This window comes from Streptomyces sp. FIT100, assembly GCF_024584805.1.
Lineage (GTDB): Bacteria > Actinomycetota > Actinomycetes > Streptomycetales > Streptomycetaceae > Streptomyces.
Genome location: NZ_CP075715.1, coordinates 2126978 through 2582348 on the forward strand (window position 1 = coordinate 2126978; position 455371 = coordinate 2582348).

The window sequence follows — 455371 nt, forward strand, 5'->3', positions numbered from 1 at the left end:
CCACGCCCATCATCGCGAGGAAGGCGAGCGCGGTCGCGGTGATCGCGGCGGAGAACGCGGGGTTCCTGAAGTACGAGAAGTCGAGGGCGGGATGGTCGATGTGCGTCTCGTAGAGCACGAACGCGACCAGCACCGCGAGGCCGCCCAGCAGCGGCACCAGGACTCCGCGGTCGGTGAGCGACGCGAGTTCGCCGCCGTGGATGATCCCGTACACCAGCAGGGCGAGTCCGACGATGGACAGCAGCACGCCGACCGGGTCGATGCGCCCCGGTCCCGGGTCGCGGGAGTCGGGGATCAGCAGCACCATCGCGGCGAATCCGACGATCACCACGGGCACGTTGACCAGGAAGATCGAGCCCCACCAGAAGTGCTCCAGGAGCAGCCCGCCGGTGAGCGGGCCGAGCGCGATGGCGATGCCCACGCCGCCCGCCCAGATGCCGATGGCCTTGGGCTGCTCGTCCCGCTCGAAGACGTTCATCAGGACGGCGAGGGTGGCCGGCATGACGAACGCCGCCCCCACGCCCATCACGGCCCGGTACGCGATCAGCTCGGCGGCCGACCCGGAGAAGGCGGCGAGCGCGGAGCCGATGCCGAACACGGCCATGCCGCAGAGCAGCGCCTTCTTGCGGCCCGTGCGGTCGCCGATCAGCCCCGCCGTGAAGAGCAGCGCGGCGAAGACCAGCGTGTAGGAGTTGATGGCCCATTCCAGCTCGCCCTGGGTGGCGCCGATGCCGACGGGCGCGGGGGTGGCGATGGTCTTGACCGCGACGTTCAGGACGGAGTGGTCGAGCACCATGATGAGCACGGTGAACATCAGGACGGCGAGGATGGCCCAGCGGCGCCGGTGAACGGCTTCCGGGACCCGGGGAGGCGGTGGGGCGGCGGGGCCGCCGGGCGGTATGGCCATGGTCCGAGCCCTTCCCGTATTGCGATACGGGCCCGTCTCGTATCGGAAAACACCACCCGGACGGCGCAGCGGCCCACGGCGTGGGCCGCTGCCCCTGCCGGCTCTACCCCTGCCCGCCGCTCGCCCGCCTCGGCCGTCTCGGCCCGTCTCGGCCCGCTTCCTCGCGGGCGACGGGCAGGGAGCGATGTTGCGCCACATTGCCGGTGTGTGAACGCCGCCACTTCACGCGGCGGGGCGCGGGATGCCACCATGGATCCGGTCCGGGGACGCCGTAAGGGCGCCTCGAGATGACGAAGGAGCCGTTCACCATGACGCTTCAGGCTGCCCCCGAGCAGGCCGCCGACAGCAGCGCGGGCACCGACCCCAAGGCGCTGTACGGCGGCAAGAGCACCCGTCGCATCACCGTCCACGACATCGCCGCCGCCAAGGAGCGCGGCGAGAAGTGGCCCATGCTCACCGCGTACGACGCGATGACCGCGTCCGTGTTCGACGAGGCCGGCATCCCGGTGATGCTCGTCGGCGACTCGATGGGCAACACCCACCTCGGTTACGACACCACCGTGCCCGTCACGATGGACGAGATGACCCTCCTCTCCGCCGCCGTCGTACGGGGCACAAAGCGGGCCCTCGTCGTCGGCGACCTCCCCTTCGGCTCGTACCAGGAGGGCCCGGTCCAGGCGCTGCGCAACGCCACCCGGCTGGTCAAGGAGGCCGGGGTCGGCGCCGTGAAGCTGGAGGGCGGGGAGCGTTCGCTGCCCCAGACCGAGATGCTGGTGCAGGCCGGTATCCCGGTCATGTCGCATCTGGGCCTGACCCCGCAGTCGGTGAACACGATGGGCTACCGGGTGCAGGGCCGCGGCGACGAGGCGGCGCACCAGCTGCTGCGCGACGCGAAGGCGGCGCAGAACGCGGGCGCGTTCGCCCTCGTGCTGGAGCTCGTGCCGGCCGAGCTGGCCGCCGAGGTCACCCGCTCGCTGCACATCCCGACCATCGGCATCGGCGCCGGGCCCGACACGGACGCGCAGGTCCTCGTCTGGACCGACATGGCCGGTCTGACGGGCGGGAAGGTGCCGCGCTTCACCAAGCAGTACGCGAATCTGCGCCGGTCGCTCGGCGACGCGGCGAGGGCCTTCGCGGACGATGTCGTCGGCGGGGCGTTCCCGGCCGAGGAGCACACCTTCCACTAGCCGTTCCCGTTCCACGAGCCGGTCCCGGGGCCTCCGGCCGGTCCCGCCACAAGCCACTTCCGGCACCAACGACAGCCCGCCGATCCTCCCCCGTCGGCGGGCTGTCGGCATCGCGGCCGACCTGCGCGTAACCCTGTATCGGTGCGGTTGTCCACAGGCTGTCGGCGGCTTGTCGGCGGTTTGTCGGTGGTGCCTGGGACCGTGTACGGCATGACGCGAAACGACAAGAACGCCGTCGAGGTACGGGGCCTCGTAAAGCATTACGGCGAGACGAAGGCCCTGGACGGGGTGGACCTCGACGTCCGCGAGGGCACGGTCCTCGGCGTCCTCGGTCCCAACGGGGCGGGGAAGACCACCCTCGTGCGCTGCCTGTCGACCCTGATCACCCCCGACGCCGGCCACGCGACCGTCGCCGGGTTCGACGTGGTGCGCCAGCCCCGGCAGCTGCGCCGCACGATCGGCCTCACCGGCCAGTACGCCTCGGTGGACGAGAAGCTCTCCGGCTGGGAGAACCTGTACATGATCGGGCGGCTGCTCGATCTGTCCCGCAAGGACGCCCGCCGCAGGGCCGACGAGATGCTGGAGCGGTTCTCGCTCACGGAGGCCGGGAAGCGCCCGGTCTCGACGTACTCGGGCGGTATGCGGCGCCGTCTCGACCTCGCGGCGTCGATGATCGGGCAGCCCGCGGTGCTCTATCTGGACGAGCCGACGACCGGCCTCGACCCCCGCACGCGCAACGAGGTGTGGGACGAGGTCCACCGCATGGTCGCCGAGGGCGTCACCGTCCTCCTCACCACGCAGTACATGGAGGAGGCCGAGCAGCTGGCGAGCGCGCTGACGGTGATCGACCGCGGTCGCGTCATCGCCGAGGGCCGGATCGACGAGCTCAAGGCGAAGGTCGGCGGCCGGACCCTGCGGATCCGGCCGGCGGACCCGGAGCAGCTGGCTCCGATGGCCGCGGCGGTCCGCGAGGCGGGCCTGGACGGGGTCGCCGGAGCCCAGGCCGTGCCGGACGAGGGCACGCTGTACGTCCCGATCCTCAGCGACGAGCAGCTGACCGCCGTGGTCGGCCTGCTGGGCGCCCGCGGCCTCGCCATCGCCGACATCGGCACCGATCTGCCCAGCCTGGACGAGGTGTTCCTGGCCATCACCGGCCAGAAGACGACGTCCGCCGACGAGACGATCCCCCAGGAGGTCGCGGCGTGAGCGCCACCACTGCCCCCGTATCCGCTCCCGCCGTCACCGACGAGGGCCGCATCGGTCTGCGCGGCAATCTGCGGCACATCGGCGCGCTGGTCCGCCGCAATCTGCTGTGGATCCGGCAGGACCCGGAGTCGATGTTCGACGCCGTACTGATGCCGATCGTCTTCACGCTGCTCTTCGTGTTCGTCTTCGGCGGTGCGATCGCCGGCAAGGGCAACCAGGGGGAGTACGTCAACTACGTGGTCCCCGGCCTGATGGCGATGATGGGCATGAACATCGCGATGGGTGTCGGCACCGGCTTCAACCAGGACTTCCAGACGGGTGTCATGGACCGCTTCCGGTCCCTGCCCATCGCCCGGTCCTCGGTCCTGATCGCCAAGATCGTCGTGGAGATCGGCCGGATGCTCGTCGCGACGGCGATCCTGCTGACGGTCGGCTTCCTGCTCGGCCTGTCCGTGGCGGACGTCCCCGGGCTGCTCGCGGCCATCGGGCTCTCGCTGGTCTTCGGCTCGTCGATCATGTGGATCTTCCTCACCATGGGTGTGACCATGAAGAACGCCCAGGCCATTCAGGGCATGGGCTTCCTCGTGCTGATGCCGTTGCAGTTCGGCTCGTCGATCTTCGCGCCGACGAGTTCGATGCCGGGCTGGCTCCAGGCCTTCACGGACTACAACCCGCTGTCCTCGCTCGCCGACGCGGCGCGCGGGCTGATGAACGGGGGGCCGGTCGCCCACGACGTGTGGGTGACGCTGATCTGGTCGGCCGTGATCACCGCGGTGATGGCGCCGGTCGCGATCAGGAAGTTCCGGACGAAGTCCTGAGCGTGTCGAGCCGCCCGCGCACGAGGGCGACGGCCTGGTCCTCGGTGAGGCCGGCGCCCTCGGCGCACCGGGCGGCGTATGCCGCGTCGCCGAGGGCGGCGCGGGTGGCCCGCCCGGCGCGGACGAGGTTCTCCCGCTCCACGGTCGAGGCCACGAGATGGCCGGGCGGAAGCACGTGCTCGTACGCGCCGAGCAGCCGCGCGGCGTCCTCGGCCGGCTCCTCGCCGAGACCCGCCAGGGCCTCGGCCGCGGTCACCAGATGGGTCGCGAGCATGTGCGGCGCCACCATCCGGGCGAGGGGGTCCATGGCCGCCTCCAGCGCCCGCATGAGCAGGGGCAGCGCCGCGGCGTAGCGGCCGTCGAGGCAGTCGAGCCAGGCCAGACCGCCGGTGCGGAGGCCCTCGAAGAGCGCGAGGGTCTCGGAGTGGAACTCCGCGGCGAGGAAGCCCAGTTGTTCGCGCGCCTCCTCGGTGCGCCCCTCGCAGCCGAGGACCATCGAGTAGATCAGGCGGGCGGCGTGCACGGCCTCGTGTGCGCTGTCGTCGGCCTCCGCGAGCACCTCGCGGAGGATCACCTCCGCCTCCTCCCGGCGGCCCAGCTCCGCGATGACGCCTGCCAGCCGGGCCCGCAGCAGCGGGACCTGGCTCTGGGCGCCGAGGTGCCGGGCGCGCTCGACGGCGGCGGTGTAGTCGTCGGCGGCGAGCGCGAACTCGCCGCGCCGCTCGCGGGCCTCCCCGCGCGCGGAGAGCGCCTCGGCGGCGCCGAAGTGATCGCCGAGCCGTTCGAAGAGCTCCAGGCTGCGGTCCGCGTCGGCGGTCGCGTGGCCCGCCCATTCGCTGCGGTTGGCCAGCACGTTGGCCCGTAGCTGGAGGGAGGCGGCGAGGTCCCACTCGTAGCCGAACTCCTCGCAGGCGCGGACGGTCTCGTCGACGGAGTGGCGGAGCTCGTCGGGGTTGCCCGTGAGCAGGAGCGCGTAGAACCAGAGGGAGCCCGGGAAGCGGCAGGTCTGCGGCAGGCCGGGGCGGTAGGTCCGCACGACGCCGCGCAGCCACTCCAGCCGCTCGGGCGACCGCCACTGCTCGGTCGCGTGCTCCATGCTGACCATTCCGATCAGCCGGGCTCCGCGCCGTGCCTCCTGGCGCTGCTCGGGGGTGAACGGCGGCGGTGTGTCGGTGACCCGTGCGTGCATGGGCGCCGCCGGGGCGCCCGGCGGCGCGAAGGGGTCGGGTCCGAGCGCGGCGACGGCCCGCGACCAGTGCCGGGCGTCGGCGCGCAGATCCCGCATCTGCCAGTACCAGGCGAGCGAGAGCACCAGGCAGAGCGCCTCGTCCTCGTCGCCCGCGGCGACGGTCCGGCGCAGCGCGGTGCGCAGGTTCTCGTACTCCAGCTCCAGCCGGGCGATGGCACCGACCTGCCCGGGTCCGCGGAGCAACGGATCGGTGCGGCGGGCGAGTTCGCGGTAGTACGTGAAGTGCGCACGCTCCGCGTCCGCGCGCTCGCCCGCCTCGTCGAGCCGCTCGGCGGCGTACTCTCCGACGGTCTCCAGGAGCCGGTAGCGCATCCCTCCGTCGGCGGCCGGCGTCGCGACGACCAACGACTTGTCGACAAGTGCCGCCAGTACGGCCACGACGTCCCGCGCGTCGGCGGTGCCCTCCGCCCCGGGGACCGGAGCGCCGGCCGGGCCGAGCCAGTCGCAGACCGCCTCGGCGGCGGGGAGGTCGCAGCCGCGGGCGAAGGTCGAGAGGCGGCGCAGGACGGTGCGCTCGGAGGTGTCGAGGAGGTCCCAGGACCAGTCGACGACCGCGCGCAGGGTCTGCTGGCGGGGCAGATGGGTGCGGCTGCCGCTGGAGAGGAGGCGGAAGCGGTCGTCGAGGCGGTCGGCGATCTGGCGGGGAGTGAGCGTGCGCAGCCGTGCGGCGGCGAGTTCGATGGCGAGGGGGAGGCCGTCGAGACGGCGGCAGACCTCCGCGGCGGCCTCGGCGTCGGCGTCGATCCGGAAGGCGGGGTTCGCGGCCGCGCCGCGGTCGGCGAGGAGGCGCAGGGCCATCGGGGCGGGCAGGGGGTCGACGGGGCGTACCGCCTCGCCCGGGACGCCGAGCGGTTCACGGCTGGTGGCGAGGACGGTGAGCCCCGGGCAGTGCTCCAGGAGCCGCTCGCACAGCTCGGCGGCGGCGGCCACGACATGCTCGCAGTTGTCGAGCACGATCAGCATGCGGCGCCGCGCGCAGTGCTCGGTGAGCCGGGCGAGCGGATCGTCGCCGTGCCGGTCGGCGGCGGCCCGCAGCTCTTCCGCGCCGGCCCCGCGCAGCACGGTCTCGCGTGCGCCGAGCGCGGTGAGCACGGCCGCGGCCACGTTCTCCGGTTCGCCGACCGGCGCCAGCTCCACCAGCCAGACGCCGTCCTCGTACGCCCCGGCAGCCCGCTCGGCGGCCTCCTGCGACAGCCGTGTCTTGCCGGCCCCGCCGGGGCCGATCAGCGTGACAAGGCGCGCCCGCCGCAGGTCTCCGCGGATGGCCTCGATGTCCGCTCCGCGCCCGACGAAGCTGGTGAGCCGCGCGCGCAGATTGCCGGGGACGCCCCCGGCCGGAGCACTCGGCTCCGGCTTCAGCAGCTCCGCGTGGAGCGCGCGCAGCTCCGGCCCCGGGTCGGTGCCCAGCCGGGCCGCGAGCCCGCGGCGTACGGACTCGTAGGCCGCGAGGGCCTCCGCCGCCCGGCCCGCATCGCGCAGGGCGCGGATGCGCAGCGCCTGGAGGGACTCGTCGAGCGGGTGGGCGTCGCAGAGCGCGGCCAACTGCGGCAGCGCCTCGTCCGCCCGGCCGAGCGCCAGCGCCGCGGCGAGCCGCGTGCGGCGCGCCTCCAGCCTGCGGGCCTCCCAGCGGGCCGCCACGGAGGCCCGGTCCGGCAGATCGGCCAGCACCGGCCCCCGCCACAGCGCGAACGCCTCGTCCAGCAGCTCCGCCGCCCGCCCGGGATCGCCTCCGCCGAAGGCCCGCTCCCCCTCCGCCGCGAGGCGCTCGAACCGGTGCAGGTCCACATCCCCGGGGTCCGCGTCCAGCCGGTAGCCGCCGTCGGCCGAGACCACCGCCCCGTGCCCGAGCGCCCGCCGCGCCCGCCCGACGAGCGCCTGCACCGCCCCCACCGCGTCGGCGGGCGGATCTCCGTCCCACACCTCGTCGACGATCGCGCCGACCGGCACCGTGCGCCCGGCGCGCAGCGCCAGCACGGCCACCAGCGCACGCAGCCGCGCCCCGCCGAGCACGGCGGGGGTGCCGTCGTCGTGGAATGCCTGGGTGGTGCCGAGTACGCGGTAATGCACGCGCCCATTGTCCGCGATCCTCAGGAACGCTCGGGGCCGGGCGACACGTTGCCCCGTTGTCACCACGACGGAATACGCTGCCCCACGCCCGGACCCGGCCCGAAGCCGTACGCCCACGCCCATGCCCCCGCCCACGTCCACGTCCACGTCGTACACGTCCACGCCGTCAGGAGCACCGCCCATGACCACCGCCGCGACCCGCAGGAGCGATCGCCGCATCTCCCCCGTCTTCCTCGGGATCGCCGCGATCATGGCGGTCACCGGCTGGGCCGTCTGGACGGGCTTCGCCGCCAGCCCGGGCCTGTCGGTGTTCCTCTTCGTCACGTCCGCATGGATCGTGTCGCTCTGCCTGCACGAGTACGCGCACGCCCGCACCGCGCTGCACGGCGGCGACCTCACCATCGGCGCCAAGGGCTATCTGACGCTCAACCCGCTCAAGTACACGCACGCGCTGCTCAGCATCGTGCTCCCGGTCATCTTCGTGATCATGGGCGGCATCGGTCTGCCCGGCGGCGCCGTCTTCATCGAGCGCCACCGCATCCGGGGCCGCTGGAAGCACAGCCTGATCTCGGCCGCGGGCCCGCTGGCCAACGTCCTGTTCGCGGTCGTGTGCACGGCTCCGTTCTGGCTGGGCGCGCTCGACGGTGTACCGTTCGCGTTCCGCTTCGCCCTCGGCTTCCTGGCACTGCTCCAGGTGACGGCCGCGATCCTGAACTTCCTGCCGGTTCCGGGGCTGGACGGGTACGGGGTGATCGAGCCGTGGCTGTCGCACCGCGTGCGGCGTCAGGTGGAGCCGTTCGCGCCGTTCGGGCTGCTGGCCGTCTTCGGCATCCTGTTCATCCCCGAGGTGAACCACGCGTTCTTCGACGCGATCGACGCGGTGCTGCGCGGGCTCGGGGTGACCGAGGCGGAGACGTACTGCGGGCAGAACCTCTACCGCTTCTGGACCGATCCGAACCCGGTCTGCGACGCGGCCGTCAACCGCTAGCGGTCAGATCCCGCGGATCGTCAGGGGCGGCGGCCCGTCAAGCGGGGGCCGTCAGGGACCGCGGCCCGTCAGGCGCCGCGGGCCGTCAGGCGCCGCGGGCCGTCAGGCGCCGCGGCCCGTCAAGCGCGGGCCGTCAGGCGCCGCGGCCCGTCAAGCGCGGGCCGTCAGGCGCCGCGGCCCGTCAAGCGCGGGCCGTCAGGCGCCGCGGCCCGTCAAGCGGGGGCCGTCAGGCGCCGCGGGCCGTCAGGCGCCGCGGGCCGCCCTGCCGCGGCGGATGTAGTACACCGCCAGGTTCGACGACACACCCGCGAGCAGCACCCACACGATCCCCAGCCAGCTGCCCTGCACGAAGGAGACAACCGCCGCGGCGACGGCGAGCGCGCAGATGACGAGGGCGTAGAGGGCGAGGCGCGGCATGGGGGTCGGCTCCTGTCCGGTCACGGGTGTTCCGGACCAGTGTCCCCCATGCCGCTGTCCCCCATGCCGCCGAGGGCTCCGGACGGGCCTCAGACGTCGGTCACGCGCAGGCCCGCGTGCGCCTTGTAGCGCCGGTTCACCGAGATCAGGTTGGCGACCAGCGACTCGACCTGGTGCGCGCCCCGCAGCCGCCCGGCGAAGACGCCGCGCATGCCGGGGATCCGGCCCGCGAGCGCCTGCACGATGTCCGTGTCGGCGCGCGACTCGCCGAGCACCATCACATCGGTGTCGATCTCCTCGACCGCCTCGTCCTGGAGCAGCACGGCGGACAGGTGGTGGAACGCGGCGGTCACCCGGGCCCCGGGCAGCAGGGCGGCGGCCTGCTCGGCGGCGCTGCCCTCCTCCGGCTTCAGCGCGTAGGCGCCCTTCTTGTCGAAGCCGAGCGGGTTCACACAGTCGACGACGAGTTTTCCGGCGAGCTCGTCGCGCAGCGCCTCCAGGGTCTTGGCATGGCCCTCCCACGGCACGGCGACGATCACGACATCGCTGCGCCGGGCGCACTCGGCGTTCTCGGCGCCCTCGATGCCGAGGCCCAGTTCGGCGGCGGCGGTCTCGGCGCGCTCGGCCGCACGGGAGCCGATGATCACCTTCTGCCCGGCCCGGGCGAGCCGGTACGCGAGGCCGCGGCCCTGGTCACCGGTGCCGCCGAGGACGCCGACGACGAGACCGGAGACGTCGGGGAGGTCCCACGGGTCCTTCGCGGCAGCGGCGGCGGCAGCGGGCTTGGGGGCCTGGGCGGCAGTGTCTTCAGAGGTCATGTCCCGACCTTACTTCCGCCCCTGCGGGTGGGGTTCGGCAGACCCGCCCCCGCGGCGGCGGCCGGTGCGGCAGGATGCGGGGCCATGGATGCCGTACGTGTCGCACTGCTGCGGGAGGTACTGGCCGGGACGGCGTGGCCCGACGCGGCCCGCAGGTTCGCCGGGGCGCTGCGCTCGTCCGTCGTGCCGCAGGGCGGCGGGCTGCTGCTGGTGGGGACCGTGGAGTACGAGCCGTGGCATCTGGCCGCGCACCTCGTGGACGAGGCCGCCTGGTCCGGGCAGCCCGAGCTGGCGCCCACCCTGGTGCGCCACCGGGTACGGGACGGGGACCCGGTGCACCTGGCGGTCGGGCTCGGCCGGCTCGCGGCGGCCCGGCGCGGCGAGACGCTGCTGGTGGTGGCGCCGCGGCGGCCGGACGAGGGTCTCCTTGAGCGGGTGCACGACGCCCGGCGGTCCGGGGCGACGGTGCTGTCGCTGGACGGGGGCGACGCCGAGGTGCGGGGTCTCGCCCACGAGGCGCTGACGGTGGACGGCGCTGCGGAGGTCGACCTCGACACGGTGCAGCACCTGGTCAGCGCGGCGGCGGGCGAGAACACGCTGCCGGTCGCGCCGCGGGGGCCGCGGCGCTTCCGGGACCGCCTGTCGCGGCTCGCGGACCATCTGACGGCGCCACCGCCGGCGCGCTGGTAGGCGGCGCCCCCGTGGGGGCTTGCCGCGCCGGGTTCACCGAAAACCGGTTGTCGGTGGCGGGACCGGCGCCGAGCATGGGCGCTCGTGGGATCACGACTGCGCCGCGCGCTGCTGCCCGACCTCTCGCCCTGGCGCTCGTCGCCGGACTTCCGGCTGCTGTGGGTCCAGGGACTCGTCACGTACTTCAGCAGCTTCATGGCGATGGTGGCGCTGCCCCTGCAGATCAAGGAGCTGACCGGTTCGCCGTTCGCGGTCGGTGCCATGGGCGCCGTCGAGCTGGTGCCGCTGGTGGTCTTCGGGCTGTACGGCGGGGCGCTGGCCGACGCCGTGGACCGGCGCAAGGTGCTGCTGCTCAGCGAGGCCGGCCTGGGCGTGATGGCCGGCGTCCTGCTGGTCAACGCGATGCTGCCGGAGCCGCTGCTGTGGCCGCTCTATCTGGTCGCCGCCGGGGTGTCGGGGCTCGCCGGGCTCCAGCGTCCGGCGCTGGACTCGCTGCTTGCCCGGATCGTGCCGCACGACCAGCAGACCGCCGCGGCGGCGCTGAACGCGCTGCGCTGGCAGCTCGGCGCGATCGCCGGGCCCGCGCTGGCCGGTCTGGTCGTGGCGTACGCGGGCCATGCGACGGCGTACGCGACGACGGTCGCCGGGTTCGTCGTCTCGGTGCTGCTCTGCTCCCGCCTCGCCCCCGCGCCGCCCACGCAGGGCGTGGACAAGCCGTCGCTTCGGGGGATCGCGGAGGGCGCCCGGTACGCGTGGAGCCGGCCGGTGCTGCTCGGCACGTACGCCGTCGACCTGGCCGCGATGTTCTTCGCGTTCCCCAACACGATCTTCCCGTTCCTCGCGGACGAACTGGACGCGCAGTGGTCGCTGGGGCTGATGTACGCGGCGGGGACGGCAGGCTCCCTGCTGCTGAGCCTGACCAGCGGCTGGACCTCACGGGTGCGGCGCCACGGGCTGTTCGTGGTGTTCGGTGCCGCGGTCTGGGGGCTGGCGATCGCGGCGGCGGGCTGGTTCACCGACATCTGGCTGGTGCTGCTGTGCCTCGCGGTCGCGGGAGCGGGCGACATGCTCAGCGGCCTCGGCCGGGCCACGATCTGGAACCAGACGATCCCCGAGTCGCTGCGCGGCCGGCTCGCGGGCATCGAGGTGCTGTCGTACAGCGTGGGCCCGCAGCTGGGCCAGGTCCGCGCGGGCGCGGCGGCGGGCTGGACCGGCACCCGTGCGGCGTTCTGGAGCGGCGGCCTGGCCTGCGTGGCCTCGGTCGGGCTGCTGACCGCGGTGCTGCCGAAGCTCGTCACGTACGACGCGGAGACCGACGAGGACGCCCTGCGCCGCCGCGCCCAGAAGGAGGCGGCGGCCGGGCCCTGATCCACCGCGCCGGGCTCAGTCCTCCGTGTCCCCGCCTCGCTCCGTGTCCCCGCCTCGTGTCGCGTCGTGCCATCGGGGGTCGTTCTCCCACTCCAGGTTCCGCTCACGCGCCGTCTCCATCGCGTGCTCGGCCTCCGCGCGGGTGGCGTACGGGCCGAAGCGGTCCTTGGCGGGGCACTCGGGGCCCTCCTCGACCTTCTTGTGCTCCAGGCAGTAGTACCACTCACCCGGCTTGCCCACGGTGCGCTTCTTGAACAGGGCCATCGTCGGCTCCTTCCTCTGACGCCATGCTGCCCCACGGGGCCTCGATAGACTCGCCGCATGTCTGGCCAGTCACTGCTCGTACCAGGGGAGCTCTCTCCCACCCGCTCCGTCCCCGGAAACATCCGGCGCCCCGAATACGTCGGGAAGCCCGCGCCGACGCCGTACACCGGGCCGGAGATCCAGAACTCCGAGACGATCGAGAGCATGCGCATCGCCGGCCGTATCGCCGCACAGGCGATGGCGGAGGCGGCGAAGCTGATCGCGCCCGGGGTGACGACCGACGAACTGGACCGTGTGGCGCACGAGTTCATGTGCGACCACGGCGCGTACCCGTCGACGCTCGGCTACCGGGGCTTCCCGAAGTCGCTGTGCTCCTCGGTCAACGAGGTCATCTGCCACGGGATCCCCGACTCGACCGTGCTGCGCGACGGCGACATCGTGAACCTGGACGTCACCGCGTACATCAACGGTGTGCACGGCGACAACAACGCCACCTACCTCTGCGGTGACGTGGACGAGGAGTCGAAGCTCCTGGTCGAGCGGGTGCGGGAGGCGCTGAACCGGGCCGTCAAGGCGGTCAGGCCGGGCCGCCAGATCAATGTCATCGGGCGGGTCATCGAGTCGTACGCGAAGCGCTTCGGCTACGGCGTCGTGCGTGACTTCACCGGGCACGGCATCAATTCGTCGTTCCACTCGGGGCTGATCATCCCGCACTACGACAGCCCGCACGCGACGACCGTCATGCAGCCGGGGATGACCTTCACGATCGAGCCGATGCTGACGCTCGGCACGCACGAGTACGACATGTGGGACGACGGCTGGACCGTCGTGACGAAGGACCGGAAGCGGACCGCGCAGTTCGAGCACACGCTGGTGGTGACGGAGAGCGGGGCGGACATTCTCACGTTGCCCTGACGCGGATCGCGGGTAGCGTTTTTACCGACAGGTCGTCGGGAACCATTGACTTAGGTAAGCCTAAGTAGCAGGATCCTACTGGTTCCCCTCCCCATCGGTCCCGGTTCCCGGAGGTCCGCCTTGGACACGCTGGACACGCCCTTCTCGACCCTGATCCGCGTCGCGTCGCACGAGCAGCACACCGAGGCCGAAACCTCGACCTTCATGAGCGACCTGCTCGGGGGCCGGCTGGGCGTCGACGCCTACGCGCGCTACACGGAGCAGCTCTGGTTCGTGTACCGGGCGCTGGAGGACGCCGCCGACTCGCTCCGGGACGACCCCGTCGCCGGGCCCTTCATCCAGCCCGAGCTGTTCCGGACGCCCGAGCTGGAGCGCGACCTTGCGCATCTGCGGGGCGCGGACTGGCGCGACGGGCTGCGCCCGCTGCCCGCCACCACGGCGTACGCGGAGCGGGTGGCGGAATGCGCCCGCAGCTGGCCCGCGGGCTATGTGGCCCACCACTACACCCGGTATCTCGGCGACCTCTCCGGCGGGCAGATCATCCGCGACAAGGCCGAGCGGACCTGGGGCTTCGCCCGCAAGGGCGACGGCGTCCGGTTCTACGTCTTCGAGGGGATCGCCAACCCGGCGGCGTTCAAGCGGGGTTACCGGGAGCTGCTGGACCGGGTGAACGCGGACGACCTGGAGAAGCAGCGGATCATCGACGAGTGCAAGCGGGCCTTCGACTTCAACGGGGCCGTCTTCCGGGAGCTGGGGGCTGCCTGCGGTCCGGACAGGACGGGCCCGCTGAGCGCCTGAGCCCGCTCGCCCCTCTCACACGAGGCGCACTCACACGAGGCGTACGCGGCCGCCGACCTCGATCGTGCCGTCGGGGCCGGGGGCCGTGAGGATCTGCGACCCCCGGCCCTGGACGATGTTCAGGGCCCGGCCCAGCTGCGCGGTGAGCAGCAGCGCCGCCGCGCCGGTCGCCTCGTCCTCATCAATCCTGTCGCCGCGCCCCGGGAACCCCCGTGCCCGGATCCGCCCTCCGGCCTCGTCCTCCCAGGCCCAGGCATACCTCCACTCCCCCGGCGGCGGCACGTCGAGCTCCTCGACATCCGCCGCCGACGCGTACTGCCGCAGGGTGCGCGGCGGCGCCCACTCGGCGCGCGCGGTGATCCAGGTGAACTCGCCGTCCTGGCGCACCCACACCTCGCCCGCCGGCGGGTGCACGACCTCCAGATCGAGCAGCCAGGCGACGCCGACGAGCGGATGCCCGGCGAACGGCAGCCGTGCGCCCGGGGTGTGGATGTCGACGACGCCCCGCTCGGGGTCGTCCACGAACACGGTCTCGCTGAAGCCGAGTTCGCGGGCAAGGGCCCGCCGCGACGCCTGGTCCGGGTGGGCACGTCCGTCGCGTACGACGCCGAGCTCGTTGCCGTGGCGGCCGTCCGGGCCGCAGAAGACGCGCAGGACGTCGATGCCGTGGGGTGGTTCTGCACTCACGCGGGCATTCAAGCACCTCTTGACGGCGGGGAAGCGACGGGCAGGCGGCCGGAAGCGGCAGGGCCGCACCCGTGACCGTGGCGGTCGCGGGTGCGGCCCTGCCGCATGGGGTGCCGGGTCAGGACTGCGGGGCGGACTGCCTGCGGCGCACCGCGACGACCACGCCCGCACCGGCCGCGGCGACGGCGCCGGACGCGGCGAGGAGGGCGCCCGCGGGGAGTTCGGAGCCCGTCGAGGCCAGGCTGCCGCCGCCGGCGGAGCCGCCGACCGTACCGCCGCCGGTGGTGGTACCGGTGGTGCCTCCGGTGCTGCCGCCGGAGGACGAGCCGCCGGTGCCACCGCCGGTCGATCCACCGGTGCCGCCGGGCAGTTCGGCGTCCTCGTCGAGGGCGACGGACAGGGACACCTTGTCGAGCTCGGTGCCCGCCTCGTAGAAGCCGGCGAACGCCTGCGCGCCGTCGGCCGTCAGGCTGGCCGGGACGTCGCTCAGAGTCACGACGCCGTCCTTCGCGCTGAGCTTGCCGTCCGGCAGGTCCAGCGAGGCGAGGGGAAGGTCCTCGAAGGTGGAGACCTTGTGGGTCTCGCGGTCCTTGCTGGACACGTCGGCGACGAGAGTGCCCTTGCCGTTCTTCACCTGGGTCTGCAGACCGCTGAGCTTCAGGTCCAGCACGTAGGTGCCGTCGGCCTCCTTGTGACCGAGGAAGCGGACCGAGCCGTCGAACTCCGCCGAGAGGTTCTGCTTGCCGGCGTCGAACGAGCCGCCGGCCTTGGTGAAGCGGTAGATCTCGCCGTTCCTGACGGCGCCGTCGGCGAGTTCGACCTTGCCGCCGGCGATCGGGCCGACCACGTAGGTACGGAAGGACTCCTTGAGGCCCCAGTCGAGGTTGCCGTCGACGATCGTGCCGTCGGCGGGCGCGGACGGGGTGGTGGACGGGTCGTCCGTCGGCGACGGGGACGAGGACGGACTGCCGGTCGGCGACGGCGAGGACGAGGGACTGCCCGTGGGCGACGGGGACGAGGACGGGCTCCCGGTCGGTGACGGGGAGGGAGCGGCCGCCTTGACCGAGAGCGTCGCCGGGTCGAGCGCGGTGCCCGCCTGGTAGAAGCCGGCGAACGCCTCGGCGCCGTCGGCGGTCAGCTTGGCCGGGATGTTCGCGAGTACCGTCGCACCGCCCTCGCCCTGCCCCGGCGCGATGCCCGTGAGGTCGAGGTCCGCGATCACGGCGTCGTCCTTGGTGACGACCGTGCCGTCCATCTTCTTGCTCGTGAAGTCGGCGGTGACGGTGCCCGCGGTGGCTCCGGTGGCGACCTTGATGTCTCCCACCTTCACGTCCAGGACGCCGCCGTGGCCGAGGCAGTGGACGCTGCCCTTGAAGGCCGTCTCGGAGGCGTGCGTGGCGGTGTCGTAGGTGCCCTTGCCACCGGTGAAGGTGAAGACGCCGTTGCCCGCGGCCTGCGTGGCACCGTCCGCGACGCTGACGGAGCCGTGGGCGATGGGACCGGCGACGTACTTGCGGAAGGACTCCTTGAGGCCCCAGTCGAGCGTGCCGTCGACGATCTCCAGCTTCGGCGCGGCGGCCGGGGCCGCGGCGGAGCCGGCGGCGAGGGCCGGGAGGGCGGCGAATCCGGTGGCGCCGAGGGCGACCGCGGTCGCTATGACGGCACCGAGTGCGACGGGGCGGCGTACTACTGCCATGGTCGGGGGTCTCCTTGTTCCTGATACGGGGGTGGCGTGGGGGGATCAGTTCTCGTCGCCGGCGGCGACGGCCGGGTCGGGGCCGTCGGACGCGGGCGGAGAACCAGCGGTGTTCGCGCGGCGGCGCCGCAGGGCGACGTAGACCGCGGCGGCCGCGATGACGAGCAGCGCCGCGCCGGCCGCCGTGTACGTCCCCGCGAGGGAGGACGTCCCGGACGGGGCGGCGGCGTCCGTCTGCCCGGTGGGGTCTGCGGAGGGCTTGTCCGCCGTCGGCGACGCGGACGCGGTGGGCTCGCTGCCCAGGTCGGGCAGGGCCGGCAGGTGCGCCTTGGCGTCGACGGCGACGGCGAGCGAGATCGGGTCCATCTCCGTGCCCGCCCTGTAGAGGGAGTTGAAGGCCGTGGAGCCGCCTTCGGTCAGGGTCGCCGGGGCCTCGGTGAGCCGTGCGAGACCGCCCTTGGGCGCGAAGTCCCCGGCCACGAAGGTGATCAGGGGCACGGCCTTGGTGGTGGCACCCCCGGAGGTGACGTCGGCGCTCAGGGTGCCTTTGCCCTTCTCGACGCGGACGGAGACCTTGCCGAGGGTCAGGTCGAGGTCCTTGCCGGTGAAGCGCACACTGCCCGCGAAGTCGGCGTCGAGGGTCTGCTTCTCCGGGTCGTAGGAGCCCTTGCCCCGGGGGAAGCGGAACAGCGCGCCGCCGTCCTCGGCGCCGTCGGCGAGGGTCCACTTACCCTGCGCGATGGAGCCGGTGACGTACTCGCGGAAGGTGCGCCGCACGCCCCAGTCGACGGCCGCGTCACGGAACGCGCCCGGGCCCTTCTTCGCGTCCTTCCCGTCCTTCCCGCCCGCGTCGGCCGACGCGGAGGCGGAGGGCGTGGCGGAAGGGGTCCGCGTGGCGGCCGCGACGTCGACGGAGAGGCTCACCGGGTCGAGCGGGGTGCCGGCCGTGTAGTAGCCGGCGAAGGCGGTGGCGCCCTGGGCGGTCAGCGTCGCGGGCACGCCGGCCAGGGAGACCGGGCTGCCGCCGCCGCGCATGTCGATGCCGGAGAGGTCCAGATCGGCGAACGCGACCTGGTTGTAGGTCGTGAGTTTGCCGGTGCCCTTGGCCTTGCTGACCATGTCGACGTGGACCGTGCCCCGTCCGCCGGAGATCCGGACGGTGGGGCGGCTGATGCTCAGGTCGAGCTGGTGCGTGCCGTCGGGCTTCTTGTGGCCGGTGAAGTGGACGCCGCCGGAGAAGCCGGAGCGGAACGCGCCGGTCCCCGGGTCGTACGAGCCCGTGGCCGAGTGGAAGCGGAACTGGCTGCCGCCCACCGTCGCGGCCCCGCCCGTCAGACGCCAACTCCCGTTGGCTATGGGCCCGGTGATGTAGCTCTGGAACGAGGCTTTGATGCCCCAGTCGAGCCTGCCGCCCTGCACCGTCCGGCTCTCCGCGTGGGCCGCGGTGACGGGCAGCAGGGCGCCGGCGAGCGCCGCGAGAAGCATCACGGCGAAGGCGCGGACCGGTCTGAAGGGCAGCATGAGGTCACTCCGGACGAGAAGGAAAGCACAGGCCGAACCAGGCCCGGGACCTGGAAAGTAAAGTAAGGCTAACCTAAGCTACTCCCAGCCTGTGCCGGAACCCTTCCTCCACAGGAACCTCGAACGATTCGCACACGGTCAACCGCGAATCACCTCACACAGCATGCCGGAGGGTCATATCCGGCATCAGGGACAGACAGGATGGTCCACTCCGTGCGCACTTCACGCCTGGCAGGTGCACTCGTCTCCGTGCTCGCACTCGCCCTGACGGCCACCGGCTGCGGCGGAGGCGGCTCGGCGGACGCGCCGAAGCAGACACAGAAGCAGAGGGCAAGCGGGGCAGCCGCCCCCAACCGGCTCGAACCGCTGGGCTCCGCGCCCGAGCCGGCGATGCCGGTCACCGTGGACTCCGCGGACGGCCGGAAGGTCACCGTCACCTCGGCCGACCGGATCGTGCCGCTCACCGGTTCGCTCAACGAGATCGTCTTCACCCTCGGGCTCGGGGACCGGGTGGTCGCCCGCGACATCACCGCCACGTTCGAACAGGCCGCGAAGCTGCCGGTGGTGACGCGCGCGCACGACGTCTCCGCCGAGAGCGTGCTCTCGCTGCGGCCCGGCATCGTCCTCGCCGAGACCACCACCGGCCCGGCCGAGGCGATCGGCCAGATACGCGACGCGGGCATCCCGCTCGTCGTGGTCGAGCCGGCGAAGAGCCTCGACGATGTCGGCCGGCGCATCGACCGGGTCGCGCAGATCCTCGGCGTCAAGGCCGCGGGCGCGGAGCTGAAGAAGCGTACGGAGGCCCGGATCGCCGCCGTCCAGAAGACGATCCCGGCCCGTGCGGGCCGGGAGCCGCGCGTGGCCTTCCTCTACGTACGCGGCTCGGCGGCCGTCTATCTGATCGGCGGAGCGCAGTCCGGCGCCGTCTCCCTGCTGGAGGCCGCCGGAGCGGTGGACGCGGGCAAGGAGTCGGGCCTCGACAAGGACTTCACGCCCATCACCAGCGAAGCCCTCGCCAAGGCGGCGCCCGATGCCATTCTCGTGATGACGAAGGGGCTCCAGTCCGTGGGCGGCGTGGACGGCCTGGTGGAGATCCCGGGCGTCGCCCAGACCCCGGCGGGCATGAACCGGCGCATCGTCTCGGTGGAGGACGGGGTGCTCCTCAACTACGGTCCGCGCACCGATCAGGTCCTCTCCGAGATCGTGTACCAGCTCTACGCGGACGGAAGCGACGCATGACCACCACGCCCGCGCGCCCGACGCCCGCGTCGGCGTCCGCCCCCGCTCCCGGCACCGGCACCGATCCCGGCTCCGACCCGGACACGGCAACCGCCCCGGATCCCAGCTCCGTGCCCGACTCCGGCTCCGTGCCCGACTCCGGCCCCGACTCCGTGCCCATCTCCGACTCCGACTCCGTGCCCGGCCACGGCCCGGACACCGCAACCGCCCCCGATCCCGGCTCCCGCTCCGTGCCCGGCCCCGACTCCGGCCCCGACACCGGCTCCGGCTCCGGCTCCGGCTCCGCAACCGGCCCCGATCCCAGCTCCCTGCCCGGCTCCGGCCCCGACTCCGACACCGGCTCCGGCTCCGCAACCGGCCCCGGCCGGACGGCCGTTCGTGTGACGCCGACCGGCCACGGCCCGGACACCGCAGCCGCCCCCGATCCCAGCTCCCTGCCCGGCTCCGGCCCCGGCTCCCGCTCCGTGCCCGGCTCCCGCTCCGTGCCCGGCTCCCGCTCCGTGCCCGGCTCCCGCTCCGTGCCCGGCTCCGGCTCCGGCTCCGGCTCCGACACCGCAACCGGCCCCGGCCGGACGGCCGTTCGTGTGACGCCGACCGGCCCTGTGACACCGGCAGCCCTCGTGACGCCGGCCGGTCCCGGATCCGCCGCGGGCGAACCCGCGGCGGTGCCCGCGGTGCCGGCCCCGAGGGACTCGGTGCCCGGCAAGGACACCGATCGTGCCGCCGACGGCGGCCGGCGCAGCACCGCATGGCTGCTGACGGCCGGGCTGCTGATCGCGCTCGGCGTCGCCTGCCTGCTCTCGGCCGGCATCGGCGCGTACCGGATCCCCCTGGACGACATCCTCGCCTCCGTGGGAAACCGGCTCGGGCTCGGCGGCCACGCCCTCGACCGGGTCGGCGAGAGCGTCCTGTGGAACGTCCGCCTCCCGCGGGTCGTCCTCGCCCTGGTCGTCGGCGCCTCGCTCGGTTGCGCGGGCGCACTGATGCAGGGGGTGTTCGGCAACCCGCTGGCCGAGCCCGGCGTCATCGGGATCTCCTCGGGCGCGGCCGTCGGAGCGGTCGCCGCGATCGCGCTCGGGCTGAGCTTCTTCGGCAACTGGACCATCACCGTCTGCGCGTTCGTCGCCGGACTGGTGACCGTACTGCTCGTCTACGCGCTCTCCCGCTCGGGCGGCCGGGCCGAGGTCGTCACCCTGATCCTCACGGGCATCGCCGTCAACGCCTTCGCCGGTGCCCTGATCGGCCTGTTCATCTTCTTCGCGGACAACGCGCAGATCACCCAGATCACCTTCTGGCAGCTCGGCTCGCTGGCGCAGGCCACCTGGCCGAAGGTGCTGGCGGTCCTGCCGCCCGCCGCGATCGGGCTGCTCGTCGCACCGCTGTACGCGCGCAAGCTGGACCTGCTCGCGCTCGGCGAACGACCCGCCCGCCACCTGGGCGTGGACGTGGGGCGGCTGCGCCTGGTGCTGATCCTGGTGGTCGCCCTGCTCACCGCCGCGGCCGTCGCGGTGGCGGGCATCATCACATTCGTGGGCCTGCTGGTCCCGCACCTGCTGCGGATGGCCAACGGCCCCGGCCACCGCTTCCTGGTGCCGGGCAGCGCGCTCGGCGGCGCCCTGGTCCTGGTCGTGGGCGACCTCGCGGCCCGCACGACGGCAGCGCCTGCGGAGCTCCCGCTCGGCGTCCTGACGGCGCTCTTCGGCAGCCCGTTCTTCTTCTGGCTCCTGCGCCGCACACGCCGCCGCCAGGGCGGCTGGGCGTGATGTCGTGAACCCGGTGGACCAAGGCGGTTACGCATGATCAAGTCACTACTTCCCCGGCGTGGCCGGGAGTTGCCCGCCCGCCCCGCCCCCGGTGAGGTGCTCGCCGAGGCGCGAGGGCTGTCTGTGCGGCTGGGGGAGCGGGAGGTACTGCGGGGCGTGGGGCTCACCGCCCGCGCCGGCGAGGTCGTCGCGCTCGTGGGGCCCAACGGGGCCGGCAAGTCCACGTTGCTCGCCGCCGTGGCCGCGGACACGGCGCCGGCGGCGGGCGAGGTGCGGATCGGCCCTCGCGCCGCGTCCGCCTGGTCCGCACGCGAGCTGGCGCTGCGGCGCGCCGTCCTTCCGCAGGCCGCCGCGCTGTCGTTCCCGTTCACCGTCGCCGAGGTCGTGCGGATGGGGCGCGCCCCGTGGGCGGGCACCGTCCGTGAGGACGAGGACGACGCGGCGGTCGCCGAGGCCATGGCGGCGACGGAGGTCGACGCCTTCGCCGCGCGGCCGTTCTCCGCGCTGTCCGGCGGCGAACGGGCCCGCGTCGCGCTCGCCCGCGTACTGGCCCAGCGCACGCCGCTGCTGCTGCTCGACGAGCCGACCGCCGCGCTGGACCTGCGCCACCAGGAGCTGGTGCTGCGGGTGTGCCGCGATCGGGCGGCCGCGGGCGACGGGGTCGTCGTCGTCCTGCACGACCTGGGCCTCGCCGCGGCGTACGCGCACCGGGTGGCCGTGCTCCACGCCGGACGGGTCGCCGCCGAGGGCGCCCCGGGCGAGGTGTTCCGCGACGGGCTGCTCAGCGAGGTGTACCGGCAGCCGGTCGAGGTGCTGCCCCATCCGCGGACCGGCGCGCCGCTCATCGTGCCCAAACGGGATCGCTTGACCTCTACTTGACCTGCCCGAGGGCTGGTCATGGCCGACCCGTGACCGCCCCGTTTCCCCCGGCCGATGCTGAGATGCGAATCACTGGACGGCGGGGTACCGGCCAGGTAAGGCTCGGTTAAGTTAGGTCCGCCTCACCGCCACCCCCCTCCTCTTCGTGGAGCCCGTATGCGACCCGTCCGTCTCTCCGTCGTCACCGCCGCGGCCGCCGTGACTGCCCTGACCGCCGTCACCGGCTGCGCCGAGAAGGGCGACGCCAAGGGCGGCCACGGTGCGATCGCCGTCACCGCGAAGGACGACGCCTGCGAGGTGTCCGCCGAGGAGTTCCCCGCCGGGCACGTCCAGTTGGACATCGAGAACAAGGGCTCCAAGGTCACCGAGGTCTACATCCTCTTCCCGGACGACCGCATCGTCACCGAGCGCGAGAACATCGGCCCCGGCACCAGGGCGAGCCTCACCGCCGAGGTGAAGGCCGGTGACTACACGATCGCCTGCAAGCCGGGCATGACCGGCGAGGGCATCCGCCGGCCGGTCAAGGCCACCGGCGGCACCGTCGCCAAGCGCTCCCCGGAGATGGACAGGGCGGTCGCCGCGTACCGCACGTACGTCCAGCAGCAGGCCGACGAGACGCTGCCGAAGGTGAAGGTGTTCACCGACGCGGTGCGCGCCGGCGACATCGAGGCGGCGAAGAAGGCGTACGCCGACTCCCGCATCGGCTGGGAGCGCACCGAGCCGGTCGCCGAGTCGTTCGGCGACATCGACCCCAGGGTCGACCTCCGCGAGGACGGCGTCGCCGACCTGGAACCGGGCCAGGAGTGGACGGGCTGGCACCGCCTGGAGAAGGCGCTGTGGCAGGACGGGAAGCTCGGGCCGCAGACGACGGAGTTCGCGGACACACTCGACAAGGACCTCGCCGACTGGGTCAGGAAGGTCGGCACCGCCGAGATCACACCGACCTCGATGGCGAACGGCGCCAAGGAGCTCCTCGACGAGGTCGCCACCGGCAAGGTCACGGGTGAGGAGGAGCGCTACTCCCACACCGACCTGGTCGACTTCAAGGCGAACGTCGAGGGCGCGCAGAAGTCGTACGAGCTGCTGAAGCCGGTCGCGGTGAAGAACGACGCGGCGCTCGTCGCCGAGCTGGACAAGCAGTTCGCCGCACTGAACACGCTGCTCGACAAGTACCGCACGGACAAGGCGAGTTACGTCTTCACCTCGTACGACAAGGTCGCCGAGCCGCAGCGCAAGGAGCTGTCCGACGGGGTGAACGCGCTCGCGGAGCCGCTGTCGAAGCTCGCCGCGGCCGTCGTCAAGTAGTGAGCGGGAAAGGCAAGATTGCGATGCCCGACGAGACGACCGCCGGCACACCAGCACCGGGGAGACACACGCCTCCCGGCGCGGATCAGCCGCCCGCAGCGCAGCGCACGGAGCAAGCCCTATCCACACCGGGCGCCGCGCAGCCGACCGCCGCGCGCACCGACACGCCCCGGCCCGAGACGACCCGGCCCGATGCGGCACGGCCCGATGGGGCCCAGCCCCATGCGATGCAGCCGGACCGCGCGCGCCCCTCGCGGCGCGCGCTCCTCGGCTGGGGCGGCGCCGGGCTCGCACTCGGCGCCGCCGCGGCCGGCGGAGCGGTGGCCGCGGTGACCGGCGGCGGGGAGGCGACCGCGCCCGCCGCCGCGAGCGGCGCTGCGGTGCCGTTCCACGGGACGCACCAGGCCGGTGTCGCCACTGCCGTGCAGGACCGGCTGCACTTCGCGTCGTTCGACGTGAGGAGCGGCGACCGCGCCGAGCTGGTCCGGCTGCTGAAGGACTGGACGCGTGCCGCCGAGCGGATGACGGCCGGTCAGGCGGTCGGCGAGGGCGCCTACGGCGGTCTTGCCGAGGCCCCGCCGGACGACACCGGCGAGGCACTCGGCCTCAAGCCGTCCCGTCTCACCCTCACCGTCGGCTTCGGGCCCTCCCTCTTCGACGCCCGCTTCGGGCTGCGCGAGCGCAGGCCGGCGGCGCTGGTCGAGCTGCCCAAGTTCAGGGGCGACAACCTCGATCCGGCGCGCAGCGGCGGTGATCTGTGCGTCCAGGCGTGCGCGGACGACCCGCAGGTGGCCGTGCACGCGATCCGCAACCTCGCCCGCATCGGCTTCGGCAGGGTCGCGGTCCGCTGGTCGCAGCTCGGCTTCGGCAAGACGTCGTCGACGACGCCCGAGGAGCAGACGCCGCGCAACATGATGGGCTTCAAGGACGGCACCCGGAACATCTCCGGCACCGACGCCGCCGCCCTGGACGAGCACGTGTGGGTGTCCGGGAAGGACGGCCCGGCCTGGCTGACGGGCGGCTCGTACCTCGTGGCGCGGCGGATCCGGATGAACATCGAGACCTGGGACCGCACGCCGCTCCAGGAGCAGGAGGACATCTTCGGGCGCGACAAGGGCGAGGGTGCCCCCGTGGGCAGGGCGAGGGAGCGCGACGAGCCGTTCCTGCCCGCCATGCTGCCGACGGCGCACGTACGCCTCGCCCACCCCGACTCCAACGGCGGGGCGCGGATGCTGCGGCGCGGCTACTCGTTCACGGACGGCACGGACGGTCTCGGCCGGCTCGACGCGGGCCTGTTCTTCCTCGCCTACCAGCGGGACGTCGCCAAGGGCTTCGTGCCGGTGCAGCGGAGTCTCGCCGCGAGCGACGTCCTCAACGAATACATCCAGCACGTGGGTTCGGCGCTGTACGCGATCCCGCCGGGCGTCCGGGACGAGGACGACTGGTGGGGGCGGGCGCTGTTCTCGTGAGCGGCGTTGTTCTCGTGAGCGGAAGGAACCCTCTGTGTTCGGCAACTATCTGATCGGCCTGCGCGAGGGCCTGGAGGCCGGTCTGGTCGTCTGCATCCTCGTCGCGTACCTCGTGAAGACGGACCGCCGGGACGCCCTGAAACCGGTCTGGACCGGGGTCGGGGTGGCCTGCGCCGTGTCGCTCGCGTTCGGCGCGGCCCTTGAATTCGGCTCCCAGGAGCTGACGTTCGAGGCGCAGGAGCTGCTCGGCGGCTCCCTGTCGATCGTCGCGGTCGGCCTGGTGACCTGGATGGTCTTCTGGATGCGGCGTACCGCGCGGCATCTGAAGGCCGAACTCCACGGCAAACTGGACGCCGCGCTGCGGATGGGCACGGGTGCGCTGGTCGTCACGGCCTTCCTGGCGGTGGGCCGTGAGGGCCTGGAGACGGCGCTGTTCGTCTGGGCGTCGGTACGGGCCGCCACGGACGCGAGCGGCTCGTCGGGGCCGCTGACCGGGGTCCTGCTGGGGATCGCTTCCGCGGCGCTGCTGAGCTGGCTGTTCTACCGGGGCGCGCTGCGGATCAACCTGTCGAGGTTCTTCACCTGGACGGGCGGGATGCTGGTCGTCGTTGCCGCGGGTGTCCTCGCGTACGGCGTCCACGACCTCCAGGAGGCCCGTTTCCTGGGCGGTTTGGCGGACAAGGCGTTCGACATCAGCGCGACGATCCCGCCGGACAGCTGGTACGGGACGCTGCTGAAGGGCGTGTTCAACTTCCAGCCGAACCCGACCGTGCTCCAGGTCACGGTGTGGGCGCTGTATCTGGTCCCCGTACTCGCCCTGTTCCTTGCCCCGGTAGGGTTCGGACGGTCAGTGGGGGTCGAGGAGCAGAAGGCGCAGAAGGCAACCGATGAGCAGGCTGGATCGGGCGAGGCTGGGTCGGACGGCGACGGGGCTCGCGGCGGTGACGGTGCTGTCGCTGACGGCGAGCGGGTGCGTGACGGTTCACGGCGAGCTGGAAGTCGTACCGGCGGCGACGAAGAGTGAGGCCGCGCAGGCCCTGAAGGACTTCACCGACGCGTACAACAAGGCGGACAAGGCATACGATCCGGCGCTCGACGCGGGCCGGGTCACGGGCGCGCTCGGCGCGATCAACCAGGCGGGCCTGAAGGCGCGCAGCATCACGACGCCGGGCGGCAATCCGCAGCACCGGCCGCTGGAGCTGACGGACGCGGCGTTCCACGTGCCGAAGAAGGCGGGCTGGCCGCGGTGGTTCGTCGCGGACACCGACAGCAACCGCGACGTCGACGGCGGAGCGCAGGACAGCCGCTGGCTGATGGTGTTCGTCAGGAACGGCAACGACCAGCTGTGGGAGGCCGCGTACCTGGCGATCCTGACGCCGGACGAGGTGCCCGTGTTCCGCACGGACAAGGACGGCTGGGTGGAGCCGGTGCCCCCGGACTCGGCCGCGACGGCGGTCGCGCCGCGGAACCTGAGCGAGGAGTACGTCTCGTACCTCCAGCGCGGCAAGCCGGACCACTTCGCCGCGGGCGTGCACACGAGCGGCTGGCGCGAGGAGCGCAGGCAGAGCGAGCGGCGGCCCGGCCTGTCCACGCAGTACGTCGACCAGCCGCTGGACACCGGTGACTTCGCGCCGCTGGGGCTGGTCACGGAGGACGGCGGTGCGCTGGTGTTCTTCTCGATGCGCTACTTCGACCGGCAGACGGCGGCTGCGGGCTACCGGCCGAAGGTCAGCCCGGACGTGCGAGCGCTGATGACCGGCGAGGTGAAGAACACGCTCACGAAGGAGTGGGTGTCGAGCCAGGCCGTCAAGCTGGCGCCGAGCGGGGCGTCGGGGCCCGCGGTGACGGTCGTGGGGCGGCTCCAGGGCGTGACGTCGGCGGAGGGCTCGTAGTCCCGCCGCGAGGGCCCCGCCTGTCCTCGCTGTTCCGTGCTGTTCCGTCGCGTCAGCGGTCCTGAGCGTCAGCGGTCCTGAGCGTCAGCGGTCCTGAGCGTCAGCGGTCCTGAGCGTCAGCGGTCCTGAGCGTCAGCGGTCCTGAGCGTCAGCGGTGCAGGGGCCAGGCCGGGCTGTGGTGTCCGTGCTCGTGGTCACCGGTCTCGTCCGCGTACTTGGCGCACGCGTCGGCCAGCGCCTCCAGCAGCGTCAGCGGGTCCGGCAGCGGATGCTCGGGGCCGCGCACCCAGTCGACCGTGAGGCCGTCGGGCAGGCGCGCGGGCGGTACGAGGACGTAGCTGCCGCGGCTGTGCCAGCCGAGGCCCGGATGCTCGTCCGTCGTCTCGGGGTGGCAGTCCAGCTCGCAGGGCCACCACTCGTCCTCGTCCTCGGGCGTGCCGCGGGTGGCGGTGAAGAACAGCATCCGGTCGCCGCCCGACTCGGTCACCGGGCCGACGTCGACGCCCTCGGCGAGCAGCCGCTCCAGCGCCGCGCGCCCGGCCTCCAGCGGTACGTCGAGGACGTCGTGGACCATGCCGGTGGCGGTGACGAAGTTCGCCTCGGGCTCGTCCTCCGCCCAGCGCTGGATCGTGCCGGGGTCGGTCGAGCACTGCGTCTGCCAGGCGAAGGAGACGGGGTGCCGGGCGGGGGTGGGACAGCCGATGCGCTCGCAGGAGCAGCTGAAGCCGGCGGGGTACGCGGCGGGCGCGAGCGGCAGTCCGGCGGCGGCGGTGGCCAGCAGCAGGGCCAGGCGGTGGTCCGCGCCGTCCCCGTCGTCCTCGCGGGGGCGCCTGCGCAGCCACTGCGGCAGCAGGCTCTCCCAGGACGTCCTGCTCTCCGCGTCCGCGCCGCGATTACGGCCGATACCGTCGCCCATCTATCCCCTCACACGTGTGTCGCGCCCCCGGGCCACGCGGCGGAGCCGCATGTCGATACTGCTGCCATCGTCCCACCATCCCCCACGTCGTGTGGCCGCACCCCCCGATCGTGTGGTCACTCCCTGGGCGCGAGGCCGTGCAGTGCGTACTCGACGACCTTGTCGGCGTACTCGTGGGTGAGCGGCAGGGTGCGCAGCAGCCAGCGGTGGGCGAGCGGGCCGACGAAGAGCTCCAGGGCGATGCGCGGGTCGATGCCGGCGCGTACGTGCCCGGCGGCCCGGGCGGCGTCCAGCCTGCGGACGTACAGCTGGAGGGAGGGTTCGAGGAGGCGCTCGACGAACTGCGCGGCGAGGGCGGGGTCGCTGACGCTCTCGGCGGCGAGGGCGCGGGCGGGGGCGTCGTAGACGGGCGAGTTCAGCTCGTCGACGGTGGCGCGCAGGACCAGCTTGAGGTCGGCCTCCAGGTCGCCGGTGTCGGGGAGGTCGGGTTCGCCCCGAGCCGCCTGCTCGGCGCGGTCGAGGAAGGCGTCGAGGAGGACCGCGGCCTTGGAGGGCCACCAGCGGTAGATGGTCTGCTTGCCCACGCCCGCGCGGGCGGCGATGCCCTCGATGGTCGTCCGGGTGTAGCCCGCCTCGCCGACGAGGTCGAGGGCGGCGTCGTAGATGGCGCGGCGGGAGCGTTCGCTGCGGCGGGAGGCGTCGGGCGGCCTGGTCTCTGCCATGGGATCAACCTAGCAGCGACGTGACGCTACGTATCGTCTCGCTGTACTGCCGGCGTATGTGTGATGAACCACCCGTTCGGATCACAGCGCGGGGGCTCCGCAGGCCGCACCATGGGCTGGACGCACAGACCGTGCGCCACTGCCGCTCGTGAGGAGCCCGCATTGCCTCGTGACGCCCGTTCCCGCCGCTACCTCATGTGCCCACCCACGCACTTCGAGGTGACGTACTCCATCAACCCCTGGATGGACCCCGGGAAGCCCGTCGACCTGTCGCTGGCGCTCGCCCAGTGGGAGACGCTGCGCGACCGCTACCGCGCGCTCGGCCACACCGTGGAACTGCTGGAACCGCGGGCGGACCTGCCCGACATGGTCTACGCCGCGAACGGCGCGACCGTCGTGGACGGGCGCGTGCTCGGGGCGCGCTTCGCCCACCGCGAGCGGGAGGCGGAGGCGGAGGCCCACCTGGAGTGGTTCCGCGCGAACGGCTTCACCGAGATCCACGAGCCGGTGCACATCAACGAGGGCGAGGGCGACTTCGCGGTGACCTCGACGTACGTGCTGGCGGGGCAGGGCTTCCGGTCGAGCCCGCTGTCGCACGACGAGGCGCAGGAGTTCTTCGGACGGCCGGTGATCGGGCTGGAGCTGGTGGACCCGCGCTACTACCACCTGGACACGGCGCTGTCCGTCCTCGACGCCGAGACGGACGAGATCATGTACTACCCCGGCGCCTTCTCCCCCGGCAGCCGCGCGGTCCTCGCCCGCCTCTTCCCCGACGCCCTCATCGCCCGCGAGGCGGACGCGGCGGCGCTCGGCCTGAACGCGGTCAGCGACGGACGCCACGTCCTGCTCCCGCAGGCGGCGGTGGGCCTCTTCGGCCCGCTGCGGGCCCGTGACTTCGAGCCGGTGGGCGTCGACCTGAGCGAGCTCCTCAAGGGCGGCGGCAGCGTCAAGTGCTGCACCCAGGAGCTCCGCCCCTGAACCGCGGGGGGGGTACTCCGTACCCCCCGCACCCCCCGGACGATCGTGTCAGGCCCCCGGGGGCCACTCGTCGCCCCAGGACGTGTCCCGTGCCGCGCGGTAGTCCGGGCCGTGGCGCTTCGTCACCGTGGTCCGATGGAGGGTCTCGTCGGCGGAGCAGAGGTCCAGGAGGACCTGGCCCTTGCGGATCTGGGGTTTGCGGGTGACCCGGGACGGCGCCGGAGCGGCCGGGAAGCGGGTCGCGGCGACGTAGCTGAACTTCTCGTCCTCGTACGCCAGCGAGCCGCCCTTCACCCGCCGGTGCAGCGACGACCGGCTCACCCGCGCCGCGAAGTGGCACCAGTCCGTACCCGGCACGATCGGGCACGCCTCGCTGTGCGGGCAGGGCGCGGCGACGCGCAGGCCCGCCGCGATCAGGCGGTCGCGGGCAGCGATGATCCGCTCGTATCCGTCGGGGGTGCCGGGTTCGACGACCAGGACCGCCCGGCCCGCCGCCGCGGCGCGCGAGACGAGCTCCTCGCGGTCCGCCTCGGTGAGCTCCTTGAGGACATACGAGATCGTGATCAGGTCCGCCGGTTCGAGCTCCAGGCCCTTGCCGATCCGTGCCCGACGCCACTGCGCCGCCCGCAGCGCGGGCGAATCCGCGCCTGCCGCGAGCTCCCGCCCCAGCGCCAGCGCGGGCTCCGCCCAGTCCAGCACCGTCGTGCGGTGGCCGCCCTCCGGCCACGCGTCGGCGACCGCCCAGCTCGCCGCGCCCGTGCCGCCGCCGATGTCGGTGTGCGTCGAGGGCACCCATGCCGGGGCCGCGGCCCGCAGCGCCGCGAGTGCGGACCGTACCGCCTCGAAGGTCGCGGGCATCCGGTACGCCGCGTACGCGGCGACGTCCGCCCGGTCCCGCAGCACCGGTGCGTCCGTCGGTGTGTCCCCCCGGTAGCTGGCGATGAGCCGGTCCACGGCCTGGGCGGCGCGGTTCGGCGGGAGCCCGTCGAGGAGTCCGGCGAGGGCTTCGGGGAGGGTGGCGTTCACCGGCGAATTCTAGGCCGGAAACCGCCGTGCGGCAGTCCGCCCTCCAACCCCGGGGCGCACCGCGCCAGTTGCTACGCTGACCGCCGTTGACCATGGCGGCGGTGCCGGGCGGGGGGACCATGAGACAGCGGGTCGTACGCATGGCCCTGGTGGCCGGGGTGGCCGTGCTCGCCCTGATCCTCCTGCTGGCCACCTGCGACGGTGCAGAAAAAGCCGACAAGGGCGACAAAAAGGGCGGCGGGTCGGCCACGCCCACCACCCGGACCCCACGCCCCGCCACCCTGCTCACCGTCCCGCCCGCCTACGACACGGCCAAGGGCTGGGAGCTCCCCGACACCTCGCCCGACTACGCCGTCGCCCGCGAGACCGGCCTCGTCGCCTACCTCGTCCGCGAGCAGGACGACTTCCGGCTGCGGACCGTGGACGCCGCCACCGGCAGGCCCGGCTGGTCGGGCGAGCCCTGGTCCGCGCTCGCGGGTCCGGCGAACTTCCCGCGGCTGCTCGCCGTCACCAAGGACGAGCGGCAGTTCTTCGTCACCTGGTCCTTCGGCAAGGCGGGCCGCGACACCCTCACCCCCTCCGGCACCTTTGTCTCACTCGACGTGTACGACGCCCTCGACGGCACCCGGAAGCGCGTCGAAGTGCCCTGGCCCACCGCACCGGCCGTCTCCGGCACCGGCCCCGGGATCCTCATCGGCGACGGCGGGGCGCGCAGCGCCGTCGTCGACCCGGTCACCGGCGGTGTGACCGTGATAGCGCCGAAGGAGCTCCGGCCGCCGAAGGGCTGCGCGACCTGCGGGCAGCTCACCGAGGTGCGCGGGCTGACCGCGAAGGGCCTGCTGGTGAGCGGGGCCCGGGAGTTCTGGGTGCGCGGCGGCTGGTTCAGCCGCGGCGTCGCCCCGTCCGGCGCCGACCCCGCGTACGGCACGCCGACCTCGCTCACCTCCGGGCAGGTCCTCGTCCGCTGGCGTAAGGCGGCGAAGACGCAGCGCGCCACCACCCACGACCTGTGGGCGGTGCACGACGCGGCGTCAGGGAAGGCGCTGGTGGCCGCCGAGTGCCACAAACCGGCCATCGAGCCCGGCGAGTACCCGCAGGCCGTGCTCTCCCCCGACGGCCGCTATCTGGTCGCCGGAAGCCTCGCCTTCGACCTCCAGGAGCGGACCGGCCACTGCTTCGAGGAGCCCGACGGCACCCACCCGCTGACCCTGGTGACGGTCACCGACGACGGCCTGGCGTACGGCGCGGCGAACACCCGCGGCGCGAGCGAGGCGCTCGCGGGCGGCGGCGCCCCGTACGAGGTCGACCTGGCGACGGGACTGCCCGAAGCCCTCTCCCCCAACGCCCGGCTGCCCGCCGCCGACACGTCGGGCGTCGGGCTGTTCCGCTGGACGGACGCCAAGGACCGGCTGCACCTGATCGGCTACGCCCGCGTGGACTGAGCACCCTGGGCCGTGTCCGGCACATGGTGCCGTCCGCCCAACAGGCCGCCGGACGGGACGCGTCGGACCCGGCCTGGTGCTGTGACCGGGAAGGTGTGCCGAGTCGCCCGCTCGTGGCGCGCGCCCGGTGCGGTGCACCGCAGGGCGGAGGACCGCCCTCGTACCGGACGTACTCAGGCGACTCCGACGACGCCGCCAGGCGCCGTGCCGGGCATCGCGAGCCGGTGCCCCCTTCCGGTCACCGCACTAGCGAGCGGACGCGTGGGCGCCCTCCGGCGCCCTGCGCCACGGGCGGCACAGGCCGAGGAAGCACGCGATCGCGCCGAGCGCGCACACCAGCTGCACCACGGCCATCGGCACCGCGGTCGCCTCCCCCGCGATCCCGACCAGCGGGGACGCGACCGCGCCGATGAGGAAGGAGGAGGTGCCGAGCAGCGCGGAGGCCGAACCGGCGGCGTGCGGGGTGCGCATCAGCGCCTGGGCGTTGGTGTTCGGCATCGCCAGGCCCATCGCGGACATCAGGACGAAGAGACCGGCGGCGACCGGCACGAGCCCGGCCTCGCCGAAGACCCCCGTCGTCAGCAGCAGCAGCGCGAGCGCCGCGGCCGCGATCACCGCGAGCCCGAAGCCGAGCACCTTGTCGAGGCTGACCCGGCCGACGAGCACCTTCCCGTTGATCTGCCCGACCGCGACGAGGCCGATCGAGTTGAGCCCGAAGAGCAGGCTGAAGGTCTGCGGCGAGGCTCCGTAGATCTCCTGGACGACGAACGGCGAGGCCGCGATGTACGCGAACAGCGCGGCGAAGGCGAGCGATCCGGCCAGCATGTAGCCGGTGAAGACGCGGTCGGCGAGCAGTCCGCGCATGGTGCGCAGCGCCGTGCCGACGCCGCCGCCGTGCCGGCGCTCGGGCGGCAGCGTCTCGTGCAGCCAGCGCCAGACGACGAGGGTGAGCAGCACGCCGACCACGGTCAGGACGTGGAAGACGCCCCGCCAGTCCGTGACCTGGAGGATCTGGCCGCCGACGAGCGGGGCGACGATCGGGGCGGCCCCGGAGATCAGCATCAGGGTCGAGAAGAACCGGGCCATCTCCACGCCGTCGTACAGATCGCGGACGACGGCGCGGGCGATCACGATGCCCGCGGCACCCGCGAGGCCCTGGAGCAGCCGGAAGGCGATGAGCAGTTCGATGGTGGGCGCGAGGGCGCAGACCGCGGTGGCGACGATGTACACGAGCATGCCGGCGAGCAGCGGGCGCCGTCGGCCCCATCTGTCGCTCATGGGGCCGACGACGAGCTGGCCGAGGGCCATACCGGCGAGACAGGCGGTGAGCGTGAGCTGGACGGTGGCGGCGGGGGCGTGCAGCGCGCCGGTGACCTGGGGCAGGGCCGGGAGGTACATGTCCATGGACAGCGGCGGCAGGGCGGTGAGGCCGCCGAGGACGAGCGTGACGAGGAGACCGGCGCGGCGGGCCGCGGCGGGCGGTGCCACGGGGGACGGTGCCGGTGCGGACACCGGTGTCGACGCGGACGCCGCTGTCGGTGCGGACGGCAGTGCCGGTGCCGGTGCGGCTGCCTGTGCGGCGGGGGATATGTGTCCTTGCGTACGGGTCGGGCCGCTCTCCGGCATCAACTGCTCCTGTTCCTGTCGTCGCCCCCTATGCTCTCAGCTCGTCGGAGTGGTCGAGACCTTTCTATGGCCGTACGGGGCCGAGGGGCGGGGCAATGGGTGACACGGTGCGGTGGGGTGTGCTGGCGACCGGAGGCATCGCGGCGCAGTTCACGGCGGATCTGAACGCCATGCCCGATGCGGAGGTCGTCGCGGTGGCCTCCCGTACGGACGCCTCGGCCGCGGCCTTCGCCGAGCGGTTCGGGATACCGAGGGCGTACGGGGACTGGGCGGCCCTCGCCGCCGACGAGGACGTGGACGTCGTGTACGTCGCGACCCCGCACGCGGCGCACCGGGCCGCCGCCGGCCTCTGCCTGGAGGCGGGCAAGGCGGTGCTGTGCGAGAAGGCGTTCACGCTGAACACGGCCGAGGCCGAGGAACTGGTGGCGCTGGCGCGCTCCCGCGGTCTGTTCCTCATGGAGGCCATGTGGATGTACTGCAATCCGGTCATCCGGCGCATGGCGGAGCTCGTGCGCGACGGTGCGATCGGCGAGGTCCGCACGATCCACGCCGACTTCGGGCTCGCGGGCCCGTTCGCGGCGGACCACCGGCTGCGCGACCCTGCCGTCGGCGGCGGTGCGCTCCTTGACCTCGGGGTGTACCCGGTCTCGTTCGCGCAGTTGCTGCTCGGTGAGCCCGACGACGTCCGGGCGCATGCGCTGCTCTCCGACGAGGGCGTGGACCTGAACACGGGCATCCTGCTGGGCTGGGCGGAGTCGGGGGCCTCGGCGCTGCTGTCCTGCTCGATCGTCGCGGACACCCCGATGACCGCCTCGGTGACGGGGTCGAAGGGCCGGATCGAGCTGCCCCGCGGCTTCTTCCACCCGGAGCGGTTCGTACTGCACCGGGCGGGCCGCGAGCCGGAGGAGTACGCGCCCGGAAACGAGCGGTACTCGTTCCGGTACGAGGCCGCGGAGGTGATGCGGTGTCTGCGGGCCGGTGAGACGGAGTCGCCGCTGGTGCCGCTGGACGGTTCGCTCGCGGTGATGCGGACGCTCGACGCGGTACGGGACCGCGTCGGCGTCCGCTATCCGGGTGAGCTCGCGGCTACGCCGGTGTGAGGCCCGGGTTGCCGGCCTCGGTGACGAAGGACGCGGCCGTGGTGATCGGCGCGCCCGGCGTCGTCACCGCGGCGAGCGTCTTGAAGTCGGCGCGGGCACGCTCGGTGGTGAGCGTGACCGTCACATAGCCGCGGCGGCCGTTGTAGAACTTCATGTGCGGGTTGGCCTGGGTGAGGTTGTCCCAGTTCGCGGGCTTGTCGGCGCCGTCCTTGCCGCTGCTGACGGAGGTGGCGACGAACTCGGTGCCGACGGTCGGCGAGGCCGGGTCGCCGTAGTCCTTCTTCAGGTCGAAGGCGTAGCCGACGTGGACGTCGCCGGTCAGCACGACGAGGTTGTCGACCCCGGCGGCCTCGGCGCCGGCCAGGATCCGCTCGCGCGATGCCGGGTAGCCGTCCCAGGCGTCCATGGAGAGCTTGTACGGGGAGGCCGGGACATCGCGCCGCTGGGCGAAGGTGACCTGCTGCGGGACGACGTTCCACACGGCGTCCGAAGCCTGCCAGCCGTCGAGCAGCCAGCGCTCCTGCGTCTCGCCGGTCATGGTGCGCGCCGGGTCCTCGGACTCGGGCCCGGGGTACTGCCAGCCGTCCCCGTACGCCTGGTCGGAGCGGTACTGGCGGGTGTCGAGGATGTCGAACTGGGCGAGCCGCCCGTACCTCAGCCGGCGGTAGAGCTGCATGTCGGCGCCTTCGGGCTGCTGGGGCCTGCGCAGCGGCTGGTTCTCCCAGTAGGCGCGGTAGGCGGCGGCACGGCGCAGCAGGAACTCCTCGGCGGGGACGTCGTTCTCGGGCGTCTCGTCCGCGTAGTTGTTCTCGGTCTCGTGGTCGTCCCAGGTGACGGCGAACGGGTGCGCGGCGTGCGCGGCGGCGAGGTCCGGGTCGCTGCGGTAGAGGCCGTAGCGCAGCCGGTAGTCCTCCAGGGTGATGGTCTCGCGGTTGAAGTGGGCGGGCAGCCGGCGGTCGGTGTGGTTGCGGGCGCCGCCGACGGCGTTGACGGCGTACTCGTAGAGGTAGTCGCCGAGGTGGAAAACGATGTCGAGCTCCTCGTCAGCGAGGTGCTTGTACGCCGTGAAGTAGCCGTCGTGGTACGCCTGGCAGGAGACGGCGGCGAGCTTCAGCTCGGAGATCCGGGCGCCGGGCCTGGGCGCGGTGCGGGTGCGGCCGGTGGGGCTGGTCCAGCTGCCGGCGCGGAAGCGGTAGTAGTAGACGCGGTCGGCGTCGAGGCCGGGGACCTCGACATGGACGCTGTGGTCGAACTCCGGGTGGGCGATGGCCCGTCCGCGTCTGGCGACGCGCGTGAAGCGCTCGTCGTGGGCCAGCTCCCACGCGACCGTGATGCGGGAGCCGGGCAGTCCGCTGCCGGGCTCGTAGGGCCGGGGCGCGAGCCGGGTCCACAGCACCACGGAGCCGGGCAGCGGGTCGCCCGAGGCGACGCCGAGGGTGAACGGGTCCTGGTCGAGCTTCCTCGGGTCGAGCTCGGCGGCGGCCGCGGCGCCGGCGGCCGGAAGGTTCGCGGCGAAGGCGACCGCGGCGGCGGCGCCGGTGACGGTGAGGAAGCGGCGGCGGCCCAAGTGGCGGGCGGCGGCGCGGAATGCGTCCGAGTGCTGCTGTGCGGGTGTCATATGTCCCTCCCCTGGCTGCTGTTGTCCCTCGCATTCGAGTCGGGGGCGGCGTCTGCCGCCTGTCGGGTACACAACATCCGCGTGTCGGACGGATGAGATCCGTGGTGCCGCCCTGCCGTACGCTGCGGCGCCATGAACGCAGAGGTGAGAAGTGCGGTGAGAAGTGCGGTGGTCACGGGTGCGGGCTCGGGCATCGGCCGGAGCGTCGCACTGGCCCTGGCGGCCGCGGGCTGGTCGCTCGCCCTGGCCGGGCGGCGGGCCGAGGCCCTGGAGGAGACGGCGTCCCTGGCGGGCGACGGCGCGGACGTCCTGTGCGTCCCCACCGACGTGACGTCCCCCGACGCGGTCGAGGCCCTCTTCGCCGCGGTCCGCGAACGGCACGGCCGCGTGGACCTCCTCTTCAACAACGCGGGCACCTTCGGGCCGGGCGCGGTGCCGGTCGAGGACCTCTCCCACGAGGCGTGGCGGGCGGTGGTGGACGTCAACCTGACGGGGGCGTTCCTGTGCGCCCAGGCGGCGTTCCGGACGATGAAGGCCCAGGACCCGCAGGGCGGCCGCATCATCAACAACGGCTCGATCTCGGCCCATTCACCGCGCCCGCACTCCATCGCCTACACGGCGACGAAGCACGCCATGACCGGCCTGACCAAGTCCCTCTCCCTGGACGGCCGCCCCTACCGCATCGCCTGCGGCCAGCTCGACATCGGCAACGCGGCGACGGAGATGACCTCCCGCATGCAGACGGGCACGCTCCAGGCGGACGGCCGGCTCGCCCCGGAACCGGTGATGGACGCGAGGGACGTGGCGCGCGTGGTGGTGCAGATGGCGGAGCTGCCGCTGGAGGCGAACGTGCAGTTCGCGACGGTGATGGCGACGGCGATGCCGTACATCGGCCGGGGCTGAGGGGGCTGACCGGGGGCCGACCGGCGCCTGACCCGGGGGGCCGGCTTCGGTCCCCCACGAGGACTCCGTCCCCGCCCGCCGGCGGGGCGGCGCCCACCGGGAACAGCCCGTACCCGCGCCGTGTTGGGGCGGGCATGACGATCAACGGAGCACACCCCGAAGTCCTGCGGTACACCGCCTTCTCGACCGACCTCACCGGGGGCAACCCCGCGGGCGTCGTCCTTGATGCCTCCGGTCTGGACGAGGCCGCCATGCTGGCCGTCGCGGCGGAGGTGGGGTACTCGGAGTCGGCCTTCCTCACGCCGGAGGGCGAGCGGGCCTATGCCGTGCGGTACTTCAGCCCCAAGGCGGAGGTCCCCTTCTGCGGGCACGCGACCGTCGCGAGCGCCCTCGCGCTCGCGGAGCGGATCGGGCCCGGGGAGCTGGTGTTCACGACCACGGTCGGGCCGGTGCCGGTGGAGGTCACCGAGGAGGACGGGGCGCTGCGGGCCACGCTCACGAGCGTGGAGCCGCACGTCGGCGAGGTCGGGGACGACGACCTCGCCGAGGCGCTCGCCGCGCTGGACTGGGCGGGGCCCGACGATCTGGACCCGGCGTTCCCGCCCCGTGTCGCCTTCGCCGGCGCCCGCCACCTCGTCGTCGCCGCCTCGACCCGCGCGCGCCTCGCGGACCTCGCCTACGACTTCGACCGGCTCGAAGCCCTGATGCACCGGCTGGACCTGACGACCGTGCAGCTGGTGTGGCGGGAGTCGGCCACGGTCTTCCACGTGCGCGACCCGTTCCCCGTCGGCGGCGTCGTCGAGGACCCGGCGACCGGCGCGGCCGCGGCCGCCTTCGGGGCGTACGCGCGCGAGCTCGGGCTGGTGCCCGAGGAGGCGGTCCTCACCCTCCGCCAGGGCGAGGACCTGGGCCGTCCGGGCGTGCTGACGGTGACTCTGGTGGCCGGCGACCGGCGGGTGCGGGTCAGCGGGGCGGGTACGCGCATCGGCTGACGGCTCCACCGGTCCGCCCCCGCCGCCCCGGCTGATCTCCGCCTGGTGCTCGTCCGGCCCGGGCTAGGGAGTGTCGCGAGCCCAGCATGACCCACCCGACACCCCTTAGGCCTGGCCGGTGTCGAAGCGTGCGATCTTCTCGCCCTCGACGGTGAACTTCCACTTCGTGCGCATCTCGCCCCATGTCTCGTTGCGGTAGAGGGCCACGAGATCGCGCCCGTCGGCCGACTGCGACTCGACCTCCATATGTCCGCGCGAGGAGAAGATCTCCTTGTCGGTCCAGTCGGCGAGATCCCGGTCCGAGCCGTCGTCGGACATGGTCGCATCCGGTGTCAGGACCGCCAGGAAGGCTTTGTGGTCACCGGAGTTGAGGGCCTTGACGAAGGCCCGCACGGCGGGGTCGTTGAGCTGGTCGGGGCGGATGGTCATGGGGTTTCCTCCGGATACAGGAGTGCGGCAGGCGAGGCACGACTGCGTGGCCTCACCCGTACACCAGAGCGCCGTCCGTCCCGCGGACCTTGGCCCACCTGTGGCGCGTCACCCGGCGTCACCCCTTGGCTTCGATCAACGGCGCCATCGACGTCCCTACTTCACCCGCCACAGTGGAGGGACACCCGCCCCTGCCCCCACCGTCAACCGGCGTTCTCCCAGCTCAGAGCTTCCCCGGAGGTGAACCACCCTCAATGCCGACCTCACTCGCAGAAGGCCCTCTCATGCGAGCTCCACGGGGAGACTATGGAGGCTCCGGAAGACTATGCCCGGTTGCCGGATCGCCGGTCCGGTCACTTTCAGGTTGGGAAGCCGACTGAGAAGGGCACGCAGCACGACCCTTGCTTCGAGTTGGGCCAGATGTGCGCCAAGGCAGTAGTGCATCCCCACACCGAAGGCGAGCGACCGCCGCGCGGGCCGGGTGAAGTCCAGGCTGCCAGGTTCTGGGACCTCCCTCGGGTCGTGCTCGGCTGAACCGATGAGCGCGATCACCGCCCGCCCAGCAGGGATCGGCACCCCGGCCAGAACCGTGTCCCGGGCGGCAACCCGGCTGGCCATCTGGATCGGCGGATCCCAGCCCCAGCGGATCAGCTCGGCGCACGCGTCGGGGAGCGCCTCTGGGTGGCCACGCAGCCAGGCCGCCTGTCCGGGGTAGCGGCTGAGGCCGAGCAACATGCTGTTCAGCATCGCCGCTGTGGTCTCCCAGCCTGCCACGAGCACGGTGGTGGCCAGATCCAGCGCAGCCGAAGGGACACGCTCGGAATTCTCGAACGTGAGGAGCTCACCGAGCACGTCTGTGGCGGGGCATCTGCTGCGTTCCCCGAGGGCAACCGTGAGGTAAGCGGCGACCGCGTCCGCCGATATGTCGGCCTGCAGGAGCTGCCCACGCCCCGGCCACAACTCCATGGCGTACCGGTAGTTCCGGCTGGCCTGTACCAGAACGTCGACGTCGTCGGGCAGGCCCAGCAGCCTGCACAGGACTTCCATCGGCACCAGATGCGCCACGAGGGCCGCGTAGTCCACCCGGCGTTTCACCACAATCTGCTCGGCCAGCTCGGCCAGCCGTCGATCGGCGATCTCCTGGATGACTGATTCGAGGTCATCCAATGCGCCCGGTTTGAAGTACCGGCCGATCGCTCCGTTGCCTGTACGGGAGAGTGCTCCTCCACGAAAAGCAGTGCTTGCATAGAAACCATGCGAGAACAGGTTGGGGCCCCGACCAGCGCCATCGGATACTCGCCCGCCTGTAATCCCCGCACCGCCAGCCCCAGAGCAGTGAGACCAGAGGAGCACGCAGAATCGCTGATCATGCTGGGGCCGGTCCAATTGGACTGGTAAGATACGCGGTTCGCCGAGAAGGACATCAAAGTTCCAGAAAATGCGGCGCTGTCGACCCGCTTGGCACTGTTCATTCGCTCACGATAATCAGACATGCAGGCGCCGACAAAGACGGCGACAGGTGACCCGGCGAGATCATCGGGATTCAACGCCGCGTTTTCAACAGCCTGCCACGCTAATTCAAGTAGGATCCGGTGCTGCGGATCCATCCATGCAGCCATTCTCGGCGATATCCCGAAGAATCGGGCATCGAACTCCTCGATTCCTTTGATGAAGGCCGCCCGGGGTGGTGGGGCAGCGCTGGACCCTGGATCCCACCCAGGCCACCGACCTTCCGGAACTTGGCAGAACCGAGTTATCCCCCTATCAACCGTTTCCAGAGTTCTAACGGTGTCTCGACTCCGGCCGCACGGCATGACATGCCGATGATGGCGACTTCCGAGGCGGGGATACTGCTATTTTTCACGTTACTCCTTTCGTTGTCTCCACAAAGGGCATTCGGACGAGCTGTCAGCCTCCATTACAGGCACACTGCGGCGCGATGAGAAGAGTCTCCGGCTGGCTACTTGTTGTGGGTGTTGAATTCGTGCGCGCCCGTGGAACGCTACTGAGCGCGATCTGGGGTGGCCGTAGCTGCACCGGGATCAGAGGAAGACGTGCCAGGACTTCAGTCGTGCGACGCCACACTCGACTGGATCTGCGAACGCCAGGCGTCCCGATCCTCGCCGACCGTGCTTACATGGGAGCCGGCTCATGGGGGACGACGCCGCTCAGACGCCCGCCTGGCCGCGAGCTCACGCCTACCCGGCAGACTGTCAACCGCGCGCTGTCCGCGACACGGGCACCGGAGGATCCGCTGGGCCCGGGCCGCCGTTAGGGTCGTGTGCCGTTCGCGCACGCTCCCTTCGAGTCAACTGAACCAGGCGATCCGCAGACTCGCGCGAGCAGAGCAGGCACTCACACAAGGCGCTACCGGAACTCACATCCCCGCACCCATCGTGTGAGCCTCGACAACGTCATGACCCGCAACACCTAGTAGGAGGTTCCAGTCGCTGCATAACGCAGCGAACAAATTATCCACGGCCAGCTCCGCAGTGGATGACTCCGCAGATGAAGTGCGGTGCCGGGGAGGCCGGGCCAGTAGCGTGGCCAGGCAGTGGTAAGCGGGGGTCATCTCGACGTCCATAAGGGTCATGGCGGTTCCTTACCGATGCGGGACAGAATGTGGCATTGAATTGAGTGAACAAACCAAGGAGGTGTTACGGCAAGGGCGCTTCCTGGTCGTGCTGTTGAACTGAGTGAACGCCTTTTCGGAGTCGAATTCTCGATGGCGAGGAGTAGGAGCGCTCAAATGTGGGCACGTTGACGACTGCCACGCATGTACCCCCTGCGGGTACTTGTGCCGGCCACCTTCCACGCGGCAGCAAGGCGCCGAGCAGTCGGCAGGAGAATTCACCACGCCCGGGAGAAGTCATGGCCCCACGCCGCCGCCCCAACGACCCCTCGCGCTGGGAGGAGCTGGCACAATGCTTGGACGCGTCGGAAGAGGCTCACGCAGCAGGCGAGCTTGAGGAACACTTCGTGGATGTGGTCGCGGCTGTCCCAGCGGATCCGCAGCCCGACGGAAGCCATGGATCCCGGCATTCGTCCGCTCGATTACCCAGCGCACGGTGCCGAGCCCGGAGCCGGGTGGCACGCCGCGTCGCGCGATGAGCGGAGCGCTGTCCACGGGGCCGTCTTCATGATCACGCGCGACGGAGCACCGTAGCGCGAGGGGCGGCCGACTTCGCGCCAGTCTTTTCCGGCGACGGCCCGAAGTGCCCGCACCCGAACCCGGATGCGCCGCGCGCCGTCGAGTGCTGGAACGGGCACGCCTGGGAGCCCTCGCATTCGCGGCCAACCTCGGCGAGGCCAAGCGCACGCTGTACCCGGAGGCCGACTCGGCGCCGACCCCCAACTCCGGGCCCGGTGCGACAGCGGCTCGCCCCAGGCACACCGATCGGCACCAGAAGCCGTGCGGGCCCACAAGAGTTCCGGAAAGTCAGCACGGACTCAGTACGGAACGGGGTTCCCTGGAATGAGCTCCAACCCAGTGACCTGCACGTTTGGGATCAGGGGACGTTCTTGCCATCTCGGCTGCTCAGATGACCGCCGCGGCACCCTAACGGCATGGCACGCTCGTCCGATGAACAGTATTTGGGACGCGGTCGAACGTCTCCACACCTGGCTCGACCGGTCCGCCGCGGACGGCCGGCCGCCCGAGCAGGAGACGCTGCTGCGGGTGCTGAAGCTGTCCGAGGAGGTCGGCGAGGTGGCGCAGGCCGTCATCGGCGCCACCGGGCAGAACCCTCGCAAGGGCACCACGCACAGCTGGCAGGACGTGGAGTCGGAGCTGTGCGATGTGATCGTCACGGCGATGGTGGCCCTGCGGACGCTCAACCCCGACGCGCCGCAGGCGTTCGACGCCCATCTGCGGCACCTGCTCGCGCGGTCTTCGTGAACCCTCCGGGGCAGTACAGCTAGCCCTTGCCTTGCCTAGCCCTTGCCGTCGATCGCGGCGTCGATGAGCAGCGCGGCGACGGACCGTGCATGGGCGGCCGGCCGGTCGCTGTTGAGTGCGGTGCTGCGGACGGCCGCGCCGTCGTAGAGCAGGGCGAGCTGTTCGCCGAGTTCGTCCGGGTCGCAGGCCCCGGCCCTGCGTGCCAGGCCGGCCAGACGCCGCGCGAACTCGGACTTGTAGGCGGCGGCGAGCCGGTGGACGGGGTGCTCGGGGTCGGGCACCTCCACGGCGGCGTTCAGGAACGGGCATCCGCGAATCGGCCCCGCGGTGTCCCGCGGCTTCCGGTCGAAGACGGCGAGGAGCTGCTCGCGCGGATCCGGACCGCCGGGGTCGGCTGCGGCAGGGGGGCCGGCTGCGGCGCCGGAGCCGGTGGGGGCGGCGGCCGTCTCGGGCGGCAGGCCCACGTCCTCGAACTGCCGCAGATAGGCGTGGACGAGGTCTTCCTTGCCCGTGAAGTGCGTGTACAGGGTCCGCTTGGACACGCCCGCGACCGTCGTCAGCTGATCCATCCCGGTCGCGTTGACTCCCTGGGCGGTGAACAGCTCGGTGGCGGCTTCGAGGATGCGCTCCTTGGCGCCGCGCCCGCGGCGCCTGCGTACGGGCGAGGTCTCGGTCACGCCTATGAGGATACCGATCGTTTTACATAAGAGCCAGGCGCCTGTTACGGTCATGGAGATAAGTAAACTGATCGGTTTCCTTCGCCGAGCGGACCAGAGCCAGGACCAGGACTCAGGACCAGGAGATCCTCATGCGTTACACGACCTTCGGACACCGCACCGGACTGCGCGTCTCGCAGTTCGCACTCGGCACCGGGAACTTCGGCACGGGGTGGGGCGCCGGCGCCGAGCCGGACGAGGCACGCCGGATGTTCGACAGGTTCGCCGAGGCCGGCGGCACGTTCGTCGACACCGCGGACACCTACCAGTTCGGCGAGTCGGAGAAGCTGCTGGGCGACTTCCTCGCCGCCGACCGCGACCACTTCGTCCTCGCGACGAAGTTCACCAACGGCGTCACGGCGAAGCCCGGCATCTCGAAGACGGGCAACAGCCGCAAGAACATGGTGCATTCGGTGGAGGCGAGCCTGAGGCGCCTCGGCACCGACTACATCGACCTGTACTGGGTCCACTTTCCGGACGACCTGACACCGATGGACGAGATCCTGCGCGGGATCGACGATCTCGTCAGCCAGGGCAAGATCCACCACGCCGCCCTGTCCAACTTCCCCGCCTGGCGGGTCTCCCGGGCCGCCACCCTCGCCGAGCTGCGGAACTGGGCCCCGGTCGCCGGCATCCAGGTCGAGTACAGCCTCGTCGAGCGGACCGCCGACCGCGAGCTGCTGCCGATGGCCGAGAGCCTCGGACTCGGCGCTGCGCTGTGGTCCCCGCTGGGCGGCGGGCTGCTCACCGGCAAGTACCGGACGAGCACCGAGGGCCGGCTCAGCAATCTGAAGACCCTCGTGCACACCGAGGCCACCGCCCAGAAGACCGCGGTCGTCGACGCCGTCCTGGCCGTCGCCGAGGAGACCGGTGCGACCCCGGCGCAGACCTCCGTGGCCTGGATCAACGAGCGCGCCCGACGTGCGGCCACCTCGTTCGTGCCGATCATCGGGCCGCGTGATCTCGCGCAGCTCGACAGCTACCTCGGCGCGCTCGACGTCGAGCTGAGCCCGGAGCAGTACGAGCGCCTCTCGGAGGTCAGCGCGGTACCGCTGGGAGTGCCGCACGAGGCCACCGCCGGTGTCCGCGACCAGGTCCGGGGCGGTGACGCGGCCCTGGTGGACGCGCCGACGCCGCCGGTGGCCTGAGCCACAGCCGCGCCACGCCGCCCGCACCAGGGCAGCCGCGGCCGAAAGTGGCCGTCACACGCCACCAATCACGGCGCCCTGTCTTGCTTTCCCGGGAAGCCCCTGCCCCAATGGCAACCGTCACCGGCTGCCCCACCAGCCTCGGTGGCCGCAGCCCGGCGGCGCCATCCCGTGTACCCCCACACACGAAGGCGGGACCCGCATGAATCCCCCCACGAAGCACCGCACCCTTCGCACGGCCACCCTTCTCTCGGGCGCCCTGGCGGCCGGCACGCTCGCCCTGGCACCCACGGCCCAGGCGGTCGAGCCGACGACGGCAACGTTGTCGTTCGACTGTGGTTCGTACGGCTCCGGCGAGGCGAGCCTCACCGCGACCCAGGACGGCACGGCCGCGACGATCACCGTCTCCACCTCCGCCATCACCGCCCCCATCCCCATCTCCGCCAACTCCGTCGAGTCCACACTGACCCTGACGAAGAACGGCTCCGGCACGACGTCCTTCACCGGCAACGCCAACCCGGCGATCCCGGCGGGCGGCGCCGTCTCCACCGGTCCGCTGAACGGCACGGTCGCCGCCGGCGACAGCCTGGAGGCGAGCTCCCTCACGGTCGTGGTGCTCGGCATCACGGCGACCTGCAACGCCACGTCACCGCAGAACCCCGGACCGTTCGTCTTCTGACCCGACCGGACCGTTCGTCTTCTGGCCCACCCCAGGGCGGCGCCTTCCCCCGAAGGCGCCGCCCCACCACTCGGTGAAATCCGGACTTAGTATGAATCGGGGGGTCGGAGGTACTGCGGGGGGACTGCGGAGGGAGCCGTCGCCGTGACCACGACCAAGGAAGCCCCCGACGTGGCCCGCGGCCCCGGGGGCGAGGGATCCCCCCGGTACCTTCCGGTCTCCGAGCACGGGCTGATCGGCGATCTGCGCAGCGCCGCGCTGGTCGGGACGAACGGCACGATCGACTGGTACTGCTCCGGCCGCTTCGACGCCCCCAGCGTCTTCGCCTCGATCCTCGACGCCGAGAAGGGCGGCTCCTTCCAGCTCGCCCCGGACGTGCCGACACGGACCAAGCAGTTCTACTTCCCCGACACCAACGTGCTCATCACCCGCTTCTTCGCGGACGACGGCGTCGGCGAGATCCAGGACTTCATGCCGATCACCGACGACTCGCGCGAGGCCGACCGGCACCGGCTCATCCGCCGCGTCGTCTGCGTCCGCGGCTCGCTCCCGTTCCGCGCCCGGGTCGCCCCCCGCTTCGCCTACGGCACCGAGCCGCACGTCGTCCGCACCGACACCGAGCACGGCCACTGCCCGGTCTTCGAGTCGGCCTCCTGCACCCTCGCGCTGACGTCAAGCGTGCCGGTCGAGACCGACGGCCAGGACGTCTGGTCGCTCTTCAAGCTGCACGAGGGCGAGACCGCGGTCTTCGCGCTCGACCAGGTCGGCGGCGAACTGGCGCCGCGCTGTTGCCCCCTCGCCGAGGCGGAGGAGGAGTTCGAGGCCACCGTGCGGTACTGGCGGCGCTGGCTCTCCCGGTCCCGCTACCGCGGACGCTGGCGGGAGATGGTGCACCGCTCCGCGCTCACGCTCAAGCTGCTCACGTACGCCCCGACCGGCGCCATCATCGCCGCCCCGACGACGAGCCTGCCCGAGCAGGTCGGCGGCGAGCGCAACTGGGACTACCGCTACGTCTGGATCCGCGACGCCGCCTTCTGCGTCTACGCCCTGCTGCGGCTCGGCTTCACCGACGAGGCCCAGGCGTTCATGCAGTACCTCAACGAGCACGTGTGCATCGCCTGCGCCCGCTCCGGCCCGCTCCAGATCATGTACGGCATCGACGGCCGGCGCGAGCTCCCGGAGCGCGAGCTCACGCATCTGGAGGGCTATCTGGGCTCCGCGCCCGTACGCGTCGGCAACAGCGCCGTCGACCAACTCCAGTTGGACATCTACGGCGCGCTCATCGACTCGATCTACCTCTACGACAAGTGGGGCGAGCCGATCTCCAGCGCGCAGTGGGACACCGTCACCGATCTGGTCGACTGGGTGTGCGAGAACTGGGACCAGCCCGACGAGGGCGTCTGGGAGACCCGCGGCGGACGCAAGAACTTCCTCTACTCCCGGCTGATGTGCTGGGTGGCGATCGAACGGGCCATGCGGCTGGCCCAGCACCGCGGCCTGCCCGCCGACATGACGCGCTGGGGCGGCGTCCGCGACACGATCTACCGGCAGATCATGCAGCGCGGCTGGTCGCCCGAGCGGAAGGCGTTCGTCCAGCACCAGGAGGACAGCGTCCTCGACGCCTCGGTCCTGATGATGCCGCTCGCCAAGTTCATCTCCCCGACCGACCCGAAGTGGCTCTCCACCCTCGACGCGCTCGGCGACGAGCTGGTCTCCGACTCCCTCGTCTACCGCTACGACCCGCAGGCCAGCCCCGACGGACTGCGCGGCGAGGAGGGCACGTTCTCGATCTGCTCCTTCTGGTACGTCGAGGCCCTCACCCGCGCCGGCCGCCCGGACGAGGCCCGGCTCGCGTTCGAGAAGATGCTCACGTACGCCAACCATCTCGGCCTGTACGCGGAGGAGATCGGCCGCACGGGCGAGCAGAACGGCAACTTCCCGCAGGCGTTCACACATCTGTCCCTGATCAGCGCCGCCTTCAACCTGGACAAGGCGCTGGGCTGAGCTGCCGCGCGCGGGGCCGGTGCCGCGCACCGGGGGCCCGGGGGCCGCGCGCCCGGGTGCCGGGGCCGGCCCGGGCTCACCGCGACCGTGCCGGTGAGGGCTCGGGAGGCGCGGAGACCGCCATCGACTGCCCCAGTCCCGTACAGCCGCCCTCCCGGCCGTCCGCGAGTTCGACACATGCCCGTGCCTGGGACGGGTCGGAGACGGGGATCATCGACGAGTAGGCGTCCTCCCCGAACTTGACGCGACCGCTCTGGGCGCTGTTGTTCGGGCCGCGCACGATCACGGTGTCACCGACACCGACCCAGAGGATCCGCCCCCAGACGGCGGCGCACCGCGGGCTGTACCGCAGTTCCACCAGTGCGCCGGAGATCCATGTGGCGGCGGCCGTCCACGCGTCCTGGCCGCAGCCCATCGCCTTGGGGTCCTGACCACCGCACGCGTCATGTCGGCACTGCATCGACGTGTGGGCGGTGGTGACGGCCGTCGGTGACGCGGTCGGCAGCGCCGACCCGTGCGGTGCGACGGCCGACGACCTGGGGTCCTCTCCGGCGGGCTCGTCACCGAACGCGACAACCGCCGCAACCAGCACGAGCAGTGCGGAGGCGCCCGCGACCGCGAGGGTGGTGACCCGACGGGTGTGCCACCGGCGTGGGGCCCCCTCGGACGGTCCGGCCGCCGGCACGGGCCGCGTCGTCGAAGCCCCGGGGACATCGGGTCCGTCGGCTTCGGGCCGAGGGGAAGGCTCCCCGGCCACGGCGTGCTGCCGGTCCGCGGAACCCCCGGCGTCCACGGTGCTGCCATGGAGCCTCCAGGACCGGTCGGCCAGCTCCCACAGGGCGCTCAGCCGGGCATCGTCCGCCCCGACTGCCGCGGCCAGCGCCCTGACGGCACTGAGCGGTGGCAGCTTCTGACCGCTGAGGTACCGGGCCCACGACGATCTGCTGAAGGCGGTCTTCTTCTCGAGCACGGCCAGACTGAGCCCGCTCCGGTCCTTCGCCTCGCCCAGCGCCTCGACCAGATGCCTCACTTCGAGCGGCAGGTCCCCAGGAAGCGGTCTTCGTCGTGACATCCCCCTCGCCCCCCTCTCACGATTTCGTCCCCGAAGGGAATGTTCCCGCAGGTCAGAGGCGTGTGTATCTCACGTTGTCCCACGCCTCGCCGATTGTCCACCACGGCATCGCCCCATGCACCACGATCAGCCCATTCCGATCAGCGGACCGCCCCGCGGGGCTCAGGACGGAGAGGGGCACATCCATGCCCGCATGGAAATGGAAGAAGAGGACGACGACAGCGGCGGCGACCCTGCTGCTGGGGACCGGGCTGGTGCTCGCCGGCCCCGCCACGACCGCGCAGGCCGCCACCTGCTCGTACACGTACTCCGACGAGAGTTACGTCTACGCCGGGCACTACAGCGGAATGACGGCCGTCCCGTCCAAGACGGTGGTGACCAGCTCGGGTGCGGAGGCGCAATGCCTCCTGAAGGAGATCGGATACAGCATCACCGTCGACGGGGTCTTCGGACCGAAGTCCCAGGCCGCGCTGCGCGACGTGCAGAGCAAGCTGAACAAGGCACCGTTCTGGGCGGGCATCACGGTGGACGGCATGCCCGGCCCCGAGACCTGGCCCCACCTGCGGTTCTACGCCTACTACTACTGACGGCGACCGACGAGTCCCGCGCCCCACAGGATCCGAGTCAACGAAAGGTCTCCATGTCGATCCGCAGACACATGACACTCGCTCTGGTGCCCGTACTTCTCGGCGCCGGCCTCACCTTCGCATCGGCGACGCCCTCTTCGGCCGCCGTGACCTGCTCCTACTCCTACAACCAGTCGACAGAGCGCGCCTACGCCGGGCACTACAGCGGAATGACGGCCGTCCCGTCCAAGACCGTGGTGACCAGCGCGGGCGCCGAGGCCCAGTGCCTGCTCAAGAGCATCGAGTTCAGCCCGGGGACGATCGACGGCGTCTTCGGCTCCAACTCCCAGGCGGCGATGAGGTCCTTCCAGACCTTCATCAACCGGAACTACGACGCCGGCATCGCGGTGGACGGCATGTGCGGACCTGAGTCATGGCCGTGGCTGCGGAACTTCGCCTACTGGGACTGGCGGGCGGGCTCCTAGCCGACACCTGGCCGGCTCCCGCCCGGCCGACCGGCTGTGCAACGACGCGCCCCCGCCCGGAACGGTCCGGACGGGGGCTCCGTCGTTCTCGGAATTCGCCCCGCCCCCATCATGAGCACCCCAGCGGGGGCTATTCCGGTTCCCTGGGCACCAGCAGACGGCACGTGCGCGGCCTACGGTTTCGTCAGCGGCTGGAAGTGAGGCCGAGCACCTCTGGACTTATGCGTCCCGTCCCTCGTCGAAAATGGTCGGGCGTCTCATGGCCACGCCCGAGCGCTCATCAGTGCGGCTATGGACAGTGATCAGTATGAGACAGGCGTTCCGTCGCGCAGATATACCGGCCGTCCCACGTCCAGTGCCTGGACCGCCGCGGCCAGTCTGACCCGCATCCGCTCGTCCACCAGTTCCCGCGCCTTATCCAGCGTCACATACGCGGCCTCGGACAACTCCTCGTCCTGCGGTCGTAGCTCCCCCGGCACGTCGAGCGTGACGCCGTCGAAGATGAAGGCAATCTGGTCGTCCCATGGCCCGTGTGGGGCCACCCAGTCCACAACCAGCAGCCCGCGCACGATGACATCCAGGCCGAGTTCCTCGCTCAGCTCCCGCACGACCGTTTCCTCCGGCGGCTCGTTCGCCTCAGCCATACCGCCCGGCAGGTCCCAGCCCGGTTTATAGGTCGGGTTCACCAGCAGCACCCGGCCGGCTGTGTCCCGGAGGAGCACGTCGGCCGCGACCCGCTTTCTGGGCTGGGTAGCGTTCCCCTCGGCGAGGTAGGCATTCCAGGCGTCGAGTTCATCGGGCGACGGCTTCATGAGGTGTGCCTCCCGAGGGCAGCGGGATGATGTCGGCCAAGAGCAGCATTCTCGCCCTGCGCGCGTCGTCGAAGCGCACCAGGTACTCCCGCACCGGCCCGTATCCCCTGTGGGGCTCCAGCAAGCGCCGGAGGTCGTCGAGTTGATGGATGACGCGAATGGAGCCGAGGGTGGGGCTGGTGGTGAGCAGGTCGTGACCGACGTCCACCGCCGCGTCGAGGTCGATTCGGTGGACGTGGATCTCAGCGAGGGTGATACGGCTGAGGGCCAGGGAGCGGGCACGGCCTGCTTCGCGCAGGCGTACGGCGTCTTCGGCGTGGGCCAGGCCCTCGGCGTAGCATCCCAGATCTCGCAGGATGAGTGCGGACTCACTGGCGAGTGCGGGGGCGTCGAACGTGGACAGCCACGGGTGCTCGGTATCCGCTGAGGCGGTAAGGGCTCGTTGGGCCTGTTCGAGGGCATGGCGGGCGGAGGTGTGCTGGGTGGACACCGCGAGGGCGCGGGCCTGCATCGTCAGGAGCCGAGCGATCAGCGCCGGAATTCGAGGGCCTTGGCCGGCGAGGTCGAGACCGACGTAGGCCCAGCGTGCCGCGCCCGCTGTGTCGCCGGTCTGGAGGGCGAGGTGGCTGCTGGAGGCGGCGATGTGTGCGGCCAGGGGGTGGTCGCCGGAGGTGCGAGCCAGCGGCAGGGCGCGGGCGAAGTGCTTCAGGGCAAGGTCGTCCTGGCCGGAGTCGTGGGCCATCCACCCGGCCATCTCGGTCAAGGCCCCGGCGGCGGCGAAAACCTCCAGGCCGGTGTGGGCGTCGACCAGCCGCGGGGCGACGCGGTCGGTCAAGTGGCGTACGACGGCCCCGTACAGGCGCCCGCCACCGGTCTGGCGGTCGGCGACGCGGAAGGCGTCCATCGCGGCCAGATCGTCCCCGTCGGGCGGCGACTGGGGCTGTTGGGGCTGCTCTTGGACAGCAGGCTCCCACGGGCGACGGCTAAGTCCAAGGAGGTGTCCGGGGATGTGGAAGGCGTCGGCGATCTGCTCGAACAGGATCAGCTTCTCCACGCGGCTCTTGCCGTTCATGTAGTCGTAGAGCCGCCCCTGGGTGATGTCGACTGCCGCCGCGATCCGCCGCGTACTCACTCCGCGGTGGTTCAACAGCCGGAATAACGCCCCCATGTCGCGGTCACGGCAAGCCGCGGCTAAGCGGGCGTCATCGAGCAGCCCCGCAACGATCTCGCGCGGATCTGGTGTCTGCCGATCCATACCTCCCCCTAACTGCGTGCCACATCGGTGCTACGGCCAGCGACCGCCCGGTGACTCCGTCTTGGAGTCACTTCGTGGAGTCTCCCCACGACCGCCCCGCGTCGTTCACTACATGCAGCCCCGGTCAAACCAATGCTCCCCGCCCGGCGGCGTACGAGGGAAGTCCGACCGTGTCCCCGCGCGGGCCGGATGTCCCGCCCACAAGGAGACAGCTGATGACCACCATGTCACTCCCCCCAGCGAACACGATCGGCGTACAGAGCTACACGGAGACGTACCCAAGCGCCCCCGATTCCGCCCGCCGGGCGCGGCTGCTCGTTTCGGCGGCCCTGCACGCCTGGGACATGGGGGACTTGGTCGACTCGGCCATGCTGGTCGTCTCCGAACTCGTCGGCAACTCCGTCCGCCACACATCCTGTCGGCTCCTTCGAGTGACCGTCAGCCGACCGGGTCCGACGCGGGCTGAAATCACGGTCACCGACAGATCCCGCACCACCCCCACCATGACCCGTTCCGCTGCCGACGCCGAAGAGGGGCGCGGCCTGGTTCTCGTCGACGCGTTGAGCGAACGATGGGGCTGCGATCTCCATCGCTGGGGGAAGACCGTGTGGGCGGAGGTCGCCGCGTGCTGACACTACGGCTCATGGATGAGGCCGAACTGACCGGCGACGCCCACCCCGAGCAGTGCGTGGAGCTGGCAGTCCCGAGGCTCACTACGAACACAATCACCATCCGCACACTGCGTCTTGCTCCCGCCGATCTCGTACGACTGCGCACCGAGGCCGACCTAGTCCTCAGCGACATCCGCACTGAGGTCATGCGGGCGGAGGCCGCGTGGCGGCAGCTCCTCGGCGAGTGGCACGCCGACGGCCGACGGGCGACGCTCGAATCGCGGGAAACCGACGTTCGCCTCCTCGCTCGTGTCCTCGAAGCCCTGCGCCGGGATGACCTCGTACTGGTGTAGGCCCACAGTTTCCCGGCTGATGGCCGAAGGACAGCAACGGCCGGGACGGTGTCCGTTTGCTCCGCCGTGGGCGGGCGCCACGCACCACAAAGCTCCACCTGTCCGAATCGCGCCCTACAGCACTACCCCGAGCGCGAGTTGGCTCGAACCTTCCGCCCTCAGCCGGGCGGAGCCGAAGAGGAAGGAGAACCACCGCATGACGACGGACAAGGACCCGACGGGAAAGCCGCCTCTGCCGGCCCGAAGCGGGCTGCTGGTCGCGGTCACGGAGCTGATGGCCGTACAGGACCGGTACGACTCCCTGCGGTCGGACAACGCCGGATCCTCCGGTGACGCGCCGTGGCCCGGAGGCGACGGCAACCTGACCGACGTCGGCTGACACCCCCTGCGGCGGGGGCTCGTGCACTGTGCGGGCCCCCGGCGCTCCTTACGCCCCACACTCAAAGGAGGCAGCAGTGGAACACCGCTTGGTCAGCGCCATCGAGACGGCCCTGGACTGGTCAGGGCCGGAGAAGATTGGCACCGCCTTCGCGCTGGGCCGCGTCGACGACGCCCAGCTCCTCGCCCGGCTCCTGACCCCGAACCGACTCCTCGACATCGCGATGCGCCGCAGCCTGTGCCGCCCTCAGTTCCGCGCCTTCCAGAACGGGGAGGAGGTCCACCCGGCCGTGTACTTCTCCGACACTGTCAGCCCCCGGGGCCAGGCCATCCCCATGGTCAACATGCACCGCCTGGGCGACCTGCTCCGCGACGGCGCGACGCTCATCATGGACCAGCTCAACACCTTCGACCCGACCATGGAGGCCGCCTGCCGAGCCTTGCAGTGGTGGACCCACGAACGGGTCCAGGTCAACACCTACCTCACCACGAACGAGGCGTCCGGGTTCCCGCTGCACTGGGACGACCACGACGTCATCGTGGTCCAGCTCGCGGGCGAGAAGGAGTGGGAGGTTCGGGACACGTCCCGCGCGGCGCCGATGTACCGGGACGCCGACCCCAACAACACCCCCAGTGACACCGTGATTTTCGACGGCACCCTCCAGGCCGGCGACGTCATGCACATCCCACGCGGCCACTGGCACCATGCCAGCCGCACCGGTAGCGGCTCCGGCTTCTCCCTCCACGCCACCTTCGGTGTCACCAAGCGCACCGGCGCGTCATGGATGGCGTGGCTGGGCGACTGGTGCCGCGAGCGCGAGGTCTTCCGCCACGATCTCGACCGGAGTCAGCCGGACAGCGAGGCTCTGGTGGACGCAGCCGCCCGGCTCGTCCGTGACCGTGGCCCGGCTGACTTCCTCGTCGCCTACGAGCAGCAGACCAATCCGGGCCGCCATGTGCCGTTCCTCGACATCTTCGGCCCCCTCGACGCGGTGGTGTGCACCGCCCACTTCCCGCCCCAGATCAACGAAAGCGGCGAGGCGGTCGACGTCGTCACCTCCGGTAAGAGGCTCACCCTCGCCGCCGAGGCCCTGCCCGCCCTGCGGCTGCTGCTCAGCGGTCACCCCGTCCCCCTCGGCGAGGCGGCGGCCACCATCGGCGATGACGTCCACGAGGTCGCCGAGATTCTCGTGAAGGAGGAGATTTGCACACCCCTGAACGCCGAGTTGTCCTCGGGCTACACCGGTCTCGTCACCACCGTGACATCCTGACCGCCGCCCTGGACCTGGGTGTCACCGCTCTGGACACCGCGTCCACCTACCTCCATCGGCACTCCCACACCACGCTCGCGGCCACGGCCGGCAACCTGCTGCCCAAATTCGTTGTCTCCACCAAGGTCGGGTACTTCGACAATGGCCACAGCCTCGATCCCATCCGGCTCCAGGCAGCCGTCGAACAGACGGTGAGAGAGCTGGGACGGGAGCCGGATACGGTGCTTCTTCACAACCCCGAACACTCCCGACCCGATGCGCAAGCCCTGGCGCAGGCGTGCGGTGTCCTCGCGGACGCCGTGGCGGCCGGGTTGTGTGGATCATGGGGGATCTCCACCTGGGATCCTCGCCCACTCGTCGGCCTGGACGCTGTTCCGACCGTTCTCATGGTCCGGGCCGGGCTCCTGGTCGGCGTCGACGTCCTCGAAGCCGCCGAGGCCCTGGTGACCGGATGGAGGCCCCGGCATGTGTGGGGCATGAGTCCTTTCGGTGGGAGCACGAGCAAGCCGGTGTGGGAAATGTTCGACGTGGCGATGTTCCTGGGGAATTCCCCGCCGGCCAGCCCTGTCCAGGCCGCGTTCCGAGCCGCCTTCAACCTCCCCGTTGTCGAGGCGGTCGCCGTCGGCACCGGCACCCCGGAACATCTGCAGGAGCTGGTCGACGCGACGGAGTTCGACGTCGACGACTCGATGGTCCGTGAGTACCGGCAGCTCCTGCGTCAGGCCGCCTGAAGCTCCTTCGCGACCTGCTCCGCCATGGCGCGGGCGGGTTCCAAGCGAGGGTCCTCGGGGTGCGGGTACGGCCCGAGGATCTTCGCGGCCACGAACAGTGTCATCAGCTTGCCGTCCCGGCTCTCGACATCGTTGCGCCGCTCGCTGCGAACGCGGTCGGCCAGGGGCGGGACGGCGAGCGAGGCGCCCCACAGCGTCGCCGCGTCCAATCCCCTTGGGGCCATGCCCCAGTCCTCCCAGTCGAAGATGCAGAACGTCGGCGCGGTCATGTTCGCCCAGTTCAGATCTGCGTGGGCTGGTACCCACTCGGTGAGAGTGCTGTCGACATCAGGGAATACGCTGCGGATCGTGGAAGCCACGAGTTCCTGTGTGATGGTCTCGGTGTCCGGGGTGGCGATGCGGTTCGTACGCTGTTCGGCCAGAACGTCCAGCGAGGCATTCATCGCTGCCCACCATTCCTCGGACAGCTTCGGGGACTCAGCCACGATGGCACAGCCGACCGGAGCTCCCGGGAGAAGGCCGGTCTCGTCCGCCCGCCACATCACCGGCTCTTTCTCGTCCCGCCATGCCACGCCAGCGTGCCAGGCAGGTTTCGCGATCCCGTGCAGGGCCTCCGCGCTTGGGGTGCCGTCGCCGCCCTGGACTCCGATTCGGTCCAGCCCGCGCCGCTCGATCCGCACCCACGTACCGCGGTCTGTCCGGCCCCCGACCGACCGGCGCTTACACAACACCGTGTCCCGGTCGATGCGCACCTGAAGCGACTGCTCCACCCGCTCGAAGACAGCCTCGACAGGTTCGTGGCGAAGGTCGACAGGACGAGCAGCAGGCAGCGTCATACGGGGGACCGTAGCAAGCCTCCGCCCGGCGTCACAGACGATTCAGCCACGATCACACGACCACGCAGCAGCCTCCGTCCCGGGTGCACGGAACGGGTGAGAAGGCTCTTTGCTCCGAGGTCGAGGGTGGGCAGACGAGTCGGGCTGTACGCCGGGTTCTGTCACCCGGTCGCCTCGCGGCGGCCGGGGAGACGGCCATCCATCTAGGACCGGTGTTGCCACCGGCCTCGTGCGGTCTACCCGCAGACTCGGGCGGGCAGCCCTCGAACGTCCGCGCAGGGTCGCCTCGCGGCGGCCCCTCTTGACCTTGCTCCGGGTGGGGTTTACCGAGCCGCCTGAGTCACCTCAGGCGCTGGTGGTCTCTTACACCACCGTTTCACCCTTACCGGGGACCGAGGTCCCCGGCGGTCTGCTTTCTGTGGCACTGTCCCGCGGGTCACCCCGGGTGGGCGTTACCCACCACCCTGCCCTGTGGAGCCCGGACGTTCCTCGAAAGGAACCCCAAGGGGACCTCTCGCGGCCGTCCGCCCGGCTCGTCTGCCGTGACGACCATGCTACCCGGCGCTCAGGCCAGGTCGGACGTGTCCAGGTCGAAGCCGAAGGGCTCGGGGAGGGCGAGCGGCTTGCCGAACGGGAGGGTGCACAGCTGGCGGTAGTCGCCGTTCTCCGGATCGGAGAAGAGCGTCAGGGCGGAGGCGTCCCGGTCCATGAGCAGGTAGAGGGGGATCTCGGCGCGTGCGTAGCAGCGGCGCTTGGTCTCGCGGTCCGCGCGGGGCCGGGTCGACGTCACCTCGACGACGAGGGCGACACCGTCACTGGGCATCCAAGGGTCGGCTCCCCGGAACAGACGCAGGTCCGAAGGGGCGAAGGTACCGTCGGGGATGACATGGTTCCTGGTGCAGTCGGGGGCACTCCTGAGCTTCAGGCCCTTGTTGCCGGAGAAGTCCATGTCGGTCCGTGACCGCCTGATGATTTGCTTGACGATCTGGCTGATGTAGTCCTCGTGGTCTCCGTCCGGCGGCGGTGTCACAACGATCTCCCCCTCGATCAGCTCCGCGCGGAAGCCTTCCGGCGTGTCCAGCGCCAGGAAGCCCTCCAGCAGGACGTCGTCCCGCGTGAGCGGTTCATGCGGCATGGCGCTCATGTCGCGCTCCTTCCTCGGTCGCTGATCACGATCGGACATCGCTGCTCCCACCGTCCCGGGGATGAGGGTCGTTCCCTCGATCGTGGCACATGATCAAGGAGATCCACGGGTATCCCCCGGCACCGTCTCGGACCGCGTTTGACCTTGCCGCAGCGTCAGGGTTTCTACTGAGGCCATGCGGATCGGAGAGATCGCCGCGCTCGTCGGGGTCACGCCCCGGGCCGTGCGGCACTACCACCATCAGGGGCTGCTGCCCGAGCCCGCCCGGCAGGCCAACGGCTACCGGGACTACTCGGTGCGGGACGCCGTGCTGCTCGCGCGCATCCGGCGGCTGACCGAGCTGGGGCTCGGGCTCGACGAGGTGCGGGACATCCTCGCGGACGACGCCGGCCGGGAGCTCGTCGAGGTCCTTGAGGAGCTGGACGAGGACCTGGCCCGGCAGCAGGAGCGGCTCGCCGAGCGGCGCGCCAGGCTCGGGGCGCTGCTGGCGTCGGCGCGGGACGGGCGGCTGACGGCCGAGGGGCCCGTGTCGGCCGAACTGGCCGCCCTGTTCGGGACCATCGCCGAGGCCGGCGCCGGACGGCCAGGACCCGAGTCCCCCATGGCCGCGAGGGACCGGGAAATGCTCGCCCTGCTGGACACCGTCGCGCCCGCCGGCGAGCGCGAGCGGCTGCTCGGCGCGATGCGGCGGATGACCGAGGCGCCGGGCGCGGCCGACCGTGCGCACGAGGTGTACGCGCTGCTCGACGCGCTCGCGGACGAGGCCACCGGCGCCGACGACCCGCGCGTGGAAGAGGCCGCGCGGGCGCTCGCCACCTGTATCCCCGACGAGGTCGCCCAAGGGCTCGGCACCGGCGGCACGCTGCCCGACAGCACCTTCCGCGACGCCTTCTTCGCCGACTTCTCCCCCGCCCAGGCCGCCGCCGTGCGCCGCGCGCTGCGCATCGTCGCGGAGCGTGCCCGGTGAAGCGGCTGCTCAGGGGTGTCGCCTACGCGGTGATACCCGGCGAAGTGGCGCTCGTGGTCTGCCTGTTGGCGGGTGTACGGCCGCCCGCGCCGGTCCTGGCCGCCGCCGAGGTCGCGATGCTGGTGCTGCTCGTCGCCGAGGCGGCCGTCTTCGTACGACTGCGCCGCCAGGGCCACAGCAACCGGTCGGCCGTGCGGGAGCTGGTGCCCGAGCCGGTGCTCCGGCTCACCGGGCACGAGCTGCGGCTGATGTGGAGCTTCGTCCTGTGGGTCGCCCGGCGCCGCCACGGCGTCGGCCCGGACGCGCAGGCGTTCGGGCACGCCCGCGACCAGGCCGCGCTCATGTTCGGCTTCGGCTTCGTGTGCGTGGTGGAGACCATCGGGATGTCCTACCTGCTGAGCGGCTGGCCGGTCGTGCACGCGATCGTCCTGGTCCTCGACGTCTACAGCGGCATCTTCTTCGTCTTCGGCCTGCACGCGGCCTCCGTCACCCGCCCGCACGTCCTGTCCCCGGAAGCGCTGCGGGTGCGCAAGGGGGCACACGTCGACGTGCGCATCCCGCTGGAGCGGATCGCCTCCGCCTCGTACGAGCTGCGGTTCACGCACACCCGGCAGGACGGCGTGCTGGACCTGGCCGTCGGCGGGCAGACCTCGCTCACCCTGGAGCTGTCCGAGCCCGTCGTCTCCGTGGGACTGCTGGGCAAGGAGCGCCGGGTGCGGACCGTACGCATCCACGCGGACGACGCCCGTGCGCTCCTGCGCGCCCTCACGCAGGCACGAAGCGCACTTTCGCCGCCGCCGGGTCTGCCTGCGGAGCGTCCAGCGGGCCGGCCCGGGTGAGCCGCACCGGCAGCTCCTCGCCGAGGGGGAGCGCCGCCCCGCCGCCGTCGACCCGGGCGACGATCGCCGGGTCCCTCAACTGCACGGTACCGACGTCCGGTTCATGCTCCCGCACATCGACCACGAACGCGTCGAAGACCTCCCCGACCCGCCCCTCCAGCACGGCCGCCTCGACGAGGTCCACGCACTCCCGCTCCACCGTGCCCGCGCGCCGCGAGCCCTCGGCCATCTCCTTCGGGAGCGCGTCCAGGGCCTCCGCCACCCAGGCGGGCGGCTCCCGGCCGGCGACAGCCGCCACGCACAGCTCGCCCGCGTACCGGTCGACGAGCCGGCGCAGCGGGGCGGTGCAGTGCGTGTACACGGCGGCGACGGCGGCGTGCACGGCCGGGTCCGGCAGGTGCCCGCCGCTGAACGCGGTGTAGCCGGCGCCCCGCAGCAGCGTCGTGCACTCCTGGAGGAAGGCCGCGTGCCGGTGGTTCGCCGGGTCGAGCGAGCGGACGACCTGCGCGTACGAGACGTGGTGCGGCCAGTCGATGTGCAGCGCCCGGGCCGTGCGGCGCAGCCGGGCGACCGCGCCGCCGGGGGCGGTCGGCAGGGTCCGCAGGATCCCGGTGCCCGCCTCGGTCATCAGCTCGGCCGCGGCCATGCCGGTGAGCAGGGAGATCTGCGAGTTCCAGCCGTCCGCGGCGAGCGGGGCGCGGAACTCCAGCGCGTACGTGTGGTCCTCCTGGACGATCTCCTGCTCGGGGACGTTGAGCGAGATGCCGCCCCGCTCGGCCTCCAGCCGCTCGCGCAGCAGCCCGACCTCCTTCAGCAGGGCGAGCGGCTCCTCGGCGGTCCCGGAGTCGATCTGCCGCTGCACGCCCGTGTAGTCGAGCTTGGCCCGGCTGCGCACCAGCGCCCGCCGTACGTCGGTCGAGACGGTCCTGCCGTCCGCGTCCAGGTCGATCGTCCACAGCAGCGCCGGGCAGGTCTGGTCCGGCAGCAGACTGGCCGCGCCCTCGGAGAGCACCGCCGGGTGCAACGGAACCTTGTCGTCGGGGAAGTAGAGCGTCAGCGCCCGCCGGTGCGCCTCGGCGTCGAGGGTGCCGCCCGGCCGTACGAACGCGGCGACGTCCACGATCGCGTAGCGCACGCGGTAGCCGCCGCCCGTGCGGCGCTCCAGGTGCATGGCCTGGTCCAGGTCGGTGGAGGTGGGCGGATCGATCGTGAAGAACGGGACGGAGGTCGCGTCGCGGTCGGGGAGCCGGGGCTCACGCGCCGCCCGCTCCGCCTCCGCGAGCACCTCGGCGGGGAAGCCGTCCGGCACGTCGAGCGCCGTACGCAGCGCGCACAGGGCCGCCAGCAGCGGAGCCTCGGCTGCGCAGACCGCATGCATCTGACGGCGGGGCATGGACCGAGCGTATGGCGGGGCCCGCGCACCCGCACCCCTGGGAGCCGGGCGGTTGGGAGCCGGGGTGGGAGCCGGACGGTTGGGAGCCGGGGTGGGAGGCGGGCGGTTGGGAGCCGGGGTGGGAGCCGGGCGGTGGTCACGGCGCGACCAGGGCCTACGCTGGCGCGGGGGCCGCACCCCCTTTCCTTACGTACGCAGAGGAGAACCACCGTGCTCGTGCTGTTGCCGCCGTCGGAGGGCAAGGCCGCTTCCGGCCGCGGGGCGCCGCTCAAGCCGGAGTCGCTGTCGCTGCCCGCCCTCTCAGAGGCGCGCGCCGCGGTGCTCGACGAACTGGTCGGGCTGTGCCAGGCCGACGAGGAGAAGGCCCGCGAGGTGCTCGGGCTGAGCGAGGGGCTGCGCGGCGAGATCGCGAAGAACGCGGCGCTGCGGACGGCCGGGGCGCGGCCGGCCGGGGAGATCTACACGGGCGTGCTGTACGACGCGCTCGGCCTCGCCACGCTCGACGCGGCGGCGCGCAGGCGGGCGCGGCAGTGGCTGCTGGTCTTCTCCGGGCTGTGGGGCGCGGTCCGGGTGAACGACCGCATCCCGTCGTACCGCTGCTCGATGGGCGTGAAGCTGCCGGGGCTCGGTGCGCTGGGCGCGCACTGGAGGGGCCCGATGGCCTCCGCGCTGCCCGAGGTCGCGGGCGGCGGGCTGGTCCTCGACCTCAGATCGTCGGCGTACGCGGCGGCGTGGCGGCCCAAGGGCGAGCTCGCGGGGCGTACGGCGACGGTACGGGTGCTGCACGCGCCGACCCGGAAGGTCGTCAGCCACTTCAACAAGGCGACAAAGGGCCGGATCGTGCGGAGCCTGCTCGTGGCGGGGGCGGCGCCGACGGGTCCGGCGGAGCTGGTGGAGGCGCTGCGGGACCTGGGGTACGTGGTGGAGGCGGAGGCGCCGGGCGGTGCCGGCGGTGCCGGCGGGTCCGCCGGGAAGGCGTGGTCGCTGGACGTGCTGGTGGACGAGATCCACTAGGCGGGCCGGTGGGCGTGGCGCTGGACGTGTTGCATCCCGCGCCTGTTGCGCTATGTGCAACGCGCGTTGCACATAGCGCCTTGCTTGGGCAGGATGCGGGCATGACCTCCGTGCTCGACCTCGCCCCCGTCATCCCTGTCGTCGTCATCGACGACGCCGCCGACGCCGTGCCGCTCGCCCGCGCCCTGGTCGCGGGCGGCCTGCCGGCGATCGAGGTGACGCTGCGCACGCCCGCCGCGCTCGACGCGATCCGGGCGATCGCGGACGAGGTGCCGGACGCGGTCGTCGGTGCGGGCACCGTCATCACACCGGGCGGCGCGGCGGCCGCGGCCGCGGCCGGTGCGCGCTTCCTGGTCAGCCCCGGCTGGACCGACCCGCTGCTGGACGCGATGCGGTCCTCCGGCGTGCCGTTCCTTCCCGGGGTGTCGACCGCGTCGGAGGTCGTCGCGCTGCTGGAGCGCGAAGTGACGGAGATGAAGTTCTTCCCGGCGGAGGCGGCGGGCGGCACGGCCTACCTCACCTCGCTGTCCGGCCCCCTGCCCCAGGCCCGCTTCTGCCCCACGGGCGGCGTGTCCCTGGCCTCGGCCCCGTCGTACCTGGCCCTGCCGAACGTGGGGTGCGTCGGGGGCACCTGGATGCTGCCCCCGTCCGCGCTGGCGGCCCACGACTGGGCCCGCGTGGAGTCCCTGGCCCGGGAGGCGGCTGCGCTTCGCGCGTGACGGGTTGGCACCCGGGGTGTTTGTGTCCTCAAGCGCCGGACGGGCTGGGGTGTTGGGGTTGCCCGGTGGCGGTGTGGTGGGCCGGGGTTCTTGTCCTCAAGCGCCGGACGGGCTAGGTGTGTCGGGGTCGCCCGGCGGCGGGCGGTTGCCGTCCGGGTGGCGCTGCGGGGCTCGTGTTCGGGACGGCATGATTTACGGCACGCCGCCCGGGGTTGTGTGGGTGCCGCGTGTGTTGCGTGCCACAAATCACGCTTGAGTGTCCCGAACCCGACCCCTCCGCACCCCCCGGACCAGGTCACCGGCCATGGCCGACCCCGGTGGTCGGGTTGTGCCCACCCGTCCCGCCCTGCGGAACGCCTGCCCACAAACCAGGCGGCCACCTCACGTTTGTGGGCAGTCGTCCCGCTGGGGGTCCCCCCAGGACGAAGTCCTAGGGGGAGGGACGGGTGGGCACAAACCACCCACCGGCCCGCAGACAGCGAACAACCCGCAGGCGCGACAACCACCCACCCACCCGCGCCCGGCGGACGACCCCGGGGCGGGGCCGTGCAGGGTCGGCCCCGCAGGAGACGGCGGCAGGCACCGGGCTCGCAACCCGACAAAACCTGTACGCCGCCGCCTCCGAGGAGTCGAGCCCGGAGGGGCCCCGAACCGCACCACCCACCGGACACACCCCAAGCCCGTCCGGCACTTGAGGACAAGAACCCCGGGTGCCCACCCGACACCGGGCAACACCGCACACCCCAAGCCCGTCCGGCACTTGAGGACAAAAAACCCGGATGCCCACCCGACAAAGGGCAACACCGCCCCGCCGCCCAAAGCCTCAGCGCAAGTGAGACGTCTCGTTCAGCAGCCGCAGCGACGCGTTGCCGTCCGCGTAGTACGCCACCGCCGACAGCGACGCCGCTGACAGCTCCATGCGGAACAGGGCCTCCGGGGGCGCGCCCAGGGCCAGGCGGACCAGGGTCTTGATCGGGGTGACGTGGGTGACCAGGAGGACCGTGCGTCCGCGGTACTCCTCCGTCAGGCGGTCCCGCGTCGCCGCGACGCGCCTCGCCACCGTCGCGAAGCTCTCGCCGCCGCCGGTCGGGGTGGCCTTCGGGGAGGCGAGCCAGGCGTCGAGGTCGTCCCCGTACCGCTCGCGGACCTCCGCGAACGTCAGGCCCTCCCACGCGCCGAAGTCCGTCTCGCGCAGGCCCTCGTCGATCCGTACGCCGAGTCCGAGGCGGGCCGCGACGATGTCCGCGGTCTGACGGCAGCGCTTCAGCGGCGAGGAGACGATGTCCTGGACGGTGCCGCGCGCGGCCAGCGCCGTCGCCACGGCCTCGGCCTGGCGCTCGCCGGCCGGCGAGAGCGCGGGGTCGGTGCCGCCGCTGCCGGAGAAGCGCTTCTCCGGGGTCAGCGGCGTCTCCCCGTGCCGCAGCAGGACGAACGTGGCCGGTGTCCCGAGGTCGGCCGGCCCCCACCCGACGGACGGCGTGGCCGGGGAGGCCGGGGAGGCCGGGGCAGCCGCCGTGGCCGGCGCCGGAACGGTCACCGCCGCGTCGGCACGAGCACCGGCGCCGACACCGGACCCGGCACCCGCGCCCGCGCCCGCGCCCGCGCCCGCGCCGACCAGCGCCGCCCGTGCCTTCGCCGCGCCCGCCGCCGCGTCCCCGACGACCCGCGCCGCGCGTGTGTCCTCGGCGAGCGCGGCCCGCGAGGCGGACGGCTCCCACTGCCTGCCCTGCTTGCCCGCGTCCATCGCCTCGTTCGCGAGCCGGTCCGCGTGCTTGTTCTTCTCGCGCGGGATCCACTCGTACGTGACCTGCCCGGCGGGGAGGACCCGGCCCGCCTCCGCGGCCAGCGGCTTCATGTCCGGGTGCTTGATCTTCCAGCGGCCGGACATCTGCTCGACGACGAGCTTGGAGTCCATACGGACGCGGACGGCGGCGTCGGGGGCGAGTTCCTTCGCCGCCTTCAGGCCGGCGATCAGCCCCCGGTACTCGGCGACGTTGTTCGTCGCGACGCCGATGTACTCCGCCCGCTCCGCGAGCGGCTCCCCCGTCGCCGGGTCGAGGACGACCGCGCCGTAACCGGCGGGCCCCGGATTGCCCCGGGAGCCCCCGTCGGCCTCGACGATCAGCTGGCGAACGGCCATCAGAGGCCGGACTCCGACGTACGGACCAGGATGCGGCGGCAGTTCTCGCAGCGGACGACCGTGTCGGCCGCGGCCGCGCGCACCTCGTTCAGCTCGGTGATGTTGAGCTCGATGTGGCAGCCCTCGCAGCGGCGCTGGTAGAGGCGTGCCGCGCCGATGCCGCCCTGCTGCTCGCGCAGCTTCTCGTACAGCTTCATCAGGTCGGCCGGCACGGACCCGGCGACGACCTCGCGCTCCTTGGCCACGGAGGCGGTCTCGCCGTCGAGCTCCTCGTACGCCGCGTCCCTGCGGGCGGTCGCGTCGTCCGTCTTGGCCTCGACCGAGGCGACGCGGCCGGTCAGCTCGCTGACGCGTTCCTGCGCGGACTCGCGGCGCTCCATGACCTCCAGCACGACGTCCTCCAGGTCGCCCTGGCGCTTGGCGAGCGAGACGATCTCGTGCTGGAGGCTCTCCAGGTCCTTCGGGGAGGTGACCGCGCCGGAGTCGAGGCGCTGCTGGTCGCGGGCGGCGCGCTGGCGCACCTGGTCGACGTCCTGCTCGGCCTTGGTCTGCTCGCGGGCGCAGTCGCTCTCCTCCGTCTGCGCGGCGACGAGCAGGTCGCGCAGTTGCGTGAGGTCCTTGTTCAGCGTCTCCAGCTCGGCGTGCTCGGGCAGCGACTTGCGCTTGTGCGCGATCTGCGACAGGCGGACGTCGAGGGCCTGGACGTCGAGGAGGCGGATCTGGTCGGCGGGCGCGGCGTTCAGTTGGGGGCTCCAGAGGTGTGGTGGGAGGACCAGGGGTCGGTGACCGTCTTCGAGACGTGGACGCGCAGGTCCCAGCCGTGGCGGTCGGAAATCTCGTCGAGCTGGGCGGCGGCCTGTTCGCACCATGGCCATTCGGTGGCCCAGTGGGCGGCGTCGACCAGGCCGAGCTTCCCCGAGGGGGTCGCGTGCTGGGTCGCCTCGGACGCGGGGTGGTGGCGCAGGTCGGCGGTGAGGTACGCGTCCACGCCCGCGGCCCGTACGACGTCGAAGAGGCTGTCGCCGGAGCCGCCGCTGACGGCGACGCGGCGGACGATGGCGTCGGGGTCGCCGGCGACCCGGATGCCCTGCGCGGTGGCGGGCAGCCGCTGCGCGGCACGGGCGCCGAACTCACGCAGGGTGAGCGGGTGGTCGAGCTCGCAGATGCGGCCGAGCCCGTTCTCGGGCACGAGGGGGCCGGTGACGCGCAGTCCGAGCGCTCCGGCGAGGGCGTCGGAGACCCCGGGGTCGGCGGTGTCGGCGTTGGTGTGCGCGACGTGCAGGGCGATGTCGTGCTTGATGAGGGTGTGCACGACCCGGCCCTTGAAGTGGGAGGCCGCGACCGTCGTCGTACCGCGCAGATAGAGCGGGTGGTGGGTGACGACCAGGTCCGCGCCGATGGCGATCGCCTCGTCGGCGATCTCCTGGACGGGGTCGACGGCGAAGAGGACACGGGTGACCCCGGCGTCGGGGTCACCGCAGACCGTGCCGACGGCGTCCCACTCCTCGGCCCGCTCGGGGGGCCAGAGGACGTCGAGCGCGGCGATGACTTCAGACAGACGGGGCACGGAGCAAAGGCTACCTGCCCGGCGCGCCGCACCACCCTGTGCAGGCCCGCGACCGGTACCGCGCAGCACAACCACCCCTGCGAGCTCAGGCGAACCGCGAGACGGCCACCCTTATGTGTGAAGTGAGCGGTCTCGCGTTGTTCGGCTGGAAGTGCGAAAACTAGCTTCGGTGGCCGGAGGTGAACAGCCGATGACAGTGTGTGCCATCGAGGAGGCCACGGAGGACGCGGCCGTTCGGCGAGCGGCGTTCACGATCAGCCCGGACGGCTGTTACGCGGCGCGGCTCGCGGGCGCCGGGGAGATGCGCTTCGCCGAGCGGTGGACGCTCGACGGTCCCGAGCCGTACGCGGTGCCGCTGCCGCTCGACCAGCCCGAGGAGCCCGACGCGCAGGTGGCGCCGATGGCCGACGGGCGGGTGCTGATCAGCCGGCGGGTGGCGGACCGGCAGATGTTCTCGCTGCTCTATCCGACCGGCCCGGGTACGGGCGAACTGCCCCTCGGCGCGGTCGAGTCGGCGTCCGAGATGACGCTGCTCCCCCCGTCGCCGAACGGCACCTGTGTGTACGCCCTGGCCCATGGCGAGGGGGCGACGGCGGTGTGGCTGGTGGCCGGCGGGGCGTTCGGGCCCGAGCGGGTCGCACAGGTGCCTGGCCGCTGCTCGGGCGGGGTGTGGCTGGACCGTACGGGCCGGATGCTCGCCCTGGACCGGGAGGCGGACGGGATCACCAAGGCGGTGGCGGTCGATCTGGAACGGGGCGGCGAGGTGACGCCGCTGCTGCAGATCACCGAGGACAGCAACGACCGGCTGCTGCTCGCGGACGCCGAGAGCGGGCTGCTGCTGATCCGCTCGGACGCGGCGGGGCACGACCGGCTGGGGTGGGGAGTGCTGGGCAGTCTGCGGCCGGTGCGGTTCCCGGAGTGCCTGCGCCTGGCGGACGCCGCGGTGACGCCGTTCGCGATCCAGCCGGGGCAGGTGCTGATGCCGGAGAGCTGCGCGGTGGCGCTGCGGATCGACGCGGCGGCGGGCAGCTGGCTCGGCGTGTGGCGTCCTTCGGCGCGGCGCATGCGGCAACTGGCCGGGCCCGAGGGCTGGTTGACCGGCACGGGGCTGTGGACGAGGGAGGGGGTGCTGCATCTGCCGTACGCGACGGACGCGGTGCCCTGCGGGGTGGCGCGGACGGAGATACCGGAGGCCGCGTTCCAGCCCGAGACGGTCACCGTGATCACGGGATCGGCACAAGCGGAATCCGCAGGTGGGGAACCGTGCGCGAGCGAGGGGGGTCCTGTCGTGTGCAGGCCGGTGCCGTTGCAGCAAGCGCCCCTGATCGGGCGGGTGGCGCCTGGTTAGACTTTCTCACCGGGGGCTGCGCGGCCGTACCGTCCGGCCCTTGCGACACGAAATCAGCGATCCACGACGGGGTGAACCTTTTCCATGTCTGAAGCCCGAACCGACACGACCCAGGCACGTCCGCAGGGGGCGGGCGCGAGCCAGGCCGGGTCCGGCGGCGCCGGAAAGCACCGGGGCGGTGCGGCGCGGGAGGACGTCGCGCCCCCGGCCACGGCGGGCCGCCACCGCCGCCCCAGCGGCGGCGCAGGGCGGTAACCGGCGCTCGGCCGGTCCCGTTCCCGGGGGCTTCCGCCCCTGTCCCCCGCTCCTCGGGCGCCGGAGGGCCGGCCATACGGTCCGGACACCCGGCATCCGGACCCGGGGCGGGGAGGTGCGGGGAGATGCAGTCGAGTCCGGATGAGCTGGGCCCGCCCCGGCCCGCACCCGGCGACGTGTGCGGGCCGGGGCGCTGTCCGGTCCGGAGCGCTGTCCGGTTCGGAGCGCTGTCCGGTTCGGAGCGCTGTCCGGTTCGGAGCGCTGTCCGGTTCGGAGCGCTACCCCTTCTTCAGCCCCAGGACCTCCGTCGCCGCGAACGTCTCGTCCGCCGGACGGGCCTCGTAGTACGGCGACAGCACCGCATCCAGCTCCTCGTAGGAGAACGCCTCCTTCGCCGCGTCGAACTGGGCCGCCACCTTAGGGCGCTCGACGATCGCCACCATGCCGCCGTGGACGACGAGGAGTTGCCCGGTGATGTGCGAGGCGGCCGGCGATGCGAGGTAGCCGACGAGGGGGGAGACGTGTTCGGGGGCGAGCGGGTCGAGTTCGCCGTCGCCCGGCTCGGCAAAGCCGGCGAAGACGTCCTCCGTCATACGCGTACGGGCCCGTGGGCAGATCGCGTTGGCCGTGACGCCGTACTTGCGCAGCGCCAGCGCCGTCGACGTGGTGAGGCCCACGATGCCGCCCTTGGCGGCGGCGTAGTTCGGCTGCCCCGCCGAGCCGGCGAGGAAGGCCTCCGAGGAGGTGTTGACCACGCGGCCGTACACCGGACCGCCCGCCGCCTTGGAGCGTTCGCGCCAGTGGACCGACGCGAAGTGGGTGGTGTTGAAGTGGCCCTTGAGGTGGACCCGGACGACCGAGTCCCACTCGTCCTCGCTCATCGAGAAGACCATGCGGTCCCGCAGGATCCCCGCGTTGTTGACCAGGATGTCCAGCTTCCCGTACGTGCCGACGGCCAGGTCGACCAGGGCGCGCGCCGCGGCGAAGTCGGAGACGTCGCCGAGGTGGGCGACCGCCCGGCCGCCTGCGGCGCGGATCTCCTCCGCCACCTGCTCCGCGGGCGCCGCGCTGGCCTCGCCGGAGCCTCCCCCATAGCCTTCGGCATGGGAGGTGCCCCCACGTCCCGGCTGCCCGTAGTCGTTGACGACGACGCTCGCCCCGAGCCCGGCCAGTTCCAGGGCCTCCGCCCGGCCAAGACCGCGGCCCGCGCCGGTGACGATCGCGGACAGGCCCTCCAAGGGGAGTGACATGAACCGTCCTCTCAGATCTCGATGCAGGTCCGCAGCGCCTCACCCGTACGCATCTGGGTCAGCGCCTCGTTGATCTCCGCCAGCTGCACCCGGTGGGTGATCAGCGACTCCAGGTCGACTCGGCCCGCCCGCCACAGGGCGATGGCGCGTTCGTAGGAGCGGAGCACGTCCCCGCCGCCGTACATCGACGGCAGGATCCGCTTCTCGTCGAAGAACAGCTCGAACATGTTGAGCTGGAGGAAGTCGTCCATGGCGCCCGCGCCGACGATGCACAGCGTCCCGCCGCGCCGGGTCGTCTCGTACGCCGTCCGTGCCGTCGCCGACTTGCCGACGACCTCGAAGACGTAGTCGAAGCCCTCGCCGCCCGTGATCCGCTGCTTGGCGTCGGCGAGTCCGTCGGGCGAGATCGCCTCGGTCGCGCCGAAGCGCAGCGCCGCCTCACGCCGCGAGGCGACCGGGTCGACGGCGACGATCTGCGCCGCGCCCTGCACGCGGGCGCCCTGGATCGTGGAGATGCCGACGCCGCCGCAGCCGATGACGGCGACCGACGAACCGGCCTCCACCTTCGCGGTGTTGATGGCCGCGCCGAGCCCCGTGGTGACCCCGCAGCCGATGAGGGCGGCGATGTCGTAGGGGACGTCGTCCGGGATCGGGACGGCGCAGCCCGCGTCGACCACGACCTCCTCGGCGAAGGTGCCGGTGCCGGCGAAGCCGAAGACATCACCGGCGGGGCGCTTGAAGTTGGGGGTGCCGGCGTTCATGAACCCGGCCAGACAGAGCTGCGACTGGCCGCGCCTGCAGGAGGGGCAGCCGCCGCAGGCGGGCAGCCAGCACATCAGCACCCGGTCGCCCTGCTTGAGGCCGGCGACCCCGTCGCCGACGTCGAGGATCTCGCCCGCCCCCTCGTGGCCGGGGATGAAGGGCGCGGGCTGCGGCAGCACGCCGCCCATCGCGGAGACGTCCGAATGGCACAGGCCCGTCGCCCGGACCCGGATCTTCACCTTGCCGGGGCCGAAGCCCACCGCCTCGACGTCGTCGAGTACGTCGAGCTTGTCCTGGCCGATCTCGTGCAGTACGGCTGCGCGCATGGTGCGGCTCCCTTCAGGAGGCTTCCACTCAGGAGGTTTCGACGACGGTGTCGGCGAGGACGGGAGCGTCGTCCCGCTCCACGGCCGTCACCGACACCTGGACCTTGCTGCTGTCCTGCTGCCACATCCGGATCCGCAGGGTCTCCCCCGGGAACACCACCCCGGCGAAGCGGGTGCTGTACGAGCGGACGCGTGTGACGTTCCCGTCCAGGAGCGTGTCGACGACCGCCTTGAGCGTCATTCCGTACGAGCACAGCCCGTGCAGGATCGGCCGGTCGAAGCCCGCGAGCCCGGCGAACTCCGGATCCGCGTGCAGCGGGTTCCAGTCGCCGGATAGCCGGTAGAGCAGCGCCTGGTCCTCGCGGACGGCCCGCTCGACGGTCTTGTCGGGCTCGCGCTCCGGCTGCTCCACCCGTACGGACGGCCCGCGTTCGCCGCCGAAGCCGCCTTCGCCGCGTACGAAGATCTGCGCGTCGCTGGTCCACAGCGGGCCGTCCTCGTCGGCCGCCTCGGAGCGCAGGACGAGGATCGCGGCCTTGCCCTTGTCGTACACGGCCGCGACGCGCGAGGTGCTGGTGGCCCGGCCTCTGACGGGGATGGGGCGGTGGAGCGTGATCGTCTGCCCGCCGTGCAGCACGGCCGCGAGGTCGACGTCGATCCCGGGGGCGGAGAGGCCGCCGACGACCCCCATGCCCGCGCCCGCGACGGTGGCGAAGCTGGGCAGGACGTGCAGCCGGGACTCCAGGGTGTAGCGCAGCTCGTCGGGGTCGGTGGCCGGGCTGTGCTTGCCTTGGAACGATCCGGCGCCGATGCCGAGGTGGTAGAGCTGGATGTCCTTGTGGTCCCAGCTGATCTCGGCGCTGCGCGGCTCGGCCGCGGTCGCCTTGACGGCATCGATGGGCATGAGGCTGCTGCTCCTACGACGGTTGAGGAGTGGAAGACCTCGGTGCGGCCGTCCGCACCGTCGGCCGCACCGAGGCCGTACGCGGGCCGGCCTCCCCGCGTCCGTGAACTGCTTCTAGAACGCGTTCCAGTCCGGCTCGGCCCCTATGTATAACGCACCCCCCAGGACTTGTGAAGGCTCCTGACACAACGTCAGATGCGGGTGTGTCGGCCCGCCGTGCAGGTCGGAGCGGACATAGGCTCGGCCAGGTGATCAGAGTCCTTCTCGCCGAGGGCACGGCCCACGGCGCACTCGCGCTGCTGCTCGGCCTCGCGGAGGACATCGACGTCGTCGCACAGGTGGGGCGCGGTGACGAGATCGTCGACGCCGCGCTGGCGGCGCGGCCCGATGTGGCGCTGCTGGAGGTGGACCTGCCGGGGCTCGGCGGGCTGGACGCGGCGGCGCGGCTGCACGACGAGGCACCGGAGTGCCGGGTGTTGATGCTGACCACCGTCGCACGGCCCGACCAGCTGCGCCGTGCGCTGGCCGGCGGGGCGGCGGGCATCCTGGTCAAGGACGGCCCGTTGGCGGAGCTGACGGCGGCGATCCGGGCGGTGCTGCGCGGTGAGACGGTCATCGACCCGGCGCTGGCACCGCCGGACTGAGCCCGGTATCGGGCTGCCGGGGTACGGGGCGTGGCGGGCCCCGGTGGTCAGCCCCGCGCCCGTCCGTCCCGCGGCAGCCACAGCAGCATCAGCACCACCCCGCCCAGCAGCACCCACGTCCCCGTCCTGAACGCCAGCGCGTATCCGGCGGTCAGCGCCTCCGGGGACGTCCCGCCGCCCGTCCTCGCCGCCGCGACCGTCGAGAGGACGGCGAGGCCGAGTGCGCCGCCCATGACACGGGAGGTGTTGATCAGGCCGGAGACGAGGCCGGCGTCGGACGGCTCCGCGCCCGAGGTGGCGAGGGTGGCGAGCGGGGTGCCCGCGAGACCGCCGCCGGCCATCATGACGATGCCGGGCAGCATGATCGCGGTGACGTACGAGCCGTGCGCGGCCATCGTGGACTGCCAGGCGAAGCCGGCGGCGGACACCAGCACACCGAGTACGGCGACGTTGCGGGCGCCGAGCCGACGCATCAGGCGCGGTGCGAGTTTCGAGCCGACGACCACGGCGAGCGAGCTGGGCATCAGGGCGAGTCCGGCCTCCAGCGGGCTGTAGCCGAGGACGTTCTGGGCGTACAGCGTCATGAAGAACCACATGCAGAACATCGCGGCGCCGCAGGTGAACATCGACGCGTTGGCCGCCGACACCGACCGCACCCGGAAGAGCTTCAGCGGCATCAGCGGCGACTTCGCCCGCGCCTCGACGCCGACGAAACCCAGGAGCAGGACCAGCCCCGCCGTCAGCGGCACGACGGTCCCGGCGGCCGCCCAGCCCTGCTGCTCGGTCTGGACGATGCCGAACGCGAGCGTCGCGAGGCCCACCGTGACGAGCACCGCGCCCGGCAGGTCGAGCCGGCGCCGCTCACCTGCCCGGCTCTCCCTCAGCCACCGTGCGCCCAGCAGCAGCACGAGCGCACCGACCGGCACATTGATCAGCAGTGTCCAGCGCCAGGAGAGCGCGTCGGTCAGCAGCCCGCCGACGAGCCCGCCCGCGGCGCCTCCGCCCGCACCGACCGCGGTCCAGGTGGCGATGGCCCGGGCGCGCGCGGGGCCCTCGGGCACGGCCGCGGTGAGCAGCGTCAGCGTGGAGGGCGCGAGCACCGCGGCGCCCAGCCCCTGCCCGGCGCGCGCGGCCAGCAGCTGCCAGCCCTCCTGCGCGAGCCCGCCCGCGAGGGAGGCGAGGGTGAACAGCCCCAGCCCCACCAGGAACATCCGCTTGCGCCCGTAGAGGTCCCCGGCCCGCCCGCCGAGCAGCATGAATCCTGCGAAGGCGATCGAGTACGCGTTGACGACCCATTGGAGCCCGACGGCGCTCAGCCCCAGGTCGGCCCGCATCGACGGCAGCGCCGTGTTGACCACGGACACGTCGAGGACGACGAGGAACTGCGCGGCGCAGGCGGCCAGCACGACCGCCCACATGGGCGGCGCGGCACGGCGGCGGGCGGCGGTCAGAGGGGCTGCTGCGTCTGAAGGGGCCGGGACCATGACCGTCATGGTCCCAGGCTCCTGTCGGTCCGTACATGCGGATTTCGGTGTACGGGCCCCGGGACCTCTGGTCCTAGGTCGTGTCTTCGAAGTGGCGTCGTCCGCCCGAAGGGCGGGCCCGGCGGCGTCTGCTGGTGCGGGCGATCGCAAGGCGGAGGAGGGGGGAGTCCATGCGGTGGGGGCACCTCCCGTGCCCGAAGGGCTACGGGGGTGGGGGCACCTCCCAGGCGCGAACTCTGGGGGAGCGTGCCGGACGCCGCCGAGCAGACGGGACTGTGAACGACCGAGGGCTCGGGCCCCGGGCTACCCCTTGCGCAGCACCGTCACGACGGCCGCCCCGCCGAGCCCGATGTTGTGCGCGAGGCCCGTGCGGGCGCCGGGGACCTGTCGGGCGCCCGCCTCCCCCCGTAGCTGCCAGGTGAGTTCGGCGGCCTGGGCGAGTCCGGTCGCGCCCAGCGGGTGGCCCTTGGAGATCAGCCCGCCGGACGGGTTGACCACCCATCGGCCGCCGTGCGTCGTGGCCCCCGACTCGACGAGCTTCCCGGACTCGCCGTCCGCGCACATGCCGAGCGCCTCGTACGTCAGCAGCTCGTTGACGGAGAAGCAGTCGTGCAGCTCGATGACGTCGATGTCCTCGATGCCGAGCCCGGACGCCTCGTACGCCTGCCGGGCGGCCGCCCGCGACATGGGCCGGCCGACGACGTCGATGCAGGAGCCGGAGGCGAAGGAGTCGGCGGTGTCGGTGGTCATGGCCTGCGCGGCGATCTCCACGGCCTTGTCGTGCAGGCCGTGTTCGACGACGAACCGCTCGGAGACGACGAGCGCCGCGGCGGCCCCGTCGGAGGTCGGCGAGCACTGGAGCTTGGTGAGCGGCCGGTGGACGGTCCTGGCGGCGAGGATCTCGTCGGTCTCGTACACGTCCCGGAACTGGGCGTTGGGGTTGTCCGCCGAGTGCCGGTGGTTCTTGGCGGCGACGGCGGCGAGCTGCCGCTCGGTGGTGCCGTGGCGCTCCATGTGCTCGCGCGCCGCGTTGCCGAAGATCTGGGCGGTGGGCGGGGTCATCTCGAAGCCGTGCGCGGCGGCCATGACGCCGTAGTGCCGGGCGACGGGTGACGTGGAGAAGTCGCCCCCGTCCGCCCCTCCCCCGAGCGCGCCCCTCTTCATCTTCTCGAAGCCGAGCGCCAGGACGCAGTCGCTGATCCCGCCCGCGACGAACTGCCGCGCCATCATCAGCGCGGTCGAGCCGGTCGCGCAGTTGTTGTTGACGTTGTAGACGGGGACGCCGGTGAGGCCGAGTTCGTACGCGGCGCGCTGGCCGGCGGTCGAGGGCTGGAAGCAGTAGCCGACGGGCACCTGCTCGACCAGCCCGTAGGGGACGCCGGCGTCGTCGAGCGCGGCGGTGCCGGCCTCCCTGGCCATGTCCCAGTACTGCCAGTCCCGGGTCTCGGGCTTCTCGAACTTCGTCATCCCGACACCGACGATGTAGCTCTTCATCCTCTTCCTCTCAGTCCCTGGGCAGGCCGAGGATCCGCTCGGCGACGACATTGCGCTGGACCTGGGTGGTGCCGCCCGCGATGGTCAGGCAGCGGGACATCAGCAGCCCGTGGACGGCCCGCTCGCCGGCGCCCTCGCGGACCGCGCCGGCGGGCCCGAGGAGTTCCAGGGCGAGTTCGGCGACCTGCTGCTGGTGCGGGGTCTGGACGAGTTTGCGTACGGAGGCGTCGGGGCCGGGCTCCGCGCCGTCGACCTGCTGGAGGGTGGTGCGCAGTCCGATGCAGGCGAGGGCGTGCGCCTCGGCGGCGAGGGCGCCGATCCGGGCGCGGTGGGTGTCGTCGAGGCCGGGCGCCCGGGCGAGCAGCTCCTCCAGGCCGGTGTCGAAGCTCAGCTGGTCGGCCATGTGGACCCGTTCGTTGCCGAGCGTGTTGCGGGCGACGCGCCAGCCGTCGCCGACCGCGCCGACGACGGCGTCGGCGGGCAGCAGCGCGCCGTCGAAGTACACCTCGTTGAAGAGGGATTCGCCGGTGATCTCCTTCAGCGGGCGGATGTCGATGCCGTCGGTGGTCTTCATGTCGACGACGAAGTAGGTGAGGCCCTTGTGCCGGGGGGCGTCGGGGTCGGTGCGGGCGAGGAGGATGCCGTGGTCGGCCCACTGGGCGGCGCTCGTCCACACCTTCTGGCCGGTGATCCGCCAGCGGCCGTCGGGGGTGCGCTCGGCCCGGGTGCGCAGGCTCGCGAGGTCGGAGCCGGCGCCGGGTTCGCTGAAGAGCTGGCACCAGAGCAGTTCGCCGCGCAGGGTCGCGGGCAGATAGCGGTCCTTCTGCTCCTGGGTGCCGTAGGCGATGAGGGACGGGACGACCCAGGTCGCGACGGAAAGGTCGCTCACCCTGACGCCGGCCGCCCGCATCTCCTGCTCGACGGCGAGCTGCTGGAGGGGTCCGGCGCCGAGTCCGTACGGGGGCGGGAGGTGCGGGGCGGCGTAGCCGGTGGGGGCGAGGACGCGCCGGGCGGCCGCGGGCTGCGCGCCGCGGACGGGGGCGAGGGCGGCACGGGCGGCCGTGCGATGGGGCTCGGCCTCCGGCGGCAGTTCCAGGCGCAGTTCCCGGCGGGCGCCCGCCGCTGCGAGCCGGACCGCCCGGAGCCGGTGGGTGTCGCCGGGTCCGAGGAGCTGGCGGGCGACGAGGGCCCGGCGCAGATGCAGATGGGCGTCGTGCTCCCAGGTGAAGCCGATGCCGCCGAGGATCTGGATGCAGTCCTTGGCGCAGCTGTACGCGGCGTCGAGCGCGGTCGCTGCGGCGAGCGCGGCGGTGAGGCCCCGCACCGGCGGCGGCTCGTCGGCGGCGCGGGCCGCGTCCCAGGTGAGCGCCCGTGCCTGGGCGAGGCGTACGAGCATGTCCGCGCACAGGTGCTTGACCGCCTGGAACTGCCCGATGGGGCGCCCGAACTGCTCGCGCACCTTCGCGTACGCGGTGGCGGTGGCCAGCGCCCAGGAGGCGGTGCCGCAGGCGTCCGCCGCGAACAGCACGGCGGCGAGGTCGGGTACGAGGCCGGGGTCGACGTCCAGCCGCCGGTCGGGGGGCGCGGTGAAGGCGTGCGCGGTGACCTCGGCGGTGGGGCGGGTCGGGTCGGCGCTCTCGTGGCCGCGTATCGATCCGGGTACCGCGAGGTCCGCGGCGTCCACGGCGAACCAGCCGGAGGTGGTCCCGAGGACGAGCAGATCGGCGTGGCCGCCGCCGAGCACGGGCGGCGCGGTCCCGTCGAGCCGGTGGCCGCCGTCCGGGGTCGGGACCGCGGTGATCGTCCCCGGGCCGAGGGCGACGGCGCCGATCCGCTCCCCGTCCGCGAGCGTCCGCGCCAGATCGCCGCGCCCGGCCCGGGCGAGCACGGCGGAGGCGAGCGCGCTGGGAAGGTATGGCCCTGGCAGCGCGGCCCGCCCGGCCTCCTCCAGGACGACCGCGAGGTCGAGGAGGGTTCCGCCCCCGCCGCCGTACTCCTCGGGCAGGTGCGGTCCGAGGAGTCCCTGCTCGGCCGCCCCGTCCCAGTACGCGGGCCGCCCGGCGTCCGCGCTGCCGGGTGCGTCGAGGAGTTTCCGTACGGCTTCGGGCGGTACGGCCCGCGCGAGCCAGCGGCGTACGGAGTCCGCCAACTCGCCGTGCTCCTGGGTGATTCCGATGCTTCCGGTGACTGCGGCGCTGGTGCTCCCCATGGGCGGCAGACTAGAACACGTTCCAATCTGACGGAAGGTCAGACGAGGGGAGAGGGACGGACGGCGGCACGGAACCTCGCGAACGCCCCGTACGTCCCAGGACCGTTCGGGAGGACATACCGGTGTGGCCGGGGGGGTGGGGTCCGTGCTGGCGAGACGTACGGTGCTGGGGGCCGCGGTGGTGGCGCTGCTGACCGCCTGCGGGGCCGAGGAAGGCCCGCCGGGCGACGCCGCGCGCATCGACGGACAGCTCGTGGCACGGCTGCGGGAGGGCGACGCCGAAGCCGTGGCACAGGCCGTGAACGCCTTCGGCTTCGACCTGCTCAAGGAGGCCGACGGATCGCGGCTCCGCAACACCGTGACCTCCCCGGTGTCGGTCGCGGTGCTCCTCGCGATGGTCCTCGCCGGGGCCGACGGCGACACCGCGCGCGACATGGCCCGCACCCTGCACCTCCCGCATGCGCGCGACGTGCGCTCGGGCGCCCTGCTGCGGATGCTGGCGGACACCGACGACGTGACGCTCTCCGTGGCGAACGCCCTGTGGGCCGCGCACGGCACACCGCTGCGGAAGGACTACCTCGACTTCGTCACCGGCGCGTTCGGTGCGACGGCGAAGGAAGCCGATCTGGCGGCGCAGCGCACGGCCGACGAGATCGACCGGTGGGCGAGCGACAACACCGAAGGGCGCATCCCGGCGATCGCCCGCGACCTGGGGCTTCCCTCCGCGGACACGGCGCTCGTCCTGCTCAACGCGGTCTACTTCCTGGGCACCTGGACCGTCCGTTTCGACGCGGAGGCCACCCGGCAGGAGCCGTTCACGCTCGCCGACGGCCGCACCGCCACCGTCCCGATGATGAGCCTGCGCGAGGAGCGGCTCGGGTACGCCGAGCGCGACGGCTACACCATGCTGCGCCTGCCCTACGGCAAGGAGCGGCGGTACGGGATGGAGGTACTGCTCCCCTCCCCCGGCTCCGGCCTCGGCGCGCTCCTCGACCGGCTCGACGCGGCCGAATGGGCGGCCGGCGTGACCGCACTCCGCGAGGAGAAGGTGCACGAACTGGCGCTCCCGCGCTTCGAACTCACCTGGTCCCTGGAGCTCAACGACGCCCTGGACCGGCTCGGCATGGGCGCGGCGTTCGGCCCGGAGGCCGACTTCTCCCGGATGTCGCCGACGGCCGCCTCGCTGAGCAAGGTGGTGCACAAGACGCACATCCGGGTGGACGAGAACGGCACGGAGGCCGCCTCGGTGACCGGCGGCGCGATGAAGTCGTCCTTGCCGCTGCACCCGATCGTGTTCCGCGCCGACCGGCCGTTCGCGTTCACCGTCTCGGACCGCCGGACCGGAGCCGTCCTCTTCCTTGGGACGGTCACCGACCCCCGGGGCTGACGGCTCCTTCGGCCGCCGCCGCGACGAACGCCGCGAAGGCGGCGGGCGCGACGGCGAAGACGGGGCCTTCGGGGCACTTGGAGTCGCGGACGGCGACGCGGTGGGGGTGGGGGGCGACTTCGACGCACTCGCCGCCGGTGGTGCCGCTGTACGACGACTTGCGCCAGGCGGCGGCGCCGAGCGGTGCGCATTCGACGCAGTCGCCGCCCGTAGTTCCGCTGTAGCTGGACTTACGCCACGTCGCGCCCGTCAGGTCCTGGATCGTGCCCATAGCGTTCCTCCATTACGCGAGCGATCAGCGCTGCCGACTCCCTGGTGGAGAGCGCCTCGGCCCGGAGGCGAGCGTAACCGACGGAACGCTCCCTGATCACTTGCGGGTTGGCGGTCATGTGTCCGGTGTCGTAGCTCTCGGTGTAGAAGAGGTCTGGATTGCTGTCGAACCTCAGCAGGTTGAACGACCCGAGCATCCCCGTGTGCTGGCCGGTCGAGAAGGGCAACACCTGGATCTGCACCCACGAGCGGTCCAGAAAGCTCAACATATGTGCGAGTTGACTCCGCATCACCTCGCGGCTGCCGACCACGCGGTGCAGCACCGCTTCGTCCATGACCACCCACAGCACCGGCGGGTTCTCACGTGCCAGGATGCGCTGGCGGTCCATGCGCGCTGCCACGAGCTCATCGGCCTCGTCCGGACGGTCGACGTTCAGCAGCGCCCGTGCTTACTCCTCCGTCTGCAAGAGTCCGTAGACCAACTGCACCTGGAAGGTGGAGATGTACGTCGCCGTCGCCTCCATCTCCGCGTACGCCTGGAACCAGCTCGGCAGCTGGCTCCGCAGCACCAGCCCCACCAGCCGCGAGAACACCCCGCCCGTCCCCAGCGCCGCGTCCACCCGCTCGCTGAAGTCGCGGGTCGGCACCTTCCTCGCCGTCTCGATCTGGCCGACCAGCGATCCCGTACAGAAGACACAACTGCCGAGCTCGCCCTGGGTGAGCCCGGCGTCCTCTCTCAGGCGACGGAGTTCGGAGCCGAAGTAGTCCAGCGGCGAGGCGCTGGGATCGAGGTCGCGGATGTGGGCCACGAGGCGGTCACCCCCAGTTTCTTGGTCTGTGGCCGAGCGTAATCAAGACGTCGCACACAGGTGATGCGAATCACGCGATTCACCTCGCCGGTGGGGCGTGCGGCACGATGGACCGCCCAGACACGCGTACGAGCCGAAGGAACCCGCCATGGCCGCCGCTCCCGCCGCCCCCGCCGCTCCCGCCGCTCCCGCCGCTCCCGAGCCGGAGACCCTGGCCGCCTTCGAGGCCGCCAAGGGCTTCATGCCCGCGCAGGAGGGCCTGGCGCTGTACGCGGCGGCGGTCGAGGCCGGGGCGGCGCTCGGGCTGCCGCTGCTGGAGGTCGGAACGTACTGCGGGCGCTCCACGCTCCTGCTCGCCGACGCCGCCCGCGCGACCGGCACGGTCGCCGTGACCGTCGACCACCACCGGGGCAGCGAGGAGCAGCAGCCCGGCTGGGACTACCACGACCCGGAGGTCGTGGACCCCGAGGTGGGGCGGATGGACACGCTGCCCACGTTCCGCCGCACGCTTCACAGGGCCGGCCTGGAGGAGCACGTGATCGCCGTCGTCGGGCGGTCGCCGCAGGTGGCGAAGGTGTGGGGCCGGGAGGTCGGGCTGGTCTTCATCGACGGCGGCCACACCGACGAGCACGCCACGCACGACTACGAGGGGTGGGCCCCGCACATCGCCGAGGGCGGGCTGCTGGTGATCCACGACGTGTTCCCCGACCCGGTGGACGAGTGGACCGGTCAGGCGCCGTACCGCATCTATCTGCGCGCGCTGGGGTCCGGGGCCTTCACGGAGGTCTCGGCGACGGACTCGCTGCGCGTGCTGCGCCGCACCGGGCCGGGGATCTGAGCGAGGCCGACTAGCATCGCGTCGTGCCGACGAACGTGACGACAGTGCCGTACGACCGGATCAGACCGCTCGCCGTTGCCGCTGCCGCGGCCCTGGCGGCCTGCCTCGCCGGATGCGCCCAGGCCCCGCAGCCGGCCGACTCCGCCAAGGGGCAGTCCACTGCCACCACCCCCCGCACGACAGCGACCGCCGCACCGCCCGCGAGCGCTCTCCCCCTCGCCGGGAAGACCGTCGTCGTCGACCCCGGCCACAACGCGGGCAACTTCCGCCACACCCGCGAGATCAACGCACTCGTGGACATCGGAACCGACCGCAAGGAATGCGACACCACGGGCACGGCCACCGACGACGGTTACCGCGAGGCCGATTTCACCCTCGATGTCTCACACCGTCTTCGCACCCTGCTGGAGAAGCAGGGCGCGACCGTCCGCTTCACCCAGGACGGCGACCGCCCGTACGGCCCGTGCGTGGACGAGCGCGCCCGTATCGGCAACAGGGCTGCGGCCGACGCCGTCGTCTCCGTCCATGCGGATGGTTCGGGGGCGGGGAACCGCGGATTCCATGTGATCCTCCCCGCCCTGGTGAAGGACGGCGCCGCCGACACGGCGAAGATCACCGGCCCGTCGCGCGAACTCGGCAAGCACATCGCCGGGTCGTTCGCCACCGCCACGGGCAGCCCGCGCTCCAACTACGTGGGCGACGGCACCGGGTTGGACGTGCGCGGTGACCTCGGCGGTCTCAACCTGTCCACCGTTCCCAAGGTGTTCATCGAGTGCGGGAACATGCGGGACACGAAGGACGCGGCGCGGCTGAAGAGCCCGCAGTGGCGCCAGAAGGCGGCGAGCGGGATCGCCGACGGCATCACCACCTACCTGCTGGGGTAGTTGCGTCAGGCGCTAGATTTGTTCGCCGACCGGCGGCACTGACGACCGCGCCGACGCGACGCAACGACTAAGGACCTTCACGTGAACATCCGCTCCCTCACTCGAGGCGATGGCGTGGTGATCGGAGCAGCGGTACTGCTGTTCATCGCCTCCTTCCTCGACGTCATCTCGTACGACGCCGAGGTCCCCCTCGAGCCCCCGAGCGCCTGGGCCACCCTCGGGAACGCGCTCGGCGTCTACATGGTCGGGGTGATCGGCGCGGCGCTCATCGTCATCGCCCGTGGTCTGCCGCAGCCGCGCAGGATCGCCGGGATCGACCTCGGCCAGTTCGGTGTCGCCGCCGCGATCATCACGTTCTGGAACTTCTTCTGGACGATCGTCGACCTCGGGGAAGGTGTGAGCGCCGGCGCGGGCCTGATCCTCGGTCTGATCTCCTCGCTGATCCTCGCTGCCGCGGCCGTCGCCACGCCGCTGGTCCCCGCGCTCAAGGGTGCGCTCCTGCCGGCTCCGCGTCCGCAGTCGCCACAGCCGTACGGGATGCAGCCGGGCCAGCCGGGGCAGCCGGGGGCCGGTTACGGGTACCCGGGCGCCCAGCAGCAGCCGTACGGGATGCAGCAGCACGGCCAGCACGGTCAGCCCAGCCAGCCCGGGCAGCCGCAGCCGTACGGTGTCCAGCCGCAGCACGGTCAGCCGGGGCCCCAGCAGGGCGTCCCGGCGGCCGGACCGGCGGGCGCCGACTTCGCGCCGTTCTGGTTCGCGGTGCCGGTGGCCCGTCCGCTGTACGCGGAGGACGGCTCGCCGACCCCGGTCGCCGAGCTGGCGCCCGGCACCTGGTACCTCGCGGTCGAGCAGCGCGGCCCCGGCCTGGTGGCCCAGACGCAGGACGGCCGGCGCGGTGTCCTCCAGGACACGTCCGGGATCCAGCGCGGCTGATCACCCGGCCTCCGGCTCCACGGCCCCTCGCCCTTCCGGGCGGGGGGCCGTTGTCGTACAGTCGCCCCGCGGCAGTGAACTGACGGCTCGTCAGAAAGGAGCGGGGGATGCGGCTGGGACTCGCACTCGGCTACTGGGGGCGCGGCCCGAACCCCGCCCATCTCGACCTCGCCCGCGAGGCCGAGCGCCTCGGCTACGACTCCGTGTGGACCGCCGAAGCCTGGGGCTCCGACGCCTTCACTCCGCTGACCTGGATCGCCGCCCACACCTCCCGTATCCGCCTGGGCACGGCCGTGGCCCAGATGGCCGCCCGCACGCCGACCGCCACCGCGATGCACGCGCTCACGCTCGACCACCTGTCCGGCGGCCGGATGCTCCTCGGACTCGGCCTCTCCGGACCGCAGGTGGTGGAGGGCTGGTACGGCCGCCCGTTCCCGAAGAGCCCGCTGACCGCCACCCGCGAGTACGTCGACGTGATCCGCCAGGTCCTGCGCCGCGAGGCGCCGGTCGAGCTCGCGGGCCGCTTCCACGCGCACCCGTACGCCGGCGACGACGGCACCGGTCTCGGCAAGCCGCTCAAGCCGATCACCCATCCGCTCCGCGCCGGCCTCCCCGTCCTGCTCGGTGCGGAGGGGCCGAAGAACATCGCCCAGACGACCCGGATCGCCGACGGCTGGCTGCCGCTGTACTGGTCCCCGTTCCGTACGGACGTCTACCAGGCATCGCTGGAGGGGGTCCCCGAGAGCTTCGTGATCGCGCCGATGGCGCGGGCCGCCGTCTGCGACGATGTCGCCGAGGGGCTGCTGCCGGTCAAGGCGATGCTCGGCTTCTACATCGGCGGCATGGGCCACGCCGCCCGCAACTTCCACGCCGATCTGATGGCACGGATGGGCTACGAGGACGCAGCCCGCCGCATCCAGGGGCTGTTCGCCGAGGGCCGCCGCGAGGAGGCGGTCCTGGCCGTCCCGGACGCCTTCGCCGACGAGATCTCGCTCGTCGGCCCGCGCGAACGGATCGCGGAGCGGCTGGAGTTGTGGCGCAAGGGGCCGGTGACGGACCTTCTGGTGACGGCGCCCGACCCGCACACCCTGCGCGTGCTGGCGGAGCTGAACGGCTAGGGGGTGTCCGGTGGATCAGGCTGGATCAGGGAGCGGCGTCATGTGGCTTCGGATCCAAGGCGGAGGAAGGAGACAACGCGGAGCGTTGGCGACCGACGACAACGCGGGAGACGGAGTCGCAGGGCGTCGCGAGCCCAGCCCGATCCACCGGACACCCCCTAGCGCTATGACCGGAAAGGTTCGCCGGGTCGCTTGCTCGCGATGTCCGTTGCGGTGCACCGCAAGGCGGAGGATCGCCCTCGCACCGGGCGTACTCGGGCGACCCCGACAACGCCGCGAGGCACCGTTCCGGGCGTCGCGCGCCGGTGAATCCTTCCGGTCACGGCGCCCGCACGGATCGCCCCTAACCTGCCACCGCGGTCCTGCGGTGGCAGGAGCGCGGCGCGCGGGCTATCCGCCGCCGAGCTGGGACGTGGACGGCACCTTCTCCTTGACCTCGGCGCCCGCGGTCTTGCCGGCGCCCTTGACCTGGTTGATGACGTCCTCGAAGGCCCCGACGTCGGCGTCGCTCGCCTGGCCCTTGCGGAGCTTGGTGCCGAGGTCCTTCAGCGCGTCGATCCCCGCGGTGAGCGGCGCGACCGCCTTGGAGAGCAGCGGGTCGCCCTTGGCGTTGTTCGACGCCGCCTTGAGCCTGTTGTACGCGAACGCGCCGGCGAGGCCCGCCTTCACGAGGGCGAGCTTGCGGCCGTCCGCGCCTTCCTTGAACTTGCCCGCGCGATAGGGCTTGATGATCCACTGGTACGTCGCACCGGCCGCGAGACCTGCGTTGGCCACGAACCGGGTCTTGGCGAACTTCTGCGCTTCCTCCGTGCTGGTCGGTGTCGCCCCACCGCCCGCTTCGTCACTGCCCCCGCACGCGGGGACGGTGAAGAGCAGCGCGCAGCAGAGCAGCAGCGCCATGGCCGTGCGGCGTATCGGAGTGGGCATGGCAGACCTCCCTGACCTCCCGAGACCTGGGGTCTGTCGGTCGGATCCTGCCGGGCTCGCGTGATCCACCTGCCGGGCTCGCGTGATCCAGGCGACAGGCCCCAAGCGCCAGCGTCTCCCGGGGGATGGTGTTGCGCCACTCGGGTGATCGAACAGGCGTACGAGAGGGGTAGGCCGGGGCGCCGCCCCGGGACCCCGGGCCCCGACCGCCGGCAGGGCGGTCGCCCGCCCCTACCCGCAGCAGCTCGGGTCCAGCCCCCGCGGCAGGCGCTCGCCGCCGAAGACCGCCGTCGTCGCCTCGTCGCCGCCGAGGGCCGCCACGGCCAGCAGCAGGGAGCCGGCCGTCCACGTCGTCAACTCCTCGGGCCAGACGGCCCGGTTGCCCTCGAAGACGTATCCCGTCCAGTACATACCGCCGTCGGCGCGCAGGTGGTGGATGGACTGGAGTATCTCCAGCGCGCGGTCGGACTCGCCCATCGCCCAGAGCGCGAGGGCGAGTTCGCAGCTCTCGCCGCCCGTCACCCACGGGTTCGGCAGCACGCACCGCACGCCGAGGCCGGGGACCACGAAGTCGTCCCAGCGGTCCTCGATGCGGGCCTTCGCCTCCGCGCCCGTCAGCGCGCCGCCGAGCACGGGGTAGTACCAGTCCATCGAGTAGCGGGACTTGTCGAGGAACCGCTCGGGGTGGCGGCGGATCGCGTGGGCGAGCGCGCCGGTCGCCAGCTCCCAGTCGGGCTGGGGCTCCTCGCGTTCGTCGGCGATGGCGAGGGCGCAGCGCAGGGCGTGGTGGACGGAGGAACTGCCGGTCAGCAGCGCGTCGGTGACGGCGGTGCCGTCGCTCTCGCGCTTCCAGCCGATCTGGCCGCCGGGCTGCTGGAGCCGCAGCACGAACTCGACGGCGGCGCGGACCGTCGGCCACATCCGGTCGAGGAAGCCGTCGTCTCCGGTGGCGAGGTAGTGGTGCCAGACGCCGACGGCCACGTACGCGCAGAAGTTGGTCTCGCGGCCGTGGTCGGTCGGCTCGTCGGCGTTGCCGTCGTGGTACGCGGCGTACCAGGAGCCGTCGGTGAGCTGGTGCCCGGCGAGCCACTCGTAGGCCCGGGCGGCGGCGGCGTGTTCGCCCGCCGCGTCCAGGGCCATGGCGGCCTCGGTGTGGTCCCAGGGGTCGAGGTGGTGCCCGCGGAACCAGGGGATCGCGCCGTCCTCGCGCTGGACGGCGAGGACCCCGGCGACCGTCTCGGCGGCCTGCTCGGCGGTGAGGACCCCGGGCAGGACGAGGTGCTCGGTGCGCCCGGGTGAGGTCACGCGCCCACCTTCGGCGTGTGCGGCTTGGTCGCGTAGGCCACGAAGCTCTTGCCGATCAGCGGGTTCAGCGCCTGCTCGGTGACGCGCGTCGCGAGCGGTTTCTTCATGATGTCCCAGACCAGCAGCTTGTGGTACGCGCGCACCGGCAGCGCCTTGTCGTTGTCGACGCCGAACGCGCACTTCAGCCACCAGTAGGGCGAGTGCAGCGCGTGCGCGTGGTGCGTGCCGTACGGCTTGAGGCCGGCCTCGCGCATCTTCCCGAGCAGTTCGTCGGCCTTGTAGATGCGGATGTGGCCGCCCTCGACCTCGTGGTACGCGTCCGAGAGCGCCCAGCAGATCTTCTCGGGGCCGTAGCGCGGCACGGTGACGGCGATCCGCCCGCCGGGCCTGAGCACGCGGACCATCTCGGCGAGTACGCCCTTGTCGTCCGGGATGTGCTCCATCACCTCGGAGATGATGACGACGTCGAACGACTCGTCGGGGAAGGGCAGGTTGAGGGCGTCGCCCTCCATCGCGGTGGCGGTGGCACCCTCCGGGGCCTCCCCCGCCTCCTTCATCGCCGCGAACCACTTGGCGACCTCGCGGATCTCGTCCCCGTTCCGGTCGAGCGCGACGACCTGCGCGCCGCGCCGGTAGCACTCGAACGCGTGGCGTCCCGCGCCACAGCCGAGGTCCAGCACGCGGTCGCCCGGCGCCAGCGGGAAGCGGGAGAAGTCGACGGTCAGCACGGGCCCGGCCCTTCCGAATGGTGAACGGCGCCCTTGCCTCGCAGGGCGCGCCTTGCTGTGGTTGCGGACCCTCGGTCCGTATGTCCGGACACGGCACGGTCCGCGGCGCCCGGCGTCACCGGGCCGCCCCCGCGGAGGCGCGCGCGGCGATCGATTCGCGGTACAGGGCCGCCGTGCCCCGGGCCGCGCGGGCCCAGGTGAAGCGGGCCAGGACACGCTCACGGCCCGCCTCGCCGATGCGGCGGCGCAGGTCCGCGTCGGCCAGCAGCCGGCCGAGCGCGGCGGAGAGCGCGCCGGCGTCGCCCGGCGGCACCGCCAGGCAGCTCTCGCCGTCGGGGCCCGCGACCTCCGGGATCGCCCCGCCCGTCGTGGCGACGAGCGGCGTCCCCGTCGCCATGGCCTCGGCGGCGGGCAGCGAGAAGCCCTCGTACAGCGACGGCACGCACGCCACCTGCGCGCTGCGCACGAGGTCCACGAGCTCCGCGTCGGAGATGCCCTTCACGAACCTGACGGCGCCTTCGAGCCCGTACCGTTCGATCATCCGCGCCACCGGACCGTCCTCGGCGCGCTTGCCGACGACGACGAGGTGGGCCTCCGGGCGCTCCGCACGGAGTCCGGCGAGCGCCTCGACCAGGAAGACAAGGCCCTTGAGCGGGACATCGGCGCTGGACGTGGTGACGATCCGGCCGGGTACCTCGGCGACGGACGGGTCCGGCGAGAACAGGTCCGTGTCCGCACCGATGTGCACGACCCGCACCCGCTCCGGCCTCACCCCGAGGTGCTCGACGATCTCCTGCTGCGAGGTCCCGGAGACGGTCAGCACGGACGGCAGCCGCTGCGCGACCCTCTTCTGCATGCGCGTGAAGCCGTACCAGCGCCGCACCGACAGCCGGCGCCGCCAGTCGGGGGCCGCGTCGAGCTCCAGCTGCCGGTCGACGGTGATGGGGTGGTGGATCGTGGTGACGAGCGGCGCGCCGAGGTCGGCGAGCAGCCCGTACCCGAGCGTCTGGTTGTCGTGGACGACGTCGAACTGCCCGCGCCGCCCGGTCAGATGCCGCCTCGCGCGCAGCGAGAAGGTCAGCGGCTCGGGAAAGCCGCCGGTCCACATCGCGGCGACCTCAAGGCGGTCGACCCAGTCCCGGTACTCGTCGCGCCCGGGGGTGCGGAAGGGGTCGGGCTGCCGGTACAGGTCCAGGCTGGGCAACTCGGTCAGCGGCACGCCCTCGTCCAGTACGGGGTACGGCTGCGCGCCGATGACCTCGACGCTGTGCCCGAGCCGGGCGAGCTCGCGCGACAGGTGCCGTACGTAGACGCCCTGGCCCCCGCAGAACGGGTTCCCCTTGTACGTGAGGAGAGCGATGCGCAGCGGACGGTCACCGGCGTCGGCGGTCCCCGGACGGGGCCCGGCGGCTATGGCCTCAGCGGTCACTCACGGCCCCCTTCTCACTGCGCTTTCGCCGGAGCGTAACCGCTCGCGCTAATCTAGAACAAGTTCCAGACTTGATCGTTCCTGATCGCTCGGAGAGCGTTCGTGAAGCGGTCAAGGAGCATCGAATCTACCGGCAGGTAGCCGCGCCGTAAGGCGTGGATCAGGTGATTCGCGCCACGGAGGACACCCGAGAGATGACCGCGGAAGCCAGGCCGGCCGTTCCGGCGTCGCCGCCCCTGACGGAGCGCCAGGAGGCCCGCCGCCGACGCATCCTGCACGCGAGCGCGCAGCTCGCCAGCCGGGGCGGTTTCGACGCCGTGCAGATGCGCGAGGTCGCCGAGGCGGCGGAGGTCGCCCTCGGCACGCTCTACCGGTACTTCCCGTCGAAGATCCATCTGCTGGTCGCGACGATGCAGGACCAGCTCCAGCACCTCCACACGACCCTGCGCAAGCGCCCGCCGGCCGCCGACGGCGCGGCGGAGCGGGTCGCCGAGACGCTGATGCGGGCGTTCCGCGCGCTCCAGCGCGAGCCGCATCTCGCGGACGCGATGGTCAGGGCGCTGACCTTCGCGGACCGCAGCGTGAGCCCCGAGGTGGACACGGTCTCGCGGCAGACGACGGCGATCATCCTGGACGCGATGGGTCTTGAGAACCCGACGCCGCAGCAGCTGTCCGCGGTGCGGGTCATCGAGCACACCTGGCACTCGGCGCTGATCACCTGGCTCTCCGGGCGTGCGTCGATCGCCCAGGTGAAGATCGACATCGAGACGGTGTGCCGGCTGATCGAGCTGACGGCCCCGGACCGGAAGACCGGTCCCGACCGGTAGACCGGCCAGGGGCGGTTGACCGGCCAGGGGCGGTTGACCGGCCAGGGGCGGTTGACCGGTCAGAGGCGGTTGACCGGTCAGAGGCGGGACAGCCGCGGCCGGGACACCAGCCACGAGCGGGACACCGGCGCAGGGCGCTCGCCCGGGCCGGGACGGGACACCGGCGCAGGGACCTCGCCCGGGCCGGGACGGGACACCGGCACGGGGTCCTCGCCCAGCCCGGAACGAGAAACCGGCACGGAGCCCTCGCCCACCAGGACAAGAAACCAGCACGGGCCCCCCGCCCGGGCCCCGGCGGACGTCCGGCGCTCAGCCCACCGGCTGAAGCCCACTCCAGCTCCGCCCGATCGCCACGGCCCCGGCCCAGGCGTCGAGCAGTTGCCTGGCCTCGGCCTCCGGCGCGGCGAGCGCCAGCTGCTGGGCGCCCGCGTGCAGCGAACGCGTCTGCTCGTGGCTGCCCTCGCTGCAACAGGCGCAGAGCGTGCGCACACCGCTCGCCGGCTCGGCCCCGAAGTCCCGTCCGGCGAAGAGCGAGATGAGCTCCTCCAGGTCGGCGGCGCGTTCCACGTTCACCGTCACGTTCAGCGTGGGCAGCCGCGAGTCCTCGAAGAGCATCAGCTCGTCGAAGACGTAGTACGTCTCCCCCTCGACGACCCGCTCGCCCTTCGGCTCGCCGTCGTGCACCACGATCTCGCCGAACCGCCGCCCCGTCGTGACCGGCACGTTCACCACGCGCGCCCGGGTGGGGCACAGCCGCCGCGCCCACACGACCTCCCGCTCGCCGTCCGTGTCCAGCCGTACGCAGGCCATGCCGCCGAAGTCGGTGATCTCGCCCTCGCCGTCGGGCACGGCGAAGCCGAAGCCGCGCCAGGCGTCGCGCGCCACCTCCCACTCGCGCAGGATCGTCGCCGCGATGCCGAGGTTCCAGAAGGCCGGGTCGCTCTCGCCGCGCGGCGACCGTGCCGCGGCCTCGCGACCGAGTTCGTACGCCTTGGGCCAGTCGCGCAGGAACTTGTACGCGAGGGCCGCGTCGTACCACCACACCTCGCTGCGGCGCTCGTCCGGGTAGTGGGCGAGCACCTGCTCGTACAGCTCCGCGCACTCCTGCCACTCCCCGGCGTCGAACGCGTCCTGCGCACGCCCCAGCAGCCGCTTGGCCTCGGACTTCTCCACCGCTCTACCCACCCTGGTCACCGTCAGCCGACCGCAGGAGGCTACTCCTCGGGCGGGAACACGGCCTCACCGGAGTCCGGCAGCGTGATCTGGATCGCCTCCACCGGGCAGCCCTCCGCCGCGGCGAGGATCAGCTCGTTCGCGTCGGTGTCGGCGGCCTGGGGGTGCGACTGGCGGGCGGAGTCCAGCTTGAAGCCGTCCGGAGCGTGGTTCACGCACATGCCCGAGCCGATGCAGACGCCCCGGTCGACCTCGATGTGCCAGCGGTCACCCATCAGTTCTCGCTCCCGTAGCCGGCGGGCAAATGGATCATTTTGTGCTCAAGGTACGCGCCGAAGCCCTCGGGACCGAACTCCCGCCCCAGTCCGGAGTTCTTGTATCCACCGAATGGCCCGAGCATGTCGAGGCTGAAGGTGTTGACGTTGTACGTGCCCGTCCTGACCCGCCGCGCGAAATCGAGGCCGTGCTCGGCGTCGGCCGTCCACACGCTGCCGCTCAGCCCGTACTCGGAGTCGTTGGCGATCTTCGCCGCCTCGCTCTCGTCGCCGTACGGCAGCAGGCAGATGACCGGCCCGAAGATCTCCTCGCGGGCGATCCGCATCGCGTTGTCGACTCCGCCGAAGAGCGTCGGCTCGACGTACCAGCCGCGTTCCAGGCCCGCCGGGCGGCCGCCGCCGGTGAGGATCTTGGCGCCTTCCTCCTGGCCGATCCGGATGTAGTCGAGGTTGCGCTGCTGCTGGCGCTTGGCGACCAGCGGGCCGACCTGGGTGGCCGGGTCCAGCGGATCACCGACGACCAGCGCGCCGGCGGCGGCGGCGAAGGCGTCGGCGATCTCGTCGTAGCGGGAGCGCGGGACGAGGATGCGGGTCTGGGCGACGCACGCCTGGCCGTTGTTCATCCAGGCCGCGGGGACGATCCCCTGCACCGCCGCCTCCAGATCGGCGTCCGGCAGGATCACGGCCGCCGACTTGCCGCCGAGCTCCAGCGTGACGCGCGTGAGGTTGCGCGCGGCGACCTCCATCACGCGCCTGCCCGCGGCGACCGAGCCCGTGAACGACACCTTGTCGACGCCCGGGTGCCCGACCAGGTACTCGCTGACCTCGCGGTCGGCGGGCAGGATCGACAGCACCCCCTCCGGCAGCCCGGCCTCCTTCGCGATGTCGGCGAGGATGTACGCGTCGAGCGGGGACTCCGGGGACGGCTTGAGCACGGCCGTGCACCCGGCGAGCAGCGCGGGCGCGAGCTTCGAGGCGGCGGTGAACTGCGGAACGTTCCACGGCACGACGGCCGCGACGACCCCGACGGGCTCGCGGCGTACGAGGAGCGGCCCGAGGACTCCGTCCCGCCGCTCCTCGTACGCAAAGCCGCGGGCGACGGTGATCGCCGCGTCCCACACCATCATCGCGCCCAGCGCCTGGGCGAGGACGCTCCACGAGTACGGGGACCCGTTCTGCGAACTGATCGAGCGGGCGATCTCCTCGTGCCGCACGGCGATCGCGTCCTTGATCCTGCCGACGACCTCGATCCGCTCCTCGAGCCCCATCCGCGGCCAGGGCCCGTCGTCGAACGCACCCCGCGCCGCCGCGACCGCCCGGTCGACATCGGCCCGGCTCGCGTGCGGGACGCGTCCGATGACCTGCTCGGTGTGGGGCGAGACCACCTCGATCGTGTCCGAGCCGAGCGGTTCGACCAGCTCGCCTCCGATGAACAGTTCTCCGTGCTCGACCAGCTCGGTCATGACGTCCGCCTCCCGCACACCGTGCGACACCGGGGATCCATCGGGATCACCCTCGGGGATCTCTCATCGGGCTCTATCGGGGGTCTATCGGGATCTGTCGAGGATCTTCTGACGCTGTTTCAGAACTGATACCAGTTCTAGTTGAACTAAGCCAGAGCACGGACCGAAACGGCCCCCACCAGCGGTTTTTGCGCTGGTGGGGGCCCACTCATACGCCCGGTGAACCGCCCGCACCCTGTCGACGTCTTCTCCCGCGACCGCCACCCCCCACACAGCACAGGAGAACGGACCATGACCGACAAGGACGTTGAGCGAACAGAGGAGCAGAGCTACGCCCCGGAGCCCTGGTGGGCGGGGCTCGGGACGCGCGGTGGTGTGACGCTGATCGTCCTCGGGGGGCTCGCGGCAGCGTGGGTCTTCCTCGCTCCCGCCGCGGGTCTCGACTGGCTGCCCGGCACCCCGGGGGAGCCGGCGACCGGCTACCACGGGGCGGCCAAGGTCATCGCCATCGGCCTGGTGGTCGTGGGTACCGCCGCGCTGGGCCGCCGTCGCACGCGGACCGCGGCCGCCGAGGAGACGACTCAGCCGGAGCGCGACTGACACCGCCGGGCGCGGGATCCGGTCGAGCCCTCGGAACGCGGCATGTTGAGCATCCGCGCGAGCGCTTCTGAGTACGCGCACTCAGGGCTCGGCCGCGATCGGCGGTGAGAGTGGGGGCACACCGAACGACTGGAGACGATCGTGCCCACGCCCCACGGCATCAGCCGACCCGCCACCGCCTCCCGGCCCGGCAGGCTCCGGGCCGCCGCCCTCGCAAGCGCGGTCGCCGTCGCGGTCGTCGCACTCACCGGATGCGCCGGCCTCGAATACCGGGAGGACATCTGCAGCAGCGGCGAGTACCCCGTCATGGCGGTGGGCGACACCGGTTCGGCGTGCGTCTCGGACGGCGAAGAGCTGCCGGCGGGATACACGCGATACCCGGAGGGCAAGGTGCCGCAGCAGGTCGACGACAAGTGGGACGTGTACTGGCGCACCCACACGCTCGACAAGGACGGCAACATCATCGACGCGCCGGCCGCCGGCTGAGCCGACGGCCCGCGCCGCGGACGGCGCCCCGCCGAGCGGCGCCGGGGAACCTGCCGGCTCCCCGCCCGCCGGCAGGCGGGGTTTTCCCCGGAGTTCGCCGCTGGAAGCCGTTTCGCGCCCCACTTCCCTCCCACCGGCTCGGGCACGTCATCCCGGACCGAACCGCCTGCTCCTCAGGGGACCGGGGCAGTCGGTGATGACGTAACTGACCGAGGGGCAGGGGACGATGTCCTTGCCGCGGCCGTCCACGAGCAGGCGCCAGGTGATGCGGTCCGGAATGCCCCTGCAACGGCTGGGATGCCATCCCTGCGCCCGCTGAAAGGCCGCGCAGGCCCGCAGGTCGTGCAAGGACCAGCCGTCCGGTGCCGCATCGTCGTAATAGCGTGCGGCCCCCCGGGCAACGAGCATGGCACGCAGACACTCGGCATAAGCGTTGCGTGCGCCGGCCCTGAAGAAACGCCCACCGGGGTAGGCGGTGACGTCCCCCCGGCGGCGCTCAGCACGGTATCGACGCCCGCCACTGAGTGCCGAGTTGCTCCAGTGGTCGGCGTATCCACGGGCAAGAAGAAACATCTGCGCGGTTTTCCTTTCTCTCCACCTCAGGACAGGCGGCTGCCCACATACATCACCCACACCTCGTCCTGCCGCCGGGTGGCGTCCCACATGCCGTCGGCGAAGGCCGGATAGCCTCCCGCCTTGATACGGGCCACGACCCGGTTGGCCAGATTCCGTGGATAACTGCCGAACAACACGTAGGTTCCCGGCATCGCCCGTGCCTTCCGGGCACTTTCAGCAGCACGCAGTCGCATGACGGGGGCGTCGATTCGAGGAACGGGAGGGCGCGGCGTGCGAGGCATCGAGGGGCTCCTGGGGAGGACGTCAGATATGTCAGGCGCGGAGGGTATGCGCCAGGCGCTCTCCGAGCGGGCCCGACGCCGGCCCCGGGCACACAGCGAGACGAACGCATGGGACACACGCACCGGAACGGCCGGCTTCCACTGGGGCCGGCCTCCGAGGCGCAGTAATCCGGTGATGGGTTCTTTGTCGCGGAGCCGCATGACTCTCCCTCGACTGGGCACGCGCTGCACGGCCGTGCGCACACGAGAAGATCAACATGGTTATCGCGGTCGACGCAACGAGCTGTCCGCGCCCCCATGTGTTCCGGTTATGGCGCTCCACCGCCTTCCCCCATCAGCGGCCCATCAGAACTCGGCACCGGCCCTGGCTCCCCCACGCCGAGGTCTCCACAGGTGTTATGGCGACAGCCTCCGCTGACGGAGGGAGTCCACAACGAGGCCGCTGAAGCGCCGGTTATCACCACGTGGCGGCTTCGTAATGGCGTACGGCGCCGTCACACCGTGCCGCAGAATGCGCCATGCCGCCTCGCGATTCGTCTTATTCGCCTTGCTCGGCTTGTTCGCCTCATTCACCTCGTTCACCTCGTTCGTCTTGCCCGCCTTGCCTGACCTGCCGCTCCGGTCGCACTCTCCTCACGAGATGAGTCGTTGTCATAAGTGGTGCACGTGAGGAAAGTTGGACTGGTGCGGCAATGAGGACGGCACCGCGTCGGTGAACACGACGGTGCGGATGGCGGTGGGGCTCACTCACCCGATCGGCTCGCTGGATCTGACGGGGCGAGCGTTCCGCCACAACGCTGAGAGACAGCAGGCGGAACGGCCGCCTGTTCCGAAAGGAGACGATCCATCGTGCGTATCGCACTCCGACGCCGGCACGATCGGTGTCTGCCCACACGCGTCAGGTGCTCAAGGCTTCGCCGCCGCACCCGCCGTCGCTTCCGTTCCTCCACCCGGCGGGCGCTAGTGGCCCACCGTTGAACGAAAGCCCCCGGGTTGCCAGGCGCGGCAGCGCCCTCTCTCGCTCCTCAGCCCGGGGGCTGCTTCTTCGACGGCACGACCGGAGCCGCGGTGAGCAGGGCACGGCGTGCTGGGGCACGGAAGAGCCTTCCGACCTTCTGACGCCCCATCAGTTCTCGTTATAGTGGGCGGTGCCCGTGCCGATGCCCGGCCCGCCCACGGGGACAGGGGAGACGAGGACGTATGCCACAGGTGACGGAGCACGGCGGAGGCGTCTGGTCCCTCCGGGTCCCCATCCCGGACAATCCGCTCGGCCACACGCTGGTCCACGTCATCGACACCGGCCGCGGCCCGGTGCTCGTCGACACCGGCTGGGACGACCCGGCGTCCTGGACCGCCCTCACCGAAGGGCTGGCCGCGGTCGGCATCCCGGTCGCCGAGGTTCACGGTGTCGTGATCACCCACCACCACCCCGACCACCACGGTCTGTCCGGGCAGGTGCGTGAGGCGTCCGGCGCCTGGATCGCGATGCATGCCGCCGACACCGCCATCGTGCGCCGTACCCGCGCCGCGGCACCCGGTGCCTGGCTCGACTACCTCGCGGCGAAGCTCGCCGCCGTCGGCGCCCCCGAGGAGCACCTCGCCCCGCTGCGCGCCGCCCGCGCCGAGGGCCGGATGCGGACGCTGCCCGGACTGTCGGCCGCCCTGCCCGACCGGGAGATCGTTCCCGGCGAGCTGCTGGACCTGGCGGGCCGCCGGCTGCGTGCGATATGGACGCCCGGGCACACGCCCGGCCATGTCTGCCTCCACCTGGAGGAGGATCATCCGGCGAACCTCCCCGGCCGCGGCCGGCTGTTCTCCGGCGACCATCTCCTCCCCGGCATCTCCCCGCACATCGGTCTCTACGAGGACCCGGACGACTCCACCGTCACCGACCCGCTCGGCGACTACCTCGACTCCCTCGAACGCGTCGGCCGCCTCGGCGCCGCCGAGGTCCTCCCGGCCCACCAGCACGCCTTCACCGACGCCCCGGCGCGCGTCCGCGAACTCCTCTCCCACCACGAGGCCCGCCTCACCGGGCTGCTGGCTCTCCTCACCACCCCGCTCACCCCGTGGCAGCTCGCCGAGCGCATGGAGTGGAACCGCCCCTGGGACCGGATCCCCTTCGGGTCGCGCAACATCGCCGTCTCGGAGGCGGAGGCCCATCTGCGCCGTCTGGTGAAGCTGGGCCGGGCGGAGGCTGTACCCGGAAGCTCCCCGGTGACGTACGTCGCGGTGTGAAGCGTGGGGCGGTGCGAAGCGCAGGGCGGTGCAAAGCGCAGGGCGGTGTGCATCGTGGGGCGACGGTCAGCGTGGCGTGGTGTGCATCGTGGGGCGGCGGTCAGCGTGGCGTGGTGTGCAGGGTGGCGTGGTGTGACCCACGCCCTGCCGTCCGACCCGGGGCGCTCCCGGTACGGGCCGGTAGAGTGTGCGAGTCGTCATCAAGCCCGTACGGGGGGAAGCCGGTGCGAATCCGGCGCTGACCCGCAGCCGTGAGCCGCCCTCGCCGGCGGACAGTCGGAATGCCTCGTCACGGGACAAGACACCCCGAAGGCACCGTCGAGGAATACGGAGCCGGCGCCTGGTGCCCGAGCGTGCCTGTGTCCGGCTCCCCGCAGGAGAGGCACCGCCCGTCATGACCGTTCGCCGCAGCGCAGCCGCGCTCGCCGCCGCTTCCGCCGTGCTCTGTGGGGCCGTGGCCGCTGCCCCGGCCGCGACCGCCGCGCCCAGCCCCTCCCCCTCGCCGTCGGCCGCGCTCCCGGCCGGTCTGTACGGCACGAAGGACCCGACGTACGACGGTGTGTGGCGGCAGTCGCTGGCGCTGCTCGCGCAGGACGCCGTCAAGGTCGTCCCGTCGGAGCAGGCCGTCGACTGGCTCACCGGGCAGCAGTGCGCGAACGGCGCCTTCGCCTCGTACCGTCCGGATCCGGCAGAGCCGTGCGGCATCAAGACGATGCTCGACACCAACGCCACCGCCGCCGCGCTCCAGGCGCTCGTCGCGCTCGGCGGCCACAAGGACGCGGTCGACAAGGGCGTCATCTGGCTGAAGCAGGTGCAGAACGAGGACGGCGGCTGGAGCTACAACCCCGGAGCACCGTCCGACGCCAACTCCACCGCGATCGTGATCAGCTCCCTCGCGGCGGCGAAGGCCCGGCCGGGCACCATGACGTCGGGCGACGGAAGGACGCCGTACGACGCGCTCGTCTCGTTCGCGCTCCCGTGCACCGACCCGGCGGGCGCCGGGGCCTTCGCGTACCAGCCGGACACGACCGGCAAGCTGCTCGCGAACGGCGACGCCACCGCCGCCGCCGTGCTCGGCGGGCTCGGCCGCGCCCTGCCCTTCAAGGGCCCCAAGCCCGGCGGTGCGCCGACCTGCGAGACCGAGGCGAAGCCGACCCCGGAGCGGTCCGCCCGCAACGGCGCCCACTGGCTCGCCACCACCCTCGCCAAGACCGGCCACCTCGACTCGCCGCCGCTGCCGGGTGCCGCCGACCCGGCTCCCCAGCCCGACTTCGGCAACACCGCGGACGCGGTCGTCGCGCTCTCCGCCGCCGGGCACAAGAACAAGGCGGCCGGCGCGCTCGCCTGGCTCCAGCAGAACTCCGCCGCCTGGGCGAAGGAGAACGGCCCGGCCGCGTACGCGCAGCTGGTCCTCGCCGCGCACGCCTACGGCGCCGACCCGCGCGACTTCGGCGGGGCCGACCTGGTCGCACAGCTCAACGCGACGGGCCCGGCACCCGAGTCCACCGTCGCGCCGACCCCCTCCCCGGCGACCGCCGGGAACGAGCCGACGGGCAGCGACACCGCCGGCATCTGGTGGATCGTCGGCGCGGGCCTCGCGGCGGGCGCGGGCATCGGCTTCGTGATCAGCGGCCGCCGGAAGAACAAGCAGTGATACGCGGGCGGTTCACCGGCGTGCGCCTGGTGCGCCCGCCCGCCATGGCGCCGGCGTTCCTGCCCGCCGTAGCGCTGACGCTCCTGTCCGCCGTGGCGCTGACGCTGCTGTCGGTCGCGTCGCCCGCGCAGGCGGCCGGGTACCGGTACTGGTCGTTCTGGCAGGCCGGCGCCCAGGGCTCCTGGGCGTACGCCACGCAGGGCCCGGCGACCGCCCGCCCCGCCGACGGCGAGGTGAACGGCTTCCGCTTCGCGGTCAGTGCGGACTCGGCGGACTCGACGCGGCCGCGCACCGCCCCGGACTTCGCGGCCCTGTGCGCGGACACCCCCGCGAAGCCCGGCACCAAGCGGATCGGCGTCGTCATCGACTTCGGCATCCCGGCGGACGCACCCGGGGGCGAGGCCCCGCCGGCGCCGGAGCAGCGGACCGCCTGCGCCCGGGTCGACCCGGCGGCCAGCAGCGCCGAGGCGCTGGCCGCGGTGGCGAAGCCGCTGCGGTACAACAGCGACGCGCTGCTGTGCGCGATCGCGGGTTACCCGGAGTCGGGCTGCGGCGAGCAGATCGCGGCGGCGAAGCCGACCGCCTCGCAGTCCCCGTCGCACGCGTCACCCGCGTCACCCGCGTCGGGCGCGCAGGAGGACGCGCAGCAGGACACGCAGGCCGCGCAGGACACGGAAGGCGGCCCGTCGCTCGGCGTCCTCGCGGGCATCGTGGCCGTACTCGCCCTGGGCGGCGCGGCGTTCCGGCAGTCGCAGTCGCGGTCACGGTCGCGCCGTCGCCGCGGATGACCGTTCCCGAGTGGCTTCGGGCGCCCGAGGCGAACCGGAGCAACGCCCTGCACGCGGGGGCCTGGTGGGTGTGGGCCCTCGGCCTCGCCACGGCCGCGTCCCGCACCACCAACCCGCTGCTGCTCGGGCTGCTGGTCGGCGTCGCGGGCTATGTCGTGGCCGCGCGCCGCACCGACGCGCCCTGGGCACGCTCGTACGGCGCCTTCGTCCGGCTCGGGCTCTTCGTCCTCGCGCTCCGGCTCGTCTTCTCCGTCGTCCTCGGCTCGCCGATCCCCGGCACGCACCTCCTCGTCACCCTGCCCGAACTCCCGCTGCCCGCATGGGTGCAGGGCATCCGGATCGGCGGCCGGGTCACGGCCGAGCAGCTGGTCTTCGCGCTGTACGAGGGCGCGAAGCTGGCGACGCTGCTGATCTGCCTGGGCGCGGCGAACGCCCTCGCCAACCCCGCCCGGCTGCTGAAGTCGCTGCCGGCCGCGCTCTACGAGGCCGGGGTCGCTGTCGTCGTCGCGATGACGTTCGCGCCGAACATGGTCGCGGACGTGCTGCGGCTGCGCACCGCCCGTCGGCTGCGCGGCCGCCCGACGGGCGGGGTGAGGGCCGTGCTCCAGATCGGCCTGCCGGTGCTGGAGGGCGCACTGGAGCGGTCGGTCGCGGTGGCCGCGTCGATGGACGCGCGCGGTTACGGGCGCACGGCCGCGGTGCCGCCCGCCGTCCGGCACACCACCACGGCGCTGACGCTGGGCGGGCTGCTGGGGGTGTGCGCGGGGTCGTACGGTCTGCTGGCGGCGGAGGGCGCCGGGTACGGACTGCCGGTGCTGCTGGGCGGGTTCGCGGCGGCGCTGGCCGGGCTGTGGCTCGGCGGGCGACGCCAGGTCCGCACCCGCTACCGCCCCGACCGCTGGGGTGTGCGGGCGTGGCTGGTGGCCGGTTCGGGCGTCGCGGTCGCGGCGCTGGTGATCCTGACGGGCTCGTACGACCCGGCCGCCCTGCGTCCGGGCGTCGTCCCGCTCACCGCGCCCGTGCTGCCGCTGTGGCCGGCGGCGGCGGTCCTGGTGGGCCTGGTGCCCGCGTTCACAGCTCCCGTACCGGTATCGCCGGAGGAATCACGTTGATCCGCTTCGAGAATGTCTCGGTGACGTACGCCGACGCCGCGACGCCCACGGTCGCCGGGGTGGACCTCACCGTCCCCGAGGGCGAACTGGTCCTGCTCGTCGGCCCGTCGGGTGTCGGCAAGTCGACACTGCTGGGCACGGTGTCGGGGCTCGTGCCCCACTTCACCGGCGGCACGCTGCGGGGCCGGGTCACGGTCGACGGCCGCGACACACGCACCCACAAGCCGCGCGAGCTCGCCGACGTCGTCGGCACGGTCGGCCAGGACCCGCCGGCCCACTTCGTGACGGACACGGTCGAGGACGAGCTGGCTTACGGCATGGAGTCGCTCGGGCTGGCCCCGGACGTCATGCGCCGTCGCGTCGAGGAGACGCTGGACCTGCTGGGGCTGGCGGGACTGCGCGACCGGCCGATCGCCACGCTGTCGGGCGGGCAGCAGCAGCGGGTGGCGATCGGCTCGGTGCTGACCCCGCACCCGAAGGTGCTGGTCCTCGACGAGCCGACGTCCGCGCTCGACCCGGCTGCGGCGGAGGAGGTCCTCGCGGTGCTCCAGCGGCTGGTGCACGACCTGGGCACGACGGTGCTGATGGCGGAGCACCGCCTGGAACGCGTGATCCAGTACGCCGACCAGGTCGTCCTCCTGCCGGAGGCGGGCGCGGCGCCGGTGATGGGCACGCCGGCGGACATCATGGCGGTCTCGCCGGTACACCCGCCGGTGGTCTCCCTGGCCCGCCTGGCGGGCTGGAGCCCGCTGCCCCTCTCGGTCCGCGACGCCCGGCGCCGGGCGGCGCCGCTGCGGTCCCGCCTCGCGGACGCGGACGCCTCCGCGTCCGCGTCCCTCGAACCGGGGGCGAGCCCCCGGACCCCCGTACGGCCTCCGGCCGTGTCCCCGATCGCCGGGCAGCTTCGCAACGAGCCCCGGCCCGGCATCCGCGCACTGCTGCACCGCCTGCTCGGCCGCAACGCGGACACGCCCGACGCACGCCCGGAAGCCCGCGGCCCCGCGAACCCGCACGACACCCACCCGACACCCGGCCTCCCGCCCCGCCCGACCGAAGCCCGTCCACACCCCCACCAGCCGACAGCCGCCGACGGCGAAACACCCACCACAGACGGCCCCGCACCCAAGCCCGAAGCCCGGGCACTCCCCTATCGGCCGACAGCCGCCGACGGCCCCACCGGCGCACACGACACACAGCCCGCCCAGCACCGCCCCGCACCCGCGAACAGCGAAACACCCACCACAGCCGGTCCCGCGCCCGACCTTCCGCCCCGCACGGCCGAAGACCAGCCGCACCCCCACCAAACCGCAGCCGCCGACCGCGAAACACCCACCACAGCCGGAACCACACCCGAGATTCCCGCCCGCACGAACGAAGACCAGCCGCACCCCCACCAAACCGCAGCCGCCGACCGCGAAACATCCACCACGGGTGGACCCGCAGCCGAGATTCCCGCCCGCACGGGTGGTGCGGGTGGGAAACCCAGCCCGGCCGAAGGCCGGGGACGCCCCCATCGGTCCGCGGCCGGCGACGGCGAGGCACCCGCCACAGACGGGACCCGGGCCCACGCCCACGCCCTCGCGGGCGCGGTCGCCGAGGCGCGGCGGCTCGGGGTGCGGCGAGGGCGGGTCGAGGCGCTCAGCGGGGTCGGGCTCGCTGTCGGGCCCGGGGAGACCGTCGCGCTCATGGGGCGCAACGGGGCCGGCAAGTCGACCCTCCTCAACGTCCTCGTCGGGACCGTCGAGCCGACCTCCGGCTCGGTCCGCGTCGGCGGCGGCCTCACGCCGCACCGCACCCACCCGCGCGAGCTGATCCGGCACGTCGGGCTCGTACCGCAGGAGCCCAGGGACCTCCTCTACGCGGACACGGTCTCCGCCGAGTGCACCGCCGCCGACGCCGACGCGGGCGCGGCGCCCGGGACCTGCCGGGGGCTGGTCACCGCGCTCGTCCCCGGCGTGGCGGACGCCACGCACCCCCGGGACCTCTCCGAGGGCCAGCGCCTCGCGCTCGCCCTCGCGATCGTGCTCACGGCCCGCCCGTCGCTGCTCCTCCTCGACGAGCCGACCCGCGGTCTGGACTACGCCGCGAAGGCCCGGCTCGTCGCCGTACTCCGCGGCCTGGCTGCCGAAGGGCACGCCATCGTCCTGGCCACCCACGACGTGGAGCTCGCGGCCGAGCTGGCGCACCGGGTCGTGATCCTCGCGGACGGCGAGGTCGTCGCGGACGGCCCGACGGCCGACGTCGTCACCTCCTCCCCCGCCTTCGCGCCGCAGGTGGCGAAGATCCTCGCCCCCCAGCCCTGGCTGACCGTCGCCCAGGTCGAGGCGGCGCTATGACCCCCCGCCCCGACCGGCCCGACCGCCCCGACCGCGCCGTCCGCCCCGTCCGCCTCGGCCCCCGCTCGATCGCCGCCCTCGTCCTCATCGGCCTCATCGGCGCCGCCGCCTTCGGCTGGCCCCTGCTCGCGGACGCCGACGCGGCCGTCACGGACCATGCCCAGGACGCGCCCTGGCTCTTCGCCGCGCTCCTCCCCCTCCTCGTCGCCGTCGTCGTCGCGACGATCTCCGACGGCGGCATCGACGCCAAGGCCGTCGCGATGGTCGGCGTACTCGCCGCGGTCGGCGCCGCGCTCCGCCCGCTGGGCGCGGGCACGGCCGGCCTGGAGCCCATGTTCTTCCTGATGGTGCTGAGCGGCCGCGTCCTCGGCCCGGCTCTCGGCTTCGTGCTCGGCTCGGTGACGATGTTCGCGTCCGCCCTGCTCACGGGCGGTGTCGGCCCCTGGATGCCGTTCCAGATGCTGGCGATGGGCTGGTTCACGATGTTCGCGGGGCTGCTGCCCGCCCCCGGCCGCCTCCGGGGCCGGGGCGAGGTCCTGCTCCTCGCCGGGTACGGCTTCGCCGCGGCGTTCGCCTACGGCACGGTCATGAACCTGTACGGCTGGACGATCGTCCCCGGCCTGGCCTCGGGCGTCTCGTTCCACCCGGACGCACCGGTGCACGAGAACCTGGTCCGCTTCGGCGCCTACGTCCTCGCCACCTCCCTCGGCTGGGACCTGGGCCGTGCCGCCATCACCGTCGTGCTGACGCTCACCGTCGGTCCGACCCTGCTGAAGGCGCTGCGCCGGGCCACCCGCCGCGCCGCCTTCGAGGCCCGGGCCACATTCGAGACCCCGCAAACCCGCCGGGAAGCACCCAAGACCGTCCAGAACGGGTGAGGCGGCCCACAGGACTTTGGTCCCAAAACGATCGACCTTCGTAGAGGCGATCCAGGGTCGATCGGCCCGAGCGCACCCCTGCCCACCTGCACCGTATCCCCATATGCCAGCTTCGGGACTTTAGTCCCGTCATACCCCTTCTACGTCGTAACTACGGGGTGAGCCCGGTCACGGCGCGGCCCCTGGCGCCCCGGCTACAACTGTTCTCGTCGCAAGGCACCGCAGGGCTTCGAGCCCGGCACACAAGCCCGCTGGGCCCGGCCCTCGCGACTCCCCCGTCCCCGACGTTAGGTATCGCCTTGTCCAGCTCGCTCTTCACCCGCTTCGCCGCCCGCAACAAGTCCGTTGTCGCCGGCACCGCCGTGCTCCTCGGTGCGGCCGGTGCGGTGATGGGGACCACGACGGCCGCCTCGGCCGCCACCCCGCAGGAGATCGCGAAGCAGATGATGCCCGCCGCCCAGTTCCAGTGCTTCGACAAGATCGTCACGCACGAGTCCAACTGGAACTACAAGGCGACCAACGCCTCCTCGGGTGCGTACGGCCTGGTCCAGGCCCTGCCGGGCGGCAAGATGGCCTCCGCCGGCGCCGACTGGAAGACCAACCCGAAGACCCAGATCAAGTGGGGCCTGGACTACATGAACGAGCGCTACGGCAGCCCGTGCGCCGCCTGGAGCTTCTGGCAGGCCAACCACTGGTACTGAGCCACCGGCGGTAGCGCGCCACCCGGCAGCGCCACACCCCGAGAACACGCAAGGCCCCGAAGCGGCGACCCCGCTTCGGGGCCTTGCCCCATTCCGCCGCGTTCCGTGCGGCCGCGACCGTGGCCGCACGCATGCCCACCGATCGAATTGATCGCATCCGATCGATACGATTGCGGCGTACAGTGACAGCGCGGAGCCTGCCTCCGCGTTTCCGTCCGGCCTTCGCGAGCAGGGGGAGCCCATGCGGCTGCACGTCGATCAACGCCACGAGCGGGTGCTCGAACTCGTCCGGGCGCGGGGCAGCCTCCGCGTCGCGGAGCTCGCGGCCGAACTCGGCGTCTCCGCCGTGACCTTGCGCCGGGACGTGGAGACCCTGGCCGCCCAGGGCAAGGTGCAGCGCATGCACGGCGCGGTGGTCTGGCCGGGGAGCACCCCGGCCGACGAACCGGCGGCCGTGCCGGCTGCGGACAGCTTTACGATCGGAATGATCGTGCCGACCACGAAGACCATCTTCGCGGACATCGTGCACGGCGCCCGCGCGGCCGTCGAGGCGCAGGGCGGCAGGCTGGTGCTCGGCATGTCCGGCTATGTCGACAGCGAGGACGCTGCGCAGGCGCAGCATCTGCTGGCCGGCGGGGCCGAGGGGCTCCTCGTGGCCCCCAGCTGGTTCGGCGGGGTGCCCGCGGAAGGCCAGGAGAAGTGGCTCCTCGACTGCGAGGTGCCGACCGTGCTCGTCGAGCGCTCGGCGCCGCCCTGGAATCCCGCCGCGGAGCTCGACCGGGTGCGCACCGACCGGACGCACGGCGCCGCGCTGGCGGTGAGCCATCTCGCGTCCCTCGGGCACCGCTCGATCGCCGCCGTGCTCCAGGAGGGCCCGCACGCGGAGGCGATCTCGGCGGGCTACCGGGCCTCGGTGGAGTCCCTGGGCCTGGAGGCGGTGCCGGGCTCGCCGGCGGTCCGCGGGGCCGGGCTGTACGACGAGCCGGTGGAGTACCTGGCCGGGGCGGTCGCACAACACGGGGTCACGGCGGCCCTGGTGCACAGCGACGAGGACGCCATCGTGCTGGTGCCCAGGCTCCAGGCCCGCGGCATCAGCGTCCCGGGCGACCTGGCGCTGGTCGCGTACGACGACGAGGTGGCCGCGCTGGCCGATGTGCCGCTGACCGCGATCGCCCCGCCCAAGCGCTCGGTCGGCGAGCTGGCGGCGAAGCTGCTGCTCCAGCGGCTGGCGGAGCGCAGGACGGGCCGGGTTCCGGCGCCGCGTCAGCACCTTGAACTGCTGCCGGAATTGCGGGTGCGGGCGTCGTGCGGTGTCGATAGGAACGGCACTTCCGCGTGATCGAAACACGATCGTTTTGATTGTCTCGCTCATTCGCTCTTGACTACGATCGAGTTGGCGCAAATGATGGCCTGCGTTCGCCTCTCTCCCGTACGAGGTCCCACGTAGGAGCCGTGCAATGTCGCGCACTTCGCGTTCGTTCCGCATAGCCGCAACCGCCACCGTCGCCGCTCTCGGCCTGCTCGCCACCGCCTGCGGCGGCGGCTCCGGCGACTCGTCCGACGCCGCATCCGACGGCAAGCCGGTCACCATCAGCTACTGGACCTGGACCGGCGGCGCCAAGGCCACCGTCGACGAGTTCAACCGGACCCACAAGGACATCCAGGTCAAGTTCACCGAGATCCCCGGTGGCGCGGACGGCTACAGCAAGCTGGCCAACGGTGTGAAGGCGGGCAACGCGCCCGACGTGGCGACCATCGAGTACCAGATGGTCCCGGAGTTCGCGAGCCAGGGAAACCTCGTCGACCTCACGGAGGCCGCCGGTGACACCGTCAAGGAGAAGTTCCCCAAGGCCATCCAGGACCTGGTGACCTTCGGCGGCAGGACCTGGACCGTTCCGTTCGACGCCGCACCGCAGGTGTACTACTACCGCACGGACCTGTTCAAGAAGTACGGCATCGAGGTCCCCAAGACCTGGGACGAGTTCAAGGCCGCGGCCGAGAAGGTCAAGAAGGCCGACAAGAACGTCCGCCTGGCCAACATGACCAAGTCGGACCCGGCCCTGATCGCCGCACTCTCCTGGCAGGCCGGCGGCAAGTGGTTCAGCACCGAGGGCGACGCGTGGAAGCCCGCCGTCGACGACGCGGCGAGCAAGAAGGTCGCGGCCTACTGGGACGACCTGGTCAAGAACGACCTGGTGCAGACCTACGCCGGCTGGAGCCCGGAGGAGACCAAGGCCCGGGTCGAGGGCAAGACCCTCTCCATCCTCGGCGCCTCCTGGTCCGCTGCCGGCATGAAGACCAACCTGCCGGACCTGAAGGGCAAGTGGGCCGCCGCGCCCATGCCCAACTGGGGCACCCCGGCCAGCGGCAACTACGGCGGCAGTTCCTACGGCGTGCTGAAGGGCAGCAAGCACGTCGAGGCCGCGGCCGAGTTCATCAAGTGGATCACCACCAACGGTGACGCGGTCAAGGCCCGGCTCAGCGACCCGAAGAAGCCCAGCAGCGCCCTGCCGGCCAACCCGGAGATGCGTGCGGTGGCCGCCGCGAAGTTCGACACCGCGTACTTCAACGGCCAGGACCTCTACAAGCTGGCCTCCGAGCAGGTCGACACGATCGTTCCCGGCTGGACCTGGGGACCGAACCAGATGGACGTCTACACGGCCATCCAGGACGAGACCGCCAAGACCAACTTCACCGGTGGTGTCACCGCCGGCCAGGCGAAGGCCGAGTCGGGCATCAAGGACCGCGGGCTGAAGCTCGCCGAGTGACCCGACGGGGCCCGGCCGGCCCCTGACTCCGGCCGGGCCCCGTCGCTCCATCTCCCCGGACCCGCAGAGCGCCCACCCGCCAAGGAGTACCCGTGGCAGCACCACTCGCCAAGGCCGTGCGCCCGCCCGCTGCCGACGGCAGCCGTGCCGACGGCCCGCGCATCGGCCGCACCCCTGCCGGCAGATCGCCGGTCAAGCGCAACCAGCGCGCCGCAGCCGCCCTGTTCATCGTCCCGTTCTTCGTGCTCTTCACCGCCGTGATGGTGGCGCCCATCGGCTATGCCGTGTGGATGAGCCTGTTCACGGAGCAGTCGTCCGGACTCGGCTTCGGCGGCACCGAGCGGACGTTCTCCGGCACCGGGAACTTCGCCAGGGCGCTCTCCGACGCGGGCTTCCGCGACTCGTTCGCGCACATCGCCCTGTACTGCACGCTGTACATCCCGGTGATGATCGGCGGGGCGCTCGGCCTCGCGCTGCTGGTCGACTCCGCTCTGGCGCGCGCCAAGCGCTTCTTCCAGCTCGCGCTCTTCCTCCCGCACGCCATCCCCGGGCTGATCGCCTCGATCCTGTGGATCTACCTCTACACCCCGGGACTCAGCCCGGTGCTCGACTGGATCGAGGCCGCCGGCGGCTCGTGGAACTTCTTCAGCTCCGACCACGTGTACTCGTCCATCGTGAACCTGACCGCCTGGCAGTGGACGGGCTACAACATGATCATCTTCTATGCGGCCCTGCAGGCCGTGCCCCGCGAACTCATCGAGGCCGCCGACATCGACGGCGCCGGGCCCGTGCGCACCGCCCTCCAGATCAAGGTGCCCATGATCGCCTCCGCGGTCGTGATGGTCGTCCTGTTCACCTGCGTCGGCGCCATCCAGCTCTTCACCGAGCCCAAGCTGCTGAACCAGCGCGGCACGGCCGCCGTCGACACCGAGTGGTCGCCCACGATGTACATCTGGAAGACCGCCTTCGTCCAGCACGACTACGGCCTCGCAGCCGCCGCGTCCCTGCTGCTCGCCGCGCTCGGCGTCGTGCTCTCGTACCTCGTCACCAAGATCGGAAACCGGTGGAAGGCGGCATGAGTACACACACGGTCACCACCCAGGAACCGGCAGCCGCCGAAGCCCGCGTCGACGCGGCCGCCGCGGTCAAGCGCCGCGAGACCCGCAAGCGCCCGGTCGCCCTGCTCTCCAAGGGCGTTGTCAACGGCGTGCTGCTCGTCGCCGCCTTCTACATGCTGATGCCGGTCAGCTGGCTGCTCTTCGCCGCCACGAAGAACCACGGCGACCTGTTCGCCACCGGCGGCTTCTCCTTCGGCGAGTTCAACCTCTTTTCCAACCTCGCCGACCTCTTCACCTTCAACGACGGCATCTATCTGCGCTGGTTCGGCAACAGCCTGATCTACTCCGTGGTCGGCTCGGCCGCCTCGACGTTGCTGTGCGTCGCCACCGGCTACGCCTTCGACAAGTACGACTTCCTCGGCAAGGAGAAGCTGTTCGGGATCGTCCTCGGCGGGCTCCTCGTGCCCGCCACGGTGATCCAGCTGCCGATGTACCTGCTCGCCTCCAAGGTCGGCCTGGTCAACACCTACTGGGCGCTGCTGCTGCCCGCGCTGGTCAACCCGTTCGGGGTCTACCTCGCCCGCGTCTTCTCCGAGGGCTACGTACCCGACGAGGTGCTGGAGGCCGCCCGCGTGGACGGCGCCGGGGAGCTGAACACCTTCACCCGGATCGCGCTGCCGATGCTCTCGCCCGGCTTCATGACCATCTTCCTCTTCTCGTTCACCGGCAGCTGGAACAATTTCTTCGGTGCGCTGGTCATGCTCAACGACGACAAGCTGTACCCGGTCAACCTGGGCCTGTTCATGTGGAACAGCACGACCCAGCTGCAGCCCGAGTTCTACTCCCTTGTGATCACCGGCTCGCTCGTCGCCGTCGTCCCACTCATCATCGCCTTCATCTGCCTGCAGCGATTCTGGCGCTCGGGCCTCACCGCGGGCGCGGTGAAGTGACCGTGCCCGTACCGGAAGGCACCGCCCTGAACAGCACTCCCCCCACCCCCTCCGGGCACCGCCCGCGCACCCTGCTGGCCATGGAAGCCCACGTCCACACCCAGCTCCTCGCCGAGGGCGCCTTCGACCGGCTTGAGCGCGTCGCGGCCGTGGACACCGGCCGGTTCGTCAGCGACTTCGCCGACGCCGACCCGATCGCGCTCGCCGAGACCGAGGTGCTCTTCACGCACTGGGGCGCCCCTCTGCTCACCGCCGACGCGCTGAGCACGATGCCCCGGCTGCGGGCCGTCATCCACGCCGCCGGGTCGGTCAAGCACCATGTCACCGAGGCGGTGTGGGAGCGCGGGATCGCGGTCTCCACCGCCGCGGGGGCCAACGCGCTGCCGGTGGCGGAGTTCACCCTCGCCGCGATCCTGTTCACCGGCAAGCGGGTCCTCGACAGCGCCCGCGTGTACCAGGAGGCGCGCGACGAGGTGCCCCTGCTCCCGTACTTCGCCGGATACGGCAACCACCGCCGCACCGTCGGCATCGTCGGCGCCTCACGGATCGGCCGCCGGGTGCTCGGGCTGCTGCGCCCGTTCGACTTCGAGGTCCTGCTCCACGATCCGTACGTGGAGGAGGCCGAGGCCGAGGAGCTCGGCGCGGAGGCCGTGGACCTCGACGAGCTCGTGCGGCGCAGCCATGTGGTCTCCATCCACGCTCCCCAACTCCCGGAGACACGGCACATGTTCGATGCGCGGCGGCTCGCACTGCTGCGTGACGGCGCCACGCTCGTCAACACCGCACGGGGCTCCCTCGTCGACACCGAGGCGCTCACCGAGGAGCTGGTGACCGGCCGGATCCACGCCGTCCTGGACGTCACGGAACCTGACGTGCTGCCGGCGGGTTCACCGCTCTACACGCTGCCCAACGTACTGCTCACGCCGCACATCGCGGGTTCGCTCGGCAACGAGCTCGTTCGTATGGCCCATTGGGCGACCGACGAGGTGGAGCGCTACGCCAAGGGCCTGCCCTTCGCCCACGGCGTCAGCCACGACGAGCTCGCCCGCTCGGCCTGACGCCCGCTGTTCCGGCCTGACGCCCGCTGTTCCGGCCGGGCGGCCGCGCCCTTCCTGGCGGCGGCCGCCGGGCCCGAAGACCACACAGGACACCGCCATGCACCAGCCGCACGAGACCCGTTACGTGGAGGACCGCTCCCCCGGCAGCGGCCTGCTTGCGCCGCGCGCCGCCTTCCGCTCCAACGCGCCGGGCATCGACCTCGACGGCGAGTGGCGCTTCCGGGCCGCCGCCGGGCTCGGCGACCTCACCGCCGGTTTCGAAGCCGCCGGCTTCGACGACAGCGCCTGGGACCGCCTGCCGGTACCGTCCTGCTGGCAGCTCCAGGGCGTCGGCTCCCCCGCCTACACCAACGTCACCTATCCCTTCCCCGTCGACCCGCCGCGGGTGCCCGACGAGAACCCGACGGGCGAGTACCGCAGGGAGTTCACGCTCCCCGAGGACTGGCCGGCGGGCCGCGGCGTGCTCCGCTTCGAGGGCGTCGACTCCTGCTTCGCGGTGTGGCTCAACGGAGTCCGGCTCGGTGACGGCAAGGGCAGCCGGGTCCCCACCGAGTTCGACGCGACGGGCGCCCTGCGGCCGGGCCGCAACGTCGTCGCCGTACGCGTCCACCAGTGGTCGGCGGGCAGCTACCTGGAGGACCAGGACATGTGGTGGCTGTCCGGGATCTTCCGCCCGGTGCGGCTGCTGTCGCGGCCCGAGGGCTGCGTCGAGGACTTCTTCGTCCACGCCGACTACGACCACACCACCGGCACCGGCACCCTGTCCGTCGACACCTCGGCCCCGGCCCGGCTGAGCGTGCCCGAACTCGGTCTCGTCGATGCCGACCCCGCGGGCCCGCACGCCTTCGCGGACGTCGAGCCGTGGAGCGCCGAGCAGCCGCGCCTCTACGAGGGCGAGCTGACTGCGCCCGGCGAGCGGATCCCCGTACGGATCGGCTTCCGGCGAGTCGTCGTCGAGGACGGCCTGCTGAAGGCCAACGGCCGGGCCCTGCTGCTGCGCGGCGTCAACCGGCACGAGTGGGACCCGGAGACCGGGCGGACGCTCTCGTACGAGACGATGCTGCGCGACGTGCTGCTGATGAAGCGGCACAACATCAACGCGGTGCGCACCAGCCACTATCCACCGAGCAGCGATTTCCTCGACCTGTGCGACGTGTACGGGCTGTGGGTGGTCGACGAGTGCGACCTGGAGACGCACGGCTTCGAGCAGGTCGGCTGGCGCGGCAATCCGAGCGGTGACGAGCGCTGGCGCGACGCCTGCCTCGACCGGATGCGCCGGGTCGTCGAGCGGGACAAGAACCACCCCGGCATCCTCATGTGGTCGCTCGGCAACGAGAGCGGCACCGGGGAGAACCTGGCGGCGATGGCCGAGTGGGCCCGCACCCGCGACCCGTCGCGCCCGATTCACTACGAGGGCGACCGGGACAGCGGCTACGTCGACGTCTACAGCCGGATGTACGCCGACCACGCCGAGACCGAGCTGATCGGGCGCGGCGAGGAGCCGCCCACGAAGGACCCGGCGCTGGACGCGCACCGCCGCGGGCTGCCGTTCATCCTGTGCGAGTACGCGCACGCCATGGGCAACGGGCCGGGCGGACTGAGCGAGTACCAGCGCCTGTTCGAGACGTACCCAAGGCTCCAGGGCGGCTTCGTCTGGGAGTGGATCGACCACGGCATCACGCGGCGCACCGCCGACGGCCGGGTGTTCCACGCCTACGGCGGCGACTTCGGGGAGCAGGTGCACGACGGCAACTTCGTCGCCGACGGCCTGGTCTTCCCGGATCGCACGCCCTCGCCCGGACTCGTCGAGTACAAGAAGGTGATCGAGCCGGTCGCGATCGGCTTCGGCGCGGACGGCCGCAGCGTCGAGATCCGCAACGGGTACGACTTCCGCGACACCGGCCATCTGCGCTTCCGCTGGCGGGCCGAGGACGACGGCGAACGCGTCGCGGACGGCGTGCTGGACGTCCCGCTCCTCACGCCCGATGAGCGTGCGAGCCTCACCCTGCCGGAGCTTCCGCCGCGGAAGGGCGCCGAGCGCGCCCTGACGGTCGTCGCCGAGCTCGCTGCCGCGGAGCCCTGGGCTCCGGCGGGCCACGAGATCGCCTGGGGCCAGATGGTCCTCGCCCCCGCCGCACCGGCGACCGCACCGGAGCGGATCCTTCCGGCGGTCTCCGGCCGGGGCGGCCGACTCGGCCTCGGCCCCGCCGCGTTCGACGCCTTCAGCGGGCGGCTGCTCGCCGTCGGGGGCCTCGACGTCGGAGGGCTCCGGCTCGACCTGTGGCGGTCGCCGACCGACAACGACCTGCTCGGCGACCGGGTCGCGGACCGTTGGCGCGCAGCCGGTCTGCACCGGCTCACCACCAAGGTGGTCGGCGTCGCGGCGACGGGCGAGGGGCTGACGGTGCGCACGCGGACGGCGCCCGCCGGGGCCGACCACGCCGTACTCGCCACCTACCGCTGGCGTTCGGACGGCCGGTCGCTGTGGCTGGACGTCGACACCGCTCCCGAGGGCGAGTGGCCGTGCCCGCTGCCCCGGATCGGGCTCGGCTTCTCCCTGCCGGGCTGGATCGACACGGTCGACTGGTACGGCCTCGGGCCCGGTGAGGCGTACCGGGACACGACCGCGGCAGCGCGCCTGGGCAGCTACCGGCACACGGTCGACGCGCTCCAGACCCCGTACGTGCGCCCGCAGGAGAACGGCAACCGGCACGCGGTCCGCCGAGCCCTGCTGACGGGTCCGCGCGGCGGACTGCTGATCGGCGGCGCGCCCTCGTACGACCTCACGGTCCGCCGCTGGACGAGTGCGGACCTGGACGCCGCCCGGCACACCATCGATCTGGTGCCCGGCGACCGGGTGCACGTCAACCTGGATGCGGCGCACCACGGCATCGGTACGGCGTCCTGCGGTCCGGGCCCGCTCGCACGGCACGCGCTCGACGCCGGGCCGACCGCGCTGCGGCTGGTCCTGCGCGCCCTGTGACACACGTACCGAAAACCGCCCGGGCCGACCGCCCGTGAACCCCGCCACGAAGAGCCCGATGCAGAGTCCGATGAAGAGTCCGATCCGGAGGAACCCCATGTCCGTTGCCACCCGCCGCCGCGTGCTCGTCGTCGGCATCGACGGGGTGCGCCTCGACACGCTGAGGAGGCTCGACACGCCCCATCTCGACACGCTGGCGGCGGCCGGGTTCCTCGCACCGGTCGTCGTCGAGCCCGGCACACCCACCATGTCGGGGCCGTGCTGGGCGACCGTCGTGACCGGGGTGACCGTCGACAAGCACGCCGTGTGGAGCAACGACTTCAGCGGCAACCGCCTCGCGGTCTTCCCGGACTTCACGACCCGGCTGCAGTCCTCCGGACGGCGCACCTACGTGGCGGCCGGCTGGGAACCGCTGATGACGGTGGCGCACGGCGGCCCCCTCTTCCGCGGGCCGGGGCGGACGTCCTACGCGGCCCCGGCCGCCGACGACTGCGAGGGCTGGGAGGAGGCCGACGAACTGGTCACCGCCGACGCCGTGCGGGTGCTCGCCGAGGACGGCCCCGAGGCGTCCTTCGTCTATCTGGGCGCGGTCGACGAGACCGCCCACATCCTCGGCTGCGGCGAGGAGTACGAGCGCTCGATCCTCCGGGCCGACGAGCGGCTCGGCCGCCTGCTCGCCGCGGTGCGCGGGCGTGCCTCCCACGCCGACGAGGCCTGGACGGTCATCGTGGTCACGGACCACGGCCACCGCGACGAGGGCGGCCACGGCGGCCGTTCGGAGCTGGAGCGCACCGCCTGGATCGCGTGCGCGGGCCCCGACGTCCCGGCGGGCGCCCGCGTCGGCGAACTCCGGCACCAGGACGTCGCCGCCCAGGTGTTCGCGTCACTGGACCTCGTCCCGGACTCGCACTGGACCCTGGACGGGCGGCCGTTCGCCGTCGAGCCGAGGGCCGTCCTCCTCGACATGGACGGCACGCTCACCGACACCGAAACTCTGTGGTGGCGCACCGCGCAGGAGGTGGCGGACGGGCTCGGACACCTGCTGTCCGACGCGGACACCTCCGAGGTGGTGGGCCGCTGCGTTGAGGACACCGCCGCCCATCTGCGGCGCGTCTCAGGCACCGAGCGCCCGCTCGACACCGTCGTGGCTGAGCTCGAAGCCCGTTTCCTCGCGGCCGTCCAGGAGGAGACCGTCGTGCTGCCGGGTGCCCGTGAACTCCTTGACACACTGCGGGACATGGGCATTCCCGCGGCTCTGGTCACCGCCTCGCCCCGGCCCGTCGTGGAATCCGTGCTCAAGCTGCTCGGTGCCGAGTCGTTCCAGGTGACGGTGGTCGCGGACGACACGGAGCGTACGAAGCCGCACCCCGAGCCGTATCTGGTCGCGGCCCGGGCGCTGGGCGTGGATCCGGCGGGCTGTCTGGCGGTCGAGGACAGCCCCGCGGGCATCGCCGCGGCACAGGCCGCGGGCTGCCGGGTCGCCGTCGTCCCCTCGCTCCTGCCGGTCGGGGCGGCCCCCGGGCGGCGGGTGCTGACCGGCTTGCAGGAGCTGGTGGAGCTCCTGCAGGCCGGCCGGGCACCCCGTGGCGGGCGGGAAAGGTGCTAGGGAGTGCCCCCTAGGTCGTGTCTGACAAATGGCGCCGTCCGCCCGCAGGGCGGGGTGCGCGGCGTCCGGTGCGTGCAATCGCAAGGCGGAAAATCATCCTCGTACTGGACGTACTCGGATGACTCCGACAACGCAGCGTGGGGGCACCTCCCGTGCCCGAAGGGCTACGGGGGTGGGGGCACCTCCCAGGCGCGAGCTCTGGGGGAGCGTGCCGGGCATCGCGCGCCAGGCGGGATTCGTCAGACACGGCCTAGCCGCCCGTCGTCATCGTCACCTGTCCTTCGCTGATGCTGTAGCTCGCGTTGGCCTTGCAGGGGCCGTAGGTGTACGCGCTGGTGTTGGTGCCCGTGCCGGGCTCGGGGTTGACGAACGGCTTGCCCCACACCGCCTGCCCGTACGGGATCGACCCGCAGTCGGCGACCGACTTGTAGTACTCGACGAAACCGACGCCGCTCGGCCTCAGGAGCCCGGCCGAGGCCGACACGTTCCAGCTCCCGATCGTCGTCCACACGTTGTTCGAGGTGTCGACGACGTATCCGGTCCAGTTGTTCGTACCGGTCTTGATGATCTCCAGCTGGTACCAGCGGCCCTTGACGTACGGGTACGTGACGCTGCAACTGGTGCCGGCGCCGCCGTCGGCCCCGGTACGGCAGTTCGGGTGGCTGGTGGAGGTGCCGGAGCCGAAGACGCTGAAGATGGCGATGCCGCTGTTCACCCTGGGCTGGAGCCCGACGTAGCCGACCTGGCCGGACTTGAAGTAGTACTGCTGGGCCCAGTAGTAGCCGGCGTCGTTGGGCTGGCTGAGCACCTTGAGCGGGAAGGCGAGCTTCTCCAGTCCTTCCGTGGGGGCGCCCGAGATGGTGTACGAGTTGGAGATCAGGCCGCCGGGCGTCACGGCCGCGGCGGCCGTGCCCGTCGAGTAGAGCAGCGAGGCGAGCGCGCCGGCGGCCACGCCGGCGAGGATGCCGAGGCGCCTGCCCCGCCTTCTGCGGGGGGTGGTCGTGCGCGGAACTGCGGGGGTCATGTGGGGATGTCCCTTCCGGTCAGCCGAGCTGGACGGTGATTTTCTGGGTGGCACCGGCGGTGCCGCTGAGGTCGCCGAACGTGAGGTTCAGCGAGGAGCCGGTGGTCGCGCCGGTGACCGTGGAGGGCTTGGAGGTCACCGAGGACACGGCTCGGTTCCAGGTGAGCGTGAGGCTGGTCTGCATGCGCATGGGGTCGCTGACGCAGATCACCGCCGTGCCGTCGCTCTTCTCGGTGATCATCACGGCGCAGGGTGCGCTCGCGGTGAGCGCGCCGACGGTGCCGCCGAACCAGAAGTTGACCCCGGTGAAGCCGAGCGAGGGGACGCGCACACCCTGCTGGTTGTCGGTGTTGGCGAGGATCTGCACCCAGCCGGTGTCGGCGGCGCGGGCGGAGGTCTGCGCGGTGGAGGCGCCGGGCATCAGGATGTAGGAGTACGTCCCGGCGGTCGGGTCGGTGCCGTGGTCGACCCACATCGTCAGGTAGCGGCGGGCGATGGCGTCGGTGGGCCCGCCCCGGTTGATGTCGCTCCACTTGCCGCTGCGCTCCTCGCGCAGCGCCTTGACGGTGGCGCCGCCGGGGAAGACGTAGCCGCCCATGCCGCCGATGTGCGCCCAGGTGGCGCCGCTGAGCGTCTCCGACCAGGGGTGGCTCACCGGCTTCACCGTGCCGTTGACGGTGAGGGCGTGGGTGCCCGTCGGTCCCAGGTTGCGGTTCTCGACGACCGACTCGACCGCGGTGCCGTCGGTGCACTTGATGCCCGCGCCGAGGCAGACGATGGAGTCGTCGAGGCAGAACCAGGACTTCTTCGCCATCAGGGTGCTCTGGAGCCCTCTGAGGTACTGGCCGATCGCGGCCCGGCTGCCGTCGGTGGCCCCGCCCACCCAGTTGACGTCCGGCTTGGACGCGCCCCAGTCGCCGCCGGCGGCGTCCGCGAGCACCTTGCGCGAGTTGGTGGTCCCGGGCAGCCGGTACGGGTCGACCGTGGGCCAGAAGGCGTCGCTGTACTGCCCGTTGGCGTAGGTGTCGCCCCACCAGTAGAGCATTCCGGAGCCGGTGTGCCAGCCGCGCAGGTTCTCGCCGTTGCCGGTCTCGTAGTACGTGATCCTCTTGTTGGCCATGCTGATCGACGCGGCCCAGCCGGGGCGGCGGTGGGTGGCCCGGGCCATCGACGAGAAGAGCCGGTGGCCGGTGGGTTCGGCGATCGCCGCCACCGAGGTGTCGTCCTGGACGGCCTTCAGCCGGGCGAGGCTGGTCAGCCCCAGCGAGGTGTCGCTCATCGGCGGGCTGTAGTAGTCGCGCTGCATCCAGCCCTTGACCAGACCGCGCCAGCGGGCGTTCTCTGCGGCGCTCGCACCCTGCCCGAGCAGCACGATGGAGGAGAGGATGCCGTGGCCGCGCTGGTGGTCGGGGGCGGAGCCGCTGCGGCTGATGGCGCGCCCGGACACCCCGTCCATGATCAGCCCGTTGTAGAGGAAGGGCGCCCAGGCGTTCTCGACGGCGTCGAAGACGATCTGCCGTCCCGAGTTCGTCACCGCCCAGCTGGAGCCCGCGAGCAGCGCGAAGAGCGCACCGAGGCCGCCGAGCAGCACCGAGCCGTACGAGCCGGTGTAGGGGACGCTGGCGTGCTGGACGAACGAGCCGTCCGTGTAGAGCCCGTCGCCGGAGGTGACGTACGGGAAGACGGGTGTGAGCGCGTCCCGGCCCAGCGCGACCTTGGCCGAGCTGCCGCCGACGATGCCGCGCAGGACGAGCACCCGGCACAGGTCGACCCGGTTCGCTCCGGTGCTGGTGCCCGTGTAGTTGGCCACGGCCGAGTCGGGGACGAAGTGGTCGACCGCCGCGCAGTAGTCGCCGATCTGCGCGGCCGACAGCTGGTCGTACATCAGCACGCAGATGTCGAGGAGCGTCTGAGGTGCGCCGATCTGCCAGTTGTACCAGTTCCCGAAGCGCGTCTGCCCCTCGTTGTAGACCTGGGCGTACATATGGTCGAGCCCGGTAAGGACGGCGGCCGCGAGCGCCGCGTTGCCTGTCTGTCCGGTGCCCTGCTGGCAGTACGCCTGGGCCATGGTGCTCAGCCTCGCGTAGCTCTCGTTCATCCTCGCCGAGTAGCCGAACGACTCCTGGTCGGTGTCGGGCTCCGGGTCGGTCCACACAAGGTCGGGCCAGAGCGAGCCGGTGGCGGGGGACATCGTCGACCGGAATCCCGCGGCGTCGGCGCCGAGGTCGGTCAGCTTCGTCTTGAACGGCTCGGCGGTGGGACTGAATCCCGCACCGAGGATGAGCGTGCGCCATGTGGCGCGCAAGTCGCTGAACTCGTCGGCGGCCGCGGCCTGACCGGTCAGCAGCGGGCTGCCGACGATACCGAGGGCGAGGGCCGAACCGCCGGTGGTGCGCAGGAAGGTGCGGCGGGACCAGGAACGCGTCATTGCGGTCTCCCGGGGGGCGCAGGGATGAAGGAGGGAGTGGGGGGTGGAGATGCGGTGGGGGGTGGAGATGCGGGAACGTCAGTGGAGGCGTACGCGGACCTGGTGCGTGGCGCCGTAGCTGCCGCTGAGATCGCCGAAGGTGAGGGTGAGCGAGGAGCCTGCCGTGGCTCCGGTGACCGTAGGTGCCTTACCGGTCACGGACTTGACGCGCCGCTTCCATACGAGGGTCAGTCCGGTGACGGTCCGGCTCGGGTCGGCGACGCCGATGGTCGCCGTGCCGTCCCATCGCTCCCTGATCTGCACGCTCACGGGCGCGCTCGCGGTGACCTTGCCGACGGTGCCGGGCTCCCAGAAGTTGATCCCGGTGAAGCCGCGCGAGGCGACGCGGACGCCGTGCTGCTGCGCGGTGTTGGCGAGGATCTCCAGCCAGTCGCCGTCCAGCGCGCGGGCGGCGGTGCGCAGTTCGCTCGCGCCGGGCATCAGGATGTACGCGTACGAGGCGTCCTGCGGGTCGGTGCCGTGGTCCTGCCAGAGCGTGAGGTAGCGGCGGGTGAAGGGCTCAGGGGAGCTGCCGGTGTTGATGTCGCGCCAGGCGCCGGTGCGTTCCTCGCGCAGTGCGCCGATCTCGGCGCCGCCGGGGAAGACGTAGCCGGCGTGGCCCGCGATGTGCGCCCACCGGGTGCGGGCCCGGGTGGCCGTCCACCCCTGCTCGACGGGCTGGCGGATGCCGTTGATGCTGAGGGCGGCGCTGCCCGCCGCGCCGAGGTTGCGGTTGTCGACGGTGGTCTCGACGGTGTGTCCGTCGGCCGAGGTGATGCCGGCTCCGAGGCAGACGACGGAGTCGTCGAGGAAGAACCAGGACTTCTTGGCGTACATCGTGCTGGTGATGCCCTGGAGGTGCTGCCCCGCGGTGCCGTACTCGCCGTCGGTGGTGCCGCCGACCCAGGCCGGGCTCGGCCTGGGTCCGCCCCAGTTGCCGCCGACGCCGTCGGGCAGCGGCTTCCTGGAGACGGTGGTGCCGGGGAGGCGGTACGGATCGACGGTGGGCCAGTAGGTGTCCGAGTACTGTTCGAGGCCGTGGTCGGCGCCCCACCACTGGAGCCAGCCGGCGCCGGTGTGGTAGCCGCGGGCGTGCTCGCCGTTGCCGAACTCGTAGTGGGCGATGCGCTGGGATGCCATGGAGACGGAGGCGGTCCAGTCGCGCCTGCGGTGGGTGGCCCGGTCCATGTTGTGGAAGACCCGGTGCTCGACCGGCTCGGGAGAGGCCTTGACCGTGTCGTCGTCGAACACGGCCTGGAGGCGGGCGGTGTTGACGAGCGAGAGCTTCGGGTTCTTCAGCGCCGGGCCGTAGTAGTCGCGCTGGAGCCAGCCCTTGACCATGGCCTTCCAGCGCGCCTCCTCCTCGGGGCTCGCGCCCTGGCCGAGCAGCAGGACGGAGGCCATCACACCGTGGGCGCGGGTGTGGTCGTCCTGGGGGAGCTTGAAGGGGTCCGACGCGGTCAGGCCCCGGCTGATGCCGCGGCTGGAGACGTTGTCCATCATCAGGCCGTTGTGGACGAACGGCGCGATGGCCTTCTCGATGGTGTCGAGGAAGAGCTGGCTGCCGGGGTCGTCGACCTGCCAGGCGGAGCCGCGCAGCAGCGCGAAGAGCCGGCCGAGGCCGTCGTTGAGCACGGCTCCGTAGCCGCCGATGTAGGGGATGCTGGTGTGCTGGATGAAGGAGCCGTCGGCGTAGAAGCCGTCGCCGGTCGTGACGTACGGGAAGACGGGCGAGAGCGCGTCCCTGCCGGTCACGATCTTCGCCGCGCTGTCGCCGACGACGCCGCGGAGGATGAGCACCCGGCAGAGGTCGACGCGGTTGGCGCCGGTGCTGGTGCCGGTGTAGCTCGCGACGGCCGAGTCGGGGACGTAGGCGTCGACGGCCCGGCAGTACGCGGCGATCCGCTCGGCGGACAGGTGCTCGTGGAGCAGCACGGCGATGTCCATCAGCGCCTGCGGGGAGCCGATCTGGAAGTTCCACCAGTTGCCGAAGCGGGCCTTGCTGTCGCTGTAGACCTCGGCGTTGAGGTGGTCGAGTCCGGCGATGACGGCGTCCTTGAGTGCCGCGTCCCCGGTCAGGCCGGTGCCCGGCTGGCAGTACGCCTGGGCCATGGTGCTCAGCCGGTTGAAGCTGTCGTTCATCCGCTGCGAGTAGCCGTACGACTCCTGGTCGAGGTCCGGCTTGGGGTCGGCGTAGTTCAGCGTGGGCCACAGCGAGCCGGGGGCGGGTGCCATGGTGTCGCGGAAGTCCGCGGCCTGGGTGCCGAGCGTGGCCAGCTTGGTCCTGAAGGGCTCGGCGGTGGGGCTGAATCCCTCGCCGAGTATCAGCGTGCGCCACTTGGCACGCAGCGCGGCGAAGTCCTCGGCCGCTGCCGGGGCGTCGGCGGCGGCCGCGGCTTCGGCCACCGGCGCGGCGGACGCCGGTGCGGTGCCGGCGAGGCCGAGCGCGAGGGCCGTACCGCCGGTGGTGGCGAGGAAGCCGCGGCGGGACCAGGGAGACGTCATGGGAGCTCCGGGAGGGCGGAAGGACGGGATATCGCTGGCGGTTTCTAACACGCAAGCGCTCAATCGATCCATAGAACAGACAGAATTGAGCGTTTCGATCGTTCTCCGGTCCATCTGTTATGCCGCACACGCACACATAAGGCCCCGAAGCGGGATCGCGCTTCGGAGCCTTACGTGCGAGTGCGGGACCCGGGGCCCCGCACCACTCCTCCCCTGCCCCGGTCTCAGAGCCGCTGGATGATCGTCCCGGTCGCCAGCGCCCCGCCCGCGCACATCGTCACCAGCGCGAACTCCTTGTCCCTGCGCTCCAGTTCGTGCAGCGCCGTGGTGATGAGCCGCGCCCCGGTCGCCCCGACCGGGTGGCCGAGCGCGATCGCACCGCCGTTGACGTTGACCTTCTCCAGGTCCTGCTCGAAGACCTGCGCCCAGCTCAGCACGACCGACGCGAACGCCTCGTTGATCTCGACGAGGTCGATGTCCCCGAGCGACATGCCGGCCTTCCCCAGCACCGCCCGTGTCGCGTCGATCGGCCCGTCCAGGTGGTAGTGCGGGTCCGCCCCGACGAGCGCCTGCGCGACGATCCGGGCGCGCGGCTTCAGTTTCAGCGCCCGCGCCATCCGCTTCGACGCCCACATGACGGCGGCGGCCCCGTCGGAGATCTGCGAGGAGTTCCCCGCGGTGTGGACCGCGGTCGGCATGATCGGCTTCAGCCGGGCCAGGGCCTCCATCGAGGTGTCCCGCAGCCCCTCGTCGCGGTCGACGAGCCGCCACATGCCCTGTCCTGCGTGCTGCTCCTCCTCCGTGGTGGGCACCTGCACGGCGAAGGTCTCGCGCTTGTAGCGCTCCTCGGCCCAGGCGACGGCCGCCCGCTCCTGCGAGAGCAGCCCGAGCGAGTCGACCCGCTCCCGGGTCAGCCCCCGGTGGCGCGCGATGCGCTCGGCGGCCTCGAACTGGTTGGGCAGGTCGACGTTCCACTCGTCCGGCCACGGCTTTCCGGGCCCGTGTTTGGAACCGCTGCCCAGCGGGACGCGCGACATGGACTCGACACCGCAGCTGATGCCGATGTCGATGACGCCGGCGGCGATCATGTTCGCGGTCATGTGCGACGCCTGCTGCGAGGAACCGCACTGGCAGTCCACGGTCGTCGCGGCGGTCTCGTACGGGAGCCCCATTGCGAGCCAGGCGTTGCGCGCGGGGTTCATGGACTGCTCGCCGGCGTGCGTGACGGTGCCGCCGACGACCTGTTCGACGCAGTCGGCGTGGATGCCGGTGCGCCCGAGGAGTTCACGGTAGGTCTCGCCCAGCAGATAGACGGGGTGCAGATTGGCGAGCGCGCCGCCGCGCTTGCCGATGGGTGTGCGTACGGCTTCGACGATGACGGGTTCCGCGGCCATGAGCTCGTCCTCTCCTCGCACCGCGGCAGGGCTTCCCGGCGCCCGCGCGGCGCACAGCGAAGAACTAGTACGCGTTCTAGTTCTCTGAGCAGTCTTATGAGGCTTACCCCCGGTACGCAAGGGTCGTGCACGCACCTTGCGGGCAACAGTTCCCGCCGTGACCCTTGCCAGTTGTAGAACCCGTTACTACCTTGCGGGCAATTCTGATGGGCCGTCAGACAATGGAGTTGACCCATGCCCTGTCCAGCGCTGCCCGACGGGTTCGACGCCACCGACCCGGACCTCCTCCAGAGCCGTGTACCCCTCCCGGAGTTCACCCAGCTGCGGCAGACCGCGCCGGTCTGGTGGTGCCCGCAGCCCCGCGGCATCACCGGCTTCGACGACGAGGGCTACTGGGTCGTCACACGGCACGCGGACGTCAAGTACGTCTCCACGCACCCGGAGCTCTTCTCGTCCTTCGAGAACACGGCGGTCATCCGCTTCAACGAGCACATCAGCCGCGACCAGATCGAGGTCCAGCGGCTGATCATGCTCAACATGGACCCGCCCGAGCACACCCGGGTCCGCGGCATCGTCCAGCGCGGCTTCACCCCGCGCGCGATACGCAGCCTGGAGACGGCGCTGCGCGACCGCGCCCGGCAGATCGTCGAGACGGCCCGCAGCGGCGCGGCCGCCGACGGCAGCTTCGACTTCGTCACCAGCATCGCCGTCGAGCTGCCGCTCCAGGCGATCGCCGAACTCATCGGCATCCCCCAGGCCGACCGGGCCCGGATCTTCGACTGGTCGAACAAGATGGTCGCGTACGACGACCCCGAGTACGCCATCACCGAGGAGATCGGCGCCGAGGCCGCCATGGAGCTGATCGGCTACTCCATGAACCTCGCCGCCGACCGCAAGCAGTGCCCCGCCAAGGACATCGTCTCGACGCTCGTCGCGGCCGAGGGCGAAGGCAACCTGTCCTCCGACGAGTTCGGCTTCTTCGTCCTGCTCCTCGCGGTCGCGGGCAACGAGACGACGCGCAACGCCATCAGCCACGGCATGCACGCCTTCCTCACCCACCCCGACCAGTGGGAGCTCTACAAGCGCGAGCGCCCGGCGACCGCGGCCGAGGAGATCGTGCGCTGGGCGACCCCTGTCGTCTCCTTCCAGCGCACCGCGACCCAGGACACCGAGCTCGGCGGCCAGAAGATCAGGAAGGGCGACCGGATCGGGATGTTCTACTCCTCGGCCAACAACGACCCCGACGTCTTCGACCGCCCCGAGGTCTTCGACATCACCCGCGACCCCAACCCCCACCTGGGCTTCGGCGGCGGGGGCCCGCACTTCTGCCTCGGCAAGTCCCTCGCCATCCAGGAGATCGACCTCATCTTCAACGCCATCGCCGACGTGCTCCCCGACCTGCGCCTGACGGGCGACCCCCGTCGGCTGCGGGCGGCCTGGCTCAACGGCATCAAGGAACTCCAGGTCAGCGTGGGTTGACCGGCCAGGTCAGCCCCGCCGGACCCGGCCGTGGGAGGCGGGGGCCATCCCCCCTACGCCCCGCCCCCGTCTCCCGCCGGTCAGCCGCTGCCGGTATGGCCGATGTGCTCGATGTGGACAATCCGACCGTCCGGGTCAAGGCGATACAAGACGCGCCAGGGGCCACGGCGTAAGCGCCAGTGTTCCGTGCCCCACGGCCTGGATTCCGCGGGCCTGGCGTTCTCGGCGAGCTGATCGGTGGCCTGAAGCAGAGCGTCGACACCCTCCGGGTCGTCTTTGAGGTAGCCGGCGGCCGCGTTGAGCGCCGCCGCTTCCCAGAGGATCCGCCAGCTCACTCGCCCCTCCCGGCAGCGTCGAGCAGTGCGCGACGGGCCTCGTCGTGAGGTACGGGGGCTGCAGTGCGACCGAGCGCCCGGTCTCGCTCAAGGCGAGCGAGAGCGAGTGCGTCCTCAAGGTCTTCGAGTTCGGCAGGAGAGATGAGTATCGCCGTGGGGACACCGCGATCGGTCAAGGTGATGTGCTCATGCTGGGCTGCCCGACGAGCGAGGTCGCCGAGCTTGCCACGGGCTTCCGCGATGGGATACGTAGCAGACATATATCTAGCGTACACTTACATGCACATCGGCGAGCGACCGCGGACGGCTCGTCGCACGGCACACGATCAGGACGTCGGCGGGAACGCGAACGGTGACGTCGCGTCGGTCGCCTCGTCGAACTCCCCACGCGCCCCACGCGCGGCAAGGGCGCGCGCCGCCCAAAGCCACCTGTCAGATGCTGGCGCCATACACCCATTCTTGGCTCATACCGACCTGGCAGGCAGCGCACTTATACCGAGTCGCCGAGTCGCTCGCTGCCGCACGCGATCCTACGATGGTGTGCACCTACGCGTAGGGGCCTCACGCTGGTCACTGAACGAAGAGGTGACTGCGGATGATCCGGCTCAGCACCCTCCGCACGCTCCTGGCCACCCTCGCCGCACTCCTCCTGGTCACCACCGGCACGGCCGCCGCGCCCGCGGGGACCGCCCGGCAGGACCTGGACGCCGCCACGGTCGAGCGGCTCGACAGGGCGATCACGGGCACCATGAAGCGCGCCGGGATCCCCGGCGTGATCGTCGGTCTGTGGATGCCCGGCCGCGGCACGTACGTGCGCGCCTTCGGCGTCTCGGACGAGACGACCGGCGCCCCGATGAAGACCGGCCTCCACATGCGCATCGGGAGCGTGACCAAGACGTTCACCGTCACGGGTCTCCTGCAACTCGTGGACCAGGGCCGGGTCGGTCTCGACGACCCCATCGCCGAGTACGTCGACGGTGTCCCCGAGGGCGAGCGCATCACCCTGCGCCGGCTCGCCGGAATGCGCAGCGGCCTCTTCAACTACAGCGACGATCCGGGCTTCCAGAGGTCCCTGGAGTCCGACCCCCAGCGGACGTTCACCCCCCGGCAGCTGCTCGACTACGCCTTCGCGCACCCGTTGGGCTTCGCGCCGGGCACCAGGTTCCAGTACAGCAACACGAACCTCATCCTGCTCGGTCTGGTGATCGAGAAGGTCACCGGTCAGCCCGTCGGCGCCTACCTGGAGCAGCACGTGTACGAGCCGCTCGGCCTGGCCCGTACGTCGTTCCCGACGGACAACACCATCCCGGACCCGCACGCCCAGGGCTACACCAACGCCACCCCGACGGGCGCGACGACCGTCGCCACGCACTGGAACCCCTCCTGGGCCTGGTCCGCCGGCGCCATGATCTCCGACCTGGAGGACCTGCGCACCTGGGCCCCCGCGCTGGCCTCCGGCAAGCCCCTGCTGACCCCCGAGACGCAGCGGCAGCGCCTGGCCTTCGCCCCGACCGGCTTCACGGACATCGGGTACGGCCTGGGCATCTTCCGGGACCACGGCTGGGTGGGCCACAACGGCGAACTCCCGGGCTACGAGGCGCTCGCCGTCCATCTGCCGTCCGAGGACGCCACGCTCGTCGTGCTCGTCAACTCCGATGTCGACTACCGGGGCGATGCGTTCAGCACGCTGATCGGCAAGGCCGTCACCGAGATCGTGACCCCGGACAACGTCTTCACGCTGCCGGCGGCGGCGCAGTCGACGTCCGAGCCGCCCACGCCGTCCCGGTAGCACGGACATCGGACGGCCGGCCCCGGCGGGACGTCGCCTCTCGCCACGTCCTTCGGCGGCCAGGGGTGCGGCGACGACGGGTAGTCGTGCAAGAGCCCCCGAAGACCCTTCCCGGGCCTTCGGGGGCTCTCGCGTGTCCTCGCGTGTCCTCGCGTCGACTACGCGCCGGACGTGCCTACTTGGCCACGTACCCGAAGCGTCCCCCGACCGGCGGGAGACCGCCCGAGCCGGGCTGGTACGTGGTCACGGCCGCCTTCGTGCCGCCGCTCACGTTCGCCCAGGGCAGGACGTGGACGGCGCCGAGGGACGGGCCGTACGGCATACCGATGTACAGGTTCGTGCCGGTGAAGCTGATGCTCCTGCCGACGTACTGGTTGGTGCCGGGGGTGCCGGGCAGGCCGGCGGCGTTGCCCGCCTCGATCCAGACGTCGGAGTCCCCGGCCGTGCCGAGCAGCGGGAAGGTCTGGACCGCGCCCGCGCCCGCCGTCGTGCCGACGACCTCGCCCGGGATGCCGACCGCGATGCGCAGCGTCGAGACGGTGCTCGTCGCACGCGGTGCGGTGTTGACGACGGTGACCTTCTCGCCGAAGCGGTCGCCGGTCTCGGCGGTGCCGGACAGGGTGTCGTCGCCGGTGCCCTGCCAGAGGGCGTCGACCTCGCTGAAGGCGCCCGCGGCGGTCACACGGAAGGTGACGACGCGGCCGGCGTCGGCCTTGTCGACCTCGTTCACCGCCAGGGCCTCACCGGGCGAGCCGACCGCGAGGAAGGAGTCGGTGGCAGCCGAGGCACCCGACGGGCGGTACTCGACCAGGGCCAGCGAGGCACCGAACTCGTCGCCCGCCTCGGAGGCGCCGGAGACGGTGTCGAGGTCCTGTTCGAGGTCGAACAGCGGCTTGAGGTGGCCGTCGGCGTGCAGGGCGTGGGAGAAGACCGCCACGCCACCGGCGTTCGCCATGGTGCCGATGGCCTCGTTGGGGGCTCCAATGGCGACGTGATGGGCGTCGGCCGCGACACTGGTGCCGAAGCGGTCGTTCGCCTCCGCCACACCCGGCACGTCCGTCTTGTCCTGGTGGACCGCGGCGTTGATCGTGCCCCGCAGGTAGAACACATTGCCCGCCTTGGCGACGGTGCCGAGGGCCTCGCCGGGGACACCGATCACCAGGTACGGCTCGCCCGCGGCGGTCTGCCCGGCGGCGAGGGCGTGGCCCATGCGGTCGCCGGACTCGGCCGCCGAGGCGGCGATGGCGCCCGCGCCCGTGCCCTGCTCGAAGTGGGCGCCCTTCGCGGCGCCGGTGCCCAGGCCGCCCGCGGCGCCGTACAGCACGTCGACCATGCCCGCGTCGGGGGCGGTGCCGAGGTCCTCGGAGGGGGTGCCGACGACCAGGTCGGTGTAGCCGTCCTCGTTGTGGTCGACGGTGGCGAGGGCCTCGCCGAACCAGTCGCCCGCCTCGGAGCCTCCCGGCACCCAGTCGAGGTCCTGGTTGATCTCGGCGACGCCCTTGCCGCCGCCGTAGACGATCCGCACCACACCGGCCTCGGCGTCGGCACCGACGGTGGCCTTGGGGTCGGAGATCGCGATGTCCTCGATGCCGTCACCGTTGAAGTCGGTGATCCGCGTGGCGCCGAGCTTGGAGTTCACCCACGAGGCCAGGTCGTCGACGCGGGCGGTCACTCCGCCGGTGCGGGTCTCGGCGGCGTCGGTGCCGAAGCAACCACCCTGCCAGGACTGGCTGGTGAGCGCGGCGAGGGCGGCCGTGCCGCCTGTCACCCGGACCACGGGGCCACCCGAGTCGCCCATGCACGCGGCGGCGCCGTCCTTGCCGGTGACGTCGGCCGTGGTGGCGGCGGCCGCGTCCACCGTGTAGGTGCCGGTGTGCAGCTTCAGCGGCGCCCACTCCGTCCCGGTGCGGCCGTAGCCGGCGAACGTCAGCTCCTCGCCCGCGGCGGGAGCGGCAGTGGCGAGGGCGACCGGGACGACATCGGTGACCGGGCGGTTGAGGCGGGCGAGGACCACGTCGCGGTCGGCGCGCGGGACGATCTCCACGACGCGGCGCTCGGCCCCTTGGGTGCCGGTCAGGTCGGTACGGCCGATGACGGCGGTGGTCTTCTGCTTCGGGGCGCCGGCGGGCACGGTGAGGCTCGCGGCCGGGTTGTCGGCGAAGCAGGACGCGGCGGTGAGTATCCACTGGGTGTCGACGAGGGCGCCGGAGCAGGCGCGCAGGGTGTCGTCGTTGTCGCCTATTTCGAGGCGTGCGGTGAAGGCGTAGGCGTTGTCGGTGGAGACGGCGCCCCCGGTGACAGCGGTCGCGGGTGTGGCGCTGAGGGCGAGGGGCCCTGCGATCAGGGCGGTGGCCAGTGCGGCGAGGCGGAGGGTTCTGGTGTGCGGCAAGTTCTTGGTTTCCCTTGGGTGCGAGGCGTGCCGCCGAATCCGGTGTGTGCCGGATGGCGGCGTGGCGGGTGTTGGGGCGTGATCAGGTGTTACTTGGTGGACCTGATCTCTACGAGCATGTGCTCGCGGCCTTCGGGGTCCGCGCTTTCGCCCACCGAGGTCCAGGCGTTCTTGGTGATGTCGAAGGTCTTCGTCTCGGTGCCGACGGTCATGTCGACCTGGGTGGTGTAGTCGTTGCCCTTGATGAGGTGGACCGAGGGGATCTCCATGGTCAGCCAGCCGGAGTTGCCGGTGACCTTGAAGCAGACCTTGGCCTTGTCGCGGGCCCAGACTTCGAGGAAGCCGGTGCCGCTGGCGCAGTCGACGAGGACGATGTGGCCGTCGCCCCGCTTGAGGACGATGTTCTGCTCCGCGAGGATCTTGTCGGCCCCCGGGTAGTTGAAGTCCTCGACCGCGAAACCGGGCGCCTCATCGGCGACCGGGGCGACCGCCCCGGACGACCCCCCGACCCCGGCCCCGGCCCCGGCCCCGGCTCCGGCGAGCGCGACCCACGCAAGCGCACCCGCCGCGACCGCGGCACCCAGCGTCCGCGCCATGAACCTCATCCGCTGCGGTCTCACAGCATCTGCGATACGTGCCTTCATCACAGTCCTCAAGACAGTCCTCAACTCGTCGGATCCGGTGAACCGGCCGGGAGGGACAACAACCGCGAAAGGTCCTCGCCCTTACTCCGGGGTTTCACCACGGCTCCGCCATGGAATCCCGCGATTTGATCTTTGTCCACTTCGCGAAATCCCCCAGAACGGGCGGATGTTAAGGCTCCGTTGTGATGCTGGACACCTCACGGAAAGGTTGTACGCCCCGATGTGAAGGAACCGTAAAGGGCACCGTGCATCACTGCGTCAGCACGAATGCGGCGAACGCCATGGCGACCACGACGAAGACCAGGAACACGATGTGCGAGCGCGGGTAGTCGTACCTTTCACGCTTCACGCCCCTGTTGATCTCCTCGGCATACGTCGTCATCAGCTTGCGCGTCGGAAACAGCCCGATCGTCAGCCCGATGAGCGTGAAGGAGTACAGGACGAGCATCTGACCCAGCTCGTGCCCTGCGGTCAGCTGTCCGTAAGCCACCATGCCGGCGCCGCAGACGACGAGGATGACAGGGAACCAGGTCCGGAACCTACGGTCAGGGATCCACTTCCCCAGGGCAGAGCACACGACAACGGTGGCCGCTGCGGCCATCAGCCACAGCCATACGGCGGGAAGCGATGCGAGCACGGATACAGCGTCCTTCCGGGACGATGGACGCAGGGGGCCGAGACGCGTCTCGGCCCCCTGCCTGACAAACCGGGGCACCCTATCCGAACAGTGACGACAGCGTACTGGTGATCGGCGACACGAGATCATGGCCGAACTGGGTGACCTTTGTGGCCACCTTGCTCCCTCCCAGCGCCCCGATCCACTTCGACTGCCCGAACGTGAGAATTCCCAGGGCGGTACCCGCGGCGGACGCGGCGAACTCGTCGCTGCCGAACCCGTACTCGATACCCGTGAAAAGGGTGCTGATGCCTGAAGTCGCGATGGACGTATAGGCCAGGACCACAGAGACGGTTCCCGCGATGGGTGCCGCCGGCGGGAAGAGGCAGATGAGGCCGGAGACGGCGGAGGCGAACCCGGTTCCGATGCTGATCCAGTTGAACGCGTTGGCCCACCAGCCCGCGTCCTCGTACCAGGGCTCTTCGCCGGGCTCACTGCCCTTCGGGTTGACCTGGTCGTGCGTGGGGCTGTCCGCCGGGTTGTTCCCGCTCTCCCGGTTCTGCCTCGCCTCCTCTGCTGCCTTCCGCGCGGCCTCCGCCGCCTCGGCCTGCCGCTTCGCGGTGGCAATGCGACGGGCGTCACTGGCCGCCGCCGCCGCGGTCCGTGCATCCTGGCCCGCCGCGAGTGCGGACTGACGGGCACTGGCCGCCGAGGCCTGGGCGCTGTACGAGGAGTTCAGGGCGCTGCGAGCCGCGTCGATCGCCCTGTTGGCCGAGTAGTTCGCCGAGCGGGCCGCGGTGCGCGCGGTGGCCGCGGCGGCCTTGGCCTGGTTCGCCGAGGCCTGGGCGGAGGCCGCGGACGCGTCCGCGGCGTCGGCGTTCTGCTTCGCCTCTGCGGCGTAGTCGGCGGCCGTGTCCGCCGCGTCCAGGGCCTTGGCCGCCCATTCCTGTGCTTCGGACGCCGCCTGACGGGCCTCCGCCGCCGCCTTCGACGCCAGCGCCGCGTCCTGCTGCGCCTTGTAGGCGATCTTCGCCGCGGCCGCGATCGCCCCGCGGATCGCCGCGATGTGGGTGGCGGAGTCGTGGTCGAGCTGTGCCGCCCTGTACTGCGCGACCTCGACGAAGTTCCTGCGCATCCACGTCGGGCCCTCAAGGGCCACCTCGGCGTGCGCCTTGGTGTAGGCGCCGCCGTTGTGCAGGAGCGTCGCGGTGGCGACTGCGTCGTCATCCCGCACCGCGTCGGCATAGGCACGGTCGAAGAAGTGCTGCAGTGCCTGCGCGGTGTTCGCGTCGAGCGCGGCATTCGCGGCCGCCCTGACGGCGGTGCCCGGATTGCCACTGAGGATGCGGGCGATCTGGACGCGGTTGTCCTCCGCGGCTGCTTCGATCACCCCCGCGGTGAGGAAGTTCCGCGCCGCCTCGGGTGCGTCGCTCGCGAGTGCCGCGTGCGCCGCATCGCCGATGTCGGGGGACGTCACCTGAGCGACGTAGAGCGCGGTTTCGCGGTCGTCCTGCCGCTGCGCGATGCTCCGGTCGGCGTCGACCCAGGCGTGCACGTCGGCGTCCGTGCCGGAAAGGGCGAACTGGGCGGCCTGCCGGGTCCAGGCACCCTTCGCGCTCATGAGGCCGACGGCGGCCTTGCGGCCCAGTGTGGCGGCCAGTGCCAGGTCGTTGCCCGAGAGTGCCTGCTCGGCGTTGGCGAGGAGATCCTTGATGGACTGATCGGTCTGCTCGGCCTGTGCACGCTTGTTCTCGTACGTCGCCCGCTCGTCCGTTTCGATCTGGGCGAGCAGCTTGACCTCGTCCACGCCCTGCTGTTTGTCGCCCTCCAGACGTGCCAACTCGGCGTTCCGGGCCGCCTGTTCCACCGCCTGGGCATCCTCGACTGCCTTGGTGGCGGTGTTGGCGGCCTTCACGGCCTCGGCCGCGTGGGCGGTGGACCTGTTCGCGTAGTCGATCGCCTGACCCGCGTACTTCACGGCCTCGTCGGCCGCGTCCGCCGCCTTCTCGGCGTGGTTCGCGGCGGAGTTGGCCGCGTCGCGTGCGGTGCGCGCGGCCGTCGCGGCCGCGTTGGCGAGGGCCTGGGCCGTGGACGCGGCGTTGGTGGCCCGGTTCGCGGCGGTGGTCGCGATCGCCGCCTGGCGCTTCGCCTCCGCGGCCTCCTGCTGAGCCACTCCGGCGGCCGTCGCGGCCTGGGCGGAGGCGCTCGCGGCGGTGGCAGCGTTACGGGCGGCCGAAGCGGCTGCGGAGCCGGCACTGGCGGCCTGGGCGGAGGCGCTCGCGGCCTGGTCCGCTGCCGTGGCCGCCGACCGCGCCTTGGCGGCGGCGTTGCGTGCCGCGACCGCGGCGTTCTTCGCCACGTTGGCCTGATTGGCGTCCTTGGAGGCGGCGATCGCGGCGTTGTAGGCCCGCGATGCGGCGTACCCGGCGGTCGCGGCCGCCTGGGAAGCAGCGGTCGCGGCCCAGGAAGCACGACGAGATGCGGCGACGGCGGCATGGGAGGCGTTGATGGCGTTCCGGGCGGCGTCCGCCGCCCCCTTGGCGGCGCTGGCCGCCTTGCGCGCCGCTGCCCCGGACTTCTGCACGTCCTCCTTGGCGGCCTCGGCCTCCGCCGCCGCCTTCTCGGCAGCCTCCTTGGCCTTCTCGGCGGCGGTCTTGGCACGCTCGGAAGCCTCGACGGCCAGGTCGGTCTCGGCCTGCGCGCGCTTCCCCTCACGCTGGACCACCGCGACGAGTTCCTCGATCGTCGCCGACTCCTGGTCGCGGGCACGGGCTATGTGCTGGCCGGTGTCGAGGAACCACTGGACGTCCGTCGCGGTACCACTGAGGGCGCGATCCGCGTACTTCTGCACCTCAGGTCCCGCACTGACCAGCATGGTCCCGATCTGTACCCGCATGTCCTCCAGGCGGGCGGTGTACTGGCCGTCGAGCAGGAAATCCTCGAGGGCCTGCTGCGTACCGGCGTCCAGGGCGGCGGAGGCTTCCCGTCTGACCGCCGTGCCGCCGGTGCTCGAGACGGTGGCCGTGGCGACGCGCAGGTCCTCCGAGAGGCCCGGCTTGAAACCGCCACCGAGATAGGCGGCGATGGCGCTGTCGCCGTCGTTGAGAGCGGCGACAGCGTCACGACGCATCCCTGTACCGGCTTTGGCGAGGAAGGCGGCGATGGCGACGCGGTTGTCCTCCGCGCTCGCCTTGGGCAGCCGCTCGGTGAGGAAGGTCTGGACGTCGGATTCGGTGCCGTACAGCACGTCCTCCGCAGCCGCCCTGACGGCCTTTCCACCCGTCATCCATGCCTTGATCACCCTCGCCCGGTCGGTGTCCGGCAGCGCAAACGGATCGGGCACTTCGTCGTCCGTCACCGCGGCGCGCGCTACGGGCGCCGGCGCCAGGGGGGACGCGGCGGCGGCTGTCGCGGCGGCGAGAGCGCCGAGGACCCGACGTCGGCTCCAAAACAATGTCTGCATATTGGGTGTTGTCCTCTTCACTCCTGCCCATAGGCAGGCCCGAGATGTTTTCGCGACGGCGTCCCGCATATGCAGACCGCCGCCGCACGGGGCGAATAAAGCGCGTGCGGTACCCACGCATTGAGGCGAGACAATACCAACCCCCCTTCAAAACAACAGCTGTTCGGCACGAGAGGCAGAAAGCACGCCGTCACCGCACGGACAGGCAGACGGAAGCCTTCACGCGTTCTCCACAAAGCGCCGTACAACCTTTCCGGAAGGTGGCGGAGATCACAACAGAGTCTTAACTTCCGCCCGTTCTGGGTGATTTCGCGAAGTAGACAAAGATCAAGATGCGGGATTCCATTGCGAAGCCGAGGTGACGCGTAGAGGCAGGTCCGGGCCTGTCTCAGTGCGCCGCGCCGGAGGCGACAACAGTCGGAAATGAGGCTCGTCCGACACCGGTCAATGAGTCTGCATTTCTGTCTCGATTGCCCGATTCGGACGGCCAGAAGATCCGGTTTCGCGTTTCAGTAAGCTCCCGCTGAATGTCAATCAAGTGAGGGAGCAACACGTTGAATTCCGGGTTGCGAGCCGTGCCGGGATGGCGCGGTGTCGTGGCGACGCTGATAGCCCTGGTGATGGTGCTGGGCTTCGATCTGCGTCCTGCCACGGCCGACGACGAGGCGTGGGTCTACGACAGATCCGACGTGGTCGAGGCATGGAAGTACGGCGGCCCCGGCGTACGCAGGGCCGCCGAGGCGGCCCTGGTGGGGCCGGACCAGGACATCCAGGCGTTCATGACCGACGACCTGCCGGGCGTCCAAGAGGATGACCTGCGGGTGCAGGTCGCCCAGATCATGGCCAAGGGCGGCCCCGGCGTGCGTGCGGCGGCCAACACCGCCCTGGGCGGCGGCACCGAACAGCTGCAGGCGTTCCTGGACAATGACTTCGTCCCGGCGTACGAGGAGGATCTGCGCGTCGACGTGGCGCGCGTCATGGCCTTCGGCGGTCCGGGAGTGAAGCGGGCGGCCACCACGGCTCTGGACGGCACGGCCGACGACCAGGTCGCGTTCCTCCAGAAGGGTCAGTTCCGGGCGCGGGAGGACGACAACCGGGTCCGGGTCGGCCAGCTCCTGGCCACGGGCGGCCCGAACGTGAAGCTGCTCGCGGGACAGGCCCTGGACGGCACGCCCGAGGACATCCAGGACTTCCTGGACCACGGCTGGGAGATCGCGGCCGCGCGTGACCAGGAGACTCTCACCGTCTCGCAGCTCGCCGAACTCGCCGACAAGGCGCAGAAGCAGGCGAGCGAACTGACCGAGACCGCCAAGGAGGAGGCGGCCAAGGCGGAGAAGGCCACCGAGGCAGCCAAGGCGGCGGCGCTGGTCGCGGCGCAGGAGGCGCTGGAGGCCAAGGAATCGGCCGGCAAGGCATCGGCAGCCGCGTCCCGGGCGGCGGCGGCCGCCGACCGGGCCGCCCAGGCCGCCCGTACGGCGGTGTCCGCGGCCGCGGCCGCGAACGCGACGGCACGGGCAGCCGCCACGGCTGCGGCACAGGCGGCCTATGCCGCCAGCCGGGCCGGAAACGCCGCCTCCGCGGCCCATTCCGCCGCCGCGGCGGCAGCCGGCGACGCCAATCGAGGCGAGCAGGCGCGGTTGGCGGCGCAGAAGGCGAACGCCGCCGCCAGCGGAGCACGGAAGGCTGCGGAGGCCGCCAACCAGGCGGGCATCGCCGCCGACAACGCCGCCAAGGCGGCAGGAGCCGCCGCCAGCGCGGGCCGCAACGCAGCGGCGGCCGCGGCCGCGGCCGCGGATGCCGGCCGCTGGGCCGGCGAGGCCGGCGGCAATGCCGCCGAGGCCCAAGCGGCGGCGGCCCGGGCCAAGCGGCTCGCCGACCAGGCCACGCGGGCGGCCAACGTCGCGCAGACCAACGCCAACCAGGCCGCCACTGCCGCCCGGCAGTCGCGGGACGCGGCCAACGATGCCGCCTCGCACGCCGAAGCCGCGGCGATCGCGGCGAACAAGGCCGCCGACGAGGCAGGGGAGGCGGTGGACGCCGCAGCCGCGGCAACCGCTGCCGCGAACGCGGCCACGGGAGCTGCCAACCGCGCGCTGACGGCGGCCGAGCAGGCCTCGACCGTGGCGGAGCTTGCCCGCAAGGCCGACGCCGAGCGTCTGGCCCAGCAGCAGGACGAAGCCGTCCTCTCGGCCGAGGAGGCCGCCCGGGCCCACGATGCGCGCGTAGCCGCCGTCGCATACGAGGTCGGCCGCCTCCAGCAGCTCAACGCCGATACGCAGAAGCTGGTGAACGAGGCCGCGGCGGCGTCCGACCCCGCAGTCACGGCCGCCAAGGGCCGGCAGGCCGCGGTCAATATGCTGGGCAGCGGCGGGACCTGGGTGCGGGACGCTGCAGAGACAGCCCTGTCGGGCACCGACGCGGACGTGGCCGAGTTCGTACGCGCCGGGCTCCCGGTGGCGCTCGAACAGGACGACCGTGCCAGCGTGGCGCACATCGCCGCGAACACCACGGTCCCCGCCCAGCAGCAGGCTGCTCTGGAGGCTCTGGACAAGCCGGTCGACCAGGTGCGGGAGTTCCTGCGCACGCGCGCCTATCCGGGCAAGGAGGACGACGACCGGGTCGCGGTCGGCAAGATCTCTGCCGCGGGCGGGCCCGGCGTGAAGGCGGCGGCCAGCGAGGCGCTGGACGGCACCGCCGCCGACGTGGCGGAGTTCCTGGAGGTCGGGCAGTACGAGGCGCGTGAGGACGACGACCGCGTGGCGGTCGCCGAGGCCCTCGCGACCGGTGGTCCGGAGGTCCAGGCAGCGGCGCAGGCGGCGCTGTCGGGTCCGCCGAACGGACTGCGCACCTTCCTGGAGGTCGGTCTGCACAAGGCGCGGCAGCGGGACGCCAACGCCGCCGCCCACATCGCCGAGGTCAACACCCTGCTGCAGGCCGCGTTCAAGTCGGCGCACCTCGCCCACAAGGACGCCGCCGAAGCCCAGAAGGTGGCGGCTGAGGCCCGTAAGGACGCCGACGACGCCATCAGGTGGGCGAACCAGGCCAAGGCGTCATCGGACGAGGCCGACGAGTACGCACAGCAGGCCGATGCCTCAGCGGACTCGGCCGCCGAGTCCGCCGAACGCGCCGCCGAGTCCGCGAAAACGGCAAGGAGCGCCGCCGCGTCGGCCCAGCAGGCCGCGCGGTCGGCAGCCCGCTCCGCGGAACACGCCCAGCATTCGGCGACGGTCGCCTCGGGGTACGCCTCGCAGGCGAGCACATCGGCCTACCAGGCCGGCATCTCCGCCGCGGCCGCGGGCAAGGACGCCACCGAGGCCGCCCAGGCCGCGACGGCGGCCCTGAAGACCGCCGCCGACATGCTCGTCGCGGAGCTGAAGGCCCAGATTCAGCAGGAGGCCCAGGAGACCAGCAAGCCGCTCTCCGACAAGGAACTCCGAAGGGCCCTTGAGGAGCGGTTGGTCAGCTACCGCACAAATCTCCTGGCGGACGGAGAACTCAAGCCGGGTGAGACTCTGCTGGTCTGCGGCAGCGACGGGGCCGGCGGCATGGGCTGCATCACCAGCACCTATCTCGACCGCCTGATCGCCTGGTACGTGGGCGCGGAGGAGATCGAGAAGTGCCTCCAGGGCAAGTCGTTCCGATGCCTCGACGACCTCGCGCTGTCCGCCCTCCGGCTGAAGGTGCTCAGGAAGACGCCGTGCACGGGGAACAGCTTCGTCCCGGGTACGCGCGTCCTGATGGCCGACCGTCGCACCAAGCCCATCGAGGACATCCGCGTCGGCGACCGGGTCCTCGCCACCGACCCGCTGTCCGGCCGCACGGAGGCCGAGCCCGTTCGGGCGACCATCGTCGGCGAAGGCTCGAAGGACCTCGTCAGTATCGGAGTCACCGGATCCGGCGCCACGCGCAAGGGCACGGTGGTCGCCACCGACGGGCACCCGTTCTGGGTGGCGGGCGACAGCAAGGCATGGATCAAGGCCGCCGACGTCAAGACCGGCATGCGGCTGCGGACGGACGCGGGCAGGAACGTGCGGGTCGCCTCGACCAAGGCGTGGAGCGCACCCGAACAGCGCGTCCACAACCTGACGGTCGCGGACATCCACACCTACTACGTGCTCGCGGGGACCACTCCGGTCCTGGTCCACAATGCCGACAAGTTCTGCGGTCCTGACGCCGAAGCGCTCAATGACTGGGACCCGGCGACGTTCGGCAGCCTCGAGGAAACCGCTAGATACCACCTCGACAAGCATGGAAAGGGCAGAACTCTCGCCGAGTACACTAAGGAAGCCAAAGACCTCTGGACCAAGACGAAGCCTGAGGACCGCATACCCTGGAAGCTGAAGAACGGCGAGATGGGGTGGAAGATCAGGGGTGGCCTGTTCGGCGGGGAAGGCATCTTCACCAAAGAAGGAAAGATCGTCACCTGGCATGACTGAGTCGTCCGATTTCCGCAACGCCCTTGATGCATTCCTGGCGCTTCCCTACCCCGACTATCCGCGCATGGAGGAACTCCGCGACTGGAACTCCTTCCTGCTGGATCTGGACGGGCACATCGCCGGGTACGCCACTCGGGTAGGCAACGGCAGTCTGGACGCAAGCGAAGTACCGGACGTCGATGCTCTCGTTCTGGAGGTGGAGACTCTCCGCCGCGACCTTGAGCTGGTCCGTCCCGAACGGAGTGAGGATGCCGAACTCCTGAACAAGTACCGGGTCTACACGGCAGCATTGGAGCGTGTGGTCCGCGGTCTTGCGGCGCTCGCGCGACGGCAGGGTGAGTCACCGATGCCGTGACCACAGCCTCGGTCGGCTCCTCCTCCGCAGGGCCCCGCTGGAGTCGAAACGACTCCAACGGGGCCCTGTCATTTCCTGGCCGCTCACAGCGATGAGAACGACCAACTGGAGGATCTTCACGCGTTCCCCACATCGGAAAGCACAACCTTCCGCCGGGTGGCGAGAATCACAACAGCAACTCAACGCGCATGCGTTCTGCGGGTGTTGGCGAAGTGGACAAAGATCAAGATGCAGGATTTCATGGCTGCGCCGCGGTAACTCCTGATGGCCTGGGCGAGGAATTCTCGTAACGCGCGCCCGCCGAAGGAGAGGCCGTCGGGCAACGGCTATGTCCGCACCAGGCGGTGCGGGCTCTCTTTCTGATTCCGATCGCCTTCGCGCCGTCCTGGTTTTCAGGTTCCGGCCGGCCGATGGGAATCAACGACTTGAGGACTGTGATGAAGGCACGTATCGCAGATGCTGTGAGACCGCAGCGGATGAGGTTCATGGCGCGGACGCTGGGTGCCGCGGTCGCGGCGGGTGCGCTTGCGTGGGTCGCGCTCGCCGGAGCCGGGGCCGGGGCCGGGGCCGGGGCCGGGGGGTCGTCCGGGGCGGTCGCCCCGGTCGCCGATGAGGCGCCCGGTTTCGCGGTCGAGGACTTCAACTACCCGGGGGCCGACAAGATCCTCGCGGAGCAGAACATCGTCCTCAAGCGGGGCGACGGCCACATCGTCCTCGTCGACTGCGCCAGCGGCACCGGCTTCCTCGAAGTCTGGGCCCGCGACAAGGCCAAGGTCTGCTTCAAGGTCACCGGCAACTCCGGCTGGCTGACCATGGAGATCCCCTCGGTCCACCTCATCAAGGGCAACGACTACACCACCCAGGTCGACATGACCGTCGACAACGAGACGAAGACCTTCGACATCACCAAGAACGCCTGGACCTCGGTGGGCGAAAGCGCGGACCCCGAAGGCCGCGAGCACATGCTCGTAGAGATCAGGTCCACCAAGTAACACCTGATCACGCCCCACGGCCCGCCTCACTGCACCCCCGGTGACAACCGGCCTCGCAGACCACACCAAGGAAACCAACACATGCGACACACCAGACCTCTGCGCCTCACCGCACTGGCCACCGCTCTCATAGCAGGCCCACTCGCCCTCAGCGCCACCCCCGCCCAGGCAGTCACCGGCACGCCCGCCGCGGACAACGCCTACGCCTTCACCGCGCGCATCGAGATCGGCGACGGGGAGGACACCCTCCGCGCCTGCTCAGGTGCCCTCGTCGACCCCCAGTGGGTCCTGACCGCCGCCTCCTGCTTCACCGGCGGGCTCACCGAACTCGCGCCCGGCAAGCCGGCCGAGAAGACCATCGCCACCATCGGCCGCGCCGACCTCACCGGCACCGACGGGCACGTCAGCGAGATCATCGACCTCGTGCCCCGCGCCGGCCGCGACATGGTCATGGCCCGCCTCGCCACCCCCGCCACCGGCATCACCCCGGTCAGGACGGCCACCGCCCCGGCCGCCGCCGGCAACACGCTCACCGTCGCCGGCTACGGCCGCACCAAGACCGAATGGGCGCCCCTCAAGCTCCACACCGCCAGCTTTGCGGTCAACTCGGTCACCGACACCGAGGTGAACATCGCCGGCAAGACCGCGAACGACGCGATCTGCAAGGGCGACACCGGAGCCCCGCTCCTGCGCGACAACAACGGCACCCCCGAACTCGTCGGCGTCAACAGCCGCTCCTGGCAAGGCGGATGCTTCGGCACCGACCCGGCCGAGACCCGCACCGACGCCATCGCCACCCGCGCCGACAACATCACCCTCGGCAACCGCCTGAACGCCGGGCAGACCCTGGCCCCCGGTGACACCCTCGTCTCCGCCGCGGCCCGCCTGACGATGCAGACCGACGGCAACCTCGTCGTCGCCTCCGCCGCCGGCAAGACCCTGTGGTCCACCAACACCGCGGGCAACCCCGGCGCCACGGCCAAGCTCGACACCACCGGCAACCTCGTCGTCCGCAACGCCACCGACACCGCCACCCTGTGGGAGTCGAAGACCACCGCCACCGGCGGCTACGCCATCCTGCGCGAGGGCGGTGACCTCACCGTCTACACCGCCCAGAACCAGTCGCAGTGGTCCAGCAACAGCGCCCCGCGCCACGACTACAACGGCGACGGCCGCAGCGACATGGCCGCCTGGTACGACTTCGCCGCAGGCACCGACAACATCTACACCTTCCTCGCCAACGCCGACGGTTCCATCCCCAACCACAAGCGCGGCTTCACCTTCGCCGCCGGCGCCTGGGAGGCCAAGAACCACAAGCTCGTCACCGGCGACTTCAACGGCGACGGCCGTGGTGACATCGCCGCACTGCTCGGCTACAGCGACACCGCCGTCAAGCTCTGGACCTTCCTCGGCAAGGCCGACGGCACCTTCGCCGACCCCGTGCAGGCATGGAGCTCACCGGCCGGTGGACCGTTCCACAAGTCCTACATGACCCCGCAGGCCGGCGACTTCAACGGCGACGGCCGCGACGACCTCGCCGTCTGGTACGCCTACCCCGACGGCACCACCAAGATCTGGACGTACCTGTCCACCACCTCGGGCACGTTCAGCGCCCCCACCAGTTCCTGGTCCGCCCCCACCGGCACCTGGGCCCGCGCCCGCGCCAAGTTCATCACCGGTGACTTCAACGGCGACGGCCGCGACGACCTGAGCGTGTTCTACGGCCAGGGCGACGACAGCATCAAGACCTACGTCTTCAACGCCCAGCCGAACGGCGGCTTCGCCGCCCCCGTCGTGTGGTGGCAGACGACGTCGCTGGACTGGAACCTCGCCCACCCGCACTCCGGTGACTTCAACGGCGACGGCCGGGACGACGCCATCGTCTGGTACGACTACCCCGACGGCAGCGACAAGACCTCCACCATCCTGTCGGAGAACGTCGACGGCACCGACCGCTTCGGCTCGGCCAAGGTCACCCTCAACAGCCCCGGCGGCCTGGACATCACCCGCTCCCAGCTCGTCGTCGGCGACTACGACGGCGACGGCCGCGACGACCTGTCGATCATGCACCACCTCGCCGACGACAGCGTGAAGATGTGGACCTGGACCGCTCGTCCCGACACCCTCTTCAACGCCGGACTCGCCGGATACACCGTCCCCGCCACCAGCTGGGACTACACCCTCTCCCGCTTCGCCAACACCTACAACCACTAGAAGCGGCTGACTGACCGAGGACCCGGCGGCACCCAGCCACCGGGTCCTCGCGGCTTACGCGCCGAGCCGTTCGCGAGCGGCGGCGTCGACGAAGGCGCCGAAGGCGGCCGGGGCGAGGGTGAAGTGGGGGCCGTCGGGGACCTTGGAGTCGCGGACGGCGATGAGGTGGGGGGTTTCGGCGATCTCGACGCATTCGCCGCCCTGGTCGCTGCTGTAGCTGGACTTGCGCCAGGCGGCGCCGCCGAGGGGGGCGCACTCGACGCAGGAGCCACCCTGGTCGCCGCTGTAGCTGGACTTACGCCAACGAGCGCCCGTCAAACGAGAGTTGTTGCTCCCCATGGCATTCCTCCATCGTGCGCCGGATCAGCGCAGCCGAGTCCTTGATGGACAGGGCGGCGGCTTGGAGGTGATCGTAACGGAGGGAGCAGTCCTTGACGGTGTCCGGGTTGGCGGTCGGATGCCCTTGCCCGTAGCCCTCGGTATAGACGATCGCAGGGTCGTCAACGAAGCGGAAAAGGTCGAACGAGCCTTGCAATCCGGCATGGGCTCCCACCGCGAACGGCAGCACCTGGACGTTCACCAAGGGGTCGTCCTCGTACGACAACAGACGAGTCAGTTGGCCGCGCATGACATCAGGCCCACCGATCTCCTGGCGTAACGCCGCTTCCCCGATGACCGCCCAAAGCACCGGCGGCTGCTCCTTCTTCAGAATGCGCTGCCGCCCCAGCCGTACTGTCGTACGGTCATCGAGCTTGCTCCGATCCATCGCGCCGAGCACAGCCCGCGCGTACGCCTGCGTCTGCAGCAGACCATGCGCCAGGTGTGTATGGAAGGTGGCGATCTCGGTCGCCCGCGCCTCCAACTCCGCCACCTGTTGGAACCACGCGGGGAGCTGGCTCCGCAACACCAGCCCCAGCAGCCGCGTGAGCAACCCACCCGTCCCCAGCGCCGCGTCCACCCGCTCGCTGAACGGCTCCGTCGGCAGCTTCCGCGCCGTCTCGACCTGGCCCACCAGCGAGCCCGTGTAGTTGATGACGTCGCCCAGTTGCCTCTGCGTGAGCCCGGCCGCTTCGCGATGGCGACGCAACTCGTAGCCGTAGTAGTCGAGCGGCGAGGCGCTCGGGTCGAGGACGTTGATATGGGCCACGCGGTACCCCCTCGTGCGCAACTCCGTCCACTTCGGGACGCGTTGTATTCGATCCGTAGCCGAGAGTAGCCGTCGCGCGCCACGCTGGCCCCGTGAACGAGAACATTCCCGCCACTCCCCCGGCCCCCCAATACGCCATGCGCTTCACCGTCGGCGACCACTCCGCCCGCCACGTACGGCGCATCCTCCGCCACTACCTCACCCAGTGGGGCATGCCGTCCCTCGCCGACGACGCCGCGCTCGCCCTCACCGAGCTCCTCACCAACGTCCACCGCCACGTCCCCGACCGCCGCTGCGCCCTCCTCATCGAACGCAGCCCCACGGGCCTGCGCGTCGAGGTCCACGACAGCTCGCCCACCCTCCCCCGACCGCACCGCGCGTCGCCCGACGACGAGACCGGGCGAGGGTTGGCGGTGCTGGACGCGGTCGTCCACAAGTGGGGGGTGGCGCAGACGGGTTCTCCCGGCAAGACGGTCTGGTTCGAGTGCCGTCATCGGCCAACCTCTGAATCCGCTCAAGTCGCCTCGCCCCCGGGCCGAAGCATGTGATCGACTCCGCTCACGGTCACGGATCGCAGGGGAGGGCGTGATGAGGGCGAGGACGTTGGTGACGGGTGTCGCCGTCACCGTACTGATGGGTCTGGGCACGACGGCGTCGGGCGCCACGACCCGGGGGGACTCGCTGGGCGACTCCGGCGGGTACGAGCTGGGCTTCGAGCACGCCGGGCCGGGCGAGGGCTACTGGTTCACCTGCCCCCTCCTGCGCAACGTCTCCTCCGTGCCGATCACGGTGATCGGGGTGGAGCTGCTCCGCGCCCCTGACCACTGGAGGACCGGCGAGGTCGGGGCGGTCAGACAATCCGACGCCCACGGACCGTCGCTGGGGGCACGCGACGAGTCGTTCACGGAGGACCCGAACCTGCTCGGGGAGCTCTCCGAGGCGCCGGTCCCGATCGCCCCCGGCGAGCACACCCCCGTCTACTACCTGGTGCGGGCGGAGGCGACCACGTCGCCGGTCTCCGGACGCGCCGAGGGCTGCCGGTTCACCTACCGCACCGAGCACCGGATCTACGTGCAGGATCTGCGCGCCGACTTCGTCCTCGGTCCGAGCGGCGAGGGGTGAGGGGTGGGGCTTGTCCTCCGCCCGTCCTCCGCCCGTACTGAGCGAGGTCACCGAGCAGCGGGAGACGAGCCGATGTGGACCACTCGTGCCCACGCGGGCGGCCGGCCCGCGGACCCTGGACCGGCTGGAGGGGCTGCCGAAAGGCGCACCACCGCGCCGCCGTCCGGTCGCGGACCGCGCGGCGGCGTAGCACCGGCGCAGGCGGGCCGGTTCAGCCGAAATCGGAGCTCGTCGGCATGACCACGATGTCGCGTACGCAGATCCGCTGCGGCTGCTTCCAGCAGAACATGATCATGTCGGCGAGTTCCTCGGCGCTGATGAAGTCCGGATTGCCGAGGCGTTCGCAGTACTCGTCGAAGCTGATGCCCATCTCGGCGTGGATGTTGGTCCTGACGAAGCCGGGGGCCACGTTGGTGACGCGGATACCGTTGCCCGCCTGGCCCTTCTGCAGGGAGCCCGCGAGCGAGCGCAGCGCGGCCTTGCAGGCGTGGTAGACCTCGCCGTCGGGGCCGGGCACCCGGTCGCCGACCGAGCTCAGGTTGATGATGGTGCCGCTGTTGCGGGCCTTCATGTCCCCGAGCACGGCGCGGATGCCGTTGAGTACGCCCTTGAGGAGCACGTCGACCTCGTACGACATGTCCGCCGGGTCCCGGGTCTCCAGCGCGCCGATCCGCAGGAAGCCCGCGCAGTTGACGAGGCACTCGGTGGGGCCGTGCAGGGACTCGGCGGCGCGGATCGCCGCTTCGAGCGCCGCGTAGTCGGAGACGTCGACGGCTGCCGTGGCGATCTGCTCGGAGGGCAGCCCGTCCAGCGGGGTGGGGTGCCGCGACACCAGGAGCAGGGGATGCCGTTCCGCCGCGAAGGCCGCCGCGACGGCCCTGCCGATGCCGTGGCTCGCCCCGGTCACGACGACGAGTGGCTGTGCCATGGGACTTCCTCTCAGGTCGTCTTGATCTGGCCGCCGTCGATGACGAATTCGGCGCCGGTGATGTTGGCGGCGCGGGCGGAGGCCAGGAAGACGGCGAGGTCGGCGACCTCCTGCGGTTCGGTGACGCGGCCGGAGGAGATGCCCCACCGCTGGGGCACCACCTCATCGACCGCCTGCTGCGCGGTGGTGCCGGCCTGGGCGGCGACGGTCTCGGCGAAGCCTCCCGGGGCGGTCCAGAAGGGTGTGCGGACCGGCCCGGGGGCGATGGCGTTCACGCGTACGCCGCGCGGCGCGAACTCCTCCGACAACGCCTTGGTGAGGTTGCTCAGCGCCGCCTTGGCGGCCGAGTAGTCCACCACGGCGGGGAAGGGCATCCGCGCGTTGATGGAACTGACGTTGACGATCGCCCCTCGCCCGCCTTCGAGCAGATGCGGCAGCGCGGCGCGGCTCGCGCGGACCGCACTGAAGAAGTTCACCTCGAAGCCCCGCTGCCACTGGGCGTCGTCGATCGCGAGGAAGTCGCCGCGGGCCTCTGTGGCGCCGACGTTGTTCACCAGCACATCGACCCTGCCGTGCCCCTCCACCGCCGCCCGCACCAGCGCCTCCGCGCCCTCAGCGGTGCTCAGGTCCCCGGGTACGAAGCCCACCTCGTACCTCTCCCGCACCGCGGCGAGCTCCGCCGTCTCGGCCCGGCTGCCGACGACGACCCGCGCGCCCTCCCGCGCGAACGCCTCGGCGACGGCCAGGCCGATGCCCTTGCTGCCGCCGGTGACGACGGCGACCTTGTCGGTGAGCTCCAGATCCATCGGCGCGTACTCCTGTGCCGTGACGCAAGCACGGAACTTCCGCGCATTTCAGACACCCGTGGGCATTATCGATCCCCCAACCACCCGATCCTCGTGAGGCGCGCCCTGCCTCACAGCGGGTGCTGTGCAAGCCGTCCGGCTCACCGCAGGAGATCGCGCGCGGGGAGCGCCCGCACGGCTGCCCGCGGTTGGCGGCGGGGCTCGCCGCGTTCCTTATCGGCCGCTCACGCCGATGTGTGGGTGGCCGCCGCCCTCGCGGGGGTAGGTTCCGAAACATGTCCAATGACCGATGGAACGCCGTAGACACGTACTTCACCGACCATCTCGCCCCCGCCGACGAGGCATTGACCGCCGCGCTCGAGGCGAGTGACGCCGCCGGGCTGCCGCAGATCGCCGTCGCCGCCAACCAGGGCAAGCTGCTGCATCTGCTCGCCCTCACCCAGGGCGCCCGCAGGATCCTGGAGATCGGCACGCTCGGGGCGTACAGCACGATCTGGCTGGCCCGCGCGCTGCCCGCAGACGGGCAGTTGGTCTCGCTGGAGTACAACCCGGCCCACGCGGAGGTGGCCCGCGGGAATCTCGCACGCGCCGGGCTCGACAAGACGGTCGAGGTACGGGTCGGGGCGGCGCTCGACTCGCTGGCCGCGCTGGAGGCGGAGGGCGCGGGTCCGTTCGATCTCTTCTTCATCGACGCGGACAAGGTCAACAACCCCAACTACGTGGAGTGGGCCGTGAAACTGTCCCGCCCCGGCAGCCTCATCATCGTCGACAACGTCGTGCGTGAGGGCGCCGTCGCGGACGCGGCCAGCGAGGACCCGTCCGTCGTCGCCACCCGCCGCATGGTCGAGCTCGTCGGGAAGCACCCGCGGCTCACCGCGACGGCGGTGCAGACGGTGGGTGTGCGGGGGTACGACGGCCTCCTGCTGGCCCGGGTGCAGGGCTGAGGGAACGCGGTGCGGCAGGATGGCGGCATGAGCGTAGTCAAGATCAACGTCCTGACCGTCCCCGCCGAGCAGCGCGAGGTCCTGGAGCGGCGCTTCGGTGCCCGCGCCGGGGTGGTGGAGTCGTCCGACGGCTTCGAGTGGTTCGAGCTGCTGCGCCCCGTCGAGGGCACCGACAAGTACCTCGTCTACACGCGCTGGCGTGACGAGGAGTCCTTCACCGCATGGATGGAGGGCCCGATGAAGGCCGCGCACCAAGGCCAGGGTCAAGGTCAGGGCGGCCCGGGTCAGGGGCAGGGCGGCGGCGAGGGCGGCGACCGTCCCAAGCCCGCGGCCAGCGACTCCACCCTGTGGTCGTTCGAGGTCGTCCAGCAGGCCGGGCCCAAGCCGGCCTGACGTAAATCGCTCGCGAAGGGGCGTACGGACCGGATAGAGAGGGCGCCATGCCCACCTGGTCCCTACGCCCCGAGCGCTTCGACACCCCCGACGCGACCGCCCTGCGCCGCGACTACTACCACGATGTGGCGAGCAGTTACTGGAAGCGGTCGGCGACCGGGGCCGAGATCGACGAAGGGCTCACCGGCGACGGGGTGGAACGACTCGCCGCCCCCACCGGCGAGTTCGTCGTCGGCCGGTACGGCGGCGCTCCCGGCGCCTGCGGCGGGGTGCTGCTCCTCGACCCGGAACGAGCCGAACTGACGCGGGTGTACGTCCGGCCGCGCTTGCGCGGGACGGGCGGCGGCGGTGCGCTGCTCGCCGCGCTGGAGGACGCGGCACGGCGCCTCGGCGCGCGGCGGCTGGTGCTCAACACCCGGCTCGATCTGACCGAGGCCCGACGGCTCTACACGAGGCACGGATTCGCGGAGATCCCGGCGTACTGCGAGGGCCCGTACATGGAGATCTGGTACGGCAAGGAGCTGTACGACTCCGCACGCGTACGGGCCTGATCGCGTCAGGGCGCGGTGAAGAGCATGGGGAAGCGGGGCGCGAGCCACGGCCTGCGCCCCCAGGCGAACACCCCGCCGCGGGCCATCGCACCCCACGGCCCGCGGCGTCCGAGCGCCATGAGGAGGAAGGCGACCGGCTCGGTGAGGATGGTGCAGTCCGGGCGGCTCGGCGGCCGCGGGGACGCGGCCGTGAGCACACCGTCGGTGAAGGTGGCGCCGAAGCCGCCGCCGCCCCGCAGGCGGATCGCGTAGCGGGCCGTCAGACCGGCGGTGGCGGCGGGGCTCACGACCCGCGGCAGGGCAGTGATCAGGAAGGGCAGGGTCAGCGGGACCCGGGCTCGGTCGATCATGTGCGGGCGGTCAAGGGCGCGGGCGAGGTCGTAGCCGTGGCCGAGCATGTGCGTCAGCAGGTACGAGCCGAGTGCGGGCCCGTCCATCGGGCCCATCGGGGTGTTGAGCATCCCCTGCGCCGCCGGCTCGTGCCCCGCCGGCTCGTGTGCCACGCCCTCGTGCCCGGCCGGCACCTGCCCCGCCGGCTCCTGTGCCACGCCCTCGTGCCCCGCCGGCTCCTGTGCCACGCCCTCGTGCCCCGCCGGCTCGTGTGCCGCGCGCTCCCGCGCCGCGCCCCGGTCCACCGCGGTGAGGAACGCCTCGGCCTGCTCCACGATCATCGCGGCCAGTGGTCCCGCCGCCCGCTCGTCGAACGCGGCGAGGGCGCGTTCATTGGCCGCGGCCAGGCCCTGCGGGGTGCCGTCCCCGTGGTCGCGCTCGTGCCCGGCCGCGATGTCCGCCATTAGCTCGTTGGCCTGCGCGAGATGAGCCGCCGCCTCCCCCACGGTCCACCGCGAGCCCTGCACCGGAACGCCCGTGTCGCCGGCCCCGCGCAGCAGCGCGCCGATGTCCTCGGCGGTGCCGCGTATCGCGTCAGCGAGCCCCTCCGGCAGAGCCCCCTGAGCCCTCTGAGTGCCCTGTGTGCCCCGAGCGCCCTGCGCGTTCCGTGTGTCCCGTGTGTCCCGTGTGTCCCGTGTGTCCCGCCGGGCCGCTGGTACCACGCCTCGCGCCTCCTCGCCCTTCCTCGCCCTCGTGTCCGCGGTACCCAACCAGGCAGCGGGGGCCCTGACAAGAGCAACGGCGAGCGGGCGGCTCCCAGGCGCAGGCCAGGGAGCCGCCGACGAGTCCGCAGAACAGCCCCAGCAGGAGACCGCCCAGGTTGGCGACGGGGAAGGAGACGAGCGCGAGCAGGATGGCCGCGACCCCGGCGAAGACGCGTACCTCCCGGTGGAACCAGAGCGTGACGCCGAGGACCAGGAGCAGGACGCCGATGACCAGGGAGCCCGCGCCGGCCGACGTGGTCAGGGCCAGCGGGATGCCTCCCAGGCCGAGGTTCACGTAGGGGAAGCAGAGCACGGGCATCCCCGCCGCGAAGGTGAACAGTCCCGCCCAGAAGGGGCGCTCCCCCCTCCAGGTCCGGAATCCCCGCCGGGCCCCCGCGCACCTGTCGCGCAGTCCCGGACGTGTCCACCAGGTCAGAAGCACTCGTGCCGGCCCTGTCTGACCTTCACGTCGAGGTCGGGGACGGTGAAGGTCGCGGCCGTGATCGCGACCGCCTCGAAATGCGGGTCGATGAGGACGACCTTCTCGGCCTGCTGGGCGACACCGTCGGGGTCGAAGAAGTGCGACTCGCGGTCGCCCGGGTTGACCGGCCCGTCCGTGAGCGAGCCCGCCGCGACGCCGATGCCGATGTCCGTCAGGTCGGCCTGATCGGCGGCCAGCGACGTCGAGTCGATGAAGATGTCCTTCGCCTCCGCCCGGCCCTTGTCCTGCGCGCCCGTGAGCCTGAGCGTGTACGGGCCGAGAACGGGGATCGGGACCACCACGGACTGGCACAGACCGTCGATCCTCACGTGCTCGGCCCCGAAGACCGAGACCGGGACGAGGTCACCCTCCCTGGTCCTGTCCACCATGCTGTAGATGCTCAGACCGTGGACGGCCATCCTGTCGGCGGAGAGCTGGAAGGTCCGGCCGGAGATGAGGAACGACGCGGCGAGCGCCCCCTGCGCCATGGCGATCCCGAGCGCCGCGGTGGCCGCAAGCCCGGGCACCATGACGAGTGCGAAGCGCTTCCAGCGGGTCCTGCCGCGGCTGTACGGCATGCCGCTCCTCGCTCGTCTCGTCCGGTGGTGGCCTGCGGTGAGCCCGCGTACCGCGGGTCGCGGTACTCAGCCAGAGTGTTCACCGGAGGCGGGGGAAGTTATCTCCGCGAGCGTCCCGGCAGGGGGAATTCACCCGGGTGGCCGCGGGGCCCCGCGGTGGGGCCCCGCGGTGGGGCCCCGCGGTGATGTCCTTGCCGCCCTGGACGATCCGGCGGCCGCCGCCAACGCGCTCCGGGGTGTGCTCGGGCCGGGGGCCGCTGTGTGCTCGGGCCGGGGCGCGCCCCTCGGGGTCAGCGCGCCCTGGGGCGGGGGCGGGGGTTGTGCCACGCCTGGTGGTCGCGGTGCGGGAGGCCGGTGTCCGGGCGTTCGTGGTCCGAGCCGCACAGCTCGGCGGTGAGCTCCTTCACCAGCTGGATCAGGTCCGTGGGCCGGTCAGGGCCCCACCAGTCGCCGAGGAGCTCGGCCAGTGACTCCTCCCGGGCCGCCGACAGCTTCGCGACCACCTCGGCGCCCTTGTCGGTGAGGATCAGCGACAGCCCTTCGCGCCGGGCGAACCCTCGCCCCTCCACCTCCCGGGACGCCTCGGTGATCGTCTTCAGCGGTACGGGCGTGGCATCGGCGAGCAGGGACGGTTCGACCATGCCGTGCCGCTTGATGCGCAGCAGCAGCCAGCTCGCCGCCGGGGTCAGATCGACCCCGGCCCGGTCCGTGATCTTCACGTAGATCTCCTTGCGGCCCTCCCGCGAGCCGAGAACCGACAGGGCGCGGGCGCACTCGTCGTACGAGGATCGGTGGACCGGGTTGGCGGCGAGGGTCTCGCTCGCCTCGGGCGCGGTGACCGAACCGCGCAGCTTGTCCTCACGCAGGAAGCAGGCGAAGGCGAAGGCGACGAGGACGACCGGCGCCGCGTAGAGGAAGACGTCGGTGATCGAGGTCGCGAACGCCTCGAGGACCGCCGGACGCAGCGATGGCGGGAGTTCGCCGATGGCCCGCGGGTCGGCGGCGAGCTGCTCGGGGCGGGCGCCGGGCGGCAGCTGCCGGCCCGCGAGCGCCTCGGCCAGCCCTCTGCGCAGCTCGTCGGTGAAGACCGTGCCGAAGGCGGCGACGCCGAACGCCGCCCCGATGGAGCGGAAGAAGGTCGCCCCCGAGGTCGCGACGCCGAGGTCCTCGTAGCTGACGGAGTTCTGCACGACGAGCACCAGCACCTGGAGCACAAGACCGAGCCCGGCGCCGAAGACGAAGAAGGAGAGGCTCGACTGCCAGACGGGGGTGCCCACCTCCAGCTGGTGCAGCAGGAGGAGTCCGATCGCGGCGGTCGCGGTGCCGAGGACGGGGAAGACCTTCCACCGTCCGGTACGGCTGACGAGCTGGCCGGACACGGTGGAGGTGAGCAGCAGGCCCACCACCATCGGCAGCATGTGCAGCCCGGACGCGGTGGGCGACACGCCCTGTACGACCTGGAGGAACGTCGGCAGGTACGTCAGCGCCGCGAACATCGCGAAGCCGACGACGAAGCTGATGACCGCGACGAGCGTGAAGGTGCGGATCCGGAAGAGCCGCAGCGGCAGCACGGGCTCGGCCGCGCGCCGTTCCGCGAACACGAACGCGACGACGAGCACGGCGCCGAGCACGCCGAGGCCGATGATCTGCGGCGAGCCCCAGGTCCAGGTGGTGCCGCCGAGCGAGGCGACGAGGACCAGGCAGGTGGCGACCGCGGCGATCAGGAACGTACCGAGGTAGTCGATGACGTGCCGGGTCGCGCGGTGCGGGATGTGCAGGACGGCGGCGATGACGAAGAGCGCGACGATGCCGATGGGCAGGTTGACGTAGAAGACCCACCGCCAGCTGAGGTGCTGGGTCAACAACCCGCCGAGCAGCGGCCCGAGGACGCTCGTCGTGCCGAAGACGGCGCCGAAGAGGCCCTGGTAGCGGCCTCGTTCGCGGGGCGTCACGATATCGCCGACGATCGCCATGGACAGCACCATGAGCCCTCCGCCGCCGAGGCCCTGGAGACCGCGGAAGAGGATCAGCTGGGTCATGTCCTGCGCGAGGCCGCAGAGGGCCGAGCCGATGAGGAAGATGACGATCGCGGCCTGGAAGAGCTTCTTGCGGCCGTACTGGTCCCCGAGCTTGCCCCACAGGGGCGTGGCGGCGGTGGCGGCGAGCAGATAGGCGGTGACGACCCAGGACAGGTGCTCCAGACCGCCGAGGTCGCTGACGATGGTGGGCAGGGCGGTCGAGACGATCGTCTGGTCGAGGGCGGCGAGCAGCATGCCGAGCAGCAGCGCCCCGATCGAGACGAGCACGGCGCGGCGGCTGAGCCCCGCGCCGCCGGGTCCGGACGCCGGGCCGCCGGGTCCGGAGACCGGGCCGCCGGGTCCGGAGACCGGGCCGCCGGGTCCGGAGACCGGACCCCGTTCTGGCTCCTGTCCCGGGGGTGGGCTGCCCAGATCCTGCGCCATGCGTCCCATAGTGGATGGTCTGTGCCGTTATGGCCTGCCGAAGGGGGAGGCGAGGTCCGAGGGCTGGACAGGGCCTGCATAATCGCTGGCAGCGCAAGGGGAGGGAACCCACGATGACGGGACGGACATGTCCTGAATGCGGTAGACCGACGGCCACGGAGGAGGGGGTGGCGGGCGCCTCGCCGGTATGCGGCTGCGCGGACTTCGATCCGCTGCGGGTCCGGCCCTACGTGCCGCTCCTGCCCCCGGCGGAGGGCGACGAGGGGCCGCCGGCCGAGCTGCTGGCGGAGCCCACGCCCGCGCAGGAGGTCGCGTACGAGTACGAGCACGAGGCGGCGGGCCACCACGCCCCCGTGCCCGAGCGGCGCCGCCGTCCGGGCGCCCTCGTCGTGGCGGTGGCCGTCGTCGCGGTGCTCGGCAGCGTCGCCTTCGCCGGCAGCCTGCTCGCGGGCGGCGACCACGAGGGCGGCGAGGCCCTGCCCGACGTCGAGACGCTGGCGCCGTTCCTGAGCGCGGCGCCGGACGCACCCTCCGCGGACGACTCGTCGTCGGTGTCCCCCGGCGGATCGGCGTCCGCGTCCCGGTCGCCCTCGCCGTCGTCGTCGGCCTCGCGCTCGGCGTCCCCCTCCGCGAGCCCCTCCCGCTCCTCCGCCGCCGCACCAGCCACGACGACCGTCGCCACCGGCCAGGTGTCGGCCCCGGCCACCTCCTCCTCGGCCGCCACCCTCGGCCCCGGCGACAGCGGCCCCGAGGTCGTCGAGCTCCAGGAACGCCTCGACCAGGTCTGGCTCTACGACGGCCCGCCGCACGGCCAGTACGACGGCCGCGTCGAGAACGCCGTCGCCACCTACCAGGCTTACCGCGGCATCACCACCGACCCCAGGGGCACCTACGGCCCCGCCACGCGCCGCGCCCTGGAGGCGGAGACCGAGTACCCCTCCACGGGCGACGACGGCGACGGCGACGGTGACTGGGACGGCGACCACGGCAACGGCGGGGGGCGCGGCGGCAGGGGCTGACGGGCCCCCTACCTCTTGCCGAAGACGCCGGACGGGCTGGATTTCTCCAGCCCGTCCGGCGTTTTCGGCACCCTGGGGTGGCCCCGACGCCCGCCGTTTTGTATCGTACGAGAACAAAGTGGTTCCCGCCCGCACTCCCTGACCGGCGGGCGGGAGCCACTCTGTCCCGCCAGCCTCCCTCCCCTCCCCTCGCGCCGGAGCCCTCATGCCGCTCACCACCCGCGCCCTCCTTCTCGACATGGACGGCACCATCGTCAATTCGGACGCCGTCGTGGAGCGCGTCTGGCGCGGCTGGGCCGTCGACCACGGGCTCGACCCGGAGGAGACGCTGAAGGTCGTGCACGGCCGGCAGGGCTACGCCACGATGGCCGCCCTGCTCCCCGACCGGCCCATGGCGCAGAACCTCGCCGAGAACCGCGTCCTGCTCGCCCAGGAGACCGCCGACGTCGACGGCGTCGTCCCGGTCGACGGCGCACCGGCCTTCATGGCCGCGATCGCCGGCCTGCCGCACGCACTCGTCACCTCCGCGGACGCGGCACTCGCCCACGCCCGCATGGGTGCCGCCGGGCTGCCCATGCCCGACGTACGGATCACCGCGGAGTGCGTCGGCGCCAGCAAGCCGGACCCGGAGGGCTTTCTGAAGGGTGCGGCGGAGCTGGGCTTCGACCCGGCGGACTGCATCGCGTTCGAGGACTCTGAGGCCGGCATCACGGCCGCGCGTGCGGCCGGGATGCGGGTGGTGGGGGTCGGCCCGCGGGCCGCCGCGTACGGCCCGGACGTGCATGTACGGGACCTGACCGAGATCCGCGTGGAGGCGGCGGCGGACGGCCTGATCCGCCTCCACGTCGGCCGGTGAGCGATCGGGAGATCAGCCCGGGCGACGAGGCCGGGCGACGAGGCCGGGCGACCGGCCGACGATCAGTCCCGCGACCTGCTGGCCGTCACCCAGGCGACTAGGCCGGTGACCGGCCGACGATCAGTCCCGCGACCTGCCGGCGGTCAGCCGGGGGCCGACCCGGGGGATCAGGCCAGGTGATCAGCCCGGCAGTCAGCCCGGCAGTCAGCCGCGAGATCAGCCCGGGGTGACCAGACCGGCGGACGGCCAGGGTGACCAGCCCGGCAGTCAGCCCGGGTGGTGACCAGGCCGGGGGGCCGACCCGCGGTGGCCAGCCCGGCGGACGGCCGGGTAACCAGCCCGGTGGTCAGCCGGGGTGACCAGGCCGGAGGCCGACCCGGAGGATCAGGCCAGCGGACGGCCAGGGTGACCCGCCCGGCCGTCAGCCGGAGATCGCCTCGTACAGGCTCAGCCCCGCCAGCACCAGCATCAGCCCCGCCGCCACCTTCGTGATCAGCCGCAGCGGCACGTACTTCAGCAGCGTCCGGCCGCCCACGATGCCGAGTGCCGCCACCGCCCACAGCGCCAGCACCGCCCCGAGGCCGACCGAGAGCGGGTTGTCGTAGCGGGCGGCCATGTTCGCGGTCATGATCTGGGTCAGATCGCCGAACTCCGCGACCAGGATCAGCATGAAGCCCGCCCCGGACACCTTCCAGAAGGACTGGTCGGCCGGCGCCTTGACACCGGCCTCGTCCTCGTCGTCCTTCTTCAGCAGCAGCATCGCCGCGCCCGCGAGGAAGAGCACACCGACCACCGCCTGCACCACCCGCTGCGGGAGCAGCGTCAGCACACTGCCCGCCGCGATCGCGAGCGCGACATGGACGGTGAAGGCGGCCGCGACGCCCGCGAAGACGTACGAGGCGCGGTAGCGCGTCCCGAGCATCAGCCCGGCCAGGGCGGTCTTGTCGGGAAGCTCGGCGAGGAAGACGACACCGAAGGTGATCGCCATGACGGTGAAGCTCAGCACGGGTGGGTCCTCAATCGGTCGGGCACCGCCGCACCGAGAGACCTGAACGCTTCAGGGGTCGCTTCGGCTCGGCAGCACCATGAACGGCATGGTCACTGCTGGCCGAAGGTCTCGCTGGCGGACCGTCCTCAGGACGGCCGCCTCCGGGCGCCGGCCGGGAACCGCGATGACGCGGGGCCCGGCAGTATGTCGACGATCCGGCGAAGAGCTACTCCCCTTCTGCTGCTCCCAGCCTACGCGACGCCCCGGCCCGGCGGTCAGGGACCTTCGTCCCTGTGGATACGCCCCCGCGCCACCAGCTCCAGCACCACCGCGACCGCCACCGCCTGCACCGCCATCAGCCCCACCAGCACGAACAGCTGCACCGCCCCCGCCTCCAGCGGTGACGCCCCGCCCAGCAGCATCCCCACGAACGCGCCGGGAAGTGTGACCAGGCCCACCGTCCTGGTCTGGTCGAGCCCCGGCAGCAGCGCGTCCGACGCCGCCTCCCGCGCCACCTCCATCCGTGCGTCCCGGTCGGGCAGCCCGAGCGCCATGCCCGCCTCCACCTCGCCGCGCCGCGCCGTGAGCTCGTCGAGCGCACGGCGTCCGCCGAGGACGGTCGCGGTGAGCGCCCCGCCGATGAGGATCCCGGTCACCGGGATGAGGGCGATGCCCTTGACCGGGACGAGCCCGGTGAGCAGCAGCGCGGCGACGACGGGTGCGACGCCCGCGCCGATCGGCAGGGCCGCGCGCCACCACGTGCCGTTCGGGGTGATGCGGCGGCCTGCGGTGCGTACGGCGACGGCGTACATCACGGCCAGGAAGGCGAGCAGCAGCGGTACGGAGCGGACCGCCCAGCCGATGACCAGCGAGACCGCCGCCAGCTGGACGGCGGCACGCACGCCGGCGACGACGATCTCGCGGGCGCGGGACCTGCGGTCCGGCCCCAGATGAGCGGCGGCGGCGACGGTGGCCGCGGCGGCCAGCAGCACGGCGAGGACGATCCCGAGCATCACGTTGACCGGCAGCAGCACACATCAACCCTAAGCGCCGCACAGCGGACTGGTGTGACGTCAGATGACGGCAGATGACGTCATCTCACGCTCCGGATGACGGCAGGAGTGCGGCTCGGGGTCCGTGAGGTCCTGTCAGAAACCTTGATGTGACGTGTGCATGTCGCCACTCTGTTACCTGGCGCCCATCCCCAGGCAACCCGGCGCCACCACGATGAGCCGGGCCCTGACGCAGGGCTCACAACCGGCCAACGCCCCCCACTCTCACGGGAGTTCGCATGTCTGGTGTCTACGCGCGTCGAATGAGCCGCACCGCGGTTCTCGCCGCCACCGCCGCGCTTGCCTGCGCAACCACTCTGCTCAGCGCGCCCGCCGCCCAAGCCGCCCCGCCCACCCCGGTCAGCGCCGCCACCGCCCGCAGCTACCTGGGCTCGCTCACCGTCCAGGCGGAAGGTTCCTCCAGCGGTTACAGCCGGGACCTGTTCCCGCACTGGATCACCCAGTCGGGTGCCTGCAACACCCGCGAGGTCGTCCTCAAGCGCGACGGCTCGAACGTCGTCCAGGACTCCAGCTGCGCCGCCACCAGCGGCAGTTGGTACTCCCCGTACGACGGCGCCACCTGGAGCGCTGCCTCCGACGTCGACATCGACCACATCGTCCCGCTGGCCGAGGCATGGCGCTCGGGCGCCAGCTCCTGGTCCACCTCCTCGCGCCAGGCGTTCGCGAACGACCTGACCCGCCCGCAGCTGATCGCCGTCACCGACAACGTCAACCAGTCCAAGGGCGACCAGGACCCGGGCGAGTGGCTGCCGTCGCGCACCGCGTACCACTGCACGTACGCCCGGATGTGGGTGCACACGAAGTACTACTGGAACATGACGGTCGACTCCGCCGAGAAGTCCGCGCTCCAGTCGATCCTCAACGGCTGCTGACCCTCAACGGCTGCTGACCCTCGACGGCTGCTGATCCTCGACGGCTGATGACCGCCGGCGGCTGATGACCGCCGGCGGCAGCTGATCACCAGCGGCCGCTGACCGCCAACGGTTGCTGATCGCCAACGGTTGCTGAACGCCAGGCAACCGCTGGTCCGGAACCGTGTCGCCCGCGCCCGTCGTTCCGTACCGTAACGGGGCGACGGAGCGGGGCGAGGAGGATCACAGATGGCCGGGCTGAGGCTGGGACCGCTACTGCGGTACGTCGACTGGGAGAGCGGCGACCACGCGACCGTATGGGTCGAGGCCGACCGTCCCTGCACGGCCGAGGTGCGGTGCGCGGACGGAGCCGGCGGCTCGGTCCGCACGTTCCAGATCCAGGGCCACCACTACGCCCTGATCCCGGTCACCGGCCTGACCCCGGGCTCCTCGACGGCGTACGAGGTGCTGCTGGACGGCCGCCGCGTATGGCCCCTGGCGGACTCCCCGTTCCCGCAGAGCACGATCCGCACCCCGGCGGTCCCCGCCGACGGGGTGCGGATCACCTTCGGCTCCTGCCGCTGGGCCGCGCCGCCGGCCGACGAGCACGACCCGATCGGCCCGGACGCGCTGGACGGAATCGCCGCACGGCTGGCCGCCGGTGAGCGCGCCGGCCAGGACACCGACGACCGCCCGGACGTGCTGCTGCTCCTCGGCGACCAGGTGTACGCGGACGCGACCTCCAAGGCGACTCAGCGCTGGCTGGCCGCCCGGCGTGATCTGCGCGAGCCGCCGGGCGCGCAGGTCGCGGACTACGAGGAGTACACCCGGCTGTACGACGAGTCCTGGCTGGACCCCGAGGTCCGCTGGCTGCTCTCCACCGTCCCCAGCTGCATGATCTTCGACGACCACGACGTCATCGACGACTGGAACACCAGCGCGTCCTGGCTCGCGGAGATGCGCGCCACGCCCTGGTGGCAGGAGCGGGTCCTCAGCGGTCTGATGTCGTACTGGGTCTACCAGCACCTGGGCAATCTCTCCCCGGCCGAGCTCGACACCGACCCGGTCTACGCGGCCGTGCGGGCAACCCCCGACGGGACCGACGCGCTGCGGCGGTTCGCGGCGGGCGCCGACGCCGACCCGGCCTCCGTCCGGTGGAGCTACCGGCGCGACTTCGGCAGGACCCGGCTGCTGATGACCGACACCCGGGCCGCCCGCGTCCTGGACGAGGACAAGCGCGCGATGCTCGACGTGGACGAGGCGCGCTGGCTGCACGACCAGGCGCTCGACACCCCCGGTTCGTGCGACCACCTCCTCATCGGCGCCTCGCTGCCCTGGCTGCTGCCGCCGCTCATCCACGACGCGGAGAGCTGGAACGCGGCGCTGTGCCGGGGCGAACGGGGCCCGCGCTGGGCGCGCTTCGGCGAGGACGTGCGCAGACGTGCGGACCTGGAGCACTGGGCGGCCTTCCCGGAGTCGTTCGAGAAGCTGACCCGGCTGATCGCGGAGGCGGGCAGCGGGCCGGACGCACCCGCGACGGTGTGCGTGCTGTCCGGGGACGTCCACCACGCGTATGTGGCGGAGCCGCGGTGGCTCGCGTCCGAGTGGCCCGAAGGCGCGCCGGACGCCCGGGTGTTCCAGCTGACCTGCTCCCCCGTGCACAACGCCATCCACTCGTCCGTGCGGATGGGCTTCCGCTTCGGCTGGAGCCGCGCGGGGCGCCGGCTCGGGCACGCCCTGGCCCGGCACGGGCGGGCCGGCCGGCCGCTCATCGAGTGGCGGCGCACGGGCGGACCGTGGTTCGAGAACCAGCTGATGACACTGGCCCTGAAGGGCCGTTCGGCGACGCTCCGGCTCGACCAGGCACGGGCGGATCGTACGGATTCGAGGCTCGTGACCGCCGACGAACGGAACCTGACGAATGGTCCGTGACACTTCCCACAGCGGGCGCTGATCCTCGCCCCCGGCTCTTCGGCTCCCGGGGGGCCAGCGGCATGATGTTGCGGACGATCCGCGCGATGCCGCGGACGATCCGTTCCCCGCACGCGCCGCATGCCCCACATTTCCCTGGGAGTCTGTACTTTGACCGTGTCGCCCGCATTTCGCCATGCCATAGCCCTGGTCGGCGCTGGTCCCCGCGGCACCTCGGTACTCGAGAGACTCTGCGCCTCCGTGCCCGAACTGGCCCCGGAGATCGAGCTGACCGTGCATGTCGTCGACCCGGCGCCGGCCGGGCCCGGCCAGGTGTGGCGCACGGACCAGCCCGCCGAGCTGCTGATGAACACGGTGGCGTCCCAGGTGACCCTGTTCACGGACGCGAGCGTCAGCTGCGAGGGGCCGGTGCGGCCGGGGCCGAGCCTGTACGAGTGGGCGGCGGCGCAGACGGACGAGGAAGGGGAAGGGGAGGGGGGCAGGGACGGGGGGCTCGGACCGGACGACTATCCGACCCGGGCCTGCTACGGCCGCTATCTGGAGTGGGCCTTCCGCAGGACCGTCGAGCGGGCTCCCGAGACGGTGCGGGTGGTGGTGCACCGGGCGCGGGCGGTACGGCTCGACGACACCAACGCTGCCGCCGCCGGCGCCAATGCCGTAAAGGGCGCCGAGGGACCTGGCGGTGCGGCGCGGCACCCTGGCGACCGTGCGCAGCGGCTCGTCCTCGACGACGGCACGGTGCTGGACGGCCTCAGCGCGGTGGTGCTGGCGCAGGGCCATCTGCCGGTGACCGAGGACGTACACCAGGACCGGCTGGACGAGTACGCCGACCGGCACGGGCTGCGGCATTTCACCCCCGCCAACCCCGCGGACCTCGACCTCTCGGCGATAGCCCCGGGGGAAACGGTCCTGCTGCGCGGCCTCGGCCTCAACTTCTTCGACCACATGGCGCTGCTGACAACGGGCCGCGGCGGCACGTTCGCAGCGGACGCGAGCGATCCGGACCGGCTGGTCTACCGCCCGTCGGGACGCGAGCCGCGGCTGTACGCGGGCTCACGGCGCGGGGTCCCGTACCAGGCGCGGGGCGACAACGAGAAGGGCGCGTCGGGCCGCCACCACCCGCTGCTCCTCACCGCGGACGTGATCGCGGCCTTCCGCAAGCGCGCGGAGGCGGGCGATCCGCCGGACTTCCTGGACGAGATATGGCCGCTCGTCGCCAAGGAGGTGGAGACGGTCTACTACGAGGCGCTGCTCACGCCTGCCCACGGCTCGCCGCCTCCCGGCTTCCGGGCGCGCTTTCTGGACGCGCCCCACGGCGGCCCCGAGGAGCAGGCGGTGCTGGACGCGTACGGGTGCGCGGCCGGCGACCGCTGGTCCTGGGAGCGGGTCTCGTACCCGCACAGGGGCGAGGAGTTCACCGGCCCGGCGGCGCTCCGCGGCTGGCTCGTCGGCCATCTGCGGCGGGACGCCGGGCATGCGGCGCTCGGCAATGTGACGGGCCCGCTGAAGGCGGCGCTCGACGTCCTGCGGGACGTACGCAACGAGGTGCGGCAGATCGTGGACCACGCCGGGCTGTCGGGGGCGTCACGGCGGGACCATCTGGACCGCTGGTACACACCGCTGAACGCCTTCCTCTCCATCGGCCCGCCGCGCCGCCGGATCCGGGAGATGGCCGCGCTGATCGAGGCCGGGGTGCTGGAGGTCGTCGGCCCCCGGATGTCCGTACGGGCCGAGGGCGGGCGCTTCATGGCCGACTCCCCGCAGGTGCCGGGCTCGGCGGTCGAGGCGACGGTGCTGATCGAGGCCCGGCTGCCCGAGCCCGACCTGCGGCGCAGCCGCGACGAGCTGCTGGCGAGGCTGCTGCGCACCGGCCAGTGCCGGCCTCATGTCGTCGATGGTTACGAGACGGGCGGGCTGGACGTAACGGAGCGGCCGTACCGTCTGATCGACCGTCAGGGGCGGGCGCACCCGCGGCGGTTCGCGTTCGGCGTGCCCACGGAAGGGGTGCACTGGGTGACCGCGGCCGGGGCGCGGCCGGGGGTGGACTCGGTGACGCTGTCGGACGCGGACGCGGTGGCGAGGGCCGCACTGCGGATCACGGCGCGGTGTGAACTTCTCATGAAGAACGACCGCCGACCAAATGTTGAACTTGCAAGTATTGATTAGGTCTGCCTAACTTAAGGACTCGTCGGTTCACGTCCCCTGACCGAAGGAGTCCCCCCACATGGCCACTCGTCAGCTGTCCACCCGGCTCGACCAGGCGCAGCCGTACGCACTCGGCCTCTTCCGCATCGTCATCGGCCTGCTCTTCGCCTGCCACGGCGCCGCCTCGCTCTTCGGCGTCCTCGGCGGCGCGATGGGCGGCGGCACCGTGCCCACCGGCACCTGGCCCGGCTGGTACGCGGCCGTCATCCAGCTCGTCGGCGGCGGCCTGGTGCTGATCGGCCTCGGCACGCGCACGGCGGCGTTCATCGCCTCGGGGTCGATGGCGTACGCGTACTTCAAGGTGCACCAGCCCGAGGCGCTCTTCCCGCTGCAGAACGGCGGAGAGGCGTCCGCGGTCTTCTGCTGGGCCTTCCTGCTGCTCGTCTTCACCGGCCCGGGCGCGCTGGCGCTCGACCGCCTGTTCGCGCCCCGCGGCGCGACGGCCAAGGCGGAGACGGAAACAGGGGCCGACGGGGCCGAGCGGCGCGACGCGGCAAAGGCCCCGGTCGCGGCCTGACCCTCTGCACCCACCCACGGGCCCGGGAACCGGCACCGCCGGCCCGGGCCCGTGGCGCGCCCGAGCCTGTGGCGCGTACGGGCCTGTGGTGCGCCCGAGCCTGTGGTGCGCCCGAGCCTGTGGTGCGCCCGAGCCTGTGGCCGTCCGGCTCCTGTGACCGTCCAGCTCCTGTGCGCCACCACCGCATCCGTACTGGGCGACCTCGTCGCATACCGTCTCGCGTGGCGCGGCGGCGCCCGGCTGGACCGCGCCATCGCGCGATCCCCGAGGCTGACCTCGGCGCGGGAACGACTCGGCGCAGCGCTCGGCCGCGGCGGCGAGCTGCTCGTGGTCATCGCCCGCTTCGCCCCGGCGGGCTGCTCGGGGCGACCCGGCACCGCGGGCGACCCGGCACCGCGGGCGGCCCGTGCCGCGGGCCACCGGAACCCCGCGTCACCGCCGGGCCTGATCGTGCCGCCGAGCCTCCTCGTACGGCCCTGACCTGCTCGTGGGCCCGCCGGGGCGTACGGGCGTGCCCGACTTCACCCCCACCCCTGCCACCGGCTGCCCGCGCCCCGGGCGTACGCTCTGTGGCTGTCATGCCGCCCCTGCCGCTCCCCTGCGACATCGCGGCCTTCACTCGGGAATCGGGGAGTTCCAGGTGCTCGACAGCATGGGGCTGGCGGAGCTGACCGGCGGCCCATGGATCTACGCCGTGGTCGCCCTGTCCGTGCTCCTGGACGTCTTTCTTCCGGTGCTGCCCAGCGGTGTACTCGTCATCACCGCGGCAACCGCCGCCGCGGCCGGGACGAGGGCCGCCGCCGACCAGGCGGCACAGCCGCAGGAGGTGCCCTCGCTGCTGGCCCTGCTCCTGTGCGCCACGACCGCATCCGTGCTGGGCGACCTCGTCGCATACCGTCTCGCGTGGCGCGGCGGCGCCCGGCTGGACCGCGCCATCGCGCGATCCCCGCGACTGGCCTCGGCGCAGGAACGTCTCGGCGCAGCGCTCGGCCGCGGCGGCGGACTGCTCGTGGTCATCGCCCGCTTCGCCCCGGCGGGCCGCTCGGTCGTCTCCCTGGGCGCGGGCGCGGCGCACCGGCGAGTCCAGGAGTTCCTCCCCTGGTCGGCCCTCGCGGCCGTGGCCTGGGCGGGCTACAGCGTCGGCCTCGGCTACTTCGGCGGCCAGTGGCTGGGCGCGACCTGGATGGGCGTGGCGGTATCTGTCGTCGCGCTCTTCGCGGCGGGCGCCGTCGCCGCCTACGTCATCCGGCGTCCACGGACTCCGCAGCCGGCTTAGCGCCGCGGATCTCAAGGCCGTCGAGCAGAGCGCGGGTCGCCTCTGCTATCTCGTCGACCGCCCGCTCGAACACCTCGCGGTTGTGCGCGGCGGGCGCCCGGAAGCCGGACACCTTCCGTACGTACTGCAAGGCGGCGGCACGGACGTCGTCGACGGTGGCCTCATGCGGGAGGGCGGGCGGACGGAGTGTCTTGATGCTTCGGCACATGACTCCAGTGTGGGCCACGCCACTGACAACGGGCCCGCGCCCGCGGGATGAGGCGGCTTGCGCCCACGGATCAGGCGGCTTCGGCGACCGGCGGCACCGCGAAGGCTCCCGCGCCCGCGCCCGCCTCTTCGTCCGCGCCACCGGCGTCCCCCGCGGTCCCGACCGCCGCGGCCCACTCGACCAGCAGCCCCTGGTACCGCGCCTCGTCCACGGCGGACAGCCGGCCGCCGGAACGGTCCCAGAGCGCACGGATCTCCGCATTCACCAGGGCAGCGGACCGTACGGAACCAGGCTTGCGAAGGTTGGGGGACATGCAGACCAGGCTACGGCTCCCCACTGACAACGGGGGCCTCCAGAGCGCCCAAGGTGACGGAAACCATAGTTTCGGGGCACCAAGGGTGACTGACGGCACGTCACCCCGCCGCCGCAGCACGAAAAACGGGCCCGGACGGAACCGGACCCGTTGATTGCCCCTCGACCCCCTGGCAGGTCACTCAGCGGCCGCCTCCACCTCCGCCGCCTCCCCCGCCCCCTCCGCCGCCGCCACCGCGACCACCGCCGCCGTCACCACCGCCGCCACCCCCACGGCCGCCGTCGCCACCGCCGCCGCCACCGCCCCAGTCGCCGCCACCGCGGTCGCCACCGTCGCCACCACGGCCGTAGTCGCCGCCGCGACCGTAGTCGTCGTAGTAGCCGTAGTCGCCGCCTCGGCCGTAGTCGTCGTAGTAGTAGCCGTAATAGCCGCCGCGGCCGTAGTCGTCGTAGTAGCCCCGGTCACGACCTCGATCGCCCCACCAGAACCCGTAGTCGTACCTGCCGCGGTCGTAGTCATCGCAGTAGCCGCGGTCGTCGTACAGGTAGTCCCGCCAGTCACAGCTGTAGTAGTCGGTCCTCGCGTCACTCGCGACGGCGCCGGTCATGGGCATGAGGCCGAGCGCAAACCCTGCGGCACCTGCTGAGACCGCGGCAAGGATCCTGCGGCGCATCGTCATGCACCTCCGGGAATGAGTTGTTCCTAAATCAGCCTATTCGACCGTTTTCAACCCTGCGCCTCCCCCATCACGATGTCAATCACGGAGCCGCGCACGCCCCCTGGCGCCCGCCCAACGGACCGCCGACGCCGCGCTGTTGCCCCGCGCCCACATCGGCCGCAGCCCGGTGCGGACCCCGGCGGGGCCGGGCACGCCGCGAGCCGTCCCGGACCTCGCTAGGCGCTGATCATCCAGATGTGGCCGTCCGGGTCGGCGAAGGCACCGGCGTACCCCCAAGGCCGGCGGCCGGGCGGCGTGACGACGGTCCCGCCCGCCGCCTCGGCACGGCGGACCATCTCGTCCACACCACTCTCATCACCGGCGCTCACGCTGATCACGCACTCGCTGTGCCCCCGCGGCGCGACCTCGTGGTCACCGGTGATCCATCCGAAGCCGCCGGTGGGGATCAGCATGATCCGCACACCGTCGTTCAGGGCGAACTGGAGCGGCTCCGGAACGCCGTCCTCGGCCGGCTCGCCGATGGGGTCGAGGCCGAGGCCGTCGCCGTAGAAGAGGAACGACGTCCGGCGGTCCGCGGTCGGCAGTGCGAAGGTGACAGGGACGGAGGGATTCATGGCAGTCCTACTCGTGATGGCTGATCACTGTCATGGCTCACCACTGTGGACCCGCACGGCACCGGAATCTCATCGGCCACGCACGGAGCCCGCCCCATCCGGCGCCGCATGCCGACGCCGCATGCCGGCGCCGTATGCCGGTGCCGCCCCGCCTGAATCCCGGCCGGGCACCCAGCGGCCGTATCCGTATCCGTATCCGTATCCGTATCCGTTCACCTGGCGGCTCGCTCGCGGCACGGCCCAGAGGTCTCAAGCCCGCCGGCACATCCATGAGGTCAGATGCCGAACTCCTGCGGGGACAGGCCGAGCACCGAGCACGCCTCGCGCAGCACCTGCTCCTCGGCCGGCGCGACGAAGCCGTCCGCACCGGCGACGACGAAGCCGGTCTGCACGACCGCCCTGGCCTCCGTCGGCTTCTTCGCCGCCTTGGCGATCTCCTGCATGGCGTCCGCCTTGCCCTGCTGGAAGTTGAACGCCAGCTGGTCGACGTGCTTGTTGAACCGCTGCCGCAGCTGCTCGGACGGGAAGTTCTGCAGGACGTCGTTGTTCAGGATCAGCGACTCCACATGCTGCCGCTCCGCCGGGTCGACATGCCCGTCGGCAGCCGCGACGAGGGCGCACATCGCCATGCTGGCGTCCCGGTAGGCCCCGCTCTTCAACTCGGTCTTGAGGGAGGTGAGCTGGGACTTGAGCGTGCTCACCAGCTGAGCCCGCGATCCGCCGGAGGACCCCGCACCCGGCCGCCCGTGTCCGCCGGAGCCCCGCGTCTGCGACTGCTGCTGCAGATTCTTGGCCTGGTCCTTGATCCGATCCCACATCGCCACTCGTGCCACCTCAGCTTCTGCTCATGCCGTACCGCTCGTCCGCGCACTCCGCGCGCTCTCCTGCCAACGGCTCCCGGCCCCCCGAAGTTCCGCGGCCGACCGACGGCACCGCACAACCGATCAGTGCTGAGCCGCCGTGCCGCCGTGCTGCCGACCCGGTCGAGCACCCGCCCCCGGCCATGTCCGGCAGCGCTTGTGGCAGGTAATACCTAGAGCTACCATGCATCGCAGCCCTAGGTATGGGCTCACAGGGAGGTCTCGTGAAGGTCACCAAGGATCTCGTCGCCGCCTCGGCGACACCGATGGTGCTCGGCATCCTGGCCGATGGGGAGAGCTACGGCTACGCCATCCTCAGGCGGATCAACGAACTGTCCGGCGGCGAGTTGGACTGGACCGAAGGGCTGCTCTACCCGCTGCTGCACCGGCTGGAGCGCCTCGGACACGTCGAGTCGAGCTGGCAGTCGGTCACCGGGGAACGGCGGCGCAAGTACTACCGCATCACCCCCACCGGCCTGGCCGAGCTTGCCGAGCAACGCCGCCAGTGGGACACGGTCGTGGACGCACTGAAGAAGGTCTGGCTCGGCCCCGGCGACCTGAGGACGACGACCGCGATCCCGTTGGGGGGCCCGGCATGACAGCGCCGGACGGTCAGGACGAGCTGGAGGCCCAGTTCACCCAGTGGCGCCACTACGTGCAGCGCCGCCCGGAGCTGCGGCAGTCCGATACCGAAGAGCTCGAGGACCATCTCCGCGGCTCCGTCGACGAGCTCGTCGCCGTCGGCCTGCGCGCCGACGAGGCGTTCCTGGTCGCGGTCAAACGCATGGGCGGCCTGGACGAGCTGTCCCGCGAGTTCGCCCGGGAGCACTCCGAACGGCTGTGGAAGCAACTGGTACTGACCGGCGAGCCGGACGGCCCCGCGGCGGACACCGGCGCGCGGCGCAACCTGGTCGCGATGGTCATCTGTGCGGCGGGTGCCGCGGTGTCCGTGAAGGTGCCGGAACTGTTCGGCGTGAGCATCGAACAGGGCGACCCGTTCTACGGGCTCAACCTCAGCCTGTTCACGCTGCCCTGGCTGGCGGCCTTCCTGGCCTGGCGCCGCCGGGCCGCACCGGGGCTCATCGGCGTACTGGTGGCCTTGTTCGCGCTCGGCGCCGTGGCAGCCAACGTCTACCGTCTCCCGGACGACTCCCAGTCGTTCGTCCTGACCTGCATCCATCTCCCCATCGCCCTGTGGTTCGCGGTCGGTCTGGCCTATGTGGCCGACGACGTGCGGTCGTCACGCCGGCAGATGGACTTCATCCGCTTCACCGGCGAATGGTTCGTCTACCTCGCCCTCATCACCTCCGGTGGCGGTGTGCTCATCGCGTTCGTCTTCGGGACCTTCGAGGCCATCGGGATCGTCCCGGAGGTCTTCATCCAGCAGTGGCTCCTGCCGTGCGGAGGCGTGGCCTCGGTGGTGGTGGCCGCCTGGCTCGTCGAGGCGAAGCAGAGCGTCGTGGAGAACATGGCCCCCGTGCTCGCACGACTGTTCACCCCGCTCTTCACCGCGGTACTGCTGGCCTTCCTCGTCACCTTCGGCTGGACCGGCGCCGGCATCGACGTCGAGCGGGAGGCGCTGATCCTCTTCGACCTCCTGCTGGTCGTGGTGCTGGGACTCCTGCTCTACTCGCTCTCGGCCCGCGATCCCCTGGCCCCGCCCGGCCTGTTCGACAAGCTGCAGCTCGCCCTCGTACTCAGTGCGCTCGCCATCGACGTGCTGGTGCTGCTGGAGATCACCGGGCGCATCACCGAGTACGGCACCACCCCCAACAAGGCGGCGGCACTCGGCGAGAACGTCATCCTGCTGGTCAACCTCGCCTGGTCGGCATGGCTGGTGCTGGGTTTCGTCCGCCGACGCACACCGTTCGTGGCACTCGAACGCTGGCAGACCGGCTACCTCCCGGTGTACGCCGCGTGGGCCTGGGTCGTGGCCCTGGTCTTTCCCCCGCTGTTCGACTACCTCTGACCGACCCCCCGACCCCCCGGCCCCCCGGTCCCCACCGCACGGCGGTCGGATCCGGGACGTCGAAGGCCCCCAGTGTTGATCCGCTGGGGGCCTTTGCGCTGGGGGCGGCTGCGCATACAGCGCATCGGCCAGTTCGGCGCTGCTCGCCCCCCTTGGCGTGGTGAGGCCCGGCCGCATACGGTCGCGGCCGGGCCAGAGTCGGTGGCTGATCAGGATTCGGGGCAGAGCGTCTTGCGCAGCCCGAAGTTGATGTGGCTTCCGTCCTCATCGGTCAGCGTGACTCCGTCGTAGGAGAACCGCTGAGCAGCACTGTGGTCCGGGTTCGTCGCGCCGCCGTCGAGTGCCGCGCACTGGTTGCGGGCCGCGTTGATGGCCTTGTCCTCGTCATGGGTGAGCTTGCCGTTGACGTCATGGATGGCCGCGAGGACGGCGGATCGCTCGGCGCCGGTGGGCTCGGGCGGCACGCCGGCGCTCTTGGCGGCGCCGGTGCCGTCTGCGGCACTCGACGCCTTGGGTGCGGTGCTCTTGTCGGGTGCGGTGCTCTTGATGGTGCCGTCCTTGCTGTCGCTGCCCTTGTCGCTGCTGCAACCGACGACGGTTACGGCAATTACGGCGGCGATGGCCGCGGTGGTGGTGCGGATGCGCATGGTCCCCCCTGGGTGTGATACGCGTAGGGACATGGTGCGGCAGGTGGGGCGCTGTGGCTGTGGCGGTGACAGAGTAGTGACCTGCTGCGGACGCGCTTGAAGCGATCCGCTCCCCGTGGCGGTCGCTGCCTCCCGGGACGGATCGCCGTGCTGGTGCTCGCGCGATGCTGCGGCTCTATCTAGGCGGACACGAAGCCAGCGGGCACCGTCCGTCGATTTCCCCCCCGTGAGCTCACTGAGCCGGAAGGGCGAGCCGCAGCACGATCTCGCCGTCGTCGATCTCCCCGGTGGGCTCGAACCCGAACTTCCGGTAGAAGGGCCACGGTTCGCCGTCGCCGGGCTCGTAGCTGGTCAGCAGCTCGGTGGCGCCGTCCGCTCGAACCAGGGCGGCGACCTGCGTGAGCGCCTCCCAGCCGATCCCCCGCTTCTGGTACCGCTTGTCGACGAGGAGGCGCCAGATGAAGTGCCGCCCCTTGTAAGGGCCGGCCGGCGGTTTCCATGACAGCATCACGAAGCCGACCGGCTCGTCACCGCGGTACACGGCGCGGTACCAGGGATTGGCCTCCGGCGTCTTTGCCGCCTCCTTGAGCGACTTGGACACGGACGCGACGAATTGCTTCTGGTCACGTCGGACGCGGAGGGCACGAACGGCATCCCGGTTGTCGTCGGTGATCTCCCGTAGGTGCACATCTGGGGACCTCAAGCCACACCCCTTCCCGCATCCGGCAGCTGCGCCATCCGGGCCGTCGTGAATAGCCGCGCACCGGGCGGCATTCCCTTGTGCATCCTCATTCCCAAAAGCACCGGATTGGACGTCCATGCAGCGTATTCGACACAGACGATCTCGAGCGGGACTGGCACGCCGGTCCCTGACCGCGACAGGCACGAGAGGGGCACGGCAAGGCGGCCGGAGCGCGCCATCAATAGGTGGCGCGAGGGCGCCACGGTCAGCCACTCACACGCCACGAAGACCGGATGCCAGCGCCTCCGCAACTGATCAGACGCACTTATGCGAGCTCAGCGGCAATGAGTTCCAGCTCGGCCAGGTGCTCGTCCAAGCCGAGATCGGGCGAGCCCGTCCAGGGACCGTCGAGGTCCGGGCGGCGGCGATGGACATGGATGGCGAACGCCACGATCTGGTCGCGGGCGTTCTGCGCGGCGGTCACCTGCTCACCCACTGCCTGCCTGGCCGTCCAGCACAGGGCGATGCGCTCCTGCAACCACAGGGGCGCCAACGGCTCGCGGAGCATCACGTCGGCCGGTAGCGCACCGGCCGCCTTGGCTATCCGGTCCGCCAGCGGGCGTTCGCCGTGTGCGTCGGCCATCCGTTCAAATCGGGTCCACTCACGTCCCATCGACCCCAATCGTTCTCCCCACCCTTCCAGGGCCACGTGCCGCAGCGCCCGGGCCGCTTCGCGCAGCTGATACGTGGCTTCCGCCAGCTGCCCGGCCGCCTGGTCCTCCCGTGCACGCCTGCCCGCGGCGGCCGCGGCTCTTCGCCACCAGCCGATGCGCGCAGCTACCACTGCGGGATCGAACCGCATCGCATCGATCCAATCGCGGAACTCCGCAAGTAGCGCGTCGGCAGCTCCGACGGGTCGGGCGCGATATGCCTTGTCCAATGCGTGGAACCAGCGAGAGTCCGCCAAGAGCTGCTCCACGGCCCATGCCGGCCCCGAGGTGACGGCCTGTACGACTTCGTCGACGGTGAAAGCGAGCCGGCCGATGTCGAGCGACTGCGGCCGACCGCTGTCCGACCACCAGTCCACCAACTCCACCCGGTGCCGCTGGATCTCCGCAGACACGGTGCTGGGATCGGAGGAGTACACGGGAAGCAGGTCGATGTCCGACATCGGCCACGGCTCACCGCGGCCGATACTTCCGCCGAGAAGCAACCCATGCACTCCAGGAATTTCCCCCAGGATCTGCACGGCCTCTTTGAGCCGCTGCTGCTGAAGTTCCCTCCAGCGTGGAGACGGATGCACAGTCATCTCCCCTCGTGGCCGACGCGCTTGTCCATCGTGCCTTGTTAGCCTGGAGATGCCCCGCATGGTTTCGCGCTCGCCGTCGGTCACGCGGGCGGGAATGTCACATCGGTCTCGAACCGTGGTCTGCGGAGCAGACGGCGTGGACCTTGACGGGGACGACGTCGGCCGCCTGCACACCCTGGGTCCGCCCAACACACCAGCCTCGCGCTCGGATTGGAGAGGATCCCTGAATTTCCTGCGCGAGGGGCTGCGGCCCGATCACTCTCCTGATAGGTCTAGGCCAGTTGCCGGGAATCCCTGGCCCACCAGAGGGAGAGCGTGTGTTCACGAAACGCCGCTGCATGGCCTTAATCGCAGCAACCGCCGGGCTGCTGCTGGCAGTTCCCCAGACGGCAGAAGCATCGGTCGGGGGTGGGAACGTCTCGATCAGCTGGTCGATACCTGGCGCGCCCTCCGGAGGGCTCGGCGACGTCACCTTCCCGATCACCGTCAACCGCGACACCGCGCACCAGGTGGGCACGTACTTCGCCCAGCAGTTCAGCTTCCAGCAGAACGTGGCGGGCTACACCGGGTTGCAGCCCCGCGTGAACAAGGACGGGAAGGAGCGCCTCCGGGGTGTCTTCTCCCTCTTCGGCGCGGGCGCGAGCACTTCGGACCCCAACTGCAGCACTGGTGCCGACGGAGGTGCCGGAGTGAGCTGCGGGATCGAGTTCGACGCTGTGTACGGCCACACATATCACCTCACAGTGCAACGTACGGGCACCGATACATGGGCCGGGGCCGCGCGCGACACGACCACCGGCTCCACCGTGCACATCGGCAGCTACACGGTGCCCGCCGGGAGCGGCAATCTCGAACCCTCCCAGGGCGGATTCGTCGAGTACTACGCGGGCGTCGCCAGCTGTTCGACCATGCCCCGCTCCGACGTGGTCTTCGGCGGCCCCACGAGCACCGCCTCGGGCGGTCTGAGCGGCACAAGCCGCGCCAACTACGAGTACAGCAACTGCGTGGGCGAGTCCAACTACCAGGCGCAGTCGACCGGGAACGGTACGCACGTGACCCGCGGCTACCTCAGCGGCCCGCCGTTCAAGCTGGTCTCCACGGCGTCCGGGCGCTGCCTGGACGCCAACGGCCGCAGCGACGGCGCACCGGTGTCGATCTGGGACTGTCACGGCGGCGAGAACCAGCAGTGGCTGCTCAGCCCCGAAGGCCACCTGGTGACCAACTACGGCTGCCTGGACGCCCAGGACCACGGCACCACACCCGGTACCCCGGTCAAGAACTGGGAGTGCAACGGCGGCGGGAACCAGCAGTGGACGCTCAACGCCAACGGCACCGTCACCGGCGTCCAGTCGGGCCTGTGCCTCGGCGTCACCGGAAGCGGCACGAGCAACGGGGCCACCGTCGAACTGCAGACCTGCAACGGCAGCGCCGGCCAGAAATGGACGCGCACGGTTTCGTGAAAGGCCGACAGTCTGTGTGACCCTCCTGGTCTCCACACCCGGATTGGCGCGGGGGCTGACACTCCGGCTGCCGCGCTGGTCCGGGTGGCGTCGCCCGGGTCGCCGCACCGTAGGCGGGCCAGGGCGAACAACGTCTTTTGGCTGGCGGGGGGAATTTGCGCCAGCGAGTGCCTACCTCGGGCCGCCGGCAGGTGAGGTGCTCGGCGAGCAAGCACAGTGCGTCCAGTGCGCATTGGCGGGTACGCCATGGGGCTGCAGGAGCCCACACCTTGGCATCACGGCTTCAGGCGCAACGATTCCACCCACTTGTTCGGGCGGCCGCCGAAGTGGTCCCGTAGCCGGTCTTCGATATGGCCAGCAGTCCAGACGGCAGCCCGCTCCAGCTTCTGACACTCCTCAAGCGTCGCTGGTATCTCGCTGCCGACCCCGGTGAATGGATCGATGCGATAGACCGTGGTGCAGCCGCTGAGCGGATCTTGCTTGCTGTAGAGATGGACCTCGGTCTGTTCGTCGTGGGTCAGGGACACCACATCGAGCAGTTCCCAGCCGCCACGGCGGCGAAATGCAGCATCCATGACCCAGACCTTGAAGGCAACGGGAGCAGCGACGATCTCGATGAGATCGACAGGCGCTCCAGACCTGCCGACCAGGTCGTAAAACTCGACACACACGCCAGTGAGCTGCCTTCCGAAGGCGCATCGGTCCTCACCCAAATCGATGCGCACCACCCTTCCCGGGGCCCTGTTCGCGCGAGCCTTAGTGATCTTTCTGTGCTCTGATGCGCCGTGCTCCATAAGCGGATTATCACCGTCGTTCCCGTGGCCTTGGCCAACCGGGCTGCTGGGGGAGCAGCGTACGTTCGCGATCGGTGCCGACCGCCAAAGCCGTCTTCTGTTCGTTGGCTCGTGCCGCGCGCGTCCGGCGGCCCGGCGGAACGGGGCGAAGACAGGAGCGTCGCCCGGCGCCAAGCCGGGCGCGCGGCGAGGGGAGCGAGCCGCCTTGAACCCCGTAGAGAAGATTTCTTACTGACCACCCCCACGGTGGTCGCGGGCTGTGATCGTCACCTGTTGGCGGTCAGAAGTAGATGTCGAAGGCCCCCAGCCTTGATCGGTTGGGGGCCTTTTCACTGGTGGGCGCGGACGGTTTCGAACCGCCGACATCTGCTTTGTAAGAGCAGCGCTCTACCCCTGAGCTACGCACCCGGAATGAAGCAACAGCGTACATGGCCCCCGGGTGGGTGCCGCAAACCAGATCGGCGCGGGGGTGGGCCGGGGAAGGGGGCGGGGTGGTGGGGAGAACCCCACCGCGGATCGGGTGGCGGGCCGGATCGTGTGTGAGGGGGGGAAGGATTCTAGCGTGGAGGTGTCGTCGCAGCTCAGGGGCGGTCCTGGGCCGTCAGGGGCAGGGAGTGATCACTGTGGGGACGTTCCGGGATCAGCGCGCGGCGCACCGGTGGCGGGGGTGGCGGCGCGTGAGCGGTGCGCTCGGTGGGGTGGTGGTCGTCGCCTTCGGAGTCGGCGGGTGTGCCGACGCCGAGGCCGAGGGGGCGGTCGTGGAGCGGAAGGCGTTCGCGTTGGCGGGGGAGACGCTGACGATCGACGCCGGGGATTCCGCCGTCGATATCGTGCCGGCCGACGTGGGGTCGGTGGAGGTGGAGCGGCGCGTCGACGGGTGGGTGTTCATCGGGAAGGGGCCTGATCCGGTGTGGGAGATGCGGGAGGGGACGCTGAAGCTCGGGGTGAGCTGCGAGGCCGTCGCGAGTGACTGCGAGGCGCGGCATGCGGTGAAGGTGCCGCGCGGGGTCGCCGTGACCGTGCGGGGTGACAACGGGGATGTGACCGCGAGCGGGTTCGACACGGCGCTGGCGCTGCGGTCGGACAACGGCAGGGTGACCGTGCGGGACTCGAGCGGGCCGCTGGAGCTGGTCAGCGACAACGGCGAGATCGTCGGTGAGCGGCTCGCCGCCAGGGCCGTGTCCGCCGACTCGGACAACGGCGAGGTGCGGCTGGGCTTCGCCGTCGTACCCGATCTGGTGGACAGTTCCAGCGCGAACGGCGAGACCGTCATCGAGCTGCCCGGCTCGGGGGCGTACCGCGTGACCGCATCGGCCGGCAACGGCAACGCGAAGGTGGATGTCAGGGAGGATCCGAGGAGCGGGCACGTCATCAAGGCGCGCAGCGACAACGGTGACATCGTCGTGCGGCGGACGACGTGAGGAAATGAGTTCGGGAGCGAACTGACGGGCCCGTGTGTTCGTCCTTACCCGGTGGGAGAATGAACCGGCAGGGCGGACTCGGCACGGGAGAGGGATGTGACGGCGACACACGCGCGGCCGCACTCTGGGGCGAGAGGGAGAGCGGGTGTCGCGCGGGGTGTGCAGGAGTTCGCCGCCCTGGTGCTGCTGCCGCTGCCTCTCGTCGTCGCCGTACTGCCGGCGGCGTTCGCCGCGGGGGGCGGGGGCAACCGGCGGTGGTTCGGGGGACGCGGGGAGAGTCAGCGGGCCGAGGCCCAGGCCGCGAAGGACGCCGCCGCCGCGGCCTTCTACGAGCTGGACACGGCCCAGCGCGATCTGCGGATCTCGATCGAGACGATCACGGCCGTGGACAGCTCGCCGGGCGCGCGCCGGGTGGCGGAGGAGTTCGCCGCGCTGGGGCGGCGGATCGACGAGGTCAGCCATGTGTACATCGCGGCGGTCGACGCGCACGACCTCGACCGGGACGGCCTGGAGGCGTCGGTCGCGGCCCGGGCGCGTACGGAGCTGACGAAGGCCAAGGACGAGCTGGTACGGGTCAAGGGCGAGCTCGACCGGTTCGCGCAGGGGCTCGGTCCGCTCCTCGACAAGGCGGAGACGCAGCTGGCCAGGCTCGCGCCGGCGGTGGAGCGGGCGCGGCAGGCGCTCCTCGCCGCGAGCAACGCGCTCGACGCCGCACGGGGCTCCGGCCTGCGCGCGGACGATCTCGCCGCCCGGCTGGCCGCCCTCGCACCCGAGCTGACCAGGCTCAACGAGGGCGCGGGCCGCCATGGCGTCGCGGAGACGCTGCAGCGCGCCGACCGGGTCGTACGGGACGCGGAGGCGGTACGGACCGAGGCCGAGCGGCTCCCCGAGCGCGCCGCGGAGATCGACAAGCGGCTGGTGTCGCTGCGTACGCGTGCACAGGCGCTCACCACCCGCGCGGGCGGCGTCGAGCCCGTCCTCAGCGAGCTGCGGCGCCGCTTCACCGCCGCCTGCTGGCAGGATCTGCAGCCCGTACCGGACCAGGCCGCGGAGAACGTGCGCCGGGCCGAGGAGAAGCTCAAGGAGGCGGCGAAGGCGCGCGACGAGCAGCGCTGGCCGGACGCGACGGCCCTGCTCGGCACCGTCCGGGCGTTGCTGAACAGCACCGACGAGGCCGTGTCGGCCGCCGGTGACCGGCTGCGCCGCCTGGACGCCGTCGCCAAGGACCCGGAGCAGGAGATCGAGCGCACCCGCTTCGCGATCCGCGACGCCCAGCGGCTGGCCATGGCGGGGCGCAACACTCCGGATCCGCGCCATGCCCGGCCCCTCGACGACGCGGTGGCCCGGCTGGAGAGGGCCGTCGCGGGTCTCGAAGGCCGCCACCCCGACTACTGGCACTTCCTGACCGAGACGGAGGCCGTACGGCAGGGCGTGGCCCGGGTCGTGGCACAGATCCGAAGCGAGCGCGGCACGGGGGCCTGAGGCATGCTGGTGTGAGGCACGTTCGCGTACGCCAGTAGGGAGGCCGTCATGGCATCCACTCACGCCCCGCACGCTGAGCATCACAAGAACGCCTTCCGTGTCGTCCTGGACGAGCATCTGCCCGTCGACCACCGGCTGAGCCAGGTCTACCGGATCGGTGCCGGGCTCATGGGCCTGGTGCTGCTGGCCTTCGGGATCCTCGGGCTGACCCGCAACATCGGCTTCTTCGACACGGGCAACAATGCGGTCGCCGGCCTCAACTCCAACGGCACGCTGAGCATTCTCTCCATCTGCATCGGGCTGCTGCTGTTCGTCGGGATGGTCATCGGCGGCAACTTCGCCTCGACGCTCAACATGGTGCTCGGTGTCCTCTTCATCCTCAGCGGGTTCGTGAACCTCGGACTGCTGGACACCCAGGGGAACTTCCTCAACTTCCGGATCCAGAACGTCATCTTCAGCTTCGTCGTCGGCATCATGCTGATGTGGTTCGGGATGTACGGCAGGGTCGGCAGCGCGCTCCCGCACGACAATCCGTACTGGAAGGCGCGCCACCCGGACGAGGCCGCGGCCGAGGCGCAGGCCCGCCGCGCCTGAGGAGGGCGACGAGGAGGAGGGGCGGACGGGCGGGCGGACGAGCCGACGGACAGGCGGACAAGCGGACAGGCGGACGGGCGGCTGATCCACCGGACACCCCCTAGTCTGGTGGCATGCCCCGTTACGAGTACCGCTGCCGCTCCTGCGACGACACCTTCGAGCTGAGCCGGCCGATGGCCGAGTCCTCCGAGCCCGCGGTCTGCCCCGTCGGGCACGAGGACACGGTGAAGCTGCTGTCCGCCGTCGCCGTCGGCGGTACGAGCGCGGCGCCGGCCGCGGCCCCTCGCGCGGGAGGCGGCGGAGGCGGCTGCTGCGGGGGCGGCTGCTGCGGCTGACCCTCGCCGCGACCCTCCAATTTGGCTTCAGGCTGCCTTCAGCCGGGGCTTTCTAGCGTTGCGGCCATGGACCACGACGTCATCGAGAGCGCCGCATGAGCAGCGCGCCCGGCTGGATCAACGGGCTCATGGACACGCTGGGTGCACCCGGCGCGGGCATCGCCGTCGCCCTGGAGAACCTCTTCCCGCCACTGCCCAGCGAAGTCATCCTGCCCCTGGCGGGCTTCGCCTCCGCGACCGGCCGGATGGACCTCTTCGCCGCGCTCCTGTGGACGACCATCGGCTCGGTGACGGGCGCGCTCGCGCTGTACGGGGCCGGGGCGCTGCTGGGCCGGGACCGTATGGTCGCGATCGCCGTGCGCCTGCCGCTGGTGAATCCGGCGGACATCGAACGGACGGAGGCGTGGTTCGCCCGGCACGGCACGAAGGCGGTCTTCTTCGGCCGCATGATCCCGGTCTTCCGCAGCCTGATATCCGTGCCGGCGGGGATCGAGCGGATGCCGCTGCCGGTGTTCCTGGCGCTGACGACGCTGGGAAGCGCGGTGTGGAACACGGTGTTCGTGCTCGCCGGGTACGCACTGGGCGACAACTGGCAGGAGGTCACCGGGTACGTCGAGACGTACTCGAAGGTGGTCCTGGGCGCCGCGGCGACGGCGGTGCTGCTCTTCGTAGCGGTGCGCGTGCTCAAGCCGGGGCGGGGGGGCGCGCCGGGGATAGCCCGTGTGCGGTGGGCACGGAACCCACCGCACACCCCGAGCGCACCCCCTGACGGCACCCCGCCTGACCGCGCCCCCTCAGCCGCGTACCGCCTCCGCAGAGGACGAGACCGGGACGGCGGCCGGCGCCGGCAGCAGCGGTGCCGGCAGGGAGGCCGTACCGGCGGCCGTCGAGACGAAGCGGCGCAGGATCTCCTCGCCCGCGGCGACACCACGCTCGGGAAGCACCGTGACGTGCGGCGCCGACCAGCCCGTGTCCGCGAGTTCGCCGTGGGACGGGCGCCATGCGTGGTCGGCGGTGAGGAGGAGATCGGCGTCGAGGAGGGAGTCGCCGGCCGCCAGGACCACCTCCGCGCCGGTGCGGCGGACGACTTCGTGGACGGCCGCGCTCTTGGTGAGGGGCTTCGGGACGGCGTAGATCTTGCGGCCCTGGAGGGAGACCGTCCAGCCCTTCGTCTCCGCCCACGCGGAGAGCTCCTCCAGCCAGCCCTCCGGCAGCTGCGCGCGGTCGACGACGAGGTAGGCGAAGAGATCCTCGGCGATCCGCTCCTTGAGCACCCACGCCGGGTCGGCCGCCGCGAGCATGTGGTCGCGCACCTCGGCGAGCGAGGCGCACTCGTCCGCGAGCCGGGCCGCGACCGCCCGCCGCCAGTCGCGGTCGGAGCCGCCGTCGACCAGCAGATGCCCGCCGTTCGCGCAGATCGCGAACCGCGGCGGCGGGCCGGGCAGTTGGATCCTGCGGAACTGCTTGCGCGTCCGCGTCGTGGTCGGTACGAAGACGGCGTCGCGGGACAGGCCGGCGAGCAGCCCCGCGGCCGTCTCCGTCATGTACGACAGCGGCTTCCTCTCGTGCACCTCGACGCAGAGCAACCGGGGGGCCGCCGCGTCGGGCACCGTCAGCTGGAGCGCCGCCGAGGAGTAGATGAGCGTACGGTCCAGATCGCTCGCGATCAGAGCGGTCGGGGTGGTCGCGGCGGTCGGGGCCCCCATCACCGCGCCCGCGGGAGTCACCGCGCCCGCGGGAGTCGCGGCACCTGCGGTGCTCGGGGAGGTCGTGGCGTTCACTGCGCGGCCACCGCCTTGCCGTCGGCGCCGGTCGCCCCGCGCGTGTACCGGGGATGGATCAGCCCGACGCAGGTGTACGGCAGGTCGTCGACCTCCTCGACCGGCACGCCGCGCTGCTCCGCAAGGAGCCGTACGTGGTCGAGGTCCGCTCCCGCGCCCCGCTTGGCCAGGATCTTCCAGGGGACGCGGCGCAGCAGCACCCGGGTGGTCTCGCCGACGCCCGGCTTGACCAGATTGACGTCGTGGATGCCGTACTCCTCGCTGATCCGCTCCACCGCGGCCCAGCCGGCCCAGGTGGGCGCCCGGTCCGCCGCGAGCACCTCCTTGACCTCGGCGTCGACGGCGTCGGCGACCTCGTCGAAGCGGGCCTCGACGGTGTCCAGGAAGTGGCCCGACACATCGGCGTCCGCCAGCTCGCGGTAGTGCTTCGCGCCGTGGAAGTCGTAGGGGCCGACCAGGTCGGCGCGCAGGACGGTGCGGGAGATCAGGCCGGAGACCGTGGAGTTGAGGCAGGCGGAGGGGATGAGGAAGTCCTCGCGGGTGCCGTACGTGCGGACGCAGCCGCCCGGGTCGGCGAGGACCGCGATCTCGGGGTCGAAGCCGTCGAACTCGGCGAACTCGGCGATCGCGGCGGCCAGTTCGCGCGAGATCGCGCCCTTGCCGGTCCAGCCGTCGACGAACACGACGTCGGCCGGGTCGTGATGGGCCGCGAGCCAGCGCAGGGCGTTGGTGTCAATGCCGCGGCCGCGGACGATGGAGACGGCGTAGTGCGGCAGGTCCAGGCCGTGGCGGTGCTGCGCCCAGCGGCGCATCAGTACGCCGACGGGGGTGCCTGCGCGGGCCAGCGAGACGAGGACGGGGCGCGCGGACCGCTCCGCGAGCACGGTCTCGGTGACGGTGCCGACGGCCCGGGCGATCCGGGCGGCGGAGGTGTCGAGTGCGGCGCGGAACAGCTGCTGGTACTGCTCGCTCGGCTGGTACTCGACGGGCAGCGACTCGGCGTAGTGCGCGCCACCGCTCTGTATCGCCTCCTCGCGCTCCTCGGTCGGCGCTTCGAGCTCGACGTCCGAGAGGTCCTGGAGCAGCCAGCCGACCTCGTCGGGGGCGTAGGAGGAGAAGCTGGGTCCGCGGAGCGGCTCGGGCAGCATGGGTTCCCTTTCGGGAGTTTCAGGGGCGGGGGCGTAGCTGGGGACGACGGCGAGCACGACGCGCGGTATGCGGGCCGAAAGCTGCGCCAGCAGGCCGTCGGGGGCGTGCAGCTCGGGGGTGTCGGCGGTGGAGTCGACGACGGCGACGACCGCGTCGAAGCCGCCGCCCGCGATGTTGTACGCGTACCGCTCGCCGGGCCCGTCGGCCGGGTCGTCATGGGCGGGGAAGGCGATACGGGTGCGTATCGCGTAGCCGGGGTCGTCCACGGCGAGCACGGGTGAGCGGGTCGTCGTCGAGTACCGCACCTCCAGGCCGGCGTCGCCCCGCGCTTCCAGGGCGCGTGCGAGCCGCAGCGGTGTGTACATCAGCTCCTCGCAGCCGAGGACGAGGACGCGCCGGACAGCGGCCTCCCCTCCGCCCGCACCGGCACCGGCACCGGCGACCGCACCCGCTTCGGCGCCGTTGCCTGCCGGGGAGCCGAGCGCCCCGGCGACACGGGCCGCCATGGCGGGCAGGGCCGCCTCCAGCGCGGCCCGGTGGGCGGGCATGAACCCGTGCCGTCCCCCGTCGGGGACGCCCACGGGCCACTCCAGCTCGACGCGCACCGCCGCGGCGCCACACGCGCCGGCCCCGGGCCCCCCGGGGACTCCTGGGGCGGCGCCGACGGCCGCGTTCTCGTGCTCCACCACCAGCGCCTGGCCCTTCTCCAGCACGCCCTCCGGCAGTCGCACCGTGCCCCCGGCCGTGGCCACCAGGTCGATCCGGGCGCCGATCTCCTCGGCGAAGACCTCCAGCCGGGCGGCGTCGGCCGCCGAGCGCATATCGACCAGGGCGACGACCACGTACCGCTCACGCGGATAGCGTTCGTGCAGGTCACGAATGGTGTTGAGGACCGTGTTGCCGGTCGAGAACTCGTCGTCCACGAGCACCAGCGGCCCCTCCCCCGCCAGCAGCTTCGGGTCCTCCGGGAGCAGCAGATGCGAGGTGGCGTGCGAGTGGGCCTCCTCGAAGCCGCCCGCCCTGGCGACGCCGTCGACCGGGCGGCGCGTGGAGTGGAGATACGGGACGGGGCCGAGGCCGTCCGCGACCGAGTGGCCGAGGCCGGTGGCGGTCTCCGCGTAGCCGACGACCACGGCGCGTGCCGCCTCGTCCCTGCCGAGCAGATCCCGCACCCGCAGGCCGAGCTCGAAGCCGTGTCCGTACACCACGCGGGGGCTCTGCGGCACATGCTTGCCGAGCACGTGCGAGACCAGCAGATGGGCCCGCTTGGGGTTGCGCCGCAGGGCGAGGCCCAGCATGTCCTTCAGCCCGTCGTCGCCGACGAGCTCGACTCCGAGCCGCTGGGCGACCCAGTTTCCCGACCACTCCACTACTTCGGTTTCCTCCGTCATCGGATGGTTCGACGCCCGGGGCGCGGGCCCCTCGGCCATCAGTCGGCGAGCCCGGCGGTGAGCAGCTCCACGAAGCCGACGTCCTCGCGTGCGACCCCGAACACCTCGGCGCGCTGGAGCGTGCGCTCCGCCCAGGCGCGGTGCGGCTTGACCTCGTTCATTTTGTTCGTGTAGGCCGAGCGCATCACTCCGCCTCCTCCCAGCTCCGGGCGAAGGATGTCCTGCGCGTCGCTGAACTCCTCATGACTGACGACCGACAGCGCGTGCACGGGCAGCACATGGGAGGGGTGGATACAGGTCTTGCCGAGCAGACCGTTCGCCCGGTCCATCTCGATCTCCCGCAGCAGACCGTCCAGGTCGTGCTCGATCAGTGCAGTACGCAACTTCTCGGCCCGCACCTCCTGGAAGGGGCTCCGGCGCAGCTGGGGCTTGAACATGCGCTCCTGGAGGCGGAAGTACTCCCAGACCGGACCGGTGATGGTGAACCCGGTCCCGTCGGAGCGACCGAGCACATTGACGACGTCCGCAATGACATTCGCGACGATCTGGACATCGTACGCCGTCATGTCGGGCGTCCGCCTCAGTCCGTACGCCGAGCAGAAGTCGGTGACGCCGAGACGCAGCGCGAGCACCCGGTCCCGGTGCCGGTCGACGGTGCGGGCGATGCCGGCCAGGGCCGTCCTCCTGGTCTCCAGATGCAGCAGCTCGGGCGACTCCAGCACCGGCATGACGTACAGCCGGCGGTCGCATACGGCTTCGGCGGCGGCGAGCGCCTCCAGAAACGCCTCTCCGCGCTCCTCCGTGAACTTCGGCAGTACGAATCCGGACAGCAGCCGGATGCCGGGGCCGAGGCGCTGGACGAGATCCTGGATCTGGCCGGGCTCCCGGACCCGGATGAAGAGCAGGGGCACTTCCGCGCCACGTTCTTCGAGGTCATCGAACTGGCGGACGAGGTTCTCCTCGGCGCCCGGAACCTCGGCGTCGTCGATGGAATCCTCCAGGCAGAGCACCATGGAGACGACTCCGCGGGCCGCCTGCTTGAGGACGTCGTCCGCGAGCCGGGGCCGCGTCGCGGGGCTGTAGAGCGTCGCTCCGAGGGCGACCGAAAGCGTACCCAGGGGCGCGTCGGCGCCGAATTCCAACGGCTCCTGGTGGAACAGTTCCTTGCGCGCAGTCGCCGGGATATGCCCGAAATGACGCATGTGAATCCCCCGTACTGGCGTGGCGGCCGGTCGTTTGGGTGGCCGGTAATAGTACGTAGGTGCAGGTGTCAGGAGTTCCCTGACTTCGTGAAATCCAGGTAACCCGTACGCTGCCCGTCCCCGACTCAGACTTCCCGGCTCCGGACGCGGGCATGCCCTGCCGCCCCCGCGTTGTCCGTGCGGGGCACGGGAAGGCAGGATGACCGTCATGACGCACGCGATGCTGAAGGGCTCGAACGTTCCGCTCGGCGCGACGGCGGTACGGGCCGTACTGCGCTGGTCCGCGGGCCCCGGGGTGCCGGACGTGGACGCCTCCGCCCTGCTGCTGGGCTCCGACGGCCGTGTGCGCTCCGACGAGGACTTCGTCTTCTACAACCAGCCCCGCCACCCCTCCGGGCTGGTGCGGCTGATGCCCAAGAAGCGGGTCGCCGAGGGCCTGACCGACACCGTCCAGGCGGATGTCGGCGCGCTCGACGCTTCGGTCGACCAGGTGGTGCTCGCGGCCTCGTCCGACGGCGGCAGTTTCTCCGGTGTGCCGGATCTACGGATCGCGCTGTACGACGCGGGGGCGGCGGACGGCGAGCCGCTGGCCGTGTTCGACGTGCGGCCGGAGACGGGCGAGGAGACCGCGATCATCTGCGGTGAGCTGTACCGGCGCGGGGACGGCTGGAAGTTCCGGGCGGTGGGGCAGGGCTATCCGACCGGGCTGATCGGCCTCGCCACGGCGTTCGGCATCTCGGTCGACGAGACCGAGCCGCAGCCGGAGGCGGAGGGCGAGGACCGGACGCAGGCGGCCCTGACGCAGCCGGAGCCGACCGTCCCGCCCCAGTCGCAGCCCCAGCCCCAGCCCCAGCCCCAGTCACAGCCGCAGCCGCAGCCGCAGCCCGAGACACAGGCGCAGGTAGCCGCGCCCCAGCCGGCGTACGGCTACCCGCAGCCGACCCAGGCCCAGCCGCAGCCGGCGCCGCAGCCCGCGTACGGCTACCCCCAGCCCGCCTACGGCCACCCGCAGCAGACGTCACCGCAGACGTCGCCGCAGCCCTCGGCCCAGCCCGCGTACGGCTATCCGCAGCCCGCCGCCGCGGCCGCCCCGGCACCGGACCCGAACTTCCGGCTGCCCGCGATGGGCCCCCAGTTCATCCGCCAGTAGGGCCGGCCGGGACCCTGCTTGCCGCTCACGCCTTGGTCTTGTAGCCGCGGCCCCACTGCAGTCCCCAGCCGTACAGCCGGTCCAGCTCCGCCTGGAAGCCGTACACGAACTTCACCTCGCGGCGCACGATGAGCTCGCCCTTGACGTTGTCCACGGTGAACACCGCGCACGAGCGGGCCTGCGGGGCGCGCTCGTCCAGCTCTATCTCCACGCGCGGCCCGTTGCTCGGGTACAGCGTCACCTTCGCGTGCGTACGGTCGAAGGCGGGCGTCCGGTCGTAGATGTAGACGAAGAACAGCAGCCGCTTGATCGACTCGCGGTGGTCGAGGTTGACGAAGAGCGTCTCCCCGGAGGGGGCGCCGAACCGGTCGTCGCCGCTGAGCCTGACGTACGGCGGCTCGTTGAGGCTGCCGAAGAAGCTGCCGAGCGGCTGGACCACGCCCTTGCTGCCGTCCATCAGCTCGTAGAGGCAGCCGAGGTCGAGGTCGACATTGACCACGCCCTGGGTGTGTGCCTGGACGACGTCGGGCTGGAAGAGCTTGAGCGGATGGCGCAGCAGCCGGCCGCTCTGCTTGGAGCGGCCCTCGATATCGGAGGTCCGCATCCGCCACGACAGATTGACCCGGAGGTTTCCGGTGGTGGCGCCCTGCTTGGTCAGCGAGACCTGCGGATGCCGCCGGGTCAGCTGAATCGAGTTGGTCGCCGCGCTCCCCGAGTCGAACTGCGCCGCGGCCCCGCCGCGCCACCAACTGTCCCAGAAGGCCATGTCCCCACCCCTGCCTGCCTGCGCCTGCCCCTTCCGGGGCCCGATCCCGAACGCCGCGCGGGGCGGCCCGGAGGCCGTCGCTCGCGCCTCCTGGCCGCCCCGCTGAGAGCGTTCCTCAAACCCCCGGCCGTCACACGTCCTTGGCCGCGAGCTCCTTCTCCTGCGACTCCTCCGCCGCGAGGCGCTTGTTGCGCAGCACGGAGGAGAGGAAGGACCAGGCGATCAGCACGACACCGATGAGGCCGGTGATGATCTCGCTGATCTCGTGCTCGATCGTGATGAGCAGGATGACGGCGAGCGCACCGATCGCGTAGTGCGCGCCGTGCTCCAGGTAGACGTAGTCGTCGAGGGTGCCCTGGCGGACCAGGTAGACCGTGAGGGACCGGACGTACATGGCGCCGATACCGAGGCCGAGCGCCATCCAGAAGATGTGGTTGGTGATCGCGAAGGCGCCGATGACGCCGTCGAAGGAGAACGAGGCGTCGAGCACTTCCAGGTACAGGAAGAGGAAGAACGCCGCCTTGCCGGCCAGGCCGACCGCCGAGACCTGCTTGCCCTCGGCCTTGGCCTTCTCCTCCTCCTCGTGCTCGCGCTCCTCCTCTTCCTCCAGCTTGTTCTCGAAGTAGCCGGAGAGGCCGCCGACGATGAGGTAGGTGACCAGGCCGGCGACGCCCGCGAGCAGCACGGTGGCGGACTTGTCGGCGTAACCGGTGCTGGTGTGGGCGTGGGTCGCGAAGGTCATCGCGCTGACCAGCAGGGCGATCAGGGCGACGCAGACCGACAGCATGTCGACCTTGCCCAGCTTGGCGAGCGGGCGCTCCAGCCAGGCGAGCCACTTGATGTCGCGCTCCTCGAAGATGAAGTCGAGGAAGATCATGAGCAGGAACATGCCACCGAAGGCGGCGATGGCCGGGTGGGCGTCGGTGACGAGCGCTTCGTACCTCTCCGGGTCGTCCATCGCCAGGTTGACGGCCTCGATGGGCCCGACCTTGGCGCTGATGGCGACGATGACGACGGGGAAGACCAGTCGCATACCGAAGACGGCGATGAGGATGCCGACCGTGAGGAAGATCTTCTGCCAGAAGGCATTCATCTTCTTCAGGATCCCGGCGTTGACGACCGCGTTGTCGAACGAGAGCGAGATCTCGAGGATCGACAGGATCAGGACGACGCCGAACGCCTCCCACCCCCACTGCCACGCGGCGAATGCGAGGCCGAGCGCCGTGACGGCGAACGACCATCCGAAAGTTCTCAGGACCACTGGCTATCCCATCGGTTTGTACGGGACCCCGCTGCTCCGGGCCTCCCCCGTGCCGCGCAACACGGCTTTACGAAACGTTGACCCCGAAGTCTAGAGCGATGCCGCGAAGGCCCGACGCGTACCCCTGGCCGACCGCCCGGAACTTCCACTCGCCCCCGTACCGGTACAACTCGCCGAAGATCATCGCGGTCTCGGTGGAGGCGTCCTCGCTCAGGTCGTACCGGGCGAGCTCCTGGCCGTCCGCCTGGTTCACGACGCGGATGAACGCGTTGCTGACCTGGCCGAAGGTCTGGCCCCGGTTGTCGGCCTCGTGGATGGAGACCGGAAAGATGATCTTGTCGCAGTGCGCCGGCACCTGGGAGAGGTCCACGATCAGCGACTCGTCGTCCCCGTCGCCCTCGCCCGTGAGGTTGTCCCCGGTGTGCGTGACCGAACCTTCCGGGCTCGTCAGATTGTTGTAGAAGATGAACCACTCGTCACCGAGCACCCGCCCCGACTGGCAGAGCAGCGCGCTGGCGTCGAGGTCGAAGGGCGCTCCTGTGGTGGAGCGTGCGTCCCAGCCGAGTCCGACGAGGACCTGCGTGAGGTTCGGTGCGGCCTTGGAGAGGGAGACATTGCCTCCCTTGGCGAGCGTGACGCCCATGACGGTGAGTCCTCCCCTGTGGGTGTACGGAACTGCAGGCGCGTCCGGCGCCGCACGGATGGTGTGCGGCGCCGGACAGCGGCACGTGTCGGCTCGGACGCTGAGGCCGTGAGGCTCAGACGTTGACGCCGAAGTCCTGCGCGATGCCGCGCAGACCCGAGGCATACCCCTGGCCGATGGCGCGGAACTTCCACTCCGCCCCGTTTCGGTACAGCTCGCCGAAGACCATGGCCGTCTCGGTGGAGGCGTCCTCGCTCAGGTCGTACCGGGCGAGCTCCTGGCCGTCCGCCTGGTTCACGACGCGGATGAACGCGTTGCGCACCTGGCCGAAGGACTGCTGGCGGGTCTCGGCGTCGTAGATGGAGACGGGGAACACGATCTTGGCGACGTCGGCCGGGACACCGGCCAGGTTCACCTTGATCTGCTCGTCGTCGCCCTCGCCCTCACCGGTGAGGTTGTCACCGGTGTGCTCCACGGAGCCGTCGGTGCTCTTGAGGTTGTTGAAGAAGACGAAATTGCCGTCGGTGGCGACCTTGCCCTCGGCGTTCGTCAGCAGGGCGCTGGCGTCGAGGTCGAAGTCGGTACCGGTGGTGGTACGGACGTCCCAGCCAAGACCGACGGTGACCGCGGTCAGGTTGGGGGCGGCCTTGGTCAGCGAGACGTTGCCGCCCTTGCTGAGGCTGACTCCCACGAGTCCTCCCATGTGGTTTCAGGGGCAGCGCCCCCGTCGTGCGGTGGTATTGGGATCAACGTGTGGATCCTAGTGACCGGTTCCCGGACGAAACAGCCTTTCGCCCGGGGTACGGCCCGTGGCGCGGCCACCGGCGGACACGCGCGGACCCGGCGCCCCGGAACGGCGCGGCCGCGGGGACGCGTCAGAGGGTGTCGAGCGCCTTGACGTAGTCGTTCAGGTCGCGGGCGTCCGGCAGGGCGTTGACGACGTTCCAGCGCACCACGCCCTCCTTGTCGATGATGAAGGTGCCGCGCACGGCGCAGCCCTTGTCCTCGGCGAAGACGCCGTACGCGCGCGAGACCTCGCCGTGCGGCCAGAAGTCCGACAGCAGCGGGTACTCCAGGCCCTCCTGCTCGGCGAAGACGCGCAGGGTGTGGACGGAGTCGTTGGAGACGGCGAGGAGCTGGGTGTCGTCGTTGACGAACGCGGGCAGCTCGTCGCGGAGCGCGCAGAGCTCGCCGGTGCACACGCCGGTGAAGGCGAACGGGTAGAAGAGCAGCACCACGTTCTTCTCACCGCGGAAGTCGGCGAGGGTCACGGTCCGCCCGTGGTTGTCCTTGAGCTCGAAGTCCGGGGCCTTGGTGCCGACCTCGATCGCCATGTCCGTTCCATCCCTTCGCCCGGCCCGGACCGGTTCCGGACCAACGGCCCCACAGTACGCACAGGGCCCCCGCCGACAGGTGTCGGTGGGGGCCCCGGGGTCGGCCTGCGCTGCTCAGCGCTTGGACTTCGCCGCCTTGGGCGTCACGAGCCTGCTGCCGGTCCAGTCCTTGCCGGCGTTGACGCTCTTGGTCTGCGAAAGACCCGCGGTCTGGGCGGCCTCGTTGATGTCGCTGGGCTCGACATAGCCGTCACGGCCGGTCTTGGGCGTCATCAGCCACACCGTTCCGCCGTCATCGACCAGACCGATGGCGTCCACCAGGGCGTCCGTAAGATCGCCGTCCTCGTCGCGGAACCAGAGCAGGACGACGTCCGCCACGTCGTCGTACTCCTCGTCGACGAGCTCCTGGCCGGTGACGGCCTCGATAGCCTCACGGAGCTCCAGCTCGACGTCGTCGTCGTAGCCGATCTCCTGGACCACCTGTCCGGGCTCGAACCCCAGCCTTCCAGCCGGGTTGGTCCGCTCCTCCGCGTGGTCCGCGGTCGCGCTCACGGCTTGCCTCCTGATCTTGTTTCGGAAAATGCTTCAGCCGCGCGCGTACGCGAGGCATTGGCCGTAGTCCACACGGGCGGGACGGATCGCGCAAGTACCCGGCCGCCGAGACCGCCGAAACGGTGACGTTTACGGCCGTCCCGCCGCAACTCCAGGCACGCTTGCGTCCGGGGGCGCCGGAAACGTCCCACCCCCTTCGCCACCTTTGTACGCTTCCGTACCGCCGGTCCGCCAATCGGGGGCTGTCTGTTACCCATCGGTAGAGATGACGTAACCGCTCTCTAGGTACACGATGGGGATCGGCGCAACCACCAGCAACCGAGCAGTGAAGGAACAGCGTGGCTTCCGGATCCGATCGCAACCCGATCATCATTGGCGGCCTGCCGAGCCAGGTCCCGGATTTCGATCCGGAGGAGACGCAGGAGTGGCTCGACTCCCTCGACGCCGCCGTCGACGAGCGCGGCCGTGAGCGCGCCCGCTACCTCATGCTCCGCCTGATCGAGCGGGCCCGCGAGAAGCGTGTGGCCGTGCCCGAGATGCGCAGCACGGACTACGTGAACACCATCGCGACCAAGGACGAGCCGTTCTTCCCCGGCAACGAGGAGATCGAGCGCAGGATCCTGAACGCGACCCGCTGGAACGCCGCGGTGATGGTCTCCCGCGCCCAGCGGCCCGGCATCGGCGTCGGCGGCCACATCGCCACGTTCGCCTCCTCCGCCTCGCTCTACGACGTCGGCTTCAACCACTTCTTCCGGGGCAAGGACGAGGGCGACGGCGGCGACCAGATCTTCTTCCAGGGCCACGCCTCGCCCGGTATCTACGCGCGCGCGTTCCTGCTGGACCGGCTGGACGAGACGCAGCTCGACGCCTTCCGCCAGGAGAAGTCGAAGTACCCGAACGGGCTGTCGTCGTACCCGCACCCGCGGCTGATGCCCGGCTTCTGGGAGTTCCCGACCGTGTCGATGGGCCTCGGCCCGATCGGTGCGATCTTCCAGGCCCGGATGAACCGCTACATGGAGGCGCGCGGTATCGCCGACACCTCCCGGTCGCACGTGTGGGCCTTCCTCGGCGACGGCGAGATGGACGAGCCCGAGTCGCTCGGCCAGCTGTCCATCGCCGCCCGTGAGGGCCTCGACAACCTGACCTTCGTGGTCAACTGCAACCTCCAGCGGCTCGACGGCCCGGTGCGCGGCAACGGGAAGATCATCCAGGAGCTGGAGTCGCAGTTCCGCGGTGCCGGCTGGAATGTGATCAAGCTGATCTGGGACCGCTCCTGGGACCCGCTGCTGGCCCAGGACCGCGACGGCGTGCTGGTCAACAGGTTGAACACCACGCCTGACGGCCAGTTCCAGACCTACGCCACGGAGACCGGCGCGTACATCCGCGACCACTTCTTCGGCGACGACCACCGGCTGCGCCAGATGGTCGAGGGCATGACCGACCACCAGATCCTGATGCTGGGCCGCGGCGGTCACGACCACCGGAAGATCTTCGCGGCGTACTCGGCGGCGCGCGCCCACAAGGGCCAGCCGACCGTGATCCTCGCCCAGACGGTCAAGGGCTGGACGCTCGGTCCGAACTTCGAGGGCCGCAACGCGACCCACCAGATGAAGAAGCTGACGGTCGACGACCTCAAGGGCTTCCGCGACCGGCTGCACCTGCCGATCACCGACCAGCAGCTGGAGGACGGCCCGCCGCCGTACTACCACCCGGGCCGCGACTCGGAGGAGATCCAGTACATGCACGACCGCCGCAAGGGCCTGGGCGGGTACGTCCCGACCCGGGTCGTGCGGTCGAAGCCGCTGGTCCTGCCGGACGACAGCACGTACGCGGCCGTGAAGAAGGGCTCCGGTCAGCAGTCGATCGCCACCACCATGGCGTTCGTCCGGCTGCTGAAGGACCTCATGCGGGACAAGGAGATCGGCAAGCGGTTCGTACTGATCGCGCCGGACGAGTACCGCACCTTCGGCATGGACTCGTTCTTCCCGAGTGCGAAGATCTACAACCCGCTCGGCCAGCAGTACGAGGCCGTGGACCGCGAGCTGCTGCTCGCGTACAAGGAGTCCCCGACCGGCCAGATGCTGCACGACGGCATCTCGGAGGCGGGCTGCACGGCCTCGCTGATCGCCGCGGGCTCGGCGTACGCGACGCACGGCGAGCCGCTGATCCCGGTGTACGTTTTCTACTCGATGTTCGGCTTCCAGCGGACCGGTGACCAGTTCTGGCAGATGGCCGACCAGCTGTCGCGCGGCTTCGTCCTCGGTGCCACCGCGGGACGCACCACCCTGACCGGTGAGGGCCTCCAGCACGCCGACGGCCACTCCCAGCTGCTCGCCTCCACCAACCCGGGCTGTGTCGCCTACGACCCGGCGTTCGGCTTCGAGATCGCGCACATCGTCAAGGACGGTCTGCGGCGGATGTACGGATCCGACGCCGAGCACCCGCACGGCGAGGACGTCTTCTACTACCTGACCGTCTACAACGAGCCGATCCAGCACCCGGCCGAGCCGGAGGGCGTGGACGTCGACGGCATCCTCAGGGGCATCCACCGCTTCAAGGCGGGGGACACCGGCGGAACGGCCCGGATCCCGGCGCAGATCATGGCCTCCGGTGTCGCGGTGCCGTGGGCGGTCGAGGCGCAGCGGATCCTCGCGGACGAGTGGAACGTCCGCGCGGACGTGTGGTCGGCGACGTCCTGGAACGAGTTGCGGCGCGAGGCCGTCGCGGTCGAGCAGCACAACCTCCTCCACCCGGAGGAGGAGCAGCGCGTTCCGTACGTGACGCAGAAGCTCAGCGGCGCGGAGGGCCCGTTCGTGGCCGTCTCCGACTGGATGCGGTCGGTGCCTGACCAGATCTCCCGCTGGGTGCCGGGGCGCTACGCCTCGCTGGGCGCGGACGGCTTCGGCTTCGCGGACACGCGCGGCGCGGCCCGCCGGTACTTCCACATCGACGCGCAGTCGATCGTGCTGGCGGTGCTGACCGAGCTGGCGCGCGACGGCAAGGTGGACCGCTCGGTGCTGAAGCAGGCCGTGGACCGCTACCAGCTCCTCGACGTGGCGGCGGCGGACCCCGGGGCCGCGGGCGGCGACGCGTAGGGCTTTCGCGGGGGGACTCCGTCCCCCCCCGCACCCCCTGTGGCCCGCGGCGCTGCCATGCGGGCGGCCGCGTTGCCGGACGGGCGGGACGTCCGTTCCGCCCCCATCGCGGCCCCCTTTACGATGCGCCTCATGAAGCAACGAACCGCGCAGATGCGCTGGGAAGCGCGTACCCAGGGGCCGTTGCTGGGGCTCGCCGTGGCGTTCGGCGTCGCGTACGCCGTGCCGATCGTGGCGCCGGACGCCCAGCACTGGGTGCATCAGCTCTGCACGGTGGTGGAGTGGACGGTCTGGGGCGCCTTCGCCGTCGACTACGTCGTACGGCTGGTGCTGGCGCCGTACACCTGGCTGTTCGTCCGCAAGCACCCGCTGGACCTGCTGGCCGTGCTGCTGCCGCTGGTGCAGCCGCTGCGGCTGCTGCGGGTCGTCGCCACGCTGCTGCTGGTGGGGCGACGGGCCCGGATGGCCCCGCAGATCACGCTGACGACCTATGTGGCGGGCGCGGTCGTCGGGCTCATGATGTTCGGCTCGCTGGCGGTGCTGCACGTCGAGCGGAACGCACCCGACGGGAACATCAGGACGCTCGGCGACGCCGTGTGGTGGTCGTTCACGACGATGACGACCGTCGGATACGGGGACCACGCGCCGACGACGGGCCTCGGGCGGGTGCTCGCGGTGGGGCTGATGCTCTCCGGGATCGCCCTGCTCGGTGTGGTGACCGCCAACATCGCCGCGTGGTTCATCTCCCGCTTCGACCGGGACGACGCCGAGGAGCGCCGCCAGACGGCGCTCCTCGAAGCCCTGACCGCGGAGGTCGGACAGCTGCGGGCGGAGGTGGCGCGGCTCTCGGCGCCGCCACCGTCCGGCCCGGAGGCCCCGGGGGTCCCGGGGGTCCCGGGGGTCCCGGGGGTCCCCCAGGTTCCGGCGGCCCCGGCGGACCCAGCGGCGCCGGGGCTTCCGGCGCAGGCGTCTAGTTCTCCCACACCTTGAACGCCCGCACCCGGTACGGGGAGTGCGGCACCCAGGTGCCGCCGCCCGGGTAGGTCTCGAACTCGCCCGTCTCGGCGCACTCCGCCGACTGGTAGGTGGTGACGGGGCGCCCGGTCCGGTTGGCGAGGGCCTCGGCGCTGGTGCCGGCGGGCAGCGGGACGCAGGAGTCGATGTCGAGCCCGGACAGCTCGTACGCCTGCCTGGCCCCCTTGAAGTCCGGCTTCCCCCAGAGGCACAGCTCCCCCGGGCCGCAGGCGCCGAGCGCGGGCCGGGGCGCGGCGGAGGCGGTGGGTGCCAGGAGAGCGGTCGCGGCCAGGGCGGCGGCGAGCAGGCTCGTGGACATGGTCGTACGCATGGTGGATCAACCCCCGTGTCGTTGTGGATCATTCGGCCGCAGCCTGACCTGTCCAGGACCGCGTACGGAAGTCCGGCCGGAGCGGATCACCCTGATAGGCGACAGCCCCGCCGGAACCTCCCGGCGGGGCTGTCGTGCGTCACACGCGTCACACGGTTGACGTCAGATGTGGGCCGCGCCCGCACCCGCCTCCGCGTTCTCGCCGCGCTTGGTGAAGAGCGCGACACCGGCCGCCACCACGGCGACGATCCCGGCGACCGTGAAGGCCAGGCCCATGCCCGACATGAAGGTGTCGTGCGCGACGCCCGCGATCTGCGCCGCGACCGGCTGCGGGGTGTCCGGCGCGACGGGGGCCATGCCCACCTCGACCGCCTGCTTGGCGAGGCCGAGCTGCTCGTCCGGCAGCGGCGGAAGGCCCGCGTCCGTCCAGTTGGCCGACAGGTCGGAGCTGACCTTGGCCGACATGACCGCGCCCAGCACCGCCGTACCGAGGCTGCCGCCGACCTGCATGGCGGCCTGCTGGAGACCGCCCGCCACGCCGGAGAGCTCCAGCGGCGCGTTGCCGACGATGACCTCGGTGGCGCCGACCATGACCGGCGCGAGGCCGAGGCCGAGGAGGGCGAACCAGAGAGACATCTGGAGCGTGCCGGTGTCCGTCGTAAGAGTGGTCATGCCGAACATCGCGACGGCCGTGCAGACCATGCCGCCGACCAGCGGGATGCGCGGGCCGAACTTGGTGATGAGCGCTCCCGCGAGCGGCGACGAGACGATCATCATCGCGGTGAGCGGCAGTAGGTGCAGACCGCTGTCGATGGCGCTCATGCCGTGCACGTTCGCCAGGTAGAACGTGACGAAGAAGAGTCCGCCCATGAAGGCGAAGGCCATCAGCACCATCAGCACCGTGCCCGCCGAGACCGGCACGGAGCGGAACAGCCGCAGCGGGATGAGCGGCTCCTTGACCCTGGTCTCCCAGAAGGCGAAGACCGCGAACAGGACCACGGCGGCGGCCAGCCAGCCCAGCGTGTCCGCCGAGCCCCAGCCCCACTCGCCCGCCTTGATGAGCGGCCAGATGAGGGCGAACATCGCGCTGGACAGCAGCACGATGCCGGGGATGTCGAACGAGCGCGGCGCGTTCTCGGCGCGGTGGTCCTTGAGGATGACCGCACCGATGACCAGCGCGAGGATGCCGACCGGCACGTTGATGAAGAAGACGGACTGCCAGCTGACGTGCTCGACGAGCACACCGCCGAGGATCGGGCCGCCGGCCGTCGAGGCACCGATGACCATGCCCCAGATGCCGATCGCCATGTTCAGCTTCTCGGCGGGGAAGGTGGCGCGCAGCAGGCCGAGCGCGGCCGGCATCAGCAGGGCACCGAAGAGGCCCTGGAGCACACGGAAGACGATCACGAGGGCGATCGAGTCGGAGAGGCCGATGGCCCCGGAGGCCGCGGCGAAGCCCGCGACACCGATGAGGAAGGTCTGGCGGTGGCCGAAGCGGTCACCGAGCTTGCCGGCGGTGATCAGCGCCACGGCGAGCGCCAGCAGATAGCCGTTGGTGATCCACTGGACGTCGGCGAGCGAGGCGCCGAGGTCCTTCTGGATCGCCGGGTTGGCGATCGCGACGATGGTGCCGTCGAGTGCGACCATCATCACGCCGATGGCCACGGAGATGAGCGTCAGCCAGGGGTGGCCGCGGAGCCCCTTGGCCGGCGCCGGTGCGGGAGCGTGGTCCGCGGGCGCCTTTTCGACGGTGGTCTGACTAGTCATGCGATGAGATTATGTCAGCGTCTGACAGTTGACAAAATATTTCATCAGTCGGTAACTGTCATGTCGCTCACATATAGGCTGAGCTGGGAAAAGCGACAAAGAGACAGCGGGGAGCAGACCACAAGGTGACCGGAACCGGACTCCGCGAGCTGAAGAAGCAGCGCACCCGCGACGCCCTGCTGCGGGCCGCGCTCGAACTCTTCACGACGCAGGGGTACGAGCACACGACGGTCGACGAGATCGCGGACGCCGTCGAGGTGTCCCAGCGCACCTTCTTCCGGTACTTCGCCAACAAGGAGGAGGCCGCCTTCGCCGTCCAGACGATGGTGGAGTCCCACTTCATCGACGCGCTGCGCGAACGGCCCGCGGCCGAGGGCCCGTTCGACGCGATGCGCCACGCCGCGATGTGCGCCTGGGACACCCTCGGCGAGGCCATCGAGGAGGTCGTCCCGGTCGAGCTCTACATGCGGACCTTCCAGATGATCGAGTCGACGCCCGCGCTGCTCGCCGTGCATCTGCGCCGCTTCGCCGAGCTGGACGAGCAGGTCGCCCGGCTCATCGCCGACCGCGAGGGCCTCGACGTGGACGCCGACCCGCGGCCCCGCGTCGCCGTCGCCGCGTTCGCCGGCGTGATGCGGGTGACGGGACGGCTCTGGGGCCAGGGCGAGGACCCGAGCCTGGACGCGATCCGGGAGCTGACCGAGAGCTATCTCGACCACCTCGGGCCGGCGCTGGCGAAGGACTGGCGGGCGCGGAGCGCAGCGGCACCGGGGGCAGCGCCGAGGGCGGCGGCTGCGGGCGGGGACGGCCGGTACAGCGGGCGTACGGGTGATCCGGGTGCGTCGGAGCGTGCGAAGGGCGCGCACGGACAGTAGTCACGCGCCGCCGTCCGCCGCGCCGGGGCCCCTCGGACGCGTGATCTCCCTCACGGTCTTCGCGGCCTCCGATCGCCGCCCCCTACGCTGAACCCCCAGTGACTGCTTTCGACACCTCCCCCACCCTCAACGTCTGGCGCGCCCTTCTCGCTCTCGCCGTCGTGTTCGTGCTGCTCGCGACCACCGGCTGGACCGTCGTACGAGGTCGGCACGGTCCCACCGAGCCCAGGGAAGCCGCACTCGCCGCCTGGGGGCAGGCCGCCCGCATCGGGCACCGTCCGCTGCCCGACCCGGAGGCACGGCCCGCCGTGGTGGCCGGATTCTTCGCCGCCATCGGCAAGCGGAAGGCCGCCGCGCTGGCCGAGCAGCACCCCCTCGTCGTGGGCAATCTCAACGGCGCACCGGTCACGCTCCGCTACCGCGCCAACCGGATCTCCCTCGCCCAGGCGCGCCAGGTGGAACGGTGGCGGATGCACGACAGCAGGCTGTCCGACGAGGGCAGGCACGAGGCGGGCCGGCGCATGCACCGGTTCGAGTCGATGCTGCGGCCCGGCCGGCAGATCCTGGCGTTCGACCCGTCGGGCAAGGGCCGCGCCGCCGAGGTCATCGGCGACCTCGACCGCGCGCAGCGGGTGTCGGTGATCGTCCCCGGGGTCGACACGAACCTGCTGACGTTCGAGCGGACCAGGCGCAAGTACGCGGCCCCGGTGGGGATGGCCGAATCGCTGTACGCCGCCGAGCGCGCCGCGTCGCCCCGCACACGTACGGCCGTCATCGCCTGGGCCGACTACACCACCCCGGCGGGTGTCGGCCTCGACGCCTCGACCGGGCGGCTCGCCACGACCGGCGCCGACCGGCTCGTGGCACTGACCGGTGCGCTGCCCGGCAGCGCGCCCATCACGCTCTTCTGCCACAGCTACGGCTCCGTGGTGTGCGGGGTCGCCGCCCGCGAACTGCCCGGCCGCGTCGGTGATGTCGCGGTCGCCGGCAGCCCCGGCATGCGGGCGCAGAGCGCGGCGCAGCTGCACACCGCGGCCCGGGTGTGGGCGATGCGCGACCGCGACGACTGGATCCAGGACGTGCCCTACCTGGAGGTCGGCGGGCTCGGCCACGGCGCGGATCCGATGACGCCGGAGTTCGGTGCGCGGGTGCTGTCGGCGGCCGGCGCGTCCGGCCACACCGGCTACTTCGAGCCAGGCACCGAAAGCCTGCGCAACTTCGCCGAGATAGGCGTCGGTTCGTATACGACGGTGAGCTGCATGGACGGTGCGTCGGCGTGCCGCAGCGGGTTGGATCCGAGGGGGGACGCGCGGGCGCACGCCGCCTACGATGAGGCGCATGGGTGATGTGCTGGCCGGAATTCATGCCACCTGGGAGTTCGAACCGGACTCCGTACTCATCCGCTTCACACGGGGGAACAGAGGCACGCCGAGGCTGTTCCAGGCGCTGCGCGAGCGGCGCATCCCCCTCGAAGCGCTGGAGTCGGTGACCCTCTCCCAGGGCAAACGCGGCACGGTCGTGCTGCACGCGGTGCCGAGACCGGGCGCCGATCCGCTGATGGACGCGGCCGCGGGGCAGCTGAAGCCGGGCTGCGACCCGTACCGGCTGGTGCTGCCCGAGGGGTGCGAGACGCTCGCCGAGCACTACGCGGACGAACTGCGCGCGGCGCTCCCCGACGCCGGGGGAGCGCCCGCCGCGGCGGGTCTGGTGCGGGCGCCGGCCGGGCCGCTGCAGTTCAAGGCGTACGACGGGAAGGCAGCCTTCGACGGCGAGAAGGTGTCGTTCCGCTGGTCCTGGACGGGCGCCTCGTCCGCCAAGTGGAAGGCGGGGGACCAGAGTTTCGCCGTGTCCCAGCTCACCGGGGTCGAGTGGCGCTCCCCCGAGGCCCTCGACGGCCATCTGCGCCTGCTGCCCCGCCCCGCCCCGGCCGACGCCCCCGCTCCGGACAGGGCCCGGACCCAGGCCGACCACGACCCGGCCGCGGTCGTCTTCGGGCTGGGCTACGGCCCGGTCCACGAGTCCCTGCCGTTCGCGGCGGCGGTCCTGGAGGCCGTCCGGGCCGCCTTCCCGGCCCCGGTCCTCACCGCGCCGGTCCTCACCGTCCCGCCCGCCCCGCCCGTCCCGCCCGCCGCGGGCGGCGGCCCCGCGGCCGTCGCCGAGCGCATACGGCACCTGGGGGAGCTGCACAGCGCGGGCCTGGTGACGGACGAGGAGTTCCGGGCGAAGAAGGCGGAGCTCCTGGCGGAGTTGTAGGACACCGATGCCGTGCGGGGCGTCGTACGCGGCTCCGTGCCGGGCGTCATACGCGGGCGGCTCCGTGCCGGGGGCGTCATACCCGGGTATGACGCCCCGCGGTATGACGCCCCCGGCAGGCGGGCCGCCTACGCTGGGCGGGTCATGTCCCGTGCCCCCGTCCCCGCCCCGCTCGCCGACGGCCTGCGTCATGTGCGCGAGGCGCTGCTCGGCCTCAAGCAGCCGTCGCACGCCCCGGCCGCGCCGCTCGCCGACTCGCCCAGGCGCTGGCTGCGCCTCGCGCCGTACGCGGTCGTGCTCGCGCTCACCGCCGCCCTGCTGCCGGTGACGATCAGCGTGCTCACCAACGACTACCGGGTGAACGGGGGCATCGCCGGGGCGCTGGCCACGGCACAGACCGCGCCGCTGCTGCTCGCCGTCGCCCGGCCGCTCCAGGCGTGGTGGATCGTCTTCGCCGCCGACGTGCTGGGCGCGGCCGTCCTCCTCGGCGCGGACGGCACGGCCGGCAGGAGCTGGCCGTGGACGCCGATGGGCGTCGTCGGCTATCTGGGGCTGATGCTCTTCCTGGGGCTGCGCGAGCCGCGCCGCACCCTGCTCACCGTCTGGCTGGTGACCGGTGCGACCGGGTTCCTCTTCGAGATGGTCTCGCAGAAGCGCAGCGACGGCATCCATGTGCTGCTGTTCGTGCTGAGCGGCGTCGTGCTCCTGTTCGCCGACATCCTGCGCACCCGCGGTGAGGTGCAGCGGAAGCTGGCCGAGCAGGAGACCATCAGCGAGGCCGAGCGGGCCCAGCGCACCCTGCTGGAGGAGCGGGCGCGGATCGCCCGGGAGCTGCACGACGTGGTGGCGCACCACATGTCGGTGATCACGGTCCAGGCGGACTCGGCGCCCTACCGGATCCAGGGGCTCCCGGACGGCGCCCAGGAGGAGTTCGCGACGATCGCCTCCGGCGCGCGCGAGTCGCTCGCGGAGATGCGGCGGCTGCTCGCGGTGCTGCGCAGCGAAGGATCCGAGGCCGAGCGGGCGCCGCAGCCCGGGCTCGGCCGGGTGCAGCAGCTGGTCGAGGCGACGGTACGGGCCGGGGTGCCGGCCGAGCTGTCGCTCCCGGCCCGACTGGGCGACGTACCCCAGGCCGTGGACCTGTCCGCGTACCGGATCGTGCAGGAGGCGCTCGCGAACGTGATCCGGCACGCGCCCGGCGCGGCGACGCGGGTGTCGGTGGCCGCGGACGGCGCGTACCTCACGGTCCTCGTGGTCAACGGCCCGTCCGCCGAGCCGGTCGCGCCGCTGGAGACCACCGGGACCGGCCACGGCCTGGTCGGGATGCGCGAACGCGTACGGTTGACCGGCGGCACCCTGGACACCGGCGCGCTGCCGGACGGGGGCTTCCGGATCGCCGCGCGCCTGCCTCTGACACCGCCGGCGACGGCCCCGGCGACGGCCCCGGCGACGCCTCCGACGAACGGGAAGGACCCCCGTTGACCATCCGCGTGATCATCGTCGACGACCAGGCCATGGTGCGCGCGGGGTTCGCCGCACTGCTGGCGGCGCAGCCGGACATCGACGTCGTGGGCGAGGCACCGGACGGCCGGCAGGGCGTGGCGGTGGCCCGCGCCGCGCATCCCGACGTGGTCCTGATGGACGTGCGGATGCCGGAGCTGGACGGGCTCGCCGCGGCCCGCGAGATCCTGTCGCCGCCGCCCGGGGTCGTCCGGGTGCCGAAGGTGCTGATGCTGACCACCTTCGACGTCGACGACTACGTGTACGAGGCGCTGCGCGCGGGCGCGTCCGGCTTCCTGCTGAAGGACGCGCCGCCCGCCGACCTGATCTCGGCCGTACGGATCGTCGCGTCGGGCGAGGCGCTCCTCGCGCCCTCCGTGACCCGCCGTCTCATCGCCGACTTCGCCGCCCGGGGCCCGGCCCCCCGGAAGGACCGCGCCTCGCTGCGGCTCCACGGCCTCACCCCGCGCGAGACCGAGGTCCTGGAGCTGATCGCCCGCGGCATGTCCAACCAGGAGATCGCCGGCCATCTGGTCCTCGCCGAGCAGACGGTCAAGACCCACATCGGGCGGGTGCTGTCCAAGCTCGCCCTGCGCGACCGCGCGCAGGCGGTGGTCTTCGCGTACGAGTCGGGTCTTGTGACCCCCGGCGGCCAGTAGGGGGCGACCCGTAGTACCCGGGTATCACCCGGGAGTTGGCTCCCCGGTGTGACGCCCCCTCAGGAACCGTCCTCCTACCTTCCCCTCCGCCACACAGCCGGAGGAGGAAGAGGGGATCATGAGACGGTTCGGGAGGACTCTGGTCGCCGCGGCGCTCGCGACGACCGTCGTCACAGGAACGGCGGGATGGGCTTCCGGGACCGCCCAGACGCCCGTCACAGGGCCACCGCCGGGGGCCGCGGAATGGCGGGCGGACCGTTCGCTCGGGCGGGAGCTGCCGGATCCGGCGAACGCGTCCCCCGGTGACGTCGCCGCGTTCTTCGCCTCGCTGACGGACGATCAGCGGCGCTCGCTCACGGCACGCCACCCGCTCGTCGTCGGGAACCTGGACGGCGTCCCGCCCGCGTTGCGCTACGAGGCCAACGCCCGTTCCCTGGGCGCCGCCGCGGACGGCCGGCGGATCCTCGCCCACGACCCGCGCGGACGCGGGCAGCTCGCCGAGGTGTTCGGCGACCTGGAGCACGCCCCCCACATCGCCGTGGTCGTGCCGGGCTCCGACATCGACGCGGGCACCTTCGACCGCACGAGCGCGATGGCGCGGTCGCTGTACGAGGCGACGGGCCGGCGGACCGCCGTCGTCGCCTGGGCCGGCTACACGACACCCCTCGGCATCGGTCTCGACGCCGCGACCGGCGCGCTCGCGGAGGCGGGCGCCCGGCGGCTGACCCGCTTCACCCAGGGCCTCGCGGCGAACGGCGCCGCCACGCCCGCGCTGTTCTGCCACAGCTACGGGTCCGTCGTGTGCGGGCTCGCCGCCTCCGGGGCCGCCGCCCGCGACATCGTCGTCCTCGGCTCGCCCGGCATGCGCGCCGACAGCGCCGCCGACCTGGGCACGGACGCCCGGATCTGGGCCGCCAAGTCCCCCGCCGACTGGATCTCCAAGGTCCCGAACGTCGAACTCCTCGGCCTCGGCCACGGCCACGACCCCGCCGACCCGGCCTTCGGCGCCCGGCGCGTCCCCGCGGACGACGTCCCGGGCCACACCGGCTACTTCGCGCCCGGGACCACGTCACTGCGCACCTTCGCCGCCATCGCCCAGGGAGAAGCCCGATGAAGACGCTCGCCCCGCTCGTCGCGAGGATCGAGTCCTCGACCCCGGCCCACCGCGACCGCGCGATCGACGGACTGCGCGCCCTCGCGCTGCTCGCCGTCCCGACCGGGCACTGGCTGCTCGGCGGATTCACGCTCGACGCGGACGGCGCCATCCACAATGCCAGCCCGCTGTCCGCGTTCGGCTTCTTCGCGCCGGTCAGCTGGGTGCTCCAGATGCTGGGCGTCTTCTTCCTGGTCGGCGGTCACGCATCGGTCCTCTCGTACCGCCGGCGCCCCGGCACGACAGCGCAGTGGCTGCGCGGTAGGGCCGCCCGCCTCGGGCGGCCGGTGCTGGGCGTCACGGCGGTGTGGGCCGCGCTGATCGCGGTGCTGTCCGCGGCGGGTGTCCCGGAGGACACCCTGCGCACCGGGGCGACGCTGGTCGTCCAGCCGCAGTGGTTCGTGGGCGTGTACGTCGTCGTCACCGCCCTCACCCCGCTGTGCGTACGGGCCGCCCGGCGCCTGGGCGGCTGGGCCGCGGCGCCGCTGCTGCTGTCCGTCGCCGTCGTGGACCTGCTGCGGTACGGGCCGTACGCGGACGCCGTGCCGTCCTGGCTGAGCGCGCTCAACATCCTGCCCGGCTGGCTCTTCGCCTACCAGCTCGGCGTCTGTTGGGGCGAGAAGCGCATCGGGAAGCGGGGCGGAGCGCTGCTGCTGGCGGGCGGGACGGTCCTCTTCGCGGTCCTGCTCGTCGTCTTCCACTACCCCGCGTCGATGGTCGGGGTGCCCGGGGAGGCGCGCACCAACTCCCACCCGCCGTCGCTCCTCGTCCTGGCGCTCGCGGCCGCGCAGAGCGGCGCGGCGGTGCTGCTGCGCGAGCGGATCGCACGCCTGCTGGCGCGGCCGGCGGTGTGGGCGCCGGTCGTCGTGGTGAACCTGTCCGCGATGACGATCCTGTGCTGGCACCAGACCGCGATGCTCGCGGCCGCGGTGCCGGCGTCGTACGCCGGGGCGGTCCCGGGCCTCACGACGGCCCCCGACTCGCTGGGCTGGGTCCTGGCCCGGTCGGCCTGGCTCCCGCTCTTCGCCGTGCTGCTGGTGCTGATCGCCCGCTACGCGCGGGCCTTCGAATCCCCCTGGACTGGCGCGACCCGGGCGGGGCGGGCGGCGGCGGGGGTGCTGGCGGCGGGTTTCCTGGCGTTCGCGCTGGGCGTGGCGTGAGCGCGTCCGGGCGCCGGACGCGCCCCCGCGTGCGCTACTCCCGCGAGTCCGACGTCGCCGACATGTCCAGGTACCGGCTCCCCACCACGCGCCCGGCGATCGGCTCCAGCAGCGCCAGTTCCTCCTCGCTCAGCACGATCCGGGTCGCCGCCACGTTCTCCTCCAGGCGCGAGCGCTTGCGCGTGCCGGGGATGGGGACGACCGTCAGGCCGTGGACGGCGGCGCGCTGCTGGACCCAGGCGAGGGCGATCTGCGCGGGCGTGGCGCCGTGGGACGCGGCGAGCTTCCTCACGGGCTCCAGGAGCATCGTGTTCGCCACCGCCGCGTCGCCGACCATCCGCGGCTGGTAGCGGCGGAAGTCGTCCGCCGGCAGCTCCCGCTCCGCGTCCGCGAACGCCCCGGTGAGAAAGCCCCGCCCGAGCGGCGAGTACGGCACCAGGGCGACACCCAGCTCCGCCGCCGCGGGCACCGCGCTGCGCTCCACGCCGCGGCTGAAGAGCGACCACTCGGACTGGAGCGCGGCGATCGGGTGCACGGCGTGCGCCTCGCGCAGCTCCGCGCCCGTGACCTCGCTCAGCCCGAGGTGGCGCACCTTGCCCTCCGCGACGAGCTCCGCCATCGCGCCGACGGACTCCGCGAGCGGCACGGCGGGGTCGCGCCGGTGCATGTAGTACAGGTCGATCGCCTCGACGCCGAGGCGCCGCAGGCTGCCCTCGACGCACTCGCGGACGTACGCGGGGTCGTTGCGGATCCCCCGGTACTGGGGGTCGTCCGTGCGCACGATCGCGAACTTCGTCGCGAGCGTGATCTCGTCGCGGTGGGCCGTCACGAAGGGCCGCAGGAACTCCTCGTTGGCGCCCCGCCCGTAGACGTCCGCCGTGTCGAAGAGCGTGACCCCCGCCGCGAGCGCCGCCTCCAGGGTGTCGCGGGCGGCGGCCTCGTCCGTGGCGCCGTAGAACTCGCTCATGCCCATGCAGCCGAGGCCCTGCACACCGACCTCGGGTCCCCCGGAACCGAGCGTGACGGTGGTGATCTTTCCGTTGCTGTTGGTCATCGGGGCTCAGGCCCTCTCCGACGCCCGGTGGGCGTCCGCGTAATGGCTGATCTTGTGGTCGAGCACGGCCAGCGTGTCCTGGAGCTCCGCGATCCGGGCGCGCACGTCCCGGCGCGTCGCCTCCAGCAGGGCCTGCCGCTCACCGACGGTGTGGTCGCCCTCGCGGACGAGCTCCGCGTACCGGACCATGTGCGCGACCGGCATCCCGGTGCGCCGCAGCTTGCCGACGAAGCCCAGCCAGTCCAGGTCCCGGTTGCGGAAGCGCCGCTGCCCGGTGTGGGACCGGTCGATGTGCGGCATCAGCCCGATCCGCTCGTACCAGCGCAGCGTGTGCGCGCTGAGCCCGGTCCAGGCGGCGACCTCGCTGATCGTGTAGTGGTCCTGCTCCTCGGGCCGCGGATGGGCAGGGGGCGCGGCCGCACAGACATCGGTTGTCGCGGATGTGGTCTCCAGCACCGTCATGACCTCCACGCTAGGACCTTGGAGTGCACTCGAAGCAAGCGAAAGCCGGTCGGCGGGCATCGGGGCGGTGACTGAGGGGGGTGTCCGGTGGGGACACCCCCTAGCCTGCACGCCATGACGACCGCCATGACGACCGCCATGAGCCGCGCACGCCGCGCACGCCCCGACGACGCCGAAGAGCTGGTCCGCCTGCGCACCGTCATGCTCGACTCGATCGCCGGCCGCCGGCCCCCGGCCGCGGCCCCCGACACGAGCTGGCAGCCCGCCGCCGTCGACGCCCTGCGCAGCCGGCTCGCGGACCCGGACGGCAGTCTGACGGCCTTCGTGGTCGAGCGGCCCGGCGGGCTCGCCGCCTGCGCGGTGGGGACGATCGAGTACCGGCTCGGCTCCCCCGGCAACCCCGCCGGCACGACCGGCTACGTCTTCAGTGTCGCCACCGATCCCGACCGGCGCCGCCGGGGCCACTCACGGGCCTGCATGGAAGGGCTGCTCGGCTGGTTCCGGGAGCGCGGTGTGAGCAGGGTCGATCTGCGCGCCTCCGAGGAGGGGGAGCCGCTGTACGCGTCGCTGGGCTTCGTCCGCACCCCCGACCCGGCGATGCGGCTGGCCTTCCGTGACCTTTAGGACCCGGGCCCGGACCCGAACCCGGACCCAGCCCCCAGACCGCGCCAGCTTCAGCGCCGCTCTCTCCACCACACCGCCCGTGACCAGGTCGTCCAGGCCGCCGGCGTGATCGCCGACGCCACCATCGCCCTCGTGGGCGCCGTCGTCGGAAAGTCCTGGACAGCCCCGCTCACCGAGCCGAGCCGCGCTGCATCGCCACGTTGGTGACCGCGGCACGCCGCGAAGACCGCGGCCGACCGGGCCATCGACCACCACGGCCCGCCCCTCGCGCGCGAAGACAGTCCGGCAGGGCGTCAGTCAGCCAGCCCGGCTATTCAGCGGAATGGGGAGCGAGCTGACGCGCTATTGGTTCCGCAGCGCCCACGCCGGCGTTGTTCCGGCTCACGGCTCCTGCCTCTGTGACCGTCACCAACGGGCCTATGACGTAACGGATGCACACTGCAGGTTCCCGCATCGCTGTGTGATCTTCTTCAAGCGGCCCTCACTGAACCGCTTTAGACATGGCCTCATCTACGAATTCGCAACGGACCACTACCCGTTCGATGCTGAGGCTGCGCAGGACCTCGCCTCACACCAACAACCCATGCCCGATCAACCCCGAAACGGAATTCAACCCATTGCGTACTCGTACCCTCATATCGACTGGCCTCACGCTCACCGCATCCGCTCTCACCGCATCCGCCCTCACCGCCGCCCCAGCGGCCGCCCTCAACGGTGGCACTGAATCATCAGCAGCCTATTCGTTCATGGGTTCGCTGCAGCGCGCGGAGTCGCCACGGCCTGACGGACATGTGTGCGGCGCTGCACTGATTGCGCCGCAATGGATGGTCACCGCCGGCCACTGCGTAAAGAACGAGGCGGGGGTGCTCGACGGGTATCCGCACGGATGGAAGGTGCGCATCGGATCCACCAGCGTGTCCTCCGGCGGCGAAGTCGTCGAGGTCGACAAATACATCAAACGCCCCGGCGATCTACAGGGAAACGACATCGCTCTGCTCAAGCTGAAAACCCCGGCCAAGAGCCGGCCCATCAAGATCGCCGCCGGCAAGCCGGCTGAAAAAACACCGGTTCGGATCCTCGGCTGGGGGATGACCTGCGACAAGCTGGAACCCAAGTGCTTCCCCGATCACTTGCGCGAGGCTGACACGGTGGTGCAGGCCGCCGCTCCTTGCGAGGACGTCGGGATCAAGGAGACCGAGCTCTGCATCGGCAGTCTCGACGGAAAGATCCGCCCGACCAACACGGACTCCGGCGGCCCAGCGATCGTACGGGCCGGCGATGGTTGGGCTCTGGTCGGTGCCGTCAGCGGTGGCGACATCAAAAAGCCTGGCGTCTACACTGCCGTCCCGGCGTTTCGCTCCTGGATGAAAGACGTCATGACTGCGAAGCAGCCGACTTTGGAAGGCGCCGTCGATCTCGAAGGCTGTTCCGGGTCGTTGGTGAAGACGGACACCGCCAAACCAAGTGACCCTGCACTGTTGCTGACCAACGGCCACTGCGTAACCGGGGACCGGCCCGCGCCCAAGTCCGCGGTGGTGGATCGGGCGGAGAAGCGAAAGGTGACGGTACTCGACCGCGCGGGGAAGCCGAAGACAACCGCTTCCACCACCAAACTGAGCTATGCCACAATGACCGGCACCGACGTCGCGCTGTACCAATTGGACAAGACTTACGCCCAGTTGGCTTCCAAAGGCGCCAAGGTGTTCAAGCTCGCGGCCACCGGCCCCCGGGAAGCCGACCCGATCGGCCTCATCGCCGGCGGCTTGCGGCAAAGCTGGACCTGCGCGGTAGGCAGTGTGGTGCCGGAGCTTCGAGAAGAGGGCTACGTGTTGCGCAACGCGATCCGCTACACCGAGGACTGCTACCCCGATGCCGGTGCCTCCGGGGCACCTCTCATCAACCCGCACACCGGCCTTGTGGTCGGGATCCACAACACCACCAACGACCAGGGTGGAGTCTGCACGGAAGGGAACCCGTGCGAGGTCGACAATGAGGGACACATGAGTGTCCATAAGGCACGCAGGTACGGCCAGCAGACCGCGGGCATCGTCCCGTGTCTGACGGCCGGGTCGCGAATCGATCTTTCCTTGCCGAAGTGCACGCTGACAAAGCCGGCTTCCTGACGACGAGACGGTCCTCGGGCCGGCCGCGCGCCGGAAGCAGAGGGGAAGCACCACCGTGCGAGCACTGCGCACCGGGGTGCTGCGCCTGCCGGCCGCCGTCCCCGCGCTGCTCTTCGGCAGCGCGGGGACGGCGCAGGCGCACCCCTTCGGCGGCGACACGGTGGCTGCCTGCGCGAGCGTTCTCCCGACTCCCGAAGCTCCCCTCCCGCGTCCCGGAAAGCAGCAGATCACGGCACCGTCGACGCCGGACTCCCGCCCCTCACCGCACGGCCTTGCCCTTGTAGGGTCGTACGCATGCAGAGCCTGGCGATGACCGAGAACTGGCCCGTCCCGACCGCGGCCGCCGCCGTCGTCCGCGCGGACGGCACCGTCGCCGGGGCGTACGGCCCCACCGCGCACCGCTTCCCGCTGGCATCGGTGACCAAGCCGCTCGCCGCGTACGCCGTGCTCGTCGCGTACGAGGAGGGCGCGGTCGAGCTGGACGAGCCGGCCGGGCCCGAGGGGTCCACGGTCCGCCATCTGCTCGCGCACACCAGCGGTCTCGCCTTCGACGAGCACCGGCCGACCGCCCCGCCCGGCGCGCGCCGGCTGTACTCGAACGCGGGCTTCGAGGTGCTCGGCGACCACATCGCCGAGGCGACGGGCATCCCGTTCGCGGAGTATCTGCGACAGGCCGTGCTGGAGCCGCTCGGCATGGCGTCCACGACGCTGGACGGCTCCCCGGCCAAGGACGGCGTGTCGAGCGTCGACGACCTGGTGCGGTTCGCCGCGGAGGTACAGGCCCCCCGGCTGCTCGACCCGCGGACCGTCCTGGAGGCCATGTCCGTCGTGCACCCCGGCCTCTCCGGGATCCTGCCGGGGTACGGGCACCAGAAGCCCAACGACTGGGGCCTCGGCTTCGAGATCCGCGACGCCAAGTCCCCGCACTGGACGGGGGCGGCGTCCTCACCGCGTACGTTCGGGCACTTCGGCCAGTCCGGCACCTTCCTGTGGATCGACCCGGACGCGCGGGCCGCGTGCGTGGCGCTGACCGACCGGTCCTTCGGGCCGTGGGCGATCGCGGCGTGGCCGCCGTTCACGGACGCGGTCCTCGCGGAACTGCGCGGTTGACGGCCGCCGCATCCGGCCGCAGCTCCCCTGCCCTGTAGGCACGGTGGCCGGCTGGGCACGGGCGCCGGGCGAAGAGCGCCGGGCGAAGGGCGCCGGGCGAAGGGCGCCGTCAGCCCGACAGCTCCCAGACGAGCACCTCGGCGGCGCCGGCGGCGGCGAGTTCGAGCCCTTCCGCGTCGGTGATCCGCGCCGAGTCGCCGGGGCCGAGTGCGTCGCCTGCGAGGCGGACGACCCCGCGCACGACGTGGACGTAGGCGAAGGGCGCGTCGGGGACGGCGGTCCGCTCGCCGGCCGCGAGCCGCCGCACGTGCAGCATGGCCCCGGCCTGCGGGAGTGCGTACGGCGTCGCGTCGGCGATGCCGTGCACGATCTCGTACGACGGCTCCCCGCCCGGATCCTTCGGCACGAGCCACATCTGCACGAACGTCAGCGGTGCGTCCCCTTCGTTGCGCTCGACGTGCCGCACCCCGCCGGCCGAGCTGAGCCGCTGCACGTCCCCGGGCCGCACGAGGGTGGCGTGCCCGGCGGAGTCCCGGTGGGTGAGCTCGCCCTCCACGACCCAGGTGACGATCTCGGTGTGGCTGTGGGGGTGCTCGTCGAACCCGGCACCGGGTTCGAGGCGCTCCTCGTTGCAGGCGAGTACCCCGCCGAAGCGGAGGTTGTCCGGGTCGAAGAACCGCCCGAACGAGAAGGCGTGCCACGACTCGATCCCGGCGTCCGGCTCCCCGCCCCGATAGCGCCGTCCGGCGCGCCATACGGAAATCACGCCTCTACGGTAGGGCCCGCGGGCCCTGCCCCGGGCGCCTGCGGCGGCCTTCGCCCCGCCCCGCGCCGTGGCCGGGACCCCCGCGCAGGCCCGGCCGGGACCCGGGGCTCCGCGGGGGCGTCCCGATAAGGCACTCTTGTCCCCGTGCCCCATCCCGAGCCGGCCCTGCCCGCCAACGCCGCCCACCCGCACTCCGCGACCCTGAAGCGCCTGGAGCAGTCCTCAGGGCGGCTGGCCGCGAACGCCATCGCCCGCATGGACGAGACGCTGCCGTGGTACCGGGCGATGCCCCCGGAGAACCGGTCGTGGATCGGTCTGGTCGCCCAGGCCGGTATCGCCGCGTTCACCGAGTGGTTCCGGCACCCCGAGACCCCGCAGGCGATCTCGACCGATGTCTTCGGCACGGCGCCGCGCGAGCTGACCCGTGCGATCACTCTGCGCCAGACCGTGGAGATGGTGCGGACCACCATCGAGGTGATGGAGTCGGCGATCGAGGAGGTCGCCGCGCCGGGCGACGAGTCGATCCTGCGCGAGGCGCTCCTCGTCTACGCGCGGGAGATCGCCTTCGCCACCGCGCAGGTGTACGCGCAGGCCGCCGAGGCCCGCGGCGCCTGGGACGCACGCCTCGAATCGCTCGTCGTGAACGCGGTGCTGTCGGGCGAGGCCGACGAGGGCGCCGTCAGCCGGGCCGCCGCCCTCGGCTGGAACTCGCCGGAGCATGTGTGCGTCGTGCTGGGCACCGCGCCCGACGGCGACAGCGAGCTCACCGTCGAGGCGATCCGCCGCGCGGCCCGGCACGCCAAGCTCCAGGTGCTGACCGGAGTGCTCGGCGACCGGCTCGTGGTCATCGCGGGCGGCAACGACAATCCGCTCCAGGTCGCCAAGGCGCTGATCGGCCCGTACGCCGCCGGTCCCGTCGTCGCGGGCCCCGTCGTGCCCGACCTGCTGGCGGCGACCCGCTCGGCGCAGGCCGCAGCCGCCGGGCTGAAGGCGTGTTCGGCCTGGCAGGACGCCCCTCGGCCGGTGCTGGCGGACGATCTGCTGCCGGAGCGCGCCATCGCCGGCGACCCGTCGGCCCGCGAGCAGTTGGTGGAGGAGATCTACAGACCGCTCGAGGAAGCCGGGTCGGCGCTCCTGGAAACCCTGAGTGTCTATCTGGAGCAGGCGAGCAGTCTGGAGGGTGCGGCCCGGATGCTTTTCGTCCACCCCAACACCGTCCGCTACCGGCTCCGACGTGTGACTGACGTCACCGGCTGGTCACCCTCCGATGTGCGCTCCGCGTTCACTCTCCGGATCGCACTCATCCTCGGGCGTCTGGTAGACGGCGATCCGCAGTCCTAGTCTTTTGTCGGACACCAACAATTCCCCCGACGGTTCTTGGTCCCTGTCCCCACGGGCGGCCCGGACCGTCCACAAGAGAGAGTGTGAGGGTGCTCGTACTCGTCGCTCCCGGCCAAGGCGCTCAGACGCCCGGCTTCCTGACTCCCTGGCTCGAACTCCCCGGCGCGGCCGACCGCATCGCGGCCTGGTCCGACGCCATCGGACTCGACCTCGCCCACTACGGCACCAAGGCCGACGCGGACGAGATCCGCGACACCTCCGTGGCGCAGCCGCTGCTCGTCGCGGCCGGTCTGCTGTCCGCGTCCGCCCTGGGAGACCTCGCGCCCGGTGCCGTCGCGGGCCACAGCGTCGGTGAGATCACGGCCGCCGCCTTCGCGGGTGTCCTCGACGACACCGCCGCGCTGGGCTTCGTACGGACACGAGGGCTGGCGATGGCCGAGGCGGCCGCCGTCACCGAGACCGGCATGTCGGCGCTGCTGGGCGGCGACCCCGATGTCACCGTCCCGCACCTGGAGAAGCTGGGTCTGACCCCGGCGAACGTCAACGGCGCGGGCCAGATCGTGGCCGCGGGCACCAAGGAGCAGCTCGCCGCCCTGGAGGCCGACAAGCCCGAGGGCGTGCGGCGTGTCGTGGCGCTCCAGGTCGCCGGCGCGTTCCACACGCACCACATGGCTCCCGCGGTCGCGAAGCTCCAGGAGGCGGCGACGGCCCTCACCGTCGCCGACCCGAAGGTGACGTACGTGTCCAACAAGGACGGCCGGACCGTCGCGACGGGGGACGAGGTCGTCTCCCGGCTCGTCGGCCAGGTCGCCAACCCGGTCCGCTGGGACCTGTGCATGGAGACCTTCAAGGAGCTCGGTGTGACCGCCCTCGTCGAGGTGTGCCCGGGCGGCACCCTCACCGGTCTCACCAAGCGCGCCCTGCCGGGCGTCGCGACGCTCGCCCTGAAGACCCCCGACGACCTCGACGCGGCCCGCACGCTCGTCGCCGAGCACCAAGCAGCCTGACGAAGGAGCCGAGAGCGCATGTCGAAGATCAAGCCCAGCCAGGGCGCCCCGTACGCGCGGATCATGGGTGTCGGCGGCTACCGCCCCACCCGGGTCGTGCCGAACGAGGTGATCCTCGAGACGATCGACTCCTCCGACGAGTGGATCCGTTCCCGCTCGGGTATCGCGACCCGCCACTGGGCCTCCGACGAGGAGACCGTGACGGCGATGTCGGTCGCGGCGTCGGGCAAGGCCATCGCCGACGCCGGGATCACCCCGGAGCAGATCGGCGCCGTGATCGTCTCCACCGTGTCGCACTTCAAGCAGACCCCGGCGGTCGCCACGGAGATCGCGGACCAGATCGGCGCGGTCAAGCCGGCGGCGTTCGACATCTCCGCGGGCTGCGCGGGCTTCGGTTACGGACTGACGCTCGCCAAGGGCATGGTCGTCGAGGGCTCCGCCGAGTACGTCCTCGTCATCGGCGTCGAGCGGCTCAGCGACCTCACCGACCTGGAGGACCGCGCGACGGCCTTCCTGTTCGGCGACGGCGCGGGCGCGGTCGTCGTCGGCCCCGCGAAGGAGCCGGCGATCGGCCCCACGGTCTGGGGTTCCGAGGGCGACAAGTCGGAGACCATCAAGCAGACCGTGCCGTGGACGGACTACCGCGACGGCACCGTCGAGCGGTTCCCCGCCATCACCCAGGAGGGCCAGGCGGTGTTCCGCTGGGCCGTCTTCGAGATGGCGAAGGTCGCCCAGCAGGCGCTGGACGCGGCCGGGATCGCCTCCGACGACCTGGACGTCTTCATTCCGCACCAGGCGAACATGCGGATCATCGACTCGATGGTGAAGACTTTGAAGCTGCCGGACCACGTCACGGTCGCCCGTGACGTGGAGACCACCGGCAACACCTCGGCCGCCTCGATTCCGCTCGCGATGGAGCGGCTTCTGGCGACCGGACAGGCGAAGAGCGGCGACACCGCGCTCGTCATCGGCTTCGGGGCGGGGCTCGTCTACGCCGCGACGGTCGTTACCCTCCCCTAGGGCACATCCGGATCTTCCGGGTACGCCCTGATCAACTCTCTGCATCAACACCGAAGGAGCGCCACATGGCCGCCACTCAGGAAGAGATCGTCGCCGGTCTCGCCGAGATCGTGAACGAGATCGCCGGTATCCCGGTCGAGGACGTCCAGCTGGACAAGTCCTTCACCGACGACCTGGACGTCGACTCGCTGTCCATGGTCGAGGTCGTCGTCGCCGCCGAAGAGCGCTTCGACGTCAAGATCCCGGACGAGGACGTCAAGAACCTCAAGACGGTCGGCGACGCCGCCGGCTACATCCTGAAGCACCAGGCCTGATCCAGGCCGATCAGGTACGCCACCCAGCGGTGGCGCCGCTGATTCACGAACCCTCATAGACCGTGGAGAAAGAATTCCTGTGAGCTCGACCAATCGCACCGTGGTCGTCACCGGTATCGGCGCAACCACACCGCTGGGTGGCGACTCGGCATCGACCTGGGAAGGTCTGGTCGCGGGACGCTCCGGCGTCCGCCCGCTGGAGGGCGAACGCTTCGCCGACCTGCCCGTCCGTATCGCCGCCCCGGCGGCGGTGGACCCGTCCGAGGTCCTTCCCCGCCCGCTGGCGCGCAAGCTGGACCGCTCGGCCCAGTTCGCGCTGATCGCGGCCCGTGAGGCGTGGGCCGACGCCGGCTACACGGCCCCCGCCGGCACTGAGGCATCGGACGCCGACGCGTCGGGCCCGCAGATCGCCCCCGAGCGGCTCGGTGCCGTCATCGCCTCCGGCATCGGCGGTGTGACCACACTGCTCGACCAGTACGACGTGCTGAAGGAGAAGGGCGTACGCCGCGTCTCCCCGCACACCGTGCCGATGCTCATGCCCAACGGCCCCTCCGCCAACGTCGGCCTCGAGGTCAACGCCCAGGCGGGCGTGCACACTCCGGTCTCCGCCTGCGCCTCCGGCGCCGAGGCGATCGGTTACGCCGTCGAGATGATCCGCACCGGCCGCGCCGATGTCGTGGTCGCGGGCGGCACCGAGGCGGCGATCCACCCGCTGCCGGTCGCGGCCTTCGCCAACATGATGGCGATGTCCAAGAACAACGACGAGCCCGAGAAGGCGTCGCGCCCGTACGACAAGGCCCGTGACGGCTTCGTCCTCGGCGAGGGTGCGGGCGTCGTCGTGCTGGAGTCCGCGGAGCACGCGGCCGCGCGGGGCGCGAGGGTGTACTGCGAGGTGCTGGGCCAGGGTCTGTCCGCGGACAGCCACCACATCGCGCAGCCGGAGCCGACGGGCCGCGGTGTCGCGGCAGCCATGCAGAACCTGTTGGACAACACGGGTCTGAAGCCGTCCGAGGTGGTCCACCTCAACGCCCACGCGACCTCCACCCCGCAGGGCGACGTCGCCGAGATCAAGGCGCTGCGCAAGGTGCTGGGCGACGACCTCGACCATGTCGCGGTCTCCGCCACGAAGTCGATGACGGGTCATCTGCTGGGCGGTGCGGGCGGCATCGAGACCGTCGCGACGGTCCTGGCGCTGCACCACCGCATGGCCCCGCCGACCATCAACGTCGACGACCTCGACCCCGAGGTCGACGCGGACATCGTCCGCGACGAGCCGCGGAAGCTGCCCGAGGGCACGATCGCGGCGATCAACAACTCGTTCGGCTTCGGCGGCCACAACGTGGTGCTGGCGTTCCGGACGGTCTGAGCGACTCCGAGCAGCACGGACCGGGCCCGCCTCCGAAAGGGAGGCGGGCCCGGTCTGCTGTGTGCCGAAGAGGCTTCGTGCCGAGAGGGCTTTGTACCTGAGGGACTTGGTGCCTGAAGGGCTCGGTGCGCCAGGGGCTTGGTGCCGAGCGGTCAGACGACCTGGTGGAGCCAGCGGACCGGCGCGCCCTCGCCCGCGTAGCGGAACGGCTCCAGTTCGTCGTCCCACGGCTTCCCGAGCAGCCGGGAGATCTCCGCCTCCAGCTCCGTCTCCCCCTGCGCCGAACGGGCGAGTGCCGCCCGCAGCCGGTCCTCGGGGATGAGGATGTCGCCGTGGATGCCCGTGACGGCGTGGAAGATGCCGAGCTCGGGCGTGGCGCTGTAGCGCTCGCCCTCGGCCGTCGGGCAGGGTTCCGCGGTGACCTCGAAGCGCAGCATCTGCCAGCCGCGGAGCGCGGACGCGAGCTTGGAGGCCGTGCCGGGCTCGCCCTGCCAGGAGAACTCGGCTCTCCATGTGCCCGGCGACGCCGGCTGCCGGATCCAGTCGAGCTGGACCCGTACCCCCAGCACGCCCGCGACCGCCCATTCGACGTGCGGGCACAGCGCGCGTGGTGCGGAGTGAACGTACAGAACGCCGCGTGTCGTCACCGGGACCTCCAGTGTGGGACGAGGTTCGCCTTTCCCAGCGGCCTCAGTAAACAGCATCGGGAGTAAAACTCCGCAAAACGGACAGCATGTGACGTGATGTAATTTACCGGAGCCGGCGGGCAAGGTGCCTCTGGTTCGACGGGGGCAAAGCTACCGTGCGGCGGGGGCCGAGGTGTGTCGTACCGCCCGGTCGGAGGGCCGTACGCACCAAGCTTTCACCCGGCAGGACGCCTATGGGGAGGGCAGGATGCGTGAAAAGCGGCGGAGCGGGCGAACACGTCTTCGGCCGCGTTCCGCCGTCGCCACGTTGACGGCGGCGGGGCTCGTCGGGCTCGCGGCGCTCACGGGCTGTGACGGACAGCCCGGCGCCACCCGCGACGGCCGGCAGCCGCCCCGGCCCTCGCCCTCCCCCACGCCCGTCTGGGACCGCAGCCCCGCATCGGTGGCGGCCGTCGGTGACTCCATCACCCGCGGCTTCGACGCCTGCGAACTGCTCGCCGACTGCCCGGAGGCGTCGTGGGCCACGGGCACCGACACGGCGGTACGCAGCCTCGCGCAGCGGCTCCTCGGCCCGGCGTCCGCCGCCGAGCACAGCTGGAACCACGCGAGGACCGGCGCCCGTATGGCGGACCTGCCCGGCCAGATGACCCAGGCGGCGGCGCGCGGCCCGGAACTGGTCGCGGTGATGGTCGGCGCCAACGACGCCTGCCGGGCCAGACCGGAGCTGATGACTCCGGTCGCGGACTTCACCCGGTCCTTCACGGCGGCGATGGGCGCACTGCGCCGCACGGCGCCCAAGGCCCAGGTGTACGTGTCGAGCGTGCCGGACCTGATGCGGCTCTGGTCGACCGGGCGGGGCAACCCGCTCGGCCGGCAGATCTGGAAACTGGGCATCTGCGCCTCGATGCTGGGGAACGCGGAGGACATGAGCGAGGTCGCGCAGACGCGGCGCGCCCGGGTGCACGACCGGGTGGTCGCCTACAACGAGGCGCTGAAGAGCGTCTGCGCGAAGGACCGGCTCTGCCGGTACGACGGCGGGGCTGTCTTCGACTACCGCTTCACCGGCAGGCAGTTGAGCCACTGGGACTGGTTCCATCCGAGCAAGGACGGCCAGAGCCGGCTGGCGGAGATCGCCTACCGCAACGTGACGTCGTCGAGACCGCCGCGCTGACCCGGCACGGCGCCCGGAGCCGTACGCCCCGGGGCGGTTGTCAGGGACCGCCCCGGGGCCGCTGTCCCCGGCGGGGGCTCGGCTCGCCATGCGGTGGGTCACCCGTCCGGCGTCACGACCGGCGTCACGACCGGCGTCACGTCGGGCGTCACGACCGCCGTCACGACACGTCCAGCGCCACGGCCAGGCGGGGGTCGTCGAGGGCGTGGGAGGCATGGACCTCGTACGAGCCCGGGACGAAGGTCCAGGATCCCGACTCCTCGTCCCAGATCTCGAAGGCGCGCCGCGGCAGGGGGATTTCCACCTCCGTGCGCTCGCCGGGCGCGGCCTCGACGGTCGCGAAGGCGGCCAGCCAGCGTCGCGGGCGCCCGACGCCGTCCCTGGTGGGGGCCAGATAGATCTGGACGGTCTCACGGCCGGCGCGTGCACCGCTGTTGCGCAGGCGGACCCTGGCGGAGGCGGGCGTGGCCTCCAGGGACTCGTACGTCCATGTGGTGTAGCCGAGGCCGTGGCCGAAGGCGTACGCGGGCGGCGTCGCACTCCTGTCCCAGGCGCGGTAGCCGATGAACAGGCCCTCACGGTAGGAGAGCCGGCCGTCGGTGGGGGCGACCTCGGTGACGGGGGCGTCGGCGAGCGCGGCCGGCCAGGTGGTGGGGAGGCGGCCGCCGGGCTCCTCCGTGCCGAGGAGGACGTCGGCGAGGGCGGCGCCGCCCTCCTGTCCGGGGAACCAGCCGAGCAGGACCGCGGCGACGTCGTCGCGCCAGGGCAGTTCGACGGGCGAGCCCGCGTTGACGACCACCACCGTGTTCGGCTGGGCGGCGGCGACGGCGCGGACGAGATCGTCCTGGCGGCCGGGGAGGCGCAGGTCGGTGCGGTCGAAGCCCTCGGACTCGACGCGCTCGGTGGTGGCGACGACCACCACGGCGGTGTCGGCGGCCCGCGCCGCCTCGGCGGCCTCGGCGATCAGCTCGTCGGCGTCCCGCTGCGGCCCGAGGTGGAGGAAGGAGAACATGACCGCGGGCAGCGGGGCGTCGGCGATGTCGCCGACCGTGTGCCGCAGGGAGACCTCGACGGGGACGCCCGCGGTGAGGGCGACGCGCCCGCGCTCGTTCGGCGCGCCGAAGAACGCCTCGAACGGGTCGGACTCACTGCCCAGTTCCTGGACGCCGTCCCACAGCACCTCGCCCCCGACGCTCAGCGTGAAGCCGCCGAGGCCGCGCGTGCCGAAGGAGTGCTCGCCGCTCTCGCGCGGGGTGAAGCTGCCGGTGACCTCGACGGAGTGCAGCGTCTCGTAGGCGACGCCGTCGGGCAGGTCGTCGCCGAGCCACTGCACCTGGCCGCCCGGCAGCGATCCCTCGCCGAGGACCGCGCCGCTCGCGTCGCGGCAGACGGCGCGCAGCTCGAAGCCCTGGTCGGCGGGGGTGAGTTCGTCGCTCGGGTCGGCGCCGACGGCGTAGGTGAGTGTGCCGTCCGGGAGCGCGGCGGTGAGGCCGTCGAGCGGGGAGACGATCCGTTCGGGGAAGACGGTGGCAGAGCCTCCGCCGAGGACGCGGGCGTCGCGGGCGGCGGCTCCGACGAGGGCGACCGTGCGGACGCGGGCGGGGTCGATCGGGAGCGCGCCACGCTCGTTGCGTACGAGCACGAAGGCGCGGTGCGCGATCTCTCGGGCCAGGGCGTGGCCGTCGATCCGGGCGGGGAGCTCCGCTTCGGCGACGGCGGGTCCGACGCCGTCGAGGGCGCCGGTGCGGGCGGCCAGCCGCAGGACGTTGCGCACGGCGCCGTCGACGACGGACTCCGGCACCTCGCCACTGCGGACGGCCGCGGCGAGGGCTTCGCCGTACACGGTCCGCGGGCCGGGCATGGCGACGTCGAGGCCGCCGAGGACCGCGCCGGCCGTGGAGCGGGCGGCCATCCAGTCCGAGACGATGTACCCGTCGAAGCCCCATTCGCCGCGCAGGACCTCGTTCTGCAGATACCGGTGCTCGGTCATCGTCGAGCCGTTGACCTGGTTGTAGGCGGCCATGATGCCCCACGGGTGGGCGTTCTTGACGATCGCCTCGAAGGGGGCGAGGTAGAGCTCGCGCAGCGGTCGCGGGGTGATGACGTTGTCGACGGTGAAGCGGTCGGTCTCCGCGTCGTTGCCGACGAAGTGCTTGACGGTCGTGCCGACCCCGCCGTCCTGGACGCCGGCGACATAGCCGGTGCCGATCTCGCCGGTCAGACAGGGGTCTTCGCTGTAGCACTCGAAGTGGCGGCCGCCGAGCGGCGAGCGGTGCAGATTGACGGTCGGCGCGAGGAGCACGTGGACGCCCTTGCGTCGGGCCTCCTGGGCGAGGAGCCGGCCGGCGCGGCGGGCGAGGGCCGGGTCCCAGGTGGCGGCGAGCGCGGTCGGGGAGGGGAGGGCGACGGAGGGGTCGTCGGCGGTCCAGCGCACCCCGCGGACGCCGACCGGCCCGTCCGACATGACGAGCGATTTCAGGCCGATCTCGGGCAGCGCCGGGAGCGACCACATGTCCCGGCCGGCCAGCAGCCGGGCCTTGGCGTCCAGATCGAGCTTGCCGAGTGCGGCCTCGATCGCGTCGGCGTACGCGGGAGCGGGGACGGGGGCGGGGGCGTCTGCCACGGCCGTGCCTCCTCGTTGAGGGTCGTGTGGGTGCCGCCATAGTGGACCCATTCACCTGTGAATCGGTAGGCTTCGTTATTCTTTCGAGATTTTATGATGGCGTACGGTCCTGCTGGCAGGCACACGGAAGAGGGAACGGGGCGCATCGATGGCCAGGGCCAGGAGCGAGGAAAGGCGCGCGGAGATCCTGCGGGCCGCCCTCGAAGTCATCGCCGAGCGCGGCTACCGGGGCGCGTCCCTCGCCGCCGTCGCCGAGCGGGTCGGCCTCACCCAGCAGGGCCTGCTGCACTACTTCCCCACCAAGGAGGCGCTGCTCGTCGCCGTGCTGGAGAAGCGCGACCAGTGGGACACCAGCGGCTACCGCCGCTCCCCCGACGGCTGGCGGCTGGAACTGCTCGCCTCCCTCGTCGAGTACAACGCGATGCGCCCCGGCATCGTGCAGACCTTCTCCGCGCTGCTCGGCGAGAGCGTCACGGAGGACCATCCGGCACGTGAGTTCTTCACCCGCCGCTACGGCCAGGTGCGCTCCGAGATGGCCGCCGTGCTGCGCGCCGAGTACGGCGCCCGGCTGCCCTCCGGGCTCACTCCGGAGGAGGCGGCCCCGCTGCTGGTGGCGGTCCTGGACGGGCTCCAGTACCAGTGGCTGCTCGCTCCGGACGAGGTGGACATGCCCACGGTGTTCCGCGCCTTCCTGAAACTGCTGGGGAATCACTAGGTCCCCTCTGGTCACCGCCCAACTCCCTCCCGATACTGGCGACTTCGAACACGCCAAGGAAAAGGGGAACAGGGGTGCGGAGGACACTGGGCGTCCTGATGGTCTCGGCGGTGGCGGGCACGATGCTCGGCACGGCGCCGGCGGGCGCGGCCGGGGCACCGGCCGCCGTCGCCACGGTGGAGGAGCAGCGGCTCGACCGGGCCGTGCCGCAGGAGATACTGCGGCGCAGCGGATTCGACTCCGTGGCACCGCGGTTCACGCGGGCGCTGCGGTCGGCCGGCTCGTACGCCGATGCCGAGCGGGTGGTCGAGCGGCACGGCGCCGGGCTGTGGCGGCGGGCCGTCGACCGGGCCCAGGGAAAGGGGCCGGTGCGGGGCGATCTGAGCCGGGGCGACGACCGGCCGCTGTACTGGGCACGGCTCGCGATGGCGCGGGAACTGCGCCAGTGGCAGCCCGCGTTCGGGCCGACCGAGGCCGACCGGGCACGGCTGCTCGACCGGCTCGAACAGACCTCGCGCGGCCAGGACTCGCTCGACTTCCCGCGCGCCAACGGCGCCAAGGGCATCAACGACACCAAGGGCGTCAAGGGCATCAAGCGGATCGTGGTGACCGGCTTCGACCCCTTCACGCTGGACCGCGACATACGGATCAGCAACCCGAGCGGGGCGACGGCGCTCAGCCTCGACGGCACCTGGATACGGACGGCCGACGGCACCCCGGCCCGCATAGAGGCCGCCGTCTTCCCCGTCCGCTGGAGCGACTTCGCGGCGGGCACGGTCGAGCGGGCCCTGCGCCCGCAGCTGCCGGGCGCCGATCTGGTCACGACGGTGAGCCAGGGCCGTGTCGGCCGCTTCGACGTCGAGCGCACCAACGGCGCCTGGCGCGGCAGCTTCCCGGACAACGAGAACCTGTCCCGCACCGGGACCGTGCCGGTCGACGACCCGGCGTCGCAGCCGCAGTGGACCTCGACGACGCTCCCGTACGCCGCGATCGTCGCGGCCTCCACGGGCCGCTTCCCGGTCTACGACAACACCTCCGTCACGGAGATACCGGCAGGGGCCACCGAGCCCGTGGTCCGCCCCGACGGCCCGACACCCGGCTCGGCGGCCCGTGCAGGAGGCGGAGGCGACTACCTCTCCAACGAGATCGCCTACCGGGCGACGCTGCTGCGCGACCGGCTCGGCCTGGGCACCGCCCTGGCCGGCGGACATGTCCACACCCCGGTGCTCCAGTTCGGCAGCGGCAACACCGACCCGGCGACGGGCACGGTGACCGACCCGGAGTTCGAGCGCAACCGGCAGGACATCGTCGCCCAGGTGCGGGCGATCGTCACCACTGCCGCGAGCGCTGCCGGGGGCGCGGGCGCGTAGGCACGGCCAACCGGGCGGCCGCGGGCGCGGTCAGCGGCCCGGCTTGTCGAAGGAGAGCGGGCCGCCGCCCGCCACCGGCTCCGGGCCGGGGGCGGGCCCCGGCTCACCCCGGGGTGCCGTCAGGTCGCGGACGAGGAGCGTCGCTCCCGCCACCGCACCCGGCATCAGGAAGACGGCGACCAGGGGGACGAGGAAGGAGAGGGTGAGCGGGACGCCGAAACCGAGGACGAGCAGGCGGCGGGCGCGCAGCAGTGCGAGGCGGTCCTTCAGCGCGACACCGCGCCGCTGGAGCGCGACCGCCGTGAGCTCGTGGGCGAGGAAGAAACCGGAGACGCAGAACCCGATCACGGGGACCACGGTCTGCCCGACGACGGGGATGAAGCCGAGCGCGAACAGCAGCACGCCGTACAGCGCGACCCGCAGCAGCACACGGAGGCTGTCGCGCGCCGAGATCCACAGCTCGCGCCAGAGCGGCAGCCCGGACTCGGGCACCTCGCCGCCCTCGGTCCTGTCGACCTGCTCGGAGAGCGACTCGTAGAACGGCTGCCCGACCAGCAGGGTCACGGCGGTGAAGGTGATCACGGCGAGGAAGAGGCCGAAGGCGAAGACGAGCCCGGTGAGGAAGCCCCGGAAGAGGCCCTGCCACGGCGAGGACCAGCCGTCGGCGAACGGTGTCGACCAGCCCACGAAGTCATCGGCGCCGTAGCCGAGCCCGACCAGCGCGCCGGCGTACAGCAGCAGGGTGATCAGCCCGGGAAGCAGCCCGAAGCCGAGCCACCGGCCGTGCCGGCCGACCCACCGCTGGCCCTTCACCAAGTAGCTGAAGCCCACTCCGAGATCACGCATGCCGATCACCCTATCGGGAGGCCGGAAAGCGCCGCCGGTGCGGTGCGGATGGGGGGCACATGACCCGTATGCCCCACAAGGCTCTCTTGTTGTCGGGGGGTTGAGCCGGTAGACCCTGCGTACCGATCGCTTCCCGTCCCCCCCGGAGGTCCGTACGCGCATGGGTACCCGATCCGTTCTGGTCACCGCCGCCGTCGCCGGCTCGCTGCTCCTCCCGACCGTCCACGCCTCCGCCTCCGTCTCCGTCTCCGCCTCCCCCGGTCCCGACCGCCCCCACCCGGTACGGGAGGGCGGCGGCCGGGAGACGGCGGGCCCCGTACGGGCAGGGGTGCTGCGGGCGCCGGAAAGCGCGACCCCCCGCCTGGACAGGGACGGCGGCTACCCGCGCCGCACCGTCCTCACTCCCCCGCCCGTCGACCCGGCCGACAGCTCGATCAAGCTCGGCCTCGCCCCGTACCACTCGCTGGCCCCGCGCCTGAACGCCCTCCAGAGGCTCGGCGACCGGGTCAGCGTCGAGATCGCCGGCCACTCCGCGGGCGGCCATGAGCTGTACCTGGTCACCGTCACCGCCCCGGAGACCGCACGGCAGGCCCGCGACCAGGAGCGGATGCGCGAGCTCATCGAGAACCGGCCCGCGACGGCCGCCGGTGACCCGCACATCAAGTCCGCGTACAAGACACCGGTCTTCATCAACAACAACATCCACGGCAACGAGTGGGAGGGCACCGACGCCGCCCTGGAGCTCATCGAGGAGCTGGCGAAGGCGAGGGACGCGAAGACCGCCGGCCTGCTCGCCCGCAACCGGATCCATCTCAACGTGACGGCGAACCCCGACGGCCGGATCGCCGGGACCCGCACCAACGCCAACGGCTTCGACCTCAACCGCGACGCCGTCACCGCCTCCCAGCCCGAGGTCCGCGCGATGCGGCAGATCGCCGTCGACAAGCAGCCCGCGGTGATGCTGGACCTGCACGGGTACGTCAACGGCACGCTCATCGAGCCGACGACCCCGCCGCACGGCGAGAACTACGAGTACGACCTCTTCCTCAAGAACTCCTACGCCAACGCGCTGGGCATGGAGAAGGCCGTCAACGCCCTCGGCTACACCCCGCAGAAGGACGGTGTCGAGCCGCCCGTCATCCCCTTCCGCGACCAGCAGGAGGGCTGGGACGACTGGCCGCCGATCTTCACCCCGCAGTACGCGCCGTTCCACGGCGCCGTCGCCGCGCACACCATCGAGATCCCGCTCACCGTCAACAACAACGCGTACCGCACGCTCCCGGTGAGCGAGCTGCGCCGCCGGGCCGCGATCAACACCCGGGTCGCGGGCGCCGCGATGCGCGCCGCGCTCGACTACACGCACACCCATCGGGCGTCCGTCATCGCCGACCAGATCGAGACCTTCCGGCGGGGCGCGGCGGGCGAGGCGCAGCGGCCGGTGTCCGAGCAGACCGTGCCCGGGGTGCCCGGCATCGGCCCCGAGGACGTCTACACGACCGCCTTCCCCCGGGCCTATGTCATCCCGGCGGGCACCGCACAACGCAGCACCGTCGCTGCGGCCCGGCTGGTGGACCATCTGGTCGCCAACGACGTACGGGTGGAGCGGGCGCTCACGGGCTTCCGGCTGGCGGGGCGGTCGTACCCGGCCGGTTCGTACGTCGTCGACATGCACCAGCCCAAGCGCGGTCTCGCCCATGTGATCCTGGCCGAGGGCCGCGACATCAGCGCGGACGTGTCGACGATGTACGACATCTCGGGCTGGAGCCTCGGGCTGCTGTGGGGCGCGACCGTCGAGAAGGCCCAGCGGGGCGACCTGAAGGTCATCGGCCGGCCGGTGCACGCCGCCGCGCCCACCGGGTACGTGGCGCCGTGGGGCGATCTGCGGCTGCGGCTCGACGACCCGAAGGAACTGGTCGCGCTGAACTCCCTGCTGGCGCGGGGCGTCGCGGTGCGCCGCTCGGCCGACGGCGGATCCGCGATCGTGCCGGGCTCGGCACGCGGCCAGGCGAGGGCCTTGGCGGCCCGGTACGGGGTGGTCTTCGCCGCGGCGAAGGAGCGGGGCGGGGCGCCGCTGGAGCGGACCAGGGTCGCGGCGGCGGTGGGCGCCGGTGAGCTGTCCGCGCTGCGCGGGATGGGCTTCGACGTGGTGCCGGTCTCGACGGAGGTCCTGAACGCGGGCTTCGACTGGTCGGCGGCGGACGTGCTGTTCGTCTCCTCGGGCCTGGAGTACGAAGAGCTCACACCGGCCGCGCGTGACGCGCTGCGCACGAGCGGCGCGGGCGTCGTCGCGCTCGGCCCGGAAGGCGCGGCGTTCAACGCGGCGGCCGGGCTCATCCCGGTGACGGCGGTCGAGGGCAACGGCGACGCCAACGGAGTGGTGCGGGTGGTGAACGCGGCCGGCCCGGTCGCCTCCGGCGGACCGGGCCACACGTTCGTCTACTCACCGCTGTGGTTCACCGGCCTCGGCGCCGGGGTGCGCGTGGAGCAGGCGTACGCCGCCGGGAACCCGCTCGTCTCGGGCCACTGGCGGGCCGCCGAGGACGGCGCGGGCGGCCCCGAGGACGCGGCGGGCAGGGCGGCGGCCGTCAGCGGCAGGACGCCGCAGGGCGCACCGGTGGTGCTGTTCGGCACGGAGCCGCTGTTCCGCGACCACCCGAAGGGAGTGTTCGCGCAGGTCGGGCGGGCGCTGCTGCTGCGCTGAGCGCGCGGGCCCGCGAGGCGGACGCGACGAGGGCCCGCGGGGCGGACGCGACGAGGGCCGCACCCCGATCGGCTGGGGTGCGGCCCTCGTGCTCGTACCGTGCCGGTCGCCGCCTCGGGCGTCAGACCGCGAGCTCGACCGTGATGTTGCCGCGGGTGGCCTTCGAGTACGGGCACACCTGGTGGGCCTTCTCGACGAGCTCCCGGGCGGTGGCGGCGTCCACGTTCGGGATCTTCGCGGAGATCTTCACGATGATGCCGAAGCCGTCGTCGTTCTTGCCGATGCCGACCTCGGCGGTCACCGTCGAGCCGGAGATGTCGGCGTTCTCCTGGCGGGCGACCACACCGAGCGCGCCCTGGAAGCAGGCGCTGTACCCGGCGGCGAACAGCTGCTCCGGGTTGGTCCCGGCGCCGGAACCGCCCATCTCCTTGGGCGGGTTGACGACGACGTCGAGCTTGCCGTCGTCGGTGGCGACCCGGCCGTCACGGCCGTTCTCGGCAGTGGCGACAGCGGTGTAGAGGACGTCGGACTGCTGGATCGACATGAGTCACGTTCCTTCTCTGGTTCGCCGCGGCTCGCGCCCACGACCGCGACGGCTGCTCCGAGCCTAACGCGTCAGCGAGACGACCATCTTCCCGGTGTTCTCACCGCGCATCATCCCGAGGAACGCGTCGAAGCCGTTCTCGATGCCATCGACGACCGTCTCGTTGTACTTCAGCTCGCCCGAGCGCAGCCAGCCGGCGACCTCCTCGACGAACTGCCCCTGGAGGGCCCGGTGGTCGTTGACGAGCATGCCCTGCAGCCGCAGGCGCTTGCCGATGACCAGGGCGAGGTTGCGCGGAGCCGGGGTGGGCTCGGTCGCGTTGTACTGGGCGATCATTCCGCAGATGGTGGCGCGGCCGTGGACGTTGAGCGAGGAGATCGCGGCCTCCAGGTGCTCGCCGCCGACGTTGTCGAAGTAGACGTCGATGCCGTCGGGGGCGGCCTCCTTCAGCTGCTGGGCGACGGGGCCCTTCTTGTAGTTGAAGGCGGCGTCGAAGCCGTACTCCTCGACGAGGAGCTTGACCTTCTCGTCGGAGCCGGCCGAGCCGATGACGCGCGAGGCGCCCTTCAGCTTCGCCATCTGGCCGACCAGGCTGCCGACCGCACCGGCGGCGCCGGAGACGAAGACCGCGTCGCCCTCCTTGAAGGACGCGACCTCGAACAGACCGGCGTAGGCGGTGAGGCCCGGCATGCCGAGAACGCCGAGGTAGGCGGAGAGCGGGGCGGCGGAGGCGTCGACCTTGACGGCGTGCCCGGCCGCAGCGTCGATGGACGCGTACTCGCGCCAGCCGAGGCCGTGCAGGACGTGGTCGCCGACGGCGAAGCCCTCCGCGTTCGACGCGATCACCTCACCGACCGCGCCACCGTCCATGGGCTGGTCGAGCTGGAACGGCGGTACGTACGACTTCACGTCGTTCATCCGGCCGCGCATGTACGGATCGACCGAGAAGTGCAGGTTCCGGACGAGGATCCGGCCCTCGCCCGGCTCGGCCACCGGGGCCTCGCGCAGGGCGAAGTCCTCCGGCTTGGGCCAGCCGTGCGGGCGGGCGACGAGGTGCCATTCACGGCTGGACGCGGGAAGTGCGGGCATGGCGCTGAGCCTCCTGAGAATGTTTTCCGTTCTGAAACAACCATGCGACTGAATATTTCAGGTTGTCAAGTATCAGGGGTATGCTGAGGGACATGGCCACCACACGCGCCACCACACCGCGCACGGACCCGCTGACGATGGAGGTCGTCGATCTCATCGGCACCATCGTGGCCCGCTACCACGACGAGTACGAGGAGGTCGCCACCCGCCACGCCCTCACCGGCGCCCAGGCCCGGGTCCTCGGCCTGCTGTCCCTGGAAGCCACACCCATGCGGCGGATCGCCCAGCAGCTGAAATGCGAGCCCTCCAACGTGACCGGCATCGTCGACCGCCTCGAAGCCCGCGGCCTCGTCGAACGCCGCCCCGACCCGGCCGACCGCCGCGTGAAGCTCGCCGCGGCGACGGAGGACGGCCGCGACACGGCTCGCCGCCTGCGCGAATCCCTGCGCTTCGCGCGCGAACCGCTGGCGGAGCTCTCACCGGAGGAGCGCAGGGTCCTCCGGGACCTGCTGAAGCGCATGCTGGGCGAGCGCTCGGCGTAGTGGCGGCGGCGGGCCGCTCGGCCCGCGGGGGCTGGGGGTGGTGTGCGGTGTTGCCCTTTGCCGGGTGGGCACCCGGGGCTCTTGTCCTCAAACGCCGGACGGGCTGGGGGTGCGCGGCGTTGCCCAGCGTCGGGTCGGCACCCGGGGTTTTTGTCCTCAGGCGCCGGACGGGCTGGGGGTGTGTCCGGTGGGTGGTGCGGTTCGGGGCCCCTCCGGGCTCGACTCCTCGGAGGCGGCGGCGTACACGTTCCACCAGGTTGCGAACCCGGTGCCTGCCGCCACCTCCTGCGGGGCCGACCCTGCACGGCCCCGCCCCGGCGCCGCCCCCGGGCGCGGGTGAGTGGGTGGTTGTCGCACCCGCGGGTCGTTGCTCGTCTACGGGCCGGTGGGTGGTTTGTGCCCACCCGTCCCGCCCCAGCGGGACGACTGCCCACAACCGTGAGGTGGCCGCCTGGCTTGTGGGCAGGCGTTCCGCAGGGCGGAACGGGTGGGCACAACCCGACCACCGGGGTCGGCCATGGCCGGTGACCTGGTCCGGGGGGCGCGGAGGGGTCGGGTTCGGGACACTCAAGCGTGATTTGTGGCGCGCGCCGGAATCCCGGACGAGTACACGCTTCCGGGTGGGCGCGCGACGTACGGGGGTCCGGGGGTTTCCCCCGGAAAAGCACAGCATGCCGTCCCGGACACGAGCCCCGCAGCGCCACCCGGACGGCAACCATCCGCGCCGGGTGACCCCGACACACCCAGCCCGTCCGGCGCTTGAGGACACAAACCCCGGGTGCCGACCCGACACCGGGCAGCGTCAGCGCGGCGCCTCCCACGTCAACGGCGGGACGGACACCGCGCCCCCCTCCGTCGTCACCGTGAGACGCAGCGCCGCGCGGCCGTCCGGCGCTTGAGGGCAAAAACCGGCGGCGGTCGGCGGTCCGCTACCAGCAGAAGATGACCCACGGACAGTCGTCAGTCGGCGTCGGCGACGGCGACGGCGGCGGCGGCGGCGGTGACGACGGCTGCCCAGGCGAACCCGTCGTCGCAGACGGACGCGGCGGACTGCCGGACGGCCCCGGCGCCGACGAGGAGGGATTGCCCCTCGGACTGCTCGGCGGCGCGGACGACCCCGTCGGGCCCGCCGCCGCCGAGGACGACGGGGCCGCGGTCGGCCGCCCACTCCCCTGCCCCGTCTCCGTCGCACTCGGCCGCGGCGGCGCCGACGACGTCGAAGGCGCCTCGCTCACCTCGCTCGGCCCGGGCGCCGGCTCCTCGCTGCCGGTCGGGGCGGGTATCTCGTCGACCGCTATGTCCTCTTCCTCACGGACCTCCTGCGACCTGCCGTCGTCCAGCACCGCTTCCCGCGCCAGCGACCCGAGGCTCAGCGCGCCCGCTGCCAGCGCCAGGCCGACCGTGCCGATCAGCACGTTGCGGCCGCGCTTGCGGCGCCTGCGGGCGCCCGAGGTCCGGCGGGCACGACGACCGGGGGCGGCCGCGCGGCGGTGACCGGCCTCCGACCGGTCCTCGTCGTACGCTCCGCCCAGCTCGACAACGACGTCAGTCGTCGGCTCGGTGGGACTGAGGTGCCGCAACTCCTCCGCGGGGGTACCGCATCCGGCGCACGCCAGAGCCCCGTTGAGGTGCCGACGGCACTGGTAGCAGTAATCCATGGCGCCCGCAGCGTACGCAGCGTCGGGACAACAGAGATAGCCGAGACTGTGAGGATTCTGTGTGGAATCACGGATTTCCTGGCGAGGCGGCTGGTGTAATACCACGCGAGCGCACTCGAATCGCACGCCACGGACCAGGCCGACCGACCCGCGCGGGCAGTACAGGATAGGGCCATGAACACCTTCGGGCCGCGCGACTTCCAGCTCGTACTGCTGCGCCGGATGGCCGACCACCAGCCCCGGCTCGTCGAGGACGCACGGCGGCAACTGGGCGCGTCACTCGCCGACATGCGGGAGGCGAACCGCCGCTGGCAGGCCCTTCTCCGCTCCCCGCGCGCCCGCGGCGCCGTCTCCCGCTACCGTTCCGTCCTCGGCCCGCCCGAGTCCACCGCCCGCCGCCGCATCGGCGACCTGGAGTGCGACGCGCTGCTGTGGCCCGTACCGCTCTGGCCGGACCTCCGCTTCGAGGTACTCGCGGCACCTGGCGGCGCGGTGTGGAACGAATGGCTGGTCCGTGCGCCCGGCGCGGCCGGCCCCGAGCTGCGCACGGAGAGTGATCTGCGCCCCTGGTCCTGCACGGTCGACGAGGTGGCCAGGGCCTTCGCCCCGACCCGCCCGATGGAGGGCACGGCCCCGACGCGATGGCGGCTGGCCTTCACCCTGCCGGACGGGCGGGAGTGCGTCGCGGAGTTCACCTGGGGGCTGCTGCAACGGCTCCTGTGACGGCCGGGGTGACGGCACCCTCCCCCGACCGGCCCAGCTCAACGAGCGCCCCGCGCCTCCCGGCCGCACCATGCGTAGAAGAACCGCTCTCGGGAGGACCGCTGTGACCGTCAGTCTGGAGCAGTTGCGCCGCTGCCATGTCGCCGTCGACCTGGGCGCCGCGAGGACTCGGGTCTTCGTCAAGGGCGCCGGGCTCGTCGTCGACGAGCCGAGCGTGGCTGCCGTCAACACGCGCAACGGGGCGCTCATCGCCGTCGGCGAGTTCGCCCAGAAGATGACGGGCCGCACCCCCGACTACATCCGGGTCGTCCGCCCCGTGTCCGGTGGCACCGTCGTCGACATCGAGATGGCCCAGCGCATGCTGCGCCACCTCCTCGGCGAGAAGCTCCGCCGCCAGCTGCGCCGCAAGCCCAGGCTGCGCGCCGCCGCCTGCACCCCGCACGAGTCCGATCCGCTCGCGCAACGCGCCACCGTGGAGACACTGGTCGGGCTCGGCGCCCGGCGCGTCGAGCTCGTCGACACGCTGATCGCCGCGGCCGTCGGCTGCGGACTCCCCGTGGAGCAGCCCACCGCCACCATGATCATGGTGTGCGGTGCGGCCAGCACCCAGGTCGCCGTCCTCTCCCTCGGCTCGATCGTCACCGCCGTACGGATCCCCGTCGGCGGCGAGGCGGTCGACCACGCCGTCATCCAGCACCTGCGCCACCAGCACGCGCTGATGCTGCCCAGCCAGTCGGTACGCCCGCTTCAGCTCGCGCTCAGCGAGAACGGCCTCACCCTCCAGGGCCCCGACTCCACCGAGATCCACGGCCGTGACGTGGCCACCGGCCTCCCACGCTCCGTCAAGGTCGCCACCGCCGCCGTGCGCGACGCCATCCACACCCCGCTCACCGCCGTACTCGACGGCATCGGGAAGATCCTGCGCGAATGCCCGCCCGACCTGGTCGCCGACCTCGCCGACCGGGGCATCATGATGGTCGGCGGCAGCGCGCTGCTGCCGGGCTTCGACCAGATGCTCCGGGACGCCACCGGCATGCCGGTGCACATCGCCGAACGGCCCGACGTGTGCGCCGTGCTCGGGCTCGGAGCGATGCTGGAGGGCAACGTCCAGCCGATGGTCCTCGACCCGCTCACCGCCTGAGCCGGGCGATGCCGCCCGGGACGACCAGGGAGCGGCACGTCCCGTCGACACTGACGGAACGGCCGGCGCTGCCTGCGGTGCCTGCGCTGCTCGACACAGTGCTGCTCGACACGGTGCTGGAGGCCGTGCTGAGCGTCGGCACCGCACCGGAACTGCACACCGCGCTCCAGCACATCGTCGACCGGGCGACCGAACTGACCGGCGCGCGGTACGGAGCGCTGGCCGTCGTCGACCCCGAACGGGGCAGGGCCACCGAGCGCTTCACCAGCGGCAGCCCCGATCCCGGGATGCACCGTCCTCTCGGGGTGCCCATCCATGTGCACACCGAGGTGTTCGGCCATCTCTGCCTCGCGGACAAACCGTCCGGCCCCTTCACCGGCGACGACCTGGCGCTGCTGCGGATCCTCGGCTCCCAGGCGGGCATCGCGATCTCCAACGCGCGGCTGCACGAGACCGCCCGGCAGCGTGAACGCTGGATCGAGGGTGCGGCCGCGGTGACGACGGCACTGCTCACCCGGGAGGCCGCCACGGACGCGCTGATGACCGTCGCCGAACGGGCGCGGATGCTCGCGGAGGCGTCGGCCGGGGTGGTGCTCCAGCCCACCGGGGAGGGCGGGATGGAGATCGTCGCCGCGTCGACGCTCGGCGACCCCGCGGACCTCGTCGGTACGACGATCGAACCCGGCTCGGGCGTGCTCGTCCAACTCCTCGGCGGCGAACCGGTCTTCATCGAGGACTCGGCGACGGACCCGCGGATGACGACGCGCGTACGGCATCGCTTCGGCCCCTCGATGATGCTGCCGTTGCAGAGCGGCGGGAAGCTCATCGGCACGCTCGCCCTGCCGCGGCGGCGCGGCGGGCGCCCGTACTCCGCTGTGGAGCGGCTGCTGGCCACGCAGTTCGCCTCGCAGGCCGCGCTCGCGCTGGTCCTCGCCGACGCGCAGCACAACCGGGAGCGGCTCGCGGTCTACGAGGACCGCGACCGGATCGCCCGCGATCTGCACGATTTGGTGGTGCAGCGGCTGTTCGCGACGGAGATGATGCTGGAGTCGACGCGGAGGCGGGCGGCGTCGGCGGCTACGGCTACGGCTACGGCTACGGCTACGGCTACGGCTACGGCTACGTCGGCGTCGGCGGCCACGTCTGCGTCTGCGGCCACGTCCGCCGCCGATGACGCGCTGCTGGGGCGTGCGGTGGACGAGCTGGACTCCACGATCCAGGAGGTCCGCACGGCGATCTTCGCCCTTCAGCAGCCGCCGGCGGACGCGCCGACGACGTTCCGGGGGCGGGTGCTGAGGGAGACGGGCGGAGCGGCGGCGCTGCTCGGCTTCCAGCCGTCGGTCCACTTCACCGGCGCCGTCGACGCGCTGGTGCGCGAGCCGCAGGGCTCGCGGCTGCTGGCCGCGCTGCGCGGCGCGCTTGCCGCGGCGCACCGGGGGGCGGGGGTGACGGGCGTCGACGTGTCGGTCGACGCGACGGCGACGCTGCCGGACGGCCGCGCGGCGCTGCGTCTCACGGTGACGACGGAGGGGGGCGCGGTGTCCGTCCCGCCGTTGACGTGGGAGGCGCGGCTCTGACGCTGCTCGGTGTCGGGTTGGCACCCGGGGTTTTTGTCCTCAGGCGCCGGACGGGCTGGGGTGTTGGGGTTGTCCGGTGGCGGGTGGTTGCCGTCCGGGTGGTGCTGCGGGGCTCGTGTTCGGGACGGCATGCTGTGCTTTTCCGGGGGAAACCCCCGGACCCCCGTACGTCGCGCGCCCACCCGGAAGCGTGTAGTCGTCCGGGATTTCGGCGCGCGCCACAAATCACGCTTGAGTGTCCCGAACCCGACCCCTCCGCGCCCCCCGGGCCAGGTCACCGGCCATGGCCGACCCCGGTGGTCGGGTTGTGCCCACCCGTTCCGCCCTGCGGAACGCCTGCCCACAAGCCAGGCGGCCACCTCACGGTTGTGGGCAGTCGTCCCGCTGGGGCGGGACGGGTGGGCACAAACCACCCACCGGCCCGCAGACGAGCAACGACCCGCGGGTGCGACAACCACCCACTCACCCGCGCCCGGCGGGCGGCGCCGGGGCGGGGCCGTGCAGGGTCGGCCCCGCAGGAGACGGCGGCAGGCACCAGGCTCGCAACCCGACAAAACCTGTACGCCGCCGCCTCCGAGGAGTCGAGCCCGGAGGGGCCCCGAACCGCACCACCCACCGGACACACCCCAAGCCCGTCCGGCGCCTGAGGACAAAAACCCCGGGCGCCCACCCGACACCGGACAACACCGCACACCACCCCCAGCCCGTCCGCACGGAAAATTCGCTCGCACCCCGCCCGGCTCACCCCCAAGAGTGTCCGCATGAGCGAGATGTGGACGACCGCGGTCGCCGGTGCCGCCGCCGGGCTGGGGGTGGCGATGCCGCTCGGGGCGATGGGGGTCCTGCTGATCCAGGAGGGCATGCGGGACCGCCGCAACGCGATCGCCGCGGCGGCCGCCGTCGCCGTCGTCGACCTCGCTTACGCCGCGGTCGCGACCGCGCTCGGCCCGCTCGTCGCCTCCGCGCTGTCCGGCGTCGAGGCGTGGGTGCGGCTGGTGTCGGCGGCGGTCCTGATGGTGATCGCGCTGCGCGGACTGTGGGCGTCACGGAGCGCCGGCGCGGAGGCCGGCGCAGCTGACGGCCCGGCGGCCCCCGGCGGGGACACCGCCGGGGACACCGGCGGCCCCGCGCGGACGTTCGCCCGGTTCGCCGCGCTGACCCTCGTCAACCCCACCACCGCGCTGTACTTCGCCGCGCTCACCACCGCCCAGGGCGCCGCGCTCCGCGGCGGGGCCGCGGGCACCGTGTTCGTGGCCGGGGTGTTCGCCGCCTCGCTCGTGTGGCAGCAGTTGCTCGTCGCGGCGAGCGGGTTCACGGGGGCGCGGATCGGTGCGCGGGCGCGGGCCTGGACGTTCCGCGTCGGGTTCGGCCTGGTGGCCGTGTACGCGGTGAAGGTCGCCCTGCCCCTGCCCTAGGCTCTGTCGTCGAAGTAGCGCCGTCCGTCCGCAGGGCGGGCCCAGCGGCGGCTGGTGCGGTGCATCGCAAGGCGGAGAGTCGTCCTCGTAGTGGGCTACCCGGACGATTCGACAACGCAGCGTGGGGGCACCTCCCGTGCCCGAAGGGCTACGGCGGAGTGCCGTGCCAGGCGTCGCGGGGCAGGCGGGACTTCGACGACAGGGCCTAGGGCGTGTTTCGAAAGTGGCGCCGTCCGCCCGCAGGGCGGGGCCCACGGCGTCTGGTGCGTGCGATCGCAAGGCGGAGGGTCGTTCTCGTACTGGACGTACTTGGACGACTCCGACAACGCAGCGAGCGTGCGTGCCAGGCGTCGTGGGCCAGGCGGGACTTTCGAAACACGCCCTAGGCCAGGCGCCCCGGAGGTCCGGTACACCGTACGGCCCAGCACCGCGCGCCCCGCCCGACCCGCCCGCCTTGACTGGGCTCGTGGAAGCAACCGACAAGTCCGGCAGGCCCTCCGCCACCGCGTATGTCAATCTGGCCCTGGCCACGATCGGCTTCGCGCTGACCTTCTGGGCGTGGGATCTGATCGCGCCGCTGTCGAGCGACTTCAAGGACCGGCTCGGGCTCAGCTCCTTCCAGCAGTCGCTGCTCGTGGCGGTGCCGGTGCTGGTGGGTTCGCTCGGCAGGATCCCGGCGGGCGCGCTCACCGACCGGTACGGCGCACGGCTGATGTTCCCGCTGGTGTCCGCGTTGACGATCGTGCCGGTGCTGCTGCTGATCCCGGCGAGGAACTCGTACGCCGCGATGCTCGCGGTGGGCTTTCTGCTCGGGCTCGGCGGTACGACGTTCGCGATCGGCGTTCCGCTGGTCAACTCCTGGTTCCCGCCCGCCCACCGGGGCTTCGCGATCGGTGTGTTCGGGATGGGCATGGGCGGCGTGGCGCTGTCCGGGTACCTCACGCCGCGGATCGCCCAGCGGGGCGCTGAACTGCCCTTCTATGTCGTCGCGGCCGCACTGGCCGCCTATGCGGTGGTGGCCGCGGTGCTGCTGCGGGACCGCCCCGACCGGCCGGTGCCCACGGCGTCACTGGCGTCCCGGCTGGGGCAGGCCGGGCGGCTGCGGGTGACGTGGGAGCTGTGTGCGCTGTACGCGATCGGTTTCGGCGGGATCGTGGCGTTCGGGGTGTACCTGCCGACGTATCTGAAGACCTGGTACGAGCTGTCGCCGACGGACGCGGGCACGAAGGCGGCCGGGTTCGCGCTGCTCACCGTCGTCTTCCGGCCGATCGGCGGCTGGCTGTCGGACCGGATCCACCCGGCCCTGGTGACGGCCGCGGCGCTCGGTTTCGTGGCGCTGTGGGCGGTCGTCCAGGCGTTCGACCCGCCGCTCGTCCCGGGCGGCACGCTCGCGCTGCTGTGCATGGCGGCGGGGCTCGGCACGGCGAGCGGCAGCATCTTCGCGCTGGTCGCGCAGGTGACTCCGCAGCCGCAGGTGGGCAGTGTGACCGGCATCGTCGGCGCGGCGGGCGGGCTCGGCGGGTTCGTGCCGCCGCTGGTGATGGGTGCGGTGTTCAGCGCGAAGGGCTCGTACTCGATCGGCTTCATGCTGCTGTCGGACCTGGCGCTGGCGGGCTGTGTGTACGCGTACGGGCGGATGCGGAACATCCGCCCGGGCGGCGAGGGCCGGCCGCTATCCGCGCAGGAAGGCGCGGACGCCCGCTGACACGGCGTCGTCGCCGAGCAGGGCGTTGTGGTCGAGGCAGCCCGCGGCGTTGTTGGCGGCGCCGGTGAGCGGGACGCTGCTGTCCGGGTTGATCATGTCGTCGCAGTTGGACCACCAGGTCGCGTAGCCCACCGCGCCCGGGGTCTCGTCGCCCGCCGCGAGATTCGTCTGGACGTACGAGCCGGGGGTCATGTCGCGGCACGCCTGGTCCCACAGGGCGCAGGCCCAGGCGACGGAGGTGCCGTGGTTGGGGCCGCCGAGGGAGACCCAGTGGGCGACCGTGCCGGTGCCGCCGCCGAACTTCACGTACCAGCGGGTCACGAGGCTGCCGAAGGAGTGGGCGACGATGTCGACGCGGTCGGCGCCGGTCTGGCGGCGGACCTCGTCGACGTAGGCGGCGAAGCGGCCGGAGAGGGTCTCGTTGACGGACTGGTCGGTGTCGTAGCCCCAGGAGAAGAGCTCCGCGTCGGTGTAGCCGTCGGCCTTGAGGTCGTCGCGGAGGCTGCCCCAGACACCGGGGTCGGCGTTGTAGCCGTGGACGAGGACGACGGGGATGCGGGCGGCCCGTTCCCGGGCCTGGGCCGGTGGGGCGAGGAAGGTGACGAGGAGCATGGCAAGGGCGGCGAAGAGCACGATCGGTCTTACGCGCGGTACGGCCACGGCGGCGTCCCCCTCAGCGTTTGTTACGCACGAGTAGCGAGTAGTGGGGAGAATGGTGCTGGCTGCGGGCGAGGATGAACAGCCCTGTGCACGCGTGACTTAGGAGGACGACGAGTGAGTGCTCTCTTCCCGGCCCTGACCGCGGCCGACAGGGCCGCTGTCCGGCCCGCGGTGTGCTTCGGGGACCGTGCGCTGTCGTACGGCGGGCTCGCCGCGGCGGCCGGGTCGCTGGCGGGCCGGATCGCGGGGACGGGACGGGCCGCGGGGACGGGACGGGTCGCGGTATGGGCGACCCCGACGCTGGAGACGGCCGTGGGCGTGGTCGCCGCACTGCTCGCCGGGGTGCCCGCGGTGCCGCTGAACCCGAGGACCGGCGAGCGGGAGCTGGCCCACATCGTCGGGGACAGCGCGCCGTCACTGGTCCTCGCGGCGTCAGGCGACGAACTGCCGCGGGCGCTGGACGGGTTGACGCGCCTGGACATCCCCGTCGCGGGGACCGGGATCGGCGCACTGCCGCCCGAGCCGGGACCCGCCGCGCCCGCGCTGATCGTCTACACCTCCGGTACGACGGGCCCGCCGAAGGGCGCCGTGCTGCCCCGGCGGGCGATCGCGGCGACGCTGGACGCGCTGGCGGAGGCGTGGGCGTGGACGGAGGACGACGTGCTCGTCCACGCCCTGCCGCTGTTCCATGTGCACGGGCTGATCCTCGGTGTGCTCGGGCCGCTGCGGCGGGGCGGTGCGGTCCGGCATCTGGGGAGGTTCTCGGCCGAGGGCGTGGCGCGGGAGCTGGGGGCGGGCGGCACGATGCTGTTCGGGGTGCCGACGATGTACCACCGGCTGGCCGAAGCGGCGTCGGACGACCGGGAGTTGGCGCAGGCGCTCGCGGGGGCGCGGCTGCTGGTCTCGGGCTCGGCGGCGCTGCCGGTCCATGACCACGAGCGGATCGCGGCGGCGACCGGGCGGCGGGTCGTCGAGCGGTACGGGATGACCGAGACGCTGATGCTGTGCTCTGTGAGGGTGGCCCCCCGGACCCCCGCCGGCATCCGCGTGGACGGGGAGCCGCGTCCCGGCTCGGTCGGTCCGCCCCTGCCGGGGGTCGGGCTGCGGCTGGTCGAGGAGGACGGCGCGGAGATCGCGCAGTGGGACGGCGAGACGGTCGGCGAGATCCAGGTGCGCGGTCCGAGTCTCTTCACGGAGTATCTGAACCGGCCGGACGCGACGGCGGCGGCGTTCGACGGGGACTGGTTCCGCACGGGGGACATGGCGGTCCGGGACGCGGACGGCTCCGTACGGATCGTGGGCCGCAAGGCGACGGATCTGATCAAGAGCGGCGGCTACAAGATCGGTGCGGGCGAGATCGAGAACGCGCTGCTGGAGCACACCGCTGTGCGCGAGGCGGCGGTGACCGGGGAGCCGGACCCGGATCTGGGCGAGCGGGTGGTGGCGTGGGTGGTGCCGGCGGACCCGGAGCGTCCGCCGTCGGCGGCGGAACTGGCGGACCATGTGGGGGGCCTGCTCGCCCCGCACAAACGCCCGCGTACGGTCCGCTTCCTGGCGGAGCTGCCCCGCAACGACATGGGCAAGGTCATGAAGCGGGCGCTGGCGGACGGACGGGGCGATGTCTGACGGCCTGACCGCGCGCGAGGCGATCGCGCTGATCGCGGAGGACTTCGAGGAGACGCCGCCGGCGCCGGCGGCCGGGGCCCGCCCGCCCCGGGCCGCCGACCGGGTCGACGGCCCCATCGGGTGGGACGGGTACGACGCCTCACGGGCGCGGGCGTGGTCCCGCAGCGGGGAGGAGGAGTCGGTCGTCTGGGGCGCCGCGCGGATCGGGGGGCGACGGGCGGTGGTCGTGTCGTTCGAGTTCCGCTTCATGGGCGGGTCGCTGGGCGAGCGGACCGGGGACCGGCTGGCGGCGGCGTACGGGTACGCGCGCACCGGGCGGCTGCCGCTGGTGTCGCTGATCGCGACCGGTGGCAGCCGGATGCAGGAGGGCATGGTCGCGCTCAGCCAGCTGCACCGGGTGGCCGGGGCCTCGGCCCTGCTGCGCGCGGCCGGGGTCCCTCAGCTCGCGGTGGTGCGCGACCCCACGACGGGCGGCGGCTGGGCCACCCTCGGCGCGGGTGCGGACGTGGTCCTCGCGCTGCCGGGCGCGCAGATCGGCTTCGCGGGGTCCCGGGTCCGCCCGCCGGACGCCGACCCGTCCGCGTACACGGCAGAGGGCCAGCTCGCCGCGGGCCAGATCGACGCGGTCGTCGAGCCGGAGGAGCTGCGCGACACCGTGTCCCTGTGGCTGGCCCTCCTCACCGGAGGCGCCGCAGGTGCCGGCGGCACCGCCGACCCCGCGCCCCCTCCCCACGCCCTCGCCCCCGCGCCCCCTCCCCACGCCCTCGGCTCCACGCCGGGCGCCGCGCCCACCGGCTGGGACGCCGTCCTGCGGGCGCGTTCGGCCGCGCGCCCCCGGGCGGGCGCGTATCTCGACGCGTACTTCGACGAGCGGCTCCCCGTCCACGGCGACCGGTGCGGCGGTGCCGACCCCGGGATGCTGTGCGGCTTCGGGGTGCACGACCGGCGGAGCGTCGCGTACGCGGCGCAGGCGGGCACGGCGACGCGGCCCGCCGGCTATCGCACGGCCGCGCGGCTGGTGCGGCTCGCGGACCGGCTGGGGATCCCCGTGCTGACGCTCGTCGACACGCCGGGCGCCGCGAACGACGCCGAGGCCGAGCGGGACGGCGCCGGCGCGGCGATCGCCGAGGCGTTCGCGGCGGTGGCGCAGGCGCGGGTGCCGGTGACGACGCTGGTGATCGGGGAGGGCGGTTCGGGCGGAGCGCTGGCACTGGCCGCCCCTGGCAACACCTGGGCCACGCCGGACAGTTACTTCTCGGTGATCGCGCCGGAGCTCGCCGCGGCGATCCTCAAGCGCGCCCCGTCCGATGCCGCCGCGACCGCGGACCAGCTGCGGGTGCGGCCGCAGGACCTGGTGGAGCTGGGGGTCGTACGGGGCGTCGTACCGCCCGCCGGCGGCGGGGCGGGGCATCCATGAGGTCCGTCACAACGACTTAGGTCTGCCTTCCCCGGCGCGGCGGCCCTCTGGTACACGTGGCAGTTCCCCCGCACGCACCACCGGAAGTCTCGCCCCATGGACCAGGAAAGCCGGCCCGGCCTCATACCCTTCGCGATCGACCTCACCTTCGAGGAGGCCCGTCGGCGCGCCGAGGTCGTCGCGGCGCTCGGTCCCGACTGGGATCCGATGGCCGCGCTGCGGGACGAGGAGGCGGCGTACGCGCTGCTCTACTCCGGTCTCGACGCCGACCAGCAGCGCACGTACGACATGCTCGTCGCGGCGGGGGTCCTTCCCGGAGGGGAGCCCGGCCGTGCGGCTGCCCATTGATCCGCAGGCGGACATCGCCCGCCGCGCCTGGGTGGACTGCCCGTCCTGCGACGACGCACGGGACTGCACCGACTGCGCCGACGCGCGCAACTGCCGTGACCACTGGCGCTATCTGATCTCCAGCAAGGGGACCGTGGTCCATCTCCAGTGCCCGGGCTGCACCCATATGTGGTCTTTCGACACCAGGCGCTGACGGGCATGGGCCGGCCCGGTACGGCTCCGCTTCGCCGTACCGGGCCGCTGCTCCGGGGATCGGTCAGCGTGTCACTTCACGCCGACCGCCCGGATGATCTCCTGCTTCACCGAGCCGCCCCGGTTGTCGGACGCCGAGGCCCGCAGCGAGATGAACTTCGCGTTCGCCGGTACCCACAGGGCCGCCTCCCACGCGGCGGACTTTCCGCGGACATCGTCGAGCCGGACCTTCGACCAGGTCTTCCCGTCGTCGTACGACACCTCCAGCGTGCCGCCCGTGATCCTCCCGGTGCTCTCCGCGCCCTTCACGTACTCGGAGAAGACGCCGACGTCGAGCTTGTGCCCGGCGCGGACGTTGCCGGTGAGGTCGGTGTCGACGTCGAAGCCGAGGTTCAGCATCGGCAGGACGGTGTACCGGTCCGACGAGGTCTCCTTCGAGCGGAAGGTCCACTCGGCGTGGCCGCGGGTGGACAGCCGCCACCGCTCCGGCTCCAGGGTCGTGTCCGTGACGACGCGGTACCCGGCCTCCTCCGCCGGGGCGTCCCAGGCGTAGGCGCCCGAGCTCATCCTGCGGTCGACCTGCTCCCCGTTCACGTACACCTCGGTGAACTGGGTCATCGAGTCGTCGCTCCACACATTGCCGAAGCCGGTGTGGTCCGGACCCGAGTCGCCCCAGCCGGGGGTGTTGAACTGGAGGTTGTTGCCGGCCCGCTGCTGTCCCCAGCCGAGGCCGGTGCCGAGCCACGGGTGCCAGACCGGCTTGAACCAGTCGCGGTCCACCCGGCTGCCGCCCCGGTAGGGGATGAGGCCGCCGCGCTCCTCCAGCGAGTCGGCGAGGTCGACGGATTCGTGCCAGAGCTGGCCGGGGCCGGTCGAGACGTACTCGGTGCGCTCGACGGGGAACGCGATCCGCTCCTTGAATCCGAAGCCGATCGGGAAGGTGTCGGTGATCGAGTAGCGGAATTCGCCGCCCTCCTCCTTCCGGGCCGTCGGCATGTGGAACGTGGAGCGGACGGTGGCGAGTTCGTCGTTGTCCGGGCGGAAGACGAGATCGTGGCCGATCGCGCCCGGGTGCCCCTCGGAGAGGTCGTAGGTGTACGGCGTGTAGCGCGTGGCGTCCAGGTCGAGCCGCTTGCCGCGGGCCGCCGCATACGAGAGCAGCGCCGCGTCCGCGGAGTTGACGGTGGCGACGGCCAGCGGCCGGTTCTCCCATTCCGCCGTGCCGAACCACTTCATCAGCCGGCCGGACTCGGCGTCGGTGACGAAGAGGACCTTGGCGCCCGCGTCCTGGGCGTTCTGGGCGAGCTCCACCGGCGGTACGGCACCGGTGTGGCGGACGAGGACGGCCTTGCCGCGCACGTCCTTGCCCTGGTAGGCGGCAGCGTCTCCGGTGCCCGCGTCCACGACGCCGAGCCGGAACGTGCCGTCGAGCAGGGCCGTGCCGGACTGCGGGGTGGCGTCGGAGATCCGGGTGCCGCCGACGCTCGCGTCCACCATCGGCTTGCCGAGGCGCCAGACGGTCCGGTACTCGAAGGTGCCGGTGGCAGGCTTGCGCGTGGGCGCGGCGAAGACCGAGTCGTACATCATCGGGACCTGCACGGCGCCGCCGTAGTGGGCGCCGTTCGCCGAGCGGTCGAACTCCATCAGCAGCTGGCGGGTCTCGGTGCGCTTGTCCACCTCGGCACGGATCTCGCGCAGCTTCCGCCCGTCGAGCGTGACGGTGCGGTCGCGGTCGAGGGTGATCTCCGGCTCGGTGAGGAAGCCGAGGCCGAGGGAATCCTGGCCCTTGCTGCCGCGTACGTCGAGGAAGGTGTCGAGCGTGTACGTGCCGGGCTTCAGGCGCAGCTCCAGCGTGCCGGACTCGCCGACCGTCTCGGGGAACGGGTCCTCGCCCTCGGCGAGCCGCTGGACACCCAGGTAGGCGGGCGTCGGGGCGCCGTCGCGGTCCTTGACGTGGACCGTGAGGGTGTACCGCTCCTCCTCCTTGACCAGGCCGAGCGCGGTGCGGGCGGCGACCCTGCCGTCGGCCGCGGTGGCGGTGATCCGGCCGCCGTTGTTGCCGACGGCCGCCTTGCTGCCGTCACCGGTGACCGTCGTCCGCGCGGTGCCGTGCGCGGGCACGGTGAGCGTGGTGTCGGCGAGTGAGGCGACCCCGGCGGTCACGCCCTCGACGGCGAGCGTCAGCGTGACGGGCGCGTCGGTGTGGTTGGTGTACGTGACGGCCTTGGCGACCGGCTTGTTGGCCTCGTAGGGCCAGCTGTAGAAGCCGAGGTCGGCTGAGCCGGTGGCGGTGACCGTGGCGCGGGTCGCGGCCGGTACGTCGACACGGCCGGCGCCGAGCGCGTACGGGGACGCGTCGAGCGGCTTCGACGACGACATCAGCGCGTCCTTGAGCTGGGCGCCGGTCCAGTCGGGGTGCTGCTCGGCCAGGAGTGCGGCGACGCCCGCGACGTGCGGGGTGGCCATCGACGTGCCGCTCATCGAGGTGTAGAGGCCCTCGCCCACGGTCAGTCGGGAGCGGGCGGCGAGGATGTCCACGCCGGGCGCGGAGAGGTCCGGCTTGAGGGCCTGGTCGCGGTAGCGCGGGCCCTGGCTGGTGAAGTACGCGGCCTCGTCGGCGGAGTCGACGGCGCCGATCGTCAGCGCGGAGTCGGCGGCGCCGGGCGAGCCGATGGAGCCGGGGGCGCCGGAGTTGCCCGCGGCGATGACGAAGAGGGCGCCGGTCTGGGCGGACAGGGCGTTGACGGCCTGGGCCATCGGGTCGGTGCCGTCGCTCGCCTCCCGCGAACCGAGGCTCATCGACACGATCTTGGCGTCGATGTCCTTCGCGGCCCACTCCATGCCGGCGATGATCTGCGAGTCGCTGCCGAAGCCGTCGTCGTCGAGGACCTTGCCGATGGCGAGGTCGGCGCCGGGCGCGACGCCCTTCTCCTTGCCGTCGGAGCCGGCACCGCTGCCGCCGACGGTGGAGGCGACGTGCGTGCCGTGGCCCTGGCGGTCGGCGACCTCCTGGCCCTCGATGAAGCTCTTCGACTCGCTGACGCGGCCCGCGAGGTCGGGGTGGCCGGCGTCCACGCCGGTGTCGAGGACGGCGACCTTGACGCCCTTGCCGGTGAGCCCGGCCTCCCAGGCCGCGGGGGTGCCTATCTGGGCGTTGGACTCGGCCATGTCGGCGCGCACGCGGCCGTCGAGCCAGATCTTCCCGATACCGCCGGAGAAGGCACTGCGGGTGGCCGCTCCGGAGGCGCTGACGGCCTCCCAGAGGGTGCCGGGCTCGGCGGTCATCGCGGCGCCGCCGATGCTCGGCAGGGAGCGCACGGTGTCCGCGCCGCGCGGGGCGGCGGCGCGGGCGCCCTTGGCGTACGTGACGATGAGCGGGATGCGCGCACCGACGTTCTGCTCGATGAGGCCGGTGACGTCGAAGAGACGCTCGTCGAGGACCCCGGAGTCGAGGTAGGGCCGCGCCTCGTCGGGTACGACGGTGATCCGGCCGTTCGAGATTCCGCTGCGCACGGCGCCGGTGGCGCCCTTGGGCCGCTCGACGTCGACGGCCTTCCTGCCACCGCCGAGGTCGGTGACGGTGACCTTGTCACCGGTGATGAGAGTGACGGTGTGCGTCCCGGCGGCCGTGTGGGCCGCGTCGGCCGCGTCGGCCGTGTGGGCCGCGTCCATGGGATGGGCGCCGCTGTCGGGCGAGTCGGCGGCGAGGGCCTGTCCGGCCGGGAGCAGTACGAGGGAGAGCCCGGCCGCAAGGAGCCGGGCTCTGCGTCTCGCGGACGCTCTGGTCATGGATGTCTCTCCTCGTACACCCGGCGAAGGGGTGGGTCCGGGTGTTGCGAAGAGTGTGAGCGCTCACAAGTCGCTTGGGGCGACCAAAGGTTGGCGGGTTCGTGCCATGGCGGCTATCTGCCAGTCATGTTCCGTTGGCCGGGATGCCCCGGTCACGGGGGTGCCGCGGCGATCACGGGGTCGGCTCGCGGGCGTCGTACCGTACGAACCCCCTTCCGCGCAGGGTGAGAAGGCCGACCGCCACCACACAGGCGACTCCGCCGCCGGTGACGGCGACGGCGGGTGATGTGAGTTCGGCGACCGAGCCCGCGAGGAAGTCGCCGAGGCGCGGCCCTCCCGCGACCACGACGATGAACACGCCTTGCAGCCGCCCGCGCATCTCGTCCGGAGCGGCCGCCTGGAGCATGGTGTTCCGGAACACCATGGAGACGGTGTCCGCGCAGCCCGCGAGGGCGAGGAAGAACAGCCCGAGCCAGAGGTTGCGGGTCAGCCCGAAGACGGCGATCGCCGTTCCCCAGGAGGCGACGGCGAGCAGGATCGCCGCCCCGTGCCGCCTGATCCGCCCCAGCCAGCCGGAGAACACCCCGCCGAGCAGCGCCCCGACGGCGGGCGCGGCGACGAGAAGCCCGGTGGTGCGCGCATCGCCGCCGTACCAGAGCACGGCGACGGCCGGGAAGAGCGCCCGCGGATGGGCCAGGATCATCGCGCAGAAGTCGGAGAAGAACGTCATGCGGATGTTGGGGCGGGTGGCGAGGAAGCGCAGCCCGTCGAGGACGGACGCGCGTTTCGCCGTCGTACGGTCCCGGTCCGGCAGCATCGACGGCAGCCGCCACATGGCGTAGAGCGAGGCCCCGAAGGCGACGGCGTCGATGGTGTACGCCGTCTGGTAGCCCGCGTAGCCGACGATCAGGCCACCGAGCATGGGGCCGATCAGCATCCCGGACGTCGTGGTCATGGAGTTGAGGGCGTTGGCGGCGGGCAGCTGCCCGGGCGGCAGCAGCCGCGGGATCATCGCGCTGCGGGCGGGCGCGTTGAGCGCGGCGCACACGGCTTGCAGGGCGACGATTCCGTAGAGGAACCACACACGGTGGAAGCCGGCGAACGCGGCGGCGGCGAGGGCGGCGGACAGCGCCGCCGAGCCGGTCGCGCTGAACAGGCCGAGCCTGCGCCGGTCGACGGTGTCGGCGACGGCCCCGCCGTACAGACCGAAGACGATCAGCGGGACGAGGGAGAAGAGCCCGACGAGTCCCACGGAGAAGGTCGAGTGCGTGATGTCGTACACCTGGAGCGAGATCGCCAGGGTGGTCATGCCCTGGCCGATCCAGGAGACGGTGTTGCCGAGCCACAGCCGCCGGTAGTCGGCGGAGGTGCGCAGCGGGGTGAGGTCGGCGAGGATGCGGCGTCCGGCTTCGGGCGTGCCGGGTGCGCCGGTGGTGCCGGGTGCGCCTGGTGCGTCGGGTGTGCCCGGTGCGTCGGGTGCGCCGGTCGTGGTCATGGGGCGGGCGCCTTCACCGTCCGCCGGCGACGCGCAGGACGGCGCCGGTGGTGTACGAGGCGTCGGCCGACAGCAGCCAGGCGACGGCGGCGGCGATCTCGGCGGGCGCGCCGGGCCGCCCGAGCGGGGTCTGCGCCCCGACCCTGGCCGCGCGCCCCGGGTCGCCCATGGCGGCGTGCATGTCGGTGGTGACGGCCCCGGGGGCGACGGCGTTGACCCTGATGCCGTCCGGGCCGAGCTCCTTGGACAGGCCGAGGGTCAGGGTGTCGACGGCCGCCTTGGTCGCGGCGTAGTGGACGTACTCGCCGGGGCTGCCGAGGGTGGCGGCGCCGGAGGAGATGTTGACGATGGCGCCGCCGCCGCTCGCCGCCATGTCCCGGGCGGCCCGGCGGCAGCAGAGCAGCACGCCGAGGACGTTGACGTCGAGCACGCGGCGGATGTCCTCGGTGCGGGCGTCGGCGAGCCGGCCGAGCGGGCCGGTGACGGCGGCGTTGTTGACCAGCCCGGTGACCGGGCCGAGTTCCGCGCGGGCGACGTCGAACAGCCGCTCCACGGCGGCCTCGTCGGACGTGTCCCCCTGCACGGTGACGCAGCGCGCCCCGGCGGCGCGTACGGCATCGGCGGCCTCCTCGGCGGCGGCGCGGTTGCCGACGTACCCGAGGGCGAGGTCGTGGCCGTCGGCCGCGAGCCTGAGGCAGGTTGCCGCGCCGATGCCGCGACTGCCGCCTGTGACGATGGTGACCGGACGCACGGCCGAGTCCCCCCTGTCTGTGTCCCACATTCGTTTCCCGTTACATGTTCCACCCCCAGTCGTATCTCACGGGTGCGGGCGGCCGGGCGGCGGGGCCTGGTGACGTCGGCGTCCGGACCGGCGTCACGCCTCGCGGGGAGCCGTCTCGCCCATCTCGCCCCAGCCGTCCATGCCGGGAATCTCGGCGGAGACGATCTGCGGCCGGGTGGCGATGGCGTACGACATGTCTTCCATGGCCACCCTGAAGTGCTCCGATTCGACGTGCTCCCGGCCCGCGTCCGCGTCGCGGAACGCCTCCACGAGGATGAACTGGTGAGGGTCGTCGACCGAGCGGGACCACTCGAAGAAGAGGTTGCCCGGCTCGCTGCGGGTCGCCCGGGTGAAGCCGTCGACCAGTTCGAGCCAGTCGTCGGCGCGCTCGGGACGGACGGTGAACTTGACGGTGATGTAGATCATTCAGACTCCGCTGGCTTCGTGACGTCATGCGTGTGCATGGGTCGCTGGATGTCCTTGTATGAAGGAGATTGCCGTATGAAGGAGATTGCCGTATGAAGGAGATTGCCGCTCAGACGGCCTGGTGCGCGATGCGGCAGGCCCGGCAGATCATGCGGCGGGCCGGGACGGGCGAGGAGACCTGCCCCAGACCCGCCGCGCGGTGAACGAGGCGCGGCACGGCGGAGGCGTGCGTGGGGCACGCACCCGCGCCGCACTCGTGGCACACCGCCACCGCCGCCTCCTCGCCGCCGTGCCGGGCGCAGTCGAAGCAGCGCATCAGGCAGCGGCCTGCGCGTGCTCCCGCAGCAGGCGGATGAACTCGCGCAGCAGGGGGGCGTTCTCCGACCAGTCCCGCACGGAGACCAGATTTCCGTCGACGACGGGAGCGTCGTCGACGAAGGTGCCCCCGCCGAGGACGACCTCGGGCGCGACGCCCGGGAAGGTGGTGGTCACACGGCCCTTGAGGACACCGAGCGGCGCCAGGGCGATGGAGGCGTGGCAGGTGTGGGCGACAGGCTTTCCGGCGGCGAAGAAGTGCCGCACGATCCGCTGGAAGTCCGGGTTGTGACGCAGGTACTCGGGTGCGCGGCCGCCGGGCAGGAAGAGTCCGGCGTACTCATCGGGATCGACGTGGGCAAAGGCGGTGTCGGCGGGCCAGGACCTGCCGGGGTGCTCGGTGTACGTGCCTTCGTACGTACCGTCGAAGTCGTGCGCGACGAGCCTGAGCACCTTCGCTCGGGGGGCGGCGACGGTGACCCCGTACCCCTCTTCGGTCAGGCGCTGCAGTCCGTAGAAGAGCTCGAGGTCCTCGGTGGCGTCGCCCGCGAGGATGAGGACCTTGGAGACGGACATGGAGTTCTCCTTGCGTGTGTCTGCGTGTGTCTGCGTGTGTCAGGGAATGGGGATGAGGGACGGACGGTGCTCCTCAAAGGACGGGTGGTCAGGCGGGGTTGGGCACTCCACAGGCCACGGCCTGGCCACGCGGGCCGGTGCTGCCGCCGGCCTTCTCCGCGTACGCGGCCTCGTAGTCGACCATCGCGTCCATCAGCGGCGCCCACTCGGACGCGGGGTCGTAGCGCAGGTCGAGCCACTGGTCGACCAGAGACTGGGCGTGGTGCGGGCTGACGCTCATCTGACCCATGGTGATCACCTGGGCGTTGTTGAGCAGGACGGCACCCTCGACCTGGTAGGCGTCGTTCACGGTCACGGCGCGGATGCCGGGGACCAGGCCCGCGCTGACAGCCATGCCGAGACCGGTGCCGCAGATCAGCAGCGCCCGGTCGGCCTCGCCGTTGGCGACCAGCTCGGCGGCGTCCACCGCAATGTGCGGATAACCCGTGCGTGCGCCCTCGGGAACGCCGACGTCCCGCACGGAGGCCACACGCGGATCCCTCTCCAGGAAATCCTTGAGGGATTCCTTGTACGCGAACCCGCGGAAATCGCTGCCGATGACGATACGCAGTTCGCCGCTCATAAAGCCTCCGGTCTTTCTTGACGGTTGTTCTTGCCGGTTGTTCTTGCCGGTTGTTCGGTGCGTTGTCCACTGTGCAGGTGGCCCCCCGGAAAACCCAAGCCGCAGGGTTCGCCCCCTTTCCCCGAGGGTTCGGGCGTCCTGGGCCTGCCAGTACCACCTTTGACACATGGCACAATCGGGGCATGGATCGTCGAACAGAGTTGCGGGACTTCCTGCGGTCCAGACGAGCGCGTGTGAGCCCTTCGGCTGCGGGTCTGCGGGCATACGGCTCCCGACGCAGGGTGCCGGGTCTGCGCCGGGAGGAACTGGCACAGCTCGCCGGGGTCAGCGTCGACTACTACGTACGCCTGGAGCAGGGCCGCGGCGGGAAGGTCTCCGCCGAGATCCTCGACTCCGTCGCGACGGCGCTGCGTCTGGACGAGATCGAGCGGCAGCACCTGCACGCGCTCGTGCACTCCTCCGGCGGACCGCGCTCGGCAGCGGAGTCGCCCCACACCGCCGGCGCCGGCCTCGGCAGCGTGCACGGCCGGCGCGAACAGCAGGTCAGGCCGGGACTGCAGCGCGTCCTGGACACGCTGGAGCACTCCCCCGCCTATGTCGTGGGCCGCCGTCTGCAGATCCTCGCCTGGAACCATCTGGCCCGTGTCCTGATCGCGGACTTCCCCCGCATGCCGGAAGAGGACCGCAATCTGGCCCGCCTGACCTTTCTCGACACAACGGCGCGCCGGCGGTACGTCGACTGGCAGAAGAAGGCCGACGACACCGTGGCCTTCCTTCGCGTGGACGTGGGCCGTCATCCGTACGACGCGGAACTGACGGCTCTCATCGCCGAACTCTCCGCCACGAGTGAGGACTTCCGCCGTATGTGGGCCGACCACACGGTCCGCGACGAGACCCACGGGGCCAAGCCCCTACACCACCCGCGCGTCGGCGCACTGGACCTCACCTTCGAGACCTTCCGCATCCCCGACGATCCGGACCAGGCTCTGACCGTCTACACCGCCGAACCGGGCTCCCCCGCAGCCGCCGCCCTGAAGCGTCTGGCCGAGGAGGAGCGGCCCGAGGAGTGGCAGTGACGGCGGCGACGTGAACACGAGCGCCCCGCCGTTCCCGGAAACCGGGAACAGCGGGGCGCTTCGCCGCGTCTCATCGACCGAGATCAGCCGACGTCAGGCTCCGTGCGGGCCGGCCGGGACAGGGCGTGTCCTCGGTCTACCGGACGAGGACCCGCCCCTGCTTCTCATTGCCGGCGGCGCAGGCGGCCGTCTCCTTGTCGGTCATCTTCCGGGTCTTGACCACGACCGCGTTGCTCTTGCCCTCGGTGCCGTTGGGGACGGGCCCGGTGATGCTGTCCCGGACGTACCAGTAGTAGTGGCCCCACTTGGGGTTGTCGTAGTGGGTCTGCCAGGTACCGGAGACGGTCTGCATCACCTGTGCCCGGGAGATCCAGCCCACTTCGCCCGGCTGCACGGTCATGTTCAGCGAACTGCTCTCGGAGTGCGAACTCGACCAGGTGTGGCTGTAGGTGGCGGTCACGCTCACATCGACCAGGCCGGCGATCTTGCCGCCCACCGTGACGGACGCACCGACGGAGTCGGTCGAACCGACCGTGTCGGACCAGGACATGGATTGCTCCGCGAGCGAAGTGGTGCAGTTGTACAGCGAATGGGAGACTTGGCGAAACTCCCCCAAGTACGCCTCACCCAGTATCGGGTCATTGAACGTGCACTTGCCCAGGCCGGACGCGCAGTCGGCCATCAGCTGCTGCCGTGTGGGTTCGTCGGCTGCCGATGCGGGCACCACCGCGGCCACCAGAGTTCCCCAGGCGACGGCTGCAAGTACCACCATCCGGCTTCCACGCCGCAATACACCGCGTCCCGCTGTCATTCTCATCATGCCTTCTTCTCGTTCAGACTCTGGAATTCGTTCGCCGGCCTCCGGACCCAGGAGGCCGCATGCGGTCCGGGCCGCACATCAGCCGGCGCTGGGCTCCGCGCGATAGCCCTTGAACAGGAAGTTCGGGCCGAGTGCGTAAGAGTCGACCATCTCGTAGAACTGCTTGATGGTCTCGTTGCCGCAGTGCTCCTCGAACGCCTCGCGGGACGTGTAGACCTCGTCCAGATAGATGCGGTTGGGGTTGTCCTCGTCACGAATGACCTCGAAACGCAGGGTCCCCGGCTCGTTGGCCAACGACCCCTCGGCGTCGAAGAGACCTGCTGCGACGAAGTCCTCACGCTTGTACGGCGGAACGTCGAACTGGACGAGCACGTGGTACGTCATGGTCTTCCTTCGGCTGATTGTTCCTGTGCTGTGCCGGCTGCTGTTCCAGCGGCGAAATCCACCCTGCCAGAACACTTCTGGGCCACACAGGCCCGCCTCTTCCGACGAATCCGGTTACCGAGGACCGACTGTCCTGGTAACGGGACTACCACCTTCACCTGACGCCCATTCAGCCCCGCACGACGTGGGCGCTGGGGACGCTGGGGGCGCGTTCGAGCGCGCTGCAGAGTGAACCGGAGCGCGTAAGGAGCCCGTGTGCGCTCCCGCACGCTGCCCGGGCGGCCTTGTGTTCTGGCTGAAAACGGACTGTCATCAAGAGCGGCCTGCACAGCTGCACTTCGAGCGGACGGTTCCGCGCATGCCCAAGGACCCTGCCACCCTCGCCTCCGACACCTCTCCTGGCTGCTACGACCTCTTCGACGCGGCGGCGATCAGGGCCGAGGTGGACGCACACCTGGCCGGCTTCCTGCAGGACCAGGCCGAGTCGGCCTGCGGGGGACGGCTGCCGACCCTGGTCACCGACATCCTGGCCAGATTTCTGCGTGGGGGAAAGCGCCTGCGCCCACTGCTGTGCACCCTGGGCAGCCTGGCCGCCGGCGGCTGTGTCGGGCCCCCGGTCATCGCTGTGGCCGCGAGTCTGGAAATGTTCCATGCCTTCGCGCTGATCCACGATGACGTCATGGACCGCTCCGCCACCCGCCGAGGCGCCCCGACCGTCCAACAAGAGCTGGCCGGGCACTACCTGGCGCAGGCCCCGCGTCGGAGCGGTTCCCGCCACATTGCCCAAGCAGCGGCCTTCGGTAATGCCGGGGCAATCCTGATCGGCGATCTCGCGCTGGTCTGGTCGGTGCATATGCTCGCAGCCGCAGGCCTGGATGCGCACAGGTTCGCACGCACCCGCACCGTCATCAACGAAATGCACCACGATGTCATCTACGGCCAGTGGTTGGACCTGCACGCTGTGGGCGGCTCCGATTCCGATGTCGAAACGCCCTTGTCCGTAATTCGTTACAAGACAGCCAAATACAGCGTCGAGCGCCCCCTGCACCTTGGTGCCGTGCTCGCTGACGCCCCACCGGCCGCGCTCAAAGCCTTGACCACCTACGCATTGCCGATCGGCGAGGCATTCCAGCTGCGCGACGACCTGCTCGGTGTCTTCGGCGATCCTTCGGTGACCGGCAAACCGGTCACCGACGACCTGCGCGAGGGCAGACGCACGCTCTTGCTCGCCACCGCGCACGCCCTCGCCGACCCGGACCAGCGCAGGATCCTGGCCAGGCACGTGGGCGACCCTCTCTTGACCGAGCATGGGGCGAGTGCGGTGCGCACGGTCCTGAACGAGACCGGCGCCCCTGAACATGTCGAACGTCGCATCGCCACACTCCGCGACGAGGCCCTGCGTGGACTGGACGACGCCCCCATCACCACGGCGTCCAAAGCCGAGCTGCGCACCTTTGCCCACCACATGACCGAAAGAACTGCGTGATCCGAAGCGCAGCGCTTGTGGAAAGAGAACGCTGAGGGGGTGGACAAGTGTCACAAGAGGCCGCATCGACCCGCAGCGGTTGGCATGTAGCCATGGAGACCGGATTCGGGTGCCCGATTGCCGCCGCCATCGTGACGAGAATCGAGGAGATTTTCAGGACGACCGGAGGCGTGGAGTGGCCGGACGTTCTTGCCGCTCAGCAACGGAATGCCGTATGGAGTTACCCAAAGGCGCTGCATGTCAAGGAAATCATTCCGCAGTACGTAGCCACGGTGACCGGCTTGCCGACTGCCGCAGTGCTGGACCGCCTGTTCGCCATGGTGTGGCCTGGCCACTATCGCACGGTTGGACGGGAATCCGGCTACCCGCATCTGGAGCTCTACGGCCGGACCGCTCTGGTCGCACTGAGCGATTGGGGGCTGTGCGAACACGACATCGCCCGTCTCTACCCTCGGTACCTCCCGCTCGAAGAAGCCCTTGCTGCAGTCAATTCTCTCGACGATGAAGACGAAGCCGACATACTGGCGGAGATGATTTCGATAGGCGTTCCGGTCGAGCGATACTTCGAAGAGCGACTCGGCAAACACCGCCAGAAGCGCGGGCAGTTCACTTACACACTGCCCCAATGGGAAGAAGTCTGCATGGCAGACAGCCATATGCTCGGCGCATTGCTCCTGTGGCTGCACGAAGGAGCCGCTTACCGTGATGTTCGGCGGATCGCGGCATGGATGCGCCTCATGCATGACTCGACCGAAATAGCAGCCGACAGGATCGCACGCGAAGGCCATAACAGCTACAACATCATGACTGCCGCCGGTCACGATATGCGGTGCGCGACCACCTGGTACAGGTCGGAGTGCCTATGGGCGCTGACAACAGCCTACGACTCCGAATTCGGCAAGGCGTCACGAAGACGCAGATCCATGACGGGCGGGATTCAAACACGCACCGAAGACGATGAAGTGACGGCACACGCCTGTCCTGCAAACGAGCGGAGACCGACGAGGCAGTTCGAGGGTGGATCCGGAATCTTCAGAGGGCTGGTGTGGATGGAATTCATATGGCATATCGGAATGGGTCGGTATCGTATTTTCCAACGCGCGGCAGCCGCCTTCGACATCGCCAAGGAAGTTCTCGAAGAAGCGTGCCCGCCGAACTGCACGGGCTGCCAAGAGTGGCACCGCGGAAGAATGCGCCGGCCGATGGACGATGACTACGGCCACGACCTGTCCTTTCTTGAGCAGCTTCCCCGCGTGCAATGCCCGGCCCCAACGTTGTGCGCCACCTGCACAGCCCGCAGTGGACAGACGAGCCCCCCAGCGGGCGGTACGGCCGACTACACGGGATTGCTCGCACTGTGGTTCGCCGAAAGCGGGCTGTGCTCAACGTGCAGGGAAGCCATGGCCGTTGCCCTGGACGCATGGGGGATGATCGCTGCACCGGTATACGCGGAGCAAATCCTTGACCCGACTCTTCAGGCCCGGCTGTCCGGCCTGGTCTACCTGCACAGGCATTCACCCTTTCGCCTCGGACTGGCGTACATGTGGGGAAGTTGCCGAGATGCGAGGTGAGCAGCCGAGCGCCCGGGTCCGGAGGAACAGCCGCCCGCGGCAGCGCGGGCGCCGGCCGGGTTCGACGGCCTGGCGCCTGCCCCCGGCGGACGGTTTCTACGGGCGGACGAGCGGTGTCACCGTCTCGCCCGCACCGCCCTCGCCGCCTCGTCGGCGATGGCCTGCGGGTCGGCTGCCGCGTCGACGGTCAGTCCGGGCTCGTCGGGTCGCAGCGGTTCGAGGGTGGCGTACTGGGAGTCCACCAGCTCGGGCGGCATGAAGTGGCCCGTACGTCCGGCGACCCGCCGGTCGGCGGTCGCCCGGTCGAGTGCCAGGTGCAGGAACCACACGCCCGCCCCCGCCCGGCGGAACTCGTCCCGGTAGTCGCGCTTGAGCGCCGAGCAGGCCATCACCCCGCCCTGACCGGAGTGGGTCGCCTCCCGGATCCAGCCGGCGAGCGACAGCAGCCACGGCCGGCGGTCCTCGTCGTCGAGAGGATGCCCGGCGGCCATCTTCGCCCGGGCCGCGGCCGAGTGCAGGTCGTCGGCCTCCAGGAAGGGCATCACGAGCCGGCGGGCGAGCAGTTCGCCCACCGTGGACTTTCCTGATCCCGAGACACCCATGACGACCACGACCGTGGGCACCTCGGAAGTTGTTCGCACGACGGCCTCCGGGAGAGCAGCTGCCCGACGCAGCCGGCCACCCGCAGCTTAGGCCCTGTCGTTCGGATCTTGCCGGGCTCGCGTGTCCTGGCACGCGCATCTGCCGCGTTGTCGTCGGTCGCCGACGCTCCGCGGCGGGCCGCTCGCTGATCCGGCCTCATCCGAACGACAGGGCCCAGGTGAGTCCGACGACGAGATCGACAGGAATTCCTTCGGGCAGCGCCGGTCGAGCCCGCCCGGACCAACGCCGGCCGATGGTCTAGATTCGGCCCGTGAGCCCCGTGGACCGTCCCGCCGGCCGGCGCGCCGCCCGGTTCCTGCTGCCGTATCCGGCCTCGGACGTACGCGGCCTGCCCGAGGGGCTGCCCGTCATGGTGTGGGACGGCAGCGGCGGTCCGCCGGACGCCGAGAGCCTCGCGACGGTGGAGTTCTTCGTCATCCCCTATGGCTTCGGGGCCACCGCCGCAGCGGTGTTCCCAGGCATGCCGCGGCTTCGTGTCGTCCAGTCCCTGTCCGCCGGCGTCGACGAGCTCGTGAAGCACATTCCCCGCGGTGTCGTTCTCTGCAATGCCCGGGGCGTTCACGATGCCAGCACCGCCGAGCTGGCCGTGTCACTCGTCCTGGCGTCGCTCCGTGGCATCCCTGATTTCGTACGGGCCCAGGATGCCGAGGAGTGGCGGACCGGCTTCCGCCCCGCTCTGGCCGACCGCACCGTCCTGCTCATGGGCTACGGCTCCATCGCCGCGGCGATCGAGGACCGGATCGTCCCCTTCGAATGCGACGTCCTGCGGGTCTCCCGCACGGCCCGCTCCACTCCGCGTGGGCCCGTCCACGCGCTCGGCGATCTGCCCGGCCTCCTGCCCCGGGCCGACATCGTGATCCTCACCGTCCCGCTCACCGAGCAGACACGCGGCCTGGTCGACGCGCGCTTCCTCGCCTCGATGCCGGACCGCTCCCTGCTGGTGAACGCCTCCAGAGGTGCCGTGGTGGACACGGACGCGCTGCTCGCCGAGCTCACGGCCGGCAGGCTGCACGCAGCCCTCGACGTCACCGACCCCGAGCCGCTGCCCCCGGGGCATCCGCTGTGGCATGCGCCCAACACGCTGATCAGCCCTCACGTCGGAGGCAACAGCTCGGCCTTTCTGCCACGGGCACTGGAGCTGATCCGCACCCAGGTCCTGCACTACCTCGCGGGAGAGCCGCCGGAGAACGTCGTACTGCCGCGGACGTCCTGACCCGTACGTCCTGCCTCGGATGTCCTGACCCGGACGTCCTGACCCGGGACCCGCGCCGCGCGCAGTGCCCGTCTCAGGCGAGAACGTTCACGGCCCGGGCGATCACCAGGCCGAGGATGAGCAGGGAGACGAGGGACTGCACGGCCATGGAGATCTTGGCCCAGGGGGCCAGCGGCATGACGTCGGTGGGGCTGAAGGCGGTGGAGTTGGTGAGTCCGAGGTACAGGTAGTCGATGTAGCGGGGGCGCCACTGCCTGGCGTTCAGCTCCGGGCTGAGCTGCTGAGGGAAGGCGAGTTCAGGAGTGGTGGGCATGCGGTGGGCGCGGGCGGCCGCTCCGCCGCCGTCGAGTTCGAAGTACAGCAGGGAGAAGGCCAGGACGGTGGAGGCCCAGACGCTTCCGCCGGCCTGGAGCAGACCGGTGGCGGAGTTGGTTTCGGCCCCGCCGTGGATGAGGTCGTCGATCAGCCGGACGGTCGACCAGATGGCGCTGACCGCCAGTACGCCGACCAGGGCGATCGCCACCGCACGCAGGGCGGCCGAGCGGCGGCTGATCCGGCCGGGGTCGCCCGCGATCAGCGTCAGCAGGAGCAGTCCTTCGCCCAGGGGGAGCAGCCAGCGGGGTCCCAGGCGCAGGTCGTCGGGCATCAGCTGGGACAGCAGCATGGCGCCGATCACGGCTCCGGCCATCGGCCAGCGGGCCTCCCCGAACTCCGCCTGCTGCGAGTCCGGCCCGTGCCGATCGTCCGGACCGTCGGCGTCGGCCGGCATTCCATCACCCCAGTCGCCTCGGGGACCTGGCGGCGCGGCCGCCCGTATTCCGCCGAACGTACCTCGAAGCAGCGCGAGGGCACCTCCTGCCGGATCCGCGTGTCCGCGGAACCAGCCGGTGCAGGCGGCGTCCGCGGGTGCGTTCCCGGCAGGGAGGTTTCGGCAGGCCGCGGGCCGAGGTCGGGCCGCTCCGAAGGCGCGGCGCCAGGGACGGCCCGGCGAGCCGTCCAAACCGTCCATGCCATTCACGCCGTCCGTGCCGTCCGAGCCGCCTCAGGGGGGGAGCGACTCCCCGAGGCGGCACAGGCCGGGCCGTACGCACTGCCGGGGCATGCCCGCAGACACCCGGAGGGGCGGGTCGCCGGCTCACATGCGCGTGAACCGCTCCATGTCCTCGTGGAAGTCGCTGATCATCTCGTCCGTGAGGGTCGGCCGGACGTCGCGGACGGCCGCGAGATAGTCCTCGGTGGTGGCGGGTTCGCCTCTTCGGTGGACCACCTCGTTCTCGAAAGCCGCCTGCGCTCCCTTGCGCGCCGCGAACTCGACGTCTGCGGGCGTGAACAACTCCGTCGCCTCCACCAGCCGCGTCACGTCGACCGTTCCCGAAGCCGCCGTCAGATACCGCTGCCAGATCGCGGCCCGCGCCGTGGCGTCCGGCGGGCCGATCGGGATCACGTAGTCGAAGCGGCCGGGGCGCAGGAACGCCGGGTCCAGGGTGCGCACCGAGTTGGTCGCGCAGACCATCAGGTGCTCGTCGTGCTCGCGGAAGCCGGGGATCACCTTGAGCAGTTCGTTGGTCGCCATGTGCCCGGGGTCGGCGGCCACGCCCGACCGTACGCCGGCTATCTCCTCGACCTCGTCGATGAACAGCACCACCGACCCGAGGGCGGTGATGTCGGCGAACGCCTCCCGCAGCCCCGTGGCGAGCCGGGCCGTGCCGCCCGAGGCGGCCAGGCGGGAGGGGAACAGTTCGACGAACGGCCAGCCCAGACGGGAGGCGATCGCCTTGGCGAAGCTGGTCTTCCCGGTGCCCGGCGGCCCGAAGAGGATCACCGCCTTCGGCGGGACGACCCCGTAGCGCTCGACGAGCTCCGTTTCCTTCAACGGCAGGACGATCCGGCGTTCGACGATCTGCTTCTCGTGTTCCATACCGGCCATGGAGCCCCACAGTCCGCTCGGCAGCACCCGTCCGCCGAGCGCGTCGAGCAGGCCCGCGTCGGCGGCGGGCAGATGCTCCACCAGCTCGAAGTAGACCAGTCCTTCCCGGGACCGGTAACCGGAGTTCAGCAGCGCCGTCGTTCCCGTGGCGGCGGCCGGGAGCAGCGCGCTGATCCGCCGCACGCCCGCGGCCCGCAGGCGCCGCTCCAGTTCGGCGAGGAGACCGCTGCCGATCCCCCGGTGGCGCCAGCCGGCGGCCAGTGCCACCAGCAGGACCCAGGCCCGCTCGCCCTCGGCGCGCGCCACCGCCACCCCCACCAGTTCGTCGCCCACCATCGCCACCACGGCGGGCTGCCCGGACCGGGCCGCGGCGATGACCTCCGAGACCGGGAAGACCGCGGGCGTCTGGACGTCCATACCGCTCTGGTCCCACACCTGGATGGCCTGGTCCAGGTCGTCGTCGTGGAAGTCCCTCATCCGCCACACCGGCATCCGGCTCCACCTCTCCTCCGGGGGCCGCCGTCACCGCGGGGCGGCGCCGGGCCCGGTGTCTGCCGGCTCTGTCGGCTCTGTCGGCTCTGTCGGCTCTGTCGGCTCTGCCTGCTCTGCCTGCTCTGCCTGCTCTGCCTGCTCTGCCTGCTCCAGCGTGACGACGATCGCCTTCGACGCCGGCTGGTTGCTGCTCTCGGCCACGCTGTCCAGCGGCACCAGCACCTGGGTCTCCGGGAAGTACGCCGCGGCGCAGCCGCGTGGGGTCGGATAGGGGACCACGGTGAAGGCGCTCGCGCGGCGCTCCACGGTGTCGTCCCAGACGCCCACCAGGTCGACGGACTGCCCTTCGGCCAGGCCGAGTTCCGCGAGGTCCTCGGGGTTGACCAGCACCACCCTGCGGCTTCCGTGGATGCCCCGGTAGCGGTCGTCGTCCGTGTAGGGAACGGTGTTCCACTGGTCATGCGAACGGAGGGTCTGCAGGACCAGGTGCCCCTCCGGGACGTCGGGGGCGGCCCAGCCGTTGCGGGTGAACAGCGCCTTGCCCGCCGGGGTGGCGAAGACCCCTTCGTTGACCGGGTTGGGCAGCCTGATGCCGCCGGGGCGGACCACCCGCCGGTTGAAGTCGTGGAATCCCGGCACGACATGGGAGATGCACTGCCGGATCGCCCCGTAGTCGGCCTCGAAGCGGTCCCATGGGATGTCCGCCTCGCCGTCGAGGGTGCGGCCCTCGCCGTCGAGGGTGCGGCCCTCGTCGAGGGTGCGTCGGGCGAGGCGGCACAGGATGGCGACCTCGCTGAGCAGGAGCTTGGAGGCCGGCTTCAGACGCCCGTTGGACGTGTGGACCTCGCTCATGGAGTTCTCCACGGTGACGAACTGCTCGCCGGCGGACTGGATGTCCCGTTCGGTGCGGCCCAGCGTCGGCAGGATGAGCGCGGTCCGGCCGCAGACCGTGTGGGACCGGTTGAGCTTGGTGGAGATGTGGGCGGTCAGCCGGCACCGCCGCATGGCCTCCTCGGTGACCGCGCTGTCCGGAGCGGCCCGGACGAAGTTGCCCGCGAGCGCGAGGAACACCTTGATCCGGCCCTCGTGCATGGCCCTGATGGCGTTCACCGAGTCCAGCCCGTGGGCGCGGGGCGGATCGAAGCCGAACTCCCGCTGCAGCGCGTCCAGGAACGTGTCCGGCATCTGCTCCCAGATCCCCATGGTGCGGTCGCCCTGTACGTTGCTGTGTCCACGCACCGGGCAGGCGCCGGCTCCGGCCCTTCCGAGGTTTCCGCGCAGCATCAGGAAGTTGACGATCTCCCTGATGGTGGGGACGGCGTGCCGGTGCTGCGTCACCCCCATCGCCCAGCAGACGATGATGCGCTCGCTGCGCAGGACGTCGTCCCGGACCTCCTCGATCTCCCGGCGGCTCAGTCCGGTCGCGGTGAGGACGTCGTCCCAGTCGACGGTGCGGACGTGGGCGGAGAACTCGTCGAAGCCGCTGGTGCTGGAGCGGATGAAGTCGTGGTCGAGCACGGTGCCCGGCCGGGCGTCCTCCGCCTCCAGCAGCAGCCGGTTCAGACCCTGGAAGAGCGCGAGGTCGCCGCCGCTGCGGATCTGCAGGAACCGGTCGGCGATCTGCGTCCCGGGGCCGATCACCCCGCGTGGCTTCTGCGGGTTCCTGAACCGCAGAAGCCCTGCTTCCGGGAGGGGGTTCACCGCGATGATGCGGCCGCCGTTGAGCTTTGCCTGCTCCAGTGCGGAGAGCTGGCGCGGATGGTTGGTTCCGGGGTTCTGGCCCACCAGCAGGATCAGGTCGGCGTGGTGCAGGTCCTCCAGGCCGACCGTGCCCTTGCCGGTGCCCAGGGTCTCGTGGAGGGCGAAGCCGCTGGACTCGTGGCACATGTTGCTGCAGTCGGGCAGGTTGTTGGTGCCGAAGGCCCTGGCGAAGAGCTGGAGGACGAAGGCGGCCTCGTTGCCGGCCCGGCCCGAGGTGTAGAAGACCGCCTCGTCGGGGGTGTCCAGTGACGTCAGCTCCTCGGCGAGCAGCCCGAGGGCGTCGTGCCAGCTGATCGGTTCGTAGTGGTCCGCGTCCGGCCGTTTGACCATCGGTTCGGTGAGCCGGCCCTGCTGGTTCAGCCACAGGTCCGATCGCCGCCCGAGCTCGGAGACCGGGTGCCGGCGGAAGAAGTCGGCGGTGACGCGCCGCGACGTCGCCTCGTCGTTGATGTGCTTGGCGCCGTTCTCGCAGTACTCGTTGCGGTGCCTGTGGCCCGGGGCGGGGTCCGCCCATGCGCAGCCGGGGCAGTCGATGCCGTGCACCTGGTTGACGATCAGCAGTGTGGTTCCGGCACGCCGCACCGAGGTCTCGTCCAGGGAGTACGCCAGCGCGTGCCCCACCGCGGGCACTCCCGCCGCCCAGGTCTTGGGCGGGGTCACGGTGAGCCGTTCCTCCGGTTCCTCGCTCGGTGGCTTCTTCATCAGAAGGGTCCCTCGCTCTCCGGTGCGCGTTCTCCAGTGCGCGTTCTCCGCCGGTACGCGTTCTTCGGTACGCGGATCAGCCGGTACGCGGATCAGCCGGTGGGCCAGCGTGCGACCCGGCTTCTCGGCGGCTCGGGCTCCGCCGGCTGTACGTGCCCGTTGCGGATGGTCCCGCGCCAGGCCCCGCCCGCTTCGCCGAGGCCCTCGATGAACTCCTTGAAGTGCCCGAGTTCGCTCCGGACCACACGGCGCGTGACCTCGCGGGACGCGCCCATGAGGAGGGCGGCGGCGCCGCGCGGCCCCACCTCCATGCGCACCGTGACCGTGGTGCGGTCCGGTGCCGTGGGACGGAACGACACCTCGCCCCGGTGGGAAGTGCGCCGGTCGAGGCTCTGCCAGGCCACACACGAGTCCGGCCGCTGCTCCACGATCTCCGCGGTGAACGCGCGGCGCACCGGGCCGCACCCGATCACCCACCGGGTGACGGTGGGCCTGACCTGGTCGACCCTCTTCACCGCCGACATGAACCGCGGGAAGCTCTTCAGCTGGGTCCACTGGTCGTAGGCGGTGCGTACCGGGACAGCGATCTCGACGGTTTCCTCGATGGTGTGCATGGCCCACCCGACTCCAGACGCCTGTCCACTCAGTGTCACCGCCCGAGCGGCGCGCTGCCATGTGGATCTCTGCTCCGGTTCGGAGTTCCCCTGGGCCGCGTCCCGCCTCTCGCGCCCCCTGCCTCCAGCGTCTACGTTGGGACACTGTGCCGCGTGACACAGGTGCGCCGGTCGGCGCCAATCCGCTGCGTCAGCTCTCCCTGGAGCAGCTGCGGCAGCGGACGAGCATGAAGTGGCGGACGTATCCGCAGGACGTGCTGCCGCTGTGGGTGGCCGAGATGGACGTGCCACTGGCCGAGCCGGTCGCGCGCGCGATCACCGACGCGGTGACGCTCGGTGACACCGGCTACCCGGTCGGGACGGCGTACGCGGAGGCACTGGCCGCCTTCGCCCGCGAGCGCTGGGGGTGGGACGGGCTCGCCGTGGAGCGCACGGCGATCGTGCCCGACGTGATGCTGGGCGTCGTCGAAATGCTGAAACTGGTATCCGGCCCCGGCGATCCCGTCGTCGTCAACTGCCCCGTGTACCCGCCGTTCTACCTGTTCGTGGGCAGCCTGGGCCGTCCCGTCGTCGAGGCGCCCCTCGGGCCGGACGGGCGGATCGACTTCGCCGCGCTGGAGGACGCGTTCCGGCGGGCGGCCCTGCGCGCGGACCGCCCGGTGTATCTGCTGTGCAGCCCGCACAACCCGACCGGGACCGTGCACGGTGCCGACGAGTTGGCGGATGTCGCACGGTTGGCGCGGACGTACGGTGTGCGGGTCGTGGCCGACGAGATCCACGCCCCGGTCGTGGCCGCGGGCGCGCCGTTCGTGCCGTACCTGAGTGTTCCCGGCGCGGGCGACGGGCTGTCCCTGATGTCGGCCTCCAAGGCGTGGAACCTGGCCGGGCTCAAGGCCGCCCTCGCCGTCGCCGGGCCCGACGCGGCCGACGACCTCGCCCGGCTCCCCGAGGAGGTCGGCCACGGACCGAGCCACCTCGGCGTCATCGCCCACACGGCGGCCCTGCGCGACGGGGGCGACTGGCTCGACGCCGTCCTGTCCGGCCTCGACGACAACCGCCGCCTGCTGGCGGAGCTGCTGACCGAGCATCTGCCGGCCGTCGGGTACACGCCCGCGCAGGCCACCTATCTGGCCTGGCTGGACTGTCGCGGCCTGGGCCTGGGCGACGACCCTGCCGGCGACTTCCTGCGCCGGGGCGTCGCCCTGAGCTCCGGGATCCCCTTCGGCACGGGTGGCGCGGGCTTCGTCCGCATGAACCTGGCCACCTCACCCGAGCTGATCACCGAGGCGGTCCGCCGCATGGCGACCGCCGTTCCCCGGGGGCGCGCAGCGCGTCGGGGGTAGCCGGCGGAGGCTCTGCCGACGTGAAGGGACCCATCGCGCGGGGAGATCGGCCGACGGCACGGAGACGGCGGCTCCGGCCGGCCGGTCTCCACCAGGGTGCGGAAGTCGGCGCCGTACGAGGCCGGCGAGGCCGGGCCCGGCATCACCGTGCCGGGCCGCGCCCCACGATGTCTGGGCGAAGCGGGCGTTGGCCTGCTCGACCGCCTGCTCGGCCAAACAGCCGCGGCGGTCCGAAGGTCCCGTCGTGGCTTGAGGGTTGGTTCCATGAGTCGCCGGGTCTTCTCCCAGCGGCCCACGCCGCGGCCGCCGGTGAAGGTGAGCTGCGGCGTGACGGTGCGGTCCGCCTCGGGCGGCTGCCGTCCGTCTGCGACTGGCGCGGGTGACGGACGGCAGCGCGCACGGCTGCTGAGTACCGCTGCTGAGTACCGCGGACGAGCGGGTCAGACGGTCTTGATCGCCGGGTCGGAGACGCCTACGGCGCCCGTTTCCACATGGCCGGCGAAGCGGCGCAGGAAGGTGGTGTCCATGTCGGAGACGACCTTGACGTCGTACCAGCGGCCCGTCGTGCCCAGGTTCACCGTGGCGGAGACGGTGGCACCGGGGTTGACCTTGTAGGTCTGGGCCGTGCCGCCGTAGGCGTTGGTCACGGTGAGGTTGACCGCAACGGTGCCGGGGTTGGTCAGGGTGAGGGCCAGGTTGCCGGTGGACGTGGTGTGGCGGGCCGTGACCTCAGGGCCCGCCTGCATCGTCGGGCCCCTCCACGTGCGCAGGAAGCCGTTCGGTCCCCACACGGTGAGGTCGATCCGGTTGCCGGTGGCGGCGCTGGTGCTCCACGTGTCGGCGAGGGTCTTGCCCGCCTCGACGGTGTAGGGCCAGGGTCCGTCGGTGCGGTTGCCGGAGGTGCTGTGGAAGTGGGCGCCGAGGGTGGGGCCGCTGTGGAAGGTCAGGGTGAACTTGCCCGTGGCGAGGGTGCGCACGCCGTCCACGTACGGGGTGTAGCCGAGCGGGCGGGTCGGCTTGGAGCCGGCTTCCTGCTTCGGCAGGGTGCCCGTGGCCGGAGGCACCGGGCGGTAGGCGGAGGGCTCGTCGTGGTTCGGGGGGACATAGCCCGCCGTCGAGGGGAGGGCGGCCGGTGTGGCGTCCGCACGGCTGAAGTCGAAGGCCGAGGTCAGGTCGCCGCAGACCGCGCGGCGCCAGGGAGAGATGTTGGGCTCCTGCACGCCGAAGCGCTTCTCCATGAAGCGGATGACGGAGGTGTGGTCGAAGGTCTCGGAGCAGACGTAGCCGCCCTTGCTCCAGGGCGAGACCACGATCATCGGGACGCGCGGGCCGAGGCCGTACGGTCCGGCGGTGAAGCCGCTGCCACCGGGGTACAGGTCCTTCGAGACGTCCGCGGTGGACCGGCCCCAGGCGGTGGAGGCGGGCGGGTACGGGGGAACGACGTGGTCGAAGTAGCCGTCGTTCTCGTCGTAGGTGATGAACAGCGCCGTCTTCGCCCATACCGCCGGGTTGGAGGTGAGCGCGTTGAGGATCTGTGAGATGTACCAGGCGCCGTAGTTCGAGGGGAAGTTCGGGTGCTCGCTGAAGGCTTCCGGCGCGGCGATCCACGAGACCTGGGGCAGCGTGCCGTTCGCCACGTCGGTGCGCAGGTGGTCGAAGTAGCCGTCGCCGGCCTTGGCATCGGTGCCGGTGCGCGCCTTCTCGTACAGGGGGCTGCCGGGCTGTGCGTTGCGGTAGTTGTTGAAGTACAGCAGTGAGTTGTCGCCGTAGTTGCCCCGGAAGGCATCGCTGATCCAGCCCCAGTGGCCGGCGGCGTTCAGGCCGTCGCCTATGTCCTGGTAGACCTTCCACGACACCCCTGCGGCCTGCAGTCGCTCGGGGTACGTCGTCCAGCCGTACCCCGCCTCCTTGTTGTCCAGTACCGGGCCGCCGCCGGTGCCGTCGTTGCCGGTGTGGCCGGACCACATGTAGTAGCGGTTCGGGTCCGTGGCGCCGATGAAGGAGCAGTGGTAGGCGTCGCACACGGTGAACGCGTCCGCGAGGGCATAGTGGAACGGGATGTTGTTCCGGGTCATGTAGGCCATGGTCGCGTCGGTCTTCGCAGGGACCCACTTGTTGTACTTACCGCTGTTGTACGCCAGTTGACCACCGGCCCAGTCGTGGTTGAGGCCCGCCACGAACCGCATGCCCAAGTCGCTGACCTGCGGGTTGAAGGGAAGGATGTCCTTCGTCCCGTTGGACTGGTAGAAGACCGATCTACCGTTGTCCTGGAGGACCGGCCGCGGGTCGCCGAAGCCCCGTACGCCCTTCATCGCCCCGAAGTACTGGTCGAAGGAACGGTTCTCCTGCATGAGAACGACGATGTGCTCGACGTCCTGGATCGTGCCGGTGCTGACCTCCGCCTGGATGGCGGCGGCTCGCGCGATGCTCTCGTTCAGCATCGTGACAGCGGCGGTGCCGCCGGCGATCTGCAGGAATCTACGGCGGTTGAGTTCCGTCATGAGTGAAGACCTCTGCGGGTGAGGGGGAGCCAATGAAGTACCCCAAGGACAACGGCCCCGGAATACCGGACGACGATCCTTGTCCGGCACCCGGCCGTACAACCGGAGAACGGAAGCTGCTCAGCCTGGCATCACCGTTCATGTCGACGACGCCATGGACCTCCGCTGGATCGCTCCACCGGCGCCCCGCTGCGAGGCCGAGCAAGGCACTCCGGCCCGGTGGAGATCATCGAACACCGCAACGGGATGGTCAATGGGTGACCGCCCAGTCACACAGATCCGCACCCACAGCCGACGGCTGCGCCTTCCGGAGCTCCGGCCGTCGACCGTTCTCCCGGCGGCCGGAACGTACCCCCGGAGGGCAGTCCATCAGGCAGCGGGCCCGGAGTTCCGGCTCGATCGGGGGCCGTTAGGACAGATCCATGCTTTCCGAGGAGCTCCGCCGGGCGCGGGCCGAGGAGTCCGGGGTTGCGGCAGTAGCCGCAACGCCAAGCAACCCTGGCAGAACACGGTGGTGACGAGGCGGCCCGGCCAGTCGCAGGTGGGCTCCCGGACCAGCCTCCGATGCGCATCACGCCGGGACCGTCGCCCGCTCTTGGAAGTGGGTGCGCTCATCCTGCTCGCCCATGACGACGTGCCCTTCGACGACGCCGGAGTTCCAGGGCAGGGTCAGGCCGGCGATGACGGCGTTGCGGTCCCGTCGATGGCGGCCGCGAGAGCATGGAGGCTGGGGGCTGCGATGCGGACGGGACGGGTATCCGGTACCAGCGGTCGTACGGTGGCGCGCTACGCCCACAGCACCATCTATGGGCCGGACATCTGTGGTCCCGATGTGGATGCTCGAATGTTCAGGCGAGGCAGCAGAAGGAGTTCCTGAGGAACGTGCTCGCCGTCCTCACGCAGTCGCCCGACCAGGCGCGTGGCGGCGATCCTGCCGATCGCCCGGCGGGGTGGGGCCACTCCGGTGAGCGGGATGGCGAGGAGGTAGCCCCAATCGTCATCGTAGGTGACGATCGCCAGGTCATCGGGGACGGACAGCCCTCGGTGCAACGCGCGTTGCAGGAGCAGAGATGCCTGCCCATCGGGATGGGCAATGGCTGCAGAGACACCGGCTGAGCGGGCGGAGTCCAGGAAGGCATCGATCTCCTCCTCCACCTCGTACCGGGCATCCGTCACACGGGGAACGTCCCGCGGCAGGCCGAACAGAGCTGCGGCTGTGTCGAAGCCCTTGACGATCCAGGGTGTCGTCGGGGTCGAACAGGCCAGCAGGCCGATCCGACGGTGGCCGATCTCCGCGAGGTGGCGCAGCGCCTTCAGGACGCCTCGTTCATGGTCGGAGGCGACCCGGTCCAGGTGGTCAAGGCCGGCCATCGGAGTCGGCCGACGTTCCACGATGACGGCGGGGACCGGGAGTTCCCGGAGCCACAGGGAGGCGTCGGCCGAATCCAGCAGCGAGGGCGGGGGCGTCAGCAGAAATCCGTGGACACCACCGTCGAGCAGCCGCTCGACCTGCACACGAACGTCGTCGTGGTCGGCGACGACCACGCTGAGCCGGGCGCCGCACTCCTCGGCCACAGCCTGGGCGCCTTGCTTGACATACCAGTAGTACAGGGTGAGGTACGGCACGACCATGCCCAGGGAGAGCCGTTGATTCCTCTGTTGCCGCTTCGCCCTGGTCGCGGAACGGGCCAGGGGCACCGTGCCCGGCAGAGTCACGCCACCGTATACGCGCGAAACGAGCCGGTACTCGGTCAGCACGGCGATATCACGTCGCACCGTCATCGCCGACACGCCGAATCTAACGGCGAGATCGGCGACCCGGGCAGAGCCCGTACGGTGCACCTCCTCGAGGATCTGACTCTGCCGAGCCGTAAGTGTCATGAAGTCCCATCCTCCGCTGAGGACCGGCTACCGCGCAGACAGGCTGCGCGCTGATGCACCCAGGCGGCCTGGGGACCCTCGGTACCGAGCGGTGTGTGCAGTGTTGTTCGGTTGGAAGGTTTCGTTGACCGCGCCTTTTGCGACGGGGAGCATCTACAACAGAGCCGGGACGTTCCGCACTGTGCCGACGTAAATGACCAAACCGTCATGACGGTTTGGTGACGACAGGTTCCCTTTGCCGTCGGGTAGCACCGCACTTTCACGGTGCTACCCGACGGCAAAGGGGGTAACGGCTTGTGCCCCAGGTGGGGCTCGGGCCACACACAAGGAGTGTTGGACCGTGTTCGTGAAGAGGCCATTCCGGTGGTGCATGGGAGCAGCATCGATGCCACGGCGGATGGTGCCGCTTCGCGCCTGGGCTCAGCTCGAACGCTGCCGAAGTGACGAGCAGCGGATGCCCGATCAGCTCTCATCTCACACCCACACCACAAGAATACATCCGATGTATCGAAGGCAACTATCCCTCACGCAACCGTAAAGATCAATTCTCAACCAAGGAAGGGATGCTCATCCATGACTCCAACACTCAGATGGAGAAAGCTACTTGTGGCTGGGGGTGGTCACGGTGGGCACACTGGTGACCGCCCCCGCCGCTTCGGCCGCCTTCGGCCATCCATCCGACCAAAGCGCATGCTCGCTTGGCTCCGGACCGGTCTTCATCAGCGGCGCCCTCTTATGCGCCCCGCGCGCCGGAGCCGAGGTCTGGTGGGACGGGAGAGTCTCCGATCCGGCCTGGCACTACCTGATGGGCCGCCTCGACGGCTCGGCCCACGACTTCGCCTGCTACAGGGAAGGCGCACCGCACAGTGGCGGCAACAACATCTGGTACTACACCTGGAGCAACGAAGCGCACGCCACGTACGGCCTCGGGTACGTCAAGTCCACCGACGTCTACGCCGGGATGCACCCGTATCCAGGACTGAGACGCTGCTGAGCCCGGACTGAAGCGGCGCCGGGGCACTGCGGATCGACTGGTCGCGGGAGGTAATCGGCTCCTCCCATGGCCGGGCCGCTCACAGTTCCGCGCGTCGAGTTCATCGATGGCTTTGCGGACGAGCATCTCGGCGTCGCGGTCGTCGAATGCCGGGGGTGCGTATGCCGACGTTCGCACCGGCCGGGAGTGCCTGAGGCGGCAAGGGCGAGACGCCGCCTGCGCCTGGCAGTTCGGCGGCATCCAGGGAGCCGGACGATGCGGGCGGCCCGGGTGAGCGTGCCGAAAGCGGTCTTTCCTGCGTTGCGGGTAACCGGGGTGTGACCACAATCCCGCAGGACGGCACGGTAAAGACAGAGAGTCCGTGAGCGGCCCACTCAATCCCGACGGTGAGGCCGCAGCAATCGCCGGGGCGTTGAAGCGGCCCGACCTCTTCGCCGTGTCCACACCGGTAAGCGCCGAACACCCACCGCCGTGCCGTGCGCCGCCGGCGTCCCGGCTGTTGCCGCTGTTGCCGCTGTTGCCGCTGTTGCCGCAAAGCATCAAGCCTGGCCGTCCGCCGGTGTGGACGCGGCGGCAGCTGATGGACGGCAAACGGTGGCGGACCATGACCGGTGCCCCTGGCGCGACGTGCCGGAACGCTACGGCCCCTGGGACCGGGTCTACGACCCGTTTCGCCGCTGGCAGCGCGATGGCACTTGGGCCAGGATCGTCACCCAGCTCCAAGCCGAGGCCGACGCGAAGGGCCTGATCACTTGGGAGGTGAACGTCGACTCCACCGTCTGCCGGACCCACCAGCAGGCCGCCGGGGCGGTGAAAAGGGGGACCTGCAGAAGGAACCACCCGGCGGCATCGGCGTCGAGCCGGCCGACCACGCTCCCGGACGCTCCCGGGGCGGGCTGACCACCAGATCCACCTGGCCGTCGACCAGGGGCAGAAGCCGCTGTCCGTCGTGATCACAGCCGGTCAGCGGGATGACTCGCCACAGTTCGAACCGGTTCTGGAAGCGATCCGGGTGCCCCGGCTCGGTCGGGGCCGCCCCCGCACGCGCCCGGACCGGGTGAGGGCCGACAAGGCGTACGACTCCCACAGTAACGGGCCTACCTGCGAAGACGCGGGATCAGGCCGACCATCCCGGTCCCCGCGTACCGGGTCCGCAACCATCAGAAACTCGGCTCCCGAGGCGGCCGGCCACCGACGTTCGACAAGACCGACTACAAGCAGCGACACGCGGTCGAATGCGGGATCAACCGGCTCAAGCGCCACCGGGCCGTAGCCACTCGGTACGACAAACTCGCCGTCCGCTACGAGGCGACCGTGCTGGTCGCAATCCTCAACGAGTGGCTGTGACCAGCACTTTCAGAACAGACACTAGGCCCGGCTGACCGTCTCTTCACCATCGGCGCCACAGTCCAGCGCGGAAATCGACGTCAACGGCTGGTACGGCACCGGTACGTGCTACTCCAACAACATCTGCTTCGACGGACATCCCCCTCGGTGACCCAGCGAATTGATGCCTGGAGCTGGGGCGAGGGGCAGCCCCGCGCCGACGCCATGTCGCACGCCCCGGCAGGGACGGTGGCGACACCCAAGCTCCCCAGCACTTCCCTCCGGAGTCCAGCGTCACGCTGACCTGGAACACCTCCACCGACAACGCCGTGTGTCACCGGAAACGGCGCCCAGTTGGTGCCACGGCACCGCCCCGTCGTCCAGCCGGGGTCCCCTTCCATGCCCATCGCGCCCTCTCACGGCCTGGAGCAAGAGGAGCACACAGAGATGAAACAGTCGTGGTTCGCCGAGGCCAAACTCGGCATTTTCGCCCGTTGGGGAATCTCATCAGTCCGGGCCATACCTCACCCCCGCACCTCCGCACCACGCCAGATCTCGTATCTGGAGTACATGGAACAACTGGACGGGTTCACCGCTGCGCGCTACAACCCCGAGGCCTGGGCCGAACTGTTCGCCGCCACCGGAGCCAAGTACGCGGTGATGACCGCGAAAGACCATGACGGAGTGGCCCTGTGGGACACCGCGTTCACGGAACTGTCCGTAACCACAGCCACCCCGGCGGGCAGAGACCTGATCCGCCCCTTCACTCAGGCATTGCGCCGACGGGGGCTCCGCGCCGGACTGCATTTCTCGCACCAAGACGGGCATCTTGCCTCCCAGACGACAGCCCGCCCCTCACAGCTCCACCGGCCGGCGGCCCAAAGCGAGCCAGCGGCGCCACAGAGCCAGCACGATGTGGGCCGGCAGGCTCGCACGCAGCGTGCCCGCATGGTCGACCGCCGGCAGATCCGCGAACTGGTGGAGAACTACCAGCCGGACCTGCTGCGCTTCGACAGTACACAGGAGCACGGCCAGGAACGGTTGTGGGCGAATCAACTGCCAGACATGATCCCGGCCCTCGGTCATGAGGCTGTCGTCATCGGGCGCCGAGATACTGACAGGGGCCGCGACACACCGGAGCTCAGCACACCGATCATCCCCCCCGACGGGCCCTGGGAACTGTGCTACCCCCTCGGGGGCATAAGCGGCCACCACCCCGCCACCGCACACCGCCCGACCGTACACGCGCTCATACGCGTCTTCGCAGACACCATCGGCAGCGGCGGCAACCTCCTGCTGGAGACCAGCCCACGAGGAGACGGCACGATCCCTCCCGAGCACACAGCCCAGCTGACCGCACTGGGCAAGTGGGTCCGCCGCAATCACGAAGCCATCTACACCACCACCGGCCTTCCCTACGGACACTTCGACGGCCCTTCAACCCTCGCAAAGGACCGCCGAACCCTGTACCTCATCTGCACCCAAACACCGCACGGCTTCATCGAACTACGAGGGCTCCGCAACACCATCCGGCGCATATCCGTCCTCAGTACCGGAGCAGCACTCCCCTACCACGTGAACAACGGCCTGCCCGATTGGGGCATCCCTCGCATCATTCGTATCAAGCCGCCCCCGGCTCCCAACGTCGTCGCCGTCGAGCTCAACGGTGAACTCGGACTCCACCAGAGCCATGGGATCACCGGTTAGCCGCCGGGGTTCAGGTCTTCCGTTGCGGACCACATACCCCCCGGCTCAGCCATCGGCATCGCACCGAGCCAGGATCCGGCCTCGCGGCGGAGTCCGAGTCCCTCATAACAGGGTGCACTGACGCAGCGTCAGATTCCTCTGACAGTACGCCGCGATCGGCAGTACGCGGTCCTCAGTGGCAGGCGCCACGACCGGCCCTTGCGTACCGGGACGACTTTGATGCTGTGACCACACCAGCCACGACAAGATCATCTGGTCGCTGAACGCTTAGCCAAGATCAGCAACCAGCATGGAAGACCCCTACGTAGGCGAGCAATACATTCCAGGAGGACCGTGTTGACTGCGGAGACAAGTGCCCTGTCGAAGGCCGACGAGCAGCACGCCACGACACGCGACCCGCTCGACAATGCCGGTCGGCTCAGAGCCGCAATCCCGCGTGCGGTGACCGAGAAGTGCGCCGGCCCACCGGCCGGGGCCAAAGTACTGCTCGCAGCAGGCAAGTTGAGCCACTTCGTCAGCTCCACACAGGCCAGGACATGAAGGACGACCTGAACAACAGCCTTGTGCTGGTACTCAACGGCCTCGGCCTCGGACCGTGCCTCTTCGACATTGCCTCCGGGATCGAACAGCAGTCGGCAGCGGAAGGCATCCACTGTGTTCTCGCCACTACGCATGGGATCCATGAGCGTGAGATCGCCGTGGCTGCAGAGATGGCCAGTCAGGGGGTTGGCCTCGTGGCCTTGATAGGGAGCACCCGGGACACGGAGGACTACCGGACAAATGTAGCCGCGTTGGCCCGCGAGCTCGACGCGGCGGGATCCCGACTCGTGTTGGCCGGGCGGCCCTCCCCAGGTGCCGACCTTCCCCTCACAGTGGTGGACTACGACAACGAGGGCGGCGCTTTCTCGCTCACCAGCCATCTACTCTCCGCCGGTCACGAGCGCATCCTCTTTCTCGGTGGCGGTGAGGACACCACCACGGCAGCACGTATCACCGGGTACTGCAGGGCAGTGCAAGCCTACGGTTACACACCCGATCGCGAATTGGTCGCGGCCCCCGGCAATTGCAGCCAGTTGGGCCCGAATGGAGTCCGAGCGATCTTGCGAGGTATGCCGTCCGACGTCACCGCGGTCTTCGCCTGGGACGATGAGCTGGCTGTCTGCGCCATCACGCAATTGAAGGCGGATGGGGTACCAGTCCCTGAAGAGGTATCGGTGGTCGGCTTCAACAATTTACTCCCCTATGCCGAGCACCAGCGCCCCGCACTCACGACCGCGCACGTCCCCTTCTTCGACGTGGGCCGCCATGCCGTGAAGCTGGCCGCACATCGAGAGGAGCCGGGCCTGCGCCATGCCCAACAAGTGACGCTCGGCACACACGTCGTGTTCCGCGACTCAGTAGCCGCAAGGGTAGCCCGATGCTGATCCGTTGGGCTGCCGCGGGTACAAGTGGAGGAGCAACACTCCAGTGGCTACAGATCAGATCGGAACATCTGCACTCCGCCTCCGTGCGACGCGAAATGAAGGTCGCGCTTCCTCACAACCGATGCCGGCCGTCGATACCTCTGCCAACCCCGGCTCGCGGCCCTGCCGCCGGCGGGCGGCAGGAGGCCCGGATGCGGAGCTCGGGAGCGAGGGCCAGATGCTGCCGTGGCACGGCGTCCGCGGGGTTATGGGCCGTCTCTCGCATACGCTGGTGCAGCAATTTTACCGCCGACTGCCCAACGTGGTAACTGGGAAGGGCAACCGCAGTCAGAGGGATGCCCAAGAGGGCAAAGGCCACCTCATCTCCGTAAGTGATCAGCGAAACATCCCCGGGAACGTGAATCCCCCGAGACTGCAGGCTCTCCATCAGCGAGATCGGCTCGCTGTCGACAAACACCAGAGCCGCGGATACCTCGCGCTTGCGGACCGCCTCGGCCAGGCGGTCCGCAACCGCCTCACACCCAGTATCAGGACCGTCGGTGGGGGAGCCGAAAGACATCACCAGAGGGTGGGCCATCTCCAGCGCAGGCCATACGCTTTCGTAGCCCATCCGGATCTGCGCCCCGGTAGAGTCACCGCGGTCTCCGACCAGCGCGACACGCTCGTGACCGAGCGAGGACAGATACTCCATCGCCAGCCACACCCCGGACGCCTCGTCGGTGCACACGTAATCCAGCCGAGCCGTGTTCGCGCATGGGACCCCGGTGCGCTCCACGAGGACGGTGGGAACTTCGAGCTCCCATCCGGCCGAGTCCTGACGGCTCGCCCCGGTCTCCCGATCGAGCGTCAACAAGAGCCCGTCGACCCCGCTTTGGATCATCTGCTCGATGTGGAGGTCAGTGGTCTGGGCGTATCCGGAGAAGCCGAGGACGAGTCGTCCGCCGGCTGAGGCGGATGCCTGCCGGGCACCGCGAATGATCTCGTCGAAGTACTTCCTCGTGCGGGGCACGACCATCCCCGTCACCGGGCCGGCTGAAGATGCGTCTGCCTGCGACCCGTTCCATGCTGCCTGCCGTAGGCGCTCGCCTATAGACAGGCCGTCAGGCCAGGCGACGACACCCCTCGCACGGTTCACGAGGCCGCGGTCGGCGAGGGCGGCTACATCACGGCGGGCTGTGGCCACAGAAATGTGCAAGTGATCGGCGAGCTCCACAACGCGCACCACTCCACAGGATTTCACAAGATCGAGGATCTGCTCATGGCGCTGATCCATCGTCAACTGCAAGACACCAGCCATGGAGCCGCACCGTACTCGGTCAACAGCCCGCTCGCTGCCAGAAATCCTGCATTAGCCGCCTGCCTTGTGAGCGCTATGAGCGATTCGGATGCTTTTGAATCATCTGCAATATTTTCGCTCAGCCAGCATTCCATGACGAACCGGGGGAAGCTGTCAGATACCAACCCGGCGACGCCGTACGCCTCCGCGAGGGAAGCATGCCGATGCACCGCGACCACGTTGCAGGCGGCCGGTGCCTCTGCGGATTCACGGAGTCGTGAACACAGAACGTTCCGAACACTCCCCCGGCCACCGGACTGGGAGAGCGCCTCAATCACGAGCAAGAACGAACTGTCGCCCTGAGGCATGGCAGGGTACTACCGCGCAGAGGGTACGTTCACCAGCGGCGTGAACGGCCCCGCAGATCATGGAATCCCACGAAGCCGCTCGCGGCCTTCCCAGGGGGTGAGCCGCGGAAGACCCAGCCAGGCCCGACGGCGGATCGCACGTGCTGCCACGGGACTGCTGTCGGATGGCCGGCAATCCGCCGTCGTGAGCGATGCAGCCGTCCCAGCCCTGACCCACCCTTGCGCGGTCGCCCCCGCCCTCTCTCCCCTCACCACCACACACACGCTGCGGGACCGCGAACCGCACGCACCAAAGGGCCTGGCCGTGATCACTCCGAAGACGAAACGGTCCCCTTCACGGCCCGTTGGCGGTAGGCACTGCGGGAGATCGCGAAGCCGTTGATCGCGCCGCCGAAGGTGCGTCGCCAAGGCTGCGGGACACGACCGCCCTCAGCCGAACCAGTCCTGCAGGAGCGAGTCTCGCCTTGCCGCGACGTCCCCTCCCTCTGCCGCCGGCCACCTGTAGGACTCCCCACCAGCGCACTCCCGCCGGGTGAAACGATCAAGGCCGATCCGGAAACGGCCTGCCGTCCGAGCAAGACACCCCCGCCTCAAGCCCTCAACTCAGCGGGGCCATGGAAGGAACGGAAGACAGGCGTAGCAGCCGGCGGGGCAGGGCAGCACCCTCCCACTACACATTGAGCGATATGCGCGACTTGACGCTTAGTGCATCACATGTCACTCTTCAATCTGACGATCAATTCCTGTGCCTGGGCGACTGAGTCAGCCAAATAGTCCACACCGCAGGAATCCGACGGCCCCACCTCGCCGACATCGCCTTCAAACCTCGCACCACTGGTGGCAAACCCCCCTTCGGCATGCTGATGCGCTCTGAAATCATCCGCGCATGGCCCGACCACCCGCCCAGGGGGTCCTCCACGGATCAATCCACCGTCCCTTGGCCCGCTGAGGCCGACGAAGGCCCTGGTTGTTTCACCTTCCAGGACGCGGAACTCATCTCCCGCACTCGGATCGGCCCGGACACCGTTCTCCTCCTCCTCACCCAGCGTCCCGCGAAAATCACCCTCCAGGAGCCCGGCCACGTTCTGCAGTTCGGTCTCGACAACGAAGACAGTAAAACGATCCGCAGTGTGGACGGAAAAACACAGGGCATGGGGGTCAAGGTATTCGATGACTTCCTCTACGGAGAGGTATGGCCCGGCCATCGAAGAGAAACACTGAACGTCACCCAACTCGCAAACAGGCTCTGCGGAAACAATCCCGACTCCGCCTCCTTCGCTTTCCACATGCTCAACCCGCCCGCCCGTCTGGTCATCGATCTCACGCAACTTCCCATAACGGCTTGAAAATCCAGAGGCCGTAATCTTGAGCCTGACCATCTGGGAATAGATCCACTCTCGTCAGCAGCTCCGTTGAGGAGCTGGTGTCCTGCGCCGGAAATGGCGAAACTACCGACCTTCAAAGCGTGGTGTCATACGGGCGGTCTGACCGATGAACGGCGGGCCTTCCGCGAGAAGTTGCGGTTGCAGGCGGCCGAGCGGTTCAGGCAAGGCGACGAGAACACGGGCATCGTTCACGACCTGCGGGTCAGCGTCCGGTCGGTACAGCGGTGGCGCAAGACTTGGTCAGGACGGGCGCCGAGAGCTCTGGCCTCGAAGGGCCCGGCATCGCTGCCGCTGCTCAGCGACGAACTGTTCACCGTGCTGGAGCGTGAGCTGGCCCAGGGCACGGTGGCACATGGGTAGCCGGACCAGACCTGGACCCTGTCACGGATCAAGACGCTGATCGGGCCCCGCTTCCACAAGAGCTACACCGTGCGAGGGGTGGCCGCCCTGCTCAAACGGCACGGCTGGAGCTGTCTCGGTCCATGTCGCCACAAGCCCGAGAAGGGACATCTGCATCGTGAATACTCCGTTGCGTACCTCTCCCCCGCCTTTCTGCACGATCCTGCCTCCTCACCTGCTAGACAGGCTCTTGGAGGCCGACGACCCCGTGGTCGCCGCGCATGCGCGGCGGACCCTGGAGCATGACGCCGTCCACCGCACCCGTCGCCGCGTCACTACCGTGTGTGGACCAACCGCTATATCAAGCGTCGCGGTCGCCGATACAGCGCAGTGCACGATCTATGACGCAGCGCACCAGAAGAGAACCCCGGGGACGGAGGTGAACTTGGCAAGCTCCGGGGCTGCCGGAGATGCAACCGCCCTGAGAGCCCACACCGGGCTCAACGCTACTCTCGACCTGTACCTCACGGTCTACGGACGCCGCTCCATCGACAACGACGGGCTACCGCTCAACGCCACCGTCCGCTACGGCGAGAAGTACGACAACGCCTTCTGGGACGGCGAACAGATGGTCTTCGGCGACGGCGACGGCAACCTATTCCTCGACTTCACGATCCCGTTGGACATCGTCGGCCACGAACTGACGCACGGAGTAACCCAGTACACGGCGAACCTCACGTACTACGGCCAACCAGGCGCCCTCAACGAATCCCTCTCGGACGTCTTCGGCTCACTGATCAAGCAGTACGCGCTCGACCAGACCGCCGGCCAGGCCGACTGGCTCATCGGCGCAGGCCTGTTCACCCCCGCAGTCAACGGCAAAGGCTTGCGCTCCCTAGCCGCCCCCGGCACCGCCTACGACGACGCGCAACTCGGCAAGGACCCCCAGCCAGCGACGATGAGGGACTACGTTCAAACATCACGCGACAACGGCGGCGTACACATCAATTCCGGGATCCCCAACCACGCCTTCTACCAACTGGCCATCACCCTCGGCGGCAACGCCTGGGAACGCGCCGGAACCATCTGGTACACCACCCTGACGAGCAGCGAGCTGGCCCCGGACGCCGGCTTCACCGACTTCGCACGGCTGACAGCAACCACGGCACGCAACCTGTATGGCGACGGCAAAGAGGCCCAGGCCGTCCTGGAATCATGGCAAAAGGTAGGCATCGAGCTTCCTCCAAGTTCACCGCTCCGAGCTGCAGCCGTGGAACCGCGGATGCCCCAGTGATCGACGGACCAGGTCCGCCTTCGAAGTGACCTTGCTGAGAAGAGGCACGACGCGAGTGTCACCACTGTTTGTGGGACGTGGCGGTCTTCTCCTACCTGATCACGATCACGCGAAAGGTCAGGAGCCGGCTGAAGCAGCGTCCGGCGGTCGGTGCCGCTGCCGAGGCTGATCGCCGAACTCCCGTAGCTCGGTGGCCCGAGCGTGCTCGTCTGGGACAACTGAACGCGCAAAAGGCCGCCGGACTACGGGAGTTCACCGAAGCCCGGAACTGGCTGACTATCTGCTACCTGCCGCCCCACGCGCCCGACCTCAAACACTTCGAAGGGATCTGCTCCCTCCTGCGCCGACAGCTGGCTCTCCAACGTCGCCTTCAGCACTCACATACCTCGTCCAGCGCATCCGACGCGGTCTACGTCACATCCAATTCGGCAGCGAGAACATAGACGGCTGCCTCGCCGAGACCGGCCGCAGGTGGAGGCCAGCGGGGTAGGGGTGATGTCAATCGGAGAGTCCTTCCCTTGGCATCGCTCATGAGCGATTTTCTTGTCACTTCTTCACGGCTGACCGGGATACAGCATCCGGACAACCGAATTCCACAAAACAGAAGCACCGTCCGCGAAGCGGGGTAAAGAGAGGCATATTTCAATGGCAAATACCTGGAAAGAAATTTGGGACGAGCTCAGCGTGACACACGTTCCTGACGACTGGAACATGCCGGACTGCGGCAATGACCCTCTCAAGATGGTCAAGTCTGCTGCAGACCATATTACGACCGGGCTCGGCTCAGTATTCAGCGGGTCTGCACCAGACTCTGCGAAAAAGGCCATGGATTTCGCATCCATCCCCGAGACAACGATGGACGACCTGGCGGTTGCAGTAAATGCTGACGGTGTACTGACGGGGAGCAAGGTGAGCTTCGGCAAGCCGGCCGTAAGTCCGGGACCTACGGAAATCACATATTACGTGGCGGCTCAAACAAGCAGAGCGGCCGAGCTCCACATGAAAATACGAAACAAAGGAAGGGCGTTAAATTTCACCGATACATACCAGGGACTCATCGACGAAGGTGTCATTTCTGAAGACGACCTGCCGCACCTCTTGAAGGTGAACCCGATGGCTCGATCCGCAGTAGGGTTCCCCTTGGGGGAGAAAACCTACTTGGAAGGTCTCGGATACGTCACAAATTTCCTCTGGGACATAACAGACGGACTCCACTCCATGCTCTTTTCGACATCCGGGGAAGTTCGTGCAAAAAGGGCGGCCGGACTAATCCAGAGAATCCCCGAAGAATACAGGAAGTCAGTTCTGACGTTGAGCACAAAGGACCCGAGCGCCGCAGAGAAGGTCACCTTGTCGAAGGCGATAGCCATACACCAGTACTTGGTTGACCAGAAAGAGGGACGCGCAGAACTGTTTACGGTAGATTTCAAACTTCCATCAACTGCTCCGCACTCGCTAGTGGCTTTGGAATGGATCCTGAAAGGGGCTGTCGGCCTGCTGAAGTTGGCATTCGACACGGCATCCTGGGCCATCAATGCCGACATATCGGGCGCCATCAAGAATGTGGGGGAAGTCACCGAGCAAGATATTCTCAACATGGAGAAAATGGTAAGAGATTCTTACACGGAAAGTAAAACGACAGCATGGATCGCGAACGACACGAGTATTAATCGCGACCTGAAGTGTCTCGATAGAAAGATTTTCATCGGCACCACAAAGGATGACTATGCGCACTACTCTCTAGAGAAAGGGGGATCCGCCGGAACATACCTTGTGAAGCGTGATGGCAGCTTCCCTCTTTCGGTGCAGGAAACGCTATTGATAATTTCCCGAACCGGCTCCTTCAAATACATGCTCACGATACCGAAAAGCGTGACGAGTCATTTCGTAAAGGTGTCGTTGGTGCGCGAAGTTCTGGGGGAGGAACCGGAAGGGCAGGAACTGGACCAACTTGATCCTTCCGCGAGTCCTGGAGTGTCAAGGGAATTCACTGCACGTCCGACGGATTCAGCCTTGAGGATCATCTGCACGGTCGAGTAATAAAAGCTGCGGGAAGACCCGGGAGATGGGTAGAGGCGGCAATTCTATCCATCTCCCGGGCTCACGTTGGTTGCCTCCTAATACTCCAGATGTAGATCGTGATCTTGCTGGTCGGGGCGGGTACGGAGACGGGTGCGGCCACCGTTGATCATCGTGACTTGTGTGGACTTACGATGAAAGACGGTGGCCGCAGGTCACAGGATAGATCCCGTCCGTTGGCGGGAGGCGTTCGAGGTGGCCATGGGCCGGATCGTGGGCCGGTTCACCCGGGTCGAACCCGGGCTGCGGGCTGGGCGGTTGGTGCTGGGCCTGCTGTCGGACCTGCCGCGGAAGAACTGCTGGACGATCGCGGAGTGGGCCGGGGAATCGATCCCGCACGGCATGCAGCAGCTGCTGTGCCGGGCCTCCTGGGGCGCGGATGCGGTCCGCGATGACGTGCGCGAGACGTCGTCGAGCACCTCCATGACGAGGCCGCGGTGCTGGTCGTGGACGAGACCGGGGGAAGGGCACGCACACCGTCGGGGTGCAGCACCAGTACACAGGCACGGCCGGGCGGATCGAGAACTCCCAGGTCGCGGTCCATCTCGTCTACGCGGGCGAGCGGGGGCACGCGGCGGTGGACCGGGAACTGTACCTCCCGCGCTCCTGGACATGTGTCCCGGACGGCTGCCGGGCCGCGGGGCTCGGCGAGGACACCGTCTTCGCGACCAAGCCGGCACTGGCCCGGGTGATGATTGAACGGTTCCTGGGCGCCGAACACCAGGTGGGCTGGGTCACGGGTGACGAGGCCGCCCTGGAAGAACGCGGTCTGGGTTATGTGCTCGCGGTGGCCTGCTCGACCGAAGTGACCACCGGCGCAGGCACGTTCCGCGCCAATGCCCTGGCGTGGAAGGTGCCCAAGCGGGCCTGGCAGAAGCGCTCCGCCGGGCCCGGCGCGAAGGGACAGCGGTTCTACGACTGGGCCGTCATCGATCTCGCCGACCCGGCGCCGGGCCACTGCCAGATGCTGATCCGCCGCAACCGCACCACCGGTGAACTCGCCTACTACCGCTGCCTTCACCCGAACCGGTGCCGTCGGCCACCTTGGTGAAGATCGCGGGATCCAGATGGCGAGTGGAGGAAACCTTCCAAAGCGAAAAAGCGCTCGCCGGCCTCGATGAGCACCAGGTCCGCCGCTACCCCTCCTGGATCCGCTGGGTCACCCTCGCGATGCTCGCCCACGCCTTCCTGGCCGTGGTCCGCGCCGACGAACACACCCGCCTGACAACTGAGGACCTGGTCCCGCTCTCCTGCAACGAGATCCAGCGCCTGTTCAACACCGTCGGATCCAGCGCCTGTTCAACACCGTCGGATCCAGCGCCTGTTCAACACCGTCGTCGGAGGGGCGGGTGTACTCGTACCCAAGAACCGTACACGGCAGCCAACCAGGGACCACGGGATGCGGTATCCGCTCTTCCCCCACCCGATCGTGACCGATCCACCTCCTTACCGGCTGATCAGAACCAGCAGGTCATCACGAATGGCCCCGGCTACAGACCGCGCCACACGCAGGAGCCGTGGGATCGCCGTGGAATCCTCGAAATGGCTCCATATCCCCACTCCACCTAGATACGCAGGTCAAGAACGCACAAGCCCGGCGAGCAGAGCAGGGGCGCCCGTTTCACCACACCAATGAGAACCGAGCCGCACGCGAACCCAACCCCTCCAGGGGCGTTTCTGCAGGTCAGAACGTTTTTCTTGGTGGGGCGGGTGGGACTCGAACCCACGGCCGACGGATTATGAGTCCGCTGCTCTAACCGGCTGAGCTACCGCCCCTAACGGCGCGTCGCGCACATTTGTGCGCGCCGTCTGCCGCAGCATAGCCGCTCATACGATCTCCTGCCTCGGCGGGCGGCTTCGCTGTGCCCATGAGGACTTCGCTGCCGGCCGTGCGGTTCCGGCGGGCGGCGAAAAGCCGGGTCAGGGCATGAAAAAGGACCCCTAGGGGGTCCTCTTCCGCTACCGCTCCCCCGGCTGGACTCGAACCAGCAACCCTCCGGTTAACAGCCGAATGCTCTGCCAATTGAGCTACAGGGGATCGCGCTCCCCCGACTGGACTCGAACCAGTAACCTGCCGGTTAACAGCCGGCTGCTCTGCCAATTGAGCTACAGGGGAATGTCGCGTGTGCACCGAACGTACCTCCCCCGGACGTCCCGGGCGGCGCTCGCTCGCTGCGACACATACATTAGCGCAAGCAGGGGGGTGCTCCGCCAATCGGTTCCCCCGGTGACCTCCAGGGTGATCTCGGAGGACGGCGGGTAGGCGGGCAGCACAGCCTCACGTCCGTATCGACATCGGCGTCGCGACGACGGCGCCGGCGAAGGGTGGCAGCCATGCGCTACCGGCTCACGTTCATCGCCGGACTGGCCCTCGGTTACGTGCTCGGCACCCGCGCCGGGCGGGAGCGTTACGAGCAGCTGAAGAAGTCCGCCCGGGAGTTCGCGCAGAACCCGGCGGTGCGCAATGCCGCCGAGTCCGCCGCGCAGACGAGCCGCGAGATGGCCGGGAAGGCGTTCGCCGCGGTGAGCGACACGATCGGCGACCGGATGCCCGACGCGGTGGCCGACCGGGTGCGCTCGCTGCGGGAGCGTGGCCAGGGCGGCGGCATCGAGGACGACTGGGGTACGACCAATACGTAGCGCCCGGTCCCGGGCCTCGGGCTGGACCCGAGTGGGGCGCGGCCCGTGCCGCGCCCCACTCGGGTCCAGCCCGCATGCTGCCTCATTCGTGACCACGGCCACGGCCTCGGCAGCCCCCGGAGTGCGGCAGAATCTGACGGCATGGGGATAGTCGCCGGGCTGGACAGTTCGTCCGCATTCACTCGCATCGTCGTCTGCGACACGGACACGGGTGCCGTGCTGCGCCAGGGATACGCGCAGCATCCCGTCGAGTCGAAAGCCGGTGACGTCGATCCGCAGGCGTGGCTGCTTTCGCTGGGCGAGGCCGCGGCCGGCGGGCTGCTGGAGGGCGTGCAAGCCATCGGCGTGTCCGCGCAGCAGTACGGGGTGATCCCGCTCGACGCGTCCGGGGCGCCGGTACGTGCCGCGCTGGTCGGGAACGACAAGCGGGCGCAGGTCGCCGCCGCGGACCTGGTCGAGGGGTTCGGCGGACGGCAGGCGTGGGCCGAGGCGGTCGGGTGCGTGCCGCAGTCCGGGCTGCCGGTGGCGAAGCTGCGGTGGCTGGCGCGGACCGAGCCGGAGGCGGCCCAGCGCACGGCGCTCGTGATGCAGCCGCACGACTGGCTGGTGTGGCAGCTGCTCGGCAGGCCCGTGCGGCGTACGACGGACCGCGGCGGGGCGTCGTCGACCGGGTACTGGTCGGCGGGCACCGGCTCGTACCGCCCCGACCTGGTGGAACTGGCCCTCGGCCACCAGGCGGCGCTGCCCGAGGTGCTCGGCCCGTCCGACGCGGCCGGGACGACTCCGGAGGGGCTGCTGATCTCGGCGGGCACCGGCGAGACGATGGCCGCGGCCTTCGGCCTCGGGCTCGGGCCCGGCGACGCGGTGGTGTCGCTCGGCGCCTCCGGTTCCGTGATGGCCGTGCACCACGAGGCGCTCGCCGACCCGTCCGGAATGATCACCTCCTTCGCGGACGCGACCGGCATGCACCTGCCGGTCGTCCACACGCTCAATGCCGTACGGGCGCTGCGCGGCACCGCCGAGCTGCTGGGCCTGACCGATCTGGCGGAGCTGTCCGAGCTCGCCATGAAGTCGACGCCGGGCGCGTCGGGGCTCGTCCTGCTCCCCTATCTGGAGGGCGAGCGCACCCCGCACCTGCCGCACACCGCCGGTACGCTCACCGGGCTGCGGCGCGAGTCGATGAAGCGCGAGCACCTGGCCCGCGCGGCCTTCGAGGGCATGCTGTGCGGGCTCGCCGACGCGCTGGACGTGCTGCGGCAGCGGGGTGTGGACGTGCGGCGGGTGTTCCTGCTGGGGCCGGCGGCAGAGCTGCCCGCCATCCAGGCCGCGGCGCCCGCGATCTTCGCCGCGCAGGTCGTCGTGCCGCAGCCCGCGGACTACGCGGCGCTCGGCGCGGCCCGGCAGGCGGCATGGGCGCTCGGCGTCGCGCAGGGCACGCTCGCCCCGCACACCCCGCCGGCCTGGCAGGGCGCGGCGGCCCAGGTCTTCGAGCCCGGTGAGGAACTGCCGGTGGGCCAGGCGGTGCGCCAGCAGTTCATCGCCACGCGGGACCAGCTCCACCCCGGCGCGTTCGCCGACTGAGCACCCGCAGGGCCCCGGCGCGTTCGCCGACCGAGAACCCCCAGGGCCCCGGCGCGTTCTTGACCCGGGCTTGGCGCAAACCCTTGGGCAGCACCCGTTGGAGTGTCGCAGTATTGGGGCGACCTCCACGACTTCGCCGACCCGAGAGACCCTTGGCGTGCTCATACAACTGCTCCGGACGTTCCTGCGTCCGTACCGCAAACCCCTTGCTGTGCTGGTGGCGCTGCAACTGCTGCAGACCAGCGCCACCCTGTACCTGCCCACCCTGAACGCCGACATCATCGACAACGGTGTCGTCCAGGGGGACACCGGCCACATCCTGACGTTCGGCGCGCTGATGATCGGCGTCAGCGTCGTCCAGGTGGTGTGCAACATCGGGGCCGTCTACTACGGCGCCCGGACCGCCGCCGCCCTCGGCCGGGACGTGCGGGCCGCCGTCTTCGACCGGGTGCAGTCGTTCTCGGCCCGCGAGGTCGGGCACTTCGGCGCGCCCTCGCTCATCACGCGTACGACCAACGACGTCCAGCAGATCCAGATGCTGGCGCTGATGGCGTTCACGCTCATGGTCTCCGCGCCGATCATGTGTGTCGGCGGCATCGTCCTGGCGCTGGGCCTGGACGTGCCGCTGTCCGCGGTGCTCCTCGCGGTCGTCCCGGTGCTCGGCGTCTCGGTCGCGCTGATCGTGAAGCGGATGCGGCCGCTGTTCCGGACCATGCAGGAGCGGCTGGACACGGTGAACCGGGTGCTGCGGGAGCAGATCACCGGCAACCGGGTGATCAGGGCCTTCGTGAAGGACACCTACGAGGAGGAGCGGTTCCGCGGCTCGAACACCGAACTGACCGATGTGTCCCTGTCGACCGGCCGGCTGATGGCGCTGATGTTCCCCGTCGTCATGACCGTCGTGAACGTGTCGAGCATCGCGGTCGTCTGGTTCGGCGCGCACCGCATCGACAGCGGCGGGATGCAGATCGGGGCGCTCACCGCGTTCCTCGCCTATCTGATGCAGATCGTGATGGCCGTGATGATGGCCACCTTCATGTTCATGATGGTGCCGCGTGCCGAGGTCTGCGCCGAGCGCATCGAGGAGGTCCTCGCCACGGATTCGAGCGTCGTACCGCCGGCCGCGCCCGTGCGGGAGCTGGCGCGCCGCGGTCATCTGGAGGTGCGCGGGGCGCACTTCCGCTACCCGGGTGCCGAGGAGTCCGTGCTCCGGGATGTGGCGCTGGTGGCCATGCCGGGCGAGACGACCGCGGTCATCGGCTCCACGGGCAGCGGCAAGTCGACCCTGCTCGGGCTCGTTCCGCGGCTGTTCGACGTGACGGGCGGCGAGGTCCTGGTCGACGGGGTCGACGTACGGGAGCTGGAGCCGGCGCTGATGGCGCGGACGGTCGGGCTCGTGCCGCAGAAGCCGTACCTCTTCTCCGGTACGGTCGCCACGAATCTGCGCTACGGGAATCCGGACGCGACCGACGAGGAGCTGTGGAGCGCCCTCGAAGTGGCCCAGGCCGCCGACTTCGTACGGGATCTTGACGGCGGGCTGAACGCCCCTATCGCGCAGGGAGGCACCAATGTCTCGGGCGGTCAGCGGCAGCGGCTCGCGATCGCGCGGACGCTGGTGCAGCGGCCGGAGATCTATCTCTTCGACGACTCCTTCTCGGCGCTGGACTACGCGACGGACGCGGCGTTGCGCCGGGCGCTGTCGCTGGAGACGGCCGAGGCGACCGTGGTGATCGTCGCGCAGCGGGTGTCGACCATCCGGGACGCCGACCGGATCGTGGTGCTCGACGAGGGCCGGGTCGTGGGCACCGGCCGCCATCACGAGCTGATGGAGGGCAATGAGACGTACCGGGAGATCGTGCTCTCCCAGCTGACCGAGGCGGAGGCGGCCTGATGGCGGGTCCTGGCGGACGCATGATGATGGGCCAGTCGGGCGAGCGGTCCATGGACTTCAAGGGCTCGGGCAAGCGGCTGCTGCGGCGGTTCGCCCCGGACCGGCGCCCCCTGTGGGTGATGCTGGCGGCCTGTGTCCTGAGCGTGGGACTTTCGGTGGTCGGGCCGCTGATCCTCGGCAATGCGACGGACCTCGTCTTCGCGGGGGTCGTCGGGCGCGAGATGCCGGAGGGCACGACGAAGGAGCAGGCCCTCGACGGCCTGCGCGACCGGGGTCAGGACGGGCTCGCGGACATGCTGTCCGGCGTCGACTTCACCCCGGGGCAGGGCATCGACTTCACGGCGGTCGGCAACATCCTGCTGGTGGCGCTGATCGTGTTCGCGGCCGCGGGGCTGCTGATGCTGGTGGCGACCCGGGCGTCGATCCTGGTCATCAACCGGACCATGTACCGGATGCGCGAGGACGTGCAGACGAAGCTGGCGCGGCTGCCGCTGTCGTACTTCGACAAGGCCAAGCGCGGTGAGGTGCTGAGCCGGGCGACGAACGACATCGACAACATCTCGCAGACCCTGCAGCAGTCGATGGGCCAGCTGATCAACTCGCTGCTGACCATCGTGGGCGTGCTGGCGATGATGTTCTGGATCTCGCCGCTGCTGGCGCTGGTCGCGCTGGTGACCGTGCCGGTCTCCGTGTTCGTGGCGGCCAGGATCGGCAAGCGCTCGCAGCCGCACTTCGTCCAGCAGTGGAGGTCGACGGGCCGGCTCAACGCGCACATCGAGGAGATGTACACCGGCCATGCGCTGGTGAAGGTCTTCGGCCGGCAGGAGGAGTCGGCGAAGGACTTCGCGGAGCAGAACGAGGCGCTGTACGAGGCCGGGTTCAAGGCGCAGTTCAACAGCGGAGTCATGCAGCCGCTGATGCTCTTCGTGTCGAACCTGAACTATGTGCTGGTGGCCGTGGTCGGCGGGCTGCGGGTCGCGTCGGGCACGCTGTCGATCGGCGACGTGCAGGCGTTCATCCAGTACTCGCGCCAGTTCTCGATGCCGCTGACGCAGGTCGCGTCGATGGCGAACCTGGTGCAGTCCGGGGTCGCCTCGGCCGAGCGGATCTTCGAGCTGCTGGACGCGGAGGAGCAGTCGCCCGACCCGGTCGTCGGGGCTCGCCCGAAGGAGCTGCGGGGCGCGGTCTCGCTGGAGAAGGTGTCGTTCCGCTACGACCCCGAAAGGCCGCTGATCGAGGACCTGTCCCTGGCGGTCGAGCCGGGCCACACGGTCGCGATCGTCGGCCCGACGGGCGCGGGCAAGACGACGCTGGTCAATCTGCTGATGCGGTTCTACGAGGTCACGGGCGGCCGGATCGCCCTCGACGGGGTCGACGTCGCGACGATGTCGCGGGACGACCTGCGGGCCGGGATCGGGATGGTGCTCCAGGACACCTGGCTGTTCGGCGGCACGATCGCCGAGAACATCGCGTACGGCGTGCAGGGCGAGGTCACCCGGGAGCAGATCGAGGAGGCGGCGCGGGCGGCCCACGCCGACCGCTTCATCCGCACCCTGCCGGACGGCTACGACACCGTCATCGACGACGAGGGCGCGGGCGTCAGCGCCGGAGAGAAGCAGCTGATCACCATCGCGCGGGCGTTTCTGTCCGACCCGGTGATCCTGGTCCTGGACGAGGCGACGAGCTCGGTCGACACCCGGACGGAGGTGCTGATCCAGAAGGCGATGGCGCAGCTCTCGCACGGCCGCACCAGCTTCGTGATCGCGCACCGGCTCTCCACGATCCGGGACGCGGATGTGATCCTGGTGATGGAGAACGGCTCCATCGTCGAGCAGGGCACGCACGACGAACTGCTGCTGGCGGAGGGCGCGTACGCGCGGCTGTACGCGGCGCAGTTCGCGCAGGCGGTGGTCGAAGTCGACTGACGCGTACGGGACTCCGTCGGGGCCGACCGGTCGGCCCCGACGGATCGCCGGAACCCTCGGCGCCGGATCGACGAGGCCGGAACTCCGGAACTACGGGGAGGAGCAGGACCATGGCGAGAAACGCGAACGGTGCGGGAAACGCGAACGGTGCGGGGAACGGCGGCGGCCGACCGGGACGGTCGACCGGGTTGGGGATCGCGCTGGGCGTGGCCTTCGGCGTCTCGTTCGGGACGGTGCTGGACAGTCTGCCGATGGGCGTAGCGGTCGGGATGGTGCTCGGCGGCGCCTTCGGCGCGAGTCTCGGCGCACGCGAGCTCCGTGAGGATCAGGGCTCCGGACGGTCGGACCCGGGCACGAGCCCGTCGGACGGCGGCGGTCAGTCCAGGTAGCCGCGCAGCTGGTCCGCGAAGGCGTGGTCCCGCAGCTTGTTGAGGGTCTTGGACTCGATCTGGCGGATGCGTTCGCGTGTCACGCCGAAGATCCGGCCGATCTCCTCAAGGGTGCGGGGCCGCCCGTCGGCAAGGCCGTAGCGGAGCTGGACGACCTTGCGCTCGCGCTCGCCGAGGGTGGAGAGCACCGCTTCGAGATGCTCCCGGAGCAGCAGGAACGCCGCCGATTCGACGGGGGACGCGGCGTCGCCGTCCTCGATCAGGTCGCCGAGGGCGACATCGTCCTCCTCGCCGACGGGCGCGTGGAGCGACACCGGTTCCTGTGCGAGGCGCAGGACTTCGCCCACGCGCTCGGGGGTGAGGTCGAGCTGGGCGGCGACCTCTTCGGGCGTCGGTTCGTAGCCGCGCTCCTGGAGCATGCGGCGCTGGACCCGGACGACCCGGTTGATGAGCTCGACGACATGGACGGGGACGCGGATGGTCCGGGCCTGGTCGGCGAGGGCCCGGGACATGGCCTGGCGGATCCACCACGTCGCGTACGTCGAGAACTTGTAGCCCCGCGCGTAGTCGAACTTCTCGACGGCCCGGATCAGGCCGAGATTGCCCTCCTGGACGAGGTCGAGCATCGTCAGCCCGCGGCCGACGTACCGCTTGGCGACGGAGACGACGAGGCGGAGGTTGGCCTCGATGAGGCGGCGCTTGGCCACCCGGCCCATGACGACGAGCTTGTCGAGGTCGAGGGCGAGCTGCGAGTCGAGGTCCGGGGTGTTGCCGAGCTTCTCCTCGGCGAAGAGGCCCGCCTCGACGCGGCGGGCGAGCTCGACCTCCTCGGCGGCGGTGAGCAGCGGGATCCGGCCGATCTCGCGCAGGTACTGGCGGAAGAGGTCGGAGGACGGGCCGGTGCCGGTGTCGACGGCGCGGGCCGGCGGTGGTTCGGGCGCCTCCGACAGCTCGGCCGGCTCCGGCGGCTCCGGAGACTCGGCCGGCCCGGGCTGCCCTGGCTGCCCTGAGGTGTCCGGCACCGACCGCAGCGACTCGGTCTCCTTCGCCGCCGAGGGCTCGTTCTCCGGGTGGTGCGCTGCCCGGCTCTGCGGCGGAACGGCCGTGACCGGATCGGCTTCTGTCAGGGTCCGGGTCTGCACGGGAGCGACCTCCAGGGTGAGCGCTGCCGGTTGGGGGGCAGGCGGCAGCGGGACGGCGACGGCGGCCGGGCCGCTGTCCGTCCCGTACACGATGAGCGGATCCGCGGGGGTGAGTGGCCCACCTTCCGTGGGCCGGCCGCGCTCCGAGGACTCAGGCACCGCCCCCCAGTGTGGGGTACGACACATCGCTGCCACGAGGGGCGTGCGGTGACTTTTTGCGTCCGGTCCGTGACGGGGCGGTTACGCGGCCGGGGGTCCGGGGGTCGCCCCCGGGACAACACAGCGCGGCCGGTCCACGACCGGACGATTACGCGCCCCCGGGGTCCGCGGGTCACCCCCGGCACAACACAGCGCGGCCGATCCCCGACCGGACGATTACGCGCCCCCGGGGTCCGCGGGTCACCCCCGGCACAACACAGCGCGGCCGATCCCCGACCGGACGATTACGCGCCCCCGGGGTCCGCGGGTCACCCCCGGCACAACACAGCGCGGCCGATCCCCGACCGGACGATTACGCGCCCCCGGGGTCCGCGGGTCACCCCCGGCACAACACAGCGCGGCCGATCCCCGACCGGACGATTACGCGCCCCCGGGGTCCGCGGGTCACCCCCGGCACAACACAGCGCGGCCGATCCCCGACCGGACGATTACGCGCCCCCGGGGTCCGCGGGTCACCCCCGGCACAACACAGCGCGGCCGATCCGCGACCGGGCGATTACGCGCCCCCGGGGTCCGGGGGTCGCCTCTCAGAGGGCGTCCGCGCCCCTGTTCCGCAGCGACTGGCCGTACTGCTGGAGCACCCACAGCTCGTTCTGCACGGCCGCGAGCTGCTCCGCCGAGCCGTGGGCGCCGAGGCGGGCGAGGGTGCCCTGGACATCGCGGATGCGGCGGTCGACGGCGCGCAGCCGGACCTGGACGAGCTGGACGCCCGCGTAGGTCTCGTCGACGGTCCTGGAGTGGACGGCCTCCACGGCGAGCTCGGTGACCATCGCGCGGACGGTGTCGTCGGGCGCGGCGTCGCGGACCCGGGCGAGATAGGCCGGAGCGTCGGGGACGCCCTGCTCGGCGCCGCCCGCCTCGGCGATGGCCTGGCGCACGGCCGCGTAGGGCGGGGCGGTGAACTCGTCGCCCCCGTAGGCGTCGAAGGCCGGCGAGACCAGCTCCGGGTGCTGGAGGGCGAGCTTGAGCAGCTCGCGCTCGGTGCGGTGGGCGGGGCTGCGCAGATTGAGCGCGGGGCCGCCGGGGTGCGCGACGGGGCGCTGGGTGTCGTACGACGGCGCCTGGCGGGACTGCGCGCGCCCCTGCCCCGGGCCGCCGGGGCCGCCCGGTCCGCCGCCCCGCTCCCGTGCCCACCGCGCGAGCTGCGAGACCCGCTTGACCACGAACTGGGTGTCGAGGATGCCGAGCAGACCCGCGAGCTGCACGGCGACCTCGTGCTGGGAGGCGCTGTTCTTGATGCGGGCGACGATGGGCGCGGCCTCGTCGAGCGCGGCGGCGCGGCCGACCGGGGTCTCCAGGTCGTAGTTCTTCACGAGGTGGCGGATCGCGAACTCGAAGAGCTGGTTGCGCGGCTCGGCCAGCTCCCGCACGGCCTCGTCGCCCTTGGCGAGGCGCAGTTCGCAGGGGTCCATGCCGTCCGGCGCGATCGCGATGAAGGTCTCCGCGGCGAACTTCTGGTCGTCCTCGAAGGCGCGCAGGGCGGCCTTCTGCCCGGCCGCGTCACCGTCGAAGGTGAAGATCACCTTCGCGCTGCCGTTGTCCATCAGCAGCCGGCGGAGGATCTTGATGTGCTCGCCGCCGAAGGCGGTGCCGCAGGTCGCGATCGCCGTCGGCACGCCGGCGAGATGGCAGGCCATCACGTCCGTGTAGCCCTCGACCACGACGGCGCGGCTGGACTTGGCGATCTCCTTCTTCGCCAGGTCGATGCCGTAGAGCACCTGGGACTTCTTGTAGATCGCCGTCTCGGGGGTGTTCAGGTACTTCGGGCCGTTGTCGTCGTCGCGGAGCTTGCGCGCGCCGAAGCCGACGACATCACCGGAGATATCCCGGATGGGCCACATCAGCCGGCCGCGGAAGCGGTCGATGGGGCCCCGGCGGCCCTCCTGGGAGAGACCGGAGAGGACCAGCTCCTTGTCGGAGAAGCCCTTTCCGCGCAGGAAGCGGGTGAGGTGGTCCCAGCCCGCCGGGCTGTATCCCACGCCGAAGTGCTGGGCCGCGGCCTGGTCGAAGCCGCGCTCGGCGAGGAACGCCCGGCCGATCTCGGCCTCCGCGCCGGTCTCCAGCTGCTCGGTGTAGAACTCCGCGGCGACCTTGTGCGCCTCGACGAGGCGGATGCGCTCGCCGCGCTGGTGGCTCGGGTTGTACCCGCCCTCCTCGTACCGCAGCGTGATCCCGGCCCGGGCGGCGAGCCGCTCGACCGCCTCCGAGAAGGAGAGGTGGTCGATCTTGCGGACGAAGGCGATGGTGTCCCCGCCCTCCTGGCAGCCGAAGCAGTGGAAGAGACCCTTGCTCGGACTGACCTGGAAGGAGGGGGACTTCTCGTCGTGGAAGGGGCACAGGCCCTTGAGGTTGCCGCCGCCCGCGTTGCGCAGCTGGAGGTACTCGGACACGACGGAGTCGATCGGGACCGCGTCCCGTACCGCCTTCACGTCGTCATCGTTGATCCTGCCTGCCACGCGGAGATTCTACGGGGGTCCGGGGGTCCGGGGGTCCGGGGGTCGACCCCCGGGAGAAGCAGCCCACGGCCGGGGACCCGGCCCCGGACGCGGTCCCTGTCGGATGCGGCGTCCCCCGCGTACGGCTACGGGGCCGGGCTGACGGCGCCGAGCGGCGTCGCGGGGTTGGCGAGGGCGTCGGTGTCCACCGGCTTCCCGGTGCGGATGAGGCCCTGGATGTCCTCCGTGACGTCCCACACATTGACGTTCATCCCGGCCAGCACCTTGCGGTCCTTCAGCCAGAAGGCGATGAACTGCCGCTTGCCCACATCGCCGCGCAGCACGACCTGGTCGTACGAGCCGGGCGGCGCCCAGCCGGAGTACTCCATGCCGAGGTCGTACTGGTCGGAGAAGAAGTACGGGATCCGGTCGTACGAGACCTCCTGGCCGAGCATCGCGCGGGCGGCTGCGGGGCCGCCGTTCAGCGCGTTCGCCCAGTGCTCGACGCGGAGCCGCAGGTCGAGGAGCGGGTGGTGCACGGCGGCGACGTCACCGACCGCGTAGATCTCCGGGTCGGAGGTGCGCAGCGAGGCGTCCACGGCGACCCCGCCGCCGTGCGCGCGGTCGACGAGCGCGAGCCCGGCGGCCTCGGCGAGCCCGGTGCGCGGGGCGGCGCCGATGGCGGCGAGGACGGCGTGGGCGGGGTGCTCCTCGCCGTCGTCGGTGCGGGCGGCGAGGACCATTCCGTCCTGGCCGACGATCTCGGTGAGCCGGGCGCCGAAGTGGAAGCGCACGCCGTGCTCCTGGTGCAGGTCGGTGAAGAGCTGGCCCAGCTCGGGGCCGATGACCTGGTGGAGCGGGGTGGGCTCGGGCTCGACGACGGTCACCTCGGCGCCGTAGCCGCGGGCGGCAGCGGCGACCTCCAGGCCGATCCAGCCGGCCCCGGCGATCACCAGGTGGCCGTTGTCGCGGCCGAGGCCGGCGAGGGTCTGCCGCAGCCGGTCGGCGTGGGCGAGGCGCCGCAGATGGTGGACGCCGGCCAGGTCGGTGCCGGGGATGTCGAGCCGGCGCGGCTCGGCGCCGGTGGCGAGCAGCAGCCGGTCGTAGTGGACGGTGGTGCCGTCGCCGAGCAGGACGGACCGGGCCTCGCGGTCGACGGCGGTGACGGGCTGGCCGAGGTGCAGCTCGATGTCGTGCCGGGCGTACCAGGCGGGCTCGTGGACGAAGGCGCTGTCGCGCTCCTCCTTGCCGTTCAGATAGCCCTTGGACAGCGGCGGGCGTTCGTACGGGTGGTCGCGTTCATCACCGATCAGGATGACCCTGCCGGTGAATCCCTCGGCGCGGAGGGTCTCCGCGGCCTTGGCCCCGGCGAGTCCCCCACCCACGATGACGAAAGTCCGATGCGCGTCGACCACTTGATGCCTCCTCTTGGTTTCCGCTTCCCTTGCACGCTACGCCGCCTTCTTGGAGAGTCCCGCACGGAGCGTGGTGGGGGAAGGGGGGACGCCCTGGTGGGCGTGTCGGTTCCGGCCAACCCGCGCACGCCCGGCGGGCGGTACGGCATCGGCCCGGCGCGCCCCCTGCGGCGGCGGCCCGGCGGCGGCCCGCGGGGCTCAGCGGCGGTGCGCGGTCAGGCGGGTGTGCAGGGCGCGGGCGGACGCGTCCGTGAGCGAGGCGATCTGGTCGACGATCACCCGCTTGCGCGCCCGGTCGTCGGCCGCCGTGTCGAACAGGGCGCGGAACTGCGGGTCCAGGCCCTCGGGCGCCCGGGTGACCAGGGCGTCGGCGAGCTCGGCGACGACGACGCGCTGCTCGGCGCGCAGCGCCTCCTGCTCGGCCCGCTGCATCACATAGCGGTCGGCGACCGCCTTGAGAACGGCGCATTCGAGGTGGGCCTCGTCCGGGACGACGAGCTCCGCCGCGTACCGGGTGAGCCGGCCGGTGCCGTACGCCTGCCGTGTCGCGCCCTCCGCGGCCAGGCAGAACCGGCCGATGAGCTGACTGGTGGCGTCCTTGAGCCGGGCCTGGGCGACGGCCGAGCCGTCATAGCCGTGCGGCCACCACTCCTCGTCGACGAGGCGGTCGAGGGCGTCGGCGAGCGCCTGCGGGTCGGTGTCCTTCGGTACGTAGCGACCGACGGCGACCGCCCAGATCTCCTGGCGCTCGTGCTCGGACAGGAGCGCGTTCGGGTCGATGTGGCCGGCGTGCAGGCCGTCCTCGAAGTCGTGGACCGAGTACGCCACGTCGTCCGCCCAGTCCATGACCTGTGCCTCGAAGCACTTGCGGTGGGCCGGGGCGCCCTCCCTGGCCCAGGCGAAGACGGGGAGGTCGTCCTCGTACACCCCGAACTTCGGCGAGCCGGGGTCGGCCGGGTTGCCGCCGCGCGGCCACGGGTACTTGGTCGCGGCGTCCAGAGCCGCCCGGGTGAGGTTGAGGCCGACGCTGGCCGGCTCCTGCGTGCCGGCGGTGCGGACGAAGTGCTTGGGCTCGATGCGGGTGAGCAGCCGCAGCGACTGGGCGTTGCCCTCGAAGCCGCCGCAGCCTTCGGCGACGTCGTTGAGCGCCTGCTCCCCGTTGTGCCCGAAGGGCGGATGGCCCAGGTCGTGGGCGAGGCAGGCGGCCTCGACCAGATCGGGGTCGCAGCCGAGCGCGGCGCCCAGCTCACGGCCGACCTGGGCGCACTCCAGGGAGTGCGTCAGCCGGGTGCGGGGGCTGGGGTCCCAGGCCCCGCTGCGCGTCCCGGGGGTCACCACCTGGGTCTTGCCCGCGAGGCGGCGCAGCGCGCCGGAGTGCAGCACCCGGGCGCGGTCGCGCTGGAAGGCCGTGCGGCCGGGGCGCTTGTCGGGCTCGGCGGCCCAGCGTGCGGTGGCCGACTCGTCATAGGGGTGCTCGACGCCGTGGCGGAGAGGATCGGTGCTGCCCGTGATGCCTTCCATGCCCCTGACGGTAACCGCAGACGCCGACGGTGAGCGGCTCAGGCGGTGACCAGCAGGCGACGGTTCGCCCCGGACGGCGTGCCCGCCGCCTCGTCGTAGCGCTGGAGCACGAGCCGCGCCATCGCGGGGTGGGCGCCGAGCGGGGCGGCCGCGGCCCAGGGTGCCGCGGCCGCGGCGGCCGACGCGAACCGTCCGGGCGCGGTGAAGTACGAGGCGACGGCGATACGGTGCCGGCCCCGGGCCGCCAGCGCGCGCAGCGCCTCGGGAACGGTGGGCGAGACACCGGAGGCGTAGGCGGGGACGACGGGCACCCCGCCGAGGCGCTCGCTCAGCATCACGGCGGTGCGGCGGGCGTCGGCGGCCGACTCGGGGTCGCGCGACCCGGCGGCGGCGAGCACCACACCCGCGCTCCGGCTGCCGTCGTCCGTGTCGCGCCATCCGGCCTCGGCGAGCCGCGCGTACAGCGCCTCGACGAGCAGCGGATGCGGGCCGAGCGGCGGCGCGATCCTGGCGTCCGGCCGGGGCGCGGCGGCGACGGCGCCGGGAATGTCCCGCTTCACGTGGTAGCCGCGGCCGAGCAGCAGCGGTACGAGGACGGCCTCGCGGTCCCCGAGGGCGGCGAGGGCGTCGGGGAGCAGCGGTTCGTCGAGCTCGATGTGCCCGAGCCGGACGTCGAGGCCGGGACGGAGCTCGCGGACCCGGTCGAGCAGCCGGTGCACGGTGCGCAGCGCACGGGGGTCGCGGCTGCCGTGCGCGACGGCGACGAGAGCGGGGCCCGGGGCGGGGGCGGGGGCGAGGCCAGGGGCGGCGAGGGCGCCCGAGCCGGGTATGGGCGGGCCGGCGGCGGGGCATGTGCGTGGTGAACTCATGGGCCTGCGCACTCCGTTGAGCTGGACATGGCTGAGCTGCGCCCCCAGCTGCGCCGTGATGCGGGTGAGCAGCTGTGAGGTGGTGTCGAGGGGCAGCTGGTTCGGGGCCAGGGACTCGTGAGGGTGTGCCGACTCCGTCATGAACCGATCCTGCCTGCCGGACGTTGCCGTGTCGTTGCACAGGGGTGACGGGTGTTTTCCGCGGTCTCACCGCCCCGTCGGCGGCGCTGTCAGCTCTCCCGCCCCGCTCACCCGAGTCCATCGGCGAGCCAGACCCGCAGCGTCCCGCCCGGCACACAGCCCTGGTCGGCGGCCGCGTCCAGGGAGTCGCCGGACTCGTAGCCGACGACCGGGATGCCGGGCCAGACGCGCGCGACGGTGGCCAGGCAGCCGGCCCAGGCGCGGTCGAGCCCGGAGGCGGAACGGGAGGAGCCGGAGCCGGAACCGGGGCCGGTGCTGGAATCGGCGCCGGACTCAGGACCGGAACCGGAACCGGAACCGGAACCGGAACCGGCATCGGCATCGGCACCGGCACCGGCACCGGCATCAGGACCGGAATCGGGACCGGAATCGGCGTCGGTGGCAAAGAGGTTGGAGATGCCGATGACCGACCCGCTGCGGCTCACCACCGCTCCGGCGACCATGCGCCTGCCCCGGTCGGTCGTGGCCGCGAGGACGGTGGTGGCGCGGTCGGCGAGGAGTTCGGGGCGGAACAGTCCGGTCAGGCTCCCGTCGCCGCCGGCCCACGCGGTCTCCCAGGCGGTGAGGTCCCGGACCGTGCGGACCGGTCGCCAGGTGACGCCGTCCGGGGCGACGGGGGCCGCGAGGGCGGCCGGGCGGTGGATCCAGCGCGCCTCGAAGAGCACGTCGAACCCCTCGGCCGACAGATCCAGGTGCCCGAAGCTGTCCTTGACCGAGCAGCCGGGCGTCTCACGGTCGATCCCGTCGAGCACCTCGCGGGCCGTGGCCAGCGGCGACAGCGTCACGGCGTCCGGGTAGAGGGGCGGGGTGCGCCGCTCGCTGGTCCAGGCCCGCTCGCCGAAGATCCCCGGGCTCCCGTGCGCGCGGCACATGGTGTCGCACCATTCGGCGTTGTTCCTGGCGGACGCAGTGATCATGGAGCAATGATGCCGGACGGCCTGCGGGCGGCGGGGCACTTCCGGGTGCGGGTGGCTGAACCGTCGCGCCTCCGGAAGCGTCGGACGTGGTGGGACACGTCAACCGGACACGTCACCGGATCAGGCAACCGGACCAGGGGGCTCGGCACATGCAGGTGGGGAAGCGGATGCGGGCGGGCATACGGCGAGCGGGCGTACAGCTACGCGCACGGGCCCGCCGGCTCACACCGCCACCGCGGATCCGGTGGACCCGGCAGATCCGGCAGATCCGGCGACCCCGGCTGACCACGGTCCTGCCGCGGACCCGGCGCGGGCAGCGGCGGGCCGTGCAGGCGCTCATGCTCGGCACCGTGCTCGCCCTGGCCCCGGCGACCTGGATGCACGCCGCCGCCGACAGCCGCGTCCGGACCGTCGCCGACGTGCCCGCACGCGATGTCGCCGTCGTCTTCGGCGCCGGACTGTGGGAGGGCAGGCCGACCCCGTACCTCGCGCACCGGCTCGACGCGGCCGCCGAGCTGTACCGGACCGGGAAGGTCAGGGTCGTCCTCGTCACCGGCGACAACAGCCGCGCGGAGTACGACGAGCCGGACGCCATGCGCACGTACCTCACCGCCCGCGGGGTGCCGGACGGGCGGATCGTCAGCGACTACGCCGGCTTCGACACCTGGGACTCGTGCGTACGCGCCAAGAAGATCTTCGGGGTCGACGAGGCGGTACTGGTGACGCAGGGATTCCACATCAAGCGGGCGATCGCCCTGTGCGACGCGGCGGGGGTGGAGGCGTACGGCGTCGGCGTCGCCGAGCCGCACGACGCAACGTGGTACTACGGCGGGACGCGGGAGATGTTCGCCGCGGGGAAGGCGGCGCTGGACGCCGCGTTCAAGCCGGATCCGCGGTTCCTGGGCCGGCAGGAGCCGGGGGTGACGGAGGCCCTGGCCTCGGCCGGCGCGCCGTAAGCGCTCACAGCCGGCCGGGGCAGCGGCGGAGGTGCGCGTACCGGGGCCGTAATGGGGCGGGCCCACCGCCGTAACAGGCGCCGCGCAGGCTGGGACGCATGTCCCACGCACCCGCGGCCCCCGCGGCCTCCGCGCTCGTCCCCACCCACTGCCCCTACTGCTCCCTCCAGTGCGGCATGAACCTGCGCGGCTCCGGGAACCCGGCGACGGCCGTCGAGGTCGTCGAGCGCGCCGACTTCCCCGTCAACCGGGGCGCCCTGTGCGGCAAGGGACGTACGGCACCCGCCCTGCTCTCCTCCCGGGTACGGCTGACCGGGCCCCTGGTCCGCAGCCCCGCCACAGGCAGGCTCGAACCGGCCACCTGGGAGGAGGCCCTGCGTGCGACGGCCGACGGACTGCGGCGGACCCGGGCGGTGCACGGGGCGGACGCGGTCGGGGTGTTCGGCGGCGGGGGCCTGACCAACGAGAAGGCCTACGCGCTCGGGAAGTTCGCCCGCGTCGTCCTCGGTACCTCGCAGATCGACTACAACGGCCGCTTCTGCATGTCGTCGGCGGCGGCCGCGCACCAGCGGGCGTTCGGGCTCGACCGCGGACTGCCGTTCCCCCTGGAGGACATCCCGCGCACGGGGTGCGTGATCCTCGTCGGGTCGAACCTCGCCGAGACGATGCCGCCCGCCCTGCGCCATCTCACCGAGCTGAAGGAGAACGGCGGTTCGCTCGTCGTCGTCGACCCCCGCCGGACCAGGACCGCCGAGCAGGCCGACCTCCACCTCGCCCCGCGCCCCGGCACCGATCTGGCGCTCGCGCTCGGGCTGCTCCACCTGGTGGTGGCGCAGGGGCGCACGGACGAGGCGTTCATCCGGGACCGCACGACCGGATGGGAGGAGGCCAGGGCGGCCGCCATGGCCCACTGGCCCGAGCTGGTCGAACGGATCACCGGTGTGCCGGTGCCCCAACTGCGGGCGGCGGCCGGGCTGTTCTGCGACGCCCCCGCCGCGATGGTGCTCACGGCACGCGGCCCCGAGCAGCAGTCCAAGGGCACGGACACCGTCGGCGCCTGGATCAACCTCGCCCTGGCGACGGGGAACGCGGGCCGGCCGCTGGCCGGATACGGCTGCCTGACCGGGCAGGGCAACGGGCAGGGCGGCCGTGAGCACGGCCAGAAGGCCGACCAGCTCCCCGGCTACCGCAAGATCGACGACCCGGCGGCCCGCGCCCATGTCGCCGGCGTCTGGGGCATCGCCCCCGAGACGCTGCCGGGCCCCGGGCGCAGCGCGTACGAACTCCTCGACGCGCTCGGCCGGGACGTGAAGGCGCTGCTGCTGATGGGGTCCAACCCGGTGGTCTCCGCACCGCGCGCCGCGCACGTGGAGGAGCGGCTGCGCTCGCTCGGCTTCCTCGCCGTCGCGGACGTGGTGCTGTCGGAGACGGCGGAGCTGGCGGACGTGGTGTTCCCGGTGACGCAGTGGGCGGAGGAGACGGGCACGACGACGAACCTGGAGGGGCGTGTGCTGCTGCGCCGGCGCGCGCTCAGCCCGCCCGAGGGGGTACGGAGCGACCTGGAGGTCCTGCACGGGCTGGCCGCGCTGCTGGGGCACGGGAAGGGTTTCCCGGCCGACCCGGAGGAGGTCTTCGGCGAGCTGCGGCGGGCCTCGGCGGGCGGGGCCGCGGACTACTCGGGGATCAGCTACCGGCGGCTGGAGGAGGAGCAGGGCGTCTTCTGGCCGTGCCCGCAGGCGCCGGAACCGCATCCCGGGACGCCGCGGCTCTTCCTGGAGCGGTTCGCCACGGCGGACGGGCGGGCGCGGTTCGTGCCCGTCTCGCACCGGGATGCCGCGGAGGAGACCGACGCGGAGTTCCCCGTCGTGCTGACGACCGGGCGGGTGGTGGCGCAGTACCAGTCCGGCGCGCAGACCCGCCGCGTCGCCGAGCTGAACGCCGCCGCGCCGGGGCCCTTCGTCGAGCTGCATCCGCGCCTCGCCGCACGGCTGGGCGTGGCGGACGGCGATCCGGTCGCCGTCGTGTCGCGACGGGGGCGGGCGGTGGCGCCGGCGCGGGTGACGGAGACGATCCGGCCGGACACCGTCTTCATGCCGTTCCACTGGCCGGGGGCGGGGCGGGCCAACACGCTGACCAACCCGGCGCTCGATCCGACCTCGCGCATGCCGGAGTTCAAGGTCTGCGCGGTCCGCCTCGAAGCGGCGCGGGGCTGAGCCCTGCGGCGGGCTGACCTCTACGGCGAGGCTGAAGTCTGCGGCGGGGCTGAGGTCTGTGGCGGGCCGACGTCTACGGCGGGGCTGAGCCCTGCGGCGGGCCGACATCCACGGCGAAGCTGAGCCCTGCGGCGCGCCGACATCCACGGCGAAGCTGAGCCCTGCGGCGCGCCGACATCCACGGCGAAGCTGAGCCCTGCGGCGCGCCGACATCCACGGCGAAGCTGAGCCCTGCGGCGCGCCGACCTCTGCGGCGCGCCGGTGCCGGCGCCGCGGGCCGACGTCAGCCCGACGTGGTCGACCAGTCCCCGCCCGGGATCGGCGTCCCGCGGGCCCGCAGCTCCGCCGCGGTGTGCTCCGCCGCCAGGTACACCCACGCCACGACGGCGCCCCGCTCCGTGCGGACGGTGCGGACGACCCGTTCGTACAGGTTGCGGGGGTCGGCGGGGGCGACGTACTCCTCCAGGTGGTCGAGGACCGCGGTCAGCTCGCGGTAGTGGCCCGGCGCCGCCGTGACGAGCTCGCCGGTCACGGTGCCGTCGCCGTCGACGGCGTACGGGTAGCCGGGGCCCTCGTAGAGGAGCGCGCCCGGCAGCCGGGCGGGCTCCTCCGCGCACGTGCGGCCGCGCAGGAAGAGGTCGTGGTTGTGCTCGCCCGGCCGCAGGGTGCCGTACACGAAGAACGGGAGCTCCTGCCTCACCTCGGCTCCGGCGCCGACGTCTGCGCCGCCACCCACTCCAGGTACGCCGCGCTCCCCCGCACCACCGGCACCGCGATGATCTCAGGGGTGTCGTAGTCGTGGTGGGCCCGCAGATGCGTTTCGAGCGCGTCGTAGCACGCCTCGGTCGTCTTGAGGAGGACCTGCCACTCCTCGCTCGTCTCGATGGCGTTCCGCCAGTGGTAGACCGAGGTGACGGGTGCCGAGATCTGGGCGCAGGCGGCGAGCCGCGCCTCGACCGCGCCGCGGGCCAGTTCCTCGGCCTTGGCGGCGCTGTCCGTGGTGGTGAGGACCGTCAGGACCGTCACGAGCACTCCTCCTCCGGGGGGTTCGGGCCCCCAACGTATCCGTCAGCCCGCGTACGGGCGCAGGGCCCTGGCCTCCCGCAGCGCGGTGCCCCACCAGGCGAGCTGGTCGAGCATCGTCTTGGCGGCGGCGTCCGGGCCCGCGGGGTCCTTGAGCCGCCCTCCGGCGCCGAAGAGGCCGCGGGCGCCGGCGAAGGAGACGGTGTCGCGGACGGTGACGGCGTGGAGTTCGGCGAAGACCTGGCGGAGCTGTTCGACGGCGCGCAGCCCTCCGGAGATGCCGCCGTAGGAGACGAAGGCGACGGGCTTCGCCTGCCACTGGGTGTAGTGCCAGTCGATGAGGTTCTTGAGGACGGCGGGGAAGGAGTGGTTGTACTCGGGTGTGAGGACGACGAAGGCGTCGGCGGCGTCGAGACGGGGCGAGATGCGGTCGAGTTCGGCGCGGACGCGGTCGTCGGGGGCGTACGAGAGCGCCGTGGGCAGATCGGACTCGGCGAGGTCGACGACGTCGGCGGTGAAGTCCTCGCGGCCGGCGACCCGGCCGGCGAACCAGTCGGCGACGACGGGGGCGAAGCGGCCCTCGCGGTTGCTGCCGACGATGACGGTGAGCTTGAGCGGGGTGAGATCCATGAGCCGAGGTTCGTATGTGAACCAAGGTTGAGGTCAAGCGGTACGCTGCCGTGCATGAGCCACCTCGCCTGGGACGCCAAGGAAGCCACCGTCGGCGAGCTGGCGGAACGCAGCGGTGTCGCCCCTTCCGCACTGCGTTTCTACGAACGCGAGGGCCTGATCAGCAGCCGCCGCACCTCCGGCAACCAGCGCCGCTACAGCCGGGACACGCTGCGCCGCGTCGCCTTCATCCGCACGTCGCAGCGGCTCGGCATCCCACTGGCCACGATCCGGGAGGTACTGGGGCTGCTGCCGGACGACAGGACGCCGACACGGGAGGACTGGGCGCGGATCTCGGAGTGCTGGCGCGACGACCTGGACCGGCGGATCCGCACGCTCCAGCGGCTGCGGGACAACCTCACGGACTGCATCGGCTGCGGCTGCCTCTCGCTGGACCGGTGCGTGCTGTCCAATCCGGGCGACGAACTGGCCTCGCACGGTCCGGGGCCGCGCCGGCTGATCGAGGACTGAGAGCGACGAGGCCCGGGCCCGGGACAGCCACGAGAGCCACGGGAGGCCACGGTCGGCGCCGACGACCCGGACGCCGATGGCCACGGGAGAATGTGGCGTCGTCCACCCGGAGGGCGGGCCCGGCGGGCGGGCCCGGCGGGCGGGCCCGGCGGCGTCTGGTGCGGGCGATCGCAAGGCGGAGGAGGGGGAGTCCATGCGGTGGGGGCACCTCCCGTGCCCGAAGGGCCACGGGGGACATCGGCGACCGACGACAACGCAGCGTGGGGGGCACCTCCCGTGCCCGAAGGGCCAGGGGGGCGGGGGCACCTCCCAGGCGCGAGCTCTGGGGGAGCGTGCCAGACACCGCCGGGCAGACGGGACCTTGAAGACACGACCTAGGGTGGGCGCATGAGCATCGCCCTCCCCTACATCGAGATCGACGGGTGCCCGGCAGCCGACGCGGCCCCGGCCGCCCTTGCCGTACTCCAGAGCGGGTACGGCCACTTCACGGCGATGCAGGTGCGCGACGGACGGGTGCGTGGTCTCGCGCTGCACCTGGAGCGGCTGGCCGGCGCGACGCGGGAGCTCTTCGGCAGGGGCCTGGACGGGGAGCGGGTGCGCACGCTCGTCCGGCACGCCCTCGCGTCGGCCGGGATGCGCGACGCGTCCGTGCGCGTCTACGTCTACGAGACGGCCGTCGCGGTGACGGTGCGCGGACCGCAGACGATGGCGGAGGCGCCGAGGAGCCTGATGTCGGTGCCGTACCAGCGGCCGGTCGCCCACATCAAGCACCTGGGCGGTTTCGCCCAGGGCTACTACGGCGGCGCCGCCGCCCGCGCGGGCTACGACGACGCGCTGCTGACCGGCCCCGGCGGGGTGGTCTCGGAGGGGCACATCACCAATGTGGCCTTCTGGGACGGCACTTCGGTGGTCTGGCCGGACGCGCCGGCCCTGCGCGGCATCACGATGGCGCTGCTGGAGCCGCGGCTGCTGCCGTCCGCGCGGCGCGTGGTGACGCTGGCGGACCTTCCCTCGTACCGCGCGGCCTTCCTCATGAACTCGCAGGGCTTCGCGCCGGTGCGGCGGATCGACTCGACCGCCTTCGCGGTGGAGGAGGAGCTGATGAAGCGGGTCCGGGAGGGGTACGACGCGGTGCCCCGGGACGAGATCTGAGAACGGCTCCCGGACCCGGCCGACCGCGCGGGACCCGGCCGTCACCCTTTCGGCGCGGCGGCCCGCACGACACGGCCGATGGAGCAGTCTCACCACCCTGACCTGCGGAAATGCTCCGCGGCAAGAGCGACACGCGGCCAATACGGGCGAATCTGATCGACCATCAGCAGGCGTGGCGGGCGCGTTGGCCGTTACCTCGGAGGTGAAGGACGCGATCGCCGCCCGGAGGACGATATGCGCACCACTGCCCGCCCGCTGATAGGCCCCGCACTGGCGGCCGCCGTCTGCACCGGCATGGTCGCCGTCGTCACCCCGGCGGTCCACGCGGCGGAGTTCGAGCCGCTGGAGATCACACCCGCGGTCGCGGCCCCCGGCACGAAGGTGACCGTCACCACGGCCGCCTGCGGCAGGGACGGCCATGGCACCGGCGATGCGCGGTCGCTCGGTGCGGGCGGTTTCACGGCCGCTCCCGGCACGGGCGCAGGCTCGCGCAAGGAGGTCGTGGCCGGCCGGTTCACCGTGCCGGAGGACGCCGAACCGGGCAACTACGGCATCGGCGTGCTGTGCGACAACGGCAAGGAGGCCACCGGGGATCTGGTCGTCCAGTCCCTCGGGGGTCGCGGCAGAACCGGGCAGCTCGGCCAGCAGCCGAGCGGCCATGTGAAGACGGGCGTCGGCGGCAGCGTCGGGCCCGACACCACCCAGATCGCGGTGGGCGCGGCCGTTCTGGCCGCGACCGCTGCCGGCGGGACCTGGCTCCTGCGCCGTCGGGCGAGCGGCGCGCAGGGGAGTTGACGGAGAGCGGCGTCGGGACGGCCGGCGGGCGTGAGTCCCTGTGCGGGCCGGACCGTCCCTCGGCCACTCGGCCTCCACCGTCCTCGTACCGCCGTCCCCGCCCCCGTCATGCGTCCGGCTGACGGGGGCGGGGAGCCATGTCCAGAGGAGTTCCGAGCACGGAGGGCTTCTGATGCAGGGCGAGGGCGCCGACCGGACCGTCGGGCGCAAGGGCGCTGACCGGACCGTCGGGCGCAAAGGCGTCGGCTGGCTGCTGGCCGGCGCCGTCTGCCTCGGCAGCTGGCTGGTCCAGAACGGCTCCCGCGACATCACCCCACCCGTGCCGTCCGCCGCGGAGGCGTTCGCCGCCGGCGGGCACACCGACGCCGCCGCGGACCCGCTGCCGCCGTCCGCGCCCGTCCGTGTCCGCGTCCCCCGGATCCGCGTGGACGCCCCGGTGACGGGTCTCGGTCTGGACGCCGACGGAAGTCTCGACGTACCGCCGGAGAAGTACCGCAACCTGGCCGGCTGGTACGAGGACGGCACCACGCCGGGTGCGCGCGGCACGGCGATCGTGGCCGGGCACGTCGACAACGGACGGGGCCCGGCGGTCTTCTACCACCTGGGGACGCTGAGGAAGGGCCACCGGGTCGAGGTGCTCCGCGAGGACGGCCGCACGGCGGTGTTCACGGTCGACGCGGTGGAGGTGTACGAGAAGGAGGACTTCCCGGACGGGAAGGTGTACGGAGCCGCGGACCGGGCCGAGCTGCGGGTGATCACCTGCGGCGGCGGCTTCGACAGCCGGTCGGGCTACCGGGGGAACGTGGTGGTGTACGCGCACCTCATCGGCGTGCGCGAGGACGGCGGCTAGCACCAGGGGGTGCCCTGGGCCAGGCCTCCCGGCCGACCAGCAGGGGCGCGGCCTCTGCGGACGTGAGGGCCGGACCGCTGGACACTCAAGGCCTGTCGGCCAGGTGGTACTCGATCATCCCGTCTCGGATCCCGAACCGCGTGAATCCCGCCTTGGTCAGTACCCGGCCCGAGGCAGGGTTGCCGGGATGGTGCTTGCCTCCGAGGGATTCGAGGCCAGCGGTGGTGAAGGCGAAGGCGACGAGCTGCCGGACGGCGCTCGTCGCATAGCCCCGGCCCCAGCAGTCTTCGCGTAGGACGTAGCCCAGCCGTCCGTGCCCGCCGGGACGGCGGCCCAGTTTGACGACGCCAACCAGGTCCCCGCCGACGTCCACGCCGAGGATGTATTGCTCGATCGGGTCGGCGGCGGGCCACTCCTGCACCCGCACCATGTACTCCTCGGCCTCCGGACCGGTCATTTCCGGGCGTCCGAGGAACGTCACGGCGGCCCCGCTGTAGACGCGGCGAATCGCCGGGGCGTCCGAGGATGTGAGCGGTCGGAGGGCGGTCACGATGCTCCGAGGAGAGCGGCCAGGTCCGCTGAGGACGGCCGGTTCTCCGGGGAGGCGGCCAGGCACGCGCGGATGACTTCCTCGAAATGAGGGAAGGGCCATGGGCGGACGTCGTCGAGAGGGAGCGTCGTGGCCTTTGCGATGGCCTTGAGCTTGTCCTCGCGCGGGGTGCCGTCCTCATAGGAGACCGGCCGGTGTCCGGTCCAGCACCAGAACAGCGTCGCGCCCAGTCCCCAGACGTCTGCCGGCGGCTCTGCCTGGATATGAGTGTCCGGGGTGGTGGTGAGGATGGCGTCTGCGATCTCGGGGGCGGTGGTGTGGGTGAGCGCGCCCCGGTAAGGGAGGCGCGGCCCGTCGTTGGGACCGCAGGCGAGGGCGTAGTCGATGACCGCAGCGCAGCCGTTGTTCGTGATCAGAGTGTTGGTGGGCTGGACATCGGCATGGGCCCACCCAGCGGCATGCATCCGGGCGAGACACTCAGCCCACGTCCCGGCGACACCCAGGAGCCAGGGGCGTACGGAGGGGCGGTCACCCTCGGGTCCGCGTGCCAGAGCGAACGCTCGCCACATCGGAGCGCCGTCGACCCAGCGAACCGCGAGCCACCGGCCGCCGTCCCACGAACCGGCGTCGACCCGGTAGCCGGGGTTGAGCGCGCCCGCCTCGGTGAGGCGGACGAGGTAGTCGTCCTCCTGGGCCATCTCGGCGGCCTTGTCACGTGAGGTCGCGTCGTCGGGGTTGTTCGCCTTCAACGCGACCGCACTCTTGGGGCCTTGGATCTTCCATGCCCGCGAGCCCCGTCGGTCGCTCAGGAGCCGGGTCGTGAAGGGCTCGCCGACGTGATCCTTGAGGAGGCCGATAGCTTCACCGGGGGGAGGAAACGCTTCGCCCATGTGCGGATCTCCGTCCAGTCGTAGGGGATGGACTCGAAGACGTCGCGGCCATCGTCGTCGGCCACGGCGAGCGCGGCGGCCAGGTCGGGGGTTGCGCGGAGGAACTTCGGGTCGCGTCGGCGGATCGCGGCTCTCACGGGGAGGAACGAGACCGGGGCGGCCGGGATGCGTTCGCCGGCCCGCGTGTTCTCCTCCTTGCCCGCATGGAACTTGCCGAACATGATCCCCACGGGCCCGTACAGATGCTTGAGGGCCCAGTGCGGCCACCCCAGCAGGTCGCGGTGCCGGGTACAGGAGACCTCGCCCAGAATGACGATGTTCTCGCATCGAAGGAACCCGTGCGGCCGGTGGATCAGCGGCCGCAGCCACTCGGCGGCCTGTACGCCGGCATGGAAGATCTCCGCCTCCACAGCGTCCGCGCCGCCGGCGGTGCGATAGACGGTCCAGGTGGTCAGCCTCTGCTCGGCGGAGGGGGAAAGGTAGGGGCAGTGGTCCGTCATCTGCTGTACGTACCTTGCGATGTCGATGGACCGCGGCCTGGTGGTACTGGCCTCGACGAGGCGGAGCGCCCCAGCGGTCGGCCGGGACGCTCCGTCGATGCGTGTGACGGTCACCGGCTGCCCGGTGCGACGTCGTCGCCGTCCCCAGTGGTGGGGCCGCAGTCCCACTCGGCTACGACCTTGCCGGTCTCCTTGTAGCGGGCGAGCGCGGCCTCGTCGAGGTCGCCCTTCTCGTCGGTGAACCAGATCTCCGACAGCGGCCCGTACGCTTGCTCATACGCGGTCACCCAGCCGATCGGGCCGGTTCCGTTCATCTCGCGGTGCCCCAGGACAGCCCCGGCGTGCTCGGTGCTGAACGCTGCGTACTCGGGGGTGGCGAGCACTTGGTGCCACTCGGCGTCCACGGCCCGCGAGAACATTTCGGCCGGACCCCCGCCGCTCTTGAACCGCTGCCCGGCGATGGCCAGGAAGCGGCCGAGCTCACGGAGTTTGATCGCGGTGGTGTTCATGGTGCTCCTCTCAACGGTCTTTCGAGTGCTGCTTGGTGATGCATCCGCCCGCGGTCGGTCATTACGCGTGCGGGACGGAAATCCGTGGGTCCGTCAGGCCTGCAACGACGGCCAGCGCGACCACGGCCGTGGCGACGGCGACGTACGCCAGGACAGCGAGCTGCCGGCGCCATCCGGGCCAGAGGCGTAACCGGGTCGTCACCGCACGAGCTGGATATTGTCGGCCGCGGCCGTCCACTCGACGCCGCTCTCGGGCCGGATGTGCGCGATCCGGACCGTGCCGTGGCTGTGGCGCTCGTGCGTGACGGCGACGAGCACACCCTCCCCGCGTGAGGCGATGTCGCGGACGTTCGTGTTCAGGAGCGGGTGCTGCTCGTAGCCGTCGGGCCCGACCGGGTTCACGTCTCCCTCTCCTGCCGGGCCTCGACGCGGCGCATGAACTTCTCCCAGCCGTCGGCCGCCCGTATCCGCAGAGCCCGGCTCGGAGCACCCGGCTGGGGCTCCGGCGGCGTGTACGTACGGCCGCTGGCGCCAGGGTTCCTGCGGGGCAGTTCGGAGGTCGTCACGCGGTAACTCCTCTCGGACGGGGCAGCAGCGGGCCGCAGTTCGGACGGGGGACGCGGCGCGGCCCACTGCCTCGGGAAGCCGCCCGGAGGGTCCTTCCACCTCCGAGTGGCGTGTGACCAGTGAACGACGATCCGTTACCGTCTCCCAGAGCGGACTCCGCGCATCGCCCAGGCGCTTTCCGCGCACCGGGTGTTGCGAGTGGGGGCCCTTCGTGAGGGGAGACCAATGGCGTTAAGGCGTAGGCGTTTTGCCGAGCGGCGGTCGGTACAGGGTTACTCTCAGGAGGAATTCGCCGAAGCGCTCACGGTGGCAGCGTCCACCGTGATCCGTTGGGAGGGCGGCCGTGCCACACCACAGCCACACCAACGCCCCAAGATTGCCAGCCTGTTAGGAGTCACTCTCTCCGAGCTGGAAGGGCTTCTCTTCGAACAAAAATCAATCGAAACGACCGTGCCTCCTGACACCCCACCCCTTCTCCACGGTGATGATGAGGATATGAAGCGCCGCGATGTCTTGGGCCTCCTCGCCATCACGGGCGCGCTGGTCACCCTGACCGGTTCGGACGGGGTCCCCCGAGGACACACGGCGACGGCGCTCCTGGAGACAGGGGAGGATCTGCACCGCAGCCTGTGGCAGGTCTTCACCCTCTCGGACTCCAAGCAGACCGCCTTCCAGGCGGTCCGCAAGCAGCTCGACGTCCTGACGAAAGGCCTGGCCGAGGCACGCACCGCAGCGGACCGGGCCCGGCTGTGCACGATGGCGGCCGACCTCTACCAACTCGCCGGCGAACTCTTCTTCGATGCCAACCGGTACACCGACGCCGCTCAGTGCTACACGCTGGCAGCCAACGCTGCCCATGCCGGTGGTGACGACGACCTCTGGGCCTGTGCCATGACCCGCCATGCCTATGTCGAGCTGTACGCACGCCGCGCGCCCGCTGCCCAGCCGCTGCTGGCGGCGGCCTCCCAGATCGCCCGACGGGGCGACAGTGCACTGTCCACCCGCCACTGGGTCGCCGCCGTCCATGCAGAGGCGTACGCGGCTTTGGGCGACATCGACGCCTGCACTCGGGCCCTCGACGAAGCCGAGAAGGTGCACTCCCTCGACGACCACTCCCACAACGGCGGCTGGCTCCGCTTCGACGGCTCTCGCCTCGCCGAGGAACGAGGAGCCTGCTACCTCCAACTCGGCCGTCCCGACCTTGCGGAAGACGCCCTCACCGCAGCCCTTGCCCAGCCTCTGTCGTTGCGTCGCCGTGCCGCTGTGCTGAGCGACCTCGCCGTGGTCGGGGTCCACCGGCGCGACGTCGACCAGGTCGTGCAGTACGCGGAGGCCGCGATCGGCCTGGCCAGCCAGTCGAACTCTGGATTCATCGGCAAGAAGTTGGACGGACTCCGAGGGCGTCTTGCCCCGCTTATGTCCGATGGTCGAGTCTCGAATCTGGATCATCGAATCGCGGCGCTTTCGCGTACCGCATGACGAGAGGGACACGTGCATGAGTGACGGTCGGATTTTCCGCGAGGCGTGGATCGCTGGTGTGACCAAGCACTACCCCGGTGAACCGAAGCCCGGCTACGTCACGCCATGGGACGAGACGCCCGAGTGGGAGCGCGAGGCTGCCGCGGCCGTGTACGGACAGGTGCGCGACTTCATCAAGATCAGCGAAGGGTACGCCACGCGGCTCACCCGCGAGCAGAAGGGCCGCTTCGTCGCGATCTGCTGGACCGCCCAGATGTTCAGGTACTTCAAGGATCCGAAGCCCGGATACGTTGCCGACTGGGTCGATCTCCCCGCCTGGCAGCAGGAGACGGACTCGGACATCTTCGATCGCATCGAGCAGACCGTCTGAACCCCGAGAGCGACGAAGCCCCCTGTCCGGACCGCTCCGGGCGGGGGCATCTCCTTACGTAGCCGTCAAGGTAGCCACGGAAGCACCCTCCCTGCGCGTTGTGCAGGTCATAGCGGTGTTGCGACTCTCTCCGGCGTACTCGGGCGGCTCCGACAACACCGCGAGGCGCCGCACCGGACACTGCGAGCCGGTGAACCTTCCGGTCACGGCACCGGGGGAGGTGCCCCGTCGGCCGCGCCCCTGCCGCCCTACGCCGACCACTGGTCGAACGCAAGCTTCGCGACCAGCGAGAACACAACGACGAGGAGCACGCCGCGGACGAACTCCGCGCCCTTGCGCAGCGCCATCCGTGCCCCGAACATGCCGCCCGCGAGGTTGAAGACGGCCATCAGAGCGGCCAGTTGCCACAGGACGGTGCCCTGGTGGGCGAAGATCGCGAGGGCGCCCGCGTTGGTGCAGACGTTGACGATCTTGGCGGTGGCGGAGGCCGTGACCAGGTCGAGGTGGAGCACCGCGGTGAGCGCGAGAACGAGGAAGGTGCCGGTGCCGGGGCCGAAGAGGCCGTCGTAGAAGCCGATCCCGCCGCCGACGAGCACGATCGCGGCGATGACGCGGGTGCGGGTGGCGGTGCGGCGGCCGTCCTGGGCGGCGCCGAAGGAGGGGCGCAGCATCACGAACGCGGCGACGCCCAGCAGCACCACCATGATCACGGGGCGGAGCACCTCGCTGCTGATGCCGGCGGCGAAGAACGCGCCGGCCATGGAACCCGCGAGGGCGGTGAGCCCGATCCGCACGGCCGTCCCCACCTGGACGGGGGCCTTGCGGACGTACGTCACGGCCGCGCCCGACGTGCCGACGATGGCGACCGCCTTGTTGGTGCCGAGGATGTGGGCGGCGGGTACGTGCGGCATCCCGAGGAGCAGCGCCGGCAGGAGGAGCAGCCCGCCGCCTCCCACCACCGCGTCGATCCAGCCGGCCGCGGCCGCGGCGAGGCAGAGAAGAACGAGCGTGGTCAGCGATATGTCGGGCATGGCCGCGACCCTACGAATCAGATGCGTGTGCCGTCCATCATTCTCGGGAGAGTTGAGCTACGTCTGAGGTTCCACCGGTGGGTATCCGGTCAGGGGCGGGCGGCGCGGCCGGCACGCCCGCCACGGCGAGCACGGTGGCGGTGAGCGCGCTGGCGCCGGCAAGGGTGAGGGCGAGGCCGCGTCGGGCGGCTTCGCCGGTGAGGCGGGTGGGGCGGGCGGGTCTGCGGTGGCGTGCCATGCGGCGCGGGCTCCTCGGACGACAGGGAGGACAGGAGGGGCGGGAGGGGCGGGGAAGGCGGGAAGACGGGGAGGCGGAGAGGCGGGGAGGCGGAGAGGCGGGGAACGGAACGCAGCGGCCGGAAGCGGATGGGAGCAGCTCGGCAGGCCCCCGGGGGGTAACGGCGGGGCGTCAGGCGAAGGTGAAGCATTCGGTGTGGATCCGCGCCTCCGGCACCCCCGCGCGCTGCAGCGCCGCGGTCGCGGCGGCCGTCATGCCGGGCGGCCCGCACAGGTACACGTCGTGGTCGGCGAGGTCGGGCACCAGGTCGCGCAGCGCCTGTGGGGACAGCGGATCGTAGGCCGCGTCCGACGGGCCGAGGAGATAGTGCAGCGCGGCGCCGCGGGCCCGGGCGATCTCCTCCAGTTCGGAGCGCAGCACGAGCTGGGCGGCGTTTCCGGCGCGGTAGAGGAGGGTGAGCTCGCCGGGGCCGCCGGGCAGGGTTTCGAAGAGGGAGCGCATCGGGGTGATCCCGACGCCGCCGGCGAGCAGCAGGACCCTGCGCCGGGTGCGGCGGTGCGCGGTGAGCGCCCCGAAGGGCCCCGTGGCGATGACCCGGGTGCCCGGGCGGAGCCGGCGCATCCGCCGGGTGTGGTCTCCGACGGTCTTGACGGTGATGCGCAGGGTGTCGTCGCGGACGGGCGCGGACAGCGAGAACGGCAGGGCCGTGTGCCACAGCCTGCGCCGCAGGAACCGCCAGCGGAAGAACTGGCCCGCCTCGGCGCCGAGTTCACCCAGGCCGGTGCCCTTGATGACCACGGAGATGACGTCGGGCGACTCCCTGTGGACCTCGGCGACGCGCAGCCCGTGCCGCAGCGCCTGCCGTACGGGGACGACGGCCCGGTACCAGAGCAGCAGCACGGCCACGCTCGTGTGGAGCAGCGCCCACACCCACACGGCGAGGGCACTGCCCGCGATGTCGGGCCCGGCCAGCTGGTGGGCGAAGGCGAGGGCCGCGGCGAGATAGGTGAGCAGGTGCACCGCCCGCCAGGTCTCATGACGTATCCGGCGGCGTACGGCGCGGGCGGACACGGCGCCGACCGCGATCAGCAGGGCGGTGCCGGCGGTGGCGGCGGCGATGGCGCCGTAGCCGAGGAGACCCGCGCCGGCGGAGAGCAGGTCGGTGCCCGTGTGGGCGGCGTATCCGCACAGGGCGAGCAAGGCGTGCCCGAGGCACAGGCAGAGGACGTGCCGCCCGCCGCGGGCGTGCCACCGGGCGAGCCGGTCGGCGCCGACGCCGTGCTCGATCGCGGGCACCCGGGCCATCAGCAGCAGCATGACGAGGACGCCGTATCCGGCGAGGAGCCCGGTGATGTGCGCGGCGGTGGCGAAGAGCGCGTCCAGCCGGGCCGAGGGCTCGACCTGCACGGCCCACAGCAGGACGACCGCGGCGGCGCCGGCCGCGAGGGCGTCCCTGAGGGCACGGGGCGAGATCTGCGGGGGCGGCGGCGCGGTGGCAGGGGTGCGCCCGGTGGGCGCAGCGGGGGCGGGGGTGCGCATGGTGGGGGTGCGCGGTGCGGTGGCCTCGATCGTCACGGCCCCAACCTAGGGCCGCGGCGGGAGGAAAAGGGGCTGGTCAGCGGCGTACGGGAGATCCTTAAGGCGCCCTTGAGGAAGCGCTGACCACGGATTAAGCCAGTGGCTGGAACGCCGGAGCGCGGACTGCCCTCACAGGCGGGGCGGGGGCGTGCTGAGGGCAGTGTTCCGCGGGGGAAACGACCGGGATGCCGCCGGGTAACAGCGGCGCCGCAGGCTGTGTCCATGGGTTCGGATTCGAGGATCGTCGTGATCGGCGCCGGGATGGCGGGGGCGCGGCTGGCGCGCGGGCTCGCGCCGGTGTGCGAGGTCACGCTGCTCGGCGAGGAGCCGTACGCCCCGTACAACAGGGTGCTGCTCGCCGAGGTCCTGGCCGGGCGGTACGGGCCCGAGGTCATCGCCCTTCCGCCGCTGCCGGCCGGCCGGGGCGCGGTGCGGCGCGGGGTGCGGGCGGTGCGGATCGACCGGGCGGCGCGGACGGTGCACTGCGCGGACGGTACGGCGGTGGGCTACGACCGGCTGGTCCTGGCGACGGGCTCGAACCCGGTGCTGCCCCCGCTGCGCGGGGTGAAGGTGGCGGGCGGGCGGCTCCCGGACGGGGTCCACCCCTTCCGCACCCTCGACGACTGCCTGGCGCTCGCGGCCACGGCGCGCGCCGGCACCCGTGCCGTCGTGATCGGCGGCGGCCTGCTCGGCGTCTCGGCGGCCCGCGCACTGGCGGAGCGCGGCGCGGACGTGGTCCTGGTGCACCAGGGCGCCGCCCTGATGGACCGCCACCTCGACCCGGCGGCGGGCGCGCTGGTCCGGCGCCACCTGGAGGATCTCGGCGTGGAGGTCCACACGGAGTGCCGCGCCCGGGGCCTGCGCCACGACGGCACCACGGGCGCGGTCTCGGGCGTCGAACTCGCCGACGGCTTCGTCCTCGACGCGGACTGCGTGGTCCTCGCCTGCGGGGTGCGCCCCCGCACGGGCCTGGCGACGGCCGCGGGCCTTGAGGTCCACCAGGGCATCGTGGTCGACGACGAGCTGCGCACGTCGGACCCCCGCATCCACGCCATCGGCGACTGCGCGGAACACGCGGGCACGGTCTACGGCGTGGCCACGGCAGCCCTGGAACAGGCGGACGCGCTGACGGCGATCCTGACGGCGCACTCGACGACTCACTCGATGGCAGGGCTCCCTCGGGAGCCCCTGCCGGAGGCCGCGGCCGGGCACCGGACGACGGCGGAGCCCACGACGACGGACTACGCCGCACCCGGCCGGCCCTCCGGCCACCGGACGACCGGCGGCGCGCGTTCCCCCTCCGCCGGACGACCCACGACGGCCTCTGGCACGGGCGGTTCGCCCGGCCGACCTTCCGAGCCCCGGACGGCGACGGACGGCACACGCTCCGCGCCGGTCCCGCCCCGCACGCCTCCCGGCGCCGCACCCGCCCGGCCCGTCCGGCGCCCGACGGCGGCCACACCCACCGCCCCCTCGGTACCGGACCACTCCGAAGTCCCCCTGCCCGCACGGAAGTCCGGGCCCCCGGCCGGGACCGGGACCGGCGAGGCGGCGCCCCTACCGGCACCCGGACAACCGACCGTCCCCCCTCTGGCCTCCGGCACCCAGGCCGAACCCGAGCCCGGGACCCCGCCCGGGGCCGACACCGAGACCGGGACCGAGCCCGCGACCGGGACCGCGGCCGGGACCCCGCCCGGGGCCGAGCCCGGGACCGCAGCCGAGACCGCGGCCGGGGCCGGTGAGGCGGCGCCCGTGGCCGGGACCCAGCCCAGGACCCCGCCCGAGGCCGACGCTGAGGCCGGGACCGAGCCCGCGACCCAGCCCAAGGCCAAGCCCGAGACCGAACCCGAGACCGAACCCGGGACCGCAGCCGAGACCGCGGCCGGGGCCGGTGAGGCGGCGCCTGTGGCCGGGGCCGAGCCCGCGGCCGGGGTCGGGGTCGGGGTCGGGGGCCCGGCGGGTCCCCGGTACACCGGCACGCGTGCGCTCACCCGCCTCACACTCTCCGGCAGCGGCAGCTTCGACATCGCCGCGTTCGGGGAGCCCACCCCGCTACCCGGGGACGACGTCGTGCAGCTCGCCGACGCGACCCGGGGCGCGTACCGGAAGGTCGTCGTCCGTGGCGACCGGCTCGTGGGGGGTGTGCTCCTCGGGGATCTCGACGCCGTCGGCACGCTCGCCCGCGCCTGGGAGGGCGACGAGCCGGTTCCCGCCGCCCCCCTGCTCCATCTGCTCACCACCAACGGAGGCTCGTGACATGCCCACCCCCACGGACACCCCGGCGATCACCCCCACGGTCACCCCCACGATCGTGCTCGTCGGCCACGGGATGGTCGGCCAGCGCTTCCTGGAGGCCCTCGCGGAGCGGGGTGTCACCGGCCGCGCCCGGGTCGTCGTACTGAGCGAGGAGCCGCGCCCGGCGTACGACCGGGTGCAGCTCACCTCGTACTTCTCGGGCCGCACCCCCGACGAGCTCTCCCTCGTCGAGGACGGCTTCATGGCCCGGCACGGCATCGAGCTGCATCTCGACGACCCGGCCGAGCGCGTCGACCGCGCCGCCCGCACGGTCACCTCGCGCGCGGGGCGGACCTTCACGTACGACACGCTCGTGCTCGCCACCGGCTCGTACCCCTTCGTGCCACCGGTCCCGGGCCGGGACGCCGACGGCTGCTTCGTGTACCGCACGATCGAGGACCTCCTCGCGATCGAGGAGTACGCGAAGACCGCCCGCACCGGCGCCGTCGTCGGCGGGGGTCTGCTCGGTCTGGAGGCGGCGGGCGCCCTCAAGGGGCTCGGACTTGACACCCACATCGTGGAGTTCGCGCCACGGCTGATGCCGGTCCAGGTCGACGAGGGCGGCGGCGCGGCGCTGCTGCGCACGATCGAGTCCATGGGTCTGACCGTGCACACGGGCGTCGGCACCCAGGAGATCGTCACCACCGGCTCCGCCGTCACCGGGATGAACCTGTCCGACGGCTCCACCCTCGCCACCGACCTGGTCGTCTTCTCGGCCGGCGTCCGCCCCCGGGACCGGCTCGCCCGCGACATGGGCCTCGCGGTGGGCGAACGCGGCGGCGTCGTCATCGACGAGCGGTGCCGCACGTCGGACCCGGACGTGTACGCGATCGGCGAGTGCGCGCTCGCGTCGGACGGCCGGGTGTACGGACTCGTCGCGCCCGGCTACGAGATGGCGAGGACCGTCGCGGACCTCCTCGCCGACGAGCACGCCGAAGCCTCCTTCACCGGAGCCGACCTGTCGACGAAGCTGAAACTGCTCGGCGTGGACGTGGCGTCCTTCGGCGACGCGCACGGCGCGGCCGACGGCTGCCTCGACGTCGTCTACTCCGACTCCCGCTCGGGTGTCTACAAGAAGCTGGTCGTCGGCCGGGACGGCACCCTCCTCGGCGGCGTCCTGGTCGGCGAGGCCGATGCGTACGGCATGCTCCGCCCGCTGACCGGCTCCGTCCCGCCCGTCCCGCCGGAGCAGCTGGTGCTGCCCGCCGGCGTCGGCGCGCCCGCCGCGCTCGGCCCCTCGGCGCTCCCCGGCGACGCCGTCATCTGCTCCTGCCACAACGTCACCAAGGGCGAGATCTGCGAGCACACCTCCCTCCCCGAGGTGAAGAAGTGCACCAAGGCCGGTACGGGCTGCGGCAGTTGCGTCAAGCTGATCGGCCAGCTGCTGCCGCAGTCCGGGGACGCGGGCCTGTGCGGCTGCTTTCCGTACACGCGCAGTGAGCTGTACGAGATCGTCCGCACCCTGCGGCCGGCCTCGTACGCGAAGCTGCTCGACTCGCACGGCCGCGAGGACGCGCGCGGCGGCGACGGCTGCGAGGTCTGCAAGCCGGCGGTCGCGTCGATCCTGGCCTCCCTCGGCGGCGGCTACATCCTGGACGGCGAGCAGGCGGCGCTCCAGGACACCAACGACCACTTCCTCGCCAACCTCCAGCGCAACGGCTCGTACTCGATCGTGCCGCGCATCCCGGGCGGCGAGATCACACCGGACAAGCTGATCGTGATCGGGGAGGTGGCCCGCGACTTCGGCCTCTACACGAAGATCACGGGCGGCCAGCGGATCGACATGTTCGGAGCGCGCGTGGAGCAGCTCCCGGCGATCTGGACGCGGCTGGTCGACGCGGGTTTCGAGTCGGGGCACGCGTACGGCAAGGCGCTGCGCACGGTCAAGTCGTGCGTGGGGCAGACCTGGTGCCGCTACGGGGTGCAGGACAGCGTCCGCATGGCGATCGACCTGGAGCTGCGCTACCGGGGTCTGCGGGCGCCGCACAAGCTGAAGTCGGCGGTATCGGGCTGTGCGCGCGAGTGCGCCGAGGCCCAGTCGAAGGACTTCGGCGTGATCGCGACGGCCGGCGGCTGGAACCTGTACGTCGGCGGCAACGGCGGCGCCACACCGCGCCACGCGGACCTGCTCGCCCAGGACCTGTCGGACGCCGAACTGGTGCGGCTCATCGACCGGTTCCTCATGTTCTACATCCGCACCGCGGACCGGCTGGAGCGCACCTCGGTCTGGCTGGAGCGCCTGGAGGGCGGGCTCGACCATCTGCGGGACGTGGTCGTGCACGACTCGCTCGGGCTGTGCGGCGAGCTGGAGGCGCTGATGGCCGGGCATGTGGCGGGCTACCGCGACGAGTGGGCCGCGACGCTGGACGATCCGGACCGGCTGCGCCGCTTCGTGTCGTTCGTCAACGCACCGGACGCGCCGGACCCGTCGGTGAAGTTCGTCCCCGAGCGGGACCAGATCAAGCCGGACCTGACCGTCCTGACCCTGGAAGGGACCCTCCCCCAATGACGATGCAGACGATCCAACTGGAGCTGGACGGCGCCTGGTTCACCGTCTGCGAGACCTCCCGGCTGACCCCGGGCCGCGGCATGGCGGCCCTGCTGCCCGACGGCCGCCAGGCCGCCGTCTTCCTGGACCGCGCGGGGCGGCCGTACGCGATCGACAACCGCGATCCGTTCACCGGCGCCCAGGTCCTCTCCCGGGGCCTGCTCGGCTCCGCCGACGGCCGGGCGTTCGTCGCGTCGCCGCTGCTGAAGCAGCGGTTCGACCTGGAGACGGGCCGGTGCCTGGACGACGCGTCGGTGGCGGTGGGCGTGTACGCGGTCCGCCGCACGGTGCCGGTCCCCGCGTAAATCCCGCGCGGCGGGGCCGCGGCCGCCGGTAGCGTCGGCGGGCATGACGCCTCCCTCCCGCACACGCCCTCCGTTCGTGTCCGACGAGCGGACGCAGCTCGTCGGCTGGTTCGACATGCAGCGTGCGATCGTCCACTACAAGTGCGAAGGGCTGTCCGATGCGGACGCGCACCGGTCCGTGCTGCCGGGGTCGCCGCTGATGACGATGGCGGGGATCGTCTCCCATCTGCGCTGGACCGAGCAGTGCTGGTTCGAGGTGCTCTTCCTCGGCAGGCCCGCGGACGGCCCGCAGTTCGCCGGCCGGCGGGGCGACGGGCCGGAGGACCTCGACATGATGGTCGAGGGCGTTCCGCTCGCGCGGCTGCTGGAGGAGTACGAGCGGCAGTGCGCGGTGTCGGACGAGATCATCGCGGCGCACTCGCTGGACGAGGCGGGCCGGCATCCGGACTTCACGTCGGCCGCGGCCTCGCTGCGCTGGATGGTGCTCCACATGGTCGAGGAGACCGCCCGTCACGCGGGGCACATGGACACGATCCGCGAACTGCTCGACGGCGAGAAGGGCTACTACTGACCGGCGGCCGGCCGTCCGGCCGCCGGAGCCGACCCTGACCGCACGCCCGACGGTACGCAGGCGTACGGTCGGGCGTACGCCTGCGTAACGCCTGCGTACGCCGACGTGCCCGGCCGCCGACGAGCACCCGTGGCGTGTGACCCCGTGGCCCCGTGACCCGTGAGTACCGGAGGAGCACCGCATGGCGACGACGTCCCCGAAGAGGACCGGCTGGACCACGCGCGACATCCCCGACCAGAGCGGACGCACCGCCGTGGTCACCGGGGCGAACAGCGGGATCGGCCTCGTCACCGCCCGCGAGCTGGCCCGCCGCGGCGCGCGCGTCGTCCTCGCCTGCCGCAGCGAGGCCCGCGGCAAGGAGGCCGAGGAGCTCGTCCGGCAGCAGGTCCCCGGCGCGGACGCGGAGTTCCGGCCGCTGGACCTCGCCGACCTCGCCTCCGTGCGGCGGTTCGCGGAGTCGTACGAATCCGCGACGCTGGACCTGCTCATCAACAACGCCGGTGTGATGGCGCTGCCGTACGGGAAGACCGCCGACGGCTTCGAGACCCAGTTCGGGGTCAACCACCTGGGGCACTTCGCCCTCACCGGACTGCTGCTGGCGAAGCTCCTGAACACGCCCGGCGCGCGTGTCGTGACCGTGTCCAGCGGGATGCACGCGATCGCCGACATCGACATGGGCGACCTCAACAGCGAGCGCCGCTACCGCCGTTGGGTGGCCTACGGGCGCTCCAAGACGGCGAACCTGCTGTTCGTGCACGAGCTGGCGCGGCGCCTGGGGGCCGCGGGCTCGGACGTCGTCTCGGCCGCCGCGCACCCCGGGTACGCGGCGACCAACCTCCAGGGCGCGAGTGCGCGGATGGAGGGCCGCCGCACGGCCGAGCGGCTCGCCGAGCTCGGCAACCGGCTCATCGCCCAGCCGGCCGAGACGGGTGCGCTGCCGACGCTGTACGCGGCGACCGCGCCGGACGTACGGCCCGACTCGTTCACCGGGCCGAGGATCCAGGGCCTGCGGGGCGCGCCCGCCCCCTCCTGGCGGGCCGGGCGGACGCGGGACGACGCGACCGCCGAGCGGCTGTGGACGGCGTCCGAGCAGCTCACCGGGGTGGTGTACGAAGCGCTCCGGCGGTGACCCGCCCGGCCGCGTGGCCCTACTGGGCCTCGATGACCTTCGGGTCCATCCAGACGATCTCCCAGGTGTGGCCGTCGGGGTCCTGGAAGGACCGGCCGTACATGAAGCCGTGGTCCTGGGTCTCCAGCGCCGGCGACCCGCCGGCCGCGAGCGCCGCGTCGACCAGCTCGTCGACCTTCTCGCGGCTCTCGGCGCTGAGGCCGAGGAGCACCTCGTTGGCCGTGACCGGGTCGGCGATGTCTCTCTTCGTGAACTCCTTGAAGCGGGGCTCGGTGAGGAGCATCGCGACGATGGTGTCGCTGATGACCAGAGAGGCGGTGCGGTCGTCGCTGAACTGTTCGTTGAAGGAGTAGCCGAGGGTCTTCCAGAACGCCTTGGTGGTGTCGAGGTCCTTCACCGGCAGGTTCACAAAGATCATCTGGGACATCGCGGTTCTCTTCTCTCGTGTCGTCGGGTGCCGTGGTGCCGGCTTCATGGGGTAGACGATGGCACCGCGCCGAACTCATCGCCCGCCCGGCAGCTTTTTCCCGCTGCTCTCGGACCGGCTTCCCGCCGCCACCGGACCGGCTTCCGGCTGCTCTCGGACCGGCTTCCCGCCGCCACCGGACCGGCTTCCGGCTGCTCTCGGACCGGCCTCCCGCCGCCACCGGACCGGCTTCCGGCTGCTCTCGGACCGGCCTCCCGCCGCCACCGGACCGGCTTCCGGCTGCTCTCGGACCGGCCTCCCGCCGCCACCGGACCGGCTTCCGGCTGCTCTCGGACCGGCCTCCGGCTGATCTTCGCCCCTGCTTCCGGCTGCTCTCGGTCCGGCGGATGTCTCCGCTTCACCGCCTGTTGATGCCATGTCAATTCCGTACTTCTAGGGTCCGTTGGCGCGCGACCCCGTCCGCCGCCCGGCGCCGCGGGGCAGTCACGACCACCCCCTGGAGTGAGTGACAGTGGAACGACGCAGCTTCCTGCGCGGAGCCGTCATCGGTACGTCCGCCGCCGCGTTCGGCGGCACGCTGTGGCAGGGCGCCGCCACCGCGGCGCCCGCCCAGCCCGGCACCGGTCCCTACGGGGCGCTCGCCGCCGCCGATGCGAACGGCATCCTGCTGCCCGCCGGGTTCACCAGCCGGGTGATCGCCCGGTCCGGGCAGGCGGTGCCCGGCACCTCGTACACCTGGCACAGCGCGCCCGACGGCGGCGCCTGTTTCACCGACGGCAGCGGCTGGATCTACGTCTCCAACTCGGAGATCAACCCGTCCGGCGGCGCGAGCGCGGTCAAGTTCTCCTCGACGGGCGCGGTCACCGGCGCGTACCGGATCCTCTCGGGCACCCGCACCAACTGCGCGGGCGGCAAGACCCCGTGGAACACCTGGCTCTCCTGCGAGGAGGTCAGCCTCGGCTACGTCTACGAGACCGACCCGTGGGGCGTGAACGCGGCGGTCCGCCGGGACGCCATGGGCCGCTTCAAGCACGAGGCCGCGGCCGCCGACCCGGTGCGCAAGGTCGTCTACCTCACCGAGGACGAGACCAACGGCTGCCTCTACCGCTTCATCCCCACCACCTGGGGCAACCTGTCCGCCGGCACCCTCCAGGTGCTGGTCGCCGGGACCGCCACCTCCGGCTCCTTCAGCTGGGCGAACGTCCCCGACCCGGACGGCTCGCCGACCGTGACCCGCAGCCAGGTGTCCGGGGCGAAGACCTTCAACGGCGGCGAGGGCTGCCACTACGCCAACGACACGGTCTGGTTCACCACCAAGGGCGACAACCGCCTCTGGCAGCTCAACCTGGCGTCGAGCACGTACGAGCTGGCGTACGACGACTCGCTGGTGACCGGCGGCTCGGCCCCGCTCACCGGCGTCGACAACGTCACCGGCTCCTCCTCCGGCGACCTGTTCGTCGCCGAGGACGGCGGCAACATGGAGATCTGCGTCATCACCCCGGACGACGTCATCGCGCCGTTCCTGCGGATCAGCGGCCAGTCCGGGTCCGAGATCACCGGACCGGCCTTCTCGCCGGACGGGAAGCGGCTGTACTTCTCCAGCCAGCGCGGCACGAGCGGCGGTTCGTCCGGCGGCATCACCTACGAGGTGACGGGACCGTTCCGCGCATAAGCGCCACGGGCTCACGATCCCGGTCCCGCTGGGCGCCGCCCCTGAGCAGGGCGGTGCCCAGCGGGGTCATCGTGTGCAGCACCGCGTTGCCGTTGCGCAGCGTGACCACCAGTCCGGCCTCCCGCAGCACGCACGCGTGCTGACTGGCGGAGGCCAGCGAGACCCCGGCCCTGCGGGCCAGTTCGCTCGTCGTACAGCCGTTGCCGATGGACAGCAGGACGGCCGAGCGGGTGTGGCCGACCAGCCGGCCGAGCCGGACCCGCTCCCGCTCGGTGTCGGCGGCAGACCGGCCGCACGCGTGCGTGACGGGATAGACCAGCACGGGCGGCAGCTCGGGGTCCCGCCGGACCACGGCCGTGCCGCGGCAGAAGTACGACGGCTGGAGCAGCAGCCCGCGCCCCTGAAGCCGCACGTCCCGGTCGGCGGGGTAGTCCGCTTCCAGGACGGGTGCGCACCAGCGCAGCATCGGCGGCAGCGAGGCCAGCAGTTCGCCCGCGCCGCCGTCGAGCAGCGCCCGCCCGCGGGCGGCCCGGTCGGCCTCCACGGCGGCCTGGATCTGCGGCCAGTACGGCTCCACGGCGGCCCGGTGGTAGCCGCGCAGCGCCCCGACGAGCCGGCTCATGGACTCGGCGGCGCCGTCCTCCAGCCCGGCGAGCCGGGCGGGCAGGCCGGTGTGCGGGCGGTCCGAGGCGAGCAGGGCGAGCTCCTCGCGCAGCCGCCGCACCGGAGTCGCACGCACCGCTTCGAGGCCCTCGTCGAGGCCGTGCAGCCCCTCGGGCGGGGTGAGGAAGTCGGGGAAATAGCCGCGCGGCGGCACGAGCGCGGCCAGCAGACGTGTTTCACCGTTCAACCGGGCGCGGGTTTCGCTGCGCCATTCCCCGTAGACCGTGGCGCCACGGCGATCCCGCAATCGGTGAAAGCTCAGAATCGTCTCCCACAAAGCGTCCGGCCTTGCCGCCGTCCGTACCTTCGCAAGGTCCTCGCCGGTGAAATGGATTCGCAGCACAGAACCCCCACTGTTGCATCCGCAATCGTCCCAGCCATCGAGTATGCACGCCATCACAGCACGTCACCACGGAGTTTCGGCCACACTTGAAACGCAGTGCGGAGGATGGCAGCGAACCGAAAAGCTGTACGACGTCGGGCACGAAACCTTCGGGTACCGAGGGGCGAGGCAAAGACCGTGGGGGGCTTTCCACGCCCGGCGGCGGTCGGCGGAGGTTGCGGCTCCGTGTCCGACATCGGTAATGGGGCGCGGCCGGCGGGTGGGGATCCGCCGTCCGCGCCCCGCCTGTTCTTTGCTCAACGAATGGCGGAAATCCATCTTCCGGCAATCCGGTTACTGGTCCGTCGTTCAACAGCGGATGCCGAAGAGCGGACCGGCGGCGAACAGCGCGGACGCCAAAGGAAACGAGCGGGACAGGCACCTCCGCACAAGGTGCCCGTCCCGCTCGTCTCTTGGTGAACCGGGGCCGCCGGCCGGTCGGTGAGGGTCGGGGACCACCGACGGCCCCGGAGCCTTGCGCGGGGCGGCCGAAAAGACCGCCCCGCCGCGAGCCCCGTGGATCAGCGGCTGTCGCTCCCGGAGGGCTGCGCCGCCGCGCGGCCCGCCTCCAGTCGCGCCACCGGGATCCGGAAGGGCGAGCAGGACACGTAGTCCAGGCCCACCTCGTGGAAGAAGTGCACCGACTCGGGGTCGCCGCCGTGCTCACCGCAGACGCCGAGCTTCAGGTCCGGGCGGGTGGCCCGGCCGGCCTCGACGGCGTTACGGACGAGCGAGCCGACGCCGTCCTTGTCGATGGTCTCGAACGGGGAGACGCCGAAGATGCCCTTCTCCAGGTACGCCGTGAAGAAGCTGGCCTCCACGTCGTCCCGGCTGAAACCCCACACGGTCTGGGTGAGGTCGTTCGTACCGAAGGAGAAGAACTCGGCGGCCTCGGCGATCTGACCGGCGGTCAGCGCGGCCCGCGGCAGCTCGATCATCGTGCCCAGCGCGAGCTTCAGCTCGACGCCCGTCCTCGCCTCGACCTCGGCGATGACCTCCTCGGCCTCCTCGCGGACGATCTCCAGCTCCTGGACGGTGCCGACGAGCGGGATCATGATCTCGGCGCGCGGGTCGCCCTTGGCGTTCTTGCGCTCGGCCGCGGCCTCCGCGATCGCCCGTACCTGCATGGTGAACAGACCGGGGATGACGAGCCCGAGGCGGACACCGCGCAGACCCAGCATCGGGTTCTGCTCGTGCAGCCGGTGCACGGCCTGCAGCAGGCGCAGGTCGTTCTCGTTGTGGTCCTTGCGGGCCTCGGCGAGCGCGACGCGCACCGACAGCTCGGTGATGTCCGGCAGGAACTCGTGCAGCGGCGGGTCGAGCAGCCGCACGGTCACCGGCAGCCCGTCCATCGCCTCGAAGAGCTCGACGAAGTCCTTCTTCTGCAGCGGAAGCAGGGCCTTCAGCGCCTCCTCCCGCTCCTCGTCGGTGTCGGCGAGGATCAGCTTCTCGACCATCTCGCGCCGCTCGCCGAGGAACATGTGCTCGGTGCGGCACAGGCCGATGCCCTGCGCCCCGAAGCGGCGGGCGCGCAGCGCGTCCTCGGCGTTGTCGGCGTTGGCCCGTACGCGCAGACGGCGCACCCGGTCCGCGTACGCCATGATCCGGTGCACGGCGGCGACCAGCTCGTCGGCGTCGTCGGCGCCCGCGTGCATCCGGCCCTCGAAGTACTCGACGACGGGGGACGGCACGACCGGGACCTCACCGAGGTACACCTTGCCGGTGGAGCCGTCGATCGAGACGACGTCGCCCTCCTCGACCACGGTGCCGTTCACCGTCATCCGGCGCCGCTTGGTGTCGACCTCCAGCTCCTCGGCGCCGCAGACACAGGTCTTGCCCATGCCGCGGGCGACCACGGCCGCGTGGGACGTCTTGCCGCCGCGCGAGGTCAGGATGCCCTCGGCCGCGATCATGCCGTCGAGGTCGTCGGGGTTGGTCTCACGGCGGATCAGAATGACCTTCTCGCCGGAGCGCGACCACTTGACGGCCGTGTACGAGTCGAAGACGGCCTTGCCGACCGCCGCACCGGGCGACGCGGCGATGCCGCGGCCGATCTTCTCGACCTTGGCGTTCTCGTCGAAGCGGGGGAACATCAGCTGCGCGAGCTGCGCACCGGTGACACGCTGGAGCGCCTCGGCCTCGTCGATCAGGCCCTGGTCGACGAGCTGGGTCGCGATCCGGAAGGCGGCGCCGGCGGTGCGCTTGCCGACACGGGTCTGGAGCATCCACAGCTGGCCGCGCTCGATGGTGAACTCGATGTCGCACAGGTCCTTGTAGTGCGTTTCGAGGGTCTCCATGATCTGCATGAGCTGGTCGTACGACTTCTTGTCGATCCGCTCCAGCTCGGCGAGGGCCACGGTGTTGCGGATGCCGGCGACGACGTCCTCGCCCTGCGCGTTCTGCAGGTAGTCACCGTAGACGCCCTGGTGGCCCGAGGCGGGGTCGCGGGTGAAGGCGACGCCGGTGCCGGAGTCGGGGCCGAGGTTGCCGAAGACCATGGAGCAGATGTTGACCGCGGTGCCGAGGTCGCCGGGGATGCGCTCCTGGCGGCGGTAGAGCTTGGCGCGGTCGCCGTTCCAGGAGTCGAAGACGGCGCGGACGGCGAGGTCCATCTGCTCGCGCGGCTCCTGCGGGAAGTCGCGGCCGGTCTCGGTCTTGACCGTCTTCTTGAACGCCTTGACCAGCTTCTTCAGGTCGGCGGCGTCGAGGTCGGTGTCGACGGTGACCTTCTTGGCATGCTTGGCGGCTTCCAGCGCGTCCTCGAAGAGCTCCCCGTCGACGCCGAGGACGGTCTTGCCGAACATCTGGATGAGCCGGCGGTAGGAGTCCCAGGCGAACCGCTCGTCGCCGGCCTGCTTGGCCAGGCCCTCCACGGAGGCGTCGGAGAGGCCGATGTTCAGGACGGTGTCCATCATGCCCGGCATGGAGAACTTGGCGCCGGAGCGTACGGACACGAGCAGCGGGTTGTCGGCCTGGCCGAGCTTCTTGCCCATGCGCTGCTCCAGCGCGTCGAGGTGCGCACTCACCTCGTCACGCAGTGCCGCGGGCTCCTCGCCGCTGCCGAGGTAGACCTTGCACGCCTCGGTGGTGATGGTGAAGCCCGGGGGGACGGGCAGACCGAGGTTGGTCATCTCGGCGAGGTTCGCGCCCTTGCCACCGAGGAGGTCCTTGAGGTCCCTGTTGCCCTCGGTGAAGTCGTAGACGAACTTCTGATCTTTGTTTTCCGACACGGGTCTCGACTCCTCGAGGACTCGGTGGCTGCCCTGACGGCGAGGAACATACCCAGATCGAAGGCGCCTGGGTACGTCTACTCGTCCGTCATTCGGTCGTAACCACCCGTCCGCCAGCAGATCGCAGGTTACCGATGCGTTAAGGCGCCCATCCGGACACCTTCACCACTCGAACAGCGCTTGACCCAAAGCGGAGACTACACGCTCAGATGAGCGCCTTCCAAGGCACTTGAGTTCAACTATTGAAGGCAGAAAGGGTGGCACTCAGTGCCACCCCTTCTTAAGTCGCAACCGCTTTGTATATGCTCATCTGAGCGCAACCCTTATCAAGGGTGGCGAGAATCACGCCGCTCCTGGCGTCCGAATCCAGGCATCCGGAACCTTTCACAGCCTGCTCAGGCACCGGGTCGGCCGCCGGAACAGCCGTCGGAACAGCCGTCGGAACAGCCGACCGCTCAGTCGCCGGATGAGCCCTCGGAACAGCCATCGGATCAGCCGCCCGAAGTGTCCAGCTCCGCATCCTCACTCACACCCGCACAGTCGTAGGGGTCCTTCAGCCAGCCGTCCGGCAGCACGACCCGGTTGTTCCCGGACGTACGCCCACGCGGCCCGTCCGCACCCGCCGGCCACGGCTGGTCCAGCTCAAGCCCGCCCAGCTGAGCGCGCAACTCGTCCAGCGACGACGTCACGGCCAGCCGCTTGCGCATCTCCGAGCCGACCGCGAACCCCTTCAGGTACCAGGCCACATGCTTACGGAAGTCGATCACCCCACGGGACTCGTCCCCGATCCACTCCCCCAGCAACTGGGCATGGCGCACCATGACCTCCGCGACCTCGCGCAGCGACGGCCGCGCAAAGGCGTCACCGCCCTCGAACGCCGCGACCAGATCCCCGAAGAGCCACGGACGCCCCAGACAACCGCGCCCCACGACCACACCGTCACAGCCCGTCTCGCGCACCATCCGCAGCGCGTCCCCCGCCGACCAGATGTCGCCGTTGCCGAGCACCGGGATCTCGGGCACGTGCTCCTTGAGCCGGGCGATCGCCTCCCAGTCGGCCGTGCCCCCGTAGTGCTGCGCCGCCGTACGGCCGTGCAGTGCGATCGCGGTCACCCCCTCGTCGACCGCGATACGGCCCGCGTCCAGGTAGGTGATGTGGTCGTCGTCGATGCCCTTGCGCATCTTCATCGTCACCGGCAGGTCCCCGGCGTTGCCGACGGCCTCGTTCAGGATCGCCCGCAGCAGATTCCGCTTGTACGGGAGCGCCGAACCGCCGCCCTTGCGGGTCACCTTCGGCACCGGGCAGCCGAAGTTCAGGTCGATGTGGTCGGCCAGATCCTCGTCGACGATCATGCGGACGGCCTTGCCGACGGTCACCGGGTCCACTCCGTACAGCTGGATCGAGCGCGGCGTCTCACTCGCGTCGAAGTGGATGAGCTGCATCGTCTTCTCGTTGCGCTCGACCAGCGCCCGCGTCGTGATCATCTCGCTGACGAACAGCCCCTTCCCTCCGCTGAACTCCCGGCAGAGGGTGCGGAACGGCGCGTTCGTGATACCGGCCATGGGGGCGAGCACCACGGGGGGCTGCACGGCGTACGGGCCGATGGACAGCGCGGGGGCCGCGGGCGCGGCGGTCTGGGCGAGCGTGGTCATTGGCCCATTGTCGCGCATTCCCTCACTCATTAGTTAGACGTACTATGGATTTATGTCCATGCCCGAGCCCGCGTCACCGTCCGAGCCCCAGCTCAGCCACCGACGACGCCGGCTGATCCTGGCCATCTGCTGCATGAGCCTGCTCATCGTCAGCCTGGACAACACCGTCCTCAACGTCGCCCTCCCCTCCATGCGCAGGGAGCTCGACGCCACGGTCGCCGGACTCCAGTGGACCATCGACGCCTACACCCTCGTACTCGCCTCGCTCCTGATCCTCGCCGGATCCACCGCCGACCGGATCGGCCGCCGCAAGGTCTTCAAGACCGGCCTCGTCCTCTTCACCCTCGGCTCGGTCCTCTGCTCCCTCGCCCCGAACCTCACCTCGCTCGTCGCGTTCCGCATGATCCAGGCCGTGGGCGGCTCCATGCTCAACCCCGTCGCCATGTCGATCATCACCAACACCTTCACCGCCCCACGCGAACGCGCCCGCGCCATCGGCGCCTGGGGCGCCGTCGTCGGCATATCCATGGCCGCCGGCCCCCTCGTCGGCGGCCTGCTCACCGAAACCGTCGGCTGGCGTTCCATCTTCTGGATCAACGTCCCCGTCGGCCTCGCCGCCCTCGCCCTCACCTGGCGCTACGTCCCCGAGTCCCGCGCCCCCAAGCCACGCCGCGCCGACCCCGTCGGCCAGCTCCTCGTCATCGCCCTCCTCGGCTCGCTCACCTACGCGATCATCGAGGCCCCCTCGACAGGCGCGGCGGCCGTCATCCCCTTCGCCATCCTCGCGCTCCTCGCCCTCGCCGGACTCCTCCTGTACGAGCCCAGGCGCGCCGAACCCCTCATCGACCTGCGCTTCTTCCGCTCGGCGCCATTCAGCGGCGCCGTCGTCATCGCGATCAGCGCCTTCGCCGCACTCAGCGGCTTCCTCTTCCTCAACACCCTCTACCTGCAAGACGTCCGCGGACTCTCCGCCCTAGACGCCGGCCTCTACATGCTGCCCATGGCCGCCCTCACCTTCGTCTGCGCCCCGCTCTCCGGCCGCCTCGTCGGCACCCGCGGCCCACGCCTGTCCCTGCTCGTCGCCGGAGTCGCCATGGCGGCGAGCGGAATGCTCTTCGCCGCCTTCGAGGCCGAGACGTCCACCCCGCTCCTCTTCACCGGCTACGTCCTCTTCGGTCTCGGCTTCGGCATGGTCAACGCACCCATCACCAACACCGCCGTCTCCGGCATGCCCCGCTCCCAGGCCGGGGTCGCCGCCGCGGTCGCCTCCACCAGCCGCCAGACCGGCGCCACCCTCGGCGTCGCCGTCATCGGATCGGTCCTGGCCGCGGGCACCGGCGCCGCCGCCCACTCGCCCGAGTTCACCGGCTTCGTCGAGGCGAGCCGCCCCGCCTGGTGGATCCTCACGGCCTGCGGCCTCTCGGTCCTCACGATCGGCCTCGCCACCAGCGGCCCCTGGGCCCGCGCCACCGCCCGCCGCGCGGCCCTGCGCCTGGAACCCTCCCGGCCCCGGGTCCCGGCGGACAGCCGCAGGTCCTGACCACCGGTCACGCGGCACTGATTGTCAGACCTCCGCACTACGCTGGGTGCCCAACGCAACACGCACAGCAGTCTGGCCTACGGAGGAGGGGGAGGAGCATCATGGCCCTGATGCTTGAGCGACCGACGACGATAGAGGCTTCCGACGGCCCGCCGCCCTTCGAGGCGATGTGCCGGACCTTGCTGACCATGGAGGTGCCCGACGGCTACCGGGCAGAGATCGTCGGGGGAAACATCGTCATGTCGCCGTGGTCCAGGGGCTTCTACCTGCCCGTCATGCGGTCGATCCGTGCTCAGTTGGAGCCGCACGCACGCCAGGGCCACATCGTCGATCACGCCCCTTTCCTGTTCACCTTTCCGAGTGAGGAGCGGGCGTACGGCCCCGACATCTATGCCGCCGAAGCGACCGCCTTCCAGACGAACGCCCAGCGCATCGACGGCGAGGCCCTCTCCTTCGTCTGCGAGCTGACGTCGTCCCCCACACGCCTGGTGGACTGGCAGGACAAGGCTCCCGCCTACGGCAGGGCCGGCGTCCCCGTGCATCTGCTGATCGATATCGAGAACGAGACCGCCACGGTCTTCTGGGGCCCGTCCCAGAAGGGCTACCTCTCGCGCACGACAGTCCCCTTCGGCGGAAAGCTGGAGATCCCCGACCCCTTCGGGTGCGAACTCGACACGTCGTCGTTCAAGGAGTCCCCGGAGCCGACTGACGGCTGACCGCATCGCCCCTACGCGAACGGGCCCGGATCACACGAGGTGATCCGGGCCCGCTGCATCACTCGACGCGCGTCAGCTCTGCTGGTCCTCCTGCTGATCCTCCGGCTGGTCCTCCGGCGAGGGCTCCGCCCTGCCCTGCGCGCGTTCGCGCATCTTGCGGAGGAGCTCCTGCTTCTGGTCGGCGTTCGCCTTGCGGTCGGCCTCGCGGGCCGGACCGTTGCCGTGCTGGTCGGCACGGGACAGCTTCTTGCGCTGCCCCCCCACGCCGAGGAGGTTGTTACGGCTCTTGGCCACGGGGTTCTCTCATCCTGGTGAGAAGTGATCCGGATGTCATCTGGTGGGGGGCGGGACGAACCGCCGCACTCTCACTCGTAGATCTGGAAGAAAGAAGACATGCCGCGACGGTACCGTTTCGCGGCGGACCAGGACACCAGGTTTTCCGCGAGCCGCGGCGACGTGCGGCAGCGGACGTACGTCAGCGCAGGTCGACGTCGCTGGGTCCGTTGAACGGCGCGAGCGACAGCACCCTCTTCGGCGTCCGCAGCCCCTCGTGCTCCGTGAACAGCCTCCGCGCCGCGTCGAAGGGGACGTCGCCACTGCCGCCCGTGACGAGGGCGACGCCGTCGTACAGCTCGCGGATCGCGTCCGTCATCTCCTCGTCGCTGCCCGCCCCCGCGCCCCAGACGTCCCAGAGCAGCGTCTCGACCTTGTTGAGGGCCGCGAGGTCCAGCCGTACGTTGCCCGCGACGAACCACTCCCCCGTCATCGGCCCCTCGGGGAGGTGGATCCCGAAGGCGGCCGGGTCCGCCCTGCCGGCCCGGATGGCACGCCAGGCCGCGCCCGCCACGAGGAAGCGGTCGCGGGGGACGTCCATCGGGTCGAAGTCCACCGGGTACGCGGCGGTGACGACCGGGTCGGCCAGCTCCGGGTCGGCGAGCAGCCAGCCGCGTTCGTCGTCCCAGTACTCGGTCACCACATGGTCCACGTGGAAGCCGTCCGCGCCGAAGTAGTCGGCGAAGCCGGACCGCAGGCGGGCGGGGACGCCGACGTGGCGCAGGAACGAGCAGTGCAGCAGGGCGAAATCGCGGCAGACGCCGACGAAGCGCTCGCCCGCCTCGCGCCGCCGCGTCAGCGGCGCGTCCTTCCGCCCGACGATGATCCGCAGGATGTCGTCGAGGTAGCGCGTTTCGGCGTCGTTGTGCAGGCGGTCCCGGGGGATGGTGTAGCCGAGTAGCTCCCCCTCCAGCCGATGGACCATCAGATCGCGCGCCACTCGGGCCAGTCGGGCCGGATCGTCCGGCAGGCCGGCGTAGCGCGGGGTGAGGGCGCCGGGGTCGGAGAAGTCGCTCTGCGCGACGTAGAAGGCGGCGGCGTCTGGTGCGAGGCGGGCGGATGCCACGGCGGAACTCCCAGAGATATCGAGCACAAGTTCGATTACTGCGACGTGCACCACCCTCTCAGGATTCGGCCCGGAGCGTCCAGGGCTTACGGCCGGCCGCCACCCTCACCACCGACGCGCGACACCTGGCACGCAACACCTGACACATGACGACCGACATGTGACGACTGACAGATATTGAAATCTGTCAGTCGTCATGCCATAGTCGATGACGCACCACCCCATTTCCCCTCCCAAGGAGTCCCCCATGACCTCCACCACACCCCACCCCGTCCCCACCCGCACCCTGGGCACCACCGGCCCCCAGGTCTCCGCGCTCGGCCTCGGGTGCATGGGCATGTCCGCCCTGTACGGCGACGCCGACCGGGCCGAGTCGATCGCGACGATCCACGCCGCGCTCGACGCCGGGATCACGCTGCTCGACACCGGCGATTTCTACGGAATGGGCCACAACGAGCTGCTGATCGACGAGGCCCTGCGCACCGCACCCGCCGCGCTCCGCGAGAAGGCGCTGACCAGCGTGAAGTTCGGGGCGCTGCGCGACCCGGACGGCGGCTGGTCCGGGTATGACGGGCGGCCCGCCTCGGTGAAGAACTTCGCGGCGTACTCGCTCCAGCGGCTCGGCACCGATCACATCGACGTCTACCGGATCGCCCGCGTCGACCCCGGCGTCCCCGTCGAGGAGACGGTCGGCGCGATCGCCGAGCTGGTGCAGGCGGGTCATGTCCGGCACATCGGCATGTCCGAGGTGGGTGCCGAGACGCTGCGCCGGGCGGCCTCGGTCGCTCCGATCAGCGATCTCCAGATCGAGTACTCGCTGATCTCGCGCGGGATCGAGGACGAGATCCTGCCCACCGCCCGTGAGCTGGGTATCGGTGTCACGGCCTACGGTGTGCTGTCGCGCGGGCTGATCAGCGGCCACTTCAGCGGCGACCGGAAGCTGGCCGCCAATGACTTCCGTGGGATGAGCCCGCGCTTCCAGGGTGAGAATCTGCGGCACAATCTCGATCTGGTCGAGCAGCTCCGCAAGATCGCCGAGCAGAAGGGTGCCTCGGTCGCGCAGATCGCGATCGCGTGGGTCCTGTCGCGGGGTGAGGATATCGTGCCGCTGGTCGGTGCCCGTCGCCGTGACCGGCTCAGCGAGGCGCTGGGTGCGCTGGATGTGTCGCTGGACGCGGCGGACCTGGCCGCGATCGAGCGGGCCGTGCCGGCGGACGCGGCGGCGGGTGCGCGTTATCCGGAGACGCAGATGGCGCATCTGGACAGTGAGAAGCACTGACCGCGGCGCTGTCGGACCGGCCGGGTACCGTCGTTTCCATGACCACCACCGAGACCCTGACCGCGGAGCGCATCCTCGAGGCCACCGAGGAGGTGCTGCGGCGCTATGGCCCTGCGAAGGCCACGGTCGTCGATGTGGCGAGGGTGCTCGGTGTGAGTCACGGAAGTGTGTATCGGCATTTTCGTACGAAGGCGGCGTTGCGTGAGGCGGTGACGGCGCGCTGGCTGGGCCGGACCGAGGTGCTGCTGTCGGAGATCGTGGAGGCGTCGGCCCGTTCGGCGGAGGAGAAGCTGCGGGCGTGGCTGGCTTGTCTCTTCGAGACGAAGCGGCACAAGGCGGGTGGCGATCCGGAGCTGTTCGCCACGTACAGTGTGCTGATCACCGAGGCCAGTGGTGTGGTGGACGAGCATCTGGTGACGCTGGTCGGTCAGTTGACGCGCATCGTCGAGGAGGGTGTGCGCGGCGGGGAGTTCGAGGCGCCGGAGCCGGTCGCGATGGCGCAGGCGGTGTTCGACGCGACGGATCGCTTCCATGATCCGGTGCATGCGCCGGAGTGGCGGCGGCCTTCGATCGACGATGAGTTCCGTGCGGTGTGCGAGTTGTTGCTGCGCGGTCTGCGGGCTTCGGCGGCTTCCTAGGCCGTGTCTGACAAATCCCGCCTGGCGCGCGGCGTCCGGCACGCACTCCCCCGTAGCCCTTCGGGCACGGGAGGTGCCCCCACGCTGCGTTGTCGGAGTCATCCGAGTACGTCCAGTACGAGGATGATCCTCCGCCTTGCGATTGCACGCACCGGACGCCGCGCACCCCGCCCTGCGGGCGGACGGCGCCATGTGTCAGACACGACCTAGCTTCGGCGGCGCCCAGGGGGTCAGGGTGTTCCGAGCAGTGCGGCGAGGGCTGCGCGTGCGTGGTGGGCCGGGGCCGGGTCGCCGTTGATGCCGGCGGTGACGATGGCTCCTTCGGCGAGCAGGAAGGCCGGTTCGGCCACCGGCAGTCCGGTGGCGTGGGCCCAGGCCGCGATCTGGTCGTGGAATGCCTGTTTGTGTGACCGGACTTCGGCTTGTACCGCTCCGGATGTCGGGCCGAGTTCGCCGTGGGCGTTGATCCAGGCGCATCCGCGGAAGCCGGGTTCCGCGAACCATGCGGCGAGCCAGTCGAAGACTGCGAGGAGGCGCTCGCGGGGGTCGGGGGCCTGTTCCACGTGGGCGGCCAGGTTTCCTCTCCATCGCTGGTCGCGGCGTTTGAGCATGGCCACCACGAGGTCTTCCTTGGCCGCGAAGAACCGGTAGATCCGCTTCAGTGGCAGGCCGGATGCGGTGCGGATCTCGTCCATTCCGACGGCCTGGATGCCCTGCTCGTAGAAGAGCTTCTCCGCCGCGTCGAGGAGTGCTTCGCGGTCCAGGCGGTTCTGTTCCTGGGTGATCGGGGCCGGCATGCGGGGCTCCTTGACGTCGAGAACGACCGTTCCCTACCTTAGGCCACACCCGTAGAGAACGCACGTTCTCGCTATGAGGAGGTCCCAGTGACGGAAGATCGCCCGCCCTGTCCGCCGTTCACGCAGGAGACGGCGCTGCAGAAGGTGCAGGCCGCCGAGGACGCCTGGAACACCTGCGACCCCCACCGGGTCGCACTGGCCTACACACCGGACTCGATATGGCGCAACCGGGACACGTTCGTCAGCGGCCGCGAGGAGATCGTCGCCTTCCTGACGCGAAAGTGGGAGCGCGAGCTGGACTACGCGCTGCGCAAGAGCCTTTGGGCGTTCCAGGGGGACCGGATCGCCGTCCGCTTCCAGTACGAGTGGCGTGACGCGGAAGGCCGGTGCCGGCGCAGTTACGGCAACGAACTGTGGGAGTTCGACGAGCGCGGTCTGATGCTGCGGCGCGAGGCGAGCATCAACGATGTCGCCATCTCGGAGGCCGAGCGGCGGATCCGCGGCCCCCGGCCCAGGGAGGAGTACGGGATCGACATCCCCCTCCGTTAGCCTCGCGCCGCCGGCCTCGCGCTTCCACGAGCGTGGCCGCGCGAGGTGCCCCGGGTGCCCCGGGGCGCCGTTCGCAGCGGGTACCCCAGGTGCTCCGGGTGCTCCGGGTGCTCCGGGTCACCGCTCGTAGCGGGTGGCCAGGGTCCGTACCGTCTCGGCGATGCGGTCGCGGAGTTCGGCCGGTTCCATGACCTCGACGTCCCTCCCGAGCCGCAGGAACTCTCCGTGGGCGTGGTCGATCGATTCTATGGGCACCCGGGTCTCCGTCCATCCGTCGGTGGCGGGTGTCACGCCGAGGCGGCGGGCGCCCTCCGGGGTGAGCCGTACCAGAGCCTCCCCGGTGTGCAGCCGGGCTCGGAAATCGGCCAGATAGCCGTTCCAGTGCGCGGCCAGGTCGAACCCGTCCGGGATGGCGAACTCCTCGTCCAGAGAGCGGAGTTCGATGATCTGGTCGACGCGGTAGGTGCGGATTCCGGACGGCCCGCCGGCGACCAGATACCAGCGGCCGGCCTTGAGCACCAGCCCGTACGGTTCCACTCGCCGCTCGATCTCCTCCGGTGCCCGCCAGCGCCGGTACCGCAGGACCACCGCCCGCAGCTCCCACACCGCGGCGGCCACCGCGCCCAGGTGAGGCGTACGGTCGGCGGCTCCGTACCAGCCGGGAGCGTCGAGCAGGAAGCGTTCCTGGATCCGGCCGGCGTGCTCGCGCAGCTCCGCCGGGAGGGCGGCCCGCAGCTTGAGCTGGGCGGCGGTGAGCGCCTCGGCGAGGCCGAGCTCGGCGGCGGTGCCGGGGAGCGCGGCGAGGAACGCGGCCTGGGCCTCGTCCGCGGTCAGTCCGGTGAGGCGGGTCCGGTAGCCGTCGACCAGCCGGTAGCCGCCGGCGTGCCCGGCGTCGCCGTACAGCGGGATTCCGGCGCCGCCGAGCGCCTCGACGTCCCGGTAGACCGTCCGGACGGAGACCTCCAGTTCCTCGGCCAGCTGCCGGGCGGTCATCCGGCCCCGGTCCTGGAGCAGCAGGAGCAGGGTGATGAGCCGGCCGGCGCGCATGCCGCCCAGTATCCACTGACACTTGATGTCAGTGGAGTGTCCCTAGCCTGCGGCGCATGGACGACTTCGACTTCCTGCACGCGGTGATCCGGCCGCCGTTCGGCGGTGCCGGCACCATCGACGAGATCGCCTTCCCCCTCCTCGGCAGCCGGGGCGGGGCGCTTCGCCGGTCCGACAGCGGGCCGCTCAACTGGACCGGGGACCGCACCCGCACCGGGTGGGCCGGCGCATGAGGGTCGTCGAATTCCGGCAGTACACCCTGCATCCCGGAGGCCGGGAGGCGCTGATCGAGCTGTTCGAGCGCGAGTTCGTGGCGGGTCAGCAGGCGGTCGGCATCACCGTCGGTGGCCGTTTCCGGGACCTGGACGACCCGAACCGCTTCGTCTGGCTGCGCGCCTTCGCCGATATGGCGCACCGCCGGCGCGCGCTGGAGGCGTTCTACACCGGCCCCGTGTGGCGGAAGTACCGCGACGCGGCCAATGCCACGATGGTCGACAGCGATGACGTCATGCTGCTGCGTGGCCCGGGCTTCGTGTCGGCGTCGGGCGCTCGCGAGGTGGTCGCGACGATGTGCCGGCCGTCCGGTGCGGCTGCGTTCGACGCGTACGCCGCCCGGCACTTGGGCCCGGGCCATGCGCTGCACCGCACCGAGCACGCGGAGAACGACTATCCCCGCTTGCCCGTCCGCACCGGGGAGGACGTCCGGCTCTGGTTCGGCCCGGCCACGCCGCCGCCCTGGCCGATCCGGCGGCTGCGGCTGGAGCCCGTGACCGCTTAGCCGCCGCGCGCCTGCGGCACGGTCCCGGCGGGCGGACCGGGCCGCAGGCATGCCTGCAATGCCGTCCACGGTCTGAACTACGCGGGTTCGACCGGGTACGGGGCGGATCCCACCCGGGTTCGCGGTGCGGTTCGATCAGAGGGCGGCGGCGCCCGCGTAGCGCGTCTTCGACCCCGGGTATCTCGCCACGGCGGAGGTGACGGACTTGCCGCGCAGCCGCCGTGTCGCCGAGCCGGCGGCGCGGCGCGGTCTGCCGTGGAAGCCGGTGACCGGGGCGGGCGTGGGTCATGTGCCCGCGGACGCCGAGGAGTTGGCGGACCAGTACGGGCGCCTGCGTGCGGCCCTGTCGGAGGTCTTCGGGCGCGGTGTTCTGCGGCCGTAGCGGGTGAGGCCGGGCGCACATGCCCGCGGAGGTCTCAGGTTCCGGGCGTTGCGGCGGGGTCGATGGTCGCCTGGTGGGCTTCGGCGAGGTGCTCCTCGGCCTTGAGCCAGGGCAGGAACTGGGCGCTCTTGCGCCAGCCGCAGGTGTCGCAGGTCAACGCCCGCTGTACGCCTGCCTTCTGGACGTGGACGATGTGCTCGCGTCCGTGCTGGTCCCATCTGCTGACCTTGCTGCTGGTGATGGACGGCATCCCGGGGCTCCCTTTCGGCGGTCGTCAGCTGTCGGCGAGTCGGCCCCAGTCTGCAACGAAGCCCCCGGTTCCGTAACCGGAACCGGGGGCTTCTTGCTGTCGTACTGATGAACGTCCTGATGAACGTCAGCAGTGAAGTCCGCGGCGGAGTCCGCGGTGCGGTCCGCGGTGTGGTCCGCGGTGTGGTCCGCGGTGTGGTCCGCGGTGTGGTCAGCAGCCGAGGAGGCGGGAGGCGAGGTAGCCCTGGATCTGGTCCAGGGAGACGCGCTCCTGCTTCATGGTGTCGCGCTCGCGCACGGTGACCGCGTTGTCGTCGAGGGTGTCGAAGTCGACGGTGACGCAGTACGGGGTGCCGATCTCGTCCTGGCGGCGGTAGCGGCGGCCGATGGCGCCCGCGTCGTCGAACTCGATGTTCCAGTTCTGCCGCAGGTCGGCCGCGAGGCCCTTGGCCTTGGGCGAGAGCTGCGGGTTGCGGGAGAGCGGCAGCACGGCGACCTTCACCGGGGCGATGCGGTGGTCGAGGCGCAGCACGGTGCGCTTCTCCATGACGCCCTTGGCGTTGGGGGCCTCGTCCTCGTTGTAGCCGTCGAGGAGGAAGGCGAGCATGGTGCGGCCGACGCCGGCGGCGGGCTCGATGACGTAGGGGGTCCAGCGCTCGCCGGCTTCCTGGTCGAAGTACGACAGGTCCTGGCCGGACGCCTTGGAGTGGGCGTTGAGGTCGTAGTCGGTGCGGTTGGCGACGCCTTCGAGCTCGCCCCACTCGCTGCCGCCGAACTGGAAGCGGTACTCGATGTCGGCGGTGCGCTTGGAGTAGTGGGAGAGCTTCTCCTTGGGGTGCTCGTACCAGCGCATGTTCTCCTCACGCAGGCCCAGGCCGGTGTACCAGTTCCAGCGCTGCTCCATCCAGTACTCGTGCCAGGTCTCGTCCTCGCCGGGCTTGACGAAGAACTCCATCTCCATCTGCTCGAACTCGCGGGTGCGGAAGATGAAGTTGCCCGGCGTGATCTCGTTGCGGAAGGACTTGCCGACCTGGGCGATGCCGAAGGGCGGCTTGCGGCGCGAGGTCTGCTGGACCTGGGCGAAGTTGGTGAAGATGCCCTGGGCGGTCTCGGGGCGCAGGTAGGCGACGGAGCCGGAGTCCTGCGTGGGGCCGAGGTGGGTGGAGAGGAGGCCGGAGAACTGCTTGGGCTCGGTGAACTGGCCCTTGTTGCCGCAGTTGGGGCAGTTGATGTCGGCCAGGCCGTTCGCGGGGGCGTGGCCGTGCTTCTCCTCGTACGCCTCCTCGAGGTGGTCGGCGCGGAACCGCTTGTGGCAGGAGGTGCACTCGGTGAGCGGGTCGGTGAAGGTGGCGACGTGCCCGGAGGCTTCCCAGACCTCGGTCGCGAGGATCACCGAAGAGTCGATACCGACGACGTCCTCACGCGAGGTGACCATGTAGCGCCACCACTGGCGCTTGATGTTCTCCTTGAGCTCGGTGCCGAGCGGCCCGTAGTCCCAGGCGGCGCGCTGGCCGCCGTAGATCTCGCTGCACGGGTAGACAAAGCCACGGCGCTTGCTCAGGTTGACGATCGTGTCGATCTTGTCGGCGGCCACGGTGCTCTCTTCATTACGACGACGGGATGTGACAGGGGCGGCGCGAGGCGCCTCGGTGAGGGGGGTGGTCGGGAGACGGGCGGGCGAATGCTTCAGATTACCGGCGGCCGCACCCCCCGGATCAAATCGGTACCGGGGTATGGCCGTGAGGGGCCCAGCCGGACCTTTGTTGACAATCGTTTCCAGTTTTGTTGAAAATGAGTGTCATGAACGTACGACGCCTCATACCGACCGCCGCCGTTGCCGGAGCAGCCGCTCTGTCCCTCGTCACCCTCTCGGCCTGCTCCAGCTCCTCCGGCGCCGCGAGCGGCGGTGACAAGGCCGACGGCAAGCTGGACGTGGTGGCGTCGTTCTACCCCATGCAGTATCTCGCCGAGCAGATCGGCGGTGACCATGTCTCGGTCACCACGCTCACCGAGCCGGGCGTCGAGCCGCACGACCTGGAGCTGAAGCCCAGGCAGACCTCGGAGCTCCGCCAGGCCGACTACATCCTGTATCTGAAGGGCATCCAGCCCGCGGTCGACGAGGCGATCGCGCAGGCGGGCGTCAAGGACACGGTCGACGCGGCGACCCTCACGAAGCTCGAGAACCACGGTGCCGAAGTCGGCCACGACCACGACCATGGCCGCGGCCACGAGGGCGAGGAGCACGCGGCCGAGGAGCAGGGGCACGAGGAGCACGGCCACGAGGAGCACGGGCACGAGAACGAGGCCGGTGCCGACCCGCACATCTGGCTGGACCCGGTGAAGTACGCGGAGGTCGCCAAGGGCGTCGGCGCCTCCCTGGAGAAGGCCGACCCGGCCAACGCCGCCGCGTACAAGAAGAACACCGAGGCGCTGCTGACCAAGCTGAACGCCCTGAACACCGCGTTCGCCGACGGCCTGAAGAACACCGCCACCCGGACCTTCATCACCACCCACTCCGCCTTCGGCTACCTCGCCGAGCGCTACGGCCTGGAGCAGGAGGGCATCGCGGGCCTCGACCCCGAGTCCGAGCCGAGCCCCGCCCGGATCAAGGAGCTGCGGACCGTCGCGCAGCGGGACAAGGTCACCACCGTCTTCTTCGAGACGCTCGCCAGCGACAAGACCGCGAAGACCCTCGCGGGCGACTCGGGCCTGAAGACGGACGTGCTGGACCCGCTGGAGGGAATCACGGACAAGTCCAAGGGCGATGACTACATCGGGGTGATGGAGTCCAACCTCGCCGCGCTGCAGAAGGCTCTCGGCGCGAAGTGACATCAGGACCGGCAGCAGCATCGGAGGCGCAGCCCATGGAGTCCGAGCCCGTCATATCCGTCCGCGGAGCGAGGGCCACGCTCGGCTCGCGCCACGTGCTGCGCGGCGTCGACCTCACCGTGGACCACGGTGAGGTCGTCGCGCTGCTCGGCGCCAACGGTTCGGGCAAGTCGACCGTCGTACGGTCGCTGATCGGCCAGGTGCCGCTCACCGAGGGGGCGGTCCGCCTCTTCGGTACGGAGCTGCGCCGCTTCCGCGACTGGTCGCGGGTCGGATACGTGCCGCAGCGCACGACCGCGACGAGCGGCGTGCCCGCCACGGTCCGCGAGGTCGTCTCCTCGGGCCGGCTGTCGCGTACGAAGCTGAGGTGGCCGTCCCGGGGCGACAGGGCCGCCGTGCAGCGGGCGATCGAGCTGGTCGGCCTCGCGGACCGGGCGAAGGACCCGGTCGGCGCCCTGTCCGGGGGCCAACACCAGCGGGTGCTGATAGCCCGCGCGCTCGCCGCCGAGCCCGAGCTGCTGATCATGGACGAGCCGATGGCGGGGGTGGACCTGGCCAGCCAGGAGATCCTCGCCGGGACACTGCGCGAGCAGGTCGCCGCCGGGACGACGGTCCTGCTCGTGCTGCACGAGCTGGGCCCGCTGGAGCCGCTGATCGACCGCGCGGTGGTGCTCCGGGACGGCTGCGTCGTCCATGACGGGCCGCCGCCGCAGGCCGTCGGCCAGCATGCGCTGCCCGGCCACGACCACGTACATCCGCACGCGGCCGACGAGCCGCTCCGCACGGGACTGCTGACCTGACCATGGAACTCCTCCAGGACCCCTTCATGCAGCGGGCGCTGCTGGCCGCCGTGCTCATCGGGATCACCGCGCCCGCCGTCGGTATCCATCTGGTGCAGCGCCGCCAGGCGCTGATGGGCGACGGCATCGGCCATGTCGCGATGACCGGTGTCGGCCTCGGCTTCCTGCTGTCCACCAACCCCGTGTGGATGGCGACGCTGGTCGCCGTCGCCGGCTCGGTCGCGATGGAGCTGATCCGGGCGTACGGGCGCACGCGCGGCGACATCGCGCTGGCGATGCTGTTCTACGGCGGCATGGCGGGTGGTGTGCTGCTGCTGAACCTGAGCGGCACCGGCTCCAACGCCAACCTGGTCTCGTATCTGTTCGGCTCCCTGTCGACGGTCTCGGACGAGGACGTCACCGCGATGTGCCTGCTCGCGGCCCTGGTGCTGCTGGTGACGGTGGGGCTGCGGCGGCAGCTGTTCGCGATCAGCCAGGACGAGGAGTTCGCCCGGGTCACGGGCCTGCCCGTGCGCGCGTTGAACCTGCTGGTCGCGGTGACGGCGGCGGTGACCGTCACGGTCGCGATGCGGGTCGTCGGTCTGCTGCTGGTCAGCGCGCTGATGGTGGTGCCGGTGGCGGCGGCGCAGCAGATCACCCGCTCGTTCGCGGTGACGTTCGTCGTGGCGGTCGCGATCGGTGTCGCGGTGACGCTGGCGGGCACGGCGACCTCGTACTACCGGGACGTGCCTCCGGGTGCGACGATCGTGCTACTGGCGATCGCGGTGTTCGTGCTGCTGACCGTGGTGGCGACGCCGCTGGCCAGACGCCGGGCGAGGGCACGCGCCGCGGCCGAGGTCGAGGCGGAGTGCGAGCTCGACGTCGCGGCCGCGCCCGGTGCGGCGGCGGGCCGCGCAACGGCCTGACGCGGGCCTGGCACAATGGCCCGTCGAGAACGGGCGGACGTAAGGAGGCACCTGTGGCGACGGCTGGACCCCCCGTACGCGGCCGGTCGACCAAGCAGCGGGCCGCGGTGGCGGCGGCGCTCGACGAGGTGGACGAGTTCCGCAGCGCGCAGGAGCTGCACGACATGCTCAAGCACCGCGGCGACTCGGTCGGCCTGACGACGGTCTACCGGACGCTGCAGTCCCTCGCCGAGGCCGGCGAGGTGGACGTGCTGCGCACGAGCGACGGCGAGGCGGTGTACCGGCGCTGCGAGTCCGGTGAGCACCACCACCATCTGGTGTGCCGTGTCTGCGGCAAGGCGGCCGAGGTCGAGGGCCCGGCGGTCGAGCAGTGGGCGGAGACGATCGCTGCGCAGCACGGGTATGTGAACGTGGCGCACACGGTGGAGATCTTCGGCACGTGTGCGGAGTGCGCGGCGGCGCAGTAGGCGGCAGACGCGACAAGGGGCCCGCACCCGGACGGCCGGTGCGGGCCCCTTCGCGTGCGTCAGAGGCGGGCGGTGTGCCGGTCCAGGACGGCCCGCAGCCGGTCCGTGTCGCCCGGTGTGCTCAGCCCCCGCTTGGGCAGGACGTCGAGGCACATGATGTTCGGGTCGCGGCTGAGCAGGACGAAGTGGCCGGGTGTCTCCCGGTAGCCGCGGAAGGCGGACCATTTCTGGATCTGTGTGATGTGATCGCTGCTGCTGGTGACTCCGCCCGTGGTCACCGTGGTGCGGTACTCGCCCTGCCAGCCGACGATCCGCTGTACATGGGCGGCCTGGATCCGCGGATAGCTCCACGCGAACAGGGCGGCGAAGAGGGCCAGGACGGTCTGGACCGGTTCGGGGCTTCCCCGGCCGACGGTGGAAGCCAGCCAGAAGCCCACCCACAGCGCGGCGAACCCCCACCTCAGCAGCAGCCCGGTCCGCTTGATCCGCTCACGGACCCGCAGGCCGACCAGGGTGTCGGCGGGCGTCGGCCGGCCCACCAGCTCCACCGTGTCCGTGCTGTGCTCCGGTGCCCGGATGTCCTTGTCCCTGACCACGGCCCCTCCCCGGTCCTGTGGTGACGAAGCCGTGATCGTAACGGGCGGGTCAGACAGGCGTGTCGGTGGCCGGGTCCTTGCCCCTCATCGCGAGGAGCTCCTCGTTGGGGATGGCGCCGCCGAAGCGGCGGTCGCGCTGGGCGAACTCCAGGCAGGCCGCCCACAGGTCGCGGCGGTCGAAGTCGGGCCACAGGACGTCCTGGAAGACCATCTCGGCATACGCGCTCTGCCAGATCAGGTAGTTGGAGGTGCGCTGCTCGCCGCTGGGGCGCAGGAAGAGGTCGACGTCCGGCATGTCCGGGTAGTACAGGTACTTCTGCAGCGTCTTCTCGCTGACCTTCGACGGGTCGAGCCTGCCCGCCTTCACGTCCTCCGCGAGCGCCTGTGCCGCGTCCGCGATCTCCGCGCGCCCGCCGTAGTTCATGCAGAAGTACAGGGTGAGCCGGTCGTTGTCCTTGGTCTGCTCCTGGGCGATCTGGAGCTCCTTGGCCACCGACTTCCACAGCTTGGGCATGCGGCCCACCCAGCGCACCCGGACGCCGAGTTGGTCGAGCTGGTCGCGGGTCTTGCGGATGAAGTCGCGGTTGAAGTTCATCAGGAAGCGCACCTCGTCCGGGGAGCGCTTCCAGTTCTCGGTGGAGAAGGCGTACAGGGAGATGCTGCCGACGCCCATCTCGATCGCGCCCTGGAGCACGTCCAGTACGCGCTCGGCGCCGATCTTGTGCCCCTCGGTGCGCGGCAGGCCCCGTTCCTTGGCCCAGCGGCCGTTGCCGTCCATGACGACCGCCACGTGCTTGGGCACCAGCTCGCCGGGGATCTTCGGCGGGCGTGCCCCCGACGGGTGCGGCTCGGGGACCGTGTACTCGCGGCGGGAACGTCCCAGGATTCCGCGTCGTGCCATGGGGGTCACACTCTCCTAGCTTTTCTCTACGTACCGCAACGAGCGCAGGCCGCGCTCCAGGTGCCAGTGCAGATAGGCGGACACGAGCCCGCTCGCCTCCCGGATGTGCCGCGGCTCGGCCGCGTCCGCCGTGTCCCAGTCGCCGGTGAGCAGCGCGCTGAGCAGACCGAGCGCCTCCGCAGAGGGTACGACGCTGCCGGGCACCCGGCAGTCGCCGCATATGACTCCGCCGGCGGCGACGGAGAAGAACCGGTTCGGCCCGTGGAGGCCGCACTTCGCGCAGTCCTCGAAGCTGGGCGCGTATCCGTTGACGGCGAGGGAGCGCAGCAGGAACGCGTCGAGGATGAGGTTCGGGGCGTGCTCCCCCCGCGAGAGCGTCCGCAGCCCTCCGACGAGCAGCAGGTACTGCTGGACGGCCGGCTCCCCCTCGTGGTCGGTGAACCGTTCCGCCGTCTCCAGCATCGCCGTCCCGGCGGTGTAGCGGGCGTAGTCGGTGACGATCCCGCCACCGTACGGAGCGATCGTCTCGCTCTGTGTGCACAGCGGCAGGCCGCGCCCGACGAGTTCGCTGCCGCGGGCGAAGAACTGCACGTCCACGTGCGAGAACGGCTCCAGCCGCGCCCCGAACTTCGACTTGGTCCGCCGCACCCCTCGGGCGACGGCCCGCACGCGGCCGTGCCCGCGCGTGAGGATCGTGATGATGCGGTCCGCTTCACCCAGCTTCTGGGTGCGCAGCACGATGCCGTCGTCGCGGAACAGGCTCATGGGGGTCATTGTCGCGTACGGGGCGGGGGCGGCGGGCGGCGCCCGGGATCTGGGCCCCGGAAGCGGTACGCCCGAGGGTCCCTTCCCCGGTCCCCGGTGAAACCCGCCGCAAGGGCCCGAACCTCTTCCCTCCGACCGGTACCGTACGAGGACCTGCCACATCCGCACCGGAGGTCCCTGTGAGCGCTCAGGCCGATGGCCCGTACGGGCCGCTGATCCCGATGCCCGACCTCACCCCTGATGCCTTGCGGGGGGCGGTCGCCCGGATCGCACCGAGCCGTCTTCCCGCGCTCACTCAGCACCTGTTCGAGGCGACGACGAACGCGCAGCAGACGCAGAGCCTGGCCCCCCTCCGGGCCTTTGTCCACTCCTGGGCCGTGTTCGTCGCCATCGAGCGGCATCCGCAGCGCGCCGCGCGGTTGCGGCAGCTCGAACGGATCGTGGACACCGGTGAACAGGACCCGGCAGAGGCGATCGCGGAGATCGGGCAGATCCGCGACGCGGCGGAGGCAGAGGCCGGCCTGTGAGCGACTGGACCTGGGACTACAACCCGAGCGAGGAATACCTCACCAAGGGGCTGCCGGCCGGGGTGGTGGCCGAGGTGGAGCGCCTGGCCACCGAGCTCGCCGCACTTGGCAAGGACTCGGTCAGGGTCGGCCGGCCCTTCGACCGCGAGGGCGGTCTGAGGGAGTTCGACATCCTCGGCGGACGCGGCTTCATCAGCTTCTTACCGGTCCCCCGCCACGAGTGCGTGTACGTGTGCAACGTCACCTGGTACGGCTGAGGCCGCTCACGGCACCTCACCGCGACTCCGGGCGTTCACATACGCCGTCGCCGCCCTCAGGCGCTCCTGCACCGTCGCGGTGCGCAGGACCTCCGGGGCGCAGTCCCATTCGCGGCCGCCGCCGATCGGTCTGAGCTGGACGTAGGGCCCCTCGTGGCCCATGACCCGCCCCACCTGTCCGCTGCTCGTGTCGACCACATACGACCCGACGGCCGGTGTCTTCATCGCCCCGACTCCTCCCCCGGCAGCGCGGCCGCCATGCGGCGCGCGGTCTCGACCGTGCAGCGGCCGAGCTCGACCAGAACCCCCGGCTGCCGGCCGGCGCAGGTCACCGGGTCCAGGCCGAGCGACGGCAGGGTCACTCCGACGCGGGCGAGTGCGCAGCGCAATTCCGCGACAGCCGCCTCGGCTTCCTGGAGTTGGTGCATTTCTGCCACGGCTCTCCTCTCCTCATGCCTCTGGATGCGTAATTCATTCTTCCCGGCACAAGTGTGGGGACACGGACCTACAATCGGCAGCCGTACGCGCGCTACAACTGCTCGGCAGCACAAAGGAGTTAATCCATGGCCAACACAGGCAGGGAGGGCCGGAAGGCGGGGTCGCGGCAGGCGGCCTGGGAGTTCTTCGGGCTGGAGCTGAAGGCCAGGCGGGAAGCGGCGGGGCTGACGCAGGGGGAGCTGGGGCGGCGGGTATTCGTCTCCGGCGGGTACATCGGCCAATTCGAACAGGCTATTCGGAAGCCGCAGAAGGACGTGGCCGCGAGGATTGACGAGATTTTACAAACCGATGGCTTTTTCGAGCGGATGTGGAAGAAGCTCATCGCGGACTCGCCGTACACGGAGTACTTCGCGTACGTGGCGGAGTTGGAGCAGCTGGCGACGAAGATCTGCGAGTACGCGCCGGCAGTGGTGCCGGGTCTGCTCCAGACCGCGGAGTACGCGCGAGCGGTGTACCTGGCGAGCAACCCACTCGCCTCCGACGAGTACATCGAGGACATGGTCAGGGTGCGCACGGACCGTGCCGCGGTGCTCAAGGATGCTGCACGGCCCGTGTACTGGGTCGTGCTGCATGAAGCCACGCTGCGCATCCAGGTGGGGGAACCTGCCGTGATGGCGGGGCAGTTGGACTGCATCGTGGCCATGGCTTGCGAGCGCAAGGTGCTGGTGCAGGTGCTCCCGTTCTCCGCAGGCGCCCACCCGCAGATGGGTAAGCTGCTAACCCTCATGGAGTTCGCAGACGCCCCGCCAACCGCCTATACAGAGGGCGTGCTTTCCGGGAATCTGCTGGACAACCCGGCTGTGGTGAGGCGCGCCCAGGGCGATTACGATCTGCTGAGGGCCACGGCGCTCTCGCCGGAGACGTCCCTGGCCATGATCGATTCGGTGGCGGAGGACTACAGACGATGCGTGCGTACGACTTGAGCACCGCCGATTGGCGCAAGAGCACGTACAGCGGTGGCTCTGACGGCGAGTCCTGCCTCGAAGTCCTCGACGACATCCCGGGCGCCGTCCCCGTCCGCGACTCCAAGAACCCCGGCGGGCCCGTCATCGTCGTCCCCGCCGCCGCCTGGGCCGCGTTCGTCGACGGGGTCGTCACGGCGCGCTGAGCTTGCGGCGGACCTCGGCCTCCCGGACGGGGGCGCCGAAGTCCGCGTACGCGGCGGCCGCGCGGCGGTACTCCGTATCCGCTCCCATCTCGTCGCCCTGGGCGAGGAGGTTGTCGCCGAGGGCCTCGGCGGCTGCAGCGACGCCCAGGCCGTAGTCGGCGCGGGCGAAGACCGACAGCGCCTCGCGGTGGTGAGCCGCGCCCTGCGCGAAGGCGAAGCCCTGTTCGTCGAGGCGGCCCAGTTCGCGCAGGGTCCAGCCCTCCCCCACCGCGCAGCCGCGCTGCCGGTGGGCGGCGAGGGCGGACCGCAGATGGTGTTCGGCGGCGGGGAAGTTGCCCGTCTGGGCGTAGGCCGTGCCGAGGTGGCGTTCGGTGTCGGCGGAGCCGGTGAGGGCGAAGGCCGCTTCGAGACAGGGGATGGCCTCGTCGGGGCGGCGGCGGTCGAGGTGGAGTTCGCCGAGGCTGGTCAGGATCTCGGCGTCGCCCGTCGCGGTGTGCAGGGCGGTGCGGAGTTCGCGCAGGGCCTCCTCGTAGCGGCCCGCGCGGCGCAGGGCGTCGCCGAGGAGGAGGCGGGGCTCAATCTGGTCGCCGCAGCTGCCGCCTGCGGGGCGCTGGACGGCGAGGGACATCCGCAGGTGGTCCACCGCCTGGTCGTAGCGGGCCGCGCGGCGGTGCGCGTCGCCGAGGGCGCGCAGGGCGTGTGCCGCCCAGGTCTGCTCGCCCGCGCGGCGGGCGGCGTCGAGGAGCGCCGTCCACATGGCGAGGCGCGCCGACTGGCAGGGCTCCTCGCGTAGCCGCTCGTCGGCCGTCGTGGCGAGTCGGTACGCCTCGGTGTGGAGGCCCTCGCGCACTCCGGCCCGTACGAGCGGGGAGACGGCGGCGGGGTCCACCGGGGGCACGGCGAGGAGCCGGGCGCGGGCGGCCCTGCGGTCGGCGGGGGTCGCGTCGCGTTCGAGGCGTTCGGCGGCGAAGCGGCGGATCAGGTCGTGGAGGCGGTACGTGCCGGGGGCGACCCGCTCGACCAGCTGTGCGGCGGCCAGCCGGGCCAGGCCCGCGTCGGAGTCCGCCGGCTGCCGGTCCGCGGCCGCTGCGGCGACGGTGGCGTCGAAGCGGGCGCCGGGGTACGCGGCGAGGGCGCGCAGGAGGTGGCGGTCGGCGGCGTCGAGGGCTGCGTACCCCGCCTCGAACGCGGCGCGGGCACCGGGGTCGCCGACGCCGAGGGCGTCGAGGCGGGCCCGTTCGGCGGCGAGTCGACCGGCCCATGCCGGTCCGGCGGCCGCGGCGACGCGGAGCGCGAGGGGCAGCAGTCCACAGGCGTGGACGAGGGGCCGGGGCGCCGCCCACAGCGCATGGGCGTCCGGTTCCGTGAGCGGGGCCAGGGCGAAGGGGATCGCCCCGGGAAGATCCGTGACGACACTGCGGGCGGTGATCACCGTCAGGCAGCTGTTGCCGGAGGGGAGCAGGGGTCGGAGCTGGGCGGCGTCAGCGGCGTCGTCCAGGAGCAGCAGGACGCGGCGGCGCCTGGTCCGGCTGCGGAAGCGGGCGGCGAGGGCGGCGGGCCGGCCGGTGCACTCCTCGGCGGGCGCGCCGAGCGCGGCGAGGAAACGGCCCAGTACGGCCGAGGGCGGCGCCGGATCGCCGCGGCCCGCGCCGAGTTCGGCGTACAGCGCGCCGTCCGGGAAACGGGTGCGCAGCTCGTGGGCGAGGCGGACGGCGAGCGCGGTCTTGCCGGTGCCGGGCGCGCCGGTGACGACGATGACGCGGTGGCCGTCGCCGGCCAGCCGGAGAAGGCAGGCGAGATCGGCGACCCGGCCGGTGAAGTCCGCTATGAGCGGAGGCAGTTCGGGGCCGAGGGTGAGGTCGGCACCGGGCCCCGGGCCCGGCCTCGGCCCCGGGCCGGGGATGGGGATGGGGACGGCACCGGGCGCCACGGCGGGGGCGACGGTGGCCGACGCGCGGGGCGCCGGTCGGTGGCCGCGGATGCGGTGTACCGCCGCGAAGGCCGAGACGACGGCGGCGGTGGCGAACAGGGCGGTCAGGAAGCCGGTGTTCGCGGCCAGCGCGACCGCGGCGTGAGTACTCCGCACCGTCCCCCCGTCCCCCGTCCGACCGGTGTGCTCTGCGGCCATTGTGGCGCACGGGCGGGTGGGCGGTGCGGGGTTGGCCGGTGGCGGTGGGTGGGCCGGGGTTTTTTGTCCTCAAGCGCCGGACGGGCTGGGGGTGGGCGGTGTTGCCCAGCGTCAGGTCGGCACCCGCGGCTCTTGTCCTCAAACGCCGGACAGGCTGGGGGTGCGCGGCGTCGCCCAGCGCCGGGTCAGCACCCGCGGCTCTTGTCCTCAAACGCCGGACAGGCTGGGGGTGCGCGGCGTCGCCCAGCGCCGGGTCAGCACCCGCGGCTCTTGTCCTCAAACGCCGGACAGGCTGGGGGTGCGCGGCGTCGCCCAGCGCCGGGTCAGCACCCGCGGCTCTTGTCCTCAAACGCCGGACAGGCTGGGGGTGCGCGGCGTCGCCCAGCGCCGGGTCGGCACCCAGGGCTCTTGTCCTCAAACGCCGGACAGGCTGGGGGTGCGCGGCGTTGCCCGGCGTCGGGTCGGCACCCGGGGCTCTTGTCCTCAAGCGCCGGACGGGCTGGGGGTGTGTCCGGTGGGTGGTCCGGGGCGGGGCCCCTCCGGGCTCGACTCCTCGGAGGCGGCGGCCTACAGGTTTTGTCGGGTTGCGAACCCGGTGCCTGCCGCCACCTCCTGCGGGGCCGACCCTGCACGGCCCCGCCCCGGCGCCGCCCGCCGGGCGCGGGTGAGTGGGTGGTTGTCGCACCCGCGGGTCGTTGCCCGTCTGCGGGCCGGTGGGTGGTTTGTGCCCACCCGTCCCGCCCCAGCGGGACGACTGCCCACAACCGTGAGGTGGCCACCTGGCTTGTGGGCAGGCGTTCCGCAGGGCGGAACGGGTGGGCACAACCCGACCACCGGGGTCGGCCACCGCCGGTGACCTGGCCCGGGGGGCGCGGAGGGGTCGGGTTCGGGACACTCAAGCGTGATTTGTGGCGCGCGCCGAAATCCCGGACGACTACACGCCTCCGGGTGGGCGCGCGACGTAAATCATGCCGTCCCGAACACGAGCCCCGCAGCACCACCCGGACGGCAACCGCCCGCCACCGGGTGACCCCAACACCCCAGCCCGTCCGGCGCTTGAGGACAAAAACACCGGGTGCCAACCCGACACCGGGCAACCCCAACACCCCAGCCCGTCCGGCGCCTGAGGACAGAAAACAACGGCTCAGTCGACGCCGCCGGACGCGCCCGGCGTCACCAGGCCCGACTCGTATGCCGTGATGACGAGTTGCGCGCGGTCGCGTGCCGCGAGTTTGCCCATGATGCGGCTGACATGGGTCTTGGCCGTGAGAGGGCTGAGCTCCAGGGTCTCGGCGATCTCGGTGTTGTTGAGGCCGCGGGCGACGAGCGCGAGCACCTGGCGTTCGCGGTCGGAGAGGCATCCGGTGCCGGGACCGGGGCCGACCACCGGCGGGATGGCCGGGGCGGCGAGGACCCGGGCGATGAGGCGGGCCGTGGGGCCCGGCGAGAGGAGCGCGTCGCCCGCCGCGACGGTTCTGATCGCGGCGAGCAGGTCGGCCGGGCGGATGTCCTTGACGAGGAACCCGGAGGCGCCGGCGCGCAGGGCCTCCAGGATGTGGTCGTCGGTGTCGTATGTGGTGAGGACGAGGACCCTGACGCCCGCGAGGTCGTCGTCGGCGGCGATGCGGCGGGTGGCCTCGATGCCGTCGAGTTCGGGCATGCGGATGTCCATGACGATGACGTCGGCGCGGGCGGAGCGGGCGAGTTCGACGGCTTCGAGGCCCGTACCGGCCTGGGCGACGACCTCCATGTCACGGGCGGATTCGACGAGCATCGCGAACGAGGCGCGGACGAGGGTCTGGTCGTCGGCGAGCAGCACGCGGATGGTCACGCCAGGGCCTCCTGGGTACGGAGCGGCAGAAGCGCCGCGACCTCGAAACCGCCGCCGGCGCGCGGGCCCGCCGACAGGGTGCCGCCCACGCTGCGGGCGCGCTCGCGCATGCCCACGATGCCGTAGCCGCCGGAGTCGGCCGCACCGCCACCAGCCCTGCCGTCGTCGGTGACCGTGAGGCGCAGCACGTCACCGGCCACAACGCCCGCCACGGCACCGGCCACAGCGCCCGCCACGGCACCGTCCGCAACGGCACCGCCCGCAGCGCCGTCCGCGACGACAACGACGCGGACCCGCGCCCCGGGCCCCGCGTGGCGCACGGCGTTGGTCAGGGACTCCTGCACGATGCGGTAGACGGCCGCGCCGGTGGCGGGCGGCACGGCGGCCGCCGGGGCCCGCAGGTCGAGGACGGCGCCGGAGGCCCGTACGAGGGCGGGCAGCGCGTCGAGCCCGGGCAGCGGGCCGTCCGACGGGGTTTCCCCGTCGCTGCCGGCGCGCAGCACCTGGAGCGTGGCGCGCAGCTCGCCGCGCGCCGTGCGGCAGGTCTCTGCGATGTCGTCGAGGGCCTCGGCGACCGCCGCGCGGTCCAGCCGGTCCGGATCGACGGTCAGGACGTGCGAGGCGACCGAGGTCTGCACGCCGATCAGGGTGATGCTGTGGGCGAGGAGGTCGTGCAGGTCGCGGGCGATGCGCAGCCGCTCCTCCGCGACACGGCGGGCGGCTTCCTCCTCCCTGGTGCGTTCGGCGCGTTCGGCGCGGGCGACGACGGAGGCGATGTAGCGGCGGTAGATGCGGACGTCGACGCCGAAGAAGAGGACGGCGATGATCCAACCCGAGGTGCGCAGCGCCTCAAGGCCCTCGTGGGCACCGACGTTGAACATGATCGTCACCGAGGTCACGTTGACGGCGACGCCGACGATCAGCGTGTACAGCGGGCGGGCGGTCGCGGCCACCGTGTAGAGGGCGAGGGTCGAGGCGGGCAGCGGCGCCGTGTGGGCGTTGTCGAGCGCGTGGTAGGGGATGATGCACGCCACCACCGCGCACAGGACCGGGATCGGGTGGCTGCGGCGCCAGGCCAGGGGCGTGACGCTGCCGACGAGCAGGGCCCAGCCGAGCGGGTCGGGGGTGCGGCCGTCGTTCTGGACCAGGAGCACCAGGGTGACCGACAGGACGCCGGCGCCCACCGCGATGAGCGCGTCGTTGCGGCGCCGGTGCGGCACGGTCAGCGGGTCGCGGCTGACGGCGGTGAGGATGCGCTCGCCCAGGCGGGGGCGCGTCTTCTGCGCCGCTGCGGTGTTCGTCCGGGGGTGTTCCACGCGGCCATCCTCCCTGTGGTGGTGCTCGGGGTGCGAAGAGGGCTCCCGCGGAGGGGGAACTTCGCCCCCCTCCGCGCCACGCCCTGTATCGGCGTATCGGTCAGCTGTATCGGCGTATCGGTCAGCCGCGACGTATCGGTCAGCGGCGTATCGGTCAGCCGCGACGGCGGGACAGCCGCCCCGGCCACCACACCCGCCGGCCGAGCAGCAGGCTCGCGCTCGTCACCAGATAGGTGCGTACGAGGAAGGTGTCCAGCAGGACCCCGACGGCGACGACGAAGCCCATCTCGACCATCATGACCAGCGGCAGGTTCATCAGGACCGCGAAGGTGGCCGCCAGCACGATACCGGCGGAGGCGATGACGCCGCCGGTGGTGCGCAGCGCGGTCAGGGCCGCGGCCGCGGGTTCCGCGCCGGAGAGGGCCTCCTCGCGCATCCGGTGCATCAGGAAGATGCCGTAGTCGACGCCGAGGGCGACCAGGAAGACGAAGGACAGCAGCGGCAGCCCGGGGTCGATGCCCGCGAAGCCGAAGACCGGCTCGAAGACGAGCCCGCCGAGTCCCATCGCGGCGCCCCACACGGCGACGACGGCGACGATGAGGATCAGTGGGGCGACGAGGCTGCGCAGCAGGGCGACGAGGATGAGCAGGACCGCGGCGAGCACCAGGGGGATGACGATCAGCCGGTCGCGGGCGTTGGTCTCCTCCAGGTCGAGCTGCTGGGCGCTGGCGCCGCCGACGTACGCGCCGTCGGCTTGGAGGCCCGCGCGCAGCGCCTCGATGGTCGCGGTCTCGCCGGGGGACTCGGGTGCGTCCTCGGCGAAGACGGAGAGCTCGGTCCAGCCGTCGGCTGTGCGGCCGCGCTCGGCGGCGGCGACGCCGTCGGTGGCGCGGACCTCGGCGAGGACCCGGTCGGCGGCGGCGGCCGGCGCGACGACGCCGATGGGCTGGGCGCCGCGGTCGGGGTAGGCGTCGGCCAGGGTGCGCATGGCCGAGACGGATTCGGGCCGCTCGGTGAAGCTGTCCTCGTTCTTGAGGGTGCCGGGCAGGTTGAACGCGCCGAGTGCGAGCGCCCCGAGCAGCACCGCTCCCGATGCCAGGACGGCCACCGGGCGGCGGCCCGCGGAGCTGCCCATGGCGGCGAACAGGTTGCGGCGCCGGGGGGCCTCGCTCCCGTACCGGGGGATCAGCGGCCAGAAGATCCTGCGGCCCAGGAGGACGAGCAGGGCGGGCAGCAGGGTGGTCATGGCGGCCAGTGCGCACACGACGCCCACCGCGCCGACGGGGCCGAGTCCGCGGGCGCTGTTGAGGTCGGCGGCGAGGAGGCACAGCAGGCCCGCGGCAACGGTCCCGGAGGAGGCGAGGACGGCGGGTCCGCAGCCGCGCAGGGCGGCGCGCATCGCGTCGTAGGGCTCGGGGACGCGCCGCAGTTCCTCGCGGTAGCGGGCGACGAGGAGGAGGGCGTAGTCGGTGCCGGCGCCGAAGACGAGGACGGTCATGATGCCCGCGCTCTGGCTGGTGACGGTGATGTCGAAGCCTTGGGCGAGGCCGTAGATGACGGCCCTGGTGGCGAGGGCGGCGACGCCGACGACGAGCAGCGGGACCAGCCACAGGAACGGACTGCGGTAGGTGAGGATCAGCAGGACGGCGACGACGATGACGGTCGCGACCATCAGCGTGCCGTCGATGGTCTCGAAGACGTCCTCCATGTCCGTCTGGAGGGCGCTGGGTCCGCCGACCTCGACGGTCAGCCCCGCGGCCCCTTCGGCCCGGTCGCCCCCGCCGCCCCCGGCGGCCGTGTCGCCCCCGTCGCCGGAGACGGCGGTGCGTACGTCCTCGACGAAGGCGGCCCTGGCCTTCTCGTCGTTGCCGGGCTCCGTCGTCGAGACCGGGTACATCAGGGTGGTGCCGTCCTTGGACGGGATGCCCCTGGGCTGCCCGCCGATCAGGTCGTGGGCGGCGGCGATGCGGGCGGCCTGACCGGCCGCGGTGGTCCGGTCGGCGGCGGTCAGTCCGCCGTCGCGGTGGTAGACGAGGACGAGTTCGGTGGCCTCGCCGCCCGGCAGTTCCTGCTGGACCCTGGCGACCTGGGTGGAGTCCGCGCCCGCCGGAAGGTAGTCGACGATGTTGTCGCGCTGGACGTCGGCGAGTTTGCCCGCGAAGGGGCCGGCGACGGCGAGGACGGCGATCCACAGGGCGAGGACGACCCAGGGCAGGGCGGCGGCGGGGCGGGTACGGACGGGCCGCGGACCGGTGCCGGGCGGGGCGTCCGGTGCGGCGTCGTACGAGGTGGTCGGGGCCCCCATGGTCGGGCCTCCCTCCGGCAGCGGTGTCTGGACGGGAACCAGACTCCCGTCGCGGGAGGGGCGATTCGTCGGGCCGCAGGGCGAGTTGGGGGCTACTCCCGTGGGCGGCGGGCGGGGTCCGTTACTCCTCGGGGAGTACGGCCTCGTACGACGACGGCGCGGGGCGTGCCACGACGGCGAGGACAGCTCCGGTCACAACGCCGGTGACAGCTCCTGTCACAACGGTGACCGCTCCGGTCACAACGCCGGTGACGGCTTCGCTCACGACGACGGTGCCGCTCCGGTCACGACGCCGCGGCCGGCTCCGGTCACGACAGCGACAGCCGCGCGGGGCGGGGCGGGCGTGTCACGACGCCGGGGGCGGCTCCGCTCACGACGACGGCGCGCGCGCCGCCGCGAGCAGCCGCGCCGTGTCGTCGGCGCACAGCCGCAGCGCGTTGCCGACGGTGGTGAGCACCTCGCGCTCGGCCGTGCTGTAGGGCCCGTCGGCGAGCGCGATCCGCGCGCCCTGGAGCAGGATCGACTCACGGCCGGCCGGGGCCAGGTGCGGGGCCAGCGGCTCCAGGGCCTCGTGGAGTTCGATGGCGAGGGCGGCGCCGCACGGGCCGGTGTCCGTGACGAAGCGGCCGGTGTCGGCGGCGAGCGCCTCGATCATGGCGGTGAGCTGGTCCTCGGTGCAGTCGATGATGCCGGCGGCACGGACGGCGGTGACCGCGGTCTCCCGGACCGTGCGCGAGGAGGTGCCGCCCGCGGCGAGGACGGCGAGGGCGACGGTGTGGACGCCGTCGCGGAGCATCGCGGAGAAGCGGGCGGTGGTGGGGTGGTCGAGGGCTTCCGTGCCGTACTGGGCGTGACAGGCGGCGCATTCGACGATGGGGCCTGCGAGGCCGCGCGGGAGGACGGGGACGCCGAGGACGGTGAAGCGGCGACGGCCGGTGCGGCGACGGTAGTTGCGGTCGCCTCCGCAGTCGGAGCAGAAGAACTCGCCGTCGCCGACGGTGGTCCAGGAGGTGCGCATACCGAAGACGCGGGGACCGAGGGCGCGTAGGCCGCGAGGACCGTATTGGCCGGTGATGCGCGGTTTTCGGCCGCTTCGTCCGCGGTTTGGCTGCACCTCGCACCTCCGTAACGGTCCGGCAACATTGCCGCGTTGACGTGATGTTAGCCACATTGGCGAGGTGGCGTCAGTACCCCGGCACCACATCGCCGGGACATGGCCGAACCCCGCCCCTGTGGCAGGGGCGGGGGGTTCGGGAGCGAAGACGGCGGGGGTGTCAGCGGGACGCGCGGTTGACGGCCGAGACGACCGCCTTCAGCGAGGCGCGCGTGGTGTTGGCGTCGATGCCGATGCCCCACAGGACCTTTCCGTCGATGGCGCATTCGATGTAGGAGGCGGCCTGCGCGGAGGCGCCCTCGCTCATCGTGTGCTCCTGGTAGTCCAGCAGCCGGGCGTCCACGCCGATGGCCTCCAGCGCGCCGAAGAACGCGGAGATCGGGCCGTTGCCGGAACCGGTCAGGACGGTCTCGGCGCCGTCGACGACCGCCTCGACGGTCAGGGTGTCGGTGCCGTCGGTGTCCGACGTCGTCTGGCCGGAACGCAGCTGGATGCGGCCCCACCGGTTCTCCGGGTTGGGCAGGTACTCGTCCTGGAAGACCGACCAGATCTCCTTCGGCGTGACCTCGCCGCCCTCGGCGTCGGTCTTGGCCTGAATGATGCGGGAGAACTCGATCTGCATACGGCGCGGCAGGTCCAGCTTGTGGTCGTTCTTCAGGACGTAGGCGATACCGCCCTTGCCGGACTGCGAGTTGACGCGGATGACCGCCTCGTAGGAGCGGCCGACGTCCTTCGGGTCGATCGGCAGGTACGGCACGGCCCACTCGAGATCGTCGACGGTCACACCCTGGCCCCGGGCGGCCGCGTCGGCCTCCATGGCGTCGAAGCCCTTCTTGATGGCGTCCTGGTGGGAGCCGGAGAAGGCGGTGTAGACCAGATCGCCCGCGTAGGGGTGGCGCGGGTGGATCTCCATCTGGTTGCAGTACTCGCTGGTGCGACGGATCTCGTCGATCTGCGAGAAGTCGATCTGCGGGTCGACGCCCTGGGAGAACAGGTTCATGCCCAGGGTGACCAGGTCGACGTTGCCGGTGCGCTCGCCCTGGCCGAACAGGCAGCCCTCGATACGGTCCGCACCGGCCATGATCGCCAGCTCGGCGGCGGCGACGGCGGTGCCGCGGTCGTTGTGCGGGTGGACGGACAGGCACACGTGCTCGCGCCGCGACAGGTTGCGCGACATCCACTCGAAGCGGTCCGCGTGCGTGGAGGGGGTCGAACGCTCCACGGTGGCAGGCAGGTTGAGGATGATCTCGCGGCCGGGGCCGGGCTGCCAGACGTCGCAGACGGCCTCGCAGACCTCCAGGGCGAAGTCCAGCTCGGTGTCGGTGAAGATCTCGGGGCTGTACTGGTAGCCGAAGACCGTCTCGTCGCCCAGCAGCTTCTCTGCGTACTCCATGACCAGGCGGGTGCCGTCGACGGCGATCTGCTTGATGTCGTCCTTGGAGCCGCGGAAGACGACCCGGCGGAAGACGGGGGCCGTCGCGTTGTACAGGTGCACGGTGGCGCGCTTGGCGCCGACGACCGACTCGACGGTGCGCTCGATCAGGTCCTCGCGGGCCTGGGTCAGCACGGAGATGGTCACGTCGTCCGGGATGGCGCCCTCTTCGATGATCGAGCGTACGAACGCGAAGTCCGTCTCGCCGGAGGAGGGGAAGCCGACCTCGATCTCCTTGTAGCCCATGCGGACCAGCAGGTCGAACATCTCGCGCTTGCGGGCCGGCGACATCGGGTCGATCAGGGCCTGGTTGCCGTCGCGCAGGTCGGTGGAGAGCCAGCGGGGCGCCTTGGTGATCCGCTTCTCTGGCCAGGTGCGGTCCGGGATGTCCACGGCCTCGTACCGGCCGTACTTGTGGACCGGCATGCCGGACGGCTTCTGGGTGTGCGTCGTGTTGGTGATCGGCGTGGGGCGGCCGATCCACTGCGACTGAGACATTGCGTAGGGCTCCTCGGGGTCCTCTTGCCAGGGGACGGCCGACTGTCGAACGCAGCACCACACTCCGCGGGGAGGGGGTCGGCCTACGACTACAGGCCCTCGCCGCGGCAGCTAAGGAGAAGCAGCCCGAAACGCATGATGCGAACGAGCCTAGCCGAGCTTCGACGTGAGCGCCGGTCCCGTTTCAGTATGCGGGACGACCGATGAGTAACGGGCAAATGTGACAGATCACCCTATTTTACTAATCATGGTCGCTGCTCGTGACACCGCAATGACACAGTGCCACATTGCCAGACATGAACTCCTTCACGGACGCTTTCACGCCGGTCTTCTGCGGCATCGTGCCGCCGCACCTGCTCGACAGGCTCGCCCGTTCCGGTGACCCGGCGCTCGCCGCCGCCGCCCGCCGCACCCTGGTCACGGACGCCGCCCAGCGCACCGCGCGGCGCCTGACGACCGTCGTCGGCGCCCCGCCGCCCTCCGAGGAGGTCGTCGAGGGGCCGCAGCGCACGATCCACGACGCGGAGCACGGCACCGTGCTTCCCGGCACGAAGGTGCGCTCCGAGGGCGACGAGCCGGGCCGGGACGCGACCGTCAACCGCGCGTACGCGGGCCTGGGTGCCACGTTCGAGCTGCTGCTGTCGGCGTACGGGCGCAACTCGGTCGACGGCGAGGGCCTGCCGCTGCTCGCGACCGTGCACTACGACGAGGACTACGGGAACGCCTTCTGGAACGGCGAGCAGATGGTCTTCGGCGACGGGGACGGCGAGATCTTCCTCGACTTCACCGTCCCGGTCGACGTCATCGCCCACGAACTGGCCCACGGTCTCACCCAGTACACGGCGAACCTCAGCTACTTCGGCCAGTCGGGCGCGCTCAACGAGTCCGTGTCGGACGTCTTCGGCTCCCTGGTGAAGCAGTACACGCTCGACCAGACCGCCGACCGGGCCGACTGGCTGATCGGCGCCGGCCTGCTCGCCCCGCGCGTGACGGGCGTCGCGCTGCGCTCGATGAAGGAGCCCGGCTCCGCGTACGACGACGATGTGCTCGGCAAGGACCCGCAGCCCGCGACGATGGACGACTACGTCCGCACGGGCCAGGACAACGGCGGGGTGCACATCAACTCGGGCATCCCCAACCACGCCTTCTACCTGCTCGCCACGCAGCTCGGCGGCAGGGCGTGGGAGCGGGCCGGGCAGGTCTGGTACGACGTGCTGACCGGCGGCGCGCTCCAGGTCGACGCCTCCTTCGCGGACTTCGCCACGGCCACGGTCGCCGCGGCGGCCGCACGGTACGGCGAGGGCGAGGAGCACGAAGCGGTGCTGAAGGCGTGGTCGCAGGTGGGTGTATCCGCCAACTGACGCGGAGCGGCGCGAGACAGGCTAGACAGGAGCCATGCGTATTCAAGTGCGACGCACGGGTGGGTTCGCCGGCATCGAGAAGCTCGCCGAGGTCGACACCTCGGGCCGCCCCGACGCCCGGGAATGGCACGCCCTGGCCGAACAGGCCGTGGCCGACGGCCGGGGCACGCCGCCGGTGGGGGTCCCGGACGGTTTCCAGTACCAGCTGACGGTGGACGGCAAGACGGTCTACTGCGCGGACCCGAGGCTCACCGAGAAGCAGCGCAAGCTGATCTCGATGGTGCTGAAGGAAGGCTCCTGAGGTTGCCGGAGCCCTGGGGGGGTCCCGGGCTCCTGAGGTTGCCGGAGCCCTGGGGGCCTGGGGGCCTGGGGGCCTGGGGCCCTGGGGCCCTGGGGCCCTGGGGGGGGCAGTGCCCCGGACCCCGGGCCGCGGCGGTCAGAAGCCGAGCTTGCGCAGCTGCTTCGGGTCCCGCTGCCAGTCCTTCGCGACCTTCACATGCAGGTCGAGGAAGACCGGCGTGCCCAGCAGCGCCTCGATGTGCTTGCGGGACTTGATGCCGACCTCCTTGAGGCGGCTGCCCTTCGGGCCGATGATGATGCCCTTCTGGCTGGGGCGCTCGATGTAGACGTTCGCGTGGATGTCGAGCAGCGGCCGGTCCGCGGGGCGGCCCTCGCGCGGCAGCATCTCCTCGACGACGACCGCGATCGAGTGCGGCAGCTCGTCCCGTACGCCCTCCAGCGCGGCCTCGCGGATCAGCTCGGCGACCATGACCTGCTCGGGCTCGTCGGTGAGGTCGCCCTCCGGGTAGAGCGGAGGGCTCTCCGGGAGGAGCGGCACGAGCAGATCCGCCAGCAGCGCGACCTGCTTGTCGCCGACGGCGGAGACCGGCACGATCTCCGCCCACTCGAAGCCGAGCTCCTGGCCGAGCCGGTCCACGGCGAGCAGCTGCTCGGCGAGCGCCTTGGAGTCGGCCAGGTCGGTCTTGGTGACGATCGCGACCTTCGGGGTCTTCCTGATCCCGGCCAGTTCCTTGGCGATGAAACGGTCACCCGGGCCGAGCTTCTCGTTCGCCGGCAGGCAGAAGCCGATCACGTCGACCTCGGCCCAGGTGGTGCGGACGACGTCGTTGAGCCGCTCGCCGAGCAGCGTGCGCGGCTTGTGCAGACCGGGTGTGTCGACGAGCACGAGCTGCGCGTTCAGGTCGGGGCGGTGGACGATGCCGCGGACCGTGTGGCGGGTGGTCTGCGGACGGTTGGAGGTGATGGCCACCTTCTGGCCGACCAGAGCGTTCGTGAGGGTGGACTTGCCCGCGTTGGGACGGCCGACGAAGCAGGCGAAGCCGGCGCGGTGCGGGGCGGCCTCGGAACCAGGGGTGTGAACGCTCATGCGGGCCATTCTCCCCGATCCCCGGGGCCCTCACGTACCGCGCACCCTCCGGAGCCGTACGCGCAGCCACACCGCGGCGCCCGTGCCCGCCGCCAGCAGCACGGCGGCGACCAGCCAGGGCACGACGAAGAACGACGCGGCGGCGGACTCGCGCACGTCGCGCGCCCGTGCCGTGACGGTGACCTCGCCCCAGTCGAGCTGGGGTGCGTCCGCCCAGCTCTCCGTCAGGCGGATCTTCTGGCGGGGCAGCAGCTCGCCGGGGAGCTCCGTCAGCTCGCGGGCGAGGAGCGTGCGGCCGAAGAGGCCCTCGGCGCGCAGGGCGGCCCGGGGGTTGAGCGTGACGTTTCCGCGGTTGTGGAGGGTGTACGAGATACGGGCACGGCTCCTGCCCGTGCCGGGCACGAGCGGCCGGTCGGGCTCGTAGCTCACGTCCTCGACCGACAGCGCGGCCACGGTCGGGCCGGTCACCCGCAGATAGACCCGGGCGCCGACGGCGCGCTGGACACCGACGGCGAGGGAGCCCGATCCGGGCTCGACGCGCTCGTCGAGGGCGACGAGGGCGCCCGGGTGGTCGCCGGGTTCGGCGGTCTCGGGGACGGTGAGCGTGAACGGCACGGTGGCCGTGCCGCCGGGCGGGAGGGTGACCTTCTGCCGGGCGGTCCTCAGCCAGGCGCCGACACCGCGCTGCCGCTCCTTCTCGGTGCGCACGGCGAAGCCGCCGTCGCGCACGGTGTTGTACGCGTCGGCTCCGTACAGCCGGAAGGTCATGGGCTCGGCCGACTTGTTGGTGACGGTGACCTTGTCCTCGATGCGGCTGCCGGGGTCGGTCGAGAGATAGAAGTACGGGCGCTGGGCGGCGGCGTCGGAGGGCGCGGCGGGGTAAACGGACCAGCGGCCGTTGTCGGCGGCGTGGGCCGGAGCGGGCGCGAGCAGCCCCAGCAGGACGACGGCGGCGGCGAGGACCGCTGCGTACAGCCTCGGTCTGGGCATGTGCGGGGAACCCCCTGAGAACACGGAACGGATGGAAGGTGGGCCGGTCCTTTGGGACCGGCCCACCGTGCGGGTGCGGATGCCTGACGTGAGGGGGAGGCGTCAGGTGAGGGTGAGGGTGAGCACGCCGGCGTATGTGCCGGGCGGTGTGAAGGCCGGTACGTCGAGCGAGAGCCCGGCGTCCACGGTGAACTCACCGCCGGTGAAAGCGCCGTTGGGGGTCGACGCCAGGGTGGCGCCCGCGCTGCCGACCGCTCCCGGGGAACCGGCGGCGCAGGTGCTGGGGCTGCCCGCCTTGGTCGTGCAGGACGGGGTCCAGCTGAGCTTCCCGGCGTCGATCTTCGCCCCGCCGGGTCCGGTGAGGTCGGTGACCCTGCCGGTCAGGGACCAGCCCGCGGGGCCGCCGCGGAAGTCCTTGACCGTCACCGTGTGCAGCGCGCCGGTGGAGGCGCCACCGGTGCCGAAGTCGACCGTCGACAGCTGGACGCTGTCGCCGGCCTGGGTCATGGACAGGACGCCGTTCCTGACCATGGTGCCGAGCTGCTGGCTGAGCGGGGGCACATCGCCGATGAGGGTGTACGCGGCCGGGCCCGCGCCCTTCGCCGGGTCCCAGCTCGCGCCCTCGAACGCGACGATGCCGACGGTCGCCGGATCGTTGATCTTCGGCCGGAAGGTGAGGCTCCCCGTGGCCGTCGACTTGGCGGTGACCTTGTCGGCGGTCGGCGCGGAGCCGTTCCAGCCGGCGACGGTGACATCGGTGCTCGGGGTGAACTTGGCGCCGGTGACGGTCACGCGTTCGCCGGGCTTCCCGGAGGCCGCGCTGAGCGTGATCGTGCGCTCGTTGACCGGGCCGCCGCCGTCCGTCGCGGTGATCGTCTCGGAGACGGGGGCGGGTGGATTCGTCACTGTGCAGGGGGTGTCCAGCTCCAGGACGAAGCTGGTGTGGATGTTGTAGTCGCCCGGGGACAGCTTGATCTCGCCGGGCGCGGTGACCGTGAACGTTCCGGTCATCTCGAACGGCGGGAACTCGGCGAGCCCTGGCACCGGGGGGTTCTTCTTGGGCCCGGTGACAGTGACGGAGCCGGTCTGGGCGCCGGTCAGGGTCACCTTGCCGGTGGGGGTCATGATGTCGGCGGGCAGGTCGATGTCGACGGGGTTGCCGGCCGCCGGCTTGACCACCTTGTAGGTCACCTTCACCGTGTCGCCCACCTCGGGGGCGGCGTTGTCGACAGTGATCTCGGCGGTGGTGGTGCCGTCGATCGGGGGGATGCCGGCGATGGGCGGCGGAATGCAGTGCGTGGGGAAGTCCACCGCCGCCGACGCCGTCGCCATCGCGGCGGCCGGCGGCGCCAGCAGCCCTCCCCCGGTGACCGCGAGCGCCGTCACCCCCAGCACGGCCGCCAGACGGCGTCTTCGGCCGGCAGATCTTCGGCTCGGTGGACCCAGGATCGCCATGGTGCCCCCTCAGGTGTGTGGGTCAGGTGTGTGTGGGTGGGGGACATTGACGGGTGGCGGGCGGAAGAAGTCAATGGAATCGAAATGTACCGACTGATGGGTCATCAGATACTGTCAACTTCCCCGCGGTTGCGGGACGATCGGTACTCACCGGATGACAAAACGCCGGTGGGCCGCTGCCGCCGATTGGTGCGGCGGCAGCGGCCGTTGAGCGTCCCGGTCGGGGTCAGCTGGCGACGAACGGGGCCGACTGGTCGGTCACGGCGTCGCAGTCGACGGTCGTACCGAAGATCGTCAGCGAGAGGCCGGGACCGACGCCCGGGTCGAGGGAATCGAGCGAGTCACCCGTGACGAAGCTGGTGGAGCTGGTCAGCGGCCCGCTGTTGTACGGGTCACCCGCATCCATCTGAGGGTTGTTGCTGCCCGAGAAAACGGCCTGGCCGGAGCCGTTCAGGGCGAGCCTGAGTGTCGTGGCCGCGTCGCCCGGCTGGATGGGGAGCGGGGTCGTGACGGCGGTCGTGACCGTGATGGTGATGCTGCTGCCCGACTGCACGGCATCGAGCTGAGCAGTACCGCCGCCGAAGAAGCCGCAGTCGTAGGTCGCCGTGGCGGTCGCCGGCATCACCGCCATGGCGGTCGGTGCGAAGGCCAGGCCGGTCACGGCCAGGGCGCCCGCTGCGATTGCCGTGCCGATGCCGAGTCTGGTGCGTCTCATTGGGTTTCCCTTCCCTTGTCAGGGGGTCGGTCGTCTGCCGCATGAGGGCGCACACGTCCGCGCAGTGGTGTCCCACCGGGCCCACCTTCGGGCACGGCGCTGCAGGGCTGCGTGGAGGTGTGCGCGGACCGTCCACGGGGCGGGGTGCGCACGCCGCACGGAACGAGGGCGGCCGAACACGGCACGGGGCTGCGGCTCTGCGCCCCGCACCCGGCCGCCCGAGCAAATCTGACGGTCCGTCGGAAGAACTGGTGTTCATTGATACGCAGCGGAGCAGCGATTGCAAGGGAAAGTCCCTTGATTCTTCAGGGACTTGGCGGACAGTGACTACTGTCCGGTCAGTAGGCGGAGCCTGCCGCGGACCGCTCGTCCTGCTCGTCTCGCTCGTTGTGCTCGTTCCGTGCGCGACGCTCGTACCGCTCAGTCCGCCAGGAGAGCACCCCGACGACGGCGAGGCCCCCACCGAGGACGCCGAGGCCGAGCCCGAACCAGTCGGTGTCACGGCCGAGCACCAGATCACGTACCGCCGAGCCGCCTGCCCAGCAGCAGATCGCGACGAGCAGTGAGCCGCCGACGGCTGCGGCTGCCCGGGCCGGGCGCTTGCTGCCGCGGTGGCGCAACAGTTCGTCGGCGGCGTACGCGGCCGCCACGCACGGCCAGAGGTCGAGAGGTTCGGCGGGACTGTCCGTCACCGCCCGCTCGATCAGGTTGCCGATGCCGGTGATGCCGGAGAGGACCAGCACCACCCATAGGAATACCGAGCGGGGGCGGCTCATCCGGCCTGGAGCGTGAGCCGCACCGTGCCGTCGGGGCCCGCCAGCAGGACCGGGGTTCCCGGGCCGCCCAGGTCGCGCACGGCCGCGCGGTCGGCGTCCGTCGCCGTCTCGGCCTCGGTGACCACGGCCGCGGCCTCCAGGGACTTCGCACCGCTCGCGACCGCCATCGCGACCGCGGTCTGCAGCGCGCTGAGCTTCAGCGACTCCAGGGCCACGGTGCCCGCGACGTACGTACGGCCGGTCTCGTCCCGTACCGCCGCGCCCTCCTGAACGCCGTTGCGGGCGCGTGCGCTGCGGGCCAGCGTGACGATCTTGCGGTCCTCGGGGCCAAGCTCGGTGCTCTCAGTCATGTGCCGAGCATAGGACGGGGCTCAGCGGCGGGGCCGCCAGGCCCTGGTCTCGGGCTCTGGCGTCAAGCCCTGGCATCACGCCCTGCCGTCCGGCCTCGCCGTCAGGGCCGGTCCAGGCGCAGCCGCTCCGCCTTCGGCAGGCCCGCCACGACCAGGTCGTACGAGTCCTCGATCAGCTCGCGGACCATGCGGGCCGGCAGCTCCCCCACCGTCACCGTGTTCCAGTGGCGCTTGTTGAGGTGGTAGCCGGGGACGATCGCCGGGTGTGCGGCCCGCAGGCGTACCGCCTCGTCCGGGTCGCACTTGAGCGACACCGTCAGCGGGGTCGCCGCCAGGTCCGTGAGGGCGAACATCTTCCCGGCGACCTTGAAGACCGAGAACTCGGGGCCGAAGGGAAACTCCTCCACCGCCGCGGTCTGCTCAAGGCACAGCGCCTTCAGCCGGTCGGGCCTCACGCGGGCTCCACCAGCACCGTGACGATCTTGTTCCGCCGGCCGGCCGGGGACTCGGCGGTCAGCCGCAGGGCGCGGCCGTCCGGGAGGTCGACCACCGCGGTCGCGCCCGCGATGGGGACGCGGCCGAGGAACTTGGCCAGCAGCCCGCCGACCGTCTCGACGTCCTCGTCGTCGAACTCGTCGAGGCCGAAGAGCTCCCCGAGGTCGCCGATGTCGAGCCGGGCGGTGACCCGGTAGCGGGAGTCGCCGAGCTCCTCCACGGGCGGCAGCTCCCGGTCGTACTCGTCGGTGATCTCACCGACGATCTCCTCCAGGATGTCCTCGATCGTGACGATCCCGGCCGTGCCGCCGTACTCGTCGATGACGACGGCGACGTGGTTGCGCTCCTGCTGCATCTCGCGCAGCAGGTCCCCCGCGTTCTTGGTGTCCGGCACGAACGCCGCCGGGCGCATCGCCGTGGAGACCAGCTCGGCCTCGGCGTCGCGCTTGATGTGCGTCTTGCGGACGAGGTCCTTCAGGTACACGATCCCGACGATGTCGTCCTCGTTCTCCCCCGTGACCGGTATCCGGGAGAAGCCCGAGCGCAGGGCCAGGGTCAGCGCCTGGCGGATGGTCTTGTAGCGCTCGATGACCACCAGGTCGGTGCGCGGGACCATGACCTCGCGCACGAGCGTGTCGCCGAGCTCGAAGACGGAGTGCACCATCCGGCGCTCCTCGTCCTCGATCAGCTGCTCCTGCTCGGCGAGGTCGACCATCGCACGCAGCTCCGCCTCGCTGGCGAACGGGCCCTTGCGGAAGCCCTTGCCGGGGGTGAGCGCGTTGCCGATGAGGATCAGCAGCTGCGGCACGGGGCCCATGACCCGGGCGAGCGGCAGCAGGACGTACGCCGCGGCCGTCGCCGTGTTCAGCGGGTGCTGGCGGCCGATGGTGCGCGGGGAGACACCGACGGCGACGAAGGAGACGAGGACCATCACGCCGATCGCGACGGCCAGCGCCTCCCAGGTCTCGGGGAACTCCTGGAGGCAGGCGTAGGTGACGAGCACCCCGGCCGCCATCTCGCAGGCGACCCGCACCAGCAGGGCCACATTGAGATAGCGCACCGGGTCGGACGCCACCTGGACGAGCCGCTCGGCGCCGCGCCGGCCCGAGCGCAGCGCCTCGGCGGCGCGGAAGCTGGAGACGCGGGCCAGGCCCGCCTCGGCGCAGGCGGCGAGCCAGGCGACGACGACGAGGAGGACCGCGCCGATGATCAGCTGGGCGCTCATGGGCGGACGCTCATGAGACGGTCGGCGCCGGAGAGGGGCCGGTCAGCCCCTTCTCCGACCGCCAGCCGTCGACGATCGCCGCCTGGAGGCCGAACATCTCGGCGCGCTCGTCCGGCTCCTCGTGGTCGTAGCCGAGCAGGTGCAGCACGCCGTGGACGGTGAGGAGCTGGAGCTCCTCGTCCATGGAGTGCTGGGTCGCCGCCTCCTCGCCCTGCTTGGCGGCGACCTCGGGGCAGAGGACGATGTCGCCGAGGAGCCCCTGCGGGGGCTCCTCCTCGTCCTTGGCCGGCGGGCGCAGCTCGTCCATCGGGAAGGACATCACGTCGGTCGGACCCGGCAGGTCCATCCACTGGATGTGGAGCTGCTCCATGGCGTCGGTGTCCACGACGATCACGGAGAGCTCGGAGAGCGGGTGGATACGCATCCGCGCGAGCGCGTACCGGGCGATGTCGAGGATCGCCTGCTCGTCGACCTCGGTACCGGACTCGTTGTTGACGTCGATCGACATGGTGCTCTTGGGTCTACTTCCCGTTTCGGTTGTCGTACTGCTCGTACGCGTCGACGATACGGCCGACGAGCTTGTGCCGGACGACATCCTGCGACGTGAGCATCGAGAAGTGCACGTCCGGGACGCCGTCCAGGATCTCCCGGACCTGACGCAGACCGCTCTTGGTCCCGCCGGGCAGGTCGACCTGGGTGATGTCGCCGGTGATGACGATCTTCGACTCGAAGCCGAGCCGCGTCAGGAACATCTTCATCTGTTCCGGATTCGTGTTCTGCGCCTCGTCGAGGATGATGAACGCGTCGTTGAGCGTGCGGCCGCGCATGTACGCGAGCGGGGCGACCTCGATCGTGCCCGCGGCCATCAGGCGCGGGATCGAGTCCGGGTCGATCATGTCGTGCAGCGCGTCGTAGAGCGGTCGCAGATAGGGGTCGATCTTCTCGTAGAGCGTGCCGGGCAGGAAGCCGAGCCGCTCGCCCGCCTCGACGGCCGGCCGGGTCAGGATGATCCGGTTGACCTGCTTGGACTGGAGCGCCTGGACGGCCTTGGCCATGGCCAGATACGTCTTGCCCGTACCGGCGGGGCCGATGCCGAAGACGACCGTGTGCTTGTCGATGGCGTCGACATAGCGCTTCTGGTTGAGGGTCTTGGGGCGGATGGTGCGGCCGCGGCTGGAGAGGATGTTCTGCGTGAGGACTTCGGCCGGGGTCTCCTCCGGTCCGTTGCCGTTCTCGCTCGCCCTGAGCATGGCGATCGAGCGTTCCACTGCGTCCTCCGTCATCGGCTGTCCGGTGCGGAGCACCAGCATCATCTCGTCGAACAGGCGCTGGATCAGAGCGACTTCCCGCTCCTCGCCTACGGCGCTGACCTCATTGCCCCGGACATGGATGTCGGCCGCCGGGAATGCCTTTTCGATGACGCGCAGCAGGGCGTCACCCGAACCGAGAACGGTCACCATCGGATGCTTGGCCGGGACGGTGAACTGGGCTCGCGCCTGCCCCGGCGCGGAGGTCTGGGCTGTGGGTGTCTGAGTCATGGGCCGGCTCTGTGGCCTGCACATACCTCCCGTTGCAGGGTTCTCGCTGCTCGACAACCTCTGGAGTACCAAGCGTACGACCCCGCACTGACACTCCCGAAGCGTTTTTCGTCACGGCTCGGCACGGAGTGTGTCATCCGCAGCGAGTGCGTCATCCGCAGCGGCCGAAGCCGATCGTCGGGACCGCGCGTGCCCGCGGCCACGGGTGCCAGGTCTCGGGCAGCAGCCCGCCGAGGAAGGCGTACCTGGCAAGCCCCTCCGGGTCCTGGTCGGAGCACCCCTGCACGTACTGCCACCAGGCGGCCACCTCCGACCAGCCGGGGGCGGAGAGCGACCCGCCGAACTCCTGCACCGACAGCGCGGCGGTCAGCCCGGCGAAGGCCAGCCGGTCGGCGAGCGGCCAGCCCGCGAGCGTACCCGTGACGAAGCCGGCCACGAAGACGTCGCCCGCGCCGGTCGGGTCCAGCGCCTCCACCTCGATCGCCGGGACCTCCGCGGTCTCGCCGGTGGCCGCGTCGACCGCGCAGGCGCCCTCCGCACCGAGCGTGACGACGGCGAGCGGCACCTTCTCGGCCAGCGCCCGGGCGGCGGCGCGCGGGCACGCGGTGCGGGTGTAGCGCATCGCCTCCTGGGCGTTGGGCAGGAACGCCTCGCACAGCTCCAGGTCGGGCAGGGCGGCGAGCTCCCAGCGGCCGGTGTCGTCCCAGCCGGTGTCGGCGAAGATCCGGGCGCCGTGGGCGGCCGTGTCGGCGATCCAGCGCTGGCGGCGGCCCGGGGCGAGGGAGGCGACGGCGGCCCGGGCGCGCGGCGGGCCGCCGCCCGCCAGCGGGGCGGAGTCGCCGCCGGGGGGCGCCGGGGGCGGGGCCTCGTGGCCGTGGGAGACCATCGTCCGCTCGTCCTCGTACGCCATGGAGACGGTCACCGGGGAGTGCCAGCCGGGGATGGTGCGGGACCTCGACAGGTCGATGCCCTCGCCCTGTTCGAGCGCGCCCCAGCAGTACTCGCCGTAGTGGTCGTCGCCGAAGGCGGCGGCGAGGGAGGTGCGCAGGCCGAGGCGGGCGAGCGCGGTGGCCATGTTGGCGACGCCGCCGGGGCTCGAGCCCATGCCGCGGGCCCAGGACTCGGTGCCGCGGACGGGGGCGCTGTCGAGGCCGGTGAAGATGATGTCGAGGAAGACCGTGCCGGTGAGGAAGACGTCCCACTCGGGGTCGCCCGGGGCGCGCACCGCGCCGAGCGGGTCGACGCGCTCGCCCAACGGGGGGACGCCGGGGATGTGTTGGTGCTCTCCGTCGCGGGTGGTCACGGTGGCTCCCGGAATACGGTGCGGAGCGGTACGCAGTGGTGCGGATCTGGCCAGTGTGCCTGATTTCCGGGCCGTGACGAGGTGTCGCGAACACAAGAAGCGCCTTCGGTTACCCGGGCCCCACCCATGCAAACCACATGTGTCCCAGGTCACACAATCCTGACTTCTCCGGGGCCGGTCGTGCTTGATACAAATTGGCCCGCGTTCCCGTGCAACACCGGGCGCTCCCCCTCCTCCACCCCCTTTGTTCCTGGGAACGCCCATGCCTTCGCGCACGCGCGCCGCGTGGCCCCTGGTCGCCGTCTTCGCCGCCGGCTACCTCGCCGCGTATCTCCTGCCGACCGTCGTCGGACGGCTCTCCGCCGGGCTCGGACTCACCCCCGCCGAAGCCGGACTCGTGGGTTCCACGCTGCTGCTCCACTCCGCCGTCGCCGGCTTCGTCCTGGCCTCGCGGGTGGACCGGTACGGGCCGCGGCGGCTGTCCCGCGCGGGTCTGCTGCTGGCCGTCGGCGGGTACGGCGCCGCGGCGCTGACGGCGTACGTGCCGCTGGTCGTGGCCGGGGTGGCGGTCGGCGGGCTCGGTTCGGGTACGGCGACCGCGGTCGCCGCGGCCGGGATCGCGGCGCAGCGGGATCCGCACCGGGCGTCGTCGCTGGGGCTGCTGGCGGTGTCGGCGACGGCGGGGGCGCTCTATCTGACCCTTCCGCGGCTCGGGGGCGGGCACGTGCTGCCGTTCGCGGCGCTGGCCGCGGCGGCGGTGGTGTGGCCGGCGACGGGGCGGCTGGACGGCGCCGGCGGTGGCGGTGTGGCCGGCCGCTCCACCGCCGTGCCGCTCGCCACCGGCGCCCGGGAGGCGCCGCTGCCGCGCCGGCGCCCGGGCGCCGTGCTCGCGGCCGCGATGTTCTGCTGGTCGATGGCGCAGAACGCCCTGTGGGGCGTCAGCGGGCGGATCGGCACCACCCAGGCCGGGCTGAGCGAGGTCACCGTCGGCGCCGTCTTCGCGGTGGGCCTGGGCGCCGGGCTCGCGGGCGTGATCGGCGCGGGTGCGCTCGGCGCGCGGCTGGGGCGGGCGGTGCCGATCGGGGCCGGCACCGTGCTGATCGGCGGCTGCATCGTGGTGAGTTCGTCGGCGCGGGGTCTGCTGGACTTCGCGGTCGGCGAGGTGCTCTGGAACGTCTTCTACCCGGTGGTCCTCTCCTATCTGATCGGCCTGGCCGCGTCGCTGGACCCGCGCGGGCGGTGGGCCGTGCTGGTGGGCTCCGCGTCGTCGCTGGGCGTGGCGTGCGGGCCGGTGACGGGGAGCCTCCTGTCGGAGTACGCGGGGTATCCGGGGATGGGCCTCGTGCTCTGCGGGCTGCTGCTGGTCGTGGCGGCGCCGATGACCGCCGTGGCCCTGCACACCTCCGGCCGCCCCCTGGTCCCGGGCGCGGTCCGCCGCCGCGGTGGCAACCCCGCGGCGGTGGTCGCGGGCGCGGCACCCTCGGGCACCCGCGTCCCGCAGATCGGCGCACCCGAGCAGCAGGTGGCGGAGATCCCGCCCCCGCTGCGCCCTCGCCGCCGCGCCGTCCGCGACCGCGCGTCGAAGGCCCTCGCCTCCTGACGCGGGGCCGCCGCGCAAGGGCCGGGGGGAGCGGCTCCGCTCAGTCGAAGGTGTAGGACTCCACCTCGGCGAGGTAGCGCTCGCGGCGGGGTTCGTCGTGGTCGAGGAAGGCCGCCTGGAAGGAGTTGCGGGCCAGGGTGCGGAGCTGGTCGTGGCTGAGGGAGAGCGCCTCGCGGACCGCGTGGAAGGTGTCGCCGACGTAGCCGCCGAAGTACGCCGGATCGTCGGAGTTCACGGTCACCAGCAGCCCGGCGTCCATCATCGCCGGCAGCGGGTGGTCCTCCAGCGTGTCCACGGCGCGCAGGCGGACGTTCGACAGCGGGCAGAGCGTGAGCGGGATCTGCCGGCGCACCAGCCGGTCCACCAGGTCCGGGTCCTCCATCGCGCGCAGGCCGTGGTCGATGCGCTCGACGCCGAGCACGTCCAGGGCCTCCGCGATGTACGCGGGCGGGCCCTCCTCGCCCGCGTGGGCGACCTTGCGCAGGCCCAGGGACTCGGCCGCGGCGTACACCTCGCGGAACTTCGCCGGCGGGTGCCCGACCTCGGCCGAGTCGAGGCCGACGCCGCTGATGTGGTGCAGATACGGCTTCGCGGCGTCGAGCGTGGCCATCGCCGACTCGGCCGACCGGTCCCGCAGGAAGCACATGATCAGCTGCGTGGAGACGCCGTGCCGCTCCTCGCCGCGGTCGAGCGCGTGCGCGAGCCCTTCGATCACGGTGCCGATGGGGACGTCCCGGGCGGTGTGCGCCTGCGGGTCGAAGAAGATCTCGGCGTGCCGTACGCCCTGCGCCGCCGCCCGCGCGAGATACGCGTCGGCGAGTTCGGTGAAGTCCTCGGCGGTGCGCAGGACCGCCATCAGTCCGTAGTACAGGTCGAGGAAGGACTGGAGGTCGCTGAAGAGGTACGCCTTGCGGAGGTCCTCGGCGTCGGCGTACGGCAGCCGGACCGCGTTGCGCTCGGCGAGGGTGAAGGCGAGTTCGGGTTCGAGGGTGCCCTCGATGTGGAGGTGCAGTTCGGCCTTGGGAAGGGGCATCGGTACTCGCTCGGGGTTCAGAGTTCGCGTTTGGGTACGGGGACCCGCACGAGGTCCTGGGCCACGGAGAGTTCGCCGTCGAAGCCGGCCCTGCGGGCCTGCCGCTCGAACTCCCCTGGTTCGCTGTAGCGCTGGGAGAAGTGGGTGAGGACGAGGTGCCGTACGCCCGCGTCGCGCGCCACCCGGGCCGCCTGCCCGGCGGTGAGGTGGCCGTGGTCGGTGGCGAGCCGGTGGTCCTCGTCGAGGAAGGTCGACTCGATGACCAGCATGTCGCAGCCGTCGGCGAGTTCGTACGCACCCTCGCACAGCCGGGTGTCCATGACGAAAGCGAAACGCTGTCCGCGCCGCACCTCGCTGACCTCGTCGAGCGTGATCCCGCCCAAGGCGCCCTCGCGCTGGATACGGCCAACGTCGGGCCCTTGGAGGCCGTGCGCGGCGAGGCGGTCGGGCAGCATGCGGCGGCCGTCGGGCTCGGTGAGGCGGTAGCCGTACGCCTCGACGGGGTGGGAGAGCCGGCGCGCTTCGAGGGTGTACGCGGGGGTGGTGGCGAGCACGCCCCCGCCGCCCGCGACGGGGGCCTCGGTGAGCGGGACCGTCTCGCGGTAGGCGGTGGCGTACCGCAGGCGGTTGAAGAAGCTCTGCCCGCTCTCCGGGTAGTGCGCGGTGACCGGGTGCGGGACCTGGTCGAGGTTGATGCGCTGGATCACCCCGGCGAGGCCGAGCGAGTGGTCGCCGTGGAAGTGCGTGACGCAGATCCGGTCGATGTCGTGCGCGGCGACGCCCGCGCGCAGCATCTGCCGCTGGGTGCCCTCGCCCGGGTCGAAGAGGATGCCCTCGCCGTCCCAGCGCAGCAGATAGCCGTTGTGGTTGCGGTGCCGGGTCGGGACCTGGCTGGCGGTGCCGAGGACGACGAGTTCGCGTACGGACATGGGGTGGTCCGGGCGGTCTAGCCGGGCGGCCAGTTGAAGCCGCGGCCCCCGAGGACGTGCAGGTGCGCGTGGAAGACGGTCTGGCCCGCGCCCGAACCGGTGTTGAAGACGACACGGAAGCCGGAGGCGTCCACCTTGTCCTCGGCCGCGACCTCGGCGGCCTCGCGCAGTATGTCGGCGACGACCATGGGCTCGGCCGCGGCCAGGCTGGCGGCGTCCGGGTAGTGCGCCTTGGGGATGACGAGCACATGGGTCGGCGCCTGCGGGTTGATGTCGCGGAAGGCGACGGTCGTCTCGGACTCCCGGACGACGGTGGCGGGCACCTCCCCCGCGACGATCTTGCAGAACAGGCAGTCGGCCTGCGGTTCTCCCGCCATGGTCCGGGCCCCTTCACGACTCACGACTCCGACGATCAGTACACGGGCATGCTATCGGGGCGTGGCGGGGCCGCCGCGTACGGCGACGTACACGGCGACGTATACGGCGACAGGGCAGGGCAGTTGACGCCCGCGGCGGACCGGGGCGGCGTCAGGACCAGCGGCCGGTGCGGCCGAGCAGCAGCGCCGCCGCCGCCGTGCCGGCGGTGGAGGTGCGCAGGACGCTCCGGCCGAGGCGGTACGGCTTGGCGCCCGCCTCCGCGAAGACCGCAAGCTCCTCCGGCGACACGCCGCCTTCGGGCCCGACCACGAGCACGAGGGTGCCGGTGGCCGGGAGCGCGGCGGTGGCGAGGGGTTCGGCGCCCTCCTCGTGCAGGACGGCCGCGAAGTCCGCTCCGGCGAGCAGCCGCGCCACCTGCCCGGTGGTGGCGGCCTCCGCGATCTCCGGGAAGCGGACGCGGCGCGACTGCTTGCCGGCCTCGCGGGCGGTGGCGCGCCATTTCGCCAGGGACTTGGCGCCGCGGTCGCCCTTCCACTGGGTGATGCAGCGGGCCGCGGCCCACGGCACGATCGCGTCGACGCCGGTCTCGGTCATGGTCTCGACGGCGAGTTCGCCGCGGTCGCCCTTGGGCAGGGCCTGGACGACGGTGATGCGGGGGGTCTCCTCCGCCTCCTCCTGCACCGAGTCCAGCTGGACGACGAGCCGGTCCTTGCCCTCGGTGTCCAGGACCACGCAGTCCGCCCAGCGTCCGGCGCCGTCGGTCAGGACGACGTCCTCTCCGGGCCGCAGCCGCTTCACGGAGACGGCGTGCCGCCCCTCGGGGCCGTCGAGCACGAACCGGCCGCCGCTGCCCGCGCGGAAGTCCTCGACGACGAAGACGGGGGCGGTCATGAGGCGCTCCGCAGGGCGAGGGCGGCGCTCGCGGCGCTCAGTTCGGCGGCGAGCACCTCGACGAGCTGGGCGGCGGGCAGGTCGCGGGCCATGCGGTGGCCCTGACCGGCCCAGAGGGCCATGCCCTGCGCGTCGCCCGCGGCGGCGGCCGCCTTGCGCAGGCCGGAGGTGAGGTGGTGGACCTCGGGGTAGGCGGCGGGGGCGTACCGCCCGTGCTCGCGCATGAAGCGGTTGACGAGTCCGCGGGCAGGGCGGCCGGAGAAGGCCCGGGTGAGCTCGGTCCTGTTGAACACGGGGTTGGTCATGGCCTGCTTGTGGAGGGCGTTCGCACCGGACTCGGGGCAGACGAGGAAGGCCGTGCCGAGCTGGGCGGAGCCGGCCCCGGCGGCGAGCACGGCGGCGATCTGGCTGCCGCGCATGATGCCGCCGGCGGCGATGACCGGCAGCTGCACGCTCTCGCGGATCTGCGGGATCAGGGTGAGCAGCCCGGCGCCCGAGACGTCGGCGGCGGGGTCGTCGCGGTGCGTGCCCTGGTGGCCGCCGGCCTCGATGCCCTGGACGCAGACGGCGTCGGCGCCGGCGTGCTGGGCGGCCTGGGCCTCGTCGGGGGTGGTGACGGTGACGACGGTGAGCGTCCCGGCGCGCTTGAGGGCGTCCAGGGTCTGCTTGGTGGGGCAGCCGAACGTGAACGACACCAGCGGGACGGGGTCGTCGCGCAGGATCGCCAGCTTGGCCTCGTAGCCGTCGTCCCGGCCTGCCTCGGGGTCGCCGAGCGGGGTGTCGTACCAGGCCGCCTCGCCCGCGAGCTGATGCCGGTACACATCGACGGCGGCCGCGTCGGCGTACTGCGGCTGCGGCATGAAGAGATTGACGCCGAAGGGGCGCGAGGTGAACCCGCGCAGCTGCTTGATCTCCTGGTACATCCCGTCGGCGGTCTTGTACCCGGCCGCCAGGAACCCCAGCCCGCCGGCCTCCGAGACGGCCCCGGCGAGCTGCGGACAGGAGGCGCCACCGGCCATGGGGGCCTGCACGATCGGGTAACGGCAGAGATCGGTCAGCGCGGAGGACATGCCCGCATGGTGCCACGTCCGGCCGCGGCGTCCGAATCCCGCCCCCGCCCGGCGCCTCGTGGAGCGCCCGTGGCGGCGGGAGCCGTGGTGGGGGGCGGTCGGGGCCTGGCCCCGGCCAGAGCCCCGGTCAGAGGAGAGGGCGGGGTGGAGCCCCGCCCTCTCGCGGCCCGTCAGCGGCCGTTGAACGCGTCCTTCAGGCGGGAGAACAGCCCCTGCTGCCCCGGCTGGAACTGGCCCGTCGGCCGCTCCTCGCCGCGCAGTTTCGCCAGCTCCCTCAGGAGCCGCTCCTGCTCCGGGTCCATCTTCGAGGGCGTCTGCACCTCGACATGGACGATGAGGTCACCGCGACCCCCGCCGCGCAGGTGGGTCACACCGCGCCCGTGCAGCGGGATCGACTGGCCGGACTGGGTGCCGGGCCGGATGTCGACCTCCTCCATGCCGTCGAGCGTCTCCAGCGGCACCTTCGTGCCGAGCGCGCCCGCCGTCATCGGGATCGTCACCGTGCAGTGCAGATCGTCGCCGCGCCGCTGGAAGACCGGGTGCGGCAGCTCGTGGATCTCGACGTACAGATCACCGGCGGGTCCGCCGCCCGGGCCGACCTCGCCCTCGCCCGCGAGCTGGATGCGGGTGCCGTTGTCGACACCGGCCGGGATCTTCACGGTCAGGGTGCGGCGCGACCGCACCCGGCCGTCGCCCGCGCACTCCGGGCACGGCGTCGGGACGACGGTCCCGAAGCCCTGGCACTGCGGGCACGGCCGGGAGGTCATGACCTGGCCCAGGAAGGACCGGGTGACCTGCGACACCTCACCGCGGCCGCGGCACATGTCACACGTCTGGGCCGACGTGCCGGGCGCGGCGCCCTCACCCGAGCAGGTCGTGCACACGACGGCCGTGTCGACCTGGAGGTCCTTCGTGGTGCCGAAGGCCGCCTCGCCGAGCTCGACCTCCAGCCGGATCATCGCGTCCTGGCCGCGGCGCGTCCGCGACCTCGGCCCGCGCTGCGAGGCCGTGCCGAAGAAGGCGTCCATGATGTCGGAGAAGTTGCCGAAGCCACCCGCCCCGAAGCCGCCCGCGCCCGCACCGGCTCCGCCGGCGGCGGACAGCGGGTCGCCGCCGAGGTCGTAGACCTGCTTCTTCTGCGGGTCCGACAGCACCTCGTAGGCCGCGTTGATCTCCTTGAAGCGCTCCTGCGTCTTCGGGTCCGGATTCACGTCCGGGTGAAGCTCCCGCGCCAGCCGCCGGAAAGCCTTCTTGATCTCGTCCTGGGACGCGTCGCGGCGCACGCCGAGCACGGCGTAGTAGTCCGTGGCCACTTACGACTCCGCCAGGATCTGTCCGACGTAACGTGCCACTGCGCGTACCGCTCCCATCGTTCCGGGGTAGTCCATGCGGGTCGGTCCGACCACGCCGAGTTTCGCGACTGCTTCGTCGCCCGAACCGTAGCCGACTGCGACGACGGACGTGGAGTTGAGGCCCTCATGGGCGTTCTCGTGCCCGATCCGTACGGTCATGCCCGAGTCCTTGGCGTTGCCGAGCAGCTTCAGCAGCACGACCTGCTCCTCCAGCGCCTCCAGCACGGGCCGGATGGTGAGGGGGAAGTCGTGCCCGAAGCGCGTGAGATTGGCCGTGCCGCCGATCATCAGGCGCTCCTCGGTCTCCTCCACGAGGGTTTCGAGGAGGGTCGAGAGCACGGTCGAGACGGTGCCCCTGTCGTCCAGGTCGAACGACTCGGGCAGGTCCTGCACCAGCTGCGGGACGTCCGTGAAGCGGCGGCCCACCACCCGGCTGTTCAGCCGGGCCCGGAGATCCGCCAGCGAGGTCTCGCCGAACGGAGCCGGGCAGTCCACGTGCCGCTGCTCTACCCGTCCCGTATCCGTGATCAGCACCAGCATCAGGCGCGCGGGCGCCAGCGCCAGCAGCTCCACGTGGCGGACGGTGGAACGGGTCAGCGACGGGTACTGGACGACGGCGACCTGCCGGGTCAGCTGCGCCAGCAGCCGCACCGTGCGGGCCACGACGTCGTCGAGGTCGACGGCGCCGTCGAGGAAGTTCTGGATCGCCCGCCGCTCGGGGGACGACAGCGGTTTGACGCCCGCCAACTTGTCCACGAACAGCCGGTATCCCTTGTCCGTCGGGATCCGGCCGGCGCTGGTGTGGGGCTGGGCGATGAACCCTTCCTCCTCCAGCACCGCCATGTCGTTGCGCACGGTGGCCGGCGAGACGCCGAGGTTGTGCCGCTCGGTGAGGGCCTTGGAGCCGACGGGCTCCTCCGTCCCGACGTAGTCCTGGACGATGGCGCGCAGCACCTCGAGTCTGCGTTCGCTGAGCATCGCGCGCACCTCCAGCTGATTCGTCGTGGTCCGGTGGGGTCCGGCCCGGTTCGGTGGTGGTTGCCTGGCACTCGCCACTGGGGAGTGCCAATCCCCCGGGCCAGTGTACGGCGGGGAGGTACACACCTAGCAAGGGCGGCCGGACAGGGTAGTGCTCCACGGCACGGCGACGACCTCGCTGGTCGCTCCCGGATCCCCGGGATAGCGTCGCCGCATGGACGTCGCTTGGGAAGACTTCGGGTGGGAGCGGCTGGCGGACGGGGTCGGCCGCTGCCGCCTGCCCGTCTGGGACGCGACGGCCGGCGTGGTCGCCGGCGACGGTTCGGTGCTCCTCTACGACACGGGCTCGACGCTCCGCGAGGGCGCCGCCCTGCGCACCCGGATCGAGTCCCTCCTGGGCGGGCGCCGTGTGACCCATATCGCGCTCAGCCACCCCCACTTCGATCATGTGCTGGGCACGGCCGCGTTCTCCGCGGTGCGGGTCTACGGGGCGGTGGGCGTCGACCAGGTGCTCGTCCGCGAGCGGGACGCGCTGCGCGACGACGCCGTCCGGCACGGCCTGGCACCCGTCGACGCCGCGCGGGCCACGGACGTGCTGGTGGCGCCGCAGCACATGGTCTCCGGCGAGTGGACCCTGGACCTCGGCGGCAGGCAGGTCCTGCTCGCGAACGTCGGCCCCGGGCACACCGGGCACGACCTCGCCCTGCTCGTGCCCGGCACGGCCACCGAGCCCGAGATCGTCTTCTGCGGCGACCTGGTGGAGGAGTCGGGCGACCCGCAGGCGGGCCCCGACGCGATCCCCTCGCGGTGGCCCGCGGCGCTGGACCGGCTGCTGGCGCTGGGCGGCGAGGACGCGGTTTACGTACCGGGGCACGGCGCGGTGGTGGACGCGGCCTTCGTACGCGCTCAACGGGATGAGCTGGCCCGGCGGTTCGGGGTGTCGTAGCGTCTGCGGAATGCGCAGCCACAGCCCTGACCTCACCCCTCCGTGGCTGCGTCCTCCGGGGGCGCCCCCCGGCCCCCGGCAACGGCCGGTCCGAGCCCGTCCGCGAGAAGGAGCCCCGTGCGCAGCTACAGCCCTGACCTCACCCCTCCGTGGAAGCGGCGCGCGGCGGTGCCCGAGGTACCCGCCGAGCCGGATCTGGTCGTGGAGGAGGTCGCGACGGGCTTCTGCGGGGCGGTGATCGGCTGCGAGGCGGGGACGGTGACGCTGGAGGACCGCTTCGGCAAGCACCGGGTGTTCCCGCTGGAGCCACGGGGCTTTCTGCTGGAGGGCAAGGTCGTCACCCTGGTGCGGCCGGCCGCCGGCGCGCCGGCGCGGCCGGTGCGTACGGCCTCCGGCTCGCTCGCCGTCCCCGGCGCCCGGGCCAGGGTCGCCCGCGCGGGCCGCATCTATGTGGAGGGCCGGCACGACGCGGAGCTGGTCGAGAGGGTGTGGGGCGACGATCTGCGCATCGAGGGGGTGGTCGTCGAGTACCTGGAGGGCGTCGACGACCTGCCCGCCGTGGTCGCGGACTTCTCTCCGGCGGCCGACGCACGCCTGGGCGTGCTCGTCGACCACCTGGTGCCGGGCTCCAAGGAGTCCCGTATCGCGGCCTCCGTCACCGACCCGCATGTGCTGGTGGTCGGCCACCCGTACATCGATGTGTGGGAGGCGGTGAAGCCGTCCTCCCTCGGCATCCCGGCGTGGCCGTCCGTGCCGCTCGGGCAGGACTGGAAGACGGGTGTGTGCCGGGCTCTCGGCTGGCCGGACAACACGGGCGCGGCCTGGCAGCACATCCTGTCCCGGGTCGGCAGCTACAGGGACCTGGAGCCGGCGCTGCTCGGGAGGGTGGAGGAGCTGATCGACTTCGTCACGGCGTAGGCGCGTCCGGCGTTCAGTCCACCAGGGCCCGGACGACGCCGTCCGCGAGGAGCCGCCCGCGCAGGGTGAGCACCGCGCGGCCAGCCTCGTACGGCCCGGGCTGCAGGAGCCCGTCGGCGAGGGCACGCCCGGACGCCTCCAGGCCCGCCGCGCGCAGCAGCGACAGCGGTACGCCTTCGCGCAGTCGCAGTTCGAGGAGGATGCGCTCGACGCGCTGGTCCTCGGCGGCGAGGACCTCCCGCCCGGCGCCCGGTGACCGTCCCTCCCCCAGGGCCGCCGCGTACGCCCCCGGATGCTTCACGTTCCACCAGCGCACGCCCCCGACGTGGCTGTGCGCGCCCGGCCCGGCTCCCCACCAGTCCGCGCCGCGCCAGTACAGCTCGTTGTGCAGGCAGCGCCCTGCCTCCGAGGTGGCCCAGTTCGAGACCTCGTACCAGGCGAAGCCCGCGCCCGACAGCACGTCCTCGGCGATCAGATACCGGTCGGCGTGCACATCGTCGTCGGTCATCGGCACCTCGCCGCGCCGGATGCGCCGTGCGAGCTGCGTGCCCTCCTCGACGATCAGCGCGTACGCGCTCACATGGTCGGGGCCGGCCGCGATCGCCGCGTCGAGCGAGGCCCGCCAGTCGTCGTCGGTCTCGCCCGGCGTGCCGTAGATCAGGTCCAGGTTCACGTGGTCGAAGCCCGCCGCGCGTGCCTCGGCGACGCATGCCTCGGGCCGTCCGGGCGTGTGTGTGCGGTCGAGCACCTTCAGCACGTGCTGCCGTGCGCTCTGCATGCCGAACGACACCCGGTTGAAGCCGCCCGCCCGCAGCTCCGCCAGATACGCGGGGTCGACGGACTCCGGGTTCGCCTCCGTGGTCACCTCGGCGTCGTCGGCGAGGCCGAACTCCTCCCGCACCGCGGCCAGCATCCGTACGAGGTCGGCGGCGGCCAGCAGCGTCGGCGTGCCGCCGCCCACGAAGATCGTGCGCACCTGCCGCGGATCGTCGCCGAGCACCTTGCGGGCGAGCCGGATCTCCTCGACGAGGGTGTCGGCGTAGTTGTCGCGGGAGGCGAGCACACCGCCGCTGCCGCGCAGCTCGGTCGCGGTGTAGGTGTTGAAGTCGCAGTAGCCGCAGCGCGTGGCGCAGTACGGGACGTGCAGATAGAACCCGAGGGGCCGCTCGCCCGCGCCCGCGAGGGCGTGCGGGGGCAGCGCCCCGTCGTGGGGCATGGGCTCACCATCAGGCAGTACGGAAGGCATACGCCCCATTGTCCGCTACCGCGGAGGTCACCTGGCCTGGAGCACCAGCAGGGCGAGGTCGTCGCCCGGCGGGGTGTCGGCGAAGGTGTGCACCGCCTGCCTTATGCGGTCGGCGACGCTCTGCGCGCTGAGCCCGGCGCACTCGGCGAAGGCCCGCGCCAGCCCGTCGCCGTCGTCGAACATGCGCTGCCCGGAGCGCCGCTCGGTGACCCCGTCGGTGACGCAGAGCAGCGTGTCGCCGGGTTCCAGTTCGAAAGTCCGACTCTCGTACGCGGCGTCGTCGACGACCCCGAGGAGCAGCTGGGAGGTGGCGGCCGGGCGGACCGTTCCGTCGGGGCGCAGCAGCAGCGGGAGCGGGTGACCGGCGCAGGCGAGGGTGCAGCGGACGCCGTGGCCGCCGGGGAGCGGCGTGAGCTCCCCGTACAGGAGGGACAGGAAGCGCGGCTGCGGCTGGTCGTACGCGGCGCTCTCGTAGGCGGCCGCGTCCCCCGCCGAACCGGCCACCATGAGCGCGGCCGCCTCTGCCGCCTCGGTGGCCTCGTCCAGGAGGAGGCCGTTCAGCCGGTCCAGGACGTCGCCGACCTGGTAGCCCTCGCGGGCGAGGAGACGCAGCCAGGGGCGGGCGAGGCCGGTGACGACGGCGGCCTCGGGGCCGCTGCCCTGGACGTCGCCGAGCATGAAGCACCAGCGACCGCCGCTGCCCGCGGGAAAGATGTCGTAGAAGTCGCCGCCCGCGAGGCCCTCGTCGCTGGGCTCGTAGACGAGCGAGCTGTCGACGCCCGGGATCTGTGCGACCTGGGCGGGCAGCAGTCCGCGCTGGAGCACCCGGCTGATGGTGGCCTGCCGGGTGTAGGCGCGGGCGGCGCCGATCGCGAGGCCCACGCGGCGGGCGAAGTCCTCGATCAGCGGGGTGGCTTCGGCGGGGACGCCGGCGCCGGGGACGCCGGGGGCGCCGTGACGTCCGAGCAGCAGCACGCCGAGGCGCCGTGCGCCGGCGGTCAGCCGGAAGGCCACGGCGCTGCCTCCCGGGCCCGCCTCGCCTTCCGCGGTCTCGGGCCATGCGACGGGGACGGTGACGGCCGTGCCGCGCACGTCGTCCGCCAATGACGGCGGATTCTTCAGCAGGGCCGTGCGCAGGCTCTCGGTGACGGACTCGTCGGCGTGCCACACCCTCGCCAGCCGGGGCGCGGGTCCCGCCTCGCCGTCCAGCCAGACGGCGCACCAGTCGGCGAGCCGGGGCACCAGGAGCTGACCGGCCAGCGCCGTGACCATGTCCTCGTCGAGCTGCCCGGCGAGCAGGTCGGACGCCTCGGCGAGGAACGACAGTGCGCCCCTGCCGGTCCAGTCGCGTTCGTCCTTGACCGCCCTGCGCGGCACCGGGGCGAGCAGTTCGGCCAGCGGCCCGCGCTGGGCCAGGCCCGCCAACCCCGCCGCTCCCGCCATCCCCGCCGCTCCCGCCCGGCTCGTCCCGCCGTTCGCGCCGGCCGGGCCTGTGGCGCCGCCGCCGTCGAGGGCGAGCCGCGCCCAGACCGTCTTGAGCCCCGGGCGGTAGGTGATCCCCCAGGACCGGGCCAGCGCGGCGACGAGATGCAGCCCGCGCCCGTACTCGGGCTCTCCCGACGCGGCGCCGGGGTCAGGCGCGTCGGCGCGCACCGCCCGCGTCGGATGGTGGTCGGACACCTCGACGACGAGCGAGGCCGGGTCGTCGTCGCCGGCCCCGTCGAGGCGTACGAGGACCTTCACGCCGGTCCCGGCGTGGACGACGGCGTTGGTGACCAGCTCGCTCACGACGAGCACGGCGTCGTCGGCGAGCCGGTCCGCCCCGCGCGTGGCCACCATCCCCAGCCGGGTCCAGTCCGCGAGCGCGCCCCGGACGAACCGCCGGGCGGCGGACGCCGCCGACGGGTTCCCGGCCAGGCTGGTGCGTGCCACGGCCCGCGCGTCGCCGCGCTGGGAGAGCAGGTGCACCGAGCGGTGAGTGGTCTCCTGCTGGATCGGAACGGACCCCACGCTTCGGCTCCTGTCCGGCTCTGGCGCGCCCGTGAACGAACTGAGGACACGGACAGAGTGACAGAAAGATTCCGCGCATAAGCGCCGAGTCATCGAAGTGCCTGGACACGGGCACACCCGGATGAGCGAATTCCGCATTGCTCCACGGCACGGAGGCGGTCGCGACATGCTCCGCGACCGCCTCCGTGCCGTGACGAGTGGCGGGCTACGCCTCGCGCGACCCCTCGTACATCGACTCGATGAGGTCCTTGTACTCGCGCTCGACGACCGGGCGCTTCAGCTTCAGACTGGGCGTCAGTTCGCCGTGCTCGATGTCCAGGTCGCGCGGCAGCAGGCGGAACTTCTTGATGGTCTGCCAGCGCTGCAGCCCCTCGTTGAGGCGCTGCACGTAGCCCGCGATGAGCTGCTCGGTCTGCGGGGCGGCGACGACCTCGGCGTACGCCTTGCCGTCCAGGCCGTTCTCCTTGGCCCAGCCGAGGATCGACGGCTCGTCGAGGGCGATGAGGGCGGTGCAGAAGTTCCGGTCGGCGCCGTGGACCAGGATGTTGGAGACGAAGGGGCAGACGGCCTTGAACTGGCCCTCGACCTCGGCCGGGGCGATGTACTTGCCGCCGGAGGTCTTGATCAGGTCCTTCTTGCGGTCGGTGATCTTCAGATAGCCGTCGGCCGACAGCTCGCCGATGTCACCGGTGTGGAACCAGCCGTCGGCCTCCAGGACCTCGGCGGTCTTCTCCGGCAGTCCGTGGTAGCCCTGCATGATGCCGGGGCCGCGCAGCAGGATCTCGCCGTCGTCGGCGATGCGCACCTCGCAGCCGGGCAGCGGCTTTCCGACGGTGCCGGTGCGGTACGCCTCGCCCGGGTTCACGAAGGAGGCGGCGCTGGACTCGGTGAGGCCGTACCCCTCCAGGATGTGGATGCCCGCACCGGCGAAGAAGAAGCCGATCTCGGGCGCGAGGGCCGCCGATCCGGAGACGGCGGCGCGCAGCCGGCCGCCGAACGCCTCGCGGAGCTTGGAGTAGACGAGCGCGTCGGCGACCTTGTGCTTGGCGGTCAGGCCGAAGGAGGCCGACGCGGTGCCGGTGCGGCGGAAGGTGTCCTGGGACTCCTTGGCGTAGGCGCGGGCGACGTCGGCGGCCCACTGGAAGATCTTGTACTTGGCGCCGCCGCCGGCCCGTGCCTTGGCGGCGACACCGTTGTAGACCTTCTCGAAGATGCGGGGGACGGCCGCCATGTAGGTCGGCTGGACGACGGGCAGATTCTCGATGATCTTGTCGACGCGGCCGTCGACCGCCGTGACGTGACCGACCTCGATCTGACCGGAGGTCAGCACCTTGCCGAAGACGTGCGCGAGCGGCAGCCAGAGGTACTGGACGTCGTCCTTGGTGACCAGGCCGGTCGCGGCGATGGCCTTGGCCATGTACGACCAGTTGTCGTGCGGCAGCCGGACGCCCTTGGGACGGCCCGTGGTACCCGAGGTGTAGATGAGGGTGGCGAGCTGCTCGGAGGTGATCGCCTCGACCCGCTCCTTGACGGCGCTCGGGTGCTTGGCGAGGTACTCGGCGCCGCGCGCCTCCAGGTCGGCGAGGGAGACCACCCAGCCCTCGGGGTCGCCCGCGGCCGGCTCGGCGGCCGCGGCGTCGATCACGACGACGTGCTTGAGCTCGGGCAGCTCGGCGCGCTTCTCGCGGGCCTTGGCGAGCTGGGCGGCGTCCTCCGCGATCAGCACGCGGCTCTCGGAGTCGGCGAGGATGAAGGCGGACTCGTCGGCGTTGGTCTGCGGGTACACCGTCGTGGTGGCCGCGCCGGCGCACAGGATGCCGAGGTCGGCGAGGATCCACTCGACGCGGGTGGCGGAGGCGAGCGCGACCCGCTCCTCGGACCGTACGCCCAGGTCGATCAGTCCGGCGGCGATGGCGTAGACGCGCTCGGCGGCCTCACCCCAGCTCAGGGACTTCCAGTCGTCGGGACCCTGTCCGGAGGCGGACGGGACCGGATAGCGGTAGGCCTCCGCGTCGGGAGTGGCCGCCACGCGCTGGACGAAGAGCGTCGCCACGGAGGGCGGTCGGTTCTCGATCTGGGTCTGTGTGTCGCTCACGACATCCTCCGGGCCTGCTGCGGCTTTGCTGCACGACTGTGCACGTCTCTGCACGCGTGGCTGTCTGCATCTGGACGAATGATTGGTTGCACGAGTGACTGACTGGCTGGACTGACTGGCTTGGAGACGGCTGGCTGAAGGCACCGGTCGCCACCGCCGCGATTGTTTAACTCGCGAGTAACCACCGAGCCTGATCAGGGTAGAGCGCCCGGCTCCGCCACGTAAGAGGCCGCGGGCTGCCGCTTCATAACGAACAGGCCCCCGCGCCGGAGCGCAGGGGCCTGTGGGATGTGGCGGCCGAATGGGGCGATCGGCGCTTCCAAGGTGCCCGACGGTGATCACACCGCCACTCTGCCGCACCTTCCCGCCGGTTACTTCTTGGTCTTGCCGCCCGCGGAGTCGTCACTGGAGAGCACCGCGATGAACGCCTCCTGCGGAACCTCCACGGAACCGACCATCTTCATCCGCTTCTTGCCCTCCTTCTGCTTCTCCAGCAGCTTCCGCTTACGGGAGATGTCACCGCCGTAGCACTTGGCGAGGACGTCCTTGCGGATGGCGCGGATGGTCTCGCGGGCGATGACCCGGGAGCCGATGGCGGCCTGGATCGGCACCTCGAAGGCCTGCCGCGGGATGAGCTCCCTGAGCTTGGCGACGAGCCGCACACCGTAGGCGTACGCCGCGTCCTTGTGGGTGATCGCCGAGAACGCGTCGACCTTGTCGCCGTGCAGCAGGATGTCGACCTTCACCAGCTGGGCGCCCTGCTCGCCGGTGGGCTCGTAGTCGAGCGAGGCGTAGCCGCGGGTCTTGGACTTCAGCTGGTCGAAGAAATCGAAGACGATCTCGGCCAGGGGGAGGGTGTAGCGGATCTCGACCCGGTCCTCGGAGAGGTAGTCCATGCCGAGCAGCACACCGCGGCGGTTCTGGCAGAGCTCCATGATCGAGCCGATGAACTCGCTCGGCGCGAGGATCGTCGCCCGCACGACCGGCTCGAAGACCTCGTCGATCTTGCCCTCGGGGAACTCGCTCGGGTTGGTGACGATGTGCTCGCCGCCGTCCTCCATGACCACCCGGTAGACCACGTTCGGCGCGGTCGCGATCAGGTCGAGGCCGAACTCGCGCTCCAGCCGCTCGCGGATCACGTCGAGGTGGAGCAGACCGAGGAAGCCGACGCGGAAGCCGAAGCCGAGCGCGGCGCTGGTCTCCGGTTCGTAGACGAGGGCGGCGTCGTTGAGCTGCAGCTTGTCCAGGGCGTCACGCAGCTCCGGGTAGTCCGAGCCGTCCAGCGGGTAGAGGCCGGAGAACACCATCGGCTTGGGGTCCTTGTAGCCGCCGAGGGCCTCGGTGGCGCCCTTGTGCAGGGTCGTGATGGTGTCACCGACCTTGGACTGGCGGACGTCCTTCACACCGGTGATGAGGTAGCCGACCTCGCCGACGCCGAGACCGTCGGCCGGGAGCATCTCCGGGGAGTTGGTGCCGATCTCCAGCAGCTCGTGCGTGGCGCCGGTGGACATCATCCTGATGCGCTCGCGCTTGTTCAGCTGGCCGTCGATGACTCGTACGTAGGTGACGACGCCGCGGTAGGAGTCGTAGACGGAGTCGAAGATCATCGCGCGGGCGGGGGCGTCCTTGACACCGACCGGTGCGGGAACGTCCTTGACGACGCGGTCGAGCAGCGCCTCCACCCCCAGGCCCGTCTTGGCCGAGACCTTGAGCACGTCGGAGGGGTCGCAGCCGATGAGGTTCGCGAGCTCCTCGGAGAACTTCTCGGGCTGCGCGGCCGGCAGGTCGATCTTGTTGAGGACCGGGACGATGGTGAGGTCGTTCTCCATCGCGAGATAGAGGTTGGCCAGCGTCTGCGCCTCGATGCCCTGGGCGGCGTCCACCAGCAGGACCGTGCCCTCGCAGGCGGCGAGCGAGCGCGACACCTCGTAGGTGAAGTCGACGTGCCCCGGGGTGTCGATCATGTTGAGGATGTGGGTGCTGCCCTGACCCTCGCCCGTGGTGGGCGCCCACGGCAGACGAACCGCCTGGGACTTGATCGTGATGCCGCGCTCACGCTCGATGTCCATACGGTCGAGGTACTGAGCGCGCATCTGCCGCTGCTCGACCACGCCGGTCAGCTGGAGCATCCGGTCGGCAAGCGTGGACTTGCCGTGGTCGATGTGCGCGATGATGCAGAAGTTGCGGATCAGCGCCGGGTCGGTACGGCTCGGCTCGGGCACATGCATAGGGGTCGCGGGCACGCAGGGTCCTGATTCTTGAGCGCCGGGCGCTCGTGTCTCGGGTCGATGTCGGACGTGTCGGATCGATACGCAGCCTCCATGGTCCCACGCCTGCGGGGCTGCGCCCGGTTTGGGCCGGTCGCACGGCGGCTGGTAGCCTGGGCAGCTGTGTCTCTTGCCCTCTCAGCCTGAGACACACCCCTGGAAAAACATCGAACCTGAAAAGGCTCTTTCGTGGCGAACATCAAGTCCCAGATCAAGCGGAACAAGACGAACGAGAAGGCGCGCCTGCGTAACAAGGCCGTCAAGTCCTCGCTCAAGACCGCGATCCGCAAGGCCCGTGAGGCTGCCGCCGCGGGTGACGTCGAGAAGGCCACCGTGGCCGCTCGCGAGGCGTCCCGCAAGCTCGACAAGGCTGTCTCGAAGGGTGTCATCCACAAGAACGCCGCCGCCAACAAGAAGTCGGCGCTGGCGTCCAAGGTTGCCTCCCTCCAGGGCTGAGCACTCCTTGAAGTACCCCGGCGAAATCCCCACTCGGGATGACGCGCCGGACGACTTGATCGCCGGAACGGACCAGGCGGGCCCTCTCTTCCGCCCCTGACCGGCACCCCCGGGTCTGCACGCGGCCTGCGTTCGCCACGCGGGTGCGGACCCCCTGCTCTACCCGAAGGCCCCGCCTCCGTCCTTCCCCAGGACGTCGGGCGGGGCCTTCGGCGTGCACGGGGAACCGTGCACGGGAGCCGATTACGGAGCTGGGGTCCGGACGGGGCATTGACGGGGTCGGGACGAGGTCGGGACGGGGTCAGTCGCGGGCGGCGACCGGGGCCTCGGCCAGAGGACCGGCCCCGGTCACGGGCGCGCTTGGCGCGGCGGCACGGACGCCCACCCTCGTACAGGGCCGCACTCGGACGTACTCAGGCGCACTCGGGCGTACTCGGGCGTCCGGCAACGCCGCGAAGCGCCGTGCCGGGCGTCGCGAGCCGGTGAGCCTTTCCGGTCAGGGCACTAGCGCTGGCCGTGTCGGGAGCGGGCCGCGTGGGCGATCGTGACCACGGCCTTCTCCAGCGCGTACTCCGGATCGTCCCCGCCGCCCTTGACGCCCGCGTCCGCCTCGGCCACCGCCCGCAGGGCGATAGCCACCCCGTCCGGTGTCCAGCCGCGCATCTGCTGCCGCACCCGGTCGATCTTCCACGGCGGCATGCCCAGCTCACGCGCAAGATCGGCGGGCCGCCCGCCCCGTGCGGAGGAGAGCTTGCCGATCGCCCGCACCCCCTGGGCCAGCGCGCTGGTGATCAGCACCGGAGCGACGCCCGTCGACAGGGACCACCTCAGCGCCTCCAGCGCCTCCGCTGTACGCCCCTCCACCGCCCGGTCGGCGACGGTGAAACTGGAGGCTTCCGCGCGCCCCGTGTAGTACCGCCCGACGACCGCCTCGTCGATCGTCCCGTCCACGTCCGCGACGAGCTGCGACACCGCGCTCGCCAGCTCCCGCAGATCACTGCCGATGGAGTCGACCAGCGCCTGGCATGCTTCCGGCGTCGCCGACCGCCCCAGCGCCCGGAACTCGGACCGCACGAACGTCAGCCGCTCAGCCGGCTTCGTCGTCTTGGGACATGCCACCTCGCGCGCGCCCGCCTTGCGCGCCGCGTCCAGCAGGCCCTTCCCCTTCGCCCCGCCGGCGTGCAGCAGGACCAGGGTGATCTCATCGGCGGGCGCTTCGACGTACGCCTTGATGTCCTTGACCGTGTCGGCGGACAGATCGTGCGCGTTGCGCACCACGACGACCTTGCGCTCCGCGAAGAGCGAGGGGCTCGTCAGCTCGGCGAGCGTGCCCGGCTGGAGCTGGTCCGGGGCGAGGTCGCGCACATCCGTGTCCGCGTCCGCGGCCCTCGCCGCCTCCACGACCTGCCGCACGGCGCGGTCCAGCAGCAGATCCTCCTGGCCCACGGCGAGCGTGACGGGGGCGAGGGGGTCGTCGTTGGTGTTCTTCCTGGTGGCCATCGCGGTCCAGCATCGCACGGGGCACGGACACCGGCCGCACCCCCGCGGGCAGGGCTACGGCTTCTCCCGCCAGCCGTCCCAGTCCGCGACGAGCTCGTCCAGCGCGGCCGCGTCCAGCCGGCCCTCCGGATCCTCGACGACCACCAGCCACTGGGCGTCCTCGGCGTCGTCCTCACCCGCCAGCGCGTCCCGGACCAGCCGAGGCTCGTCGGCCACGGCGAACCGGTCCCCCACGGTCTTGGCCACCTCCTCCGCGGCCTCGCGGTCGGGCAGCACCAGCACATGTCTCACATCGTCCACCGCCACATTGTGCCGTCCTCCGGGACCCCTCAGGCACTCGGCCGGCGGACCTCCGGAACCCGGTCGAGCACCACTCCGAAGTGGTCCCGGTAGGCGGCCAGCACCTCCGCGTCGTCTCCGAGCCGCCGCTCCTTCCTCTCCCCGTGCACCGTCGTGACCAGCTTCCGTCCGGTAAGGGTGACCCGCCCTTCCCCGGTGAGCCGGGAGCAGACGAGGGACTGGGTGAAGTGGGAGGCGGGCGACGTGCGGTGGTACCAGGCACCGACCTCGAAGTCCGCCAGCACCCGCGGCCGCAGGTCCACCCGGAACTGCGGTTTGCCGTCCCGCAGCACGTCGACATCGCCCCCGGGCGCCTCGGTCAGCCGGAACGTACCCGCCGGGTCGCTCTGCTCGCCCCGCTCCTCCAGCAGGAGAGGACGGTGGCTGTGGTCGCCGAAGCCCACGTCCGCCAGCCAGGGCCCGGTGCCGTCCACGGTCTCCACCCGCAGGGTGAGGTGGTCGTACGGGATGCCGAGCCGGCCGCTCTCCCCGAACACCCGGCCCTGGAGCAGGGTGACGCGGAAGCCCAGCGCACTCAGCAACACCGCGAACGCCCCGTTGAGTTCGTAGCAGAACCCGCCGCGTCGGGCCTCCACGACCTTGTCGAGCAGCGCCTTGTCCTCCAGGACCATGTTCTCGCCCAGATGGATCGAGAGATTCTCGAACGGAACGGACCGCAGATGCCGGAGCTGGAGCTCGCGCAGCGCCTCGGCGTCCGCCCGCCCAGGGCGCGTGGCTCCGATACGGCGGAGATACGCGTCGACGAACTCGGCTTGCCCGGGCGCCGACGGCTGCGATGTGGTGTCCATGGATGCAGTCTCGCCGTGGACGGCCCGCCCGCGCCATGCGCCGATGGTCCTCGTCCCATCGGCGGAGGAGTCTGCGCCCGCTGTCCCGATCCGCCCTTGTGCGGCGCCCCCGGCATCCCCCTGGCGTCACCGCCCTGCGGTCCCCGGCTCAGCCGGGCCGGGCCGCACCCCGCGGTACGGCCTGCAGCTGATCACCCGCTCCCGTCACGGCGACAGCCCCGTCCCTGTCCGTACGGAGCACCGCCGCGCCCTGAGCCCGCAGTGTGTCGATGATGCGGGCCGACGGATGGCCGTAGGTGTTGGGGCCGCAGGAGATCAGGGCGAGCCGCGGACGGGCACCGGCCAGCAGGCCGGGGTGCTGGAACGGCGAGCCATGGTGGGCGACCTTGAGGACGTCCACCGGCGGGAGCGCCGGGTGGGCCCGTATGAGCCCTTGCTGGGCCGGAGGTTCCAGATCTCCGAGGAGGAGCAGCGAAGGGCCGTCGGCGACCCGGACGAACAGCACGACACTCGCGTCGTTCGGCCCCTCGGGCGGCGGCCCGGGGCCCGCAGTCGGCCACAGCACCCGCCAGTCCAGCCGCCCCGCCCTGCGGCGCTCCCCCGCCGCCGCACGGATCACGGGCACTCCGGCAGCCTCCGCCGTGCGCCGCACGAACGCCGCTTGCCCGGGCGGCTCTTCGAGCGTCGTCGTCTGGACCGCGCCGACGGTCCTGCCGCGCAGCACACCGGACAGCCCGGCGACATGGTCGGCGTGGAAGTGCGTCAGCAGCAGGAGAGGGATCCGGGTGACGCCGAGCTCGTGCAGGCACCGGTCGATGAGCACCGGGTCCGGTCCGGCGTCCACGACCACCGCCGCGCCGTCCCCGGCCGCGAGCACGGTGGCGTCGCCCTGGCCCACTTCGCACATCGCGAACGCCCAACCCGGCGGCGGCCATCCGGTGATGGCCCGGGTGAGCGGCGCGGGGCGCACGACGGCCAGCACCAGCAGCAGGGCACAGGGAGCGGCGAGCCAGGGCTGCCGCAGCACCACCCTGCGGGCGGCCAGGACCAGGAGAGCGGTGACCGCGGCCAGCAGCAGCCCGCCCCGCCAGCCGCCCGGCCAGTCGACCTGCGCCCCTGGAAGGGAGGCGCCGGTGCGGGCCACGCCGGCGATCCACTCCGCGGGCCAGCCCGCGCACTTGGCCAGCATCTCGGCCACCGGTATCGCCACCGGCGCCATGGCGAGCGCCGTGAAGCCGAGGACCGTGGCGGGCGCAACCGCGAGCTCGGCGAACAGGTTGCAGGGGATCGCGACGAGGCTGACCCGTGCTGCGAACACGGCCACCACCGGAGCGCACACCGCCTGCGCCGCGGCGGCTGCAGCCAGTGCCTCGGCGGGCCGCCCCGGCACACCGTGCCTTTGCAGTGCCTCGCTCCAGCGCGGTGCGATGGTCAGCAGGGCGCCGGTGGCCAGCACGGACAGCAGGAATCCGTAGGCAACGGCCAGCCGTGGGTCGTACAGGACGAGCAGCAGCACGGCTCCCGCCAGTGCCGGGATCAGTGATCTGCGGCGGCCGGTACCGATCGCGAGCAGGGTGATCAGTCCGCAGGCCGCTGCCCGCATGACGCTCGGATCGGGGCGGCACACCACCACGAATGCGAGCGTGAGTCCCCCGCCGAGCAGTGCCGTGGCACGGAGCGAGATGCCCAGCCGTGGTGCCAGCCCTCCCCGCTCCGCCCGAAGTGCCCGGCCCGGAGGCCCGACGAGCAGGAACAGCACGACCGTCAGGTTGCTGCCGGACACAGCCAGTAGATGAGTCAGGTCGGTCGCCTCGAACGCGTCGTACAGCTCGGGGTCGATCCGGGACGTGTCCCCGACGACGAGTCCGGGGAGCAGGGCGCGGGCGTCGGCGTCCAGGCCGTCGGTCGCGCGGCGCAGTCCGGCGCGCAGTTCACCGGCGGTCCGCTGCACCGCGGTCGGCGGTCCGGTGATCCGGGGCGGCCCACTGCCCCGGGCCTTGAGGACCGCGGCGAATCTGGTGTCGCCCTGCAGCGGCGGCTCCGAGCGGGCGGCCAGCACCAGCCGTGTCGACGGCAGCAGCCGCATCCATTCCCCCGTCGCGGCACCCGGTCGGGCGATCACCAGGACCGGCGCCCGTGTGGCCACCGCGGCCTCGTCCGGCGTTGTCACCCGGGTGACCTCCGCCGGCAGGGCGACCGCGGTTCCCGTCAGGTGTGCTCCCCTGATCCGCGGCCGGAGGGGGCGCGGGTCGCCCGTGACCGTCAACTCCACCGTGATGCGCCCGTACCGGCCTGCTGCTGCCGGCACCGGCCCCCGGTACAGATCCGCCGCGCACAGTCCCCCGGCGGCCGCTCCCGCGGCGGAGCAGAGCAGCACAGCGGCGCCCGCGACCCGATGCGCGGAGCCCGGCCGCGTCCGCCGCCGTAAGCCGCGCACCAGCAGGGGTGCCAGCAGTACGGCGGCGCCGGTGAGGCAGACCGTGACCACCGTGGCCGGCCAGGGCGGCCGGACGGACAGGCCGAGGGCTGCCGCGCCCCACGCCGCCAGCGCGGGCAGGACCAGACGGAGGTCGACCGGGCCTTCCTGCCGTGGGTCGGACGTGCCCGCCCGACGGCGGGTCACCGGGCGAACCGCTCGGCGCGTCATGGCCGTACCAGGGACTGGAGGTCCGCAAACCGGCGATCGCCGATCCCGTCGACGTCGCGCAGTTCGTCCACGGAGCGGAAACCGCCGTGCTCGGTCCGGTAGTCGACGATGTGCTGGGCCAGCACGGGGCCGACTCCGGGCAGTGTGTCGAGCTGCTCGGCGGTCGCGCTGTTCAGGCTGACCGGCCCGGGGGCCTGCCCGGGCGCGGCTCCGCCGACCTGTCCGGGGACGCCGGCTCCGGGTGGCGCGGCAACGCCCACCACCACCTGCTCGCCGTCCATCAGCACACGCGCCCGGTTGAGCCCGGTGATGTCCGTGCCCGCTCTGACCCCGCCCGCCGCGCGCAACGCGTCGGCGACCCGCGAACCGGCAGGCAGGCGGAGGACGCCCGGACGCCGTACCTTGCCGCTGACGTCGACGACGATCCTGGCGCCGGCCGGGGCCTCGGGTGGCTGCCCCGGCGAGGACTCCGGCTCGGGTCCGGGAGGCACGGACACGGCGGGACGGCTCTCACGGACCAGTTGCGGCGCATGCACGGGCTCCGGGCGTCCGGTCCAGAAGTGCTGCACGGCGAAGCCGACGCCCACCACGAGCACGACCGCCAGCGCCGCCAGTGTCCTCGCCTCCAGCCCGCACCTGAGCTGGATCCACAGCGGGAGCCGCTCCCGCAGCACGATCCTCCCGCGCTCCCGCACCGACAGCTCGGGCGTGGACCGCAGGGGCGCCGAAGCCTCTGGTGCGAGTGTGCGAAACCCGCCCCGCGCGGACCCACTCCCTGCCTGCGCGTCGGCCGAGGCCAGCGTCATCGTCCGATGGCCAGGCCGATGAGAGGGGGCAGGCCGATGAGCAGCCGGCCGAAGGACAGCAGGCGGACGAGGTGCGGGCGGATGGGCAGTGGGCCCATGGGCAGCCGGACGGAGAGCCACCCGTCTCGGCCGGACCACCGGCCCGCCCGGTGGTCCGGGTAAGCCCTGCGCGTCCGGTACGCCTTGGCCGTCCTTGCTGTCCCGGCTACCCCGGCTGTCCCGGCCGTCCTGTGTGTCCGGCCTCTGCGGGGAATCCGGGGGGCCTGGAGCCCTCAGCGGCTCGGTGCCCGGGCCGACTGCCGCCCCCGACCGCTGGAACAGCGCATCCGCGCGCCCACGCAGGGACGGCACCGATGGAGACCCTGGCGGCGGCCCCGGCAGGGGCGAGGCAAGGGATCCGGACCCCGGGCGTCTGGCCCGCAGGCGCCGTCGGCTGTGGCGGGCACGCCCGTCCGAGGCCGGGGCTCGGCCCGGCCCGCTCGTCGCGGAGTGTGATCGATGAGTCATGCCACAGGACGTTAGGCACATCCGCCCGAGCCCGCCGAGAAGGCCCGATTCCGGTGGATGACGGGCCTGTTGTGGACAACTCCGTCACCCGCAGGAGCGACTCCTCACACGGGGACAATGGTGCGAGCGACCCCGGGGGAAGCCGCGGCCCTGCTCACCGGGGAGAGACCACGGCCCCGAGCAGTCCCGGCCCCGTGTGCGCCCCGATCACCGCGCCGACTTCGCTGACATGCAGTTCGGCGAGGTTGGGCACGCGCTCGCGCAGTCGCTCCGCCAGGGTCGACGCCCTTTCCGGGGCCGCGAGATGGTGCACCGCGATGTCGACCCGGCCCGTGCCCGCCCGTTCGGCGACGATCTCCTCCAGCCGGGCGATCGCCTTCGATGCCGTGCGGACCTTTTCCAGCAGTTCGATCCGGCCGCCGTCGAGCTGGAGGAGCGGCTTCACCGCGAGCGCCGAGCCGAGCAGGGCCTGCGCTGCGCCGATGCGGCCGCCGCGGCGCAGATAGTCGAGGGTGTCGACGTAGAAGTAGGCGGAGGTCGCAGCCGCCCGCTTCTCGGCCGCGGTCACCGCCTCGTCCAGGGTGCCGCCCGAGTCCGCCGACTCAGCCGCTGCGAGGGCGCAGAAGCCCAGGGCCATCGCGACCATTCCGGTGTCCACGACCCGCACCGGAACGGGCGCCTCACGCGCCGCCAGCGCCGCCGCGTCGTAGGTGCCGGAGAATTCGGAGGACAGGTGCAGGGAAACGATGCTGCTCGCCCCCGCCTCGGCCGTCGCCCGGTAGGCCGCGGCGAACGTCTCCGGGCTCGGCCGGGATGTCGTCACGGAGCGCCGCTTCTGGAGGGCGACGGCGAGCGAGCGGGCCGAGATCTCGGTGCCCTCCTCGAGGGCCTGGTCGCCGAGTACGACGGTCAGTGGCACCGCGGTGATGCCATGCCGCTCCATCGTCTGTGGCGGCAAGTAGGCCGTGGAATCGGTGACGATCGCGACATGGCGGGACATGAGCGGGAGGTTACCCGCAGCCGACCCCGCACGGCAGCCCGACCCCGCCCAGCCGGTCGGTTCCGGTCGGTGCCGGCCTCGGCGTGAGACCGGTCCGCACGGGGCGCGAGGCCCCGCTCAGCACCGACTCGCCCCCCTGCCGCATACCCCGGTCCGCCGTCGGCACGCATTCCGCTTCCGCGGCTCGCACCGCCCGCCGACCCGCCTCGACGCGTCCCCTTGCCACCCGGCCTCGACCCGCTGGCCCCGTCCGACCTGACCGCTGTCCCGTCCGGCCTGGCCGCTAGTTCGATGTCTCCGGGCGTGCCGTCTTCTGCCAGGAGTACGTCGTCGGCTGCCGGGGATCGCGCGCCGTGATCGCCTGAGGCGGCGCCGGCGGCGCCTCCCCGGCGTCGGGCCGAGCCGCGGTCTCTGCGGCAGGTCCGGCAGCTCCGGCAGGTCCGGCGGCCCCCTCGGCCCTCGCAGCCCAGTCCGGCTCCGCCCGGGACCAGTCGCGCAGCGCGCCCGCCTCCACGTCGATCTGCGCGCTCAGCGCCGACAGATCGTCCTCCGCGAAGGTCCGCGCGCGGTCCCTGGCCGCCCATCGCAGCGCGTCGGCGGAGTGCGTGATCCGCTCGACCCGCTCGCGCAGGTCCGGCAGCCGCTCCGTCACCTGGTGCCGGTCGGGCTCGCGCTCCAGTCGCTTCAGCTCGTCGTCCAGCTCCCGCCCGTGCACGCTCAGCCGCTCGAAGAGACCGAGCGACTCCCTCAGCGACGCGTCCTCGGCGACACCGGCGTGCAGCGCGTCCTGCGTGGCCTTCATCGACGTGCGCAGCCGGAGCCGCAGCTGTGCCAGCTCACCGGCCACACCGACCTGCCCGAGGCTCTTCGCCCGCAGCGTCGTGTCCTCGACCGTGCGCCGGGCCTGGCTGATCGTGCGGTCCACGCCGCGCTTCGCCGCGCCGACCGCCTTCACGCTCACATACACCCCGAGCACCACGAAGGCGACGAAGAGCAGCGCCAGGACGAGGATTACGGCTTCCATGGGGCGCCCTCCGGACTAACGGGCCTGCTGCCCGTGCAGTGTGTTCCTCCACGGTAAACGCAGCGGGCAGGCCGAGGGTTCCAGCGGAACCCCCAACCTGCCCGTAGGGGAAACCCCGGCGCCGGCCGTCACCGGCCGTGAGCCGCTACGCGGGGACGATGTTCACCAGCTTCGGCGCCCGCACGATCACCTTGCGGATGCCCGCGCCGCCCAGCGCCGAGACGACCGTCGCGTCGCCCAGGGCCAGCGCCTCCAGGTCTGCGTCCGTGATCGACGGCGAGACCTCCAGACGCGCCCTGACCTTGCCCTTGATCTGCACGACGCAGGTCACGGTCTCGTCCACGACGTAGGCCGGGTCGGCGACCGGGAAGTCCTGGTGCACGACGGAGTCCGTGTGCCCCAGCCGGCGCCACAGCTCCTCGGCGATGTGCGGGGCCAGCGGCGCGACCAGCAGGACCAGCCGCTCCGCGACCGACCGCGCCACGGGGCCGCCCGCCTTGGTCAGGTGGTTGTTCAGCTCGGTGATCTTGGCAATGGCGGTGTTGAACCGCATCGCCTCCATGTCCTGGCCGACGCCGTCGATGGCCTTGTGCAGGGCGCGCAGGCTCGCCTCGTCCGGCTCGGCGTCCACGACGGTGACCTCGCCGGTCGCCTCGTCGACGACGTTGCGCCACAGGCGCTGCAGCAGGCGGTACTGGCCGACGACCGCGCGTGTGTCCCACGGCCGCGAGACGTCCAGCGGGCCCATCGCCATCTCGTACAGGCGCAGCGTGTCCGCACCGTACTCGGCGGCGATCTCGTCCGGGGTGACCGCGTTCTTCAGGGACTTGCCCATCTTGCCCAGCTCGCGCTTGACCGGCTCACCGTCGAAGAAGAACTTCCCGTCCCGCTCCTCGGCCTCGGCCGCCGGCACCGGGAAGCCGCGCTCGTCCCGGTAGACGTATGCCTGGATCATGCCCTGGTTGAACAGCTTGTGGAACGGCTCGGCGGAGGAGACGTACCCCAGGTCGAACAGCACCTTGGACCAGAAGCGGGCGTACAGCAGGTGCAGTACGGCGTGCTCGGCGCCGCCCACGTACAGGTCCACACCGCCGTGCGGCTGGCCTTCGCGCGGGCCCATCCAGTACCGCTCGATCTCGGGGTCGACCAGCTTGCCCTCGTTGTGCGGGTCCAGGTAGCGCAGCTCGTACCAGCACGAACCGGCCCAGTTGGGCATGGTGTTGGTCTCGCGGCGGTACGTCTTCGGACCGTCGCCCAGGTCCAGCTCGACGTCCACCCACTGCTCGTTGCGCGACAGAGGGGTCTCGGGCTGGGTGTCGGCGTCGTCCGGGTCGAAGGTGCGCGGCGAGTAGTCGTCGACCTCCGGCAGCTCCAGCGGCAGCATCGACTCGGGCAGCGCGTGGGCGATGCCGTCCTCGTCGTAGACGATCGGGAAGGGCTCGCCCCAGTAGCGCTGCCGGCTGAACAGCCAGTCGCGCAGCCGGAAGTTGATGGTCCCTTCGCCGATGCCGCGCTCGGTCAGCCATTCGATCATCTTCGACTTGGCCTCGTCGATACCCAGGCCGTTCAGGGAGATCTCGTCGTTCGCCGAGTTGATCGCCGGTCCCTGGCCGGTGTACGCCTCGCCCTCCCAGCCCTCCGGCGGCTGCACGGTGCGGACGATGGGCAGGTCGAACGCCTGGGCGAACTCCCAGTCGCGCTCGTCCTGGCCGGGGACGGCCATGATCGCGCCGGTGCCGTAGCCCATCAGGACGTAGTCGGCGACGAAGACCGGGACGCGGGCTCCGGTGACGGGGTTCAGGGCGTAAGCGCCGCTGAAGACACCGGTCTTGTCCTTGTGCTCGGTCTGGCGCTCGACATCGCTCTTGGTCTGCGCCTGCTTGCGGTACGCGGCGACGGCCTCGGCCGGAGTGGCGGCGCCGCCCGTCCAGACGTCCTTGCCCCGGGCCTCCTGCGGCCATTCGGCCGGCAGGATCGCGTCGATCAGGTCGTGCTCGGGCGCCAGGACCATGTAGGTGGCACCGAACAGGGTGTCGGGGCGGGTGGTGAAGACCGTGACGCGCTCGCCGTCGTGACCGTCGACGCGGAAGCCGACGCGCGCACCCTCGCTGCGGCCGATCCAGTTGCGCTGCTGCAGCTTGATGGCCTCGGGCCAGTCCAGCGCGTCCAGATCGTCCAGCAGCCGGTCCGCGTAGGCGGTGATGCGCATGTTCCACTGGCGCAGATTGGCCTTGAAGACGGGGAAGTTGCCGCGCTCGGAGCGGCCGTCGGCGGTGACTTCCTCGTTGGCCAGCACGGTGCCCAGGCCGGGACACCAGTTGACGGGGGCATCGGAGGCGTACGCCAGGCGGTGCCCGCTCAGGACGTCGGCGCGCTCGACGGCGCTCAGCTCATCCCAGGGGCGCCCGGACGGAGTCGCGCGCCCCCCGCTTTCGAACTGCGCCACCAGGTCGGCGATCGGACGGGCCTTCTTGACGTCCTCGTCGTACCAGGAGTTGAAGATCTGCAGGAAGATCCACTGGGTCCACTTGTAGTAGTCCGGGTCGATCGTGGCGAACGACCGGCGCTTGTCGTGGCCCAGGCCCAGCCGGCGCAGCTGGACCTTCATGTTCTCGATGTTGGCCTCGGTGGAGACCCGCGGGTGCGTGCCGGTCTGGACGGCGTACTGCTCGGCGGGCAGGCCGAAGGCGTCGAAGCCCAGGGTGTGCAGGACGTTGTGGCCGGTCATCCGCTGGTGGCGGGCGTAGACATCGGTCGCGATGTAGCCCAGCGGGTGTCCGACGTGCAGGCCCGCACCGGAGGGATACGGGAACATGTCCATGATGAACTTCTTGGGGCGGGCGACGGCGGCCTGGTCACCGGCGTCACCGGCCAGGTCACCGCTCGGATTGGGCGCCTCGTAGGTGCCTTCCGCGTCCCAGGAGTCCTGCCAGCGCGCCTCGATGTCGGCGGCCATGGCCGCCGTGTAGCGGTGCGGTGCGGCCACCTCGGCGGTGGGCGCACCACCCGTGCCGAACGCCACGGGGGAGGAATTCGTCTCGCTCATGATCCCTAAAGCTCCATCGATCGTCTCTGCCAGCGTTCCCGGAATTCCGGGCTGTGCCCACAAACAAAAGGACCCCTCGCACAGGAGGGGACGCCGCGCCGATTCCGACCGGATGATTCACCGGCCGGGACTGATCAGCGCGGCCCGCTAAGCAGAAGGCGTACGGCACGCATGGCGCCAGGGTACCGCAGGGCCCCTGGGCACCGCATCGAGCGTCCGGTCACCGAGAGCGAGCGCGTCGTCGCGTCCCCGGCGTCCGGGGTTACTCGGCGTATCGACCCTATCCGGGGCAACCCCAGGGTCAGTTGCCAGTCGCACTGACCACTAAACCCGCAAACCCCGTACTGCTTGGTATGGCTCGACCTAGCATGCGAACGACGGGACCGCTTTCCCGCACCCTCGGAGTCGCCCCCATGAACCCTCATCGCAAGATCCGTTCGTCCCCCGGTCCTCATCCGGGCCTGAGCCGCCGGCAGGTGCAGGGCGGCTTGACCGCCGCCGCACTCGTGCTGCTCCCCCTGCTCGCCATCGGCGGCAGCGACGATTTCCGCGCCGCACTGGACTTCACCACCGGCGTGCTCTCCCTGCTCTCTCTCACCGCCTCGGTCGCCTGGGGTCTGATAGCCACCGACCGGCTGCTCCTCTCGACCCGCCACCGCCTGCTCGCCCAGGGCATCCACCGGGCGACGGCGGCCGCCTCGCTCGGCTTCCTCCTGTTGCACGGCACGGTCAAGGTCTCACTCGGACACGTCGAACTGCTCGGCGCGCTCATCCCGTTCGGCCTCGGCGTCACCGGCACGTCCGGCCTCATCGGCTTCGGCTCCCTCGCCGGGCTGCTGATGGTGATCGCGGGCTCCACCGGCGCCGCGCGCAGCGCGCTCGCGGGCAACATCCGCACCGCCGCCCGCTGGCGGGCCCTGCACATGCTGGCCTATCCGGCCTGGTGCTCGGCGCTCGTGCACGGCCTCTACGCGGGTCGCCCGGCGGCCGCCTGGGTGGTCGTCATGTACTGCCTCGCGCTGGCCGGCGTCGCCGCCGCCGTCTCCCTGCGGCTGCTTCCGCGTCAGCAGCAGCGGCAGCTCGCCGAGCGGCTCATCGCCCTCATGGGGTCCGGCGGCCGCCGACTGGACGCCGAGGAGCAGGCCCTGCGCGATCTGTCGGTCGCTCCCCTGCCCGGCACCACGGGCAACGCATCCGAGCTGCCGCAGTACGAACGCGAGTTCCCCCGGCAGCGCCGGGGCGACATGGACGAACCGGCCGCCCGGCCGATCGGGCAGCCCATCGGATCGCCGCTCGGCGCCCCCATGGGACAGCCCCTCGGCCCGTCGCGCGCGGAACCGCGGCGCATCCCCGCGCCCGCCCCTCCCCTCTACGAAGCGGCACCGCCCCCGTTCGCCGAGCCGGCCGCGGCCGCGGGGTCCGTCCCCGGAGCCGGCCCGGTCCCCGGCGTGCCGCTTCCCGGCGACGGCCCCGGAACGGGGATCTCCGCCGCCTACCGTGCCGTGTCGCTGGCCGGTGAGACCTCCGCACGCCCGGCAGGCGCCACGACGCCTCCGCCCTCGGGCGGGATACCCCTCGCCGAGCGCGTCCCCATGACCGAAGAGCTCCCCGCCATCGACGAATCCGGTCCCCGCCCCGGTCTCTGGCCGGCACCCTCCCCGCCGCCGCCCGGACAGGCGTTCCCCCCGCCGTCGCCGTCCTCGCGCTACGGGACAGGGGCCGCTTCTCCGTACGAGACGAGTGCCGCACCCCAGTACGACACCGGCGCGGCCACCTCGTACGACACCGGCGCCATGCCCCAGTACGGCGATCAGTACCCCCCGGCGCCGGCGTCCCCGTACGGCACCGGCAGCCCCACCGGCGGCCACGACGGGCAGCCGCCCGCAGCCCCCACCGACCCGCTCGACGACACCCGGACGTCGCCCGGCCCCCTCTATCCGCCCCCGGCCGGGGAACCCTGGCACGCACCCGCAGGAGAACGACCGTGAACGCCCCTCTCCCCGACGTCCCCGAAGTCCGTGTCGTCGGCCTCCCCCAGCTGACCCAGGGTTTCGACCTGGTCGAGCGCCTCGACCTTGCCATGCACCTGAAGGTGCACGGACCGCTCGAACCCATGACCGGGGAGCGGCTGGCCCAGCTGGCCGAGAACATATCCCTGCGCGGACGCGGAGGCGCGGGCTTCCCGTTCGCCCAGAAGCTGCGGGCCGTGGCCAAGTCGGCGATCCGGCGCGGGGTGCGGCCCGTCGTCGTGATCAACGGCAGTGAGGGCGAGCCGGCGTGCCGCAAGGACACCGTGCTGCTCAACCGCGCCCCGCATCTCATCCTCGACGGCGCCCTGCTGGCCGCCGAGGCGCTGGGAGCGCGCACTCTGATCGTCGCGGTGACCCGCAACTCCACGGAGATCTCCGTCCGCGCGGCCCTCGCCGAGCGGGGGCTTTCGGACCGGCGCGGCCAGCCACTGCGCGCGCGGGTGCAGCGCAACCCCGAGCGCATGGTCTCCGGAGAGGCGTCGGCGGTCATCCGTGCCATCGGCGGCGGGCCCGCGCTCCCGCCCGGCCGCCGCGAGCGCGCGTCGGACACGGGCGTCGCCGGAGCCCCCACCCTGCTGTCGAACGCGGAGACGTTCGCCCAGCTTGCCGTCGCCGCCCGCATCGGTGCGCGGCGGTACGGCCACACCGGCCTCGAGAACGAGCCGGGCACGGTGATGCTGACGGTCTCCGGAGCCGTCGCGCGCCCCATGGTGATCGAGGTGCCGACCGGCGTGCCGATGCGGTACGTGCTTCAGCTGGCGGGCGCCCCGCCGGTCCCCCAGGGCGTGCTGACCGGCGGCTACCACGGCAACTGGATCGACGCCGCGGCCACGCACGACGCCGTGATCTCACGGGAGTCGCTGGCCAACGTGGGCGGCTCCCTCGGCGCGGGCGCGATCCTGCCGATCGGCCCGGACACCTGCCCTCTCGGCGAGGCGCAGCGCGTGGCCAACTGGCTCGCGGCCGAGACGGCCGGCCAGTGCGGGCCCTGCAAGCTGGGCCTGCCCGCAGCGGCGGGCGGGCTCTCCGACGTGATCAACGGCGGCGGGCCGGCCGCGCTGGAGGCGCTGCGCGAGGTGACGCAGGCGGTCAAGGGGCGGGGCGCGTGCAAGCACCCCGACGGCTCGGCGCGGTTCTTCGCCTCGACCCTGTCGGCGTTCACGGACGACCTCGCCGCGCACGTCCTCCACGGCGGCTGCGGCCGCGAGACCGTCGGTGTGCTGCCGCTGCCCGTTCCCGGCTACCAGGAGGCGGAGGAATCCATCCCGAGCGGCGAGAAGCTCGCCGTGGACTGGACGCTCTGCCAGGGTCACGGGATCTGTGCGGAGATCGTCCCCGAGCTGATCCGTATGGGTGCCGACGGGTATCCCTCGGTGGCGGAGGCCGCGGTACCGATGCATCTGCGGGGGCGCGCCCAGCGTGCCGTGCGCCGCTGCCCGGCGCTCGCGCTCCGCATCGAGCAGGCGCCCTCCGAGCGCCCGGCGTTGCCCAGCAGCGACCGCAAGGCCCTTGGCAGCGGCCGGGGTTGACGGGAGAACGGAAGAGGGCCATCCGGATCGGATGGCCCTCTTCGTCTGCTCTTACCGAGCTGCTGTGGAGCTAAGGAGAATTGAACTCCTGACCTCTTGCATGCCATGCAAGCGCTCTACCAACTGAGCTATAGCCCCTTGCTGTGTGTCGCCCGCGCCTCAGGGCTTCCCCGGCGGCGACAGAGAGAACATTACACGGTCCCCCCAGTGGTTCACCAAATCGTTTCCGGTTTGCACCACCTCGCCCCGGTAGCTCCCGCTCCGGAGTCTCGGCATCGGCAGGGGCAGGCACGCACTCAGGCCGTGGCGAACGAGTAGAACCGCTTGAGGGTGCAGTGCTCGTCGAGCAGCCGGCCGTAGATCGGCTCCCCTTCGAGCTCGCGGTACGTCTCGATGGGGTCGCCTTTTATGATCAGCGCCCGGGCACACTCTTCGCACCAGTACTGGTACTCGGGGTTCACGGGGTCCATGTCGCGGACGATCGGCGTGCCGCTGTCACACCAGTCGCATTTCCGCCTGTGTGCACCCATCATTCAGCTCCAGCTGTGGCCGCAGGCCGTGCACACGTACGAAATACCTCCGTTGTCGCCGAGCACTTGGGCGACATGGGCCGATCCGCACGAGGGGCAGCTGAGGCGAGTGTCGGCCTCCGCAGCGGCGAGCAGGTCATCGTCCTCCTCGATGCTGCCACCAGGCATCGCCTCTCCCTCCCGTCCCGGCCGTCGTCCCCTCCGGCCGGTCCCGATTCTGCCATGGCGCCGCAAGGGGGTCAGCGCTGTCGGCACAGCAGACCGGCAGGAACGCAGAAATCCCGCCCCCTGCCGGGAACGGGATCCTGATGGTGAAGCTTGTGGAGCTAAGGAGAATTGAACTCCTGACCTCTTGCATGCCATGCAAGCGCTCTACCAACTGAGCTATAGCCCCTTGTGTTCTTCGCGCTCCGCGCTGCGAACAAGAAGAACCTTAGCCTGTGACCAGCCGGAAAGTGAAATCCGACTGGTCTTCGGTATGCGCTCCGCCACCTGCCCGTCCACGGGCCGGCAGCGGACGCCTCAGTCGTCGTCGCCGAGGACGGGCTCGGGCAGCGTGCCCGCGTTGTGCTCCAGCAGCCGCCAGCCGCGGGCGCCCTCGCCGAGCACGGACCAGCAGCAGTTCGAGAGCCCTCCCAGGCTCTCCCAGTGGCGCGACTCCAGGCCCAGCAGGCGGCCGATGGTGGTGCGGATCGTGCCACCGTGGCTCACCACGACGAGCGTGCCGCCCGCGGGAAGCTTGTCGGCATGGCCCAGCACGAAGGGGGCGGCCCGGTCGGCGACCTCGGTCTCCAGCTCCCCGCCGCCGCGGCGCACGGGCTCGCCGCGCTTCCACGCCGCGTACTGGTCGCCGAACTGCACGACGATCTCGTCGTGGGTCAGCCCTTGCCAGACACCCGCGTAGGTCTCCCGCAGCGCGGCGTCATAGGCGATGTCGTGACCGGTGATCGTGGCGAGCTGGTGGGCCGTGGCCGCCGCCCGCTTGAGGTCGGAGGAGACGATCGCGTCCGGTTTGAGCGAGGCGAGCAGCCGCGCGGACCTGCGGGCCTGGCCGACGCCGGTCTCGGTCAGCTCGATGTCCGTGGAGCCCTGGAAGCGGCGCTCGAGATTCCAGGCGGTCTGGCCGTGCCGCCACAGGACGATGCGGCGCCCTCTGCCCGGGCCCGTGCGCGCACCCGTACCCGTGCTCGTGCTCGTGCTCGTGCTCGTGCTCGTGCCGGTGACGCTCAGCTCAGCTCACCGTCCGTGCCGCTGCCGTCACCGGCGAGCCTGGCGTGCTCCTCGGCCTTGCCGCGGGTCTTGACGGCGTCCTCGGGCAGCGGCAGCTCCGGGCAGTCCTTCCAGAGCCGCTCAAGGGCGTAGAAGACACGCTCCTCGCTGTGCTGGACGTGCACGACGATGTCGACGTAGTCGAGCAGGATCCAGCGCGCGTCACGGTCGCCCTCGCGGCGCACCGGCTTGGCGCCGAGCTCCTTCTGGAGCTTCTCCTCGATCTCGTCGACGATCGACTTGACCTGGCGGTCACTGGGGGCGGAGGCGAGCAGGAAGGCATCCGTGATCGACAGCACATCGCTGACGTCGTAGGCGATGATGTCGTGCGCGAGCTTGTCCGCTGCCGCCTGTGCGGCGGCGTTGATCAGCTCGAGGGAACGGTCCGTGGCGGTCACATGCAGGCTTTCGTCGGCGGTCAAGACTCTTCCAGGGTCTCACGGACCGCCGACAGCCCACGCGGCGATTGCTTCCGGGTGCCAAGGAGAGGCACCCGGAACACCCGCGTCTTCGGCCCGTCGTCAGCCCTTGGTCTCGTAGTCCGTGCCGAGGACGACGGTGACATCGGCGTTCGCCGCCGCCTTCCCCTTCTCCACAGCGCTCTCCGGCAGGCCCAGGGTCTTGGCGACCTCCACGGCCTTCGCCTTCTGGGCCGCGTCTCCGTAGAGCACCTGCGAGGCCGACGCGGTCTCCGCCTTGCCCGCGTCGACGAACGCATAGCCGCCGTTGACCAGGACGATCCTGGCGTCCTCGGTGGCGTCCGCGTCGCCGGAGGCGTTCCGCACGCCGACCCGTACCGCCGCGCCCTGTTCCGGGGCGCTGACCTTGCCGCCCAGGATGTCCTTGACGACGCTGTCGCTCGCCTTCTGGCTGAGTGTGCCGTCCTGCTCCACGGGCAGCAGGGCGGTTTTGTAGTCGCCGCCCTTGGCGTACTCGGACAGCTTGGCGAGCGACGCCCCCAGGTCCTTCTCGGGCAGGGAGGGATCGAGGATCTGCGCCAGGGTCTCGACGGTCACCGTGGCCCCCTGCGGATCGCTCGAGATCTTCCGCAGGACTCCGTACATCACCTGTCCGAACCGCTGCAGCTGCTCGGCCTCGGCCTCACCGGGGCCGCGGTAGGTGGCGTAGGCGACGGCCATCCGGCCGTTGAGCGTCTGCTTCTCGCCCCTCTTCACCAGCGGCGGCTCACCCTTCTTGGCCGCGGGGATCTGGGCGTTGGTGTCGATGTCGATGCCACCGACGAGCTCGACGAGATTCTCCAGGTAGGGGGTGTCCAAACGCCAGGTGCCGGTGATCCCGGTGCCGAGGAGGCTGCCGATCGACTCGCGGGTGCCGGTGGAGCCGTCCTCGTCGACGGACTTGCCGAGGGTGGTGGCGGTGCCCTCGTCGCCGGCGACGGAGAGCGAGTTCGGGAGGAGGACGGTCGTGCCCTGCTTGGTGGTCTCGTTGTCGACGAGGAGCGCCGTGGAGGTGCCGCCCTGCTTGGTGTTGTGCAGATGCACCACGATCATGTCGCGCTTCTGCGGTCCCGTGGCGGTGCTCCGCTCGGTGCCGGATTCGCCGGTGCCGGGCAGTTTGCCGGTGTACCAGAGATAGCCGACGCCGCCCACGGCCACGAGGACCAGGACGACGAAGAGTGCGACGACGCGGTTGCGCCCCCGCCGCTTGGCCTCCTCGCGGCGCTCGGAACGGCTCTCGGTGAACGTGAGCCAGTCGATGACGTCCTCGGAGTCCTCGTCCTGCTCCTCGATGAACGAGAACTGCTCGGTGCGGTAGTCGCGGTCGCTCTCGTCCGGGGCGGGGCGGCGCTGCCCGGGTACGGCGGTGGGACGCTCCGGCCCGCCACGGGGGGCCTGCGGGGGCTGAGGGGCTCGCGGCGGCGGGGACGCCGGTGGCTGCTGCGGCGGGACGCTCCACTGCTGCGTGGTGTCGACGGCGGCCTGCTGACCGGTGTCGTAGCCGTCGTAGCCGTAGCCGGGCTGCGCCTGGTGCGGCTGCCGGCCCTGCTGTGCGTACGGGTCGTAACCCTGTGGCTGCTGGGGCTGCTGGGGCTGGGCGGCGTACGGGTCGTATCCGTAGCCCTGCGGCTGGCCCTGCTGTGCCTGCTGTTGCTGCTGGTGCGGCTGTTGCGTGTACGGGTCGTAACCCTGTGGCTGCTGGGAGTGCTGGGGCTGCTGGTAGACCGGCCGTCCGTACTCGTCGTAGCCGATGATCTGCGGCTGCTGCGGGTAGTACGGGTCGTACGGGTTCTGCTGGTCGTTCACCGGTGCCCCTCTCCGTGGCTCAGTCGCCGCGGTACAACTGGCGCTTGTCGATGTAGCGCACCACACCGTCCGGCACCAGATACCAGACGGGGTCGCCCTGCGCCACCCTCGCCCGGCAGTCGGTGGACGAGATGGCCAGGGCGGGCACTTCCACGAGGGAGACACCGCCCTTCGGCAATCCGTCGTCCGTCAGGTCGTGCCCGGGCCGGGTGACGCCGATGAAGTGGGCGAGCGAGAAGAGCTCTTCGGCGTCCCGCCAGGTGAGGATCTGTGCGAGCGCGTCGGCTCCGGTGATGAAGAAGAGATCCGAGTCGCTGTTGAGCGCCCGCAGGTCCCGCAGCGTGTCGATCGTGTAGGTCGGGCCGCCGCGGTCGATGTCGATACGGCTGACCGAGAACTGCGGGTTGGACGCCGTGGCGATGACCGTCATCAGATAGCGGTCCTCGGCCGGGGAGACCGCCTTGTCGCTCTTCTGCCACGGCTGCCCGGTCGGGACGAACACGACCTCGTCCAGGTGGAACAGGGCGGCCACCTCGCTGGCGGCCACCAGGTGTCCATGGTGGATCGGGTCGAAGGTGCCGCCCATGACGCCGAGCCGGCGCTTGCCGCCCCTGGTGGACAGTTCCTGCTGCCCCATGCCCATGCCCATGCGTGCAGAGCCTACTGGCACGGCCGTCCGGCCCGGATCAGCGGTCGCGGTTGAAGCGAGTGGTGATCCACAGCAGCAGGAGCAGCGCACCGAGGGCGCCGAAGCCGGTGAGGTAGGGGCTGAGGCTTTCGTGGTTGCCACCGTGCTCGGTGCCCTCGGCGAGCGTGACCAGGTTGGCGGCGGTGCTGGCGAGACTCATCTTCTGCAGGACCTATCCATCGGGAGTCGGAGCGGAGACTTCGCGCACATCGTATGCGGGACATGCGGGCACGCTCACGCCGACTCAGTCGTTGTCGGTTTTGCCGCGACGGCGGACACACCACGTCCACCGCAGGCGCCGAAGCCGCCTGGCCGACCCGGCCCGCGGAGTTATCCACAGGCTCGGGCGACACGGCAACCCCAGCACCTAGTCTGGGGTCTGTCAGGGGGACGGGGCAGTACTCGTAAGGAACAGGGGGCATCCGATGACCGACAGCAGTTCCGAGAATGTGCCGGGCCGGCAGCGCAAGCGCTTCCCGGACATCTCTTCCCGGGCGTACGAGCATCCGGCGGACCGCTCGGCGCTGGTCGCGCTGCGCAAGCTCTCCGGATTCGACACCGTCTTCAAGGCGCTGAGCGGGCTGCTGCCCGAGCGCAGCCTGCGACTGCTCTTCCTCTCGGACTCCGTGCGGGTGAGCGACGCCCAGTTCGCGCATCTCAACGCCATGCTGCGCGACGCCTGTTACATCCTGGACCTGGAGAAGGTCCCGCCGATGTACGTGACGCAGGACCCGAATCCCAATGCGATGTGCATCGGCCTCGACGAGCCGATCATCGTCGTCACCACCGGCCTCGTGGAGCTGCTGGACGAGGAGGAGATGCGGGCGGTCGTCGGCCACGAGGTGGGCCATGCCCTCTCCGGACACGCGGTGTACCGCACGATTCTCCTCTTCCTCACCAATCTCGCCCTGAAGGTCGCGTGGATCCCGCTCGGCAATGTCGCGATCATGGCGATCGTGACCGCCCTGCGCGAGTGGTTCCGCAAGTCGGAGCTCTCGGCCGACCGGGCCGGACTCCTCGTGGGCCAGGATCTGCAGGCGTCGATGCGGGGCCTGATGAAGATCGCCGGCGGCAATCATCTGCACGAGATGAACGTGGACGCGTTCCTGGAGCAGGCCGAGGAGTACGAGGCCGGGGGCGACCTGCGGGACTCGGTGCTGAAGATCCTCAACATGCTGCCGCGCTCGCACCCGTTCACCACGGTGCGCGCTGCGGAGCTGAAGAGGTGGGCCGAGAGCCGCGACCACCAGCGGATCATGGACGGCCACTACGCGCGCCGCACGGAGGACAAGGACACCTCGGTCACGGACTCCTTCCGCGAGTCGGCTTCGCACTACGCCGAATCGGTGCGGACCAGCAAGGATCCTCTGATGAAGCTGGTCGGGGACATAGCCGGGGGCGCGGGCGACCTCGGCGGCCGGCTGCGTGACAAGTTCACGGGCGCGAGCAGCACGGGGGGCTCCGGCCGCGGCGGTGACAACGGCAGCCGCCCGTCGGACGGCGGCGGCAAGGCGGCCGACGGCGGAGCCCCGGACGAGGGCTGAGCCCGCAGGGTCCGCGGCGGCCTCACCCCGGCCGCGGTCAGGGCGAAGGCTGGGCGCTGGGAGCAAGGGCGCCGCAGAGCGGGGCGGCGGCCCGGCCCGTCTCGTACGGGTCGGTGCCGGCCGGGCCGTCCGAAGTGGCCCGCTGACCGGCGAGCAGCGGCTGGAGGGACCCGGCGGCATGGGCGGAGCAGGCCATGGGTCCGGCCTGCAGATAGCTGAAGAGCAGCTCGGCGCGGTGGGTGCGCAGGTCGTCGCGGTCGAAGCGGAAGTGCAGCTCGCGGCGGACGGTGAACAGGGAGGCGTCGTCCGCGCGCCGGTCGCCCGTCGGCGCGGTGGCGTCCGCTCCGGCCGGGCGGAGGGCGTAGGCGAAGGTGTGGTCCGAGATCACTTCGAGGCTGTCGGGTCCGGCGTCGTGGTAGCGGAGGGTGCCCTTGACCCTCACCTCGGGTTCGGCCAGGGCGGCCTTCGTGGGGTCGAAGCGCACCAGCCAGCCGGTCGCCGCGTGCCGGCCGTCCTCCGCGGGGGCGTCGAAGGACCGGTCGAACTGTTCGAGCTGATCGGGGTCGAGGAGCACGCGCACCGGCCGTGACACGGCGCCGCTGAGCACATCAGGGTCGAGCGAGGACTCCACGAGGTAGTCCTTGGCGATGGTCAGCGCGGTCATGACCTGGCTCTCCGAGAAGTTCTCGGTGCGCGTGGCGCCCGGAAGGGTGATCCCGGCGGCTCCGGTGCGGAAATGTGCGGCGGGGCTGCGGGCGTACAGCTCGGCGGGTTCACCACCGGGCACGGGTCCCTTGGGGGCCAGCGGTATCACCGTGCTCCGCAGGGGCTCGGCGGGCCGGGAGGAGGAGGGCCGGTAGGGCTGGCGGACGCCCATGTAGATCGCGGTGCCGAAGGCGAGGGCGATCAGCAGGACCAGCAGCAGCGCCTGCCTGGACCCGGTGCGCGGGCCCCAGGCCGGGCGGCTGCGGACGGCCCTGGCGTGGTCGCCCATCCGCTCCTGGGCGGAGAACTCCTGGAGGCGGGCAGCACGGACGAACGATTCGTCGAAGACGACGGACCGGTACTCGTCCTCACCTCCGCCGGGGAGCCCCTCGGGTGTCCCCTCAGGTGGGTCTCCACGCCCTGCCATACCTTCAGAGTAGGTCGGGAGAAGCACACGTAAACGCGGTGCTGCGCGACAAGTTCCGACAAGCTCTCGCGCTCTCCGTCAGGGGGTGCGGGGCACGGCGGGGACGGGAGGTGCGGGGTACTCCGCGGAGGCGGAGGGGCCGGTGATCCGGTCCGGGGCGGTCGTCGCGGAGGGCTGGTCGACGCCGGTCGTGGCGGGGGGCGGGACGCGGTCCTGGCGGTTGGCGGCCGCTCCGCGGTAGACGGCGGTGAAGGCGACGGCGACCATTCCGATGCCCATCAGGACGGCGAGGACCCAGGCCACGGGACGGTGCCAGCGGGCCGCGCCGCGGTAGGGGCGCAGGGCGCCGCCGTGCGGGTAGGGGTCCTGGTCGCGTACGCCGCGGTCTTCCGGGTCGCAGTCGTCGTACGCCCGGCCGTAGTCACCGGGGCCGTAGCCGTCCTCGTAGAGCTCGTCGTCGCCCGGGCCACCGCCGGCGCGGGCGCGGGCCGCCTCGGCTTCGGCCCGCATCTGGGCGGCTGCGAGCAGACGCTCGACGGCGGACGGTTCGTGGATCTCGGCGGCCCGGACGAAGTCCTCGTCGAACGCCACGGGGGCGAAGTCCTCGTCCGCGCCTCCGCGGTCGTCGTCGGGCTCCCAGCCGTCCGGGAACGGCCTGCCCCCCACGTCGTCCGGCACCTCTTCAGGGTAGACCTGGGAGGGGCTTTTGGGCAGGGACTACGGGCAACTGCCCACATGCATTCGTCACCGAGTGTGACCGTCGCCGGTGACGATGTATTTCGTCGAGGTCAGCTCGGGCAGGCCCATGGGACCGCGGGCGTGCAGCTTCTGCGTGGAGATTCCGATCTCGGCGCCGAAACCGAACTGACCGCCGTCGGTGAAACGGGTGGACGCGTTGACGGCGACGGTCGTGGAGTCGACCAGCTGGGTGAAGCGTCGGGCGGCGGCCTGGGAGGTGGTGACGATGGCCTCGGTGTGACCGGAGGACCAGAGGCGGATGTGTTCGACGGCTTTGTCGAGGGAGTCGACGACGGCGGCGGCGATGTCGTAGGAGAGGTACTCGGTCTCCCAGTCCTCCGCGGTGGCCGGCACGACGGTGGCCTTGGAGCCCTCGGCGTGGGCCAGAGTGCGGTCGTCGGCGTGGACGGTGACGCCTGCCTCGCCCAGGGCGTCCAGGGCGCGGGGCAGGAAGGCGGCGGCGATGTCCTGGTGGACGAGGAGGGTCTCGGCGGCGTTGCAGACGCTGGGGCGCTGGGCCTTGGAGTTGATCAGGATGTCGACGGCCATGTCGAGGTCGGCCCGGGCGTCGACGTAGACGTGGCAGTTTCCGGTGCCGGTCTCGATGACCGGGACGGTGGACTCCTCGACGACGGTGCGGATGAGGGAGGCGCCGCCGCGCGGGATGAGGACGTCGACGAGGCCGCGGGCGCGCATCAGCTCGCGCACGGAGTCGCGGCTCTCGCCGGGGACGAGCTGGATCGCGTCGGCGGGCAGTCCGGCGCCTCCGACGGCGTCGCGCAGGACCTTCACCAGGGCGCTGTTGGACGAGTAGGCGGAGGAGGAACCGCGCAGCAGCACGGCGTTCCCGGACTTCAGGCAGAGCGCGGCGGCGTCCACGGTGACGTTCGGCCGTGCCTCGTAGATGATCCCGACGACGCCGAGGGGGACACGGACCTGGCGGAGGTCGATGCCGTTGGGCAGGGTCGAGCCGCGGACCACCTCGCCGACCGGGTCGGGCAGGGCGGCGACATGGCGGACGTCGGCCGCGATGGCACGGACCCGCTGGGGGGTGAGGCCGAGCCGGTCGATGACCGACTCGCTGGTGCCGGCTTCGCGGGCGCGGGCGATGTCCTCGGCGTTGGCCTCGACGATCTCGCTGGTACGGACCTCGAGGGCGTCGGCGATCGCCAGCAGCGCGTCGTCCTTGACCGAGCGCGGGAGTGGCGCGATCTCGGCGGCGGCCGCGCGGGCCCGGTAGGCGGCCTGGGCGACCGGGGACATGTTGTCGTACGGCGAGAGCGAGGTCATGCCCGCAGGGTAATGCGCCGTCTGCGGGCATCCCTCACGTATTCCGCACTACGAGACACGACGGCCGCGCCCTGGTACCGGTGGGGGTGGCTCAGAAGGGGTGGACGCCGACGGGGGCCGCGGGCGGCGGGCCGTAGCCCTCCGCGATGCGCTGGTGGTAGGTCTCCCGGTCGATGACCTCCAGGCCGACGATCTCCCATGGCGGCAGCTGGGCAGTGGAGCGGTGCTCGCCCCACAGGCGCAGCGCCACCGCGGCCGCGTCGTGCAGGTCCCTGGCCTCTTCCCAGTAGCGGATCTCGGCGTGGTCGTTGGCGTACCGGCTGGTCAGCAGGAAGGGGTGGTCGTGGGCGAGCTGTTCGAGCCCGCGTCTGACCTCCTTGAGCGGGGCCTCGGCGCCGGAGACGCAGAGAGTGACGTGCCACAGCTTGGACACCGTGCGGTCCCTGCCGTGCGGGTCCTGAGCGGCGGGGAGGCTCTCGCCGGTTTCGTCCGCGCGGCCGTCCGCACCGGCCGGGTGTGCCGCCGCGTCCTCGTCGAAGTCGGCCCCCGCCTCCACACTGGTGAGGGCGCGTTCCTCCCCCACGGCCCTGCGGGTGCGCGTGGTGCCCCCTGTCCCCGTCCCCCGGGGCGACGCCCCTGGGCGCGCTCGTCTCACCGGCGGCCTCCTGTTGATGCGTTGTGGTGCCGAACCCCGCCCTGTCCGCATGACAAAGTCCCCTGACAAAGTTGACCAGTCCGGGGCCGGACATGGGGCGGTTTTGGTGAACGTCCCTGCTTCAAGGCGGGAGTTTCAGCCGTTTCAGGGGTGGGTCAGGACTCAAGGACGACGAGATCGTCCCTGTGTACGACCTCGCGCTCGTACGCGGGACCGAGCTCCCGGGCCAGTTCGCGGGTGGAGCGGCCGAGCAGCTGCGGGATCTCCTTGGCGTCGAAGTTGACGAGTCCGCGGGCGACGGCGCGGCCCTCGGAGTCGCGCAGTTCGACCGGGTCGCCGGCGCTGAACTCGCCGTCGACCTCGGCGATTCCGGCGGGCAGCAGCGACTTCCTGCCCTGGACGACGGCGTGCACGGCGCCGTCGTCGAGGGTCAGCGAACCCTGCGGGGTCGACGCGTGGGCGAGCCACAGCAGCCGGTCGGCGGAGCGGCGGCCGGTGCGGTGGAAGTAGGTGCCGGTGTCCCGTCCGGCGAGGGCGTCGGCGGCGCGGCTGGCGGAGGTGAGGACGACGGGGACGCCCGCGGCGGCGGCGATCCTGGCCGCCTCGACCTTGGTGACCATGCCGCCGGTGCCGACGCCCGCCTTGCCGGCCGAGCCGATCTCCACTCCGGTCAGGTCCTCCGGTCCGCGGACCTCCTCGATCCGCGAAGCGCCGGGCCTGCTCGGGTCGCCGTCGTAGAGGCCGTCCACGTCGGACAGGAGGACCAGCAGGTCGGCCCGTACGAGATGGGCGACGAGGGCGGCGAGCCGGTCGTTGTCGCCGAAGCGGATCTCGTCCGTGGCGACGGTGTCGTTCTCGTTGACGACCGGGACGGCGCCCATGGAGAGCAGCTGGTCGAGGGTGCGGTAGGCGTTGCGGTAGTGGGCGCGGCGGCTGGTGTCGTCGGTGGTGAGGAGCACCTGTCCGACGCGGACGCCGTAGCGGGCGAAGGAGGCGGTGTAGCGGGCGACGAGGAGGCCCTGGCCGACGCTGGCGGCGGCCTGCTGGCGGGCCAGGTCCTTGGGGCGCCGGGCCAGCCCGAGCGGTGCGAGTCCTGCGGCGATGGCGCCGCTGGAGACCAGCACTATCTCCCTCTCGCCACCGCTGCGCGCCTTGGCGAGTACGTCGACGAGGGCGTCCACCCGGTCCGCGTCGAGGCCGCCGGCGGCCGTGGTGAGGGAGGACGAGCCGACCTTGACGACGATCCTGCGGGCCTCGGCCACGTACTGCCGGGATGCTGTTGACGCTGTCTGCCTTGCACCTGTCACATGGCGAATCTATGTCAGGCCGCGTCGTCGCTGCTCGCTCATTTCATCCGCTGGACAGCCCCCGGACAGCCCGGCGCAGGCGTCCGGCGACCCGTCTCGCAAGGGGGGTGCGCGGTTCGACGCGCCGCCCGTCGATCCGTTCGGCCATGGTCACCTCGTAGGCGGAGTACGGAACACCGGCCCGCCGGTCGCCGAATCCCGGGTAGGCGAGATAGTGCCGGCCGCGGCGGCGCACGACCCGGGGCACGCCCCCGTCCTTGCCGAAGGCCAGCACCTCCCGCAGCAGCTCGGCCCGGCCCAGGCCGGCGCAGATGAGCCGCAGCCGCTCCTCCACCTTGAGTGCGCGCGCGAGGCCGGGGGTCCAGTAGGCGGCCATGAGGGGCGCGGCGAGTTCCGTCTTGTGCCGCAGGTCCTCCTCCGGCTGTCGCAGCACGGCCGGGCCGAACTGCGGCAGCAGCGTCACCGTGAAGGGCCGGATCATCAGCTGGTCGCGCCGCGTGCCCGGCGGTACGTGCTCGGCGATGAGTTTCATCAGGGCGCGGGCCGAGTCGAAGCGGAGCTCGTAACCCCCGCTCCTCGTCAGGTGTTTGCCGTCGTCGCGGCCTACGAGGTAGTAGCACGGGTAGTCGGCGACCACGGAGATGCCGGAGCCCGTGGCGTCGGCCCGCAGATACGCCTCCATGGTGAAGAGCGCGTCCTCGCCCGTCCGCAGGGTCTCGTCGAACCTCATGCCGTGGCGCACGAGCAGCTCGCGCCGGAAGAGCTTCTGCGCGCTCAGCGTGAACTTGATGTTGGAGGTGTAGAGGTCGGCGCGCTCGACGGTTCTCCCCCACATCGACTTCGCGGCATTGCGGTTGACGCCGACGACCTTGCCGAGCACGACGTCCGTGCCGGCCGCGTCGGCCATGGCGACCATCCGGTCCAGCGCCTCGGCGCCGAGGTGGTCGTCGGCGTCGAGGAAGAAGACATAGCGGCCGCGGGCCATGGCCAGGCCGGTGTTGCGGGGTCCGCCGGCGCCGCCGGAGTTGGCCTGGTGCACGACGCGCATCGGCACCTTCGTCCGCGCCGCGAACTCGTCCAGACAGCGCCCCGTGCCGTCGGTGGATCCGTCGTCGACGGCGACGATCTCGATGCAGTCGGAACCCAGGGTCTGGGAGGCGACCGAGTCGAGGCACTGCACGAGATACGGCATCGCGTCATAGGCGCCGATGATCACACTGACTTCGGGCGGAGTGTCGGCCATCTGAACATGATGCAACCCTTATATGTCGGCAATGTGTCAGTACACGCGAACGGCCCGTGAGCCCACCTCTGCGGGGGCGGGCTCACGGGCCGTTCGGGGTCAGCCGGGTCGGGCGGTCAGCGCGCCACGCCGGCCGTCGCCTCCGCGCCATTGCCCTCGGCGCCATCGCTCTCGGCGCCGTTGCCCTCGGCGCCGTTGTCCTCCGCTTCGGCGTCCTCCGTGCCGGCGTCCTCGGTGCCGCCGCCCCGCCTGGCCCTGGCGGCGCCCTTGGCGTTCTCGGCGCCGTTGGCGCCGCCGGCCTCCGCGTCCGACTCACGGTCGAGCCGGCCGATCGCCTGCTCGCCGATGCGCTGCTGCACACCGGCGTTGCGCACCTCGGCCTTGTCCGCGAGGTCCCGTACGGCCGCGTTGAACTGCTCGATCGACGTGGGCGCGTCGGGCCCGAGCAGATACCGCTTCAGCTCGGTGCGCGCGTCGGCCAGCGTGTCCGCGGCCGGATCGGCCACCGCGGCGAGCAACTGCCCAAGCTCCTCCGCGCCGTTGGAGAGGATGACCGCGGCCCGCACGGCCGTGTTCTGCCGCTTGAACTCCTGCACGCCGAGCTCGGCCGAGTCCGTCACGGCGTACGGCTTGCCGCTGGCGATGAAGTCCGAGACGACGCTGGAGATGTCGGAGACCATGCCGTCGGACTCGTTGAAGCAGTCGTAGAGCTTGGGCTCGGCGCCGGTCACGACCTTGTGCTCCCACCAGCCGAAAGAACGCCAGTAGGCGTCGTTCCACGCCGCCCGCAGCTGCTCGATCTCGGCGAGCCGCTGGGGATCGGCGAGGGAGACCCGCGACTGCTCCGCCTCGTCCCCGCCGGGCCGACCGGGCTTGGCGAGCTCGGCCAAGCGGGCCTCGGTACGGGCCAGTTCGGCGCGCGCGGCGTCCTGGTCGGCCTTCGCGGCCGCGGCCTGCCCGGCCCAGCGCGGGTCGGTGGCGCGCTCGGCCGCGGCCTGCTCCACCATCGCCGTGATCCGCTCGTGGACGGCCAGGGCCTTCCTGTTGCGGATGCCGGTGAAGGGGTGCGGCTTGTAGATGACCCGCACGGGCCGTTCGGCCTCCAGCAGCCGGCGCACGATGTTCTCCCCGGCGAGCAGGAGCGAGGTGTTGCCGGGGTCGTTGTCCCAGCCTTCCCAGGTGGGGGCGTACAGGATGGTGGGGATCGGGTTCTTCGGCGCCCCGGTCCAGGTCCTGATGGGGGCCAGCTGGGGGCGACCCACCTCGACGATGTCCTGGTCGAGGACGCCGACGTCGGCGAGTGCGTACCGGTCGCGCCCGGCCCGGCCCGCCGTCCACACCTCGTCGTACACCTTGGAGAAGGGGTTGACGCTGGCGAGCTTGTCGCTGTCGCCGTGGCCGATGAAGACGTGCTTCATGGTCGGTACGCGCAGCATGTGGATGTTCTTGCCGACGTTGGCCGCGTAGAGGGTGACGCGGACCGTGTCGAGCTTCATCGCCATCAGATGCTGGCCGCCGGGGACGCAGAGCACGGGCACGGAGGTCGCGTTGACCTTCGCGACGAGATTCCGCTCGCGCATGATGACGATCGGCCGGCCCTCCAGCTGCTCCATCGTCTCCAGCCACATGTTGACCTGGTACGCGGACTCCGCGGAGCCGGAGAAGTACAGGGCGACGGTGGGCTGGTACTCGCCGAGCCATGTCTGCACAGCCTTGAGCACGGCGGGCGCCGCCGGGACCCGGCGCTTGCGGCGCAGATACGGCACGAGGGCGACGGTGTACAGCAGGCCGAGGCCGATGGTGACAGCGGTGCCGACGTAGCCGAGGAGGTAGTGGCCGGTGGCGGCGGCGGCGATCACACCCGCCATCGCCGGGATGTCGAGGTGCAGCATCTTCTCGCCGGAGCGGCGCAGCAGGGAGCGCGGCGGGGCGTCCGGGATGCGTACGGCGTTGAGGTCGATGTTGCGGGTGACGACCGGCATCGTCCGGCGCAGCCGGATCAGGGTGGTCAGCGCGCCGTGCGGCGCCTGGAGACCGTAGAAGAGCAGGAAGCAGGCGACCGCCGCGTAGAACAGCGGCTGCTCGGCGAGGTTCTCACGGGCGAGCAGCAGGATCAGCAGCAACTGGCGGAGCAGGAAGCGGATCGGCAGACCGGCGCGGACCTTGTTGAGCCGGTTGACCAGATAGCTGCCGCGCTGGTGCAGATAGAAGTCGGCGGCATAGGTCACTGCCGCTGCGGCCGCGAACATCCAGATGTCCGGAATGAGCGCGGCGATCATCACGCACGGATAGCCCAGTCCCATCAGGACTGCCGCGGCCAGCTCTGACCGGCTGCCCACACGGGCCAGGCGAATGGCGGTCGAAATCACGTAGAACCTGCTCCAAAGGTGCCGGTTGTTTCACGTCTGCAAGAAGTTGTGAAGGTGGGGCTTCACGGACTCGGGCCTCTGTATCGCAGGAGGCGATCTCAGAGGCCCGAATAGGATCATTTAACGGAGGTATTGGAGGAGTATTACACATCTTCCTGTCGGTCGAGGACCGACGCCAGCGCCTGCTCGAATCCGGATGCCTCGCCCGCCTCGCGGGTCGGGTCCTGCTGGCGTACGTCGATGACATGGCCGGTCAGCTCGGAAAGCAGCACGTCCAGCGAGGTCCGGGCCACGGCCTCGGAGGACAGCAGCGACCCGGCCGGCTCCTGGCCGAAAGCCTTGGTGCGCATCGGCGTGGCGGTGCGCTCCGGATTGACGCAATTCACCCGGATTCCCTCTGCCGCCCATTCGTCGGAGAGCGCCTGGGTGAGATTCACCATGGCGGCCTTGGTCGATGAGTAGAGGCTGTATTCGGCGCGGCCGCGGGTGTAGCTGGAAGAGGTGTAGAGAAGCAGTTGCCCCTGGGTCTCGACCAGATACTTGTATGACGCACGAGCAATCTGGACAGGCGCCAGGTAATTGACGTTCAGCGCTTCCTGAATGGTCGCGTTGTCGGTCTCGGCGAGCTTGCCGATGCGCAGCACGCCCGCGGTGTTGATGACGTAGTCGATACGGCCGCTCTCGGCGTACGCCGTGGAGAGCGCGTCATCGACGTGCTCCGGGTTCTCGACATGGGTGCCGGTGGTGGAACGGCCCAGCGCGTAGACCTTCGCCCCGTACCGCTCCGCGAGGGCGGCGATGTCCGCGCCGATTCCGTACGAGCCGCCGAAGACGACCAGGGTCTTGCCGGCGAGCAGCTCGCGGTACGCGGCCTCGTCGGCCTGGCGCGGGGCGGCGGAGGAGGCCAGCTGGAAGAGCTTGTCGGCGATGAAGACGTCGACCGGCTGGGTCACCTTCATGTTGTACTCGTCGCCCGTCACGACGTGGATCGGCACGTCCGGCAGGTACCTGAGCACGACGCTGCAGTCGTCCGTGGCCTGGAAGTTGGGGTCGCCCGCGGCGATCTCGTAGGCCCGGCGGATCGTGGAGAGCTTGAACGCCTGCGGGGTCTGGCCGCGGCGCAGCCGGGAGCGGTCCGGGATGTCGGTGATGAACTCGCCGTCCTCGCCATGGGTGCGGGTCACGATGATCGTGTCCGCGGAGGGGATGGCGACGTCGACCGCCTGGTAGCGGTCGAGGGCGTCGACACAGTCCTGGATCACTCGCTGTGACAGAAGCGGACGCACTGCGTCATGGAAGAGGACATTGGCGTCCTCGCCCTCCGCGAGACCCTCGCCGAGGGCCTCGATGGCCCGCTCGGTGGTCTCGTTGCGCGTGGCGCCGCCCTCGATCACCCTGCTGACCTTGGTGAGGCCGGCCTTGGCGATGATCTTCTCCACATCGGGTACGAATCCCGGCGCCATCAGCACAATCACGTCGTCGATGGCCTCGGCCTGCTCGAAGATCGTCAGCGTGTGCTCGATGACGGCCTTGCCGGCGATCTTCAGCAGCTGCTTGGGGATCGCGAGCCCCACGCGCTGGCCGGTACCACCGGCGAGCACGACTGCGGTGGTGCGGGGCTTGGCTTCGTGCGGCACGGACAAGACAGACCTCTACCTTGCGGGACTAAGGGACGGTTGATAGTCGCACTCTCCGTGACCGTCCCGCAAGGCGCTCGCCAGGCACTCCACACCCTCGCGAAACCCGCAGTTCACCCCATGGCCAGGGATATTGACATCAGCGTGCCGACGGCCGGGGTGAGCGATCACACAGATACGCGGCCCTGACCTGGACCGCCTCGGTTGCGTCACTGATCGGAGACTTCGAGTGTCAGCGCGTTCTGCCGGTCGTAGCCGAGCCGGGCCGTGACCAGCCGCGGGCGGCGGCCCCGGAGCCGGCACAGGGCGCGGCGCAGCTGAAGGAACGGACGCGGCGCGGGCAGCAGCACGGGCGGGTAGGCGTAGACGGAGCCCTTGGCCACCACATCGTCGAGGATCCTGCCGACTCTGACGGCCTCGGCGCCCGGTGCGTACTGCAGCCACAGCTCCCAGCCCTCCTTGCCCGCGAGCCGGGCACGGACGACATCGGTGCAGGCCAGGGTGGCCCGGAAGCCGTCCGCCCCGTGCTGTACGCCGGGAAACTCCAGCTCGGCCGGCTGCTCTCCGCCGCGCCTGAGCAGCAGGACGGGGGCGGTCACCTGCTCCGTCGTGACTCCGTGCAGCCGTCCCGACACCGTGATGTTCCACCGGTCGACGCGGATGTCTCCCGCTTCGGCGTGCGCGCCTCGCGCCCAGGAACGCAGCGCGAGCAGGTTCCGGGGGGCGCGGATATAGGGGACGAGGTGGCGGACGCCGCCGCGGGGCCCGGTCCGCCGCGCCGGGTCCATCGAGCCGCGCTGGTCGACGGCGCGGACGCGGATGCCGACACGCAGGCCGGATACCGGCTGGTCGGCGTGGCAGATCCAGCTCCCCTCGGCGAATTCCTCACCGCTCGGGATGGCGGCCGTCCCGTCGGCGCGGAACGGGAAGACGCGCTCCTCGGCGCCCTTCTCCTCGCGTGTGCAGACCAGCCGCAGTCCCGGGTACGCGACGGCGGCCGATTCGGGAGCGATCAGCCGCACGCGCAGACTGCCGTCGGCGGCGGCCACGCAGTCGGCCACCGGGATGAACGCGGAGCCGGCCGACGGGGAGGCCGACGGGGTGCGGTCGAGCGCGCCGCCGCCCGGCGATGTTTCCTCGGCGTTCTCGGCGTCCGTACCGGTACCGCCGGAATCGGCACCGGCGCCCCCTGAGGTGTCGGCTTCTATGCACGAAGGGGATTTCCGGGAACCTCCCGCGCCGAGTTCGGCGAACAGCTCCTCGTACTGCTTGGCGACCGGGCCCGGGTCGAAGCGCTGAGCGTTCACGCGGGCCGCGGCTCCCATGCGGCGGCGCAGTTCCCCGTCGTCGATCAGGCGCAGCAGGGCGCGGGCGACGGCGTCCGCGTCGCCCACGGGCACCAGCAGCCCGTCGACACTGTCCGCGACGATCTCGCGGGGGCCGTAGTCGCAGTCGGTGCTCACGACCGGGAGTCCGCAGCGCATCGCCTCGACGAGGGTCATGCCGAAGGACTCGTGGCGGGAGGTGGAGACCGCGATCGCGCCCTTGACCCACTCCGGCTCGATCGGTGAGCGGGGGCCCATGAGAAGGACGCTGTTGTAGAGGCCGAGCTCGTCGATGCGACGGCGGAGCCGCTCCTTCTGGTTGCCCCAGCCGCAGATGCGCAGGGTCCACTCCGGGTGTTCGGCGACGACCTTCCCGAACGCCTCGATGAGCAGGTCGTACTGCTTCTCGGAGGAGAGCCGTCCGGCCGCCACGACCGTCGTCCCACCCAGATCGGAGGGGTCGACCATGGGCTCGGGGACGCTGTTCGGGATGGACAGCACCTGGGTGCCGGGCAGGGGCACCTGCTCCCGCCACACCGCCGCGTCGCCCTCGGAGACGGTCACGAACGCGTCGATGGCGGCGAGGTGTTCACGCATCTCGGCGCGCAGTGCGGGCTTGTGGTGGTTGTGCGTCATGTGCTCCTGGCCGATGAGCACGGCCCGCTCCGGCGCGAACTGGGCGGCATACGCGACCAGTCCGGGCCGGGTCCCGATGACGACGTCCGTGTCGGACGCGGCGTAGTGGTCCCGTACCCGTTCGTCCGTGAGCCGGCTGTACTCCTTGAACCGCGCCTCGTGGGCCGGGAAGCGCTCGGCGGGTCGCCGTGCGAGCGGGTGCTCCTTCTCATTCGTCACGGAGCCCGGGCGGGTGTCGACGAGCGGTACGACCGAGATGCGGGGGTCGATCGCGAAGAGCGGCTCGTCACGGTGCCGGAAGACGGAGACGATCTCCACCTCGTGCCGGCCTGCGAGTTCCTCCGCGAGGTTGAGCGTAGTGCGGATGGTGCCGCCGATGCCGTAGACGGTGTGAATGAGGAAGGAGATCTTCATCGGCGCTCCGTATCGGTCCGCAGGGGCACCTGCCGCCCCGTACCCCGCCTGCAAGACGGCGATAACGGACGACAGGTTGCCTCTGCGTACAGACCTGAACACCCATGAACGGAACGCAACATTCCGTCCTGTGCGCGCCGCTCTTCGAACGGCCCCTAGTGCTTAGAACGGGTCGAAGTCGTCGAACTCGCGCTCGGCCTCGTCGCGCTCGGCCTCGCGGTCCTTGCGGCGCTGGGCCGCGGGCCGCGGAGCCTCGAAGCGGTGGTCCTCGCCGCGGCGGCCGAGCATCTCCGCGCCGGACATCATCGTGGGCTCCCAGTCGAAGACGACGGCGTTGTCCTCGGGGCCGATGGCCACACCGTCGCCGGCCCGGGCGCCCGCCTTCATCAGCTGCTCCTCGACGCCGAGGCGGCTGAGGCGGTCCGCGAGGTAGCCCACGGCCTCGTCGTTGTTGAAGTCGGTCTGGCGCACCCAGCGTTCGGGCTTCTCGCCGCGCACGCGGAAGAGACCGTCCTCCTCCTGCGTGACCGTGAAGCCCGCGTCGTCGACCGCCTTCGGGCGGATGACGATCCGGGTCGCCTCCTCCTGCGGCTTGGCCGCGCGCGCCGCCGCGACGATCTCGGCGAGCGCGAAGGAGAGCTCCTTCAGCCCCGTACGGGCCACCGCCGACACCTCGAGGACGCGATAGCCACGCTCCTCCAGGTCCGGGCGGATCATGTCCGCGAGGTCCTTGCCGTCCGGGATGTCGATCTTGTTCAGGACGACGATGCGGGGCCGGTCGTCGAGGCCGCCGTACTGCTTCAGCTCCTCCTCGATGACATCGAGGTCGGTGAGCGGGTCGCGCTCGGACTCCAGCGTCGCCGTGTCCAGCACGTGCACCAGCACCGAGCAGCGCTCGACGTGGCGCAGGAACTCCAGGCCGAGGCCGCGGCCCTGGCTGGCCCCCGGGATCAGACCCGGCACGTCGGCGATCGTGTAGACGGTCGCGCCGGCCGTGACGACGCCGAGGTTCGGCACGAGCGTCGTGAAGGGGTAGTCCGCGATCTTCGGTTTGGCCGCGGACAGGACCGAGATCAGCGAGGACTTGCCCGCGCTCGGGTAGCCGACCAGCGCCACGTCGGCGACGGTCTTGAGCTCCAGGACGATGTCGCCGGACCGGCCCGGTTCGCCGAGCAGCGCGAATCCGGGCGCCTTGCGACGCGCCGAGGCCAGCGCCGCGTTGCCGAGGCCGCCGCGGCCGCCCTCCGCCGCCACGTACGTGGTGCCCTGACCGACCAGGTCGGCGAGCACCTCGCCGTTCCCGTCCAGCACGACCGTGCCGTCGGGCACCGGCAGCACCAGGTCCTGGCCGTCCTTGCCGGAGCGGTTGCCGCCCTCGCCGGGCTTGCCGTTGGTCGCCTTGCGGTGCGGCGAGTGGTGGTAGTCGAGCAGCGTCGTCACCGACTGGTCGACGGTGAGGATCACGTCGCCGCCGCGGCCGCCGTTGCCGCCGTCGGGTCCGCCGAGCGGCTTGAACTTCTCCCGGTGTACGGAGGCGCAGCCGTGGCCTCCGTTACCCGCGGCGACATGCAGCTCGACGCGGTCCACGAAGGTGGTCATGGGGTGTGCCTCCAGTACGTACGGAAATGTCTACTGCGTGCTGTGCCTCTTGCACAACATGCGAAAGGCGGACCCACTTCCCGTACTTCCGTACGAGTAGTGAGGTCCGCCCTCGCGAAGCTCGTTCCTGCTGGGGGTCCGGGGGTTACCCCCCGGTAAAACGCAGCACGGGGCCTGGATCAGGCGACCGGAACGATGTTCACGACCTTGCGGCCGCGGTGGGTACCGAACTCCACCGCACCGGCCTGCAGCGCGAACAGCGTGTCGTCGCCGCCGCGCCCGACGCCGGAGCCCGGGTGGAAGTGGGTGCCGCGCTGGCGGACCAGGATCTCACCGGCGTTGACGACCTGACCGCCGAAGCGCTTCACGCCGAGCCGCTGAGCGTTGGAGTCGCGACCGTTCCGGGTGGACGATGCGCCCTTCTTGTGTGCCATCTCTCCTCAGTCCCTTACTTCGCAGCCGCGGGGATCTCAGTGACCTTGATCGCCGTGTACTGCTGGCGGTGGCCCTGACGACGACGGTAGCCGGTCTTGTTCTTGTAGCGCAGGATGTCGATCTTGGCGCCCTTGTGGTGGTCCACGACCTCGGCCTGGACCTTGATCCCGGCCAGCACCCAGGGGTCGCTGGTCACGGCGTCGCCGTCGACAACGAGCAGGGTCGAGAGCTCGACCGTGTCGCCAACATTGGCGGTGGAAATCTTGTCAACCTCAACGATGTCGCCGACAGCAACCTTGTGCTGGCGACCACCGCTGCGCACGATGGCGTACACGCGGATCTCTCTCTCGCTCGGAACGGAATCCCCTGATGCCAGCCGTCCGCACGGGCCGGGGCCCGGACTGTCCGCGAAGGATGGACGGCCTCTCCCGACCCGGGGTCGGGAGGGAGGTGCTCAGAAGCAGGCGGGTATGGGAACACGCCGACGGTCAAGGTTACGGGGCGCGCCTCAGGGGGTCAAACCGGGCCCGGCGCGTCCGGACTCCCTGGCGCGCGGCCGGTCCCGGGCTGTTGGATGAGCGCTCGTGCCCCTGCGCTCCCTCCTCACCATGCCCCGTCTGTTCCGGCACGGCTCCGCCATCGGCGCGGACCTCCCCCCGGACGAGGCGGTCGTCCTCGACGCGCGGCCCGCCCCGCTGCGCGCCGCGGTGTCCGCGGCCACCGCGGGCGACCACGGACCGGCCCGAGAGCTGCTCGCCACGACCCGGCTCGGCGCCGAGTGGGAGCGGCGCAGCTCCTGGGTCGGCGTGCTCGCCGAGTCCGCCCTGCACACTCCCGGCTGGCTGGACGCCTGGCTCAGCGAGTCGCCGGAGGACCCGGACGCCCTGCTCGTCAAGGCCGAGCTGTGCATCCACCGGGCGTGGGCGATACGTACCGGGGCGCGCGCCCGACATGTGTCGCGCGACCGGTTCCGGGCGTTCTTCGCGCTGCTGGAGGACGCCGTCCCCGTCATCGGCGCCGCCGCGGAGCTCAACCCCGACGACCCGGTGCCCTGGCGGATCGCTCTCACCCACGCCCGCGGCAGCCAGGCGCCGCGGGAGGTCTTCGACGCGTACTGGGCCGAGGCCACCGCACGCGCACCGCACCACTACGGCTGCCATGCCACCGCGCTCCAGTACCTCTGCGACAAGTGGTACGGCTCGCACGAGGAGATGTTCGCGTTCGCCGAGCGGGCCGCCACCGACGCCCTGCCCGGCTCGAAGCTGAACGCCCTGCCGCTGGCCGCCGCCGTCGAGTACGACGTCGTGGCGGACGACACCGAGGACGGGCCGATCGACCGGTCCCGCATCACCGCTGCCGTGGACCGCGCCCTGGAACTGTCCTCCTTCTACGAGCCGGGCGACCCGGAGGCCGCCGGCTTCCGCAACGAGCTCGCCCTGATGCTGGTACTCGGGCAGCGCTTCGAGGAGGCGCTGGACGTCTTCCGCGCGATCGGCGCGCACGCCCGGACACAGCCCTGGGGGTACTTCGGGGACGCCCGGGAGGAGTTCCTGGAGTTCCGTACGGGCGTACGCATGCAGATCGCCTCACGCATCCCGTTCTTCGCCACTCCTCCGCCCTCGGTGACCGGCAGCGCCACGGTCGCACCCGCGGGCCCCGAGGTCCATCTCCTCGCCATCGCCGCCGCCCCGCCCGCGAAGGTCGCCGAAGCCGCCCTGCTCTGCGGGGTCCCGCTGCGGATCGCCCCGGCCGGCGCCGCCGCCAGCTATGTGTCGCTCGCCCCCGACGCGTCCCCCGGCAAGCGGGCCTCGCTGATCGGCAAGGACCGGCTCACGGGGGCCGCGGACACCTTCACCACCGGCGAGAAGTGGTCCGCACTCGTGCTGCGCCGCACCGGCGACCGTGCCGGCTTCACCTTGCTCCACAAGGGCAAGGAGGCCGCGGCACACGAGTGGGACCCGGCCGCGCCGGTCGGCGAGCACGCCGCCGCCGCTGCCACCGCGGCCGTGCTCGCCCGCGTCTACGGCCTCCCGGACCCGCGCCCCCTCATCGGCCTCCTGCGCTCCCCGGACGCCCCGGCCCGGCGCCAGGCGGACCTGGTCGCCGCCCTCGGCCTCCCGCCGCTCCCCGAGGGGTTCGGCGAACGCCCCGACGTCCTCGCCACCGTCGCGGACGCCCGCCTCCTGGAGCGCCGCGGTCTCCTCGCGGGCATGCGCGACACCATGGCGGACGCCCCGGACCGCCTTCTCGTCGCCTCCCCGGGCGAGCGGCCGGCACCCCGGCCGCTGCGCTGGTGGCTGACGCGCTCCCTGGCCTTTGTGTTCTTCGCCACGGCCGCCGGCTACGCCTGGTGGTCCCCAGGCGTCGGCACGCTGCGGTCCGTCCTGTTCTCCCTGCTGGCGCTCGCCTTCGGCGCCCAGCTCGTCGGCCAGTATGCTCCCGGCGTACGCAGACACCGGAAGGCAGAGAAGTGAACTACAGGGTTCAGCCCAGCGCCCAGGTCGACGAGACGGCCGAGATCGGCGCCGGCAGCAGTGTCTGGGATCTCGCGCAGATCCGCGAAGGCGCCCGGCTCGGTGAGGGCTGTGTGGTCGGCCGGGGCGCGTACGTCGGTACGGGTGTCCGCATGGGCGACAACTGCAAGCTGCAGAACTACGCCCTCGTCTATGAGCCGGCCGAGCTCGGCAACGGGGTGTTCATCGGTCCCGCCGTGGTCCTCACCAACGACCACAACCCGCGCTCCGTCGACCCCGAGGGCAAGCAGAAGCGCGGCGGCGACTGGGAGGCCGTCGGGGTGAAGATCGCCGACGGTGCCTCGATCGGCGCGCGCTCGGTGTGCGTGGCCCCGATCGAGATCGGCCGCTGGGCGATGGTCGCGGCCGGTGCGGTCGTGACGAAGGACGTGCCGGACTTCGCGCTGGTCGTCGGCGTCCCTGCACGGCAGATCGGCTGGGTCGGCCACGAGGGCGTGCGCCTGGTCGAGCGCGAGGGCGAGGCCGGTGTGTGGGAGTGCCCGACGTCGGGACGGCTCTACCGCGAGACCCCCGGAGGGGCGCTCACCGAGGCGTAGCGAGCGAGAGCGTCTCAGAGGGATCAACCGAAGGCTCGTTTCCGGGCCCGTGCTCACCCGGTGTCCGACTCGCCCGAGAGTGCCGGGCGCCTGACAAGCAGACAAGCAATCGAGGCCGAATACATGTCCCGGACCGAAGTCCAGGCCCCGCCTGAGACGGACAAGACTGCCGCGAGCGAGGCTCCACCGCCGGGAAGGCCGGGAGCCCGGCTCTACGCGCTGGACGCGCTGCGCGTCGTCGCCGCGCTCTCGGTCCTCATATTCCACTTCACCGGCGTGGACGCGGCGACGAAGGCCAACTGGGGTGTGAACCCCAAGGAGCTCTTCCCCTGGCTGTTCCCCGTCACCTCCTACGGCTCGTACGGCGTCCAGCTGTTCTTCATCATCAGCGGCTTCGTCATCTGCCTGTCCGCCTGGGACCGCACGCCGGGCCAGTTCGTCAGGGCCCGCTTCCTGCGGCTCTTCCCGGCCTACTGGTTCTCGATCGTCGTGGCTTTCGTGGTGTGGCGCGGGCTTCCCGACGGCGAGCGCACGGCCCCCAGCATCAGCGACTCGCTGACCAACGTCACGATGTTCCAGGTCCCGCTGTCGGCCCGGCACCTGGTCGGCGCCTACTGGACGCTGTGGGTGGAGCTCACCTTCTACCTGATCTTCCTCGTGGTGCTGTGGAAGGGCCTGGACTACGTCCGCGTCTCGGTCTTCTGCTGGCTGTGGCTGCTGTCGAGCGTGCTGGTCCAGCAGGACCAGGACATCCCGCTCCTCGGCATCTTCGCCCAGCCGCTGAACACCGCCCTGTTCGTGTCGGGCATCGCGATGTACCTCATGTACCGCTTCGGTCCGGACCTCAAGCTGTGGGGCCTGCTCGGGGCGAGCTGGCTGGTGATGCAGAGCGACCTCGTCCAGCATGCCGACCAGCTTCGCCACGACAGGGGCATGGACCGCGACCCGTACATCGCGCTCGCCCTGGTGACCGTCTTCTACCTGCTGGTCCTGGCCGTGGCCCTGCGCAAGCTCGAATGGGTCGGCTGGAAGTGGCTGGCCACCGCGGGCGCTCTGGTCTACCCGCTCTACCTCCTCCACGAGGAGCTGGGCTGGGCGATGATCCGCGTGCTGTACGGGCACGTGGGGGCCTGGGCCACGCTGGGCATCACCACGGCCGTACTGCTCCTGCTGGCCTGGCTGGTGCACCGGTTCGTGGAACGGCCCTCGCAGAAATGGCTGCGCGCCACCCTGGAGAAGGAGTCCCGCAAGCGGGCGGCCACCGCCGACGGCTGATCGGGCGCCATACGAGAGGGCCCCGTCCGGCAGTGCCGGACGGGGCCCTCTTCGTGTCGCCGAGTGGTGTCAGCCGCCGATGACGACGCGGCGCACACCCTCCCAGTTGGCCGGGTCCGTGGTGCGGCGGCCGTCGACCAGGACGGTGACGTCCGGCAGGTCGGCGGCGGCCAGGTCGCGGTACTCGGCGTGGTCGGCCTGGAGGATCGCGGCGGTGACCTTCTCACCCTGGTGCGGGGTGAGGCCGTGGGCGGCGAGCTCGTCGGCCGTGTACATCGGGTCGGAGACGAACGGCACCGCGCCGCGCGCCGTGAGCGCCTCGACGACGCCGTAGACGCCGGAGAACGCGGTCTCCTTGACGCCGCCGCGGTAGGCGGCGCCCAGCACGAGGACGTTCACGCCGGAGAGGTCGCCGTAGGCCGCGGCCAGCAGGTCGACGGAGTACTGCGGCATGGCGGCGTTGGCCTCGCGCGCCGAGCGCACGACGGTCGCCTCCGGGTCGTTCCACAGGTACATCCGCGGGTAGATCGGGATGCAGTGGCCGCCGACGGCGATGCCGGGCTGGTGGATATGGCTGTACGGCTGGCTGTTGCAGGCCTCGATGACCTTCTTGACGTCGATGCCGTTCTTGTCCGCGAAGCGCGCGAACTGGTTGGCAAGACCGATGTTGACGTCGCGGTACGTGGTCTCGGCGAGCTTGGCGAGCTCGGAGGCCTCGGCGGTGCCCAGGTCCCAGACACCGTTCGGCTGCGGCAGGTCGTCGCGCTCGTCGAAGTCGAGGACCTGCTCGTAGAACTCCACGCCGTGCCGGGCCGACACCTCGTCGACACCGCCGACGAGCTTCGGGTAGCGGCGCAGGTCGGCGAAGACGCGGCCGGTGAGCACCCGCTCCGGCGAGAAGACCAGGTGGAAGTCCTCGCCCGCGGTCAGGCCTGAGCCCTGCTCCAGCATCGGTGCCCAGCGGGTGCGGGTGGTGCCGACCGGCAGGGTGGTCTCGTACGAGACGAGGGTGCCGGGCTTGAGTCCCTTGGCGATCGCCTCGGTCGCGGCGTCCATCCAGCCGAAGTCCGGCACGCCCTCGGCGTCCACGAACAGCGGGACGACGACCACGACGGCGTCGGACTGGGCGACGGCCGCGGTGGTGTCGGTGGTCGCGGACAGCAGACCGGCGCCGACGGTCTCCTTGAGCAGGCGGTCGAGGTCGTGCTCGCCGGGGAAGGGCTCGGTGCCGGCGTTGACCAGCTCCACGACCCTCTCGTTGACGTCGGCGCCGATGACCTTGTGGCCCTTGGCGGCGAACTGCACGGCGAGCGGCAGGCCGATCTTGCCCAGCGCGACTACACAGATATTCATCGGGTTACTTTCCTCTTCACACGGGACAACGTTCGGCGCAGTCGCCTGCCCACGCCGGCTGAGGGCTCCCAGAGCGGAGCCGTGGTGATCACCAGCCGTCCCTTGGTGTTCGCGTTGGCGGAGACGCGGTAGGGGACCTTCTCACGCCAGCGCCGCGCCAGGGGCAGCGGCAGGCCCAGGGTCTTCACCGGGACCTCGTACGTCGAGCCTGCCACGTCCAGATAGGCACGGACGCCCAGCTTGGCCCGCTCGGGCCGGACCGGGATCCGTGCGGTCAGGACCGTCGCCATCCCGTCGGGCGTGACGGTGCGGCTCGACTCGCCTGCCGGGGCAGGGAGTTCGGTGCCGACGGGCAGCCGGCGGGCGCCGGGCTTGTCGGCGCTCTTCGGCATGGCCTTGGGGGCGAGCCGGATCACCGCGCCGTCCGTGTCGCCGGACACCGGCACGCGGACGGCAACGACCAGTGTCAGCTCCTGGCCGGACTGCTCCCACGCCGCGGAGACCAGTCCGGTGCCGTCGGCGAGCTGCTTGGGCACGGACTCGCCGATGACCTCGAAGACCCGGTCCGGCAGGCCCAGTGCCGGGTCGCGGAAGCCGGGATAGCGGACGTAGGCGCGTCCGCCCTCGAGGAGCAGCGGAGGCGCCCCGTGGGCGGCCTCGTCGCTGATCGCGCGGACGAGCTCGGCGACGGCTCCGCGCTGGGCCAGCGCGATGCGCACGCGCCGCTTGACGTCCATCGCGTCGCGCAGCGCGTCGGTGAAGTACTCGTCGGCGAGGCTCGCGATGCCGGCGCAGACCTCCCGCTGCGTCTGCGGGTCCAGCGCGGGGAAGTCGTCCTGGACGAGCTTGGCCAGCTCCCAGGTGAAGTGGCGCTTGAAGAGCGCGTCCCGCTGCGGGCCCGCCCCGACCAGCCCGGCGGCGTGCTTCATGATCTCGGTGGTGCAGCGCAGCCGCGAGAGGTGGTTGGCCCGGTAGGTGATGTTGCTGGCGTCGCCGCGCTTGACCGCGTAGTAGAACGTGTAGTCGGCGAGGACCGAGATCCTGCGGGCGCGCACGCACGCCTCGATCGTGAACGGCTGGTCGCTGCCGACCGGCAGGTCCTCGGGGAAGCGCAGCTTGTGCTTCTCCACCAGCTCGCGCCGGAAGAGCTTGGTGTTGGCGAGGGTGAACGGCAGCGCCGAGTCGTACAGGCTGACGTCCGGGTCGTCCTTCTTGTACAGGGCCTGGTGGACATAGCGGCCGTTGGTGCCCACCATCTTGCCGACGACCACGTCCGAGCCGTGTGCGTCGGCACAGGCGACCAGGCGCTCAAGCGCCTGGTCGCCGAGATAGTCGTCCGAGCCTATGAAGTAGACGTACCGGCCGGTGGCGAGCTCCAGGGCGCGGTTGCTGGGAGCCGCCGGGCCGCCCGAGTTCTCCTGGTGGATCACCTTGACCGTGCCCGGGTAGCGCTCCGCGAAGCGGTCCAGCTCGGCACCGCTGTCGTCGGTGGAGCCGTCGTCGACCGCGACGACCTCCAGACGGTCCAGTCCGATGCTCTGCCCGACGAGGGAGTTCAGGCACTCCGTCAGGTACGGCATCGTGTTGTACACGGCGACGACGACGGTGACGTCAGGAGTCCTCGTCATGATCTCGCCCCCGGCCTGACGTCCGCGAGCAGCCGCGTGTAGAGCTGGTCGAGCACCTCGGCCTGCGCCTCCCACGTCCAGGTGTCGAGCAGACCGGGCTTGTCGTAGGCGGCCCGGTAGCGCTCGGGGTCGGCGAGGACGGCCTTGATCGCGCGTACGAGGTCGTCGATGTCCTCGGCCTTGCAGACCTCGCCCTGGCCGGTGGAGCGGGTGACCTCCGACATGGTCTTGACATCGCTGACGACCAGCGGCAGCCGGGCGTGCGAGTACTCGAAGAACTTGGTGATCAGTGCGATCTCGTGGTTCGGCCAGTGGTGGATCGGGATGCAGCCGACATCGGCGGCGGACAGGAAGCGGACCACCTGCCAGTGCGGCACGTAGGGCACGGCGTGCAGCCGGTCGCCGACGCCCAGCTCCTCCGCACGGCGCAGCAGGCTCTGGATGTACGCGGCGGCCGGGCTGGGCACGACGAACGCCATGTGGGCGCCGTCCAGCTTCGGCAGCGCCTCGACCATGTCGCCGAGGCCGCGCTGCGGACCGGGCGAACCGCTGTAGACGACCAGCGGGACGTCGGGGCCGATGCCGCACAGCGCCCGCAGGTCGGGCACCGGCTCGAAGTCGTCCAGCGTCTCGTCGACCTCGACCGGCCGGTCGGGGGCGTTCAGCACGACGGTCGGCTGCTCCTTCAGGCCGTGGCGCTCGCGCAGCAGGTCGCCGAGCCCTTCGGAGACGGTGACGACGGCGTCGGCGTACGGGGCGAACTCGCTCTCGTGCGCGGTGTTGCCCGGGATCCAGTGGGCGTTGTCCTCCCAGGGCCGCACGCCGGGCAGGAACTCATGGGCGTCCCAGACCAGCTTGACGTTGCGGCCGGCCGCACGAGCCCGTATCGCGGCGCGTGCGCCGACACCGAGCATGCGGAAGTCGTTGGCGTGGATCAGATCGGGCTTCAGCGCGTCGATCTCCTTGCCGTACGTCAGCTCGTAGTCCCACAGCACCGGCTCCAGCCTGCGCCAGGCGCGGTTGCCCTTGAGCGCCTTCCAGGACGCGGTGAAGGCGCGGTCCAGCGGACCCCGCAGCCGGCGCCCGGCCTTCTGCGCCTCACGGGTCTGGCGGGCCCGGAAGCCGACCCACTTCAGCAGGAACTTGGACGCGGGGCCGGCAGCGATCAGCCGGACCTTCTCGGTCGTGCGGAACAGGGGCGAGCCGACGGCCTCCGGCGCCACGCGCAGCGCGGCCCGGCGGGTGGCGACGTCCGCGCGCCACGCCTTCGCCCACTGGCGGCGGTAGGCGGCGAGCGGCCCCGGCGGGTAGGCCAGCGGACGGCGCAGCGGCGAGCGGTGCCGCTCGGCGTGCCGCTTGGCCAGCGGCGTCTTCAGCGGAAGCAGCCGCACCTCGGCGTCGCCGAGCTTCCAGGTGCGCCCGTTGCCGGAGCGCACCAGGCCGAGCAGGACGACGTCCCAGCCGGCGTCGGCCGCGGACTGGGCGGCCTTCTGCACCCGCGAGTCGCCCTCGACCTTGTTGTCGACCAGCATGACGACGCGGCCCTTGACGGGACGGGACGCATCGGCACTCTGCGTTTCCATGAACAGCCTTTCTGGACCGGTCACTTGAGGAAGCCGCTCAGGACCTGGGCGGTCCAGGTTCCGTCGTGGTACGTGCGGGCGAACTTCGCCGACTCCTGCCCGATCAGGGCGGTGCCCTCGCGGTCGGCGACGAGCGACTCGACGACCTCGCGGAGATCGGCCGGGGTGGCGCTCACGATCGGCAGGGCGCCCTGCGTGGCACCGCGCACCTGGTCGCTGATGTAGCCGACCACGGGCTTGCCCGCGGCCATCGCCTCGACCGCGAAGGTGCCGTAGCTGCCGGTGGTGAACTGGTCGAGCACGAGGTCGCAGCCCTGGACGAGCTCCTGCATCTCGGCCACCGGGATGCCTTCGGCAAGCCGGAAGTCGATCAGGCCCTTGTCGTGGAGCTCGGTGAGGACCGGCATGATCCGGTCGGTGCCCTTGGTCCACCGCTTGGACGGGGCGTGCAGCACGACGGGCCGCTTGCGCTCCATCACCGGACGGTCCGTGGACCAGGAGTCGACGTCCACGACGAGCGGGGTCCATGTGGCGGTCGGCAGGTCGTCGAGCAGGTCGGGCGTCGTGACGTAGAGCGGGAGCCCGCACTCGTCGGCGATCTTCCTGTTCCGCTCGGCCTTGGCCTGGAGCTTCGCCGCGATGCCCGCGGGTGCGTCGCGGAAGAGCGAGTACTCGTGGCGCTCCATGTGCCGGCCGGGGTGCCGGATCTCGCTGCCGTGGGCGAGCAGCCCGACCTTGATCCCGGCGTGCTTGAGGGCCGCCAGGTCGCCGGCGATGGTGCCGCCGTTGAGCAGTCCGAAGACGGGCATGAACGCGTCGGCGAGCAGGTGTGTGTAGCGGCCGACGATCCGCTCCACCTGCTGGAACTGCGTGTCGAGCTCGTCCAGCCTGGTCGCGTCGACATAGACGTCGGCCGGGTAGTCGAAGGACTCCGGGCGCTTGTTCATCACGACCTCGACGGACACGTCCGGGTCGAGACGGGTGATCGCCTGGGCGTACGCGGCGGCCTGCCCCGCGTAGTTCGCCGGGCCGAGACCCAGCTTGATCCGGGTGTTACCGAGCTTGCGCCAGGCCGGCTCGCCCTCCTTGGGCTCGGCGGACCGCACCGCGCTCGGGGACTCCGTGACGGTCCACGCGATCTCCGGACGCGGGCCGGGCGGGGTCTTCTTCGACAGCTGCCGGTAGAGCTGGAGCAGCCGGCCGCTCTGCTCCTCCCACGACAGATCGGTGAGGACCTCCTCGGTGATGTTCGCGGCGAGCTCGTCGCGGCTCTTCATGGCGCGCGCGGCCGCCGCCGCGAAGGTCTTCGGGTCCTCCCAGGTGAAGACCTCGCCCAGACCGTGCTCCTCGACGTACGCCTTGATGACCTTCACGTCGCTGGTGACCAGCGGCAGCCGGGCCTGGAGGTACTCGGAGACCTTCGTCGGCAGCGAGACCTCGCAGTTGGGCACGCGCCGGAAGGGGGTCAGTCCCAGGTCGGCCGACGACAGGTAGTCGGCGACTTCGTACTGGGGGACGTACGGCACCAGGTGGACCCGGTCGCGTACGCCGAGGGACCCGGCTCGCGCCAGGAGCTCCTCCAGGAGCGGGGTGGTACGGCCCACGACGAGCGCCAGGTGGACGTCGGGCAGCTCCGCCAGCCCGTCGATCACCGCGTCGACGCCCCGCTCGGGGCCGATCCAGCCCGAGTAGACCATCAGCGGCACCTCGGGGCCGAGGCCGCATGCCTGGCGGACCGACGACCGGGACTTACCGCTGCCGATCACCTCGCGGACCGGCGAGTTGCCCACGACCAGCGGCAGCTCGGACAGCTTGTGGTCGTTCTTGAGCAGCTCCGCCATCTGCGCCGAGACGGTGACGACGGCGTCGGCGCGGCCGATGAACTCGGCCTCCATCGCCGGAAGGGCGGACGCCTGGCGGGCGTTGGGCCACTCGACGCCCTTGATGTACTCGTGGGCGTCGTACAGCCAGGCACAGCGGTGGCCACTCGCCTTGAGCCGCGCGGCGCTGCGGGCCGCGGTGACGATCATGGTGGCGTCGTTGGCGTGGATGACGTCCGGCTTGAGCTCCTCGATCACCGGGCCGAAGGCCAGGTCGAGATCGATCACCTGCGGCCAGTCGCGGCGCCAGTCGCCGACGGGCGCCGGGTCCTTGGGACGGCGGCGCTGCTCCCACTGGAAGGCCCGGACCCGCAGCCGGTGGACCGTGCGGCGGGCGCGCAGCATCGCCTTGACCGAGATCCGGCGCGGGGTGCCCGCCCAGTTGCTCTCGGCGGACTTCTGCCGGACCCAGGCTCGGTACGCCGCCCGGTAGCGGTTCAGCGCGGCCTGGTCCTGAAGGTGGAACTGCGTGGCGGCGGACCGCACCGGATGGGTCTTGCGCGCGGTCACCGCCCGGGAGTACTCCTTGCCCACGGGAACCCGGATCACGTCGATCGGGCCCATCTTGGAGTGCTGGACACGCTTGGTGTCGCTCCTGCCGACCAGGGTGACGTGCCAGCCGTCGCGGGCCGCCGCGACAGCGGTCTTCTGTACCCGCGAGTCACCCGTGATGCCGTTGGCGACGATCACCACGAGCCTAGGTCGGCGGGCAGGGGATTCCATTGCGTACTTCCTCCGGGTGGAACGCATAATTCGGCGTCCCCGGTTCCCTTGCGAGGGAACCGGGGACCGGCGCGGGCAGCCGCGTACCCGCCGCCGAAGCGGGGTCAGACAGCCGGACCGCTGACGCTGTCGAGGCGGACGGTGGTACCGGTGGTCGCCGACTCCAGTACGGCCGCGGCCACCTCCACGGTACGCAGGCCCTGCCGCAGAGTGCAGATGTCCGGGTCCTTTCCGAGCACCGCGTCGCGGAAGAGCTCGTGCTCGACCAGGAGCGGCTCGCGCTTCGGGATGGCGTAGCGGATCATGTCGCCCTCGGCGACACCGCGGAACGCGCTCAGAGCCTCCCACTCGGTGGCCACGGCGGCGTTCGAGTAGAAGGTCAGGTCGGCGGTGAGGGTGTCGGCGATGAAGCAGCCGCGCTCGCCGGTGACCGAGGTGAATCGCTCCTTCAGCGGGCTCAGCCAGTTCACGAGGTGGCTGACCATCGTGCCGTCGCTGAGCTTGCCGACGGCGGAGACCATGTCCTCGTGGGCGCGGCCGGACTTGGAGACCGTGTGCGCGGCGATCGAGGTGTACGCCTGGCCGGTGACCCAGGCCGTCAGGTCGATGTCGTGGGTGGCGAGGTCCTTGACCACGCCGACATCGGCGATGCGGTGCGGGAACGGGCCCTGGCGGCGGGTGACGACCTGGAACACGTCGCCGAGCTCGCCGGCCTCCAGCCGCGAACGCAGACTGCGCAGCGCCGGGTTGCAGCGCTCGATGTGGCCGACGCCGGCGACCAGGCCGCGCGACTCGAAGGCGTCGACGAGGCGGCGGGCGCCCTCGACGGTGTCCGCCACGGGCTTCTCGACGAGCGCGCAGACCCCGGCCTCGGCCAGCTTCAGGCCGACTTCCTCGTGCAGTCCGGTCGGGCAGGCCACGACGGCGTAGTCGATGCCGAGGGCGATCAGCTCCTCGACGGTCGACAGGACGGGGGCGCCCTGCGCCCAGCCGTTCTTGTCGCCCATGGGGTCGACGACGGCGACGAGCTCGACACCGTCGAGCCCGGCCAGTACGCGGGCGTGGTGGCGTCCCATGGAGCCGAGGCCGATCAGGCCGGCCCGCAGTGCAGCGGCAGTCACAGGTTCTCTCCCAGCGCGTTCACGGCGGTGACGATGCGCTCAAGATCGCCCTCGGTGAGGGAGGGATGGACGGGCAGCGAGACGACCTCGGCGGCGGCCCGCTCGGTCTCGGGCAGGTCCCAGTCGCGGCCGGCCTTCTGGTCCGGCTCCCAGTACGGCTTCAGCCGGTGGATGGGGGTCGGGTAGTAGACGGCGTTGCCGACGCCCGCCTCGGTGAGCTTCGCCATGGCGGCGTCGCGGTCACCGCGGATACGGACCGTGTACTGGTGGTAGATGTGGCGCGCACCCTCGGCGACGACCGGCGTCACGACGTTCGGCGCGGTGATGTTCGCCGACAGGTAGGCGGCGTTGGCGATGCGCTGCTCGGTCCAGCCGGGGAGCTTGGCGAGCTGGACGCGGCCGACGGCGGCGGCGACGTCTGTCATGCGCATGTTGGCGCCGACGATCTCGTTGGCGTAGCGCTGCTCCATGCCCTGGTTGCGCAGCAGGCGCAGGGTGCGGGCGATCTCGGCGTCGGCCGTGGAGATCATGCCGCCCTCGAGGCTGTGCATGTTCTTGGTCGGGTAGAAGCTGAACGTGCCGCCGGAGCCGAACGCGCCGACGGGCGTGCCGTTCAGCGCGGCCGCGTGCGCCTGGCAGGCGTCCTCGACGACGGCGAGCTTGTGCTTCTCGGCGATGGCCATGATCTTGTCCATCGCGGCGGGGTGGCCGTACAGGTGCACCGGCATGATCGCGGCGGTGCGGGGGGTGATCGCGGCCTCGACGGCGGCCGGCGACAGGCAGTACGTGTCGGCCTCGATGTCGGCGAAGACGACGTCGGCGCCGACGAGGCGGACCGCGTTCGCCGAGGCGGCGAAGGAGAACGAAGGAACGATCACCTCGTCACCCGGGCCGACACCAAGCGCCATCAGAAGGAGGTGCAGCGCGGAGGTACCGGAGTTGACGGCCACGCAGTGGCGGCCCTCCACGAGCTCCGAGAAGCCCTCCTCGAACGCGGCCACCTCGGGGCCCTGTACGACCCGGCCGCTGCGCAGTACGCGTACGGCGGCCTCGATCTCTTCTTCACCGATGACCGGGCGGGCAGCAGGGATGGGCTGCGCGTTGCTGCTCGGCATGGACGTCCTCCTTGAACACCGCAAGAGCTCTATATGGCAGAGGTCCGGGGCTGCGGGGCGTTTTCAGGGCCGCGCGTACCCCTCCGGCGTGATTGCCGACGCCCTACCGAGGAATTGCTTCCGGGACCGGCCTGTCCCTGAGAACCGGGCCCGTCACCGACCGTAGTCTCTGGGCGGGGGCCCGCACACGGCAGCGACCGCCGTCACATTATCAGGGATTTCCCTGTCAATTTCTGGGCTGTTAACGCGCCCATGCATCAATTACGAAACAAAGCAGTGCCCCGCCCCTCGACGCGAGAGGCGGGGCACTGATGCTTCAACCGATCGTCACCAGTTGTTCAGCTGTCGACGGAAGCGGCCGCGGACGCCGTCACGGAGGGCAGCGCCTGCTGCTCCGCCGCGGCGGTCTTCTTGGTGGCCGCCTTGGTGGCCTTCTTGGCGGTCGTCTTCTTCGCAACGGTCTTCTTGGCCGCCGTCTTCTTGGTGGCGGCCTTCTTCGCCGTGGCCTTCTTGGCCGTCTTGCGCGCCGCCTTCTTGGCCGGGGCGGCCTCCTCGGCGTCCACCGCCGTGGCGGCCTCGGCCTCGGGCTCCGTCTGGGGCGCTGCGGCGACCACGACGACCGCGGCCTCCTCCGCACCGGACGGCGAACCGGCCGGGGCGGTGACCTTGCGGGTCACCCGGCGACGGGCGCGCGGGGCGGCGGCCGTGAGCTCGGCCTCGGCCTCGGGAGCCGAGGGAGCCTCCACCACCGGGGCCGGGGCCTCGGCAGGAGCCTCGGTCACGATCTCGACGGGGGCCTCGGTCCCCTTCGGCGAACCGGCCGGGGCCGTCGCCTTACGGGTCGCCCGGCGGCGGGTGCGGCCCGCGGGGGCCGCCTCCTCCGCGACGCCTTCCGCCTCGGACCGGGGCTGCGGCTCGGCTGCGGCTGCGGCTGCGGCTGCGGCCGGAGCGACTTCCGCGGCTGCGGCGGGGGCCGCCTCGACGACCTCCTCCCGCACCGGCTGGGCCTGCTTCGGCGCACCCGCCGGGGCGGTCGCCTTGCGGCTCGCCCGACGGCGGCCACGGCCCCGCACGGCCGCCTCGGCCTCGGCGACGCTGCCGTACAGCTCCTCGTCCGGGGCGAAGGCGGGCTCGGGCAGCGCCACCGGAGCGGCGGCCTCCGCCGCCACCTCGGCCTCGGTCTCCAGCTCCTCGGCGGGCGGGGCCTCGGCACCCGGCGCCTCGACGACGACCTCGTGCTCGTGCTCGTGGACGTGCTCGGCACCACCACGGCCGCGCTTCTTGGCGCGCTTGCCGCCACCGCCACCGCCCGTGGTGGCCGGCTGCTCCATGTGCACGATGACACCGCGGCCGTTGCAGTGGACGCAGGTCTCCGAGAACGACTCCAGCAGACCCTGGCCGACCCGCTTACGGGTCATCTGGACCAGGCCGAGCGAGGTGACCTCTGCCACCTGGTGCTTCGTACGGTCCCGGCCCAGGCACTCCAGCAGGCGCCGCAGCACCAGGTCCCGGTTGGACTCCAGCACCATGTCGATGAAGTCGATGACGACGATGCCGCCCAGGTCGCGCAGGCGCAGCTGGCGCACGATCTCCTCGGCCGCCTCCAGGTTGTTCCTGGTGACGGTCTCCTCGAGGTTGCCGCCCTGACCGGTGAACTTGCCGGTGTTGACGTCGACCACGACCATCGCCTCGGTCTTGTCGATCACCAGCGAGCCGCCGGACGGCAGCCAGACCTTCCGGTCCAGCGCCTTCATCAGCTGCTCGTCGATCCGGTACGTCGCGAAGACGTCGACCTCGGAGGTCCAGCGGTTCAGCCGGTCCGCCAGGTCGGGCGCGACGTGCGAGACATAGCCGTGGATGGTGTCCCACGCCTCGTCGCCGCTGACGATGACCTTGGTGAAGTCCTCGTTGAAGATGTCGCGGACGACCCGGACGGTCATGTCCGGCTCGCCGTAGAGCAGGGTCGGGGCGTTGCCGTTCTTCGCCTTCTTCTGGATCTCCTCCCACTGCGCCTGGAGCCGCTCGACGTCACGGCGCAGCTCGTCCTCGCTGGCGCCCTCCGCGGCGGTGCGGACGATGACGCCCGCGTCCTCGGGGACGATCTTCTTGAGGATGGTCTTCAGCCGGGCGCGCTCCGTGTCGGGCAGCTTGCGGCTGATACCGGTCATCGAGCCCTCGGGCACGTAGACCAGGTAGCGGCCGGGGAGCGAGACCTGGCTGGTGAGGCGGGCGCCCTTGTGGCCGATCGGGTCCTTCGTCACCTGGACGAGGACGGACTGGCCGGACTTGAGCGCGGTCTCGATCCGGCGCGGGCCGTTGGCGAGCCCGAGCGCCTCGAAGTTGACCTCACCGGCGTACAGGACGGCGTTGCGGCCCTTGCCGATGTCGACGAAGGCGGCCTCCATCGACGGCAGGACGTTCTGCACCTTGCCCAGGTAGACGTTGCCGACGTACGAGGTCGACTGCTCCTTGTTGACGTAGTGCTCGACGAGCACGTTGTCCTCGAGGACGCCGATCTGGGTGCGCTCGCCGTTCTGCCGGACGACCATGACGCGCTCGACGGCCTCGCGGCGCGCCAGGAACTCCGCCTCGGTGATGATCGGCACCCGGCGGCGGCCCTGCTCGCGGCCCTCGCGGCGGCGCTGCTTCTTCGCCTCCAGACGGGTCGAGCCCTTGATGGACTGCACCTCGTCCGACGGCTCCGCCTTGGCACGGGGCTCACGGATCTTGACGACCGTACGCTCCGGCTCGTCGGTGCCGGGCTCGGTGTCGGCGGCCTCACCGCTGCGACGGCGACGACGACGGCGACGACGGCTGCTGCTGGTGCCGGGCGCGGACGGCGTGCCCGTCTCGTCCTCCTCGCCTTCCTCGTCTTCCTCCTCGCCCTCGGCCTCGGCCTCCTCGCCCTCTTCCGCCTCCAGGCCCCCGGCGGTCTCGGCCTCCTCCGCCTCGGCGGGCTCGCCACGACGGCGGCGACGGCCACCACGGCGGCGACGGCGCGAGGGGCGGTCCTCGTACTCGTCGGTCTCCTCGGCCTCCGGCTCCTCCGCCTCGACCTCGGCCTCGTCCGCGGGCTCGGTCTCGGCGGCCTCCACGGCCGCGGCGGGCTCGCCCCGGCGGCGACGGCGACGGCGCGAGGGGGTCTCGGCGACCGGCGCGGGCTGCTCGGCCTCTTCCTCCTCGACCTCCTCGGCGGCCTCGGCGGCGGCCGCGGCAGCGGCGGTCTCCGGCGTCTGGAACATCGGCTCGGTGAAGACCGGCGCCTGGAAGACGGGGACGGCGGGCCTGGTGGCACGACGCCCGCGGGCGGGCTGCTCGGGCTCCTCGGCCTGCTCGGTCCTGTCCGCCTTCGCGGCCCGGGCGGGCTCGGCGGCGAACTGCGGCGCGGAGGCACGGCGCGTACGGCCGCGGGAAGCGGCCCGCTCGGCCGCCTCGACCTCGGCCTCGTCGGCGGCGATCTGGGCGAGGGAGTCCGCGGGCAGCGACTCGCCGCCCGTCAGGGCCTCGTCCTCCTGCACGGGCGTGCCGACCCGGCGGGCGGCGCGGCGGCGGGTACGCCCGCGGGGAGCCTCCTCCGCCTGCTCGGCCGCGCTCTCCTCGGCAGCGGGCTCTTCGACTGCGGGCTCTTCGACAGCGGCCGTCTCCCCGGCCTCGGCGGCCTCGGGCGCCCCGGCGGGGGCGCTCACCCGGCGGGTGGCGCGGCGGCGGGTACGCCCGCGCGGAGCCTCCTCCGCCTCCTCGGCGGCGCTCTCCTCGGCGGCGGCCTCTTCGACTGCGGGCTCTTCGGCGGGTACGGCAGCGCGGCGCGTGGCCCGGCGGCGCGTACGCCCGCGCGGAGCCTCCTCCGCCTGCTCGGCTGCTTCCTCGGACCCGGCCTCTGCGGTCACGGCCTCCGCGGTCGGGGTGACGGGCTCGGCCTCGGCCGCCTGCGGCGTACCGGCCGGGGCGGTCGCCCTGCGGCGGGTACGGCGCGCGGGCGCCTCAGCGGCCCCGGTCTCCGCGGCGTTCTCGCTCACGGCACCTTCCTCAATGTCTTCGTCGGTCGCGACGGCCTCGGCCGCCGCCACCGAAGCGGGCGCCCCTGCGGGGGCGGTCGCCTTGCGCGTCGCACGACGGCGTGCACGCGGCGCGGGCGCCTCAGCGGTCTCGGCGACAGGCGTCACGGCGGCCTCCGTGGCCACGGCGGGCTCCATGGGCTCGGCGGCCTCGGCGACGGCCTCGCCGGCAGCGGGCGCCCCTGCGGGGGCAGTCGCCTTGCGCGTCGCACGACGGCGCGCACGCGGCGCGGGCGCCTCAGCGGTCTCGGCGACAGGCGTCACGGCGGGCTCGGCAATGGGCTCAGGGGCGGAAACAGGCGCGGCGGCCTCGGCCTCCGCATCCGATATGGCCGCGGTGACGGATGCGGTCACATCGGTGACCGTCTCCACCGGCACGGCGGCCGTCGGCGGCCCCGCCGGGCGGGACGCCGCGCGGCGCCTGCGGCGCGGGGGCAGCGTGTCGCTGGGGGTGGAATTCTCGTTGTGTTCGGTGTTGTCCCCGGACGTACCGGGGTCGTTCTGCTCGAGCATGCGGGCGGTTCTCCCGTCACGCTCCCGGGCGCCACGCCTCGATCCGGTCCGGCGGCGCAGCCCGCGTGATGAACGCGGGGCCCGTCGTCCGGGGCGCGAGCGCCGCACGGGAGCTGTATGTCTGGCTCGCCGGTTCCGTACGCGATGTACGCACGGCCTGGCGAAAGTCTCCTGTCAGTGCGCTGCCCGACCCAGGTGGCTTCCGAGTACGAGGGCGGCGCTGCGACGACTGCCCTTACGCGGAACCTTCCGGCGCCGTCGCGGCGGCGGGTACGGCGACCCCTGAGCGATCGGCTGGGGCGGCCGTGACTGCCTCGCGGTCGGGCGCGAGCGGGTCGGTCACCGTGCCGGACTCCTCGTCGAAGAGCCCCTGCGCCAGCCTGGTCACCGCTGCGGGGACCGGCGGCGCCAGGTCGGCCACAGCTCGGAGACCGGACAGGACGTCGTCGGGTCGAACGGCGGGTGTCACGTGCCGCACAACCAGCCGCAGTATCGCACAGGGGCCCTGTCCGGGCCTATCAGGCTGTGGAGAGTCCGCCCGGAGCCCGGCCACGGCACCCCGTGCGTCGAAGGTGCGCATGCCGTTCTTCGTCCGGCGCTGGACCTCCACCGTCCCGGCCGCGAGAAAGGACTCGACGGCCTTCGCCGCGTCCTCGACGGCCACGCCGTCGAGCCGCAGCTCCCAGACCGACGCGGCCAGCCGGTCGGCCAGACCCGACGTACGCGCCTCGACCGCGTCCGTGATGTCCAGCCCGGCCGGCAGCGACTCGTCGAGCAGGACCCGCAGCTTCTCCGGGTCCCGGTGCTCGGTGAGCGCGATCTCCAGGTACTCGGCCTCCGAGCCCGTTCCGGTGGGCGCGGCGTTCGCGTACGAGACCTTCGGGTGCGGGGTGAAGCCCGCCGAGTACGCCATCGGCACCTCGGCACGGCGCAGCGCCCGCTCGAAGGCGCGCTGGAAGTCACGGTGGCTGGTGAACCGGAGGCGGCCGCGCTTGGTGTAGCGCAGTCGGATGCGCTGCACCGCAGGTGCGGGCGGCGGGCCTTCGGGCTGTCGCTTGCCCAGTGGTTCTTCTCCTCGGTGCGGGACGGGCGCGGTGGCGCGCCGCCCTTTCTGGCCTGTGGTGACTCCCCGGGGCCCGTAGGGCCGCTCTCAGCCTGCTTTCGCAAGGAGATCCCGGCTCCGGGCGCCACGCCGGGGACAGTCGGTGCGTGGTGCGTCCCTCCCAGGTTACGCTCGCGGGCCCGTCCGGGTACCACGGCACCGGTCCCGCCGGCGCCGCCGGGCTTCCCTGCGGGCCACACCGGTAACTGCGACCCCGGATCACGTGAGGGGTGGCTCGTACTCCGCCAGCGCCACGACCCGGTCGGCCGCGACGTCGAAGCCGAGCACGGGACGACTGCCGTCGCCGCCCTCGGAATCCATCAGCACCGGCTTGCCCAGGCGCCGTCCGATCGCCGTCAGGAATCCGCAGAGCACATCGAGTCGCTCCTGTCCTTGGAGCTCCCGGAGGTCGACGTCGAAGTCGATCTTCTCAGCGGCATAGAACCGGAAGATCGCCAGCACATCGACGGTCGGCCAGACCCGCAGTTCAGGACAGTCCGCGTCAGCGGACCGGGACAGCGGACCGGGACAGCACCGTCTCCGCCCGGGGTAGCGGCAGCACCATCCCGCCTTCGGAGTACCGGAACGTCCACCCCTGCTCCCTGACGAGATCAAGAACCGCCTGCCAGTTCTCCACCGAGGTGTCAGGGACACACACGTCCGGCAGCGACCCCATCTCGACCGGGTCGAAGAACCACTTGACGTCATCCCACCGCAGATCGGCCACCACGCCCTCCTCCTCGCCGTGCCGCCCCCACGCCGACCGGACACGACCGGACACCAGCGAGCCCTCTCCCTGGACAGGAAGAGGGCTCAGCCGGTCACCCGCTTCAGTGCGCGTGGCCGCTCACAGCGGGCGCCGGTGCAGCGTTCTTGACCGTCAGGGGCAGCAGCTTCTTGCCCGTCGGGCCGATCTGGATCGACGTGTCCATCTGCGGGCAGACACCGCAGTCGAAGCACGGCGTCCAGCGGCAGTCCTCGACCTCGGTCTCGTCGAGAGAGTCCTGCCAGTCCTCCCAGAGCCAGTCCTTGTCCAGGCCGGAGTCCAGGTGGTCCCAGGGCAGGACCTCCTCGTACGTGCGCTCGCGCGTCGTGTACCAGTCGACGTCCACGCCGAAGGACGGCAGCGTCTTCTCGGCGCAGGCCATCCAGCGGTCGTACGAGAAGTGCTCGCGCCAGCCGTCGAAGCGGCCGCCGTCCTCGTAGACGGCGCGGATGACGGCGCCGATGCGGCGGTCGCCGCGGGAGAGGAGGCCCTCGACGATGCCGGGCTTGCCGTCGTGGTAGCGGAAGCCGATGGAGCGGCCGTACTTCTTGTCGCCGCGGATCTTGTCGCGGAGCTTCTCCAGGCGGGCGTCGGTGCCCTCGGCGGAGAGCTGCGGGGCCCACTGGAAGGGGGTGTGGGGCTTCGGCACGAAGCCGCCGATGGAGACCGTGCAGCGGATGTCGTTCGAGCCGGAGACCTCGCGGCCCTTCTGGATCACCTTGGTCGCCATGTCGGCGATCTGGAGCACGTCGTCGTCGGTCTCGGTCGGCAGGCCGCACATGAAGTACAGCTTCACCTGGCGCCAGCCGTTGCCGTACGCGGTGGAGACCGTGCGGATCAGGTCGTCCTCCGAGACCATCTTGTTGATGACCTTGCGGATGCGCTCGGAGCCGCCCTCGGGGGCGAACGTCAGACCCGAGCGGCGGCCGTTGCGGGTCAGCTCGTTGGCCAGGTCGATGTTGAAGGCGTCGACGCGGGTGGAGGGGAGGGACAGGCCGATCTTGTCGTCCTCGTACCGGTCGGCGAGGCCCTTGGCGATGTCGCCGATCTCGCTGTGGTCGGCGGAGGAGAGGGAGAGGAGTCCGACCTCTTCGAAGCCGGTCGCTTTGAGGCCCTTGTCGACCATCTCGCCGATGCCGGTGATGCTGCGCTCCCGCACGGGGCGGGTGATCATGCCGGCCTGGCAGAAGCGGCAGCCGCGGGTGCAGCCGCGGAAGATCTCGACGGACATCCGCTCGTGGACGGTCTCGGCGAGCGGCACGAGGGGCTGCTTGGGGTACGGCCACTCGTCGAGGTCCATGACGGTGTGCTTGGAGACGCGCCACGGCACGCCGGACTTGTTCGGCACGACGCGGCCGATGCGGCCGTCGGGCAGGTACTCGACGTCGTAGAAGCCCGGGACGTACACGCCGCCGGTCTTCGCGAGGCGGAAGAGGAGCTCCTCGCGGCCGCCGGGGCGGCCCTCGGCCTTCCAGGCGCGGATGATCTCGGTGATCTCCAGGACGGCCTGCTCGCCGTCGCCGATGACGGCGCAGTCGATGAAGTCCGCGATCGGCTCGGGGTTGAAGGCGGCGTGGCCGCCCGCGAGGACGATCGGGTCGTCGACGGTGCGGTCCTTGGCCTCCAGCGGGATGCCGGAGAGGTCGAGAGCCGTGAGCATGTTGGTGTAGCCGAGCTCGGTGGAGAAGCTCAGGCCGAACACGTCGAACGCCTTGACCGGCCGGTGGCTGTCCACGGTGAACTGCGGGACGCCGTGCTCGCGCATCAGGGCTTCGAGGTCCGGCCAGACGCTGTAGGTGCGCTCGGCGAGGACGCCCTCCCGCTCGTTCAGTACCTCGTAGAGGATCATGACGCCCTGGTTGGGCAGTCCGACCTCGTACGCGTCCGGGTACATGAGCGCCCAGCGCACGTCGCAGCTCTCCCACGGCTTGACCGTGGAGTTCAGCTCACCACCGACGTACTGGATGGGCTTCTGCACATGCGGGAGCAGAGCTTCGAGCTGTGGGAAGACCGACTCGGCAGACATCTCTCAGCGACTTTCGTGGGCTGGCGTGGGGCGACTCTCAAGCGTAACCCGATCGCGGGGTGCTCCTTCGCCCGTACGGCGGCGGCGGTCAGCCCGCCAGGGCCTGCCGGAGGGCGGGTTCGGAGGCGTTTTCCCAGACGCCCGGCAGCTCACGCTCGCGGTCGGCGGCCGACGCTTCCTCGTGGCCGAACAGAAGTCCCCAGGTGAACGCGGTCTCGCCGGCCGCGTGGGCCTGGATCCCGAGGTCGCGGATGGTGTCGCGGGCGACGACGCTGTCCTGGTGGTCGCCGAGGACCGTCTGGACGGCCTTCATGGCCTTGGCGAACCGCTTGGCCGGTTTACCGAGGGCGGGGGTGGCCGCCTCCGCCGCGTACCGGGCGCGCTTGGCGGCCTTGCGGGCGTCGTGCATGGCGAGGTCGCGGTCATGGCCGGCCGGGAGGCCGAGGGCGTGGTCGACGCGGACCGAGAGGCGGCCGTAGTCCTTGATCACGGCCCTGGGCAGGGTGTCGGCGGGTCCCGCCGTGGCGTCCTTGAGCAGCGGTGGAGCGTCGAGGAGCGCGTCGAGGGAGTCGAGCAGGGCGAGGTAGCGGTCGGTGTCGAGCACGGCGACGGAGCGGCGCCGCGCGTCGGAGCCGTGCGCGGCGCCCCAGATCCGCAGCCTGCCGCGGACGGGCCCGAGGACGAGCGTCCTCGGCATGGCGTCGATGCGGCCGCGCAGCCGCTCGGCGAGGACCTCCTGGTCCCGGGCGGCCCCGAGCTCGCCTGCGAGCCATTTGAGCTCGTCGCCGAGCGGGTCGGTGACGCCGCGGTCGACGATCTTGCGGAAGGTCTTGAAGGCGCTGCGCATCCGGCGGGTGGCGACGCGCATCTGGTGGACGGCGTCGGGCAGGTCGCGGCGTACGGCGGGGTCGAGCGCGACGATGGCGTCCCGCTGCTCCCTCAGATACGCGAGCACGTACTCGCCGGCGTCCTCGGGGCCGAGCCGCGCGCCACGGTCCCGGACGGCCTTCGCCGCCTTCGCCGCCTTGGGGGCCTTCTCCGCCTTGGCCTCGGGGGCCTCGCCCTCCGCGGGCTGCGGCACGCCGGGTCCGGTCTCCTCCAGCGCCCGCGCGAGCTTCGACGTCGCGGCGGAAGGGCTGACGCCCGCCTTGCGGAGCCGCTTGTCCACGGCGTCCAGGATCGCCGGGTCGGCGTCGTCGGCCAGCTCGACCTCGATCTCGGTCCAGGAGGCGGTGCCGCCGCCGTCGGTGAGGCGCTCGGCGCGTACGGAGTCGACGGACAGCTCGGCCAGGAGCTCGCCCTGCTCGTCGAGGAGGTGGTGGACGTCGCGCGAGGAGCGCAGGCGGACGACGGGGACGAGCTCGGCACCGCGCGTGCGGGAGCGTACGAGTCCGGCGAGCGCGCGCGGCAGGGCGCGGGAGAGCGGGGCGCGGATCTCGTCGCGGATGCCGGCGGAGACCGGGAACTTCAGATGCCAGCCCTCGTCGCCGCCGCCGGTGCGCCGCCGCAGGGTGATCCCGTCGGCGGCGAGGCGCAGCTCCGCGGTGTCGTGGTACACGGCGTCCAGCTCGGCCACGCCCTTGCCGACGATGTCGCCGATCCCGGGCACGCCGGTCAGGTCGGGCAGCTCGGTGTCGGTGGTGGCTTCGTACTTCCGCTCGATCTCCCGTTTTGTCTCCGCCATCGGACCCTTCTTTCGAGTGAGCCGTCGGCTTCAGCCGCAGCAGTAGCGCTGGGGTGTTCTGGATTGTGCGCCTGCCTCGGGCAGCGGTCAGGGCTTGGCCGTCATACGGGTTGATTGAGCCGCATGAGAAGCCACCCCCTGGGGTGGAGGAGTCACGAACCGAATCTAGACGCGATTCCGTTCCCTGGGCAGCCCCCAACCGGGGCCAGGCCTGCATCTGGCTCCGGGCGGGGACTGCTCGCAGCAAAAGCGCGCTACGCGCCTATCGGCCGCTGGACCCTGATGGACTGGAGCAGGCCGACCGCCACCCACACCGCGAACATCGACGAGCCGCCGTAGGACACGAAGGGCAGCGGGAGCCCGGCGACGGGCATGATGCCGAGCGTCATGCCGATGTTCTCGAAGGACTGGAAGGCGAACCAGGCGATGATCCCGGCGGCGACGATCGTGCCGTACAGCTCGGTGGTCTCGCGGGCGATCCGGCAGGCGCGCCAGAGCACCAGGCCGAGCAGGAAGAGGATGAAGCCCGCGCCGAGGAAGCCGAGCTCCTCCCCGGCCACGGTGAAGACGAAGTCCGTCTGCTGCTCGGGCACGAACTGGCCGGTCGTCTGGGAGCCCTTGAAGAGGCCGGTGCCGAGCAGTCCGCCGGAGCCGATGGCGATGCGTGCCTGGTTGGTGTTGTAGCCGACGCCCGCCGGGTCGAGTTCGGGGTTGGCGAAGGCCGCGAAGCGGTTGATCTGGTACTCGTCGAGGAGTCCGAGGAAGGTGACCAGGATGCCGCCCGCCACGCCGGTGCCGATGAGCCCGAGCACCCAGCGGTTGGAGGCGCCTGAGGCGAGCAGCACACCGAGCACGATGACGACCATCACCATGACCGAGCCGAGGTCGGGCATGAGCATGACGACGACCATGGGGACGACCGCGAGGCCGAGCGACTTGGCGACCGTGCGGTGGTCGGGGTGGACCTGGTCGCCGGCGTCGACCTGGGCGGCCAGCAGCATCGCCATGCCCAGGATGATCGTGATCTTCACGAACTCGGAGGGCTGCAGCGAGAAGCCCGCGCCGATGACGATCCACGCGTGGGCGCCGTTGATGGTCGCGCCGAGCGGGGTGAGCACCAGCATGACGAGCAGCACCGAGATGCCGTAGAGGACCGGTACGGCTCCGCGCAGGGTGCGGTGACCGAGCCAGACGGTGCCGGCCATCAGGGCGATGCCGATCCCGGTGTTCAGCAGGTGCCGGAAGAGGAAGTAGTACGGATCGCCCTGGTTGAGCTCGGTGCGGTTGCGCGTCGCCGACCAGACGAGGAGCGCGCCGATGAGCGAGAGCGCGATCGCGGAGAGCAGCATCGGCCAGTCGAGCCGGCGCAGCATCGAGTCACGGGCGGTGAGCCTGGACCAGGGTCCGCGGTCGGGGGTGTAGCGGGCGACGGAGAAGCTGTTGGTTCCGGCCATGGGTCAGTCCCTCCGGCCGGTCGCGGGGGGCGGGCCCATGAGCGCTTGCGTGCCGCCCTCGTCCGGTGTGGGCGGGGCGTACGGATCGATCCTCGGGGCGTCGATGGAGCCGTCGGGCTGGATCTTCGGCAGCGCCTTCTGCGGCTTGGGCAGCAGGGCCTTGCCCAGGTCCTGGTTGCCTTCCATGTCGAGGCCGTAGAGCGCGTTGTAGATGTTGCGGACGGCGGGTCCCGAGGCGCCGGAGCCGGTACCACCCTGGGAGATCGTCATGACGATCGAGTACTCGTCGGTGTAGGTGGCGAACCAGGAGGTCGTCTGCTTGCCGTGGACCTCCGCCGTACCGGTCTTGGCACGCATCGGGATCTTGTCCTGGGGCCAGCCGCCGAACCGCCAGGCGGCCGTACCACGGGTGGCGACTCCGGCGAGGGCCTCGTCCATCAGCTTCTGCGTCTTGACGTCCATCGGCAGCTTGCCGTGGGACTTGGGAGTGATCTCGCGGACGCTCTTGCCGTCCGGGCTGACGACCGCCTTGCCGACGGTCGGGTTCCAGAGCGTGCCGCCGTTGGAGATGGCGGCGTAGATGGTGGCCATCTGGATGGGGGTGACGAGCGTGTCGCCCTGGCCGATCGAGTAGTTGACCGAGTCACCGGCGCGCATCAGATTGCCTTCGAGGCAGTTCTCGTAGGACAGCTGCTGGATGTAGCTGCCGCCCTTCTTGCCGATCTTGCACCAGTAGTCCTTGTTGGCGTCCCAGAACTGCTGCTTCCAGCGGCGGTCGGGGACGCGGCCCGTGACCTCGTTGGGCAGGTCGATGCCGGTCTCGGCGCCGAGCCCGAACTGGTGCGCGGTCTTGTAGAACCAGTCGGCCGGGCTCTTCTTCGGCTTGAGGCCGCCGTCCTTCCTCCACTGCTGGTGCGCGAGGGCGTAGTAGACGGTGTCGCAGGAGACCTCCAGGGCCTGGCCGAGGGTGATGCTGCCGTGGCCCTGCGACTCGAAGTTCTTGAAGACCTGGTTGCCGATGGAGTACGAGCTCGGGCAGGGGTAGCGGCCCTTGAAGTCGTATCCGGCGTTGACCGCGGCGGTCGTCGGGACGACCTTGAAGATCGAGCCGGGGGCGGCCTGGCCCTGGATGGCCCGGTTGAGCAGCGGGAAGTTGGACCTCTTGCCGGTGAGCTTCGCGTAGTCCTTGGCGGAGATGCCGCCGACCCAGGCGTTGGGGTCGTACGTCGGCAGCGAGGCCATCGCCACCACCCGGCCGGTCTTCGCCTCCATCACCACGACGGCGCCCGAGTCGGCCTTGTAGTTGGTGTTGGTGTTGTCGTCGAAGACCTTGCGGGCTTCCTTCATCGCGTTGTTGAGCTCCCACTCGGCGACCGCCTGGACGCGGGCGTCGATGGAGGTGACGACATTGGCGCCGGGCTCGGCCTTGTCGGCCTTGGCCTGGCCGATGACCCGGCCGAGGTTGTCGACCTCGTAGCGGGTGACACCGGCCTTGCCGCGCAGCTCCTTGTCGTACGTACGCTCCAGTCCGGAGCGGCCGACCTGGTCGGAGCGGAGGAACGGCGAGTCGGTGTTCTTGGCCTTCTCCAGCTCCTCGTCGGTGACGGGCGAGAGATAGCCGAGCACCTGCGAGGTGTTGGCCTTGCCGGGCGCGGGATAGCGGCGTACGGCGGTGGGTTCGGCGGTGATGCCGGGGAAGTCCTCGGCGCGCTCGCGGATCTGGAGGGCCTGCTGGGTGGTGGCCTCGTCGGTGACGGGGATCGGCTGGTAGGGGGAGCCGTTCCAGCAGGGCTGCGGGGTCTCGGAGTCGCAGAGCCGGACCTTGTCCATGACCTCCTTCGGCTTCATGCCGAGGACCGCGGCGAGCCGGGTGAGGACGCCCTTGCCGTCGTCCTTCATCTTCAGCAGCTCGGTGCGGGACGCGGAGACGACGAGGCGGGTCTCGTTGTCGGCGAGCGGGACGCCGCGGGCGTCGAGGATGGAGCCGCGGACGGCGGGCTGGACGACCTGCTGGACGCCGTTGCCGGACGCCTCCTTGGCGTACTCGTCGCCGTTGCGGATCTGGAGGTACCAGAGCCGGCCGCCGAGCGTGGCGAAGAGGGAGAAGACCAGGACCTGGATGATGACGAGGCGGATCTGGACGCGGGGCGTCCGTCCGGTCTCGGGAATGTTGCTCACGCTGCGGATGCCCCCTCGTTCACAGTCGCTTGATGCCCTTGATGCGGCCGGCACGGCCCGCTCTGGTCCTGGCCGCCTTCACCCGCAGTCCGCCGCCCAGGCCGGTGCCGCGCTGGCTGCCGATGCGCAGCCCGGTGCCGAACGAGGTCCAGCCGCCCGCCACGTCGGCGCTGCCGGAGGGCTGGTTGTCGGCGAGCGGGTCGTTCTCGGCGCGTCTGGCGAGCGCCATGATCAGGGGCACCGTGAAGGGCGCCAGCAGCAGGTCGTAGACGGTGGCCGTGAACAGCAGCGAGCCGAGGCCCACATGGCGGGCGGCGGTGTCGCCCACGAGGGCGCCGACGCCCGCGTACAGCAGAGTGGAGCCGATCGCCGCGGCGACGACCACGAGCATCGGGCCGGTGGCCGAGGTGAGCCGGCCGTTCTCCGGCCTGACCAGGCCCGCGAGGTAGCCGATGACGCACAGCACGAGCGCGTAGCGGCCGGCGGCGTGGTCGGCGGGCGGGGCGAGGTCGGCGAGCAGGCCGGCGCCGAAGCCGATGAGGGCGCCGCTGGTGTGCCCGTACACAAGTGCGAGGGCGAGCACGGTGAGCAGCAGCAGGTCGGGCACCGCTCCGGGGAGGTGGAGCCGGGCGAGTACGGAGACCTGGATGACGAGGGCGACCACGACGAGCGTGGTGGAGAGCAGCATCCGGTTGAAGCGCATGGTGTTCAGCTCCTCCTGCTACTCGTCGTCCGTGCCGGTGCCGGTGCCGGTGCCGGTACTGGCGCTGGCCCTAGGGGTGGCGCTGGGGCTGGCGCTGGCATCCGGGACGGGGCGGGTACTGGCGTGCGTGTCCGCCGCGTTGCCCGTGGTGCCGTCGCCGTCACCGGTCCCCTTCTCGGTGCAGTCGGCCTGCTCGTCGGCCTCCGGCAGCCGGCCGTCGGGGCACGGGGTGATCGTCACCGTGACCGTCGGCGTCGGAGTCGGCCTTGGCTTCGGCGGGAGCACGGTGTCGCGCGGGTCGGTGCGGGGCGCCTGGACGACGACTCCGACGATGTCGAGCTTGGAGAAGGAGGCGTAGGGCCGGACGTAGATGGTCCGGGTCAGACCGCCGCCGGAGGGGTCCACGCGGACGACGTCGCCCACGGGGACGCCGGGCACGAACGGCTTGTCGGCCTGCGAGCCGAAGGTGACCAACCGGTCGCCCTTCTTCACCTTCGCCTTGCCGTTGAGGAGCTGGACGGCCAGCGGCCGGTCTCCCTGACCGGTCGCGAAGCCGAGCTCGTCCGTGCTCTCCATGCGCGTACCGACCGTGAAGTCCGGGTCGTTGGCGAGGAGCACGGTCGCGGTGTCGGGGCCGACGGTGGTGACCCGGCCGACCAGGCCGTCGCCGTTGAGTACGGTCATGTCGCGCAGGATGCCGTCATGGGAGCCGACGTCGATGGTGACGGTCCATGAGAAGCCCTGGGCGGCTCCTATGGCGATGACCTCCGCGGCCTTGATGCCGTACTGCCCGTTGGCCGCCTTCTTCAGCATGGAGTCCAGCTGGTTGAGGCGGCTGCGGTTGCGGGAGTCGCTGCCGAGCCTGGCCTTGAGGGCCGCGTTCTCCCGTTCGAGCACGGCGATGCGGTTGTGCCGCTCCCCCGAGTCCCGGACGGCTCCGATGGCGTTGCCGACCGGATCGACGGCGGCCGCGACGCCGTGCTCGACCGGTCCGAAGACCGCGGCGGCGGCCTGCCGGGCGCCGTCGACCGGCGACTCCTGGCCCCCGCGGATATCCACCGTGATCAGTGCGAACGCGATGGCGATCAGCAGGACCAGGAGCAGCCGGCTCTCTTTCGTGTCCCTCACGTGCGGCGGCCGTGCCTTCCTCGTCGGAATGTGTGTGGTGCCGTAGTGCCGTGGTGCTGGTGTAGCTGTTGCTGCGTTACTGCTGTGCTGTTGTCCGCTGTTCGGGTGACGGGCGGCCGCGCGAGCTGCGGACTCGCGCGGCGCCGGCCGCCCCGTTACCGGCGCGGCTGGGCGTCCAGCACCTGCTGGAGCGCCTCGAACTCCTCGACGCACTTGCCGGCGCCGAGCGCGACGGAGTCCAGCGGGTCCTCGGCGATGTGGATCGGCATGCCGGTCTCGTGGCGCAGTCGCTCGTCCAGGCCGCGCAGCAGGGCGCCGCCGCCGGTGAGGACGATGCCCCGGTCCATCACGTCGCCGGAGAGCTCCGGCGGGCACTTGTCGAGGGTGGTCTTCACGGCGTCGACGATCGCGTTGACCGGCTCCTCGATGGCCTTGCGGACCTCGGCCGCGGAGATGACCACGGTCTTCGGCAGGCCGGAGACCAGGTCGCGGCCGCGGATCTCGGTGTGCTCGTCCTTGTCGAGGTCGAACGCCGAACCAATGGTGATCTTGATGTTCTCGGCGGTCCGCTCGCCCAGAAGAAGGCTGTACTCCTTCTTGATGTGCTGGATGATCGCGTTGTCCAGCTCGTCGCCGGCGACCCGGATCGACTGTGCCGTGACGATTCCTCCCAGCGAGATCACGGCGACCTCGGTGGTGCCGCCACCGATGTCCACCACCATGTTGCCGGTGGCCTCGTGGACCGGCAGGGCCGCTCCGATGGCCGCCGCCATCGGCTCCTCGATGATGTGCACCTGGCGGGCGCCGGCCTGCGTGGACGCCTCGATGACGGCGCGGCGCTCCACGCCGGTGATACCGGAGGGCACACAGACGACGATCCGCGGACGGGCCGCCCAGCGGCGCTTGTGGATCTTGAGGATGAAGTAGCGGAGCATACGCTCCGTGATCTCGAAGTCGGCGATCACGCCGTCCTTGAGGGGGCGCACCGCCACGATGTTCCCCGGCGTGCGGCCGATCATCTTCTTGGCTTCGGAGCCCACCGCGAGGATGCCGCCGGTGTTGGTGTTGATGGCGACGACGGACGGCTCGTTGAGGACGATCCCACGACCTCTTACGTACACCAGCGTGTTGGCGGTCCCGAGGTCGACAGCCATGTCACGGCCGATGAACGACATAGAGTTCCCCTTGTTTCCCATGAGGATGCGTCGGGCCTTCCCAAATCGAGCTTTGATGGCTTTTCAGGTAGGCGAGGAGGGTGTGGTGCGACTCGTGTACGGGTGCTCCGGCGTGAAGGCTTCCATCGTAGTGCCGCCTGCCCGGACAGCGCGCGCTGGCCCGCCTCGGTATGGGTGACGACAAGTCGGAGCGATGCGTTCCCGGTCTCGTCGTCCGTATGCGTGCGTATACCGAAGGGCGACCGAAATTCCTTCGGTCGCCCCAGGCTATGAGCGCTGTATGGCTGACTGGTAATCAGGAAAGACCCGGGAAGAAAATCTTCAGTTCCCGGATGGCGGACTCCTCCGAGTCCGAGGCGTGGATGAGGTTCTCGCGGACGATCGTGCCGTAGTCGCCGCGGATCGAGCCGGGGGCCGCGGCGATCGGGTCGGTCGGGCCGGCGAGCGCACGGACGCCTTCGATGACCCGCTCGCCCTCGACGACCAGCGCGACGACCGGACCGGAGGACATGAACGCCACCAGCGGCTCGTAGAACGGCTTGCCCTTGTGCTCGCCGTAGTGCTGCTCCAGGGTCTCCTGGTCCAGCTCGCGCAGCTCCAGCGCGGTGATCTGCCAGCCCGCCTTGCGCTCGATGCGGCCGATGATCTCGCCGATCAGGCCGCGGCGGACGGCATCGGGCTTCAGCAGGACGAGCGTGCGCTGGCTCACGGTGCGGGCTCCTTCGAGTGCGGGTCGCAGGATGTGGAGGTCAGTAAGGGGTCTGCGCCTCAGAGGCTACAGGGCGCAGGGCGTGTCTCATCACACAGCGTCAGGCCCTGGGGAGACATCGGCGCCCTGCTGTGCCGCGAAGGCCGCCTTCGCCTCGTCGACCTGCCGCCCGTAGTGGACCGAGGCCCACCACAGACCGGCGAAGACGACCCCCAGGACGAACATCATCGGCACGACGAAACCGCTGGCGATCAGCCCGGCCTGGAGCACCCAGCCGAGCTGCACCCCGCCGGGACGCGTGATCATCCCGCACAGCAGCACCGACAGCAACATCGCGACACCGCAGACCGTCCAGACCGCGGTCATGGACAGCCCGTCGGTCTTCATCGCCACCAGACCGGCGAAGCCGATCACGAAGAACTCGCCGATCAGGGTCGACGCACAGAGCGTACGCATGGGTTCAGCCCCTCCCCAGCAGCAGCCGGGCCTCGCCGACCGTGATCACGGAGCCGGTCACCAGGACGCCCGCGCCCGAGAACTCCGACTCCTCCTCGGCGAGCGTGATCGCCGCCTCCAGAGCGTCGTCGAGCCGCGGCTCGACGACCACCCGCTCGTCGCCGAAGACCTCCACGGCGACCGCGGCCAGCGCATCGGCGTCCATCGCCCGGTGGCTGGAGTTCTGCGTCACGACGATCTCCGCGAAGACCGGCTCGAAGGCTTCGAGCACGGACCTGACGTCCTTGTCGTCGCTCGTGCCGACGACACCGATGAGCCGCGAGAAGCCGAACGCCTCGCTGACACCGTCGGCGGCCGCCCGCGCCCCCGCCGGGTTGTGCGCGGCGTCCAGGACGACGGTCGGGCTGCGGCGTACGACCTCCAGCCGGCCCGGCGACACGACGGACGCGAACGCCGCACGGACCGTGTCCGCATCGAGCGTGCGCGCGTGCTGCTCGCCGACCCCGAAGAACGCCTCGACCGCCGCGAGCGCCACCGCCGCGTTGTGCGCCTGGTGCGCGCCGTACAGCGGCAGGAAGACCTCCGGGTACTCCCCGCCGAGCCCCCGCAGCGTCAGCATCTGCCCGCCGACCGCGATCTCACGGGAGACGATGCCGAACTCCATGCCCTCGCGGGCCACCGTCGCGTCGGCCTCGACGGCCTTCTTCAGCATCACCTGAGCGACGTCCACGGGCTGCTGGGCCAGGATGACCGTGGCACCCTGCTTGATGACGCCGGACTTCTCGCCTGCGATGTCGGCCGGGGTGGTGCCGAGCCGGTCGGTGTGGTCCAGATCGATCGGGGTGATCACGGCCACCGACCCGTCGATGACATTGGTCGCGTCCCAGCTGCCGCCCATGCCGACCTCGACGACGGCGACATCGACAGGCGCGTCCGCGAAGGCGGCGTAGGCCATGCCGGTCAGCACCTCGAAGAAGGAGAGCCGGTACTCCTGCGCGGCGTCGACCATCTCGACGTACGGCTTGATGTCCTGGTACGTCGCGACGAAGCGCTCGGGCGCGATCGGCGCGCCGTCCAGGCTGATCCGCTCGGTGATCGACTGGACGTGGGGCGAGGTGTACCGCCCGGTGCGCAGCTCGAAGGCGCCGAACAGGGCCTCGATCATGCGGGCCGTGGAGGTCTTGCCGTTGGTGCCGGTGATGTGGACCGACGGGTACGCGCGCTGGGGCTCGCCGAGCACGTCCATCAGCGCGGAGATGCGCGCGACCGACGGCTCCAGCTTCGTCTCGCCCCAGCGGGTCGCGAGTTCGGCCTCGACCTCGCGCAGCGCCTTGTCGACCTCCGGGTCGGCGGGGCGGGCGGGCACCTGGTCGCCCTGCGGCGATCCGGCCCGGGTGCGCAGCGTGCGGCTGCCGGCCTCGATCACCGCCAGGTCGGGGTCGCGGTCGGTCTCGGCATCGACGATCTCGTCGAAGGCGTCGAACTCGTCTGATTCGCCGGGTTCACCAAAGGGCTGCTGCTCACTCACGCTGCCAGTCTACGGAGGCGCGGCCCGGGCCTGTCGCTCGGATCGGCCCGGCAAGCCCCGAACGACAGGCCCTAGAGACCCGACGGGAGCACGGCCCGTACGTGGTACGAGTCCTCCAGGGGCCCGGCCGTGAGCGTGCCACCCATGCTCTCCACCCGCGCGCGCATGGACGAGGTGCCCGTGCCGGTGGACACCGGCTCCAGCTCGCCCGCCGGGTCCGAGCCGGCGAGCCGGTTGCCGACGTCGATCCGCAGCCGTGCCGCGTCGTCGACGTCGATCGACACGGTGACCGTCTCCCCCGGCGCGTGCTTGGCCGCGTTGGTCAGGCACTCCTGCACCACCCGGAAGACCGCCGTCTGCCGCAGCGGCGAGATCCGGCGCGCCTCCTCGGTGATCCTCAGCCGCACGGGGCTGCCGATCCGCTCCCCCTCCGCCGCGAGCACCGGCAGCCCGTCGAGCCCGGGCGTCGCGGTGCGTTCGTCGCCGCGCCGCACGATGATCTCGTTCAGCGTGTGGTGGGCGCGGCGGGCGGTGTCCGCGAGCTCCTCGAAGTCCACTCCGTGCCTCTCGGCCCTCGCCCGCACCGACAGCACCTCGGCCCGTACGGCGAGGACCGTCAGCTCCCGGCCCACGAGGTCGTGCACATCGCGGGCGACGGAGGTGCGCTCCCGCTGCACGGCCTGGAGGGCCGCGGTCTCGGCGCGCTGTGCCTCCAGCTCCCGGATGAGGTCCTGCCGGTACGCGGCGATCCCGACGCCCGACGCGAGCACCCCGATCGGCACGACCAGGCTCAGGAACTCGCTCAGTGTCTCCCCGCGATGCGGGGGCCAGGCGGGCGTGCTGTACAGCACGTAGGCGGTCAGGAGGTACCCCAGGGTGGCGACGACGCCCGCGATACGCCCCCGGAAGCGCCCGAGCGAGTACAGCGCGAACTGGATGAGCGTCAGCTCGTGCAGCCAGCCGAGGAAGCCGAGGGCGACCAGATACGGAATCCACGGCGCCCGGCGCCGCAGCAGCAGCGTCGCCGCGCCCGCCGCGAGAACGAACGTCGCGCTCACCCGGCCGAGCGAGTTGTCCGCCTTGGCGAGCCCCGGCACGTCGAGCAGCATCAGCGCGAAGCAGCCGGTGGCGGTGACGGCGTCGACCGCGCGCGGCGACACGGCCCACCGGTCGGCGTACCGGCGCCCCGCCGCGACGGCGCGACGCAGCGCGAGGGTGGCGGGCGTGTGCGGCATGTCTCCATCATCCGCCGGGCGCCCCCGGCTGTCCGTCCGCAACCGCCGGACGGGCTCCGGCGGAGCCCGTCCGGCGACCGGCCACGTCAGCGCCGGTCACGGCGCGGCGGTCCGGCGCGGCGGTCCGGCGGCACAGCGCCGGCGGCGGCCCGAGGGCGTCAGGACTGCGGGAGGGCGGACAGCTGGGCGCTGATCCGCTCGATGTCCTCCTCGGCCTTGGCCAGCCGTCCCCTGATCTTGTCCACGACGTTGTCCGGCGCCTTCGCCAGGAACGCCTCGTTGCCCAGCTTCGCCGTCGCCTGGGCCTTCTCCTTCTCGGCCGCCGCGAGGTCCTTCGCGAGCCGCTTGCGCTCCGCCTCGACGTCGATCACACCGGACAGATCCAACGCGACCTCCGCGCCCGCGACCGGGAGGGTCGCCGTCGCGTGGAAGGAGTCGCCCTCCGGCTGCAGCCGGAGCAGTTGCCGGATCGCGCCCTCGTGCGGGGCGAGGGCCGTGCCGGCGAGGGTCAGCCGTGCCGGGACCTTCTGACCGGGCTGGAGACCCTGGTCGGAGCGGAACCGGCGGACCTCGGTGACGACCCGCTGGACCAGCTCGATCTCCTTCTCCGCAGCCTGGTCGCGGAAGCCGGAGTCCTTGGGCCAGTCGGCGATGACGACCGACTCACCGCCCGTGAGCGTGGTCCACAGCGTCTCGGTGACGAACGGGACGACCGGGTGGAGCAGCCTCAGCGTGACGTCGAGGACCTCGCCGAGGACCCGGGCCGAGACCTTGGCCGGCTCGCCGCCGCCCATGAACGTGGTCTTGGACAGCTCGACGTACCAGTCGAAGACCTCGTCCCAGGCGAAGTGGAACAGCGCGTCGGACAGCTTCGCGAACTGGTAGTCCTCGTAGTACGCGTCGACCTCGGCGACCACCGAGTTCAGCCGCGACAGGATCCAGCGGTCCGTCGCCGACATCCGCTCGGGCGACGGCATGGGGCCCTCGACCGTCGCGCCGTTCATCAGCGCGAAGCGCGTGGCGTTCCAGATCTTGTTGGCGAAGTTGCGCGAGCCCTGGACCCAGTCCTCGCCGATCGGGACGTCGACACCCGGGTTGGCGCCGCGCACGAGCGTGAAGCGCAGCGCGTCGGAGCCGTACTTGTCCATCCAGTCCAGCGGGTTGACCGCGTTGCCGAAGGACTTCGACATCTTCTTGCCGAACTGGTCGCGGACCATGCCGTGCAGGGCGATGGTGTGGAACGGCGGGGTGCCGTCCATGGCGTAGATGCCGAACATCATCATCCGGGCGACCCAGAAGAAGAGGATGTCGTAGCCGGTGACCAGGACGGAGTTCGGGTAGAACTTCGCGAGGCTCTCGGTCTGCTCGGGCCAGCCCAGGGTGGAGAAGGGCCACAGACCGGAGGAGAACCAGGTGTCGAGGACATCGGTCTCCTGGTGCCAGCCCTCGCCGGTCGGGACCTCGTCGTCCGGCCCGACGCAGACGACCTCGCCGTTCGGCCCGTACCAGACGGGGATGCGGTGGCCCCACCACAGCTGGCGCGAGATGCACCAGTCGTGCAGGTTGTCGACCCAGTCGAAGTAGCGCTTCTCCATCTCCTGCGGATGGATCGCGACCTTGCCGTCGCGGACCGCGTCACCCGCGGCCTTGGCCAGCGGACCGACCTTGACCCACCACTGCATGGACAGCCGCGGCTCGATCGTGGTCTTGCAGCGCGAGCAGTGGCCGACCGAGTGGACGTACGGGCGCTTCTCGGCGACGATCCGGCCCTCGGCGCGCAGCGCGGCGACGATGGCGGAACGGGCCTCCAGGCGGTCCAGGCCCTGGAAGGGGCCGTGCGCGGTGATGACGGCGCGCTCGTCCATGACGGCGAGGTTCGGCAGACCGTGCCGCTGGCCGATCTCGAAGTCGTTCGGGTCGTGCGCGGGCGTGACCTTGACGGCGCCCGTGCCGAACTCGGGGTCGACGTGCTCGTCGGCGACGACGGGGATGCGGCGGCCGGTCAGCGGCAGCTCGATCTCGCGTCCGACGAGGTGCTTGTAGCGCTCGTCCTCGGGGTGGACGGCGACGGCCGTGTCACCCAGCATCGTCTCGGCGCGGGTCGTCGCGACGACGATGGAGTCGTCACCCTCCCCGTACCGGATGGAGACGAGCTCGCCGTCGTCGTCCTGGTACTCGACCTCGATGTCCGAGATCGCGGTGAGACAGCGCGGGCACCAGTTGATGATGCGCTCGGCGCGGTAGATCAGCTCTTCGTCGTAGAGCTTCTTGAAGATGGTCTGGACGGCCTGGGAGAGGCCCTCGTCCATGGTGAAGCGCTCGCGCGACCAGGCGACGCCGTCGCCCAGGCGCTTCATCTGCCCGGAGATCCGGCCGCCGGACTCGCCCTTCCACTGCCAGACGCGCTCGACGAACGCCTCCCGCCCCAGGTCGTGGCGTGACTTGCCCTCCTTGGCGAGCTCGCGCTCGACGACGTTCTGCGTGGCGATGCCGGCGTGGTCCATGCCGGGCTGCCACAGCGTCTCGTACCCCTGCATCCGCTTGCGGCGGGTGAGGGCGTCGATCAGCGTGTGCTCGAAGGCGTGGCCCAGGTGGAGGCTGCCCGTGACGTTCGGCGGCGGGATGACGATCGTGTACGGAGGCTTCTCGCTCTTCTCGTCGGCCTCGAAGTAACCGCGTTCTACCCAGCGCTCGTACAGCTTCCCCTCTACCTCGGCCGGCGCGTACTGGGTCGGCAGTTCGGGGTTGCTGGCTGGCTGCTGCTGAGTGTTCTCGGTCACGGGCCACAGTTTAGAGGTGTCACCGTCCCGTTCTGAAACGGGAATCTTCCGTAACGGTGTACGCCCTCGTGCCCCGGGAGAGCGCCCCTTCCGCCAGGATGTTCGGAACACATGAGCATCTGGAGGGGAACCCAGTAATGAGCCACAACCAGCCGGGCCCGTACGGCGACCAGCCCCAGCAGCCCGGCCCGTACGGCCAGCCTGGTCCCTACGGCCAGCCGGGTCCCTACGGCCAGCCTGGTCCTTACGGCCAGCCGCCGCAGGCCCCGCAGCCCGGCTACGGCTACCCGCAGCAGGCTCCCCCGCCCGGCTACGGCTATCCCCAGCAGGCTCCCCAGGGTGTCCCGCCCCAGCAGCCCGGCCCGTACGGCCAGCCGCCGCAGCCGCCCCAGCAGCCGCCGTACGGCGCGGGCCCCGGCGCCTACCCGCCCCCGCCTCCGCCGGCCCGGGGCGGCGGCAGGAAGACGGGCCTGATCATCGGCGCGGTCGCCGTGGTCGCGGCGATCGGCGTCGCGGTGTACTTCGTGCTCGGGGGCACCGGCGGCGGCCTCTCCGACGACGGCCCGCACAAGCTCGCCACGCCCGCGAAGGTGCTGACCGACTACAACCGGGTCTCCAAGGACGGCGAGTCCGGCAGCGACGACGCCTCCGTCGTCAAGGACATGGAGAAGAGCGGCATCAAGAACGGCACGTCCGTGCTGGGCCAGTACACGACCGCGGACATCAGCAACTACGACCCGGCCGACCCGAGTTCCGTCCCGGACCTGGCCACCGCCAAGGGAATCACCTTCATCGGCGCCTACGGCAAGATCGACGACCCGAAGAAGACGCTGGACAGCTTCTTCGCGCAGATCAACAAGGACACGTCGAGCAGCGGCGACGCCCAGACCGGCAAGCTGATCGGGTCGCCGGAGGAGGTCAGCCCCGACGGCTTCGACAACGGCGTCATGAAGTGCCAGGCCGCCGAGGGGAAGAACCCGGTGACCAAGGAGCAGAAGACCGACTGGTTCTGCGTCTGGGCCGACTACAGCACGATCACGATGGTCTCCCCCGGCGACGCCACCAAGGGCATGGACAAGGACACGGCGGTCAAGATCACCGTCGATCTCCGCAACGAGATCCGCGTCAAGGCGTAACAAGGGCAGCGCCCCCGGTACGGGAAAGGGCGCCGGGCAGGTTCGGTGAACCTGCCCGGCGCCCTTCTCGTCCGTGCGGTGGAGCGCTACGCGCTCTTCTCGTGCCGGCCGTCGTTCTTCACGATCCGCGGCACCAGCGTCGGGTTCACGTTGTTGTGCACGACATCCGCCGTGATGACGACACGGGCGACGTCCTTGCGCGACGGCACCTCGTACATCACCGACATCAGGACCTCTTCCATGATGGCGCGCAGACCGCGCGCGCCCGTGCCGCGCAGGATGGCCTGGTCGGCGATGGCTTCGAGGGCCGGGCGGTCGAAGTCCAGCTCGACGCCGTCGAGTTCGAAGAGGCGCTGGTACTGCTTCACCAGCGCGTTGCGGGGCTCGACCAGGATCTTCAGCAGGGCCTCGCGGTCCAGGTTGTGGACCGAGGTGATCACCGGCAGGCGGCCGATGAACTCGGGGATCATGCCGAACTTCACCAGGTCCTCGGGCATGACCTCCTGGAACTGGTCGCTCGCCTCGATCTCGCGCTTGGAGCGGATCGTGGCGCCGAAGCCGATGCCCTTCGCCCCGGCGCGCGACTCGATGATCTTCTCCAGGCCGGCGAAGGCGCCGCCGACGATGAAGAGGACGTTCGTCGTGTCGATCTGGATGAACTCCTGGTGCGGATGCTTCCGGCCGCCCTGCGGCGGCACGGAGGCCGTCGTGCCCTCCAGGATCTTCAACAGCGCCTGCTGGACGCCCTCACCGCTCACATCCCGGGTGATCGACGGGTTCTCGCTCTTGCGGGCGACCTTGTCGATCTCGTCGATGTAGATGATGCCGGTCTCGGCCTTCTTGACGTCGTAGTCGGCGGCCTGGATCAGCTTCAGCAGGATGTTCTCGACGTCCTCGCCGACATAGCCCGCCTCGGTGAGCGCCGTGGCGTCGGCGATGGCGAACGGGACGTTGAGCATCCGGGCCAGGGTCTGGGCGAGCAGTGTCTTGCCCGAACCGGTGGGGCCCAGCAGAAGGATGTTGGACTTCGCGAGCTCGATCGCGTCGTCCCGGCCCTGCGATCCGCCGTTCTCGCCGGCCTGGACGCGCTTGTAGTGGTTGTACACCGCGACGGAGAGGGCCTTCTTCGCGGGCTCCTGCCCGACGACGTACCCCTCCAGGAACTCGTAGATCTCGCGGGGCTTGGGGAGTTCCTCCCACCGCACCTCGGAGGTCTCGGCGAGCTCCTCTTCGATGATCTCGTTGCAGAGGTCGATGCACTCGTCGCAGATGTACACCCCGGGGCCTGCGATGAGCTTCTTCACCTGCTTCTGGCTCTTTCCGCAGAACGAGCACTTGAGCAGGTCGCCGCCATCACCGATGCGTGCCACGAGGTGCTTCCCCTTCGCCTGGGAGCGCTTGGTTCAGCGGCTCCTGGTGCCTCATATCCGACGGTACCTTGCCTGGGCCCCCGTTCGGGCCCCCCTTGGCGCGGTTCACATTGTCGTGTACCGCGCCAAGGCGAGGTCGGGCGTCAGGCGGCCGCTGCGGCCGTGCTCTTGCGGG

At 71.5% G+C, this 455371-nt stretch carries 394 protein-coding genes, 6 tRNA genes, 1 other RNA gene, 14 pseudogenes and 1 riboswitch (2 of these 416 cut by a window edge); of the genes and pseudogenes, 186 read left to right on the forward strand and 229 right to left on the reverse strand.

Annotation, left to right across the window (positions count from 1 at the left end; all coding sequences use genetic code 11):
- On the reverse strand, positions 1-907 hold the 5' portion of the coding sequence (locus KK483_RS09185; protein WP_262004721.1) for a DHA2 family efflux MFS transporter permease subunit. Its footprint begins 725 nt before the window's first position; only the first 907 of its 1632 coding nucleotides appear in the window; it begins with the start codon at positions 905-907; the stop codon falls past the left edge of the window.
- A 308-nt stretch (positions 908-1215) separates the two neighbouring features.
- Here KK483_RS09185 and panB point away from each other — a divergent pair, with 308 nt between their 5' ends.
- The 3 genes from panB (at position 1216) to KK483_RS09200 (ending at position 4118) form a co-directional block, all read left to right on the forward strand.
- The gene (gene panB, locus KK483_RS09190; RefSeq protein WP_262004722.1) at positions 1216-2094 is read left to right on the forward strand and encodes a 3-methyl-2-oxobutanoate hydroxymethyltransferase; all 879 of its coding nucleotides are present in this window, start codon (positions 1216-1218) and stop codon (positions 2092-2094) included.
- Between the two features lie 210 nt (positions 2095-2304).
- Positions 2305-3300: an ATP-binding cassette domain-containing protein gene (locus KK483_RS09195; protein WP_262004723.1), complete on the forward strand. Its 996-nt coding sequence runs from the start codon at positions 2305-2307 to the stop codon at positions 3298-3300.
- Positions 3297-4118, forward strand: a complete 822-nt coding sequence (locus tag KK483_RS09200) for an ABC transporter permease (protein ID WP_262004724.1) — start codon at positions 3297-3299, stop codon at positions 4116-4118. Before KK483_RS09195 ends, KK483_RS09200 begins: the two co-directional genes overlap by 4 nt.
- On the opposite strand, the gene KK483_RS09205 is transcribed toward KK483_RS09200, so the two are convergent.
- Positions 4093-7434: a BTAD domain-containing putative transcriptional regulator gene (locus KK483_RS09205; protein ID WP_262004725.1), complete on the reverse strand. Its 3342-nt coding sequence runs from the start codon at positions 7432-7434 to the stop codon at positions 4093-4095. The two genes, KK483_RS09200 and KK483_RS09205, sit on opposite strands and share 26 nt — an antisense overlap.
- Positions 7435-7615: 181 nt before the next feature.
- Here KK483_RS09205 and KK483_RS09210 point away from each other — a divergent pair, with 181 nt between their 5' ends.
- The gene (locus KK483_RS09210; protein WP_262004727.1) at positions 7616-8422 is read left to right on the forward strand and encodes a site-2 protease family protein; all 807 of its coding nucleotides are present in this window, start codon (positions 7616-7618) and stop codon (positions 8420-8422) included.
- A 243-nt stretch (positions 8423-8665) separates the two neighbouring features.
- Here the strand turns inward: KK483_RS09210 and KK483_RS09215 are convergent, their stop codons facing one another.
- Together KK483_RS09215 and npdG are read right to left on the reverse strand one after the other, a co-directional pair.
- Entirely contained in the window at positions 8666-8839 is a 174-nt protein-coding gene (locus KK483_RS09215) for a hypothetical protein (RefSeq protein WP_262004728.1), read from the reverse strand.
- 89 nt (positions 8840-8928) lie between these two features.
- Positions 8929-9657, reverse strand: coding sequence for an NADPH-dependent F420 reductase (npdG, locus tag KK483_RS09220; RefSeq protein WP_262004729.1), 729 nt, complete (start codon positions 9655-9657; stop codon positions 8929-8931).
- Between the two features lie 84 nt (positions 9658-9741).
- Between npdG and KK483_RS09225 the strand changes: the two genes are divergently transcribed.
- Positions 9742-10347, forward strand: a complete 606-nt coding sequence (locus tag KK483_RS09225) for a hypothetical protein (protein ID WP_262004730.1) — start codon at positions 9742-9744, stop codon at positions 10345-10347.
- A gap of 84 nt (positions 10348-10431) precedes the next feature.
- On the forward strand, positions 10432-11715 hold the full coding sequence (locus tag KK483_RS09230; protein ID WP_262004731.1) for an MFS transporter: 1284 nt from the start codon (positions 10432-10434) through the stop codon (positions 11713-11715).
- A 15-nt stretch (positions 11716-11730) separates the two neighbouring features.
- Here the strand turns inward: KK483_RS09230 and KK483_RS09235 are convergent, their stop codons facing one another.
- Entirely contained in the window at positions 11731-11979 is a 249-nt protein-coding gene (locus KK483_RS09235; RefSeq protein ID WP_262004732.1) for a hypothetical protein, read from the reverse strand.
- Positions 11980-12036: 57 nt separating this feature from the next.
- On the opposite strand from KK483_RS09235, the gene map reads away from it, so the two are divergent.
- Together map and KK483_RS09245 are read left to right on the forward strand one after the other, a co-directional pair.
- Positions 12037-12894 (forward strand): type I methionyl aminopeptidase, encoded by an 858-nt coding sequence (gene map / locus KK483_RS09240; RefSeq protein ID WP_262004733.1) that lies wholly within the window; start codon positions 12037-12039, stop codon positions 12892-12894.
- A 129-nt stretch (positions 12895-13023) separates the two neighbouring features.
- The gene (locus KK483_RS09245; protein WP_262009408.1) at positions 13024-13692 is read left to right on the forward strand and encodes a heme oxygenase (biliverdin-producing); all 669 of its coding nucleotides are present in this window, start codon (positions 13024-13026) and stop codon (positions 13690-13692) included.
- A 30-nt stretch (positions 13693-13722) separates the two neighbouring features.
- Here the strand turns inward: KK483_RS09245 and KK483_RS09250 are convergent, their stop codons facing one another.
- The 3 genes from KK483_RS09250 to KK483_RS09260 form a co-directional block, all read right to left on the reverse strand.
- Positions 13723-14379: a PhzF family phenazine biosynthesis protein gene (locus tag KK483_RS09250; RefSeq protein ID WP_262004734.1), complete on the reverse strand. Its 657-nt coding sequence runs from the start codon at positions 14377-14379 to the stop codon at positions 13723-13725.
- Positions 14380-14497: 118 nt separating this feature from the next.
- Entirely contained in the window at positions 14498-16075 is a 1578-nt protein-coding gene (locus KK483_RS09255) for an HtaA domain-containing protein (protein WP_262004735.1), read from the reverse strand.
- Between the two features lie 45 nt (positions 16076-16120).
- Positions 16121-17596, reverse strand: a complete 1476-nt coding sequence (locus KK483_RS09260; protein ID WP_262004736.1) for an HtaA domain-containing protein — start codon at positions 17594-17596, stop codon at positions 16121-16123.
- A 201-nt stretch (positions 17597-17797) separates the two neighbouring features.
- Between KK483_RS09260 and KK483_RS09265 the strand changes: the two genes are divergently transcribed.
- The 7 genes from KK483_RS09265 to KK483_RS09295 all read left to right on the forward strand — a co-directional run bounded on the left by KK483_RS09265 (position 17798) and on the right by KK483_RS09295 (position 26143).
- Entirely contained in the window at positions 17798-18835 is a 1038-nt protein-coding gene (locus KK483_RS09265; protein WP_399013771.1) for a hemin ABC transporter substrate-binding protein, read from the forward strand.
- 695 nt (positions 18836-19530) lie between these two features.
- Positions 19531-20598, forward strand: coding sequence for an iron ABC transporter permease (locus KK483_RS09270; protein WP_262009409.1), 1068 nt, complete (start codon positions 19531-19533; stop codon positions 20596-20598).
- A 33-nt stretch (positions 20599-20631) separates the two neighbouring features.
- The gene (locus KK483_RS09275) at positions 20632-21477 is read left to right on the forward strand and encodes a heme ABC transporter ATP-binding protein (protein ID WP_262004738.1); all 846 of its coding nucleotides are present in this window, start codon (positions 20632-20634) and stop codon (positions 21475-21477) included.
- A gap of 156 nt (positions 21478-21633) precedes the next feature.
- Positions 21634-22782 (forward strand): iron uptake system protein EfeO, encoded by a 1149-nt coding sequence (gene efeO / locus KK483_RS09280; protein WP_262004739.1) that lies wholly within the window; start codon positions 21634-21636, stop codon positions 22780-22782.
- 227 nt (positions 22783-23009) lie between these two features.
- Entirely contained in the window at positions 23010-24251 is a 1242-nt protein-coding gene (gene efeB / locus KK483_RS09285; protein WP_262004740.1) for an iron uptake transporter deferrochelatase/peroxidase subunit, read from the forward strand.
- Positions 24252-24285: 34 nt separating this feature from the next.
- Positions 24286-25275 carry an iron uptake transporter permease EfeU gene (gene efeU, locus KK483_RS09290; protein ID WP_262004741.1) on the forward strand — a complete coding sequence of 330 codons (990 nt, stop codon included), beginning with the start codon at positions 24286-24288 and terminating at the stop codon, positions 25273-25275.
- Positions 25193-26143, forward strand: coding sequence for a hypothetical protein (locus KK483_RS09295; protein ID WP_262009411.1), 951 nt, complete (start codon positions 25193-25195; stop codon positions 26141-26143). Before efeU ends, KK483_RS09295 begins: the two co-directional genes overlap by 83 nt.
- A 148-nt stretch (positions 26144-26291) precedes the next feature.
- Here the strand turns inward: KK483_RS09295 and KK483_RS09300 are convergent, their stop codons facing one another.
- Both KK483_RS09300 and KK483_RS09305 read right to left on the reverse strand, forming a co-directional pair.
- The gene (locus tag KK483_RS09300; protein WP_262004742.1) at positions 26292-27059 is read right to left on the reverse strand and encodes a bifunctional DNA primase/polymerase; all 768 of its coding nucleotides are present in this window, start codon (positions 27057-27059) and stop codon (positions 26292-26294) included.
- A gap of 116 nt (positions 27060-27175) precedes the next feature.
- Positions 27176-27781, reverse strand: a complete 606-nt coding sequence (locus KK483_RS09305; protein ID WP_262004743.1) for a TetR/AcrR family transcriptional regulator — start codon at positions 27779-27781, stop codon at positions 27176-27178.
- Between the two features lie 111 nt (positions 27782-27892).
- Between KK483_RS09305 and ddaH the strand changes: the two genes are divergently transcribed.
- Positions 27893-28759 (forward strand): dimethylargininase, encoded by an 867-nt coding sequence (gene ddaH, locus KK483_RS09310; protein ID WP_399013775.1) that lies wholly within the window; start codon positions 27893-27895, stop codon positions 28757-28759.
- A 48-nt stretch (positions 28760-28807) separates the two neighbouring features.
- Here ddaH and KK483_RS09315 read toward each other — a convergent pair whose 3' ends face one another.
- On the reverse strand, positions 28808-29785 hold the full coding sequence (locus KK483_RS09315) for a small ribosomal subunit Rsm22 family protein (RefSeq protein WP_262004745.1): 978 nt from the start codon (positions 29783-29785) through the stop codon (positions 28808-28810).
- Between the two features lie 119 nt (positions 29786-29904).
- On the opposite strand from KK483_RS09315, the gene KK483_RS09320 reads away from it, so the two are divergent.
- Complete coding sequence (locus KK483_RS09320; protein WP_262004746.1) at positions 29905-31227, forward strand: hypothetical protein; 1323 nt, start codon at positions 29905-29907, stop codon at positions 31225-31227.
- A 246-nt stretch (positions 31228-31473) separates the two neighbouring features.
- Here KK483_RS09320 and KK483_RS09325 read toward each other — a convergent pair whose 3' ends face one another.
- Positions 31474-32853: a Bcr/CflA family multidrug efflux MFS transporter gene (locus tag KK483_RS09325; RefSeq protein WP_262004747.1), complete on the reverse strand. Its 1380-nt coding sequence runs from the start codon at positions 32851-32853 to the stop codon at positions 31474-31476.
- A gap of 95 nt (positions 32854-32948) precedes the next feature.
- On the opposite strand from KK483_RS09325, the gene KK483_RS09330 reads away from it, so the two are divergent.
- Complete coding sequence (locus KK483_RS09330; RefSeq protein ID WP_262004748.1) at positions 32949-33953, forward strand: Gfo/Idh/MocA family protein; 1005 nt, start codon at positions 32949-32951, stop codon at positions 33951-33953.
- Here the strand turns inward: KK483_RS09330 and KK483_RS09335 are convergent.
- Positions 33940-35571: an alkaline phosphatase gene (locus KK483_RS09335; protein WP_262004749.1), complete on the reverse strand. Its 1632-nt coding sequence runs from the start codon at positions 35569-35571 to the stop codon at positions 33940-33942. The genes KK483_RS09330 and KK483_RS09335 overlap by 14 nt on opposite strands.
- Positions 35572-35703: 132 nt before the next feature.
- Here KK483_RS09335 and KK483_RS09340 point away from each other — a divergent pair, with 132 nt between their 5' ends.
- Positions 35704-36474, forward strand: coding sequence for an SDR family oxidoreductase (locus KK483_RS09340; protein WP_262004750.1), 771 nt, complete (start codon positions 35704-35706; stop codon positions 36472-36474).
- A 134-nt stretch (positions 36475-36608) separates the two neighbouring features.
- Positions 36609-37466, forward strand: coding sequence for a PhzF family phenazine biosynthesis protein (locus KK483_RS09345; RefSeq protein ID WP_262004751.1), 858 nt, complete (start codon positions 36609-36611; stop codon positions 37464-37466).
- Between the two features lie 105 nt (positions 37467-37571).
- Here the strand turns inward: KK483_RS09345 and KK483_RS09350 are convergent, their stop codons facing one another.
- The 3 genes from KK483_RS09350 to KK483_RS09360 form a co-directional block, all read right to left on the reverse strand.
- Positions 37572-37895: a nuclear transport factor 2 family protein gene (locus KK483_RS09350; RefSeq protein ID WP_262004752.1), complete on the reverse strand. Its 324-nt coding sequence runs from the start codon at positions 37893-37895 to the stop codon at positions 37572-37574.
- A gap of 282 nt (positions 37896-38177) precedes the next feature.
- Complete coding sequence (locus KK483_RS09355) at positions 38178-39062, reverse strand: cytochrome P450 (protein WP_262004753.1); 885 nt, start codon at positions 39060-39062, stop codon at positions 38178-38180.
- Complete coding sequence (locus KK483_RS09360; RefSeq protein ID WP_262004754.1) at positions 38987-39709, reverse strand: polyketide synthase; 723 nt, start codon at positions 39707-39709, stop codon at positions 38987-38989. Before KK483_RS09360 ends, KK483_RS09355 begins: the two co-directional genes overlap by 76 nt.
- Positions 39710-39999: 290 nt before the next feature.
- On the opposite strand from KK483_RS09360, the pseudogene KK483_RS09365 reads away from it, so the two are divergent.
- From KK483_RS09365 to KK483_RS09370, 3 genes and pseudogenes are all read left to right on the forward strand, one after another.
- A pseudogene (locus KK483_RS09365) lies at positions 40000-40140 on the forward strand (IS5/IS1182 family transposase); the annotation flags it as partial.
- A 977-nt stretch (positions 40141-41117) separates the two neighbouring features.
- Positions 41118-41441: pseudogene (locus tag KK483_RS35480) on the forward strand (DUF6087 family protein); the annotation flags it as partial.
- 37 nt (positions 41442-41478) lie between these two features.
- Entirely contained in the window at positions 41479-41793 is a 315-nt protein-coding gene (locus tag KK483_RS09370) for a MazG-like family protein (protein ID WP_262004756.1), read from the forward strand.
- Between the two features lie 35 nt (positions 41794-41828).
- Here KK483_RS09370 and KK483_RS09375 read toward each other — a convergent pair whose 3' ends face one another.
- Positions 41829-42470, reverse strand: coding sequence for a TetR/AcrR family transcriptional regulator (locus KK483_RS09375; RefSeq protein WP_262004757.1), 642 nt, complete (start codon positions 42468-42470; stop codon positions 41829-41831).
- A gap of 131 nt (positions 42471-42601) precedes the next feature.
- Between KK483_RS09375 and KK483_RS09380 the strand changes: the two genes are divergently transcribed.
- The 3 genes from KK483_RS09380 to KK483_RS09390 all read left to right on the forward strand — a co-directional run bounded on the left by KK483_RS09380 (position 42602) and on the right by KK483_RS09390 (position 46340).
- A complete protein-coding gene (locus KK483_RS09380) occupies positions 42602-43657 on the forward strand; it encodes an aldo/keto reductase (protein WP_262004758.1) in 1056 nt (351 codons plus the stop codon).
- A gap of 202 nt (positions 43658-43859) precedes the next feature.
- Complete coding sequence (locus KK483_RS09385; RefSeq protein WP_262004759.1) at positions 43860-44336, forward strand: hypothetical protein; 477 nt, start codon at positions 43860-43862, stop codon at positions 44334-44336.
- A gap of 144 nt (positions 44337-44480) precedes the next feature.
- Positions 44481-46340: a glycoside hydrolase family 15 protein gene (locus tag KK483_RS09390; RefSeq protein WP_262004760.1), complete on the forward strand. Its 1860-nt coding sequence runs from the start codon at positions 44481-44483 to the stop codon at positions 46338-46340.
- Between the two features lie 76 nt (positions 46341-46416).
- Here KK483_RS09390 and KK483_RS09395 read toward each other — a convergent pair whose 3' ends face one another.
- Positions 46417-47412 (reverse strand): XRE family transcriptional regulator, encoded by a 996-nt coding sequence (locus KK483_RS09395; protein WP_262004761.1) that lies wholly within the window; start codon positions 47410-47412, stop codon positions 46417-46419.
- 185 nt (positions 47413-47597) lie between these two features.
- On the opposite strand from KK483_RS09395, the gene KK483_RS09400 reads away from it, so the two are divergent.
- Both KK483_RS09400 and KK483_RS09405 read left to right on the forward strand, forming a co-directional pair.
- Positions 47598-47999, forward strand: a complete 402-nt coding sequence (locus KK483_RS09400; protein WP_262004762.1) for a peptidoglycan-binding protein — start codon at positions 47598-47600, stop codon at positions 47997-47999.
- Between the two features lie 86 nt (positions 48000-48085).
- Positions 48086-48463 (forward strand): peptidoglycan-binding protein, encoded by a 378-nt coding sequence (locus tag KK483_RS09405; RefSeq protein WP_262004763.1) that lies wholly within the window; start codon positions 48086-48088, stop codon positions 48461-48463.
- Between the two features lie 302 nt (positions 48464-48765).
- On the opposite strand, the gene KK483_RS09410 is transcribed toward KK483_RS09405, so the two are convergent.
- A complete protein-coding gene (locus tag KK483_RS09410) occupies positions 48766-49275 on the reverse strand; it encodes an NUDIX hydrolase (RefSeq protein ID WP_262004764.1) in 510 nt (169 codons plus the stop codon).
- Positions 49256-50407 carry an XRE family transcriptional regulator gene (locus tag KK483_RS09415; protein ID WP_262004765.1) on the reverse strand — a complete coding sequence of 384 codons (1152 nt, stop codon included), beginning with the start codon at positions 50405-50407 and terminating at the stop codon, positions 49256-49258. Before KK483_RS09415 ends, KK483_RS09410 begins: the two co-directional genes overlap by 20 nt.
- A 338-nt stretch (positions 50408-50745) precedes the next feature.
- Here KK483_RS09415 and KK483_RS09420 point away from each other — a divergent pair, with 338 nt between their 5' ends.
- The 5 genes from KK483_RS09420 (at position 50746) to KK483_RS09440 (ending at position 53874) form a co-directional block, all read left to right on the forward strand.
- Complete coding sequence (locus KK483_RS09420; RefSeq protein WP_262004767.1) at positions 50746-51162, forward strand: ATP-binding protein; 417 nt, start codon at positions 50746-50748, stop codon at positions 51160-51162.
- 11 nt (positions 51163-51173) lie between these two features.
- Positions 51174-51494 carry a hypothetical protein gene (locus KK483_RS09425; protein ID WP_262004768.1) on the forward strand — a complete coding sequence of 107 codons (321 nt, stop codon included), beginning with the start codon at positions 51174-51176 and terminating at the stop codon, positions 51492-51494.
- A gap of 196 nt (positions 51495-51690) precedes the next feature.
- Positions 51691-51873, forward strand: a complete 183-nt coding sequence (locus tag KK483_RS09430; RefSeq protein WP_262004769.1) for a hypothetical protein — start codon at positions 51691-51693, stop codon at positions 51871-51873.
- A 76-nt stretch (positions 51874-51949) separates the two neighbouring features.
- Entirely contained in the window at positions 51950-53143 is a 1194-nt protein-coding gene (locus KK483_RS09435) for a cupin domain-containing protein (RefSeq protein WP_262004770.1), read from the forward strand.
- On the forward strand, positions 53077-53874 hold the full coding sequence (locus KK483_RS09440; protein ID WP_262004771.1) for an aldo/keto reductase: 798 nt from the start codon (positions 53077-53079) through the stop codon (positions 53872-53874). The genes KK483_RS09435 and KK483_RS09440 overlap by 67 nt, the downstream gene beginning before the upstream one ends.
- Here the strand turns inward: KK483_RS09440 and KK483_RS09445 are convergent.
- From KK483_RS09445 to KK483_RS09455, 3 genes are all read right to left on the reverse strand, one after another.
- Positions 53862-54710, reverse strand: a complete 849-nt coding sequence (locus KK483_RS09445; RefSeq protein WP_262004772.1) for a hypothetical protein — start codon at positions 54708-54710, stop codon at positions 53862-53864. The genes KK483_RS09440 and KK483_RS09445 overlap by 13 nt on opposite strands.
- 131 nt (positions 54711-54841) lie before the next feature.
- Positions 54842-55246, reverse strand: an RNA gene (rnpB, locus tag KK483_RS09450) — RNase P RNA component class A.
- Positions 55247-55275: 29 nt separating this feature from the next.
- A complete protein-coding gene (locus KK483_RS09455; RefSeq protein WP_262004773.1) occupies positions 55276-55854 on the reverse strand; it encodes a Uma2 family endonuclease in 579 nt (192 codons plus the stop codon).
- Between the two features lie 175 nt (positions 55855-56029).
- On the opposite strand from KK483_RS09455, the gene KK483_RS09460 reads away from it, so the two are divergent.
- Both KK483_RS09460 and KK483_RS09465 read left to right on the forward strand, forming a co-directional pair.
- Entirely contained in the window at positions 56030-56821 is a 792-nt protein-coding gene (locus KK483_RS09460; RefSeq protein WP_262004774.1) for a MerR family transcriptional regulator, read from the forward strand.
- Positions 56818-57660: a hypothetical protein gene (locus KK483_RS09465; protein ID WP_262004775.1), complete on the forward strand. Its 843-nt coding sequence runs from the start codon at positions 56818-56820 to the stop codon at positions 57658-57660. Before KK483_RS09460 ends, KK483_RS09465 begins: the two co-directional genes overlap by 4 nt.
- On the opposite strand, the gene KK483_RS09470 is transcribed toward KK483_RS09465, so the two are convergent.
- A complete protein-coding gene (locus KK483_RS09470) occupies positions 57587-59053 on the reverse strand; it encodes an RNB domain-containing ribonuclease (RefSeq protein WP_262004776.1) in 1467 nt (488 codons plus the stop codon). The two genes, KK483_RS09465 and KK483_RS09470, sit on opposite strands and share 74 nt — an antisense overlap.
- A gap of 210 nt (positions 59054-59263) precedes the next feature.
- On the opposite strand from KK483_RS09470, the gene yaaA reads away from it, so the two are divergent.
- Together yaaA and eda are read left to right on the forward strand one after the other, a co-directional pair.
- Positions 59264-60067, forward strand: a complete 804-nt coding sequence (yaaA, locus tag KK483_RS09475) for a peroxide stress protein YaaA (protein WP_262004777.1) — start codon at positions 59264-59266, stop codon at positions 60065-60067.
- A gap of 101 nt (positions 60068-60168) precedes the next feature.
- A complete protein-coding gene (gene eda / locus KK483_RS09480; RefSeq protein ID WP_262004778.1) occupies positions 60169-60786 on the forward strand; it encodes a bifunctional 4-hydroxy-2-oxoglutarate aldolase/2-dehydro-3-deoxy-phosphogluconate aldolase in 618 nt (205 codons plus the stop codon).
- Between the two features lie 823 nt (positions 60787-61609).
- Here eda and KK483_RS09485 read toward each other — a convergent pair.
- From KK483_RS09485 to KK483_RS09495, 3 genes are read right to left on the reverse strand one after another with little or no spacing between them, the layout of a single operon-like run.
- A complete protein-coding gene (locus KK483_RS09485) occupies positions 61610-62926 on the reverse strand; it encodes a bifunctional RNase H/acid phosphatase (protein WP_262004780.1) in 1317 nt (438 codons plus the stop codon).
- On the reverse strand, positions 62926-63669 hold the full coding sequence (locus tag KK483_RS09490) for a zinc ribbon domain-containing protein (protein ID WP_262009412.1): 744 nt from the start codon (positions 63667-63669) through the stop codon (positions 62926-62928). The genes KK483_RS09485 and KK483_RS09490 overlap by 1 nt, the downstream gene beginning before the upstream one ends.
- A complete protein-coding gene (locus KK483_RS09495) occupies positions 63666-64493 on the reverse strand; it encodes a Nif3-like dinuclear metal center hexameric protein (protein ID WP_262004781.1) in 828 nt (275 codons plus the stop codon). Before KK483_RS09495 ends, KK483_RS09490 begins: the two co-directional genes overlap by 4 nt.
- A 190-nt stretch (positions 64494-64683) precedes the next feature.
- Between KK483_RS09495 and KK483_RS09500 the strand changes: the two genes are divergently transcribed.
- Complete coding sequence (locus tag KK483_RS09500) at positions 64684-65841, forward strand: hypothetical protein (protein WP_262004782.1); 1158 nt, start codon at positions 64684-64686, stop codon at positions 65839-65841.
- A gap of 533 nt (positions 65842-66374) precedes the next feature.
- Here KK483_RS09500 and KK483_RS09505 read toward each other — a convergent pair.
- Genes KK483_RS09505 through KK483_RS09515 form a run of 3 tightly spaced genes read right to left on the reverse strand, consistent with a single transcriptional unit; the run spans position 66375 to position 69338 of the window.
- A complete protein-coding gene (locus tag KK483_RS09505; protein WP_262004783.1) occupies positions 66375-67346 on the reverse strand; it encodes a 3-oxoacyl-ACP reductase in 972 nt (323 codons plus the stop codon).
- 11 nt (positions 67347-67357) lie between these two features.
- Positions 67358-68434: a Zn-dependent alcohol dehydrogenase gene (locus KK483_RS09510; RefSeq protein ID WP_262004784.1), complete on the reverse strand. Its 1077-nt coding sequence runs from the start codon at positions 68432-68434 to the stop codon at positions 67358-67360.
- Positions 68435-68462: 28 nt separating this feature from the next.
- A complete protein-coding gene (locus KK483_RS09515; RefSeq protein WP_262004785.1) occupies positions 68463-69338 on the reverse strand; it encodes a MaoC/PaaZ C-terminal domain-containing protein in 876 nt (291 codons plus the stop codon).
- Between the two features lie 203 nt (positions 69339-69541).
- On the opposite strand from KK483_RS09515, the pseudogene KK483_RS09520 reads away from it, so the two are divergent.
- A pseudogene (locus tag KK483_RS09520) lies at positions 69542-69970 on the forward strand (response regulator); the annotation flags it as partial.
- A 59-nt stretch (positions 69971-70029) separates the two neighbouring features.
- Here the strand turns inward: KK483_RS09520 and KK483_RS09525 are convergent.
- From KK483_RS09525 to KK483_RS09535, 3 genes are all read right to left on the reverse strand, one after another.
- Positions 70030-71475 carry an MFS transporter gene (locus KK483_RS09525; RefSeq protein ID WP_262004786.1) on the reverse strand — a complete coding sequence of 482 codons (1446 nt, stop codon included), beginning with the start codon at positions 71473-71475 and terminating at the stop codon, positions 70030-70032.
- Between the two features lie 294 nt (positions 71476-71769).
- On the reverse strand, positions 71770-72960 hold the full coding sequence (locus tag KK483_RS09530) for a lipid-transfer protein (protein ID WP_262004787.1): 1191 nt from the start codon (positions 72958-72960) through the stop codon (positions 71770-71772).
- Positions 72961-72970: 10 nt separating this feature from the next.
- Positions 72971-75169 carry an acyl-CoA dehydrogenase gene (locus tag KK483_RS09535; RefSeq protein WP_262004788.1) on the reverse strand — a complete coding sequence of 733 codons (2199 nt, stop codon included), beginning with the start codon at positions 75167-75169 and terminating at the stop codon, positions 72971-72973.
- A gap of 145 nt (positions 75170-75314) precedes the next feature.
- Here KK483_RS09535 and KK483_RS09540 point away from each other — a divergent pair, with 145 nt between their 5' ends.
- A complete protein-coding gene (locus KK483_RS09540; RefSeq protein ID WP_262004789.1) occupies positions 75315-76556 on the forward strand; it encodes a serpin family protein in 1242 nt (413 codons plus the stop codon).
- Here KK483_RS09540 and KK483_RS09545 read toward each other — a convergent pair.
- The gene (locus KK483_RS09545; protein WP_262004790.1) at positions 76537-76827 is read right to left on the reverse strand and encodes a DUF397 domain-containing protein; all 291 of its coding nucleotides are present in this window, start codon (positions 76825-76827) and stop codon (positions 76537-76539) included. The two genes, KK483_RS09540 and KK483_RS09545, sit on opposite strands and share 20 nt — an antisense overlap.
- Positions 76787-77635, reverse strand: a pseudogene (locus tag KK483_RS09550) (helix-turn-helix domain-containing protein). The gene KK483_RS09545 and the pseudogene KK483_RS09550 overlap by 41 nt, the downstream one beginning before the upstream one ends.
- Before the next feature lie 148 nt (positions 77636-77783).
- On the opposite strand from KK483_RS09550, the gene KK483_RS09555 reads away from it, so the two are divergent.
- The 4 genes from KK483_RS09555 to KK483_RS09570 all read left to right on the forward strand — a co-directional run bounded on the left by KK483_RS09555 (position 77784) and on the right by KK483_RS09570 (position 81408).
- Complete coding sequence (locus KK483_RS09555) at positions 77784-78473, forward strand: class I SAM-dependent methyltransferase (protein WP_262004791.1); 690 nt, start codon at positions 77784-77786, stop codon at positions 78471-78473.
- Positions 78474-78496: 23 nt separating this feature from the next.
- Positions 78497-79357, forward strand: coding sequence for an N-acetylmuramoyl-L-alanine amidase (locus KK483_RS09560; RefSeq protein WP_262004792.1), 861 nt, complete (start codon positions 78497-78499; stop codon positions 79355-79357).
- Between the two features lie 81 nt (positions 79358-79438).
- A complete protein-coding gene (locus KK483_RS09565; RefSeq protein ID WP_262004793.1) occupies positions 79439-80290 on the forward strand; it encodes a DUF5336 domain-containing protein in 852 nt (283 codons plus the stop codon).
- 107 nt (positions 80291-80397) lie between these two features.
- Positions 80398-81408 carry an LLM class F420-dependent oxidoreductase gene (locus KK483_RS09570; RefSeq protein ID WP_262004794.1) on the forward strand — a complete coding sequence of 337 codons (1011 nt, stop codon included), beginning with the start codon at positions 80398-80400 and terminating at the stop codon, positions 81406-81408.
- A 390-nt stretch (positions 81409-81798) separates the two neighbouring features.
- Here KK483_RS09570 and KK483_RS09575 read toward each other — a convergent pair whose 3' ends face one another.
- From KK483_RS09575 to KK483_RS09590, 4 genes are all read right to left on the reverse strand, one after another.
- On the reverse strand, positions 81799-82335 hold the full coding sequence (locus KK483_RS09575) for a hypothetical protein (RefSeq protein ID WP_262004795.1): 537 nt from the start codon (positions 82333-82335) through the stop codon (positions 81799-81801).
- Between the two features lie 231 nt (positions 82336-82566).
- Positions 82567-83640, reverse strand: a complete 1074-nt coding sequence (locus KK483_RS09580; protein WP_262004796.1) for a prenyltransferase — start codon at positions 83638-83640, stop codon at positions 82567-82569.
- On the reverse strand, positions 83637-84368 hold the full coding sequence (locus tag KK483_RS09585) for a class I SAM-dependent methyltransferase (RefSeq protein WP_262004797.1): 732 nt from the start codon (positions 84366-84368) through the stop codon (positions 83637-83639). The genes KK483_RS09580 and KK483_RS09585 overlap by 4 nt, the downstream gene beginning before the upstream one ends.
- Before the next feature lie 115 nt (positions 84369-84483).
- Positions 84484-85797: a glycosyltransferase family 4 protein gene (locus KK483_RS09590; RefSeq protein WP_262004798.1), complete on the reverse strand. Its 1314-nt coding sequence runs from the start codon at positions 85795-85797 to the stop codon at positions 84484-84486.
- Between the two features lie 194 nt (positions 85798-85991).
- Here KK483_RS09590 and KK483_RS09595 point away from each other — a divergent pair, with 194 nt between their 5' ends.
- Positions 85992-86624: a TetR family transcriptional regulator gene (locus tag KK483_RS09595; RefSeq protein WP_262004799.1), complete on the forward strand. Its 633-nt coding sequence runs from the start codon at positions 85992-85994 to the stop codon at positions 86622-86624.
- Between the two features lie 309 nt (positions 86625-86933).
- Here KK483_RS09595 and KK483_RS09600 read toward each other — a convergent pair whose 3' ends face one another.
- From KK483_RS09600 to KK483_RS09610, 3 genes are read right to left on the reverse strand one after another with little or no spacing between them, the layout of a single operon-like run.
- A complete protein-coding gene (locus KK483_RS09600; protein WP_262004800.1) occupies positions 86934-87797 on the reverse strand; it encodes a tetratricopeptide repeat protein in 864 nt (287 codons plus the stop codon).
- A 41-nt stretch (positions 87798-87838) separates the two neighbouring features.
- Positions 87839-88072, reverse strand: coding sequence for a ferredoxin (locus KK483_RS09605; RefSeq protein WP_242335314.1), 234 nt, complete (start codon positions 88070-88072; stop codon positions 87839-87841).
- Entirely contained in the window at positions 88072-89535 is a 1464-nt protein-coding gene (locus tag KK483_RS09610) for an aldehyde dehydrogenase (RefSeq protein WP_262004801.1), read from the reverse strand. Before KK483_RS09610 ends, KK483_RS09605 begins: the two co-directional genes overlap by 1 nt.
- A 291-nt stretch (positions 89536-89826) precedes the next feature.
- On the opposite strand from KK483_RS09610, the gene KK483_RS09615 reads away from it, so the two are divergent.
- Entirely contained in the window at positions 89827-90135 is a 309-nt protein-coding gene (locus tag KK483_RS09615) for a hypothetical protein (RefSeq protein WP_262004802.1), read from the forward strand.
- Between the two features lie 141 nt (positions 90136-90276).
- On the forward strand, positions 90277-90621 hold the full coding sequence (locus tag KK483_RS09620; RefSeq protein WP_262004803.1) for an SCO0607 family lipoprotein: 345 nt from the start codon (positions 90277-90279) through the stop codon (positions 90619-90621).
- A 147-nt stretch (positions 90622-90768) separates the two neighbouring features.
- Here KK483_RS09620 and KK483_RS09625 read toward each other — a convergent pair whose 3' ends face one another.
- Positions 90769-91194: a peptidoglycan-binding protein gene (locus KK483_RS09625; protein ID WP_262004804.1), complete on the reverse strand. Its 426-nt coding sequence runs from the start codon at positions 91192-91194 to the stop codon at positions 90769-90771.
- 26 nt (positions 91195-91220) lie between these two features.
- Positions 91221-91388 carry a hypothetical protein gene (locus tag KK483_RS09630; RefSeq protein WP_262004805.1) on the reverse strand — a complete coding sequence of 56 codons (168 nt, stop codon included), beginning with the start codon at positions 91386-91388 and terminating at the stop codon, positions 91221-91223.
- 1290 nt (positions 91389-92678) lie between these two features.
- Between KK483_RS09630 and KK483_RS09635 the strand changes: the two genes are divergently transcribed.
- From KK483_RS09635 to KK483_RS09700, 14 genes are all read left to right on the forward strand, one after another.
- On the forward strand, positions 92679-93716 hold the full coding sequence (locus tag KK483_RS09635; protein ID WP_262004806.1) for an MBL fold metallo-hydrolase: 1038 nt from the start codon (positions 92679-92681) through the stop codon (positions 93714-93716).
- Positions 93717-93931: 215 nt separating this feature from the next.
- A riboswitch (cobalamin riboswitch) is annotated at positions 93932-94002 on the forward strand.
- A 108-nt stretch (positions 94003-94110) separates the two neighbouring features.
- Positions 94111-95370, forward strand: a complete 1260-nt coding sequence (locus KK483_RS09640; RefSeq protein WP_262004807.1) for a prenyltransferase/squalene oxidase repeat-containing protein — start codon at positions 94111-94113, stop codon at positions 95368-95370.
- Between the two features lie 44 nt (positions 95371-95414).
- Entirely contained in the window at positions 95415-96158 is a 744-nt protein-coding gene (locus KK483_RS09645; protein WP_399016005.1) for an SCO2322 family protein, read from the forward strand.
- Complete coding sequence (locus KK483_RS09650; RefSeq protein ID WP_262004809.1) at positions 96155-97270, forward strand: energy-coupling factor transporter transmembrane protein EcfT; 1116 nt, start codon at positions 96155-96157, stop codon at positions 97268-97270. The genes KK483_RS09645 and KK483_RS09650 overlap by 4 nt, the downstream gene beginning before the upstream one ends.
- Positions 97267-99606 (forward strand): ATP-binding cassette domain-containing protein, encoded by a 2340-nt coding sequence (locus tag KK483_RS09655; RefSeq protein WP_262004810.1) that lies wholly within the window; start codon positions 97267-97269, stop codon positions 99604-99606. Before KK483_RS09650 ends, KK483_RS09655 begins: the two co-directional genes overlap by 4 nt.
- The gene (locus tag KK483_RS09660) at positions 99603-100484 is read left to right on the forward strand and encodes an ECF transporter S component (protein WP_262004811.1); all 882 of its coding nucleotides are present in this window, start codon (positions 99603-99605) and stop codon (positions 100482-100484) included. The genes KK483_RS09655 and KK483_RS09660 overlap by 4 nt, the downstream gene beginning before the upstream one ends.
- 299 nt (positions 100485-100783) lie before the next feature.
- Positions 100784-101185 (forward strand): transglycosylase SLT domain-containing protein, encoded by a 402-nt coding sequence (locus tag KK483_RS09665; protein WP_262004812.1) that lies wholly within the window; start codon positions 100784-100786, stop codon positions 101183-101185.
- A gap of 241 nt (positions 101186-101426) precedes the next feature.
- The gene (locus KK483_RS09670) at positions 101427-102524 is read left to right on the forward strand and encodes a substrate-binding domain-containing protein (RefSeq protein WP_262004813.1); all 1098 of its coding nucleotides are present in this window, start codon (positions 101427-101429) and stop codon (positions 102522-102524) included.
- 118 nt (positions 102525-102642) lie between these two features.
- Positions 102643-103953, forward strand: coding sequence for an ABC transporter substrate-binding protein (locus tag KK483_RS09675; RefSeq protein WP_262004814.1), 1311 nt, complete (start codon positions 102643-102645; stop codon positions 103951-103953).
- A 92-nt stretch (positions 103954-104045) separates the two neighbouring features.
- Positions 104046-105032 carry a sugar ABC transporter permease gene (locus tag KK483_RS09680; protein WP_313878623.1) on the forward strand — a complete coding sequence of 329 codons (987 nt, stop codon included), beginning with the start codon at positions 104046-104048 and terminating at the stop codon, positions 105030-105032.
- The gene (locus tag KK483_RS09685; protein WP_262004815.1) at positions 105029-105961 is read left to right on the forward strand and encodes a carbohydrate ABC transporter permease; all 933 of its coding nucleotides are present in this window, start codon (positions 105029-105031) and stop codon (positions 105959-105961) included. Before KK483_RS09680 ends, KK483_RS09685 begins: the two co-directional genes overlap by 4 nt.
- An 80-nt stretch (positions 105962-106041) precedes the next feature.
- The gene (locus KK483_RS09690; protein ID WP_262009414.1) at positions 106042-107019 is read left to right on the forward strand and encodes a hydroxyacid dehydrogenase; all 978 of its coding nucleotides are present in this window, start codon (positions 106042-106044) and stop codon (positions 107017-107019) included.
- 97 nt (positions 107020-107116) lie between these two features.
- Positions 107117-110002, forward strand: a complete 2886-nt coding sequence (locus KK483_RS09695) for a glycoside hydrolase family 2 TIM barrel-domain containing protein (RefSeq protein WP_262004816.1) — start codon at positions 107117-107119, stop codon at positions 110000-110002.
- Positions 110003-110099: 97 nt separating this feature from the next.
- Positions 110100-111608, forward strand: coding sequence for an HAD-IA family hydrolase (locus KK483_RS09700; protein ID WP_262004817.1), 1509 nt, complete (start codon positions 110100-110102; stop codon positions 111606-111608).
- Positions 111609-111858: 250 nt separating this feature from the next.
- Here the strand turns inward: KK483_RS09700 and KK483_RS09705 are convergent, their stop codons facing one another.
- The 4 genes from KK483_RS09705 to KK483_RS09720 form a co-directional block, all read right to left on the reverse strand.
- Entirely contained in the window at positions 111859-112632 is a 774-nt protein-coding gene (locus KK483_RS09705; protein ID WP_262004818.1) for a DUF3472 domain-containing protein, read from the reverse strand.
- A 19-nt stretch (positions 112633-112651) separates the two neighbouring features.
- Positions 112652-115060, reverse strand: a complete 2409-nt coding sequence (locus tag KK483_RS09710; RefSeq protein WP_262004819.1) for a polysaccharide lyase 8 family protein — start codon at positions 115058-115060, stop codon at positions 112652-112654.
- 78 nt (positions 115061-115138) lie between these two features.
- The gene (locus KK483_RS09715) at positions 115139-117604 is read right to left on the reverse strand and encodes a polysaccharide lyase 8 family protein (RefSeq protein WP_262004820.1); all 2466 of its coding nucleotides are present in this window, start codon (positions 117602-117604) and stop codon (positions 115139-115141) included.
- A 224-nt stretch (positions 117605-117828) separates the two neighbouring features.
- Complete coding sequence (locus KK483_RS09720; protein ID WP_262004821.1) at positions 117829-118998, reverse strand: steroid 3-ketoacyl-CoA thiolase; 1170 nt, start codon at positions 118996-118998, stop codon at positions 117829-117831.
- Positions 118999-119232: 234 nt separating this feature from the next.
- Between KK483_RS09720 and KK483_RS09725 the strand changes: the two genes are divergently transcribed.
- Positions 119233-120477, forward strand: coding sequence for a cytochrome P450 (locus KK483_RS09725; RefSeq protein ID WP_262004822.1), 1245 nt, complete (start codon positions 119233-119235; stop codon positions 120475-120477).
- A gap of 80 nt (positions 120478-120557) precedes the next feature.
- On the opposite strand, the gene KK483_RS09730 is transcribed toward KK483_RS09725, so the two are convergent.
- Both KK483_RS09730 and KK483_RS09735 read right to left on the reverse strand, forming a co-directional pair.
- Positions 120558-120812 (reverse strand): type II toxin-antitoxin system RelE/ParE family toxin, encoded by a 255-nt coding sequence (locus KK483_RS09730; RefSeq protein ID WP_262004823.1) that lies wholly within the window; start codon positions 120810-120812, stop codon positions 120558-120560.
- Complete coding sequence (locus KK483_RS09735; RefSeq protein WP_262004824.1) at positions 120809-121072, reverse strand: type II toxin-antitoxin system prevent-host-death family antitoxin; 264 nt, start codon at positions 121070-121072, stop codon at positions 120809-120811. The genes KK483_RS09730 and KK483_RS09735 overlap by 4 nt, the downstream gene beginning before the upstream one ends.
- A gap of 335 nt (positions 121073-121407) precedes the next feature.
- On the opposite strand from KK483_RS09735, the gene KK483_RS09740 reads away from it, so the two are divergent.
- Complete coding sequence (locus KK483_RS09740) at positions 121408-122601, forward strand: serine hydrolase (protein ID WP_262004825.1); 1194 nt, start codon at positions 121408-121410, stop codon at positions 122599-122601.
- 175 nt (positions 122602-122776) lie between these two features.
- Here the strand turns inward: KK483_RS09740 and KK483_RS09745 are convergent, their stop codons facing one another.
- The 4 genes from KK483_RS09745 to KK483_RS09760 all read right to left on the reverse strand — a co-directional run bounded on the left by KK483_RS09745 (position 122777) and on the right by KK483_RS09760 (position 129593).
- A complete protein-coding gene (locus KK483_RS09745; RefSeq protein ID WP_262004826.1) occupies positions 122777-124990 on the reverse strand; it encodes a trypsin-like serine protease in 2214 nt (737 codons plus the stop codon).
- 89 nt (positions 124991-125079) lie between these two features.
- Positions 125080-125586 carry a hypothetical protein gene (locus KK483_RS09750; RefSeq protein WP_262004827.1) on the reverse strand — a complete coding sequence of 169 codons (507 nt, stop codon included), beginning with the start codon at positions 125584-125586 and terminating at the stop codon, positions 125080-125082.
- A 298-nt stretch (positions 125587-125884) separates the two neighbouring features.
- Positions 125885-126271 (reverse strand): hypothetical protein, encoded by a 387-nt coding sequence (locus tag KK483_RS09755; protein ID WP_262004828.1) that lies wholly within the window; start codon positions 126269-126271, stop codon positions 125885-125887.
- 79 nt (positions 126272-126350) lie between these two features.
- A complete protein-coding gene (locus KK483_RS09760) occupies positions 126351-129593 on the reverse strand; it encodes an ALF repeat-containing protein (RefSeq protein ID WP_262004829.1) in 3243 nt (1080 codons plus the stop codon).
- A gap of 716 nt (positions 129594-130309) precedes the next feature.
- On the opposite strand from KK483_RS09760, the gene KK483_RS09765 reads away from it, so the two are divergent.
- The 4 genes from KK483_RS09765 to KK483_RS09780 all read left to right on the forward strand — a co-directional run bounded on the left by KK483_RS09765 (position 130310) and on the right by KK483_RS09780 (position 137710).
- Positions 130310-134149 carry a polymorphic toxin-type HINT domain-containing protein gene (locus KK483_RS09765; protein WP_262004830.1) on the forward strand — a complete coding sequence of 1280 codons (3840 nt, stop codon included), beginning with the start codon at positions 130310-130312 and terminating at the stop codon, positions 134147-134149.
- Positions 134142-134504 (forward strand): hypothetical protein, encoded by a 363-nt coding sequence (locus tag KK483_RS09770; RefSeq protein WP_262004831.1) that lies wholly within the window; start codon positions 134142-134144, stop codon positions 134502-134504. The genes KK483_RS09765 and KK483_RS09770 overlap by 8 nt, the downstream gene beginning before the upstream one ends.
- Positions 134505-134989: 485 nt before the next feature.
- Entirely contained in the window at positions 134990-135496 is a 507-nt protein-coding gene (locus tag KK483_RS09775; protein WP_262004832.1) for a hypothetical protein, read from the forward strand.
- Positions 135497-135577: 81 nt separating this feature from the next.
- Positions 135578-137710 (forward strand): FG-GAP-like repeat-containing protein, encoded by a 2133-nt coding sequence (locus tag KK483_RS09780; protein WP_262004833.1) that lies wholly within the window; start codon positions 135578-135580, stop codon positions 137708-137710.
- Between the two features lie 54 nt (positions 137711-137764).
- On the opposite strand, the gene KK483_RS09785 is transcribed toward KK483_RS09780, so the two are convergent.
- Together KK483_RS09785 and KK483_RS09790 are read right to left on the reverse strand one after the other, a co-directional pair.
- A complete protein-coding gene (locus tag KK483_RS09785; protein ID WP_262004834.1) occupies positions 137765-138049 on the reverse strand; it encodes a DUF397 domain-containing protein in 285 nt (94 codons plus the stop codon).
- Complete coding sequence (locus KK483_RS09790) at positions 138006-138857, reverse strand: helix-turn-helix transcriptional regulator (RefSeq protein ID WP_262004835.1); 852 nt, start codon at positions 138855-138857, stop codon at positions 138006-138008. Before KK483_RS09790 ends, KK483_RS09785 begins: the two co-directional genes overlap by 44 nt.
- A gap of 92 nt (positions 138858-138949) precedes the next feature.
- Between KK483_RS09790 and KK483_RS09795 the strand changes: the two genes are divergently transcribed.
- Together KK483_RS09795 and KK483_RS09800 are read left to right on the forward strand one after the other, a co-directional pair.
- On the forward strand, positions 138950-139405 hold the full coding sequence (locus tag KK483_RS09795) for an ATP-binding protein (RefSeq protein WP_399013800.1): 456 nt from the start codon (positions 138950-138952) through the stop codon (positions 139403-139405).
- Between the two features lie 40 nt (positions 139406-139445).
- Positions 139446-139979, forward strand: coding sequence for a hypothetical protein (locus tag KK483_RS09800; RefSeq protein WP_262004836.1), 534 nt, complete (start codon positions 139446-139448; stop codon positions 139977-139979).
- 211 nt (positions 139980-140190) lie between these two features.
- Here the strand turns inward: KK483_RS09800 and KK483_RS09805 are convergent, their stop codons facing one another.
- Positions 140191-140907, reverse strand: a complete 717-nt coding sequence (locus tag KK483_RS09805) for an SDR family oxidoreductase (RefSeq protein WP_262004837.1) — start codon at positions 140905-140907, stop codon at positions 140191-140193.
- An 11-nt stretch (positions 140908-140918) separates the two neighbouring features.
- Complete coding sequence (locus KK483_RS09810; protein WP_262004838.1) at positions 140919-141713, reverse strand: oxidoreductase; 795 nt, start codon at positions 141711-141713, stop codon at positions 140919-140921.
- Positions 141714-141988: 275 nt separating this feature from the next.
- On the opposite strand from KK483_RS09810, the gene KK483_RS09815 reads away from it, so the two are divergent.
- From KK483_RS09815 to KK483_RS09825, 3 genes are read left to right on the forward strand one after another with little or no spacing between them, the layout of a single operon-like run.
- Entirely contained in the window at positions 141989-142657 is a 669-nt protein-coding gene (locus KK483_RS09815) for an O-methyltransferase (protein WP_262004839.1), read from the forward strand.
- A gap of 27 nt (positions 142658-142684) precedes the next feature.
- Positions 142685-143050 carry an antibiotic biosynthesis monooxygenase gene (locus KK483_RS09820; protein WP_262004840.1) on the forward strand — a complete coding sequence of 122 codons (366 nt, stop codon included), beginning with the start codon at positions 142685-142687 and terminating at the stop codon, positions 143048-143050.
- A gap of 47 nt (positions 143051-143097) precedes the next feature.
- Entirely contained in the window at positions 143098-143601 is a 504-nt protein-coding gene (locus KK483_RS09825) for a GNAT family N-acetyltransferase (protein ID WP_262004841.1), read from the forward strand.
- Between the two features lie 5 nt (positions 143602-143606).
- Here the strand turns inward: KK483_RS09825 and KK483_RS09830 are convergent, their stop codons facing one another.
- The 4 genes from KK483_RS09830 to KK483_RS09845 all read right to left on the reverse strand — a co-directional run bounded on the left by KK483_RS09830 (position 143607) and on the right by KK483_RS09845 (position 148216).
- A complete protein-coding gene (locus KK483_RS09830) occupies positions 143607-144395 on the reverse strand; it encodes a sterol-binding protein (RefSeq protein ID WP_262004842.1) in 789 nt (262 codons plus the stop codon).
- Positions 144396-144525: 130 nt separating this feature from the next.
- A complete protein-coding gene (locus tag KK483_RS09835; RefSeq protein WP_262009416.1) occupies positions 144526-145131 on the reverse strand; it encodes a DUF6114 domain-containing protein in 606 nt (201 codons plus the stop codon).
- Positions 145128-145754, reverse strand: coding sequence for a DUF6230 family protein (locus KK483_RS09840; protein ID WP_262004843.1), 627 nt, complete (start codon positions 145752-145754; stop codon positions 145128-145130). Before KK483_RS09840 ends, KK483_RS09835 begins: the two co-directional genes overlap by 4 nt.
- Positions 145755-146044: 290 nt before the next feature.
- On the reverse strand, positions 146045-148216 hold the full coding sequence (locus KK483_RS09845) for an MDR family MFS transporter (protein ID WP_262004844.1): 2172 nt from the start codon (positions 148214-148216) through the stop codon (positions 146045-146047).
- Between the two features lie 167 nt (positions 148217-148383).
- On the opposite strand from KK483_RS09845, the gene KK483_RS09850 reads away from it, so the two are divergent.
- Together KK483_RS09850 and KK483_RS09855 are read left to right on the forward strand one after the other, a co-directional pair.
- Positions 148384-149235: a peptidoglycan-binding protein gene (locus KK483_RS09850; protein ID WP_262004845.1), complete on the forward strand. Its 852-nt coding sequence runs from the start codon at positions 148384-148386 to the stop codon at positions 149233-149235.
- Between the two features lie 205 nt (positions 149236-149440).
- Entirely contained in the window at positions 149441-150091 is a 651-nt protein-coding gene (locus KK483_RS09855) for an HAD-IA family hydrolase (protein ID WP_262004846.1), read from the forward strand.
- Between the two features lie 421 nt (positions 150092-150512).
- Here the strand turns inward: KK483_RS09855 and KK483_RS09860 are convergent, their stop codons facing one another.
- Together KK483_RS09860 and KK483_RS09865 are read right to left on the reverse strand one after the other, a co-directional pair.
- Positions 150513-151097, reverse strand: coding sequence for a TMEM165/GDT1 family protein (locus KK483_RS09860; protein WP_262004847.1), 585 nt, complete (start codon positions 151095-151097; stop codon positions 150513-150515).
- Between the two features lie 257 nt (positions 151098-151354).
- Positions 151355-152113 carry an ABC transporter permease gene (locus tag KK483_RS09865; protein ID WP_262004848.1) on the reverse strand — a complete coding sequence of 253 codons (759 nt, stop codon included), beginning with the start codon at positions 152111-152113 and terminating at the stop codon, positions 151355-151357.
- A gap of 257 nt (positions 152114-152370) precedes the next feature.
- Here KK483_RS09865 and KK483_RS09870 point away from each other — a divergent pair, with 257 nt between their 5' ends.
- The 6 genes and pseudogenes from KK483_RS09870 (at position 152371) to KK483_RS09895 (ending at position 158933) form a co-directional block, all read left to right on the forward strand.
- A complete protein-coding gene (locus KK483_RS09870; RefSeq protein ID WP_262004849.1) occupies positions 152371-153024 on the forward strand; it encodes an HNH endonuclease family protein in 654 nt (217 codons plus the stop codon).
- Between the two features lie 228 nt (positions 153025-153252).
- Positions 153253-154935 (forward strand): alkaline phosphatase D family protein, encoded by a 1683-nt coding sequence (locus KK483_RS09875; RefSeq protein ID WP_262004850.1) that lies wholly within the window; start codon positions 153253-153255, stop codon positions 154933-154935.
- Positions 154936-155055: 120 nt separating this feature from the next.
- Positions 155056-157101 carry an FAD/NAD(P)-binding protein gene (locus KK483_RS09880; RefSeq protein WP_262004851.1) on the forward strand — a complete coding sequence of 682 codons (2046 nt, stop codon included), beginning with the start codon at positions 155056-155058 and terminating at the stop codon, positions 157099-157101.
- Positions 157102-157174: 73 nt separating this feature from the next.
- Positions 157175-157657 (forward strand): DoxX family protein, encoded by a 483-nt coding sequence (locus tag KK483_RS09885; RefSeq protein ID WP_262009417.1) that lies wholly within the window; start codon positions 157175-157177, stop codon positions 157655-157657.
- 159 nt (positions 157658-157816) lie between these two features.
- Positions 157817-158020, forward strand: a pseudogene (locus KK483_RS09890) (hypothetical protein); the annotation flags it as partial.
- A gap of 289 nt (positions 158021-158309) precedes the next feature.
- Positions 158310-158933 (forward strand): DedA family protein, encoded by a 624-nt coding sequence (locus KK483_RS09895; RefSeq protein WP_399016009.1) that lies wholly within the window; start codon positions 158310-158312, stop codon positions 158931-158933.
- On the opposite strand, the gene KK483_RS09900 is transcribed toward KK483_RS09895, so the two are convergent.
- The 5 genes from KK483_RS09900 to KK483_RS09920 form a co-directional block, all read right to left on the reverse strand.
- The gene (locus tag KK483_RS09900) at positions 158899-159141 is read right to left on the reverse strand and encodes a DUF2277 domain-containing protein (RefSeq protein ID WP_262004853.1); all 243 of its coding nucleotides are present in this window, start codon (positions 159139-159141) and stop codon (positions 158899-158901) included. The genes KK483_RS09895 and KK483_RS09900 overlap by 35 nt on opposite strands.
- Positions 159142-159211: 70 nt before the next feature.
- Entirely contained in the window at positions 159212-159454 is a 243-nt protein-coding gene (locus KK483_RS09905) for a hypothetical protein (RefSeq protein WP_262004854.1), read from the reverse strand.
- A gap of 181 nt (positions 159455-159635) precedes the next feature.
- Positions 159636-160067, reverse strand: a complete 432-nt coding sequence (locus KK483_RS09910) for a hypothetical protein (protein WP_262004855.1) — start codon at positions 160065-160067, stop codon at positions 159636-159638.
- Between the two features lie 281 nt (positions 160068-160348).
- The gene (locus KK483_RS09915; RefSeq protein WP_262004856.1) at positions 160349-160747 is read right to left on the reverse strand and encodes a VOC family protein; all 399 of its coding nucleotides are present in this window, start codon (positions 160745-160747) and stop codon (positions 160349-160351) included.
- A 275-nt stretch (positions 160748-161022) separates the two neighbouring features.
- Positions 161023-161571: a tellurite resistance TerB family protein gene (locus tag KK483_RS09920; RefSeq protein WP_262004857.1), complete on the reverse strand. Its 549-nt coding sequence runs from the start codon at positions 161569-161571 to the stop codon at positions 161023-161025.
- A 260-nt stretch (positions 161572-161831) separates the two neighbouring features.
- Here KK483_RS09920 and KK483_RS09925 point away from each other — a divergent pair, with 260 nt between their 5' ends.
- The gene (locus KK483_RS09925) at positions 161832-162206 is read left to right on the forward strand and encodes a PadR family transcriptional regulator (protein WP_262004858.1); all 375 of its coding nucleotides are present in this window, start codon (positions 161832-161834) and stop codon (positions 162204-162206) included.
- On the forward strand, positions 162203-163576 hold the full coding sequence (locus tag KK483_RS09930) for a permease prefix domain 1-containing protein (protein WP_262004859.1): 1374 nt from the start codon (positions 162203-162205) through the stop codon (positions 163574-163576). Before KK483_RS09925 ends, KK483_RS09930 begins: the two co-directional genes overlap by 4 nt.
- 209 nt (positions 163577-163785) lie before the next feature.
- Here the strand turns inward: KK483_RS09930 and KK483_RS35300 are convergent, their stop codons facing one another.
- The 3 genes from KK483_RS35300 to KK483_RS09945 form a co-directional block, all read right to left on the reverse strand.
- Positions 163786-164223, reverse strand: coding sequence for a hypothetical protein (locus KK483_RS35300; protein WP_313878645.1), 438 nt, complete (start codon positions 164221-164223; stop codon positions 163786-163788).
- Between the two features lie 232 nt (positions 164224-164455).
- Positions 164456-164824, reverse strand: a complete 369-nt coding sequence (locus KK483_RS09940) for an N-acetyltransferase (RefSeq protein WP_262004860.1) — start codon at positions 164822-164824, stop codon at positions 164456-164458.
- Positions 164825-165230: 406 nt separating this feature from the next.
- On the reverse strand, positions 165231-166214 hold the full coding sequence (locus KK483_RS09945; protein ID WP_262004861.1) for a nucleotidyltransferase domain-containing protein: 984 nt from the start codon (positions 166212-166214) through the stop codon (positions 165231-165233).
- 338 nt (positions 166215-166552) lie between these two features.
- Between KK483_RS09945 and KK483_RS09950 the strand changes: the two genes are divergently transcribed.
- Positions 166553-167674, forward strand: a complete 1122-nt coding sequence (locus KK483_RS09950) for an RICIN domain-containing protein (RefSeq protein ID WP_262004862.1) — start codon at positions 166553-166555, stop codon at positions 167672-167674.
- Between the two features lie 275 nt (positions 167675-167949).
- Here KK483_RS09950 and KK483_RS09955 read toward each other — a convergent pair whose 3' ends face one another.
- Together KK483_RS09955 and KK483_RS09960 are read right to left on the reverse strand one after the other, a co-directional pair.
- Entirely contained in the window at positions 167950-168399 is a 450-nt protein-coding gene (locus tag KK483_RS09955) for an immunity 26/phosphotriesterase HocA family protein (RefSeq protein ID WP_262004863.1), read from the reverse strand.
- A 402-nt stretch (positions 168400-168801) separates the two neighbouring features.
- A tRNA-Val gene (locus KK483_RS09960) sits at positions 168802-168876 on the reverse strand.
- 269 nt (positions 168877-169145) lie between these two features.
- Here KK483_RS09960 and KK483_RS09965 point away from each other — a divergent pair.
- From KK483_RS09965 to KK483_RS09985, 5 genes and pseudogenes are all read left to right on the forward strand, one after another.
- Positions 169146-169889, forward strand: a complete 744-nt coding sequence (locus KK483_RS09965; RefSeq protein ID WP_262004864.1) for a DUF4097 domain-containing protein — start codon at positions 169146-169148, stop codon at positions 169887-169889.
- A gap of 96 nt (positions 169890-169985) precedes the next feature.
- A complete protein-coding gene (locus tag KK483_RS09970; RefSeq protein WP_262004865.1) occupies positions 169986-171371 on the forward strand; it encodes a hypothetical protein in 1386 nt (461 codons plus the stop codon).
- A gap of 48 nt (positions 171372-171419) precedes the next feature.
- Positions 171420-171965 carry a DUF4383 domain-containing protein gene (locus tag KK483_RS09975; RefSeq protein ID WP_262004866.1) on the forward strand — a complete coding sequence of 182 codons (546 nt, stop codon included), beginning with the start codon at positions 171420-171422 and terminating at the stop codon, positions 171963-171965.
- A gap of 113 nt (positions 171966-172078) precedes the next feature.
- Positions 172079-172300 carry a zinc ribbon domain-containing protein gene (locus KK483_RS09980; protein ID WP_262004867.1) on the forward strand — a complete coding sequence of 74 codons (222 nt, stop codon included), beginning with the start codon at positions 172079-172081 and terminating at the stop codon, positions 172298-172300.
- Positions 172301-172395: 95 nt separating this feature from the next.
- Positions 172396-173001, forward strand: a pseudogene (locus KK483_RS09985) (DedA family protein); the annotation flags it as partial.
- 93 nt (positions 173002-173094) lie between these two features.
- Here the strand turns inward: KK483_RS09985 and KK483_RS09990 are convergent.
- From KK483_RS09990 to KK483_RS10000, 3 genes are all read right to left on the reverse strand, one after another.
- Complete coding sequence (locus tag KK483_RS09990) at positions 173095-174006, reverse strand: HAD family hydrolase (protein WP_262009418.1); 912 nt, start codon at positions 174004-174006, stop codon at positions 173095-173097.
- Positions 174007-174077: 71 nt separating this feature from the next.
- The gene (locus tag KK483_RS09995) at positions 174078-176621 is read right to left on the reverse strand and encodes a phosphoribosyltransferase (RefSeq protein WP_262004868.1); all 2544 of its coding nucleotides are present in this window, start codon (positions 176619-176621) and stop codon (positions 174078-174080) included.
- A gap of 38 nt (positions 176622-176659) precedes the next feature.
- The gene (locus tag KK483_RS10000) at positions 176660-177823 is read right to left on the reverse strand and encodes an HpcH/HpaI aldolase/citrate lyase family protein (RefSeq protein WP_262004869.1); all 1164 of its coding nucleotides are present in this window, start codon (positions 177821-177823) and stop codon (positions 176660-176662) included.
- A gap of 208 nt (positions 177824-178031) precedes the next feature.
- On the opposite strand from KK483_RS10000, the gene KK483_RS10005 reads away from it, so the two are divergent.
- A complete protein-coding gene (locus KK483_RS10005; RefSeq protein WP_262004870.1) occupies positions 178032-178973 on the forward strand; it encodes a TerD family protein in 942 nt (313 codons plus the stop codon).
- Positions 178974-178998: 25 nt separating this feature from the next.
- On the opposite strand, the gene KK483_RS10010 is transcribed toward KK483_RS10005, so the two are convergent.
- The 6 genes from KK483_RS10010 to KK483_RS10035 form a co-directional block, all read right to left on the reverse strand.
- Positions 178999-179739 carry a Tellurium resistance gene (locus KK483_RS10010; RefSeq protein WP_262004871.1) on the reverse strand — a complete coding sequence of 247 codons (741 nt, stop codon included), beginning with the start codon at positions 179737-179739 and terminating at the stop codon, positions 178999-179001.
- A gap of 130 nt (positions 179740-179869) precedes the next feature.
- Positions 179870-181000, reverse strand: a complete 1131-nt coding sequence (locus KK483_RS10015) for a DUF475 domain-containing protein (protein WP_262004872.1) — start codon at positions 180998-181000, stop codon at positions 179870-179872.
- A gap of 67 nt (positions 181001-181067) precedes the next feature.
- On the reverse strand, positions 181068-181643 hold the full coding sequence (locus KK483_RS10020) for a TerD family protein (RefSeq protein ID WP_262004873.1): 576 nt from the start codon (positions 181641-181643) through the stop codon (positions 181068-181070).
- A gap of 115 nt (positions 181644-181758) precedes the next feature.
- Positions 181759-182334: a TerD family protein gene (locus tag KK483_RS10025; RefSeq protein WP_262004874.1), complete on the reverse strand. Its 576-nt coding sequence runs from the start codon at positions 182332-182334 to the stop codon at positions 181759-181761.
- A 184-nt stretch (positions 182335-182518) separates the two neighbouring features.
- Positions 182519-182977 carry a peroxiredoxin gene (locus tag KK483_RS10030; RefSeq protein ID WP_262004875.1) on the reverse strand — a complete coding sequence of 153 codons (459 nt, stop codon included), beginning with the start codon at positions 182975-182977 and terminating at the stop codon, positions 182519-182521.
- Between the two features lie 114 nt (positions 182978-183091).
- Positions 183092-183529 (reverse strand): DUF3052 domain-containing protein, encoded by a 438-nt coding sequence (locus KK483_RS10035; RefSeq protein WP_262004876.1) that lies wholly within the window; start codon positions 183527-183529, stop codon positions 183092-183094.
- A 338-nt stretch (positions 183530-183867) separates the two neighbouring features.
- Between KK483_RS10035 and aceE the strand changes: the two genes are divergently transcribed.
- Together aceE and KK483_RS10045 are read left to right on the forward strand one after the other, a co-directional pair.
- Complete coding sequence (gene aceE, locus KK483_RS10040; RefSeq protein ID WP_262004877.1) at positions 183868-186624, forward strand: pyruvate dehydrogenase (acetyl-transferring), homodimeric type; 2757 nt, start codon at positions 183868-183870, stop codon at positions 186622-186624.
- Between the two features lie 132 nt (positions 186625-186756).
- Positions 186757-187614: a potassium channel family protein gene (locus KK483_RS10045; RefSeq protein ID WP_262004878.1), complete on the forward strand. Its 858-nt coding sequence runs from the start codon at positions 186757-186759 to the stop codon at positions 187612-187614.
- Here KK483_RS10045 and KK483_RS10050 read toward each other — a convergent pair.
- Together KK483_RS10050 and KK483_RS10055 are read right to left on the reverse strand one after the other, a co-directional pair.
- Positions 187595-187969, reverse strand: coding sequence for a peptidase inhibitor family I36 protein (locus tag KK483_RS10050; protein ID WP_262004879.1), 375 nt, complete (start codon positions 187967-187969; stop codon positions 187595-187597). The genes KK483_RS10045 and KK483_RS10050 overlap by 20 nt on opposite strands.
- 162 nt (positions 187970-188131) lie before the next feature.
- Complete coding sequence (locus KK483_RS10055; RefSeq protein ID WP_262004880.1) at positions 188132-189736, reverse strand: MFS transporter; 1605 nt, start codon at positions 189734-189736, stop codon at positions 188132-188134.
- Between the two features lie 125 nt (positions 189737-189861).
- Between KK483_RS10055 and KK483_RS10060 the strand changes: the two genes are divergently transcribed.
- From KK483_RS10060 to KK483_RS10090, 7 genes are all read left to right on the forward strand, one after another.
- A complete protein-coding gene (locus KK483_RS10060) occupies positions 189862-190611 on the forward strand; it encodes a TetR/AcrR family transcriptional regulator (RefSeq protein WP_262004881.1) in 750 nt (249 codons plus the stop codon).
- Between the two features lie 98 nt (positions 190612-190709).
- Positions 190710-191957, forward strand: coding sequence for an alpha/beta hydrolase family protein (locus tag KK483_RS10065; protein ID WP_262004882.1), 1248 nt, complete (start codon positions 190710-190712; stop codon positions 191955-191957).
- On the forward strand, positions 191950-192864 hold the full coding sequence (locus KK483_RS10070; protein ID WP_262004883.1) for a DUF4429 domain-containing protein: 915 nt from the start codon (positions 191950-191952) through the stop codon (positions 192862-192864). Before KK483_RS10065 ends, KK483_RS10070 begins: the two co-directional genes overlap by 8 nt.
- A 144-nt stretch (positions 192865-193008) precedes the next feature.
- Positions 193009-194346 (forward strand): sensor histidine kinase, encoded by a 1338-nt coding sequence (locus KK483_RS10075; protein WP_262004884.1) that lies wholly within the window; start codon positions 193009-193011, stop codon positions 194344-194346.
- A complete protein-coding gene (locus KK483_RS10080; protein WP_262004885.1) occupies positions 194343-195023 on the forward strand; it encodes a response regulator transcription factor in 681 nt (226 codons plus the stop codon). The genes KK483_RS10075 and KK483_RS10080 overlap by 4 nt, the downstream gene beginning before the upstream one ends.
- A 118-nt stretch (positions 195024-195141) precedes the next feature.
- Positions 195142-196137 carry an alpha/beta hydrolase family protein gene (locus KK483_RS10085; RefSeq protein ID WP_262004886.1) on the forward strand — a complete coding sequence of 332 codons (996 nt, stop codon included), beginning with the start codon at positions 195142-195144 and terminating at the stop codon, positions 196135-196137.
- Positions 196134-197336 carry an acyltransferase gene (locus tag KK483_RS10090; RefSeq protein WP_262004887.1) on the forward strand — a complete coding sequence of 401 codons (1203 nt, stop codon included), beginning with the start codon at positions 196134-196136 and terminating at the stop codon, positions 197334-197336. The genes KK483_RS10085 and KK483_RS10090 overlap by 4 nt, the downstream gene beginning before the upstream one ends.
- A 34-nt stretch (positions 197337-197370) precedes the next feature.
- Here the strand turns inward: KK483_RS10090 and KK483_RS10095 are convergent, their stop codons facing one another.
- Together KK483_RS10095 and KK483_RS10100 are read right to left on the reverse strand one after the other, a co-directional pair.
- Positions 197371-198390, reverse strand: a complete 1020-nt coding sequence (locus tag KK483_RS10095; protein ID WP_262004888.1) for an aldo/keto reductase — start codon at positions 198388-198390, stop codon at positions 197371-197373.
- Positions 198391-198396: 6 nt separating this feature from the next.
- The gene (locus tag KK483_RS10100) at positions 198397-198852 is read right to left on the reverse strand and encodes a MerR family transcriptional regulator (protein WP_262004889.1); all 456 of its coding nucleotides are present in this window, start codon (positions 198850-198852) and stop codon (positions 198397-198399) included.
- Positions 198853-198990: 138 nt separating this feature from the next.
- On the opposite strand from KK483_RS10100, the gene KK483_RS10105 reads away from it, so the two are divergent.
- The 3 genes from KK483_RS10105 (at position 198991) to KK483_RS10115 (ending at position 202709) form a co-directional block, all read left to right on the forward strand.
- On the forward strand, positions 198991-199476 hold the full coding sequence (locus KK483_RS10105) for a GNAT family N-acetyltransferase (protein ID WP_262009419.1): 486 nt from the start codon (positions 198991-198993) through the stop codon (positions 199474-199476).
- A 542-nt stretch (positions 199477-200018) separates the two neighbouring features.
- Entirely contained in the window at positions 200019-201599 is a 1581-nt protein-coding gene (locus KK483_RS10110) for a trypsin-like serine protease (protein WP_262004890.1), read from the forward strand.
- A gap of 294 nt (positions 201600-201893) precedes the next feature.
- Positions 201894-202709 (forward strand): serine hydrolase, encoded by an 816-nt coding sequence (locus KK483_RS10115; protein WP_262004891.1) that lies wholly within the window; start codon positions 201894-201896, stop codon positions 202707-202709.
- A 109-nt stretch (positions 202710-202818) separates the two neighbouring features.
- Here the strand turns inward: KK483_RS10115 and KK483_RS10120 are convergent, their stop codons facing one another.
- Entirely contained in the window at positions 202819-203475 is a 657-nt protein-coding gene (locus KK483_RS10120) for a pirin family protein (protein WP_262004892.1), read from the reverse strand.
- Positions 203476-203619: 144 nt separating this feature from the next.
- On the opposite strand from KK483_RS10120, the gene KK483_RS10125 reads away from it, so the two are divergent.
- The 5 genes from KK483_RS10125 to fabF all read left to right on the forward strand — a co-directional run bounded on the left by KK483_RS10125 (position 203620) and on the right by fabF (position 208523).
- On the forward strand, positions 203620-204816 hold the full coding sequence (locus KK483_RS10125) for a CdaR family transcriptional regulator (RefSeq protein WP_242335574.1): 1197 nt from the start codon (positions 203620-203622) through the stop codon (positions 204814-204816).
- An 89-nt stretch (positions 204817-204905) separates the two neighbouring features.
- Entirely contained in the window at positions 204906-205823 is a 918-nt protein-coding gene (locus KK483_RS10130) for an ACP S-malonyltransferase (RefSeq protein WP_262004893.1), read from the forward strand.
- An 18-nt stretch (positions 205824-205841) separates the two neighbouring features.
- Positions 205842-206843, forward strand: a complete 1002-nt coding sequence (locus KK483_RS10135; protein WP_262004894.1) for a ketoacyl-ACP synthase III — start codon at positions 205842-205844, stop codon at positions 206841-206843.
- Positions 206844-206908: 65 nt separating this feature from the next.
- Complete coding sequence (locus tag KK483_RS10140; protein WP_242335583.1) at positions 206909-207157, forward strand: acyl carrier protein; 249 nt, start codon at positions 206909-206911, stop codon at positions 207155-207157.
- Between the two features lie 79 nt (positions 207158-207236).
- Positions 207237-208523 (forward strand): beta-ketoacyl-ACP synthase II, encoded by a 1287-nt coding sequence (gene fabF, locus KK483_RS10145; RefSeq protein ID WP_262004895.1) that lies wholly within the window; start codon positions 207237-207239, stop codon positions 208521-208523.
- Between the two features lie 152 nt (positions 208524-208675).
- Here the strand turns inward: fabF and KK483_RS10150 are convergent, their stop codons facing one another.
- Complete coding sequence (locus KK483_RS10150; protein ID WP_262004896.1) at positions 208676-209170, reverse strand: DUF3145 domain-containing protein; 495 nt, start codon at positions 209168-209170, stop codon at positions 208676-208678.
- A 247-nt stretch (positions 209171-209417) separates the two neighbouring features.
- On the opposite strand from KK483_RS10150, the gene KK483_RS10155 reads away from it, so the two are divergent.
- Entirely contained in the window at positions 209418-210341 is a 924-nt protein-coding gene (locus KK483_RS10155; protein WP_262004897.1) for an SGNH/GDSL hydrolase family protein, read from the forward strand.
- 160 nt (positions 210342-210501) lie between these two features.
- Here the strand turns inward: KK483_RS10155 and KK483_RS10160 are convergent, their stop codons facing one another.
- Complete coding sequence (locus KK483_RS10160) at positions 210502-213015, reverse strand: beta-glucosidase (protein ID WP_399013818.1); 2514 nt, start codon at positions 213013-213015, stop codon at positions 210502-210504.
- A gap of 97 nt (positions 213016-213112) precedes the next feature.
- On the opposite strand from KK483_RS10160, the gene KK483_RS10165 reads away from it, so the two are divergent.
- Complete coding sequence (locus KK483_RS10165) at positions 213113-213679, forward strand: TetR/AcrR family transcriptional regulator (RefSeq protein WP_262004899.1); 567 nt, start codon at positions 213113-213115, stop codon at positions 213677-213679.
- 122 nt (positions 213680-213801) lie between these two features.
- Positions 213802-215049: a pyroglutamyl peptidase gene (locus KK483_RS10170; RefSeq protein WP_262009420.1), complete on the forward strand. Its 1248-nt coding sequence runs from the start codon at positions 213802-213804 to the stop codon at positions 215047-215049.
- Positions 215050-215079: 30 nt separating this feature from the next.
- On the opposite strand, the gene KK483_RS10175 is transcribed toward KK483_RS10170, so the two are convergent.
- Complete coding sequence (locus KK483_RS10175; protein ID WP_262004900.1) at positions 215080-215895, reverse strand: EI24 domain-containing protein; 816 nt, start codon at positions 215893-215895, stop codon at positions 215080-215082.
- A 160-nt stretch (positions 215896-216055) separates the two neighbouring features.
- Between KK483_RS10175 and KK483_RS10180 the strand changes: the two genes are divergently transcribed.
- Positions 216056-218596: a M14 family zinc carboxypeptidase gene (locus KK483_RS10180; protein WP_262004901.1), complete on the forward strand. Its 2541-nt coding sequence runs from the start codon at positions 216056-216058 to the stop codon at positions 218594-218596.
- Positions 218597-218717: 121 nt separating this feature from the next.
- Here the strand turns inward: KK483_RS10180 and KK483_RS10185 are convergent, their stop codons facing one another.
- Together KK483_RS10185 and KK483_RS10190 are read right to left on the reverse strand one after the other, a co-directional pair.
- Positions 218718-219140: an organic hydroperoxide resistance protein gene (locus KK483_RS10185; protein ID WP_262004902.1), complete on the reverse strand. Its 423-nt coding sequence runs from the start codon at positions 219138-219140 to the stop codon at positions 218718-218720.
- A 63-nt stretch (positions 219141-219203) separates the two neighbouring features.
- Positions 219204-220229 carry an NADP-dependent oxidoreductase gene (locus KK483_RS10190; RefSeq protein ID WP_262004903.1) on the reverse strand — a complete coding sequence of 342 codons (1026 nt, stop codon included), beginning with the start codon at positions 220227-220229 and terminating at the stop codon, positions 219204-219206.
- A gap of 92 nt (positions 220230-220321) precedes the next feature.
- Here KK483_RS10190 and KK483_RS10195 point away from each other — a divergent pair, with 92 nt between their 5' ends.
- The 7 genes from KK483_RS10195 to KK483_RS10225 all read left to right on the forward strand — a co-directional run bounded on the left by KK483_RS10195 (position 220322) and on the right by KK483_RS10225 (position 228990).
- Complete coding sequence (locus KK483_RS10195) at positions 220322-220771, forward strand: MarR family winged helix-turn-helix transcriptional regulator (RefSeq protein ID WP_262004904.1); 450 nt, start codon at positions 220322-220324, stop codon at positions 220769-220771.
- 942 nt (positions 220772-221713) lie between these two features.
- A complete protein-coding gene (locus KK483_RS10200) occupies positions 221714-222265 on the forward strand; it encodes a hypothetical protein (RefSeq protein ID WP_262004905.1) in 552 nt (183 codons plus the stop codon).
- A gap of 338 nt (positions 222266-222603) precedes the next feature.
- Positions 222604-223152, forward strand: coding sequence for a hypothetical protein (locus tag KK483_RS10205; RefSeq protein WP_262004906.1), 549 nt, complete (start codon positions 222604-222606; stop codon positions 223150-223152).
- Between the two features lie 103 nt (positions 223153-223255).
- Positions 223256-224293, forward strand: a complete 1038-nt coding sequence (locus tag KK483_RS10210) for a rod shape-determining protein (RefSeq protein ID WP_262004907.1) — start codon at positions 223256-223258, stop codon at positions 224291-224293.
- 8 nt (positions 224294-224301) lie between these two features.
- Positions 224302-225870 carry a GAF domain-containing protein gene (locus KK483_RS10215; protein ID WP_313878668.1) on the forward strand — a complete coding sequence of 523 codons (1569 nt, stop codon included), beginning with the start codon at positions 224302-224304 and terminating at the stop codon, positions 225868-225870.
- Positions 225871-226631: 761 nt separating this feature from the next.
- Complete coding sequence (locus tag KK483_RS10220) at positions 226632-227285, forward strand: LysE family transporter (RefSeq protein ID WP_262004908.1); 654 nt, start codon at positions 226632-226634, stop codon at positions 227283-227285.
- A 466-nt stretch (positions 227286-227751) separates the two neighbouring features.
- Complete coding sequence (locus KK483_RS10225; RefSeq protein WP_262004909.1) at positions 227752-228990, forward strand: MFS transporter; 1239 nt, start codon at positions 227752-227754, stop codon at positions 228988-228990.
- Here the strand turns inward: KK483_RS10225 and KK483_RS10230 are convergent.
- Complete coding sequence (locus tag KK483_RS10230) at positions 228958-229650, reverse strand: triacylglycerol lipase (RefSeq protein ID WP_262004910.1); 693 nt, start codon at positions 229648-229650, stop codon at positions 228958-228960. The two genes, KK483_RS10225 and KK483_RS10230, sit on opposite strands and share 33 nt — an antisense overlap.
- Positions 229651-229764: 114 nt before the next feature.
- Between KK483_RS10230 and KK483_RS10235 the strand changes: the two genes are divergently transcribed.
- From KK483_RS10235 to KK483_RS10250, 4 genes are all read left to right on the forward strand, one after another.
- A complete protein-coding gene (locus KK483_RS10235) occupies positions 229765-231276 on the forward strand; it encodes an acyl-CoA synthetase (RefSeq protein WP_262004911.1) in 1512 nt (503 codons plus the stop codon).
- Complete coding sequence (locus KK483_RS10240; protein ID WP_262004912.1) at positions 231269-232693, forward strand: carboxyl transferase domain-containing protein; 1425 nt, start codon at positions 231269-231271, stop codon at positions 232691-232693. Before KK483_RS10235 ends, KK483_RS10240 begins: the two co-directional genes overlap by 8 nt.
- Before the next feature lie 96 nt (positions 232694-232789).
- The gene (locus tag KK483_RS10245; RefSeq protein ID WP_262004914.1) at positions 232790-233041 is read left to right on the forward strand and encodes a DUF6400 family protein; all 252 of its coding nucleotides are present in this window, start codon (positions 232790-232792) and stop codon (positions 233039-233041) included.
- On the forward strand, positions 233025-233234 hold the full coding sequence (locus tag KK483_RS10250; protein ID WP_262004915.1) for a hypothetical protein: 210 nt from the start codon (positions 233025-233027) through the stop codon (positions 233232-233234). Before KK483_RS10245 ends, KK483_RS10250 begins: the two co-directional genes overlap by 17 nt.
- A 71-nt stretch (positions 233235-233305) precedes the next feature.
- On the opposite strand, the gene KK483_RS10255 is transcribed toward KK483_RS10250, so the two are convergent.
- From KK483_RS10255 to KK483_RS10285, 7 genes are all read right to left on the reverse strand, one after another.
- A complete protein-coding gene (locus KK483_RS10255) occupies positions 233306-237022 on the reverse strand; it encodes a S8 family serine peptidase (RefSeq protein ID WP_262004916.1) in 3717 nt (1238 codons plus the stop codon).
- Positions 237023-237194: 172 nt separating this feature from the next.
- Positions 237195-238517: an MFS transporter gene (locus KK483_RS10260; protein ID WP_262004917.1), complete on the reverse strand. Its 1323-nt coding sequence runs from the start codon at positions 238515-238517 to the stop codon at positions 237195-237197.
- 13 nt (positions 238518-238530) lie between these two features.
- Entirely contained in the window at positions 238531-239298 is a 768-nt protein-coding gene (locus KK483_RS10265; RefSeq protein ID WP_262004918.1) for an SDR family oxidoreductase, read from the reverse strand.
- Between the two features lie 93 nt (positions 239299-239391).
- A complete protein-coding gene (locus KK483_RS10270; RefSeq protein WP_262004919.1) occupies positions 239392-239724 on the reverse strand; it encodes a putative quinol monooxygenase in 333 nt (110 codons plus the stop codon).
- Between the two features lie 109 nt (positions 239725-239833).
- Complete coding sequence (locus tag KK483_RS10275) at positions 239834-240040, reverse strand: DUF2180 family protein (protein ID WP_262004920.1); 207 nt, start codon at positions 240038-240040, stop codon at positions 239834-239836.
- Positions 240040-240615: a DJ-1/PfpI family protein gene (locus KK483_RS10280; RefSeq protein ID WP_262004921.1), complete on the reverse strand. Its 576-nt coding sequence runs from the start codon at positions 240613-240615 to the stop codon at positions 240040-240042. The genes KK483_RS10275 and KK483_RS10280 overlap by 1 nt, the downstream gene beginning before the upstream one ends.
- Before the next feature lie 88 nt (positions 240616-240703).
- The gene (locus tag KK483_RS10285) at positions 240704-241237 is read right to left on the reverse strand and encodes an RpiB/LacA/LacB family sugar-phosphate isomerase (protein WP_313878678.1); all 534 of its coding nucleotides are present in this window, start codon (positions 241235-241237) and stop codon (positions 240704-240706) included.
- A 182-nt stretch (positions 241238-241419) separates the two neighbouring features.
- Between KK483_RS10285 and KK483_RS10290 the strand changes: the two genes are divergently transcribed.
- Positions 241420-242313 (forward strand): helix-turn-helix transcriptional regulator, encoded by an 894-nt coding sequence (locus tag KK483_RS10290; RefSeq protein ID WP_262004922.1) that lies wholly within the window; start codon positions 241420-241422, stop codon positions 242311-242313.
- 136 nt (positions 242314-242449) lie between these two features.
- On the opposite strand, the gene KK483_RS10295 is transcribed toward KK483_RS10290, so the two are convergent.
- Positions 242450-243085 (reverse strand): hypothetical protein, encoded by a 636-nt coding sequence (locus KK483_RS10295; protein ID WP_262004923.1) that lies wholly within the window; start codon positions 243083-243085, stop codon positions 242450-242452.
- Positions 243086-243211: 126 nt separating this feature from the next.
- A complete protein-coding gene (locus KK483_RS10300; protein ID WP_262004924.1) occupies positions 243212-243517 on the reverse strand; it encodes a putative quinol monooxygenase in 306 nt (101 codons plus the stop codon).
- Between the two features lie 358 nt (positions 243518-243875).
- On the opposite strand from KK483_RS10300, the gene KK483_RS10305 reads away from it, so the two are divergent.
- Positions 243876-245003 carry a polyprenyl synthetase family protein gene (locus KK483_RS10305; RefSeq protein WP_262004925.1) on the forward strand — a complete coding sequence of 376 codons (1128 nt, stop codon included), beginning with the start codon at positions 243876-243878 and terminating at the stop codon, positions 245001-245003.
- A gap of 92 nt (positions 245004-245095) precedes the next feature.
- Positions 245096-246574, forward strand: coding sequence for a hypothetical protein (locus KK483_RS10310; protein ID WP_262004926.1), 1479 nt, complete (start codon positions 245096-245098; stop codon positions 246572-246574).
- Positions 246575-246690: 116 nt separating this feature from the next.
- Here the strand turns inward: KK483_RS10310 and KK483_RS10315 are convergent, their stop codons facing one another.
- Positions 246691-247215, reverse strand: a complete 525-nt coding sequence (locus KK483_RS10315) for a gluconokinase (RefSeq protein WP_262004927.1) — start codon at positions 247213-247215, stop codon at positions 246691-246693.
- A gap of 371 nt (positions 247216-247586) precedes the next feature.
- Here KK483_RS10315 and KK483_RS10320 point away from each other — a divergent pair, with 371 nt between their 5' ends.
- Entirely contained in the window at positions 247587-248450 is an 864-nt protein-coding gene (locus KK483_RS10320) for a 2-hydroxyacid dehydrogenase (protein ID WP_262009423.1), read from the forward strand.
- A gap of 73 nt (positions 248451-248523) precedes the next feature.
- Here the strand turns inward: KK483_RS10320 and KK483_RS10325 are convergent, their stop codons facing one another.
- From KK483_RS10325 to KK483_RS10340, 4 genes are all read right to left on the reverse strand, one after another.
- Positions 248524-249219 (reverse strand): hypothetical protein, encoded by a 696-nt coding sequence (locus tag KK483_RS10325; RefSeq protein ID WP_262004928.1) that lies wholly within the window; start codon positions 249217-249219, stop codon positions 248524-248526.
- Between the two features lie 366 nt (positions 249220-249585).
- Complete coding sequence (locus KK483_RS10330) at positions 249586-250869, reverse strand: ATP-binding protein (RefSeq protein ID WP_262004929.1); 1284 nt, start codon at positions 250867-250869, stop codon at positions 249586-249588.
- A gap of 30 nt (positions 250870-250899) precedes the next feature.
- Positions 250900-253332: an FdhF/YdeP family oxidoreductase gene (locus KK483_RS10335; RefSeq protein ID WP_262004930.1), complete on the reverse strand. Its 2433-nt coding sequence runs from the start codon at positions 253330-253332 to the stop codon at positions 250900-250902.
- 92 nt (positions 253333-253424) lie between these two features.
- Positions 253425-253946 (reverse strand): SRPBCC family protein, encoded by a 522-nt coding sequence (locus KK483_RS10340; RefSeq protein WP_262004931.1) that lies wholly within the window; start codon positions 253944-253946, stop codon positions 253425-253427.
- Positions 253947-254092: 146 nt separating this feature from the next.
- On the opposite strand from KK483_RS10340, the gene KK483_RS10345 reads away from it, so the two are divergent.
- Positions 254093-255289, forward strand: a complete 1197-nt coding sequence (locus KK483_RS10345) for a MalY/PatB family protein (RefSeq protein ID WP_262004932.1) — start codon at positions 254093-254095, stop codon at positions 255287-255289.
- A 440-nt stretch (positions 255290-255729) separates the two neighbouring features.
- Here KK483_RS10345 and KK483_RS10350 read toward each other — a convergent pair whose 3' ends face one another.
- Positions 255730-257790, reverse strand: coding sequence for a phosphocholine-specific phospholipase C (locus KK483_RS10350; RefSeq protein ID WP_262004933.1), 2061 nt, complete (start codon positions 257788-257790; stop codon positions 255730-255732).
- Between the two features lie 804 nt (positions 257791-258594).
- Entirely contained in the window at positions 258595-259671 is a 1077-nt protein-coding gene (locus KK483_RS10355) for a LacI family DNA-binding transcriptional regulator (RefSeq protein ID WP_262004934.1), read from the reverse strand.
- 625 nt (positions 259672-260296) lie between these two features.
- Between KK483_RS10355 and KK483_RS10360 the strand changes: the two genes are divergently transcribed.
- The 4 genes and pseudogenes from KK483_RS10360 to KK483_RS10380 all read left to right on the forward strand — a co-directional run bounded on the left by KK483_RS10360 (position 260297) and on the right by KK483_RS10380 (position 265122).
- On the forward strand, positions 260297-260665 hold the full coding sequence (locus tag KK483_RS10360) for a hypothetical protein (protein WP_262004935.1): 369 nt from the start codon (positions 260297-260299) through the stop codon (positions 260663-260665).
- Positions 260666-261164: 499 nt separating this feature from the next.
- Positions 261165-262012 (forward strand): annotated as a pseudogene (locus KK483_RS35485) (IS5 family transposase).
- Between the two features lie 426 nt (positions 262013-262438).
- Positions 262439-263698: an alpha-L-fucosidase gene (locus KK483_RS10375; protein WP_262004938.1), complete on the forward strand. Its 1260-nt coding sequence runs from the start codon at positions 262439-262441 to the stop codon at positions 263696-263698.
- A 536-nt stretch (positions 263699-264234) separates the two neighbouring features.
- Positions 264235-265122 carry a LacI family DNA-binding transcriptional regulator gene (locus tag KK483_RS10380; RefSeq protein ID WP_262004939.1) on the forward strand — a complete coding sequence of 296 codons (888 nt, stop codon included), beginning with the start codon at positions 264235-264237 and terminating at the stop codon, positions 265120-265122.
- Between the two features lie 112 nt (positions 265123-265234).
- On the opposite strand, the gene KK483_RS10385 is transcribed toward KK483_RS10380, so the two are convergent.
- Both KK483_RS10385 and KK483_RS10390 read right to left on the reverse strand, forming a co-directional pair.
- On the reverse strand, positions 265235-266419 hold the full coding sequence (locus KK483_RS10385; RefSeq protein WP_262004940.1) for a LacI family DNA-binding transcriptional regulator: 1185 nt from the start codon (positions 266417-266419) through the stop codon (positions 265235-265237).
- A gap of 1057 nt (positions 266420-267476) precedes the next feature.
- Positions 267477-268145 (reverse strand): hypothetical protein, encoded by a 669-nt coding sequence (locus KK483_RS10390; RefSeq protein WP_262004941.1) that lies wholly within the window; start codon positions 268143-268145, stop codon positions 267477-267479.
- 60 nt (positions 268146-268205) lie between these two features.
- On the opposite strand from KK483_RS10390, the gene KK483_RS10395 reads away from it, so the two are divergent.
- The 6 genes and pseudogenes from KK483_RS10395 to KK483_RS10415 all read left to right on the forward strand — a co-directional run.
- The gene (locus KK483_RS10395) at positions 268206-268511 is read left to right on the forward strand and encodes a helix-turn-helix domain-containing protein (protein WP_262004942.1); all 306 of its coding nucleotides are present in this window, start codon (positions 268206-268208) and stop codon (positions 268509-268511) included.
- A gap of 15 nt (positions 268512-268526) precedes the next feature.
- A pseudogene (locus KK483_RS10400) lies at positions 268527-268796 on the forward strand (winged helix-turn-helix domain-containing protein); the annotation flags it as partial.
- On the forward strand, positions 268681-269784 hold the full coding sequence (locus tag KK483_RS10405; protein WP_262009424.1) for a M4 family metallopeptidase: 1104 nt from the start codon (positions 268681-268683) through the stop codon (positions 269782-269784). The pseudogene KK483_RS10400 and the gene KK483_RS10405, both read left to right, overlap by 116 nt.
- 186 nt (positions 269785-269970) lie before the next feature.
- A pseudogene (locus tag KK483_RS35490) lies at positions 269971-270274 on the forward strand (transposase); the annotation flags it as partial.
- A 155-nt stretch (positions 270275-270429) separates the two neighbouring features.
- Positions 270430-271824 (forward strand): hypothetical protein, encoded by a 1395-nt coding sequence (locus tag KK483_RS10410; RefSeq protein WP_262004943.1) that lies wholly within the window; start codon positions 270430-270432, stop codon positions 271822-271824.
- Positions 271825-272064: 240 nt separating this feature from the next.
- Positions 272065-273276 (forward strand): annotated as a pseudogene (locus KK483_RS10415) (IS701 family transposase); the annotation flags it as partial.
- A 286-nt stretch (positions 273277-273562) separates the two neighbouring features.
- Here the strand turns inward: KK483_RS10415 and KK483_RS10420 are convergent.
- The 3 genes from KK483_RS10420 to KK483_RS10430 form a co-directional block, all read right to left on the reverse strand.
- Positions 273563-273639: transfer RNA gene (locus KK483_RS10420), tRNA-Ile, on the reverse strand.
- A 189-nt stretch (positions 273640-273828) separates the two neighbouring features.
- A tRNA-Asn gene (locus KK483_RS10425) sits at positions 273829-273901 on the reverse strand.
- Between the two features lie 5 nt (positions 273902-273906).
- Positions 273907-273979, reverse strand: a tRNA-Asn gene (locus KK483_RS10430).
- 218 nt (positions 273980-274197) lie between these two features.
- Here KK483_RS10430 and KK483_RS10435 point away from each other — a divergent pair.
- The 5 genes from KK483_RS10435 (at position 274198) to KK483_RS10455 (ending at position 280289) form a co-directional block, all read left to right on the forward strand.
- The gene (locus KK483_RS10435; RefSeq protein ID WP_262004944.1) at positions 274198-274503 is read left to right on the forward strand and encodes a YtxH domain-containing protein; all 306 of its coding nucleotides are present in this window, start codon (positions 274198-274200) and stop codon (positions 274501-274503) included.
- A gap of 141 nt (positions 274504-274644) precedes the next feature.
- Positions 274645-276084 (forward strand): FGGY family carbohydrate kinase, encoded by a 1440-nt coding sequence (locus KK483_RS10440; RefSeq protein WP_262004945.1) that lies wholly within the window; start codon positions 274645-274647, stop codon positions 276082-276084.
- Positions 276085-276241: 157 nt separating this feature from the next.
- Entirely contained in the window at positions 276242-277975 is a 1734-nt protein-coding gene (locus KK483_RS10445) for an ABC transporter ATP-binding protein (protein ID WP_262004946.1), read from the forward strand.
- On the forward strand, positions 277975-279900 hold the full coding sequence (locus KK483_RS10450) for an ABC transporter ATP-binding protein (protein WP_262004947.1): 1926 nt from the start codon (positions 277975-277977) through the stop codon (positions 279898-279900). The genes KK483_RS10445 and KK483_RS10450 overlap by 1 nt, the downstream gene beginning before the upstream one ends.
- 110 nt (positions 279901-280010) lie before the next feature.
- Positions 280011-280289: a hypothetical protein gene (locus KK483_RS10455; protein ID WP_262004948.1), complete on the forward strand. Its 279-nt coding sequence runs from the start codon at positions 280011-280013 to the stop codon at positions 280287-280289.
- On the opposite strand, the gene KK483_RS10460 is transcribed toward KK483_RS10455, so the two are convergent.
- The 6 genes from KK483_RS10460 to KK483_RS10485 form a co-directional block, all read right to left on the reverse strand.
- Positions 280277-281590: an RNA polymerase sigma factor gene (locus KK483_RS10460; RefSeq protein WP_262004949.1), complete on the reverse strand. Its 1314-nt coding sequence runs from the start codon at positions 281588-281590 to the stop codon at positions 280277-280279. The genes KK483_RS10455 and KK483_RS10460 overlap by 13 nt on opposite strands.
- Before the next feature lie 587 nt (positions 281591-282177).
- Positions 282178-284106 carry a DNA primase gene (gene dnaG / locus KK483_RS10465; RefSeq protein ID WP_262004950.1) on the reverse strand — a complete coding sequence of 643 codons (1929 nt, stop codon included), beginning with the start codon at positions 284104-284106 and terminating at the stop codon, positions 282178-282180.
- Positions 284107-284231: 125 nt separating this feature from the next.
- Complete coding sequence (locus KK483_RS10470; RefSeq protein WP_262004951.1) at positions 284232-285500, reverse strand: NAD(P)/FAD-dependent oxidoreductase; 1269 nt, start codon at positions 285498-285500, stop codon at positions 284232-284234.
- 198 nt (positions 285501-285698) lie between these two features.
- A complete protein-coding gene (locus KK483_RS10475) occupies positions 285699-287021 on the reverse strand; it encodes a deoxyguanosinetriphosphate triphosphohydrolase (RefSeq protein ID WP_262004952.1) in 1323 nt (440 codons plus the stop codon).
- Positions 287022-287059: 38 nt separating this feature from the next.
- Complete coding sequence (locus KK483_RS10480; RefSeq protein ID WP_262004953.1) at positions 287060-288031, reverse strand: sirohydrochlorin chelatase; 972 nt, start codon at positions 288029-288031, stop codon at positions 287060-287062.
- A 107-nt stretch (positions 288032-288138) separates the two neighbouring features.
- On the reverse strand, positions 288139-289008 hold the full coding sequence (locus KK483_RS10485) for a hypothetical protein (protein WP_262004954.1): 870 nt from the start codon (positions 289006-289008) through the stop codon (positions 288139-288141).
- A 338-nt stretch (positions 289009-289346) separates the two neighbouring features.
- Between KK483_RS10485 and KK483_RS10490 the strand changes: the two genes are divergently transcribed.
- Together KK483_RS10490 and KK483_RS10495 are read left to right on the forward strand one after the other, a co-directional pair.
- Complete coding sequence (locus tag KK483_RS10490; protein WP_262009425.1) at positions 289347-289964, forward strand: vancomycin high temperature exclusion protein; 618 nt, start codon at positions 289347-289349, stop codon at positions 289962-289964.
- A gap of 98 nt (positions 289965-290062) precedes the next feature.
- The gene (locus KK483_RS10495) at positions 290063-292177 is read left to right on the forward strand and encodes a molybdopterin oxidoreductase family protein (protein ID WP_262004955.1); all 2115 of its coding nucleotides are present in this window, start codon (positions 290063-290065) and stop codon (positions 292175-292177) included.
- Between the two features lie 283 nt (positions 292178-292460).
- On the opposite strand, the gene KK483_RS10500 is transcribed toward KK483_RS10495, so the two are convergent.
- From KK483_RS10500 to KK483_RS10510, 3 genes are read right to left on the reverse strand one after another with little or no spacing between them, the layout of a single operon-like run.
- Positions 292461-292877, reverse strand: a complete 417-nt coding sequence (locus KK483_RS10500; protein ID WP_262004956.1) for a gamma-glutamylcyclotransferase family protein — start codon at positions 292875-292877, stop codon at positions 292461-292463.
- The gene (cutA, locus tag KK483_RS10505; RefSeq protein WP_262004957.1) at positions 292874-293209 is read right to left on the reverse strand and encodes a divalent-cation tolerance protein CutA; all 336 of its coding nucleotides are present in this window, start codon (positions 293207-293209) and stop codon (positions 292874-292876) included. Before cutA ends, KK483_RS10500 begins: the two co-directional genes overlap by 4 nt.
- A gap of 36 nt (positions 293210-293245) precedes the next feature.
- The gene (locus KK483_RS10510) at positions 293246-293830 is read right to left on the reverse strand and encodes an NADPH-dependent FMN reductase (protein WP_262004958.1); all 585 of its coding nucleotides are present in this window, start codon (positions 293828-293830) and stop codon (positions 293246-293248) included.
- Between the two features lie 54 nt (positions 293831-293884).
- On the opposite strand from KK483_RS10510, the gene soxR reads away from it, so the two are divergent.
- The 4 genes from soxR (at position 293885) to KK483_RS10530 (ending at position 297137) form a co-directional block, all read left to right on the forward strand.
- Positions 293885-294340 (forward strand): redox-sensitive transcriptional activator SoxR, encoded by a 456-nt coding sequence (gene soxR, locus KK483_RS10515; RefSeq protein WP_262004959.1) that lies wholly within the window; start codon positions 293885-293887, stop codon positions 294338-294340.
- 387 nt (positions 294341-294727) lie between these two features.
- Positions 294728-295492 (forward strand): aminotransferase class IV, encoded by a 765-nt coding sequence (locus KK483_RS10520; RefSeq protein WP_262004960.1) that lies wholly within the window; start codon positions 294728-294730, stop codon positions 295490-295492.
- Positions 295493-295726: 234 nt separating this feature from the next.
- Entirely contained in the window at positions 295727-296287 is a 561-nt protein-coding gene (locus tag KK483_RS10525; protein ID WP_262004961.1) for a hypothetical protein, read from the forward strand.
- Positions 296288-296459: 172 nt separating this feature from the next.
- Positions 296460-297137 carry a class F sortase gene (locus KK483_RS10530; protein ID WP_262004962.1) on the forward strand — a complete coding sequence of 226 codons (678 nt, stop codon included), beginning with the start codon at positions 296460-296462 and terminating at the stop codon, positions 297135-297137.
- Between the two features lie 85 nt (positions 297138-297222).
- On the opposite strand, the gene KK483_RS10535 is transcribed toward KK483_RS10530, so the two are convergent.
- The 6 genes from KK483_RS10535 to KK483_RS10560 all read right to left on the reverse strand — a co-directional run bounded on the left by KK483_RS10535 (position 297223) and on the right by KK483_RS10560 (position 300152).
- Positions 297223-297687: a GNAT family N-acetyltransferase gene (locus KK483_RS10535; protein WP_262004963.1), complete on the reverse strand. Its 465-nt coding sequence runs from the start codon at positions 297685-297687 to the stop codon at positions 297223-297225.
- Positions 297684-298436, reverse strand: coding sequence for a protein kinase domain-containing protein (locus tag KK483_RS10540; RefSeq protein WP_313878696.1), 753 nt, complete (start codon positions 298434-298436; stop codon positions 297684-297686). Before KK483_RS10540 ends, KK483_RS10535 begins: the two co-directional genes overlap by 4 nt.
- 56 nt (positions 298437-298492) lie before the next feature.
- Positions 298493-299191, reverse strand: coding sequence for a DUF6875 domain-containing protein (locus KK483_RS10545; protein ID WP_262004965.1), 699 nt, complete (start codon positions 299189-299191; stop codon positions 298493-298495).
- Entirely contained in the window at positions 299188-299586 is a 399-nt protein-coding gene (locus KK483_RS10550) for a hypothetical protein (RefSeq protein WP_262004966.1), read from the reverse strand. Before KK483_RS10550 ends, KK483_RS10545 begins: the two co-directional genes overlap by 4 nt.
- 198 nt (positions 299587-299784) lie before the next feature.
- Complete coding sequence (locus tag KK483_RS10555) at positions 299785-299988, reverse strand: hypothetical protein (protein WP_262004967.1); 204 nt, start codon at positions 299986-299988, stop codon at positions 299785-299787.
- A complete protein-coding gene (locus KK483_RS10560) occupies positions 299985-300152 on the reverse strand; it encodes a hypothetical protein (RefSeq protein ID WP_262004968.1) in 168 nt (55 codons plus the stop codon). Before KK483_RS10560 ends, KK483_RS10555 begins: the two co-directional genes overlap by 4 nt.
- Positions 300153-300378: 226 nt before the next feature.
- On the opposite strand from KK483_RS10560, the pseudogene KK483_RS35305 reads away from it, so the two are divergent.
- The 3 genes and pseudogenes from KK483_RS35305 to KK483_RS10570 all read left to right on the forward strand — a co-directional run.
- Positions 300379-300555, forward strand: a pseudogene (locus KK483_RS35305) (multiprotein-bridging factor 1 family protein); the annotation flags it as partial.
- Between the two features lie 93 nt (positions 300556-300648).
- Entirely contained in the window at positions 300649-301632 is a 984-nt protein-coding gene (locus tag KK483_RS10565) for a transcriptional regulator (protein ID WP_313879510.1), read from the forward strand.
- Between the two features lie 16 nt (positions 301633-301648).
- Positions 301649-302002: a hypothetical protein gene (locus tag KK483_RS10570; RefSeq protein WP_262004970.1), complete on the forward strand. Its 354-nt coding sequence runs from the start codon at positions 301649-301651 to the stop codon at positions 302000-302002.
- Positions 302003-302250: 248 nt separating this feature from the next.
- Here the strand turns inward: KK483_RS10570 and KK483_RS10575 are convergent, their stop codons facing one another.
- From KK483_RS10575 to KK483_RS10585, 3 genes are all read right to left on the reverse strand, one after another.
- The gene (locus KK483_RS10575; protein WP_262004971.1) at positions 302251-303033 is read right to left on the reverse strand and encodes a TSUP family transporter; all 783 of its coding nucleotides are present in this window, start codon (positions 303031-303033) and stop codon (positions 302251-302253) included.
- Between the two features lie 37 nt (positions 303034-303070).
- Positions 303071-303271: a hypothetical protein gene (locus tag KK483_RS10580; RefSeq protein WP_262004972.1), complete on the reverse strand. Its 201-nt coding sequence runs from the start codon at positions 303269-303271 to the stop codon at positions 303071-303073.
- Between the two features lie 171 nt (positions 303272-303442).
- Positions 303443-304810: a ferric reductase-like transmembrane domain-containing protein gene (locus tag KK483_RS10585; protein WP_399016017.1), complete on the reverse strand. Its 1368-nt coding sequence runs from the start codon at positions 304808-304810 to the stop codon at positions 303443-303445.
- A gap of 261 nt (positions 304811-305071) precedes the next feature.
- Here KK483_RS10585 and KK483_RS10590 point away from each other — a divergent pair.
- The 6 genes and pseudogenes from KK483_RS10590 to KK483_RS10615 all read left to right on the forward strand — a co-directional run.
- Positions 305072-305995 (forward strand): annotated as a pseudogene (locus tag KK483_RS10590) (NAD(P)/FAD-dependent oxidoreductase); the annotation flags it as partial.
- Positions 305996-306796: 801 nt separating this feature from the next.
- Positions 306797-307105 (forward strand): annotated as a pseudogene (locus KK483_RS10595) (NAD(P)/FAD-dependent oxidoreductase); the annotation flags it as partial.
- A 1-nt stretch (position 307106) separates the two neighbouring features.
- On the forward strand, positions 307107-309653 hold the full coding sequence (gene nirB, locus KK483_RS10600; RefSeq protein WP_262004974.1) for a nitrite reductase large subunit NirB: 2547 nt from the start codon (positions 307107-307109) through the stop codon (positions 309651-309653).
- The gene (gene nirD / locus KK483_RS10605; RefSeq protein WP_262004975.1) at positions 309650-309997 is read left to right on the forward strand and encodes a nitrite reductase small subunit NirD; all 348 of its coding nucleotides are present in this window, start codon (positions 309650-309652) and stop codon (positions 309995-309997) included. The genes nirB and nirD overlap by 4 nt, the downstream gene beginning before the upstream one ends.
- Positions 309998-310040: 43 nt before the next feature.
- Complete coding sequence (locus KK483_RS10610; RefSeq protein ID WP_262004976.1) at positions 310041-310568, forward strand: DinB family protein; 528 nt, start codon at positions 310041-310043, stop codon at positions 310566-310568.
- A 181-nt stretch (positions 310569-310749) separates the two neighbouring features.
- Positions 310750-311697, forward strand: coding sequence for an oxidoreductase (locus KK483_RS10615; RefSeq protein ID WP_262004977.1), 948 nt, complete (start codon positions 310750-310752; stop codon positions 311695-311697).
- Positions 311698-311716: 19 nt separating this feature from the next.
- Here KK483_RS10615 and KK483_RS10620 read toward each other — a convergent pair whose 3' ends face one another.
- Complete coding sequence (locus KK483_RS10620; RefSeq protein ID WP_262004978.1) at positions 311717-312124, reverse strand: VOC family protein; 408 nt, start codon at positions 312122-312124, stop codon at positions 311717-311719.
- 511 nt (positions 312125-312635) lie between these two features.
- Between KK483_RS10620 and KK483_RS10625 the strand changes: the two genes are divergently transcribed.
- The gene (locus KK483_RS10625; protein WP_262004979.1) at positions 312636-313796 is read left to right on the forward strand and encodes a PhoX family protein; all 1161 of its coding nucleotides are present in this window, start codon (positions 312636-312638) and stop codon (positions 313794-313796) included.
- Here KK483_RS10625 and KK483_RS10630 read toward each other — a convergent pair.
- From KK483_RS10630 to dusB, 3 genes are all read right to left on the reverse strand, one after another.
- Complete coding sequence (locus KK483_RS10630) at positions 313762-314802, reverse strand: winged helix-turn-helix domain-containing protein (protein WP_262004980.1); 1041 nt, start codon at positions 314800-314802, stop codon at positions 313762-313764. The genes KK483_RS10625 and KK483_RS10630 overlap by 35 nt on opposite strands.
- A 560-nt stretch (positions 314803-315362) precedes the next feature.
- Positions 315363-318071: a pyruvate, phosphate dikinase gene (gene ppdK / locus KK483_RS10635; protein ID WP_262004981.1), complete on the reverse strand. Its 2709-nt coding sequence runs from the start codon at positions 318069-318071 to the stop codon at positions 315363-315365.
- 491 nt (positions 318072-318562) lie between these two features.
- Positions 318563-319741, reverse strand: coding sequence for a tRNA dihydrouridine synthase DusB (dusB, locus tag KK483_RS10640; RefSeq protein WP_399013840.1), 1179 nt, complete (start codon positions 319739-319741; stop codon positions 318563-318565).
- 34 nt (positions 319742-319775) lie between these two features.
- Between dusB and KK483_RS10645 the strand changes: the two genes are divergently transcribed.
- Both KK483_RS10645 and KK483_RS10650 read left to right on the forward strand, forming a co-directional pair.
- Positions 319776-321263, forward strand: coding sequence for an MFS transporter (locus tag KK483_RS10645; RefSeq protein ID WP_262004983.1), 1488 nt, complete (start codon positions 319776-319778; stop codon positions 321261-321263).
- Between the two features lie 101 nt (positions 321264-321364).
- Positions 321365-321979 (forward strand): Uma2 family endonuclease, encoded by a 615-nt coding sequence (locus KK483_RS10650; RefSeq protein WP_262004984.1) that lies wholly within the window; start codon positions 321365-321367, stop codon positions 321977-321979.
- Between the two features lie 72 nt (positions 321980-322051).
- On the opposite strand, the gene KK483_RS10655 is transcribed toward KK483_RS10650, so the two are convergent.
- A complete protein-coding gene (locus tag KK483_RS10655; RefSeq protein ID WP_262004985.1) occupies positions 322052-322273 on the reverse strand; it encodes a DUF6243 family protein in 222 nt (73 codons plus the stop codon).
- Between the two features lie 181 nt (positions 322274-322454).
- Positions 322455-323378, reverse strand: coding sequence for a transglutaminase-like domain-containing protein (locus KK483_RS10660; protein WP_262004986.1), 924 nt, complete (start codon positions 323376-323378; stop codon positions 322455-322457).
- A gap of 247 nt (positions 323379-323625) precedes the next feature.
- On the opposite strand from KK483_RS10660, the gene KK483_RS10665 reads away from it, so the two are divergent.
- The gene (locus KK483_RS10665; protein ID WP_262004987.1) at positions 323626-324657 is read left to right on the forward strand and encodes an aldo/keto reductase; all 1032 of its coding nucleotides are present in this window, start codon (positions 323626-323628) and stop codon (positions 324655-324657) included.
- A gap of 38 nt (positions 324658-324695) precedes the next feature.
- A complete protein-coding gene (locus KK483_RS10670; protein ID WP_262004988.1) occupies positions 324696-325295 on the forward strand; it encodes a TetR family transcriptional regulator in 600 nt (199 codons plus the stop codon).
- A gap of 230 nt (positions 325296-325525) precedes the next feature.
- Here the strand turns inward: KK483_RS10670 and KK483_RS10675 are convergent, their stop codons facing one another.
- Positions 325526-326092 carry a TetR/AcrR family transcriptional regulator gene (locus KK483_RS10675; RefSeq protein WP_262004989.1) on the reverse strand — a complete coding sequence of 189 codons (567 nt, stop codon included), beginning with the start codon at positions 326090-326092 and terminating at the stop codon, positions 325526-325528.
- A gap of 87 nt (positions 326093-326179) precedes the next feature.
- Here KK483_RS10675 and KK483_RS10680 point away from each other — a divergent pair, with 87 nt between their 5' ends.
- Positions 326180-326641 (forward strand): nuclear transport factor 2 family protein, encoded by a 462-nt coding sequence (locus KK483_RS10680; protein ID WP_262004990.1) that lies wholly within the window; start codon positions 326180-326182, stop codon positions 326639-326641.
- Between the two features lie 117 nt (positions 326642-326758).
- Here KK483_RS10680 and KK483_RS10685 read toward each other — a convergent pair whose 3' ends face one another.
- Positions 326759-327688 (reverse strand): YafY family protein, encoded by a 930-nt coding sequence (locus KK483_RS10685; protein ID WP_262004991.1) that lies wholly within the window; start codon positions 327686-327688, stop codon positions 326759-326761.
- A 56-nt stretch (positions 327689-327744) separates the two neighbouring features.
- On the opposite strand from KK483_RS10685, the gene KK483_RS10690 reads away from it, so the two are divergent.
- The 3 genes from KK483_RS10690 (at position 327745) to KK483_RS10700 (ending at position 328848) form a co-directional block, all read left to right on the forward strand.
- Positions 327745-327921, forward strand: coding sequence for a hypothetical protein (locus KK483_RS10690; protein WP_262004992.1), 177 nt, complete (start codon positions 327745-327747; stop codon positions 327919-327921).
- Positions 327918-328466, forward strand: coding sequence for an NIPSNAP family protein (locus KK483_RS10695; RefSeq protein ID WP_262004993.1), 549 nt, complete (start codon positions 327918-327920; stop codon positions 328464-328466). Before KK483_RS10690 ends, KK483_RS10695 begins: the two co-directional genes overlap by 4 nt.
- Positions 328467-328671: 205 nt before the next feature.
- Positions 328672-328848, forward strand: coding sequence for a hypothetical protein (locus tag KK483_RS10700; protein WP_262004994.1), 177 nt, complete (start codon positions 328672-328674; stop codon positions 328846-328848).
- 34 nt (positions 328849-328882) lie between these two features.
- On the opposite strand, the gene KK483_RS10705 is transcribed toward KK483_RS10700, so the two are convergent.
- Positions 328883-329098: a hypothetical protein gene (locus KK483_RS10705; protein WP_262004995.1), complete on the reverse strand. Its 216-nt coding sequence runs from the start codon at positions 329096-329098 to the stop codon at positions 328883-328885.
- Between the two features lie 210 nt (positions 329099-329308).
- Positions 329309-330691 (reverse strand): glycine--tRNA ligase, encoded by a 1383-nt coding sequence (locus KK483_RS10710; protein WP_262004996.1) that lies wholly within the window; start codon positions 330689-330691, stop codon positions 329309-329311.
- 206 nt (positions 330692-330897) lie between these two features.
- Here KK483_RS10710 and KK483_RS10715 point away from each other — a divergent pair, with 206 nt between their 5' ends.
- The 4 genes from KK483_RS10715 to KK483_RS10730 are packed head-to-tail and all read left to right on the forward strand — an operon-like array spanning position 330898 to position 334098.
- The gene (locus KK483_RS10715; RefSeq protein ID WP_262004997.1) at positions 330898-331926 is read left to right on the forward strand and encodes a metal ABC transporter substrate-binding protein; all 1029 of its coding nucleotides are present in this window, start codon (positions 330898-330900) and stop codon (positions 331924-331926) included.
- 35 nt (positions 331927-331961) lie between these two features.
- On the forward strand, positions 331962-332726 hold the full coding sequence (locus KK483_RS10720) for a metal ABC transporter ATP-binding protein (RefSeq protein ID WP_262004998.1): 765 nt from the start codon (positions 331962-331964) through the stop codon (positions 332724-332726).
- Between the two features lie 2 nt (positions 332727-332728).
- Positions 332729-333631 carry a metal ABC transporter permease gene (locus KK483_RS10725; protein WP_262004999.1) on the forward strand — a complete coding sequence of 301 codons (903 nt, stop codon included), beginning with the start codon at positions 332729-332731 and terminating at the stop codon, positions 333629-333631.
- Between the two features lie 53 nt (positions 333632-333684).
- Entirely contained in the window at positions 333685-334098 is a 414-nt protein-coding gene (locus KK483_RS10730; protein WP_262005000.1) for a Fur family transcriptional regulator, read from the forward strand.
- A 59-nt stretch (positions 334099-334157) separates the two neighbouring features.
- Here KK483_RS10730 and KK483_RS10735 read toward each other — a convergent pair whose 3' ends face one another.
- From KK483_RS10735 to recO, 3 genes are read right to left on the reverse strand one after another with little or no spacing between them, the layout of a single operon-like run.
- Positions 334158-334694, reverse strand: coding sequence for a YcxB family protein (locus tag KK483_RS10735; protein ID WP_262005001.1), 537 nt, complete (start codon positions 334692-334694; stop codon positions 334158-334160).
- A 49-nt stretch (positions 334695-334743) separates the two neighbouring features.
- Positions 334744-335595 carry an isoprenyl transferase gene (locus KK483_RS10740; RefSeq protein WP_262005002.1) on the reverse strand — a complete coding sequence of 284 codons (852 nt, stop codon included), beginning with the start codon at positions 335593-335595 and terminating at the stop codon, positions 334744-334746.
- Between the two features lie 15 nt (positions 335596-335610).
- Positions 335611-336360, reverse strand: coding sequence for a DNA repair protein RecO (recO, locus tag KK483_RS10745; RefSeq protein WP_262005003.1), 750 nt, complete (start codon positions 336358-336360; stop codon positions 335611-335613).
- 179 nt (positions 336361-336539) lie between these two features.
- Here recO and KK483_RS10750 point away from each other — a divergent pair, with 179 nt between their 5' ends.
- Together KK483_RS10750 and KK483_RS10755 are read left to right on the forward strand one after the other, a co-directional pair.
- The gene (locus KK483_RS10750; protein ID WP_262005004.1) at positions 336540-336887 is read left to right on the forward strand and encodes a DUF6247 family protein; all 348 of its coding nucleotides are present in this window, start codon (positions 336540-336542) and stop codon (positions 336885-336887) included.
- Positions 336884-337144 carry a hypothetical protein gene (locus KK483_RS10755; RefSeq protein ID WP_262005005.1) on the forward strand — a complete coding sequence of 87 codons (261 nt, stop codon included), beginning with the start codon at positions 336884-336886 and terminating at the stop codon, positions 337142-337144. Before KK483_RS10750 ends, KK483_RS10755 begins: the two co-directional genes overlap by 4 nt.
- Positions 337145-337150: 6 nt before the next feature.
- Here the strand turns inward: KK483_RS10755 and KK483_RS10760 are convergent, their stop codons facing one another.
- Positions 337151-337369, reverse strand: coding sequence for a hypothetical protein (locus KK483_RS10760; RefSeq protein ID WP_262005006.1), 219 nt, complete (start codon positions 337367-337369; stop codon positions 337151-337153).
- On the reverse strand, positions 337366-337572 hold the full coding sequence (locus KK483_RS10765; RefSeq protein WP_262009426.1) for a hypothetical protein: 207 nt from the start codon (positions 337570-337572) through the stop codon (positions 337366-337368). Before KK483_RS10765 ends, KK483_RS10760 begins: the two co-directional genes overlap by 4 nt.
- A 135-nt stretch (positions 337573-337707) precedes the next feature.
- On the opposite strand from KK483_RS10765, the gene KK483_RS10770 reads away from it, so the two are divergent.
- A complete protein-coding gene (locus KK483_RS10770; protein ID WP_262005007.1) occupies positions 337708-338565 on the forward strand; it encodes a helix-turn-helix transcriptional regulator in 858 nt (285 codons plus the stop codon).
- Positions 338562-338750 (forward strand): DUF397 domain-containing protein, encoded by a 189-nt coding sequence (locus KK483_RS10775; protein ID WP_313878711.1) that lies wholly within the window; start codon positions 338562-338564, stop codon positions 338748-338750. Before KK483_RS10770 ends, KK483_RS10775 begins: the two co-directional genes overlap by 4 nt.
- Here KK483_RS10775 and KK483_RS10780 read toward each other — a convergent pair.
- The 7 genes from KK483_RS10780 to leuA all read right to left on the reverse strand — a co-directional run bounded on the left by KK483_RS10780 (position 338737) and on the right by leuA (position 349374).
- A complete protein-coding gene (locus KK483_RS10780; protein ID WP_262005009.1) occupies positions 338737-340836 on the reverse strand; it encodes a tetratricopeptide repeat protein in 2100 nt (699 codons plus the stop codon). The genes KK483_RS10775 and KK483_RS10780 overlap by 14 nt on opposite strands.
- Positions 340837-342022: 1186 nt before the next feature.
- A complete protein-coding gene (locus KK483_RS10785; protein ID WP_360436532.1) occupies positions 342023-342652 on the reverse strand; it encodes a response regulator transcription factor in 630 nt (209 codons plus the stop codon).
- A gap of 53 nt (positions 342653-342705) precedes the next feature.
- Positions 342706-344025: a sensor histidine kinase gene (locus KK483_RS10790; RefSeq protein ID WP_262005011.1), complete on the reverse strand. Its 1320-nt coding sequence runs from the start codon at positions 344023-344025 to the stop codon at positions 342706-342708.
- A 154-nt stretch (positions 344026-344179) separates the two neighbouring features.
- Positions 344180-346330 (reverse strand): MMPL family transporter, encoded by a 2151-nt coding sequence (locus KK483_RS10795; protein WP_262005012.1) that lies wholly within the window; start codon positions 346328-346330, stop codon positions 344180-344182.
- A gap of 121 nt (positions 346331-346451) precedes the next feature.
- On the reverse strand, positions 346452-346595 hold the full coding sequence (locus KK483_RS10800) for a hypothetical protein (RefSeq protein ID WP_262005013.1): 144 nt from the start codon (positions 346593-346595) through the stop codon (positions 346452-346454).
- Between the two features lie 105 nt (positions 346596-346700).
- On the reverse strand, positions 346701-347444 hold the full coding sequence (locus tag KK483_RS10805; protein WP_262005014.1) for a TerB family tellurite resistance protein: 744 nt from the start codon (positions 347442-347444) through the stop codon (positions 346701-346703).
- A gap of 160 nt (positions 347445-347604) precedes the next feature.
- Positions 347605-349374 carry a 2-isopropylmalate synthase gene (gene leuA / locus KK483_RS10810; protein WP_262005015.1) on the reverse strand — a complete coding sequence of 590 codons (1770 nt, stop codon included), beginning with the start codon at positions 349372-349374 and terminating at the stop codon, positions 347605-347607.
- Between the two features lie 296 nt (positions 349375-349670).
- Here leuA and KK483_RS10815 point away from each other — a divergent pair, with 296 nt between their 5' ends.
- Both KK483_RS10815 and KK483_RS10820 read left to right on the forward strand, forming a co-directional pair.
- Positions 349671-350735, forward strand: a complete 1065-nt coding sequence (locus KK483_RS10815; protein WP_262005016.1) for a M4 family metallopeptidase — start codon at positions 349671-349673, stop codon at positions 350733-350735.
- A 34-nt stretch (positions 350736-350769) separates the two neighbouring features.
- Positions 350770-351036, forward strand: coding sequence for a protealysin inhibitor emfourin (locus KK483_RS10820; RefSeq protein ID WP_262005017.1), 267 nt, complete (start codon positions 350770-350772; stop codon positions 351034-351036).
- A 135-nt stretch (positions 351037-351171) separates the two neighbouring features.
- On the opposite strand, the gene era is transcribed toward KK483_RS10820, so the two are convergent.
- The 11 genes from era to KK483_RS10875 form a co-directional block, all read right to left on the reverse strand.
- A complete protein-coding gene (gene era, locus KK483_RS10825; RefSeq protein WP_262005018.1) occupies positions 351172-352131 on the reverse strand; it encodes a GTPase Era in 960 nt (319 codons plus the stop codon).
- Between the two features lie 21 nt (positions 352132-352152).
- Entirely contained in the window at positions 352153-353112 is a 960-nt protein-coding gene (locus KK483_RS10830) for a DUF916 domain-containing protein (RefSeq protein ID WP_262005019.1), read from the reverse strand.
- Positions 353113-353214: 102 nt separating this feature from the next.
- Positions 353215-354567 (reverse strand): beta-xylosidase, encoded by a 1353-nt coding sequence (locus tag KK483_RS10835; RefSeq protein ID WP_262005020.1) that lies wholly within the window; start codon positions 354565-354567, stop codon positions 353215-353217.
- A 226-nt stretch (positions 354568-354793) separates the two neighbouring features.
- On the reverse strand, positions 354794-355282 hold the full coding sequence (locus KK483_RS10840) for a hypothetical protein (protein ID WP_262005021.1): 489 nt from the start codon (positions 355280-355282) through the stop codon (positions 354794-354796).
- Between the two features lie 338 nt (positions 355283-355620).
- Positions 355621-356058, reverse strand: a complete 438-nt coding sequence (locus tag KK483_RS10845; RefSeq protein ID WP_262005022.1) for a hypothetical protein — start codon at positions 356056-356058, stop codon at positions 355621-355623.
- The gene (locus KK483_RS10850) at positions 356055-356408 is read right to left on the reverse strand and encodes a cytidine deaminase (RefSeq protein ID WP_262005023.1); all 354 of its coding nucleotides are present in this window, start codon (positions 356406-356408) and stop codon (positions 356055-356057) included. Before KK483_RS10850 ends, KK483_RS10845 begins: the two co-directional genes overlap by 4 nt.
- A gap of 101 nt (positions 356409-356509) precedes the next feature.
- Positions 356510-356863, reverse strand: a complete 354-nt coding sequence (locus tag KK483_RS10855; RefSeq protein ID WP_262005024.1) for an MmcQ/YjbR family DNA-binding protein — start codon at positions 356861-356863, stop codon at positions 356510-356512.
- Positions 356860-358128: a hemolysin family protein gene (locus KK483_RS10860; protein WP_262005025.1), complete on the reverse strand. Its 1269-nt coding sequence runs from the start codon at positions 358126-358128 to the stop codon at positions 356860-356862. Before KK483_RS10860 ends, KK483_RS10855 begins: the two co-directional genes overlap by 4 nt.
- Before the next feature lie 10 nt (positions 358129-358138).
- A complete protein-coding gene (gene ybeY / locus KK483_RS10865) occupies positions 358139-358636 on the reverse strand; it encodes an rRNA maturation RNase YbeY (protein WP_262005026.1) in 498 nt (165 codons plus the stop codon).
- Between the two features lie 13 nt (positions 358637-358649).
- On the reverse strand, positions 358650-359666 hold the full coding sequence (locus KK483_RS10870) for a PhoH family protein (RefSeq protein ID WP_262005027.1): 1017 nt from the start codon (positions 359664-359666) through the stop codon (positions 358650-358652).
- Positions 359667-359817: 151 nt separating this feature from the next.
- Positions 359818-360969 (reverse strand): PfkB family carbohydrate kinase, encoded by a 1152-nt coding sequence (locus KK483_RS10875; RefSeq protein ID WP_399013855.1) that lies wholly within the window; start codon positions 360967-360969, stop codon positions 359818-359820.
- 262 nt (positions 360970-361231) lie between these two features.
- Between KK483_RS10875 and KK483_RS10880 the strand changes: the two genes are divergently transcribed.
- Positions 361232-362569 carry an MFS transporter gene (locus KK483_RS10880; RefSeq protein WP_262005028.1) on the forward strand — a complete coding sequence of 446 codons (1338 nt, stop codon included), beginning with the start codon at positions 361232-361234 and terminating at the stop codon, positions 362567-362569.
- 40 nt (positions 362570-362609) lie between these two features.
- Here KK483_RS10880 and KK483_RS10885 read toward each other — a convergent pair whose 3' ends face one another.
- From KK483_RS10885 to hrcA, 7 genes are all read right to left on the reverse strand, one after another.
- Entirely contained in the window at positions 362610-363602 is a 993-nt protein-coding gene (locus KK483_RS10885) for an adenosine deaminase (protein ID WP_262005029.1), read from the reverse strand.
- A gap of 17 nt (positions 363603-363619) precedes the next feature.
- The gene (locus tag KK483_RS10890) at positions 363620-364531 is read right to left on the reverse strand and encodes a ribonuclease Z (RefSeq protein WP_262005030.1); all 912 of its coding nucleotides are present in this window, start codon (positions 364529-364531) and stop codon (positions 363620-363622) included.
- 17 nt (positions 364532-364548) lie between these two features.
- Positions 364549-364908: a histidine triad nucleotide-binding protein gene (locus KK483_RS10895; protein WP_262005031.1), complete on the reverse strand. Its 360-nt coding sequence runs from the start codon at positions 364906-364908 to the stop codon at positions 364549-364551.
- Positions 364909-365059: 151 nt separating this feature from the next.
- On the reverse strand, positions 365060-365800 hold the full coding sequence (locus tag KK483_RS10900) for a 16S rRNA (uracil(1498)-N(3))-methyltransferase (protein ID WP_262005032.1): 741 nt from the start codon (positions 365798-365800) through the stop codon (positions 365060-365062).
- A complete protein-coding gene (locus KK483_RS10905; protein WP_262005033.1) occupies positions 365797-366870 on the reverse strand; it encodes a nitronate monooxygenase in 1074 nt (357 codons plus the stop codon). Before KK483_RS10905 ends, KK483_RS10900 begins: the two co-directional genes overlap by 4 nt.
- A gap of 170 nt (positions 366871-367040) precedes the next feature.
- Positions 367041-368183 (reverse strand): molecular chaperone DnaJ, encoded by a 1143-nt coding sequence (gene dnaJ, locus KK483_RS10910; RefSeq protein ID WP_262005034.1) that lies wholly within the window; start codon positions 368181-368183, stop codon positions 367041-367043.
- On the reverse strand, positions 368184-369200 hold the full coding sequence (hrcA, locus tag KK483_RS10915; protein ID WP_262005035.1) for a heat-inducible transcriptional repressor HrcA: 1017 nt from the start codon (positions 369198-369200) through the stop codon (positions 368184-368186).
- Between the two features lie 214 nt (positions 369201-369414).
- On the opposite strand from hrcA, the gene KK483_RS10920 reads away from it, so the two are divergent.
- Together KK483_RS10920 and KK483_RS10925 are read left to right on the forward strand one after the other, a co-directional pair.
- Positions 369415-370146 (forward strand): MBL fold metallo-hydrolase, encoded by a 732-nt coding sequence (locus tag KK483_RS10920; protein ID WP_262005036.1) that lies wholly within the window; start codon positions 369415-369417, stop codon positions 370144-370146.
- A gap of 117 nt (positions 370147-370263) precedes the next feature.
- Complete coding sequence (locus KK483_RS10925) at positions 370264-371064, forward strand: DUF3097 domain-containing protein (protein WP_262005037.1); 801 nt, start codon at positions 370264-370266, stop codon at positions 371062-371064.
- 13 nt (positions 371065-371077) lie between these two features.
- Here the strand turns inward: KK483_RS10925 and hemW are convergent, their stop codons facing one another.
- The 4 genes from hemW to lepA form a co-directional block, all read right to left on the reverse strand.
- Positions 371078-372310: a radical SAM family heme chaperone HemW gene (gene hemW, locus KK483_RS10930; RefSeq protein ID WP_262005038.1), complete on the reverse strand. Its 1233-nt coding sequence runs from the start codon at positions 372308-372310 to the stop codon at positions 371078-371080.
- Positions 372311-372337: 27 nt separating this feature from the next.
- On the reverse strand, positions 372338-374320 hold the full coding sequence (locus KK483_RS10935; protein WP_262005039.1) for a SpoIIE family protein phosphatase: 1983 nt from the start codon (positions 374318-374320) through the stop codon (positions 372338-372340).
- Between the two features lie 205 nt (positions 374321-374525).
- Positions 374526-376415, reverse strand: coding sequence for a long-chain fatty acid--CoA ligase (locus KK483_RS10940; protein WP_262005040.1), 1890 nt, complete (start codon positions 376413-376415; stop codon positions 374526-374528).
- A 371-nt stretch (positions 376416-376786) separates the two neighbouring features.
- On the reverse strand, positions 376787-378658 hold the full coding sequence (lepA, locus tag KK483_RS10945) for a translation elongation factor 4 (protein ID WP_262005041.1): 1872 nt from the start codon (positions 378656-378658) through the stop codon (positions 376787-376789).
- Between the two features lie 213 nt (positions 378659-378871).
- On the opposite strand from lepA, the gene rpsT reads away from it, so the two are divergent.
- Positions 378872-379138, forward strand: coding sequence for a 30S ribosomal protein S20 (rpsT, locus tag KK483_RS10950; RefSeq protein WP_123187713.1), 267 nt, complete (start codon positions 378872-378874; stop codon positions 379136-379138).
- Positions 379139-379642: 504 nt separating this feature from the next.
- On the opposite strand, the gene holA is transcribed toward rpsT, so the two are convergent.
- The 8 genes from holA to leuS form a co-directional block, all read right to left on the reverse strand.
- Positions 379643-380638 carry a DNA polymerase III subunit delta gene (gene holA, locus KK483_RS10955; protein ID WP_262005043.1) on the reverse strand — a complete coding sequence of 332 codons (996 nt, stop codon included), beginning with the start codon at positions 380636-380638 and terminating at the stop codon, positions 379643-379645.
- Positions 380639-380692: 54 nt separating this feature from the next.
- On the reverse strand, positions 380693-380938 hold the full coding sequence (locus KK483_RS10960) for a hypothetical protein (protein ID WP_262005044.1): 246 nt from the start codon (positions 380936-380938) through the stop codon (positions 380693-380695).
- Positions 380939-380967: 29 nt separating this feature from the next.
- On the reverse strand, positions 380968-381786 hold the full coding sequence (locus tag KK483_RS10965; protein ID WP_262005046.1) for an arylamine N-acetyltransferase: 819 nt from the start codon (positions 381784-381786) through the stop codon (positions 380968-380970).
- Between the two features lie 148 nt (positions 381787-381934).
- A complete protein-coding gene (locus tag KK483_RS10970; RefSeq protein ID WP_262005047.1) occupies positions 381935-384433 on the reverse strand; it encodes a ComEC/Rec2 family competence protein in 2499 nt (832 codons plus the stop codon).
- Positions 384430-385239, reverse strand: coding sequence for a ComEA family DNA-binding protein (locus KK483_RS10975; protein ID WP_262005049.1), 810 nt, complete (start codon positions 385237-385239; stop codon positions 384430-384432). The genes KK483_RS10970 and KK483_RS10975 overlap by 4 nt, the downstream gene beginning before the upstream one ends.
- Before the next feature lie 661 nt (positions 385240-385900).
- Positions 385901-386746, reverse strand: coding sequence for a DegV family protein (locus KK483_RS10980; protein WP_262005050.1), 846 nt, complete (start codon positions 386744-386746; stop codon positions 385901-385903).
- A 283-nt stretch (positions 386747-387029) separates the two neighbouring features.
- Positions 387030-387770, reverse strand: a complete 741-nt coding sequence (locus tag KK483_RS10985; RefSeq protein WP_262005051.1) for a hypothetical protein — start codon at positions 387768-387770, stop codon at positions 387030-387032.
- 145 nt (positions 387771-387915) lie between these two features.
- The gene (gene leuS, locus KK483_RS10990; protein ID WP_262005052.1) at positions 387916-390816 is read right to left on the reverse strand and encodes a leucine--tRNA ligase; all 2901 of its coding nucleotides are present in this window, start codon (positions 390814-390816) and stop codon (positions 387916-387918) included.
- A 413-nt stretch (positions 390817-391229) separates the two neighbouring features.
- On the opposite strand from leuS, the gene KK483_RS10995 reads away from it, so the two are divergent.
- Together KK483_RS10995 and KK483_RS11000 are read left to right on the forward strand one after the other, a co-directional pair.
- Positions 391230-392804, forward strand: coding sequence for a hypothetical protein (locus tag KK483_RS10995; protein WP_262005053.1), 1575 nt, complete (start codon positions 391230-391232; stop codon positions 392802-392804).
- A complete protein-coding gene (locus KK483_RS11000) occupies positions 392801-394375 on the forward strand; it encodes an NADH-quinone oxidoreductase subunit NuoF family protein (RefSeq protein WP_262005054.1) in 1575 nt (524 codons plus the stop codon). Before KK483_RS10995 ends, KK483_RS11000 begins: the two co-directional genes overlap by 4 nt.
- Before the next feature lie 65 nt (positions 394376-394440).
- On the opposite strand, the gene KK483_RS11005 is transcribed toward KK483_RS11000, so the two are convergent.
- From KK483_RS11005 to KK483_RS11045, 9 genes are all read right to left on the reverse strand, one after another.
- A tRNA-Ala gene (locus KK483_RS11005) sits at positions 394441-394513 on the reverse strand.
- Between the two features lie 158 nt (positions 394514-394671).
- Positions 394672-394905, reverse strand: coding sequence for a hypothetical protein (locus KK483_RS11010; RefSeq protein ID WP_240138561.1), 234 nt, complete (start codon positions 394903-394905; stop codon positions 394672-394674).
- A gap of 3 nt (positions 394906-394908) precedes the next feature.
- On the reverse strand, positions 394909-395073 hold the full coding sequence (locus KK483_RS11015; RefSeq protein WP_262005055.1) for a hypothetical protein: 165 nt from the start codon (positions 395071-395073) through the stop codon (positions 394909-394911).
- 153 nt (positions 395074-395226) lie between these two features.
- Positions 395227-395299: transfer RNA gene (locus tag KK483_RS11020), tRNA-Ala, on the reverse strand.
- A 128-nt stretch (positions 395300-395427) separates the two neighbouring features.
- Positions 395428-396048: a histidine phosphatase family protein gene (locus tag KK483_RS11025; RefSeq protein ID WP_262009428.1), complete on the reverse strand. Its 621-nt coding sequence runs from the start codon at positions 396046-396048 to the stop codon at positions 395428-395430.
- An 83-nt stretch (positions 396049-396131) separates the two neighbouring features.
- The gene (gene rsfS, locus KK483_RS11030) at positions 396132-396572 is read right to left on the reverse strand and encodes a ribosome silencing factor (RefSeq protein WP_262009429.1); all 441 of its coding nucleotides are present in this window, start codon (positions 396570-396572) and stop codon (positions 396132-396134) included.
- Positions 396573-396695: 123 nt separating this feature from the next.
- A complete protein-coding gene (locus KK483_RS11035; protein ID WP_262005056.1) occupies positions 396696-398438 on the reverse strand; it encodes an LCP family protein in 1743 nt (580 codons plus the stop codon).
- A gap of 19 nt (positions 398439-398457) precedes the next feature.
- Positions 398458-399075 carry a nicotinate-nucleotide adenylyltransferase gene (gene nadD / locus KK483_RS11040; RefSeq protein ID WP_262009431.1) on the reverse strand — a complete coding sequence of 206 codons (618 nt, stop codon included), beginning with the start codon at positions 399073-399075 and terminating at the stop codon, positions 398458-398460.
- Between the two features lie 49 nt (positions 399076-399124).
- A complete protein-coding gene (locus KK483_RS11045; protein WP_242336193.1) occupies positions 399125-399286 on the reverse strand; it encodes a hypothetical protein in 162 nt (53 codons plus the stop codon).
- A 265-nt stretch (positions 399287-399551) separates the two neighbouring features.
- Between KK483_RS11045 and KK483_RS11050 the strand changes: the two genes are divergently transcribed.
- Positions 399552-400670, forward strand: coding sequence for a M48 family metallopeptidase (locus KK483_RS11050; protein ID WP_262005057.1), 1119 nt, complete (start codon positions 399552-399554; stop codon positions 400668-400670).
- A 37-nt stretch (positions 400671-400707) separates the two neighbouring features.
- On the opposite strand, the gene KK483_RS11055 is transcribed toward KK483_RS11050, so the two are convergent.
- From KK483_RS11055 to rplU, 12 genes are all read right to left on the reverse strand, one after another.
- The gene (locus KK483_RS11055; RefSeq protein WP_262005058.1) at positions 400708-401802 is read right to left on the reverse strand and encodes a hypothetical protein; all 1095 of its coding nucleotides are present in this window, start codon (positions 401800-401802) and stop codon (positions 400708-400710) included.
- Positions 401803-401880: 78 nt separating this feature from the next.
- On the reverse strand, positions 401881-402480 hold the full coding sequence (locus tag KK483_RS11060; protein ID WP_262005059.1) for a hypothetical protein: 600 nt from the start codon (positions 402478-402480) through the stop codon (positions 401881-401883).
- Positions 402481-402546: 66 nt separating this feature from the next.
- Positions 402547-403830, reverse strand: a complete 1284-nt coding sequence (locus KK483_RS11065) for a glutamate-5-semialdehyde dehydrogenase (protein ID WP_262005060.1) — start codon at positions 403828-403830, stop codon at positions 402547-402549.
- A 91-nt stretch (positions 403831-403921) separates the two neighbouring features.
- Positions 403922-404485, reverse strand: coding sequence for a hypothetical protein (locus KK483_RS11070; RefSeq protein ID WP_262005061.1), 564 nt, complete (start codon positions 404483-404485; stop codon positions 403922-403924).
- Positions 404486-404640: 155 nt separating this feature from the next.
- On the reverse strand, positions 404641-405747 hold the full coding sequence (proB, locus tag KK483_RS11075) for a glutamate 5-kinase (protein ID WP_262005062.1): 1107 nt from the start codon (positions 405745-405747) through the stop codon (positions 404641-404643).
- Positions 405748-405835: 88 nt separating this feature from the next.
- Entirely contained in the window at positions 405836-407035 is a 1200-nt protein-coding gene (locus tag KK483_RS11080) for a glycosyltransferase family 2 protein (RefSeq protein WP_262005063.1), read from the reverse strand.
- A gap of 116 nt (positions 407036-407151) precedes the next feature.
- Complete coding sequence (locus tag KK483_RS11085) at positions 407152-409404, reverse strand: hypothetical protein (protein WP_262005064.1); 2253 nt, start codon at positions 409402-409404, stop codon at positions 407152-407154.
- 143 nt (positions 409405-409547) lie between these two features.
- Positions 409548-411047 carry a bifunctional cytidylyltransferase/SDR family oxidoreductase gene (locus KK483_RS11090; RefSeq protein WP_262005065.1) on the reverse strand — a complete coding sequence of 500 codons (1500 nt, stop codon included), beginning with the start codon at positions 411045-411047 and terminating at the stop codon, positions 409548-409550.
- 203 nt (positions 411048-411250) lie between these two features.
- The gene (locus KK483_RS11095) at positions 411251-413416 is read right to left on the reverse strand and encodes a glycosyltransferase family 4 protein (protein WP_262005066.1); all 2166 of its coding nucleotides are present in this window, start codon (positions 413414-413416) and stop codon (positions 411251-411253) included.
- Positions 413417-413578: 162 nt separating this feature from the next.
- The gene (gene obgE, locus KK483_RS11100) at positions 413579-415015 is read right to left on the reverse strand and encodes a GTPase ObgE (RefSeq protein WP_262005067.1); all 1437 of its coding nucleotides are present in this window, start codon (positions 415013-415015) and stop codon (positions 413579-413581) included.
- Between the two features lie 179 nt (positions 415016-415194).
- On the reverse strand, positions 415195-415449 hold the full coding sequence (rpmA, locus tag KK483_RS11105) for a 50S ribosomal protein L27 (RefSeq protein ID WP_189937709.1): 255 nt from the start codon (positions 415447-415449) through the stop codon (positions 415195-415197).
- 14 nt (positions 415450-415463) lie between these two features.
- The gene (rplU, locus tag KK483_RS11110) at positions 415464-415784 is read right to left on the reverse strand and encodes a 50S ribosomal protein L21 (protein WP_262005068.1); all 321 of its coding nucleotides are present in this window, start codon (positions 415782-415784) and stop codon (positions 415464-415466) included.
- Between the two features lie 250 nt (positions 415785-416034).
- Here rplU and KK483_RS11115 point away from each other — a divergent pair, with 250 nt between their 5' ends.
- The 3 genes from KK483_RS11115 to KK483_RS11125 all read left to right on the forward strand — a co-directional run bounded on the left by KK483_RS11115 (position 416035) and on the right by KK483_RS11125 (position 419795).
- Positions 416035-417924: a hypothetical protein gene (locus KK483_RS11115; protein ID WP_262005069.1), complete on the forward strand. Its 1890-nt coding sequence runs from the start codon at positions 416035-416037 to the stop codon at positions 417922-417924.
- Positions 417921-418520 (forward strand): acyltransferase, encoded by a 600-nt coding sequence (locus tag KK483_RS11120; protein WP_262005070.1) that lies wholly within the window; start codon positions 417921-417923, stop codon positions 418518-418520. Before KK483_RS11115 ends, KK483_RS11120 begins: the two co-directional genes overlap by 4 nt.
- A gap of 123 nt (positions 418521-418643) precedes the next feature.
- Entirely contained in the window at positions 418644-419795 is a 1152-nt protein-coding gene (locus KK483_RS11125) for an acyltransferase (protein WP_262005071.1), read from the forward strand.
- 69 nt (positions 419796-419864) lie between these two features.
- Here KK483_RS11125 and KK483_RS11130 read toward each other — a convergent pair whose 3' ends face one another.
- The 21 genes and pseudogenes from KK483_RS11130 to KK483_RS11230 form a co-directional block, all read right to left on the reverse strand.
- Positions 419865-421148, reverse strand: coding sequence for a nucleotide sugar dehydrogenase (locus tag KK483_RS11130; RefSeq protein WP_262005072.1), 1284 nt, complete (start codon positions 421146-421148; stop codon positions 419865-419867).
- Positions 421145-422776: a glycosyltransferase gene (locus KK483_RS11135; protein WP_262005073.1), complete on the reverse strand. Its 1632-nt coding sequence runs from the start codon at positions 422774-422776 to the stop codon at positions 421145-421147. Before KK483_RS11135 ends, KK483_RS11130 begins: the two co-directional genes overlap by 4 nt.
- Entirely contained in the window at positions 422773-424359 is a 1587-nt protein-coding gene (locus KK483_RS11140; protein ID WP_262005074.1) for a glycosyltransferase family 4 protein, read from the reverse strand. The genes KK483_RS11135 and KK483_RS11140 overlap by 4 nt, the downstream gene beginning before the upstream one ends.
- A 20-nt stretch (positions 424360-424379) precedes the next feature.
- Positions 424380-426962 (reverse strand): glycosyltransferase, encoded by a 2583-nt coding sequence (locus KK483_RS11145; protein ID WP_262005075.1) that lies wholly within the window; start codon positions 426960-426962, stop codon positions 424380-424382.
- A 104-nt stretch (positions 426963-427066) separates the two neighbouring features.
- Positions 427067-428083, reverse strand: coding sequence for a Gfo/Idh/MocA family protein (locus KK483_RS11150; protein ID WP_262005076.1), 1017 nt, complete (start codon positions 428081-428083; stop codon positions 427067-427069).
- Positions 428080-429198, reverse strand: coding sequence for a DegT/DnrJ/EryC1/StrS aminotransferase family protein (locus tag KK483_RS11155; RefSeq protein WP_262005077.1), 1119 nt, complete (start codon positions 429196-429198; stop codon positions 428080-428082). Before KK483_RS11155 ends, KK483_RS11150 begins: the two co-directional genes overlap by 4 nt.
- Positions 429199-429536: 338 nt before the next feature.
- On the reverse strand, positions 429537-433766 hold the full coding sequence (locus KK483_RS11160) for a ribonuclease E/G (RefSeq protein ID WP_262005078.1): 4230 nt from the start codon (positions 433764-433766) through the stop codon (positions 429537-429539).
- A 235-nt stretch (positions 433767-434001) separates the two neighbouring features.
- Positions 434002-434787, reverse strand: coding sequence for a TIGR03936 family radical SAM-associated protein (locus KK483_RS11165; protein ID WP_262005079.1), 786 nt, complete (start codon positions 434785-434787; stop codon positions 434002-434004).
- A 300-nt stretch (positions 434788-435087) separates the two neighbouring features.
- A pseudogene (locus KK483_RS11170) lies at positions 435088-435595 on the reverse strand (hypothetical protein).
- A 103-nt stretch (positions 435596-435698) separates the two neighbouring features.
- Complete coding sequence (locus KK483_RS11175) at positions 435699-437660, reverse strand: TIGR03960 family B12-binding radical SAM protein (protein ID WP_262005080.1); 1962 nt, start codon at positions 437658-437660, stop codon at positions 435699-435701.
- Between the two features lie 88 nt (positions 437661-437748).
- Positions 437749-439344, reverse strand: coding sequence for a CYTH and CHAD domain-containing protein (locus KK483_RS11180; protein WP_262005081.1), 1596 nt, complete (start codon positions 439342-439344; stop codon positions 437749-437751).
- A 254-nt stretch (positions 439345-439598) separates the two neighbouring features.
- Positions 439599-440798, reverse strand: a complete 1200-nt coding sequence (gene rodA, locus KK483_RS11185; protein ID WP_262005082.1) for a rod shape-determining protein RodA — start codon at positions 440796-440798, stop codon at positions 439599-439601.
- Positions 440799-440801: 3 nt separating this feature from the next.
- Positions 440802-442976 (reverse strand): penicillin-binding protein 2, encoded by a 2175-nt coding sequence (mrdA, locus tag KK483_RS11190; protein ID WP_262005083.1) that lies wholly within the window; start codon positions 442974-442976, stop codon positions 440802-440804.
- A gap of 19 nt (positions 442977-442995) precedes the next feature.
- Positions 442996-443679: a rod shape-determining protein MreD gene (gene mreD, locus KK483_RS11195; protein WP_262005084.1), complete on the reverse strand. Its 684-nt coding sequence runs from the start codon at positions 443677-443679 to the stop codon at positions 442996-442998.
- Between the two features lie 18 nt (positions 443680-443697).
- Positions 443698-444807, reverse strand: a complete 1110-nt coding sequence (gene mreC, locus KK483_RS11200; RefSeq protein ID WP_262005085.1) for a rod shape-determining protein MreC — start codon at positions 444805-444807, stop codon at positions 443698-443700.
- Positions 444808-444962: 155 nt separating this feature from the next.
- Positions 444963-445982 carry a rod shape-determining protein gene (locus KK483_RS11205; protein ID WP_242336332.1) on the reverse strand — a complete coding sequence of 340 codons (1020 nt, stop codon included), beginning with the start codon at positions 445980-445982 and terminating at the stop codon, positions 444963-444965.
- Between the two features lie 295 nt (positions 445983-446277).
- Positions 446278-446691, reverse strand: coding sequence for a nucleoside-diphosphate kinase (gene ndk, locus KK483_RS11210; protein WP_262005086.1), 414 nt, complete (start codon positions 446689-446691; stop codon positions 446278-446280).
- Positions 446692-446781: 90 nt separating this feature from the next.
- Complete coding sequence (locus KK483_RS11215) at positions 446782-447147, reverse strand: DUF4233 domain-containing protein (protein ID WP_262005087.1); 366 nt, start codon at positions 447145-447147, stop codon at positions 446782-446784.
- A gap of 4 nt (positions 447148-447151) precedes the next feature.
- Entirely contained in the window at positions 447152-448675 is a 1524-nt protein-coding gene (locus KK483_RS11220) for a folylpolyglutamate synthase/dihydrofolate synthase family protein (RefSeq protein ID WP_262005088.1), read from the reverse strand.
- 71 nt (positions 448676-448746) lie between these two features.
- Positions 448747-449910, reverse strand: coding sequence for a sensor histidine kinase (locus tag KK483_RS11225; RefSeq protein WP_262005089.1), 1164 nt, complete (start codon positions 449908-449910; stop codon positions 448747-448749).
- 158 nt (positions 449911-450068) lie between these two features.
- The gene (locus KK483_RS11230) at positions 450069-452690 is read right to left on the reverse strand and encodes a valine--tRNA ligase (RefSeq protein WP_262005090.1); all 2622 of its coding nucleotides are present in this window, start codon (positions 452688-452690) and stop codon (positions 450069-450071) included.
- Between the two features lie 137 nt (positions 452691-452827).
- Here KK483_RS11230 and KK483_RS11235 point away from each other — a divergent pair, with 137 nt between their 5' ends.
- A complete protein-coding gene (locus KK483_RS11235) occupies positions 452828-453826 on the forward strand; it encodes a hypothetical protein (protein WP_262005091.1) in 999 nt (332 codons plus the stop codon).
- A gap of 86 nt (positions 453827-453912) precedes the next feature.
- Here the strand turns inward: KK483_RS11235 and clpX are convergent, their stop codons facing one another.
- Both clpX and KK483_RS11245 read right to left on the reverse strand, forming a co-directional pair.
- Positions 453913-455196 (reverse strand): ATP-dependent Clp protease ATP-binding subunit ClpX, encoded by a 1284-nt coding sequence (gene clpX / locus KK483_RS11240; RefSeq protein ID WP_242336353.1) that lies wholly within the window; start codon positions 455194-455196, stop codon positions 453913-453915.
- Positions 455197-455339: 143 nt separating this feature from the next.
- A protein-coding gene (locus KK483_RS11245) for an ATP-dependent Clp protease proteolytic subunit (protein WP_313878756.1) crosses the window boundary here: on the reverse strand, positions 455340-455371 show its 3' end. 646 nt of this gene lie beyond the right edge of the window; the window shows 32 of its 678 coding nt (coding positions 647-678); the start codon falls outside the window, past its right edge; its stop codon occupies positions 455340-455342.

What these genes read in the sequence shown, in the direction of transcription:
- panB (WP_262004722.1), top strand. Translation starts at nt 1,216, where the DNA reads ATGACGCTTCAGGCTGCCCCCGAGCAGGCCGCCGACAGCAGCGCGGGC.
- KK483_RS09195 (WP_262004723.1), top strand. Translation starts at nt 2,305, where the DNA reads ATGACGCGAAACGACAAGAACGCCGTCGAGGTACGGGGCCTCGTAAAG.
- KK483_RS09210 (WP_262004727.1), top strand. Translation starts at nt 7,616, where the DNA reads ATGACCACCGCCGCGACCCGCAGGAGCGATCGCCGCATCTCCCCCGTC.
- KK483_RS09215 (WP_262004728.1), bottom strand. Translation starts at nt 8,839, where the DNA reads ATGCCGCGCCTCGCCCTCTACGCCCTCGTCATCTGCGCGCTCGCCGTC.
- npdG (WP_262004729.1), bottom strand. Translation starts at nt 9,657, where the DNA reads ATGACCTCTGAAGACACTGCCGCCCAGGCCCCCAAGCCCGCTGCCGCC.
- KK483_RS09225 (WP_262004730.1), top strand. Translation starts at nt 9,742, where the DNA reads ATGGATGCCGTACGTGTCGCACTGCTGCGGGAGGTACTGGCCGGGACG.
- KK483_RS09235 (WP_262004732.1), bottom strand. Translation starts at nt 11,979, where the DNA reads ATGGCCCTGTTCAAGAAGCGCACCGTGGGCAAGCCGGGTGAGTGGTAC.
- map (WP_262004733.1), top strand. Translation starts at nt 12,037, where the DNA reads ATGTCTGGCCAGTCACTGCTCGTACCAGGGGAGCTCTCTCCCACCCGC.
- KK483_RS09255 (WP_262004735.1), bottom strand. Translation starts at nt 16,075, where the DNA reads ATGGCAGTAGTACGCCGCCCCGTCGCACTCGGTGCCGTCATAGCGACC.
- KK483_RS09260 (WP_262004736.1), bottom strand. Translation starts at nt 17,596, where the DNA reads ATGCTGCCCTTCAGACCGGTCCGCGCCTTCGCCGTGATGCTTCTCGCG.
- KK483_RS09265 (WP_399013771.1), top strand. Translation starts at nt 17,798, where the DNA reads ATGGTCCACTCCGTGCGCACTTCACGCCTGGCAGGTGCACTCGTCTCC.
- KK483_RS09275 (WP_262004738.1), top strand. Translation starts at nt 20,632, where the DNA reads ATGATCAAGTCACTACTTCCCCGGCGTGGCCGGGAGTTGCCCGCCCGC.
- efeO (WP_262004739.1), top strand. Translation starts at nt 21,634, where the DNA reads ATGCGACCCGTCCGTCTCTCCGTCGTCACCGCCGCGGCCGCCGTGACT.
- efeB (WP_262004740.1), top strand. Translation starts at nt 23,010, where the DNA reads ATGCAGCCGGACCGCGCGCGCCCCTCGCGGCGCGCGCTCCTCGGCTGG.
- KK483_RS09300 (WP_262004742.1), bottom strand. Translation starts at nt 27,059, where the DNA reads ATGGGCGACGGTATCGGCCGTAATCGCGGCGCGGACGCGGAGAGCAGG.
- KK483_RS09305 (WP_262004743.1), bottom strand. Translation starts at nt 27,781, where the DNA reads ATGGCAGAGACCAGGCCGCCCGACGCCTCCCGCCGCAGCGAACGCTCC.
- ddaH (WP_399013775.1), top strand. Translation starts at nt 27,893, where the DNA reads ATGGGCTGGACGCACAGACCGTGCGCCACTGCCGCTCGTGAGGAGCCC.
- KK483_RS09320 (WP_262004746.1), top strand. Translation starts at nt 29,905, where the DNA reads ATGAGACAGCGGGTCGTACGCATGGCCCTGGTGGCCGGGGTGGCCGTG.
- KK483_RS09325 (WP_262004747.1), bottom strand. Translation starts at nt 32,853, where the DNA reads ATGCCGGAGAGCGGCCCGACCCGTACGCAAGGACACATATCCCCCGCC.
- KK483_RS09330 (WP_262004748.1), top strand. Translation starts at nt 32,949, where the DNA reads ATGGGTGACACGGTGCGGTGGGGTGTGCTGGCGACCGGAGGCATCGCG.
- KK483_RS09335 (WP_262004749.1), bottom strand. Translation starts at nt 35,571, where the DNA reads ATGACACCCGCACAGCAGCACTCGGACGCATTCCGCGCCGCCGCCCGC.
- KK483_RS09340 (WP_262004750.1), top strand. Translation starts at nt 35,704, where the DNA reads ATGAACGCAGAGGTGAGAAGTGCGGTGAGAAGTGCGGTGGTCACGGGT.
- KK483_RS09345 (WP_262004751.1), top strand. Translation starts at nt 36,609, where the DNA reads ATGACGATCAACGGAGCACACCCCGAAGTCCTGCGGTACACCGCCTTC.
- KK483_RS09350 (WP_262004752.1), bottom strand. Translation starts at nt 37,895, where the DNA reads ATGACCATCCGCCCCGACCAGCTCAACGACCCCGCCGTGCGGGCCTTC.
- KK483_RS09360 (WP_262004754.1), bottom strand. Translation starts at nt 39,709, where the DNA reads ATGCCGTGCGGCCGGAGTCGAGACACCGTTAGAACTCTGGAAACGGTT.
- KK483_RS09370 (WP_262004756.1), top strand. Translation starts at nt 41,479, where the DNA reads ATGAACAGTATTTGGGACGCGGTCGAACGTCTCCACACCTGGCTCGAC.
- KK483_RS09380 (WP_262004758.1), top strand. Translation starts at nt 42,602, where the DNA reads ATGCGTTACACGACCTTCGGACACCGCACCGGACTGCGCGTCTCGCAG.
- KK483_RS09385 (WP_262004759.1), top strand. Translation starts at nt 43,860, where the DNA reads ATGAATCCCCCCACGAAGCACCGCACCCTTCGCACGGCCACCCTTCTC.
- KK483_RS09395 (WP_262004761.1), bottom strand. Translation starts at nt 47,412, where the DNA reads ATGTCACGACGAAGACCGCTTCCTGGGGACCTGCCGCTCGAAGTGAGG.
- KK483_RS09400 (WP_262004762.1), top strand. Translation starts at nt 47,598, where the DNA reads ATGCCCGCATGGAAATGGAAGAAGAGGACGACGACAGCGGCGGCGACC.
- KK483_RS09410 (WP_262004764.1), bottom strand. Translation starts at nt 49,275, where the DNA reads ATGAAGCCGTCGCCCGATGAACTCGACGCCTGGAATGCCTACCTCGCC.
- KK483_RS09420 (WP_262004767.1), top strand. Translation starts at nt 50,746, where the DNA reads ATGACCACCATGTCACTCCCCCCAGCGAACACGATCGGCGTACAGAGC.
- KK483_RS09425 (WP_262004768.1), top strand. Translation starts at nt 51,174, where the DNA reads ATGGATGAGGCCGAACTGACCGGCGACGCCCACCCCGAGCAGTGCGTG.
- KK483_RS09430 (WP_262004769.1), top strand. Translation starts at nt 51,691, where the DNA reads ATGACGACGGACAAGGACCCGACGGGAAAGCCGCCTCTGCCGGCCCGA.
- KK483_RS09445 (WP_262004772.1), bottom strand. Translation starts at nt 54,710, where the DNA reads ATGACGCTGCCTGCTGCTCGTCCTGTCGACCTTCGCCACGAACCTGTC.
- KK483_RS09455 (WP_262004773.1), bottom strand. Translation starts at nt 55,854, where the DNA reads ATGAGCGCCATGCCGCATGAACCGCTCACGCGGGACGACGTCCTGCTG.
- KK483_RS09460 (WP_262004774.1), top strand. Translation starts at nt 56,030, where the DNA reads ATGCGGATCGGAGAGATCGCCGCGCTCGTCGGGGTCACGCCCCGGGCC.
- KK483_RS09470 (WP_262004776.1), bottom strand. Translation starts at nt 59,053, where the DNA reads ATGCCCCGCCGTCAGATGCATGCGGTCTGCGCAGCCGAGGCTCCGCTG.
- eda (WP_262004778.1), top strand. Translation starts at nt 60,169, where the DNA reads ATGACCTCCGTGCTCGACCTCGCCCCCGTCATCCCTGTCGTCGTCATC.
- KK483_RS09485 (WP_262004780.1), bottom strand. Translation starts at nt 62,926, where the DNA reads ATGGCCGTTCGCCAGCTGATCGTCGAGGCCGACGGGGGCTCCCGGGGC.
- KK483_RS09500 (WP_262004782.1), top strand. Translation starts at nt 64,684, where the DNA reads ATGACAGTGTGTGCCATCGAGGAGGCCACGGAGGACGCGGCCGTTCGG.
- KK483_RS09505 (WP_262004783.1), bottom strand. Translation starts at nt 67,346, where the DNA reads ATGTCACTCCCCTTGGAGGGCCTGTCCGCGATCGTCACCGGCGCGGGC.
- KK483_RS09510 (WP_262004784.1), bottom strand. Translation starts at nt 68,434, where the DNA reads ATGCGCGCAGCCGTACTGCACGAGATCGGCCAGGACAAGCTCGACGTA.
- KK483_RS09515 (WP_262004785.1), bottom strand. Translation starts at nt 69,338, where the DNA reads ATGCCCATCGATGCCGTCAAGGCGACCGCGGCCGAGCCGCGCAGCGCC.
- KK483_RS09525 (WP_262004786.1), bottom strand. Translation starts at nt 71,475, where the DNA reads ATGACGGTCATGGTCCCGGCCCCTTCAGACGCAGCAGCCCCTCTGACC.
- KK483_RS09530 (WP_262004787.1), bottom strand. Translation starts at nt 72,960, where the DNA reads ATGAAGAGCTACATCGTCGGTGTCGGGATGACGAAGTTCGAGAAGCCC.
- KK483_RS09535 (WP_262004788.1), bottom strand. Translation starts at nt 75,169, where the DNA reads ATGGGGAGCACCAGCGCCGCAGTCACCGGAAGCATCGGAATCACCCAG.
- KK483_RS09545 (WP_262004790.1), bottom strand. Translation starts at nt 76,827, where the DNA reads ATGGGCACGATCCAGGACCTGACGGGCGCGACGTGGCGTAAGTCCAGC.
- KK483_RS09555 (WP_262004791.1), top strand. Translation starts at nt 77,784, where the DNA reads ATGGCCGCCGCTCCCGCCGCCCCCGCCGCTCCCGCCGCTCCCGCCGCT.
- KK483_RS09570 (WP_262004794.1), top strand. Translation starts at nt 80,398, where the DNA reads ATGCGGCTGGGACTCGCACTCGGCTACTGGGGGCGCGGCCCGAACCCC.
- KK483_RS09575 (WP_262004795.1), bottom strand. Translation starts at nt 82,335, where the DNA reads ATGCCCACTCCGATACGCCGCACGGCCATGGCGCTGCTGCTCTGCTGC.
- KK483_RS09595 (WP_262004799.1), top strand. Translation starts at nt 85,992, where the DNA reads ATGACCGCGGAAGCCAGGCCGGCCGTTCCGGCGTCGCCGCCCCTGACG.
- KK483_RS09605 (WP_242335314.1), bottom strand. Translation starts at nt 88,072, where the DNA reads ATGGGTGACCGCTGGCACATCGAGGTCGACCGGGGCGTCTGCATCGGC.
- KK483_RS09610 (WP_262004801.1), bottom strand. Translation starts at nt 89,535, where the DNA reads ATGACCGAGCTGGTCGAGCACGGAGAACTGTTCATCGGAGGCGAGCTG.
- KK483_RS09615 (WP_262004802.1), top strand. Translation starts at nt 89,827, where the DNA reads ATGACCGACAAGGACGTTGAGCGAACAGAGGAGCAGAGCTACGCCCCG.
- KK483_RS09625 (WP_262004804.1), bottom strand. Translation starts at nt 91,194, where the DNA reads ATGTTTCTTCTTGCCCGTGGATACGCCGACCACTGGAGCAACTCGGCA.
- KK483_RS09630 (WP_262004805.1), bottom strand. Translation starts at nt 91,388, where the DNA reads ATGCCGGGAACCTACGTGTTGTTCGGCAGTTATCCACGGAATCTGGCC.
- KK483_RS09635 (WP_262004806.1), top strand. Translation starts at nt 92,679, where the DNA reads ATGCCACAGGTGACGGAGCACGGCGGAGGCGTCTGGTCCCTCCGGGTC.
- KK483_RS09640 (WP_262004807.1), top strand. Translation starts at nt 94,111, where the DNA reads ATGACCGTTCGCCGCAGCGCAGCCGCGCTCGCCGCCGCTTCCGCCGTG.
- KK483_RS09645 (WP_399016005.1), top strand. Translation starts at nt 95,415, where the DNA reads ATGGCGCCGGCGTTCCTGCCCGCCGTAGCGCTGACGCTCCTGTCCGCC.
- KK483_RS09650 (WP_262004809.1), top strand. Translation starts at nt 96,155, where the DNA reads ATGACCGTTCCCGAGTGGCTTCGGGCGCCCGAGGCGAACCGGAGCAAC.
- KK483_RS09660 (WP_262004811.1), top strand. Translation starts at nt 99,603, where the DNA reads ATGACCCCCCGCCCCGACCGGCCCGACCGCCCCGACCGCGCCGTCCGC.
- KK483_RS09670 (WP_262004813.1), top strand. Translation starts at nt 101,427, where the DNA reads ATGCGGCTGCACGTCGATCAACGCCACGAGCGGGTGCTCGAACTCGTC.
- KK483_RS09675 (WP_262004814.1), top strand. Translation starts at nt 102,643, where the DNA reads ATGTCGCGCACTTCGCGTTCGTTCCGCATAGCCGCAACCGCCACCGTC.
- KK483_RS09685 (WP_262004815.1), top strand. Translation starts at nt 105,029, where the DNA reads ATGAGTACACACACGGTCACCACCCAGGAACCGGCAGCCGCCGAAGCC.
- KK483_RS09690 (WP_262009414.1), top strand. Translation starts at nt 106,042, where the DNA reads ATGGAAGCCCACGTCCACACCCAGCTCCTCGCCGAGGGCGCCTTCGAC.
- KK483_RS09695 (WP_262004816.1), top strand. Translation starts at nt 107,117, where the DNA reads ATGCACCAGCCGCACGAGACCCGTTACGTGGAGGACCGCTCCCCCGGC.
- KK483_RS09700 (WP_262004817.1), top strand. Translation starts at nt 110,100, where the DNA reads ATGTCCGTTGCCACCCGCCGCCGCGTGCTCGTCGTCGGCATCGACGGG.
- KK483_RS09705 (WP_262004818.1), bottom strand. Translation starts at nt 112,632, where the DNA reads ATGACCCCCGCAGTTCCGCGCACGACCACCCCCCGCAGAAGGCGGGGC.
- KK483_RS09710 (WP_262004819.1), bottom strand. Translation starts at nt 115,060, where the DNA reads ATGACGCGTTCCTGGTCCCGCCGCACCTTCCTGCGCACCACCGGCGGT.
- KK483_RS09715 (WP_262004820.1), bottom strand. Translation starts at nt 117,604, where the DNA reads ATGACGTCTCCCTGGTCCCGCCGCGGCTTCCTCGCCACCACCGGCGGT.
- KK483_RS09720 (WP_262004821.1), bottom strand. Translation starts at nt 118,998, where the DNA reads ATGGCCGCGGAACCCGTCATCGTCGAAGCCGTACGCACACCCATCGGC.
- KK483_RS09725 (WP_262004822.1), top strand. Translation starts at nt 119,233, where the DNA reads ATGCCCTGTCCAGCGCTGCCCGACGGGTTCGACGCCACCGACCCGGAC.
- KK483_RS09735 (WP_262004824.1), bottom strand. Translation starts at nt 121,072, where the DNA reads ATGTCTGCTACGTATCCCATCGCGGAAGCCCGTGGCAAGCTCGGCGAC.
- KK483_RS09740 (WP_262004825.1), top strand. Translation starts at nt 121,408, where the DNA reads ATGATCCGGCTCAGCACCCTCCGCACGCTCCTGGCCACCCTCGCCGCA.
- KK483_RS09750 (WP_262004827.1), bottom strand. Translation starts at nt 125,586, where the DNA reads ATGGCGCGGACGCTGGGTGCCGCGGTCGCGGCGGGTGCGCTTGCGTGG.
- KK483_RS09770 (WP_262004831.1), top strand. Translation starts at nt 134,142, where the DNA reads ATGACTGAGTCGTCCGATTTCCGCAACGCCCTTGATGCATTCCTGGCG.
- KK483_RS09775 (WP_262004832.1), top strand. Translation starts at nt 134,990, where the DNA reads ATGGCGCGGACGCTGGGTGCCGCGGTCGCGGCGGGTGCGCTTGCGTGG.
- KK483_RS09780 (WP_262004833.1), top strand. Translation starts at nt 135,578, where the DNA reads ATGCGACACACCAGACCTCTGCGCCTCACCGCACTGGCCACCGCTCTC.
- KK483_RS09785 (WP_262004834.1), bottom strand. Translation starts at nt 138,049, where the DNA reads ATGGGGAGCAACAACTCTCGTTTGACGGGCGCTCGTTGGCGTAAGTCC.
- KK483_RS09800 (WP_262004836.1), top strand. Translation starts at nt 139,446, where the DNA reads ATGAGGGCGAGGACGTTGGTGACGGGTGTCGCCGTCACCGTACTGATG.
- KK483_RS09805 (WP_262004837.1), bottom strand. Translation starts at nt 140,907, where the DNA reads ATGGCACAGCCACTCGTCGTCGTGACCGGGGCGAGCCACGGCATCGGC.
- KK483_RS09810 (WP_262004838.1), bottom strand. Translation starts at nt 141,713, where the DNA reads ATGGATCTGGAGCTCACCGACAAGGTCGCCGTCGTCACCGGCGGCAGC.
- KK483_RS09815 (WP_262004839.1), top strand. Translation starts at nt 141,989, where the DNA reads ATGTCCAATGACCGATGGAACGCCGTAGACACGTACTTCACCGACCAT.
- KK483_RS09820 (WP_262004840.1), top strand. Translation starts at nt 142,685, where the DNA reads ATGAGCGTAGTCAAGATCAACGTCCTGACCGTCCCCGCCGAGCAGCGC.
- KK483_RS09825 (WP_262004841.1), top strand. Translation starts at nt 143,098, where the DNA reads ATGCCCACCTGGTCCCTACGCCCCGAGCGCTTCGACACCCCCGACGCG.
- KK483_RS09830 (WP_262004842.1), bottom strand. Translation starts at nt 144,395, where the DNA reads ATGGCGGACATCGCGGCCGGGCACGAGCGCGACCACGGGGACGGCACC.
- KK483_RS09840 (WP_262004843.1), bottom strand. Translation starts at nt 145,754, where the DNA reads ATGCCGTACAGCCGCGGCAGGACCCGCTGGAAGCGCTTCGCACTCGTC.
- KK483_RS09845 (WP_262004844.1), bottom strand. Translation starts at nt 148,216, where the DNA reads ATGGCGCAGGATCTGGGCAGCCCACCCCCGGGACAGGAGCCAGAACGG.
- KK483_RS09855 (WP_262004846.1), top strand. Translation starts at nt 149,441, where the DNA reads ATGCCGCTCACCACCCGCGCCCTCCTTCTCGACATGGACGGCACCATC.
- KK483_RS09870 (WP_262004849.1), top strand. Translation starts at nt 152,371, where the DNA reads ATGTCTGGTGTCTACGCGCGTCGAATGAGCCGCACCGCGGTTCTCGCC.
- KK483_RS09875 (WP_262004850.1), top strand. Translation starts at nt 153,253, where the DNA reads ATGGCCGGGCTGAGGCTGGGACCGCTACTGCGGTACGTCGACTGGGAG.
- KK483_RS09880 (WP_262004851.1), top strand. Translation starts at nt 155,056, where the DNA reads ATGCCCCACATTTCCCTGGGAGTCTGTACTTTGACCGTGTCGCCCGCA.
- KK483_RS09895 (WP_399016009.1), top strand. Translation starts at nt 158,310, where the DNA reads ATGGGGCTGGCGGAGCTGACCGGCGGCCCATGGATCTACGCCGTGGTC.
- KK483_RS09900 (WP_262004853.1), bottom strand. Translation starts at nt 159,141, where the DNA reads ATGTGCCGAAGCATCAAGACACTCCGTCCGCCCGCCCTCCCGCATGAG.
- KK483_RS09905 (WP_262004854.1), bottom strand. Translation starts at nt 159,454, where the DNA reads ATGTCCCCCAACCTTCGCAAGCCTGGTTCCGTACGGTCCGCTGCCCTG.
- KK483_RS09910 (WP_262004855.1), bottom strand. Translation starts at nt 160,067, where the DNA reads ATGCCCATGACCGGCGCCGTCGCGAGTGACGCGAGGACCGACTACTAC.
- KK483_RS09915 (WP_262004856.1), bottom strand. Translation starts at nt 160,747, where the DNA reads ATGAATCCCTCCGTCCCTGTCACCTTCGCACTGCCGACCGCGGACCGC.
- KK483_RS09930 (WP_262004859.1), top strand. Translation starts at nt 162,203, where the DNA reads ATGACAGCGCCGGACGGTCAGGACGAGCTGGAGGCCCAGTTCACCCAG.
- KK483_RS35300 (WP_313878645.1), bottom strand. Translation starts at nt 164,223, where the DNA reads ATGCGCATCCGCACCACCACCGCGGCCATCGCCGCCGTAATTGCCGTA.
- KK483_RS09945 (WP_262004861.1), bottom strand. Translation starts at nt 166,214, where the DNA reads ATGACTGTGCATCCGTCTCCACGCTGGAGGGAACTTCAGCAGCAGCGG.
- KK483_RS09950 (WP_262004862.1), top strand. Translation starts at nt 166,553, where the DNA reads ATGGCCTTAATCGCAGCAACCGCCGGGCTGCTGCTGGCAGTTCCCCAG.
- KK483_RS09975 (WP_262004866.1), top strand. Translation starts at nt 171,420, where the DNA reads ATGGCATCCACTCACGCCCCGCACGCTGAGCATCACAAGAACGCCTTC.
- KK483_RS09980 (WP_262004867.1), top strand. Translation starts at nt 172,079, where the DNA reads ATGCCCCGTTACGAGTACCGCTGCCGCTCCTGCGACGACACCTTCGAG.
- KK483_RS09990 (WP_262009418.1), bottom strand. Translation starts at nt 174,006, where the DNA reads ATGGGGGCCCCGACCGCCGCGACCACCCCGACCGCTCTGATCGCGAGC.
- KK483_RS09995 (WP_262004868.1), bottom strand. Translation starts at nt 176,621, where the DNA reads ATGACGGAGGAAACCGAAGTAGTGGAGTGGTCGGGAAACTGGGTCGCC.
- KK483_RS10000 (WP_262004869.1), bottom strand. Translation starts at nt 177,823, where the DNA reads ATGCGTCATTTCGGGCATATCCCGGCGACTGCGCGCAAGGAACTGTTC.
- KK483_RS10005 (WP_262004870.1), top strand. Translation starts at nt 178,032, where the DNA reads ATGACGCACGCGATGCTGAAGGGCTCGAACGTTCCGCTCGGCGCGACG.
- KK483_RS10010 (WP_262004871.1), bottom strand. Translation starts at nt 179,739, where the DNA reads ATGGCCTTCTGGGACAGTTGGTGGCGCGGCGGGGCCGCGGCGCAGTTC.
- KK483_RS10020 (WP_262004873.1), bottom strand. Translation starts at nt 181,643, where the DNA reads ATGGGCGTCACGCTCGCCAAGGGAGGCAATGTCTCCCTCTCCAAGGCC.
- KK483_RS10030 (WP_262004875.1), bottom strand. Translation starts at nt 182,977, where the DNA reads ATGGCGATCGAGGTCGGCACCAAGGCCCCGGACTTCGAGCTCAAGGAC.
- KK483_RS10045 (WP_262004878.1), top strand. Translation starts at nt 186,757, where the DNA reads ATGAAGCAACGAACCGCGCAGATGCGCTGGGAAGCGCGTACCCAGGGG.
- KK483_RS10050 (WP_262004879.1), bottom strand. Translation starts at nt 187,969, where the DNA reads ATGCGTACGACCATGTCCACGAGCCTGCTCGCCGCCGCCCTGGCCGCG.
- KK483_RS10055 (WP_262004880.1), bottom strand. Translation starts at nt 189,736, where the DNA reads ATGACTAGTCAGACCACCGTCGAAAAGGCGCCCGCGGACCACGCTCCC.
- KK483_RS10070 (WP_262004883.1), top strand. Translation starts at nt 191,950, where the DNA reads ATGGGTGATGTGCTGGCCGGAATTCATGCCACCTGGGAGTTCGAACCG.
- KK483_RS10075 (WP_262004884.1), top strand. Translation starts at nt 193,009, where the DNA reads ATGTCCCGTGCCCCCGTCCCCGCCCCGCTCGCCGACGGCCTGCGTCAT.
- KK483_RS10085 (WP_262004886.1), top strand. Translation starts at nt 195,142, where the DNA reads ATGAGACGGTTCGGGAGGACTCTGGTCGCCGCGGCGCTCGCGACGACC.
- KK483_RS10090 (WP_262004887.1), top strand. Translation starts at nt 196,134, where the DNA reads ATGAAGACGCTCGCCCCGCTCGTCGCGAGGATCGAGTCCTCGACCCCG.
- KK483_RS10095 (WP_262004888.1), bottom strand. Translation starts at nt 198,390, where the DNA reads ATGACCAACAGCAACGGAAAGATCACCACCGTCACGCTCGGTTCCGGG.
- KK483_RS10100 (WP_262004889.1), bottom strand. Translation starts at nt 198,852, where the DNA reads ATGACGGTGCTGGAGACCACATCCGCGACAACCGATGTCTGTGCGGCC.
- KK483_RS10105 (WP_262009419.1), top strand. Translation starts at nt 198,991, where the DNA reads ATGAGCCGCGCACGCCGCGCACGCCCCGACGACGCCGAAGAGCTGGTC.
- KK483_RS10110 (WP_262004890.1), top strand. Translation starts at nt 200,019, where the DNA reads ATGCTGAGGCTGCGCAGGACCTCGCCTCACACCAACAACCCATGCCCG.
- KK483_RS10115 (WP_262004891.1), top strand. Translation starts at nt 201,894, where the DNA reads ATGCAGAGCCTGGCGATGACCGAGAACTGGCCCGTCCCGACCGCGGCC.
- KK483_RS10135 (WP_262004894.1), top strand. Translation starts at nt 205,842, where the DNA reads ATGTCGAAGATCAAGCCCAGCCAGGGCGCCCCGTACGCGCGGATCATG.
- KK483_RS10140 (WP_242335583.1), top strand. Translation starts at nt 206,909, where the DNA reads ATGGCCGCCACTCAGGAAGAGATCGTCGCCGGTCTCGCCGAGATCGTG.
- KK483_RS10155 (WP_262004897.1), top strand. Translation starts at nt 209,418, where the DNA reads ATGCGTGAAAAGCGGCGGAGCGGGCGAACACGTCTTCGGCCGCGTTCC.
- KK483_RS10160 (WP_399013818.1), bottom strand. Translation starts at nt 213,015, where the DNA reads ATGGGTCCACTATGGCGGCACCCACACGACCCTCAACGAGGAGGCACG.
- KK483_RS10165 (WP_262004899.1), top strand. Translation starts at nt 213,113, where the DNA reads ATGGCCAGGGCCAGGAGCGAGGAAAGGCGCGCGGAGATCCTGCGGGCC.
- KK483_RS10170 (WP_262009420.1), top strand. Translation starts at nt 213,802, where the DNA reads ATGCTCGGCACGGCGCCGGCGGGCGCGGCCGGGGCACCGGCCGCCGTC.
- KK483_RS10175 (WP_262004900.1), bottom strand. Translation starts at nt 215,895, where the DNA reads ATGCGTGATCTCGGAGTGGGCTTCAGCTACTTGGTGAAGGGCCAGCGG.
- KK483_RS10180 (WP_262004901.1), top strand. Translation starts at nt 216,056, where the DNA reads ATGGGTACCCGATCCGTTCTGGTCACCGCCGCCGTCGCCGGCTCGCTG.
- KK483_RS10185 (WP_262004902.1), bottom strand. Translation starts at nt 219,140, where the DNA reads ATGTCGATCCAGCAGTCCGACGTCCTCTACACCGCTGTCGCCACTGCC.
- KK483_RS10190 (WP_262004903.1), bottom strand. Translation starts at nt 220,229, where the DNA reads ATGCCCGCACTTCCCGCGTCCAGCCGTGAATGGCACCTCGTCGCCCGC.
- KK483_RS10195 (WP_262004904.1), top strand. Translation starts at nt 220,322, where the DNA reads ATGGCCACCACACGCGCCACCACACCGCGCACGGACCCGCTGACGATG.
- KK483_RS10200 (WP_262004905.1), top strand. Translation starts at nt 221,714, where the DNA reads ATGACCCACGGACAGTCGTCAGTCGGCGTCGGCGACGGCGACGGCGGC.
- KK483_RS10205 (WP_262004906.1), top strand. Translation starts at nt 222,604, where the DNA reads ATGAACACCTTCGGGCCGCGCGACTTCCAGCTCGTACTGCTGCGCCGG.
- KK483_RS10215 (WP_313878668.1), top strand. Translation starts at nt 224,302, where the DNA reads ATGCCGCCCGGGACGACCAGGGAGCGGCACGTCCCGTCGACACTGACG.
- KK483_RS10220 (WP_262004908.1), top strand. Translation starts at nt 226,632, where the DNA reads ATGAGCGAGATGTGGACGACCGCGGTCGCCGGTGCCGCCGCCGGGCTG.
- KK483_RS10240 (WP_262004912.1), top strand. Translation starts at nt 231,269, where the DNA reads ATGTCTGACGGCCTGACCGCGCGCGAGGCGATCGCGCTGATCGCGGAG.
- KK483_RS10245 (WP_262004914.1), top strand. Translation starts at nt 232,790, where the DNA reads ATGGACCAGGAAAGCCGGCCCGGCCTCATACCCTTCGCGATCGACCTC.
- KK483_RS10255 (WP_262004916.1), bottom strand. Translation starts at nt 237,022, where the DNA reads ATGACCAGAGCGTCCGCGAGACGCAGAGCCCGGCTCCTTGCGGCCGGG.
- KK483_RS10260 (WP_262004917.1), bottom strand. Translation starts at nt 238,517, where the DNA reads ATGACCACGACCGGCGCACCCGACGCACCGGGCACACCCGACGCACCA.
- KK483_RS10265 (WP_262004918.1), bottom strand. Translation starts at nt 239,298, where the DNA reads ATGTGGGACACAGACAGGGGGGACTCGGCCGTGCGTCCGGTCACCATC.
- KK483_RS10270 (WP_262004919.1), bottom strand. Translation starts at nt 239,724, where the DNA reads ATGATCTACATCACCGTCAAGTTCACCGTCCGTCCCGAGCGCGCCGAC.
- KK483_RS10275 (WP_262004920.1), bottom strand. Translation starts at nt 240,040, where the DNA reads ATGCGCTGCTTCGACTGCGCCCGGCACGGCGGCGAGGAGGCGGCGGTG.
- KK483_RS10280 (WP_262004921.1), bottom strand. Translation starts at nt 240,615, where the DNA reads ATGTCCGTCTCCAAGGTCCTCATCCTCGCGGGCGACGCCACCGAGGAC.
- KK483_RS10285 (WP_313878678.1), bottom strand. Translation starts at nt 241,237, where the DNA reads ATGAGCGGCGAACTGCGTATCGTCATCGGCAGCGATTTCCGCGGGTTC.
- KK483_RS10290 (WP_262004922.1), top strand. Translation starts at nt 241,420, where the DNA reads ATGGATCGTCGAACAGAGTTGCGGGACTTCCTGCGGTCCAGACGAGCG.
- KK483_RS10295 (WP_262004923.1), bottom strand. Translation starts at nt 243,085, where the DNA reads ATGGTGGTACTTGCAGCCGTCGCCTGGGGAACTCTGGTGGCCGCGGTG.
- KK483_RS10300 (WP_262004924.1), bottom strand. Translation starts at nt 243,517, where the DNA reads ATGACGTACCACGTGCTCGTCCAGTTCGACGTTCCGCCGTACAAGCGT.
- KK483_RS10305 (WP_262004925.1), top strand. Translation starts at nt 243,876, where the DNA reads ATGCCCAAGGACCCTGCCACCCTCGCCTCCGACACCTCTCCTGGCTGC.
- KK483_RS10310 (WP_262004926.1), top strand. Translation starts at nt 245,096, where the DNA reads ATGGAGACCGGATTCGGGTGCCCGATTGCCGCCGCCATCGTGACGAGA.
- KK483_RS10320 (WP_262009423.1), top strand. Translation starts at nt 247,587, where the DNA reads ATGGTGTGGGACGGCAGCGGCGGTCCGCCGGACGCCGAGAGCCTCGCG.
- KK483_RS10325 (WP_262004928.1), bottom strand. Translation starts at nt 249,219, where the DNA reads ATGCCGGCCGACGCCGACGGTCCGGACGATCGGCACGGGCCGGACTCG.
- KK483_RS10330 (WP_262004929.1), bottom strand. Translation starts at nt 250,869, where the DNA reads ATGCCGGTGTGGCGGATGAGGGACTTCCACGACGACGACCTGGACCAG.
- KK483_RS10335 (WP_262004930.1), bottom strand. Translation starts at nt 253,332, where the DNA reads ATGAAGAAGCCACCGAGCGAGGAACCGGAGGAACGGCTCACCGTGACC.
- KK483_RS10340 (WP_262004931.1), bottom strand. Translation starts at nt 253,946, where the DNA reads ATGCACACCATCGAGGAAACCGTCGAGATCGCTGTCCCGGTACGCACC.
- KK483_RS10350 (WP_262004933.1), bottom strand. Translation starts at nt 257,790, where the DNA reads ATGACGGAACTCAACCGCCGTAGATTCCTGCAGATCGCCGGCGGCACC.
- KK483_RS10355 (WP_262004934.1), bottom strand. Translation starts at nt 259,671, where the DNA reads ATGACACTTACGGCTCGGCAGAGTCAGATCCTCGAGGAGGTGCACCGT.
- KK483_RS10375 (WP_262004938.1), top strand. Translation starts at nt 262,439, where the DNA reads ATGAAACAGTCGTGGTTCGCCGAGGCCAAACTCGGCATTTTCGCCCGT.
- KK483_RS10380 (WP_262004939.1), top strand. Translation starts at nt 264,235, where the DNA reads ATGAAGGACGACCTGAACAACAGCCTTGTGCTGGTACTCAACGGCCTC.
- KK483_RS10385 (WP_262004940.1), bottom strand. Translation starts at nt 266,419, where the DNA reads ATGGCTGGTGTCTTGCAGTTGACGATGGATCAGCGCCATGAGCAGATC.
- KK483_RS10390 (WP_262004941.1), bottom strand. Translation starts at nt 268,145, where the DNA reads ATGGTCAGGCTCAAGATTACGGCCTCTGGATTTTCAAGCCGTTATGGG.
- KK483_RS10395 (WP_262004942.1), top strand. Translation starts at nt 268,206, where the DNA reads ATGGCGAAACTACCGACCTTCAAAGCGTGGTGTCATACGGGCGGTCTG.
- KK483_RS10410 (WP_262004943.1), top strand. Translation starts at nt 270,430, where the DNA reads ATGGCAAATACCTGGAAAGAAATTTGGGACGAGCTCAGCGTGACACAC.
- KK483_RS10435 (WP_262004944.1), top strand. Translation starts at nt 274,198, where the DNA reads ATGCGCTACCGGCTCACGTTCATCGCCGGACTGGCCCTCGGTTACGTG.
- KK483_RS10440 (WP_262004945.1), top strand. Translation starts at nt 274,645, where the DNA reads ATGGGGATAGTCGCCGGGCTGGACAGTTCGTCCGCATTCACTCGCATC.
- KK483_RS10450 (WP_262004947.1), top strand. Translation starts at nt 277,975, where the DNA reads ATGGCGGGTCCTGGCGGACGCATGATGATGGGCCAGTCGGGCGAGCGG.
- KK483_RS10455 (WP_262004948.1), top strand. Translation starts at nt 280,011, where the DNA reads ATGGCGAGAAACGCGAACGGTGCGGGAAACGCGAACGGTGCGGGGAAC.
- KK483_RS10475 (WP_262004952.1), bottom strand. Translation starts at nt 287,021, where the DNA reads ATGGAAGGCATCACGGGCAGCACCGATCCTCTCCGCCACGGCGTCGAG.
- KK483_RS10480 (WP_262004953.1), bottom strand. Translation starts at nt 288,031, where the DNA reads ATGACGGAGTCGGCACACCCTCACGAGTCCCTGGCCCCGAACCAGCTG.
- KK483_RS10485 (WP_262004954.1), bottom strand. Translation starts at nt 289,008, where the DNA reads ATGATCACTGCGTCCGCCAGGAACAACGCCGAATGGTGCGACACCATG.
- KK483_RS10490 (WP_262009425.1), top strand. Translation starts at nt 289,347, where the DNA reads ATGCTCGGCACCGTGCTCGCCCTGGCCCCGGCGACCTGGATGCACGCC.
- KK483_RS10495 (WP_262004955.1), top strand. Translation starts at nt 290,063, where the DNA reads ATGTCCCACGCACCCGCGGCCCCCGCGGCCTCCGCGCTCGTCCCCACC.
- KK483_RS10510 (WP_262004958.1), bottom strand. Translation starts at nt 293,830, where the DNA reads ATGGATCTCACCCCGCTCAAGCTCACCGTCATCGTCGGCAGCAACCGC.
- soxR (WP_262004959.1), top strand. Translation starts at nt 293,885, where the DNA reads ATGAGCCACCTCGCCTGGGACGCCAAGGAAGCCACCGTCGGCGAGCTG.
- KK483_RS10520 (WP_262004960.1), top strand. Translation starts at nt 294,728, where the DNA reads ATGAGCATCGCCCTCCCCTACATCGAGATCGACGGGTGCCCGGCAGCC.
- KK483_RS10525 (WP_262004961.1), top strand. Translation starts at nt 295,727, where the DNA reads ATGCGCACCACTGCCCGCCCGCTGATAGGCCCCGCACTGGCGGCCGCC.
- KK483_RS10530 (WP_262004962.1), top strand. Translation starts at nt 296,460, where the DNA reads ATGCAGGGCGAGGGCGCCGACCGGACCGTCGGGCGCAAGGGCGCTGAC.
- KK483_RS10550 (WP_262004966.1), bottom strand. Translation starts at nt 299,586, where the DNA reads ATGAACACCACCGCGATCAAACTCCGTGAGCTCGGCCGCTTCCTGGCC.
- KK483_RS10565 (WP_313879510.1), top strand. Translation starts at nt 300,649, where the DNA reads ATGAAGCGCCGCGATGTCTTGGGCCTCCTCGCCATCACGGGCGCGCTG.
- KK483_RS10570 (WP_262004970.1), top strand. Translation starts at nt 301,649, where the DNA reads ATGAGTGACGGTCGGATTTTCCGCGAGGCGTGGATCGCTGGTGTGACC.
- KK483_RS10575 (WP_262004971.1), bottom strand. Translation starts at nt 303,033, where the DNA reads ATGCCCGACATATCGCTGACCACGCTCGTTCTTCTCTGCCTCGCCGCG.
- KK483_RS10580 (WP_262004972.1), bottom strand. Translation starts at nt 303,271, where the DNA reads ATGGCACGCCACCGCAGACCCGCCCGCCCCACCCGCCTCACCGGCGAA.
- KK483_RS10585 (WP_399016017.1), bottom strand. Translation starts at nt 304,810, where the DNA reads ATGCGCACCCCCGCCCCCGCTGCGCCCACCGGGCGCACCCCTGCCACC.
- nirB (WP_262004974.1), top strand. Translation starts at nt 307,107, where the DNA reads ATGCCCACCCCCACGGACACCCCGGCGATCACCCCCACGGTCACCCCC.
- nirD (WP_262004975.1), top strand. Translation starts at nt 309,650, where the DNA reads ATGACGATGCAGACGATCCAACTGGAGCTGGACGGCGCCTGGTTCACC.
- KK483_RS10610 (WP_262004976.1), top strand. Translation starts at nt 310,041, where the DNA reads ATGACGCCTCCCTCCCGCACACGCCCTCCGTTCGTGTCCGACGAGCGG.
- KK483_RS10615 (WP_262004977.1), top strand. Translation starts at nt 310,750, where the DNA reads ATGGCGACGACGTCCCCGAAGAGGACCGGCTGGACCACGCGCGACATC.
- KK483_RS10620 (WP_262004978.1), bottom strand. Translation starts at nt 312,124, where the DNA reads ATGTCCCAGATGATCTTTGTGAACCTGCCGGTGAAGGACCTCGACACC.
- dusB (WP_399013840.1), bottom strand. Translation starts at nt 319,741, where the DNA reads ATGCGCGACAATGGGCCAATGACCACGCTCGCCCAGACCGCCGCGCCC.
- KK483_RS10645 (WP_262004983.1), top strand. Translation starts at nt 319,776, where the DNA reads ATGTCCATGCCCGAGCCCGCGTCACCGTCCGAGCCCCAGCTCAGCCAC.
- KK483_RS10650 (WP_262004984.1), top strand. Translation starts at nt 321,365, where the DNA reads ATGGCCCTGATGCTTGAGCGACCGACGACGATAGAGGCTTCCGACGGC.
- KK483_RS10665 (WP_262004987.1), top strand. Translation starts at nt 323,626, where the DNA reads ATGACCTCCACCACACCCCACCCCGTCCCCACCCGCACCCTGGGCACC.
- KK483_RS10670 (WP_262004988.1), top strand. Translation starts at nt 324,696, where the DNA reads ATGACCACCACCGAGACCCTGACCGCGGAGCGCATCCTCGAGGCCACC.
- KK483_RS10675 (WP_262004989.1), bottom strand. Translation starts at nt 326,092, where the DNA reads ATGCCGGCCCCGATCACCCAGGAACAGAACCGCCTGGACCGCGAAGCA.
- KK483_RS10685 (WP_262004991.1), bottom strand. Translation starts at nt 327,688, where the DNA reads ATGCGCGCCGGCCGGCTCATCACCCTGCTCCTGCTGCTCCAGGACCGG.
- KK483_RS10690 (WP_262004992.1), top strand. Translation starts at nt 327,745, where the DNA reads ATGGACGACTTCGACTTCCTGCACGCGGTGATCCGGCCGCCGTTCGGC.
- KK483_RS10695 (WP_262004993.1), top strand. Translation starts at nt 327,918, where the DNA reads ATGAGGGTCGTCGAATTCCGGCAGTACACCCTGCATCCCGGAGGCCGG.
- KK483_RS10705 (WP_262004995.1), bottom strand. Translation starts at nt 329,098, where the DNA reads ATGCCGTCCATCACCAGCAGCAAGGTCAGCAGATGGGACCAGCACGGA.
- KK483_RS10715 (WP_262004997.1), top strand. Translation starts at nt 330,898, where the DNA reads ATGAACGTACGACGCCTCATACCGACCGCCGCCGTTGCCGGAGCAGCC.
- KK483_RS10720 (WP_262004998.1), top strand. Translation starts at nt 331,962, where the DNA reads ATGGAGTCCGAGCCCGTCATATCCGTCCGCGGAGCGAGGGCCACGCTC.
- KK483_RS10725 (WP_262004999.1), top strand. Translation starts at nt 332,729, where the DNA reads ATGGAACTCCTCCAGGACCCCTTCATGCAGCGGGCGCTGCTGGCCGCC.
- KK483_RS10740 (WP_262005002.1), bottom strand. Translation starts at nt 335,595, where the DNA reads ATGGCACGACGCGGAATCCTGGGACGTTCCCGCCGCGAGTACACGGTC.
- recO (WP_262005003.1), bottom strand. Translation starts at nt 336,360, where the DNA reads ATGAGCCTGTTCCGCGACGACGGCATCGTGCTGCGCACCCAGAAGCTG.
- KK483_RS10760 (WP_262005006.1), bottom strand. Translation starts at nt 337,369, where the DNA reads ATGAAGACACCGGCCGTCGGGTCGTATGTGGTCGACACGAGCAGCGGA.
- KK483_RS10765 (WP_262009426.1), bottom strand. Translation starts at nt 337,572, where the DNA reads ATGCACCAACTCCAGGAAGCCGAGGCGGCTGTCGCGGAATTGCGCTGC.
- KK483_RS10770 (WP_262005007.1), top strand. Translation starts at nt 337,708, where the DNA reads ATGGCCAACACAGGCAGGGAGGGCCGGAAGGCGGGGTCGCGGCAGGCG.
- KK483_RS10785 (WP_360436532.1), bottom strand. Translation starts at nt 342,652, where the DNA reads ATGCTCGTCGAATCCGCCCGTGACATGGAGGTCGTCGCCCAGGCCGGT.
- KK483_RS10795 (WP_262005012.1), bottom strand. Translation starts at nt 346,330, where the DNA reads ATGGGGGCCCCGACCACCTCGTACGACGCCGCACCGGACGCCCCGCCC.
- leuA (WP_262005015.1), bottom strand. Translation starts at nt 349,374, where the DNA reads ATGTCTCAGTCGCAGTGGATCGGCCGCCCCACGCCGATCACCAACACG.
- KK483_RS10815 (WP_262005016.1), top strand. Translation starts at nt 349,671, where the DNA reads ATGAACTCCTTCACGGACGCTTTCACGCCGGTCTTCTGCGGCATCGTG.
- KK483_RS10820 (WP_262005017.1), top strand. Translation starts at nt 350,770, where the DNA reads ATGCGTATTCAAGTGCGACGCACGGGTGGGTTCGCCGGCATCGAGAAG.
- era (WP_262005018.1), bottom strand. Translation starts at nt 352,131, where the DNA reads ATGGCCCGCATGAGCGTTCACACCCCTGGTTCCGAGGCCGCCCCGCAC.
- KK483_RS10830 (WP_262005019.1), bottom strand. Translation starts at nt 353,112, where the DNA reads ATGCCCAGACCGAGGCTGTACGCAGCGGTCCTCGCCGCCGCCGTCGTC.
- KK483_RS10835 (WP_262005020.1), bottom strand. Translation starts at nt 354,567, where the DNA reads ATGGCGATCCTGGGTCCACCGAGCCGAAGATCTGCCGGCCGAAGACGC.
- KK483_RS10840 (WP_262005021.1), bottom strand. Translation starts at nt 355,282, where the DNA reads ATGAGACGCACCAGACTCGGCATCGGCACGGCAATCGCAGCGGGCGCC.
- KK483_RS10845 (WP_262005022.1), bottom strand. Translation starts at nt 356,058, where the DNA reads ATGAGCCGCCCCCGCTCGGTATTCCTATGGGTGGTGCTGGTCCTCTCC.
- KK483_RS10850 (WP_262005023.1), bottom strand. Translation starts at nt 356,408, where the DNA reads ATGACTGAGAGCACCGAGCTTGGCCCCGAGGACCGCAAGATCGTCACG.
- KK483_RS10860 (WP_262005025.1), bottom strand. Translation starts at nt 358,128, where the DNA reads ATGAGCGCCCAGCTGATCATCGGCGCGGTCCTCCTCGTCGTCGTCGCC.
- ybeY (WP_262005026.1), bottom strand. Translation starts at nt 358,636, where the DNA reads ATGTCGATCGACGTCAACAACGAGTCCGGTACCGAGGTCGACGAGCAG.
- KK483_RS10870 (WP_262005027.1), bottom strand. Translation starts at nt 359,666, where the DNA reads ATGACTCAGACACCCACAGCCCAGACCTCCGCGCCGGGGCAGGCGCGA.
- KK483_RS10880 (WP_262005028.1), top strand. Translation starts at nt 361,232, where the DNA reads ATGCCTTCGCGCACGCGCGCCGCGTGGCCCCTGGTCGCCGTCTTCGCC.
- KK483_RS10885 (WP_262005029.1), bottom strand. Translation starts at nt 363,602, where the DNA reads ATGCCCCTTCCCAAGGCCGAACTGCACCTCCACATCGAGGGCACCCTC.
- KK483_RS10890 (WP_262005030.1), bottom strand. Translation starts at nt 364,531, where the DNA reads ATGTCCGTACGCGAACTCGTCGTCCTCGGCACCGCCAGCCAGGTCCCG.
- KK483_RS10895 (WP_262005031.1), bottom strand. Translation starts at nt 364,908, where the DNA reads ATGGCGGGAGAACCGCAGGCCGACTGCCTGTTCTGCAAGATCGTCGCG.
- KK483_RS10900 (WP_262005032.1), bottom strand. Translation starts at nt 365,800, where the DNA reads ATGACCGCCCCCGTCTTCGTCGTCGAGGACTTCCGCGCGGGCAGCGGC.
- KK483_RS10905 (WP_262005033.1), bottom strand. Translation starts at nt 366,870, where the DNA reads ATGTCCTCCGCGCTGACCGATCTCTGCCGTTACCCGATCGTGCAGGCC.
- hrcA (WP_262005035.1), bottom strand. Translation starts at nt 369,200, where the DNA reads ATGCTCAGCGAACGCAGACTCGAGGTGCTGCGCGCCATCGTCCAGGAC.
- KK483_RS10920 (WP_262005036.1), top strand. Translation starts at nt 369,415, where the DNA reads ATGGACGTCGCTTGGGAAGACTTCGGGTGGGAGCGGCTGGCGGACGGG.
- hemW (WP_262005038.1), bottom strand. Translation starts at nt 372,310, where the DNA reads ATGCCTTCCGTACTGCCTGATGGTGAGCCCATGCCCCACGACGGGGCG.
- holA (WP_262005043.1), bottom strand. Translation starts at nt 380,638, where the DNA reads ATGGCCACCAGGAAGAACACCAACGACGACCCCCTCGCCCCCGTCACG.
- KK483_RS10965 (WP_262005046.1), bottom strand. Translation starts at nt 381,786, where the DNA reads ATGGACACCACATCGCAGCCGTCGGCGCCCGGGCAAGCCGAGTTCGTC.
- KK483_RS10970 (WP_262005047.1), bottom strand. Translation starts at nt 384,433, where the DNA reads ATGACGCGCCGAGCGGTTCGCCCGGTGACCCGCCGTCGGGCGGGCACG.
- KK483_RS10975 (WP_262005049.1), bottom strand. Translation starts at nt 385,239, where the DNA reads ATGACGCTGGCCTCGGCCGACGCGCAGGCAGGGAGTGGGTCCGCGCGG.
- KK483_RS10980 (WP_262005050.1), bottom strand. Translation starts at nt 386,746, where the DNA reads ATGTCCCGCCATGTCGCGATCGTCACCGATTCCACGGCCTACTTGCCG.
- KK483_RS10985 (WP_262005051.1), bottom strand. Translation starts at nt 387,770, where the DNA reads ATGGAAGCCGTAATCCTCGTCCTGGCGCTGCTCTTCGTCGCCTTCGTG.
- leuS (WP_262005052.1), bottom strand. Translation starts at nt 390,816, where the DNA reads ATGAGCGAGACGAATTCCTCCCCCGTGGCGTTCGGCACGGGTGGTGCG.
- KK483_RS10995 (WP_262005053.1), top strand. Translation starts at nt 391,230, where the DNA reads ATGAACCCTCATCGCAAGATCCGTTCGTCCCCCGGTCCTCATCCGGGC.
- KK483_RS11010 (WP_240138561.1), bottom strand. Translation starts at nt 394,905, where the DNA reads ATGGGTGCACACAGGCGGAAATGCGACTGGTGTGACAGCGGCACGCCG.
- KK483_RS11015 (WP_262005055.1), bottom strand. Translation starts at nt 395,073, where the DNA reads ATGCCTGGTGGCAGCATCGAGGAGGACGATGACCTGCTCGCCGCTGCG.
- nadD (WP_262009431.1), bottom strand. Translation starts at nt 399,075, where the DNA reads ATGGGGCAGCAGGAACTGTCCACCAGGGGCGGCAAGCGCCGGCTCGGC.
- KK483_RS11045 (WP_242336193.1), bottom strand. Translation starts at nt 399,286, where the DNA reads ATGAGTCTCGCCAGCACCGCCGCCAACCTGGTCACGCTCGCCGAGGGC.
- KK483_RS11050 (WP_262005057.1), top strand. Translation starts at nt 399,552, where the DNA reads ATGACCGACAGCAGTTCCGAGAATGTGCCGGGCCGGCAGCGCAAGCGC.
- KK483_RS11055 (WP_262005058.1), bottom strand. Translation starts at nt 401,802, where the DNA reads ATGGCAGGGCGTGGAGACCCACCTGAGGGGACACCCGAGGGGCTCCCC.
- KK483_RS11065 (WP_262005060.1), bottom strand. Translation starts at nt 403,830, where the DNA reads ATGACCTCGCTCTCGCCGTACGACAACATGTCCCCGGTCGCCCAGGCC.
- KK483_RS11080 (WP_262005063.1), bottom strand. Translation starts at nt 407,035, where the DNA reads ATGGCCGACACTCCGCCCGAAGTCAGTGTGATCATCGGCGCCTATGAC.
- KK483_RS11095 (WP_262005066.1), bottom strand. Translation starts at nt 413,416, where the DNA reads ATGAAGATCTCCTTCCTCATTCACACCGTCTACGGCATCGGCGGCACC.
- obgE (WP_262005067.1), bottom strand. Translation starts at nt 415,015, where the DNA reads ATGACCACCTTCGTGGACCGCGTCGAGCTGCATGTCGCCGCGGGTAAC.
- rpmA (WP_189937709.1), bottom strand. Translation starts at nt 415,449, where the DNA reads ATGGCACACAAGAAGGGCGCATCGTCCACCCGGAACGGTCGCGACTCC.
- KK483_RS11125 (WP_262005071.1), top strand. Translation starts at nt 418,644, where the DNA reads ATGTCCCGGACCGAAGTCCAGGCCCCGCCTGAGACGGACAAGACTGCC.
- KK483_RS11130 (WP_262005072.1), bottom strand. Translation starts at nt 421,148, where the DNA reads ATGAATATCTGTGTAGTCGCGCTGGGCAAGATCGGCCTGCCGCTCGCC.
- KK483_RS11135 (WP_262005073.1), bottom strand. Translation starts at nt 422,776, where the DNA reads ATGACGAGGACTCCTGACGTCACCGTCGTCGTCGCCGTGTACAACACG.
- KK483_RS11140 (WP_262005074.1), bottom strand. Translation starts at nt 424,359, where the DNA reads ATGGAAACGCAGAGTGCCGATGCGTCCCGTCCCGTCAAGGGCCGCGTC.
- KK483_RS11145 (WP_262005075.1), bottom strand. Translation starts at nt 426,962, where the DNA reads ATGGAATCCCCTGCCCGCCGACCTAGGCTCGTGGTGATCGTCGCCAAC.
- KK483_RS11155 (WP_262005077.1), bottom strand. Translation starts at nt 429,198, where the DNA reads ATGCCGAGCAGCAACGCGCAGCCCATCCCTGCTGCCCGCCCGGTCATC.
- KK483_RS11160 (WP_262005078.1), bottom strand. Translation starts at nt 433,766, where the DNA reads ATGCTCGAGCAGAACGACCCCGGTACGTCCGGGGACAACACCGAACAC.
- KK483_RS11175 (WP_262005080.1), bottom strand. Translation starts at nt 437,660, where the DNA reads ATGTCTGCCGAGTCGGTCTTCCCACAGCTCGAAGCTCTGCTCCCGCAT.
- KK483_RS11180 (WP_262005081.1), bottom strand. Translation starts at nt 439,344, where the DNA reads ATGGCGGAGACAAAACGGGAGATCGAGCGGAAGTACGAAGCCACCACC.
- rodA (WP_262005082.1), bottom strand. Translation starts at nt 440,798, where the DNA reads ATGGCCGGAACCAACAGCTTCTCCGTCGCCCGCTACACCCCCGACCGC.
- mreD (WP_262005084.1), bottom strand. Translation starts at nt 443,679, where the DNA reads ATGCGCTTCAACCGGATGCTGCTCTCCACCACGCTCGTCGTGGTCGCC.
- KK483_RS11205 (WP_242336332.1), bottom strand. Translation starts at nt 445,982, where the DNA reads ATGTCGTTCATCGGCCGTGACATGGCTGTCGACCTCGGGACCGCCAAC.
- KK483_RS11215 (WP_262005087.1), bottom strand. Translation starts at nt 447,147, where the DNA reads ATGCGTACGCTCTGTGCGTCGACCCTGATCGGCGAGTTCTTCGTGATC.
- KK483_RS11225 (WP_262005089.1), bottom strand. Translation starts at nt 449,910, where the DNA reads ATGCCGCACACGCCCGCCACCCTCGCGCTGCGTCGCGCCGTCGCGGCG.
- KK483_RS11235 (WP_262005091.1), top strand. Translation starts at nt 452,828, where the DNA reads ATGAGCCACAACCAGCCGGGCCCGTACGGCGACCAGCCCCAGCAGCCC.